Source organism: Streptomyces sp. NBC_00016, from assembly GCF_045040885.1.
Taxonomy (GTDB): Bacteria; Actinomycetota; Actinomycetes; order Streptomycetales; family Streptomycetaceae; genus Streptomyces; species Streptomyces coriariae.
The window spans coordinates 1,597,887-2,059,259 of record NZ_CP108304.1; the positions used below are offsets into that span (position 1 = coordinate 1,597,887).

Annotated in this window: 394 protein-coding genes, 5 tRNA genes, 6 pseudogenes and 2 riboswitches (2 of these 407 running past the window's edge); of the genes and pseudogenes, 174 read left to right on the plus strand and 231 right to left on the minus strand. The window is 71.7% G+C overall.

Translation table 11 applies throughout. From position 1 onward, the window contains the following. Positions 1-3,069 carry the 5' portion of a bifunctional lysylphosphatidylglycerol synthetase/lysine--tRNA ligase LysX gene (gene lysX / locus OG933_RS07205; RefSeq protein ID WP_405625994.1) on the minus strand. The gene continues 198 nt to the left of window position 1, outside the view, so the window shows 3,069 of its 3,267 coding nt (coding positions 1-3,069); the start codon lies at positions 3,067-3,069; its stop codon lies off the left edge, out of view. Between the two features lie 87 nt (positions 3,070-3,156). On the opposite strand from lysX, the gene OG933_RS07210 reads away from it, so the two are divergent. Next, entirely contained in the window at positions 3,157-3,630 is a 474-nt protein-coding gene (locus tag OG933_RS07210) for a universal stress protein (RefSeq protein ID WP_142267281.1), read from the plus strand. A 33-nt stretch (positions 3,631-3,663) separates the two neighbouring features. Here the strand turns inward: OG933_RS07210 and OG933_RS07215 are convergent, their stop codons facing one another. After that, positions 3,664-4,815 carry a CapA family protein gene (locus tag OG933_RS07215; protein WP_362519225.1) on the minus strand — a complete coding sequence of 384 codons (1,152 nt, stop codon included), beginning with the start codon at positions 4,813-4,815 and terminating at the stop codon, positions 3,664-3,666. A 222-nt stretch (positions 4,816-5,037) separates the two neighbouring features. Here OG933_RS07215 and OG933_RS07220 point away from each other — a divergent pair, with 222 nt between their 5' ends. The 3 genes from OG933_RS07220 (at position 5,038) to OG933_RS07230 (ending at position 7,065) form a co-directional block, all read left to right on the plus strand. Beyond that, positions 5,038-5,589 carry a sigma-70 family RNA polymerase sigma factor gene (locus tag OG933_RS07220; RefSeq protein ID WP_054241199.1) on the plus strand — a complete coding sequence of 184 codons (552 nt, stop codon included), beginning with the start codon at positions 5,038-5,040 and terminating at the stop codon, positions 5,587-5,589. Between the two features lie 156 nt (positions 5,590-5,745). After that, on the plus strand, positions 5,746-6,261 hold the full coding sequence (locus tag OG933_RS07225) for a hypothetical protein (protein ID WP_362519221.1): 516 nt from the start codon (positions 5,746-5,748) through the stop codon (positions 6,259-6,261). Between the two features lie 141 nt (positions 6,262-6,402). Then, positions 6,403-7,065: a zf-HC2 domain-containing protein gene (locus tag OG933_RS07230; protein WP_054241201.1), complete on the plus strand. Its 663-nt coding sequence runs from the start codon at positions 6,403-6,405 to the stop codon at positions 7,063-7,065. A gap of 135 nt (positions 7,066-7,200) precedes the next feature. Here the strand turns inward: OG933_RS07230 and OG933_RS07235 are convergent, their stop codons facing one another. From OG933_RS07235 to OG933_RS07245, 3 genes are all read right to left on the minus strand, one after another. Next, entirely contained in the window at positions 7,201-8,064 is an 864-nt protein-coding gene (locus OG933_RS07235) for a DNA-formamidopyrimidine glycosylase family protein (RefSeq protein WP_362519218.1), read from the minus strand. 31 nt (positions 8,065-8,095) lie between these two features. Beyond that, the gene (locus tag OG933_RS07240) at positions 8,096-10,186 is read right to left on the minus strand and encodes a SpoIIE family protein phosphatase (protein ID WP_405626001.1); all 2,091 of its coding nucleotides are present in this window, start codon (positions 10,184-10,186) and stop codon (positions 8,096-8,098) included. Between the two features lie 65 nt (positions 10,187-10,251). Then, positions 10,252-10,767 (minus strand): hypothetical protein, encoded by a 516-nt coding sequence (locus OG933_RS07245; RefSeq protein WP_405626003.1) that lies wholly within the window; start codon positions 10,765-10,767, stop codon positions 10,252-10,254. 126 nt (positions 10,768-10,893) lie between these two features. Between OG933_RS07245 and OG933_RS07250 the strand changes: the two genes are divergently transcribed. Continuing rightward, the gene (locus tag OG933_RS07250) at positions 10,894-12,315 is read left to right on the plus strand and encodes a lipase maturation factor family protein (RefSeq protein ID WP_405626006.1); all 1,422 of its coding nucleotides are present in this window, start codon (positions 10,894-10,896) and stop codon (positions 12,313-12,315) included. Here OG933_RS07250 and OG933_RS07255 read toward each other — a convergent pair. The 4 genes from OG933_RS07255 to OG933_RS07270 are packed head-to-tail and all read right to left on the minus strand — an operon-like array spanning position 12,303 to position 15,155. Further along, on the minus strand, positions 12,303-13,127 hold the full coding sequence (locus tag OG933_RS07255) for an amidohydrolase family protein (protein ID WP_405626009.1): 825 nt from the start codon (positions 13,125-13,127) through the stop codon (positions 12,303-12,305). The genes OG933_RS07250 and OG933_RS07255 overlap by 13 nt on opposite strands. Beyond that, positions 13,124-13,438 (minus strand): L-rhamnose mutarotase, encoded by a 315-nt coding sequence (locus OG933_RS07260; RefSeq protein ID WP_142267272.1) that lies wholly within the window; start codon positions 13,436-13,438, stop codon positions 13,124-13,126. Before OG933_RS07260 ends, OG933_RS07255 begins: the two co-directional genes overlap by 4 nt. Then, positions 13,435-14,403 carry an aldo/keto reductase gene (locus tag OG933_RS07265; protein ID WP_362519204.1) on the minus strand — a complete coding sequence of 323 codons (969 nt, stop codon included), beginning with the start codon at positions 14,401-14,403 and terminating at the stop codon, positions 13,435-13,437. The genes OG933_RS07260 and OG933_RS07265 overlap by 4 nt, the downstream gene beginning before the upstream one ends. Next, positions 14,400-15,155 carry an SDR family NAD(P)-dependent oxidoreductase gene (locus tag OG933_RS07270; protein WP_405626012.1) on the minus strand — a complete coding sequence of 252 codons (756 nt, stop codon included), beginning with the start codon at positions 15,153-15,155 and terminating at the stop codon, positions 14,400-14,402. The genes OG933_RS07265 and OG933_RS07270 overlap by 4 nt, the downstream gene beginning before the upstream one ends. A 185-nt stretch (positions 15,156-15,340) precedes the next feature. Here OG933_RS07270 and OG933_RS07275 point away from each other — a divergent pair, with 185 nt between their 5' ends. Together OG933_RS07275 and OG933_RS07280 are read left to right on the plus strand one after the other, a co-directional pair. After that, positions 15,341-16,057, plus strand: coding sequence for a FadR/GntR family transcriptional regulator (locus tag OG933_RS07275; RefSeq protein WP_405626015.1), 717 nt, complete (start codon positions 15,341-15,343; stop codon positions 16,055-16,057). A 90-nt stretch (positions 16,058-16,147) separates the two neighbouring features. Further along, positions 16,148-17,491 (plus strand): amidase, encoded by a 1,344-nt coding sequence (locus OG933_RS07280; RefSeq protein WP_405626018.1) that lies wholly within the window; start codon positions 16,148-16,150, stop codon positions 17,489-17,491. A gap of 64 nt (positions 17,492-17,555) precedes the next feature. Here the strand turns inward: OG933_RS07280 and OG933_RS07285 are convergent, their stop codons facing one another. Continuing rightward, entirely contained in the window at positions 17,556-17,729 is a 174-nt protein-coding gene (locus tag OG933_RS07285; RefSeq protein ID WP_020127513.1) for a hypothetical protein, read from the minus strand. A gap of 484 nt (positions 17,730-18,213) precedes the next feature. Here OG933_RS07285 and OG933_RS07290 point away from each other — a divergent pair, with 484 nt between their 5' ends. Both OG933_RS07290 and OG933_RS07295 read left to right on the plus strand, forming a co-directional pair. Continuing rightward, positions 18,214-18,663, plus strand: a complete 450-nt coding sequence (locus OG933_RS07290; protein WP_362519191.1) for a hypothetical protein — start codon at positions 18,214-18,216, stop codon at positions 18,661-18,663. A gap of 25 nt (positions 18,664-18,688) precedes the next feature. After that, entirely contained in the window at positions 18,689-19,447 is a 759-nt protein-coding gene (locus OG933_RS07295; RefSeq protein WP_405626021.1) for an SDR family oxidoreductase, read from the plus strand. Between the two features lie 115 nt (positions 19,448-19,562). Here OG933_RS07295 and OG933_RS07300 read toward each other — a convergent pair whose 3' ends face one another. From OG933_RS07300 to OG933_RS07320, 5 genes are all read right to left on the minus strand, one after another. Then, positions 19,563-21,071: an SDR family NAD(P)-dependent oxidoreductase gene (locus OG933_RS07300; protein ID WP_362519185.1), complete on the minus strand. Its 1,509-nt coding sequence runs from the start codon at positions 21,069-21,071 to the stop codon at positions 19,563-19,565. Positions 21,072-21,174: 103 nt separating this feature from the next. Further along, entirely contained in the window at positions 21,175-22,533 is a 1,359-nt protein-coding gene (locus OG933_RS07305) for a wax ester/triacylglycerol synthase family O-acyltransferase (protein WP_362519182.1), read from the minus strand. A gap of 104 nt (positions 22,534-22,637) precedes the next feature. Further along, on the minus strand, positions 22,638-23,858 hold the full coding sequence (gene glgC / locus OG933_RS07310; protein ID WP_362519179.1) for a glucose-1-phosphate adenylyltransferase: 1,221 nt from the start codon (positions 23,856-23,858) through the stop codon (positions 22,638-22,640). A 50-nt stretch (positions 23,859-23,908) separates the two neighbouring features. Next, positions 23,909-25,060 (minus strand): glycogen synthase, encoded by a 1,152-nt coding sequence (gene glgA, locus OG933_RS07315; protein WP_362519176.1) that lies wholly within the window; start codon positions 25,058-25,060, stop codon positions 23,909-23,911. 43 nt (positions 25,061-25,103) lie between these two features. After that, positions 25,104-25,919 (minus strand): (2Fe-2S)-binding protein, encoded by an 816-nt coding sequence (locus tag OG933_RS07320; RefSeq protein WP_405626027.1) that lies wholly within the window; start codon positions 25,917-25,919, stop codon positions 25,104-25,106. A 209-nt stretch (positions 25,920-26,128) separates the two neighbouring features. Between OG933_RS07320 and OG933_RS07325 the strand changes: the two genes are divergently transcribed. Then, positions 26,129-27,424, plus strand: coding sequence for a DMT family transporter (locus tag OG933_RS07325; RefSeq protein ID WP_405626029.1), 1,296 nt, complete (start codon positions 26,129-26,131; stop codon positions 27,422-27,424). Here OG933_RS07325 and OG933_RS07330 read toward each other — a convergent pair. Then, positions 27,414-28,664, minus strand: a complete 1,251-nt coding sequence (locus OG933_RS07330; protein WP_405626032.1) for a transglycosylase family protein — start codon at positions 28,662-28,664, stop codon at positions 27,414-27,416. The genes OG933_RS07325 and OG933_RS07330 overlap by 11 nt on opposite strands. A gap of 197 nt (positions 28,665-28,861) precedes the next feature. Here OG933_RS07330 and gndA point away from each other — a divergent pair, with 197 nt between their 5' ends. Beyond that, positions 28,862-30,301, plus strand: a complete 1,440-nt coding sequence (gndA, locus tag OG933_RS07335) for an NADP-dependent phosphogluconate dehydrogenase (protein ID WP_362519164.1) — start codon at positions 28,862-28,864, stop codon at positions 30,299-30,301. Between the two features lie 431 nt (positions 30,302-30,732). Here gndA and OG933_RS07340 read toward each other — a convergent pair whose 3' ends face one another. The 15 genes and pseudogenes from OG933_RS07340 to OG933_RS07410 all read right to left on the minus strand — a co-directional run bounded on the left by OG933_RS07340 (position 30,733) and on the right by OG933_RS07410 (position 43,496). After that, a complete protein-coding gene (locus OG933_RS07340; protein WP_020127502.1) occupies positions 30,733-31,080 on the minus strand; it encodes a GNAT family N-acetyltransferase in 348 nt (115 codons plus the stop codon). Positions 31,081-31,118: 38 nt separating this feature from the next. After that, entirely contained in the window at positions 31,119-31,538 is a 420-nt protein-coding gene (gene panD / locus OG933_RS07345) for an aspartate 1-decarboxylase (protein WP_020127501.1), read from the minus strand. 517 nt (positions 31,539-32,055) lie between these two features. Further along, positions 32,056-32,260, minus strand: a pseudogene (locus OG933_RS07350) (nucleotidyl transferase AbiEii/AbiGii toxin family protein); the annotation flags it as partial. 72 nt (positions 32,261-32,332) lie between these two features. Then, entirely contained in the window at positions 32,333-32,551 is a 219-nt protein-coding gene (locus OG933_RS07355) for a hypothetical protein (RefSeq protein ID WP_405626037.1), read from the minus strand. Positions 32,552-32,647: 96 nt separating this feature from the next. Continuing rightward, the gene (locus OG933_RS07360; protein ID WP_405626039.1) at positions 32,648-33,040 is read right to left on the minus strand and encodes a DUF2267 domain-containing protein; all 393 of its coding nucleotides are present in this window, start codon (positions 33,038-33,040) and stop codon (positions 32,648-32,650) included. 22 nt (positions 33,041-33,062) lie between these two features. Continuing rightward, the gene (locus tag OG933_RS07365) at positions 33,063-33,743 is read right to left on the minus strand and encodes a hypothetical protein (RefSeq protein ID WP_405633269.1); all 681 of its coding nucleotides are present in this window, start codon (positions 33,741-33,743) and stop codon (positions 33,063-33,065) included. Between the two features lie 182 nt (positions 33,744-33,925). Further along, positions 33,926-35,740, minus strand: coding sequence for an FAD-dependent oxidoreductase (locus OG933_RS07370; protein ID WP_405626041.1), 1,815 nt, complete (start codon positions 35,738-35,740; stop codon positions 33,926-33,928). Continuing rightward, positions 35,740-36,003, minus strand: coding sequence for a UBP-type zinc finger domain-containing protein (locus OG933_RS07375; protein ID WP_362519153.1), 264 nt, complete (start codon positions 36,001-36,003; stop codon positions 35,740-35,742). Before OG933_RS07375 ends, OG933_RS07370 begins: the two co-directional genes overlap by 1 nt. A gap of 5 nt (positions 36,004-36,008) precedes the next feature. Then, positions 36,009-36,455 (minus strand): thioredoxin, encoded by a 447-nt coding sequence (gene trxA, locus OG933_RS07380; RefSeq protein ID WP_362519150.1) that lies wholly within the window; start codon positions 36,453-36,455, stop codon positions 36,009-36,011. Further along, positions 36,452-39,091 (minus strand): ATP-dependent chaperone ClpB, encoded by a 2,640-nt coding sequence (clpB, locus tag OG933_RS07385; RefSeq protein ID WP_362519148.1) that lies wholly within the window; start codon positions 39,089-39,091, stop codon positions 36,452-36,454. The genes trxA and clpB overlap by 4 nt, the downstream gene beginning before the upstream one ends. Further along, positions 39,082-39,489, minus strand: a complete 408-nt coding sequence (locus OG933_RS07390; protein WP_405626045.1) for a chaperone modulator CbpM — start codon at positions 39,487-39,489, stop codon at positions 39,082-39,084. Before OG933_RS07390 ends, clpB begins: the two co-directional genes overlap by 10 nt. Further along, positions 39,489-40,439, minus strand: coding sequence for a DnaJ C-terminal domain-containing protein (locus OG933_RS07395; RefSeq protein ID WP_405626047.1), 951 nt, complete (start codon positions 40,437-40,439; stop codon positions 39,489-39,491). The genes OG933_RS07390 and OG933_RS07395 overlap by 1 nt, the downstream gene beginning before the upstream one ends. A gap of 6 nt (positions 40,440-40,445) precedes the next feature. Then, positions 40,446-41,054: a nucleotide exchange factor GrpE gene (locus OG933_RS07400; protein ID WP_362519139.1), complete on the minus strand. Its 609-nt coding sequence runs from the start codon at positions 41,052-41,054 to the stop codon at positions 40,446-40,448. 8 nt (positions 41,055-41,062) lie between these two features. Beyond that, entirely contained in the window at positions 41,063-42,961 is a 1,899-nt protein-coding gene (gene dnaK, locus OG933_RS07405) for a molecular chaperone DnaK (RefSeq protein WP_405626049.1), read from the minus strand. A gap of 52 nt (positions 42,962-43,013) precedes the next feature. Beyond that, positions 43,014-43,496 carry a general stress protein gene (locus OG933_RS07410; protein WP_405626051.1) on the minus strand — a complete coding sequence of 161 codons (483 nt, stop codon included), beginning with the start codon at positions 43,494-43,496 and terminating at the stop codon, positions 43,014-43,016. Between the two features lie 219 nt (positions 43,497-43,715). Here OG933_RS07410 and OG933_RS07415 point away from each other — a divergent pair, with 219 nt between their 5' ends. Further along, entirely contained in the window at positions 43,716-45,503 is a 1,788-nt protein-coding gene (locus OG933_RS07415) for a PucR family transcriptional regulator (RefSeq protein ID WP_405626054.1), read from the plus strand. 15 nt (positions 45,504-45,518) lie between these two features. On the opposite strand, the pseudogene OG933_RS07420 reads toward OG933_RS07415, so the two are convergent. Next, a pseudogene (locus OG933_RS07420) lies at positions 45,519-45,713 on the minus strand (hypothetical protein); the annotation flags it as partial. A gap of 67 nt (positions 45,714-45,780) precedes the next feature. Further along, positions 45,781-47,205: an NAD-dependent succinate-semialdehyde dehydrogenase gene (locus tag OG933_RS07425; protein ID WP_405626056.1), complete on the minus strand. Its 1,425-nt coding sequence runs from the start codon at positions 47,203-47,205 to the stop codon at positions 45,781-45,783. 665 nt (positions 47,206-47,870) lie between these two features. On the opposite strand from OG933_RS07425, the gene OG933_RS07430 reads away from it, so the two are divergent. Further along, complete coding sequence (locus OG933_RS07430; protein WP_362519121.1) at positions 47,871-48,320, plus strand: DUF1931 family protein; 450 nt, start codon at positions 47,871-47,873, stop codon at positions 48,318-48,320. A 416-nt stretch (positions 48,321-48,736) separates the two neighbouring features. On the opposite strand, the gene uvrA is transcribed toward OG933_RS07430, so the two are convergent. Next, complete coding sequence (gene uvrA / locus OG933_RS07435) at positions 48,737-51,205, minus strand: excinuclease ABC subunit UvrA (protein ID WP_405626059.1); 2,469 nt, start codon at positions 51,203-51,205, stop codon at positions 48,737-48,739. A 343-nt stretch (positions 51,206-51,548) separates the two neighbouring features. On the opposite strand from uvrA, the gene OG933_RS07440 reads away from it, so the two are divergent. Beyond that, entirely contained in the window at positions 51,549-52,664 is a 1,116-nt protein-coding gene (locus OG933_RS07440) for a hypothetical protein (protein ID WP_405626062.1), read from the plus strand. A gap of 199 nt (positions 52,665-52,863) precedes the next feature. Further along, the gene (locus tag OG933_RS07445) at positions 52,864-55,041 is read left to right on the plus strand and encodes an FUSC family protein (RefSeq protein ID WP_405626065.1); all 2,178 of its coding nucleotides are present in this window, start codon (positions 52,864-52,866) and stop codon (positions 55,039-55,041) included. Positions 55,042-55,699: 658 nt separating this feature from the next. Here OG933_RS07445 and OG933_RS07450 read toward each other — a convergent pair. Continuing rightward, positions 55,700-57,619, minus strand: coding sequence for an SMI1/KNR4 family protein (locus OG933_RS07450; RefSeq protein WP_405626067.1), 1,920 nt, complete (start codon positions 57,617-57,619; stop codon positions 55,700-55,702). Between the two features lie 287 nt (positions 57,620-57,906). On the opposite strand from OG933_RS07450, the gene OG933_RS07455 reads away from it, so the two are divergent. The 3 genes from OG933_RS07455 (at position 57,907) to OG933_RS07465 (ending at position 62,197) form a co-directional block, all read left to right on the plus strand. Continuing rightward, positions 57,907-59,328, plus strand: a complete 1,422-nt coding sequence (locus tag OG933_RS07455; RefSeq protein ID WP_362519107.1) for an RICIN domain-containing protein — start codon at positions 57,907-57,909, stop codon at positions 59,326-59,328. 206 nt (positions 59,329-59,534) lie between these two features. Next, complete coding sequence (locus OG933_RS07460) at positions 59,535-60,443, plus strand: YihY/virulence factor BrkB family protein (protein WP_267023277.1); 909 nt, start codon at positions 59,535-59,537, stop codon at positions 60,441-60,443. Between the two features lie 590 nt (positions 60,444-61,033). After that, the gene (locus OG933_RS07465; protein ID WP_405626071.1) at positions 61,034-62,197 is read left to right on the plus strand and encodes a sialidase family protein; all 1,164 of its coding nucleotides are present in this window, start codon (positions 61,034-61,036) and stop codon (positions 62,195-62,197) included. An 80-nt stretch (positions 62,198-62,277) separates the two neighbouring features. On the opposite strand, the gene OG933_RS07470 is transcribed toward OG933_RS07465, so the two are convergent. The 5 genes from OG933_RS07470 to OG933_RS07490 all read right to left on the minus strand — a co-directional run bounded on the left by OG933_RS07470 (position 62,278) and on the right by OG933_RS07490 (position 69,089). Beyond that, the gene (locus OG933_RS07470; protein WP_362519099.1) at positions 62,278-62,958 is read right to left on the minus strand and encodes a response regulator transcription factor; all 681 of its coding nucleotides are present in this window, start codon (positions 62,956-62,958) and stop codon (positions 62,278-62,280) included. Further along, complete coding sequence (locus OG933_RS07475) at positions 62,955-64,169, minus strand: sensor histidine kinase (RefSeq protein WP_405626074.1); 1,215 nt, start codon at positions 64,167-64,169, stop codon at positions 62,955-62,957. The genes OG933_RS07470 and OG933_RS07475 overlap by 4 nt, the downstream gene beginning before the upstream one ends. Positions 64,170-64,272: 103 nt before the next feature. Then, positions 64,273-66,570, minus strand: a complete 2,298-nt coding sequence (locus tag OG933_RS07480; RefSeq protein WP_405626077.1) for an MMPL family transporter — start codon at positions 66,568-66,570, stop codon at positions 64,273-64,275. A gap of 140 nt (positions 66,571-66,710) precedes the next feature. Then, the gene (locus tag OG933_RS07485) at positions 66,711-67,370 is read right to left on the minus strand and encodes a fasciclin domain-containing protein (protein WP_362519087.1); all 660 of its coding nucleotides are present in this window, start codon (positions 67,368-67,370) and stop codon (positions 66,711-66,713) included. A 102-nt stretch (positions 67,371-67,472) separates the two neighbouring features. Further along, the gene (locus tag OG933_RS07490; RefSeq protein WP_405626081.1) at positions 67,473-69,089 is read right to left on the minus strand and encodes a molybdopterin-dependent oxidoreductase; all 1,617 of its coding nucleotides are present in this window, start codon (positions 69,087-69,089) and stop codon (positions 67,473-67,475) included. Between the two features lie 202 nt (positions 69,090-69,291). Here OG933_RS07490 and OG933_RS07495 point away from each other — a divergent pair, with 202 nt between their 5' ends. After that, positions 69,292-70,161, plus strand: coding sequence for an SCO6745 family protein (locus OG933_RS07495; RefSeq protein ID WP_405626083.1), 870 nt, complete (start codon positions 69,292-69,294; stop codon positions 70,159-70,161). 59 nt (positions 70,162-70,220) lie between these two features. Here the strand turns inward: OG933_RS07495 and OG933_RS07500 are convergent, their stop codons facing one another. Next, complete coding sequence (locus tag OG933_RS07500) at positions 70,221-72,101, minus strand: ABC transporter ATP-binding protein (RefSeq protein ID WP_362520064.1); 1,881 nt, start codon at positions 72,099-72,101, stop codon at positions 70,221-70,223. Positions 72,102-72,383: 282 nt separating this feature from the next. On the opposite strand from OG933_RS07500, the gene OG933_RS07505 reads away from it, so the two are divergent. Beyond that, positions 72,384-73,307: a YbhN family protein gene (locus OG933_RS07505; RefSeq protein WP_405626086.1), complete on the plus strand. Its 924-nt coding sequence runs from the start codon at positions 72,384-72,386 to the stop codon at positions 73,305-73,307. Positions 73,308-73,332: 25 nt separating this feature from the next. Here the strand turns inward: OG933_RS07505 and OG933_RS07510 are convergent, their stop codons facing one another. Genes OG933_RS07510 through OG933_RS07520 form a run of 3 tightly spaced genes read right to left on the minus strand, consistent with a single transcriptional unit; the run spans position 73,333 to position 77,413 of the window. Further along, the gene (locus OG933_RS07510) at positions 73,333-74,601 is read right to left on the minus strand and encodes an NAD(P)/FAD-dependent oxidoreductase (RefSeq protein ID WP_405633272.1); all 1,269 of its coding nucleotides are present in this window, start codon (positions 74,599-74,601) and stop codon (positions 73,333-73,335) included. 11 nt (positions 74,602-74,612) lie between these two features. Next, a complete protein-coding gene (locus tag OG933_RS07515; protein ID WP_405626088.1) occupies positions 74,613-75,977 on the minus strand; it encodes an FAD-dependent oxidoreductase in 1,365 nt (454 codons plus the stop codon). Further along, positions 75,974-77,413, minus strand: coding sequence for an FGGY family carbohydrate kinase (locus tag OG933_RS07520; RefSeq protein WP_405626091.1), 1,440 nt, complete (start codon positions 77,411-77,413; stop codon positions 75,974-75,976). The genes OG933_RS07515 and OG933_RS07520 overlap by 4 nt, the downstream gene beginning before the upstream one ends. A gap of 308 nt (positions 77,414-77,721) precedes the next feature. On the opposite strand from OG933_RS07520, the gene OG933_RS07525 reads away from it, so the two are divergent. The 3 genes from OG933_RS07525 to OG933_RS07535 all read left to right on the plus strand — a co-directional run bounded on the left by OG933_RS07525 (position 77,722) and on the right by OG933_RS07535 (position 81,697). Then, the gene (locus OG933_RS07525) at positions 77,722-78,717 is read left to right on the plus strand and encodes a hypothetical protein (RefSeq protein WP_405626093.1); all 996 of its coding nucleotides are present in this window, start codon (positions 77,722-77,724) and stop codon (positions 78,715-78,717) included. Positions 78,718-78,835: 118 nt separating this feature from the next. Beyond that, complete coding sequence (locus tag OG933_RS07530; RefSeq protein WP_362519069.1) at positions 78,836-80,395, plus strand: amino acid permease; 1,560 nt, start codon at positions 78,836-78,838, stop codon at positions 80,393-80,395. A gap of 201 nt (positions 80,396-80,596) precedes the next feature. After that, complete coding sequence (locus OG933_RS07535) at positions 80,597-81,697, plus strand: mechanosensitive ion channel family protein (RefSeq protein ID WP_362519066.1); 1,101 nt, start codon at positions 80,597-80,599, stop codon at positions 81,695-81,697. Positions 81,698-81,724: 27 nt separating this feature from the next. Here OG933_RS07535 and OG933_RS07540 read toward each other — a convergent pair whose 3' ends face one another. After that, complete coding sequence (locus OG933_RS07540; protein WP_405626097.1) at positions 81,725-83,272, minus strand: M1 family metallopeptidase; 1,548 nt, start codon at positions 83,270-83,272, stop codon at positions 81,725-81,727. A gap of 228 nt (positions 83,273-83,500) precedes the next feature. On the opposite strand from OG933_RS07540, the gene OG933_RS07545 reads away from it, so the two are divergent. Both OG933_RS07545 and OG933_RS07550 read left to right on the plus strand, forming a co-directional pair. Further along, positions 83,501-85,720: an NADP-dependent isocitrate dehydrogenase gene (locus OG933_RS07545; protein ID WP_405626099.1), complete on the plus strand. Its 2,220-nt coding sequence runs from the start codon at positions 83,501-83,503 to the stop codon at positions 85,718-85,720. Between the two features lie 212 nt (positions 85,721-85,932). After that, positions 85,933-86,733, plus strand: a complete 801-nt coding sequence (locus tag OG933_RS07550; RefSeq protein WP_405626101.1) for an N-formylglutamate amidohydrolase — start codon at positions 85,933-85,935, stop codon at positions 86,731-86,733. Positions 86,734-86,959: 226 nt separating this feature from the next. On the opposite strand, the gene OG933_RS07555 is transcribed toward OG933_RS07550, so the two are convergent. The 3 genes from OG933_RS07555 to OG933_RS07565 form a co-directional block, all read right to left on the minus strand. Continuing rightward, positions 86,960-87,466 (minus strand): hypothetical protein, encoded by a 507-nt coding sequence (locus tag OG933_RS07555; RefSeq protein ID WP_362519055.1) that lies wholly within the window; start codon positions 87,464-87,466, stop codon positions 86,960-86,962. A gap of 5 nt (positions 87,467-87,471) precedes the next feature. Next, a complete protein-coding gene (locus tag OG933_RS07560; protein WP_020127476.1) occupies positions 87,472-88,047 on the minus strand; it encodes an RNA polymerase sigma factor in 576 nt (191 codons plus the stop codon). A 70-nt stretch (positions 88,048-88,117) separates the two neighbouring features. Beyond that, positions 88,118-89,563, minus strand: coding sequence for a S8/S53 family peptidase (locus tag OG933_RS07565; RefSeq protein ID WP_405626104.1), 1,446 nt, complete (start codon positions 89,561-89,563; stop codon positions 88,118-88,120). Between the two features lie 209 nt (positions 89,564-89,772). Here OG933_RS07565 and OG933_RS07570 point away from each other — a divergent pair, with 209 nt between their 5' ends. Then, a complete protein-coding gene (locus OG933_RS07570; protein ID WP_405626106.1) occupies positions 89,773-92,391 on the plus strand; it encodes a CHAT domain-containing protein in 2,619 nt (872 codons plus the stop codon). Positions 92,392-92,413: 22 nt separating this feature from the next. On the opposite strand, the gene OG933_RS07575 is transcribed toward OG933_RS07570, so the two are convergent. Continuing rightward, entirely contained in the window at positions 92,414-94,405 is a 1,992-nt protein-coding gene (locus OG933_RS07575; protein WP_405626108.1) for a LuxR C-terminal-related transcriptional regulator, read from the minus strand. 77 nt (positions 94,406-94,482) lie between these two features. Between OG933_RS07575 and OG933_RS07580 the strand changes: the two genes are divergently transcribed. Beyond that, complete coding sequence (locus tag OG933_RS07580; RefSeq protein WP_362519045.1) at positions 94,483-95,568, plus strand: M12 family metallopeptidase; 1,086 nt, start codon at positions 94,483-94,485, stop codon at positions 95,566-95,568. Positions 95,569-95,764: 196 nt separating this feature from the next. Continuing rightward, positions 95,765-97,222, plus strand: a complete 1,458-nt coding sequence (locus OG933_RS07585) for an MFS transporter (RefSeq protein ID WP_405626110.1) — start codon at positions 95,765-95,767, stop codon at positions 97,220-97,222. Between the two features lie 187 nt (positions 97,223-97,409). On the opposite strand, the gene OG933_RS07590 is transcribed toward OG933_RS07585, so the two are convergent. After that, on the minus strand, positions 97,410-98,324 hold the full coding sequence (locus tag OG933_RS07590; RefSeq protein ID WP_405626112.1) for a sulfurtransferase: 915 nt from the start codon (positions 98,322-98,324) through the stop codon (positions 97,410-97,412). A 429-nt stretch (positions 98,325-98,753) separates the two neighbouring features. On the opposite strand from OG933_RS07590, the gene OG933_RS07595 reads away from it, so the two are divergent. From OG933_RS07595 to OG933_RS07615, 5 genes are all read left to right on the plus strand, one after another. After that, the gene (locus OG933_RS07595) at positions 98,754-99,677 is read left to right on the plus strand and encodes an ABC transporter substrate-binding protein (RefSeq protein ID WP_362266232.1); all 924 of its coding nucleotides are present in this window, start codon (positions 98,754-98,756) and stop codon (positions 99,675-99,677) included. A gap of 135 nt (positions 99,678-99,812) precedes the next feature. Then, positions 99,813-100,865 (plus strand): ABC transporter substrate-binding protein, encoded by a 1,053-nt coding sequence (locus OG933_RS07600; protein WP_362519037.1) that lies wholly within the window; start codon positions 99,813-99,815, stop codon positions 100,863-100,865. Further along, positions 100,862-101,632, plus strand: a complete 771-nt coding sequence (locus tag OG933_RS07605; protein ID WP_362519034.1) for an ABC transporter permease — start codon at positions 100,862-100,864, stop codon at positions 101,630-101,632. Before OG933_RS07600 ends, OG933_RS07605 begins: the two co-directional genes overlap by 4 nt. Further along, on the plus strand, positions 101,629-102,390 hold the full coding sequence (locus tag OG933_RS07610) for an ABC transporter ATP-binding protein (RefSeq protein WP_405626114.1): 762 nt from the start codon (positions 101,629-101,631) through the stop codon (positions 102,388-102,390). The genes OG933_RS07605 and OG933_RS07610 overlap by 4 nt, the downstream gene beginning before the upstream one ends. Beyond that, positions 102,387-103,499, plus strand: a complete 1,113-nt coding sequence (locus tag OG933_RS07615; RefSeq protein ID WP_362519028.1) for a phosphotransferase — start codon at positions 102,387-102,389, stop codon at positions 103,497-103,499. Before OG933_RS07610 ends, OG933_RS07615 begins: the two co-directional genes overlap by 4 nt. Before the next feature lie 114 nt (positions 103,500-103,613). Here the strand turns inward: OG933_RS07615 and OG933_RS07620 are convergent, their stop codons facing one another. The 14 genes and pseudogenes from OG933_RS07620 to OG933_RS07685 all read right to left on the minus strand — a co-directional run bounded on the left by OG933_RS07620 (position 103,614) and on the right by OG933_RS07685 (position 117,150). Further along, positions 103,614-104,762 (minus strand): LLM class flavin-dependent oxidoreductase, encoded by a 1,149-nt coding sequence (locus OG933_RS07620; RefSeq protein ID WP_405626117.1) that lies wholly within the window; start codon positions 104,760-104,762, stop codon positions 103,614-103,616. Continuing rightward, entirely contained in the window at positions 104,755-105,846 is a 1,092-nt protein-coding gene (locus tag OG933_RS07625) for an LLM class flavin-dependent oxidoreductase (RefSeq protein ID WP_362519022.1), read from the minus strand. The genes OG933_RS07620 and OG933_RS07625 overlap by 8 nt, the downstream gene beginning before the upstream one ends. Continuing rightward, the gene (locus OG933_RS07630) at positions 105,843-107,255 is read right to left on the minus strand and encodes an NtaA/DmoA family FMN-dependent monooxygenase (RefSeq protein ID WP_405626121.1); all 1,413 of its coding nucleotides are present in this window, start codon (positions 107,253-107,255) and stop codon (positions 105,843-105,845) included. The genes OG933_RS07625 and OG933_RS07630 overlap by 4 nt, the downstream gene beginning before the upstream one ends. Before the next feature lie 19 nt (positions 107,256-107,274). Then, a complete protein-coding gene (locus tag OG933_RS07635) occupies positions 107,275-108,477 on the minus strand; it encodes an LLM class flavin-dependent oxidoreductase (protein ID WP_362519016.1) in 1,203 nt (400 codons plus the stop codon). Between the two features lie 121 nt (positions 108,478-108,598). After that, entirely contained in the window at positions 108,599-108,730 is a 132-nt protein-coding gene (locus OG933_RS07640; protein WP_362519013.1) for a putative leader peptide, read from the minus strand. 11 nt (positions 108,731-108,741) lie between these two features. After that, positions 108,742-109,531 (minus strand): annotated as a pseudogene (locus tag OG933_RS07645) (GNAT family N-acetyltransferase). Between the two features lie 130 nt (positions 109,532-109,661). Further along, positions 109,662-110,684, minus strand: coding sequence for a transporter substrate-binding domain-containing protein (locus tag OG933_RS07650; RefSeq protein WP_405626123.1), 1,023 nt, complete (start codon positions 110,682-110,684; stop codon positions 109,662-109,664). Positions 110,685-110,757: 73 nt separating this feature from the next. Further along, positions 110,758-111,561, minus strand: coding sequence for an amino acid ABC transporter ATP-binding protein (locus OG933_RS07655; RefSeq protein WP_362266212.1), 804 nt, complete (start codon positions 111,559-111,561; stop codon positions 110,758-110,760). Then, positions 111,558-112,538 carry an amino acid ABC transporter permease gene (locus OG933_RS07660; protein ID WP_405626126.1) on the minus strand — a complete coding sequence of 327 codons (981 nt, stop codon included), beginning with the start codon at positions 112,536-112,538 and terminating at the stop codon, positions 111,558-111,560. The genes OG933_RS07655 and OG933_RS07660 overlap by 4 nt, the downstream gene beginning before the upstream one ends. 396 nt (positions 112,539-112,934) lie before the next feature. Then, a riboswitch (SAM riboswitch) is annotated at positions 112,935-113,054 on the minus strand. A gap of 66 nt (positions 113,055-113,120) precedes the next feature. Beyond that, positions 113,121-114,017 (minus strand): glutathione S-transferase C-terminal domain-containing protein, encoded by an 897-nt coding sequence (locus OG933_RS07665; RefSeq protein ID WP_405626129.1) that lies wholly within the window; start codon positions 114,015-114,017, stop codon positions 113,121-113,123. Between the two features lie 659 nt (positions 114,018-114,676). After that, entirely contained in the window at positions 114,677-115,177 is a 501-nt protein-coding gene (locus OG933_RS07670; RefSeq protein WP_362518998.1) for a DoxX family protein, read from the minus strand. Continuing rightward, on the minus strand, positions 115,174-115,341 hold the full coding sequence (locus OG933_RS07675; protein ID WP_362518995.1) for a hypothetical protein: 168 nt from the start codon (positions 115,339-115,341) through the stop codon (positions 115,174-115,176). The genes OG933_RS07670 and OG933_RS07675 overlap by 4 nt, the downstream gene beginning before the upstream one ends. A 153-nt stretch (positions 115,342-115,494) precedes the next feature. Further along, on the minus strand, positions 115,495-116,424 hold the full coding sequence (locus tag OG933_RS07680) for a carbohydrate kinase family protein (protein ID WP_362518992.1): 930 nt from the start codon (positions 116,422-116,424) through the stop codon (positions 115,495-115,497). Positions 116,425-116,463: 39 nt separating this feature from the next. Beyond that, on the minus strand, positions 116,464-117,150 hold the full coding sequence (locus tag OG933_RS07685; RefSeq protein WP_405626130.1) for a class II aldolase/adducin family protein: 687 nt from the start codon (positions 117,148-117,150) through the stop codon (positions 116,464-116,466). A 57-nt stretch (positions 117,151-117,207) separates the two neighbouring features. On the opposite strand from OG933_RS07685, the gene OG933_RS07690 reads away from it, so the two are divergent. The 4 genes from OG933_RS07690 (at position 117,208) to OG933_RS07705 (ending at position 120,161) form a co-directional block, all read left to right on the plus strand. Further along, entirely contained in the window at positions 117,208-117,858 is a 651-nt protein-coding gene (locus tag OG933_RS07690; protein WP_405626132.1) for a TetR family transcriptional regulator, read from the plus strand. Between the two features lie 94 nt (positions 117,859-117,952). Further along, positions 117,953-118,312, plus strand: coding sequence for a hypothetical protein (locus OG933_RS07695; protein ID WP_405626134.1), 360 nt, complete (start codon positions 117,953-117,955; stop codon positions 118,310-118,312). Between the two features lie 110 nt (positions 118,313-118,422). Beyond that, positions 118,423-119,646: a hypothetical protein gene (locus OG933_RS07700; protein ID WP_362518982.1), complete on the plus strand. Its 1,224-nt coding sequence runs from the start codon at positions 118,423-118,425 to the stop codon at positions 119,644-119,646. Further along, positions 119,646-120,161 carry a hypothetical protein gene (locus tag OG933_RS07705; RefSeq protein WP_405626135.1) on the plus strand — a complete coding sequence of 172 codons (516 nt, stop codon included), beginning with the start codon at positions 119,646-119,648 and terminating at the stop codon, positions 120,159-120,161. The genes OG933_RS07700 and OG933_RS07705 overlap by 1 nt, the downstream gene beginning before the upstream one ends. Positions 120,162-120,173: 12 nt before the next feature. On the opposite strand, the gene OG933_RS07710 is transcribed toward OG933_RS07705, so the two are convergent. Further along, positions 120,174-122,297 carry a tetratricopeptide repeat protein gene (locus OG933_RS07710; RefSeq protein WP_362518977.1) on the minus strand — a complete coding sequence of 708 codons (2,124 nt, stop codon included), beginning with the start codon at positions 122,295-122,297 and terminating at the stop codon, positions 120,174-120,176. 178 nt (positions 122,298-122,475) lie between these two features. Here OG933_RS07710 and OG933_RS07715 point away from each other — a divergent pair, with 178 nt between their 5' ends. The 3 genes from OG933_RS07715 (at position 122,476) to OG933_RS07725 (ending at position 126,460) form a co-directional block, all read left to right on the plus strand. After that, positions 122,476-125,667 carry an AfsR/SARP family transcriptional regulator gene (locus OG933_RS07715; protein ID WP_405626136.1) on the plus strand — a complete coding sequence of 1,064 codons (3,192 nt, stop codon included), beginning with the start codon at positions 122,476-122,478 and terminating at the stop codon, positions 125,665-125,667. Between the two features lie 101 nt (positions 125,668-125,768). Beyond that, positions 125,769-125,906, plus strand: coding sequence for a hypothetical protein (locus OG933_RS07720; RefSeq protein ID WP_362518972.1), 138 nt, complete (start codon positions 125,769-125,771; stop codon positions 125,904-125,906). An 83-nt stretch (positions 125,907-125,989) separates the two neighbouring features. Further along, entirely contained in the window at positions 125,990-126,460 is a 471-nt protein-coding gene (locus OG933_RS07725) for a hypothetical protein (protein WP_405626138.1), read from the plus strand. A 27-nt stretch (positions 126,461-126,487) separates the two neighbouring features. Here the strand turns inward: OG933_RS07725 and OG933_RS07730 are convergent, their stop codons facing one another. Together OG933_RS07730 and OG933_RS07735 are read right to left on the minus strand one after the other, a co-directional pair. Then, complete coding sequence (locus tag OG933_RS07730) at positions 126,488-128,083, minus strand: GMC oxidoreductase (protein WP_405626140.1); 1,596 nt, start codon at positions 128,081-128,083, stop codon at positions 126,488-126,490. Positions 128,084-128,253: 170 nt separating this feature from the next. Continuing rightward, positions 128,254-129,183: a cyclase family protein gene (locus OG933_RS07735; RefSeq protein ID WP_362518964.1), complete on the minus strand. Its 930-nt coding sequence runs from the start codon at positions 129,181-129,183 to the stop codon at positions 128,254-128,256. Between the two features lie 245 nt (positions 129,184-129,428). Here OG933_RS07735 and OG933_RS07740 point away from each other — a divergent pair, with 245 nt between their 5' ends. Beyond that, on the plus strand, positions 129,429-129,863 hold the full coding sequence (locus OG933_RS07740) for a DUF6325 family protein (protein WP_054241261.1): 435 nt from the start codon (positions 129,429-129,431) through the stop codon (positions 129,861-129,863). Positions 129,864-129,876: 13 nt separating this feature from the next. After that, a complete protein-coding gene (locus OG933_RS07745) occupies positions 129,877-131,625 on the plus strand; it encodes a cation:proton antiporter (RefSeq protein WP_405626143.1) in 1,749 nt (582 codons plus the stop codon). Positions 131,626-131,629: 4 nt separating this feature from the next. Here OG933_RS07745 and OG933_RS07750 read toward each other — a convergent pair whose 3' ends face one another. From OG933_RS07750 to OG933_RS07770, 5 genes are all read right to left on the minus strand, one after another. Further along, the gene (locus OG933_RS07750; RefSeq protein ID WP_405626146.1) at positions 131,630-132,193 is read right to left on the minus strand and encodes a gluconokinase; all 564 of its coding nucleotides are present in this window, start codon (positions 132,191-132,193) and stop codon (positions 131,630-131,632) included. Beyond that, on the minus strand, positions 132,190-133,239 hold the full coding sequence (locus tag OG933_RS07755) for a cytochrome d ubiquinol oxidase subunit II (RefSeq protein WP_362518955.1): 1,050 nt from the start codon (positions 133,237-133,239) through the stop codon (positions 132,190-132,192). Before OG933_RS07755 ends, OG933_RS07750 begins: the two co-directional genes overlap by 4 nt. After that, positions 133,236-134,624: a cytochrome ubiquinol oxidase subunit I gene (locus OG933_RS07760; protein ID WP_362520054.1), complete on the minus strand. Its 1,389-nt coding sequence runs from the start codon at positions 134,622-134,624 to the stop codon at positions 133,236-133,238. The genes OG933_RS07755 and OG933_RS07760 overlap by 4 nt, the downstream gene beginning before the upstream one ends. Positions 134,625-134,735: 111 nt before the next feature. After that, complete coding sequence (locus tag OG933_RS07765) at positions 134,736-135,575, minus strand: SDR family oxidoreductase (RefSeq protein WP_405626148.1); 840 nt, start codon at positions 135,573-135,575, stop codon at positions 134,736-134,738. 278 nt (positions 135,576-135,853) lie between these two features. Next, positions 135,854-136,285, minus strand: coding sequence for a hypothetical protein (locus OG933_RS07770; RefSeq protein ID WP_267023330.1), 432 nt, complete (start codon positions 136,283-136,285; stop codon positions 135,854-135,856). 239 nt (positions 136,286-136,524) lie between these two features. Between OG933_RS07770 and OG933_RS07775 the strand changes: the two genes are divergently transcribed. Further along, positions 136,525-136,806 (plus strand): SHOCT domain-containing protein, encoded by a 282-nt coding sequence (locus tag OG933_RS07775; protein WP_362518948.1) that lies wholly within the window; start codon positions 136,525-136,527, stop codon positions 136,804-136,806. A gap of 258 nt (positions 136,807-137,064) precedes the next feature. Here the strand turns inward: OG933_RS07775 and OG933_RS07780 are convergent, their stop codons facing one another. Continuing rightward, positions 137,065-137,595, minus strand: coding sequence for a hypothetical protein (locus OG933_RS07780; protein ID WP_405626150.1), 531 nt, complete (start codon positions 137,593-137,595; stop codon positions 137,065-137,067). 217 nt (positions 137,596-137,812) lie between these two features. Between OG933_RS07780 and OG933_RS07785 the strand changes: the two genes are divergently transcribed. Continuing rightward, a complete protein-coding gene (locus tag OG933_RS07785) occupies positions 137,813-138,508 on the plus strand; it encodes a DUF4145 domain-containing protein (protein ID WP_405626151.1) in 696 nt (231 codons plus the stop codon). 6 nt (positions 138,509-138,514) lie between these two features. Here OG933_RS07785 and OG933_RS07790 read toward each other — a convergent pair whose 3' ends face one another. Beyond that, positions 138,515-139,216, minus strand: coding sequence for a hypothetical protein (locus OG933_RS07790; RefSeq protein WP_405626153.1), 702 nt, complete (start codon positions 139,214-139,216; stop codon positions 138,515-138,517). 6 nt (positions 139,217-139,222) lie between these two features. Then, positions 139,223-140,404 carry a hypothetical protein gene (locus OG933_RS07795; RefSeq protein WP_405626155.1) on the minus strand — a complete coding sequence of 394 codons (1,182 nt, stop codon included), beginning with the start codon at positions 140,402-140,404 and terminating at the stop codon, positions 139,223-139,225. 844 nt (positions 140,405-141,248) lie between these two features. Between OG933_RS07795 and OG933_RS07800 the strand changes: the two genes are divergently transcribed. The 3 genes from OG933_RS07800 to OG933_RS07810 all read left to right on the plus strand — a co-directional run bounded on the left by OG933_RS07800 (position 141,249) and on the right by OG933_RS07810 (position 143,954). After that, positions 141,249-142,175: a single-stranded DNA-binding protein gene (locus OG933_RS07800; protein ID WP_405626157.1), complete on the plus strand. Its 927-nt coding sequence runs from the start codon at positions 141,249-141,251 to the stop codon at positions 142,173-142,175. Between the two features lie 157 nt (positions 142,176-142,332). Then, entirely contained in the window at positions 142,333-142,641 is a 309-nt protein-coding gene (locus OG933_RS07805) for a hypothetical protein (protein ID WP_405626159.1), read from the plus strand. A 110-nt stretch (positions 142,642-142,751) separates the two neighbouring features. Beyond that, entirely contained in the window at positions 142,752-143,954 is a 1,203-nt protein-coding gene (locus tag OG933_RS07810; RefSeq protein WP_405626161.1) for a tyrosine-type recombinase/integrase, read from the plus strand. Positions 143,955-144,069: 115 nt separating this feature from the next. Here the strand turns inward: OG933_RS07810 and OG933_RS07815 are convergent. Further along, positions 144,070-144,143 (minus strand) — tRNA-Pro (locus OG933_RS07815). A 44-nt stretch (positions 144,144-144,187) separates the two neighbouring features. Continuing rightward, positions 144,188-145,618: an MFS transporter gene (locus OG933_RS07820; protein ID WP_362518945.1), complete on the minus strand. Its 1,431-nt coding sequence runs from the start codon at positions 145,616-145,618 to the stop codon at positions 144,188-144,190. Positions 145,619-145,741: 123 nt separating this feature from the next. Here OG933_RS07820 and OG933_RS07825 point away from each other — a divergent pair, with 123 nt between their 5' ends. After that, the gene (locus OG933_RS07825; protein ID WP_054241268.1) at positions 145,742-146,320 is read left to right on the plus strand and encodes a TetR/AcrR family transcriptional regulator; all 579 of its coding nucleotides are present in this window, start codon (positions 145,742-145,744) and stop codon (positions 146,318-146,320) included. A gap of 39 nt (positions 146,321-146,359) precedes the next feature. On the opposite strand, the gene OG933_RS07830 is transcribed toward OG933_RS07825, so the two are convergent. Then, complete coding sequence (locus OG933_RS07830; protein WP_362518942.1) at positions 146,360-147,562, minus strand: serine hydrolase domain-containing protein; 1,203 nt, start codon at positions 147,560-147,562, stop codon at positions 146,360-146,362. Positions 147,563-147,980: 418 nt separating this feature from the next. Here OG933_RS07830 and OG933_RS07835 point away from each other — a divergent pair, with 418 nt between their 5' ends. From OG933_RS07835 to OG933_RS07875, 9 genes are all read left to right on the plus strand, one after another. Then, complete coding sequence (locus OG933_RS07835; protein WP_405633275.1) at positions 147,981-148,388, plus strand: acyl-CoA dehydrogenase family protein; 408 nt, start codon at positions 147,981-147,983, stop codon at positions 148,386-148,388. Further along, a complete protein-coding gene (locus OG933_RS07840; RefSeq protein WP_405633278.1) occupies positions 148,280-148,957 on the plus strand; it encodes an SDR family NAD(P)-dependent oxidoreductase in 678 nt (225 codons plus the stop codon). The genes OG933_RS07835 and OG933_RS07840 overlap by 109 nt, the downstream gene beginning before the upstream one ends. 576 nt (positions 148,958-149,533) lie before the next feature. Then, the gene (locus OG933_RS07845) at positions 149,534-156,529 is read left to right on the plus strand and encodes an SDR family oxidoreductase (protein ID WP_405626164.1); all 6,996 of its coding nucleotides are present in this window, start codon (positions 149,534-149,536) and stop codon (positions 156,527-156,529) included. Between the two features lie 44 nt (positions 156,530-156,573). Continuing rightward, positions 156,574-161,034 (plus strand): beta-ketoacyl synthase N-terminal-like domain-containing protein, encoded by a 4,461-nt coding sequence (locus OG933_RS07850; RefSeq protein WP_405626165.1) that lies wholly within the window; start codon positions 156,574-156,576, stop codon positions 161,032-161,034. Next, complete coding sequence (locus OG933_RS07855) at positions 161,031-161,357, plus strand: acyl carrier protein (protein WP_362518928.1); 327 nt, start codon at positions 161,031-161,033, stop codon at positions 161,355-161,357. The genes OG933_RS07850 and OG933_RS07855 overlap by 4 nt, the downstream gene beginning before the upstream one ends. Before the next feature lie 3 nt (positions 161,358-161,360). Then, positions 161,361-162,176: an alpha/beta fold hydrolase gene (locus OG933_RS07860; protein ID WP_405626167.1), complete on the plus strand. Its 816-nt coding sequence runs from the start codon at positions 161,361-161,363 to the stop codon at positions 162,174-162,176. Next, a complete protein-coding gene (locus OG933_RS07865) occupies positions 162,173-163,348 on the plus strand; it encodes a glycosyltransferase (RefSeq protein ID WP_405626169.1) in 1,176 nt (391 codons plus the stop codon). Before OG933_RS07860 ends, OG933_RS07865 begins: the two co-directional genes overlap by 4 nt. After that, positions 163,345-164,412, plus strand: a complete 1,068-nt coding sequence (locus tag OG933_RS07870) for a class I SAM-dependent methyltransferase (RefSeq protein ID WP_362518919.1) — start codon at positions 163,345-163,347, stop codon at positions 164,410-164,412. Before OG933_RS07865 ends, OG933_RS07870 begins: the two co-directional genes overlap by 4 nt. Positions 164,413-164,512: 100 nt before the next feature. Beyond that, positions 164,513-165,466, plus strand: coding sequence for an alpha/beta hydrolase (locus OG933_RS07875; protein WP_362518916.1), 954 nt, complete (start codon positions 164,513-164,515; stop codon positions 165,464-165,466). Positions 165,467-165,599: 133 nt separating this feature from the next. On the opposite strand, the gene OG933_RS07880 is transcribed toward OG933_RS07875, so the two are convergent. The 5 genes from OG933_RS07880 to OG933_RS07900 form a co-directional block, all read right to left on the minus strand. Then, entirely contained in the window at positions 165,600-166,670 is a 1,071-nt protein-coding gene (locus OG933_RS07880) for an Ldh family oxidoreductase (RefSeq protein WP_362518913.1), read from the minus strand. Between the two features lie 19 nt (positions 166,671-166,689). Then, entirely contained in the window at positions 166,690-168,408 is a 1,719-nt protein-coding gene (locus OG933_RS07885) for a thiamine pyrophosphate-dependent enzyme (RefSeq protein WP_405626172.1), read from the minus strand. A gap of 13 nt (positions 168,409-168,421) precedes the next feature. After that, positions 168,422-169,282, minus strand: coding sequence for an amidohydrolase family protein (locus OG933_RS07890; RefSeq protein ID WP_383463551.1), 861 nt, complete (start codon positions 169,280-169,282; stop codon positions 168,422-168,424). 475 nt (positions 169,283-169,757) lie between these two features. Then, complete coding sequence (gene lhgO / locus OG933_RS07895; RefSeq protein ID WP_405626175.1) at positions 169,758-170,969, minus strand: L-2-hydroxyglutarate oxidase; 1,212 nt, start codon at positions 170,967-170,969, stop codon at positions 169,758-169,760. 37 nt (positions 170,970-171,006) lie between these two features. Further along, positions 171,007-172,455, minus strand: a complete 1,449-nt coding sequence (locus OG933_RS07900; RefSeq protein WP_405626178.1) for an aldehyde dehydrogenase family protein — start codon at positions 172,453-172,455, stop codon at positions 171,007-171,009. A gap of 190 nt (positions 172,456-172,645) precedes the next feature. Between OG933_RS07900 and OG933_RS07905 the strand changes: the two genes are divergently transcribed. Continuing rightward, on the plus strand, positions 172,646-172,933 hold the full coding sequence (locus OG933_RS07905; RefSeq protein WP_362518901.1) for a putative quinol monooxygenase: 288 nt from the start codon (positions 172,646-172,648) through the stop codon (positions 172,931-172,933). A gap of 65 nt (positions 172,934-172,998) precedes the next feature. On the opposite strand, the gene OG933_RS07910 is transcribed toward OG933_RS07905, so the two are convergent. The 12 genes from OG933_RS07910 to OG933_RS07965 form a co-directional block, all read right to left on the minus strand. Next, positions 172,999-174,027 (minus strand): methionine synthase II (cobalamin-independent)-like protein, encoded by a 1,029-nt coding sequence (locus OG933_RS07910; RefSeq protein WP_362518899.1) that lies wholly within the window; start codon positions 174,025-174,027, stop codon positions 172,999-173,001. Positions 174,028-174,030: 3 nt separating this feature from the next. Further along, complete coding sequence (locus OG933_RS07915; RefSeq protein WP_020127413.1) at positions 174,031-174,507, minus strand: heme-binding protein; 477 nt, start codon at positions 174,505-174,507, stop codon at positions 174,031-174,033. Then, positions 174,504-175,289 (minus strand): alpha/beta fold hydrolase, encoded by a 786-nt coding sequence (locus OG933_RS07920; RefSeq protein WP_405626182.1) that lies wholly within the window; start codon positions 175,287-175,289, stop codon positions 174,504-174,506. Before OG933_RS07920 ends, OG933_RS07915 begins: the two co-directional genes overlap by 4 nt. A gap of 26 nt (positions 175,290-175,315) precedes the next feature. Further along, positions 175,316-175,687 carry a VOC family protein gene (locus OG933_RS07925; protein ID WP_362266144.1) on the minus strand — a complete coding sequence of 124 codons (372 nt, stop codon included), beginning with the start codon at positions 175,685-175,687 and terminating at the stop codon, positions 175,316-175,318. Further along, positions 175,684-176,490 carry a fumarylacetoacetate hydrolase family protein gene (locus OG933_RS07930; protein WP_405626184.1) on the minus strand — a complete coding sequence of 269 codons (807 nt, stop codon included), beginning with the start codon at positions 176,488-176,490 and terminating at the stop codon, positions 175,684-175,686. Before OG933_RS07930 ends, OG933_RS07925 begins: the two co-directional genes overlap by 4 nt. Next, the gene (locus OG933_RS07935) at positions 176,487-177,935 is read right to left on the minus strand and encodes an NAD-dependent succinate-semialdehyde dehydrogenase (protein WP_405626187.1); all 1,449 of its coding nucleotides are present in this window, start codon (positions 177,933-177,935) and stop codon (positions 176,487-176,489) included. The genes OG933_RS07930 and OG933_RS07935 overlap by 4 nt, the downstream gene beginning before the upstream one ends. A 46-nt stretch (positions 177,936-177,981) precedes the next feature. After that, positions 177,982-178,902 carry a VOC family protein gene (locus tag OG933_RS07940; RefSeq protein WP_405626190.1) on the minus strand — a complete coding sequence of 307 codons (921 nt, stop codon included), beginning with the start codon at positions 178,900-178,902 and terminating at the stop codon, positions 177,982-177,984. 108 nt (positions 178,903-179,010) lie between these two features. After that, a complete protein-coding gene (locus tag OG933_RS07945; protein ID WP_267023357.1) occupies positions 179,011-179,919 on the minus strand; it encodes a LysR family transcriptional regulator in 909 nt (302 codons plus the stop codon). A 102-nt stretch (positions 179,920-180,021) separates the two neighbouring features. Continuing rightward, positions 180,022-180,975 carry a sugar ABC transporter substrate-binding protein gene (locus OG933_RS07950; protein ID WP_405626193.1) on the minus strand — a complete coding sequence of 318 codons (954 nt, stop codon included), beginning with the start codon at positions 180,973-180,975 and terminating at the stop codon, positions 180,022-180,024. A 41-nt stretch (positions 180,976-181,016) separates the two neighbouring features. Continuing rightward, positions 181,017-182,006, minus strand: a complete 990-nt coding sequence (locus OG933_RS07955) for an ABC transporter permease (protein ID WP_362518878.1) — start codon at positions 182,004-182,006, stop codon at positions 181,017-181,019. 29 nt (positions 182,007-182,035) lie between these two features. After that, the gene (locus OG933_RS07960) at positions 182,036-183,523 is read right to left on the minus strand and encodes a sugar ABC transporter ATP-binding protein (RefSeq protein ID WP_362518876.1); all 1,488 of its coding nucleotides are present in this window, start codon (positions 183,521-183,523) and stop codon (positions 182,036-182,038) included. Then, a complete protein-coding gene (locus OG933_RS07965) occupies positions 183,520-184,077 on the minus strand; it encodes a carboxymuconolactone decarboxylase family protein (RefSeq protein ID WP_362520049.1) in 558 nt (185 codons plus the stop codon). Before OG933_RS07965 ends, OG933_RS07960 begins: the two co-directional genes overlap by 4 nt. A gap of 203 nt (positions 184,078-184,280) precedes the next feature. Between OG933_RS07965 and OG933_RS07970 the strand changes: the two genes are divergently transcribed. Beyond that, positions 184,281-184,694 carry a cupin domain-containing protein gene (locus OG933_RS07970; protein WP_362518873.1) on the plus strand — a complete coding sequence of 138 codons (414 nt, stop codon included), beginning with the start codon at positions 184,281-184,283 and terminating at the stop codon, positions 184,692-184,694. Positions 184,695-184,709: 15 nt separating this feature from the next. On the opposite strand, the gene OG933_RS07975 is transcribed toward OG933_RS07970, so the two are convergent. The 8 genes from OG933_RS07975 to OG933_RS08010 form a co-directional block, all read right to left on the minus strand. Beyond that, entirely contained in the window at positions 184,710-185,498 is a 789-nt protein-coding gene (locus tag OG933_RS07975) for an alpha/beta fold hydrolase (protein ID WP_405626196.1), read from the minus strand. Positions 185,499-185,788: 290 nt separating this feature from the next. Next, the gene (locus OG933_RS07980; RefSeq protein ID WP_362518868.1) at positions 185,789-187,114 is read right to left on the minus strand and encodes an aromatic acid/H+ symport family MFS transporter; all 1,326 of its coding nucleotides are present in this window, start codon (positions 187,112-187,114) and stop codon (positions 185,789-185,791) included. Between the two features lie 193 nt (positions 187,115-187,307). Next, positions 187,308-188,258, minus strand: a complete 951-nt coding sequence (locus tag OG933_RS07985; protein ID WP_405626199.1) for a catechol 2,3-dioxygenase — start codon at positions 188,256-188,258, stop codon at positions 187,308-187,310. Next, a complete protein-coding gene (locus tag OG933_RS07990) occupies positions 188,255-189,367 on the minus strand; it encodes a 4-oxalomesaconate tautomerase (protein WP_362518863.1) in 1,113 nt (370 codons plus the stop codon). The genes OG933_RS07985 and OG933_RS07990 overlap by 4 nt, the downstream gene beginning before the upstream one ends. Continuing rightward, complete coding sequence (locus OG933_RS07995; RefSeq protein WP_362518861.1) at positions 189,364-190,068, minus strand: 4-carboxy-4-hydroxy-2-oxoadipate aldolase/oxaloacetate decarboxylase; 705 nt, start codon at positions 190,066-190,068, stop codon at positions 189,364-189,366. Before OG933_RS07995 ends, OG933_RS07990 begins: the two co-directional genes overlap by 4 nt. Continuing rightward, complete coding sequence (locus OG933_RS08000) at positions 190,065-190,817, minus strand: PIG-L deacetylase family protein (RefSeq protein ID WP_362266120.1); 753 nt, start codon at positions 190,815-190,817, stop codon at positions 190,065-190,067. Before OG933_RS08000 ends, OG933_RS07995 begins: the two co-directional genes overlap by 4 nt. 49 nt (positions 190,818-190,866) lie before the next feature. Next, a complete protein-coding gene (locus tag OG933_RS08005) occupies positions 190,867-191,517 on the minus strand; it encodes a GntR family transcriptional regulator (RefSeq protein ID WP_020127395.1) in 651 nt (216 codons plus the stop codon). Between the two features lie 138 nt (positions 191,518-191,655). Continuing rightward, positions 191,656-192,168 carry a hypothetical protein gene (locus OG933_RS08010; protein ID WP_362518857.1) on the minus strand — a complete coding sequence of 171 codons (513 nt, stop codon included), beginning with the start codon at positions 192,166-192,168 and terminating at the stop codon, positions 191,656-191,658. A gap of 123 nt (positions 192,169-192,291) precedes the next feature. Between OG933_RS08010 and OG933_RS08015 the strand changes: the two genes are divergently transcribed. Continuing rightward, positions 192,292-192,657, plus strand: coding sequence for a cupin domain-containing protein (locus tag OG933_RS08015; protein WP_362518855.1), 366 nt, complete (start codon positions 192,292-192,294; stop codon positions 192,655-192,657). Here OG933_RS08015 and OG933_RS08020 read toward each other — a convergent pair. Then, a complete protein-coding gene (locus OG933_RS08020; protein ID WP_405626203.1) occupies positions 192,647-193,693 on the minus strand; it encodes a LacI family DNA-binding transcriptional regulator in 1,047 nt (348 codons plus the stop codon). The genes OG933_RS08015 and OG933_RS08020 overlap by 11 nt on opposite strands. A 129-nt stretch (positions 193,694-193,822) precedes the next feature. On the opposite strand from OG933_RS08020, the gene OG933_RS08025 reads away from it, so the two are divergent. Both OG933_RS08025 and OG933_RS08030 read left to right on the plus strand, forming a co-directional pair. Beyond that, on the plus strand, positions 193,823-194,980 hold the full coding sequence (locus OG933_RS08025) for a Gfo/Idh/MocA family protein (RefSeq protein WP_405633280.1): 1,158 nt from the start codon (positions 193,823-193,825) through the stop codon (positions 194,978-194,980). Between the two features lie 148 nt (positions 194,981-195,128). After that, the gene (locus tag OG933_RS08030) at positions 195,129-195,797 is read left to right on the plus strand and encodes a hypothetical protein (protein ID WP_362518849.1); all 669 of its coding nucleotides are present in this window, start codon (positions 195,129-195,131) and stop codon (positions 195,795-195,797) included. A 46-nt stretch (positions 195,798-195,843) separates the two neighbouring features. Here the strand turns inward: OG933_RS08030 and OG933_RS08035 are convergent, their stop codons facing one another. Beyond that, the gene (locus OG933_RS08035) at positions 195,844-196,878 is read right to left on the minus strand and encodes a LacI family DNA-binding transcriptional regulator (protein WP_405626206.1); all 1,035 of its coding nucleotides are present in this window, start codon (positions 196,876-196,878) and stop codon (positions 195,844-195,846) included. 118 nt (positions 196,879-196,996) lie between these two features. On the opposite strand from OG933_RS08035, the gene OG933_RS08040 reads away from it, so the two are divergent. From OG933_RS08040 to OG933_RS08050, 3 genes are all read left to right on the plus strand, one after another. Continuing rightward, complete coding sequence (locus tag OG933_RS08040; protein WP_362518846.1) at positions 196,997-198,163, plus strand: phytanoyl-CoA dioxygenase family protein; 1,167 nt, start codon at positions 196,997-196,999, stop codon at positions 198,161-198,163. An 11-nt stretch (positions 198,164-198,174) separates the two neighbouring features. After that, positions 198,175-198,951 (plus strand): SDR family oxidoreductase, encoded by a 777-nt coding sequence (locus tag OG933_RS08045; RefSeq protein ID WP_362518843.1) that lies wholly within the window; start codon positions 198,175-198,177, stop codon positions 198,949-198,951. 143 nt (positions 198,952-199,094) lie between these two features. Further along, entirely contained in the window at positions 199,095-200,099 is a 1,005-nt protein-coding gene (locus OG933_RS08050) for a Gfo/Idh/MocA family oxidoreductase (protein ID WP_362518840.1), read from the plus strand. Positions 200,100-200,161: 62 nt separating this feature from the next. Here OG933_RS08050 and OG933_RS08055 read toward each other — a convergent pair whose 3' ends face one another. The 5 genes from OG933_RS08055 to OG933_RS08075 form a co-directional block, all read right to left on the minus strand. Further along, on the minus strand, positions 200,162-200,335 hold the full coding sequence (locus tag OG933_RS08055) for a hypothetical protein (RefSeq protein ID WP_314219758.1): 174 nt from the start codon (positions 200,333-200,335) through the stop codon (positions 200,162-200,164). Positions 200,336-200,386: 51 nt separating this feature from the next. Next, positions 200,387-201,637, minus strand: coding sequence for a serine hydrolase domain-containing protein (locus tag OG933_RS08060; RefSeq protein ID WP_362518834.1), 1,251 nt, complete (start codon positions 201,635-201,637; stop codon positions 200,387-200,389). 286 nt (positions 201,638-201,923) lie between these two features. Then, positions 201,924-202,838 (minus strand): ATP-binding cassette domain-containing protein, encoded by a 915-nt coding sequence (locus OG933_RS08065; RefSeq protein ID WP_405626210.1) that lies wholly within the window; start codon positions 202,836-202,838, stop codon positions 201,924-201,926. 5 nt (positions 202,839-202,843) lie between these two features. Next, positions 202,844-203,920: an ABC transporter permease gene (locus tag OG933_RS08070; RefSeq protein ID WP_362518828.1), complete on the minus strand. Its 1,077-nt coding sequence runs from the start codon at positions 203,918-203,920 to the stop codon at positions 202,844-202,846. After that, positions 203,920-204,939, minus strand: a complete 1,020-nt coding sequence (locus OG933_RS08075; protein WP_362518825.1) for a sugar ABC transporter substrate-binding protein — start codon at positions 204,937-204,939, stop codon at positions 203,920-203,922. The genes OG933_RS08070 and OG933_RS08075 overlap by 1 nt, the downstream gene beginning before the upstream one ends. Positions 204,940-205,602: 663 nt before the next feature. Here OG933_RS08075 and OG933_RS08080 point away from each other — a divergent pair. Then, on the plus strand, positions 205,603-206,388 hold the full coding sequence (locus tag OG933_RS08080; RefSeq protein WP_362518820.1) for a GntR family transcriptional regulator: 786 nt from the start codon (positions 205,603-205,605) through the stop codon (positions 206,386-206,388). Between the two features lie 24 nt (positions 206,389-206,412). On the opposite strand, the gene OG933_RS08085 is transcribed toward OG933_RS08080, so the two are convergent. The 5 genes from OG933_RS08085 to OG933_RS08105 form a co-directional block, all read right to left on the minus strand. Then, on the minus strand, positions 206,413-207,171 hold the full coding sequence (locus OG933_RS08085; protein ID WP_362520044.1) for an SDR family NAD(P)-dependent oxidoreductase: 759 nt from the start codon (positions 207,169-207,171) through the stop codon (positions 206,413-206,415). A gap of 2 nt (positions 207,172-207,173) precedes the next feature. Next, complete coding sequence (locus OG933_RS08090; RefSeq protein WP_405626214.1) at positions 207,174-208,352, minus strand: acyl-CoA dehydrogenase family protein; 1,179 nt, start codon at positions 208,350-208,352, stop codon at positions 207,174-207,176. A gap of 124 nt (positions 208,353-208,476) precedes the next feature. Further along, complete coding sequence (locus OG933_RS08095; RefSeq protein ID WP_054241316.1) at positions 208,477-209,049, minus strand: TetR/AcrR family transcriptional regulator; 573 nt, start codon at positions 209,047-209,049, stop codon at positions 208,477-208,479. Between the two features lie 70 nt (positions 209,050-209,119). Continuing rightward, positions 209,120-210,106 carry an aldo/keto reductase gene (locus tag OG933_RS08100; protein WP_405626215.1) on the minus strand — a complete coding sequence of 329 codons (987 nt, stop codon included), beginning with the start codon at positions 210,104-210,106 and terminating at the stop codon, positions 209,120-209,122. Between the two features lie 182 nt (positions 210,107-210,288). Next, positions 210,289-210,365: transfer RNA gene (locus OG933_RS08105), tRNA-Pro, on the minus strand. A 100-nt stretch (positions 210,366-210,465) separates the two neighbouring features. Here OG933_RS08105 and OG933_RS08110 point away from each other — a divergent pair. From OG933_RS08110 to OG933_RS08120, 3 genes are read left to right on the plus strand one after another with little or no spacing between them, the layout of a single operon-like run. Then, on the plus strand, positions 210,466-210,996 hold the full coding sequence (locus OG933_RS08110; RefSeq protein WP_405626217.1) for a DUF309 domain-containing protein: 531 nt from the start codon (positions 210,466-210,468) through the stop codon (positions 210,994-210,996). A gap of 42 nt (positions 210,997-211,038) precedes the next feature. After that, positions 211,039-211,812, plus strand: a complete 774-nt coding sequence (gene cobF / locus OG933_RS08115; protein WP_362277181.1) for a precorrin-6A synthase (deacetylating) — start codon at positions 211,039-211,041, stop codon at positions 211,810-211,812. 60 nt (positions 211,813-211,872) lie between these two features. After that, a complete protein-coding gene (locus tag OG933_RS08120) occupies positions 211,873-213,960 on the plus strand; it encodes an MDR family MFS transporter (RefSeq protein ID WP_405626219.1) in 2,088 nt (695 codons plus the stop codon). Positions 213,961-213,984: 24 nt separating this feature from the next. Here OG933_RS08120 and OG933_RS08125 read toward each other — a convergent pair whose 3' ends face one another. Next, positions 213,985-214,758, minus strand: a complete 774-nt coding sequence (locus OG933_RS08125; RefSeq protein WP_362518804.1) for a sulfite exporter TauE/SafE family protein — start codon at positions 214,756-214,758, stop codon at positions 213,985-213,987. 157 nt (positions 214,759-214,915) lie between these two features. After that, positions 214,916-216,103 carry a thiolase family protein gene (locus OG933_RS08130; RefSeq protein ID WP_362518801.1) on the minus strand — a complete coding sequence of 396 codons (1,188 nt, stop codon included), beginning with the start codon at positions 216,101-216,103 and terminating at the stop codon, positions 214,916-214,918. Between the two features lie 103 nt (positions 216,104-216,206). Here OG933_RS08130 and OG933_RS08135 point away from each other — a divergent pair, with 103 nt between their 5' ends. The 4 genes from OG933_RS08135 to OG933_RS08150 are packed head-to-tail and all read left to right on the plus strand — an operon-like array spanning position 216,207 to position 218,158. After that, entirely contained in the window at positions 216,207-217,007 is an 801-nt protein-coding gene (locus OG933_RS08135) for a lysophospholipase (protein ID WP_362518799.1), read from the plus strand. 55 nt (positions 217,008-217,062) lie between these two features. Next, on the plus strand, positions 217,063-217,320 hold the full coding sequence (locus tag OG933_RS08140) for a WhiB family transcriptional regulator (protein ID WP_057604293.1): 258 nt from the start codon (positions 217,063-217,065) through the stop codon (positions 217,318-217,320). Next, positions 217,317-217,799, plus strand: coding sequence for a DNA starvation/stationary phase protection protein (locus tag OG933_RS08145; RefSeq protein WP_362518795.1), 483 nt, complete (start codon positions 217,317-217,319; stop codon positions 217,797-217,799). The genes OG933_RS08140 and OG933_RS08145 overlap by 4 nt, the downstream gene beginning before the upstream one ends. Positions 217,800-217,825: 26 nt before the next feature. After that, the gene (locus OG933_RS08150) at positions 217,826-218,158 is read left to right on the plus strand and encodes a DUF3140 domain-containing protein (protein ID WP_405626223.1); all 333 of its coding nucleotides are present in this window, start codon (positions 217,826-217,828) and stop codon (positions 218,156-218,158) included. Positions 218,159-218,182: 24 nt separating this feature from the next. On the opposite strand, the gene OG933_RS08155 is transcribed toward OG933_RS08150, so the two are convergent. Beyond that, a complete protein-coding gene (locus OG933_RS08155) occupies positions 218,183-219,430 on the minus strand; it encodes an amidohydrolase (protein ID WP_362518790.1) in 1,248 nt (415 codons plus the stop codon). A 62-nt stretch (positions 219,431-219,492) separates the two neighbouring features. Then, a complete protein-coding gene (locus tag OG933_RS08160) occupies positions 219,493-220,347 on the minus strand; it encodes a Cof-type HAD-IIB family hydrolase (protein WP_405626226.1) in 855 nt (284 codons plus the stop codon). Between the two features lie 121 nt (positions 220,348-220,468). Between OG933_RS08160 and OG933_RS08165 the strand changes: the two genes are divergently transcribed. The 6 genes from OG933_RS08165 to murJ all read left to right on the plus strand — a co-directional run bounded on the left by OG933_RS08165 (position 220,469) and on the right by murJ (position 226,552). Next, positions 220,469-221,260 carry an SAM-dependent methyltransferase gene (locus tag OG933_RS08165; RefSeq protein ID WP_362518785.1) on the plus strand — a complete coding sequence of 264 codons (792 nt, stop codon included), beginning with the start codon at positions 220,469-220,471 and terminating at the stop codon, positions 221,258-221,260. Positions 221,261-221,303: 43 nt separating this feature from the next. Continuing rightward, positions 221,304-222,707 (plus strand): glutamine synthetase family protein, encoded by a 1,404-nt coding sequence (locus OG933_RS08170; RefSeq protein WP_362518782.1) that lies wholly within the window; start codon positions 221,304-221,306, stop codon positions 222,705-222,707. Position 222,708: 1 nt separating this feature from the next. Further along, entirely contained in the window at positions 222,709-223,854 is a 1,146-nt protein-coding gene (locus OG933_RS08175) for an amidohydrolase family protein (protein WP_362518780.1), read from the plus strand. A 15-nt stretch (positions 223,855-223,869) separates the two neighbouring features. Next, positions 223,870-224,409, plus strand: coding sequence for an NUDIX hydrolase family protein (locus OG933_RS08180; protein WP_107095599.1), 540 nt, complete (start codon positions 223,870-223,872; stop codon positions 224,407-224,409). Positions 224,410-224,411: 2 nt separating this feature from the next. Continuing rightward, entirely contained in the window at positions 224,412-224,837 is a 426-nt protein-coding gene (locus OG933_RS08185) for a (2Fe-2S) ferredoxin domain-containing protein (RefSeq protein ID WP_362518777.1), read from the plus strand. Between the two features lie 74 nt (positions 224,838-224,911). Then, entirely contained in the window at positions 224,912-226,552 is a 1,641-nt protein-coding gene (murJ, locus tag OG933_RS08190; protein WP_405626229.1) for a murein biosynthesis integral membrane protein MurJ, read from the plus strand. On the opposite strand, the gene OG933_RS08195 is transcribed toward murJ, so the two are convergent. From OG933_RS08195 to tdh, 8 genes are all read right to left on the minus strand, one after another. Next, positions 226,476-227,213 carry a sigma-70 family RNA polymerase sigma factor gene (locus tag OG933_RS08195; RefSeq protein WP_405626231.1) on the minus strand — a complete coding sequence of 246 codons (738 nt, stop codon included), beginning with the start codon at positions 227,211-227,213 and terminating at the stop codon, positions 226,476-226,478. The two genes, murJ and OG933_RS08195, sit on opposite strands and share 77 nt — an antisense overlap. A gap of 209 nt (positions 227,214-227,422) precedes the next feature. Further along, positions 227,423-227,499 (minus strand) — tRNA-Pro (locus OG933_RS08200). Between the two features lie 108 nt (positions 227,500-227,607). Beyond that, positions 227,608-227,967, minus strand: coding sequence for an MmcQ/YjbR family DNA-binding protein (locus OG933_RS08205; protein ID WP_362518769.1), 360 nt, complete (start codon positions 227,965-227,967; stop codon positions 227,608-227,610). 30 nt (positions 227,968-227,997) lie between these two features. Beyond that, positions 227,998-228,519, minus strand: a complete 522-nt coding sequence (locus OG933_RS08210) for a GNAT family N-acetyltransferase (RefSeq protein WP_405626234.1) — start codon at positions 228,517-228,519, stop codon at positions 227,998-228,000. Then, entirely contained in the window at positions 228,516-229,112 is a 597-nt protein-coding gene (locus OG933_RS08215) for an XRE family transcriptional regulator (RefSeq protein WP_362518764.1), read from the minus strand. Before OG933_RS08215 ends, OG933_RS08210 begins: the two co-directional genes overlap by 4 nt. A 64-nt stretch (positions 229,113-229,176) precedes the next feature. Further along, positions 229,177-230,079 (minus strand): LysR family transcriptional regulator, encoded by a 903-nt coding sequence (locus OG933_RS08220; protein ID WP_362518761.1) that lies wholly within the window; start codon positions 230,077-230,079, stop codon positions 229,177-229,179. A gap of 222 nt (positions 230,080-230,301) precedes the next feature. Next, a complete protein-coding gene (locus OG933_RS08225; RefSeq protein ID WP_054241334.1) occupies positions 230,302-231,513 on the minus strand; it encodes a glycine C-acetyltransferase in 1,212 nt (403 codons plus the stop codon). A 78-nt stretch (positions 231,514-231,591) separates the two neighbouring features. Next, positions 231,592-232,620, minus strand: coding sequence for an L-threonine 3-dehydrogenase (gene tdh, locus OG933_RS08230; RefSeq protein WP_020129494.1), 1,029 nt, complete (start codon positions 232,618-232,620; stop codon positions 231,592-231,594). Positions 232,621-232,873: 253 nt separating this feature from the next. On the opposite strand from tdh, the gene OG933_RS08235 reads away from it, so the two are divergent. After that, positions 232,874-233,479: a GPP34 family phosphoprotein gene (locus tag OG933_RS08235; RefSeq protein ID WP_362518755.1), complete on the plus strand. Its 606-nt coding sequence runs from the start codon at positions 232,874-232,876 to the stop codon at positions 233,477-233,479. Between the two features lie 10 nt (positions 233,480-233,489). Here the strand turns inward: OG933_RS08235 and OG933_RS08240 are convergent, their stop codons facing one another. From OG933_RS08240 to OG933_RS08265, 6 genes are all read right to left on the minus strand, one after another. After that, complete coding sequence (locus tag OG933_RS08240) at positions 233,490-234,062, minus strand: GAF domain-containing protein (RefSeq protein ID WP_362518753.1); 573 nt, start codon at positions 234,060-234,062, stop codon at positions 233,490-233,492. A 61-nt stretch (positions 234,063-234,123) separates the two neighbouring features. Beyond that, the gene (locus OG933_RS08245) at positions 234,124-234,783 is read right to left on the minus strand and encodes an ATP/GTP-binding protein (protein ID WP_142267124.1); all 660 of its coding nucleotides are present in this window, start codon (positions 234,781-234,783) and stop codon (positions 234,124-234,126) included. Next, a complete protein-coding gene (locus tag OG933_RS08250) occupies positions 234,761-235,132 on the minus strand; it encodes a DUF742 domain-containing protein (RefSeq protein ID WP_020129490.1) in 372 nt (123 codons plus the stop codon). Before OG933_RS08250 ends, OG933_RS08245 begins: the two co-directional genes overlap by 23 nt. A 2-nt stretch (positions 235,133-235,134) precedes the next feature. Continuing rightward, positions 235,135-235,569 carry a roadblock/LC7 domain-containing protein gene (locus OG933_RS08255; protein ID WP_020129489.1) on the minus strand — a complete coding sequence of 145 codons (435 nt, stop codon included), beginning with the start codon at positions 235,567-235,569 and terminating at the stop codon, positions 235,135-235,137. A gap of 62 nt (positions 235,570-235,631) precedes the next feature. Further along, positions 235,632-238,043, minus strand: a complete 2,412-nt coding sequence (locus tag OG933_RS08260; RefSeq protein WP_405626239.1) for an ATP-binding protein — start codon at positions 238,041-238,043, stop codon at positions 235,632-235,634. Between the two features lie 311 nt (positions 238,044-238,354). After that, positions 238,355-239,584 (minus strand): MBL fold metallo-hydrolase, encoded by a 1,230-nt coding sequence (locus OG933_RS08265; protein ID WP_405626242.1) that lies wholly within the window; start codon positions 239,582-239,584, stop codon positions 238,355-238,357. Positions 239,585-239,766: 182 nt separating this feature from the next. Between OG933_RS08265 and OG933_RS08270 the strand changes: the two genes are divergently transcribed. Both OG933_RS08270 and OG933_RS08275 read left to right on the plus strand, forming a co-directional pair. Further along, positions 239,767-240,954, plus strand: coding sequence for a Glu/Leu/Phe/Val dehydrogenase dimerization domain-containing protein (locus OG933_RS08270; protein WP_405626245.1), 1,188 nt, complete (start codon positions 239,767-239,769; stop codon positions 240,952-240,954). Between the two features lie 58 nt (positions 240,955-241,012). Further along, positions 241,013-241,633 carry a TetR/AcrR family transcriptional regulator gene (locus OG933_RS08275; RefSeq protein ID WP_405626247.1) on the plus strand — a complete coding sequence of 207 codons (621 nt, stop codon included), beginning with the start codon at positions 241,013-241,015 and terminating at the stop codon, positions 241,631-241,633. A gap of 226 nt (positions 241,634-241,859) precedes the next feature. Here the strand turns inward: OG933_RS08275 and OG933_RS08280 are convergent, their stop codons facing one another. The 6 genes from OG933_RS08280 to OG933_RS08305 all read right to left on the minus strand — a co-directional run bounded on the left by OG933_RS08280 (position 241,860) and on the right by OG933_RS08305 (position 250,088). Continuing rightward, on the minus strand, positions 241,860-242,621 hold the full coding sequence (locus tag OG933_RS08280) for an SIMPL domain-containing protein (RefSeq protein ID WP_405626249.1): 762 nt from the start codon (positions 242,619-242,621) through the stop codon (positions 241,860-241,862). Between the two features lie 164 nt (positions 242,622-242,785). Continuing rightward, the gene (locus tag OG933_RS08285; protein ID WP_171402348.1) at positions 242,786-243,571 is read right to left on the minus strand and encodes an SGNH/GDSL hydrolase family protein; all 786 of its coding nucleotides are present in this window, start codon (positions 243,569-243,571) and stop codon (positions 242,786-242,788) included. A gap of 126 nt (positions 243,572-243,697) precedes the next feature. Continuing rightward, a complete protein-coding gene (locus tag OG933_RS08290; RefSeq protein WP_405626251.1) occupies positions 243,698-244,423 on the minus strand; it encodes a DUF6250 domain-containing protein in 726 nt (241 codons plus the stop codon). Positions 244,424-244,437: 14 nt separating this feature from the next. After that, positions 244,438-246,333: a hypothetical protein gene (locus tag OG933_RS08295; RefSeq protein ID WP_405626253.1), complete on the minus strand. Its 1,896-nt coding sequence runs from the start codon at positions 246,331-246,333 to the stop codon at positions 244,438-244,440. A gap of 239 nt (positions 246,334-246,572) precedes the next feature. Continuing rightward, positions 246,573-247,544 (minus strand): peptidoglycan DD-metalloendopeptidase family protein, encoded by a 972-nt coding sequence (locus tag OG933_RS08300; RefSeq protein WP_405626254.1) that lies wholly within the window; start codon positions 247,542-247,544, stop codon positions 246,573-246,575. A 4-nt stretch (positions 247,545-247,548) separates the two neighbouring features. Then, positions 247,549-247,708: riboswitch (cyclic di-AMP (ydaO/yuaA leader) on the minus strand. A gap of 304 nt (positions 247,709-248,012) precedes the next feature. Further along, the gene (locus OG933_RS08305) at positions 248,013-250,088 is read right to left on the minus strand and encodes an alpha-galactosidase (RefSeq protein ID WP_405626255.1); all 2,076 of its coding nucleotides are present in this window, start codon (positions 250,086-250,088) and stop codon (positions 248,013-248,015) included. A gap of 223 nt (positions 250,089-250,311) precedes the next feature. On the opposite strand from OG933_RS08305, the gene OG933_RS08310 reads away from it, so the two are divergent. Next, positions 250,312-251,109 carry a tyrosine-protein phosphatase gene (locus OG933_RS08310; RefSeq protein WP_405626257.1) on the plus strand — a complete coding sequence of 266 codons (798 nt, stop codon included), beginning with the start codon at positions 250,312-250,314 and terminating at the stop codon, positions 251,107-251,109. A gap of 79 nt (positions 251,110-251,188) precedes the next feature. Here the strand turns inward: OG933_RS08310 and OG933_RS08315 are convergent, their stop codons facing one another. From OG933_RS08315 to OG933_RS08410, 20 genes are all read right to left on the minus strand, one after another. Further along, positions 251,189-251,311, minus strand: coding sequence for a DUF6126 family protein (locus OG933_RS08315; protein WP_020129477.1), 123 nt, complete (start codon positions 251,309-251,311; stop codon positions 251,189-251,191). Further along, complete coding sequence (locus OG933_RS08320; RefSeq protein ID WP_362518721.1) at positions 251,308-251,940, minus strand: XRE family transcriptional regulator; 633 nt, start codon at positions 251,938-251,940, stop codon at positions 251,308-251,310. Before OG933_RS08320 ends, OG933_RS08315 begins: the two co-directional genes overlap by 4 nt. Before the next feature lie 108 nt (positions 251,941-252,048). Continuing rightward, positions 252,049-253,434 (minus strand): aspartate aminotransferase family protein, encoded by a 1,386-nt coding sequence (locus OG933_RS08325; RefSeq protein ID WP_405626259.1) that lies wholly within the window; start codon positions 253,432-253,434, stop codon positions 252,049-252,051. After that, the gene (gene dxs / locus OG933_RS08330) at positions 253,431-255,353 is read right to left on the minus strand and encodes a 1-deoxy-D-xylulose-5-phosphate synthase (protein ID WP_405626260.1); all 1,923 of its coding nucleotides are present in this window, start codon (positions 255,351-255,353) and stop codon (positions 253,431-253,433) included. The genes OG933_RS08325 and dxs overlap by 4 nt, the downstream gene beginning before the upstream one ends. Before the next feature lie 26 nt (positions 255,354-255,379). After that, entirely contained in the window at positions 255,380-256,537 is a 1,158-nt protein-coding gene (gene ispG, locus OG933_RS08335; protein WP_362518714.1) for a flavodoxin-dependent (E)-4-hydroxy-3-methylbut-2-enyl-diphosphate synthase, read from the minus strand. A gap of 4 nt (positions 256,538-256,541) precedes the next feature. Next, a complete protein-coding gene (gene hpnH / locus OG933_RS08340; RefSeq protein ID WP_405626262.1) occupies positions 256,542-257,564 on the minus strand; it encodes an adenosyl-hopene transferase HpnH in 1,023 nt (340 codons plus the stop codon). 5 nt (positions 257,565-257,569) lie between these two features. Further along, positions 257,570-258,211 (minus strand): 1-hydroxy-2-methyl-2-butenyl 4-diphosphate reductase, encoded by a 642-nt coding sequence (locus OG933_RS08345; protein WP_405626264.1) that lies wholly within the window; start codon positions 258,209-258,211, stop codon positions 257,570-257,572. Beyond that, positions 258,211-260,232, minus strand: coding sequence for a squalene--hopene cyclase (shc, locus tag OG933_RS08350; RefSeq protein WP_405626266.1), 2,022 nt, complete (start codon positions 260,230-260,232; stop codon positions 258,211-258,213). The genes OG933_RS08345 and shc overlap by 1 nt, the downstream gene beginning before the upstream one ends. A 119-nt stretch (positions 260,233-260,351) precedes the next feature. After that, positions 260,352-261,380, minus strand: coding sequence for a polyprenyl synthetase family protein (locus OG933_RS08355; RefSeq protein ID WP_405633282.1), 1,029 nt, complete (start codon positions 261,378-261,380; stop codon positions 260,352-260,354). A 110-nt stretch (positions 261,381-261,490) separates the two neighbouring features. Next, complete coding sequence (gene hpnE, locus OG933_RS08360) at positions 261,491-262,912, minus strand: hydroxysqualene dehydroxylase HpnE (protein ID WP_362518705.1); 1,422 nt, start codon at positions 262,910-262,912, stop codon at positions 261,491-261,493. Beyond that, on the minus strand, positions 262,909-263,061 hold the full coding sequence (locus tag OG933_RS08365; RefSeq protein ID WP_362518702.1) for a DUF6380 family protein: 153 nt from the start codon (positions 263,059-263,061) through the stop codon (positions 262,909-262,911). The genes hpnE and OG933_RS08365 overlap by 4 nt, the downstream gene beginning before the upstream one ends. Further along, on the minus strand, positions 263,061-264,011 hold the full coding sequence (gene hpnD, locus OG933_RS08370) for a presqualene diphosphate synthase HpnD (RefSeq protein WP_362518700.1): 951 nt from the start codon (positions 264,009-264,011) through the stop codon (positions 263,061-263,063). Before hpnD ends, OG933_RS08365 begins: the two co-directional genes overlap by 1 nt. After that, positions 264,008-264,919: a squalene synthase HpnC gene (gene hpnC / locus OG933_RS08375; RefSeq protein WP_362518697.1), complete on the minus strand. Its 912-nt coding sequence runs from the start codon at positions 264,917-264,919 to the stop codon at positions 264,008-264,010. Before hpnC ends, hpnD begins: the two co-directional genes overlap by 4 nt. Positions 264,920-265,279: 360 nt before the next feature. Further along, positions 265,280-266,071 carry an ABC transporter ATP-binding protein gene (locus tag OG933_RS08380; RefSeq protein ID WP_362518694.1) on the minus strand — a complete coding sequence of 264 codons (792 nt, stop codon included), beginning with the start codon at positions 266,069-266,071 and terminating at the stop codon, positions 265,280-265,282. Then, positions 266,064-266,993 carry an ABC transporter permease gene (locus OG933_RS08385; protein ID WP_028806782.1) on the minus strand — a complete coding sequence of 310 codons (930 nt, stop codon included), beginning with the start codon at positions 266,991-266,993 and terminating at the stop codon, positions 266,064-266,066. Before OG933_RS08385 ends, OG933_RS08380 begins: the two co-directional genes overlap by 8 nt. 100 nt (positions 266,994-267,093) lie before the next feature. Further along, positions 267,094-267,966 carry a glycosyltransferase family 2 protein gene (locus tag OG933_RS08390; protein WP_405633285.1) on the minus strand — a complete coding sequence of 291 codons (873 nt, stop codon included), beginning with the start codon at positions 267,964-267,966 and terminating at the stop codon, positions 267,094-267,096. An 8-nt stretch (positions 267,967-267,974) separates the two neighbouring features. Then, positions 267,975-268,754, minus strand: coding sequence for a CDP-alcohol phosphatidyltransferase family protein (locus tag OG933_RS08395; protein ID WP_171400706.1), 780 nt, complete (start codon positions 268,752-268,754; stop codon positions 267,975-267,977). Then, the gene (locus OG933_RS08400; protein WP_405626270.1) at positions 268,732-269,793 is read right to left on the minus strand and encodes an iron-containing alcohol dehydrogenase family protein; all 1,062 of its coding nucleotides are present in this window, start codon (positions 269,791-269,793) and stop codon (positions 268,732-268,734) included. The genes OG933_RS08395 and OG933_RS08400 overlap by 23 nt, the downstream gene beginning before the upstream one ends. Next, the gene (locus OG933_RS08405) at positions 269,781-270,533 is read right to left on the minus strand and encodes a sugar phosphate nucleotidyltransferase (protein WP_054241363.1); all 753 of its coding nucleotides are present in this window, start codon (positions 270,531-270,533) and stop codon (positions 269,781-269,783) included. Before OG933_RS08405 ends, OG933_RS08400 begins: the two co-directional genes overlap by 13 nt. Further along, positions 270,530-272,377, minus strand: coding sequence for a DUF5941 domain-containing protein (locus OG933_RS08410; protein WP_362518682.1), 1,848 nt, complete (start codon positions 272,375-272,377; stop codon positions 270,530-270,532). Before OG933_RS08410 ends, OG933_RS08405 begins: the two co-directional genes overlap by 4 nt. Before the next feature lie 668 nt (positions 272,378-273,045). Here OG933_RS08410 and OG933_RS08415 point away from each other — a divergent pair. Next, a complete protein-coding gene (locus tag OG933_RS08415) occupies positions 273,046-273,987 on the plus strand; it encodes a cation diffusion facilitator family transporter (RefSeq protein ID WP_362518680.1) in 942 nt (313 codons plus the stop codon). A gap of 188 nt (positions 273,988-274,175) precedes the next feature. Further along, entirely contained in the window at positions 274,176-274,769 is a 594-nt protein-coding gene (gene idi / locus OG933_RS08420) for an isopentenyl-diphosphate Delta-isomerase (protein WP_054241366.1), read from the plus strand. 3 nt (positions 274,770-274,772) lie between these two features. Here the strand turns inward: idi and OG933_RS08425 are convergent, their stop codons facing one another. Next, a complete protein-coding gene (locus OG933_RS08425; RefSeq protein WP_142268172.1) occupies positions 274,773-275,291 on the minus strand; it encodes an ATP-binding protein in 519 nt (172 codons plus the stop codon). A gap of 329 nt (positions 275,292-275,620) precedes the next feature. On the opposite strand from OG933_RS08425, the gene OG933_RS08430 reads away from it, so the two are divergent. After that, a complete protein-coding gene (locus OG933_RS08430; RefSeq protein WP_020129455.1) occupies positions 275,621-276,370 on the plus strand; it encodes an enoyl-CoA hydratase/isomerase family protein in 750 nt (249 codons plus the stop codon). Here the strand turns inward: OG933_RS08430 and OG933_RS08435 are convergent. Beyond that, positions 276,357-276,992 carry a DJ-1/PfpI family protein gene (locus tag OG933_RS08435; protein WP_405626273.1) on the minus strand — a complete coding sequence of 212 codons (636 nt, stop codon included), beginning with the start codon at positions 276,990-276,992 and terminating at the stop codon, positions 276,357-276,359. The two genes, OG933_RS08430 and OG933_RS08435, sit on opposite strands and share 14 nt — an antisense overlap. Before the next feature lie 28 nt (positions 276,993-277,020). Beyond that, a complete protein-coding gene (locus OG933_RS08440) occupies positions 277,021-277,992 on the minus strand; it encodes a GlxA family transcriptional regulator (protein WP_405626275.1) in 972 nt (323 codons plus the stop codon). 166 nt (positions 277,993-278,158) lie between these two features. On the opposite strand from OG933_RS08440, the gene OG933_RS08445 reads away from it, so the two are divergent. After that, a complete protein-coding gene (locus OG933_RS08445) occupies positions 278,159-278,290 on the plus strand; it encodes an LPFR motif small protein (protein ID WP_020129452.1) in 132 nt (43 codons plus the stop codon). Between the two features lie 81 nt (positions 278,291-278,371). Further along, positions 278,372-280,792, plus strand: coding sequence for a Tex family protein (locus tag OG933_RS08450; protein ID WP_405626278.1), 2,421 nt, complete (start codon positions 278,372-278,374; stop codon positions 280,790-280,792). A gap of 84 nt (positions 280,793-280,876) precedes the next feature. On the opposite strand, the gene OG933_RS08455 is transcribed toward OG933_RS08450, so the two are convergent. Further along, on the minus strand, positions 280,877-282,517 hold the full coding sequence (locus OG933_RS08455) for an ABC-F family ATP-binding cassette domain-containing protein (protein WP_362518671.1): 1,641 nt from the start codon (positions 282,515-282,517) through the stop codon (positions 280,877-280,879). A gap of 94 nt (positions 282,518-282,611) precedes the next feature. Between OG933_RS08455 and OG933_RS08460 the strand changes: the two genes are divergently transcribed. After that, positions 282,612-283,574 carry an NAD(P)/FAD-dependent oxidoreductase gene (locus OG933_RS08460; RefSeq protein WP_405626281.1) on the plus strand — a complete coding sequence of 321 codons (963 nt, stop codon included), beginning with the start codon at positions 282,612-282,614 and terminating at the stop codon, positions 283,572-283,574. A gap of 14 nt (positions 283,575-283,588) precedes the next feature. Here the strand turns inward: OG933_RS08460 and OG933_RS08465 are convergent, their stop codons facing one another. Then, positions 283,589-285,535, minus strand: a complete 1,947-nt coding sequence (locus OG933_RS08465) for a Xaa-Pro dipeptidyl-peptidase (protein WP_405626283.1) — start codon at positions 285,533-285,535, stop codon at positions 283,589-283,591. Positions 285,536-285,736: 201 nt separating this feature from the next. Between OG933_RS08465 and OG933_RS08470 the strand changes: the two genes are divergently transcribed. Continuing rightward, positions 285,737-287,230, plus strand: a complete 1,494-nt coding sequence (locus OG933_RS08470) for a M1 family metallopeptidase (RefSeq protein WP_405626286.1) — start codon at positions 285,737-285,739, stop codon at positions 287,228-287,230. Between the two features lie 73 nt (positions 287,231-287,303). On the opposite strand, the gene OG933_RS08475 is transcribed toward OG933_RS08470, so the two are convergent. The 3 genes from OG933_RS08475 to OG933_RS08485 all read right to left on the minus strand — a co-directional run bounded on the left by OG933_RS08475 (position 287,304) and on the right by OG933_RS08485 (position 290,317). After that, positions 287,304-288,287, minus strand: coding sequence for an adenosine kinase (locus OG933_RS08475; protein ID WP_405626287.1), 984 nt, complete (start codon positions 288,285-288,287; stop codon positions 287,304-287,306). Continuing rightward, entirely contained in the window at positions 288,284-288,775 is a 492-nt protein-coding gene (locus tag OG933_RS08480; protein WP_362518658.1) for a macro domain-containing protein, read from the minus strand. Before OG933_RS08480 ends, OG933_RS08475 begins: the two co-directional genes overlap by 4 nt. Positions 288,776-288,841: 66 nt before the next feature. Continuing rightward, the gene (locus tag OG933_RS08485) at positions 288,842-290,317 is read right to left on the minus strand and encodes an amino acid permease (protein WP_405626289.1); all 1,476 of its coding nucleotides are present in this window, start codon (positions 290,315-290,317) and stop codon (positions 288,842-288,844) included. Positions 290,318-290,535: 218 nt separating this feature from the next. Here OG933_RS08485 and OG933_RS08490 point away from each other — a divergent pair, with 218 nt between their 5' ends. Further along, positions 290,536-291,261 (plus strand): MerR family transcriptional regulator, encoded by a 726-nt coding sequence (locus OG933_RS08490; RefSeq protein WP_362518653.1) that lies wholly within the window; start codon positions 290,536-290,538, stop codon positions 291,259-291,261. Positions 291,262-291,273: 12 nt separating this feature from the next. Here OG933_RS08490 and OG933_RS08495 read toward each other — a convergent pair whose 3' ends face one another. The 3 genes from OG933_RS08495 to OG933_RS08505 are packed head-to-tail and all read right to left on the minus strand — an operon-like array spanning position 291,274 to position 296,021. Further along, positions 291,274-293,469 (minus strand): 3-hydroxyacyl-CoA dehydrogenase NAD-binding domain-containing protein, encoded by a 2,196-nt coding sequence (locus tag OG933_RS08495; RefSeq protein WP_362518650.1) that lies wholly within the window; start codon positions 293,467-293,469, stop codon positions 291,274-291,276. 41 nt (positions 293,470-293,510) lie between these two features. After that, positions 293,511-294,725 carry an acetyl-CoA C-acetyltransferase gene (locus OG933_RS08500; RefSeq protein WP_054241377.1) on the minus strand — a complete coding sequence of 405 codons (1,215 nt, stop codon included), beginning with the start codon at positions 294,723-294,725 and terminating at the stop codon, positions 293,511-293,513. Positions 294,726-294,764: 39 nt separating this feature from the next. Continuing rightward, the gene (locus OG933_RS08505) at positions 294,765-296,021 is read right to left on the minus strand and encodes a CaiB/BaiF CoA-transferase family protein (RefSeq protein ID WP_362518646.1); all 1,257 of its coding nucleotides are present in this window, start codon (positions 296,019-296,021) and stop codon (positions 294,765-294,767) included. A 186-nt stretch (positions 296,022-296,207) separates the two neighbouring features. Here OG933_RS08505 and OG933_RS08510 point away from each other — a divergent pair, with 186 nt between their 5' ends. Continuing rightward, the gene (locus tag OG933_RS08510) at positions 296,208-297,380 is read left to right on the plus strand and encodes a saccharopine dehydrogenase NADP-binding domain-containing protein (protein ID WP_362518643.1); all 1,173 of its coding nucleotides are present in this window, start codon (positions 296,208-296,210) and stop codon (positions 297,378-297,380) included. A gap of 25 nt (positions 297,381-297,405) precedes the next feature. Here OG933_RS08510 and mmpA read toward each other — a convergent pair whose 3' ends face one another. Then, on the minus strand, positions 297,406-297,552 hold the full coding sequence (gene mmpA, locus OG933_RS08515) for a morphogenic membrane protein MmpA (protein ID WP_020129438.1): 147 nt from the start codon (positions 297,550-297,552) through the stop codon (positions 297,406-297,408). 275 nt (positions 297,553-297,827) lie between these two features. Here mmpA and OG933_RS08520 point away from each other — a divergent pair, with 275 nt between their 5' ends. Further along, the gene (locus OG933_RS08520) at positions 297,828-298,016 is read left to right on the plus strand and encodes a hypothetical protein (protein ID WP_020129437.1); all 189 of its coding nucleotides are present in this window, start codon (positions 297,828-297,830) and stop codon (positions 298,014-298,016) included. Here the strand turns inward: OG933_RS08520 and OG933_RS08525 are convergent. The 3 genes from OG933_RS08525 to OG933_RS08535 all read right to left on the minus strand — a co-directional run bounded on the left by OG933_RS08525 (position 297,992) and on the right by OG933_RS08535 (position 300,238). Then, entirely contained in the window at positions 297,992-298,687 is a 696-nt protein-coding gene (locus OG933_RS08525; protein ID WP_405626291.1) for an endonuclease V, read from the minus strand. The genes OG933_RS08520 and OG933_RS08525 overlap by 25 nt on opposite strands. A gap of 61 nt (positions 298,688-298,748) precedes the next feature. Beyond that, on the minus strand, positions 298,749-299,078 hold the full coding sequence (locus OG933_RS08530) for a plasmid stabilization protein (protein WP_405626292.1): 330 nt from the start codon (positions 299,076-299,078) through the stop codon (positions 298,749-298,751). 50 nt (positions 299,079-299,128) lie between these two features. Continuing rightward, positions 299,129-300,238, minus strand: a complete 1,110-nt coding sequence (locus OG933_RS08535) for an oxidoreductase (protein ID WP_362518633.1) — start codon at positions 300,236-300,238, stop codon at positions 299,129-299,131. Positions 300,239-300,462: 224 nt separating this feature from the next. On the opposite strand from OG933_RS08535, the gene OG933_RS08540 reads away from it, so the two are divergent. From OG933_RS08540 to OG933_RS08560, 5 genes are all read left to right on the plus strand, one after another. Further along, on the plus strand, positions 300,463-300,879 hold the full coding sequence (locus OG933_RS08540) for an SsgA family sporulation/cell division regulator (protein WP_054241384.1): 417 nt from the start codon (positions 300,463-300,465) through the stop codon (positions 300,877-300,879). Between the two features lie 267 nt (positions 300,880-301,146). Then, on the plus strand, positions 301,147-302,769 hold the full coding sequence (locus OG933_RS08545; protein ID WP_362518630.1) for an ABC-F family ATP-binding cassette domain-containing protein: 1,623 nt from the start codon (positions 301,147-301,149) through the stop codon (positions 302,767-302,769). 138 nt (positions 302,770-302,907) lie between these two features. After that, the gene (gene ddaH, locus OG933_RS08550; RefSeq protein WP_362518628.1) at positions 302,908-303,684 is read left to right on the plus strand and encodes a dimethylargininase; all 777 of its coding nucleotides are present in this window, start codon (positions 302,908-302,910) and stop codon (positions 303,682-303,684) included. 217 nt (positions 303,685-303,901) lie between these two features. Then, positions 303,902-304,876, plus strand: a complete 975-nt coding sequence (locus OG933_RS08555; protein WP_020129430.1) for an acyl-ACP desaturase — start codon at positions 303,902-303,904, stop codon at positions 304,874-304,876. A gap of 87 nt (positions 304,877-304,963) precedes the next feature. Continuing rightward, positions 304,964-305,806, plus strand: a complete 843-nt coding sequence (locus OG933_RS08560) for a hypothetical protein (RefSeq protein WP_405626296.1) — start codon at positions 304,964-304,966, stop codon at positions 305,804-305,806. Between the two features lie 37 nt (positions 305,807-305,843). On the opposite strand, the gene OG933_RS08565 is transcribed toward OG933_RS08560, so the two are convergent. Further along, a tRNA-Trp gene (locus OG933_RS08565) sits at positions 305,844-305,919 on the minus strand. A gap of 100 nt (positions 305,920-306,019) precedes the next feature. On the opposite strand from OG933_RS08565, the gene OG933_RS08570 reads away from it, so the two are divergent. Then, the gene (locus tag OG933_RS08570; RefSeq protein WP_362518623.1) at positions 306,020-307,465 is read left to right on the plus strand and encodes a DUF2201 family putative metallopeptidase; all 1,446 of its coding nucleotides are present in this window, start codon (positions 306,020-306,022) and stop codon (positions 307,463-307,465) included. Positions 307,466-307,471: 6 nt separating this feature from the next. Continuing rightward, positions 307,472-309,295: an AAA family ATPase gene (locus tag OG933_RS08575; RefSeq protein WP_405626299.1), complete on the plus strand. Its 1,824-nt coding sequence runs from the start codon at positions 307,472-307,474 to the stop codon at positions 309,293-309,295. A 53-nt stretch (positions 309,296-309,348) separates the two neighbouring features. Here OG933_RS08575 and OG933_RS08580 read toward each other — a convergent pair whose 3' ends face one another. The 4 genes from OG933_RS08580 to OG933_RS08595 form a co-directional block, all read right to left on the minus strand. Continuing rightward, positions 309,349-310,632: a ribonuclease inhibitor gene (locus tag OG933_RS08580; protein ID WP_405626302.1), complete on the minus strand. Its 1,284-nt coding sequence runs from the start codon at positions 310,630-310,632 to the stop codon at positions 309,349-309,351. Beyond that, complete coding sequence (locus tag OG933_RS08585; RefSeq protein ID WP_405626304.1) at positions 310,629-311,993, minus strand: SDR family NAD(P)-dependent oxidoreductase; 1,365 nt, start codon at positions 311,991-311,993, stop codon at positions 310,629-310,631. Before OG933_RS08585 ends, OG933_RS08580 begins: the two co-directional genes overlap by 4 nt. A gap of 45 nt (positions 311,994-312,038) precedes the next feature. Then, a tRNA-Glu gene (locus OG933_RS08590) sits at positions 312,039-312,110 on the minus strand. Positions 312,111-312,261: 151 nt separating this feature from the next. Then, positions 312,262-312,507: a WhiB family transcriptional regulator gene (locus OG933_RS08595; protein WP_362518614.1), complete on the minus strand. Its 246-nt coding sequence runs from the start codon at positions 312,505-312,507 to the stop codon at positions 312,262-312,264. A 308-nt stretch (positions 312,508-312,815) separates the two neighbouring features. Here OG933_RS08595 and OG933_RS08600 point away from each other — a divergent pair, with 308 nt between their 5' ends. After that, positions 312,816-313,607: a VOC family protein gene (locus OG933_RS08600; RefSeq protein WP_362518611.1), complete on the plus strand. Its 792-nt coding sequence runs from the start codon at positions 312,816-312,818 to the stop codon at positions 313,605-313,607. A gap of 104 nt (positions 313,608-313,711) precedes the next feature. Here the strand turns inward: OG933_RS08600 and OG933_RS08605 are convergent, their stop codons facing one another. Continuing rightward, complete coding sequence (locus OG933_RS08605; protein WP_362518609.1) at positions 313,712-314,737, minus strand: LacI family DNA-binding transcriptional regulator; 1,026 nt, start codon at positions 314,735-314,737, stop codon at positions 313,712-313,714. A gap of 84 nt (positions 314,738-314,821) precedes the next feature. Next, positions 314,822-315,832 carry a multicopper oxidase domain-containing protein gene (locus tag OG933_RS08610; protein WP_362518607.1) on the minus strand — a complete coding sequence of 337 codons (1,011 nt, stop codon included), beginning with the start codon at positions 315,830-315,832 and terminating at the stop codon, positions 314,822-314,824. A gap of 199 nt (positions 315,833-316,031) precedes the next feature. On the opposite strand from OG933_RS08610, the gene OG933_RS08615 reads away from it, so the two are divergent. Both OG933_RS08615 and OG933_RS08620 read left to right on the plus strand, forming a co-directional pair. Then, positions 316,032-318,509 (plus strand): ThuA domain-containing protein, encoded by a 2,478-nt coding sequence (locus tag OG933_RS08615; RefSeq protein WP_405626308.1) that lies wholly within the window; start codon positions 316,032-316,034, stop codon positions 318,507-318,509. Positions 318,510-318,571: 62 nt separating this feature from the next. Continuing rightward, a complete protein-coding gene (locus tag OG933_RS08620; protein WP_405633289.1) occupies positions 318,572-320,716 on the plus strand; it encodes an OmpL47-type beta-barrel domain-containing protein in 2,145 nt (714 codons plus the stop codon). Positions 320,717-320,749: 33 nt separating this feature from the next. On the opposite strand, the gene ligD is transcribed toward OG933_RS08620, so the two are convergent. Continuing rightward, positions 320,750-321,850 (minus strand): non-homologous end-joining DNA ligase, encoded by a 1,101-nt coding sequence (gene ligD / locus OG933_RS08625; protein WP_405626310.1) that lies wholly within the window; start codon positions 321,848-321,850, stop codon positions 320,750-320,752. A 110-nt stretch (positions 321,851-321,960) separates the two neighbouring features. Here ligD and OG933_RS08630 point away from each other — a divergent pair, with 110 nt between their 5' ends. Then, positions 321,961-323,037: an ATP-dependent DNA ligase gene (locus OG933_RS08630; RefSeq protein WP_405626311.1), complete on the plus strand. Its 1,077-nt coding sequence runs from the start codon at positions 321,961-321,963 to the stop codon at positions 323,035-323,037. Between the two features lie 305 nt (positions 323,038-323,342). Here the strand turns inward: OG933_RS08630 and OG933_RS08635 are convergent, their stop codons facing one another. Continuing rightward, positions 323,343-324,533, minus strand: a complete 1,191-nt coding sequence (locus OG933_RS08635) for a zinc-dependent alcohol dehydrogenase (protein ID WP_362518477.1) — start codon at positions 324,531-324,533, stop codon at positions 323,343-323,345. Between the two features lie 369 nt (positions 324,534-324,902). Here OG933_RS08635 and OG933_RS08640 point away from each other — a divergent pair, with 369 nt between their 5' ends. Beyond that, on the plus strand, positions 324,903-325,886 hold the full coding sequence (locus OG933_RS08640) for a DUF3048 domain-containing protein (protein ID WP_405626313.1): 984 nt from the start codon (positions 324,903-324,905) through the stop codon (positions 325,884-325,886). A 19-nt stretch (positions 325,887-325,905) separates the two neighbouring features. Here OG933_RS08640 and OG933_RS08645 read toward each other — a convergent pair whose 3' ends face one another. Beyond that, a complete protein-coding gene (locus OG933_RS08645) occupies positions 325,906-326,370 on the minus strand; it encodes a MarR family transcriptional regulator (RefSeq protein WP_362518468.1) in 465 nt (154 codons plus the stop codon). 213 nt (positions 326,371-326,583) lie between these two features. Here OG933_RS08645 and OG933_RS08650 point away from each other — a divergent pair, with 213 nt between their 5' ends. The 8 genes from OG933_RS08650 (at position 326,584) to OG933_RS08685 (ending at position 333,971) form a co-directional block, all read left to right on the plus strand. Further along, entirely contained in the window at positions 326,584-327,375 is a 792-nt protein-coding gene (locus tag OG933_RS08650; protein WP_405626315.1) for a CoA transferase subunit A, read from the plus strand. Next, positions 327,375-328,022 carry a CoA transferase subunit B gene (locus tag OG933_RS08655; RefSeq protein WP_362518462.1) on the plus strand — a complete coding sequence of 216 codons (648 nt, stop codon included), beginning with the start codon at positions 327,375-327,377 and terminating at the stop codon, positions 328,020-328,022. The genes OG933_RS08650 and OG933_RS08655 overlap by 1 nt, the downstream gene beginning before the upstream one ends. Beyond that, on the plus strand, positions 328,019-329,233 hold the full coding sequence (locus OG933_RS08660) for a thiolase family protein (RefSeq protein ID WP_362518459.1): 1,215 nt from the start codon (positions 328,019-328,021) through the stop codon (positions 329,231-329,233). The genes OG933_RS08655 and OG933_RS08660 overlap by 4 nt, the downstream gene beginning before the upstream one ends. A gap of 17 nt (positions 329,234-329,250) precedes the next feature. Then, positions 329,251-330,024, plus strand: a complete 774-nt coding sequence (gene pcaH / locus OG933_RS08665; protein ID WP_405626316.1) for a protocatechuate 3,4-dioxygenase subunit beta — start codon at positions 329,251-329,253, stop codon at positions 330,022-330,024. A 6-nt stretch (positions 330,025-330,030) separates the two neighbouring features. Further along, entirely contained in the window at positions 330,031-330,636 is a 606-nt protein-coding gene (gene pcaG / locus OG933_RS08670; protein ID WP_405626318.1) for a protocatechuate 3,4-dioxygenase subunit alpha, read from the plus strand. Beyond that, the gene (gene pcaB / locus OG933_RS08675; RefSeq protein ID WP_405626320.1) at positions 330,633-331,964 is read left to right on the plus strand and encodes a 3-carboxy-cis,cis-muconate cycloisomerase; all 1,332 of its coding nucleotides are present in this window, start codon (positions 330,633-330,635) and stop codon (positions 331,962-331,964) included. Before pcaG ends, pcaB begins: the two co-directional genes overlap by 4 nt. Next, the gene (pcaD, locus tag OG933_RS08680; protein WP_405626323.1) at positions 331,961-333,085 is read left to right on the plus strand and encodes a 3-oxoadipate enol-lactonase; all 1,125 of its coding nucleotides are present in this window, start codon (positions 331,961-331,963) and stop codon (positions 333,083-333,085) included. Before pcaB ends, pcaD begins: the two co-directional genes overlap by 4 nt. Before the next feature lie 94 nt (positions 333,086-333,179). Continuing rightward, positions 333,180-333,971, plus strand: a complete 792-nt coding sequence (locus tag OG933_RS08685) for an SDR family NAD(P)-dependent oxidoreductase (protein WP_405626324.1) — start codon at positions 333,180-333,182, stop codon at positions 333,969-333,971. A 76-nt stretch (positions 333,972-334,047) separates the two neighbouring features. Here the strand turns inward: OG933_RS08685 and OG933_RS08690 are convergent, their stop codons facing one another. Then, entirely contained in the window at positions 334,048-336,762 is a 2,715-nt protein-coding gene (locus OG933_RS08690) for an AAA family ATPase (RefSeq protein ID WP_362518443.1), read from the minus strand. Between the two features lie 286 nt (positions 336,763-337,048). Between OG933_RS08690 and OG933_RS08695 the strand changes: the two genes are divergently transcribed. Next, on the plus strand, positions 337,049-338,092 hold the full coding sequence (locus OG933_RS08695; RefSeq protein WP_405626326.1) for a DUF2510 domain-containing protein: 1,044 nt from the start codon (positions 337,049-337,051) through the stop codon (positions 338,090-338,092). Between the two features lie 218 nt (positions 338,093-338,310). On the opposite strand, the gene OG933_RS08700 is transcribed toward OG933_RS08695, so the two are convergent. Continuing rightward, positions 338,311-338,925 (minus strand): TetR/AcrR family transcriptional regulator C-terminal ligand-binding domain-containing protein, encoded by a 615-nt coding sequence (locus OG933_RS08700; protein WP_362271184.1) that lies wholly within the window; start codon positions 338,923-338,925, stop codon positions 338,311-338,313. Between the two features lie 222 nt (positions 338,926-339,147). Here OG933_RS08700 and OG933_RS08705 point away from each other — a divergent pair, with 222 nt between their 5' ends. Together OG933_RS08705 and OG933_RS08710 are read left to right on the plus strand one after the other, a co-directional pair. Further along, complete coding sequence (locus OG933_RS08705) at positions 339,148-339,945, plus strand: phosphatase PAP2 family protein (protein WP_362518437.1); 798 nt, start codon at positions 339,148-339,150, stop codon at positions 339,943-339,945. Beyond that, the gene (locus tag OG933_RS08710) at positions 339,942-340,889 is read left to right on the plus strand and encodes a hypothetical protein (RefSeq protein ID WP_405626330.1); all 948 of its coding nucleotides are present in this window, start codon (positions 339,942-339,944) and stop codon (positions 340,887-340,889) included. Before OG933_RS08705 ends, OG933_RS08710 begins: the two co-directional genes overlap by 4 nt. 54 nt (positions 340,890-340,943) lie before the next feature. Here the strand turns inward: OG933_RS08710 and OG933_RS08715 are convergent, their stop codons facing one another. Together OG933_RS08715 and OG933_RS08720 are read right to left on the minus strand one after the other, a co-directional pair. Beyond that, complete coding sequence (locus tag OG933_RS08715; protein ID WP_020129400.1) at positions 340,944-341,762, minus strand: phospholipid scramblase-related protein; 819 nt, start codon at positions 341,760-341,762, stop codon at positions 340,944-340,946. A 91-nt stretch (positions 341,763-341,853) separates the two neighbouring features. After that, the gene (locus OG933_RS08720) at positions 341,854-343,908 is read right to left on the minus strand and encodes a phosphocholine-specific phospholipase C (RefSeq protein ID WP_362518430.1); all 2,055 of its coding nucleotides are present in this window, start codon (positions 343,906-343,908) and stop codon (positions 341,854-341,856) included. 420 nt (positions 343,909-344,328) lie between these two features. Between OG933_RS08720 and OG933_RS08725 the strand changes: the two genes are divergently transcribed. The 5 genes from OG933_RS08725 (at position 344,329) to OG933_RS08745 (ending at position 350,837) form a co-directional block, all read left to right on the plus strand. Next, a complete protein-coding gene (locus tag OG933_RS08725) occupies positions 344,329-345,207 on the plus strand; it encodes a hypothetical protein (protein ID WP_405626332.1) in 879 nt (292 codons plus the stop codon). A 71-nt stretch (positions 345,208-345,278) separates the two neighbouring features. Further along, positions 345,279-345,872 (plus strand): hypothetical protein, encoded by a 594-nt coding sequence (locus tag OG933_RS08730; RefSeq protein ID WP_405626334.1) that lies wholly within the window; start codon positions 345,279-345,281, stop codon positions 345,870-345,872. Beyond that, complete coding sequence (locus OG933_RS08735) at positions 345,869-348,004, plus strand: hypothetical protein (RefSeq protein WP_405626335.1); 2,136 nt, start codon at positions 345,869-345,871, stop codon at positions 348,002-348,004. The genes OG933_RS08730 and OG933_RS08735 overlap by 4 nt, the downstream gene beginning before the upstream one ends. Positions 348,005-348,055: 51 nt before the next feature. Then, positions 348,056-349,075 (plus strand): hypothetical protein, encoded by a 1,020-nt coding sequence (locus OG933_RS08740; RefSeq protein WP_405626337.1) that lies wholly within the window; start codon positions 348,056-348,058, stop codon positions 349,073-349,075. Between the two features lie 304 nt (positions 349,076-349,379). After that, positions 349,380-350,837, plus strand: a complete 1,458-nt coding sequence (locus tag OG933_RS08745; protein WP_405626340.1) for an MFS transporter — start codon at positions 349,380-349,382, stop codon at positions 350,835-350,837. Between the two features lie 653 nt (positions 350,838-351,490). Here OG933_RS08745 and OG933_RS08750 read toward each other — a convergent pair. From OG933_RS08750 to OG933_RS08775, 6 genes are all read right to left on the minus strand, one after another. Beyond that, positions 351,491-352,453 carry an SDR family NAD(P)-dependent oxidoreductase gene (locus OG933_RS08750; protein WP_362518412.1) on the minus strand — a complete coding sequence of 321 codons (963 nt, stop codon included), beginning with the start codon at positions 352,451-352,453 and terminating at the stop codon, positions 351,491-351,493. Between the two features lie 151 nt (positions 352,454-352,604). Next, positions 352,605-353,843 (minus strand): cytochrome P450, encoded by a 1,239-nt coding sequence (locus tag OG933_RS08755; RefSeq protein ID WP_362518409.1) that lies wholly within the window; start codon positions 353,841-353,843, stop codon positions 352,605-352,607. Positions 353,844-353,890: 47 nt separating this feature from the next. Next, positions 353,891-354,085, minus strand: coding sequence for a ferredoxin (locus tag OG933_RS08760; RefSeq protein WP_020129392.1), 195 nt, complete (start codon positions 354,083-354,085; stop codon positions 353,891-353,893). Positions 354,086-354,104: 19 nt separating this feature from the next. Beyond that, positions 354,105-355,307: an NAD(P)/FAD-dependent oxidoreductase gene (locus OG933_RS08765; RefSeq protein ID WP_405626343.1), complete on the minus strand. Its 1,203-nt coding sequence runs from the start codon at positions 355,305-355,307 to the stop codon at positions 354,105-354,107. A 55-nt stretch (positions 355,308-355,362) separates the two neighbouring features. Next, positions 355,363-356,103 (minus strand): SDR family NAD(P)-dependent oxidoreductase, encoded by a 741-nt coding sequence (locus OG933_RS08770; RefSeq protein WP_362518402.1) that lies wholly within the window; start codon positions 356,101-356,103, stop codon positions 355,363-355,365. A 73-nt stretch (positions 356,104-356,176) separates the two neighbouring features. Further along, positions 356,177-356,569, minus strand: a complete 393-nt coding sequence (locus OG933_RS08775) for a carboxymuconolactone decarboxylase family protein (RefSeq protein WP_362518400.1) — start codon at positions 356,567-356,569, stop codon at positions 356,177-356,179. Positions 356,570-356,747: 178 nt separating this feature from the next. On the opposite strand from OG933_RS08775, the gene OG933_RS08780 reads away from it, so the two are divergent. Next, the gene (locus OG933_RS08780; protein WP_405626345.1) at positions 356,748-358,391 is read left to right on the plus strand and encodes a flavin-containing monooxygenase; all 1,644 of its coding nucleotides are present in this window, start codon (positions 356,748-356,750) and stop codon (positions 358,389-358,391) included. A gap of 64 nt (positions 358,392-358,455) precedes the next feature. Here OG933_RS08780 and OG933_RS08785 read toward each other — a convergent pair whose 3' ends face one another. Then, positions 358,456-358,863 carry a nuclear transport factor 2 family protein gene (locus OG933_RS08785; protein ID WP_405626346.1) on the minus strand — a complete coding sequence of 136 codons (408 nt, stop codon included), beginning with the start codon at positions 358,861-358,863 and terminating at the stop codon, positions 358,456-358,458. Positions 358,864-358,902: 39 nt separating this feature from the next. Further along, positions 358,903-359,301: a nuclear transport factor 2 family protein gene (locus OG933_RS08790; RefSeq protein ID WP_405626347.1), complete on the minus strand. Its 399-nt coding sequence runs from the start codon at positions 359,299-359,301 to the stop codon at positions 358,903-358,905. Between the two features lie 164 nt (positions 359,302-359,465). Between OG933_RS08790 and OG933_RS08795 the strand changes: the two genes are divergently transcribed. Next, positions 359,466-360,512, plus strand: a complete 1,047-nt coding sequence (locus OG933_RS08795; RefSeq protein ID WP_405626348.1) for a cyclase family protein — start codon at positions 359,466-359,468, stop codon at positions 360,510-360,512. A 134-nt stretch (positions 360,513-360,646) separates the two neighbouring features. On the opposite strand, the gene OG933_RS08800 is transcribed toward OG933_RS08795, so the two are convergent. After that, positions 360,647-362,653: a pyruvate dehydrogenase complex E1 component subunit beta gene (locus tag OG933_RS08800; protein ID WP_405626350.1), complete on the minus strand. Its 2,007-nt coding sequence runs from the start codon at positions 362,651-362,653 to the stop codon at positions 360,647-360,649. Between the two features lie 210 nt (positions 362,654-362,863). Here OG933_RS08800 and OG933_RS08805 point away from each other — a divergent pair, with 210 nt between their 5' ends. Further along, a complete protein-coding gene (locus OG933_RS08805; protein ID WP_405626351.1) occupies positions 362,864-363,571 on the plus strand; it encodes a TetR/AcrR family transcriptional regulator in 708 nt (235 codons plus the stop codon). 42 nt (positions 363,572-363,613) lie between these two features. Here the strand turns inward: OG933_RS08805 and OG933_RS08810 are convergent, their stop codons facing one another. From OG933_RS08810 to OG933_RS08820, 3 genes are read right to left on the minus strand one after another with little or no spacing between them, the layout of a single operon-like run. Continuing rightward, a complete protein-coding gene (locus OG933_RS08810; RefSeq protein ID WP_362526731.1) occupies positions 363,614-364,768 on the minus strand; it encodes an acyl-CoA dehydrogenase family protein in 1,155 nt (384 codons plus the stop codon). Between the two features lies 1 nt (position 364,769). After that, on the minus strand, positions 364,770-365,828 hold the full coding sequence (locus OG933_RS08815; RefSeq protein ID WP_362526734.1) for a 2,3-butanediol dehydrogenase: 1,059 nt from the start codon (positions 365,826-365,828) through the stop codon (positions 364,770-364,772). A 41-nt stretch (positions 365,829-365,869) separates the two neighbouring features. Next, positions 365,870-366,685 carry an enoyl-CoA hydratase/isomerase family protein gene (locus OG933_RS08820; RefSeq protein ID WP_405626352.1) on the minus strand — a complete coding sequence of 272 codons (816 nt, stop codon included), beginning with the start codon at positions 366,683-366,685 and terminating at the stop codon, positions 365,870-365,872. A gap of 142 nt (positions 366,686-366,827) precedes the next feature. On the opposite strand from OG933_RS08820, the gene OG933_RS08825 reads away from it, so the two are divergent. Both OG933_RS08825 and OG933_RS08830 read left to right on the plus strand, forming a co-directional pair. Further along, a complete protein-coding gene (locus tag OG933_RS08825) occupies positions 366,828-368,360 on the plus strand; it encodes an acyl-CoA synthetase (RefSeq protein ID WP_405626354.1) in 1,533 nt (510 codons plus the stop codon). A 3-nt stretch (positions 368,361-368,363) separates the two neighbouring features. Further along, positions 368,364-369,134 carry an SDR family NAD(P)-dependent oxidoreductase gene (locus tag OG933_RS08830; RefSeq protein ID WP_405626355.1) on the plus strand — a complete coding sequence of 257 codons (771 nt, stop codon included), beginning with the start codon at positions 368,364-368,366 and terminating at the stop codon, positions 369,132-369,134. 147 nt (positions 369,135-369,281) lie between these two features. Here OG933_RS08830 and OG933_RS08835 read toward each other — a convergent pair whose 3' ends face one another. Further along, complete coding sequence (locus tag OG933_RS08835; protein ID WP_362526744.1) at positions 369,282-370,538, minus strand: amidohydrolase family protein; 1,257 nt, start codon at positions 370,536-370,538, stop codon at positions 369,282-369,284. Between the two features lie 213 nt (positions 370,539-370,751). Then, on the minus strand, positions 370,752-371,576 hold the full coding sequence (locus OG933_RS08840; protein ID WP_405626357.1) for an SDR family oxidoreductase: 825 nt from the start codon (positions 371,574-371,576) through the stop codon (positions 370,752-370,754). Between the two features lie 259 nt (positions 371,577-371,835). On the opposite strand from OG933_RS08840, the gene OG933_RS08845 reads away from it, so the two are divergent. Next, entirely contained in the window at positions 371,836-372,567 is a 732-nt protein-coding gene (locus OG933_RS08845; RefSeq protein ID WP_405626358.1) for a TetR/AcrR family transcriptional regulator, read from the plus strand. Between the two features lie 533 nt (positions 372,568-373,100). Here the strand turns inward: OG933_RS08845 and OG933_RS08850 are convergent. Further along, entirely contained in the window at positions 373,101-375,893 is a 2,793-nt protein-coding gene (locus OG933_RS08850; protein WP_405633291.1) for a transcriptional regulator, read from the minus strand. Positions 375,894-376,032: 139 nt separating this feature from the next. Here OG933_RS08850 and OG933_RS08855 point away from each other — a divergent pair, with 139 nt between their 5' ends. Further along, the gene (locus OG933_RS08855; RefSeq protein WP_362526751.1) at positions 376,033-376,239 is read left to right on the plus strand and encodes a hypothetical protein; all 207 of its coding nucleotides are present in this window, start codon (positions 376,033-376,035) and stop codon (positions 376,237-376,239) included. Between the two features lie 1,177 nt (positions 376,240-377,416). Here OG933_RS08855 and OG933_RS08860 read toward each other — a convergent pair. After that, the gene (locus tag OG933_RS08860) at positions 377,417-377,629 is read right to left on the minus strand and encodes a hypothetical protein (RefSeq protein ID WP_362526754.1); all 213 of its coding nucleotides are present in this window, start codon (positions 377,627-377,629) and stop codon (positions 377,417-377,419) included. A gap of 64 nt (positions 377,630-377,693) precedes the next feature. Next, positions 377,694-381,095 carry an RHS repeat-associated core domain-containing protein gene (locus OG933_RS08865; protein ID WP_405626361.1) on the minus strand — a complete coding sequence of 1,134 codons (3,402 nt, stop codon included), beginning with the start codon at positions 381,093-381,095 and terminating at the stop codon, positions 377,694-377,696. A gap of 429 nt (positions 381,096-381,524) precedes the next feature. Between OG933_RS08865 and OG933_RS08870 the strand changes: the two are divergent. Beyond that, positions 381,525-381,656, plus strand: a pseudogene (locus OG933_RS08870) (phytanoyl-CoA dioxygenase); the annotation flags it as partial. Positions 381,657-381,882: 226 nt separating this feature from the next. Here OG933_RS08870 and OG933_RS08875 read toward each other — a convergent pair. The 7 genes and pseudogenes from OG933_RS08875 to OG933_RS08905 all read right to left on the minus strand — a co-directional run bounded on the left by OG933_RS08875 (position 381,883) and on the right by OG933_RS08905 (position 387,281). Then, positions 381,883-382,236 carry an aldo/keto reductase gene (locus OG933_RS08875; RefSeq protein WP_405633293.1) on the minus strand — a complete coding sequence of 118 codons (354 nt, stop codon included), beginning with the start codon at positions 382,234-382,236 and terminating at the stop codon, positions 381,883-381,885. A 185-nt stretch (positions 382,237-382,421) separates the two neighbouring features. Next, a pseudogene (locus OG933_RS08880) lies at positions 382,422-382,880 on the minus strand (transposase); the annotation flags it as partial. A gap of 152 nt (positions 382,881-383,032) precedes the next feature. After that, positions 383,033-383,971, minus strand: coding sequence for an ABC transporter substrate-binding protein (locus OG933_RS08885; RefSeq protein WP_362526757.1), 939 nt, complete (start codon positions 383,969-383,971; stop codon positions 383,033-383,035). A 10-nt stretch (positions 383,972-383,981) separates the two neighbouring features. Next, the gene (locus tag OG933_RS08890) at positions 383,982-384,725 is read right to left on the minus strand and encodes an ABC transporter permease (RefSeq protein ID WP_266396742.1); all 744 of its coding nucleotides are present in this window, start codon (positions 384,723-384,725) and stop codon (positions 383,982-383,984) included. After that, positions 384,722-385,375 (minus strand): ABC transporter permease, encoded by a 654-nt coding sequence (locus OG933_RS08895; protein WP_266396739.1) that lies wholly within the window; start codon positions 385,373-385,375, stop codon positions 384,722-384,724. Before OG933_RS08895 ends, OG933_RS08890 begins: the two co-directional genes overlap by 4 nt. Then, entirely contained in the window at positions 385,372-386,574 is a 1,203-nt protein-coding gene (locus tag OG933_RS08900) for an ABC transporter ATP-binding protein (protein ID WP_405626364.1), read from the minus strand. Before OG933_RS08900 ends, OG933_RS08895 begins: the two co-directional genes overlap by 4 nt. Beyond that, positions 386,571-387,281 (minus strand): IclR family transcriptional regulator, encoded by a 711-nt coding sequence (locus OG933_RS08905; protein ID WP_405626367.1) that lies wholly within the window; start codon positions 387,279-387,281, stop codon positions 386,571-386,573. The genes OG933_RS08900 and OG933_RS08905 overlap by 4 nt, the downstream gene beginning before the upstream one ends. 343 nt (positions 387,282-387,624) lie before the next feature. Between OG933_RS08905 and hutH the strand changes: the two genes are divergently transcribed. Genes hutH through hutU form a run of 5 tightly spaced genes read left to right on the plus strand, consistent with a single transcriptional unit; the run spans position 387,625 to position 393,721 of the window. Then, the gene (gene hutH, locus OG933_RS08910; protein WP_405626369.1) at positions 387,625-389,166 is read left to right on the plus strand and encodes a histidine ammonia-lyase; all 1,542 of its coding nucleotides are present in this window, start codon (positions 387,625-387,627) and stop codon (positions 389,164-389,166) included. Continuing rightward, a complete protein-coding gene (locus tag OG933_RS08915; RefSeq protein ID WP_405626370.1) occupies positions 389,163-390,386 on the plus strand; it encodes a CaiB/BaiF CoA transferase family protein in 1,224 nt (407 codons plus the stop codon). Before hutH ends, OG933_RS08915 begins: the two co-directional genes overlap by 4 nt. A 20-nt stretch (positions 390,387-390,406) precedes the next feature. Continuing rightward, complete coding sequence (locus tag OG933_RS08920) at positions 390,407-391,282, plus strand: 3-hydroxyacyl-CoA dehydrogenase family protein (protein WP_405626373.1); 876 nt, start codon at positions 390,407-390,409, stop codon at positions 391,280-391,282. Beyond that, positions 391,275-392,057 (plus strand): enoyl-CoA hydratase-related protein, encoded by a 783-nt coding sequence (locus OG933_RS08925; protein WP_362526774.1) that lies wholly within the window; start codon positions 391,275-391,277, stop codon positions 392,055-392,057. The genes OG933_RS08920 and OG933_RS08925 overlap by 8 nt, the downstream gene beginning before the upstream one ends. A 5-nt stretch (positions 392,058-392,062) precedes the next feature. After that, a complete protein-coding gene (hutU, locus tag OG933_RS08930; protein WP_405633296.1) occupies positions 392,063-393,721 on the plus strand; it encodes a urocanate hydratase in 1,659 nt (552 codons plus the stop codon). A 49-nt stretch (positions 393,722-393,770) separates the two neighbouring features. Here hutU and OG933_RS08935 read toward each other — a convergent pair. After that, positions 393,771-394,187, minus strand: a pseudogene (locus OG933_RS08935) (MurR/RpiR family transcriptional regulator); the annotation flags it as partial. A gap of 74 nt (positions 394,188-394,261) precedes the next feature. Between OG933_RS08935 and OG933_RS08940 the strand changes: the two are divergent. Further along, positions 394,262-394,993 carry a transposase gene (locus OG933_RS08940; RefSeq protein ID WP_405626375.1) on the plus strand — a complete coding sequence of 244 codons (732 nt, stop codon included), beginning with the start codon at positions 394,262-394,264 and terminating at the stop codon, positions 394,991-394,993. 306 nt (positions 394,994-395,299) lie between these two features. On the opposite strand, the gene OG933_RS08945 is transcribed toward OG933_RS08940, so the two are convergent. Further along, complete coding sequence (locus OG933_RS08945) at positions 395,300-395,878, minus strand: TetR/AcrR family transcriptional regulator (RefSeq protein WP_405626377.1); 579 nt, start codon at positions 395,876-395,878, stop codon at positions 395,300-395,302. Between the two features lie 235 nt (positions 395,879-396,113). On the opposite strand from OG933_RS08945, the gene OG933_RS08950 reads away from it, so the two are divergent. From OG933_RS08950 to OG933_RS08980, 7 genes are all read left to right on the plus strand, one after another. Beyond that, complete coding sequence (locus OG933_RS08950) at positions 396,114-397,124, plus strand: alpha/beta fold hydrolase (RefSeq protein ID WP_405626379.1); 1,011 nt, start codon at positions 396,114-396,116, stop codon at positions 397,122-397,124. Between the two features lie 573 nt (positions 397,125-397,697). Then, positions 397,698-398,519, plus strand: a complete 822-nt coding sequence (locus OG933_RS08955) for an oxidoreductase (RefSeq protein WP_405626380.1) — start codon at positions 397,698-397,700, stop codon at positions 398,517-398,519. Positions 398,520-398,569: 50 nt separating this feature from the next. Continuing rightward, positions 398,570-399,421, plus strand: coding sequence for an alpha/beta hydrolase (locus tag OG933_RS08960; RefSeq protein ID WP_362526783.1), 852 nt, complete (start codon positions 398,570-398,572; stop codon positions 399,419-399,421). 215 nt (positions 399,422-399,636) lie between these two features. Next, positions 399,637-399,768: a hypothetical protein gene (locus OG933_RS08965; RefSeq protein WP_405626382.1), complete on the plus strand. Its 132-nt coding sequence runs from the start codon at positions 399,637-399,639 to the stop codon at positions 399,766-399,768. A gap of 1,011 nt (positions 399,769-400,779) precedes the next feature. Beyond that, on the plus strand, positions 400,780-401,847 hold the full coding sequence (locus OG933_RS08970; RefSeq protein WP_405626385.1) for a Rieske 2Fe-2S domain-containing protein: 1,068 nt from the start codon (positions 400,780-400,782) through the stop codon (positions 401,845-401,847). After that, entirely contained in the window at positions 401,844-402,017 is a 174-nt protein-coding gene (locus tag OG933_RS08975) for a hypothetical protein (RefSeq protein ID WP_020129371.1), read from the plus strand. Before OG933_RS08970 ends, OG933_RS08975 begins: the two co-directional genes overlap by 4 nt. Continuing rightward, the gene (locus tag OG933_RS08980; RefSeq protein ID WP_405626387.1) at positions 402,014-402,949 is read left to right on the plus strand and encodes a PDR/VanB family oxidoreductase; all 936 of its coding nucleotides are present in this window, start codon (positions 402,014-402,016) and stop codon (positions 402,947-402,949) included. Before OG933_RS08975 ends, OG933_RS08980 begins: the two co-directional genes overlap by 4 nt. Here OG933_RS08980 and OG933_RS08985 read toward each other — a convergent pair. Further along, on the minus strand, positions 402,864-403,751 hold the full coding sequence (locus tag OG933_RS08985) for an IclR family transcriptional regulator C-terminal domain-containing protein (protein WP_405626389.1): 888 nt from the start codon (positions 403,749-403,751) through the stop codon (positions 402,864-402,866). The two genes, OG933_RS08980 and OG933_RS08985, sit on opposite strands and share 86 nt — an antisense overlap. 149 nt (positions 403,752-403,900) lie before the next feature. Here OG933_RS08985 and OG933_RS08990 point away from each other — a divergent pair, with 149 nt between their 5' ends. Genes OG933_RS08990 through OG933_RS09005 form a run of 4 tightly spaced genes read left to right on the plus strand, consistent with a single transcriptional unit; the run spans position 403,901 to position 407,299 of the window. Then, positions 403,901-404,872 carry an ABC transporter substrate-binding protein gene (locus OG933_RS08990; RefSeq protein ID WP_362526798.1) on the plus strand — a complete coding sequence of 324 codons (972 nt, stop codon included), beginning with the start codon at positions 403,901-403,903 and terminating at the stop codon, positions 404,870-404,872. After that, positions 404,869-405,642, plus strand: coding sequence for an ABC transporter permease (locus OG933_RS08995; RefSeq protein WP_362526801.1), 774 nt, complete (start codon positions 404,869-404,871; stop codon positions 405,640-405,642). The genes OG933_RS08990 and OG933_RS08995 overlap by 4 nt, the downstream gene beginning before the upstream one ends. Next, positions 405,639-406,457 (plus strand): ABC transporter permease, encoded by an 819-nt coding sequence (locus tag OG933_RS09000; RefSeq protein ID WP_362526803.1) that lies wholly within the window; start codon positions 405,639-405,641, stop codon positions 406,455-406,457. Before OG933_RS08995 ends, OG933_RS09000 begins: the two co-directional genes overlap by 4 nt. 20 nt (positions 406,458-406,477) lie before the next feature. Further along, positions 406,478-407,299 carry an ABC transporter ATP-binding protein gene (locus OG933_RS09005; protein WP_362526806.1) on the plus strand — a complete coding sequence of 274 codons (822 nt, stop codon included), beginning with the start codon at positions 406,478-406,480 and terminating at the stop codon, positions 407,297-407,299. Between the two features lie 58 nt (positions 407,300-407,357). Here OG933_RS09005 and OG933_RS09010 read toward each other — a convergent pair whose 3' ends face one another. Further along, positions 407,358-408,026, minus strand: a complete 669-nt coding sequence (locus OG933_RS09010; RefSeq protein WP_405626392.1) for a hypothetical protein — start codon at positions 408,024-408,026, stop codon at positions 407,358-407,360. Positions 408,027-408,317: 291 nt separating this feature from the next. Between OG933_RS09010 and OG933_RS09015 the strand changes: the two genes are divergently transcribed. Next, positions 408,318-408,923 carry a helix-turn-helix transcriptional regulator gene (locus OG933_RS09015; RefSeq protein WP_052183798.1) on the plus strand — a complete coding sequence of 202 codons (606 nt, stop codon included), beginning with the start codon at positions 408,318-408,320 and terminating at the stop codon, positions 408,921-408,923. 32 nt (positions 408,924-408,955) lie between these two features. Next, a complete protein-coding gene (locus OG933_RS09020) occupies positions 408,956-409,480 on the plus strand; it encodes a toxin-antitoxin system, toxin component (protein ID WP_405633300.1) in 525 nt (174 codons plus the stop codon). A gap of 66 nt (positions 409,481-409,546) precedes the next feature. Here the strand turns inward: OG933_RS09020 and OG933_RS09025 are convergent, their stop codons facing one another. After that, positions 409,547-410,578 (minus strand): alpha/beta hydrolase, encoded by a 1,032-nt coding sequence (locus OG933_RS09025; RefSeq protein ID WP_362526808.1) that lies wholly within the window; start codon positions 410,576-410,578, stop codon positions 409,547-409,549. 238 nt (positions 410,579-410,816) lie between these two features. On the opposite strand from OG933_RS09025, the gene OG933_RS09030 reads away from it, so the two are divergent. Beyond that, positions 410,817-411,077, plus strand: a complete 261-nt coding sequence (locus OG933_RS09030) for a hypothetical protein (RefSeq protein WP_020129360.1) — start codon at positions 410,817-410,819, stop codon at positions 411,075-411,077. A 21-nt stretch (positions 411,078-411,098) separates the two neighbouring features. Here the strand turns inward: OG933_RS09030 and OG933_RS09035 are convergent, their stop codons facing one another. After that, positions 411,099-411,812, minus strand: a complete 714-nt coding sequence (locus OG933_RS09035) for a 4'-phosphopantetheinyl transferase (RefSeq protein WP_405626394.1) — start codon at positions 411,810-411,812, stop codon at positions 411,099-411,101. Next, entirely contained in the window at positions 411,809-412,669 is an 861-nt protein-coding gene (locus OG933_RS09040) for a metallophosphoesterase family protein (protein WP_405626396.1), read from the minus strand. The genes OG933_RS09035 and OG933_RS09040 overlap by 4 nt, the downstream gene beginning before the upstream one ends. A 349-nt stretch (positions 412,670-413,018) precedes the next feature. Here OG933_RS09040 and OG933_RS09045 point away from each other — a divergent pair, with 349 nt between their 5' ends. Next, positions 413,019-414,170 carry an ATP-grasp domain-containing protein gene (locus tag OG933_RS09045; protein WP_405626399.1) on the plus strand — a complete coding sequence of 384 codons (1,152 nt, stop codon included), beginning with the start codon at positions 413,019-413,021 and terminating at the stop codon, positions 414,168-414,170. 147 nt (positions 414,171-414,317) lie between these two features. Beyond that, positions 414,318-416,006, plus strand: coding sequence for a fibronectin type III domain-containing protein (locus OG933_RS09050; RefSeq protein WP_405626400.1), 1,689 nt, complete (start codon positions 414,318-414,320; stop codon positions 416,004-416,006). A 347-nt stretch (positions 416,007-416,353) separates the two neighbouring features. Here OG933_RS09050 and OG933_RS09055 read toward each other — a convergent pair whose 3' ends face one another. The 4 genes from OG933_RS09055 to OG933_RS09070 all read right to left on the minus strand — a co-directional run bounded on the left by OG933_RS09055 (position 416,354) and on the right by OG933_RS09070 (position 422,956). After that, a complete protein-coding gene (locus tag OG933_RS09055; protein WP_405626401.1) occupies positions 416,354-417,604 on the minus strand; it encodes an alpha-L-fucosidase in 1,251 nt (416 codons plus the stop codon). A gap of 79 nt (positions 417,605-417,683) precedes the next feature. Next, a complete protein-coding gene (locus OG933_RS09060) occupies positions 417,684-420,755 on the minus strand; it encodes an alpha-mannosidase (protein ID WP_405626402.1) in 3,072 nt (1,023 codons plus the stop codon). Between the two features lie 102 nt (positions 420,756-420,857). Further along, complete coding sequence (locus OG933_RS09065; protein WP_267021630.1) at positions 420,858-422,195, minus strand: 6-phospho-beta-glucosidase; 1,338 nt, start codon at positions 422,193-422,195, stop codon at positions 420,858-420,860. After that, positions 422,192-422,956, minus strand: a complete 765-nt coding sequence (locus OG933_RS09070; RefSeq protein ID WP_020129352.1) for a DeoR/GlpR family DNA-binding transcription regulator — start codon at positions 422,954-422,956, stop codon at positions 422,192-422,194. Before OG933_RS09070 ends, OG933_RS09065 begins: the two co-directional genes overlap by 4 nt. Positions 422,957-423,114: 158 nt before the next feature. On the opposite strand from OG933_RS09070, the gene OG933_RS09075 reads away from it, so the two are divergent. From OG933_RS09075 to OG933_RS09105, 7 genes are all read left to right on the plus strand, one after another. After that, positions 423,115-424,134, plus strand: a complete 1,020-nt coding sequence (locus tag OG933_RS09075; protein WP_362526827.1) for a carbohydrate kinase family protein — start codon at positions 423,115-423,117, stop codon at positions 424,132-424,134. A 92-nt stretch (positions 424,135-424,226) separates the two neighbouring features. Then, positions 424,227-425,513 (plus strand): ABC transporter substrate-binding protein, encoded by a 1,287-nt coding sequence (locus tag OG933_RS09080; protein ID WP_405626404.1) that lies wholly within the window; start codon positions 424,227-424,229, stop codon positions 425,511-425,513. Then, positions 425,513-426,475 (plus strand): sugar ABC transporter permease, encoded by a 963-nt coding sequence (locus OG933_RS09085; RefSeq protein WP_362526833.1) that lies wholly within the window; start codon positions 425,513-425,515, stop codon positions 426,473-426,475. The genes OG933_RS09080 and OG933_RS09085 overlap by 1 nt, the downstream gene beginning before the upstream one ends. Before the next feature lie 15 nt (positions 426,476-426,490). Then, a complete protein-coding gene (locus OG933_RS09090) occupies positions 426,491-427,354 on the plus strand; it encodes a carbohydrate ABC transporter permease (protein ID WP_020129348.1) in 864 nt (287 codons plus the stop codon). After that, positions 427,351-430,278 (plus strand): glycoside hydrolase family 2 TIM barrel-domain containing protein, encoded by a 2,928-nt coding sequence (locus OG933_RS09095; RefSeq protein WP_405626405.1) that lies wholly within the window; start codon positions 427,351-427,353, stop codon positions 430,276-430,278. The genes OG933_RS09090 and OG933_RS09095 overlap by 4 nt, the downstream gene beginning before the upstream one ends. 39 nt (positions 430,279-430,317) lie before the next feature. Continuing rightward, on the plus strand, positions 430,318-432,156 hold the full coding sequence (locus OG933_RS09100; protein ID WP_405626406.1) for a LamG-like jellyroll fold domain-containing protein: 1,839 nt from the start codon (positions 430,318-430,320) through the stop codon (positions 432,154-432,156). 40 nt (positions 432,157-432,196) lie between these two features. Then, positions 432,197-433,864 (plus strand): histidinol-phosphatase, encoded by a 1,668-nt coding sequence (locus tag OG933_RS09105; protein WP_405626409.1) that lies wholly within the window; start codon positions 432,197-432,199, stop codon positions 433,862-433,864. Between the two features lie 135 nt (positions 433,865-433,999). On the opposite strand, the gene OG933_RS09110 is transcribed toward OG933_RS09105, so the two are convergent. Genes OG933_RS09110 through OG933_RS09125 form a run of 4 tightly spaced genes read right to left on the minus strand, consistent with a single transcriptional unit; the run spans position 434,000 to position 437,839 of the window. Then, positions 434,000-434,455 (minus strand): MaoC family dehydratase, encoded by a 456-nt coding sequence (locus tag OG933_RS09110; protein WP_362526846.1) that lies wholly within the window; start codon positions 434,453-434,455, stop codon positions 434,000-434,002. 37 nt (positions 434,456-434,492) lie between these two features. Then, positions 434,493-435,998 carry an acyl-CoA synthetase gene (locus OG933_RS09115; protein WP_405626411.1) on the minus strand — a complete coding sequence of 502 codons (1,506 nt, stop codon included), beginning with the start codon at positions 435,996-435,998 and terminating at the stop codon, positions 434,493-434,495. A 12-nt stretch (positions 435,999-436,010) separates the two neighbouring features. Next, positions 436,011-436,886 carry an amidohydrolase family protein gene (locus OG933_RS09120; RefSeq protein ID WP_327187805.1) on the minus strand — a complete coding sequence of 292 codons (876 nt, stop codon included), beginning with the start codon at positions 436,884-436,886 and terminating at the stop codon, positions 436,011-436,013. Positions 436,887-436,921: 35 nt separating this feature from the next. Continuing rightward, a complete protein-coding gene (locus OG933_RS09125) occupies positions 436,922-437,839 on the minus strand; it encodes an SDR family oxidoreductase (RefSeq protein ID WP_362271097.1) in 918 nt (305 codons plus the stop codon). Positions 437,840-438,070: 231 nt separating this feature from the next. On the opposite strand from OG933_RS09125, the gene OG933_RS09130 reads away from it, so the two are divergent. From OG933_RS09130 to OG933_RS09150, 5 genes are all read left to right on the plus strand, one after another. After that, on the plus strand, positions 438,071-438,496 hold the full coding sequence (locus tag OG933_RS09130) for a MarR family transcriptional regulator (protein WP_362271095.1): 426 nt from the start codon (positions 438,071-438,073) through the stop codon (positions 438,494-438,496). 18 nt (positions 438,497-438,514) lie between these two features. Next, positions 438,515-439,294, plus strand: a complete 780-nt coding sequence (locus OG933_RS09135; RefSeq protein ID WP_405626413.1) for an IclR family transcriptional regulator — start codon at positions 438,515-438,517, stop codon at positions 439,292-439,294. Between the two features lie 120 nt (positions 439,295-439,414). After that, positions 439,415-439,870 (plus strand): GNAT family N-acetyltransferase, encoded by a 456-nt coding sequence (locus OG933_RS09140; RefSeq protein WP_405626415.1) that lies wholly within the window; start codon positions 439,415-439,417, stop codon positions 439,868-439,870. Between the two features lie 342 nt (positions 439,871-440,212). After that, on the plus strand, positions 440,213-441,469 hold the full coding sequence (locus OG933_RS09145; protein WP_362526861.1) for an Ig-like domain-containing protein: 1,257 nt from the start codon (positions 440,213-440,215) through the stop codon (positions 441,467-441,469). 169 nt (positions 441,470-441,638) lie between these two features. Further along, positions 441,639-443,030 (plus strand): glycoside hydrolase family 16 protein, encoded by a 1,392-nt coding sequence (locus OG933_RS09150; RefSeq protein WP_405626417.1) that lies wholly within the window; start codon positions 441,639-441,641, stop codon positions 443,028-443,030. 93 nt (positions 443,031-443,123) lie between these two features. Here OG933_RS09150 and OG933_RS09155 read toward each other — a convergent pair whose 3' ends face one another. Beyond that, entirely contained in the window at positions 443,124-444,098 is a 975-nt protein-coding gene (locus OG933_RS09155) for a LysR substrate-binding domain-containing protein (RefSeq protein WP_405626419.1), read from the minus strand. A gap of 199 nt (positions 444,099-444,297) precedes the next feature. Here OG933_RS09155 and OG933_RS09160 point away from each other — a divergent pair, with 199 nt between their 5' ends. After that, positions 444,298-445,209, plus strand: a complete 912-nt coding sequence (locus tag OG933_RS09160; protein ID WP_405626422.1) for an SDR family oxidoreductase — start codon at positions 444,298-444,300, stop codon at positions 445,207-445,209. Between the two features lie 30 nt (positions 445,210-445,239). Here OG933_RS09160 and OG933_RS09165 read toward each other — a convergent pair whose 3' ends face one another. Further along, positions 445,240-446,142 carry an AraC family transcriptional regulator gene (locus OG933_RS09165; RefSeq protein ID WP_054241473.1) on the minus strand — a complete coding sequence of 301 codons (903 nt, stop codon included), beginning with the start codon at positions 446,140-446,142 and terminating at the stop codon, positions 445,240-445,242. Positions 446,143-446,310: 168 nt separating this feature from the next. On the opposite strand from OG933_RS09165, the gene tkt reads away from it, so the two are divergent. Genes tkt through OG933_RS09205 form a run of 8 tightly spaced genes read left to right on the plus strand, consistent with a single transcriptional unit; the run spans position 446,311 to position 456,662 of the window. Then, a complete protein-coding gene (gene tkt / locus OG933_RS09170; protein ID WP_362526875.1) occupies positions 446,311-448,404 on the plus strand; it encodes a transketolase in 2,094 nt (697 codons plus the stop codon). 19 nt (positions 448,405-448,423) lie between these two features. Beyond that, positions 448,424-449,569 carry a transaldolase gene (tal, locus tag OG933_RS09175; protein WP_405633303.1) on the plus strand — a complete coding sequence of 382 codons (1,146 nt, stop codon included), beginning with the start codon at positions 448,424-448,426 and terminating at the stop codon, positions 449,567-449,569. Beyond that, positions 449,566-451,110, plus strand: coding sequence for a glucose-6-phosphate dehydrogenase (gene zwf, locus OG933_RS09180; protein ID WP_362526881.1), 1,545 nt, complete (start codon positions 449,566-449,568; stop codon positions 451,108-451,110). The genes tal and zwf overlap by 4 nt, the downstream gene beginning before the upstream one ends. Further along, on the plus strand, positions 451,107-452,042 hold the full coding sequence (opcA, locus tag OG933_RS09185; protein WP_267021612.1) for a glucose-6-phosphate dehydrogenase assembly protein OpcA: 936 nt from the start codon (positions 451,107-451,109) through the stop codon (positions 452,040-452,042). Before zwf ends, opcA begins: the two co-directional genes overlap by 4 nt. Beyond that, positions 452,035-453,675, plus strand: coding sequence for a glucose-6-phosphate isomerase (gene pgi, locus OG933_RS09190; RefSeq protein WP_405626424.1), 1,641 nt, complete (start codon positions 452,035-452,037; stop codon positions 453,673-453,675). Before opcA ends, pgi begins: the two co-directional genes overlap by 8 nt. An 18-nt stretch (positions 453,676-453,693) precedes the next feature. Beyond that, a complete protein-coding gene (gene gnd, locus OG933_RS09195) occupies positions 453,694-454,575 on the plus strand; it encodes a phosphogluconate dehydrogenase (NAD(+)-dependent, decarboxylating) (RefSeq protein ID WP_405633306.1) in 882 nt (293 codons plus the stop codon). An 8-nt stretch (positions 454,576-454,583) separates the two neighbouring features. Next, complete coding sequence (locus tag OG933_RS09200) at positions 454,584-455,177, plus strand: histidine phosphatase family protein (RefSeq protein ID WP_362526886.1); 594 nt, start codon at positions 454,584-454,586, stop codon at positions 455,175-455,177. A gap of 42 nt (positions 455,178-455,219) precedes the next feature. Continuing rightward, positions 455,220-456,662: a membrane-associated oxidoreductase gene (locus OG933_RS09205; RefSeq protein WP_362526889.1), complete on the plus strand. Its 1,443-nt coding sequence runs from the start codon at positions 455,220-455,222 to the stop codon at positions 456,660-456,662. A gap of 1 nt (position 456,663) precedes the next feature. Here the strand turns inward: OG933_RS09205 and OG933_RS09210 are convergent, their stop codons facing one another. Together OG933_RS09210 and OG933_RS09215 are read right to left on the minus strand one after the other, a co-directional pair. After that, the gene (locus tag OG933_RS09210; RefSeq protein WP_405626426.1) at positions 456,664-458,490 is read right to left on the minus strand and encodes a bifunctional sugar phosphate isomerase/epimerase/4-hydroxyphenylpyruvate dioxygenase family protein; all 1,827 of its coding nucleotides are present in this window, start codon (positions 458,488-458,490) and stop codon (positions 456,664-456,666) included. A gap of 135 nt (positions 458,491-458,625) precedes the next feature. Further along, the gene (locus OG933_RS09215; protein ID WP_362271069.1) at positions 458,626-459,522 is read right to left on the minus strand and encodes a shikimate dehydrogenase; all 897 of its coding nucleotides are present in this window, start codon (positions 459,520-459,522) and stop codon (positions 458,626-458,628) included. A 150-nt stretch (positions 459,523-459,672) separates the two neighbouring features. On the opposite strand from OG933_RS09215, the gene OG933_RS09220 reads away from it, so the two are divergent. Both OG933_RS09220 and OG933_RS09225 read left to right on the plus strand, forming a co-directional pair. Next, positions 459,673-460,344, plus strand: a complete 672-nt coding sequence (locus OG933_RS09220; RefSeq protein WP_020125720.1) for a TetR/AcrR family transcriptional regulator — start codon at positions 459,673-459,675, stop codon at positions 460,342-460,344. A 394-nt stretch (positions 460,345-460,738) separates the two neighbouring features. Next, positions 460,739-461,373, plus strand: partial view of an MFS transporter gene (locus tag OG933_RS09225; RefSeq protein ID WP_362526896.1) — the start only. The gene runs 706 nt beyond the window's last position; only the first 635 of its 1,341 coding nucleotides appear in the window; the start codon lies at positions 460,739-460,741; the stop codon falls past the right edge of the window.

Here is a 461,373-nt window from a genome sequence, read left to right on the forward strand (position 1 = left end):
GCGGCGTTGTTCGACCGGGTCGGTCAACTCGGAGTAGGCGGTGCCGAGTTCGGTGCCGAAGGCGACGAGGTCCCAGCGTTCGGCGAGCCGTGGGTCGGTGCGGTGCTGCCGGGTGAGCGGGGAGACGTCGGTGGGGAAGTCCTTGTAGAAGGTCGGGAGTTGGGTCCTCTCCTCGACCAGGCGTTCGTACATCTCCAGCACGACGTCGCCCCGGCCGTCGTCGGGTGTGTACGGGACCGCGGCCCGGTCGCAGTGCCGGTGCAGGACGGCCAGCGGGGTGTCGGCGTCGATCGGCTCGCCGAGCGCCTCGGAGATCGCGCCGTGGACCGTCCGGACCGGCCACTGACCCGAGATGTCGTACTCCTGTCCGTCCTTGCGGGCGACCGGCGAGCCGAAGGCGGCCGTGGCCGCGCCCTGGATCAGCTCGCGGACCAGGTCGAGCATCACGTCGTAGTCGGCGTACGCCTGGTAGGCCTCCAGCATCGTGAACTCGGGGTTGTGCTTGTACGAGACGCCCTCGTTGCGGAAGGTGCGGCCCATCTCGAAGACCTTCTCCAGGCCGCCGACGCACAGCCGCTTGAGGTACAGCTCGGGGGCGATGCGCAGATAGAGGTCGAGGTCGTAGGCGTTGATGTGGGTGGTGAAGGGGCGGGCGTTGGCGCCGCCGTGGATCTGTTGGAGCATCGGGGTCTCGACCTCGAGGTAGCCGCGCTCCAACAGGCCCTGGCGCAGCGCCTGTACGGCGTGCGAGCGGGCGCGGACGACATCGCGGGCGGCCGGGCTCGCGACCAGGTCGAGGTAGCGCATGCGGACCTTGGCCTCGGGGTCGGTGAGGCCGCGGCGCTTGTCGGGCAGGGGCCGCAGGCACTTGGCGGTGAGCTGCCAGGAGGTGACGAAGACGGTGGGCTCGCCCTGGTCGCTCGTCCCGGCCGTGCCCGTGACGACGATGTGGTCGCCGAGGTCGGTGTCGGACCTGAAGGAACCGAGTGCCTCGTGGGTGAGGGCGAGCTGGTGGTCGGCCGACCAGTCGCGCAGCGTCACGAAGACGATGCCGCCGAAGTCGCGTACCCGCATGATCCGGCCGGCGACGGTGACCGTCTCCCCCGTACGGATCCCGGCGAGGGTGTGGGTGCGGAGCGGGACGCCGACCGGGTAGGGGTCGATGCCCTTGGCGCGCAGCCGGTCGAGCTTGCGGTGCCGGACGCGGACCTGCTCGGGCAGGCCCGCGTCCGCACCGGTGTCCCCGGCCTCGTCCCCTCCGTCGAGGCCGAGCGCCGCCAGTGGCGGCAGGCCCTCGGTGGTGGCGGGGCGCGGCCCGCCCTTGGCGTTGCGGTTGCCCCAGAGCTTGCGCAGCGAGGGCACGGAGACGAAGCCCTCGGCGATACCGGAGGCGAGGCCCACCCGGGCGAGGGAGCCGGCGTCGGCGTAGCAGAGGAAGCGGGGGTACCACTCGGGGTGGTACTTGGCGTTGGAGCGGTAGAGGGCCTCCAGCTGCCACCACTTGGAGAAGAACAGCAGCAGCCGGCGCCACAGCCGCAGCACCGGTCCGGCGCCGATGCGGGCGCCCTCCTCGAAGGCCGAGCGGAAGACGGCGAAGTTGAGGGAGATCCGGCGCACGCCGAGCTTCGGGGCGGCGGCGCACAGGTCGGCGATCATGAACTCCATGACGCCGTTGGGGGCGGAGCGGTCGCGGCGCATGAGGTCGAGGGAGATGCCGTCGCGGCCCCAGGGGACGAAGGAGAGCAGGGCGAGGAGGCGGCCGTCGTCGTCCAGGGCCTCCACGAGGAGGCAGTCGCCGTCGGCGGGGTCGCCGAGGCGGTCCAGGGCCATGGAGAAGCCGCGTTCGGTCTCGGTGTCGCGCCAGGCGTCGGCCCGGCCCACCACCTCCCCCATCTCCTGCTCGGTGAGGGTGCGGTGGCGGCGGACCCGGCAGGAGGCGCCGGTGCGGCGCACCCGGTTCACGGCCTGCCGGGTGACCCGCATCTCGCGGCCGCCGAGGTCGAAGGAGGCGACCGGCAGGATCGCCTCGTCGCCGAGCTGGAGGGCACCGAGCCCGGCGCGGGCGAAGGCCTTCGCGCCGTCCTCGGAGGCGCCCATGACCGCGGGCGCCCAGGCGTGCAGGCGGGCGGCGTCCAGCCAGGCGGCGATGGCGTGCGGCCAGGCCTCGCGGTCGCCGACGGGGTCGCCGCTGGCGAGGCAGACACCGGCCTCGACGCGGTAGGTGACGGCGGCCTTGCCGCTGGGTGAGAAGACGACGGCCTTGTCGCGCCGGGTGGCGAAGTAGCCCAGGGAGTCCTGGTCGCCGTAGGCCTTGAGCAAGGCCCGGATGCGGGCCTCCTCGTCGCCGTGCAGGGCCGCTTCCATCCGCTGGGAGCGGAAGAGGGTGGCGGCGGCGTTCAGGAGGGCGACGGCGCCGAAGAGGCCGAGGAGGAAGAAGAGGGGGCGGGGCGGGCGGCCGTCGAAGGAGCGGGTGGAGACCAGGCCGCCCAGGACCCGGTTGGCGGCCCATCCGAAGCGCTGGCTCGCCGGCAGGGTGCCGGGGAACAGTTCCACCAGGCCCCAGCCCGCGAGGATCGCCAGGACCAGCCCGACGAGCAGCACGGCGAGCGCCCGCCGGACCGCCGCGCGGCGGGAGGCGGCGTAGAACTCGCCGCGGGCGACAACGAGGAGGATCAACGCGAGCGCGCACACCACCAGGGACGGGACGGACTGCCCGTACAGGCCGACGGCCACGCCGAGGATGTCGGTGAGGACGAGCAGGCCGAGGTAGACGACGACCAGCCACCAGGCGACCTTCTTGCGGGCGGCGGTGGCGGCGGCCAGCAGGAAGAGGAAGACGGCGTAGGCGAGGTTGGCGCTGACCGGGACGATCAGCAGGTCCAGGAAGCGGACGACCGGGCGCAGCAGGCGGCGCAACGGCGGGATCAGGGCCAGCAGGACGCAGAGCAGCCCGAGGGCGCCGAAGAAGGTCGCGAAGCCTTCGGGCACCCGGCCGAGGACCCGCCCGGCGGGCCGCCGTGCCGGGCCCGGGGTGTCCGCGGCCGTGGCGGTCCGCACGGTGGCACTCATGTTCCGACTCTAGGAACACCCGGCCCGCAGTGCCCGTCGAGCGGCCCGCGCACCGGCCGGACCTGCGGCTTCCGATAGCCTCTGGCCGTGACGGAACAGCACTCGCAGCAGCCCGCGCACCAGTTCGAGCGGGGCACGGACGGACCCAAGGTCATCCTCGTCGGGGTGGACGGCTCCGACTCCTCCCTACGGGCCGCGGCCTACGCCGGCGGGCTGGCCCGTCGCCAGCACGCGCTGCTGGCCGTGGTGTACGTGCAGCCGGTGCTGGTGGCGGGCGCGGCGCTCGGGGTGCCGGTCGCGGAGACGACCGACGAGATCGCCGAGGACCTGGTCGCGCAGATCCGGGAGGCCACCGAGCGCACCCGGGGGATATTCGACGTGCGGTGGGAGTTCCACACCTTCCGCGGCGACCCCTACGGCGGCCTGGTGAAGGCGGCGGACCGGCTCAAGGCGGACGCGGTGGTGGTGGGTGCCTCCGAACAGGCCGGCCACCGGATCGTGGGGTCCGTCGCGGTGCGGCTGGTGAAGGCGGGGCGGTGGCCGGTGACGGTGGTGCCGTAGCCCCCGGCCACTCCGTGAGTGCCTACGGCCGGCTCACTTCCCCATCACCAGCCCGTCCTTCGCCGCGCCCCGGCCGAGGACGACCGCCCTGATCCGGTCGCGTACCCCTTCGACGCCCGCGCCCTGGGCGAGGGCCTTGTCGAGGTCGACCACCCGGCCGGCGTCGATGTCGAACAGCTGCGGTACGAACTCGGCCTTGCGCACCTCCCAGCGGCCACCGGGCCTGGGGGGCGGGGCGAAGGTGAAGCGGGCGACGGTGGACTGGTTGCCGCGCGCGTCCTGGACGCCCTGGTGGTTGAACATCTCGCCCGCGATCTGGTCGCCCATGCCGTAGACGACCCAGGTGCCGTTGACCTTCTCGTAGGCCTGCGGGACGTGCGCGTGCGTCCCGAGGATCAGGTCGATGTCGGGACGGCCGCCCGTGCGGGAGGCCGTGAGGGTGCGGGCGAGGGTGAGCTGGCGGTCGTCCGGTGCGTCCTGCCATTCGGTGCCCCAGTGCACGGAGACGACGACCACGTCGGCGCCCGCCTTCCGGGCGGCCTTGGCGTCGGCGAGGATCCGGTTCTCGTCGAGGAGGCTGACGGTCCAGGGCTGTCCCGGCGGGACGGGGTGACCGTTGGTGTCGTAGGTGTAGGCGAGGTGGGCGACCTTCGCCGGGCCCGCGCGCAGCAGCGTGACCGAGTTGCCCTCGGCCTCGGTGCGGGCGGTGCCCGCGTGCCGTACGCCGGCGGCGTCGAGCGCGTCGAGGGTGCGCTGTACGCCGGCGGCGCCGTCGTCGAGGCTGTGGTTGGAGGCGGTGGAGCAGCCGTCGTAGCCGGTGGCGGCCAGGGCCCCGGCGATCTCCGGCGGGGACTTGAAGTCCGGGTAGCCGGTGTAGACACCGTTCGCGCCGTACACGGTCTCCATGTGACACAGCGCCAGATCGGCGCCGGAGACGACGGGTTTGATGCCCGCGAGCATCGGGCGGAAGTCGTAGCCGGTGCCCCCGGCGTCGAAGCGGGCGCGGTCGATGACGGTGGTGTGCGGGAGGATGTCGCCGGAGGCGACGAGCGTGAAGCCGCGGGCGGCGGCCGGCGCCGGGCGGCCGGGCCGCTCGGCCGGCCCGTGGTCGTGGGCCTGGCAGGCGGCGGCCGAGGCGAGGACGGCCGTCAGGGCCAGGGCCACCTGGTGTCTGCGGGCGATCACCGGTTCACCCCACTTCCCATGAATTGTCATATTTACCCATGTGTCAGTACTAATCCATGAGGGGCGGCGGTCCGCCCCGGCACTCCCTTCGTCCAGGGCCGATGCCCGCGATCGGCGTAGCCCGGACCGTTCGTCGAACCGTTCGTCGACGCGATCGACCGTCCGCCGCAGATCCGTGTGCGTGCACTGTCCCGAACCGGCGCACTGCGGTGCCATACGCCCATGACCGCCGGAACCACCCTCACCGCCCGGACGACGACCGCCGAGCACGAGCTCGCCGCACTCCAGCGCGAGCACGGCAGGCCGCTCTTCGCGCTGCTGCTGAGGCTGTGCGACGGCGACCGCCAGCGCGCCGAGGACCTCGTCCAGGAGACCCTGGTACGCGCCTGGCAGCATCCCGAGGCCCTGCGCGCCGACGCCTTCGACTCCGTACGGCCCTGGCTGCTCACCGTCGGCCGGCGGCTCGCGATCGACGCGCGGCGGGCCCGGCAGGCGCGACCCGCGGAGGTCGGGGACGCGGTGCTGGAGAACGCGTCACCCGTCTGTGCCGACCACGCCGAGCGGGCGGCCGCCACCCTCGATGTGCGCGAGGCTGTGAAGACACTCACTCCGGAGCACCGTGAAGTCCTGGTGCTGGTGTATTTCCAGGGGGCCAGTGTGGCGGAGGCCGCCGAAGCCCTCGGAATTCCGCCCGGTACCGTGAAGTCCCGCGCGTACTACGCGCTGCGCGCCCTGCGCCGGGTGCTTCCGGGATACGCGGCCGACCTGCGCTGAAACCCACGACTGGGTCAAGCCTCCGTAAAGCGCCTTGCCGAGGACCCCCTTTGAGTAATCGGGTGTCCTTATCCGTGTTCCGGATGGAGCCCGGTGACCGGGTCCCCAGCGTCCCGGCAACGGGCGAGCGCAAGCACCGGAGGAAGGCAGGAAGGGATGCTGCACAGAGGTCACCAGAGCACGGACGGCACCGGCGGCGGTGAACTCACCGTCCCCATGGCCTGGTTGTATGCCGAGTACATCGCCGACGAACTGCTGCGGACCGGCGATCTCATGCCGCCGACGTCCTTCGAGTTCCGCGCCGGGCGCGACGCCCTGGCGCTCACCATCTTCCTGTCCGACACCGACGGCGAACTGCCCGGCATCCGGGTCGTCACTCAGCTGGAGACCTGGCTTTCGCTCACGGCGTACGACCAGCCGTGGCAGGACTGGGTCGACGAACGTATGTCTCAACTGAAGGCCGAGGCAGCGAAGTCGGACGGACCGGCTCCCGACCTCGACCTGGCGGCCGCCGCCTGGCGCTGGCTGGAGGAGACGGAGCTGCTCGCTCTCGATCTCAACGCGGTTCCCGGCGGTGCGCCGGTGGTCGGCGAGGACGAGGGACCCAAGGTCTGGACACCCGCCTGGCAGCTCGGACTGCCCCTCGGCCACCTGGCGATTCATCTTTTTTAGATTCGCACCAATCCGCGGGCCGGACCGCTCCGAACATCTGGGTCACGATTCGGTACGTGGCTTGAGTGATTCGGCGGCCGGGTGCGTACCGGTGGGAGCAAGGAGTAACCCCACTGGCACTCAAAGGCACGAGGTTTCGGCATGAGGTCCCTGGAAAGGCATCGCGACGTCGGCGCGTACGCGCTCGGCGTGCTGGACGAAGCGGAAGCCTTCCGCTTCGAGGACCACCTCATGGAGTGTCCTCAGTGTGCGGCGCAGGTCACCGAATTCGGCCCCACCGCACGGCAGATGATGCTCTACCGGCGCGCCACCCCGCGCGCCGTGCACCCCTTCGCCGGACCCGGCCCGCAGCTGCTGGACCGGCTGCTCGCCGAGGTGGCGACCCGCCACCGGGCCGTGCGCCGGCGGGTGCTGTACGCCGTGGCCGCCTCGGTGGTGGTCGCCCTGGCCGGCCCCGTGATCGCGATGATGGCGGGCAGCGCGAGCGGCGAGGGCGAGAGCGCCGTACGGGTCACCGCGACGGACGAGAAGTCCGGGGTGTGGGCGCAGGTCACCACCGAGAACGAGGCGTGGGGCAGCCATGTGGAGCTCGAGGTCAAGGACGGGGCGGGCCCCCGCTCCTGCCGGCTGATCGCCGTCGGCCTCGACGGCTCCGAGCAGACGGTCACCAGCTGGAACGTCCCCAAGCACGACGCCCGCCCCAACACCATGCAGGGTGCCGCGGCCTGGCACCCCGACGAGATCGCCCGCTACGAGCTGCGCACGTCGGCCGGGGAGCACCTGGTGACGCTCGAGGCCCACTGACGCCGACACGAAGTGAGTTCAGGTCACTTCGGTGTCGACGCGGGTCTCGGCGGAAGAGGACGGGACGGGTTCGGGCCGGTACCGTCCGGCCGACGGGCCGGCTCGACGGCTGGCCGACCGGCCGACCGGCCGGGGCTACTTCAGCAGCCGGGACATCCTCCGGTCCGCCAGCGGTTTGCCGCCCGTCTGGCAGGTGGGGCAGTACTGGAGCGAGGAATCGCTGAAGGACACCTCCCGGATGGTGTCGCCGCAGACCGGGCAGGGTTCGCCGGTGCGGCCGTGGACGCGCAGACCGCTCTTCTTCTCGGCCTTCAGACGGCCCGCCGCCAGGCCCCGTGAGCGCTCGACCGCCTCCGTGAGCGTGCCGCGCAGGGCCTCGTAGAGGGTGTGGGTCTCCTCCGGCGTCAGGCCGGCCGCCAGCTTGAACGGGGACATCCTCGCCACGTGCAGGATCTCGTCGCTGTAGGCGTTGCCGACGCCCGCGATCAGGCTCTGGTCGCGCAGGGCGCCCTTCAACTGGCGTCGCTCACCGGCGAGGAGCGCGGCGAAGCGGGCCTCGTCGAAGTCGGCGGCGAGCGGGTCGGGGCCGAGCCGGGCCACGCCGGGGACCTGCTGCGGATCGGGAACGACGTACACCGCGAGCCGCTTCTGGGTGCCGGCCTCCGTCAGGTCGAAGCCCGCCCCTGTCTCCAGGGCGACCCGCAGGGCCAGAGGGCCCTTGCCGGGGCGGGGCGGACCGTCCGGGAGCTTGTCCTTCCAGTGCAGCCAGCCCGCGCGGGCGAGGTGCGTGACGAAGTGCGGGCCGTCACCGGTCGCCAGGTCGAGGAACTTGCCGTGCCGGTGCACGGCGGTGACCTCACGGCCCTCTACGGCGGTGACGGGCGGGTCGTACGTCTTCAGCACGCTGATCGCGACGGGCAGCACGCGGACGATCTCGTGGCCGACGAGATGTTCGGCCAGGAAGTCCTTGAGCGCTTCGACCTCGGGGAGTTCCGGCATACGTCCAGAGTGCCATCCGGAACCGGAGCGCTCAGGTCCGTTCCGCCACCACGAACTCGCACCACACGCACTTGCCGCCGCCCCGCGCCTCCACGCCCCATGCGTCGGTCAGCAGGTCCACCAGCAGCAGGCCCCGCCCGGAGACCCCCGACTCGCCCGCCTCACGGCGGCGCGGGAGGGCGCTGGAGGAGTCCTCCACCTCGACGCGCAACCGGTGTTCGGTGCCGGTGAGCACCCGCAGGGTGACGATCGCGGCGCCCTCGGTGTGCATGAGCGCGTTGGTGATCAGTTCGTCGGCGACCAGTTCGATCTCGTCGGAGCGGTCCCGGGCGCCCCAGGTGCGGACGGCCGCGCGGATCATGTGCCGGGCCTCGCTCAGGGCCTCCGGGTCGCCGGAGGCCACATGCTGCTGGAGCCGGCTGCCGGCCTGGTGGCCGTCGGGGCCGCGCCGGCGCAGCAGGAGCAGGGCCACGTCGTCGTCCCCGCCGCGCTCCTCGGCGACCTCGATGAGCTGGTCGGCCAGTTTCCGGACGTCCGCGGGGCCCGCGGCGATCAGCGCGGCGAGGGCCCGCATGCCGTCGTCGAGGTCCGTGCCGGGCTGCTCGACCAGCCCGTCGGTGCACAGCAGCAGGGTGTGGCCGGGGTCGAGCTCCACGGTGCCGACCGGGTACTCGAGGCTGCCGAACTCGGCGGACAGACCGAGCGGCAGCCCGCCGGGCACCGGGACGCGTCGGCAGGTCCCGTCGAGGCCGCGCAGCAGGGGGTCGATGTGCCCGGCGCGGACCACCTGGACGACCCCGGTGGAGAGGTCTGCCTCCGCGTACAGACAGGTGGCGAAGCGGTCGGTGTCGAGCTCGTGCAGGAAGACCGAGGCACGGGCCATCACGGTGGCCGGGGTGTGGCCCTCGGCCGCGTAGGCCTTCAGGACGATGCGCAGCTGGCCCATGACGGCGGCGGCGTGCGTGTCGTGGCCCTGGACGTCGCCGATGACGGCGCCGACCCGGCCGCCGGGCAACGGGATCAGGTCGTACCAGTCGCCCCCGATGTCCCGGCCCAGGGAGCCGCCGATGGTGGCGGCGCGGTAGCGGACGGCGACGTCGGCGCCCGGCACGCTGGGGATGGTGCGCGGCAGCATGGCCTGCTGGAGGCCCTGCGCGATGTCCTTCTCCTGTTCGTAGAACATCGCGCGCTGAAGGCTCTGCGCGATGCTGCTGCCGAGGGCGACGAGTATGTTGCGGTCCTCCTGCGTGAAGCCCCGGCGGTCGCTGTAGAGCAGGCCCATCGCACCGATCGGGCGGGCCTGCACGATGAGCGGCAGATAGGCCGCCGAGGTGATCTGCAGGTCGGTGAGGTGCGGCCACAGCACGGGGTAGCCGCCCGCGAACTCCTCCGGCGACTCGATGAAGCGCGGGGTGAGGGTGCGCACCACCTCGCTCATCGGATAGGGCTCGTCGAGGCGGGTGACCAGCGTGCCGGGCACGAAGCTGCCCTCCGGCCCCTCGGCGATCAGCCGGATCCGGCCGGCCTCGACCAGCCCCATGACGAGGCTGGTCGCACCGAGGTGGGTGAGGCCGTGGGTGTCCTTGAGGACGTCGATCACGTCGCGCACGGTGCGGGCGTGCGCCAGGGCCGCCGTGGTGAGCTGGACGACGTTGGTCTGCTCGCGGCGCGCGTCGTCGAGGGCGGCGTCGTCGCGGCGGGCGGCGAGATCGCTGAGTTCGTCGGTCGCGTCCCGCACGATGCCCACGATGCGACGCGGCCGGCCGGTACCGTCGCGCCGGATGTAGCCCTGGGTGTGGGTCCAGCGCAGGGTGCCGTCACGCAACCGCATACGGAAGTAGGCGCCGTAGTTCTCGCTGCCGTCCTTGATGGCCTGGGCGACCAGTTCGTCCAGGCGGATGCCCTCGGCCGGCGGGACCCGGACGGCGAGGGTGCCGGGATCGCCGTCGTACTCGTCGGGGCGCAGGTCGAAGATCTCGTGGGCCCGGGCGTCCATGTGGAACTGCCCCGAGTCCAGGTCCCAGTCGAAACTGCCCATGCGGTTGAGCGCCAGGATCGGATCCGGGTGGGCGGGCCAGTCGTCCGGGAGGGACAGGGCGGCGCTCGCTCCCCGATCAACCATGGGGCCACCTTGCCAGGGTTTGTCCGATTCTTCGACCGGGGAACCGGGGCCCGCAGGGACCACGGTCAGCCCATGACCACGTCGAGGGGGCTGCCGAAGATGCTGCCGGACTGGTCCTGCGCGCCGGACTCGTCGGGCCCGTCGGGGATCAGCCCGCCGCCGTCGGGCAGATCGGGGACTTCCGGGACGGTCTCGGGGCCGATCTCGCCGGGGTCGACACCGCGGTCGAGGTCGGAGCCGAGGTCTTCTCCGGAGCCGGGGTACTCGTCGGGACCGGAGCCGGGTGCCGCGCCGGGATCGGCGTCGGGATCGGCGTCGGGATCGGTGTCGGCGCCCGCGTCGGCGAGGGAAGGACCGGAGTCCTGGCCGGCCGCCGAGGGGTCGGCGAAGAGGCCGGTGAAGGGGTCGCCGGAGACGACGCGTCCCTCGGCCGCCGGGACGACGCTGTCCGCGCCCGGCATCGTGATCTTCTCCCCCGCACCACCGCGTCCGGCGACGATGAGCGCCGCCGAGAGCGCGCAGGCGGTGAGGAGAGTGGCAGTGGGTAGTCGCACCACGTTCTCCCGCATCGTCTCGTGCATCGTCTCGATCCCTCACCCGGAGGTGATTCGCCCACTATTGTCTGCTTCACCCGCCAGGGTCACGCAACCGGAGGACGCGACCACACACAGTGACATGGTCCGACCGCAGAGAAGGAGCGCACGGCCGTGGACTGGTTCACCGCACCCGAGTACTGGCTGAGCCGCCTGGTCTTCCAGCGGGCCCTGGCCGCTGTCTACCTGGTCGCGTTCCTGACGGCCGCCCTCCAGTTCCGGGCGCTGCTCGGCGAACGGGGGATGCTGCCGGTGCCCCGCTTCGTCGAGCGGGTGCCCTTCCGGCGGGCGCCGAGCCTGTTCCACTGGCGCTACTCCGACCGGCTGTTCGCGGGCTGCGCCTGGACGGGCTGCGCGGTGTCGGCGGCCCTGCTCGCCGGTCTGGACGCATCGCTGCCCCTCTGGGCGGCGATGTCACTGTGGCTGGTGCCGTGGGCGCTGTATCTCTCGATCGTCAACGTGGGCCAGACCTGGTACGGGTTCGGCTGGGAGTCCCTGCTGCTGGAGACCGGCTTCCTCGCCGTGTTCCTCGGCAACGACGAGGTGGCCCCGCCGGTCGTCGTGCTCTTCCTGATGCGCTGGATCCTGTTCCGGGTCGAGTTCGGCGCGGGCCTGATCAAGATGCGGGGCGACGCCTGCTGGCGGAAGCTGACATGTCTCTACCACCACCACGAGACCCAGCCGATGCCCGGCCCGCTGAGCTGGTTCTTCCACCATCTGCCCAAACCGCTGCACCGCGTGGAGGCGGCGGCCAACCACTTCACCCAGCTCGTCGTGCCGTTCCTGCTCTTCGCCCCGCAGCCGATCGCGACGGCGGCCGGGTGCCTGATGATCCTGACCCAGCTGTGGCTGGTGCTGTCGGGCAACTTCGCCTGGCTGAACTGGATCACCGTCGTCCTGGCCGTGTCCGCGGTCGAACTGCCCGCCGGGCACCGGTCGGCCCCCGCCACCCCGCTCTGGTACGAGATCGTGGTCCTCGCCGTGGCCGCGCTGCTGCTGTTCCTCAGCTACCGCCCGGTGCTCAACATGCTCTCCCGCCGTCAGGTGATGAACCGCTCCTTCGATCCGCTGCACCTGGTCAACACCTACGGCGCGTTCGGCAGCGTGAGCCGGATCCGCTACGAGGTGGTGATCGAGGGCACGCTCGACGACGTGCCGCGCGAGGACTCCGACTGGCGGGAGTACGAGTTCAAGGGCAAGCCCGGCGATCCCCGGCACTGGCCGCGCCAGTTCGCGCCGTACCATCTGCGGCTGGACTGGATGATGTGGTTCGCGGCGCTCTCCCCCGCCTATGCCGGGGCGTGGTTCACCGCCTTCGTGGAACGGCTGCTGGAGAACGACCGCGACACGCTGAGGCTGCTGCGCCGCTCCCCGTTCCCGCCCGACGAGCCCCCGCGCCACATCCGCGCCCGCCTCTTCCGCTACCGCTGCACCACATGGCGCGAGCTGCGGGAGACGGGCGCGTACTGGCATCGCAGTCACGTGCGGGAGTATCTGCCGCCGACGCGGCTGGCGGGGTCGGCTCAGAGGTCGTAGACCCGGACGGCGGTGCTCTCGAAGATCTCGGTGTGCGCGCCCGGGTCGGTCAACTGCCGTGCGATGTCCAGGACTTCACCGTAGGAAGCGGTGGGCGTGCACACCGGCCAGTCCGAGCCGAACATCAGCCGGGCGGGCCCGAAGGCCTCGAGCACCGTGTCCGCGTACGGGCGCAGGTCCTCGACGGTCCAGGACCCGGGGTCGGCCTCGGTGACCATGCCGGAGAGCTTGCAGACCGTGTTGGGCAGCGCCGCGAGGGCCCGGACGTCGGACGTCCACGGCTCCAGCGCGGCGGAGGCGATCGGCGGCTTGCCCAGATGGTCGAGGACGAAGGTGAGTCCGGGCAGGGAGGCGGCCGCCTCGACACAGGCCGGGAGCTGGTGGGGCAGCACCACCAGGTCGTGGACGAGACCGGCGGCGGCGAGGGCGGTGAGCCCGCGCCGTACGTCCGCCCGCAGCAGCCACCTCGGGTCCGGCTCGCCCTGGACCTGGTGGCGGATGCCCTTGAGGAACCGGCCGCCGGGGAGTTCCCGCAGCCGGGCCAGTTCGTCGGCGACGTCCGCGCGGGTGAGGTCGGTCCAGCCGACGACACCCGCGATCAGGTCGTTCGCGGCCGCGAGGGCGAGGAACTCGGGGGTCTCCTCGGCCACGGTGACCGTCTGGACGAGGACCGTACGGTCGACACCGGCCGCGCGCGCCTCCGGCGCCAGGTCGTCGACGGTGAAGTCCCGCCGGAGCGGGCTGCCTTCGGCGATCCAGTCCTGGTCCCGCACCGACAGGTCCCAGACGTGGTGGTGCGCGTCGACGGTCACGGCAGCTCCCAGACGACGGGCAGGCCGGCGCCCGCGCCCTCGTCGGAGTAGTCGTGCACCACGTCGAGCAGCTCGGCCATCCGTGCCTGCCACACCACGTTGACGGGAAGCTTCTCCAGTTCGGCGAGGAGGCGCGGGTAGTCCTCGCACTCCAGGACATGGAACAGATCGGTACCGCTGCGCCAGATCGTCCAGGAGGTGGCGCCGGCGCCGCGGATGGCGTCCGTCAGTTCCTTCGGCACCTCCCGGTGCGCGGCCTCGTACGCGGCGACGCGGTCCGCACGGACCCTGGTGTGCAGGGCGACCCTCATGACGGCTCCTCGGGGGGAAGCAGACCCGTGTCCCGCAGCTCCTGCCAGAAGGCGGCGGGGACCTGGGTCGTGAACTGTTCGGCGCAGTCCCGCACTTCGGCCGCCGAGCGGGTGCCCACCAGGACGCTCGCCACGGCCGGGTGGGCGGCGCAGAACGCCAGGGCGGCGGCGCGCAGGGTGATGCCGTGCCGGTCGGCGGTCTCCTTCATCCGCAGGGCCCGGTCCAGCAGCCCGGCCGGCGCCTGGGCGTAGTCGAAGGTGGCGCCGGGCCGGGGGTCGGCCAGCAGACCGGAGTTGAAGGCGCCCCCGACGACCACCGACACGCCACGCTCGACGGCGGCGGGCAGCAGCTCGACGCCGGCCCGCTGGTCGAGCAGCGTGTACCGGCCCGCGCACAGCACCACGTCGACGTCCGTGTCCCGGACGAAGCGCGTGAGCATCTCCGCCTGGTTCATGCCGGCGCCGATCGCCCCGACGACGCCCTCCGCGCGCAGTTTCTCCAGCGCCGGGTAGCCCTCCCGGAAGGCCTGTTCGGCGTGGTCGTCGGGGTCGTGCAGGTAGACGACGTCCACGCGGTCGAGGCCGAGCCGTTCCAGGCTGGCCTCCAGGGTGCGTCGTACGCCGTCGGCGCTGAAGTCCCATACGCGACGGTGCGTGGCGGGGACCGCGAAGCCGTCGGCCAGGTCGTCGCCGCCCCGGTCCGTGGCCTCCAGTCGGCGGCCCACCTTGGTCGAGACCGTGTACCGCGAGCGGGGGTGCTCGCGCAGGGCCGCGCCGAGGCGGCGTTCGGACAGGCCGAGACCGTAGTGCGGCGCCGTGTCGAAGTAGCGGATGCCCTGCTGCCAGGCGGCGGCCACCGCCTCGTGCGCCTGCTCCTCGCCGACCTCGGTGAAGAGGTTGCCGATGACGGCGGCGCCGAAGGCGAGCGGACTGACCGGGACGCCGCTGCGCCCGAGCGTGTTCACCGGCCCACCGGCCGCAGCCGCAGGCCCTGCATCCCGCCGTCGACGGCGAGGGAGGTCCCGGTGGTCGCGCCGGACAGGGGGCTCGCCAGATAGGCGATGGCGCCCGCGACCTCGTCGGCGGCGACCAGCCGGCCGCTGGGCTGGCGGGCCTCCAGGGCGGCGCGCTCGGCGGCCGGGTCGTCGGCCGCGTCGAGCAGCCGCCCGACCCACGGGGTGTCCGCGGTGCCGGGGTTGACGCAGTTCACGCGGATGCCCTCGCGTACGTGGTCGGCGGCCATGGCGAGGGTCAGCGAGTACACCGCGCCCTTGGTCGCGCTGTAGAGGGCGCGCTGCGGCAGACCGGCGGTGGCGGCGATGGAGCAGGTGTTGACGATCGCCGCGTGCGAGGAACGCCTCAGGTGGGGCAGGACGGCGCGGGCCGCGCGGACCATGCCGAGGACGTTGACGTCGAGGACCCGGTGCCATTCGGCGTCGTCGTTGTCCTCGACGGTGCCCTGGGCGCCGACACCCGCGTTGTTGACCAGGATGTCCAGCCCCCCGAGGGCGGTGACGGCGGCCGCGACCGCCGCGCGCACGGAGGCGTCGTCGGTGACGTCGGCGGGATATCCGAGCAGGGGCTTCCGCACGCCCGACGGGTCCAGGTCGAGGACGGCGACCCGGGCGCCGCGCTCGGCCAGGAGCTCCGCGGTCGCCCGGCCGATGCCGGAGCCGCCCCCCGTCACCAGGGCCGTCAGCCCTTCGAAGTCGCTCACGCCGCCTTCTCCTTCCGGATCACGAGGTCGGCGGCCCGGAAGTCGCCGGCGGGTTGTGTGCCGCATATTTATCAGACCACTTCCGCCCACCGACACCCCCCGGGTAGCTTTTTGGCGAGTTGCATGCCCAAGTGGTCCGACCACATCGCTGGGGATGGCGGCGCATCGGCGACAGGAGAGGCCACGTGGAAGACACTCCGCGCACCGGGACCGGCGTCCCGAAGGGCACGGTGACGCAGCGCGCCATCGAGCGGATCAAGGCGATGATCACCGACGGGTCACTGGAGCCCGGCCAGCGGCTGCCGACCGAGCGTGATCTCGCGGTGGAGCTGGGCATCTCCCGCAGCTCGATGCGCGAGGCGATCCGGGCGCTCACGGTGCTGGGGGTGCTGGAGGCCCGGCACGGTTCCGGGATCTACGTCACCGCGCTGGAGGCGGGGGACCTGCTGGAGACGTTCGGGGTGGTGGCCGATCTGTCGCGGGGCCCGCGTCTGGTCGAACTGCTCCAGGTACGCCGGATCCTGGAGTCGACGGCCACCGCACTGGCCGCGGCCCGCATCACCCCGGAACAGCTGGCCGTGGTGGAGGGGCACCTGGCGGCGATGAACGCGACGGACGACCCCGAGGAGATCCTCGCGCACGACCTGGAGTTCCACCGGGCGATCGCGGCGGCCGCCGGCAACGAGACGATGGCGGCGATCCTGGAGGGCCTGTCCTCACGCACCTTCCGGGCCCGCGTCTGGCGCGGCTACCAGGAGGAGGGCGCCTTCGCCCGGACCCGCCGCGAACACGCCGCGATCCACCGCGCGCTCGCCGCCCGTGACCCGGAGGCCGCCCGGGCGGCGGCGGCCGCCCACGTGGGCGAGGTGGAGGAGTGGCTCAGGGGGCAGGTGGAGCCCTGAGCCACGGCCGCCTCTCGACGCGGGACTCCCGGCGGGGCAGAGTTCTCCTACGTACTCGCCAGTAGTGCACGCACACCGAGGGAGCTGCCTGTGACCAGCTGGGTCGGCCGGACCGCCGTCGAGATCGCCGCCGCCGTCCGCGCGAAGGAGGTCACGCCCCGTGAGGTGGTGGCCGAGCATCTCGCGCGGATCGAGCGGCTGGACGGCCGGATCGGAGCGTTCCGCACGGTGCGGGCCCGAGCCGCCCTGGCCGAGGCCGACGAGCTGGCCGCCCGGGGCGACCTGACCGGACTGCCACTGGCCGGGGTGCCGGTGGCGGTCAAGGACAACCTCGGTGTGCGGGGCGAGTCGACCCGGGTCGGCTCGGCCGCGACACCGGACACCCCGGCCGACGCCGACCATGTGACGGTGGCCCGGCTGCGGGCGGCCGGTGCGGTGGTCGTCGGCCTGACCAACGTGCCGGAGCTGTGTGTCTTCGGCACCACGGAGGGCGTGCACGGCACCGCCCGCAACCCCTGGGACACCTCCCGCACGGCGGGCGGCTCGTCGGGCGGCAGCGCGGCCGCGGTCGCCGCGGGCCTGGTACCGATCGCCCTCGGCAACGACGGTATGGGCTCGCTGCGCATCCCGGCGGCCAACTGCGGCCTGGTGACCATCAAGCCGGGCCACGGGGTGGTGCCGGCCGGGATCGGCGAGGGCGACTGGTTCGGGATGTCGGAGAACGGTCCGCTGGCGACGACGGTCGAGGACGCGCGGCTGATGCTGTCGGTCCTCGCGGACACCGACGCCGCGGCGGCCGGGGAACCCGGTGCGCTGAAGATCGCCGTCTCCGTGCGCAGCCCGCTGGCCGGGGTCACGGTGAGCAAGCCGTACACGGGCGCCGCGCGGGACGCGGCCGGGGTGCTGGTCCGGGCGGGACACCATGTGGAACGGGCCGAGCCGCCGTATCCGCTGTCGCTGGGCGTCACCTCGCTCGCGCACTGGACGGCGGGCACGGCGGTGGACGCCGCGAGCCTCGACCCGCGGCTGCTGACCCGGCGCACCCGGGTGCACGCGGCCGTCGGCCGGCGCTTCCTGTCCGGGGTGCGGGGCGGCTCGGCACGGGAGGCACTGCGCCGACGCCTCGAGCCGTTCTTCGCGGAGTACGACGTGCTGCTCACTCCGGCGCTGGCGCGACGCTCACCGAAGTCGGCGCCGTGGCACGAGCGGGGCTGGTTGCGCAATGTCCTGGTGAACACGAACTACTCGCCGCTGACGCCGCCGTGGAACCTGACCGGCTGGCCGGCCATGGCGGTCCCCTTCGGCACACTGCCGTCCGGTGCTCCCACGGCGGTGCAGCTGGTGAGCCTGCCCGGGCGGGAGGGCGAACTGCTGCGACTGGCCGAGCAGCTGGAGAGCCTGCGTCCGTGGCGACGGACGGCTCCGCTCGACTGAGCGGAGAGAGCGGGCCCGGCGTGGGCGTGCCTGTCGCACACCCAGGCCGGGCGACCGCGAGCGGTCAGTCCACGCTGGGCAGGATGTGGGGCTCGGCGAGGTCCTCCTCGTAGCCCGCCAGGCGGATGGGGGCGGAGCGGGCCCACACGTCGAGGCTGCCGATCTCGCCGGGCCGACGGCCGGCCCGCTCCGGACGTTCCTTGGGACGTTGCTCGCGATTCGTCTTCTCCGGTGTCACCGCGCACTCCTTATGTGTCGGGTCACCCTCGGGGCGTGCCGGCCAGTCTGCGGTCCGGCGCCTGACGCTCCCTCGGGCCTGGCTCAAGTCGGTCGAGGACGCGGTGGCGCCGGCAACTTCTTGGAGGGCGAGCCGTTGTGAAGCGGCCTGTCCCATGACGGACCGTGGGTGTGGGTGGCACTCCGTACTGCTGTCCGTCCGCTACACATTAACCAAATGAGCGGGTGGCCGCTCGATAGGGCTGAAAATTTGGGGTAACCATGGCAAGTCACCCGTATGTCACCGCAGGTGAATTGAACCTTTTTCCACCCTGATGCACCTTCTGGATTCACCCGTCCGGGCGATATCGCTGGGCGTGGCGGCCCAGGGAGGCCGCGCATTCGCCCGCGAGTTCGTCGCGCAGTTCAAGTGCCGTTCGTCCGGTCGCAAGCAGGCCATGGTCTGCTGGCGTCCGGCAACGGCGGTCTCGCGGAAGGACTGACGCATGGAGCTGCGCAGCGTCGAGGAGCTGATGGACCTGCTGTACGCCTGCCGGGGCGTGCGGGACACCCCGGACCGCGGGGTGCCCGGCGTCGACCTGCACGATCACGCGCTCCAGACGGCGGCACTGCTGCGCCGCGGTCGCCCCGCCGACAAGGAGCTCCAGCTCACCGGGCTCGTCCACCCCATCGGTCACCTGCTGTGCCCCACCGACGCCACCGGCCGGCCGGAACGGGCCGCCGAGGCCGTACGCCCCCTGCTCGGCCCCCGGGTCTCCCGTCTCGTCCACCTGCACCCCTGGCACGGGCCCACCGCCGACGACGATCTGCTCAGCCTGCGCCAGGCCGACGAGGACGGCCGGGCGCCCGGGTTCGACGCGGGCGTGCTGGAGGACTGGCGCACCGTGCTGGAACTGGTGGCGGCACGGAACTCACGCCTCGGGGCTGTCGACTGACGGACCGTCATGAGACGGTACGCCGATGACGTCGTCGTACGGGTTGCGGGGCAGGGCCGCCGTCGTCACGGGGGCCACGCGCGGGATCGGCTGGGCGGTGGCACGGGCGCTCGCCGACGCCGGGGCGCGGGTGTGCGTCAGCGCGCGGGATCCGGACGGGGTGCGCCGCGCGGCCGGGGAGCTGGACGGCATCGGACTGGCCGGTGACGTCGGGGACCCCGGGCACCCCCACCAGCTGACCGAGCTGTGCCTGGACACCTTCGGCCGGCTGGACGTGCTGGTCAACAACGCCGCGACCAACCAGCCCTACGGACCGCTCATGGACGCCGATCCCGGCGCCTGGCGGGAGGCCTTCACGGTGAACGTCGAGGCGCCGCTGCGGCTGGTGCAGTGCGCGTGGCGGGGTTGGATGCGTGAGCACGGCGGCGTGGTCGTCAACATCTGCACGGAGGGCGCGGGACACGTCGGGCCCGGCGTCGGCGCCTACGGCACCAGCAAGGCGGCCCTCCTCCACCTCACCCAGCAGCTCGCGGGCGAACTGGGCCCGGGAGTGCGGGTGAACTCCGTCTCCCCCGGCCTGGTACGCACCGAGATGGCACGGTTCGTATGGGAGCCGGGAGAGAAGGAGAGGGCGGCGGCCTTGCCGCTGGGCCGGATCGGGGAACCGGAGGACGTGGCACGAGCGGTGCTCTGGCTGTGCTCCGACGAGGCGAAGTGGATCACCGGGGCGGACCTGCTGGTGGACGGCGGCACGAAGGTGCGCCGGGCACACATCGCCACCTGAGGGCCACGGAGGCGCGGCCGGCCCTCACAAGCCCGCCCCCGGCCCCAGTCACCGGCCCCGGCCACCGGCCACCGGCCACCGGCCACCGGCCACCGGCCACCGGCGCAGAACGGCCCTACCACTTACCGGGGGCGTAGTCCTTCAGGAACACCCCGTACAGATCCTCACCCTGCTCGCCGCGCACGATCGGGTCGTAGACGCGGGCCGCGCCGTCGACCAGGTCGAGCGGGGCGTGGAAGCCCTCCTCGGCGAGACGCAGCTTGTCGTAGTGCGGGCGCTCGTCGGTGATCCAGCCGGTGTCGACCGAGGTCATGAGGATGCCGTCGGCCTGGAACATCTCCTGGCCGCTGGTCCGCGTCACCATGTTCATCGCGGCCTTGGCGGCGTTGGTGTTCGGGTGTCCCGCGCCCTTGTAGCCACGGCCGAAGACGCCCTCCATCGCCGAGACGTTGACGACGTACGCGCGGCCGCTCGTCGCCTTCCTGGCGGCGTCGGCCATGGCCGGGCGGAGCTTGCTGATCAGGATGAACGGCGCCGTGTAGTTGCACAGCTGGGTCTCGAGGAGCTCCACCGGGGAGATCTGCTCGATGGTCTGCACCCAGGTGTTGGTGTCGACGACGTCGGGGACCAGACCGCCCGCGTCGATGGCGGTGCCGTCGAGGTGCCGGGCGATGCTGGCGTTGCCCGCGACCAGGGCGAGGTCGGCGACCTGCTGAGCGTCGATGCCGGAGATTCCGGCGGGCAGTGCGGCCAGCCCGTCGACCGCGCCGGAGCCGAAGGCGCCGATGACATGGTGGGCGGGCAGCTCGCCGGCGGGCAGCGGCGCGCTCTCGCCGTCGACCAGGGCGGCGTACGCGGAGGGCAGTCGCCGGACGGTCTGCGTCGCGTTGTTGACAAGGATGTCGAGGGGGCCCGCCTCGGCGACCTGGTCGGCGAGGGCCACGGCCTGCGCCGGGTCGCGCAGGTCGATGCCGACGACCTCCAGACGGTGCATCCAGTCCCCCGAGTCGTCCATGGCCTTGAAGCGGCGGATGGCGTCCTTGGGGAAGCGGGTCGTGATCGTCGTGTGCGCGCCGTCCCGCAGCAGCCGCAGCGCGATGTACATGCCGATCTTGGCGCGGCCGCCGGTGAGCAGGGCGCGCTTGCCGGTGAGGTCGGCGCGCACGTCGCGCTTGTCGCGGTTCAGTCGGGCGCACTCGGGACAGAGCTGGTGGTAGAAGTAGTCGACCTCGACGTACCGGGTCTTGCAGGTGTAGCAGGAGCGCGGGCGCTGGAGTATCCCGGCGATCCGGCCCTCCTCGGTGACCGAGGACGGCAGGATGCCCTCGGTCTCGTCGTCGATGCGCTGGGCGGAGCCGGTCGCGGTGGCCTCGGTGACCGACTTGTCGTGGGCGGTCTTGGCGGCCCGGCGGTCCTGGCGGCGGCGCTGCTTCACGGTGCGGTAGACGCCGGCGGTGGCCCGGCGCACGGCGATCGCGTCGGGGTGGTCGACGTCCAGCTGGTCGAGTTCGTCCAGCACGGCGAGGCAGACGGCGAGCCGCTCCGGGTCGATGCCGGGCCCGTACACGACCTCGTCCACGACCTCCTCCGTGACCGCCGTGGAGCCGTCCTCTGTCACCGTCATCGCGCTGCCGCTTCCCTGATCACCCGTGCGGCGCTCCGACCGAGTCCGCCCTCGAAGGACGAATTTTACGGAGCGCCGGGCCGCTCCTCCAAACCCGTTCCCGTCAAGAGCCGCAGGCCGTGATGAGCGTCTCCACCTCGGCGGTCAGGGCGCGGGCGAACCGGTCGAGATCGGGGACCGCCGCGGCGTCGGCGACGAGCCCGTAGTGGATCTGGCCGCGGTAGGTGGAGACGGCGACCGCGAGGGCCTGGCCGCGGGCGAGCGGGGCGTACGGGAAGACCTCGGTCACCGGGTTCCCGCCGAGCTTCAGGCCGAAGCCGGGCAGGGGCACGCTGGTGACGAGGATGTCGAACCAGAGCCGGGCGGCGTGGCCGACCAGCGGGCCGCCGAGGCGGTGGCCGAGGGCCGGGACATGGTCGGCGAGCAGGGCGACGGCGCCGGCGCCCCGGCCGGGGCCCGCGTCCTTGTTGCGGTCCATGGCGGCGCGGACCGTGGCGAGGCGGCGCAGCGGGTCCGGGTCGTCGACCGGAAGCCGCATCAGGTACCCGGAGAGCCGGTTGCCCTGGGGGTGGGCGGTGCGCGGGCGGCGCTTGGAGACGGGGATGAGCGCGCGCGGCACGACGCCCTCGCTGCCGTCGCCGCGTTCGTCGAGCCAGCGGCGCAGCGCTCCGGCGACGACCGCGATCAGCACGTCGTTGACGGTGCCGCCGGCGACCTTGCGGATCCGGTGCACGTCGTCGAGGTCGATGACGACGCCGGCGGTGCGGCGGGTGCCGGTGGACGCGGCGGTGAGGGCGGGGGTGGGGCGCATGCCCAGGGTGTGCACGGCGACGGAGGCGCCGATGTCGAGGGCGCGGCCCACGTCGGAGACGGCTCCGCGCAGCAGGCCGGGCAGTCTGCGCACGTCGGGGAGGGCCCCGCGGGCCGGTCCGGCGGGGCGGGGGCGGGGGGCGGGCAGATCCATGGGGTCCAGGACGGCCGCGGCCAGGGTCAGGGCGCGCAGTCCGTCGGCGAGGGCGTGGTGGAACTTGAAGAGCACGGCGAAGCGGCCGCCGGCCTCGTCCGGCAGGACGTGGGCCTCCCAGGGCGGGCGGCCGCGCTCCAGGGGACGCTCCATGAGCCGCCCGGCCTCGGCCTGGAAGTCGGCGGTGGGCGCGTGCAGCGTGACGTGGTGCAGGGGGTCGAAGTCGGGGTCCGCCTCCCGGGTCGCGCCGCCGAAGGCGAGCGACCGGCGCAGGTCGAACGGTTCCGAGCGGTCGAACGGCCGCCACAGGTCCCGGATCCGCATGCGCAGTCCGGGAACGGCGGCGGCACGGGCCGCGAGCAGGTCGGCGGCGTGGGCGCCCGCGGTGGGCGACTGCGCCGTGAAGACGCCGAGCGCTCCGAGGTGCATGGGGTGCTCGGCCGACTCGAGGTTCCAGAACGCCAGGTCGAGGGGGGCCAGCAGATCATCAGCAGTCAAGGGCTTGCCTCGCGTCGGCTCAGAGTGGAGGCCATCAGTCAAGCGCGCCCGGGCGATTACGGTCAAGTACGATCAAGCTACACACAGTTAACAGCGCATTAAGTTCAGGACACCTGCTGGCCCTTACCCAGGGCAATCACGCCGCCCTTCGACACCGTGTACAGCTCCGCGTCCCGCTCCGGGTTCACGCCGATGGTCGCACCCGGAGGGACCTCCACGTTCTTGTCGAGCACCGCCCCGCGCACGACCGCACCCCGTCCGATGTGCACGTTGTCGTGCAGGATCGAGCCCTGCACGACCGCTCCCGGGTCGACCACCACACCCGGCGACAGCACCGAGCGGGTGACCTGTCCGCGGATCAGGCACCCCGAACTGATGATCGACTCACCGGCGATGCCGCCCGCGTTGAAACGCGCGGGGGACAGCTGGCCCGAGTGGGTGTAGATGGGCCAGCTGCGGTTGTACAGGTTGAAGGCGGGGCGCTCGGCGATCAGGTCCATATGGGCGTCGTAGTACGCGTCGAGCGTGCCGACGTCACGCCAGTAGCCCTGGTCCCGGGTGGTCTCGCCGGGCACGTGGTTGTCGTGGAAGTCGTACAGCTGGGCCTCGCCGCGCTGGGTGAGCGCGGGCAGGATCGAGCCGCCCATGTCGTGGACGGAGCTCTCGTCCTCGGCGTCCCGCTGGAGCGCCTCTATGAGCGCCTTGGTGGTGAAGATGTAGTTGCCCATCGACGCGAACACGCTCTCCGGGTCGTCGGCGAGCCCCGGCGGGTCGGCCGGCTTCTCCAGGAAGCGTTCGACCGTCAGCCCGTCCGAGCCCGGGGTGATCACCCCGAAGGAGGAGGACTCGCCGCGCGGGACCCGGATCCCGGCCACGGTCACGCCCGCGCCGCTGTCGATGTGCTGGCTGAGCATCTGGCGCGGGTCCATGCGGTACACGTGGTCGGCGCCGAACACGGCCACGTACTCGGGCCGCTCGTCGTAGATGAGGTTCAGCGACTGGAGGATGGCGTCGGCGCTGCCGAGGTACCAGCGCGGGCCGAGCCGCTGCTGGGCCGGGACCGGCGTGACGTAGTTGCCGAGCAGGCTGGACATCCGCCAGGTGGTGGTGATGTGCCGGTCCAGCGAGTGCGACTTGTACTGCGTCAGTACACAGATGCGCAGGACGTCCGCGTTCACCAGGTTGGACAGCACGAAGTCGACGAGCCGGTACGTGCCGCCGAAGGTGACCGCTGGTTTGGCGCGGTCAGCCGTGAGAGGCATCAGGCGTTTGCCCTCACCACCCGCCAGCACGATCCCGAGCACCGATGGCCCACCACGACGCATGGCCGCTCCCCTCACCCTGGTTGAACCATGGTTGCCCCCGGCCGGGGGAACTAAGCCTGTTTGACGATCTCCTCGTACAGCCCGACCGTCCGCCGGGCCACCGCGTCCCAGCCGAACTCCCCCACCGCGCGCACCCGCCCGGCCTCACCCATCCGGCGGCCGGCCTCCGGGTCACCGAGAACCGCGTCCAGCGCCCGTGCGAGGCCCGCCTCGAACCCGTCGTCCACCTCCACGAGTGTCCCGGTCACCCCGTCCTCGACGACCTCTGGAATGCCGCCGACCCGGGAGGCCACTACGGGAGTGCCGCAGGCCATCGCCTCCAGATTGACGATGCCGAGCGGTTCGTACACCGAGGGGCAGACGAACACGGCGGCGTGCGTGAGGAGTTGGATCACCTCGGGGCGCGGCAGCATCTTCGGGATCCAGTGCACGCCGTCACGGGCCCGGCTCAGCCCGGCGAAGAGATCGCGGAACTCCTGGTCGATCTCGGGGGTGTCGGGGGCTCCCGCGCACAGCACGACCTGCGCCGCGGGATCGATGTCCCGGACCGCGCGCAGCAGATGGGGCACGCCCTTCTGCCGGGTGATGCGGCCGACGAACAGCACGAAGGGGCGATCCGGGTCGAGGCCGATCCGGGTGAGGGCGTCGGTGCCGTGATCGGGACGGTACAGGGCGGTGTCGATGCCGTTGTGGACGACGTGGACCCGGTCCGGGGCGAGCGCCGGATAGCAGGCGAGGATGTCCTCACGCATCGCCTTGGAGACGGCGATCACCGCGTCGGCCGCCTCCACCGCGGTCCGCTCGGCCCAGCCCGACAGGGCGTAGCCGCCGCCGAGTTGCTCGGCCTTCCAGGGCCGCAGGGGCTCCAGCGAGTGCGCGGTCACCACGTGCGGGACGCCGTACAGCTCCTTGGCGAGGTGGCCGGCGAGGTTGGCGTACCAGGTGTGGGAGTGGACGAGCTCGCGGCCTTCGAGGGCGGCCGCCATGGCGAGGTCCACGGAGAAGGTGCGCAGCGCGTCGTTGGCGCCGTCCAGCGCGGACCAGGGGCGATGCCGCTGGACCCCCTCGGTGCGGCCCTCGCCCCAGCAGTGCACGTCGAGGTCGACCAGCCGCCGCAACTCACGGGCCAGGAACTCCACATGGACGCCCGCGCCGCCGTACACGTCCGGGGGATACTCCCGGGTCAGCAGTCCCACTCGCACCCGGAACCCCCACATCTCACTCAGCGACCGGCTCCCTTCATGGTCACCCAGACGGGGCGCGTGGGGAAGAGCGCGGGGGTCGTGTGAAGCAACAGTCGCCGCAGACGCCCCCGCCGGGCACCCGGTAGTACAGGCAGCAGCTGCGGCGGCGGAAGGCGGTGCCGGCCGATGTCCCGGTGTCGGTGAGGAGCGTTCCGGTGTCCGCGAGGAGGGGGTGGGTGAACAGCTCCGCGGTGAGGGCACGCACGCGTGCGGCGACGTCGGGACGGCCGTGCGTGCGGGCCCACAGTTCCAGCTGCCGGGCGGCCCCGGCCAGCGCGGATCCGGAGTTGCCCCGCAGCAGGCCCGGCGCGACCGGATGGCGGGCGCGCAGCGCGGCGGAGAGGGGTTCGAGGTGGCCGTCGAGGACCGTCGCGGCCACGGTCGCCGCGTCCCCCGGCCGGGCCCGCACCTCGGTCAGCCACAGGTCGTCCGGGGCGGTGGCGTCCGGGTCCCAGCACAGCAGCCCGGGCGCGAGGTCGGGAATGCTCCCGTACAGGACGGCGCAGCCCAGCGTCACCGACCAGAGGCGGGCCGCGAGGCCCTGCTGCGCCACCGAGGCCCCGATCCGGTCCTCGGGGGCGCGCAGGGCCCGGGTCACCTTGCGGACCCGGAAGGCCAGCGGATCCCCGTGGACGTCCGGTGCCGGGCTCCGGGAGGTCTCCCGACTGGACGGCTCCCCGTAGGCCCGGGCGAGGGTCGGCGGCGCCGCGGTCGGCTCTCCGGTGCCGCCCGGTCGTGTGCGCAGGGCGAAGAAGGGGCCGAGCGGGCGCAGCGCGGCGAGATCGGGGTCGAGGTCCACGAAGTGCAGTAGTACCAAGGCCGTCAGGGCCCGTGCTCAGGGGCATCCCTGGTCCGTCACCCGCCTGAGGGAGGACAGCGGGCCTTCAGTACTCCATCGGTAGTAGGACCTATTGCGTGCTCAGGTACGACGACGGGAACAGATCTACAGGGCATCGTGTTGGTTATGAGAGCCGACCGTTCGCCGCGCCGGGCCCCGCGCCCCCGCCTCACGCAGAGGATCAGCTGATGAGCGCCCTCGCGTTGTCCGTGGTCCTGTCGCTCGTCTCCGCTGTCGCGTACGCGGCCGGCGCGATCGTGCAGGAGCAGGTCGCGCTGTCCTCGCCCGACGAGGAGTACGCCCCGTTGCGCCGTCCGGGCTGGTGGGCGGCGGTGGCGTTGAACGGTCTCGGCGGAGTTCTCCACGTGGTGGCGCTCGCCTACGGTCCCCTCAGCCTGGTTCAGCCGCTGGGCGCGCTGACCATCGTGTTCGCGTTGCCCATGGCCGCCCTGTTCGTCGGCCGCAGGGCCGGGGCGACGGCCTGGCGTGGCGCGATCATGGCGACGGTCGGTCTCGCCGGTCTGCTGTCCCTGGTGGGGGCGGCCGACGCACAGTCGCTGAGCACCCCGCAGCGGGTCAGCGTGGCCGTGGTCACCGCGGCCGCGCTCGTGGCCCTGATGGTGGCGGGGCGGGCCGCGCACCGGCACCCGGCGGTCCGCAGCATGCTGCTGGCGACCGCGTCGGGCATAGCGTTCGGCATGTCGTCGGTCTTCACCAAGACCGTCGCGGTCGACTGGACCGGTGGTGTCTCGACGGCCGACGTCCCGTCCCTGGCCGTGATCGGCGTGCTCGCCACGGCCGGCATGCTGCTGTCCCAGGCCGCCTACCGGGGCGCGGGCCTCGCGGCCCCGCTGGCCACGCTGACCGTGGTCAACCCGGTGGTGGCGGCCGCGGTCGGCATCACGATGTTCGGCGAGACCTTCCGCTACGGCACCACGGGCACCGTGCTGGCCCTGGGCTGCGGTGTGGTGGCGGCGGGCGGACTCATCCTGCTCACGACGGAGCGCCTTCAGGGCGCTCGGCCCGAAACGGCGGCGGCTGCTGTACCGGCAGCGCGGATCCCGGCGGACAGCGGCACGGCGGAGGTGTCGGCCGACGCCCCGGCGGACGGGAAGACCGGCGGTGCGACGGGCGGGATCCCGTTCCCCGAGCAGCCGGGCGCGCCACTGCCGGAGGGCGTGCGGTCGGCGGAAGACGTGCTGGAGGACCTGCGGCTCGCCGGAGCGGCGCTGGACACGGCGCGGTCGGCGCAGGCGCGGGAGACAGACGTACGGGCGGCAGACGTCCGGGCGGCAGAGGTACGGGCGGCAGAGGTACTGAAGGAACGGCTCGTCCTGGCTCCGGCCACGGCCGACGGCGAGGACCGCTACGAGGAGGACCCGTCCGGCGGGGACGTGCCTCCGTCGTTCTACACCCCGCTGTACGGAGGTCTGTACGTCCCGATGCCGGTCGTGGACCGGCATCGGGAGCGCGTCAAATCCTGACGCCGCCGGCCCGGAGATACGCCACCGGGTCGACGTCCGTCCCGAAACCGGGCCCGGTCCGCACCTCGAAGTGCAGATGCGGGCCCGTGCTGTTGCCGGTGGAGCCGGACCGGCCGATGCGCTGTCCGCCGCTCACCGACTGCCCGTCCCGTACGGAGATCGCCGACAGGTGGGCGTACTGCGAGTAGCGGCCGTCGCTGTGCCGGATGACCACCTGGTACCCGAAGGAACCGGCCCAGCCCGCGCTCACCACCTCGCCCGCCCTGACCGCCTGCACGGAGGTGCCGGTGGGCACGGGGAAGTCGACGCCGGTGTGGTAGCCCTTCGACCAGGACGAACCCGTGGCGTGGTACGGCGTTCCGGTGGAGGCGCTGACGGGCGACACGAGGGAATGGCCGGTCGTCGCCTTGCGGTCGGTGTCCTTCGCCTTGGTGCTCTTGGCCGGCTTGCTCTCCTTGGCGCCCGAGGAGGTCTTGGGCTTCTCCGTCCGGGGTCCGGTGCTGCTCGGGGCCTTGGTCGCGGCGGCCGCCCGGCCCTCCAGGCTGAGTCGCTGACCGGGCAGGATCAGGTCGGGGTCGCCGCCGATGGTCGTCCGGTTGGCGGTGTAGAGCCCCCGCCAGCCGCCCTTGACCTCCTCGGTGTCCGCGATGCCGGAGAGGGTGTCGCCGCGGACCACGGTGTACATCTGCGCGGTGCCCGCACGGGACTGAGGTGTGCTCTGCGGCCGTACGTCGTCCAGGGACGTCTTCGACGTCTTGGGAGCCGCCTTGGCGGACGGCTGGGAGGACTTGGAGGACTGGGACGACGACGGCTCGGAGGACTTCGTCGTGGTGCCGTTCGGGTGGATGTCGGGGGTGTCGCCGCCCCGGCTCAGTCCGGCCCGCACCGAGCAGACGGGCCAGGCGCCGGGCCCCTGCCCGTCCAGCACCTTCTCGGCCACGGCGATCTGCTGGTCCTTGGTGGCCAGATCCGCACGGGGCGCGTACCGCGTACCGCCGTACGCCTCCCAGGTGGACTGGGTGAACTGGAGTCCGCCGTAGTAACCGTTGCCGGTGTTGATGTTCCAGTCGTTGGTCGACTCGCACGCGGCGACCTTGTTCCAGGTGTCCACGTCGGCCGCTTGAGCTGCACCGGTGCCGATCAGCGGCAGCGCCATACCGGCACCGCCCGCCGTGACGGTGAGCGATGCCCGGTTGATCCTGTTCGGCTGATACCGGCGGTGCCGGCCGCGTACGGCCATGGAGATCCCCCTCGACATGCGTCAGGAGGGGCAAAAGTAAGGGCGGCGAACAGGCCATGACAAGGCGACAACCGGCCGCTCCGACGCGCGGGCGAACACCGGACGCCCCGGGCGGGAATCCGGCGGCGGAACCCGTCAAGATGGTCCAGGACGACACTGACCGAATGCACGGGCACACCCCTGGAGGAGCCAACCGTATGAGCACTTCAGCTCAGATCGGCGTCACGGGACTCGCGGTCATGGGCCGCAATCTCGCCCGCAACTTCGCACGCAACGGCTACACGGTCGCGCTGCACAACCGCACGGCGGCACGGACGCACGCCCTGGTCGAGGAGTTCGGCCACGAGGGCGAGTTCGTCGCCACCGAGACCGCCAAGGAGTTCGTGGCGGCACTGGAGCGGCCCCGCCGCCTGGTGATCATGGTGAAGGCCGGTGAGCCGACCGACGCGGTGATCCGGGAGTTCGCCCCGCTGCTCGAACCCGGCGACATGATCATCGACGGCGGCAACGCGCACTTCGCCGACACCCGCCGCCGCGAGCGCGAACTGCGCGAGCAGGACATCCACTTCGTCGGCACGGGCATCTCCGGTGGCGAGGAGGGCGCGCTGCACGGCCCGAGCATCATGCCGGGCGGCTCGCCGGAGTCCTACGAGTCGCTGGGCCCGATGCTGGAGAAGATCTCGGCGAAGGCGGCGGACGGGGCGCCCTGCGTCACGCACATCGGCCCGGACGGCGCCGGCCACTTCGTGAAGATGGTCCACAACGGCATCGAGTACGCCGACATGCAACTGATCGGCGAGGCCTATCAGTTGCTGCGTGATGTCGCCGGGTACGAGCCCGCGCAGATCGCGGACATCTTCCGCACCTGGAACACCGGCCGCCTCGACTCCTACCTGATCGAGATCACCGCCGAGGTGCTGTCCCATGTGGACACGGCGACGGGCCGGCCCTTCGTGGACGTGGTGGTCGACCAGGCGGAACAGAAGGGCACCGGCCGCTGGACGGTCCAGATCGCGCTCGACCTGGGTGTTCCGGTGTCGGGCATCGCGGAGGCCGTCTTCGCCCGGTCGCTGTCGGGACACGCGAAGCTGCGCGAGGCCTCGCGCGGCCTGGCGGGACCGACCGCGTCCGCGCTGGGCAAGGCGGAGGCGCAGGCCTTCGCCGACCGGGTGGAGCAGGCGCTGTACGCCTCGAAGATCGTGTCGTACACGCAGGGCTTCCACGAGATCGCCGCGGGCAGCGAGGAGTACGGCTGGGACATCGATCTCGGCGCCGTCTCCTCGATCTGGCGCGGTGGCTGCATCATCCGCGCGGCCTTCCTCGACCGGATCCGCGCCGCGTACGACAACCGGGCGGACCTGCCGAGCCTGCTGTCCGACGAGACCTTCGCCTCGGAGATCGCGGCGGCGCAGGACCCGTGGCGCGAGGTGCTGGTGTCCGCGACGCTTCAGGGCGTGCCGACGCCCGGGTTCGCGGCGGCGCTCGCCTACTACGACGCGTTGCGCGCGGAGCGGCTGCCGGCGGCGCTCACGCAGGGACAGCGGGACTTTTTCGGGGCGCACACCTACCGGAGGGTGGACCGCGAAGGCGCGTTCCACACCCTCTGGGGAGGCGACCGGTCGGAGACGGAGGCGTAGTCCTTCGAGGACGTCAGGACATCACGGTGGGCGGCGGTCCTACGTCGCCCACCGTGGTCCCGTCAGGTGAGGGGCGGGCCGGGCTCCGGGCTGGGGACCGGTTCCGGACCCGGCGGGACCGGCGACGGCGAGGGACCCGGGGGCGGGCCGGGCCGCGGCGGCGGCGTCGGTTCCGGACCCGGCGGCGGCTCGGGAACGGGCACCGGGCTGGGGAACGGCTCCGGAGGGCCCGGGACCGGCCCCGGCGGCGGTCCGGGCTGGACGGGATCAGGGTGGACGGGGTCGGCGTACGGGTTCGTCATGGTGTCCTCCGGCCAGTTGCGAGCCTTGGCTCTGGACTCATCCCCCGCGTACCCGGGGCGGCCGCGGCCACTCACCCGGGTGGGCTCACCCGGCCGGCTCCCGTCGGCGAGGCGCCGCGGGCACGTCGCTCAGAAACGGCCGGGGTGCGCGCGCAGCCAGTCCTTGGCGGCGCGCAGCAGCTCGGGGTCGGCGGCCGGAGCCTCGTCGGGGTGACGCTCGGCCCACTTCACGACGTACGGGCAGAGCGGCGCCACGGGGATGCCCTCGCGCCCGGAGGCGGCGTACAGCTCCCGCGCGAGCGACCCGGCGATGCCCTTGCCCTCGTGGGCGGGCTCGACGACGGTGTGCACCGGCACCAGGGCGGGCGCGGGCGACTCCAGGACGAAGTACTCGATGCGGCCCACGACTTCACCGCCGTCGCCGAGGGCCTCCAGGCGGCCCGCCGCCCGGTCGTCGCGGATCTCGATGTCGCTCATGGGCACTCCCGGTGCGATGCGTGCGAGGGCTGCTGCGGTCAGACCGACACCGCCTGCGGGCTGCGCTCCTGGTCGGAGCCCGGTACCGGCTCCGACGGGTCCGCTCCGAGGGCCACGATCCGGTTGTCACGGTCCACGTGCACGACCCGCGGCTCCAGGGCCCGCGCCTCGGCGTCGGTCACCTGAGCGTAACTGATGATGATCACCAGATCGCCGGGGTGCACGAGATGGGCGGCGGCCCCGTTGATACCGACGACCCCCGAGCCGCGCTCGCCCTCGATGACGTACGTCTCGAGCCGCGCACCGTTGGTGATGTCGACGATGTGGACGAGCTCCCCCGGCAGCAGGTCGGCGGCGTCCAGCAGGTCGGCGTCGATGGTCACCGATCCCACGTAGTGCAGGTCCGCCTGGGTGACGGTGGCACGGTGGATCTTGGACTTGAACATGGTGCGCAACATCGGGGCACTCCCACAGGTAGGCTCCCTGCCTGCGTTCTTGCAGGTCAAGGGCTGTTTCCACATCCTACAACGAGTCGCATTTCCGGGCAGCTGTCCCCAGGTCTTTCAGGACTCATGCTGACCACTTGCCGACTTCCCTGACGCCCCGCCAGGTGGCCGGAGGAGGGCTTCGCCCACTCTCGCGGACCCCACCGCGGCGATGACCCAAGCCTACGCAGCACCCCCCGAAGGACGTCCGTGATCACCGTCACGCGGACGTCTGGACGGCAGTCAGGAGCGAAGGCGCTCGCCCGGAAGTCGGACCACGCGCCGCCATGGGTCAGCCGGCCAGGCCCCTCGTCTTTCGCCCCAAATTCGGCCGGAGCAGCCCATCGCCGGTCGTCGCACCCGAGCGGCAGCGGCGACCCAACCGGTCTGGTCGTCGATCAGACCATACGGGGGTGCTCTGACTGGTGGCCCCACACCCCGCCGGAAGGACCCCGCATGTTCATCCAGCCCTGGGACGCCGCCCTCGACGACGCCGAGTGGCAGACCTTGTGAGTGAGGCGACGAGCTCCTGCACCGGAGCGGGGATCTCGGTGGCGACGTCGAGGTCACGGCTGAAGCGTTCGACCAGGCCGTGAGCCTGCACGGCGTATCCGCCGGTGAGGACCAGAGGGGCAGGCGGAGCCGAGGTCGAGGATGTCTGCGAGGAGACGCTCGTGGAGCGGAGCGAGCTTCACGCGGCGGTCGTGTCGGCCGGAGCGCTGCGGAGCTCGGTGAGCAGCCGGTGCTGCAGGAGGGCCACCAGGTCCTCACTCGGTCCTTCGGCGAGGACGGTCCGGCAGAGCACCCATGCGGGACTTCGGACGGTCCAGGCTGTAGCTCGTCCGCCCGGACCAGGCGATGTGAAGCGGCAGGTCCACATCTCCCTCGACGGGGCCGGCCAGCTCCTGCAAGCGCTCGGGCAGTCGGCTGCGGAAGCGGTCCCGCAGCACCTCGGCGCGGGGGGGGGCGGTGATCGTCGTGTCCATGTGCGGCATTGCGCCGGGTTGAGCCCCCACAACGAAGATCCGTACCACCGGACTGTCAGACGATCATCACGCTCGGCAACCACCGCCCTCACGGGCTCAGTCGGCGAGGTCGGCCTTGCCGAACAGGACCGCGTAACTGGAGGGGAGCTGGCTGAGGATCTGATTCAGCTCTCCGCCGGTGACAGCGTCGGCAACGGTGGTCAGGACCGCGCTGGCGTCCCACTGCGCCGTACGCGGCCGGGCGTGGGTGCGCTCGGCGACCCGGCGGTAGAACTCTTCGATCCCGAAGCCCTGCGCCTGCTGCGGCGTGGCATGGTCAAGAACCTGTCCCAGCGGGCCGGGCAGCTGTGAGGCGAGGTCCTTGACCTCTCCCGGACTGATCCGTTGGGCCAGCACTTCCAGCACGGCGTTGGTGACGTCCGCGGCTTCGTCCTGGTCGTTGTATTCGCCTCGCTCGCGCACACGGGCGAGAAATCCGTCGTATTTCATAGCTGACTTCCTTCTGCCTTGGTCACCGCTGGCCATGGGGGTCGCCGGGTGCGCCGTCGGGCCGGCCGGGTCCGTCCGCCGGCGCGTGGCTGCCGTTCGCAAGGCCCTTGGCCCGAGACACACTCAGGGCACGGCGGAAGCGCCCGGGGCGCCGGGAACGGCCGCCCACGGCCTGATCGAGTCGGTCGCCGCTCGTCGAGCCGGCTTCTTGGAGCGCGTGGATCATCTGCTCGGTCTCGTCGTCGAGGCTTGTTCGGCCATGGCGGACGTACCCCTTGCCGTGCCCGCGGTGCCGGCCGTCCTCGGCGAGTACAAGGGTGCCGCCCGGTCCGGTGCCCGGGCGGTAGCGGCGGGCTCCGGCGCACTCCTGCTCCCGGCGGCGGGCGGTGCGGGCGGCGATTTTCAGACCTCGCGCACCATCGGACAGGAGAGTTCGCTCCCGCGTACGCCACGAAGAAGGCCGGCGAGACCGGCAGGAAGAACCACCGACAGTGGGGAGCCACGTAGCGCGTCTCCGCCGCCGTGAGGGGTGTCGAGCCGGCCTCGCCGGCCCGGCCGCAGTGCCGGAGGGGTGCCCGGAACCGCGGCGCTCGCGTCTCAGCCGCTGCTCTCGGTGGCTGCGCTCGTCTCGCTGATCTCGACCGTGCCGCGGCTTTGCGACGTCGGCCTTGGGGACGGTGATGCTGAACACTCCGTCCTGCATCTCAGCCTTGACCTTGTGGGTGTCCAACTCTCCGGGCGGGCGCAAACGGTACTCGGGGGATTGAGAGGGGTGGGTGCCCAGACGGGCCTTTCCTGCAGACCGCCACCGCGGTGGCGCCGGACGGGCATGGCCATCGCCATCGCCTCCTTCTTCCTTCTCGTGATCTCATCGCCCGCCATTCGTCATGCGAGCCATGCGGACTCCTTGTGACGTAGGCGTGCGGAGACGTCCGAGCCGTCCGCGGCAGCGGACGTGCCCGTGGTGCCGGGTGCGGCCGAGTGCCCCAGGTGCCGGTGCACGAAGTGGATGGCCATCGCGCCCTCACCGGCCGCCGAGGCCACCCGCTTCACCGAGCCGCTGCGGACGTCCCCTACCGCGAAGACCCCGGGCAGGCTGGTCTCCAGGGTCATGCACGAGCGCCCGCGACCGTGCCACACCTCGGGGTGGGCGCAGGCTTCCTGGGCCTCCGGACCGGTGAGGACGAAGCCGCGGGAGTCGAGGGCGAGGATGCCGGCGAGCCACTCGGTGTGGGGGGCGGCGCCGGTGAAGACGAACAGGCCCTGTACCGCGAGCCGGCGGTGCCCGCCCGTGCGGTTGTCGACCACGTCGAGCTCCTCCAGCACCTCCTGGCCGATGACCTCGGTGACCTCGGTGTGCAGCATGACCTCCACCCGCGGATGGCGCTCGACCTGGTCGACCAGGTAGCGGGACATGTTGGCCTCAAGGCTGGGTCCTCGGACCAGCAGGTGCACCTTCGGCGCGTACCCGGCGAGGAACAGCACCGCCTGGCCCGCCGAGTTGCCTCCGCCGACGACTGCCACCGGGTCGGTGCGGCACTGCTGGGCCTCGTAGACGGTCGCCGAGTAGTGGACGCTCGTTCCCTCCAGGCGTTCGATGCCGGGCACCTGGAGCCGGCGGTAGCGGGCACCCGTGGCCAGGACGACGGCGCGGGCGGCGATCTCGCTGCCGTCGGCGAACGCCACCACGTAGTGGTCCTCGTCCTGGGGATGGAGAGCGGTCGCCTCCACCGGAATGCTGATCCTGGCCCCGAACTTGTCGGCCTGGAGCACGGCGCGTTCGGTGAGTTCGGCGCCGGAGATGCCGGCGGGGAAACCGAGCAGATTCTCGATGCGGGACGACGTGCCGGCCTGGCCTCCGGTGGCCATCGCCTCCACCACGGTGGTGCTCAGTCCCTCGGAGGCGGCGTACACCGCGGCGGCGAGGCCGGCGGGTCCGGAGCCGACGATGAGGACGTCGCCGTAACGGCTTCCGGCGGGCAGTGACGGCAGGCCGATGAGCCGGGCCAGTTCCGCGTTGCCGGGGTTGCGCAACAGGGTGGTGTCCCGCCAGATGACGAGTGGTGTCTCCTCCGGGCCGACGCCGAAGCGGCGCAGCAGGTCCTCGGCCTCCTCGTCGGTCTCCAGGTCGATCCAGCGGTGCGGCAGCCGGTTGCGGATGGCGAACTCGCGCAGCCGCCTGGTGTCGGGCGAGTAGCGCGAGCCGATGACACGGAAGCCGGCGCCCTGCCCGACGAGCAGCGCGCGACGGCCCAGACAGGCGCGCAGCACGACGTCCCCGAGGGTGGAGTCCTGGGACACCAGGTGGCGCAACTGGTCCAAGGAGACGACGAGGACCTCGCCCGGCTCCCTGGCGACAGCGGTGTAGAAGGCCACCTGTCCGTGCAGCAGCCCGAGTTCGCCGATGAAGCGACCGGGGCCGTGCACGCGCAGCACGTGCTCCTCGGGAGTGCCGTGGTCCTCGACGACGGCGACGGTACCGCTGAGGACGACGAAGAACGTGTCGCAGCGCTCCCCCTCCTGGATCAGCACCTCGTTCGAAGCCATGCTCCGGCGTTCCCCGTGCTCCGCCAGACGTACTATCTGGTCCTCCGTAAGGCGCGGATACGCGCCGTAGACGTCCGGGGTCTCCCAGAAGGCGGCCTCGTCCGCTTCCTCCGGCACCGGTCCTTCGCCCGGCAGCGACTGGTCGCCGGACATCAGACGAACGCCTCGTGGACGTAGCACCAGCGCCAGTCCTCGCCGGGCTCGAACGACTGCACGATCGGATGGGCGTCGGCAGCCGCGTGCCTGCGCGCGTGCTTGTTCGGCGAGGAGTCACAGCAGCCGACGTGCCCGCAGGTCAGGCAGAGCCTCAGGTGGACCCACGGGGACCCGAGCAGCAAACACTCCTGACACCCTTGTGGGGTCAGCGGCCGGACCGGCCGGACAAGCGCGAGGTGGGGGTCTGCGTGCAGGGTCATCCGGATCACCCTTCCCGGGCCGTGATCGACTGTTCCACCCACTGGCGCAGAGCGGGGGCGGGCGCCGCCCCCGCCTGCCGGGCGACCGTCTCGCCCTGGTCGAGGACGAGCAGTGTCGGTACCGCCTGGACCTCGAAACGCTGCGAAAGCCGCGGGTTCTTGTCGATGTCGACCTTGACGAGTTTGATGCGGCCGGCGAGATCGGTGGCGACCTTCTCCAGCGCGGGGCTGACCATGCGGCAGGGGCCGCACCAGGTGGCCCACAGGTCGACCACGACGGGGACGTCGGCCCGCTCGGCGACCTCGGTGAAGTCGTCGTCGCCCGCGTCCACCATCCACGGCAGGGGCTGCTTGCAGTGGCCGCACTTGGGGCGGCCCTCCGCGGCCGCGGGCACCCGGTTGGTGCGCCCGCAGTTCGGACAACTGACGGTCGTCGCCTGCATCGTGCTCATGCCGCCCGCGCTCCCTTCACGTCCTCGGGCTGGTCGTAGGTGACCACCAGCTCTCCGTGCTCGGCATCGACGCGGACCGTCGCGCCGTCCTGGACGTCGCCGCGCAGCAGGGCGCGTCCGACCAGCGTCTCGACCTCGTGGGAGATGTAGCGGCGCAGCGGCCGGGCCCCGTACACCGGGTCGTAGCCCTGATGGGCGATCACTTCCCGGGCAGCAGGGGTGAGTTCGACGGCGATGCGGCGTTCGGCGAGCCGCTGCCGCAGTTCGTCGAACTGCAGCTCCACGATCCGCTCGATCTGCCGCTCGCCGAGCGGTTTGAACAGCACGATGTCGTCGACGCGGTTGAGGAACTCCGGGCGGAAGTGCCCGCGCAGCTCGCCCATCACCAGGGCGCGGGCGTCGGGCTTGATCTCGCCTTCGGCTGTGGCGCCGTCGAGGAGGTGTTCGGAGCCGATGTTGGACGTCATGATGATCACGGTGTTGCGGAAGTCGACGGTGCGGCCCTGGGCATCGGTGATGCGACCGTCGTCGAGGATCTGCAGCAGGGTGTTGAAGACATCGGTGTGCGCCTTCTCGACCTCGTCGAACAGCACGACCGAGTACGGCTTGCGGCGTACGGCCTCGGTGAGCTGGCCGCCTTCCTCGTAGCCGACGTATCCGGGTGGTGCGCCCATGAGCCGGCTGACGGTGTGCCGCTCCTGGTACTCGCTCATGTCGAGGCGGACCATGTTCTCCTCGGAGTCGAACAGAGTCCGGGCGACGGTCTTGGCCAGCTCGGTCTTCCCGACGCCGGTGGGGCCGAGGAAGATGAACGAGCCGATGGGGCGGCGAGGGTCGCGGATGCCGGAGCGGGCGCGGATGACGGCGTCGGCGACGAGCTGGACGGCCTCGTCCTGGCCGATGACGCGCTCGCGCAGGATCTCGTCGAGGCGCAGCAGTTTCTCGCGTTCGCCCTCCTGGAGGCGGGCGACGGGGATGCCGGTCCAGGCGGCGACGATCTCGGCGATCTCCTCCTCGGTGACGACCTCGCGCAGCAGCCGGTTCTGCCCTTGTTTGGCGGCCAGTTGCTCCTCCTCCGCGGCGAGTCGGCGCTCCAGGTCCTGGAGTCGGCCGTAGCGGAGTTCGGCGGCTCGGTTGAGGTCGTAGGCGCGTTCGGCCTCCTCCGCCTCGTGGCGGACCTGCTCCAGTTCCTGGCGCAGTTCCTGCACGCGGCGGATCGCCTGCCGTTCGGCCTCCCACTGGGCGCGTTTGGCGTCGGCCTCGCCGCGCAGGTCGGCCAGTTCCCTGCGCAGCTCCTCCAGGCGGGCCTTGCTGGCGGGATCGGTCTCCTTGGACAGGGCCGCGTCCTCGATCTCCAGGCGGGTCACCCGGCGGGTGATCTCGTCGAGTTCGGCGGGCATGGAGTCGATCTCCGTACGCAGCCGGGCACAGGCCTCGTCGACGAGGTCGATGGCCTTGTCGGGCAGGAAACGGTCGGTGATGTAGCGGTGGGAGAGCGTCGCCGCCGCGACCAGCGAGGTGTCCTGGATCTTCACGCCGTGGAAGACCTCCAGGCGTTCGCGCAGTCCGCGCAGGATGGAGATGGTGTCCTCCACGCTCGGCTCGTCGACCAGGACCTGCTGGAAGCGGCGTTCGAGGGCGGCGTCCTTCTCGATGTGCTTGCGGTACTCGTCGAGGGTGGTGGCGCCGATCATGTGGAGTTCGCCGCGGGCGAGCATCGGCTTGAGCATGTTGCCCGCGTCCATGGCCCCTTCGGCGGCGCCCGCGCCGACGACCGTGTGCAACTCGTCGACGAAGAGCAGGATCCGTCCCTCGGCGGCCTTGACCTCGCTGAGCACGGCCTTGAGGCGTTCCTCGAACTCGCCGCGGTACTTGGCGCCGGCGACCAGGGAGCCCATGTCGAGGGCGAACACCGTCTTGTCGCGCAGGCCCTCGGGGACGTCGCCGCGAACGATGCGCTGGGCCAGGCCCTCGACGATGGCGGTCTTGCCGACGCCGGGGTCGCCGATGAGGACGGGGTTGTTCTTGGTCTTGCGGCTGAGGATCTGGGTGACGCGGCGGATCTCCGCGTCACGGCCGATGACCGGGTCCAGCCGCCCGGACCGAGCCTCCAGGACCAGGTCGCGACCGTACTTCTCCAGAGCCTCGTAGGCGACTTCGGGGTTGGCGGAGGTGACGCGCTGGTTGCCGCGGACCTGGGTGAGCACGCTCAGGAACGAGTCGCTGGTGATGCCGGCCTGTTTGAGCAGGCGCCCGGCGGCCGTCGAAGAGCTCTCCTCAGCCAGGGCGAGCAGGAGGTGTTCCACGGACACGTACTCGTCCTTGAGGCGTTTGGCCTCCCGTTCGGCGGCGTCGAACAGGCGGGCGAGGCGCTGGGTGACGAAGACCTGGCCGGGTGCCGCGCCGGGGCCGGTGACCTTCGGGCGGCGGGAGAGTTCCTCGCGCACGGCAGCGCGCAGTTCCTTCGGCTCGGTGCCGGCCTGTTGCAGCAACCGCGGGATCAGACCGTCCTCCTGATCGAGAAGCGCGAGCAGCAGGTGTTCCCCGTCGACCTCGGTGTGCCCCATGCCGACGGCCGCGGTCTGGGCCTCCTGGAGGGCTTCCTGGGACTTCTGGGTGAGACGGTTCATGTCCATGGGGGTGTTTCACTCCTCGTGCCGCGGCCGCGCAGGGCGGATTCGAGCAGACTGATGCGGTCGAGCAGGTCGAGCACCAGGCCGATGGATGCGTAGTTGAGGCAGAGTCCGGTGCGCAGCCGCTGGATGCGGGCGAGGACCGCCGGGGCCGTGGGGTCGAACACCAGGCGCCCCGCCGAGTCGCGTTCGGCGTCGACCAGGCCGAGGGCGACGAACCGGCGGATCAGATCGGGGTGGAGGCCCGAGCGAAGGGCCACGGCGGCCAGGGAAAGCCTGGGGATGGGCACGAGCGCGTACCGGACAGCCGTCGAGGCGGTGAGGTCGGCGCCCGTCCGCACCGGACGGGCGCCCACGCCGGCCCGGCCGATGCCTGCCGCTCCCGCGGGTCGGTCGTTCATCACGTCCTCCTGGGGTCGAACGGGGAAGTGGCGGCGAGCTCCTCGAACAGTTCGCGCTCCCGGTCGCCGAGGGTGGGCGGCACCATGACGCGGAGTTCGGCGTACAGATCGCCGTTCGCGCCCCGCGGGTTCGGCATGCCCTCGCCGCGCAGCCGCAGCCGCCGGCCACTGGACGAGCCCGCGGGCACCGTGACCTTGGCCGTGCCACCGCCGGGCGTGGGCACCGGCACGGTCGCGCCCAGGGCCGCCTCCCAGGGGGTGACCGGGACCTGGACGTGCACGTCACGGCCGTCCAGCCGGAACCGGGGGTGGGGCTGGACACGCACCCGCAGGTACAGGTCGCCCGCGGCGGCGTCACCACTGCCCTGGCCGCCCTCACCCGCCAGCCGGATGCGCTGCCCGTCGGTGACGCCCGGCGGCACGTCGACCTCGTACCGCCGCGGCTGCCCGGTGGGACCGGCGAGCGTGACGGTGCGACGGCCGCCTCGGTACGCCTCCTCGACGGTGAGCGGCAGTTCCGCCTCCTGGTCCGCTCCGGGGACGCCGCCTCGGGCGGCGCCGGCTCCGAACATGGAGCCGAACAGGTCCTCGATGTCGATGCCCTCCGCGCCGAAGTCGTCGCCGAAGCCGGTGGCGTACCGGACACGAGGACCGCCACCGCCTGCGGTCCTCCGGCCGCGGAAGCCGCCGCCCGCTCCCGCCGCGACCCGTTCGTCGTAGTCCTCCGGGATCTTGCGGAAATCCTCGCCGAAGCGGTCGTAGCGGGCTCGGGTCTTGGGATCGGACAGGACGCTGTATGCCTCGTTGAGGTCCTTGAAGCGCTCTTCCGCCCCGGGATCCTTGTTGACGTCGGGGTGGTGCCTGCGGGCGAGTTTGCGATATGCCTGCTGGATCTCGTCCTGGCTCGCGGTCCGCGAGACGCCCAGCACCTCGTAGAAGTCCCGTGCCATGACCGGTCACTCCCGCTTCGCGACCGTCACGGCCGCGGGCCTCAGCTGTCGTTCGCCGTCCCCGTAGCCGGGGCGCAGCACCTCGACGACCGTGCCCGGTGGGGCGTCGGGGTCCTGGACGACAGCGACCACCTCGTGCCGGGCCGGGTCGAAGGCGACGCCGGTCTCCGCGTGCCGCGGGTAGCCGAGCAGTTCGAGGACGTTCACCGCCTGGTCGCGTACGGCCCGGATGCCCTCCACGATCGCGCCCGGATCGGCGCCCGCGTGGGTCAGGGCGAGTTCGAGGTTGTCGAGGACGGGCAGGAAGGCGGCCGCCGTGCGGGACCGCTCCACCGCCCGTTCGCGCTCCAGTTCCCTGGCGTGACGCTTGCGAAGGTTGTCGAGGTCGGCGAGTGCGCGCCGCCAGCGGTCCTCCAGTTCCTGGATCGCGGTCGTGTACTCGTCCTCGGCACGCGCGGGGCCGGCGGCGTCGGGTCCCGGTTCGCCGCTCGCCGCTTCGGACCGGGGCGGGCCCGGTTGGGGCAGATCCCCGCGCGGAGGGCGTCCGGCGCCTTCCGGCGCCGGTACGACCGGATCCGACGTGGCCCGGTCGGGTTCCTGGGGGTGAGTGGGCATGGCGCGCCTCAGCCCTTGTCGAACTCGGCGTCGATGACATCATCGTCACCGCCACCGCCGCTCGTGGGACCGCCGGCGGCGTCCTGGCCGGGACCGTCGCCCGTGGCGCCTGCGCCCTGATGGGCCGTCAGCCCCGCGAGCACCTGCTGGAGTTCGGAGGTCAGGGGCCGCGCGCGCTCCACGCCCGCCTCTTCCTTGACCGCCGCCCGGGCGTCGGTCACGAGCATCTCGGCGCGTGCCTTCTCGTGCGCGGGTGCTGCGTCGCCCAGTTCGGCGAGACGCTTCTCGACCTGGTACGCGACGGCGTCGAGTTCGTTGCGGGCGTCGACGGCCTCGCGGAGTGCCTGGTCCTGGCCCCGGTTGCTTTCGGCCTCCTGGACCATGCGTTCGACCTCACCGCGGTCCAGGTTGGAGCTCTCGCTGATGGTGATGCCCTGTTCCTTGCCGGTGTCCCGGTCGCGGGCCTTGACGTTGAGGATGCCGTTGGCGTCGATGTCGAAGATGACCTCGACCTGCGGTTCGCCCCGCGGCGCCGGCCGGATGTCGGTGAGCTGGAACCGGCCCAGCACCCGGTTGTCGGCGGCCCGCTCGCGCTCGCCCTGGAGGACCACCACATCGACGGCCGGCTGGTTGTCCTCGGCGGTGGAGAAGGTCTCGCTGCGGCGCACCGGGATGGTGGTGTTCCGCTCGATGATCTTCGTCATCACTCCGCCGCGCGTCTCCACGCCCAGCGACAAGGGGGTGACGTCGAGCAGCAGGACGTCCTTGACCTCGCCCTTGAGCACCCCGGCCTGGATCGCGGCGCCCAGGGCCACGACCTCGTCGGGGTTGACGCTCATGTTGGGGTCCTTGCCACCGGTCAGCCGACGGACCAGAGCCTGCACCGCCGGGATACGGGTGGAACCGCCTACGAGGATGACCTCGTCGATGTCGCTGTCGCCGACCTTGGCGTCGGTCATCGCCTGCTGCACCGGTCCCAGGCAGCGCTCCACCAGGTCGCCGGTGATCTGCTCGAACGTGGACCGCATGATCGAGTCGGTGAGGTGCTTGGGGCCCGAGGCGTCGGCGGTGATGAACGGCAGGTTGACCTGCGTCTGCGTCACCGAACTGAGCTCGGTCTTGGCCTTCTCCGCCGCCTCGAACAGTCGTTGCAGCGCCTGCGGGTCCTTGCGCAGGTCGATGCCGTTCTCCTTCTGGAAGTCGTCCGCGAGGTGATCCACCAGACGCCGGTCGAAGTCGTCGCCGCCCAGGTGGCTGTCACCGGCGGTGGAGCGCACCTCCACCACGCCGTCGCCGACGTCGAGGATGCTCACGTCGAAGGTGCCGCCGCCCAGGTCGAAGACGAGGACGGTCTCGTGCTCCTTCTTGTCCATGCCGTACGCGAGGGCGGCCGCGGTCGGCTCGTTGATGATCCGCAGCACCTCCAGTCCGGCGATCCGTCCGGCGTCCTTGGTGGCGGTGCGCTGAGCGTCGTTGAAGTAGGCGGGCACCGTGATGACCGCCTCCGTGACCCGCTCCCCCAGCTGCTTGGAGGCGTCGTCGGCGAGTTTGCGCAGCACCTGTGCACTGATCTCCTCAGGCGCGTACAGCTTGTCGCGCACCTTGAAGCGGGCGGCCCCGCCGTCGCCCTCGACGACGTCGTACGCCACCGCCCTGGCCTCTTCGGAGATCTCGTCGAAGTGCCGGCCGATGAACCGCTTGGCCGAGTAGATGGTGCCCTTGGGGTTGAGAATGGCCTGGCGGCGGGCCAGCTGGCCCACCAGACGTTCCCCGGTGTCGGTGAAGCCCACCACGGACGGTGTCGTGCGGTTGCCCTCGCTGTTGGGTACGACGGACGGCTCGCCGCCCTCCCACACGGCGATCACCGAGTTGGTGGTGCCCAGGTCGATGCCCACTGCCTTGGCCATGGGGAACTCCTCCCGGTACGGCGCCTGCGCCGACTCTGCGGATCACGTTCGTTCAGGTACGGGTGGGACCTCCGCCGGTGGTCTGCAGCCCGCCGATCAGCCGCACAGCCTCGTCGGCGACCTGCTCGTCCACGACGACCTCGTACCGGCTCGGCTGCATCGAGCGGATCGATACGAAATCCCGGCGACCCCCCTGCAGGGTGTGCAGCAGCATGCCGAACAGCGCGCCGACGATCGCTCCGAAGATCAGCCCGTACAGGGCGAGGAGCAGGGCGGAGACGACGGGGTCGAGCCAGTTCACAAGGCCGAACAGCCAGCCGATCAGGGCACCGGGAGGCGCACCGCTCGCCGCTCCGTGAAGGGCGGCCCTGCCGTAGTCCATCCGGCCGGTCACCTGCTCGACCAGGCGCAGGTCCTCGCCGATGATCGCCACCCTCTCCACGGGAAACTCGTGGTCAGAGAGGTGGTCAACGGCGCGTTCGGCTTCCCGGTACGTCTTGTACGAGGCAACCGGCCTGCGATAATGCTCTGTCATCGCCCCGCCCTTCCTGCCGGTGCGCACGGAGGTTCTCGAACACCCCCAGAGTGGCGAGCCGCGTGGCTCCGCGCCTGCGCCTGGCGAGGCAGAAATACACGGGTCCGGTCGCCCCACGAGTACGAAAGGACAATCCGAACATCTCGGATGAGCGGCCTGCCGGCGGGTACTCGGAGCACCGATCACCTCCCTACAGGCGCGGGAGAACGGAGTGACCCCATGGCCGGCAGCCGGGCGCACGACCTGTACCGCCTGTACCGCCGCCGCTCCGACCGGGAGGGCAGCCTCCCGCAGGGCAGCGGCGGGCGGCACCCCGTGGCCGCGCGGAGAGGGCCCCGCCCACCCGCTCCCACGCCCGCCCATGCCCTGCACGACCTGATGGTTCTCTCCAGCGCCCTGTTCGACACCCCGGACGAAAGCGAGATCCTGCGCCTGGCCATGAACCACATAGCCGCCGCGGGGCCGTACAGCGCCGAGGCCGGATACCTCAAGGTGGGCGGCGACCTGGTCCCCAGCCCGAGGAACAGGCAGACGCATGCCTCGGCCGTGGGCCGGAGGGTGCGGGAGCTGGCAGGGCAGGACGGCCCCGTGACCGTACCCGGCAGACCCTGGGGCCGAGCCCTGGGGCTACGCGGACTTGAGGAACTCCATGGCTATCTCGTGGTGACGTCCCGCTCCCGGCCCACCGCGGCCGAGCGATCCCTGCTCGCCACGATCGTCCAGCACACCGCCGCTGCACTGTCAGTCGCCTTCGCACACCGCCGCCAACACGAGGACACGCTGGAACTGCACCGGCTGAGGGACGAACGCACAGCCCTCCAGGGGCGGCTGATCTCCGTCGTGGCCGAGCGGGGCTACCAGCGGGCCGTTCACGCGCTCATGGCCGACGCCGCTGCTTCGAGCGGCGGCGAGGAAGCCATCACCCGCGCACTGCACGGGCTCACTGGACTCCCCGCGCTGGTCGAGGACCGCTTCGGTCGGCTGAGGTCCTGGACCGGCCCCGGCCGCCCCGACCCCTATCCGGAACCGGACCCCATGCGCCAGGACGAGATGCTGTACGTCGTCGCCCGGGAGGTCGGGCCGGTGCGGATAAAGAATCGGCTGATCACCCTGGTCCGCCCGCACGGCGAGATCCTGGGCGTGCTGGCCCTGGTCGATGTCCGGGACGAGGCCGACGAGCACACCCTGCTCGCGCTGGAACACGCCGCCACGTCGCTCTCCCTGGAGCTGGCGCACCTGCGTAATCTGGCCGAAGTGGAGCTGAGGCTGCACCGCGAGCTGGTCGACGACCTCCTGGCAGGGACGGACGAGGCGAGCGCCTACGCCCGGTCCGAGGCAGTCGGGTACGACCTGCACCGCAGCCACTACGTCGTCGTGGTGCAGTGGTCGAACCGGACTGCGGACGATTCCTTCGCGCAGACCGTGGGCCGGGCGGCCTCTGCCGTGGGCATGCGCTCGCTGCTGACCCGGCGTTCCGACCACGTGGTCCTGGTCGCCAACGACAGGCCACACACCCGCGCGCTGTACGAGGCCCTCGCCCGGGAGACCGGGACACGGTCCGGGACGATCGGGGTGAGCGCTCCTTCCGACTCCCTGGCCGACATTCCCCACCGCTACGAGGAGGCGCAGCGCGCCCTGGAAGTGCGCCGCCACTCTCGCGAGCGCTACGGCACGACGTTCTTCGACGACCTCGGCCTCTACCGCATTCTGGGACCTGGCCATGACTACCGGGAACTGGAGACGTTCGTCCGCGAGTGGCTCGGGCAGCTCATCGACTACGACTCCCGGCACCACGCGACCATGGTGGAGACCCTGGCCCGGTACTTCGACTGCGGCGGCAACTACGACGAGACCGCCGAATCCCTCGCGATCCACCGCAGCACGCTGCGCTATCGGCTTCAGCGCATCCGCGACATCAGCGGCAACGACCTCGCGAACGTCGAGGACCGGCTCAACCTCCAAGTGGCGACCCGAGTGTGGAAGATCATGCTGGGCGGACTCGGCTGATACCTCGCTGGAACGCTACAGCGCTGCAGTGGGTGGCCGGGCGGCGGAGGAGCATCTGCCCACCCTGTGGATGCCGGACGGCCGACGGCGATCCGGTCGAGCGTCGTTGTGCCGGATCACGGCCGTCATCGCGAGGATTCGTTGCATGACGCGGGCGACGACCCGGCCGGGCGTGCGCCCTCGGTGCTGTTGGAGATCGAGCTGTCCCTTCCTCGGTAAGGAGCGCTTCAGCCTCTGCCGGTCGGCATCCGTCGAACGCGGCCGACCGGATCGCAGGTCAGCCCAGCACCTCTTCGATCGGGGCGTCGGCGTCCACGTAGCGCACGAGCTTGCGGTTCGCGAATTCCACGAGGCCCGCGTCGCCGAGTTCGCGCCCGTAGCCGGAGCGCTTGATGCCACCGAAGGGCAGCTCCGGTCGGGACGCGGTCGGGTGGTTGATCCACACCATGCCCGCCTCCAGCCGGTCCGCGACCCCGCGAGCACGTTCCGGGTCGGCGGCGAAGACCGCGCCTCCCAGGCCGTAGGGGGAGGTGTTGGCCAATGCCACGGCCTCGTCCTCGTCCTCGACCCGGTAGACCACGGCGACGGGGCCGAAGAGCTCTTCCCGGTAGGCCCGCATGTCCGGTGTGACGTCGGTGAGGACGGTCGGCTCGACGAAGGCGCCCGGCAGGTCGGGCCGCCCGCCGCCCAGCACCGCCGTGGCTCCCTTGTCCACCGCGTCACGGACCTGCTCCATCAGGAGTTCGGCCGCGGCCTCGGAGGACAGCGGGCCGAGCGTCGTGGCGGGGTCCATCGGATCTCCCGGTTGCGCCTCGCTCATCCGGTCACGCAGCCCGGTGAGGAAGGCGTCGTAGACGTCGGCAAGGGCGATGAAGCGCTTGGCCGCCACGCAGCACTGCCCGGTGTTGCCCATCCGGCCGAGGAACGCGGCGTACACGGTGCGCTGGAGGTTGTGAGCGTCCAGCACGACGAAGGGATCACTGCCACCCAGCTCGAGGACGGACTTTTTGACATTGCGGCCGGCGATCTCGCCCAAGCTCACGCCCGCCCGCTCGCTTCCGGTCAGTGAAGCTCCCCGCACACGCGAGTCATCGATGATCTTCCCGACGTCCCTGCCCCGCACGAAGAGATTGGTATAGACCCCGGCCGGTGCACCCGCATCCGTGAACAGCTGCTCGAGTGCCAGTGCGGACTGGGGGCAACTGCTGGCGTGCTTGAGCAGGATCGTGTTGCCCAGGACGAGGTTCGGACCCGCGAATCGGACCACCTGGTACAGCGGGAAGTTCCAGGGCATCACACCGAGAAGGACGCCGAGCGGCTCGTTCACCAGCACGGCCGTGCCCTCGGGCACCGGCAGGGGTCGCTCTTCCAGCAGCTCCGGGCCGTGCTCGCCGTAGTGGGTGAGGATGTCGGACGCGAGGTCGACCTCTGCACGGCTCGAGTTGATCAACTTGCCGACCTCAAGGGTCAGCAGCCGCGCCAATTCCTCCTTGCGCTCCCTCATGAGCCGGCCGGCGCGTTGCACGAAGGCCCCACGCTCGCCCGTCGACCGGGCACGCCAAATCGGAAAGCTACGATGCGCCGCGTCGATCGCGCGCCCTACGTCCTCCGAGTTCAGCGCCGGGAACTCCCGAACCCTTTCACCGGTGTACGGATTGACCGTGGCGATGGGGCTTCCCTGGGCAGTGACATTGGCGTCCATGGCGCCTCCCTGGAGTCGGGGCTCCTCGGGTTTCCACGCCAGGGCCCGCTCACACCTGCCGGTATCTCTGCCGTGGCTCGGCCTGACCTGGGCCACGCTCGAGACGCTGGCCTTCTCCCAGTCCCTCCATCCGCCGGGTGACCTCGAAGTCTTCAGCACGCCGCCCGCGTCACATCGGCATCGCCCCGGACGCTGCGTGCCCGCCGGGGACGCACGGCACGGTGGGTGACGCCCGCGGATCAGGCCCCTCGTCGGCCGCCATGGCGTGAGGTGCACACGGCTGACGGGCCCGAGACGTCCTCCAGCAGATCCGTGCGCGTCGTGCTGGTGGCCGAGCCCGGTCCGCCCCGGAGCCAGGCGAACGCCGAGGGCCGGACACCACCGACGGGTGACGTCCGGGCCGCGGCCCGGTCGTCACCGGGCTGGCGCGCCCCCGCTCGTCGTGCAACGCCGTGCAGCCTCCTGCGGACGGACGGCCGCACGGCCGTCCGAGGGATGCCTGCGCACTTCATGCTGCTCTGCCAGGGGAAGAGGGGGTGCCCTTTTTCGGCCTGGGGTGCGGAGGCGCTCAGCAGGGGGCTCTGCGAATCTCGACCGGGTAACAGCCGATGGCGGCGCGGGCGGGAGCGAACGACGCCGTCCGTTCCGGTGAGGAGGCGAGAGGCATGACCGTGATGGGTGTGTCGAAGTTCGAGAGGTTCTTCCGCGCTGCCGCAAGCCTCGACGTGGACAAGAACGACCTGAAGCGGTACGGCGACTTCGTCGACGCCAAGCTCTACGACCTCCTGGTCGTCGGCCAGGCGTCGGCCAAGGCCAACGGCAGAGATACCGTCGAACCGTGGGATGTACCGATCACCAAGGGCCTCCAGGAGAGCATCCACCGGTTCCGGCGGCTCGACGAGGAGGTCGAGTTGAAGCCGATCCTGGAACAGCTCGCCACGCACCCTCCCCTGGACAGGACACCCACCCAGGAGGCTGAAGAGCGCTACCCCGAGATCATCGGCGGTCTCAGCGTCGCCCTCGCCGAGACGTTCAAAATCATGTATCCGGATGTCAAGAACCCGCAGACCAGTCACTGGGAGGGTGTGACCGCGGTGTTCGACCGGCTGCTGTAGCAGTCGCGCCCCGGTGCATGTCGCCGGACGGAACAGAGATGCCGGACGGGGAGCGGAAGGTGGAGACCGGGAACCTTCACCGAGCCCCGGACCGCGCCGCAGGCGCTCGTGCGCCTTCGGCCGGGCCTTGCAGTCCCCGGTCCGGTGACGAGCATTGCGCGGTACTGAAGCTGTCGTTGCCGAAGGGGTGCCAGGGATGGGCGGCCGTCTGTCCGGCCTCGGCGGCAGTTGACCGACGGCATACGATGCCGGGTCCGTACCGGTGTTCCGTGGCGGGACATGTCCGTCGAGTAGGGAACGGGCCCAGACGGGACACCTCGCGAGCGCTGTCCGTCACAGATCGGAACGCAGCATGGAAATGCGCGCGACCATGCGCCCGAACCCGGCTGACCGGTGCTCAGCCTTTCGCGCCGTCGTCAGGAGCGCGCGAGCCGGGCCGCGAGATAGGGCGCGGTGGCGCTGCGGCGGGCCCTCGCCACCTTGGCCGGCGGGCCCGCCGCGACCACCCGCCCGCCCGCGTCGCCGCCGCCCGGCCCGAGGTCGATGACCCAGTCGGCGGTGGCGATCGTGTCCAGGTCGTGCTCGACGAGGACGACCGTGTTGCCGGCGTCGACGAGCCGGTGCAGCTGCCGCAGCAGCAGCGCGATGTCCGAGGGGTGCAGCCCCGCCGTCGGCTCGTCCAGCAGGTAGAGCGCGTGCCCGCGGCGGGCTCGCTGCAGTTCGGTGGCCAGTTTGATGCGTTGAGCCTCACCACCGCTGAGTTCCGTCGCGGGCTGGCCCAGCCGCAGGTACCCAAGTCCCACCTCGCGCAACGTCTCCAGACTCCGGGAGGCGGCCGGGACGGCGGACAGGAACTCGGCGGCGGCGTCGACGGACAGCCCCAGCACTTCCGCAATGTTTCTGCCGCGGTAGGTGACTTCCAGCGTTTCGGCGTTGTACCGGGCGCCCTCGCAGGTCGGGCACGGCGCGTAGGTGCCGGGCAGGAACAGCAGTTCCACCGCGACGAATCCTTCGCCCTGGCAGGTCTCGCACCGCCCTTCGGGCACGTTGAAGGAGAACCGCCCGGCCGAGTAGCCGCGCGCCCTGGCCTCGTCCGTCGCCGCGTACAGCTTGCGCACCGCGTCGAACATCCCCGTGTACGTGGCCAGGTTGGACCGGGGAGTCCGGCCGATGGGCCGTTGGTCGACCCGGACCAGCCGGTCGAACGACTCGACCCCCGACGCGTCCTGGACGTCGACCTCCAGCTGCGCCTCGTCGGGCTCCTCGGGTGCGAGTCCGAGGTGGCCGCGGACGACCTCGGCGAGCACCTGCGTCACCAGCGTCGACTTTCCGGAACCGGACACACCCGTCACCGCCGTCAGTACGCAGAGCGGTACGTCGACGGACACGTCGTTCAGGTTGTGGCGGGAGACGCCGCTCAGGTGCAGCCAGCCGTGCGGTGCGCGCGGGCGGTGATCGAGCGGCTGGGCACGCCCGAACAGGTACTGGCTCGTGGCCGACTCCCCGACCCGCTCAAGACCGGCGACCGGGCCGCTGTACAGCACGCGTCCGCCGCCCTCGCCCGCGCCGGGGCCGATGTCGACCACCCAGTCCGCCCGCCGTACGACATCCATGTCGTGCTCCACGACGAACAGCGAGTTGCCCGCCGCCTTGAGGCGGTCCAGCACGTCCAGCAACGGTTCCGCGTCAGCCGGGTGCAGGCCCGCGGAGGGCTCGTCGAGGACGTAGACGACGCCGAACAGCCCCGAGCGCAGCTGGGTGGCGATCCGCAGGCGTTGCGCCTCGCCGGGCGACAGGGTCGTCGAGCGGCGCCCGAGGCTGAGATATCCGAGGCCCAGGTCGAGCAGTACGTCGACCCGCGCTACCAGATCGCCGCAGATCCGGACCGCGACCTCGGTCGTCTCCCCGGATCGGGCGGTCGACGTGGTGGCGCCGGCCTCGGACCGCCCCGCGACAGGCCGCAGCAGCGCCACGACCTCGGCGAGCGGCATCGCATTGATCTCGGCGATGGAACGTCCGGCGAAGGTCACGGCGAGCGCCTCGGGCCGCAGTCCGCTGCCGTGGCACTCGGGGCAGGGCACACTCCTGACGAACCGGAGCGCCCGTTCGCGCATCTTCTCGCTCTTGGAGTCGGCGAGGACGTGCATGACGTGCTTGCGGGCGCTCCAGAACTTGCCCTGGTAGCCGTAGTCGACGCGGTCCTCCTCCGGCTCGATGTACACGGAGGGCTGCTCGTCCGTGTACAGCAGCCAGTCCCGGTCCTTCTTCCTGAGCCTGCGCCACGGTCGGTCGATGTCGATCCCCAGGCCGTTCACGACACTGCGCAGGTTGGCGCCCTGCCAGGCGCCCGGCCAGGCGGCGATCGCCCCCTCGCGGATGCTCAGCGAGGGGTCCGGGACGAGCAGGTCCTCGGCGACGTCGTGCACGACGCCCAGTCCGTGGCACTCCGGGCAGGCGCCGGCCGCGGTGTTGGGTGAGAACGATTCGGCTTCCAGCCGTGCGGCCCCGGGCGGATAGGTGCCGGCGCGGGAGTACAGCATGCGCAGCAGATTGGACAGCGTGGTGATGGTGCCGACCGTCGAGCGCGAGCTGGGCGACCCGCGTCGCTGCTGCAGGGCCACGGCCGGTGGCAGTCCGGTGATCTCCTGTACGTGCGGTGCGCCGACCTGTTGCAACAGCCTTCGGGCGTACGGTGCCACGGACTCGAAGTAGCGCCGCTGGGCCTCCGCGTAGAGCGTGCCGAACGCGAGCGAGGACTTGCCCGAGCCGGAGACGCCGGTGAAGGCGACCATCGCGTCCCGCGGAACGTCGACATCGACGTTCCGCAGGTTGTTCTCACTGGCACCCCTGACATGCACGAAGGGGTCGGTCGCGTCCTTGGTCACCGTTCCTGATTACCTGATCGCGCCGGGAACCGCGCGACAGGCGCCGTCACCGGGCCCCGCTCACACGAGCGTCGGGAGTATCCCGGATCCATTTTCGATACACGGCCTCAGGCGGCGCCCACTCCGCCGTCGGCGGATGCCGACCAGGTGGCGCTGTTGCTGGACACCACCCGTCCCGGGGGTCTCGTCAAGCAGACCCTGCACGGGACGGACGAGGAAATCTGACCGTACCGCCCGCACCTGCCGGCAGGGGCGAGCGTGTCACGCGGCGTCGGCGATACCACGGGGGCATCCTGTGGGCACGGGCGATCGCGGGGGCAGCCGACGAGAAGGAGTCATGCGGATGTCGTCTCAGGGCGTTACGGTCGTGGCTCTCCTGGCGGATCCGGACGCGCCCACGGAGATCGCGCAGCGCATGGCCCGGATACTTCCTGCTCGGCTCGCCGACAAGTCTGGCCAGGGGCGACGGTTCGACGTCGAGGTGGTCAGTGAGCCCTTCACCGCAGGGACCGAGGACCTGCCCACCCTGATGCACCGGATCATGGACCGTGGAAGTGCGCAGAATTGGGACATCGTCGTGGCCCTCACCGACCTTCCGCTGCACTCACATGGGCGCAAGCTCGTGGTGGATCTGAGTCACGAACACGGCTTGGCACTCCTGTCTCTTCCTACGCTGGGGGGCTTGCGGCTGCAGACGAGGGCCCGGCGGGCCGTGGAAGAAGCCGTGCTCAGTTTGGCGGGTCCGCGGGCCACCGGGGTGGAGGGACCTCCCCGGAGTCAGCCGTTGCTGGCTCCCTTCGTCAGTCGTTTCGCGCCTATTCACCCGGGCCAGGTCGGTGCGGAGGAGACCGCTGATCTGCGGTACGTCGTCAGCGGGCCGCGCGGTTACCTGAGGGTGCTCGTCGGTATGGTCCGCGCCAACCGGCCGTGGCGCTTGGTGCCGGGCCTGTCGAAAGCCCTGGCGGCCGCACTGGCCACAGGAGCCGTCGCCACCGTGAACTCCACCATCTGGAACCTGGCCGAGTCCCTGAGCGCGCCGCGCCTCGTGATCGCCACGGTCGGGTCTGTCGTGCTCATGATCGGCTGGCTGATCGTGGACGCGAACCTGTGGCATCGAACGGCAGAGCACTCGCCTGAGGCGAGGCAAAGGGCGAGGCTCTACAACACCTCGACAGTCCTGACGGTGGGTATCGGGGTGGTCGTCTGCTACATGGGTCTGATCGTCATCAACTTGGTGTGGGCCCTGTTCATCCTCAACGGCCAGGTGTTCGCCTCCACGACAGGAACCCCGCTTCACGCCGCGGAATACTGGACGTTGTCCTGGTTCGTCGCTTCGGTCGCCACGGTGGGCGGGGCACTGGGATCAGGCTTGGAGAGCGACGAGGCGATCCGGGCAGCCGCCTACTCCAAGCGCGAACAGGAACGCCGCCACATGCTCCAGGCCGACGACGGCGACTAGCCGGTGACCCGCGCCGGAGATGCGTTGGTGGTTGGTGGTCGTCCGCGTGCGAAGATTCCGCCGGCCGATCGGTGCGTGCGTCCGCCGTCATGTTCTCGGGCCGTTCCCGGGCCGTGTGGGAGGCTTCCTTGCCCGACGGCTGCCGCACCTCAACCAGGCCGACGCGCCCCGGCAGGGCGTTCCGGCTAGGCTCACTTGGGTGAGGTGGCTGCGGGCCTTCGGAGAGGTGGTGCGCTCCGGGCTCACGATCGAGGAGACGCGGCTGGAGCCCCTGCTCGCGTTGCGTACGGCCGCTGGGGTGGCGATCGTCGTCGGGCCGGCGCTGTGGCTGGTCTCCCCTGCGTATGCCGCGTCCGCCGCCCTCGGCGCCTACTCCGCGGGTGGTGCCACCTTCCAACGCACCTGGCGTCCACGCAAGGTGATCGCGCTCGGCGCGGGCGCGGGTCTGGCGCTCAGCACCTTCGTGGGCTACCTGGCGGCGGGGCGACTCGTGACGTTTCTCCCGCTGCTGGCCGTATGGGCCTTTGCCGCGGGAATGGCGTGGGCCGTCGGATCGACCGCCGGGATCGTCGCAGCGACGACCGTGGGCAGCATGCTGGTGACCATCACCCTGCCCACGAGCGTCGGGCGAGCCCTGGAGCACGCCGGGGTCATCGCACTCGGGGGCGTGACGCAGGCCGTGCTGATCCTGCTGTTCCCGATCCGGCGTTGGGGAGCGCATCGCGACGCGCTCGCCGAGGCCCTTGCCGCCGTGGCGGACTACGCCCGCCGGTTGCGGCACGACCCGACCGCCCCGTTCGACCCGGAAGCGTTGATGACGGCCCGGGACGCGGCCGCCGTGACGCCGTCACAGGCCCGCACCCGTCCCTCCGTCCTGCACGGCCCCCGGGGACTCGCCGAGCGCATTCGGCCGGTCGTCGCCGCGCTCGCCGACCCGGACGTGGGCGCCCCTGCGGAGGGACCCGGGCGGGACCGCGCGCGGGAGTTGCTCGACGCGGCCGCCGACGTCCTGGATGCGGCCGCTCGTTCGATCCGCCGCGGCACTCCCGCCGAGGTGCCGCCCCGGAGCACGGACGTCCTGCGCGTCGACGAGGAGCACGAGGTGCTGGAGGGGCCCGCGCGGCAGGCAGCCGAGCGGCTCGTGGAACTGCTCGGCGAGGCGTTGGAGATCGCCGGCTGCGGCGGCGCGCGCGGGAGGACGCCCACGCCGCCCGGCCCCGCGGGCACCCAGCTCCTGGTGCGCCCGACAATGTTCCGGCTGGTCCCGGTCGTCGCCCGGGCGGTCCGCCGTGAGTTCCGGCGGGACTCGCCCGTGTTCCGGCACGCCGTCCGCCTGGCGGCGGTGGCCACGCTCGGCTACCTGATCGCCGCCCGGCTCCCCCTGGGCCACGGCTACTGGGCGCCCATCGCCTCGGTGATGGTGATGCGGCCGGACTTTCACCGGACGTACGCGCGCGCGGTGGCCCGTCTCGCCGGGACCCTTGCGGGGGTCGCGCTCGCCACCGGGGTGGTGCGGGCCCTGGGCCCGGACGCCCATGTGTTCGGCGCGCTGGCGGTGGTCTCGGCGGGCCTGTCGTACACGCTGATCCGTACCGGCTACGCCTACTCCCAGTGCTTCACTGCCGCGTACGTCGTCTTCCTGCTCGGCATGGGCGGTCAGGCATGGGAGCAGACGGTCCCGGAGCGCGTGGTGCTCACCCTGCTCGGCGGGGCCCTGGCAATGCTGGCCTACGTGGTGTTCCCCGCGTGGGAGACGCCCAAGCTGGCGGGTCGGCTTGCGGACTGGCTCGCCGCCAACGGCCGCTACGCGGCCGCGGTGCTCCGCAGCTACGCCGAACCGACCCGGGAGCATCACGCCGACATGCGCAGGGCACTCCTGGCAAGCAGGGAGGCACGGGCCGCCTGGCAGGAGGCATACGACCAGGCACGGCAGGAACCGGTCCGCCCCAGGGGGCTGACCGCGCGCGAGGCGCAGGAGGCGCAGGAGGCGCTCCAGGGGTTCGGCCGGGCGGCGATGCTCATGGAGAGCCACGTCCCGCGGACCGACAGCCGTTCCGTCCCCGAGGCGGAGCGGTTCGCCGAGGCTCTGGAGGCGGACACCGCGCAGGCGGCAGTCGACGTGCGCGAGCACAGGAATCCGGACTGGGGGCGCGTGGAGGAAGCGCTCCACGCGTGGGAGGACCCTGCCGCCGGCAACCGGAGCCCGGTCGTGCGGTGGGAGGCGGAACTGCAGAAGCGGGCCTTGGAAGACCTTGCGACGGCCGTGAGCCGCACACCCCTGGAACGGGACGTCGGCTCTGCTCGCGAGGACCAGCGGATGGGGGCTGCCGTGGCGGCGGAAGGTGACGGATCAGGCACCGCGCACCAGGGCGGGTGACGACTCCGGCGACGGGGAGCGCCGCGTCTCCTCGAGCGGCAAAGGACCCTCCCGGCCGCGTCGAATGCCGCCACACGTACGCCGCTGTCGCCATTACGAGGCTTCAGCCCAGCCAGGGTGCTGCGGTGGCGATGCCGTTTCAGCGATGGGGCGAGCGGTTGTCGGCGGTGGTTCCTCCCTCGGCGGGAAGGACGGCGAGCCGCGCGCGACCGAGTTGTTCTTCGGCGCGAGGGGCCGTGCTTGTGGTGATCGAGTTGCGGCAGCAGGCGGGGCGGTGTGCGCCGAGCAGCGGGACGGGGCGCGCGGGCCTTCGGTGGGCTCGCCTTGGCACTCGACCCGCGGGACGTCGACCATGCGGTTGCCGTAGCCGACCTCCTCACTCGGTGCTGCCGCCCGAGGCGTGGACGGGTCGGGCGGCAGCACCGCGGCAACGAGCCTCATGCGTCCCAGACCACCGCGCTCGACGAGTCGGCTGTGCGCACGGCATTGAGGGCGATCCTGCGCGTTGCGGCCGACCCGGCTGCCCGGTCATGGTGCCCGTGGCGGGGACGACCTGTCGCCGCCTCATCCCACGCCGTCGTCTGCCGGAACCGTCAGGATCCGGCGTCGACGCGTGCGACGAGGTCGGTGATGCGGGACCACATCTCCGGCGCAGAGTTCAGGGCCTGCGCCCCCCGAAGGTGACGTACCCGAACCCCTCCCCCTCGCGTGGCGCCCGGGTCCAGGACCGGGTGGTGAAGGTGTGGAGCCTGCCCTGGGTCAGCGCGAAGCGGGGGAGTGAAAGCCCGAGTTCGGTGTGCAGGGCCTCCAACACGCGCAGTTCGGCGTCCTGTTCACCGTCCGGTTCACCGTCCTCCGGGCGGAACAGTCGTACGGGGTCCAGGGCCTCGGGAATCACGCCGGAGCGCCTGATCTCCGTACCCCGGACGGTGAACGCGTAGAGCTCCTCGCCCTGTTCGGCCACCGACAGGTGGAACGCGGCCGGGTAGTCACCCGGGGACGAGTGCCTCGGGCCGCGCCACACCACCACCGCGCGGCCGGACGCGGAGGCGGCCCGAGCGGGGGAGGAGAACAGGTCACCGAGGTGGTGGGAGCTGCCGTCGAAGGCGAAGGCCCATCCTTCGGCGGTGCGGCCGACGGCGACCACGGCCCGGTCCTCCCAGAGTTCCACGCCCTCCCGCTCGTGGGGCATGGGTGCGCGCCAGGACACCTCGCGCGGATCTGCGGGCGCGCTCAGTTCGGCGCCTTCCTCTCCTATCAGTGCGGGCAGGCGGGCGGGGTCGATCCCCTCCACCCAGACACAGCGATAGCCCTCGGGCGACCGGTGGTTCGGCGCCGGCTCCGTCAGCCAGGCGAGGCCCGGCGGGTCGAGATCGGGCACCGGCTCGGGAGCGGGTCCCCCTTCCCCGTCCCGTGGCGTCGCAAGGATTTCGCGGCCACGCTCAGGGGTGATCAGCGGACCCAGGACCGGATCGGCGAGCAGGCCGATCGGGGCGATCAGCGAGGGCCCGGGCGCCTCCCACCGCGGGAGCGCGTCCCGCAGGATCCGCCACGCGGCGTCGGTCGCCCCCCAGCGGGCCGCCTCCCGGGCCTCGGAGACGGCCCGGCCCCACGGGCCGGGAGGCGCGTAGCGATGCGTGCCGTCCCGCATCGTGCCCAGTACGGCCTCGGCGGTCTCCCGGGGGACCCCGCGAGCGGTCATCATCCCGAGCCAGTGGTCGTCCCCGCCCAGCCTCCATTCGCCGCGTGCCGGCGTCATGGCCGCCACAGGCAGGATCTCGGGCAGGTAACGCGGGTCGGCCACCAGGAAGCCGTAGTCCCGGGAGCTGCGCGGCGCCGACAGATGCCGGAGCTGGTTCAGCAGGACGGCGCTGTGCGGCCGTCCGAAGGACCCTGCCTCCTCGACCAGGGGCAGGGCCTCCTCGTACCGTCCGCGCAGGGCCAGCAGGCGGGCCTCCTCCACCTGGGCGTCCTGGGCGCGCGTGGTCGCGTTGACGAAGTCGGGTCTCGCCGCCCGGTCGGCATGGAAGCCGCGGTACATGGCCTCCATGTACGCGCGAAACGACGGGTAGCGGTCCGGGAATTCACCGCTCCAGCCTTTGTAGACGTAGAGCGCCCACTCGCCGTCCTGGTCGCTGTCGCCCGGGTCGAGCAGGGCGTACGACATGTCGGAGTCCGTCTCCAGCCGTAGGGCCCGTTGCCACATCCCGGCCAGCAGGACGTCCTCCTCGCGCGGGTGGTCGCCCAGACTCTCCTCGTACAGCGGGGTCATGTCGTACGGATCCTGAAACCAGCCGATGTCCGCGACACCGCCGAGCTGGTAGACCCCGGCCGTCTGTTCCACGTGCCACCCGTCGCTCGCGGCCAGGAACTCCCGGTACGAGGTCGGCAGCCGCCGCCCCAGCCGCTCCTCGGCCGCGGCGATCGCCGACTCCTGCGCCCCGGGCCCGCCCAGGTGGAAGGCGCTCCGCCCGCCGTCGCCCTCGTCGTTCCGCTCCTCGTCCTCGTCCTCGCGCGGTACCCACTCCTCCTGCCAACGCCCCAGGAACTCGTGCCAGTTGAAAGACTCTCCGCTCATGGCCGGATAGTGCCATCCGGCACTGACAACGGCGCCGCGAAGCGCCCCGCGTTCCGTTCGCCGCGAACCCACAGTGCGCATGCGCCCGTGGTCCGCGCCGCGGTCGCCTCCGCGCCGCGGTCGCCTCCGCGCCCGAGGGAACAACGCAAGACAGGACGTGCCGGCGCATCGAGACCTCGTGCACCTCTCTCACCTGGGTACTTCCGGGACCGCCGGTGCCCGTCGGGGCAACTCGGCTTGCCCCGACGGCTCCTGACGGATGCCGTCCGCCCCCGTAGCGTCGAGCAGTGAGTATTTGGACTTCCCTCGAACCTTCCTCGGCCACGGTGGATCCCGGTGACAGCACGACCGTGCGGCTGCGACTGCGCAACACCGGTGACGTCGTCGACGAGTACCGCTTCGAGCCCGTCGGCGACCTCGCGCCCTGGACCACGGTGGAGCCTGCTTCCCTGCGGCTGTACCCGGGGACGACGGGGACGGTGGAGCTGACCTTCGCGCCGCCGCGCACGCCCGACGCGACGGCCGGCCCGAACCCGTACGCGATTCGGATCACCCCGACCGAGCATCCGGAGTCGACGACCGTTCCCGAGGGGAATCTGACGATCTCGCCCTTCACGGAGATACGGGCCGAACTCGTCCCTCCGACGGTGAAGGGCCGTTTCCGGGGACGGCCGAAGCTGGCTGTCGACAACCTGGGCAACACGAAGCTGACCGGGTCGCTGAGCGGCAACGACAACGGTGACCAGCTGTCGTACGAGATCCACCCGAGCAACTTCCAGATCGAGCCCGGCCGTGCCGCGTTCGTCAAGGCCACGCTGAAGCCTCGGCAGATCATCTGGTTCGGGTCCAAGGCGGAGCGGCCGTACACCCTCGCGGTGAAACGGTCGGGGGTGACGCCGCTCGCTGTCGAGGGCACCTATGTGCAGCGGAGTTTCCTGCCCGGCTGGCTCACCAGGCTGTTCGGGATCCTCCTGGCGCTCACGATCGCCTTCGTGATGCTGTGGATCGCCTACAAGCCCAAGGTCACCAGCACCGCCCGGGAGTTGCAGGAGGCCGCCGTCAGCACGCTGGCGCCCTCCCCTTCAGCTCCGCAGGCGCCGCCCTCGGCACCTGCGGTGTCGGCCCCGCCCGCCGCGGCGGACACACCTGCCGCGTCGGCCTCGGCCCAGAACGGCGGAGGCGGCGGCGCGGCGTCCCCGCCGGCCAAGAAGAAGACCCCGAGCGTGCTGCCGGCGTCCGACATCATGCTGCGCAACCCGACCACCAAGATGTGCGCCGACCTCCCCGCCGGCGACGACGCCGACTCGGCGGGCCGGGTGGTGCAGGCCACCTGCGACGAGAACACCGCCGGCAGCCAGCGGTGGAACCTGGAGGTGAAGTACCCGAAGCTGGGCCCCGGCGGCTCGGCTCTCTTCCAGATCCGCAACGTCGAGGACCAGCTGTGCGTGGATCTGGCCGACTACGGCGCCAAGCCCATCAGGTCGCCGATCCTGGAGTACGCCTGCGCCGGAACGACCGCCGACAACCAGCTGTGGTGGCTCGACAAACAGGACGACGGCAACTACTGGATCCGTAACTACGCCAGCAACAACGCCTGCCTGGACGTCGCCGGATACAGCACCGGCGGCAACGGAGAAAACCTCACGCTCTTCACCTGCTCCAACACCGACGACCAGGAGTGGCAGATCATCCGTCCCTCGGATTCCTGAGACCCCTCCCCGGACCTGTCACCGTCGACGACGCCGAGCGGACGAGCGGCTCGGCGCGGGTGTGCGGGAGTCGATCCGGGGGAGAGGTGGAAGGGACATGAGCACACCGTTCGCAGGGATGACCGCGGGCATGGCCGAGGACACGGCCGCGCCGTACACCACGCACACCCGCCCGCGCCGCAGTACCCGGACGCACCGGAGGTGCCATGTCCGCTGACCCGTACGCCGGCGGGGTACGCCGCACCTTCCGGCCGCGGTTGCCCGCCGCCTGGTGGCCGGCGCTGCGGCGTACACCGGTGTCCCTGTGGAACGACGACATCACGGACTACGCGGCGGCGCTGACGTACTACGCGATCCTGGCCGTGCTCCCCGCGATGATGGTCACCGTCCTCGCGTTCGGGCTGATCAGCCCGGACACGGCGGAGGAGTTCGTCACCCACGTCACGATGTACGCCCCGGCCGAGTCCGGCGCCGACCTGCACGCCGTGCTGTCCCGTGCGCTGGGCGCCGACCGGGGGGCGTGGCCGCTGCTGGTGGCCGGAGCGTCGAGCGCGCTGTGGTCGGCCTCCAGCTATCTCGCCGTCTTCCGCCGCGCCCTGCACCACATGCACCGGACCGAGGACCGGCGCTCGCCCTGGCGCAAGGCGCCCCGCATCCTGCTGACCGCCCTCGCTCTGCTGGGACTGCTCCTCGCCGGTTCCCTCGTCCTGTTGCTCACCGGTCCGCTGGCCGAGGCGGCGGGCCGGGTCGTCGGCGTGGACGCCACCGCGACCTGGGCCTGGAGCGTGCTGCGCTGGCCGCTGTTGCTGTGCCTGGTCGCCCTCCTGGTCGTGGTCGTCTTCCACACCGGTCCGGCCCCGGCCCGCCTGCGCGGGCACAGTCTGCCCGGCGGCGTTCTGGCGGCCGCGCTGTGGCTCGTGGTCTCCGCGGGCTTCGCCTGGTACGCCTCCGGCCTGAGCGCGTACAGCAGGCTCTACGGCTCGCTCGCGGGCGTCGTCGTCTTCCTCGTCTGGCTGTGGTTGTCCAACCTCGCCCTGCTGACCGGGGCGCAGTTCGCCGCGGAACTCTCCGCGCCGCGCGGTCAGGACCCGGGCGAGCCGTCACGCGTGCCGTAGCACTCCGCGGGCAGTGGGGCCGGGAAGGAGCCGGGGGCTGGGCGGTGGCCCCGGCACACGGCGCGAGGGTCAGGGGACGGACGCCCGGCCGGCGCCGCATGGTGCGTGCCGGGGGGCGGCAGTTGCGGCCGTACGCGTCGCGGGTGGCCATGAAATGCGGCCTTCGGATACGGCAATCGCAGTGGTTGTCCACCTGCGTTCGTACGAGGCGGGTTGTGCGGGGTGCCTGGCATCCTCGGGGACGAATTGCCCCACTGGCGCGGTGATCCGGTCTCTCTCCCGCTCGTCCGGCGTGAATTCCGACCGCAGGGAAAATGTCCGCCCGGCGCGTCGGCGTCGATAGCGGAGGCCACCGAGCGCCGGCCTTCACCCGCCGTACCCGTCGGAGATCAGAGAGGATCGCCACAATGGTGTTCCCTGTCTTACACCGCACGAAGTCGGCCGCGGCGCTGTCCGCGCTCGCCCTTCTGGCCGGTGCTCCCACCGCCCTCGCCGAGACGCCCGCTGCCGCGCAGCACTCCCCCGGGGTCGAGAGGATCCTTGAACAGGATGTGACGAATCTTCCCGGTACTCGGGAGGGTCAGCCGGTCGTGGCCATCAATCCCGGGAATCCCGACAACCTGGTCTATGTGGCGACCATTTTCCCCGACCGTCCAGGGCTGGAACCCGTCGGCGAGTGTTTCGTCGCCTTCTCGCAGAACCGCGGAAGGACCTGGCGGCGATCGACCTGGCCGCTGGGCGATCGCCCCCAGTGCGGCGAGCCGATCGTGACCACCGACGCCAAGGGCGTCTTCTACCTCTCCAACAACCAGATCGGTCCCGACGCCGCGACCACCTACACCAACCACAACGTCGTCTCCCGGTCGGTCGACGGCGGTCGCACCTGGATCGGTCCGGTCAGGACGCCCCTGATGCTGGGTGGTGCGCCGAAGCTCAGGGTGGATTCCGCCACCGGCAAGGTCTACGCGGTCGCCGGCGCCGAGTGGGAGTACCCCAGCGCGGTCTCCGTCAGCGAGGACAGCGGCGCGACCTGGTCGGATCCTGCCGTGATCCCTGGTCCCATGCCGTGCATCACGGTCTCCCCCGCCATGCCCCCGGCCTGCGGATATCCGGGCCGTGAAGTCGCCGTGCACGACGGGATCCTGGTGTCTCCCACCCAGGAAGCCTCGGTGACCCTCCATGTCAGTCGTGACGACGGGCGGACCTGGAAGGACCGTCCGGTCACCGACAGCAGCGGCACCCCGGTACCCGCCGGAACCGGTGCGCTCGTACCCGTACCCGCCCTGGGCGCGGCCGCGGACCCGGTGCCCTGGGTGTCGGCCGACCCGACCCGCAAGGGCCGATTCGCCGTCATGGTCCCCCGGGATGCCGGCCTCGAGGTGTACGTCACCGGTGACTCCGGCAGGTCCTGGACCGGTCCGGCTGTGATCGCGGCCCCGCAGGCACAACGGCCGTGGATGGACTTCGGCCCGGGCGGACAGCTGGGCGTCATGTGGCGCACCACCACGCTCGACGCCTTCTCCGTCGTCTCCTTCGACCACGGCCGCACGTTCGGCCGCACGCTCCAGGTCAACAGCACCACCCGGCCGGCCGGCGTCAACGGGCCTCCCGGAGACCGCTGGTCGACCATCACGCTCGACAGGCGCTACGCGTACGTGGCCTGGTCCGACGGCCGCAACGGCGAACTGGACGGCATCCTCGCCAGGGTCCCGTTGAGCGCCTACCGCGGCAACGGCGGGCAGCAGCGGGGCTGAGGAGACTCCCGTGGCCGGGCTGCCCGGCCGTGAGCCGGGCAGCCCTCCGGTATGTGTCGGCCGGGCCCGTCACCGCCGTGTCAGGGCCTGGGTGGGTGGGGCTGAACCAGGCCGGTCTGGTAGGCGATGACGACGAGTTGGGCGCGGTCGCGGGCGTGCAGCTTGGCCATGGCGTGGTGGATGTGCGTGCGCACCGTCAGGGGGCTGAGGTACAGCTGACCGGCAATGTCCGCGTTGGTGAGCCCTTCGGCGGCCATGGCCATGACTTCGCGTTCACGGTCGGTGAGGCCGGCCAGGCTCTTCCGGGCCGCGGGGTGGGTGCCGGGCTGCGGGGCGGTGAGGAAGCGGGCGATGAGGTTGCGCATGGCCTGCTGGGAGAGGAGGGCGTCGCCGGCGACCACGGTGCGGATGCCGGCCACGAGTCCCTCGGCGCCGACGTCCTTGCCCAGGAAACCGCCGGCCCCGGCGTACAGGGCCCTGGCGACGTGTTCCTCCGTCTCGAAGGTGGTGAGGATGAGGACGCGGGTGTTCGACAGAGCGGGGTCGGCGCAGATCCTGGCGGTGGCGACGAGGCCGTCGGTGCCGGGCATGCGGATGTCCATGACGACGATGTCGGGGTGGTGGGCGCGGGTGAGGGCGACCGCTTCGTCGCCGTCGGCGGCTTCCGCGACGACCTCCATGTCGGGGCGGGAGTCGACGAGGATCCGGAAGGTCTCGCGCAGCAGGGCCTGGTCGTCGGCGAGCAGGACACGGATGGTCATGGGGTGCTGTCCTCGGCGGGAGCGTAGGGGTGGAGGGGGAGTTCGGTGCTGACTTCGAAGCCGCCGGTGGGGCGGTGCCCGGCGCGGAGGTGTCCGCCGACGGACAGGGCACGCTCGCGCATGCCGATGAGACCGTAGCCGCTGCCGGGGGTGGAGTCGGTCGCGGTGGGGGGCACCGTTCCGTGGTCGGTGACGGTGATGGCCAGCCGGTCGTGGGTGTAGACGAGGTCGACTTCCGCGGCACCGGTGCGGGCGTGCTTGGCGACGTTGGCCAGGGCCTCCTGGACGATGCGGTAGGCGGTCAGATCCGCACCGGGTGAGAGCGGCCGCGGCCGGCCGTGGGCGGTGAGGGTGACGGTGAGTCCCGCGGCCGTGTGCGCGGCGACCAGGTCGGGGAGCCGGTCGAGGCCCGGGGCGGGCTGGGTCGAGTCCTCGGGGTCGCCGCTCCGGCGCAGGAGTCCGACGGCGGCCTTCAGCTCGCGCAGGGCCGCGGCGGTCGTGTCGCCGAGGGCGTTGACCATCCTCTCGGCCTGGGCGGGGTGGCTGCGGATGAGGAGGGCCGCGGTGGTGGCCTGGGCGTTGGCCAGGGCGAGGTGGTGGGCGGAGACGTCGTGGAGTTCGCGGGCGATGCGCATCCGTTCTTCGGCGACGCGGTACCGGGCCTCCTCCTCCCGGGTCCGCTCGGCGTGTTCGGCGCGGGCGTGCACCGACTCCAGGTAGGCCCTGCGGAACCGGGCCGTGGAGCCCAGGGCGGCCGGCAGCAGCAGCCAGGCGACGGGGCCGATCACGTTGAGGGCCAGCGCGTCCCCGGCGGGATCGGGATCGGCGATCAGGGCGGCGCCGGCGACGAGGATCACGGCGGCGAGGGTGAGGTTCCGGGTCGTGGCGCGTTCGGTGTGCGCGGCCAGCGAGTACAGCGCGACCATGAGGGGCGCCAGCAACAGGGCGGTCATCACATAGCCGGCCAGGGCCATGCCGGTGGCACACAGGATCGCGACGGCGGTGACGGGGCGGGGCCGGGTGCGGCGCCACACCAGCGTGGTGCAGGAGATGCCGGCCAGCAGCACGCAGGGCCACCAACGGTCAGGGGCAGCCGTGTCGGAGACGCTGTACATGCTGCCCGGGAAGGCGGCGACGAACAGCGCGACGGCCACCGCGGTGTCGACCGTGCGGGGGTGGTCGCGCAGGTGGCGCTGCCAGGTGGTGGTCATCGTGCTTCCTGTCGGCTGTGCTGATCATGGTGGACGGCGGCCCGGCGGGGGCGCTCGCGGGGCCGCCCGCCGCCTGCACGCGGGCGACCCCTCCAGGCTGCCACTAGCGGACGGGGAGATCCCGGACCGGGAGAGCCGCCCGCCCCGCTGCGTCGGTCGCCGCTGCGTCGGTCGGCACTGCGGTGGTCGGCACGGCGGTGGTCGGCACGGCGGTGGTCGCCGCGTCGCGGGTCAGGGCGTGCCCTTCGACGTCGACGTGGGGCACGATCCGCTCCAGTCGGCGGGGCATCGTCCAGGCTCGCTCACCCAGCAGCGCGAGGACGGCGGGCACGATCGTCAGCCGCACGAAGAAGGCGTCGAACAGTACGGCGACGGCCATTCCGAACCCGATCATCTTGATCAGTGTCTCGCCGACCCCGATGAACCCGGAGAACACCGAGATCATGATCACCGCGGCGGCGACCACCACTCGGGCGCTGTGGCGGAAGCCGGAGACGATCGCCCGGCCGGGGGGCTCGCCCTGGAGGTGGGCCTCCCGGATGCGGGTGACGAGGAAGACCTCGTAGTCCATGGCGAGTCCGAAGACGATGCCGACCATGACGATCGGCATGGTGTTCATGATCGGACCGGTCTGGTGCACGCCCAGCAGCCCGGCGAGCCACCCCCACTGGAAGACGGCGACGACCGCGCCGAGGGCCGCCAGGACCGACAGCAGGAATCCCAGGGCCGCCTTGAGCGGTACCAGTACGGAACGGAACACGATCAGCAGCAGCAGGAACGCCAGACCCACCACGAGCCCGAGGTAGGGCACCAGGGCGCCCTGGACCTTCTGGTCGCTGTCGATGTTGCCCGCCGTGCTGCCGCTGACCATGAACGTGGCGTCGGTGGCCCGCTCGATCGCCGGGCGGGCGCCGCGCAGGGTGTGGATCAGATCGACGGTCCGCTCGTCGGTGGGAGCGGTGGCCGGTGTGGCGGTGAAGACCGCCGTGTCTCCCGCCGTGTCGAAGCTCGCCGCCGAGACGGACACCACGCCCTCGGTGGCCCCGATCTCCCGCGCGGTCGCGGCCACGGCGGCCTCGGGGTCCTCGGCCGACCTGGCGTCCACGACGATGGTCAGCGGACCGTTGAAGCCGGGTCCGAAGCCCTTGGCCAGGTCGTCGTAGGCACGGCGCTCGGTGGTCGAGGTCGGCTTGGACTCGTCCCCCGCCGTGCCGAGGTGCAGCTTCGCCGCGGGCAGGGCGATCACCCCCAGGGCCGCCACCGCCACGAGCAGCACGGCCGACGGCCGGCGGACCACCAGGCGGGCCCATCGACCGCCCAGGTTCGGCTTGTCCGCGCCGGCGGCGGGGCGGGTACCGGCGCGTGCCTCGCGGCGCACCGGGCGCGCCAGGACCGCTCGGGGAAAGACGCCGAGCATGGCCGGGATCAGGGTCACCGCGACCAGCACCGACAGGGCCACGGTGCCGGCCGCGGCCAGTCCCATCTGGGTCAGCGTCGGAATCCCCACGACCGACAGCCCGGCCAGGCCGATGACGACGGTCAGCCCCGCGAACACCACCGACGATCCGGCCGTGCCCACGGCCACTCCCGCCGCGTCCTGCGGCGCGCGGCCCCGGGCGCACTCCTCCCGGTAGCGGGAGACGATGAACATCGCGTAGTCGATCCCGACGGCCAACCCCAGCATCAGCGCCAGGGTGCCGGTGGCGCTGGACAGGCCCAGCGCGCTGCTCAGGGCGAGGATCGTCGCGGTGCCGATCCCGACACCGATCAGCGCGGTCAGCAGCGGCAGCCCGGCCGCCGCCAGGGAACCGAAGGTGAGCAGCAGGACCACGGCGGCCACCACGACACCGACGAGCTCGGTCACGCCGCCCGAAGGCTGGGTCGCCAGCACCGAACCGTCGACCTCGACCGTCAGCCCCGCCTCCCGGCCCGCTTCGACGGCCTTCTCCAGGTCCTGCTTCGCGGCGTCGGTCACGTCCTTCGCCTTCACCTCGAAGGTGACCGACGCGTACGCCGTCGACCCGTCCTCGCTCACCGCGTCCGCCTGGAACGGATCGGCCGCCCGGACGACCTGGTCGACGTCGCCGACCCGGCCCACGACCTCGTCGACGACCGACCGGTTCTGCCGGTCGGTCACCTTCTGCCCGTCGGGCGCCACGAACACGACCTTGGCGCTCGCGCCCTCGGCGCCGCCGCCGGCGCCCGCACCCGGGAAACGCTGCTCGATCAGGTCGAACGCCCGCTGCGATTCCGTCCCCGGCATCGAGTAGGAGCCGTCCGGCACGGCCGGCGCCAGCGCCGAGGCCGTCCCGGCGGCGACGAGGGCCACCATCCACATCAACACGACGCGCCGGCGCCGCCGGAAGGCCAGCCGGCCCAGTCGATCAAGAAAGACAGCCACAGGAGGGTCTCCACATCCGAACTCGGGGAACCCCTCCAGGCTGTCCGCGCAGCCCCCGCCCGTCTTCGTGCGGCCGCCGGTACGCCCCTACTGCATGCGCAGTAGGGGCGTACCGGCGGTTAACGCGCGCATGAGCGCCGTCAGCCGGTGGGCATCAGGACGGTGTCGATGATGTACACGTGGGCGTTGGCGGTCTTGACGTTGCCGCAGACCACCTTGGCGGAGTCGTTGACGGTGTAGGACTCGCCCGAGCCCGAGGTGGTCACCTTCGACTTCTCCAGGGTGTCGAAGGAGCCGTTCTCCAGGTCCTTCGGGGTCAGCTTCTGACCCACCACGTGGTAGGTGAGGATCTTCGTCAGCTGGGCCTTGTCGTTCAGGACCTTGTCCAGGGTGGCCTTGGGGATCTTGGCGAAGGCGTCGTTGGTCGGGGCGAACACGGTGATGTTCTGGGCGTTGTTGAGGGTGTCGACCAGGCCCGCCTTCTTCACGGCGGTCACCAGCGTGGACAGGGCCGGGTTGTTGGACGCCGCGGTGGCCACGGGGTCCTGGGCCATCCCGTCGAAGGAACCGGCCCCGCTCGTGGGCACCGACGAGCAGGCCGGACCGAACGGCTGGTCCGCCGTGGAGGCGCTGCCGGAGCCGCCCATGCTGTCGTCGGAGGAGGTCGCCGAGGCCGACGCCTTGCCGGAGGAGTCGGCGCCGGCGGAGTCGCTGCCGTTGTCCGAGCAGGCGCTCAGCGCCAGCGGCAGAACGGCGGCAGCGGCCACGGTCAGGGCGACACGGCGGATACGGGTGTTCATGGGGTTTCTCCTGTTGGCCGGTGCAGCGAGCGCTGCGTTCCTGTAGGGCGTTTCGGATTGAGGTGAGGGAAAACTGGGGTGAGGGAAAGGGGGTCGGGGGGTTCAGTCGACGGTGACCACGACGGAATGCCGGCCGGCGGCGCCGTCGGGGACGGTGCGGGCGCGTTCCGCGGTCTGCACCGCGCCGGTGCGGTCGGTGGCGCGCACGGTGAGGGTGTGGCCGCCCTTGGTGGCCTGCCAGGGGTAGGACCACTGGCGCCAGGTGTCGCGGGAGTCCTCGGCCGCGAGGCGGGCCCGGTGCCAGGGGCCGTCGTCGACGCGGATCTCGACCTTGTCGATGCCGCGGTGCTGGGCCCAGGCGACTCCGGCGACCATGACGGTGCCGGCCTCGGGGCGGGCGAACGGCTTGGGCGTGTCGATGCGGGACTGGGTCTTGACCGGCGCTCTGCGGGCCCACTGGCGGGTGACCCAGTAGGGGTCGTAGGCGTCGAACGTGGTGAGCTCGATGTCCTTGATCCACTTGCAGGCGGAGACGTAGCCGTAGAGGCCGGGCACCACCATGCGGACCGGGAAGCCGTGCTCGAAGGGCAGCGGCTCGCCGTTCATCGCGACGGCGAGCAGCGCGTCGCGGCCGTCCATCACGTCCTCGACGGGACTGCCGAGCGTCATCCCGTCCACCGACCGGGCGACCAGCTGGTCGGCGGGTCCTCCCGCGGAGGGAGGCTCGACCCCGCACTCGGCCAGCAGGTCGGCCAGGCGTACGCCGATCCAGCGGGCGTTGCCCACGTACGGGCCGCCGACCTCGTTCGACACACAGGTCAGCGTGATGTCGCGCTCGATCAGCTCCCGCCGCAACAGATCGTCGAAGGACAACGTGACCGGGCGGGCGACCCCTCGGCCGTGGATGCGCAGCCGCCAGGCGGTCGCATCGACCTTGGGCACCACCAGCGCGGTGTCCACCCGGTAGAAGTCCTGGTTCGGCGTCGTGAAGGAGCTGATCCCGGGGATCCGCACCTGTGCGCCTCGGGGCACCTCGGGGGCGGGCGAGTCCGGGGCGGGCAGGGCGAGGTCCTTGCGGGAGGCGGCCGCGTCGCGGCCGCTCGACCCGACCAGGGCCCGGCCGAGCGCTCCGGCCCCGACGGACGCGGCCACGGCCGCGCTCGCCGCGAGCACGAACTCACGGCGCTCCCGTTGCGGCCTCCGCAACGTGTCGCCTTCCGCGGCCTCGGGCCCGCCCGGCGCCGGTGCCCGGATCCGGAGGCGGCCGACAAGGAGGAACAGAAGGCCGGCCCCGACGACCGCACCCGCGGCGGAGGGCAGCGCGTCGGTGAGTCCCGTGCGATCCGGGCGGCTGATCGCCGCTGCCGCGCCCACGGCACCGAAAAGAAGGACTCCGGCGGACCCGGTCCGCCGATATCGCAGCGCGAGAACTCCCAGGGCGAGGGCGAACAGCGCGAGTACGACAAGGATTCCGAGCTGGAGAACGAGTTTGTCGTTGCTCCCGAAATTCCGGATCGCCCACGCTTTCACGGACGCGGGCGTGCGGTCGATCGCCGCACCTCCGACCACGACGACCGGACCGGCCTGCGGACGTACCCAGCCCGATACCAGTTCCGCGACAGCGAGCGCGGCGAATCCCGCGACGGCGCCGCTGAACGCACCGAGGGCCGGCCGCGTCAGACCACCGGGATTTCGCTGTTTCTTCTCGCTGTTCGTCACGTGGGGAATCCGGGCCCGAACGCGGGGCGGATTGGTCGATCACCCGATCGGAGAATTTCTCTTCCTGGACCAATCCGCGTCCGGATCCGCAACGGACAGACCTTTATGGGGAAAAGCGCTGCGGGACGGCCGAGCGGAGCCCCGTGCGAGCTTCGTGTCACCGGCCTGGAAAAGTTACCGACCGGTCGGTATCGTGCCCGTCATGACCACCGTCGCTCCGGACCCGCGCGCGGGCCGCCACTGTCACAGCACACTCAACTCGCTGCACGCGACGCACTACTTCTCCCCCGACGTGGGCCGGGAGCTGGGCGCGATCGGCGTCACCCACCCGCGGGCCGTCAACTTCGCCGTGCGGGCGGCCGCGTTGGGGCCGGTGGGAGCCGGCGCGGTGACGGCGACGTTCTACAACTACAAGCACACACTCGTCGCCCGCTACGTGCCCGCGGTCTGGGAGTCGGCCACGCCCGAACAGGTCCTGGCCGCACGCACCCGCGCCGTCGACTCGACACTGCGCCGCCAGCTGGGCGCGGACGTGGTCGCGTCCGCGGAGATGGCGGAGGCGGCACGGCTCGCCCTGCGCGCCACCGAGGCCTGCTCGCGCAGCGCCCGGCCCCTGTACTCGGCCCACGCCGACCTGCCGGTCCCCGAGGAGCCGCACCTGGCGTACTGGCACGCGGCCACGCTGCTGCGCGAGCACCGGGGCGACGGGCACCTCGCCGTGCTGATGGCCGCGGGACTCGACGGCCTGGAAGCCATGGTGACCCACACGGCGACCGGCAAGGGCATGTCGCCGAAGTGGGTGCTCGACACCCGCGGCTGGAGCCGGGAGGACTGGGACGCGGCGGCCGGCCGGCTGCGGGAGCGCGGCCTGCTGGACGAGGACGGGGAGCTGACCGAGCAGGGCCGCGCGCTGCGCCAGGAGATCGAGCGGGAGACGGACCGGCTGGACCGCGCCCCGTACGCACACCTGGGCGCGGAGGGCGTGGCCCGGCTGACCGAGCTCGGCACGGGCTTCGTACGCACCGCGCTCGCCGCCGGCGCCTTCCCGGCGGATCTGCTCGCCAGGCGCTGACCTACCGGACGGCGCCGAGGGGGGCCGGGGCCCCGTCGGCGCGCCGCGCCGGTACCGCCTCAGCGCACGGCCGCCTCCGTCATCCCCGGCTGGTCGAACTGCGTCCGGTGCAGCTCCGCGTACCGGCCGCCGGCCGCGAGGAGTTCGTCGTGGGTGCCGCGTTCCACGACCCGGCCGGACTCGACGACGAGGATCAGGTCGGCGGCACGCACGGTCGACAGCCGGTGGGCGATGACGATCGCCGTACGGTCCGCGAGGGCCTCGGCGAGGGCCTCCTGGACGGCCGCCTCGGACGTGTTGTCGAGGTGCGCGGTGGCCTCGTCGAGGATGACGACGCGCTGGCGGGCCAGCAGCAGCCGGGCGATGGTCATGCGCTGGCGCTCACCGCCGGAGAGGCGGTAGCCGCGTTCTCCGACGACCGTGTCGAGGCCGTCGGGGAGGGAGCGGACGAGGTCGTCGAGGCGGGAGCGGCGCAGGGCGTCCCACAGTTCGTCCTCGGTGGCCTCGGGACGGGCCAGCAGCAGGTTCGCGCGGACGCTGTCGTGGAAGAGGTGGCCGTCCTGGGTGACCATGCCGAGGGTGGCCCGCAGGGAGCCCGCGCTCAGGTCACGGACGTCGACCCCGCCGATCCGGACGGCGCCCGCGTCGACGTCGTACAGGCGCGGCAGGAGCTGGGCGACGGTCGACTTGCCGGCGCCCGAGGAGCCGACGAGGGCGACGGTCTGCCCGGGAGCGGCGCGGAAGGAGACGCCGTGCAGGACCTCGGCGCCGCCGCGGGAGTCGAGGGCCGCGACCTCCTCCAGGGAGGCCAGGGAGACCTTGTCGGCGGACGGGTAGCCGAAGCGGACCTCGTCGAACTCGACGGAGACGGGGCCCGGCGGCACCTCGCGGGCGTCCGGCTTCTCCTCGATCAGCGGCTTCAGGTCGAGCACCTCGAAGACCCGCTCGAAGCTGACCAGCGCGCTCATCACCTCCACCCGGGCCCCGGCGAGCGAGGTCAGCGGGGCGTACAGACGGGTCAGGAGCAGGGCGAGGGCGACGACGGCGCCCGGTTCGAGGGTGCCGTTCAGCGCGAGATGGCCGCCGAGGCCGTAGACGAGGGCGAGGGCCAGGGCGGAGACGAGCGTCAAAGCGGTGATGAAGACCGACTGCGCGGTGGCCGTACGGACGCCGATGTCCCGGACGTGGGCGGCCCGGGCCGCGAACTCCGCCGACTCCTCCTCGGGCCGGCCGAACAGCTTGATCAGCGTGGCGCCGGGCGCGGAGAAGCGCTCGGTCATCCGGGTGCCCATCGCCGCGTTGAGCGTGGCCGCCTCGCGCTGCATGCCCGCCATCCGGCTGCCCATCCGCCGGGCCGGGAGCACGAAGACCGGCAGCAGCGCCAGCGCGAGCAGGGTGACCTGCCAGGACAGCGTGAGCATGACGGCGAGGGTGAGCACCAGGGTGACCAGGTTGGAGACCACGCCGGAGAGGGTGTTGCTGAAGGCGCGCTGGGCGCCGATCACGTCGTTGTTGAGTCGGGAGACGAGCGCTCCCGTACGGGTACGTGTGAAGAACGCGACCGGCATCCGCTGCACATGATCGAACACGGCCGTGCGCAGATCGAGGATGAGCCCCTCCCCCAGCGTCGCCGAGAGCCTCCTGCCCAGGATGCCGAGTGCCGCCTCCAGCACCGCGATGACCGCGATGACCAGCGACAGCCGGACGACCGCGCCCGCGTCGCCGTGCGACACGATCGCGTCGACGACCCGTCCGGCGAGGACGGGGGTGGCGACGGCCAGCAGCGCGGTCAGCACCCCCAGCAGGACGAAAGTGGCGATCCGGCGGCGGTGCGGGCGGGCGAATGCGCCGATGCGGCGCAATGTCACCCGGTCGAAGGGGCGGCGTTCCTGCTGGGCGTTCATGACGCTGTAAAGCTGCGTCCAGGCGGTGCTCTCCATGCTCATGGGAGTGACCGTAGAACCTCAAGCAACCTTGAGGTCAATCTTCTCCCCGCATCCTCGACGGCAAAGGATCGGACAAGGGATCGGAGACAGGATCAGCCGAGGGGCCGGACGGCGGATCAGGCACAGAATCAGGCACAGGATCAGACGAGGGACCCGATGACCGTACGTAATGTTCCGTCCCCGCTTCCGCAACCCGCCGTTGGCGCCGTGCCGAGAACCTCTCCGAGTGTGACAGCGGTTCCCGTTCCCCTTCCCCCAGGCAGGCCGGCCCGGCGCGTGCCGGTGCGCCAGATCCTGTGTCTGCTTCCGCTCCTGCTCGTCACCGTGGTCGCGGTGCGGCACCGGTCCGTTCTCGTCGAGGGCTTCGCACAGTTGCGGAGCGCGCAGTGGCCCTGGCTGCTGGCCGCGCTCGGAGCGACCTGTCTGACGTGGGTGGCGGCGGCCGTCACCCGGCAGGGCGCGGTGGTGGAGCGGCTGCCCGGACGGCGGCTGCTGGCCGCGCAGTTCGCGGCCGGCGCGGCCAACCACCTGCTGCCGACAGGGCTGGGCGCGAGCGCGGTCAACCTGCGGTTCATGACCGTCTGCGGAGTGCCCCTGGCCCGCTCCTCCGCGGCTCTCGCGCTGTATCTGATGGCGGAGGGCGTGGCCCGGGTGGGCCTGCTGACCGTGCTGCTGCTCGTCTTCCCCGACGCGCTGCGGCTCGGCTCCCTGCTGCCCGGCGGGGCGCTCGGCCCGCTGCTGGGCGTCCTCGGGGCGGCCGTGCTGGTGGTGGCGGGCGCGCTCACCCTCGTACGGCGGCTGCGGTCGGCGGTGTGCTCCTTCCTGCGCACCGCACTGGGCGAGGCGCGCTCGGTGCACTCCCGCCCGGCCCGGGCGCTGGCCCTGTGGGGCGGCTCGCTGGCGTTCCCGGTGCTCCAGGCGGCCGGTCTGGCGGCGGTGGGGCAGGCGTTGGGGCTGCCGGTGCCGGTGGCGCACATGGCGGTCGCGTACCTGGCGGCGACGGTGGCGGTCGCGCTGGTCCCGACGCCGGGCGGGATCGGTTCGGTGGAGGCGGCGCTGATCGTGGCGCTGGTGGCGGCGGGCGGTCCGGTGGCCCTGGCCACGGCCGTGGTGCTCGGCTACCGGATCATCACGGTGTGGCTGCCGCTGGTGCCGGGGGCGCTGACGCTCGGCGCGCTGGTGCGGATGAAGGTCATCTGAGGCACCCGCGAGGCCTCGGGCCGCCTCACGGCCAAACGCTCACGCGGACGGGACCGTCCCCCGGGTCGACCCGGTGCGTCCAGCCGGCCGGCAGGCGCAGGGTGCGGTTCGGCAGGGCGGCCGTCCACAGCCGTTCCCTGTGCAGCACGCGCCCGTTCTGGGTGACGCGCAGGACGGGGCGGGTCAGTCGGGTCGCGGTGCGCAGGACGTAGGGGAGGCGGTCGGCCGGAGTGACGCGGTTCGGGGCGATCCAGCGCAGGGGCGGGTCCACGAGGAGCGGCACGGCGTCGGCGCGGTCGGCGCGGTCGGCGCCCGAAGGCCGACCGGTGGCCGCGAGACGATCGGTGGCCGCGAGGTGGTCGAGGACGGCACCGGCGGCGTGGGCGCCCTCCCGGACCGCGGTCGCCGCGCTCTCCACGGCGTGCAGCACGCTGCCGACGGCGAAGACGCCGGGGCGTGAGGTGCGCAGGGCGCCGTCGACGGCCGGGCCACGGGTGCCGGGGTCCAGGATGAGGCCGCCGCGCCGGGCCAGTTCGTGGTCGGGGACGAAGTCGCCGGTGAACACGACGGTGTCGCAGGGCAGTACGGCCGTACGGCCGTCGCGGTGCCGTACCCGCACGCCCGACAGGCGGCCCTGGCCCAGCAGTTCGGCGACCGTGGTGCCGGTGAGCAGCGGAGTGCCGTGGCGCAGCCGGGAGTCGGCGGCCCGGGACCGGGTGGTCTGCGGGCCGGGCAGGTCGGTGAGCATCGCCACGACCGTGGCGCCGGCGGCCCGTACGGTGTCGGCGGCGGCGTACGAGACGTCCTCCGCGCCGACCACCACCGCGCGGGTACCGATCCGCTGCCCGTAGAGGTGTACGGCCTGCTGGAGTTCGCCGGTGGTGTAGACACCGGCCGGGCGGGTGCCGGGCACCAGCCGGGCCGCTCGGGGGCGTTCGCGGGCGCCGGTGGCCAGGACGACCGCCCGTGCGGTGATCGTCCCGGGCCCCTCGGCGCCGAGGGTGTGCAGGGTGAGAGGGCCGGCCCAGTCGAGGGCCGTCACACCGGTGCGGACGGTCGCCCCGGCCTGCCGGGAGCCGGTGACCAGCAGCCGGGCGTACGCGGGGCCGGTGAGGGGATGCAGGAGGGTGCCGTAGCCGCCGTGCGCGCAGTGCCGCGGCGCTCCCCCGGCCCGTGTCTCCCGGTCCACGATCTCGACGCGTCCCGCTCCGGCGGCGGCGAGCCGGGCGGCGGTCGCGAGGCCCGCGGGGCCCGCGCCGACGACCAGGACGTCGACCCGGCGTGCTCCGGTCATATCCGGGCCGGTCATGTCCGGGCCTCCTCCAGCAGGGCCCGCACGGCCGCCCCGCAGTGGAAGCCCTGGCAGCGGCCCGCGCGGGCCCGGGTGCGGCGGCGCAGTCCGTCGAGGGTGCGCGGCGGGATCGTGTCGGCGAGGGCGTCGCGGATCGCGCCCCGGGAGACGCGTTCGCAGTGGCAGACGAGGGTGCCGTACTCGGGGCCGGTCCGCTTCCGGTTCATCCGGACCGGTCGCAGTTCGCGCACCGGTCCCGGGTCGAGGCCGGCCCCGGTCTCGAGCAGGCCCACGACGTGGGCGGCGATGGCGAGGGACGCGGTCAGACCGGTGGAGCGGATCCCGCCGACGGTGACACCTGCCTGACCGGGATGGGCGGTGATGCGGTAGTCGTCGAACTCGGTGGCGGCGCGCAGTCCCGCGTAGACGGCGGTGACCTCCTCGTCGAGGAGGCCGGGCAGGATGCGGCCGCCCTGCGCGCGCAGCCCCGCGAGGCCGTCGGCCGTGGAGTGCGTGGCCCGTTTGTCGTCCAGGTCCTCGGCGGTGGGGCCGAGCAGGACGTTGCCGTACACCGTGGGGGCGACCAGGACGCCCTTGCCGAGTGCCGTGGGCACGGGCAGCAGGATGTGGCGGACGAGATCGCGGGCGAACGTGTCGAAGACGATGAGCTGGCCGCGGCGCGGGGTGACGGTGAAGTCGTCGTGGCCGAGCAGCCGGTCGAGCGCGTCGGCGTGCAGACCGGCCGCGTTGACGAGGAAGCGGGCGCGCAGGGTGCCCCGGCCGGTGTCGATCAGATGGGTGTCGCCCTGCCGGTCCACCTGTCGGACAGGGGAGTCGAGGTGCAGGTCCACGCCGTGCCGCACGGCCTGGGTGGCGTACGCCAGCGGGGTCGTCCAGGGGCAGATGACGCTCTCGCCGGGCACGTGCAGGGCGCCGAGCGCGCCGGGTCCCAAGTGTGGTTCGCGCGCGTACAGTTCGGCGGGCCCGATCAGGCGCGCGTCCTGGTACTCGTTGCGCTCGGCCTTCTCCGCCAGGCGGGGCAGGGCGGCGAGCTGCTCCTCGTCCCAGGCCACGAGCAGAGCGCCGACCGGCTCGACGGGGATGCCGGACTCGGCGGCGTACGCGGCGAGCAGGGCGGCGCCCTCACGGACCAGGCGGGCCTCCAGCGAGCCGGGGACCGCGTCGAAACCGGTGTGCAGGATCGCGGTGTTGGCCTTGGACGTGCCCTGGCCGATGTCGTCCTGGGCCTCGACGAGGGCGACCTTCAGGCGCGGTCGGCGGGCCAGTTCGCGCGCGATGGCGCAGCCGACGACCCCGGCGCCGACGATCGCCACGTCGTACGGCGCCGTGGGCAGCGGCCCGCCGGAGGTCACCGTCATGCCGGCTCCCTCTCCAGCAACACAGCTACGGCTCCGCGGAATTCGCCCAGCCGTCGCGCCGCCTCCGCCGCCGGGATGCGCGGCTCGTACACGGCCGAGGGCCTGCTGTCGGGCAGCGCGTCGGCGACGCTCAGACCGGGGGTGACGCCGAGGCGGGCCAGGGCGCCCGCGCCGAGGGCGGTCGCGTCGGGCAGCGGGGACACCTCGACGCGACACTGCGCCAGGTCGGCCTGGGTCTGCATGAGCAGGGCCGAGCGGGTCAGGCCGCCGTCGACCCGCAGGGTGGACACGGGCGTGCCGAGGTCGGCCGCCGCGGCCTCGGCCAGCTCCACGATCTGTGCGGCCAGGCCCTCGCACAGGGCGCGCACCAGATGCCCCGAGGTGGTGTCCAGGCCGAGCCCGGTGAGGGAGCCGCGCAGGTCGCCGCGCCACCAGGGGGCGGCCAGTCCGGCGAGGGCGGGCACGAAGGTGACGCCGCCGCTGTCGGGCACGGTGGCGCCGACGGTGTCGAGGTCGGCGGGGCCCTGGATGACACCGAGGCCGGTGAGCCAGCGCACGGCGGAGGCTGCGGTGTACACCTGGCCGTCGAGACAGTAGGCGGTGCGTCCGCCGAGCCGCCAAGCGACGCAGCCGACCAGTCCGCGGGCGCTGCGGCGGGCCGTGTCGCCGGTCGGGGCGAGCAGGAACGCCCCTGTGCCGTAGGTGCATTTGGCGACGCCGGGGGTGGTGACTCGTTGGGCGAACAGGGCGGCCTGCTGGTCGACGGCGAGGCCGGTGAGCGGGATCTCCGGGCCGAACGCGCGGGTCGTGCCGACCGGTCGGGCGTTGTCGACGATGTCCGGGAGCCGTTCGCCGGACAGGCCGTAGAGGTCGAGGGCGCGCGGCGACCACCGCGAGCGGTCAAGGTCGAGCAGTTGGGTGCGGCCCGCGGTGGCGGCGTCGGTGACATAGGCGCCGGTGAGGCGGTGGACGAGCCAGGCGTCGCTGGTGGTGACGACTCCCTCGGTGGTGAGGTGACGGCGTATCCACGCCATCTTGGGGGCGGCGAAGTACGGGTCCAGGGGCAGGCCGGTGAGTTGGCGCAACTCGTCCGCGTGCGGCTCCAGTTCGGCGCAGACGGAGGCGGCCCGGCGGTCCTGCCAGACGAGGGCGTCGGTGAGCGGGCGGCCCGTGGCCGGGTCCCAGGCAAGGACGGTCTCGCCCTGGTTGGCGAGGCCGAGCGCCACGACGGGCTCGCGGGCCTCGGCCAGCGCGTGACGGCCGGCGGCGACGACCGAGTCGTACAGCGCGCCGGGGTCGACCTCGGCCAGCCCGCCGGGTGGGTAGCGGGGGTGCACGGCGGCGAACCCGGTGCCGATCACGCCGCGTTCGGGGCAGATCACCAGGGCCTTGGTGCCGGAGGTGCCCTGGTCGACGGCGAGTACCGGACCCGTCATCGTGCCCTCCTCGGCGATCGGTCGGTGATCACGGGGCGACAGCCTGCCGTCGGGCCACGGGTCCCGTCAAGAGGCCCCCGACCAGCGGCGACCCGGCCCTCGTTCGCTGGCTGATGGCCAGTCAAATGAGGTGTGCAAAAGGAGAGTTGGATCGAGCGGGAAAGGAGTGTGAGGCGTTTGCGGCGCCTCTATAGTGGCGGCCGACCGACGCGATCTCCTCATCCGCCGCTCCATCCGCCGCCCCGAGGAGGGCTGTTGTTACTCCACCCTGCCGTCGTGCCGGTACCACGCCCGCGGGCGGGTGGCTGATGGCGAGAGACGGAGCACGGCCGGCCTACGACCCCGCCGGGCACGACGGCGATCTGCGGGCCGCTCTCCAGGAGGTCCGCACCGGGCGCTGGCTGTCGATGCGCGTCCTTCTGGAGCGCACCACGGCGTGGTGCCAGTGGACGCGGCGCACCCAGGTGCTGGCCGCCGCGGCGGCCGGGACGGACGTGGTGCGGGCCTGGCTCGCCGAGGAGCCGCACAGTGTGCCTGCCACGGTGATGCAGGCCCGGGTCGCCGTCGAGCGGGCGCTGCGGGCGCATCGCGAGCGCCATCTGCGTACGCACGAACTGTGGATCGAGGCCTGGGACCTGAGCCAGTCGGCGGCCCGGGCGGCGCCGCCGGACCCGGTGCCGTGGGTGTGCCTGCTCGCTCTGGCCCAGTTGGACCGCAAGCTGCTGTGGGCGGAGCACCGGGCGGCGCCGCCCGAGCCGAGCCTCCCGCCGGGCCCGTGGGGGCTGCTGGACGAGGCCGGCCGACGTGATCCGCACAACCGCGAGGCACACCACCGCATGCTCCAGTTCCTGTACACGCAGGCGGGTTCCGGGCGGCTGGCCGGGGCGGCGGGCTTCGCGCACCGGGTCGCGGGCGCGGCGCCGCCAGGTTCCGCGCTGCACGTCCTGCCGCTGTACGTGCGGGCCGAGCGCTACCGGCGCGGCGGCGGGCGCGGCGCCGCCCTCGACCTGCACTGGGTGGCCGAGGACGCGACCCGGGAGGCACTGCGGGCGCGGGAGGGGTGGTTCGACCGCGCCGGTCCCGCCGAACGCTCGCCGCTCGACCTCAACCACCTGGCGCACGCCCTGTGGGGAGCGCTCCGCTTCGCCGACGCGGCCGAGGTGTTCGACGCGATCGGCCCGTACTGCACGCCGCTCCCCTGGGCGTACCGCGCCCCGGCCCCGGGGGATCACGCGGAGGCCGTGCAGGTGTTCCTCCAGGCCCGTACGCGCAGCCGGCCCCCGGCGCGGGGGCCCGGTTCCTGACGCCGTCCGCGTCCCTTGCTCATCACCCTCCACCCCTCCCCCCCTCCCCCTCCACTCCCCCCTCCCTCCCCTTCTGCCCCGCGCTCCCCCGTGGCCCGTCCTTCTCCGGAGGTTTGTCATGTCCAGCATCCCCGATCCCGCGGCTCTGCCCGGCTTACCCGCCACCCCCGCCACTCCCGCCGTACCCGGTCCCGACGAGGAGCAGCGGCTGCGCGAACTGGGCTACCGGCCGGTGCTGGCCCGCCGGATGGGCGGCTTCGGCAACTTCGCGATCAGCTTCTCCGTGATCTCGATCCTGTCCGGCTGTATGACCCTGTACGGCTTCGGCATGGGCGCGGGCGGACCCGCGGTGATGCTCTGGGGCTGGGCGGGCGTCGGCCTGTTCGTGCTCTGCGTCGGGCTCGCCCTGGCCGAGGTCACCAGCGCCTATCCGACCTCCGGCGCCCTGTACTACATGGCCGACCGGCTCGGCGGCCGGCGCTGGGGCTGGTACACCGGCTGGCTGAACCTGCTCGGCCTGCTCGGCGCGATCGCCGGCATCGACTACGGCGCCGCGCTGTTCGTGGGCGCGTTCGCCAATCTCCGCTGGGGCTTCGAGCCGACGCCGGAGAAGACGATGCTGATCTTCGTGGCGATCCTGCTGCTGCACGCCGTGCTGAACCTGTTCGGGGTCCGCCTGGTCAGCGTCCTCAACTCCGTCTCCGTCTGGTGGCACCTGGCGGGGGTGGGGCTGATCGTCGGCGCGCTGTGGATCGTCCCGGACCACCACCGGTCGCCGTCGTTCGTGTTCACCGAGTTCGTGAACGACACCGGCTGGCACAACCCGGTGTACGTGGCCGCGATCGGGCTGCTGCTGGCCCAGTACACGTTCTCCGGCTACGACGCCTCGGCCCACCTCTCCGAGGAGACCTCCAACGCCTCGGTGGCGGCGGCCAAGGGCATCGTGCGCTCCATCTGGGTGTCGTGGATCGCGGGCTTCGCGCTGCTGGCGGGGCTGACCTTCGCCGTCCAGGACTACGCCGCCACCCGCGCCACCGCCACCGGCGTGCCGCCCGCGCAGATCCTGCTCGACGGGCTGGGCACCGACGGCGCGAGCGCGCTGCTGGTCGTGGTGATCACCGCCCAGTTGTTCTGCGGGAACGCCGAGGTCGCCGCCGCCAGCCGGATGGTCTTCGCGTTCAGCCGGGACCGGGCGCTGCCCGGCTCGGACCTGTGGCGCAAGGTCAGCAGCCGTACCCAGACGCCGGTAGCCGCCGTGTGGCTGTCGGTGGCGGTCGCGGGTGTGCTCGCCCTGCCGTCCCTGTACTCGGCGACGGCGTACGGCGCTGTCACCGCCATCAACGTCATCGGCATCACGCCCGCGTACGCCATCCCGGTGCTGCTGCGGCTGCGCGCCGGGGACCGTTTCCGGCCGGGGCCGTGGCATCTGGGCCGCTGGAGCCGTCCGGTCGGGTGGGTCGCCGTGGTGTGGGTGGCCTGTGTGACGGTGCTGTTCTGCCTGCCCCAGTCGTCGCCGGTGACGGTGGACACGATGAACTACGCGTCCGTGGCGCTGGCCGTCGTACTGCTCCTCGCCACGGTGTGGTGGTTCGTGGCCCGCCGTTCGTACGGGACGCCCACCACAGCGGCCTACGGATCGGACCGCGAGCAGGCCGAACTGGCCGAGGGAATCGTCTGAGCTGCGGGATCCCGCCACCGCGACCGGATCCTCGGGTACGAACTCCCGTGCCGGATACGGCAGGATGAGCGGTCGCGCCCGCTGCGCTGACGGCGGGCGCGACCGCACATCCCGGAACCGAACAGGTGACATCGTGACGAGACTTCACATCCGGCCGTCGGCGACCCCCCGTGCCGCGGATCGACTTCCCGGAGGTGACCGGTGAACCGCGCCCTGACCCTGGACGACTCGGTCATCGCCGGAATCGCCCTGGCCACCGGCCTGTTGGCCGCCTTCCTGTCCCGCACGCTGCTGCGCTGGCTGGCGAAGCACGCCAAGCGCACGAGGTGGAGCGGCGACGACGTCGTCGTGGACGCGCTGCGCACGGTGGTGCCGTGGTCGATGATCGCCGGTGGCGCGGCGGCCGCGGCCGCGGTGCTGCCGCTGACGAAGGCCGTCCAGCACACCGTCAACCAGTGCCTGACGGTGCTGCTGATCTTCGTGGTGACCGTGTCGGCGGCGCGGGTCGTCGCCGGGCTCGTGCAGTCGGTGACCTCCTCGCGCTCCGGAGTCGCCGGGTCGGCCACGATCTTCGTGAACATCACCCGGATCCTGGTCCTGGCGATCGGCTTCCTGGTGGTGCTCCAGACGCTGGGCATCTCCATAGCCCCGCTGCTCACCGCCCTGGGCGTCGGCGGTCTGGCCGTCGCGCTGGCCCTCCAGGACACCCTCGCGAACCTGTTCGCGGGCATCCACATCCTGGCCTCCAAGACCGTCCAGCGCGGTGACTACATCAAGCTGAGCAGCGGTGAGGAGGGCTATGTCGAGGACATCAACTGGCGTCAGACGACCGTGCGCGCCCTCTCCAACAACCTCGTCGTCATCCCCAACGGGCAGCTCGCCAAGACGAACATGACCAACTACATGCGTCCCGAGCAGCAGTTGACGATCCTGGTGCAGGTGGGCGTGGCCTACGACAGTGACCTGGAGCAGGTGGAACGGGTGACCTCGGAGGTCATCGCGGAGGTCATGACGGGCGTCGACGGCGCCCTCCCGGACCACGAACCCGCCATCCGCTTCCACACCTTCGGCGACTCGCGGATCGGCTTCACGGTGATCCTGGGCGTCGGCGAGTTCAGCGACCAGTACCGGATCAAGCACGAGTTCATCAAGCGGCTGCACCGCCGCTACCGCGAGGAGGGCATCCGGATCCCGGCGCCGGCCCGCACGGTGGCGTTGCAGTCGGGCACGGTCGTCATCCCGCAGCAGCGGACCGGCGACGACGACTTCGTGCAGGGCGGGATGACCGCCCTGCACGACTGACGGCGGCCGAGGGCGTCGGCCGCCGGGTCAGAGCGTGGCCGAGTTCTCGTGCCAACGCGCGCCCGACTGCCGGCGCGGGGCGGTGAGGGACGGCGTCACCGGGGTGACCGTCCAGTCCGGATGGCCGGGCATCCTCGGTGTCGTCGTGCCGTACAGCCAGTCCCGCAGGAAGCCCGACACGTCCTGCCCGCAGGTGTGCGAGGCGATGGCGATGTAGTCCTGCGTCGACGCCGAGGAGTTGCGGTGGCGGGCCAGGAAGGCCCGCTCGACCGCGTGGAAGGCGTCCTCGCCGATGAGCTGCCGCAGCGCGTACAGGACGAGGACGCCGCCCAGGTAGCGCTGGCTGTCGAAGAGGTTGACCGCGTTCGGCGCGGCGACCGGGCCGGAGCTCTTGCGCCACTGGTCGCCGCGCGCGTAGGTGTCCTTCATCCGGGCCTCGAAGGTGGTCAGGCCCAGGGAGTCCGCCCAGCCCCGCTCGTAGCGGTAGAGCAGCCCGTAGAAGTCGGCGTGGCCCTCGTTGAGCCACAGGTCGGCCCAGGTGGCGGGGCTGACACTGTTGCCGAAGTAGGAGTGGACCAGCTCGTGCATCATGTGCGAGCCGATCTTCGGCTCCGCCTGGAGCAGGTAGTTCGGCTTGTACAGGGTGAGGGTCTGGGTCTCCAGGCCCGTGAAGTCGAAGGCGCTCGGGTCGTCGGAGTTGCAGGGCAGCAGTCCGTACGTCTCGAACGGGTAGGCCCCCAGCCGTGCCTCGATCCACTCGACCAGGCCCGGGGTGAGCGCGAGGGCGGGCTCCAGGGCCTCGGCCCGCGCGGTCGGGACGACGTCGCGCAGCGGCAGTCCGTGCGGCCCCCGGCGCTCCTTCACGACATAGTCGCCGACGGTGATCTGCACCAGCTCGGTGGCGATCGGCGAGCGGGAGCGGTAGGTGTACGCGGTCCGGTCGCCGGCCAGATCCTCGGTGCACACCGGCGCGCCGCTCGCGACGGCCCGCAGGGCGGCCGGGACGGTGATGCGGAAGGTGAAGTCCGCCTTGTTCGACGGGTGGTCGTTGCAGGGGAAGACGGTGTGCGCCGAGTCCGGCTGGGGACAGATCGCGAACCCGTCCGCCGTCGGCACCCACGCGGTGTGCGCGAGCGCACGGCGCGGGTCCGCCGTGTACGTCACGCACACATTGGCCCGGGCCCGGGCGGGCAGCGGCCGGTCCGGGGTGATCCGCAGCTTCTCGTCCACCTGTTCGAAGGTGGCTGTGCGACCGTCGACACGGACCGTGCGTATGTCCAGACCCAGAGCGTCCAGCGAAAGGCGGGTGAGGGCCTGGGTGGTGCGCAGCTCCAGGGTCGCCGTGGCGTCGACCAGGGCGGTCGCGGCGTCGTAGGAGAAGTCGAGGTGGTAGGCGTCGACGCGGTAGCCGTCGTTGCCGAGGGCCGGGAAGACGGGGTCGCCGAGGGTCTCGGGAGCCGTCTCGGGGGCCGTCTCGGGGGCCGGGGCGTCATCGGTCTTCACGCCCGCGTACGCCGGGTTTCCCCCGGCCAGGACTGCCGCCGTGCCGATCAGTGCGGCCGCCGGGGCCGTCACTCTGCTGCGATATCTCATGGTCCGCTTTCGCTCGGGCGGCCGGGTGGTCGGTCCGGCCGTCGGATGAGGTCGACGCTGTACACCTGCATGACCACGAGAACGGACGCTTCGGTTGCCCCGCCGGACCACCCGGACATCCCGGGATGTGAGGAGACCCCTGTCGAGCCGACGCCGGTCACGAGATATCTTGATGTCGAGCAATGTTGCAGACGTGGAGCGGAGCACCCGGTGACTGACTCGACCATCATCTATACGCACACTGACGAGGCCCCGGCCCTGGCGACGTATTCCTTCCTGCCGGTGGTCCAGGCGTACGCCTCGCAGGCGGGTGTCGCCGTCCAGACGCGGGACATCTCGCTGGCCGGGCGGATCATCGCCGTGTTCCCGGAGTACCTGACCGAGGACCAGCGGATCCCGGACGCGCTGAGCGAGCTCGGTGAGCTGGCCAAGACGCCCGAGGCCAACATCATCAAGCTGCCGAACATCTCGGCGTCGATCCCGCAGCTCAAGGCCGCGGTCGCCGAGCTCCAGGCACAGGGCTACGCGCTGCCGGCCTACCCGGACGACCCGAAGACCGACGAGGAGCGGGAGATCCAGGCCCGCTACGACAAGGTCAAGGGCTCCGCCGTGAACCCGGTCCTGCGCGAGGGCAACTCCGACCGCCGCGCCCCCGCGTCGGTCAAGAACTACGCGAAGACCCACCCGCACCGCATGGGCGCCTGGTCGCCGGAGTCCAAGACCAACGTCGCCACCATGGGCGTGGACGACTTCCGCTCCACCGAGAAGTCGGTCGTGATCTCCGAGGCCGGCTCCCTGAGGATCGAGCTGGTCGGCGACGACGGCTCCACCAAGGTGCTGCGCGAGTCGGTACCGGTCCTCGAGGGCGAGGTCGTCGACGCCTCCGTCCTGCACGTCGCGCCGCTGCGCGAGTTCCTCACCGCGCAGATCGCCCGGGCCAAGGCCGAGGGCGTACTGTTCTCCGTGCACCTCAAGGCCACGATGATGAAGGTCTCCGACCCGATCATCTTCGGTCACGTGGTCCGCGCCTTCTTCCCGAAGACCTTCGCGCAGTACGGCCCGACGCTCGCCGCGGCCGGCCTGACCCCGAACGACGGTCTGGGCGGCATCTACAAGGGCCTGGAGTCGCTGCCGGAGGGTGCCGAGATCAAGGCCTCCTTCGACGCCGAGCTCGCCGAGGGCCCGGCGCTGGCCATGGTCGACTCCGACAAGGGCATCACCAACCTGCACGTGCCGTCCGACGTGATCGTCGACGCCTCGATGCCGGCCATGATCCGCACCTCCGGTCACATGTGGGGCCCGGACGGCCAGGAGGCCGACACCCTCGCGGTGCTGCCGGACTCCTCCTACTCCGGCGTCTACCAGGCCGTGCTCGACGACTGCCGCGCCCACGGCGCCTACGACCCGTCGACCATGGGCTCCGTCCCGAACGTCGGCCTCATGGCGCAGAAGGCCGAGGAGTACGGCAGCCACGACAAGACCTTCGAGATCCCGACCACCGGCACGGTCCGCCTCGTCGACCGGGCCGGCAACGCGCTGATCGAGCAGACGGTCTCCGCGGGCGACATCTTCCGCGCCTGCCAGACCAAGGACGCGCCGATCAAGGACTGGGTGAAGCTGGCCGTCACCCGCGCCCGCGCCACCGGCAACCCGGCCGTGTTCTGGCTGGACGAGACCCGCGCCCACGACGCGAACCTGATCGCCAAGGTCAACGCGTACCTGCCGGAGCACGACACCGAGGGCCTGGACATCCGGATCCTCAACCCGGTCGAGGCGACCAAGCTGTCGGTGGAGCGCATCCGCCGCGGCGAGGACACCATCTCCGTCACCGGCAACGTGCTGCGCGACTACCTCACCGACCTCTTCCCGATCCTGGAGCTGGGCACCAGCGCCAAGATGCTGTCGGTCGTCCCGCTGATGGCGGGCGGCGGCCTGTTCGAGACGGGCGCCGGCGGCTCCGCGCCGAAGCACGTCCAGCAGCTGGTCAGGGAGAACTACCTGCGCTGGGACTCCCTGGGCGAGTTCTTCGCGCTCGTGCCCTCCTTCGAGCAGTACGCCGAGTTCACGGGCAACACCCGCGCCAAGGTCCTGGCCGACACGCTGGACCGCGCCACGGCGACCTTCCTGAACGAGGACAAGTCCCCGACCCGTCGCGTCGGCGGCATCGACAACCGCGGCAGCCACTTCTACCTGTCCCTGTACTGGGCGCAGGAACTGGCCGCGCAGACCGACGACGCGGACCTGGCCAAGGCCTTCGCCCCGCTCGCCGAGACCCTCGCGGCGAGCGAGCAGACCATCGTCGACGAGCTGAACGCCGTCCAGGGCAAGCCCGCCGACATCGGCGGCTACTACCAGCCCGACCCGGCGAAGGCGGCGGCGTTCATGCGCCCGTCGGCCACCTGGAACGAGGCCCTGGCGTCCCTGAGCTGACGCACCGCAACACCCACCTCCGCCCCGGCCGGGTCTCTCCCGGCCGGGGCGGCCGTGTGTCCGGCACCGCTCGCACGCCCCTCGGCCCCCGGCCATCGGCCCTCGGGAAGCCGGCTTCCCGGACGGCGACGGCTGCACGGGTCACCCGGACGGGCCGATATGGCATCTTGATCATGCGCCACTCCCACCGTCCACGCCCCCGGAGCAGCCTCATGACCTCTGCCGCACCGTCCTTCTCCTTCCTCCCCGGCGCCGCCGACTCGCCGGTCATCCTTCATGTGCCGCACTCGGCGCGGGAGATACCGGCCGAGGTGCGGGCGGGCATCGTGCTGGACGACGGGGCGCTGGAGCGGGAGCTGGACCACATCACCGACTCGCACACCGCGGAGATCGCCGAGGCGGCGGCGCGGCTGGCGGGAGTGACGCCCTGGCGGTTCGTGAACCGGCTGTCGCGGCTGGTCGTCGATCCGGAGCGGTTCCCGGACGAGCGCGAGGAGATGCGGGCCGTCGGCATGGGGGCCGTGTACACACGGACCACGCACCGCGAGGTGCTGCGACCGCAGGAGACCGACCCCGAGCCGCTCGTCGCCCGCTACTTCCGGCCGTACGCGCAGGCGATGACCGACGCCGTCGCCGAGCGGCTGGCGGCCGTCGGACGGGCCGTGGTCGTCGATGTGCACTCCTACCCCACCGAGCCGCTGCCCTACGAACTGCACGGCGAGGGACCGCGGCCGCCGGTCTGCCTCGGCACCGACGCCTTCCACACCCCGCCCGAGCTGCTCGCCGCCGCGCGCAAGGCGTTCGGGGAGGCGGTCGGGGAAACCGGGCTCGACAGCCCGTTCGCCGGTGCCTATGTGCCCCTGGAGCACTACGGCAAGGAACCACGGGTGAGCGCGCTGATGGTGGAGATCCGGCGGGACACGTACATGACCGAGCCGGGCGGGCCGGCCGGGCCGGGCCTCACCCGGCTCGCCTCGGCACTCGCGGCCCTCGTGGACACCGTGTCCAGCTGACCCGCGGCCCCCGCACCCGCGCCGGACGGACCGCCGGGCCCCGATGACGGTGGGCGACACGACCGAGGAGCCCGCCGTGGCAGCCTGCCGGACCCCCACCGCCGATGGGCACTCCGGTCGACGCGCCGTCTGCCGGGACCGCGGCTCGCGGTCCCCGACGGCCGGGTCGCCTCGCGGTGGGGGACCGTCGTCCGGGGGCCGCGGAGGCCGTCCGTCGTCGTTGGTCTCAGGCGCGCAGCCACTCCGTCACGACGACCTCCGCGTCGGTCCGCAGCCGGAGGGCGAACGGGCCGCCGGGAGGCGCGTCGCAGGCGAAGCGGCCCATGTCGTCGGCGGTGAGCGAGGCGCCCGCGCGGGGGCCGTGCAGGACCTCGATCGAGGCCGACTGGGGCGGCAGCAGCTGACCCATCAGTCCCTCGTCGGTCACCTCCACGTCGACCGTCAGCCCACCCGTGTGGAAGGTCAGCATCCGCGGCACGTCCACCGCTCCCCGCACCGGGATGGCGTCGACCAACGAGTCGAACGTCAGCTCGGCGATCCGCGCGTCCAGGTCGTGCAGCGCGTAGGCCTCGATGGCGGCCCGCCGCAGCTCGGCGGGGACCGGGTCCAGGATGGCGGCGGCCTGGCGGAGTTCCTCCTCCAGCCGGTCGTGGTCGAACTCCTCGTCCACGAAGGGGACTTCGCCGAAGATGTCGTCGGGCTCGTCGTCGTTCACGCCGTTCGTACCGTTCATGCCGTTCACAGGGCTCCCCGTGCGTCGAGTCGGGCGCGCAGGCGGCGCAGACATCGCTGGCGCATCGGTCCGATGCTGCCGACGGCGATGCCCAGGGCGGCCGACACCTCCTGATAACTGGGCGGCGGCGAGGCGATCAGCACCCGCAGCAGCTGCCGGCAGCGCTCGCCGAGCGCCTCGAACTCCTGCCACAGGAACCGGACCCGCTCGCTCTGCGCGGCCGCCTCCTCCGAGTCGAGGACCGACTGCTCAGGGGTCAGATCCTCGCTGGCCCGGTCGAGCAGCAGCGGATCGTCGGTCGGCGTCAGCCGCCTTAAGCTCTTGATCACTTTCAGGCATTCGTTGCGCGCGGTGCTCGCGAGCCACGAACCGGCCTTGTGCGGCTCCCGGATCCGCCCGAGATGCTGGGCGAAGCGGAACCACACCGTCTGGTACACCTCGTGCCCGTCGGCGTCGGAGAGCCGATGCGCGCGCACGACCGACCACACCAATGGGCTCAGCCCGTCCACCAGCGCCTTCCAGGCCGCCGTGTCACCGTCGACGGCGGACTGGACGAGCGCGCCGACATCAGTACGGTCCACGGCCCCACCCCTCGTGTACGGCCTGTCATCGTACGCCGTGGCGGGGCACCTCTCGGACGTCATGCCGACCTCACGCCGGACCCACCTGGGCCGGCTGCCAGGTGGGCGGAAGCAGTGCCGGCACGTGCGCACCCCGCACCTCGGCGAACTCGGAACCGGTGGCCAGGAGTCGGCGGGCGGCGGCCCGTGGATCGGACAGCCCGTGCGCGGTCATGTGGGCCGCGACGAGCCCGGCCACCAGCGGCGTCGCGAAGGAGGTGCCGCTCCAGGACGCCAGCCCCTCGAACATCACCTGGTCCGGCTTGCCCGGGGTGACCTGCTGCGCCTCGCTCAACACCCCGGTGTGGCGCGGGGAGCGGCAGGTGCAGGAGTAGCTGAAGCCGTAGCGGCAGGCCTCGTAGGTGGAGTGCTGGTAGACGTACGGGACGGGGCTGTCGAAACCGGTGAGGGCGCTGGTGAGGCGCTCGCCGGGGGCGTAGACCTTCACCCAGGGGCCATGGTTGCTGAAGCAGGCGCCGAACTCGCCGTCGCCGCGCAGCGCGCCGACCGACAGCACCGCGTCTGCGTACTCGGGCAGCGAGGCGTAGGCGGCGGGCCAGAAGGGCGCGGCGCTGCCGTTGTTGCCGGCGGCCGAGACCAACAGGGTTCCCCGGTCCCGGAGTTCCTCCATGAACGCGGCCACGCCGAGCAGGCCGTCGACCCGGCCGTTGGAGGTGCCCGCGGAGAGGCTGATGATGTCCGGCCAGCCGTCCTCGACGGCGTCGAAGAGCCGCTCGCCGAACTCGGACTCCAGGATCGCGCCGGCGTCGTTGAGGGTGCCCCGCACGGTGACGTCGGTGTCCGGCGCGACGGCCGCGACGAGCCCTGCGATGAACGTGCCGTGACCGACGTACTGCTGGAGGATCCCGTCCTCGTCGGTCTCCCTGACCTGGGCGTCGCCCTCGGTGCGGGCCAGCAGCGGGTAGGAGCGGTAGTCGTGGGTCAGGCCGGTGTCGATCACGAGCACGCCGACGGCGCCGGAGCCCTCCGCACCCTGCGCGCCCTGCGCGGCACGGGCCGCCGGTGCCGCGGCGGGGTTGGGCCGGGCGCTGCGCGGGGCGGGCACCGGTTCGTCGCCGGGGCAGGCGTTGACGGCGATCGACACCAGGTGGTTGCGGCTGATCAGACGGCGGCCGGCCCGGCCCTCCGTCTCCCGCAGCGCGCGCAGGGCACCGGCGACGGTGTGGTCGGCGCCCCGGCCGCCCTCACCGGGGTCGCCGACCCGGATCCGGGTGATGCCGGAGCGGTTGGTCTCCGGGCCCGCCCGGCGCACATGGTCGGGGACCAGGCCCTCGGTCGCGGTGAAGTGCGAGCGGACGGCGTCCTCGACGGTCCGGGCCTCCTCGCCGTCGCGTGCGAGGACGACACCCTTTTCGTAGATGAACTCGGCGGAGTCGTCCGGTCCCATCGCCAACGGGACGTCGGGCAGCGCACGTTGGAGATGGTCGAACTGCTCGTGGAATCGCTGTGGTGCCATGGCGTGTCCTCCCCTACAGCCGGTGGTCGACAGCAAGACCCGCGGGACGGCCGTCTGATACAGGTGGTGCGACGGCAGATGAGGGTGGTGCGGTTGCGGCCGCGCGCCCCCTCACGATGCCGATTCCGTTGACACGACGTCCAATTGTTACTGGTGGATACAGTGCCGAACCGGTGTGGCGCGCAGGCCGGAGCACTACCATCCGTGGAGTGACAGCGGGAAACGACTCGGTTCTCGAACTGCTGCCGATGGTGTTCGCCGCCCCGGGCGACGCGTTGTCGCGGGCGGAAGGAGTGCTCGACACCGATCCGACGCCGTTGCACGCCTCGGTCGCCCACCAGGTGATCGGCATCTGGCAGCGGGACTGGGGCGACATGCGTCTGGCCCTGGACCATCTGCGGCGCGCCCGGGACCTCGCGGCGCGCGCTGACTCGGCCGAGCGGGAGGCGGACGTCCTCGGCACGCTCGGCGTGGCGCTGGTGCACGCGGGCCGCACCCGGCAGGGGCTCGCCGCCTTCGAGCGGGGGGTCGAGCGCGGGACCGGCCACACCCGCGCCCGCGTGATGTACCGGCGGGCCTACTCCCTGTGGGTCCTCGGCCACCATCGCGAGGCACTGGAGGACGTACGCCGGACGATCCCCGTGCTGCGTCAGGCCGACGACGTCATCTGGACGGCGCGCGCCCTCACCCTGCGCGCCACCGTGCACCTGGCCCTCGGGGCGGTGGAGCGGGCCGAGGCGGACTTCACGGCGGCCGAGGCGCTGTGGGACACCACCGGCCAGGAGCACGACAAGGCGGACGCGGTGGAGAGCCGGGGCCTCGCCGCCTTCCGTTCCGGGGACGTGCCGGCCGCGCTGCGGCTCCTCGACGAGGCGGAGGAGCGGTACGCGAAGCTCGGCACGCCGACGTTCATGCTCAACATCCGGCGCTGCGAGGTCCTGATGGCCGCCGGTCTCGCGCCGGAGGCGCTGGCCGAGGCGGACGCGGCGATCGGGGTGCTGGACGGCATCGGCGGGCAGTCCACCCGTAAGGCGGAACTGCTGCTGACGGCCGCGAGGGCGGCGCGGCTGGCGGGCGATCCAGGGACGGCGATCGCCCGCGCGGCGGTGGCCGAGCGGCTCTTCGCGGGACAGCGGCGCACCTGGTGGGAGACGCACGCCCGGCTGGTGCTGATCGAGGCGCGGGTGGCCACCGGACGCGGCTCGGGGCGGCTGGTCGCGGACGCCGCCAGGCTCGCCGAGCGGCTGGCCTCCTTCCAGGCGCCGGCGGCTCCGCAGGCCTGGCTGCTGGCGGGCCGGATCGCGCTGGACCTGAACTGGACCACGGACGCCGAGCGGTACCTCCAGATCGCGGCCCGCAGCCGGCGCAGCGGGCCGCCGCTGGCACGGATGACGGGCTGGGCGGCGCAGGCGCTGTGGGCGCGGGCCACCGGCTCGGGCCGGGGCGTGCTGGAGGCCTGCCGGCGCGGACTGGACGTCCTCGACGACCACCGGACGACGCTGGGCGCCTCGGAGCTGCGGGCCCGGGCCACCGCGCAGGGCGCCGAGCTGGCCGCGCTGGCCCAGGAGGTCAGTCTGGAGCGGGGCGGGCCGAGGCAGTTGCTGGTGTGGAGCGAGCGGTGGCGGGCCACGGCGCTGTCGACGCCGCCCACCCGGCCGCCGGCCGACCCGGCGCTGCTGAGCGGGCTGACCGCGTTCCGGGTGATCGCCGCCCGCGCGGAGGCCGCCCGGATGGACGGCCGGCCGGTGCCGACGCTGGAGCGTGAACAGCGGCGCCTGGAGCGGGAGGTCCGCTCCCGGACCCTGCACATCCGGGGGGTCACGCCCTGGGGCGGCGACCGGTTCGGCGGGGACCGGTTCGACGCGGGCCGGCTGCTGGAGGGGCTCGGCGACGGGCGGCTGGTCGAACTGGCCGTACTGGACGGGCGGGTTCAGGTGCTGCTGTGCGGGGGCGGGCGGGTGCGCCGCTTCCCGGGCGGGTTGCTGGCCGAGGCGGAGCGGGAGGCCGAACACGTACAGGCCGGGCTGCGGCGGCTGGCCCATCCCGGCGCGGAGGCCCGGCTGCCGGTGGTGGAGGCGGCGGGGCGCAGGCTGGAGGAGCTGCTGCTCGGCGAGGCGGCGAGGCACCTGGGCCCGGGTCCGCTGGTCGTGGTGCCGCCGGCCCGGCTGCACCGGGTGCCGTGGGCGCTGCTGCCGTCGCTGCGGGAGCGGGTGGTGAGTGTGTCGCCGTCGGCCAGCGGCTGGCTGCGCGCGCGGGAGACCGAACCGCCCCCGGGCGGCCGGCAGGTCCTCGTACGGGGGCCGGGGCTGGCGTCCTGCGGGGCGGAGGTGCCGGAGGTCGCCGGGCGGTACGGCAGGCCGATCGTGCTGGAGCAGGAGGACGCCCATGTGTCGCGGGTGCTCCAGGAGTTGGACGGGGCCGCGCTGGCGCACATCGCCGCGCACGGCACGTTCCGCGGCGACAGCCCGATGTTCTCGTCCCTGCGGATGGCGGACGGCCCGCTGATCGTCCACGACTTCGAGCGGCTCGCCCGCAGCCCGTACCGGATCATCCTCTCCAGCTGCGACACCGCCCGGCTCGCCTCGGTCGGCGCGGACGAACTCCTGGGCCTGGTCACGGCGTTGCTGCCGCTGGGCACGGCGGGTGTGCTGGCCAGCAGCGCACCCGTCAACGACGCGGCGGTCGTCCCGCTGATGCTGGCCCTGCACAAGGGCATCAGCGCGGGCCTCTCCCTGGCCGAGGCCCTGCGGGACGCCCGTGCCGCGCTGCCGGACGACGCGCTGCACCAGGCGACGGGATGGGCGTTCACCGCGTTCGGCGCGGCGTGAGGCGGCCCGGGTCCCGGCGCGTTCAGGCCGGCTGTTCCACCAGCCACGGCAGGGCGCCGCGGTCGCCCGCGCCGAGCCGGGTGTAGGCGCCGTAGAGGTGGTTGCCGACCGTGCGGACGGACAGGGTGAGGCGTTCGGCGATCTGCCGGTTGCTGAGACCGGTCGCGGCGAGGGTGACGATCTGCCGTTGGCGTGCGGTGAGTTCGCCCAGGACGAGACCGGACAGGGCCGGGGTGCGGGCGCCCTGGCAGCGCCGGGCCAGGGCGACGGCGCGCGTACGGGCGGTGCGGGCCGCACCGGCGTCCCGGTGGACACGTACCGCCTGCGCGTACGCCTCGGCCGCGAAGAGAAGGAATCCGCGCTCCTCCAGCTCGGCGGCCACCAGGTCCAGCGCCGGTCCGTCACCCCCGGCCAGCGCCCGGGCGTGCCGGGCGAGGCAGCCGTCGGAGGGGAGAAGCCGGACCGCACGCCGGGGGTCACCGAGGCGTACGGCGTCGTAGGCGATGTAGGGGTCGCGGGCGTTGTAGGGGTCGCTGGAGTTGTGGGGGTCGCTGGCGTTGTGGGGGTCGCTGGCGTTGTGGGGGTCGTGGGCCTCGCCGGGGTCAGTGGTGTCGGTGCCGGTGCCGGGGTCGTCGGTGCCGGGGGCGTCGGTGCCGGGGGCGTCGGTCCCGGTCCCGGCCTCTTCGAGTGTCTTCAGGGCCGTGTCGAGGTCTCCGCGGGCGGCCGGTGGCCAGGCGGCGGTGCCGGGGTGTTCGGCGAGGAGGTCGATCGGTGCGCCCGTCTGGCCCGACTGGGCGGCGGCCAGGGCCAGTTCGGTGCGGCAGGCGCGGTCCTGCGGGGCGGCGGCCAGGCCCTCCCGCGCCCAGGCCGCCGCCTCGCGCAGTTCTCCCCGCAGCCGTGAGAACCGCGCGCGGACGGCGGCGTACCGCGCCGGTACCGGTTCCCCCTCGGCTACGACCCACTCCCCCACGGGCGTGGGCGTCGTCCGGACGTCGGCCCGCTCGATGCGGCGGGTCAGTTCGGCCGCCTCGGCGTCGAGGGCGGACGCGGTGGACCGTCGTCGGCCGGTGAGCCGCCTCGCGCGCAGCCGGCCGGCCTCGGCGCGCAGGACCGGGCCGTGCAGGGGGTGGGCCAGACGGACGGTCGTGTCGTCGCCGACGTCGAGGAGGCCGTCCGCCTCAAGGCGTTCGAGGATCCTCAGGTCCAGGGTGTCCGCCGCCAGCGGCAGCGGTTCGGCGAAGGCGAGCCGGTCGAGGATCTCGCGTTCGTCGGGGCAGGTGCGGGCGAGCACGGCGGCGGCGCGTTCCCGAAGGGCAGGGGTCACCGGGACGCGGCCGCGCCAGGTCCGCTCGTCGGTGTCCGCGTCCCTGGTCAGCAGGCTCTGCTCGCGCAGCGCGTCCAGCAGATCGCGCAGGAGGCGCAGATCGCCCCGGCACAGACGGTGCAGGCGGTTGACGGCGAGGGGCTCCAGGGGGCCACCGGCGCCGGCGTCGAGGAGTGGGGCGGTGTCCTCGCGGGGCAGGGGCTCCAGGGCGAGGCGGGGCAGCAGTTCGCCGGTCCACAGGCGGGCGACCGCGCCGGGCGGGCGGGCCCCGTCCGTGACGAGGACCAGCAGCCGGGTGCGGCCCTGGACGGCCAACTGGTGGAGCAGGGCCGCGGAGGCGTCGTCCAGCAGCTGCGCGTCGTCGACCAGCAATTGCCGCACGCCGGACAGGAGTTGGACCGCCCTGTGCAGGGTGACGCCCTCGGGGAGCAGGTGGGCGAAGGCGGCGAACGGCAGGCCGCGGGTCCCGGGGGTGCCGGCCACCCGGACGCAGTCGGTGCCGCGGATCGCCTCCATGGCCAGCCGCGTGCGGCCGCAGCCCGCCGGTCCGGTGATCACCATGCCGGGCCGGCCCACCGCCAACGAGCGGCGCACGAGGGCCAGTTCCTCGTCCCGGCCCGTGAACGGCCACGGCAGTCGCAGGGTCGTGTCCTGGGGTTCGAAGGTCGTCACATCATGGGGAGTCGGCATACTCACGCCTGATACAGGGTGACTTGAGTAGCCCCTGACTCAGGCCGCCGCCGGTCCCGCACGGCAACCTGGAACCCATGACCGCCCGTTACTGCTCGCTCGCCCAGCAGTCGGCCCCCGCCTTCGCGCCGGGGCTGGCCGTCGAGCGGCTCGGCGCGCTGATGAGCGGGCGGCGGATGTGGGTCAACGGGACGGTGCTGCACTACTGCTTCCTCGACGGCGAGAGCGACGGGTCGGTCATCGCCCTGCCGGGTTCCGGGGGGACCCGCTGGGTGTCCTGGGTCGGCGGCGAGGACCAGCGGGAGGTCGTGCGGGACTGCTTTCGCGAGTGGCGGGAGCTGGGCATCGGGGTGTCCTTCGCCGAGGTCGCCGACCGCTCGGAGGCGGAGCTGCGCATCGGGTTCCAGCCGGGTGACGGCTCCTGGTCGGCGGTGGGCCGGGACGCGCTGTCGGCCGGTCTCAACGAGCGCACCATGAACTTCGGCTGGGACCTGACCGCGCCCGGGGAGCGCGCGACGGCCCTGCACGAGATCGGGCACGCGCTCGGCATGCAGCACGAGCACCAGAACCCGTTCGCCGGCCTCCACTGGGACGACGAGGCCGTGTACGCCGATCTCGCGGGCCCGCCCAACCACTGGAGCCGGGACCGGACCTGGTTCAACATCCTGCGCAAGCTGGACCCGGCCGAGGTGAACGGGTCGGTGTGGGACTCGCAGTCCGTCATGGAGTATCCCTTCTCGGCGGGGCTGATCCTGGAGCCGGAGCAGTTCCGCGGGGGTGTGCATCCGTCCGGCGGGCTGTCGCCGCTGGACAAGGAGTTCGTCCTCGGCTGGTATCCGCCGCCCGAGGGGGCGCGGCCGCCGGCGCTGGTGCCGTTCCGTTCGGTGCCGCTGTCGCTGGGGCCGGGCGAGCAGGTCGACTTCACCGTCGAGCCGCGCGAGACCCGCGAGTACACCTTCGCCACCTTCGGGGAGAGCGACTCCATGGTCGTGGTCTTCGAGGAGCGGGACGGGGAGCCGCGCTTCCTCGCGGGGCACGACGACGGAGGCACTCCGCACAACGCCACGATCAGGGTCCGGCTCGTCAGGGACCGCCGCTACTTCGTCCGCGTACGCCTGTACTCCGGCTGGGGTTCGGGCGAGACGGCGGTCATGTGCTGGTGAGCCGTGAGGCCACCCGCGAACCACAGTCCGGCGCCGGGGGAAGCGCCGGGGACGCGTCTCCCTCGGGGGAGGGGGACGCGTCCCCGGCCACACCGGGGCCGCCGTCCACGGGCGGACCCGCCCGGCGTGTTTCCATCGTGCGAACAGGCCGGCCGGGACGGGGACAGGAGCGTCCGGGCGGTGTGAGCATGACGGCATGCTTCCGGGAGATGATCGCGCGGCCCGGCGGGTACTGACGGTCTGTCTGGCGGCCGGGGCGACGACCCTGCTGGACCAGTCGGTCCTCAACATCGCCGTCCCCGCGCTGCGCCAGTCGTTGTCCGCCGGCGCGACGGACGTGCAGTGGATCGTCTCCGGCTACTCATTGGCCTTCGGGCTCGCCCTGGTGCCGGGCGGCAGTCTGGGTGACGTACGCGGCCGCAAACACCTGTTCCTCGTCGGCCTTTCGACGTTCGTGCTGTGCGGCCCGGTCGCCGCCACCGGCACCCACCCGGCCACGGTGGTCGTGGCCCGGCTGGTGCAGGGGGCGGGCGCCGGACTGGTCAACTCCCAGGTGATCGGCACGCTCCAGGACGTCTTCCACGGCCTGGACCGGGCCCGCGCCCTCGGCCTGTACGCGGTCACCGGCGGGGTCGCGGCGGCACTGGGCCCGGCGCTCGGCGGGGCGCTGGTCGCGCTGTGCGGTCCCGGGACGGGCTGGCGGCTGTGTCTGCTGCTGAGCGCGCCGTGCGGGGCGGTCACCCTGTGGCTGGCGGCACGCAGGCTGCCGCCGCCCCGGCGGGTCGCGGCGCCCGGCCGTCCCGACCTGTGGGGACTGCTGTGCGTGGCGGCCCTGACCCTGTCGCTGATGCTGCCGTTCATCCGGACGCCGGACGGTGGTGGCGCGGTCGCGCTGTGGGGAGCGGCGGCGCTGGTCGCGGCGGGCGCGCTGGTGCTGGGCCAGTGGTGGCGGGTCCGGCGGGGGCGGGTGCCGCTGGTGCACCCCTCGCTGATCCGCTCGGCGCCGTACACGCTGGGCACGCTGGTGGCGATGGCGAACTTCGGCGCGTCCCTGGCGGCCGGGCTGGTGCTGACGCTGTTCCTGCAGAGCGGGCTCGGCCTCTCGGCGCTGATCACGGCGGCCGTGACGCTCCCGTCGGCGGTCGCGATGGGGGTTTCGTCGGCGGTGGCCTGGCGGGTGGTGCGGCGGATCGGCGCCCGTACCGTCACCCTCGGTCTGTCGGTGGGCGTCCTCGCCCTGCTGGGCGGCGCCCTGGCGGCGGTGACGCTGCCGCTCGCCGCGTTGCCGCTCGTGCTGGCGGCGGTCCAGGTGGCCTCGGGCGCCGGGGCCGGGCTGACCGTCTCCCCGAACCAGGCGCGTGTCCTGCAGCACGCCCCGGCCGAGGCGGCCGGGGTGGCGGGCGGCATCCTGCAGATGACCCAGCGGATCGCGGCGGCGGTGTGCCTCAGCGCGGTCTCCGGGATCTACCTGCGGGGTGCGTCCTCGGCGGAGGGCGTGCCGAGGACGGCGTTCGCGGTCGCGTCGGTCGTCTGCGCGGGCCTGCTGGCGGCCGCCCTGCCGGTGAGCCTGGCGCTGGCGCGCGTTCCGTCCGGTGCGGGACGGGTACGCGGGCGTGCGGGGGCTGCGGACCGTACGTCGAGCGAGGCGCCGTAGGTCGAGTCCGCAAAGTGGCGCCGTCTGCCCGGATGGCAGGGCTCGCGGCGTCCGGTGCGTGCGATCGCGAGGCGGAGAGTCGCCCTCTTACCGGGTGTACGTGGGCGATCCCGACCCCACAACGAGCGGGTGCCGGGCGTCGCGAACCAGGCGGGACTCTACGGACACGACCCAGGTCGTCGGCGGGTCAGTCGCCCTGTTCCGGTCGGGGCCGGGCCGCGCCGCCCAGTTCCAGTGGTCGTGCCGGATCCTTCGACCACTCCTCCAGGGAACCGTCGTAGAGGGACACGTCCTCGCGCCCGAGCAGGGTGAGGGCGAGGGCGACCCCGGCGGCGGAGACACCGCCGCCGCAGTACAGGACGACCGGCGTGTCGGCGGCGTCGAGACCGGCACCGACGCGCGCGGCGAGCTCGGCCGCGGGCAGCACGCGCCCTTCGCCGTCCAGGAGTTCGCGACCGGGAAGACTCCGGCTCCCGGGGATGTGTCCGCGTCGGCTGTACCGGGTGGGGGCCGACCCGTCGAAGCCGGCCGCGGGCAGCGCGCAGACCAGTGTGCCGGGCCGCTCACCCCGGCTGATGGCCTCCACCGCGTGGACATCGGTCCACAGTTCGGGACGCGGGACGGGCGTCACGGGGGTCACCTCGGGCACCGGCGCCGGGTCGTCGCCGGACGCGAGCGGCCGTCCCGCCGACTCCCAGGCCGCGAGGCCCCCGTCGAGCACGGCCGCCGGCACGGAGATCGCCCGCAGCATCCACCACAGCCGGGCCGCCCAGATCCCGCCCCCGGTGTCGTACGCGACCACCGCGCCGCCCTCCCCCACGCCGACCCGGGCGAGCGCGCGAGCCAGCGCCTGCGGGCCCGGCACGGTGAAGTGGCAGGGCGCGTCGCGGTCGGAGAAGTCCCCGGTCAGGTCGGCGTGCCGGGACCCGGGGAGGTGTCGTCGGACCCATCCCTCACGGCCGCTCGCACAGCGGTGGTCACCGTCGTGCCGGGGCGAGGGAAGCAGCACCGTGGCATCGAGGACGACCAGCCGGGGATCGTCGAGCCGGGCGGCCAGCCAGGTGTCGTCGACGAGGGGGCCGGGCAGCGGGGAGGTGGTCATGGCGGCCGATGGTACGCCCGTGAGCTGGGCGTCTTACCCACTGATCATGGCCGTCTCATATTCCGGATCAAGGTTGCGCGAGGACCGTCGGCTGCCGTTATGGTTTCGGCCATCTACGCGGGAGCCCCTCCCCGGACGGGCTGAGAGGGCGTCTGGGATCCGTTCGTCGAACGCGGTCCCCATGGGGACGCCGACCGCACGAAACGCGCCCAGGCGCCCCGCGTAGGAGTTCACGTGTCCGCAGCAGTAGAGCCGAAGCCTCCGGTGGTCTCCACCCCGGCGGGCAGCTCCTGTTGTTGTCGCCCGGGCAACCTCCGCGCGTGCCGCTGTCGCCGGTCCGTCTGACCGCGCACCGCCCCGCACGCCGCACACTCCCTCCCCCCTCCGCCACTCTTCCGCGTTCCCGCGCGCCGCCTTCGGAGTTCCCTCATGCCGCACATCCGGGTCATGCTCGACTATTTCCATCCCTGGCCCAATTCCTCCGGTTTCTATGTGGCCCGTGCCCGCCGCTGGTTCGCGCAGGCCGGGCTGGACGTGGAACTCGTGGTCCAGGATCCGGGACGCGGTGACACCCTGGAGTACCTGGCCCGCGGCGAGGTGGACTTCGGTGTCTTCCCGCCCAACCGGCTGCTGGCCCGGCGGGCCGCGCACGGCCAGCCGCTCATCGCGGTGGCCGCCGTCAACCACCGGGGCCTGGAGGCGATCCAGACCACCGCGTCCACCGGGATCACCCGCCCCCGTGAGCTCGCGGGCCGTCGCCTCGCCCTGAACCCGACCCCGCGCGGCCTGGCCATGGTCCGCCATCTGGTGGCGGCCGACGGCGGCGACCCGGACGCGGTGGTCACGATCGACGCGGGCACCCGCGAACTGACGGTCGACGACATCGAGGCGGGCGAGGCCGACGCCACCTTCGGCACCTACTGGTCCTGGGACGCGCTGCGCGGCGACCTCCCCGAGGAGCGGCGCGTGACCTGGCCGGTCGACGAGATCGGCGCACCCCTCTACCACAGCTACCTACTGGGCACGAACGAGCGCCTGCTCGCCGAACAGCCGTCTCTCGTACGGGACTTCCTCGCCGTCACGGCCCGGGGCTACGCGGCCGCCGCGCAGGACACCGAGCGGACGCTGGAGCTGCTCGAAGGGGTCATCCCCTACTTCCCGCGCCCGCTGATAGCCCGTTCCCTCGCCCTGATCGCACCCACCTGGACCGACCCGCAAGGCCGTTGGGGAGTGATCGACCCGGCGCGCACGGGCCCGTACGCGCACTGGCTCGCGGAGCACGGCGCCCTCGCGCACGACCGGGACTGGGACCGCTCCTTCACCAACGCGCTGCTGCCGGCCGTGACCGCATGAGTGTCCTGTCCTGCCAGGCGCGAGGGCTCACCCGGCGGCTGGCCGTCGACTTCAAGCGGGTGGCCAGCGCGCTGTGTCGCCGGGCGTGACCGCGCCGACGCCGCCCCGACCCCCCTCGCCCCCGAAGGAACCCTCATGCACCGCCGTACCGTCCTGTCCGTCATAGCCGCGTCGGCCGTCCTCGCCGCGACCGGCTGCTCGGCGGACCCCTCGGCCGACGCCACCGCGAAGGACGGCACCACGACCGTCACCCTCGCCCTGGACTGGACCCCGAACACCAACCACACCGGCATCTACGTGGCGCGGCAGAAGGGCTGGTTCAAGGCCGCCGGCATCGATCTGAAGATCGTGCCCTACGGTTCGACCGCGCCCGAGACGCTGATCGCGAGCCACAAGGCCGACTTCGGCATCTCCTACCAGGAGGGCGTCACCACGGCGCGCGCCGCCGGACAGGACATCACCTCCGTCTACGCGGTCACCCAGAAGACGAACGTCACCATCGCCGTGCGCGCCGGCCGTACGGACATCGCGTCCCCCAAGGACCTGGACGGCGAGACGTACGCCGGTTTCGGCGCGCCCTACGAGAAGCCGCTCCTGCAGAAGGTGATCCGCAACGCGGGCGGCAAGGGTGACTTCAAGCAGGTCACCCTCAACACCTCGGCGTACGCGGCGCTCTACGCGGGCAAGGCGGACTTCGCGATGCCGATGCCCACCTGGGAGGGGCTGGAGGCGGAGCTGAGCGGCAAGCCGCTGAAGAACTTCCAGCTGTCCGACTACGGCTTCCCGGCGATCTACTCGACGCTCCTCGCATCCTCCGACCGGTTCCTGAAGCAGCACCCGGAGGTCGCGAGGAAGTTCCTGGCCGCCGTCGACAAGGGGTACAGGTACGCGGCCGACCACCCCGACCAGGCCGCGGACCTCCTCGTCGACGCCAACAAGAGCGTGCTCACCAACACCGAACTCGTTCGCAAGAGCGAGGAGTTGCTGGCCAAGGAGTACTACCGGGCAGCCGACGGCACGATCGGCACCCAGAGCGAGGAGCGCTGGCAGGCCTTCGCCGACTTCGAGTACCGGGCCGGGCTGCTGAGCGACGCGAACGGCAGCAGGCTGACCGAGGCCCCGGACGCCACGTCGTTCTTCACCAACGCCTATCTGCCCACCTCGAAGGACGCGGGGAGCACCAAGTGAGGCCGGTAGTGCGGTCGTTGTGGCCGCCGTTGCTGGTGCTGGCCGTCGTGGTCGGCGGCTGGCAGCTGTACGTGACCGGCGCGGGCGTCGATCCGACGATGCTGCCGTCCCCGGCACGGGTGCTGGAGCAGGGCTGGGCCAACCGCGCGGACCTGTGGGCGCAGACCGTGCCCACGCTCCAGGAGACCCTGCTCGGCTTCGCGCTGTCGTTCGCGGCGGCCTGGCTGGTCGCCGTGCTCCTGGACTTCTCGGCGGCGGCCCGCCGGGGGCTGTACCCGCTCCTGGTCGCCTCGCAGACCGTCCCGATCGTCGCCGTGGCTCCCCTGCTCATCATCTGGTTCGGTTTCGGGCTGCTGCCGAAGATGCTGGTGGTGACGCTGACGACGTTCTTCCCGCTCGCCGCCAACCTGGCCGCCGGGTTCGCCGCGACCGACCGTGAGGCGATGCGCCTGCTGCGCTCGCTGGGCGCGGGCCGGCTGCGGACGTTCCGGCTGGTGCGGGTACCGAGCGCGATGCCGTACTTCTTCGCCGGCCTGCGGGTGAGCATCACCTACGCCGTCGTCGGCGCCGTGTTCGCGGAGTACGCGGGTGCGGAGGCCGGGCTCGGGATCTATATGCAGGCGCAGAAGAGCGCGTTCCGGACGGACCTGGTGTTTGCGGCGGTCGGGGTGACGGCGGCGCTGAGCATCGCGCTGTTCGGGGCGACCTGCCTGCTGCAGCGGCTGGTGCTGCCGTGGGAGCGGGCGCAGCGGGAGGAGACGTCATGAGCAGTCTGCGGATCGAGGAGGTGGGTAAGTCCTTCGGCTCGCTGGAGGTGCTGCGCGGTCTCGAACTGTCGGTGGAGCCGGGTGAGTTCGCGGCCGTGATCGGGCCGAGCGGCAGTGGCAAGAGCACGCTGTTCAACCTCGTCTCGGGGCTCGACCGGCCGACGACCGGCCGGGTGCTGGTGGAGGGCGAACCGGCCGGGGTGCGCTCCGGCAAGGTCGCCTACATGCCGCAGAAGGACCTGTTGTTCCCGTGGCGGACCGTGCTGGACAACACCGCGCTCGGCCTGGAGGCGCAGGGCGTGCGCAGGAAGGAGGCCCGGGCGCGGGCCGACGCGCTGTTCGCCGACTTCGGGCTCGACGGCTTCCAGAAGGCGTACCCCTCGCAGCTCAGCGGCGGCATGCGGCAACGGGCCGCGCTGCTGCGCACGGTCGTCCTGGAGCGTCCGGTGCTGCTGCTGGACGAGCCGTTCGGGGCGCTGGACTCGCTGACCCGCACCGAGATGCAGCTGTGGCTGGCGCAGATGTGGCAACGCCATCGCTGGACGGTGCTGCTGGTCACCCACGACATCCGCGAGGCGGTGCTGCTCGCGGACACCGTGCACGTCCTGTCGCCGCGCCCGGCCGGCGTCGTCGCCCACGTGGAGGTACCGCTGGCCCGCCCGCGCGGGGCGGAGGACTTCACCGCGCCCGGGTTCGCGGCCACCGAGCGCCGGGTCCTGGAAGCCCTGCGCGGCACAACGGCGGTGAGGACTCCGTGAGTTCGCATCTGGCCCACGGTCTCGGCACCGACCCGGTCGAGCCCGACTGGGCGCCGCTGACCGACGACGAGGTGACGGACGTCGTCGGGGCGGGCGCCCGGGTGGTGTGGCGCAGCCCCCGCCCGCTGTCCGCGGCGGCCGTCGTCGAGCGGGACGGCCGGCGGCTGTTCGTGAAGCGGCACCACATCGCCGTGCGCACCCCGGCGGGGCTGGCGGAGGAGCACGCCTTCCTGCGCCACCTGCGCGAGCACGGCGCGCCGGTGGTGGACGTGCTGCACACGGCGGCACGCGGCACCTGGACGTACGAGGTGCACTCGACCGGCGCCGGGGAGGACCTGTACCGGGACGCGCTGTCCTGGTCGCCCTTCCGCTCCCGCGCGCACGCCGGGGCGGCGGGCGAGGCGCTGGCCCGACTGCACCTGGCGGCACGAGGGTTCGACGCGCCCCGGCGTCGGGTGCAGCCTCTCGTCGCCTCGTTCACGGTGTTCGCCGCGCCGGACCCCTGGGAGGCGCTGGAACGGTTCCTCGCCGGGCGGCCCCAACTGGCCTCGGGGATCGAGCGGTTCCCGTGGCGCGAGGACGTCCGGCGGGTGCTGCTGCCGCTGCACGAACGGCTCGCGCCCCATCTGTCCGGCCTGGAACCCCTGTGGACCCACAACGACTGGCACGCCTCCAACCTGCTGTGGGGCGGCGACGGGCAGGTCAGCACGGTCCTGGACTTCGGCATGAGCGACCGCACGACGGCCGTGCACGACCTGGCCACCGCGATCGAACGCAACGCCGTGCAGTGGCTGCGGCCCGGCTGTCCGGTGCGGGAGGCGGACGTGACCGCGCTCGTCGACGGCTACTTGTCCGTACGACCGCTCACCGCCGTCGAGTCGGCCGCGCTCCCCGAGCTGCTGCCGCTGGTGCACGCCGAGTTCGCGCTGTCCGAGCTGGGCTACTTCCACGGCGTCACGCGGTCCGCGGAGAACACCCGGCTGGCGTACGAGTACTGCGTGGGGCACGCCGAGTGGTTCGCCGGCGAGGACGGCGGACGCCTGCTGGACGTCGTGGCCCGTGCCGTCGGGGCCGAGCGCGGGCGATCCACGGCGGGCACCTCGCGGTAGGCGGTGGGTGACGGTCGGGTGTGCCGCCGTCGGCGCGGCGAGGAGGCCGGCCGCGCCGAGGCGGACACGTACGGGCGTCCGTGGGGACGCCGGTGCGGCGGGACCGCCGGTGGATCAGTCCGACGGGGCGGAGTGACCCCTGCGGCGCCACTCCTCGGCGAGGAGTTCGTAGGAGCGGACGCGGTCCGTGTGGTCGTGGGTGATGGTGGTGACGAGCAACTCGTCGGCGCCGGTGGCCTCCTGGAGCTGTTCCAGGAGGTCGGCGACCCGGGCCGGGGAGCCGACGAACTGGGTGTCGATCCGGTCCTGGACGAGCGCCCGGTCCTCGTCGGTCCAGGCGTGGGCGCGTGCTTCCCGCGGGGTCGGGAAGGGGATCGCGCCCTCGGCGGTGCGGATGCTGCGCACCCACGGGCCGTAGCCGGCGGCGAGTTCGCGGGCGCGGTCGTCGTCCTCGGCGACGACGACGTCGGCTGAGACGCCGACATAGGGCGCGTCGAGGGACGCGGAGGGTTTGAAGCGGGCCCGGTAGCCGTCCACCGCCTCCAGGACGGTGGCCGGGCTGACGTGGTAGTTCGCGGCGAAGCGCAGGCCCCGGGCGCCCGCGACCTCGGCGCTCTGGCCGCCGCTGCTGCCCAGGATCCACACGTCGACCTCGGCGCCCTCGCCCGGTACGACATGCGCTTCGAGGCCCTCCGGGGAGCGGTAGGTACCGGCCAGCAGGGCGAGGACGTCGTCGATCTGCTCGGCGTAGTCCTGCGAGGTGGCTTCCGGCAGGAGGAGCAGTCGGCGCTGGAGGGCGATCCGGGGCGAGCCGAGGAGGCGTTCGAAGGAGAAGCGGGGCGGGATCAGCAGGCCGTTCGGGGCCCGGCCGTCGACGACCGGGGTGGCCGTGGACGGCGGGCTCGGCCGTTCTCCCGCCGGGCGGCCGCCCGAGCGGCCCAGACCCAGGTCGAAGCGGCCGGGGTGCAGCGCGTCGATCAGGCCGAACTCCTCCACCGTGGACAGGGCGGTGCGGTGTCCGAGCTGCACGGCGCCGGAGCCGAGCCGGATGGTGGAGGTGGCGGCCGCGGTCAGGGCCAGGACGACGGCCGGGGAGGTGCCCGCGACACCGGGGTTGAGGTGGTGTTCGGCGAACCAGTAGCGGGCGTATCCGAGCCGTTCCGCGTGCCGGGCCAGGTCGATGGAGTTGCGCAGGGCGTCCGCGGCCGTCGAACCCGAGGGGATCGGGACCAGGTCGAGCACGCCGAGGGGGATGTCAGACACGGGCCGGCTCCTCGGTGTTCGACGGTGTGGGAAGCACCGGCCCCCAGGCGAACGGCGGGTCCGGCAGGTCCTTGCGCAGCACGGACGCCACCTCCGACTGGAACAGCTCCAGCGAGTCGCGGTGCCGGGCGTCGGTCAGGCCGCCCGCGTCGGCCTGCACATGCAGCACGCTGTGGCCGAACCGTTCGTGGTAGCGGTGCACCTTGTCGATGACCTGCTGCGGGCTGCCGATCAGGGCGGAGCTGCGCTCGACGAAGTCCTCAAGCGTCTCGAAGACGACGGGCAGCCCGGCCTGTCTCTGGAAGGCGAGCGTGCCCTCGAAGACCGGCCGGTAGGCCTCGACGGCCTCCTGGGAGGTACGGGCCACGTACAGTCCCGCCGAGCCGGCGCCCACCGCGAGGGCGCCCGGGTCGTGGCCGTAGTGCTCCCAGCGCTCCCGGTAGTAGCGGATCAGTTCGGCATAGGGCTCGATGGGGTGGGTGACGTTCGCCGAGAACAGCGGGTCGCCGTAGCGGGCGGCCAGGTCGACGGACTCCCTGCTGGTGGCGCTGCCGTGCCAGACCCGGACGGGCTGCTGGTACGGCCGGGGCCACACCTCCGCGTCGGTGAGTTCCGGGCGGAAACGGGTGGCCGCGGTGACCTTGTCCTGGCGCCAGATCCGCCGGAACACCTCGTAGCTCTCGGCGTTGCGCTCCCACTGGTCGTCGGGCGTGACCTGGAACAGCTCGCGCTGGGCGGCGCCGTTGCCCTTGCCGATGATCAGCTCCAGGCGGCCGCCGGAGAGATGGTCGAGGGTGGCGTAGTCCTCGTAGGCACGGACCGGGTCGAGGAGGCTGAGGGTCGTCACGGCGGTGAAGAGCCGGATACGGCGGGTGAGGGCGGCGAGGTGGCTCAGCACCACCGGCGGGGAGGAGGAGATGAACGGCCGCTCGTGCCGCTCCCCCACGCCGAAGCCGTCGAAGCCGAGTTCCTCGGCGAGCAGGGCGTTGTCGAGCACCTCGCGGAAGCGGTCCTGCGTGGACTTCAGGACACCGGTGACCGGGTCCGGGCGGTGCACGATCAGGGTGATGGCGAGGAACTTCACGAGGCCACCCGCGCGGTGCCGGCCGCCTCGTCGATGGGGGTCCCCCCGCTCGAGCGGAGCCGAGAGTGGGGGAGCGCGAGGCCGAGGTGGTCGCGGAGGGTGGTTCCCTCGTACTCGGTGCGGAAGACGCCCTGTTCCTGGAGGAGCGGGACGACCTGGTCGGCGAACGCGTCGAGGCCGCCGGGGGTGATGTGCGGGACGAGGATGAAGCCGTCGGCGGCGTCGGCCTGCACGTACTCGTTGATCGTCCTGGCGACGGTCGCCGGGGAGCCGACGAAGTTCTGCCGGTTGCCGGTCTCGATGACCAGGTCGCGGATCGACCAGTTGTTGGCCTCCGCGAGCTCACGCCACTCGCGGGCGGTGGCCACCGGGTCGCGGTACATCCGGACCTGGGCGCGGCCGCGTGCGATGTGGTTCTCGCCGAGGTCCGGGTCGATGTCCGGCAGGGGGCCCTCCGGGTCGTAGCCGGACAGATCCCTGTTCCAGACGAACTCCAGGTGCTTGAGGGCGGTGGCGCCGCTGACCTGCTGGCGGCGCACGTCCTTGGCGATCTCCTCGGCCTCGGCGTCGGTGTCGCCCAGGACGAAGCTCGCGGCGGGCAGGATCAGCAGTTGGTCGGCGCGCCGGCCGTACTTGGCGAGCCGTGACTTGACGTCGGTGTAGAAGGCCCGGCCGGCGTCGAGGGCCGCGTACCGGCTGAAGATCGCGTCGGCGGACGAGGCGGCGAACTCGCGGCCCTCGTCGGAGTCCCCGGCCTGGAAGATCACCGGGCGGCCCTGGGGGCTGCGCGGCACGTTGAACCGGCCCTGGATGTCGAACTGCCGGCCCTCGTGGACGAAGGCCCCGGCCTTGGCGTCCTGGAGGAAGGTGCCGGTGCTCGGGTCGGCGACGATCTCGTCGCCCTGCCAGGAGTCGAAGAGCTCGCCCGTGGTGGCGAGGAACTCCTTGGCCCGGGCGTACCGCTCGTCCTGCGGGAGGTAGCCGCCGCGGCGGAAGTTCTCGCCGGTGAAGGCGTCCCAGGAGGTGACGACGTTCCACGCGGAACGGCCGTCGGAGAGGTGGTCGAGGCTGGCGAACTGGCGGGCCACCTCGTAGGGCTCGTTGAAGGTGGAGTTGATGGTCCCGGTCAGGCCGAGGCGCTCGGTGACGGCGGCGAGCGCGGCGAGGATCGTGAAGGTGTCGGGGCGGCCGACCACGTCCAGGTCGTAGATCTTGCCGCCCTGTTCGCGCAGGCGCAGCCCCTCGGCGAGGAAGAGGAAGTCGAACTTGGCGCGTTCCGCGGTCCGCGCGAAGTGCGCGAAGGAGCTGAACTCGATGTGGCTGCCGGCCCGCGGGTCGCTCCACACGGTGGTGTTGTTGACGCCGGGGAAGTGCGCGGCGAGATGGATCTGCTTCTGGGGCTTGCTCATGGTGGGGTCTCCCTCCCGCTCAGACGGCGGCGTAGCGGTTGGCGGGGCGGGACAGACCGAGCAGCCCGCGCAGGGTGTCGGCCTCGTAGGCACGGCGGAAGGCGCCGCGGCGCTGGAGTTCGGGGACGAGTCCCCGGGTGACGGCCGGGAGGTCGTGGCCGGCGACGGCCGGGCGCAGCCGGAAGCCGGTCAGCCCGGACGCCTGGAAGTCCTGGAGCAGATCGGCGAGTTGGGCGGGCGAGCCGGCGAAGATGCGGGCGTCGCTCCGGTACTCCTCGCCGGCGAGGGCGTCGAGCCGGTCGCGCCGGGCGGCGGCCTCGGCCGGGTCGTCGTCGAGGAAGACCACCAGGTCCCCGAAGACGTGCAGCGGCTCGGCTGCCCGCCCTGCCCGTTCCTGTTCGGCGCGGATCTCGGCGACGATCGCGCGGGCCTGACCGGTGTCGTGCGGGGTGACATACCCGACGTCGGTGGCGCGGGCCACCAGACGGTAGGGGACCGTGTCGTGCGCGAGGGCGGTGACCAGCGGCTGGCCCTGCGGCGGGCGCGGGGTGATGGAGGGCCCCTTGACGCTGAAGTGGCGGCCCTCGAAGTCGATGTAGTGGAGTTTGTCGCGGTCGACGAACCGGCCCGTCGCCACGTCCCGGATCTCCGCGTCGTCCTCCCAGCTGTCCCAGAGGCGGCGCACGACCTCGACGTAGTCGGCGGCCTCGTCGAACAGGTCGGTCACCAGATCCTGGGTGGCCGGGGCGTCGTAGGCCTCGATCCGGGGGATCGTGCGCCGGCCGAAGTGGGCGGCCTCGTTGGGGCGGGCGGTGATCTGCACGCGCAGGCCGGCGCGGCCGGTGCTCACGTAGTCGAGGGTGGCGATCGCCTTGGACAGGTGGAAGGGCTCCGTGTGCGTGGCCACCACGGTCGGCACCAGGCCTATGTGGTGGGTGAGCGGGGCGACGCGGGAGGCGACGAGGACGGCGTCGAGCCGGCCGCGCACCTGGTCGGTGCGGTCGTCCGGGTCGAAGAAGTGCGAGGACTGCGGGCCGAGGCCGTCCTCGATCGTCACGAAGTCGAGCAGTCCGCGCTCGGCCTCGGCGACCAGGTCGGCCCAGTATCCGGCGGTGAACAGCTCACGGGGTCGGGCGACGGGCTCGCGCCAGGAGGCGGGGTGCCAGCCGGTGCCGTCCAGAGCGACGGCGAGATGCAGCGGGGAGGAGGGGGTCGAGGACACGAGGGTGCCTTCCTGGAGGTCCGTACGAGAGCGCCGGCCTGCGCGCGGAGACGGCGCGGGCACACGGCGAGGTGCGAGCGCGTCGAGCCGGGGGTCCCCCCGGCCGAAGGCTGGGGAAGGGTCAGGAGCAACAGAGCGCGCCGGCCACGCGCTGAAGGTCGATGTGGGGCCGGGAGTGGAGGTGTACGGCGTGGCGTATGTGGGTCACGTCCGCACCTCCCTCTTTCCTGGCGCCGCGCGGCGCCTCACACATCTCGTCATCAGTCAGAACGCCGTGACATCGCCGGATGTTCCCGGTGTGCGCACCGAGACGATGGTCGAGCGGCGGCGCAGGACGAAGCCGAGGGACTCGTAAAGGCGGATCGCGGGAGCGTTGCCGGCGGCGGCGTGCAGGAACGGGGTGTCGCCGCGCTCGCGGATGCCGTCGGCGACCGCGCGGATCAGCCGGGTGGCAAGGCCGTTGCCGCGGTGGTCGGGGTCGGTGCACACGGCGCTGATCTCGGTCCAGCCGGGCAGCCGGAGCCTCCCCCAGCCTCCGGCCGGGGGGACCCCCATCTCGCTTCGCTCGCCGGCCATGGCGATCAGGCGTCCCTCGTGCCGGATGCCGAGGTAGGTGCCGAGGGCGACGGTCCGCCGAAGGAAGGGGCCGGGGCGGGTCCTGGCGACGAGGTCGAGGATCTCCGGCACGTCGTCGGGGCCGAGGTGTACGGCCTCGGGCGCCGGTTCGGTGCGGAACGCCCCGGTGGCGACGAGCTGGACGCCCTCTCCCCCGTCGATGACCTCCCAGCCGTGCGGGAACGCGGTGAACGGGCTTGATGCGTACGGAAGTTCCGGGTCCGACGAGGGTGCGCAGGTCATCCCAGGCAGCGGGGTCCCCGGGGTCGGCGAGGGCGGCGAAGTCGTAGACGTCGGCCGGGTAGCGCGCGGCGCGGCCGACCCGGTCGGCGAGGTGGGCGTGCGGTCCGTCGAGTGCGGCCCACACGGCGTTGTCGAGGGGGTGCGGGTGGGTGACGGTAAAGGCTCCGCCTCCGCGGAGGTCGATCGGGGTGGTCACGGAGGCGGAGTCCCTTCCTGTCGTTGCCGTCGCTGCCGTCGTTGCTGTCGTTGCTGTCGTTGCTGTCGTTGCTGTCGTTGCTGTCGCGCCTCACTCAACCTGCATGTGTGAGCGCGTTGGTGACGAGCGGTCAGGAATTGTCCAGCGGCAGTCCGGGCGGGTTGATCTCGGACTTGGCGACGGCCTCGTTGGAGAGGTTGTAGGCCGCCAGCCACTTGGCGTACTGACCGTGCTCGATCAGGTAGTTGATGGCGTCCGCGACCGGCTTGGCGAGACCGCTGTCCTTCTTGGCGGTGGCCGCGATCAGGCCCTGGAGCGACTCACCGGCTCCGGAGAAGGTGCCCGCGTTGCGGGTGGCGTTGGCCTTGCCCGCGGTCTGCGAGACGTTGTAGGCGATGCCGGGGTTGGGGCCGAAGAACGCGTCGATCTTGCCGCTGGCGAGCGCCAGGTAGATGCCGTTGCGGTCCGGGTAGTACTTGACGGTGAGCTTCTTGCCCTCGGACTCCAGCTTCTTCTTCCACTCCAGGAGGATCTTCTCCTGGTTGGTGCCGGAGCCGACGGTCACGGTCAGACCGGCGAGGTTCTCGTAGTTGCCGTCGAAGTTCCACGTGCTGGACTTCTTGACCTCCCAACCGAGGTTGTCCTGGCGGTAGGAGGCGAACTCGTACTTCTTCTTGCGCTCCTCGGTGTCGGTGATGTTCGAGAAGCCGACGTCGACCTTGCCGCTGTCGATGCCGACGAAGAGGTTCTCCCAGGTGAAGTTCTTCGTCTCCGACTTCAGGCCGAGGACCGCGGCCACCAGCCGGCCGAGGTCGGGCTCGGCACCGGTGAGGGTCTTCTGGTCGTCGCCGACGTAGGCGAGCGGGGCGAAGCCGGAGGGCAGGGCGCCGATGCCGATGTTCAGCTTGCCGCTCTTCTTGATCGCGTCGGGCAGTTCGGCGCTGATGGACTTGACCTCGGAGACCTTCAGTGCGGTCTCCTCGGCGGCGCCGTTGGACACCCGGCCGACGGTCACGCTGCCGGCCGCGCTGCCGGTCGTGGTGGCGGCCTCGCTGTCACCACCGCAGGCGGCGAGCCCGGTGGCGAGGGTGGCGACCGCGGTCGCCGCGGTGATGCCGCGAATCAGGCTGCGTCGGGTGAAGTGGGCAGACATGGCCGTCCTTGGTAACTGGTGTGACTGGGCGAGAGGGTGGTGGTGTGGGGGGAGGTCGTGGGGTGCTGCGGTGTCAGAGCACCTTGCTGAGGAAGTCCCGGGTCCGCTCGTGCTGCGGTTTGTCGAGGACCTCGCCGGGCGGGCCCTGCTCGACGATCTTCCCGCCGTCGATGAAGACGACCCGGTCGGCGACCTCGCGGGCGAAGCCGACCTCGTGGGTGACGATGACGAGCGTGGTGCCGCTGGTCGCCAGGTCCTTGATGACGGCGAGGACCTCGCCCACGAGCTCGGGGTCGAGGGCGGAGGTGGGCTCGTCGAAGAGGATGACGCCGGGGCGCAGCGCGAGGGCGCGGGCGATGGCGACGCGCTGCTGCTGGCCGCCGGACAGCTGTCGGGGATAGGCGCCGGCCTTGTCGGCGAGGCCCACCCGGTCCAGGAGTTCACGGGCCAGTTCCAGGGCGGCGGACTTGGCGAGTCGCCCGGTGGCGGTGGGCGCGGCGGCGACGTTGTCCAGCACGGTCAGGTGCGGGAAGAGGTTGAAGTTCTGGAAGACGAAGCCGATCCGGCCGCGCTGGGTCAGGATGGCCCGTTCGCTCAGCTCGCGCAGCCGGTCGCCGTTGCGGCGGACACCGATCAGCTCGCCGTTGACGCTGACATAGCCGATCTCGGGCTTCTCCAGGTGGTTGATGACCCGCAGCAGGGTGGACTTGCCGGAGCCGGACGGGCCGAGGATCACGGTGACCTCGCCGGGCCGCACGGTCAGGCTCACCCCGTCCAGGACCCGGTGGGCGCCGTACCACTTGTGCACGTCGTGCACCTCGACGGCGGCGGGCACGATCCCCGCGGTGTCGGCGCTCTGCACGGTCTCGGTGGTCATACGGCGGCCTCCCGGCGGATGCGGGCCCGCAGGTCGGTGAGACCGGTCCGCAGTTTCTGAAGCGGCGTCGGCGGCAGGGAACGCGTGGCGCCCCGGGCGTAGTACCGCTCGACGTAGAACTGGACGACGGAGACGAGGCTGGTCAGGATCAGGTACCAGACGGTGACGACCAGCAGCAGCGGCACGATGTCGCCGGGGTAGGTGGCCCCCATGGTCTGCGCGGTGCCGAACAGGTCGAGCAGGGACACGTAGAAGACCAGCGAGGTGGACTTGACGAGGCCGATCAGCTGGTTGACGTAGTTCGGCGTGATCGACCGCAGCGCCTGCGGGAAGACGATCTTCCAGAACTGGTAGCGCTTGGGCAGGCCGAGGGCGGCGGCCGCCTCGTGCTGGCCCTGGTCGACGGAGAGGATGCCGCCGCGAACCACTTCGGCGGCGTAGGCCGCCTCGTTGAGGCTGAGGCCGACGACGGCGATCACCATGTCGGTGGCCAGCCGGGACTCGTCGAAGCGGAAGAACGCCGGGCCGAAGGGAACCCCCACGCTCAGGGTCTGGTACAGGGCGCTGAAGTTGTAGAGGAAGAGCAGCACCACGATCAGCGGGATGGAGCGCAGCGCCCACACGTAGGTCCAGCTGACCGCGCGCAGCACCGGGCTCCTGGAGAGCCGGGCGAGGGCGAGCAGGATGCCGCCGAGGAGGCCCAGCACCGCGCTGTAGGCGGCCACTTCCAGGGTGATCAGCAGTCCGTCGAGGATGACCGGCCGCAGGAACCAGTAGCCGAAGCGGTCCCACTGGTAGAAGGGGTTGGAGATCAGTCCGTGCGTGAACTGCGCCACCAGGACCAGGGCCACGGCGGTGGCGATCCAGCGGCCGGGCTTGCGCAGCGGCTGGACGCGCTGGGCGGTGAGCTTCTCCGACGGGACGTCGATGGCGGGTGCGGGCTCGGCGAGGGTCACGGCGCCTGGGGGTTCACTCATGAGGGGCTCCGGCGGGAGTCGGACACCCCGGGTCACGGCGCACGTGCGTGGCCGGACGCGCTTCGGCGGGGCGGCGGGGACCGCTCCGCGGGCGCGAACAGGGCATGGCGCACGGATGCGTACAGGAGACCGGGGTGGGGCGGACAACGGCACACCGCTCGGGCGGTGTTCGTCAGGAACGCGGAGGCGGGGCTGCGGTGCGAGGGGTTCGTTCAGCCCCGACAGCGGGCACGGCCCGGTGCGGTACACAGTGCGCTGTTCACGCGCAGGAGGTCGACGGCGCGGTTGGCGACGAGGATGTCGAGGTACGGCCGTACGCAGCCCCGGGGGCGACGGGGCGCCGTCCGATGAGCTGCGTACATGTCCGTCACCATCACTGTTCCGGCCCCTGAGGGGCCCTCGCGCTTACCGATACGTCATTACCGAAACGTCGGTCCGGTCGTCACCTGGGGCACCCCACCGCGGAGCGAGGGTTGCCGGTCAGCTAGCCAGGGCTTGTCGCTGACGCTCATGACCGTTCTGGGCCGTAAGTAAGACAGTTGCCCGAACGAATGTCAACGGCGGTCCGGTGGGTGGACCGGGTCAGGGCCGGTTGACCTGCGGTCGGACCGCCGAACCGTCTGCCGCGTGGGTCTCCCAGTCCAGGATCTGGACGGCGGCGCCGGCGGCCTCCAGGCCCTGGCAACGGGCGTGGTGGCGGCGGGCGATGGCGTCCAGGTCGAGGTGGGCGCCGAAGGCCGGACGGGCGGCCAGCCGGCGGGCGTAGGCCCACAGCGCGGGGTGGTCGGCGATGCGGTGCACGGCGGCCGCGTCCAGGTGGTAGCGGTGCACGGTGTCGAGTTGGACCAGGGCGACCCACAACTCGACGTCGGCCGCGGTGATCTGATCGCTGATCAGGTACTCGTGGGCGCCGAGCCCTCGCTCCAGCACCCCGAGCGTGGTGACCAGCGTGTCGAGGGCGGCGGTGCGCTCCGCCTCCTCGGCGTCGGCCGCTCCGGCGCGCTGGGCGGCCTCCTCGATGCCCTGGGCGCACATCCGCTCGACGGCCTCGATCTGCGACTCCGCGCCGCACGGGTACAGGGTGGGCCGGCCGCCGCCGAAGCGCCGGGCCAGGTCCCGGGCGATGTCGGGGCCGTGGCTGCTGACGATGCGCCCGGACCAGTCGTCGCTGAGCACGGGTGCGAGGGCGGGTCCGGTGTACCGGTGCGCGCTGGCGTCGTACAGCGGACGCAGCGCGGAGTGGCCTCCGTCGGGGCAGTCCGGGACGGCGGGCAGGAAGGTGACCGGGCAGGCCTTGTCCAGGCCGAGGAGGCTGTGGGTGACGGCGATGCGCAGACAGTCGGGGTCGGCCGCCGCCAGGTGGAGGCGGTAGCGGCGCGGCACCGCGTAGTGGCCGCTGCGCGCGTCCCGGCCGATCCGGCCCCGGAAGGCGGCGGCGGGGCGGGTGGACAGGTGGGCGGCCAGTGGTGTGACGGACATGACTCTCCCCGGGGGCGGGACGCACACAGGACGTGCGCGCGGCGGATGCGACGTCGAAGAGGGAGGTGCGGACCTCGTCCGCACGTGCCGGGTGCGGCCGCGTCCTCGGGACACCGCCGGTGCGGTTCGGCGCGGGGACGGGCCCGGCTCAGTCCTGGAACCTGATGGCGCTGCAGACGCGCTTCAGGTCGATGTGACGGCGGGAGGTGAGAAGGGGTGACGACCACGCCGTGCGGCCCGCTCGGCCGGTGGTCGGCTCCAGTCGCCCCATTGTTTCCCTACCCGTTCACTAGGATTCCCGAATCGAGTGTCGATCCGCCTCGAGCCTCCGTCAAGGGGGCGTCCACCAGGTGAGTACCGGCGCCACCCGGGGGAGGGTCGCCGAGGCGGTCCAGAGCGGTTCGAGGGTGGCCGCGGCGCTCACCCCTACCGTGTGCCGATGAGCGCGCCCGGGGCCTCCATCGGGGTGGCCCGGCCGGGGCCCGCGGAGCGGGCACCATGGGACGCCGCCGCACTCGACGGTGCCCGTGGCACTCTCGGGGCCCGGACGGGCCGCCCGGCTCACAGGGTGGTCGCGAAGCCCGCCTCGACGATCCGGCGGGCCATCGGCGCTCCCTGGCCGCCCAGTCCGATGAACCCGACGTGCATGGGGCGCCTCCTCAGCCCTCCTGCCGGGGCCGCCAGAACACGGCCAGCAGCCCGGCCGTCGCGACGACACCCACCCCGAGCACCACACCGGCGCCCGCCCATCCGGTCACCCCGATGTCCGCGGCCTCGTCCACCGCGTACTCCCCCGGCCCCCACGCCCCCAGCGCCACCGCGAGGACGCCCAGGACGAGGACGTACTCGTAGCCGTCCTTGAACACGAAGAAGCCGTTGCGGCGGTGTGCGAGCAGGCCCGCCACCAGCATCACGGACAGCACCGCCGCGCAGGCCAGTGAGGTCAGGAAGCCCGCCAACAGCAGGACGCCCGCGCCGAGTTCGGTGAGGACACTGAGCCATGCCTGGAGTCTCGGGCGGGTGAGCCCGAGCCCGCCGAACCAGCCGGCGGTACCGGATATGCCGCCTCCGCCGCGCCAGTGGTTCCAGCCGTGCGCCAGCATCACCCCACCGAGCACGACCCGTACGAGCAGCAGTGCGGTGTCCGAAGCCTCACTCATCGCCATGTCCCCTTCTCCGTCGGCAGCGCCCGCACACCCGGCGCGCACTCCTCGACGAGGGCGGGCACGTGCGGGCGCTGGGCGAGAGCGGTACGGCGGACGCCGGTGTCGTGGCCCGCGCCCGCCTGCTCGTGGCGTACCACCCGTGGGGCTCCGGTGAACATGGAAGCGAGCTCCGCCGGTCCCTCGGGACCGTTCACCCCCACTCGTTCGTACGCGCCGAGGGTGAAGTGCACGGGCGCCCGGACCGGGGCCGAGGACCGACCGCCGGCCCCTTCACCTCCCGGCAGCCGACCCCTCCCTCTCCCCGATCCCCCTCAGGTGCGGGACTTGGTCGTCGCGGCGAAGGCGTCGGCGGCGGTGAGGTCGAAGTCGCCGTGGTCGCTGCCGAGCCCCTGGGCGACGAGTGCGGCGGCGGCGCTGCCGAGGACGGCGGCGTCGCTCGGCGTACGGCCCAGGCTCACGCCCCGCAGGTAGCCGGCCGAGAACGCGTCGCCGCACCCGGTGGTGTCGACGACGTCGACCACGAAGGCGGGGACCGGTTCCGCGCCGTCCGCGCTCACCACGAGCGCGCCGTCGCCGCCGCGCGTGACGGCGACGACGCCCGCACCGGCGCCGAGGAGCTTGCGCGCGCCGGTCAGCAGGTCGCTCTCGCCGGTGAAGCCGAGGACCTGGTCCTCGTTGGGCAGCAGGTGGTCGATGTACGGCAGGGCAGCCTCGATCTGGTCGAAGCTGCCGAGGACACCGGGGGCGAGCAGGTCCACGGAGGTGACGACACCGTGTTCCCTGGCGTACGACAGGATGCGCGTGGCGACCTCGACGCCGATCAGCTCCGGTCCGCCCAGGTGCAGATGGTCGGCCTCGGCGAGGGCGTCCCAGGGGACGTCGTCGAGGCCGTAGGTGATGTTGGCGCCGAGCAGGTGCAGCGAGGGGCGGTCTCCGTTGGGCCGGATCGGCAGCACGCTCGCGGAGGTGGCGGTGTCCGTGCGGCGGACGAGGAACTCGGTGTCGATGCCCGCCCGGTCCAGCAACCCCACCAGCAGGTCGCCGGTCGGGTCGGAGCCGATGGCGCCTGCGCTGCGCACCTGCGCGCCCAGCTTGGCGAGGGTGAGCGCGGTGCCGCCCGCGGTCCCGGCGGCGGTCATCCGGATGTCGTCGACCAGCGTCGCGCCCTGGCCCTCGGGTATCTCCTGCACCGGCCGCACCAGCACGTCCAGGACATGCACGCCCATGGTGAAGATCTTCATCGGCTATCCCCCTTCATCGGCCTCGTCGCCGTATCGGCTTCATCGGCTCTGTTCCTGCGCGGGTGGTACGGGGTGGGTGGTGCCGTAGTCGCGGGCGATCGCGGCCTCGATCACGGCGAGTTGCTGCTGCTCGTCGAGGAAGCGGGGGCGGCCCATGGCGGCCGCGCGCTGGTAGACACCGCAGGCCCATTCGAGCAGCAGCGCGTTCTCGACGGCCTTTTCGAGAGTCGTCCCGTGGGTGACGGCGCCGTGGTTCGCCAGCAGGGCGGCGCTGCGGCCGTCGAGCGCGGTGAGCACTGACTCGGCGAGTTCGGGGGTGCCGAACGTGGCGTAGGGCGCGACCCGCACCGTGCCGCCGAGAGCTAGCAACTGGTAGTGGATGCAGGGCAGTTCGTCGAGCACGCAGGAGACGGCGGTGGCCATCGGGGCGTGGGTGTGGACGACCGCGCCGGTTCCGTAGCGGCGGTAGACCCCGAGGTGCAGCTCCAGTTCCGAGGTCGGCCGCAGACTTCCGGCCACCACCTCGCCGTCAAGGTCGACCACGGTCACCTGGTCCGGGGTGAGTTCGGCGAGGACCGCTCCGGTCGCGGTGACCGCGACCCGGTCCTCGACGCGTACGCTCACGTTGCCGGCCGTGCCGATGAGGAGGCCTTCGGCCCCCAGGCGCCGGCAGACGTCCGCGACGGCGGCCCGCTCCTGTCTCAGCGCCGAGCTTGAGGCGGTCATGGGCGCGAAGGTAGCGTAAACGTGAAACAAAGTCACGTTCATGTTTGGAGGCAGTCCTTGGTCCAGGCGACCGCGGGTCCGGGCGGTGGCGCTCCCCTGCGCCGCACGCCGCGGCAGGCGCGCAGCAAGGCCCGTCTGGCCCTGATGCTGGAGGCCGCCGAACGCATCCTGGTCGGCGACGGCGTCGAGGCGCTCACCACGACGCGGGTCGCGGCCGAGGCGAAGGTGTCGGTCGGCTCGCTGTACCAGTACCTCCCCGACCGTGACGCGATCATCGACGCCCTCGCCACGGGCTACTTCGCCCGCCTCGAAGACGTCATGGACGAGCTGGTCCGGACGGCGGCGCGGGAGCAGTGGGACGATCCCGTGGGCGTGCTCATCGACACCTTCGCCCGCGTCTACCGCACCGAACACGGTTTCCGTGCCCTGTGGTTCGGCAGCGGGCTGACCGAGCGGACCCGGGCCGCGGACCGTGAGCACAAGCGGCGGATGGCCGACGGCATCCGCCGGGTGCTGCTCGCGCTGGGCGTCGCCCCCGACGACGAGGCGCTCGCGCGGGCCTGCCACGCGGCGATCCTCGCCGCCGACGCCCTCGCCCAGGAGGCCTTCCGGCGCGCCCCGGAAGGCGACACCGACCTCCTCGACGAGGCGAAGGCGATGCTGCGCTGCTATCTCACCGAGGTCGTCGCGCGCTCCGAGCGGCGGTAGCCGAAAGTCCGTGGCCGACGCCGTCGACCGCCCGGTAGCGTCGGGGCCCGTAGCCGACCGCACCGGCGGTCGCCGCACCCGGAGAACGAATCCCATGACCAGGCAGCACCCCCCGGCCACCACGACCCTGTGGCGTCCCACCGGTCCCAAGGAGCTGGAGCTGGTCCGTGAGCTCGGCTGGCGGGCCTGGCCGCCCCGGCTGCCCGAGCAGCCGATCTTCTACCCGGTCCTCGACGAGGACTACGCCATCAGGATCGCCCGGGACTGGAACGTCAAGCACGACGGCGCCGGCTATGTCACCCGCTTCGAGGTCGACACCGCGTTCCTGCGCAGGTATCCGGTCCAGCAGGCGGGCGGCCGGACGATCCTCGAACTGTGGGTGCCGGCCGAGGAACTGGACGAGTTCAACGCCCATGTCGTGGGCGAGATCGAAGTGGTGCACGTGTTCTCGTGACGCCCGCTGCAAGGTTTCCGCAAGGTCCCGGCAGGCCTTCCGTCCATCGGGAGGGGCAAACGCCCGGCAGACGGGGCCGAGCCGGTCCCGCACGGACGACGGGGGTCTCGATGTCGGCGTTGCGCAAGAGTACGGAGTCGTCGGTCGAGGAGCGTGAGTGGCTGACGCTCGTCGAACGCAAGCTGGTGCTGGTCGTGGTGCACACCCTGACCTACGGCAAGCGGCTGGTCGAGGTCCTGTCGCTGCTGGAGGCCGACTTCAGGGTGCAGGTGGTGTTCACGGCTCCGCCGCACGTCTTCGGCGACGAGGTCCCGCGCTTCCTCGAAGGGCTGGGAGGCGCGGTGCTGCCGTGGGACGAGGCGGTGCGGATGCGGTTCGACCTGGCTCTCGCCGCCGGTCCGCGGGGCGTCGAGAAGATCTCCGGGCCGGTGATCGCGATGTCGCACGGGGCCGGCTATCTCAAGCGGCTGGTCTCGGTGCGGCAGCCGGGCGTGGCGGGGCTGCGCAGACAGGATCTCGTCCCCGGCGGCCGGCTGCCCGCCGCCGTGGCGGTGCCCCACCACGCCGAACTGGCCGACCTGGAACGGCACTGCCCGGAGGTGCTCCCGCTCACCCATGTGGTCGGCGATCCGGTGCACGACCGGATCGCGGCGAGCCTGCCGCTGCGCGCCCGCTACCGCCGGGCCCTCGGCCTCGCGGACGGCGAGAAGCTGGTGGTGGTCGTCTCGACCTGGGGCGCCCGCTCGTCCTTCGGCCGGTTCGAGGCGCTGCTGCCCCGGCTGGCCGCCGAACTGCCCGCGGGACGGTTCCGGTCCGTCATCCTGGTCCATCCCAACGTGTGGTCGGGGCACGGTTCCTGGCAGGTCAGGGCCTGGCTGGCGCGCTGCGCCGAGCCCGGTACCGCCCTCGTGCCGCCGGAGGCGGACTGGCGCAGTGTCCTGATCGCGGCGGACTGGATCATCGGCGACCACGGTTCGGTGACGCTGTACGGCACGCTCACCGGTGCGCCGATCCTGCTGGCCGGCTCACCGGACCGGGAGATCAACCCCGCCTCGCCCGCCGCCACGCTCGCCGTGACCGCGCCGGCGCTCTCGCCCGCCCACCCGCTCGTCGGCCAGCTCCAGTACACGGCGGCCGAGTACCGCCGGGAGGAGTACGCGGCGATCGCCTCGCGCATCACCTCGGAACCCGGCCGTTTCAACCGCAACATGCGGCGGCTCATGTACCGCCTGATGGGTCTGGGCCGGCCCGCCCACGAACCGGTGACGGTCCCGCTGCCCGAGCCGCCGCCGCTGGACACCTGGGCGCGCGGGCGGCGGGAGGTGCCGGCGTGATGCGCTTCGTCTCGGTACGGCTGCGGGCGTCGCAGCCGTACCCCCGGGGTCCGCGAGGCGCCCCGGGGGCGGAACTGTCGCTCCGCGTCCGCTCGACCGCGGGCGACCACGACGTGCTGGCCCGGGTCGGTCTCCTGGCGCCCGGGGACCCGCCCGGCACGGGCGGGCCGGTGGCCGGTGCGGACGAGCACGTCGCCGCGGAGGCCGGGCCGTGCCCCGGGATCCGGTGGCCGGTCTGCGCCGATGTGCTGCACGACCGGATTCCGCGCCCGTACGCCGACGCGGTGCGCCGACTGGGCGACCTCACGGCCGCCCATCCGGGGTGCCGGCTGGCCGCGGCGCCGCTGACCGGGGGCGGCTGGGCGGTCGTCGACGGAACGAGCCGCACGGTCCTGCCGCTGGCGCACCGGGTCGCCCCGGACCAGCCCCTGCTGGCGTCCTGTCTGCACGCCTGGCTGGTGGCGGGGCACGCCTTGCGCGACATCCACGACATCCGCGTGGTGCACGGCGGGTGAGCACGTCGGCGCCTACGTGCGCCGGAGCCGGCGGGCGTCCGCCGGGCTGGTGGTCTCGTACAGGGCGAGGGCGCGGGCGTGGAACTCCTCGCCGGCCGTGTCCTCGCCCCGTTCCCGTGCGGTGTCGCCGAGCATCTCCAGGGTGCGGGCCTGCCAGTGGACGGCTCCGGAGGCGGTGAACACCGCGAGCGCCTCCGTCATGTGGGCGATGCCCAGGGGGTGGTCGCCGGTGCGGGCGCGGGCCCGGCCGAGGAAGGCGAGGGCTCTGGCCGTGTCGTGCGGGTCGGCCGCCTCCACGAGTCCTTGCCGGGCCCGGGCGAAACAGGTGACGGCCCGCTCGGGGTCGTGTTCGGCGAGAGCGACCTCGCCGAGCGTGATCCGGGCGAGCGCCACCCCGCGCGGGTAGCCGCACTCCTCCCAGGTCGCGACGGCGCGGTTCAGCCGTGACACGGCCTCGGCGAACCGCCCCGCCTCGAAGTGGCAGTTGCCGAGGCCGAGCAGCGCCTGTCCCTCGTCGCGGGGGTCCTCCCCGTCGCGTGCCGCGTACAGGGCGGCCGTGTACCACTCCACGGCCTCGTCCGGCCGGCGGGCGGCGCTCAGCCCGATGGCCCCGGAGTTGAGCATCTGGCGTTCGGCCTCCCGGTGTCCGTCGCGGCGGGCGGCCTCCAGACCGATGCGGTGGGCCTCGATCCACAGGTCGTAGTGGCGCAGCCGCAGGAACAACGGCCACATGGCGTCGACGAGTTGCCAGGCCGTGGCGTGCCAGCCGCGCTCGACGGCCAGGCGGAGGATCGCCATGAGGTGGCCGCGTCGCTCGTGCAGCCAGCCGAGGGCGCCGCGGTCGTCGGTGAAGGGCGGGGGCAGCGGGAAGGGCTGCGCGTAGCTCCGGGGCAGGGTGAACTGGATCGGGGTGATGAGGCGTTGGGCCTCGGTCGCGGTCAGCAGGTGCCAGTCGGCGACGCGTCGCAGGGTGCGTTCCCGGTCCGCCTCGGTGTCGGCCAGGGCCGCGCGGTCGCGGGCGTGGAGGCGCACGAGGTCGTGGAAGCGGAGCGCGTCCGGGCCGACCTCCTCCAGCATGTTGGCCTCGACGAGTTCGTCCAGCCGGCGTTCCGCCCAGTCGAGGGGCTCCGCGCAGGCCGCGGCGGCCGTCCGGACGTCGAACTCGGGCAGGGGCAGCAGCCCGAGGGCCCGGTACATCCGGGCGGCCTCCGCTCCCAGCACCGCGTACGACGCGTCCAGGGCCTTGCGCACGGTCGCCTCCCCTTCGACTTCCAGCGCGGCCAGCCGGCCGACGTCGGGTGTGAGCGCGTCGGCCAGTGCGGCGACCGGCTGTCGGGGGCGGGCGGCGAGCCGGGCGGAGGCGAGACACACCGCGAGAGGCAGACCCGCGCAGAGGTCCACGACCCGGCGGACCGCGGGAAGTTCCCCGGCGACCCGGCGCTCGCCGACACCGCGCAGGAACAGCTCCACCCCGGCGGCGGGGCCCAGGGCCCGCAGCCGGTGGAACTCCGCTCCGTCCAGGCGCAGTCCGGTCAGCCGGTGCCTGCTGGTCACGACGACGAGGCTACCGGGCCCGCCCGGCAACAACGGCCGGATCTGTGCCGCGGAGAAGGCGTTGTCCAGCACCACCGCGATGCGCAGGTCCGCGGTGACGGACCGCCACAGGGACGCCTGTTCCGCGAGGTCGACGGGGACCGCCCAGGCGCCGAGCGCACGCAGGAACCGGCCGAGGATCTCGCCCGGGTCCGCCGGCCCGGCCGCCGCGTGTCCGCGCAGATCGGCGTGCAACTGCCCGTCGGGGGCGGCTGATTCGTGCCGGCGCAGCCAGCGGGAGACCAGGGTGGTCTTCCCGATGCCGGCCGGACCGTTGACCACGATCAGCGGCTGCCGGGACCCCGCGTCCGTACGCCGCGTGAGCAGCCGGTCCAGGGCTTCCAGTTCGTCCCGCCGGTCGGTGAAGTGCGCCGGTACCGGCAGCAGTTGGCGGGGCGTCGGTGGTGGCTGCGGCGGGGCGGTCCGGACCTGGATGCCGCCGTGGACGTCACGGGCCTGGACGGTCGGTCCGTAGAACCGGGCCGATCCGCCGATGGTGTTGCTGCTCGCTCTCCCCTGGTCGTCCTCCCGCGCCGCACTCATACCGCTCGTCCCCCTCCGACCGGTTGCCCGCTACATCGATCAAGGTGGTCCTACCCCCGGCGGGCCTTCGACGATGCAGGCCACGGACGCCGGGGCTCCGGCAAGGAAGCGATTCGGCCAGCACACCGGCCCCTCTTGGAACCCCCTGCCCTCCCTGTCATGCTCTTCGCTCCATGGCATGACCGTCCCCGGTGCCGTGGTCGTCGAACGGCCGGACCAGCGGGAGGCGCTGGTGGAATTCCAGGTACTGGGCCCGGTGGGTCTGCGCGCGAACGGCCGGCGGGTGGAGCTCGGTTCGGACAAGGAGCGGACCCTGCTGGGCCTGCTGGCCCTGGACGTGGGCCGGCCGGTCGCGCTGGGCGTCCTCATGGACCGGCTCTGGGACGGTGAACCGCCGCCGCACGCACGGGAGAACGCGCACAGCTATGTCTCGCGGCTGCGCAGGCGGCTCCGGCTGGCCGACCCGTCGTCCGCGAGCGCGCCACGCATCGTCAGCCGGGCCCACACCTACACGCTGGAGGCGGCCCGCGAGGCCGTCGACTGGCACCGGTTCCAGCAGCTCGTGGCGCGGGCCGGGGCGGTCGCGGCGGACGGCGACGACGAGCGGACGGCCGCCCTCCTCGACGCCGCGGAAGGCCTCTGGCGGGGCGAGGCGCTGGCCGGACTGCCCGGACTGTGGGCCGAGACCACCCGCCGGGCGCTGGCGGAGCGGCGGCTGGGCGCCGCCGTCTCCCGGATCGCCGCCTCCCTCCGGCTCGGCCGGTACACGGCGGTGACCGCCGAGCTGTCCGCCCTCGTCGACCGGTATCCGGGCGACGAGACGCTGGCGGGTCAGCTGATGCTGGCGTACTACGGCGGCGCCCGGTACACCGACGCGCTGCGGCTGCACCAGGAGACCCGCCGGATGCTGATGACCCAGTACGGCTCCCGCCCGGGCGCCGAGCTGGACCGCATCCATCGCGGGATCCTCGATCGGGTGCCGGCCGCCGATCTCGTCCGGGGCCGCCCGGCCGTGCCCCGCCCGGCCCGCCCGGTCGCGGCTCCGCCGCCGGCCCCGCGTCCGCCGAGGAACCTGCCGCATCAGCCGCCCCTGATCGGCCGTCGCGCCGAACTGCGGGCCCTGAGCGCCGCCGTCGACGCGGCGGCGGAGCAGGGCCGGGTGATCAGCCTGGAGTCCGTCAGCACCGTCAGCGGCATGGCCGGGGTGGGCAAGACCAGCGTGGCCGTGCACGGCGCGCACCGGCTGGCCGAGCGGTTCCCCGACGCCCAGCTGTATGTGGACCTGCGTGGCCACTCCCCCGTCGGTGAACCGCTGGGTCCCGGCGCGGCCCTGGCCACCCTGCTGCGTCTGCTCGGCGCGCCCGCGGAGACCATCCCGGTCGAGCTGGAGGGCCGTACCGCGCTGTGGCAGACCCTGCTGGCCGGGCGACGGGCGCTGATCGTCCTGGACGACGCGGTGAGCGCCGACCAGATCCGCCCGCTGCTGCCGAGCGGCTCGCCCACCCTGACGATCATCACGAGCCGGCGCCGGCTGACGGGTCTGCCGCAGGCCCGGCACATCCCGCTCGACGTGCTGCCGACCGACGACGCCATCGCCCTGTTCCGCGCCTGCGCGGGCGAGGAACGCACCCTGGACAGCCGGGAGATCACCACGATCGTTCGATTATGCGGCCATCTCCCGCTCGCGATCGAGCTGGTCGCGAGCCGCTTCCGCGCCCACCCGGCCTGGACGCTCGGCACGCTGGCCGACCGCCTGACCCGTACGGAGGGACGGCTGGGCGAGATCCGCGATGCCGAGCAGGAGTTGCTGCGGGCCTTCGACCTGACCTACCGGACCCTCACCCCGGAGCAGCGCGCCGCGTTCCGCAGGCTCAGTCTGCATTCCGGGCCGGACTTCACGGTGGACTCGGCGGCCGCCTCGCTGGACCTGCGCCCGGCCGCCGCGGAACGCGTGCTGGAGTCGCTGCTGGCCTGCCATCTGCTCCGCGAGCCGACCCCGGACCGCTACCGGTTCCACGATCTGCTGCGCGAGTACGGCCACTCCAGGTCCCTCGCCGACGACACCGACGAGGAGCGGGCCGATGTCCTCCGGCGCCTGACGGACTTCCACGTCGACGCCGCCGACCGCGCCGACCGTCTCGCGTACCCCCGCCGTACGAGGCCCGCGCCGCCGTGCGAGCGCGGCACCGGCGCGGCGCTGCCCGACTGGCCCGACGCCGGGGCCGCGCGGTCCTGGCTGGCCGCCGAGCGCGCGAACCTGCTGGCCACCGAGCGTCGGGCGCGTGGCCGGGGCCGTCCCGGGGCGGCCGCCCGACTCGCCTACGCCATGGCCGGTTTCCTCGACGAGGAGTGCCACTGGGTCGACGCCGAGGCCGTCCTGGTGACCGCCGTCGAGCACTGGACCGGGACCGGTGAGCAGGCCGCGCTGTGCCGTGCCCTGCTGCATCTCAGCGCCGTCCACGCGCACACCGCGCGCTACCCGGAGGCGGCGGAGAGCGGCGGCCGGGCCCTGCGGATCGCCCGTGCGACGGGGGACGAGGAGGCGGAGGCCGAGGTGCTGCGCACGCTCGGCACCCTGAACTGGCATGTGGGCGATCATCAGGCGGCACTCGTCCTCTTCCAGAAGTCCTTCGCGATCACCGCGATATCCGGAGATTCCCTGGACCGCGCGCGTCTGCACAACAACATGGCGGTCACCCTGCTCTTCCTCGGGGAGTACGACCGTGCGCTGGAACATTTCGAGAAGACGCTCAGCGGATTCACCGAGGCGGGCGATCACGCGGCGCTCGGAAAGACGCTCAACAACATCGGCGATCTGCATCTGCGTCGCGGAGACCTGGAATCCTCGCGCCGGTCGTTCGAGGAATCGCTGACATTCCTCGAACATTCCGGTAATCGTTACGACCGCGCCACGGTGCGCGGCAGCCTGGCCGATGTCCTCACGGAGTCGGGCGACACGGCTGCGGCTCTCCCTCTTTACCAGGAGACCCTCGCGGAATTCCGCGCGCTGGGCGACCGGAAGAGTCAGGCCGACACGCTGATCGGTCTGGGCGAGGCGTATCGGAAAGCGGGGGAACCCGAGAAGGCCGTGCGGCACTTCCTGGACGCCCTCGACATCGCCCGCCTGATCGGCGCCGCCCACCAGGAGATCCAGGCCCTGCGCCACCTCGGTCAGGCGCATTTCGCAGCCGGGCGGCTCGACTCCGCGGGAAAAGATCTGGAGGTCGCCCTTTCACTGGCCGAGCGCACGCACGACGTCGACGAGAAAGCCCGGACGGAAAGCGTTCTGACGAACGTACGGCGGGCGGTAGGTGGCGCCCCGACAGCGCATACCTTACCGAGACACACGTTCGAACCGGGCGGTAATTAAACACGCAACCAGTGAATATCGTTCAATTACCCATACAACCCGACGGTCAGATATGTTCCCCTCCGCAAGATCACAGTCAGACATGGAGGGATTCCGTTCACGTGAGCACAATTCGCCGACTGACCGTCGTCACCGGTCTCGCCGCTCTCGCTATTCTTGGCGTGACCGCGCCAAATGCCTCGGCGGCCGAGCCCGCCTCGACCGCGGCGGTCGGCACGTACCGGTGCATCATGATGTGACCCGCTGAGGGTCGATCGGCGCACCGGGGGGTGGCAGCACACGCCGCCACCCCACCCATCGGACACGAGAGGGCGGTGCGGGGTTGGAGCCGATATCGGTGGCGCTGTTGGCGGCGCTGGCAGGAGGAGCCGGCGGCGAGGCCGGCCGACAGGCCTGGGCGACGCTGAGCGAACTCGTCCGGCGCCCGTTCCGGCGCGACGGCAACGGTGACGGGGACGAGGACGGGGACGGCAACACCGGGGCGCCGACGGCGGGTTCGGCGGAACCTGAGCTGGTCCGGCTGGCCGCGCACCCGGACGACGCGGCACTGGCCCGCGCGCTGAGCACGGCGCTGGCGGTACGGGCGGCGGCGGACGCGGAGTTCCGGGCGGGTCTTGTGCGGTGGCACCAGCTGGCCGGCTCGCCGCACACCGGCGATGTGCACAACGAGATCAGCGGCGGCACGTTCAACAGCCCTGTTCTCCAGGGCCGCGACTACTCCGGCCTCTCCTTCACGACCCCGGCGCCACCGCGGGCGGACACCGGCACGGACACCCCGCCCACCCCGGACTGACGACGCCGCCGGCCGGACCGGCAGGTGTCATGCCAGTCGCTCCGCCAAGTGGTCGCCGACGCGCAGGGCGTTGGCTATGGCGGTCAGCGAGGGGTTGACCGCCCCGATGCTCGGGAAGAAGCTCGTGTCGACGACGTAGAGGTTGTCCAGGTCGTGGGCCTTGCAGTGGACGTCGAGGGCGGAACTGCCGGGGTCGTCACCGAAGCGGACCGTGCCCGCCTGGTGCGCGGTGGCGCCGATGGGCATGCCCTTGTGCAGATAGATGCTGTGCGACAGGAGATGGTGTTCGTTCATGCCCAGGTGACCGAGCATGCCCTGGAGTTTGTGCCGCAGGCGGTTCAGTCCGGCGACGTTGTTCTTCTCGTCCAGGGCCAGGTGGATCCCGCCGTCCCGGTCCAGGGTGACGCGGTTGCCTGCGGCGGGCAGGTCCTCTCCGCACAGCCAGAAGTCGACCGCGTGGTGGGCGAGTACCTCGAACGGCATGTCGGGGGCCACCGCCCCGGCCCAGCGGGGCGCTTCACCGTGGATCTGCTCGGAGTCGGACTTGCCGAGCATCTGGATGCCGCCGAGGGGGTAGTCCCAGTCGTCGGATCCCAGGTACCAGTCGTGCAGCGCCAGGGTCTTCTGGAACCGGGTGTCGTTCGGTTCCCTGGACACGGCCATCAGGGCCAGGTTGTTGTGCCGCATGTAGTGCCGGCCCACCACGTCCGAGCTGTTGGCCAGTCCCCGCGGATGCCGGTCGTTGGCCGAACGCAGCAGCAGGACAGCGGAGTTGACGGCGCCACAGGCGACCACCACGAGGTCGGAGCGGAACTCCACGGTGGCGGCGTCCCGGTCGCCCGGCTCCCCCACCGTGGCGACGACCGAGGTGACGGTCCGGCCGGTCGCGTCCGTCTCCAGCCGCCGCACGTCGGCGTGGGTGACCATCTCGACGTTGGGGTGTGCGAGAGCGGGGTCGACGCAGATGACCTGTGCGTCGGACTTGGCGCCGACCAGACAGGGGAATCCGTCGACGCGGTCGCAGCGGATGCAGGCGCTGGTCTGGGTGGCCCGGCCCCGGTCGTCCTGGGTGAGGTTCACCCCGATCGGGAGGTGGAAGGGATGCAGTCCCTGCTTCTCCAGGTCGTGGCTGAGTTGCTGGATACGCGGCTCGTGCTGGACCGGTGGATGGGCGTACTGGGCGCTGGTGGGGCCCTCGGTGGGGTCCTCGCCGTGCCGGCCGTGGACGAGATAGAGGTGTTCGGCCTGCGTGTAGTAGGGCTCGAACTCCTCGTAGCTCAGTGGCCAGGCGGGCGACAGGCCTTCGTGGTGGCGGAGTTCGCCGAAGTCCTCGGGACGCAGCCGGAAGAGCGCGGCGCCGTAGAACTTGGTGTTGCCTCCCACGTAGTAGTTGACCTCGGGCGGGAACTCCTTCCCGTCCTTGTCGTACCAGAACTCCGGGGCACGGTACTTCCCCTTGACGAAGACCGCGGTGGAGTCCCAGTTGTCCCGTTCACGGGGAAGGTAGCCGCCGCGTTCGAGAAGGAGGATCCGTTTTCCGGTGGGTGCCAGCCGATGGGCGAGAGTGCCACCGCCCGCACCCGTCCCGATGATGATGACGTCGTAGTACTGCGCGTCGGTCATGCCGGCCACCGTCCTCGGAGCATGCGCCGGTCCTGCCGGGTGAATGGGCCGTCCGACCCGACCACCAACGTATCTCCGGGCGATGTTTCCGGCGAGTTGGGCCGGTCGGGTGAACCGAGGTGCCGGGAGGCGACGCCGGCTCGTGCGCGTGCCTGCGCGGACGACCGGTGTCACAGGATCGCGAGGGGATTGACGGGAGAGCCGGTGGCGGCGGGCAGCCGGAGCGGGGCGATGACGCACAGGAACGACCAGCGGCCCTCGCGCGCGCAGATCGGCGTGAGGTCCTCGAACCGCAGATAGTCCAGCAGATGCAGGCCCATGGCGTGGATGCCCAGCACATGGACCGGGAACGCGACCTCCTGGACCGCGCTGGGCGCGCTGTCGTTGTTGCCGTCACCGCCGAGTACGGCCACCTCCCGCTCGGCCAGGAACTCCATGGCCGTCGGATGGAGTCCGGCACGAGCCCCGGCCACGTCCCAGGGGCCGAGCTCCTCGCGGCGGCGGCGGTGTCCGACCCGTACGAGCAGGATGTCGCCGCGGCCGACCCGGACGCCCTGCCGTGCCTCGGCGGCGGCGAGGTCCTCGGCCCGCACCTGCGCTCCGGGTTCGAGCCAGGGGACGCCGTGCAGCCGGGGGATGTCGAGGAGGACCCCGCGTCCGACGATGCCGTCGCGGGCGAGGTCGACGGACAGGGCGCTCGCGCCGTCCGGTGACAGTACGTCCGCCGCCGGTACGCCGCCGTGCAGGGTGCCGTCGTAGACGACGTGGCACAGCGCGTCGAGGTGGCTGTTCACGTCGCCGTGCACGTTCATGGCGAAGCGGTCCCGGGCGAACTCCAGTCCGCTCGGCCCGGGTTCGCCGTCGGCCGGGGCGGTGAGCCGGTGTTCGGCCGGGTCGGCGTCGTCAGGTCCGCTGCGGGTGTTCACGGGCGAGGCGAGCGACACCGTACGCCCCGACCGCACCTCGCGTACGGCGGCCAGCACGTGCTCCGCGGTCATCGTGTCCAGGGCGCCCCGGCGCCCGGCGCCGGGGGACGTGTCGCGCAGGTGCCGGTACAGACGCCGGAAGTCGGCCTCGCTCAGCTCGCCGCTGGTCCGCATGCCCCCACCCTCCGGCAGGTCCCGGGCTCCCGCACGCCGAGTTGCCGGGCCCGGGGACGGCCGCGTCAATGAGTGAGCGAACGTCGGCACGCGCGCGGCCGGGCGGGCGCGTAGGAGCGGTGTGGGTGAGCGGTGTACCGAGGTGCGGCTGCCTCCGTCCGATGCTGCAATGAAGTCCGAAAACAGGGGGCCGCTGAACGCCGTGACCACCCAGGGGTGAAGCCGTGAGCGATGAATTCGTCGAAATGGGACCGATCGACTATGTCGTCGTCGAGTTCCCCGGGAACCGCATGACCGGCGAGGGCTTTCCCCTGCTGGTCGACCTGGTGGACCGCGGCCTCATCCGGATCCTCGATCTGCTGTTCGTCCGGAAGGAGGAGGACGGATCCGTGGTCGGCCTGGAGATCGCCGATCTCACCGGCGACGGGGTTCTGGACCTGGCCGTGTTCGAGGGCGCCTCCTCCGGCCTGCTGGGCCAGGACGACATCGAGGAGGCGGGCGGCGCTCTGGGAGCCGGCAACTCCGCGGCGATCCTGGTCTACGAGAACCTGTGGGCCGCGCCCTTCGCCACCGCCCTGCGCCGCGGCGGCGCACAGCTGGTCGCCTCCGGGCGGATCCCGGTACCGGCCGTCCTGGCCGCGCTGGACGAGACGGACGACGTGCGGCCGCCGAGGACGTAGAGACTCCGGCGCGGTGACGGAAGACCAGGTATTCCTGGGCCTCGGCCTGATCATCGTGCTGGCCGTCGGCTCCCAGGTGCTGGCGAACCGTCTGCGCATCCCCGCGCTGATCGTTCTGCTGCCCGTCGGATTCACCGCGGGCGCCCTGACCGACGACGTCGACCCCGAGCGGCTCCTGGGCAGCACCTTCTCCCCGCTGGTCTCGCTGGCCGTCGCGGTGATCCTCTACGACGCCGGCCTCGGCCTGGACCTGAGGGGCTTGAGAGACCACACCCGCCGGGTCGTGGTGCGGCTGATCTGGTTCGGCGCGCTGGTCAGCGGCGCCTCGGCGGCGCTGGTGGCCATGCCGTTGCTCGGGATGTCACAGGGCGCGGCCGTGATGCTCGGAGCGATCCTGGTCGTGTCCGGGCCGACGGTCGTCGGGCCGCTGCTCGCCTTCGTCCGCCCCACGGAGCGCCTGCGGCGGATCCTCGTCTGGGAGGGGTCGCTGATCGATCCCGTGGGCGGCATCCTGGGCGCGCTGGTCTTCCACGCCGTCACGGCCGGCGGGCCCGGCGGCTTCGGCAGCCGGCTCGGCGCCTTCGCCGTCAGCACGGCGGTGGGGGTGGCGGGGGGAATCGTCGGAGCGGCCGTACTGACCGTGGCGCTGCGCAGGCTCCGGCTCGGGGAGGTGCTCGCCACCACGGTGCAGCTCGCCGCGGTGGTCGGCGTGGCGGCCGCCTGCGACATCGTCCGGGACGACACCGGACTCATCGCCGCCGTCCTGATGGGGCTGGCGGTGGCGAACCTGTCCGGCGGGGGCGTCACGGCGCGGCGGCCGTTCTTCGAGACCCTCGTGGCTCTGGTCATCGGACTGCTGTTCATCTCCATCTCGGCCACCGTCAGCCCCCGGTCCCTGCGGCATGTGGTGCTGCCGACGCTGGGGCTCGTGGCGGTCCTGGTGCTCGTGGCCCGCCCCCTGGTGGCGGCCGTGTCGGCCTGGGGAACCGATCTGACGGCCGGGGAACGGGGCTTCCTCGGGTGGATGGCGCCGCGCGGGATCGTGGCCGCCGCCACCGCCTCGACGTTCTCGGCCACGCTCGTGGACCAGGGCGTCGGGGGCGCGGCGAAGATCCTGCCGGCCACCTTCGTGGTGATCGTCGCCACCGTCACGTTGTACGGGCTGAGCGCGGCGGCGGTGGCCGGGCGGCTGGGCGTGGTGCGCTCGACGCGTTCCCGACCGCTGCTCGTGGGCGGCGATCCATGGGTGGTGGATCTGGGGCGGGCCCTGCGGTCGGCCGGGCTGGAGGTCGTGATGTGGGCGGGGCGCGAGACGGAGCGGGACAGCATCAGGGCCGCCGGGATCGAACTCGCCCCGGGAGAGCTGTTCGCCGCGGCCACGGGCGAGGGCGCCGAGCTCGAAGGCCTCACCGGGGTCCTGCTCCTCACCGGCGAGGACGACTTCAACGCGCTGGCGGCCACGCATCTCACGGGCAGCGTCGAGGGCACGGTCCACCGGCTGCGGCCGCCCCCGGAAAGCCAGGGCGTCATCACGCCCTACGCGGGCGGCGAGGTGCTCTTCGATCCGGACCTGACCGGGCCCGAACTGGCACGTCGTCACGCCCGGGGCGCCCGGGTCGTGACGCTTCGCTTCGACGGCACCCTGCCGGCCGGACACCGGATGCTGTTCCTGGTGCGGGGTGACGGCCGGCTCCTCCCCGTCACCCGGGCCGGCGGCCCGGCGCCGCGGCCGGGGGACCTCGCCGTACTCCTGAGCGCGTGACCCGTCAGCGGCCCGTGGACCGCCCGAAGGAGGCGACGGCGGCCCGCACCCGGGCGAGAGCGGCCGGCAGAGCGGCTGTGGCGTCCAGGGTCAGGCCCGGCTCGTCCGGTTCCAGTGGCTCCAGCGTCGCGAACTGCGAGTCGACCAGCCGGGCGGGCATGAAGTGGCCGGTGCGCCGGGACACCCGGTCCCGTGCGGTGTCCCGGTCCAGGGCGAGGTAGAGACACCAGAGCCGGGCGCCCGCGGCCGCCCGGAGTTCGTCGCGGTACGCCCGCTTGAGGGCCGAGCAGGCGACGACCAGCCCCTCCCCGGCCTCGGCGGAGCGCCGGACGCGGTCGGCGAGGGCCCGCAGCCAGGGCCCGCGGTCGGCGTCGTCCAGGGCGTGGCCGGCGGTCATCTTGGCGATGTTGGCCGCGCTGTGGAAGCCGTCGCCCTCGACGAACGTCACTCCGAGCCGCTCGGCGACCGCCTTGCCGACGGTGGTCTTGCCGGAACCGGACACCCCGAGGACCAGCACGATCGGCGGTGCCTGTCCGGCCCCGCGCACCGACTCCCCGCCGCCGGTCACGGGCTCTCGGGTTCCCGTCCGGCCGCCGTCCGCCGCAGGTCCGCCTCGGTGAGGGGTTGGAGGGCCCCGGCGGTGTCCAGCCGGTAGAGCAGGACGAGGGGCGGTCCGACGAGCACCACGGCGATGGCCGTGACCAGCAGCAGCCAGCGCAGTGTCGTCGTCGCGCCGGCCGCCTCGGACACGGTCAGCGAGGTGGGGATGAGATAGGGCCGCTGGGCCAGCCCCCACGCCACGACGACGAGGGCCACGCTGGCGACGGCGGTGATCCTCGCCCATCCCGTGGCGGTGCGGTACAGCAGCACGGCGGTGGCCAGCGCGCTGACGACGGCGACCAGGACGAGGGCGAGACCGATGCCGCTGGTCAGCCCGTCGTGGACGTAGCGCGCGTCGTCGCGGGTGACGACCAGGCCGACGCACGCCAGGACGGCGAGGACGCCGAGGCTGCACCAGGCCCGCAGGCGGAAGTAGCCGACCAGGTCGGCGGCGTCGAAGCGGCGGGCGTCGGCGGTCAGGAACACCGCCCCGAGGAAGGCGGTCGCGGCGACGGTCAGCAGGCCGGCGATCACGGACGTCCCGTTGGACCACGCGTCGGCCGACGCCTCGGTGCCGGGAGCCACCCGGCCCGTGGCCAGCCCGCCGACCGCCGCGCCGAGGAAGAAGGGCGTCAGCAGCGAGGAGACGGCGAAGACCGCGCCGTAGACCCTGCGCCCGGCGAGCCGCTGCGTGGGCTTGCGCAGGGCGAACCCGGCGCCGCGCAGGACGAGTCCGACGGCCGCCAGTGCCAGCGGCAGCCACATGGCCGTGAAGACCGTCTGGAACAGGACCGGGAAGCCGGTCCACATGATGACCAGGACGAAGATGAGCCAGACGTTGTTGGTCTCCCACACCGGCTCCATGGCGTGGTCGATGAGCCACCGGGGGCGCTTGCCCCGCCGGGTGCCCCCCGCGAGCAGGTCCCAGAATCCGGCGCCGTAGTCCGTGCCGCCGGCACACGCGTAGGCGGTCACCACGGCCAGCAGCACCCAGGCGACGGCGTCCTCGGTCATGTGCCGCCCCCGTCCTTGCCACCGGTCGTGGACAACGGCCGGGGCCCGTAGGGGGTGTCGCCCTCCACGTCCCCGGGGGCGGCTGCCGTGGCGGCGCCCTCGTCGGCCAGCCGCCATCGTCCGCTCATCCTCAGCAGGACGGTCAGGAAGGCGCCGAACACGAGGACGTAGAGCACCACGACGAGGCCGAGCATCGTCCACAGGGTCGGGGCCCGGGTGTCCGTCACCGCCTCCGCGACCCGCATGTTCTGGTAGACGATCCAGGGCTGCCGGCCCACCTCGGTGGTGATCCAGCCGCACTCCACGGTCAGCAGACAGGCGCCGCCGGCCAGTGCCGCGCACCGGAAGAACCACGGGGACCCGGGCAGGTCACGGCGGCGGAGCCAGCACCAGCCGTACCAGAGGGCGAGCAGGACGAGCAGGCTGCCGATGGTCACCATGATGTCGAACGCCCAGTGCGCGATCGTGGCCTGCGTCGCCGTCGGGCGGTCGCTCGCCGGGACCGAGGAAAGTCCCGTCACCTTGGTGTCCGGGCTGAAACCGGCGAGGATCGAGTCCAGTTGGGGGATCCTGATCCCGCCGGAGATCGTCCCGTCGGCATGCAGCCGCCCGAACATGTACTCCGGCACGTGGGTGTCGGTCTTCCAGACGATCTCGGTGGCCGCGAACTTCACCGGCTGCTCGTGGAAGACGGACCGGGCGATCGAGTCCCCGAGCACGAACTGCACGGGGGTCAGGATCGCGGCGACGGAGAACGGCACGGTGAAGCCGAGCCGGTGGTAGCGGTCCCGGCGGCCCCGCAGCCAGCCGACCGCGTACACCCCGGCGATGACATAGCCGGCCGTCAGCACCACTCCGACCACGAAGTGCCAGTACTCCGGGCCGAACATGGGGGTGAAGATCGCCCTCCGTACGTCGACGTCCACGGGCTTGCCGGACGCGTCGAGCGAGAAGCCGCGCGGGGTGTTCATCCAGGAGTTCGCGGCCACGATGCCGAACGCCCCCATCAGGGCGGCCAGCGGCAGGGGCAGGCCGAGCCAGAAGTGCGTCCACGGCTTGAGCCGGCGCCAGCCGTACAGGTAGATGGCGATGAGGATCGCCTCGAGGAAGAACGCCCAGGCCTCGACCCCGAAGCCGAGGCCGAAGACATCGCCCCACCGGCCCATCATCCCCGGCCACAGCAGGCCGAGTTCGAAGGAGAGCACCGTGCCGGTCACGATGCCGATGGCGAACTGGACGGCCATGACCGCCGACCAGCGCCGCGCGAGCAGCAGGGCGACGGCGTCGCCCTTGCGCAGTCCTCGGTAGTGCATCAGGAGGGTGATGGCGGGCAGGGCCACGCCGAAGGGCACGAGCAGGATGTGGGAGCCCAGGGTGAAGGCCATCAGCTCCCGGGCCGGCAGCAGTTGTGCGGGGCCGTCCGCCAGAAAGTGGTCGATCGCGCTGTTCACATGGTCCTCGGTGGCTCGTCCGGGATGGCGCAGGCGTGACGGGTCTCAGCCACCCGTGGCGAATCCGGGGAACAGCGTCATTCCGCCGTCGACGTAGATGGTGGTCCCCACCACGTAGTCGAGGAGGTCGGAGGCCAAAGTGGCCACCACGTTCGCGATGTCGTCCGGGTCGCCGACGCGGTGGTAGGGGATGAGCCGGAGCAGGTCGGCCTCGGCCTCGGGGGTCTCCCAGGCACTGCGGTTGATGGGCGTGCGGATGGCTCCCGGAGCGACGGCGTTCACCCGGATCCGGTGCGGCGCGAGCTCCTGCGCGAGGGTCGCCATGAGCATCTGCACCCCGCCCTTGGACGACGCGTAGTTCACATGGCCCGCCCAGGGGATGATCTGGTGGACCGAACTCATGCAGATGATTTTCCCGGCGGACCGGGACACCTCCGGAACGACACCGCGCCGCATGAATTCCTTGGCCGCTTCACGTGCGCACAGGAACTGTCCGGTCAGATTCACGTCCAGTACCTTGCGCCACTGGTCGATGGTCATGTCGGTGAGGGCCGCATCCCGCTGGAGGCCCGCATTGGCGACCATGACGTCGATGGTGCCGAACTCCTCGACCATTCGGGAGACCATGTCGACGACCTGGTCCTCCTGAGACACATCGGCCTCGTGCGCATAGGCGCGGACGCCGAGACCCTCGATCTCGCGCACCACTTCCTCCGCGGCTTCCCGCCCCGCCACGTAGTTCACGACCACATCGGCGCCCACCCGCCCCAGGCCGATCGCCGTGGCCTTTCCGATGCCGGAATTCGCGCCCGTCACCAGCGCTTTCTGCCCTTTGAGGAGCAGCGGGGCAAGGGGCTGGCGACCGTTGTTGCCGCTGGTTTCCACTCGTGTCTCCCTGTGCGTGCCGACGCGGACATTCGGCGGACGTTCAAAGGAATCCGCCCGACCACGAAAACACGTGTGGATCGGTACGGCACGGTGGGACGTCTCCCGTCAGCCGCCCGGGTGCCCGCGCGCGCTGAACGGCCCAATGCCCGCCGACCGGGCCGCGCGCAAACGGCGCGGACCGCTCGGACGGGCCGACCGGACGGGCTGGTCGATGGGCTGGTCAACGGGCTGGTCGGACGGGCTGCTTGGCTGGTCGGACGGGCCGCGAGGACCTGCTACTCGGTGCGGGCGTCCCGGCCCGTTCCGACGCACAGCGCCCAGATGACGAAGGCGTCCACGGCGATCAGCACGATGGCCCAGACGGGTTGGTACGGCAGCCACATGAAATTGGCGATCATCGACAGGCCGGCCAGGGCGACGCCGACGACGCGTGCCCACGCCGCGCCGCGGAACAGAGCGGCGCCCGCGAGCGCGACCAGAACGCCGAGGACGAGATGGATCCAGCCCCAACTCGTCAGATTGAAGTTGTAGGCGTAATCACGGGTGACGACAAAGACGTCGTCCTGGGCGATGGCGGCAATTCCCTGGAATATCGCCATCACCCCGCCGAAGATCATCATGACCCCGGCGAAGCCGGTCCAGCCGGACACCCACGCTCCGCCGCTGCTTGCCGTTCCGTGTCCGTGGTGCATTCCGGTCGCGGCCATTTCGGGCTCCTCCCACTTACATCTCGCCACTGACAGGTGGCCGTTCGGTCGCCCAGATATCAGCTTGCCACGAGAAGCACAAACCGGCAGAACACCGATATACCCGCAGTTCAGCGCGGGGGCCGAGGTGCGACGGAAATCCGGCGGTGGTCCAATGGGGGTATCCGGTGCGCCGACCGTCGCGCGCCGGCCGGAGAAGCCGTCTCTTCCGCAGGTCTCCGGCGAGAAAGGAAACCGCCGTGCCAGGTCTCCTCCGCGGGGTCGCCCGCACAGCCGTCGTGGCCGGTACCGCGACCGCCGTGTCCAACCGCGTGTCACGCCGCCAGCAAGGGCGCTGGGCCCAGCAGCAGGATCAGCAGGCCGCGCCGCAGCCGGCGCCGGCCGCCGCTCCCCCGCCCGCCCAGCCTGCCGACATGAGCAGCAAGATCGACCAGCTGAAGCAGCTCGGGGAGCTCAAGGCCCAGGGTGTCCTCACCGAGGCCGAGTTCGAGGAGCAGAAGCGCAGGATCCTCGAATCCTGATCCTGAGGCCGATCCAGAGGCGAAAGGCTGTACCGGAACTGCTCCGGTACAGCCTTTGACCTACGACCTACGACCTACGACCTATGAGTTCGTAGAGTCGGGACGACAGGATTTGAACCTGCGACCCCTTGACCCCCAGAAACTGACGCCCGGTCTTTCTCGTCCGTCCAGTCCACACAGTCCGCAAACGTCCAGGTCAGGGGAGCGTGCTCCGGGGTGCGGGGTGGGGTGTGTGACACATCGGTGACACGCCGGGGCTCACGTCGTCGGCACTGTGGTTGCAGACGGCTTCGGGATAGGCAACGTGAACCCGAACTCGGCCAGGAGCTCCGCGCTGGTCAGTACTTCGATGCCACGCTCCCGCGATCGCTTGGCCAACCGATGTTCGTTGGTGACCAGAGCACACTGCTCAAACCGCGCTGTTGACGCGATCAGCGCGTCCTGCGTGTGCTTTATGCTCTTGGAACGCATCAGCTCAAAGTCGTCGCTCTCGTCGCTGACGCGGCAGAAGTTAATCCGCGAGTAATCGACGGCAGTCGCGCCTGTAGGCACGAGGTTGCCCAGTGCTACAAGCAGTAGCAAGAGCCTCCTTCGTCGATCAAGATCCGGGATCTCGGCAAGCTCGTCGATGTTCACGTGGGTGTAGAGGATCTTCAGCTTGCCAGCGTTCACCGCTGACTCCAGCGCCTCGTAGGCACCGGATACGTCGGCCACTGGATCGACCGCGTTTGAATCAAAGACGACTTGCCGCATGAGGCTGGACGATACAGCTAGGAGGGTGTCAGCCACCACGAGATTCTCAGGCGGGTAACGGGCCACAGACAGGGCCGATATGGGATGGCCTCGCAGAGGTCACCTGAGCCGCTAAGAAGGCCGGCGCGGGCGCTAGTCGACTACTTGATCATGGAGCGCGAAGCGCTCGCTTAGTGGATCTACATGGCCCGTCGAGCACGCTTCAGAAAACCGCCTGCTCGACAAGCATTGGTAGCCCGTACGCTTGCTCGGCATGAACAACCCTCAGACCCGCTGCGGTTGGTGCCGACACGCTACCGTCATGATGCCCGTTGATCATCAGCCGATGATCCAGCGGGCATCCGTGACAGGGGACGACTTCGATGCTCCTGGTTCCCCTGGGTGGGCCGTGTTCACTTGCGCCGGGTGTGGTTCCGCCTCCCTTTCACAGGGCTTCTATCCCGAGCTCGGGGGGCCGGGCAAGGTCTACACCCACGACTTCATCCCGCTTGGGTGGTATCCGCAGGAGCCCTTGGTCAAGGAGTACCCGGACAGCGTGCCCCCGAAGATCGCCAAGGTGGCGACCGAAGCGCACGGCTCTATGAGCGTGGGCCATCACCAGGCCGCGGTGCTGATGGCACGGACAACGGTTGAGGCCGTGGCCAAGGCTCAGGGAATCACGCAGGGCAGTCTCGTAGCCAAGATCGACGAGCTCTACAACCGGCACCTGGTGTACGAACACGTCCGTGACGCTGCCCACGAAGTCCGTTTCGTCGGCAACGATGCCGCTCATGCCGACCTGGTCAACAACCCCATCAGTGAAGACGAGGCCAGGGCCATCCTGGAACTGATGGACATGGTTCTCGACGGCGTGTTCATCGCTCCTGCTAAGACGGCCGCCCAGAAGGCTGCTCGTCAGGCGAAGAAGGCGGCAGCAGCAACCTCGACAGATACGCCGGCCACAGGGTGATAGGCGCTAGGCCTTCTTCTTCTCCGGAGGAAGGATCACCGTGGCGCATCCGAGTTTGTCTGAATCCTGACTGGAGTCGCAAACAGCTCCATCCTCCGTTACTTTATCGGGTCGGGCTCGGATCGTTAGGCGTGTCGCCTCTCCCCTTTCCATGACGAACTCCACTTTTTGCTCGATGTCACCCTTATCGTCAGCGTGGAGGATGGTTCTATACAAAGGCTCTGTGCCAATTGGGGCCTTATCTTTGAAGGCGTCGACCACTACAATCAGCACCTTCTTCGCTTGCATTCCGTCAGCGTGCACCGTGAAGTTGATCTTCACGGGGGAGCCGGGAACGACAGATACATTTGTCACATTCGGGCGACCATTTCCCGTTGCGTAGCTTGCCACGCCACCGACAGTCATCAGTAGCGCAATCAGGTATGCAGTTGACCCCGCACCGAGGAAGCCTAGCTGCCACAGGTTTCCTGATCCATTGCTCTTGAAAAATAGCGATAGAAGACTTAGCCCTACCGCAATGAGCGCAAGGATGGCCACACCAACGAAGAGCCCCAAATTATTGTTTACCGCCGTCAGTAGAGCATCCTGCGAAAGTCCGAATGCAGTTCCAATACCGGCGATTGCCACGAACACACCGGCGAGGATCTTGGCCACCTGCGCAAGGTCCCTATCGAGAAGTTCGTTTTTTTCTTCCTGCGTCCGCGGCATTTGAAGTCACCTTCCCCAGTCGATACCATTGAATCCGTAGGCAATCAACGTGCTGATCCACAAGATCAGAAGAATCAACCCAGTCGTAACGGACCAATCTTCATTAATCTCGGTACTTAGTGTCGACGTTTCTCGCACTAGAAGCAAGGACGCCGCAATTGCAGAAGGCACAAGGATGACGGCGACATCACCTGCCGTCATGTTCCTTCCCCCTCCCGCTCCGAGCCAGTTAAACAGGAAGAAGCAAAAGGCAATGAGGGCACTTGCGGTGAGTGCAAAGATGACGAATCGACTCACTCGCGCCGGCAGGCTCGCTTTTAGTGGCATGCTCAACACTACATAGTGCGGCCGATTCGGGCGGGCACTGTTTAGCGAAAAAAGCTCCGGCGTGGAACGCTGAAAATCTGGTGAGCCACTAATGAGGTCGTTACGCTCATCAAGCACCCGTGCACCCCGCACCTCCATTTCGACGTTTGTATCTGCAACTCGAATATTGAGGTGGGTCGAGTATGCATCATTGAAGGCGACAATCTGATGTGACGACTTTTTCCAGTTTGCTCGTCTCTTGAGTCCAATTTCCCGCTTCTCGCATGTCTTGATCATGAAGGGTTCCTTCAGAGGAACAACTACCTCGGCAATCGCATCCCAATGACTTCCCCCAACGGCATACACGTCCAGCAACGATTTTGCTGCCGGAATATGAGATGAAGCAGCGGCGGCCGATGTGAGCAGATCGTCGAGACTGGTGAGATGCTGAGACACCTCCTGCTCGTGATTCAGAACGATTCCACTTGCGTGCGGTAGGGCGAGGATCGGATGCTCAGCCGCACTAACATAGTCTGTCGAAATTCTCTCTCGCACAATGCCCCGAGTCTGTTCGATCAATTCGTCCCACCTTTGAACCGTCACATAGTCAAAATCTTGCTGCACCCAACCAGGAATACCCACTTTATTCAGGTACTTGCAGAATAGAGCTCGCAGCACAGAATCAGATGGGAATGACTCCTGCTGAAGGAGCCTCTTCCAATGCTCAGTAGCGAAGCCAAAGATCGCCTGCAACATAGGAATTACTCGAGCTCTATCAAAAGGAATGCCAGCCCTTCGAGCCAACTCTTCGACATAGCGCGCCCGAATGAGGGCTTGATCGCTACGTGGCAACAAAAAAGCTGACCGGTCAGCTACAGTCACGCTAAAGTCAAGGAGGGCACCTCTCGGGAAATTTCCAATCGGCAAAAAGAGTCGCGCATGCGTATGATGATCTTCCAAGGCATTGCTGAGTTCTGTTGGCAACCAGCTTTGCAGCGGCTCTACATGGATCGATTTTTTTCGATCTGCCCAACTTGCACTCTATAGTTCGATTCGCTCAACCGCGCGCACTCGCCACGCCAGGTCACTGAGCAGTGCGATAGCCGCCGCTTCTGCTTCAACATCGTTGAACCTTTTGATGGGATCGGGCGAATCGCAACACTTGCAAAGGCGACACATTGATACGCTTCCCCCAAGTCACTCGATATTGGTTTGCCTTGAGTATTCCCCACCCCTCATCCTCCACCTCGGACAGGCGCGAAAGTTCACCCGAATAGACCTGATGGGACAGGAAATGAGCCCGTGTCAACTTTTCCTGCTTGACTTTTCCTGCGACATGCTATAATGAGTTGTGAATAGAGAGGGGTGGAAAGAAACTAGAGGCTCAGAGCCGTATAAGGGCGCAATCGATTCGCATCCTGTAGTCTTGGTGGTGATTTTCGTGAAACACTCCGACAGTAAGCCACCAGAGAGTCCCGACGCTTCCACTTCTGCGTCAGAGAAGTCAGAGGCACGCATTGATGTCGGTTTGACCGAGTATCAAAAGAAGATTCTTGATTCAGCCAGGAAAAATCCACCACCGCGTCGCCCTCTGCCTCCGACCAACTACGCACCTAGGCACGAGGCGCAGGGTGGTTTCATTTCCGGGGGCGGTCGCGCTAGTCGGTAGCTTTCGTAAGCTGCCTTACATCTTTCCTCGTCCTGACCTCGTATAATCCGTTCTGATATGGCAGAACGAGCAAGACCCAAATTTGATAACGCAGCCGTCGCGAAGGCGCTTGGCACCGAGGCGTTCCCGGTGACCGATCCCGCGTACGGCGAGGGGCAGCACTTCCAGGTGCGAAGCAACGGCACCTTTCTGAGTCTGGACACCTTCCCCGAGCGTGGTGTTTCCCGCATCACGACCAAGGGCGCTCGCATTGAGCTGTTTGGCGACATGCTGCCCCGCGTCGAGGACGAGGGAATCGTCTTTCTGCGCAAGGACTCAGACCATGAGCACTCCTCGATGGCCCTGCATCCCGATGGCGGGCTGACGTTTGGCTACCAGGTCGACGCCGGCCCCGTTCCGGTCGGTGGCCTCCCACAGGATCTGGAAGACACCGAACAGATCATCACGCGCCATGAGGCCGTCCAGGCCCCGGCCGAGCAGGACGAAACGCCTGTCACCGCGCAGGGAGCCAAGCCGCCGGAGAAGCCCCGACAGGAACCGTCCCGGGCACTGGGTGCCTTTCCCGATGTGCGCCCAATGATCCAGCAGGTGCAAGCCGAAGCCACGCCCGAGCCCGTCAAGCCCACGGAAGGCGCGCCACAGAAGGAGCAAGGCGCGAAGGAGGAGGCGGAGGCCAGCGAGGCCGAGCGTCAGCGCGTCAAGTTGGTTGGTCGACTGGGGCGTACCCCTACCGTCCGGGAGACCGCCAATGGCAAGCTCGTTGGGAAGTTCCCTCTGGCCGTGCATCTGGACGACGGAACGACCCGGTGGCACAACATCCTGGCGTTCGGCGAGCGCGCGGCAGCACTGAAGACGCGCGCCGAGGCCGGCGAGTTGGTCAAGGGGAACGAGATCGAGGTCGTGGGCTACCTCCACGAGCGGGAGTACCAAGGGAAAGACGGGGCACGACCAAAACGGCGCAGGAGATCTACTCAGTTGCGGTAACACGACACTGAGCAAGCCCTCGCGGGCGTGACAGTTCAATTTTCGGGACGGTACCCTACCGTCCCTTTTTTGCGTCTTGACACCAACATAGCAAATATGAGAAAAACAGCTATATATGTCAGAAGGGGGAGAAGGACAACGACCACACAGCGAAGAGGTGGAATCCAAACAGGTCGAGCGGCTTCCTGTTGAGTCCGTACTGTCTTCTTCCGAGGGTGCAAAGAACTTGCTGCCCTACGTGGCTGCTGAGCTCCAGCATATTGCGGAAGAAAAAGGCTCACTCGACGAGCGAGCTGCCAGCAGCGCGAACCAGACCCCGGCAGGAATCTTGCTTGAAGACATGCACGATCTTGGAGTTGGTACATATAATTCTTGGTTGAAACAGCGAGAGGCGGGAGTGGCAGAAACACGCGAGGTGAGGTGCCGTTTCGGGTTGTGGCGTTTGGCAGCCGCTACCGGGTACTGACCGCGTCTTTGATCCGGTACCTCGAAGCGCTCTGAACCTGTTGCTTTTCGTCCGGTGCGAGGATCACACTCAGAGCAACCTGGGGGGTCAAACGAGGAGCAGGTGACACGGTGGGTGACCCAATCAAGAAGATCACGCTTGCAGACGGTACGGTGCGGTATCGCTTCGTGACTGACGGCCCGCGTCAGGGAAATGGCAGAAGACGCCAGATCAGAAAGACCTTCGACACCAAGAAAGAGGCTCGCGCGGAGCTGGCCCGTATTCGGCATCAGTCCACGACCGGGACCTTCGTGGTGCCAACGAAGGTCACCGTTGACGAGCTTCTCGATCTGTGGCTCAAGAGCGCGATCCGAGGCGTCGAGGACGCAACCGCCTCCAACTACGACAATGCCATCCGCCCTGCTCGGCTGTTTCTTGGAGACAAGCGGCTTCAGCTGCTGACCGAGGAGGACGTTGAGGCGTTTGTCGACTGGATGCTCACGAGCGGTCGGCAGCGGGGTGGAAAGCCGGGTACGGGTCTTGGTCTTCGCTCCGTACGGCTTACCCTCGGTCGGCTGCGGTCCGCCTTGCACCTTGCGGTGCGTCGTGGGTGGGTGGCTCGTAATGTCGCCGAGCACGTTCGCGTAACACGCGACGCCGTACGAAAAGCCGCCCGGGATGACGCGCAGCGTCGCCCCTGGGACGCATCGGAGGTTAAGGCGTTTATCGAGGCGACCAAAGGTGACCGGCTCTTTGGCGTGATGCTTCTGACGCTTATCGCCGAGCGTCCCGCCGAGGTGTGCGGTACCCGTTGGAAGCAGGACGTTTCCCTCAGCGGAAATGGCACGATCGTCGTGGGGAATACGCGCACCATCGTGTATGACCGGAGTCTGCCGAAAGGGCAGCGGAACAAGGTGGTCGAGAAGGACCCCAAGACCCAAAACGGGAAGCGTGTCCTCCCGCTGCCCAAGCTCCTCCAAGCAGCGCTTGTGTCCTTCCGTGCCCAGCCGGCGGCGGAGAAACTCGCGGCGGGCGAAGCGTACGAGGACAGCGGTTATGTGGTCGTCGACGAGCTGGGTCGACCGTTTAAGACAGACAAGCTGCGCCGTGAGGCTCACCGGCTGATGGCCGAGGCCGGCGTTCGCAAGGTACGTCTCTACGACGCCCGCCATGCGTGCCTCTCGTGGATGGCCAACAACGGCGTCCCTGACACGGTGGTGTCGGCCTGGGCGGGGCACAGCGACTTGTCCTTCACCAAGCGGGTCTATGTGCACCCTGACCCGCAGAGTCTCAAGGCAGGTTCGGACAAGCTCGGGGAGTTGTTCGCCGCTTGAGAAGATCCACCAGGCTTGTGACCAAATGTGACACGACAGGCCGGAAAACGATCAAGAGCCCTGCCTCACCGAAGTGAAGCAGGGCTCTGATCTGCGGCTATGAGTGTTTCTCTAGTCGGGACGACAGGATTTGAACCTGCGACCCCTTGACCCCCAGTCAAGTGCGCTACCAAGCTGCGCCACGTCCCGAGGCGTTGCCGCGGCGGTGAGCTGCGGGAACGCGCAGGCAGAGCCTACCGTACGGGGGTGGGTGCGGCGGTCGGCGCCTGGTGGGCGACCTGCTCCGGCAGACGGCTCGCGCGGCGGACCGGGACCAGCAGGGCGGCGAGGGCGGCGCCCAGGCAGAGCACCGCGAGCAGGGTGAAGCCGTGGGTGTAGCCGGAGTCGTAGGGCAGGCCCGACGGCTGGAGGTGGCCGGTGACCAGGACGCTGGTGACGGCGGCCCCGATCGACCCCCCGATGGTGCGGATGTTGGCGTTCATGCCGGTGGCGGCGCCGGTCTGCCCGGCGGGCACACTGCCGACGATCAGGTTGGCCATCGAGGCGAAGGCCAGGCCGATACCGAGGCCGAACACGCCCGCCACGAAGGCGACCTGCCACTGCTCGTCGTGCCAGAGGGCGAGGAAGCCCAGGGCGAGCGCACCGAGTGCGGCGCCGGTCGTGAGCAGCGCCTTGGCGCCCACGCGGGGCTCGAGACGGCCGCTGAGCACACCGGAGACGAACATCGCGAGCAGCATCGGCAGCATGAGGAGCCCGGAGGCGGTGACGCTCGCGCCGAAGCCGTAGCCTGCCGTGCTCGGGGTCTGGACGAAGCCGGGCAGGAAGGACCAGATCGCGTACATGCCCGCGCCGAACAGCAGGGCGGCGAGGTTGGTGGTCCACACGGCCGGCAGTCGCATGATGCGCAGGTCGATCAGCGGGCTGCGGGAGCGGGCCTCGGTGAACAGCCACAGCGCGAACAGCGCCACGGCCACGGCGAACAGACCGATCACCCGGGCCGAACCCCAGCCCCAGCTGCCCGCCTGACTGAGCGGCAGCAGCAGGGCGACCAGCCAGCCGGACAGCAGCACGGCGCCGAGCCAGCTGACCTTGCCCTCCGCCCGGTCGGGCGACTCGGGCACATAGCGCAGGGCGATCAGCGTGGCGGCCGCGACGATGCCGACGGGGATCCAGAACAGCCAGCGGTAGTCGAGCGCGGAGACGATCGGTCCGGCCGCGACCATGCCGACGCCACCGCCGGCGGCGATCACGGCGGACAGGTTGCTGATGCTGCCGGGCACCCGGGAGGGGGCGAACTCGTCCCTGATGATGCCGAAGGAGAGCGGGAACAGGGCGCCGCCGACGCCCTGGACGACCCGGGCGAGGATCAGGACGCCGATGTTGGGCGCGAGCGCGGCGAGCAGACAGCCGGCCAGGACGGCGAGCAGGACCCCGACGAGGGTGCGCTTCTTGCCGATCAGGTCGCCGACCCGGCCGAGGATCGGCGTGAAGACGGACGCGGACAGCAGATACGCGGTCATCACCCAGGTCGCGGTGGACTGCGAGGTGTGCAGCGCGTGCTGCACGGTCGGCAGGGCCGGCGCTATCAGCGACTGGAGCATGGAGAACACGCCGGCACCGGTCGCGAGGACCGCGAAGGTGAGGCGGGTGGACTTGCGGGGCATGACAAGCCTCTCGGAAGGACCCGGAAAGAGGAGAAGAGGCCTCGGACTGTTAAAGTGGAGGCACCCCTCCACTGTAGCGGAGGCTACCCTCCGTTTCAACCGAGTCCCGCCCAGGAGGCAGCAGTGCCGGCTCAGCAGTTCCCCGTCAGCGAGATCGTCGCCGCCCAGCGCCCCGTCCGCAGGGACGCGGCCCGCAACTACGACGCGCTGCTGGCCGCCGCGCGCGAGGCGTTCGCCGAGCACGGCTCCGAGGCGTCCCTGGAGGACATCGCCCGGCGCGCCGGCGTCGGCATCGGCACGCTGTACCGGAACTTCCCGACCCGCCGGGCCCTGTTCGAGAGCGTGTACGCGGACGAGGTCAACGCGCTGTGCCGGTCGGCCGTCGAGTTCGCCGGCCTGGAGCCGTGGGAGGCGCTCACCGCCTGGCTCGAACGGTTCGCCGGCTACATGGTCACCAAGCGGGCGGTGCGCGAGGCACTGGAGGACGAGTCGGAGATCTTCCAGGCCTGCCGTGACTCGATGTACGCGGCGGGCGGCCCGCTGTTCGAGCGGGCCCAGCGGGCCGGGGCGGCCCGCGCGGACATGGACTTCGGCGACCTGCTGCGGATGGTCGCCGGGATCACCGCGACGGCCTTCGTGGACGACGCCCAGCGCGACCGCGTCCTGGCCATCGCCATGGACGGGGTGCGCGCCGGGCGCTGACCGGGCTGGACGGGGTGCGCGCCGGGCCCGACGGGAGGGTCAGCCGGAGAGCGGGTACTGCGGAGCGAGCAGGTCCGCGATCCGCTCGGTGATCGTCTGGGCGGTGTTGCCCTCGGGGGCGTCCGGGCCCACCGTCGTGGACACCGCGATGGACAGCCGCTGGTGCGGCTCGTACGCCATCACCGCCGCGTAGCCGAAGAAGGACGGGTTCTGCACCACCCAGCCGTTCTTGACGACGACGCCGATGCCGAAGTGGAAGTCCTCGGTCATGGGCAGGCAGACCGTGGCGGGGCAGTTCGCGGTGGCGTGCCCGAGGCCGACCGTGCCCGGGTCCAGCTGGGTGTCGAAGGAGCGCTTCGAGAGAAGTTCGCCCGAGCCGATGCCCTGCCCGGAGCGGGCCAGGTCACAGATGTCCTGGGTCAGGATGGCGCCCGGGGCGGTGGTCCAGGAGGGGTTGAAGTAGGTGGACTCCTCGTAGGTGCCGCGTTCGTCGTCGTAGGCGTGCAGCACGGGCGGCGGGATGAGCGCGTTGTCGTTGCTGCGGGTGTTGCGCAGCTTGAGGGGCTTCATGACGCGCTGCCGCAGGAGACGGTCGAGCGGGGTCTTGGAGATCTTCTCCAGGGCGCGGCCGAGGAGGACGAAGTTGGCGTGCGAGTAGCTCCAGTTGGTGCCCGGCCGGTACCACAGGGGGTGGCTGAGGGAGATCCCGACAACCTCCTCGGGGGTCCAGTGCTGCCAGGGGTCGGCGTAGAGCTTCTTCAGGAACACCGGGTCGGTGACGTAGTCGTGCAGGCCCGAGGTCGAGTCGCCGAGCATCCGCAGGGTGATCTTGTCGCCGTGCGGCAGGTCCGGCAGCCAGCGCGAGACCGGGTCGTCGAGGCGCGCCCTGTGCTCCTGGACGAGTTGGAGCAGCACCGTGCCCATGAAGGCGATGCCGACCGAGCCGGTCCGGAAGTGCATGGCGGGCGTGGCGGGCACATCCGTGAGGGACTCGCCGTCCGCGCCGGTGACGAGCTCACGCCCGTCGACCGTGACCTTGACCAGGGCGGCCTTGAGACCGAGTTCCTTGCGGGCGGCGCGGACGAGGGCGAGGACCTCGCGCGCCTTGCCCCGCGGTTTCGGGGTGGCGGCGCAGGCCCGGTCCTGGTGGTCGGGGACGGCGGTGGCGGCCGCGGCCGCCGTCTGGAGGGTGGAGGCGAGGAGAGCGGCGGCACACAGCAGCGCCGTACGGGTACGCGTCATACGGGCACTATGGGCTGATTGTCACATCGGTCACGGGGTCAACACTCCGTACGCCCTCACCCCGGACCCGTACGGCCCTCGGCACACCTCCCGCGCCCCTGTCCGGTTGACCCGACCGGTTGAGGCGCACAGGCCGGACCACCGACGCCGTCCTGACCGCCGACGCCGTCCTGACCGCCGACGTCATCCGGGCCACCGACGCCACCCGGGCCACCGACGCCATCCGGGCCTGCGACGCCGTCCGGGTCGGCGGCAGGGCGACGGCGCGAGGCCGCGTGGCCCGGCCCGTGCGCGGCTTCGCCCGGGCGGCGACCGAGGTGGACCGGGCAGGCTCTGCTCGATCGTGTCGTCGCCGAACTCGCCGCGGACCGGCTCTCCGGCGCCGACGCGGCGAAAGGTGAAGCCCTTCCGCACCGAGATGCGGGCCATCGGTGTCGACCGATGTCTTCAACTCTTCGGCGGACAGGGCTACATGCTGGAGCGTCCGATCGCCCGGCTGTACGCGGACACGCGCAGCACCCGCGTCCACGCCGGGACGAGCGAGGTCATGAAGGCGGGCATCGGCATCGCCGAGTCCCTGGAGCTGTGGGCCGGGGGCCGAGCGCCGGGGCACGGAGAGAGGGAGGGCGGTGGGGCATGGAGGACTTCTCCGGTCGGCCGGGGGTGGCGTTCGTCGCGGGTGGCACGGGCGGCATCGGCGCGGCGGTCGTACGGACGCTGGCGGCACGCGGCAGCGCGGTGGTGTTCACCTACCGGGCCCGGCGGGAGGCGGCGCAGGCCCTCGCCGACGAGACGAAGGGGCTCGCGCCGCTCCGCCTGGACCTGACCGACGAGACGGCGACGGCCCGGGCGGTGACCGCGACCGCCGAGGCGTACGGCGGCATCCACACGCTCGTGTACGCCGCCGGTCCGCATGTCCCGATGCGGCATCTGAGCCGGGTGACGCCGGGCGAGTACCGGGCCCAACTCGACGCTGACGCGGGGGCGTTCTTCAATCTCGTCCATCCGGCGCTGCCCGTACTGCGCCGGAGCCGGGGCAGCATCGTCGCGGTCACCACCGTCGCCACCCGGCGCTTCCCGGTACGCGACGGACTGTCCTCGGGAGCGAAGGGAGCGGTCGAGGCGGTCGCCCGCGCCCTGGCCGCCGAGGAGGGGCGCTACGGGGTCCGCGTCAACTGCGTCGCGCCCGGCATGCTCACCGACGGCATCGCCGGCCGGCTGATCGAGTCGGGCGAACTGGACGACGAGGCGCTCGCGGTCACCCGGCGGAACATCCCGCTGCGCCGGTTCGGGGAGGCGGCGGACATCGCGGAGGCGGTGTCCTTCCTCGCCTCGGACCGGGCCGGATTCATCACGGGCCAGGCCCTGGGGGTGGACGGGGGCTACAGCGTGTGAGGCGCCCGGCCTCGCGGAGAGGGCCGAGGGCGGGTGACCACGCAGTCAAGCCGGTCGACGACCTCCCGAAGACCGGCTCGACTCCGCAGTCGTTCCAGTCTTCGGGGCGGTCCGGTCCGCGTCAAGGCCCGTCTCACAGGTCGACTCGGGCACCGTCGTCCGCACAAGCCTTTCCCGGTCACTCCAGGACCGACACACAGAATTTTCCCCGCCACCCGGCCGACGCCGGGAATGTGCGTGTCGATTCGGACAAGCGGTCCAGAGGAACCCATTTCCTGCGTTCGTTCATGTTTCTACAGTGTGAGTGGAGGGTGAACGAGGCCGGGCCCGAAAGGAATTCATCCGATTTCCTACGCCCTGGCCCTCCGCCCATGACTGACCGAATCATTGCGGCTGGATACCGCTCGATCGTTCGAACGTTGACCAGTGAGTAATAAGCGCACTACCTTTCAACGCGTTTCGAGCACGCGCTTTAGAACGGCGTTCCGCGGTGGACCCTGCCCGCGGGAATCCGGTGAGCCGCCATTGCTGTCCCGAACCCCCCACCGTGCAGTCTCACCCTTGATTCGGAGAATCATGACGTCTGCTGTGCGTTCCGAGGACATGATCATCGGCATCACTCCTTTCGGCGAACCCGATGCCGGGCTCGCCCTGGCGATCGACCGAGCCGGCGGGCTCGGCGTACTCGACCTGGGATCCGGTGACCGAAGAACCCGCGAGGCCCTGTCCCGCCTGCGCCGCGCCTCCCCGGGCGCCTTCGGGGTCCGGGTCGGCGCACACTGCCGGCTCACCCCTGCCGACCTGGAACCCGACGGCCCGCACACGGTGATCCTGACCGCGGAGACCAACGGGGCGTCCTGGCCGATCGACGGCCTTTCGGCCCGCTACCGCGTGCTGGTCGAGGTCACCGACCTGACGGGTGCGCGGGAGGCGTTACGCGCCGGGGCGCACGGCCTGATCGCCCGCGGCGCCGAGAGCGGTGGCCGGATCGGCGAACTGAGCACCTTCGTCCTGCTCCAGCAGCTCCTCGCCGCGCCCGAGGTGGCCGCCCCGGTGTGGGCGTGCGGCGGCATCGGCCCGCGCACGGCCGCCGCCGCGGTGGCCGGCGGTGCGGCAGGCGTCGTCCTGGACAGCCAGCTCGCGCTGCTCGCCGAGTCCGCGCTGCCCGAACCCGCCGCCGCGGCGCTGCGCACCCTGGACGGCTCGGAGACCGTCGTCCTCGCCGGGCACCGGGTCCTGCTGCGGCGCGGCCCCGACGCCCCGCAGCTCCCGGCGGGCGCGGGGGCGCAGGCGGTGGCGGCGCTGCTCGGCGCGCAGGATCCGCGCGGACAGCTGCTCCCGGTGGGCCAGGACGGCTTCCTCGCCGCGCGGTTCGCCGAGCGCTGGGGTGACGTGCGGCGGACCCTGCGGGCGGTGCGGGACGCGGTCCTGGACGCCGTACGCGACGACACGGCCGGACGGGCCCTGCGGGCCGGGTCACCGATGAGCCGGGCGCTCGGCACCCGGCTCCCCCTCGCCCAGGGCCCGATGACAAGGGTGAGCGACGGGGCCCCGTTCGCCGCGGCGGTGGCGGCCGACGGGGCACTGCCCTTCCTCGCCCTGGCGTTGGCGGACGGCGCGCGGACGCGGGCCATGCTCGCCGAGACCCGGGACGCGGTGGCCGGCCGGCCCTGGGGCGTGGGCGTCCTCGGCTTCGCGCCGGAGGACGTGCGCGCCGCACAGCTGGAGGCCGTACGGGAGCTGCGGCCGACGCACGCGATCATCGCGGGCGGCCGGCCGTCCCAGGCGCAGGCGCTGGAGCGGGACGGCATCCGGACCTTCCTGCACGTGCCGTCGCCGGGGCTGCTGCGGCAGTTCCTGGAGGCCGGGGCCCGCCGGTTCGTGTTCGAGGGCTCGGAGTGCGGCGGACACGTCGGACCGCGGGCGAGTTTCGCGCTCTGGGAGGCCCAACTGGCGGTCCTGGAGGACTGGTCGGAGGGCCACCGGGCGGAGGACGTCGAGGTGTTCTTCGCGGGCGGAGTCCACGACGAACGGTCGGCGGCGATGGTCGCCGCGCTCGCCGCGCCGCTGACCGCGCGCGGAGCGGCCGTCGGCGTACTGATGGGCACCGCGTACCTGTTCACCGAAGAGGCCGTGTCCTGCGGCGCGATCCGGCCGCTCTTCCAGCAGCAGGTCATGGCCGCCGAGCGCACCACGCTCCTGGAGTCCGCGCCGGGACACGCCACCCGGTGCGTGCCCAGCCCGTTCGCCGCCGGCTACCGCGACGAGGAGACCCGGCTGCGGGCCGAGGGCACCGGGGACCGACAGATCTGGGAGGCCCTGGAGCGGCTCAACGTCGGCCGGCTGCGCCTCGCGAGCAAGGGCGTGACCCGGGACACCGACGGCTCCCTCACCCCCGTCGACGAGCAACGCCAGCTCGCCGAAGGGATGTTCATGGCCGGGGCGGTGGCCGTACTGCGCTCGGCGACCACCACGGTCGCCGCACTGCACGAGTCGGTGACCACCGGCGCGATCGAGCATCTCACCCGGCGGGCAGCCGAGTCGGGCCGCCAGGAGACGGTCCGGGAGCCGGCCGCCCCGGCCCCGCTCGACATCGCCGTCGTCGGCATGGCGTGCATGTTCCCGCAGGCACCCGACCTGCCCACCTTCTGGGCGAACGTGGTCGGGGGCGTGGACGCGGTCGGCGAGGTACCGGCCGACCGCTGGGACCCGGCCGTCCACCACGGCGAGTCGACCCCGTCCAAGTGGGGCGGCTTCCTGCCCCGCATCCCCTTCGACCCCCTGCGGTACGGCATCCCGCCCGCCTCGCTCGGCAGCGTCGAGCCGGTGCAGCTGCTGTCCCTGGAGGCGGCCCGGCGCGCCCTGGAGGACGCCGGATACGGCGAAGGGGAGCGGGAGTTCGACCGCTCCCGCACCTCGGTGGTGTTCGGCGCCGAGGCGGGCAGCGACCTGTCGAACGCGGCCACGCTGCGGGCGGTCCTGCCCTCGTACTACGGCAGCGTCCCGGCGGGCCTCGACGACCAGCTCCCGCAGCTCACCGAGGACTCCTTCCCCGGCATGCTCGCCAACGTCATCTCCGGGCGGATCGCCAACCGGCTCGACCTCGGCGGCGCCAACTACACCGTCGACGCCGCCTGCGCCTCCTCGCTGGCCGCGGTGGACGTCGCCTGCAAGGAACTCGTCGGCGGCACCTCCGACGTGGTGCTCTGCGGCGGCGCCGACCTGCACAACGGCATCAACGACTACGTCCTCTTCTCCTCCGTGCACGCCCTGTCCCCGACCGGCCGCTCCCGCGCCTTCGACGGTTCGGCGGACGGCATCGCCCTCGGCGAGGGCGTGGCCTGCGTCGTCCTGAAGCGGCTCGCGGACGCCGAGCGCGACGGCGACCGGATCTACGGCGTGATCAAGGGCCTCGGCTCCTCCAGCGACGGCCGCTCGCTCGGACTCACGGCGCCCCGGCCCGAGGGCCAGCGCTCGGCCCTGGAACGCGCCTACCGCAACGCGGGCGTCTCCCCGGCCGACGTCGGTCTCCTCGAGGCGCACGGCACCGGGACGGTGGTGGGCGACCGCACCGAACTGCGCATCCTCAGCGAGGTGTTCGGCGAGGCCGGGGCGGAACCGGGCGGCTGCGCGATCGGCTCGGTGAAGTCGCAGATCGGGCACACCAAGTGCGCCGCCGGACTCGCCGGGCTGATCAAGACACTCCTCGCCCTGCACACCGGCGTCCGGCCGCCCACACTGCACGTCGAGGCCCCCAACGCGGCCTGGGACCCGCAGAGCAGCCCCTTCGCCTTCCACGCGCAGGCCCGGCCCTGGGCTGCGCCCCCCGAGGAACGCCTCGCCGGGGTCAGCGCGTTCGGCTTCGGTGGCACCAACTTCCATGTGGTGCTGAGCGCCTACGCCGACGGCGTGCCACCGGTACGGGGCGCGGACGCCTGGCCGGCCGAACTGTTCGTCTTCCGCGGACGGGACGCCGCCGCGGCCGGCCGTGCGGTGGACGAACTCCTCAGGGCCGCGGAGGCGGAGGGCCGGCCGTGGCGGCTGCGGGACCTGGCGCTCGGCGCCGCCCGGCGGTCGGACGCGAGCGGTGAACCGGCGCGGGTCGCGGTCGTGGCGACGGACGTGGACGACCTGGTCGGCAAGTTGCGACGGGTGTCGGCCGATCCGGCCGAGCACGACCCGGCACGCGGCATCCACCGGGCCGAGCCGGACGACCCCCAAGGCGACTCCGGGGACCCCAAGGTCGCCTTCCTCTTCCCCGGCCAGGGCAGCCAGCGCACCGGCATGCTCGCGGACCTGTTCGTCACCTTCCCCGAGCTGCGGCCCTACCTGGAACTCGGACGCGCCCACGCCGACACCCTGTATCCGCCGGCCGCCTTCGACGAAGCGGAACGCGACCGTCAGCAGGCCGCGCTGACCGACACCCGGGTGGCACAACCGGCCCTCGGCGTCGCCGGACTCGCCGCGCACGCCGTGCTCACCGCGGCCGGGGTACGGCCGGACATGGCCGCCGGACACAGTTACGGCGAGCTGGTCGCCCTCTGCGCGGCCGGCGCGCTGAGCCCCGAGACACTGCTGGACCTGAGCGCGGAACGGGCGACGGCGATCCTCGAAGCCGCCGGGGCGGCCGGGGCCGCTGGATCTGCCGGGTCTGCCGGGTCCGCCGGGTCCGCCGGTGGTGATCCCGGCAGCATGGCCGCCGTCGCGGCCGGTGCCGACAAGGTGGCGCGGGCCCTGGAGGCGGTACGGGCGCCGGACTCCGTGGTCGTCGCCAACCGCAACTCGCCCGAGCAGACGGTGATCTCGGGCCCCTCGGACGCCGTCGCCGACACCGTACGGCTGCTGCGCGAGGCCGGTATCGGGGCCAAGCGGATCCCCGTCGCCTGCGCCTTCCACAGCCCGCTGGTCGCCGGTGCCGCCGGCCGTTTCGCCGAGGCACTCGCGGTCCGGCCGGTGCACGCGCCCGAGTTCCCGGTGTGGTCCAACCGCACGGCAGCGCCGTATCCCGCCGACGCCGACGGGGTACGGACCGAACTAGCCGCCCAGATCGGCGCCCCGGTCGCCTTCGCCGAGCAGATCGAGGCGATGTACGCGGCGGGCGCGCGGATCTTCGTCGAAGCCGGTCCCGGGTCGGTGCTGACCCGGCTGGTCGGGCAGATCCTCGGCGACCGTCCGCACCGCACGGTGGCCTGCGAGCCCCGCCCCGGCGGCGGTCTGCACGGCTGGCTCGACGCGCTGGCCCGGCTCGCCGTCGCGGGCCTGCCGGTACGCGCCGGGTGGCTGCTGCGCGGCCGGGACGCGATCGACGCGGTACGGACCCCCGTGCCGAAGCGGCCCGGCTGGACGGTCGACGGACAGCTGGTCCGTACCGCCGCCGGCGCCCTCCTTCCCGGTGCGCTCGCACCGGCCCGCCGAGTCGTGGAACCCTTCGAGAGGACCGTGGCGACTGTGACGACGAACCCCCCGCACGGCGTCCCGTCCGACCGGGACGCGCTCGTCTCCGAATTCCTGCGCACCAGCCGGGAGATGATCGCCGCCCAACGGGACGTGCTGCTCACCTACTTCGGGGCCGCCGCGGGCGCGCCGCCGGCGGCGCCCGTGGCCGCGGTGCCGCAGGTGATCCAGGCGGTTCCCCAACTCCCCACGGCACAACCGGCGGTGTCCGCCGCGACGGCGGAATCGACCGGGGATTCCGCGCCGCCCCGGGCCACCGGGCCCGTCGATGTCCAGCAGGTCGTCCTGGAGATCATCAGCGAGCGCACCGGCTACCCCGTCGACATGATCGAGCCCGACCTCGACCTCGAGGCCGACCTCAGCATCGACTCCATCAAGCGGGCGGAGATCGCGGGCGAGTTGGCCCGACGTCTGGGTGCCGGGGCGGACGCGGACCTCGCGTCGATGGACGACGACGAGCTGGAGGAGCTGGCGAAGGCGCGGACCGCCGCCGCGGTGACCGACTGGCTGACCGCCAGGCTGGGCGGACCGGCCGCCCCCGCGCCCGCCGCCGGGCCCGACACCGCGGTGGCGGCAGCGGCGGTACCGGGCACGGAGCCCGGAACGCCTGCGCAGGCCCCGGCGGAGGTGACCGGCGAGCCGCCCCGCAGGCATGTGCTGCGGCCGGTCCTGCTCGACGCCGGCACCGACGCCTCGGCCACCCCCTCCGCCGTCCCTTCCAGCACGCTCTCCGGGACCCGTTGGATCCTCCTCGGGGAAGCCCCGGAGGCGGCGGCCCGGCTGGTGTCCCACGGCGCCGACGTCGCCGTACGGGCCCGGGACCACGTCCTGACCGAGGCGGACGGTCCGGTGGACGGCGTGCTGTACCTCGGCGCCCTCGACGACGCCGACGACGGCCCCGTCCTGCCGGACGCGTTCCCCGTCCTGAAGTCGGCTTTGGCACGCGGCCCGCGCTGGCTGCTGGCCGTGCGGGCCGCCGACGGCGGGACGCCCGACCCCCGCACCGCCGGGCTGCGCGGTCTGTTCCGGACGGTGGCACGTGAGTACCCCGAGCTGGTCGCCCGGGTCGTCGACCTCTCCGACACCTCGCCGTCCGCCGTCGCGGACGCCGTGGTCGCGGAGGCCGTCGCGCCGGACCGCACGCCGGTCGTCCTGCGGACGGCGGCCGGACGGCACGGCTTCGAGCTGGTGGAGGCGCCGCTCGGCGCGCTCGGCAGCACGGGCGCCGGACCGGCCGGGGACGGAGCCGCCGAGGCGGCGGCGCTCGGACTGGACCGGGACTCGGTGGTCCTGCTCGCGGGCGGGGCGCGGGGCATCACCGCGCAGTTCGCCGCCGCGCTCGCCCGTGCCGCCCGCTGCCGTCTGGAGCTGCTCGGCCGGACCCCCGCGCCGGACGGCCCCGAGGCCGCGGACACCGCTGCCGCCCGCACCCCGGCCGAGCTGCGTGCCGCACTCGCCGCGCGCGGCGGCGGGAAACCGACGGAGATCAACCGTGCCGCCGAACTCCTGCTGGCCCAGCGGGAGATCACCGCCACCCTCGCCGAACTCACGGCGCTCGGCGGCCGGCCCCGCTACCGCTCCGTCGACTTCCGCGAGCCCGGGGCGGTGCTCCAGGCGGTGAAGGAGATCCACGCCGAGCACGGCCGGCTGGACGGCGTGGTGCACGCGGCCGGGGTGATCGAGGACCGGCTCGTCGCGGAGAAGAGCGCCGAGTCCTTCCAGCGCGTCTACGGCACCAAGGCGACCGGCGCTGACGCCCTGCTCACCGCCCTGGAGGAACTCCCCGCCGCACCCGCGTTCACCGTGCTGTTCGGCTCGATCTCGGCCGTCCTCGGCAACCGGGGCCAGGTGGACTACGCGGCCGCCAACGACGCGCTGGAGACCCTCGGCGCGGCCTTCGCCGCCCGTACCGGGCACCGCGCGGTGACCGTGCACTGGGGGCCGTGGGCGCCCGCGGCCGGGCACGCCGGCATGGTGGGGGTGGAGCTGGCCCGGGAGTACGCGCGGCGCGGCATCCGGCTGATCGATCCCGAGGAGGGCACCGCGGCGCTGCTGCGGGAGCTGGCCTGGGGCGAGGAGTCCGCCACGGCCGTCGTCCACACCGCCTCGGGCTGGTGACGGCGGCCGTGGCCGCGCCTCACCGGCCCGTTGCCATCGTCGGCATGGCGGTCCTGCTGCCGGGCGCCGCCGGCCTGGACGCGTACTGGCGCAACCTGCGGGACGGCGTGGACGCGATCGGCGAGGTGCCCGAGGGGCGCTGGGACGCCGAGTTCTACCGTCCCGGCACCGCCTCCGAACCGGCCGTCGCGGACCGGGTGTACGCGCGGCGGGGCGGGTTCGTGGACGGGCTGGCGGAGGTGGAGGTGACCCGGTTCGGGATCATGCCCCACTCGGTGGCCGGGACCGAGCCGGACCAGCTGATCGCCCTGCACGTGGCCTCGGCCGCCCTGGACGACGCGGGCGGCCCGGACCGGCTCCCCGACCGAGGGCGCGTCGGCGTCGTCCTCGGCCGGGGCGGCTATCTCGGTCCCGGCCTGGTCCGGCTCGACCAGCGGGTCCGGACGGCCGGTCAACTCGTACGCACGCTCGGTGAGTTGCTGCCCGACCTCACCTCCGACCAACTCGGCCGCGTACGGGCGGCGTTCACCGAGCGGCTCGGTCCGGACAGTCCCGAGTCGGCGATCGGTCTGGTGCCCAATCTCGCCGCCTCCCGGATCGCCAACCGGCTGGACCTGCGCGGTCCGGCGTACACCGTGGACGCGGCCTGCGCGTCCTCGCTGGTCGCCGTGGACCAGGCGGTGGCCGAACTCGGCTCAGGGCGCTGCGACCTGATGCTCGCGGGCGGCGTCCACCACTGCCACGACATCACGCTGTGGAGCGTCTTCTCCCAGCTCCGCGCCCTCTCCCCCAGCCAGCGCAGCCGCCCCTTCCACCGGGACGCCGACGGCATCCTGATCGGCGAGGGGACGGGCGTCGTCGTCCTCAAGCGGCTGGCCGACGCCGAGCGCGACGGCGACCGGATCTACGCGGTGATCCGGGGCACCGGGGTGGCCAGTGACGGCCGGGCCGCGGGACTGGTCAACCCCGATCCGGGCGGTCAGGCGCAGGCCGTCCGGCAGGCGTGGCGGGCCGCCGGGCTCGACCCGGCCGAGCCCGGTTCGATCGGTCTGCTGGAGGCGCACGGCACCGCGACCCCGGCGGGCGACGAGGCTGAACTGACAACCCTCGCCGAGGTGTTCGGCCCCGGCGAGGGTGAAGCGGTGCTGGGGTCGGTCAAGTCGATGATCGGGCACACCATGCCCGCCGCCGGGGTGGCCGGCCTCGTCAAGGCCGCGCTCGCCCTCCACCACGGCATGCTGCTCCCGACCCTGCACTGCGACGACCCGCACCCCGCCCTGGCCCGCACCCGGTTCCGCACCCTGGAGAAGGCGGCCGACTGGGAGACCACCGAGCGGCAGCCCGTGCGCCGGGCCGCCGTCAACGCGTTCGGGTTCGGCGGGATCAACGCGCACGTGGTGCTGGAGGAGGCGCCCGGGGCCCGCGGGCCCCGCGCGACCGCCCCGCCCCGTCCGGTCCTGGCGGTCACCGAACCCGAGCGGGTCCTGCTGCTCGCCGCCGACTCCCCCGCGCGTCTCGCCGCCCTCCTGGACGCCGACGACGACACCGTACGGGCCGCCGGACTCGCCCCCTCCCATCCGCACCCGGACGCGGGACCGGCCCGCCTGGGCATCGTCGACCCGACCGCGAAGCGGCTCGCCCTGGCCCGCCGCGCGGTCGGCAAGCGGCGTGCCTGGCACGGCCGCAGCGACGTCTGGTTCCGGCCCGGCCCCCTGCTGGGCACCGAAGCGGGCGGACCCGCGTTCCTGTTCCCCGGCCTGGAGGGCGACTTCACCCCGCAGGTCGACGACGTGGCCGCCCACTTCGGGCTGCCCGCCCCGTCCGTCGGCGGGGACCGGACCGGTGACGTGGGCCGTCACGGTTTCGGTGTGGTCGCCGTCGGCCGGCTGCTCGACGCCGCGCTGCGCCGCACCGGGATCGTGCCGGCCGCGGTCGCCGGGCACAGCGTGGGCGAGTGGACGGCGATGGCGACGGCCGGGCTGTACTCCGGGGACGAGGTCGACGCGTTCATGGCGGACTTCGACCCCGACTCGGTGGCGGTTGCGGGGCTGGCCTTCGGGGCGATCGGCGCGTCCGCCGAGCGGGTCCTGGCCGCCCTGCGGGACGGCGGCCGGACCACGGCGGGACTGGTGCTCTCCCACGACAACGCGCCCGGCCAGTCGATGGTGTGCGGGCCGGAGGCGGCGGTGGAGGAGTTCGTGCGGGCCTTCCGCGCCCAGGGTGTCCTCAGCCAGGTGCTGCCGTTCCGGTCGGGCTTCCACACGCCGATGCTGGAACCGCATCTCGGCCCGATCAAGGAGGCCGCCGACCGGTTCCGGCTGTGTCCGCCGCACACCCCCCTCTGGTCGGGGACGACCGCCGCGCCCTTCCCCGAGGACGAGGCGGGGATCCGGTCCCTGTTCGTCCGCCATCTGCTGGAACCCGTCCGCTTCCGGCAGCTGACCGAGGCGCTGTACGCGGCCGGGCACCGGGTGTACGTCCAGGTCGGCCCGGGTCAGCTCGGTTCCCTCGTCGGGGACACCCTGGGCGGCCGGGACCACCTGGTCGTCGCCGCCAACTCCCCCCACCGCACGGGCCTCGCCCAGCTCCGCCGGGTGGCCACCGCGCTGTGGACGGCCGGGGCGGCGGTGGCGCCCTCCCTCGGGCCCTCCCCGGCACCCGGCGCGGCCGCGCGGGCGGCACGGCCACCGGTGCGGCTGGACCTGGGCGGCGCCCTGGTGTCCCTCGCGCCGCAGCGGCTCACCGCACTGCGGGCCGAGCTGCGCGCGCCGGTCCGTGCGCCGGGCCCCGTCGGTCCTTCGCCGCTGGACGCCCTGGCCGGGGGTTCACCGATGGCCGCCGAACTGTCCGCCCTGCTGCACGAGACGGCGGACACGGCGGCCGCCCTCATGACCGCGAGGGCCGGCGCTCCCGCGGCCGCACGGCGGACCGGCCCGTGGCACACCGTCGTCCACGTCTCCCCCGGCACCATGCCCTACCTGCTGGACCACTGCTTCTTCCCGCAGCGGCCCGGCTGGCCCGAGGTCGCCGACCGGTGGCCGGTCGTCCCGGCGACGACGATCGTGCAGCACATCGTGGACGCGGCGGCGGACGCGGCGCGGGACTCGGCCCCCGGCACGGTGCCGGTCGCCGTGCACGGCGCGCGGTTCGAGGAGTGGCTCACCGCCACTCCCGCCGTCGACGTGCCGGTCACCGTGACCCCCGAAGGCCCCGACCGGCTGGCCGTGTCCTTCGGCCCCCGGGCCCGCGCCACCGTGGAACTGGCCGCCGCCCACCCACCGCCGCCCGCCCCGTGGCCCACCGACCCCGGCGCCGAGCGCGCCCCGGACCACACCGCCGCCCAGCTCTACGACGAGCGCTGGATGTTCCACGGCCCGGCGTTCCGGGGCGTCACCGAACTCGGCGCGATCGGCGACCGCCACGTACGCGGGGTGATCACCACCCCGTCCGCGCCCGGCGCGCTGCTGGACAACGTCGGCCAGCTCCTCGGCTACTGGATCATGGCGACCCGTACCGAGCGGACCGTCGTGTTCCCGGTCGGGATGCGGGAGATGCGCTTCCACGGACCGCATCCGGCGCCGGGGACCGAGGTGGGGTGCCTGGTGCGGATCACCTCGCTCACCGACGCCTTCCTGGAGGCCGACGTCCAGCTGACGGTCGGGGGCACGGTGTGGGCGGAGTTGTACGGCTGGCAGGACCGCCGGTTCGACAACGACCCGAAGACCCGGCCGGTCGAGCGTTTCCCGGAGCGCCACACGCTGTCCGAGACCCGTCCGGGCGGCTGGCAGCTGCTGCACGAGCGGTGGCCGGACCTGGCGTCCCGTGAGCTGATCATGCGCAACTCCCTGGGTGGAGCGGAGCGTTCGCAGTACGCGGAACACGCGCCGCGCGGGCGCCGGCAGTGGCTGCTGGGCCGGATCGCGGTGAAGGACGCGGTACGGCAGTGGCTGTGGGACCAGGGCGAGGGCCCGGTCTTCCCGGCCGAGCTGCGGGTGCGCAACGACGAGGCCGGACGGCCGTACGTCACCGGCTTGCACGGACGCGTCCTGCCCGCGCTGGACGTCTCGCTGGCCCACTGCGCGGAGGCGGGCGTCGCGATCGTCCGGCCGCACACGCCGGGCCCCGGCCCGGGGATCGACATCGAGGAGGTCACCGACCGCACCCCGCAGACCCTCGCCGCCGCCCTCGGCGAGGACGAACTACGGCTGCTGCGCGCCCTGTCGGCCGGCTCCGGCAGCTCCGAAGCCCTGTGGTTCACCCGCTTCTGGGCGGCGAAGGAGGCCGTCGCCAAGGCGGAGGGCACCGGATTCGGCGGCAGGCCGCGGGACTTCACGGTGCTCGACGCGACACCGGCCGGCGACCGGCTGACCGTCTCGGGCCGCCTCGAACGCGCCTACCCCGTGCACTGCGCACCGGCCGCCAACCCGCCCCGGCTGCCCGACCGTTCGTACGTGGTGGCCTGGACGACGGGACACCCGACCGCGAAGGAGTACGACGCCCGATGACACCCCCCACCCCCCGCACCCCCGTCACCGCCGACGAGAGGTCCGTCCTGGCCGATCTCACCGGCATGCTCACGCAACTGCTGCAGGACGAGTACGGGCTCGACGACATCGAGATCGACCTGCAGACCACCTTCAACCGCGACCTGGAGCTGGAGAGCATCGACCTCGTCGCCCTGGCCGGTCTGCTCCAGGAGCGGTACGGCGACCGGGTCAACTTCGCCGAGTTCCTGGCCGGCATGGAGTTCGACGAGATCATCGAACTGACCGTCGGACGGCTCGTCGAGTACGTCGTGACGAGCCTGAAGGCCGCGGAGGCGAGCTGAGCCATGGCGATGGTCGACACCGGCTCCGTCCGGTTGCACGTACAGCGGATCGGCCCCCGGCAGGGCCGGCCGGCCACCGCCACCGTGGTCCTGGTGCACGGCCTGCTGACCGACAGCCTGGCCAGCTACTACTTCACCGTCGCCCCCGCGTTCGCGGCCGCCGGACTCGACGTCGTCATGTACGACCTGCGGGGCCACGGCCGCAGCGAGCGCCCCGCCGCGGGCTACACGCTCGACGACAACATCGACGACCTGGAGGCGCTGCTCGGCCGGCTCGGGGTGACCGGGCCGGTGCACCTGGTCGGCAACTCCTACGGCGGCACGATCGCGTTCGGCTACGCGGCCCGTCACCCCGAGCGGGCGGCGAGTGTCAGCCTCGTCGAGTCCGAACCGGCCACCGCCGCCTGGGCGGTGAAGCTCGGCGGGATCCTGGACCGGGTCATGACCCAGCTCGCCCACCACGAGTCCGACGCGATCGCCTGGATCACCGCGAACCGCGGCCACAACACGGCCCGCCTGGCCAGGGGCGCGGCCCGGCTCGCGCGGGAGACCTCCCTCGGCCGGGACATCCCGGCCAGCCGGGTGTTGACGGACGACCGGATAGCCGCGGTGCGCTGCCCGGTGCTCGGGCTGTACGGCGCCGACTCCGATCTGGCCGAACTGGCGCCCTGGCTGCGGGCGGTGCTGCCGGACTGCCGCACCGTGGTGATCCCGGGGCATGAGCACTCGGTCCTGGTCGAGGCCTCGGGGACGGTCGGCGGGCACATCCTGTCCCTCGTCGAGAAGGCCGGGCGGGTGGCGGCGGAGGCGACGGGGTGAGCCGGTTCCTGTTCGTCGTGCCGCCGCTGGTGGGTCACCTCAACCCGGCCGTCGGCGTCGCCGCCGAACTCACCGCACGGGGCCACCGGGTGGCGTGGGCCTGCGCCGATCCGGAGCTGGTCGGCCGGCTGGCGGGACCCGGGGCCGGGGCGGTGTTCGCCTGCGGCGGGGCGCCGCCCGGAGAGCGGCCCGCCGACCTGCGCGGTCCGCAGGCGCTGAAGTTCCTGTGGGAGTGGTACCTGCTGCCGCTCGCCGAGGCGATGGCACCGGGTGTGCGGGCGGCCGTCGAGGCGTTCCGGCCGGACGTCGTCGTCGCCGACCAGCAGGCCTTCGCCGGCGCGCTGGTCGCGGAGCGGCTGGACCTGCCGTGGGCGACCTCGGCGACCACCTCGGCCGAGTTCACGGATCCGCTGGCCGGGCTGCCCAAGGTCAGGGAGTGGCTCGACGGGCGCCTCGCCGCACTGCGGTCCGCGATCGGCGATCCGGCGGGCACCGCCGACCCCCGCTTCTCGCCGCATCTCGTCCTGGCCTTCAGCACACCGGAGTTGGCGGGCGACGCGCACGGTGGCGTGCGCTGGGTGGGCCCGTCGATCACGGCCCGGCCGTCCGCCGCCGGCTTCCCCTGGGAGTGGCTCGACGGCGGCCGCGCCACCGTGCTGGTCACGCTCGGCACCGCCAACACCGACGTCGGCGGACGGTTCCTCGAAGTCTGCCGGGAGGTGCTGCGGGAGCGGGCCGACCGGGTGCAGGGCGTGATCGTCGACCCGGGCGGCACGCTGGAGCCGCGGGGCGACGACAAGGACGTGCTGATCCTGCCGTCGGTGCCGCAACTCGCCCTGCTGGAAAGGCTGGCGAGGGGATCCGGCGCGGTGGTCTGCCATGCCGGGCACAACAGCGTGTGCGAGGCCCTGTGGCACGGGGTCCCCCTGGTCGTGGCCCCGATCCGCGACGACCAGCCGGTCGTGGCCGGGCAGGTCACCGACGCGGGAGCCGGGGTGCGGGTGCGGTTCGGCCGGGTCGGCGCGCGGCAGCTGGGCGCGGCGGTCGACTCCGTGCTGGACGAACCCGGACACCGCGCCGCCGCCGGCCGGATCCGTACGGCGTTCCGCGCCGCGGGCGGTTCGTCCGCCGCCGCGGCCCATCTCGAAGACCTGGCCAGGGAGTTCAGATGAGCGAAGAGAGCAAGCCCGCCGAGCGGATCGCCGCAGCGCGTCCCGCCTACCGGGCGGACATCGCCGCCGGCCTGGACCGCTTCTTCGAGCCCCGCCGCACCAGCTGCCCGTGGTGCGGCTCGGCGGCGCTGACCACCCGGCTGCGCACCACCGACCTGCTCCAGCACAAGCCGGGCCGCTTCGTCCTGGACCGCTGCGAGGGCTGCGGGCACACCTTCCAGAACCCGCGGCTGAGCGCCGAGGGCCTGGAGTTCTACTACCGGGACTTCTACGACGGGCTGGGCGAGAAGAAGCTCGGGGACACCTTCGGGGGCCGGACGAAGATGTACCGGGGGCGGGCCGGGTCGATGCTGGCGCACGACCCCGCGCCGAAGACCTGGCTGGACGTCGGCACCGGGCACGGTCACTTCTGCGGGGCCGCCCGGGAGGTGCTGCCGGGGACCACGTTCGACGGGCTGGACTTCACCGACGGCGTCGAACTCGCCGAGCGGGAGGGCCGGGTGGAGCACGGCTACCGGGGCGCGTTCCCCGAGCTGGCGCCCGAACTCGCCGCCCGTTACGACGTGGTGAGCATGTTCCACTACCTGGAGCACAGCACCGACCCCGACCGCGAGCTGCGCGCCGCGCATCGGACGGTGCGCCCCGGCGGCCATCTCCTCATCGAGGTGCCGGACCCCGAGAGCCGCTACGCGCGGCTGCTGGGCCGCTGGTGGCTGCCCTGGCTCCAGCCGCAGCATCTGCACTTCGTGCCGGTGGCCAATCTGCGGGAACGGCTCACACGGCTGGGCTTCACGGTGGTGGCGGAGCAGCACGCCGAGCCGCACGACCCGGTCGACCTGCTGGCCGCCGTGTGGCTGGCGCTGGACCACGCGGCGCCGCGCGACGACGCGCCGTGGCTGCCCGGGCCGCCGGGCGCGCTGCGCCGCACGCTGCGCGGGGCGCTGCTGGTCGCCGGGATCCCGGCGCTGATCGTGGGCACCCTGCTCGACCGGTTCGCGGTGCGTCCGCTCGCGCACCGGCTCGGCGTGTCCAACGCGTACCGGATCGTGGCCCGGCGCGACTGACGGACCGGTGCGCGTGCGGGTCCCGCCGTGCTAGCTTCGCCCCGTTCTCTTCAACAGGAATCCTGATGATCGACGGCACGGCTCGACGAACGGAACGCGCATGTCCCTCCTGGCCAGACCGGCGGTGGCCGCCCTCGCCGCCAAGACGATGCAGGGCCTCACCGGGCTGGCGAGCCGCCGTTCCGGTGGCCCCGGCTCCACCGCCGACGGGCAGGCCCGTTTCCCGGAGCACCCCCGCGCGGTGCGGGAGCTGACGGTGCCGACCTCCGTCGCCCCGGCGCAGGTCACGGTGTACGCACCCCCGGCCGGGACGGCGGCGCCCGCGCCCGTCCACGTCAACTTCCACGGCGGCGGCTATGTCGTGTCGATGCCGGAGCTCGACGACGGGCTCTGCCGGTGGCTGGCCGCCGAGGCGGGCGTGGTCGTGGTCAACGTGAAGTACGTCGTCGCCCCTCAGCACCCGTTCCCGGCCCCGCCGACGCAGGCCTTCGAGGTGGTGCGCTGGGTCGCCGAGCACGGCGCGGAGCACGGCTGGGACGGCGGGCGGCTCACCGTGGGCGGACAGAGCGCGGGCGGCGGACTCACGGCGGCCGTGGCCCGCCAGGCCCTGGAACAGGGCGGGCCCGCGATCGCCCTCCAGGTGCTGCACTACCCGCCGCTGGACCTCGCCACCAGCGCGAAGGACAAGAAGGCCGCGGTCGCCAAGCCCATGCTGCGGCCCTGGATGGCCGAGATCTTCGACACCTCGTACGTGCCGGATCCGCGCGAGCGCGCCCACCGGTTCGTCTCGCCCGCCCACGCCTCCGACACCGCCGACCTGACGGGCATCGCTCCGGCGCTGGTCATCACGGCCGAGTACGACCTGCTCAGGAACGAGGCGGTGCGGTACGCGGAGCGACTGCGCGCGGCCGGTGCCCTCGTCGAGCACCATGACCTCGCCGGGGCCGACCACGGCTACGACACCAAGGACGACGAAAGGGCCCGGACCACCTACGCACTGATCGCCCGTCATCTTCGACGGGCGACCGACGCAGGCAGGTCACAGGCCTCTTGAGGCCGCGAGGGGGCGGGAGGGCGCGTCCGCCGCACCGGACGCCACCCGGGTGGTCCGAAGGCGTCATCCGCCGCACCGGCGTGCCCGGCCACCACCCCCTCCCCGGGTCGTCGCCCCGGGCAGCCACCGCCCCCTAGCCAGCGGCTTCCGGCAGGGCGACACCCAGCTTCTCGGCACGCTCGGTCAGGTCGCGCCACACCTTGGGCGCCACCGGGACGCCCTTCTCCCCGCGGCCGGCGGCCACGGCGGCACTGCGCTCGCCCGGGTAGAACACGCCCTGCGCGCCGTCCGCGGCCGGCAGGCCCTTGAGCGTGTCCAGCGTGGCGTCCACGGACTCGGTGAAGGCGTCCGCGCCCCCGAAGGCGGCCGGGTCGACGGCGATGAGCAGGGCGTTCTGGCGGTGCTTGCGGCCGGCCGGGTCGTCCGAGTGGAACGACGCGAAGATCGGCGCCCCCACCAGCACGCTGGTCAGCAGCTCGAAGGCGAGGGACATGCCGGAGCCCTTCGCCCCGCCGAGCGGGAGCGGCATGACCGCCTTCTCCGGATCGGTGGTCGGGGTGCCGTCCTCGGTGGCGGCAGCGCCTTCCGGCAGCGGGGTGCCGCTCGCCTTCGCCTGCCGGATCCTGCCGAGCGCGATGGTGGCGGTGGCCATGTCCAGGAGCAGCGGCGCATGCGCCGACGAGGAGTCGGTGGGGACGGCGATGGCGAGCGGACTGGTGGCGACCGCCGCTCCCCTGACGCCGGTGTAGCCCATGTTCGGCATCCCGGCGACGAAGCCGATGCCGACCAGGCCCTGCTCGGCGATCTTCGACACGTAGTAGCCGATCGCGCCGGTGTGCACCGTGCGGCGTACCCCCACCGCGGCGATGCCGGTCGTCCGCGCCCTGGTCACGGCCTCGTCGGCGGCCGCGCTGAGGGCCACCGGGCCGGGGGCGCGGTCGGCGTCCAGGACGGCCGCGGCCGGGGTGGTGGACTCGACCGTGATCCGGGCGTCGGCGTTGGCGACGCCCTTCTCCAGCAGGTCCAGGTAGGCGGGGACCCGGGCGATGCCGTGCGAGTCGACGCCGCGCAGCGCGGCCCAGACGAACACGTCGGCGGTGGTGCGGGCGTGTTCGGCGCTCAGACCGCCCTTCTCGAGGAGGGCCGCGGAGAAGGTGCGCAGGTCCGCTGCGGGCACCAGGATCTTCGTGGGTGGGGTGGACATGGTGGCGGTGCCTCCTGGTTCAGCGGGTGACGAGGACGTCGACGACGGCGGTGGTGCCCTCCGCCACGGCCTTGAGGGCGCGCTCGAGGGCGGGCCCCAGCGCCTGCGAGGTGTCGACGGTCTCGGTGTGCATGCCGAACGGCTCGGCGAACTGGGCCAGTCGGGGCAGGCGGTGCAGGTCGGTGCCGAGCCATTCACCGGTCTCGGCGGCCGCTCCGTCGGGATAGAACCTGCGGTGGTTGAGGTTCATCGACTTGTAGACGCGGTTGTTGAACACCACGATGAGCAGCGGGAGTTCGTACGCCTTGCTCGCGTCGTACGACGGGACGACCGGGTTGTAGGTGAACGCGCCGTCGCCGATGGTGAGGACCACCGGCCGTTCCCCGGCGGCGAGTTTGACGCCGAGCGCGACCGCGATGCCCTGGCCGAGGCCGCCCTGCACATAGAAGTACGAGTCGGGGGCGGCCGTGCGCAGGTGCCGCTTGACGACACGGCTGTGGGTGATGGTCTCGTCGACGACGATGCCGTCCGCGCCGTCGAGCAGCTCGCGCAGCGTGGCGGCGACCAGCACCGGGTCGACGCCCTCGGTCTGCCGCTGCGCCTCGGCCCTGGTCTCGGCGTCGGCGACGGCGGCCCGCTCGGCGGCGTGCCGCTCGTCCTGCGCGGTGCGCCGTACGGCGACGGCGGCCTCGTCGAGATCCTTCGCCCGCTTGGCGAGCTGGCGCAGCGTGTTGGCGACGTTGCCCTCCAGGTACGCGTCGGCGAACAGGACCTGGTAGACGACGTGCGGGCGCTGGGGCACCTCGTCGATGACGACGACCTGTGCCTTCGAGGGGCGGCGCGACGGCGGGTAGAACGGGGCACGGCAGTTGACGAGGAGGATGAGGTCCGCCTCGTCCATCCACGGGCCGATGTCGCTGCCGGCGTGCAGCGGGTGGGTGCGCGGGAAGTTGCCGCACACCGCGGAGTCCGGTTCGACGACCGGGATGTTCCAGGCCTCGGCGAAGGCGACGAGGGCCTCGAAGCCGCCCGCCTCCCGGCCGGCGGTCTCGGTGACGATGACCGGGTTCCTCGCCTCGCGGATCAGCCGGGCGACCGGGTCGACCTCCTCGGGCGAGCTGTGCGTGGAGCCCGGCGGCACGATGGGTTTGGCCTCGCGGCCGTCCCAGTCCTCCAGCAGGATCTCCAGCGGGACGTTCAGGTACGCCGGGCCGGCCGGGGCCCGCCAGGCCAGCTCGGCCGCCCGCGTGACCATGGTGGGCAGGGTGTGGACGCTGGCGGCCTCGGTGGACCACTTGGTGAACGGGGTCGCGACGCCGTGCGGGCCGCCCACGATGGACAGGTTCCGGTACCACTGGCCGCCCGGGTCCTGCCCGGGGCCGTCCCCGTAGGTGGTCGACTCCGAGGAGCTGACCACCATCGGGACGCCGGCGAGCAGCGCCCCGTGGACGGCCATCGAGCCCTGGAGCAGGCCGGGGGCCGCGTGCAGCAGCACGCCCTGCGGCCGGCGGCTGACCAGGCCGTAGCCGGTGGCCATGCCCACGGCGACGGTCTCGTGGGTCAGGTCCAGGTACCGCGGGCAGGGCAGTCCGTCCCGGTGGCGCCGGGCGAGGGACTCCCATACCGGGGCCCACTCGGACCCGGACGAGCAGAACAGGTAGTCGGCGCCGACGGCGTTGAAGGCGGTGACGAGAGCGTCTCCGCCGTCGGCGCCCGGTGCGGTGGTGGTGTCGGTCATCTCGCGTGCTTCCTCAGCCCTCGATCGGCCAGTTCAGGACCTCGGAGATACCGCGGCCCATGATCCACTCCAGCTCCTCGGGCGTGAAGTCCCAGTGCTTGGTGAACTGCTCGATGGTGTCGGTGTAGGTGATGCCGTGGCCCAGCAGGCGGGTGATGTCGGTGCCGTAGAAGCAGCGCTGCGGGCCCATCTTGTCGACCATCTCGCGCACGTACTTCTGGATGTTGTTGTTCGGGAACGGCTGCGTCGAGTAGCCGGGCAGCGCGGACACCTTGACGTAGATGTTCGGGTGGGCCGCGAGGTCCGCGGTCTCCGCGACCCAGTATCCGATCGCGTCGTCGACACAGCGCGCCATGATGCCCATGTGGTCGATGATGATCTTCAGCTCGGGGTGCCTGGCGGCGATCTCGCCGAGCTCACGCTTCCAGATCGGGGCGTGCACCATGGTGGGGATGCCCAGCTCCGCGGCGACGGGCCAGTACCAGTCGTTGGTGCCGTCGATCATCCAGTTGCGGTCCTGCGGCCGGTGGAAGGTGAGTCGCGTGCCCTTGATGTGCGGGTTCTGCGCGAAGTCCTTCAGCATGGCCTTGCCCTCTTCGGGCTTGTTCTGCGGGATGCGGGCCATGATGCCGAAGCGGTCCGGGTGCGCCTCACAGGCTTCCAGGGCGTAGTCGATGCGGTCGCCCTCCCAGGACGGCGGCAGGATCAGCGCGCGGTTCACGCCGGCCTCGTCCATCAGCTCGAGGGCCTCCTCGTAGGAGAAGGGGTCCTCGCGGTGGCCGTTGAGGCGGATCCGCTCCCGGGCGCCCGGGACCCAGGGGCGGTCCGGGGTCTCTTCCAGCCAGATGTGGATCTGCGTGTCGACGACGAACATGTCCCGTACTTCTTTCTCTCGGTAGGGCACGTGGTGAGGCGTTGCGGAGGGAACGCTAGGGGGCCGCAACGGCCTTGCGGAGCCTCTGGGAGCGCAAGCTGTTGTTGCGTGAAAGTGCGCTGTTCGCAGGGCACTTTCAGGTTGCGCAAGCGGTCGCCGAAAGCGGTTTCCGTGCCTGCTTCGCCACCGGTTGCGCAGCAGGCTTCACGGCCGGTTGCGCAGCAGGCTTCACGGCCGGTTGCGCAACAGGTTTCTCCGCCTGGTGCGGCGGCCTGTTGCGCAACCGGTTTCCCGGCCTGCTTCCCGGCCTGCGTCAGCGGCCTGTTGCGCAACCGGTTTCCCGGCCTGCTTCCCGGCCTGCGTCAGCGGCCTGTTGCGGAACCGGTTTCTCGGCCTGTTTCTCAGCCTGCGCCGGCGCCTGTTTCTCAGCCTGCGTCGGCGGCCTGCTCCTCGGCCTGCTTCGGCGGCCTGTTTCTCAGCTGCTGCCGGAAGCGCGGTCGAAAGCGGCTTCGACGATGTGCTCGGCGATCGCCATGGAGGCCGTCGCGGCCGGCGAGGGCGCGTTGCGGACGGCGGTGACCCGGCCCACCCGATGGATGCGGAAGTCGTCCACGAGGGTGCCGTCCCGGTCCAGGGCCTGGGCGCGCACACCCGCGCCGCCGCGTACGACGTCCTGGACGGCGACCGCGGGAACGTACAGCTTGGCGTCCTTCATGAAGGACGCCGCCGAGAACGACCCGCGGTACTCCTTGACGCCGGTGCGCCAGTGCTGGGCCGCCATCTTCCAGACGCCGGGGTAGGCGGCGAGGCCGAGCAGGTCCCTCGGGGAGATCCGGGTGCGGGAGTACCCCTCCCTGGCCAGGGCCAGGACCGCGTTGGGGCCGACCTCCACCGAGCCGTCGACGCGGGGCGTGAAGTGGACGCCGAGGAACGGGTAACGGGGGTCCGGCACCGGGTAGATCAGGCCCCGCACCAGGTCCGTCTTCTCCGGCCTGAGCAGCATGTACTCGCCCCGGAACGGGACGATCCGCGGCTCCCGCCGGTCCTTCGCGAGACCGGCCACGGTGTCGGAGTGCAGGCCCGCGCACAGGATCAGCCGGTCCACCCGCTCGCGCCGCGGTCCGGAGGCCACCTCGATGCCGCCGGGCACCTCGGTGAGGGAGGTGACCGGGAAGCCCGTCCGCACCTGTCCCCCGGAGCCGGCCACGTCCTCGGCGAAGGCACGGGCGATCGCCGGGTAGTCGGTGATCGCGGTGCGCGGGGAGTACAGGGCCGCGACACCGCCGGCGTTCGGCTCGATCTCCCGGATCTCCTCGCGGGAGACCTTCCGCAGCTCGGGCACATGGTTGTTCCTGGCCCGGTCGTACAGGGCGTTCATCCGGCCGAGCTCGTCCTCGCGGACCGCCACGACCAGTTTGCCGATCTCGCGGTACGGCAGCTCGCGGTCCTCGCAGTACGCGCGGAGCAGGGCCACTCCCCGTACCGTCAGCTCGGCCTTGAGACTGCCGGGCGTGTAGTAGATGCCGGCGTGCACGACGCCCGAGTTGTGGCCGGTCTGGTGGAGCGCGACCTCCCGCTCCTTCTCGAAGACCACGACCCGGGTGCCGGGCCTGCTCAGGGCGATCTCGCGGGCCGTGGCCAGACCCACGATCCCGGCGCCGACGATGCCGATCGTCTCGTCAGCCATCGGCACCTCCTCTCTCTGTAGTCGCTGCTCACGATCGTCAGCCGCCGAAGTGCACGGCGACCGTCTTGACCCGCGTGGAGAAGCGCAGGACTTCCTCTCCCTGCTCCTTGTAGGCCGTGCCCGAGTCGTGGAACCCGCCGAAGGGCAGGTGGACGTCCCAGCCGGTGGTGGTGGAATTGACCGCGACCTGTCCGCACTCGGCCTCGTCGGCGAAGCGGTGGGCGCAGGCCAGGTCGCGGGTGAAGACGGCGGCGGCGAGGCCGAAGCCGGAGTCGTTGACCGCCTCGACGGCCGCGTCGAAGCAGTCGACCGCGCGCAGGACGAGGACCGGCCCGAAGACCTCCTCGCGCCAGATCGCCGTCTCCGGGGTGACGTCCCCGAGCACGGTCGGCTGCACGTAGCAGCCGTGGGCCCGCTCGCCCTCGGTGTCCGCGTGGCCGCCGGTGAGGACGGTGGCGCCCTGCTCGACCGCACCGGCCAGGTCGGCGAGGACGCTGTCGCGCTGCCTGGGGCTGGACAGCGGGCACAGGGTGGTCGCCGGGTCGGTGCCCTGGCCGACCTTCAGCTCCTCGACCTCGGCGACCAGCAGCCGGGTGAACTCCTCGTACACCGGCCGCTCCACCACGACCCGGCTGGTGGCGGTGCAGCGCTGGCCCGCCTGCCCGAACGAAGCCGCCACGACGGCCTTCGCGGCGGCGGGCAGATCGGCGTCCTTCAGCACCACCGAGGCATTCTTGCCGCCCAGCTCGCCCTGGAAACGCACGTTGCGGTCGGCGAGACGGCGACGGATGCGGTTTCCGACGGCGTTGGAGCCGGTGAAGGTGATGCCGACGATCCGCGGGTCGTCGAGGAGAGCCTCCTCGATCTCGGCGGTCCGGCCGGTCACCACGTTCAGCACGCCCGCGGGCAGGCCTGCGTCGTGCAGGGCGCGGGCGAAGTGCAGGCCGGAGACCGGGGTCTCGGTGGCCGGCTTGAACACGGCCGCGTTGCCGGTCGCGAGCAGCGGGGCGAGCTTGCGGGCGGGCGTGATCAGCGGGTCGTTCCAGGGGCTGATCACCAGGATCACGCCGATCGGCTCGCGCTGGGTGTGCGTGCGGTGGTTCGGCCGCACGTCGTGCAGGAGGGTGCCGTAGCCCTGGCGGGCGAGACCGGCGTAGTACTCCAGGAAGTCGGCGGACTTGAGGGTCTCGCCGGTCGCCTCGGTCAGGGTCTTGCCGTTCTCCGCCGTCACGTCGGCGGCGATCTCCTCGACCCGTTCGCGGATCAGCCGGGCCGCGTCGGTGAAGATCCTGGCCCGCTCGAAGGGGCTGGTGCGCTTCCAGAGCGCGAACCCGCGCTCGGCGTGGTCGAAGGCACGGGTGACGTCCTTGGCCGTGAGGGCCGGAACGCGGGCGACGGGGGTACGGACGTCGGCGGGGTCGAGGACGTCGATCCATTCGGCGCTCGCCACCCACTCCCCGCCCACGAGGGTTTCCAGGGTACGCATCTCGGGTCACTTCCTTTGTCGGCCAGGGTGCGGACTGTGACAACACACCACGTCAGGGCGGTGCCGCCACCTCTGTGGCAGCAGGCATTGATTGCGCCGCGCGCGGGTGGTCGCGGGTCCGATCCATGCTGGAATCGGCAGGCCGGAGGCCTGACAGCGGTCTCCGCCGACCCACCGAGGAGAACCGGACATGCCCTACGCCGTCGTCGCCCACTACCGCTGCGCCCCCGCCGACGAGAGCGCCGTGCGCGCCGCGCTCCTCCAGGTGCGCGAGCACACCCGTGCCGAGCCGGCGAACGAGGGGTACGAGGTGCACGCGGTCGAGGGGCAGCCCGGCGGATTCCTGTTGTACGAGCGGTACGCCGACCGGGCCGGGTTCGAGGCGCACAAGGCGGCCGAGCACTTCCAGAAGCTGATCGTGGCCACCGTGTGGCCGCTGCTGACGGACCGGACGGTCACCTTCGCCGAGGCACTGTAGGGCGAGGCGCTGTACGACCCGGGCCGGGCAACTCCCTTGAGTTGCCCGGCCCTTGTCCGCCGCTGTCAGAACTCGTTGCCCCACACGTAGCGGGCGACCGTCTCCACCAGCACGAGCTTCCTGCGCTGCTCCTCCGTGGTCAGCAGCGGCCGGCTCGCCACGTCGGCGAAGCCCCGGGACGGCGACACCGCCGCGTCCTCGAGGTCCTTGAACTCACCGGCGGCGTCGATGCGGGCCATCACCGTGTCGATGTCCTCGAGTGCGGGCACGGTCGCGTCGACCACGCCCAGGCAGACGTCCCGGTCCTCCGGCAGCGCCCGGACGAGGTCCAGCTCGGCGTCGGTGCCCTGGTCGAAGGGCAGGATCCAGCGGTCGGCCGGTACGGCGCCGTACAGCCGCTCGGCGCGCGCCCGGTCCACGGACCCGGGGGCGGCGAAGCCGGGGGCGACCCCGATCCGTACGCCCTCGGGGCGCGTCTCCAGGCGTACGGCGAGGGCCTCGACGGCGAGGGTGTCCTCGAAGGACAGCGCGCCCGGGTCGGCCGGGTCCGTCGCCAACTGACCCAGCAGGAGCGGGTTGTTGAGCTGGATCAGGCGTACGCCCTTCGCCACCAGCAGTTCGATCTCGGCCTGGATGATCTCCGCGAGGGCCTCGCCCAGTTCGCGTGCGGAGGACACCCCGAGGCCGGGGCGGTAGGTGGTCGCGGCGAGGTAGGCCGGGGAGGGCAGCGACACCTTCGGCGCGATCACCGTCAGCGCGGTGAGCCGGTCGGCCGTGTCGGCGAGCAGCGGGCCGTTCGCCTTGGGCAGGGACTCGGCGACCCAGCCCGCCAGTCCGTCCGCACCGACCTCGTCGGTACGGCGGAAACCGGTCACGGCGTCGAGGACGGCGCCGCGGAAGTCCTCGCGGGGGAAGTCGCCGTCGGTGACGACGGTGGAGCGGAGCCGGCGCTGGAAGACGACCGCTTCCTCGACCGCCCTGCGTTCGGCGGCCGCCCGTGCCTGCGGGTCACCGGCCGCGCGGGCGGCGACCAGCTCGGCGGGACGGACCAGGCTGCCGTGGTGGTCGATGCGGTAGTTGAACGTGTCCGCCATGGGTCACGCGTCCTTTCCGGGCCCGGCCGGGCCGCCCGCGACGCCCCAGGCGGCGAACTCCAGCTCGTAGCCGAGGGAGGCGAGCACCTCGTCGGCGATGGTCTGGTCCTCGTCCGCGGTGCCGCCGGCGATACCGAGGCCGCCGATGATCTCGCCGTCCTTCTTGATGGTGACGCTGCCCTCGGCGGCCATGATCGGCATGGCCGCGCCCGGCAGTTGGGAGAGCTGGGCGAAGAAGACGGGCTGGCTCTCCTGCCACTTCTTCAGCATCGTGCCGGGCCGCTGCATGACGGCCGCGGTGTACGCCTTGGCGCGGGCGATGTCCGGGGTGAGGGGGCGGGCCCCGTCCGGGCGGCGGATGGCGATGGGGAAGCCGCCGGCGTCCACGACGGCGACGCTCACCGCCTTGCCCACGGCCCGGGCCCGCTGCGTGGCGGCCTCGATGATCTCCTCGGCGGCGGCCAGGGTCAGGCTGCTCATACGGCTTCCTTCGGTGCGGTGAGGGTGCGGCGCAGACGGGCCACGGCCTCGTTGTAGGCCTGGGGCGTCTCCCAGTACATGGAGTGCGGGGCGCCCGGGACGATCTCCAGGTGCGATCCGGCGAGCAGTTCGTGGGCGCGGGTCACGGTCTTGACGCTCAGCACGGCGTCCTTCTCGCCCGCGAGGAAGGCGACCTTGACGCCCGAGGCCTCGATCTCCTCCAGGGAGGGGCCGTTGGTGTCGAGGTTGCGCAGGTCCTGCATCCTGGCGACGTTGAAGGTGCCCATCTGCTGGAACAGGAAGGTGAGGTCGGCACGGTCCCGCTGGAAGGACTTGGTCAACAGCCGGTCGATGACCGGGAGTTTGACCGCCTCGGCGCGGTCGGCGGCGGCCAGCTCCTTGAGCTCCGGGTGGCTGATGCCGCCGAGCGAGTGGCCGAGGACGACGCAGGAGACGCGTTCGGGGCGCAGCAGGCCGGCGCGCAGGGCGGCGACGGAGCCGATGGACTGGCCGACCAGCATGACGTCGGTCAGGTCCTCCTGGTCGAGGACGGCGACGACGTCACCGGGGAAGTCCTGGCCGTCGAACTCGGGCATGGACGAGTCCGACTTGCCGAAGCCGCGCAGGTCGACGGTGACGACGGTGAACTCGTCGCGCAGCGCGGCGACCTGCTGCCACCAGGCGGCGTGGTGGCCGCCGCTGCCGTGCACGAACAGGATCGCCGGACCGCTGCCGTGGCGCTCGTAGTAGAGGGAGGTGCCGTCGGAGTCGGCGAGAGGCATGGGATGTAACTCCTCAGCGGGGGCGCTCAGTCGCGGCGCTTGGCGTGGTGGACGAGCTCGATCATGGTGTGGTCGGGGTCGTGGATGTAGCAGAACTTCGACTGGTTCTCGGGGCGCTCGATGGTCCGGGTGTGCCGGATGCCCAGCTCGTCGAGGTGGGCGAGGAAGTCGTCCCAGTCGTCGACCTCGACGGCGAAGTGATAGGGCGCCATGCGCTCCATCTCCTCGACGGGGGTGAAGTGGAGGTCGAAGTTGCCGCGGGTCATGAGGACGACCCGGGTGTTGGACTTGGGCATGATCCGCTTCATGCCGAAGACCTTCGTGTACCACTCGGCGGTGCGGTCGGAGTCGGTGGTGGGGAAGTTGACGTGGTGGATGTAGCGGGGTTCCGCGCTCATGACTGATGGTTCCCTTCGAGGTGAACGGGGTTGGACAGCACACCGATGCCGCTGATCTCGACCTCCACGGTGTCCCCGGGCTCGATCCCGCAGGTCGACTCGGCGCCCATCCACAGCACGTCCCCGGGCCGCATGGTGATGTGCCGGGTGATCTCGACGATGAAGTCGAAGGGGTCGAAGACCATGTCGCCGGTGGGGAACGAGGCCCGCTCCACACCGTCGACCCGCAGGGTGGTCGTCTGTGCCAGGGCGTCGACGTCGGTCTCGATCCACGGCCCCATCGGCTTGAAGGTGTCGCTGTTCTTGCTGCGCCAGAAGGTGCGGTCCTGGTGCTGCCAGGTGCGGGCGCTGACGTCGTTGCCGATGGTCCAGCCGAAGACGGCGGCACGGGCCTCGTCGTACGTCGCGTGCCGGATCGTGCGGCCGATGACGGCGACGAGTTCGGGCTCGGCCTCGAACCGCCCCTCGACCTCCGCGGGCTTCACGATCGGTGAACGGTGCCCGGTGAGCGCGTTGTTGGCGCGGTAGCCGGCCTCCGGGCGGTCCGGCAGGACGGCGGCCGGATTGCCGAGCCGGGCCGCGTGCTCGATGTGCCGGGGGTAGTTCAGTCCGACCGCGTAGAACACGGGCGGGACGACGGGCGGCAGCCAGTCGGCCGTGTCGCGCGGGACGGTCCCGACGACTTCGGGATCCGGCCGGCCGGCGTCGTCTTCCAGGGGGGAGCCGGACAGCAGCTCGACGTCCGTCTCCCCCACCCGGCCCCACTGCGCCCGTCCGTCGACCGAGAGTCGCGCGTACCTCATGGCGCCAGCTGGTGGGAGACGCGCTTGGTGACCAGGTAGGCGTCCAGTGCCTCGGGCCCGCCCTCCCGGCCGTATCCGCTGTCCTTGACGCCGCCGGAGGGCGCCTCGTGGACGGAGCCGCCGCAGTGGTTGAGGGAGAGGATCCCGGCCTCCAGCTCGGCGGACAGCTTCTCCGCGGTCGCGGCGGAGTCGGTGAAGCCGTAGGCGGCGAGGCCGTACGGCAGCGCGTTCGCGACGGCGAGGGCCTCGTCGAGGTCGCTGAACGGCACGATCGGCGCGATCGGCCCGAACGGCTCCTCGTGCAGCAGTTCCGCGTCCTCGGGTACGTCGGTCAGGACGGTCGGCGCGAAGAAGTATCCGGGCCGGTCGGGCCGCTCGCCGCCGGTGAGGACCTTGGCGCCGCGCGCGACGGCGTCGGCGGTGAGCCGCTCCAGGGACGTCAGTCGGCGTTCGTTGGCCAGCGGGCCCATGGTGGTGCCGGGCTCGAGACCGTCACCGACGACCACCGCCTCGGCGGCCTTCACGAACTCGGCGGTGAACTCCGCCACGACACTCTCGTGGACGAGGAAGCGGCTCGGCGAGGTGCAGACCTGGCCGGCGTTGACGAACTTCGCCCGGGCGGCCTTGCGGGCGGCCGCCACCGGGTCGGCGTCCGCGCAGACGATCACCGGGGCATGGCCGCCGAGTTCCATCAGCGACGGCTTCATGACCTGGCCGGCCTGCGCGGCCAGCAGCTTTCCGACCGGCACCGAGCCGGTGAAGGCGACCAGCCGGACCAGCGGGGAGGCGATCAGGTGGGCGGAGACCTCGGCGGGCTCACCGAAGACGAGGTTCAGCACGCCGGCCGGGAGCCCCGCGTCGGTGAAGCAGCGCACCAGTTCCATGGCGGTCGCCGGGGTCTCCTCGGAGGCCTTGATGACGATCGAGCAGCCGGCGGCGAGCGCGGCGGAGATCTTGCGCATCGGGCCGCCCGCCGGGAAGTTCCACGGCACGAAGGCGGCGACCGGGCCGATCGGCTCACGGCGGACGGTCAGTACCGTGCCGGGCTCGGCCGGGATGATCCGGCCGTAGGCGCGGCGGGCGTCGTCGGCGTGCCAGCGCAGGGTGCCGGCCACCCGGCGGGCCTCGCCGGTCGCCTCCGCGAGCGGCTTGCCCTGCTCCAGGGTCATGATCCGCCCGACCTCGGCGGCGCGCTCGGTGAGCAGGCCGGCTGCGGCGTGCAGGATGTCGGTGCGCTCGGCCACGGGCGTCGCGCGCCACACCTTGAAGCCGGCCGCGGCGGCTTCGAGCGCGCGGTCCAGGTCGGCGGGGTCGGCCAGGGGTACGTCCCCGATCACCTCCTCGGTGGCCGGGTTCACGATCGGGGCGGTACGTCCGGTGCCGCCCTGGCACCACTCGCCCGCGATGTGGAGGCGGACGGCGGGGTAGCCGTGGTCGGTGGTCATGGGTGGGTGCCCTCTCAGGCTGGAGAGTCGATGAGGCTGAAGCGGCTCAGGAGGCGGTGGTGGCGTCCTGGTCGCGGTTCGTGCGCAGCGCCCAGATGTGATGCGGCGGGGTGGTCTCGTGGACGCGGGTCTCGTAGGTGTCGTCGACGCGGTCCATGTCGGCGGCGTACTCGACGCGGCCCCCGCACGGGGCGTGCAGGAAGCGGAAGACGTTCGAGCCGACGGTGTGGCGGCCGAGCCGGCGGGCCTCCCGCCAGCCCTTCTCGATCATGTGGTTGCCGCCTTCGACGACGTCATCGAAGCCGGGCACCTCGTAGGCGATGTGGTTGACGCCGGTCCGGTCCGGGCGGTGGCACAGCAGCATGGTGTGCTGGTCGTCGTCGCCCGGGGCCTGCATGAAGACGCCCATCGGCTCCACGATGTCGGTCGGCCGGAAGCCGAGGACGTCGGTGTAGAAGGCGACGGCCTCGTCCTTGCCCGCCTTGGCGATGTTCAGCGCCACATGGCACATGCGCAGCGGGTACGCGCGCGTGAGCGGCTCCAGTGCGGTGTTCCAGCGGTGGACGCTGCCCGTCGCGTTGGCGGGACGGGCGGCGACGGTGACCGGCCTCGGCCGGGCGAGGGTGAGGCCCACGCCGAAGCCGCTGAGGTCGACGGTGTGGAAGACGCCGTCGGCGCTCTCGCGCACCGCGCGCCGGCGGCCGGCGGCCGCGGCCAGGCGGGTGAGCTCCTCCCGGGTGTCGACGCCCCAGACGACCTCGCGCAGGGTGGGTCCGTCCTCCACCGGCGGGGGCAGCAGGGGGCTCGGGGCGGTGTCGAGGTGGAGGGTCTGCCCGGTGCGGGTCTCGAGCACGGCGTGTTCCTCGGTCCGCTCCACGAGGAACAGGCCGAAGTCTTCGAAGAACCGGACGCATTCGTCGAGGTCGTCGATGCCGTAGGTGACCGATTCGATTCTCTGGATTCCCATGGATTCCTCGTTTCCGGGTCGCCTGGTGAGCGTAGGTTTGGGTGGCGGGGGCCTCAATGGCCCCGGCTCTACCAAATGCGCAACTCTTGGTTGCGCCTGCCGTCAGGGCTACCGGATCGCGGGAATCGGGTTCTGCGAGAACCATTCGGAGAGAAAGTCCAGGAACACGCTGATCTTGCGCGGGGTGTCCTGTCCGGGGCCGTAGATGGCGTACAGCGGGCGGTCGGGTACGGCGAGTTCCGGCAGCAGCACCTTCAGGGCGCCGGAGACGAGGTCGTCGTAGGCCGGGCGCTGCGGGAGCAGGGCGATGCCCCGGCCGTGCACGGCGGCCTTCTGGAGGGCCAGGTAGGAGTTGGACGAGAAGGCGATGTTGCGGATCTTGTGCAGGGTGCTGGCGTGGCCGTGGCCGATGCGCCAGACCGGGTCGTTGACGTGCACCAGGCAGTCGTGGCCCGCGATGTCGTTGGGATGCGCGAGACCGCCCTGGCGTTCGATGTAGTCCGCCGAGCCGCACAGCACGAACGGCAGGGAGGAGATCTTCTTCAGACGGACGCTGGAATCGCGGAGGTCGCGGGTATGGAATGCGACGTCGAATCCGCTGTCCAGGAAATCGTAGGTGCGGTCGGACATGCCGCCGAGTTCGAAACGGACCTGAATCTTCGGATGGGCCGCGGAAAAGGCGGCGATCGCGTCACCCAGGTCCAGGCTGCCTATCCATTTCGGACAGATGATGCTGAGGGTGCCTTCGGCCCGGTCGTGCGAGTCGGCGAGTGCCGCGTCCTGGGCGTCGATCTCCTCGAGGATGCGGGCGGCGAATTCCGCGTACCTCAGCCCCGGCTCGGTGAGGCTCACCGAGCGGGCGGTGCGATTGACCAGGCGGACCCCCACCTGACGTTCCAGCTCGGCCACGTGCCGTGACACCAGTGACCCGGAGGAGCCCAGTTTCTTGGCGGCTCCGTTGAAGCTTCCGGCCTGAGCGACAGTGACGAAACTGTGCATCAGCAGCAAGCGGTCCATGTTTCCTCCGATTGCGGCTCCCGCCCGCGGCGTCGAGAACGGGAGCATTCCTGCGGCTCGGGACAACCGGGCGCCGGCAGGCACCGCTTCCCGGTGGGGCCCTCACTTCGGGCAGTACTGGGGTGCCTCGCTCAGGTTGTCCTCGGTGACCAACAGAAGAGGAATGTTGGCAATCTTGTCAACCTTTTCCTTGCCAAGGAGCCCGACGGCGTTCTTCACGGCCGTCTCGCCGATCGTCTTCGCCGAGTTCGCGACGGTGGCCGAGAACTCGCCGTTCTTGACGGCGGTCAGGCCCTCGTCGGTCCCGTTCACGGTGACGATCTTGACGTCCTTCGCACCGGCGGCGTCGAACGCCTTGCGCACGGCGAAGGCCATCTCCTCGTTGGCGACGAACGCGTAGTCCAGGTCGGGGTTGGCCTGGATCATGTTCTCCGCCACGTCCTGGGCCTTCGCGGGATTGAACATGCCCGGCTGGTTGGCGACGACTTTCGCCGTGGCCGGAAGAGCGCCCTTGAAACCGCCCACCAGCAGGTCCGAGGCCGCGCCCGGGGCACCGGCCACGATGCCGACCTGGACCGGCTTCGTGCCGGCGTCCTGGGCGATCCAGCCCGCGTCGAGGCTGCCGACCTTCTTGAGGTCGACGACGGCCGCGCCGAGGATGTCGTCGGCGTCGCCGGTGGACACCGAGGTCAGATAGATCGGTATGCCCGAGGCCTTCGCCTTGGCGATGTCGCCCTTGAGCGCGTCGACGTTGACCGTCTGCACGATCAGCGCGCTCACGTTGCGGGAGATCATGTCCTCGATGTTGGACAGCTCGGTCCCGGCGTTCTGGTGGGAGTTGGCCGTGTAGACCTTCGCTCCCGCGGTCTTCGCCTGGCCCTCGACGGCTTTCTGCAGACAGCTGTGGAAGTTGGTGTCGCCACCGTTGACGAAGCCGAGGGAGACGCTGTCGGTACTGCCACTGCCGCTGTCGCCGTTGCCGCAGCCGGTCAGCACCAGGGTGGAGCCGGTGACGGTGGCGAACAGTGCCCTGCGCGAACGGGCGGAGAGTCTCATGGGAAACGCCTTTCAGGACGAGGCATGAACGAGCGGGAAGGTCAGTGACGCGCCGAGCCCGAGCGGGCCTTGTGCATCTCGTTGGCGATGGCCGCGACGAGCAGCACGGCGCCGACGGAGACCGGCTGGTAGTTGCTGGAGAAGTCCAGGAGGTTCAGTGCGTTGGCCACCACGCCGAGCAGCACCAGGCCGAGAGCGGTGCCGATGACGGTGCCGTGTCCGCCGGCCAGCGAGGTGCCGCCGATGACCACCGCGGCGACCACGGCCAGCTGGAGCGAGAGGCCGGCGGTGCCGCCGGGGCTGGAGGAGCCGAGGCGGGACAGCAGCATCAGGCCGGCGAGTCCGGAGAGGGTGCCGGTGAGGCCGTACAGGGTGAGCTTGCGGGCGGTGACGTTGATGCCGCTGAGGCGGGCCACGTGCTCGTTGCCGCCGATGGCGAAGGCGTCCCGGCCGAACACCGTGAACCGCATGACGAGCGCCGTCACGATCAGCACCAGGACGGCGACGATCAGCAGATACGGCACCCCGAGCACCTTGTCGTTGCCGAGGGCGAACATCCGGGTGCCGATGGAGATGGTGGAGCCGTCGTGGACCAGGAGCGCGACGCCGTCGAGCAGGGTGGCCGAGGCCAGCGTCACGACGAACGGCGCCACGTTGGTGAAGGTCACCACCAGCCCGTTGACGAGTCCGATGGCGGTACCGAGCAGCAGCGCGACGACGACGGCGTAGCCGGTGGGCTGGCCGTCGGCGAGCAGTTTCGCCGACACGGCGGCCGTGACGGCGACGTTGCTGCCCATGGAGAAGTCCATGCCGCCCGCGGTCATCAACAGGGTGAGCCCCGCGGCGAGTACGGCGTTGACGCTGACCTGGCTGAGGATGTTGACGATGTTGCGGTCGGTGGCGAAGGTCTCGCTCTGCGCGGCGGTGAACACCACGACGAGGACGAGTACGGCGATCAGACCGGCGTGCGGCAGATCGCGCACCCTGCCCAGGGAGAGACGGGACTTGGGCGCCTCGGGCGGGTCGGACACGCCAGGGGCATCGGTAAGTGTCTTGACGCTCACTGCGGTTGTCCTCCGAGGGCCGTGGCGACGAGTTCGTCGCGGGTGATGGCGGTGATGTCGTGTTCGGCGACCGTGCGGCCGGCGCTCACGACGACGACCCGGTCGGCGAGCCGCATGACCTCCTCGGCGGAGGAGGAGGCGAGCAGTACGGCCACTCCCCGGGAGGCGAGGTCGTCGAGGAGGGTGTGGATGTCGGCCATGGCCGCGATGTCCACGCCGTTGGTGGGGTCCTCCAGGAAGCACGCGGCCGGAGAGGTCTCCAGCCACTTGCCCAGCAGCACCTTCTGCTGGTTGCCGCCCGACAGCGCGCTGACCGGCGGGTTCCCGGCCAAGGCTCTGACTCCGTAGCTGTGGCGCAACGGGGCTGCCCGGCGGGCCAGTTGACCGCGCCGGTGCAGTCGGCGGCGCGCGAACCGGTCGTCGGCGAGCATCAGGTTCTCGTCCAGCGACATGCCCGGGACCAGGCCCAGCGAGCGGCGGTCGCCGGTGACACAGCGCAGACCGCTGGCGAGCGAGGCCGGGACCCGGCCGAGGGGCACGGCCCGGCCGTCGACGCGCAGATCGCCGCTCTCCGGGCGCTGCCGTCCGGACAGCAGGTCGAACAGCCGGGACTGGGCGTCCCCGGCGGGCCCGAGGACGGCGACGATCTCGCCCCTGCGCACCTCGACGGTGAAGTCCCGGATGGCCCGCCCTTGAGTCAACCCCCGTACGGACAGGCCGACTTCGTCCTTCGGCGTGGGGCGTTCGGGGCGGGTGGAGACGACGTCCCGGCCGACCATGGCGCGCACCAGTCCCGCGTCGTCCAGCTCGGCGGCGGGCGCGCTCGTCACGACGGCCCCGTCCCGCAGCACCGTGAGGCGGTCGGCGACGGCCATGACCTCGTCGATGTAGTGCGAGATGTAGACGACGGCGACACCCTCGTCGCGCAGGGTGCGCACCAGGGCGCGGATCCGGTGGGCGTCCTTGGCGCTCAGACACGCGGTCGGCTCGTCCAGGATCAGCACGCGGCCACCGCGCCGCACCTCGCGGGCCACCTCCACCATGGTCTGCTCGGCGACGGTGAGCGAACCGGCGGCCCGCTCCACGTCGATGGCGATGCCCAGGGCGGCGAGGGCCGTGCGGGCCTCCTCCCGGACCGCCTTCCACCGCACGGCGCGCCCCCGCGTGGGCAGGTCGCCGAGCAGGATGTTCTCGGCGACGCTCAGGCCCATCGCCAGCTCGCGGCGCTGCGGCACCGAGGAGATGCCCAGCCTGCGCGCCCTGCGCACACTCAGCCCGTGCTGCTCCTGCCCGTCGACCTCGATCGTGCCGGCGTCGGCCTGGTGGACGCCGGACAGCACCTGCACGAGGGTCGACTTGCCGGCGCCGTTCATGCCCATCAGGGCGTGCACCTCGCCGGGGTACAGGTCGAGGTCGACGCCTTTCAGCGCGGCCGCCCCGCCGAAGCTCTTGGTGACGCCCCGGGCGCGCAGTACGGCGGTCACGGCCGGTCGCCCTCGGGGGCCACACGTCCGTAGCCGCGGATGTCCGGGAAGGGGGGCTCCTTGTCGGCCTGCAGGTCCACCTGGAAGGTGTTCAGGCACATGCCGAGCATGGTGAAGTTGCCGAGCGCGCCGATGGTGTCCACCAGGCCCTTGGAGCCGAAGTGCTCCAGTGCCGCCGCGAAGGTGGCGTCGGTGACGAAGTGATCGTCGAGGATCTCCCGGCAGAACCGGTAGAAGGCCTGGTCGGCCTCGTTGTCGAAGACCGCCTCGCGCTTCTCGGCGATCGCCTTCACGGCGGCCTCCGGGATGCCGGCCTCGACGGCCTGGTGCACATGGGCGTTCCAGGAGTACTGGGCGTCCCAGTTGCGGGCGGCCATCAGCAGGGTCAACTCGCGCAGGTGCTTGGGCAGCGAGCAGTCGAAGCGGGCGAACGCGCCGAGCGACTCGGCCCGTTCGCACATCTCCGGGCTGTGCAGCCAGACCCGGAAGGGACCGCGCACCGCGCCACGGCGGCCGGCGATCCGCGCGGCCAGCTCCTGCTGCCGCGCATCCATTTCCTCTTCGTCGAGAACGGGGAGCCTCATCCGGCCGATACCTGCCTTTTCTTTCCGGCGCATTACGGGCACGGGTCGTGAATCCGTGCGGTGCCAGGTGAAGGTACAGCCGTGTCCGAGAAGCTCACCCACCTCGGAGCGCAACGTAAAACTGCACGCCGGAGGCCCCCCATTCGCCGGGCGGCGACCTAACGTCGTCCGACATGACCACCATCATCAAGGCCGCGTCCGTCCCGCTGCTCGACCGCGGCGGCGCGGTCGTGACGACACCGCTCGTCACCACCGTGTCGGCGAACGGAGAGAACCGGATCACCAGCGGGATGAGCGTCTACCCCGTCGGTTCCGGGGCCCCGCTGCACTCGCACAACTGCGACGAGCACGTGACGATCCTCGAGGGCGAGGCGGAGGTGTGGGTGGACGGCGAGGTGACGAAGCTGGAGCGGTTCGACACCACGTACGTGCCGTCGCCGATCCCCCACCTGTTCCGCAACATCGGCGACCGCCCGCTGCGGATCCTGTGGGTGTACTCCTCGGGCCATGTGACGCGCACGTTCACCGAGACCGGCCGGACGGTGGAACACCTGTCGGCAGAAGACCAGATGGGCTCCGACGACTGAGCACGGGCCGCCCCGTCAGCGCACCGACGCCGTGGCCGCCTCCGCGATGACCGTGGCCACCACGGCCGGCTGTTCGACGAGGAGAAGGTGCCCGGCGTCGCGCACGGTGACCATGCGCACGCGCGGACAGGCCTCGAGGCCCTGCCGCTCGTCGGCCGTCAGGCCGATCCCGTCGCGGTCGCCGCGCACCACCCAGGCGGGTACCCCGGACCCGCACAGCCTCGGGACCAGCGACGGATACCGGTCCAGGTACGCGTAGTAGCCCCGGACGATCCGGCGACAGGCCGCCGGATCGTTGCCGCCCATGACCGCCGCCAGCGCTTCGGCGCGGTGCGGCGGCATTTCGCGTTTCACGGACCGCGGCAGCAGCGTGATCATGGCCTTCCAGGCCGCGGCACCGACCCCGGGCACCCGGCCCAGGGCGTTCAGCACGGTCAGGAACCTCGCCTCGTCGCTCCGCGAGAAGGTGGGCGACAGCAGCACCAGCGGGCCGTCGAACAGTCCCTGCGCGGCCATCTCCAGTGCCACGTTCGCGCCGAGGCTGTGCCCGACGACCGCGTCGCAGCCGGCGTCGGCGGCGAAGTCGGCCATCAGCCGGGCATAGTGCTCCATGGACACGTCCTCGGGCGCCTCGGTGCGGCCGAAGCCCGGCTGGGTCGCCGCGACCATGCCCAGCCCGGCCACCGCCGGCTCGGCCATGACGTCCGCGTAGAACTCGGTCGTGCACAGCCCGCCCGGAATCATCAGCACCCGGTGCGGGGCGTTCGTGGCGCCCGCCCGGCGGACCTCCCAGCGCTCACCCATACCTCGAGCGTGCGGCCGGACGGGCCTCGCCGCACCCGGGGCGAACAGCACCGGCCGGCCCGAGCGACAGCAAGCCCCACCACCGACCCACCCGCACCCGGCAGCACAGGCGACCACACCCCCCAGGGGCGCGGGGAACCGCGCGACCAGCCCCCACCCGCCCGCGGCCGACGAACTCCCCGGCCCCGGCAGGGCGGGCGCCGGACACGGCGGACGCCGGCCCCCGCACCTCGTGCGGTGGCCGGCATCCGTCCTTGCCCCCGGTGACAGCCGTGCGCCGGTGCGCTCGCTCAGTGGGCGCCCACCAGCTCCTGGTCGGCCCCGCTCGGAGCCTGCTTCGAGCTGCGCAGCGCGGCGATGCCGATGAAGACCATGGACGACAGGCCGGCGATCGCGAACGCGGTGAAGCCCCAGTCGCCCTGGTTCGAGGCGAGCAGCTGGCCGCCCAGCCACGGGCCGAAGACGGCGCCGAAGCGGCCCATGCCGGAGGTCCAGCCGACGGCCGTGGCCCGGTTGTCCGCGTGGGAGCGGATGGAGACCGTCGCGTAGATCATCGTCTGGGCGCTGTTGAGGAAGACGCCGGTGAAGAAGACGACGATCATCGTCACGCTCATCGGCATGTGGACGCTGAGCAGGAACACGCCGGCGGCGGTCAGCGCGAACCAGACCGCGGAGATGCGCGGGGCACCGAACCGGTCGGCGGCGCGCCCGGCGACCAGCATGCCCACGATGCCGCCGAGGTTGAAGACGACCACGAAGGACAGGGCCGAGCCCAGCTCGTAGCCCTCGGCGCGCATCAGGGTGGGCAGCCAGGTGGCGACGCCGTAGACGAGGAGGAGACCGCCGAAGGAGGCCAGCCAGTACAGCAGGGTCTGGGTCCACTCGCCGCCGCGGAACAGGTCCTTCAGCGCGTTCCAGCGGTCGGTCGCGCCCTGCTTGCCGGACTTGTCGGCGGGCAGCTCGACGTCGTAGCGGGTGGCCAGCTCGCGGGCCTCGTCGGCGCGGCCCTTGGCGACGAGGAAGCTCAGCGACTCGGGCAGCAGCTTGGCGAGCACCGGGGCGAAGAGCAGGGGGAGCACGCACACCCAGAACGCGGCGCGCCAGCCGACCGGGTCGATGAGCCACTTGGCGACGTAGGCGGAGAGGATGCCGCCGGCGTGGTGGGCGGTCATCAGCAGGCCGATGATGATGGCGCCGCGGCCGCGCGGGGCGTAGTCGGAGACCATGCTGATCGCGGTGGGCAGCAGGCCGCCGAGGCCGACGCCCGCCAGGGTCCGGCCGAGGCCGAAGACCTCGACGCTGCCCGCCATCGCGCACACGCCGGAGGCGAGCGAGAAGAGGATCACGCAGCCGACCATCAGCTTCTTGCGCCCGATCCGGTCGGCGACGGTGCCCGCCGTCAGGGCGCCGATCAGCATGCCGAAGGTGGCGTAGCTGCCGAGGTCGCCGGCCGTGTCCGGGGTGAGGCCGAAGGTCTTCGTCTCCAGCAGGTGCGGCAGCACCGAGCCGTAGATGAACATGTCGAGGCCGTCGAAGAGCACGGCCAGCCAGCACAGACCGACGACCAGGAGGGCCAGTCTGCTGCCGCGGGCGGACAGCGCGGGGGAGGAGGACATCGTTGTTTTCCTCTCGTCCAGGAGACGTGCCCTGGAGGGGACGAGTGAAGAGGGCCGGCGCGGCTCGTGCGGCTGACCCGGTGTGCGCAAGACGCTAAGGATCAGCCCGAAGAGAGTCAACACTTTTGTCAACAATCTCATCGACAATCAGTCGATCCGCTGGTCCGACGCCCTGCGCACCCGAAGAACAGACTCAGCTCACGGGCGGTGTGCCGTGCGTGTGGAACGACTCGATCGTCCGCAGACCCCAGGCCTGCCCCTTCTTGCGCTCTTCCTCGGTCCAGGTGATCAGCGGCCAGTCGGGGGCCAGGACGAGGCGCGTGAGCGGGTTGCACAGCTCGATGCGGTTGCCGCCGGGCTCGTAGACGTACAGGAAGAACGTCTGCTGGATGGCGTGCTTGTGCGGGCCCGTCTCGATGAACACGCTCGAGTCGATCGCGAGATCGGCGGCGCGCAGGATGTCCTCACGGGTGTCCGTCGCGAACGCGATGTGGTGCAGCCGCCCGGAACTGCCGGTCCAGTCCGAGGTGTAGACGACGTCGTACGACTTGTTCGTGAACGTCAGCCAGCGCGCCGCGATCTTCCCCGTGTCGAGCCTGATCTGCTCGGTGGGGCGGGCGCCCAGCAGGTTCTGCTGGAACTCGGAGTTGGCGAGCACGTCGGCGGCGAGGAAGTTGATGTGGTCCAGGCGCCGTACGCCCACACCCCGGTTGGGCTTGGCCTGCGGCTGGTTCTTCAGGGCCGGCTTCAGCTCGTCGGGGGCCCGGTAGTGCTCGCTCTCCCAGTACAGGGCGTGCTCGTGGCCGTCGGGGTCGGTGGTGACGTACAGCTTGCCGAGGCCGGGCTCGTCCTCGACCCAGTGGCCGGTGCCGCCCGCCGCCTCGACGGCCGCGACCCGGCGCTGCAGGGCCTCCTCGCTGGAGGTGCGCAGGGCCAGCCGGCCGAGGCCGGGCTGTTCGCGGGCGGTGAGCACCAGGCTGTGGTGCTCGTAGTCGTCGAAGGTCCGCAAGTAGACCGTGTCGCCGTCCTGCCCGTTGACGGTGAGCCCCAGGTAGTCCGTGAAGAAACCGACGCTGGCGTCCAGGTCCGGGGTGAAGAGCTGGGCATGGCCGATGTGGGCGATGTCGCCGAGCGGCGGAGTCATCGTTGACCTCCAAGGGAGCGGGGAGAGAGGGGGGCCGTCTCGGCGGACCTGGGGAAGACGGTGCCGTCGAAGATCTTTCGGGCCGTGCGTACCACGGCGGTGCGGCGGGCGCGGGGCAGACCGTCGGGGGTTGACCCGAGGCTACTTTCGATATCCAGGAATCCCGTGGGATGTTCTATGCGAATTCGGTCACTTTCGACGTCGATCCTCGCCAGCTCCGCCCCCACGCTGCCTTCGATCCGCAGGCCGGCCGCGACGCTGGCCGCGCCGAGCACCCCGATCGAGGGGTGGCAGCGCACAGGAATGAAGGTACGGGTGGTGACCGCGCCGTCGCCGCGGGGCGCGGCGAGCAGCGTGAGCTTGGGCACGGTGGTGTCCGAGACGTCGCCGAGGCCCATCAGCCGGCCCGCCGCCAGACGGATCGTCCGCAGGCGGTCGGCGAGCGCGACGTCCTCCTCGAGATCCCTGGGCAGCTCGTAGCCGGTGACCTTGACGGAGGTGGCCTCGATGAGCACCGTCGGCATCCCGTTGTCCACGCAGGTCACCGCCACACCGTCGATCTCGTCGCGGACGTTGCCGGTGGGCAGCAGCGTGCCGTTGCCCGGCGGGAACTCGATCACCACGGGCGCGGCCGTCCCCGGCACCCCGGAGATCTCGGCGGCGCCGGTGTAGTCCACGCGACCGCCCGGCGTCGGGAAGGTCGCCGTCGCGTAGTCGTCGGAGTTCACCATGCGGATACGGACGGCGGTCTCCTCCTCCCCCGCGGCGACGAGCCCGCGCTCCACGGCGAACGGGCCGACACCGGCGAGGATGTTGCCGCAGTTCTGACGGTCGCTCACCTCCGGCCGGTCCACGGCGATCTGGAGGAAGAGGTAGTCGACGTCGGCGTGCGGGTCGGCCGACGGCGACACCACGGCCACCTTGCTGGTGAGCGGGTGCGCGCCGCCCAGGCCGTCGATCTGGCGGGCGTCCGGACTGCCCATGACACGCAGCAACAGCTCGTCGCGCAGGGCCGGTTCGGCGGGGAGATCGTCGGCGAGGAAGTACGCGCCCTTGGAGGTGCCGCCCCGCATCAGCAGGCAGGGCAGCTCCTCGGGCACGGAGGTCACGACGACTCCCCCGTGTACGCGTCGTACGTCTTGTACTCGACGCCGAGCCGCTTCAGGGTCTCCCTCAACCCGTAGCGGTCCAGGCCGAGTTCGCCGTCGAGGAAGGCGGCACGGGAGCGGGCCTCCTTGGCCTCGCGGGCCTCGGACGCCGCCACGGTGGCGCGGGCACGCTCGCGCGGGACGACCACCACACCGTCGTCGTCGGCGAGGATCACGTCGCCCGGACGGATCACCTGGCCGTCGATCGCGATCGGTACGTTGACCGAGCCGCCGGTGGCCTTCACGGTGCCCTGCGAGGAGACGGCCCGCGACCAGGCCGCGAAACCCATGTCCCGCAGCTCCTGGGTGTCGCGGATGCCCGCGTTGGTGATCACGCCGCGCACCCCGCGCCGCTGGAGCGCGGTCGCGAAGAGCTCGCCGAACATGCCGTCGGTGGACGGGGAGGTGGTGGTGACGACCAGGATGTCGCCCTCGCCGCACTGCTCGACGGCCGCGTGGATCATGAGGTTGTCGCCGGGCCAGCTGAGCACGGTCACGGCGGTGCCGGCGACCCGTACGCCCTGCTGGATGGGGCGGATCTCCGGACCCAGCAGGCCGGTACGGCCCAACGCCTCGCCGACCGTGGCCACGCCGAAGCCGGCCAGCGCGTCGACGTCCTTCAGCTCCGCCTTCGGCGGATCGGTGACGATCACGCCGCTCATGACAGCTCCTTGGCGATCTGCGGGTAGGGACGCATGTACGCCTCGGCCATGGTCTTGTGCGCCAGGCCCAGGTTCGGTCCCGCGTTGCGCTTGAGCTGGACGCCCCGGCGCACGGCGAGGTCGGTGTAGTAGTCCCACAGGTGCTGCTGGGCGCCGAGGCACTCCATGGCCTTGCGCTTGGTGTCCCACACCTCGGTGATGTCGAGCAGCACCTCGGGCCGGAAACCGCTCATCTCCGGCTGGTGCGGCTCGAAGTAGAAGACCGGCGGCGCGCCGATGATCTCGCCCTCGCCCGGGTAGCCGATGGCCTGGGCGAGGACCCTGGCCTCCAGCGCCATGCGGTTGGCGGCCGGGTGGTCGCCGTTGTACGGGTCCTCGGTGGGGTGGGTCAGCACGACGTCCGGCTGGGTGTCCCGGTAGACGGCGACGAGCCGGTCGGTCAGCTCGGCGGTGGCCACCAGCGGGTAGTCGCCGGCGTCGAAGAAGCGGACCTCGGCGCCCAGGGTGGCGGCGGCGCGCTCGGCCTCGTCCCGGCGTATCGCCTTGATCTCGTCGAGTTTCCTGCCCTCGCGCCACGCCTTGGCGGACTCACCGCGCTCGCCGAAGGTCAGGCACGCGATGGTGACCTTCTCCCCGCGGGAGGCGGCCAGGGCGATGGCACCGCCCGCCCGCCACACGAAGTCGCCGGCGTGCGCGGTGACGACGAGGGTCGATCGTGGTGGGCTGGCGGGCGCGTTGGCCTGGGTCATTCTCAGATCTCCTTGGTGACAGGTGGGCGCCCGCCCCGCGCAGCCGTGATCAGTCGCGCAGCGCCTCGATCACGCTGGTGAGGTGGGCGCGGACGGCCGTCTCGGCCGCCTGGGGGTCCCTGGCCCGGATCGCTTCGATCATGGTCAGGTGCTCGTTCAGGGATTGCTGCGGCCTCCCCGGCCTCAGCGCCAACTGGAAGCGGTGGCGCACCAGTTGGGCGTTGAGCCGCTCCAGCAGCTCCTGCGCGGTCTGCTGGCCGGAGAACTCCCGGATGCGGACGTGCAGTTCGTGGTTCAGGTCGGAGTAGGTGACCGGCTCGCCGTCGGCGACGGCCTTGGTCATGGCCGTGCCGAGGTCGGTCAGTTCGATCAACTGGTCGTCGCTGGCCGCGACGGCCGCCTTCGAAGCACAGAGCCCTTCGAGAACCATGCGGCACTCGGTGATGGCGACCGCTTCGTCCACGGTCACCACCCGCACCCGCGAGCCGCGGTTGCGGATCCGTTCGACGAGCCCCTGGGACTCCAGATCGATGAGCGCCGCGCGGATGCTGGCCCGCGTCACACCGAACTGCTCGGCGAGCTCGTTCTCCACCAGCCGCTGGGCCGGTGCCATCTCGCCGTGCAGGATCGCCTGCCGCAGCTGCGCGAGCGCATGCTGTTTGGCCTGCTCCCCGGTGCTCGGACGGGCTTCTTTCGGCATGGTTGCCCTCCCTGAGTGAGTGCCTGTCGAACCTAAATCTAGCGAAACAAGATTGTCAACAATTTTGTCCGCCGTATTGCGCGCGTGCTTCCGCCGCGCCATGTTCCCACTGGACGGGCCGGCGCAGGACGGTACGGGCTACTTGATCAACGCGTTCGCCACGACCACGATCACGCCGAGCAGCGCGTCGACCGCCCCGATCAGCACCGCGACGGGCCAACGGCGGCGCGCCCAGCGGGCGGTGACCAGGCCGAGGGCGAACAGCAGGGCGATGTTCAGGGTGAACGCGGCGTACTCCACCCCGCTCGCCGGCCACCAGCCCCAGCCGGCGCCCGCGAGGATCAGGACGGTCGGCAGCACGGCGGCGACAAGGGGCCACTCCTCGGCGAGGGTGCGCAGTGCGTCCCCTCGGCGATGCGCACCCCGCTCGGCGATGTAGTGGGCGTAGCCGTGCGCGAGCGCCGAGGCGAACGCGGTCACCAGCAGCCAGACGGCGTCGTAGCGGCGGCTGCCGCGGGAGGTGTGCCCGTACTGGCTGAGCGCGGCGACCATCGAACTCGCGAGCACCGCGCCGTAGACACCGCCGAAGAGGAGAGCCTCTCGCGTGTCGTGCCGGTGCGGCTCGCGCGCCGGCGCGGTGTCGTCCGCCATGGGCACCACGATCACCCCGCCGCGCACGGGCCGCCAGTCGTGACGAAGTGTCCTCCCACCTGGGCCGACAGCCCACACAGTGTCCACGCCCGGCGGACGTACGGCCTCGCTAGGGTCACCCTCATGAGCACCGACAGCGGCCCTGCGCCCCACAGCTTCGTCGTCCACATCCCCGACGCCGGCCTCGAGCCCGAGCCGCTCGATCCGCGGCAGATCGTCGCCGGGACCCCCGAGGTGACCGGCAAGGTGGTGTGGGAGTCGGCGGACGGCCGGCAGATCAGGGGGATCTGGCAGATCACCCCGGGCGTCGTCACCGACACCGAGGCGGACGAGCTGTTCGTGGTGATCAGCGGGTCGGCGACCATCGAGGTCGAGGGCGGCCCCACCCTGACGGTCGGTCCGGGCGACATGGCGGTGCTGCGCGAGGGCGACCGGACGACCTGGACGGTCCACGAGACGCTGCGGAAGGCCTACGCGATCACGCTGTGACCGCGGGCGGGCGCGCCGTCGTCCCCCGGACCTCCAGGACCGGTGGGGTCAGCTGCAACCGTCCCTCCCCGCCCGGCCGTTCGAGACGGTCGAGCAGACAACGGGCGGCACGGCGGCCGACCTCGTGGCCGGCGCCGTCGACGGTCGTCAGCCACACATGGCGCAGCCGGGAGATACCGGTGTTGTCGTAGCCGACCACGGACAGGTCGCGCGGCACGCGCAGGCCCAGTTCCTCGGCCGCCGACAGCACCCCCACCGCCGTCATGTCGTTGACGGCGAACACGGCCGTGGGCCGGTCGGCGCGGGCGAGCAGCCGCACCGTGGCCCGGTAGCCGCCCTCCTCGGTCATGTCCCCCGCCTCGACCAGCGCCGCACGGTCCGGCCCCGCCGCCCGCATGGTGGCCTCGAAGCCTCGCCTGCGCAGGTCGGCGACGGCACCGTAGCCCGCCAGGTGGGCGATGCGGCGGTGGCCGAGTCCGACGAGGTGCTCGGTGACCAGGCGGGCGCCGCGCTCGTCGTCGTTCGCCACCACGTCCACCCCGGCCGGCACCGGCTCCCGGGCCGCCGCGACCACGACCGGCATCCGGGCGGCGACGGTCTCCAGGGCCGCCGGGTCGGGCAGCGTGCCGACCACGACCAGCCCGTCCGCCCCGAGGTCCAGGAAGGGCCCGGCCGGATCCTGGCCGACACGCCGGTGCAGCCGCGCGTCGGCCAGCAGCATGTGCAGGCCGCTCGCGTGCAGCAGGGAGTTGAGGCCGTCCAGCAGGTCCACGTACCAGGGGTTGCGCAGATCGTGCAGCAGGACGCCGACCATGGGGTTCCCCCCGCCCGGGCGCGGCCGGGAGTCGGGCACGGTGCGCTGCTCACCGAGACTGCGGGCCGCCTCGTTGGGCCGGTAGCCCAGCTCGCGCACGGCCCGCAGGACGGCCTCCCGCTTCTCGGCACGCACCTGGTCGGAGCCGCGCAGCACCAGGGAGACCAGTGACTTGGACACCCCGGCCCGGTCGGCGACGTCACGGATGGTGGGTGGTCTCATGATTGGACCGTTCCATGTGGCGCACGGATTGTCAAAGGGCCTGGAGACCCTTGACACCCTGGCGAAACGGCCCGCAGGGTGGCCTGGTCAGTGGATGGAGCGGTCCAAGGAAGGGCTGTGGTGACTGTCATGGTGGATGCGCTGGGAGTGGCCGTCGTCGGGTTCGGCTGGATGGGCCGCGTGCACACCCAGGCGTACGCGCGCGTGCGGCACCACTACCCGCGGCTGGCGCTGCGGCCGGAGCTCGTGAGCGTCGCCGAGGAGGTGCCCGGCCGGGCCGACGAGGCAGCGGAGCAGTTCGGCTTCGCCTCCGCCACGCGGGACTGGCGCGAGGTGGCGGCCGACCCACGGGTGCGGGCCGTCAGCATCACCGCGCCGAACTTCCTGCACCGCGCGATCGGTGTCGCGATGGCTGAAGCCGGCAAACACATCTGGATCGAGAAGCCCGTGGGCCTGACTCCCCCGGACGCCCGGGCGGTGGCGGACGCGGTGGCCGGGGCGGGCGTGCAGGGCGCGGTCGGCTTCAACTACCGCAACGCGCCCGCCGTGGAAGCCGCCCGCGACCTGATCGCCTCCGGTGAGCTCGGCACGGTCACTCACGTCCGCATCCGCCTCTTCAGCGACTACGCGGCCCACCCCGACGGCGCCCTGACCTGGCGGTACGAGCGAGAGCGGGGCGGCAGCGGAGTGCTGGGCGACCTGGCCTCGCACGGCGTCGACCTGGCCCGTTTCCTGCTCGGCGACATCACGTCCCTGACGGCCGACACGGCGGTCTTCGTCCCCGAGCGGGCCCGCCCGACGGGCGCGACCGCGGGCCACAGCCTTGCCGTCGGCGGCGAACTCGGCCCGGTCGAGAACGAGGACTACGTCAACTGCCTGCTCCGCTTCGCCTCCGGCGCCCGGGGCGTGCTGGAGGCCTGCCGGGTCTCGGTCGGCGAGCAGAACAACTACGGCTTCGAGGTGCACGGCACCAAGGGCGCCGTGTTCTGGGACTTCCGGCGGATGAACGAGCTCGGCGTCAGCCGCGGCACCACGTACCAGGACCAGCCCGTCAGCACGGTGTACGTCGGCCCGGGCGACGGCGAGTTCGGCGCCTTCCAGCCGGGCGCGGCGAACGCCATGGGGTACGACGACCTCAAGGTGGTGGAGGCCTACCGCTTCCTGCGCTCGGTCGCCGAGGGCACCCCCTACGGGGCGACGCTCGCGGACGCGGTGCACAGCGCGACCGTGCTGGAGGCGATGACACGGTCCGCGGAGAGCGGTTCCTGGGTGGACGTGCACCCGTAGGGGTGGCGACAGGACCACCCCCGATCCGGTTCTCAGGCCCAGGGACGGCGCGCCCCGGGAACGGCAGGCTTCAGGAGTCGGCGAACGCGACCACGAACCCGCGGACGCCGGCACCGAATCCGCCACACCGAGAACTCGGGGGACCCTCATGTCCGAAGTCATCGCCCGCCGTCTGACCGGCCTCGCTGCCCTCGTCGCCGCGGTCGCGCTCATCGTCCAGGTGCCGCTCTACTTCGTCTACGACGGCCCGCCGCCGGACGGCAACGTCCTGTCCCGGCTGCTCATCGGGATCGTCGCGCTGGCCTCCCTGGTCGTGTTCGTGACGGCGTTGCGCGAACTGGTCGGCCGGGTGAGTCCCGCCCACGCATGGGCCGGCTCCCTCGCCTTCGCCACGGGCCTCGTCTACGCCACGATCACCCTGGTCTCGATGGGCCTCGAGGCCGGCGCGGTCATCGCCGTCGACCACCCGATCGACCCGACCATCGACGTCAGTGGCACCTACATCCTCTACGGGTCGATCTCCAAGCTGATGCTGGCGCTCTTCCTGACCGCGCTGGGCCAGGCCGTCACCCGCGCGCGCCTGCTGCCGCGCTGGACCGGCCGCTCGGCCTACGTCCTGGCGGGGATCAACCTGGCCTTCGTGCCCTCCCTGTTCTTCGGCAACGACCCCGCGTTCTTCTACGCGGCGAACGGCTGGGGCACGACCGCCCTGCTGGGCGCCGTCCTCAGTTACTGGCTGCTGGCCCTGGGTGTCTGCGTCTACCGCAGCGCGGCACGCGTCGCCCCGGTGGCCGGGACAACGGCGCCACGGCACTGAGCCGCCCGCAGGACCCGCGCCCCGGGTGCCCCGGGTGGCAGCCGCGTCAGCCGGCAGCCGCCTGGGGCGGCATGTTGTACGGGGTGACCACCTGGATCGCCGACGGCAGCGGGGGCCCGGCCGGCGGCAGCGCGCCGTGCGCCCGCATCACGGCGTGGCAGGCCTCGCGCACGTCGCGGCGCAGGTCGTGGTGGAGGACGGCGGACAGCCGGTGCCCGCGCAGCAGCCGGGTGTTGTCGTGGTCGAGGTCGTGCGCGACGAACACGTCGCACTCCCGGCCGAGGTCGGCGAAGGCGCGCAGGGTGGCGTCGTTTCCGCCGCCGATGGAGTAGACGGCACGGATGTCCCGGTCGCGTTCCAGCGCGGCCCGGACCAGCTCGTACTGCGTGGCGTCCAGCCCCTGCCCCTCGGCGATCTCGACCAGCGTGCGCTCGGGATCGCGGGCCCGCATCACGCTGCGGAAACCCATCTCGCGCTCCTCCTCGTTGCGGAAGAAGCCGCTGCTCAGGCTGGTGAGCACATTGCCGGGACGGTCACCGAGCCACTGGCCCATGAGGTAGGCGGCGGTGGCGCCGGCGGCCCGGTCGTCGATCCCGACGTAGGCGAGACGGGCGCTGGCCGGCAGATCCGTGACCAGGGTGACGACCGGGATCCCGGCGGCGACCAGCCGGCCGACGGCGGCGTTGGTCTCGGGCACGTCCGGCGCCTTGAGGACGACCCCTTGCGAGCCGCGCCGGGCTATCCGGTCGAGAATGGCGATCTGCTCCTGGACCGGTCCGGTCTCCCGGAAGTGGAAGCGGGAGCGCAGCACGGCCGGGTGCAGCGAGGGCAGTTCGGCCTCCAGAGCGGCCCGGACGGCGGTGGTGAACCGTTCCGGCGCCTGCATCACGATGTCGACCATGAAGGTGCGCCCGACGAGCCTGACCTGGGTGCGCTGCCGGTCCAGGTCGGCGATGGCCCGCTGGACCTCCTGCACGGTGGACTCCCGCACCCCTCCCCTGCCGTTCAGCACCCGGTCGACGGTGGCCTCGCTCAGACCCGCCTGACGTGCGATCTCCCGGATGGGGAAGGGGTGGCCCACGGAAAGCTCCTCCGGGATCTGCTTGAGGGGTTTTTGATGGCCGCCTGCTGGTTGTTCGACGGGTTTGTCATGACAAGAATGGCAGCACTGAGCCGCCATTGCCATCGAAGGGACGACGATGTCCTTCACCTCCGTGCGAGGTCAAGCCTGGCTGACCGAGCAGGACTGCGACCTCGACACCTTCCGCCCGCTCGTCGAACGCACCACCGACCTCGCCGACTTCCCGCACGCCTCGGCGGTGCAGGGGAACGTCCTCGTCTACGACAGTGAGCGGCTGCGCGCCCCCGGAACGGACCGCGCGGTCCGCGCCGAGCTGGTGCGGGCCCTGAGCGACGGCCCCGGAGTGGTCGTCTTCCGCGACGCCTTCCCCGATCCGGCGGTCGTCGACCGGGCCACCGCCGTCTTCGACGCGCTCATCGCCGAGCAGCGCGCCTCGGGCGCGACCGCCGGTGACCACTTCGCGAAGCCCGGCGCCAACGACCGTGTCTGGAACGCCCTGGAGAAGGCCGCCCTGCATGACCCGGAGGCGTTCGCCGACTACTACGCCAACGACATCCTGGCGCTGGTGGCCCGGGCCTGGCTCGGCCCGGGCTACCAGATGACGTCCCAGGTCAACGTGGTCAACCCGGGCGGCCAGGCGCAGAGCGTGCACCGCGACTACCACCTCGGCTTCCTCTCCGACGCGCGGGCCGCCGCCTACCCGGCGCACGTCCACCTGCTCTCCCCCGTGCTCACCCTCCAGGGCGCCGTCGCGCACTGCGACATGCCCGTGGAGTCCGGGCCCACGCTGTACCTGCCGTACTCACAGACGTACGAGCCCGGCTACCTGGCGTGGCGCCGGCCCGAGTTCCAGGAGTACTTCGGGAAGAACCGGGTCCAACTTCCGCTGGCGAAGGGCGACGCCGCGTTCTTCAACCCGGCCGTCTTCCACGCCGCCGGCACCAACCGCACCACCGACGTACGCCGGATGGCCAACCTGCTCCAGGTGTCCTCGGCCTTCGGGCGCGCGATGGAGACCGTGGACCGGGAGGCCGTGGCGAACGCGGTCTACCCCGTGCTGCTGGAGCGCCGGGCGCGGGGCGTGGACGAGGAGTGGCTGGAGCGTGTCGTCGCCGCGAGCGCCGAGGGCTATCCCTTCCCCACCAACCTCGACAGCGACCCGCCCGTCGACGGCCTCGCCCCGCCCGCGCAGGCGGACCTCGTACGACGGGCACTGCACGAGGAGTGGACCCCGCAGGCACTCCGGGACGAGCTGCGGGCCTGCGCCCTGCGGCGCACGAGCTGAAAGGACCTCCCATGGGACTTCTCGACGACAAGGTCGTCCTCGTCAACGGCGGCAGCCAGGGCGTCGGCGCGGCCGTCGCCCGGGCCGCCGTCCGTGAGGGCGCCCTGGTCGCCGTCACCGGACGGCGGCCGAAAGCGGGCGAGGCGCTGGTGGCGGAGCTGACCGCCGCCGGCGGCAAGGCGCTCTTCGTCCGGGCCGACCTCTCCGACGCCGGACAGGCGAAGGGGGCGGTGGCCGAGACGGTGGCCTCCTACGGCCGCGTCGACTGCCTGGTGAACTCGGCGGGGCTGACCACCCGGGGCACGCTGCTCGACACCACGCCCGAACTGTTCGACCAGCACATCGCGATCAACCTGAAGGCGCCGTTCTTCGCCATGCAGGCGGCCGTCGCGGACATGCTCGCCCGCGAGGCGCCCGGCACGGTCGTCAACATCATCACCTCTTCGGCCCACGGCGGTCAGCCGTTTCTCGCGCCGTACGTCGCCGCGAAGGCCGGCCTGATCGGACTGACCCGCAACGCGGCGCACGCGCACCGCTTCGACCGGGTCCGGATCAACGGCCTCAACATCGGCTGGACGGCCACCGAGGGCGAGGACGCGACACAGAAGGCCTTCCACGACGCCGGGGACGACTGGCGTGAGCAGGCCGCCGCACGACTGCCGATGGGCAAGCTGGGCCAGCCGGACGAGATCGCCGACTTCGTGGTGTTCCTGCTGTCCGAGCGATCGGGCGTGGTCACCGGTTCGGTGATCGACTGGGACCAGAACGTGCTCGGCGGCCTGGACTGAACATCTCAACCCCACCCAGGCATCCGGAGCCCGCGTCTTGAGCCCGTCCGGCGATTGAGGACGAGTCCGAAGGGCGACGGGACCCGGGGCAGGGCCCCGGCAACAGACAGCAACCAAAAACCACCAGGAAAGCAGCGGAGCGCATGCGCATCGGAATCCTCGGCCTCGGCCGCATCGGCGCCTTCCACGCCGAGACCCTCTCCGGACTCGACGCCGTCGGGTCGCTCGTCGTGGCCGACCCGTTCGCGGAGGCCGCCAAGAAGGCCGCCGAGCGGTTCGGCGCCGAGGTCGCGGACTCCCCCGAGGCCGTGCTGGCCGCCGGGGTGGACGGTGTCGTGGTCGCGGCGGCGACGGACGCCCACCCGGGCCTGATCCTGGCCGCCGTCGAGGCGGGCATCCCGGTCTTCTGCGAGAAGCCCGTCGCCAGGACCATGAGCGAGGGCGTCGAGGTCCTCGATGCCGTCCGGGGCAGTGCCGTCCCCATCCAGATCGGCTACAACCGCCGCTTCGACGCGGGCTTCGTCGCCGCGCGGGCGGCCGTGACCTCGGGCGAGCTGGGCAAACTGCACACGGTCCGCTCGACCACGCTCGACCCGGCCCCGCCGCCGGCCGCGTACGTCGCCGCCTCCGGGGGCATCTTCCGGGACTGTTCCGTGCACGACTTCGACATCATCCGCTGGGTCACCGGCCGTGAGGTGACGGAGGTGTACGCGGTCGGCGGCAACCGGGGCGCCGACTACATCAAGGCGGCGGGCGACGCCGACACCACCGGCGCGATCCTCACCCTCGACGACGGCACGATCGCGGTGGTCTCCAACTCCCGTCACAACGCCCGGGGTTACGACGTCCGCATGGAGATCCACGGCTTCACGGACTCGATCGCCGTGGGCCTGGAGGACAAGCTGCCGCTGCGTTCGGTGGAGCCCGGCGTGACCTTCCCGGCCGGTACCCCGCACGACTTCTTCATGGACCGCTTCACCGCCGCCTACCGCGCCGAACTCACCGCGTTCACCGAGGTCGTGGCCGGCACCCGTACCTCCCCGTGCACGATCGAGGACGCCCTGGAGGCGGGCTGGATCGCGGAGGCGTGCACGCTGTCCCTGCGCGAGCACCGGCCGGTGACGATCGCGGAGGTCCGCGCCTCCTGAGCGCGGCGCATCCGCGCGTGAGGGCGGCCGGGGAGAGGTGTTCCCCGGCCGCCCTCACCGGCTCACAGGCCGTAGCGGACCGCGAACTCGTCCGGGTCGTAGGCGTCCCGGGCCGGGTCACGCGGGGTGGCCGGCCGCTCCTCGACCATGTCCTGCGGGCGTACTCGCTCGGGCAGCGCGCCGAACCGGGCCCGGCGCCGGACCTCCGCGGTGCCGGCCTGCTCTTCCTCCTGCATCTCACCCTCCCCGTCCACGACTGCACACACCTGGTACCTGTCTGAACGTCCTCACCTCGCCGCTGGTTCCGCCGGCAGGTTGAAGACGTGGTCCGGGGAGATGATCGTGGTGATCGCGTCGCCGAACAGGGTGCTGGGCTCCTCGTTCTTGTAGTTGATGTCGGTGTTGAGCACGACGACGAGGGTCGTCCGGGCCGACGGCAGATAGATGGTCAGGGACTCGTAGCCGGGCAGCGAGCCGTTGTGGCCGATCCAGCCCTGCACGTTGAAGATGCCGAGACCGTAGCCGGCGCCCGGAATCGGGGTCGGCGGGGTGATCAGGCGCTGCTTCTGGGTGGCGGGGCTGACCATCCGCTCACCGTCGGGCAGCACGCCCGTGGCCACGGTACGTGCCCAGATCCGCAGGTCCTCCAGCCGGGAGATCATCGCGCCGGCCGCCCAGCCCCAGGACGGGTTCCAGTCGGCGGAGTCCTCGACCTTCCCGGTCGCGGTCTGGTCGGTGTAGCCCTGGGAGTGCGGGGTCGGGAACTCGTTGCCGGTCGGGAACAGGGTGTGGTCCAGTCCGGCCGGGTCCAGGATGTGGTCCTGGATGTAGTCGTTGAGATGCGAGCCGCTCATCTGCTCGACGACCAGGCCGAGCAGGATCAGGTTGGTGTTGCAGTAGTAGAACTTCTCCCCCGGCGGGAACAGCACGGGGTGCTTGAACGAGTAGTCGAGCAGCTGCTGCGGAGTGAACGGCCGCTGCGGGTCGGAGGTCAGCGCCTTGAAGAAGTCCTCGTCCGCCGAGTAGTTGAACAGTCCGCTGCGCATGCCGGCCAGCTGACGCAGGGTGATCTTGTCGCCGTTCGGTACGCCGTCGATGTACTCGCCGATGGTGTCGTCGAGGCCGATCTTCCCCTCGTCGACCAGTTGGAGGACGGCGGTCACGGTGAACGTCTTGGTCTCGCTGCCGATGCGCATGTAGAGCCCGGGGTCCATCGCCCGGCCGGTGCTCTTGTCGGCGACGCCGAAGGACTTCACGTACTCGCCCTTCCCGGGCGTCCAGATGCCGACGGACACGCCGGGGATGCTCGCCTGCTTCATGACCCGCTGTACGGCGTCGTCGACCTGCTGCTGTACGGCCGGGGTGAGTTCGACGACGCCGTCCCCGGACGAGGACGGCGAAGGTGGTTCGGTGCCGGTGGCTGCCGTGGGGGCCGAGGCCGGCACGGCCATCGCCCCGCCCGCGGTCGGCACCACCAGCGCCCCCACCGCGGCGGCGACGACGATCCCCCTGCGCAGTCGGATACACGAGTGTGTCATGGGCTCGCTCCCGTATGAGGAGGTTTCCGCCGCAGGCCACAGCCGCACCAGGGGGCACGGGCCGCATGCGGCCCATCACCACCACGATACGAGCGCGGGCGCGCCGCCGCCTGTCGGCGACGGCGCGACGCGCGTGGCGACCCGGTCCCGGGTCAGGCCCCGCAGGAGCGCGAAAACTTCCGGGTGCGCACCGCGACGGGCAGCGGCCGGGGGGCGTCCGGGAACCGCACGCCCCCCGGGGTCGGGGGCCGAGCCGACCCGGATGCGGTCGAGAGCGTCCGCCGTGTCAGGGCGTCCTCTCCCCGGGACTCGCCACGGGCGCGGTGAGGTCCTTCTCGTCCGGGAGCTCCTCGACGTCGACGCCGCGCACTTGGGCCAGTTCGTGTTTGAGTGCGGCGAGTTCGGTGCCGCCGGCCATGTGGTTGGTGAGTTCTTCGAGGCTGACCTGGTCGCGGGAGGCGGAGAGTTCCATGGTGCCCAGGCGCAGGACGCTGAAGTGGTCGCCGACCATGTAGGCGTGGTGGGGGTTGTGGGTGATGAAGATGACGCCGAGGCCGCGGTCGCGGGCGGCGGCGATGTACTTCAGGACCACGCCGGACTGTTTGACGCCGAGGGCGGCGGTGGGCTCGTCGAGGATGAGGACGCGGGCGCCGAAGTGGACGGCGCGGGCGATGGCGACGCACTGGCGCTGCCCGCCGGAGAGGGTGCCGATGGGCTGTTCGAGGTCGTCGAGGACGATGCCCATGTGGCGCAGTTCGTCGTCGGCGGTCTGCTTCATCTTCTCGATGTCGAGACGGCGCACGGGCCAGGGGCCCTTGGTGAGTTCGGAGCCCAGGAAGAAGTTGCGCCACACCGGCATCAGCGGCACGGTGGCCAGGTCCTGGTAGACGGTGGCGATGCCCTTGTCGAGGGCCTCGCGCGGGGTGGAGAAACGCACGGGGTGGCCGTCGACGAGGAACTCGCCCTCGGTGTGCTGGTGCAGCCCCGAGACGATCTTGATCAGCGTCGACTTGCCGGCGCCGTTGTCGCCGAGGACACAGGTCACCTGGCCGGGCCGGACGGCGAGATCGACCCCGTGCAGGGCACGGATGTTGCCGTAGGACTTGCCCGCGTTGCGCAGTTCTACGAGTGGACTGTCACCGCCCTCGGGGGCGGTGTCCGCGAGGATGGCGCCGTGCGTGCCGGTTCCGTCGGTGGTCATTCGGGTCACCTCCGGGTGGCCGTGCGCTGGACCCACAGATTGATCAGGACGGCGCCGAGGAGCATGACGCCGAGGAAGGCCTTGAACCAGTCGGGGTTCCAGCCCGCGTAGACGATGCCCTGCTGCACCATCCCGAACATGAACGCCCCGAAGACCGGGCCGATCGCCGAGCCGGCGCCGCCGGTCAGCAGACAGCCGCCGATGACGGCCGCGGAGATGTAGATCAGCTCCTGGCCGACGCCCTCGCCGGACTGCACGGTGTTGAAGGTGAACAGCTGGTGCATCCCGACGAACCAGGCACCGAAACCCACCAGCATGAACAGCGAGATCTTCGTGAACGTCACGGGCACGCCGACCGCCCGCGCGCTCTCCTTGTTACCGCCCACCGCGAAGACCCAGTTGCCGTACTTCGTCCGCAGCAGAATCCACGTGGCGATGGCCGCGAAGACCAGCCAGTACACGATGGTGATCTTGACCTGGACGCCGCCGACGTCGAAGGACGAGGCGAAGACCTTCTTCGCCTGACCGAAGCCGTCCATGTCGCTGATGTCGTCGGTGGCCACGTTGGTGGTGACCAGCTTGGTCACCGCGAGATTGACACCCTGGAGGATCAGGAACGTGCCCAGGGTGATCAGGAAGCTCGGCAGCCCGGTCTTCACGACCATCCAGCCGTTGAGGAAGCCGATCCCGAGGGACACCAGCAGGGCGACGACCACACCGACCCACACGTTCATGGTGAGTTGGTAGCTGAGCATGGACGCGGTGAGCGCCGAGGTGATGACGGCGACACCGGCCGACAGGTCGAACTCGCCGCCGATCATCAGCAGCGCCACCGGCAGCGCCATGATCCCGATCGTCGACGACTGGTACAGGATGTTGGCCATCGAACTGCCGTCACGCACCGGCGGCGCCGCGATCAGGAAGAACACGTACACCGCGACCGCGCCGAGGAACACCCCCACCTCGGGGCGGGCCAACAACCGCAGGGCCAGCGGGCGTTGCTTGGTCCGGCCGTCGCTCTCCTTGCGGCCGGGGGCCGGCGGTGTGGTCACCGCCGGCTCGGCATGGTGGGTCATGCTCATCACCGGGTGCCCTTCGCGGCGAACGAGGCGACCGCGTCGACGTTGGTCTTGTCCACGAAGGCCGGACCGGTCAGCACCGGCTGCTCGCCGCCGCCCATGTAGTTGCCGTTGTTCTTGTAGAGCCACAGCGAGTCGATCGCCAGGTAGCCCTGGAGGTAGGGCTGCTGGTCGACGGCGAACTCGATCGTGCCCTTGTCGATGGCGCTCGTCAGGTCCTTGTTGAGGTCGAAGGTGGCGATCTTGGCCTTGCTGCCCGCGTCGGCCTTCGACTGCACCGCCGTCAGAGCGAACGGGGCGCCGAGGGTGACGACGTAGTCGATGGCCTTGTCCTGGCTCAGCTTGGCGGTGATCGTCGACTTCACGGACGGCATATCGGTGCCGTTGACGTACAGGGTCTCCGTCGTGCCCGAGAACGTCTTCTTCACACCGGCACAGCGCTGGGTGAGGCCGATGTTGCCCTGTTCCTGGATGACACAGACGGCCTTCTTGGCGCCCTCGGAGTTGAGCCTGTTGCCGAGCGCCTCGCCGGCCACGGTCTCGTCCTGGCCGAAGAACTCCATCAGGCCGAGGTTCTTCCACTCGCTGACACCGGAGTTGAGACCGACCACGGGTATCTTCGCGGCCTTCGCCTTGGCTATGACGTCCTTCAGCGCGTCCGGCTTGGCGAGGGTGACCGCGATGCCGTCGACCTTCTGGTCGATCGCGTTCTGGATCAGGGTGGCCTGGTTCCCGGCGTTCGGGTCGGCGGAGTAGACCAGCTTGACGTTGTCCTTGGCGGCGGCCGCCTCGGCGCCCTTGCGGACGATGTCCCAGAAGGTGTCGCCGGGCGACTGGTGGGTCACCAGGGCGACCGTCATCTGCGGAGTGCTCGCCTTGCCCGCGGAAGCGCCGTCCGCGCTCTCGTCGGACTTCTTGCCCCCGGAACTGCTGGAGCAGCCTGCGAGGGTCAGGGCCACCGCCGCGGCCATGGCCACGACCGGGGCGATTCTGCTCGAGCGGGAGGGAGAAGAGCTGTCCATCTTTCCTGCACCTCACTGTGCGACGGAGAAAACGACGGGAAAAGGGGAGGCGATCGCGAAGATCCGGGGCCCGTTTCTACTCAGATTGGGGCCATGGGGCCGGGTCCGCGACTGTTCAGGTGTCTCGGACCCGGCGTGCGCTGCTGATGCCGGATCCAATCCCTTGCCGAGCTCACTGTCAATACTTTGTTAAGACATCATTTCACAAGCAGGTCCGAATGTAAGTACAAACTCTTGACAGTGCGGGCCCCCTGGACCTACACCTGGGAGACGCCAGGCCCACGATCACCGTGAGGAGCGTCGCACATGGCCGAGTCGGTCCAGCCACGGGACGTGATCACGATGGGTCGTACCGGGATCGATCTCTACCCCTTGCGGCCGTTCGTACCCCTTACGTGCACGGAGACGTTCGAAAAGGACCGTGTCGCCCTCGCCCGGCGGGAGTTGACCCTGACGGCCGGGACCGGGACCGGGACCCGAACGGGGACCGGGACCCGAACGGGGACCGGGGCCGGCAGGCGAACGGGAACCGGGACCGGCAGGCGAACCGAGGAACTCCTCGCAACCGGCCGACCCGGCCGCCCCGGTCCGCCCGCTCCCCAGCCGCTCTCCCACCCGACCCCACCGACCCCACCGACCCCACCGACCCGAGGAGGTGCCCCGATGGCGAAGACCGGCGACCGATCCCGTGCCGTGCCCGGCTCCGCGCTCGACCTGCTGCATTTCGCCCTGGACCGCACCAGCCCCGTGCCGCTCTACTACCAGCTCGCCCAGCAGTTGGAGGCGGCGATCGAACAGGGAGCGCTCGCCCCGGGCAATCTCCTCGGCAACGAGATCGACCTGTCGACCCGCCTCGGCCTGTCCCGCCCGACGGTCCGCCAGGCCATCCAGTCCCTGGTCGACAAGGGCCTCCTGGTGCGCCGCCGGGGAGTCGGCACCCAGGTCGTGCACAGCCAGGTGAAACGGCCGCTGGAACTGAGCAGCCTCTACGACGACCTGGAGGCGGCCGGACAGGGACCCACCACGCACGTCGTCCGCAACGAGCACGTGCCGGCGACCGCCGACGTGGCCGCCGCGCTCGGCGTCCCCGAGGGGAGCGAGGTCACCCTGCTGGAGCGGCTGCGCGCCACGCACGGACAGCCGGTGGCGTTCCTGTGCAACTACCTGCCCCCGGCCCTGCTGGACCTCGACACGGAACGCCTGGAGTCGACGGGCCTGTACCGGCTGCTGCGTTCGGCGGGCATCACCCTGCACAGCGCCCGCCAGACCATCGGCGCCCGCTCCGCCACCGCCGAGGAGGCCGAGCTGCTGGCCGAGAAGAAGGGGGCGGCCCTGCTGACCATGCAGCGCACGGCGTACGACGACACCGGCCGGCCGGTCGAGTACGGGACGCACATCTACCGCGCGTCCCGGTACGCGTTCGACTTCCAGCTGCTGGTCAGACCCTGAGGACCGCCGAGGACGCCCCGGGACCTACCTCGGGGCCATCCGCAGCGCGCCGTCCATGCGGACGGTCTCGCCGTTGAGGTAGTCGTGGTCGACGATCGCCAGGGCCAGCCGGGCGTACTCCTCGGGCCGGGCCAGGCGGCGCGGGAAGGGCACGCCCTCGGCGAGCGAGGCGCGGAACTCCTCCGACACCGTCGCCAGCATCGGCGTCTCCACGATGCCCGGGGCGATGGTGCACACCCGGATCCCGTACTGCGCGAGGTCGCGGGCGGCGGGCAGGGTCAGGCCGACGACCCCGCCCTTGGAGGACGCGTAGGCGGCCTGGCCGATCTGTCCGTCGTACGCGGCGATGGAGGCGGTGTTGACGATGACGCCCCGCTGGCCGTTCTCGTCGGCCTCGGTCGCGGCGATGGCCTCGGAGGCGAGCGCGAGCACGTTGAAGGTGCCGATCAGGTTGATCTGGATCACCTTGGCGTACAGGCCGAGGTCGTGGACGCCCTTCTTGCCGAGGATCCGCGCGGACGGGCCGATTCCGGCGCAGTTGACGACCGTGCGCAGCGGGACACCGGAGCCCGCCGCGGTGGCGACGGCGGCGCCGACCTGCTCGGGGTCGGTGACGTCGGCGGGCACATAGGTCACGCCGGGCACCGCGGGTGCCTTGTCGATGCCGTCCTTGAGGTCGAGGGCGAAGACCTGGGCGCCGCCCTCGGCGAGGGCCTTCGCGGTGGCCGCGCCGAGGCCGGACGCACCGCCGGTGACAAGGGCGGCGGTGTTCTCGAGCTGCATCATCACTCCTTGCCGAGGACGGTGAGCACACCGCCCTCGTCACGGTCCAGCGCACGGGAGATGATCATGCGCTGGATCTGGTTGGTTCCTTCGAAGATCTGCATGACCTTGGCCTCGCGCATATAGCGCTCCACCGGGAAGTCACGGGTGTATCCGTACCCCCCGAGGACCTGCACGGCGTCCGTGGTCACCTTCATGGCGTTGTCCGTGGCCACGAGTTTGGCGACCGACGCCTCCCGTGTGAAGGGCAGGCCGAGATCCTTCAACCGGGCGGCGGACAGCGCGGTGGCCCGCGCCGACTCGATCGCGGCGCTCATGTCGGCGAGCACGAACGCCAGCCCCTGGTGCTCGATGATCGGCTTGCCGAAGGTCTCCCGCTCCCGCGCGTAGCGCACCGCGTGGTCGAGGGCCCCCTGGGCGAGGCCGGTGGCGACGGCCGAGATGCCCAGCCGTCCGCAGTCGAGGGAGGCGAGCGCGATCTTCAGCCCCTGCCCCTCCTGCCCGATCAGCCGCTCGACGGGCACCCGGACGTTCTCCAGCCGCATGGTCGCGGTCGCCGAGCCCGTCAGGCCCATCTTCCGCTCCGGCGGGTCGGCGCTCAGTCCCGGGGTGCCGGCCGGGATCAGGAAGCAGGAGATGCCGCGCGCCCGGTCGTCGGAGGTGCGGGCCATGACCGTGTAGAAGTCGGCGTAACCGCCGTGCGTGGTCCAGGCCTTGGTGCCGTTGAGCACGTAGTGGTCGCCGTCGCGGACCGCGCGGGTGAGCATGGCCGCCGGGTCGGAGCCGGCGTGCGGCTCGGACAGGCAGTAGGCGCCGAGCAGCTCACCGCCCAGCATGTCCGGCAGCCACCTGCGCCGCTGCTCCTCGGTGCCGAAGCGGGCCAGCGGGAAGCAGGACAGGGCGTGCACGGAGATGCCCACGGCGACGCTCGACCAGACCGCGGCGACCTCCTCCAGCACCTGGAGGTAGACCTCGTAGGGCTGGTCCGCCCCGCCGTCCTCCTCGGCGAAGGGCAGCCCGAGCAGGCCGCTGCGCCCGAGGGTGCGGAAGACGTCCCGGGGGAACGCCTCGTCCGCCTCCGCGTCGGCGACCCGGGGTGCGAGTTCCTTGGCGGCGAGGGTGCGCGTGAGCTGGATGAGCTCGACGGCTTCCTCGGTCGGCAGGGCACGAGTGGCAGGCATGGTGACCTCCACGTAGGAGTACCGGTGAGTACTGGAAGTGATACTGGAGTGCGTACGAACGTATCATTCACAGTACGGCACGAGGGCGGTGCCCGGCATCCGACCACGGTCGGAAAATGTCCCTTCAGGAGGAGACGGCGTGCACGATGAGCGACGCGAGCTGTTCGTAGGCCTCCGCGTCGGTCAGCCCGGTGCGGGTCTTGAGTTCGCCCTGCTGGATCTGGCGCATGGTCGCGGCGGCGACCTCGCCGACGAACGCCGTGTGCACCTCGCGGAAGGCGCCGTCCGAGACGCCCTCGGCGATCAGCCGGCGCACCCGCTCCGCGGCCATCCGCGTGTTGGCCTCGTACACCTCGCGGGCCGGCGGGAAGTCCGCCACGTCGTCGAGGAACCGGCGGGAGAGCGGGCGCAGCTGTTCGGCCACGGCGGTCAGGTACACGCGGACGCGGTCCGAGGGGTCGACGGTCTGCGCCACCCGCTTCTCGACCGCCTCGGTGGCCCCGCGGAAGTAGTGCTTGACCGCCTCCACGACCAGCCCCTGCTTGCTGCGGGCGAGCTGGTACAGGGTCGTCTTGGAGCAGCGCAGCCGCTCGGCGAGGTCGTCCAGGGTGAGGTCCGAGAACCCCTCCGCCGTCAGTAGCGCGACGAGGCGTTCCAACAGGTCGGCCTGTCTGGCGGTACGGCGGTTGGACGGCATGATCTCAGCGTAGCCTCCCCCCTTGCTCCCGGGGTGACCTCCGCAGGGCGCCCCGGTCGGCGCCCGGTCGTCAGTGCGCGGCGTCCAGCCGGGAGCGCTGGTCCTCGGTCAGCTCCAGGTCGACGGCGGCCAGGTTCTCCTCCAGTTGCGCCACCGACGACGCCCCGGCCAGCGGGACGATCGGCGCCTCGCCGCCCAACTGCCAGGCCAGCACGACCTGGTTGACGCTCGCGCCGGTCTCTCGGGCGACCTCGCGCAGCACGGCGAGCCGGGCCGGGGTGCCCGGGTGGTCGTAGTCCGGCGGCAGGGGCTTGTCCGTCCGTACGTAGGCGCCGGCGAGCAGCGGCGAGTAGGCGACCAGGGTGAGGCCGGGCTCGGCCCGCAGATAGCCGAGGAGTTCGGCGCCGGCGTGCCCGAGGCTGCCGTCCGGGAAGAGCTCGTCGGGGACGTCGAAACGCGGGCGCAGATGGCTGTGCTGGTACTGGAGCACCTCGTAGCCGGGCAGTCCCGCCGCGGCGGCGAGGGCGCGGGCCCGCTCCACCCGCCACATGGCCTGGTTACTCACCCCGAGCAGGCCGACCGTGCCCTCCGCGACGAGTTCCGCGAAGCCCTCGACGGTCTCGCGCTGCGGGACGGCGTGGTCGTCGATGTGGGCGTAGAGCAGGTCCAGCTTCTGCACGCCGAGCCGCTCCCGGCTGCGTTCGGCGGACTCCCGGATCACCTTCGCGGAAAGGCCCTCCGCGTTGTCCGTGTAGCTGGTGCCCGGCGCCAGCGGCCGGGCGCCGAGCTTGGTCGCGACGACGATCTCGTGGCCGACGCCCCGGCTGCGCCGCCACCGCCCGATCAGTTCCTCGCTCTGGCCGCCCTGGCCGCCGTCGACCCAGAAGGCGTAGTTGTCGGACGTGTCGACGAAGTTCCCGCCGGCCTCGACGTACCGGTCGAGAATGGCGAAGGACGTCTCCTCGTCCGTCACCGACCCGAACAGCATCGCCCCGAGCGCGAGCACACTGACCTCGCGCCGGGTGGCCGGGTCGGTGCCTATGGTGCGGTACTTCATGCTGGATCCTCCCGTTCGGCCGGTGTCCTCCGGCTCGAACGGGAGTCTTGCCCTTGAAGTGCGCTTGAGGGCAAGGGCTTTTACCGCGGCGGCTAAGGCGGCCGACGGGACCGGCGATGCCCCGAACGCACCGAAGCCGCCTTCTCGATGACGAGAAAGCGGCTTCCGACCTGCCGTGAAGCTGGTCGGGACGACAGGATTTGAACCTGCGACCCCTTGACCCCCAGTCAAGTGCGCTACCAAGCTGCGCCACGTCCCGGTGCGCTTCGCACGGTGTTCGCCGTGTGATCGCGCGAACAGCACTTTACCCCACACCGGGCGGTGCGCCGTAGAGGGCCCGGGCGCGGGACAATCGCCGTATGGACCGTTTGGACAGCACAGGAGGTACGAGCGGCGGCCGGCCCGCCGGTCCCCGGGACCGGGACGGCGAGGGGCGGGCGCGCAACGCCCGGCCGCGGGACGGGCTCGGCCGGCCCCTGCCGTACGGCACACCCGGTGTGGAGCGGCAGCCCGAGGGCGTCGTCCGCACCCCGGAGGCGACCGTCACCGAGGCGCAGGCCCTGCTGGACGCCGGGAAGCCCTTCCACGCCCACGAGGTCTTCGAGGACGCCTGGAAGGCGGGCCCGGAGGCGGAGCGGACCCTGTGGCGCGGGCTCGCGCAGCTCGCGGTGGGTCTGACGCACGCCGCCCGGGGGAACCTCACGGGCGGGGCGCGGCTGCTGCGGCGCGGGGCCGGGGCGGTGCAGGAGTGGGCGGCAGGCGCGGGGCAGGGCCGGCCGTACGGGATGGATCTCGCCGGTCTGGCCCGCTGGGCTCGGGAGCTGGCGGACACCGTCGAGCGGACCGGCGCCGCCGTGGACGCGAGGGCGCGGGCGCCCCGGCTGCGCTGACCCGCCCCGGTCACTGTCAGTGGCGTACGGCAGACTCGTGACGTGCGAAAGATTCATGTCATCGGTATCGGCGCGGGCGACCCCGACCAGCTGACCCTCCAGGCGGTCCGGGCGCTGCGCAGCACGGACGTGTTCTTCGTCCTGGACAAGGGCGAGGTGAAGAGCGACCTGACGCGGTTGCGCCACGACATGCTCGACACGCACCTGCCGGACGGCGCGTACCGGGTGGTCGAGGCCCGGGACCCGGAGCGGGACCGCCGGGCCGGCGGCGCGGCCTACTCCCCGGCCGTCGGCGACTGGCGCAGCGCCCGCGCCGGGATCTACGAGCGGCTGATCACCGAGGAACTCGGCGAGGACCAGAGCGGCGCGTTCCTGGTCTGGGGCGACCCGGCACTCTACGACAGCACGCTGGCCATCCTCCAGGAGGTGCTGGCCCGGGGCGCGGTGACCTTCGAGTACGACGTCGTCCCCGGCATCAGCAGCGTCTCGGCGCTCGTCGCCCGGCACCGCACGGGCCTGAACCGGGTGGCGCGTCCGGTGCAGATCACGACGGGCCGGCGGCTCGCCGAGGGCTTCCCCGAGGGGGTGGACGACGTGGTGGTGATGCTGGACGCCCACCAGGCCTTCCGGCAGTACGCCGAGGAGGACGTCGACATCTACTGGGGCGCCTACATAGGGACCCCGGACGAGATCCTCGTCTCCGGTCCGATCGCCGAGGCCGGCCCCCGCATCGAGCGGCTGCGCGCCGAGGCACGCGAACGCAAGGGCTGGATCATGGACACCTATCTGCTGCGCCGCAATCCGGGGCAGGAGTAACCGCCCCCGGGCGGCCCGTCCCCGCGTGCGCGGCGGGGGCGCCGGTGTGATCGTGACCTCGTGACCGTCACCGAGGAAATCGCTCCGGCCGCAGCCCAGCCGCCCGTCCTGGACCCGCGCCGGCGGAACATCGTCTTCGGGACGATCGTGCTGGGGATGCTGCTGGCGGCCCTGGACCAGACGATCGTGGGTACGGCACTGCCGACGATCGTGTCGGACCTCGGCGGGGCCGCGCACATGTCGTGGGTGGTCACCTCGTACCTCCTCGCGGAGACCGTCGCGACGGTGCTGGTCGGCAAGTTCGGTGACCTGTTCGGCCGCAAGGTGGTCTTCCAGGTCTCGGCGATCGTGTTCATCACGGGCTCGTTCCTGTGCGGCCTGGCGACCAACATGTCGCTGCTGATCGCCTGGCGGGCCATGCAGGGCATCGGCGCGGGCGGCCTGATGGTGACGGCGATGGCGCTGATCGCCGACGTCATCCCGCTGCGGGAGCGGGGCAAGTACCAGGGCGCGATCGGGGCCGTGTTCGGCGTGGCCACCGTCATCGGACCGCTGCTGGGCGGGCTGTTCACCGACCATCTGTCCTGGCGATGGGCGTTCTACGTCAACGTGCCCATCGCGATCCTCGTCGTGTTCGCGGCCGCCCGCACCATCCCGGTGGTGAAGTCGGCGGTCCGGCCGGTCATCGACTACCTGGGCATCGCGCTGGTCGCGGTCGGCGCGAGCGCGCTGATCCTGGCGACGAGCTGGGGCGGCAACGAGTACGCGTGGGGTTCGGGCGTCATCATCGGCCTGTTCGTCGGCGGTGCCGTCGCGCTCGCCCTCTTCTGCCTGGTCGAGACACGGGCGCAGCAACCCATGCTTCCCATGCGGCTGTTCGGCAACCCGGTCTTCTCCGTCTGCTCGATCCTCAGCTTCATCGTCGGCTTCGCGATGCTCGGCGCGCTGACCTATCTGCCGACCTACCTCCAGTACGTCGACGGCGACTCGGCCACCGTCTCCGGTGTGCGCACGCTGCCCATGGTGCTCGGCCTGCTCATCGCGTCGGTCTTCAGCGGCAACGTGGTCAGCAAGACCGGGCAGTACCGTCTCTTCCCGATCGTCGGGTCGCTGGTGATGGGCGTCGGCCTGTATCTGATGTCCCGCATGGGTCCCGGCACGGGCGCGTGGCTGGAATCGCTGTACATGTTCGTGCTCGGCACCGGCATCGGCCTGTCCATGCAGGTGCTCACGATCGCCGTGCAGAACACCGTCGAGTACGCCGACCTGGGCACCGCCACCTCCGGTGTCACCTTCTTCCGCACCCTCGGCAGCTCCTTCGGCACGGCCGTCTTCGGCACCCTGTACACCAACTCCCTCACCCCGAACCTGAAGGAGGGCATCGGGGCGGCCACGTCGGCGGCGGCGGGCAGCGTCGACACGGCGACCATCGCCAGGGCGGCGACCAGCCCGGAGGGCCTGCACCGACTGCCCTCCGACATCGCCGACCCGATCGTCCACGCCTACGCGGACACCATCCAGACGGTGTTCCTGTGGACGGTGCCGGTCGCGGCCGTCGGTTTCGTCGTCGCCCTGTTCCTGAAGCAGGTCGAGCTGCGCGACAGCGCGCGGATGAGCTCCACCGACATGGGAGAGGGGTTCGGCCAGCCGTCCGGCGCGGACTCCCGGCGGGTGCTGGAGGCTTCCGTCGCGAAGATCATCGGCGGTACGGACGCGGACACCGCGCGCCGCATCGTCGAGAGCTCCGACACCCGCCTCGACGTGGCCGGGGCCTGGGCGGTGATGCAGGTCGAGCTGTTCACCCGGATGGTCGGGCACACGAGCCTCGGGCTCGTCGCCGCCCGTCGGCATCTGCCGCCCGAGGTGCTGCTGCCGGTGTTCGACCGCATGGTCGACGAGGGCTATCTGACCCGCCACGGTTCCCTGCTGTCCCATACGGAGGCGGGCACGCGCGAGGCCGGGGTGATCACCCACGCGTGGGGCGAGTGGCTGGAGGAGCGGGTGGCGCAGGACATCGGCCGTCCGGCGGGCGGCGACCTGCGGGCGGCGGTGGACACCATCGCCAAGCGGCTCCTGGTCGAGGATCTCAACGAGGGCCTGCCCCGACGCCGTCCGGAGCCGGAGCCGGCGGCCGTCGCGGCGCCCTGAGGACCGGCTGTCCGGGCCGTACGGCTAGCGCAGCAGGAGTTGGAGGCCGCCCACCACGGTCGCCGCGATCACCAGTCGCTCGAAGAGCCGCTGGTCGATACGGGGCACGGCCCACCTGCCGAGCAGCGCGCCGGGAACGACGAACGCCACGAGGGCCGCGTCCAGGAGGAGGGATTCCCCGTCGATGAGTCCGAGGCTCGCGCTGAACGGCACCTTCGAGACGTTGACGATCAGGAAGAAGAAGGCGGAGGTGCCGAGGAAGCCGAGTTTGCGGAAGCCGGCCGAGAGCAGGTACATCGACATCACCGGCCCGCCGGCGTTGGCGACCATGGTGGTGAAGCCGCCGAGGACACCGTAGGAGCGGGCCTTGACGCGACCGGACCGGGTGGCCACGGCGTCGGGTTCGGCGTCCGCGTCGGCCGTGCGGCGCCGCCACACCGTGACGCCCGCCATCAGCAGCAGGATCGCGCCGATCGAGGTGCGCACCGTCCCGTCGTCGGCCCAGACCAGGAACACGGTCCCGAAGACCACGCCGGCCGCGACCGCCGGGAACAGCCGCCACAGGGTGGGCCAGTGGGCGTGCCGACGGTAGGTGAGGACGGCGAGGACGTCGCCGGCGATCAGGATCGGCAGCAGGACGCCGGTGGAGGCGCGGGCGGGCAGGATCGCCGCGAAGATCGCGAGGCTGACCGTGTTGGCCCCGCTGACGGCCGTCTTGGAGAAGCCGACGAGCAGGGCCGCGAGGGCCAGCGCCGCGAACTCCCAGCCGGTGATGTGCCACAAGTTCATCGTGTTCATGCGGAGACCGATGCTACGCACACCTACCGGACGGCCCGAAGCCGTCTCGCCTGGTGGCCGTTCCCGCCCCGCCGGCCCCTCACCCGGTGGTCCCGGCCGACGCCGTCGGCGCCGCGCAGCGCCTCCCGGTGCCGCTCAGTGCCCTCAGTAGTACCCCTCAGTGCCTCTCCACCAGTACCGCGCTGCCCTGTCCGACGCCCACGCACATCGTGGCCAGCCCGCGCCGCGCTCCCGTGCGGCGCATGCGGTGCAGGAGGGTGGTGAGGATGCGGGCGCCCGAGCAGCCGAGCGGGTGGCCGAGGGCGATCGCACCGCCGCTGGGGTTGACCCGGCCGGGGTCGATGCCGAGCTGGTCGACGCAGGCGAGCACCTGGGCGGCGAACGCCTCGTTGAACTCGGCCTCCTGGACGTCGTCGACGCTCCAGTCGGCCCGGGCCAGCGCCTTGCGGGTGGCGGGGACCGGGCCGATGCCCATCACGTCGGGGTGGACGCCGGCGGAGGCGCCCGCGACATACCGGCCCAGGGACTCCAGCCCCAGTTCGTTCAGTGCCTCCTCGCTGACGAGGAGGAGCCCGGCGGCGCCGTCGTTCATGGGTGAGGCGTTGCCCGCGGTGACCGTGCCGCCCTCCCGGAACACGGGCTTCAGCTTCGCGAGCTTCTCCGGCGAGGTGTCCTCGCGGATGCCCTCGTCGGCGTCGACGACCACGCCGTCCGGGCGCCGTACGGGCAGGAGTTCGTCGTCGAAGTGACCGTCCCCCCGGGCCAGCGCCGCCAGGCGGTGGCTGCGCAGGGCGAACGCGTCCTGGCGCTCGCGCGTGATGCCGTACCGGGTGGCGACCTCCTCGGCGGTCTCTCCCATGGCGAGCAGGCCGTGCAGCTCCTTCATGGCGGGGTTGACCAGGCGCCAGCCGAGCCGGGTGTCGACGGTCTCGACGCGGTGCGGGAGGGCCTCGTCGGGGCGGGCCAGCACGAAGGGGGCGCGGCTCATCGACTCGGAGCCGCCGGCCAGCACGATGTCGGCCTCGCCCGCGGCGATCGTGCGGGCCGCGGTCGTGACGGCCTCGAGCCCGGAGGCGCACAGCCGGTTCACCGTGGCGCCGGGCACGGTCTCGGGGAGGCCGGCGAGCAGGGCGGCCATCCGGGCGACGTTGCGGTTGTCCTCGCCCGCCTGGTTGGCGGCGCCCCAGTAGACGTCGTCGATACGGGCCGGGTCGAGCGCGGGCACCTCGGCGACCAGGCCCCGGATGACGGTCGCGGCGAGGTCGTCGGGCCGTACGCAGGACAGGGCTCCGCGCAGTCTGCCGACGGGGGTGCGGCGGGCGGCCGCGAAGTGGACGGGACGCACGTCAGGACTCCTTGATTAGCACTGCTAGTTTTTCGACTGTAGACCCCGGCCCGACCCCCTGGGAAGATCCCCGGAAGCCTTCGCCGACGCAGCTGGAGGAGCGATGACCGAACACGTCCTCACCGGGACCCGCGGCACGATCGTCGTACACGAGTGGTCCCCTCCGCGGCCCCGCCGGCTCGTCCTCGTGGTGCACGGCTACGGCGAGCACGCCGGCCGCTACGGTGAACTCGCCGACGCCCTGACCGGGCACGGCGCGGCCGTCTTCGCCCCCGACCACATGGGGCACGGCAGGTCGGCGGGCGAGCGCGTGGTGATCGAGGACTTCGAGGACGTGGTCACCGATGTGCACGCCGCGGCGCGGCTCGCCCGGGCCGCGCACCCGGACCTCCCCCTGATCGTGATCGGGCACTCCATGGGCGGCCTGATCGCGGCCCGGTACGCCCAGCGGTACGGCCGCGCACTCGCCGCGCTCGTGCTGTCCGGCCCGGTGATCGGCGGCTGGGAGCTGCCCGGCCGGCTGCTGGCGCACGAGCGGATCCCCGACCTCCCCGTCTCGCCCGCCGCCCTCTCCCGCGACCCCGCGGTGGGCGCGGCCTACGCGGCGGACGAACTGGTCTGGCACGGGCCGATGAAGCGGCCGACGCTGGAGGCGTTCGTACGGACCCTGGAGACCGTGGCCGAGGGCGGCGACACCGGCCCGCTGCCCCTGCTGTGGCTGCACGGCGACGACGACCGGCTGGTCCCGCTGCCCGGCAGCCGGACCGGCGTCGAGCGGCTGAGCGGCGGCGCGCTCACCGAGCGGATCTACCCGGGGGCCCGGCACGAGGTCTTCAACGAGACGAACCGCGCCGAGGTGTTCGCGGACGTGACGCGCTTCCTGGACGGTGTGCCCGCTTCCTGAGAAGGAACGGAGATGCGGCTGTTTGCGGTGGTGTGACCGGGGCACCCGCGCCTGCATGGAGTGGTTGCGCAGTGCCGCCTGTGTGGGCGAGGACCCTGAGCTGTTCTTCCCCGTGGGCACGAGCGGACCCGCCCTGCGCGACACCGCGGCGGCCAAACGCGTCTGCGCCCGCTGCACGGTGCGTGCCGAATGCCTGTCGTACGCGTTCGCGATCGGACGGACGTCGGGTGTGTGGGGCGGGACCGGCGAGGAGGAACGCGCGGAACTGCTCCGTACCGCCAGACACGACGCGACGACGAGGAGCACCGCATGACTGTCGTGAAGAGCCCCCTGCCCGAACCGGCCCGCCAGGTCACCTTCGACGCGTTGCAGACCACCCTCGTGGATCTTCTCGGCCTCTCCCTGATCGGGAAGCAGGCGCACTGGAACATCGTGGGGCCCCGGTTCCGCTCGATCCACCTCCAGCTCGACGAGGTGGTCTCGACCGCCCGCACGTTCTCCGACACGGTGGCGGAGCGCGCGGCGGCGCTGGGCCTGCCGCCCGACGGCCGCCCGGAGACGATCGCCTCGGCGTTCACCCTGCCCTCCCCCAAGGACGGCTGGCTGCGCGACGAGGACGTCGTCCAGGTGATCGCGGAGACGCTGGGGGCGGCCATCGCACGGCTGCGGGAGCGGATCACGGCGACCGAGCAGGCGGATCCGGTCACCCAGGACCTGCTCATCGGCATCACCGCCGAGCTGGAGAAGCAGCGATGGATGTTCGAGGCGGAGAACTGGCCGCGCGAGCACTGATCCACCAAAGGAGCGGAACACCCGTCATGACCGACGCACTCGAACTCGACGCGCTGTGGGAGGAATTCCACCGCGTGGTGAACATGACCTCGCAGGAACTGGCCGCCTGGCTGCGGGTGCGGGACGCCGACGAGAACGCCGAGCCCCTGCCCGAGGAGGCGGGGACCCCCACCGGGCAGCATGTGCTGGCGATCCTCCAGAAGCGGCGCACCGACCTGACCGACGACGACGTCCGGGTGATGTACCGGGTCGTGGACACCGTCACCGCGCAGGCGGACCCGGAGAACGAGCCCAGGGCCGAGGACACCCGCGCACGCCATCGTCTGATGACGATCGGCCACGATCCGCTCAAGCCCTGAGGCCCCGCGCGGGCCGTCCGCTCCTCAGCCGGTGAGCCGGGAGAGCGCCGCCGACACCAGCGTGCGCGCTCCCGGCACCAGCACGGACAGGTCCGGCGCGAACAACGGGCTGTGGTTGCCCGGCACGCCCGCGAACTTCTCCCGCAGCTCCTCCCCCGGCGCCGCCTCCCACACGGGCGCCGGGGTGGAGCTCACGTACCAGTAGTCGTAGGGCACGCCCGCCGGGGCGAGCAGGGAGAAGTCCTCACTGCCGAGCGCCTGCCCGAAGTCGAACACCGTGTGCTCGCCGAAGAGTTCACGGTGCACGGCGGCGATCTCCCCGTCCAGGGCCGCGTCGTTGACGGTGTTCGGGCAGCCGGCGTGGACCGTGAACTCGGGCGGGACCGGGCACCCCGCGGCGGCGCACTCCCCCTCGACGACCCGCCGGATCGCGGCGAGGACCCGCTCGCGCGCCCGGGTGTCCTGGGTGCGCACGTTCAGCGCGAGCCGGGCCTCGGCGGGGATGATGTTGGCATTCGTACCGGCGTGGAAACTCCCCACCGTCAGCACCACCGACTCGCTCGCCGCCACCTCGCGCGCGACCACGGTCTGGAGCCTGGTGACGATGTACGCCGCCGTCACGACCGGGTCGACCGTCGACTCGGGCCGCGAACCGTGCCCGCCGACACCGTGCACGACGACGTCGACGTCGTCCGAGGCCGACAACGTCAGGCCGGGGGTGTGCGGGTAGAACCCGGCGAGTCCCGGCGCCACGTGCTGGCCGAACAGCACGTCCGGGCGCGGGAAGCGGGCGTGGATCCCGTCGGCGACCATCGCCCGGGCGCCGCCCCCGGCCTCCTCCGCCGGCTGCCCGACCACGACGAGCGTCCCGGACCAGGTCTCGCGGGCGGCGGCGAGCGCCTCGGCGGCGGCCACCAGCCAGGTGACGTGCAGGTCGTGGCCGCAGGCGTGCATCAGACCGTCGACGGTCGAGGCGTACGGCAGCCCGGTCGCCTCCCGCACGGGCAGCGCGTCCATGTCGCCGCGCAGCCACACCACCGGCCCGTCACCGTTCGCGAGCACCCCGACGACACCGGTGCGGGCCACCCCCTCCGTCACCTCGTACCCGGCCTCGCGCAGCCGCAGGGCCAGCTTCGCGGCGGTGCGGTGTTCCTGGAAGGACAGCTCGGGATGGCGGTGCAGATCCTGGTAGAAGCCCGCCAGCCGGCCGGGTTCGAGTCCCGAGGTGATCTCGCGGGTCAGACGGGCGACAACGACGGCCGGTTCTGTCATACCGCGCAGCCTAGAACCCGTCGGTCACCGTCCGCCCGCTCCGGCGCCTGCCGTCCGGAAAGTCAGAGGCCCAGCAGGCGGGTGACCATGCGCAGCACCCCGTTGTCGTTGTTGGAGGGCGCGAGGTGGCGGGCCCGGCGGACGACCTCCGGGTGGGCGTTGGCCATGGCGAACGACCAGTCGGCGGCGTCCAGCATCTCCAGGTCGTTGAGATAGTCGCCGAACACCATGGTCTGCGCGGGTGTGATGCCCAGCTCGCGCTGGAGTGCGCGCAGCGCGGCGCCCTTGTTGGCGGTGCGGTTCATGATGTCGACCCAGTGCTCGCCGGAGACGACGACCTGGTGGGTCCGCGCGAAGGGCGCGAGAGCCGGTGCGGTGGTCCTCTCGACGGACCCGAAGTCGAAGAGCGCGACCTTGATGATGTCGTCGTCCACGGCGGTGACGTCCTCGACGACCCGGTGCCGCACGTAGTACCGGCCCACCTCGGCGAGGAACGCCTCGTCGGCCCGCTCGACGTAGGCGGACCGCTTCCCGCAGACCACGGCGCCCACGTCGACGCCGTCGGACGTGAGCCCGCGCACGGCCTCCATGACCCGCGCGACCACTCCCGGGGCCAGCGGATCGGAGCTCAGCTCCTCCCCGTCGCGCACCACATAGGTGCCGTTCTCCGCTATGAACACCATGCCCTCGGCGACCTCGGCGAACTCCGCGGCCAGGGTGGCGTACTGGCGCCCGCTCGCCGGGGTGAACAGCACCCCGCGCTCCCGCAGCCGCGCCAGCGTCTCCCACAGGCCCTCGGGCACCTTCTTGTCGTCGTCGAGCAGCGTGCCGTCCATGTCGGTGACGATCAGCCGGATGTCGACGGGACCCGCCGGGGACGCGGACGCGGTCGGGCGGGGGGCGTGCGAGTAGGGCATGGCCTGCTTCCTGTACGGGATCACCGGATTTTCACCCTACCGGGGACAACGGTGATCATCCGGCGGCACAATGGCGGACGCAGGCCCGTGACACGGGCAGGACGTGAGAAGGGGCTCTCGGGTGAGCGGGTCGGCACGGCTGGACACCAGCGTCGCGCACAACGCGCGGGTGTGGAACTACTGGATCGGCGGCAAGGACAACTACGAGGTCGACCAGCGGGTCGGCGAGCATGTCGCCGGGATGTTCCCGCTCATCCGGGAGATCGCGCGCGCGGACCGCTGGTTCCTGGGGCAGGCGGTGCGGTTCCTCGCCGAGGAGCGCGGGGTGCGGCAGTTCCTCGACATCGGCACCGGGCTGCCGACGGCCGACAACACCCACGAGATCGCCCAGCGCGTCGCGCCCGAGTCGCGGATCGTGTACGTCGACAACGACCCGATCGTGCTGGCGCACGCCCGTACGCTGCTGACGGGCACCGCCGAGGGCGTCACCGACTACATCGACGCCGATGTGCACGACCCGGCCCAGATCCTCGAACGCGCGGCGGGCACCCTGGACTTCGGCCGCCCGGTCGCGGTGATGATGCTGGGCATCCTGAACTTCGTCCTGGACTTCGAGGCGGCCCGGGACATCGTCCGCAAGGTGATGGCCGACGTCCCGTCCGGCAGTTTCCTGGTGCTGACGCACCCCACCCACGACAGCGAGGTGGGCGGCGAGGGCCAGATCCCGGCGATGAAGTTCTGGAACGAGAACGCCACCCCGCCGATCACCGCGCGCGGCGGCAAGGAGATCGCCGCGTTCTTCGAGGGCCTGGACCTGCTGGAGCCGGGCCTGGTGTCCTGCTCGCGCTGGCGCGGCGAGGCCGACTCCCTCGCGGTGGTGCCGCAGTACGGCGCGGTGGCCGTGAAACCCTGACGGACGTACGGCACGCAACGGACGCAGCGACCGTGGAGGACGTATGACCACCCTTGCCGATCCCGTCCCCGGCGGGCGTCCCGGAGAGGTCGAGCGGGCCGGCGCGCTCGCCGGCGAACTCTCGGCGAGAGGCGTGCACGGGATCGTCCTGGCCTATGTCGACACGGCGGGGATCGGCCGGGTGAAGACGATCCCCACGGCCGGGCTGGCCTCGGCGGCGGCCTGGGGCGTCGGGATGTCGCCGGTGTTCGACACGTTCCTGGCGAACGACCACATCGTCGCGACCGACGTGCTCGGCTCCCCGGACGGCGATCTGCGTCTGTACCCGGACCTCGACCGGCTCGTGGCCCTGGCCGGGCAGCCCGGCTGGGCCTGGGCGCCGGTCGACCGCGTCACCCAGGACGGGGAACGGCACCCCGGCTGCTCCCGCACCTTTCTGCGCCGCGTCGTCGCGCAGGCGGCCCGCGAGCACGGTCTCGCCTTCAAGGCGGCCATCGAGATCGAGTGGGCGGTCGGCCTGGACTCGGCGCCCGCGGGCGAGTTCGTCCCGGCGGCCACGGGACCGGCGTACGGCGCGACCCGGCAGGTCGAGCTGAGCGAGTACACCGTCGAGCTGCTGGCCGCGTGCGCGGCGCAGGGCGTGGACGTCGACCAGATCCATCCGGAGTACGCGCCGGGCCAGTTCGAGATCTCGGTGGGCGCGCTCGACCCGGTGGCGGCGGCCGACCGCAGCGTCCTCGTCCGCCAGACGATCCGCGCGCTGGCCCGGCGCCACGGCCTGCGGGTGTCCTTCTCCCCCGCCGTCGTGGCGGAGGGCGTCGGCAACGGCGGGCACGTCCATCTCTCCGCCTGGCGGGACGGCACGAACCTGCACGCGGGCGGAGTGCGGCGGCACGGCATGACGGCCGACGCGGAGGCGTTCGCGGCCGGGGTGCTGGCCCGGCTCCCGGCCCTCACGGCGGTGACCGCGCCCAGCCCGGCGAGCCATCTGCGCCTCAAACCGTCCCAGTGGGCCGGGGTGTTCACCGCCTGGGGCCTGGAGACCCGCGAGTGCGCGCTGCGCCTGGTGCGCGGTACGGCGGGCCGCCGCGCCGAGCAGGCGAATCTGGAGGTCAAGCCGGTCGACCTGGCCGCCAACCCGTACCTCGCCCTCGGCTGCCTGATCGCCGCCGGGCTGGCCGGGCTCGCGTCGGGCGCCGTCCTGCCCGAGGAGAGCGACGGGGACCCGGCCCGGCTCGACGCCGGGGAGGCCGCCGCCCGGGGCGTGCGCCGGCTGCCGGCCTCGCTCGCCGAGGCGCTCGCCGAGTTCCGCCGGGACGAGGTGCTGCGGACCGCGCTCGGCCCGGTCCTCGCCGACGCGGTGAGCGCCGTACGACAGGGCGAGATCGACGCCGTCGACGGGCTCGACGACGAGCGGGTGGCCGCGGCCTACCGCTGGAAGTACTGACATGACCGGCGGACCGGTCCACGAGGCCCTCGCCGAGCTGGAGCTGGTGGACCACCACTGCCACGGCGTCGTCACCGACCCCCTGGACCGGCCGGGCTTCGAGGCGTTGCTCACCGAGGGCGACCGGTGGCCCGGCCACTCGGCCTTCGACACACCCGCCGGGGTGGCCGTACGCCGCCACTGCGCGCCGGTGCTCGACCTGGAGCGGCACGCCCCGGCCGACGTCTACCTGGCCCGGCGCGCCGAACTGGGTCCGCGGGAGGTGAACCGGCGGTTCCTCGCCGCCGCCCGGACCGGCGTGTTCTGTGTCGACACCGGGTTCGCCCCGCACCGCATCACCACGCCCGCCGAGCTGGCCGCGGCGGCCGCGGCCGGCGGTCCGGCGGTCGCCCACGAGGTCGTCCGGCTGGAGGCCGTGGCGGAGGCCGTGGCCACCCGGGGTGTCGAGGCCGACGGGTATGCCGACGCGTTCCGGGCGGCCGCCCTGGACGCGGTGCGGCGGCCCGGGGTGGTGGCGGTCAAGTCGGTGGCCGCCTACCGGACCGGCTTCGACCTCGACCCGGCCCGGCCCCCGGACGCCGAGGTCACCCGCGCCGCCCGGCGCTGGCTGGCGGGCGGCGGACGGCTGGCGGACCCGGTACTGGTCCGGCACCTGCTGTGGACGGCCGTCGACCTGGGGCTCCCCCTCCAACTGCACACCGGCTTCGGCGACAACGACATCCGGCTGCACCGGGTGGACCCGAGCCGTCTCACGGACTGGCTGCACCTGACGGCGGGCGCCATCCCGGTCCTGCTGCTGCACTGCTGGCCCTACCAGCGGCAGGCCGCCTATCTGGCCGCGGTGTTCGAGCAGGTCTACCTGGATGTGGGGCTCACCCTGCATCATGTGGGTCCCCCACGAGCGCGGGCGGTCCTGGAGGAGGCGCTGGAGATCACACCGTTCCGCAAACTGCTGTACAGCTCGGACGCCTATGGTGTGGCGGAGTTCTACGGGCTCGGCGCGCTGGCGTTCCGCAGGGGACTGGGGGATCTGCTCCAGGACCGGGTGGACGCCGACGAACTGGGCCTGCCCGACGCGCTGCGCCTGGCGCGCTGGGCCGGAGCCGACAATGCCCGCCGGGTCTACCGGCTTCCCGACGGACACTGAAAGTATGATCAAGCAATGTCTGACTTGACCGAAACCACGCCGGGTTGGCTGAGCTCCGACGAGCTCGAGATGGCACGCGCCCGTATGCCGATCCTCTACGTCGAGGCCGTGCCCGTGCGCGTCGACGACAGCGGCGAAGTCACCAGCGTCGGCCTGCTGCTGCGGATGGGACCGGAGGGCACGGTCAGCCGCACCCTGGTATCCGGCCGGGTCCTGCACCACGAGCGCGTCCGCGACGCCCTGTTGCGCCATCTGGAGAAGGACCTCGGTCCGGTGGCGCTGCCCCGCGTACCGACCTCGCTCCAGCCGTTCACGGTGGCCGAGTACTTCCCCACGCAGGGCGTCACGCCGTACCACGACCCCCGTCAGCACGCGGTGTCGCTGGCCTACATCGTGCCGGTGACCGGCGACTGCCGTCCCCGCCAGGACGCGCTGGACCTGGTGTGGTTCAGCCCGCAGGAGGCCGCCTCGCTCGCGGTGCAGAGCGAGATGCCGGGCGGGCACGGGTTCCTGCTGCGGCAGGCCCTGGCCCACGTCGGCCTCTCGGCCTCCTGAGCGTGATCCCTGCGCCGGCCGGCCGTCGCGCCCTGGTGGGCGCCGCCCGCAGTCGTCCCTGCACCCTCGTGGTGTGCAGGGGCTGCTGCTGCGGCGACGCCGGCAAACACCCCGGCTACGACCACGCCTGGCAGCTGGAGCGGCTGCGGGCGGCAGCCGCCGACTCCGCCGGCGCCTTCGAGGTCCGCACGACCGACTGCCTGGGCCCCTGCGACCAGGCCAACGTGATCGTCGTCCAGCCCTCGGCCGACGGACGCCGGGCCGGCGGCCGGGCCACCTGGGTCGGCTTCGCCATGGACGACGACTGCACGGACGAGATCCTGACCTGGGCGGCGGCGGGCGGCCCGGGGATCGCGGCGCCGCCCCTCACACTGGAGCTCCAGTTCATCAGCCCGCCGCGCGGGGAGCGGGTACGCAGCCGCAGGTAACCCCCTCACGCACCAACCACCCCTACGAGCAAGGAGTTCGGGGCTCCCGGAGCCTTCTGGCGTAGGTTGTCCCGATGGGGGCGACAGCACAGCGGCAGTCCGAGGAACACGAGGTCGGCAAGGGCGGGGCGGCGCGCTCGTCGGTGCTGATGGCCCTGGGCACGATCGTGTCCCGGGCGACCGGGCTGATCCGCCAGGTCCTGCAGGCCGCCGCCCTGGGCACCGGCCTGCTGGCCAGTACGTACAACACCGCGAACACCGTGCCGACCAGCCTCTACACCCTGCTGATCGGCGGCGCGCTGAACGCCGTGCTGGTGCCGCAGCTGGTGCGGGCGAGGGCGACCCACCCGGACGGCGGGCGGGCCTACGAGCAGCGGCTCGTCACCCTGGTCGTGTCGGTCCTCGCCGTGGGGACGGCGCTGGCGGTGTGGGCGGCCCCGCAGATCGTCTCGCTGTACATGCGCGACACCCCGGACCACCACGAGGCGTACCGGCTCACCGTGGTCTTCGCCCGGTTCCTGCTCCCGCAGATCTTCTTCTACGGCCTGTTCAACATATACGGACAGGTGCTCAACGCCCGCGAGCGGTTCGGCGCGATGATGTGGACGCCGGTCCTCAACAACGTCGTGCTGCTGGGCATGTTCGGCGCCTACCTCGGGCTGATGACCGTGCCGACGGAGGTCGCGGACATCACCGACGCCCAGGTCCGGCTGCTGGGCGTCGGGACGACCGTCGGCATCGCGGTGCAGGCCCTCGCGCTGGTCCCGTTCGCGCGGGCCGCCGGGTTCCGCTTCCGCCCGCGGTTCGACTGGCGCGGCTCCGGCCTGGGTTCCGGTGTGCACGCCGCCAAGTGGACCCTGCTGCTCGTCCTGACGAACCTCGTCTCGCTGACCGTGGTGACCAACTACGCCAACACCGTCGACCAGAGGCTGCCGGACGCCGGCGCGGGCTACACGGCGTACACCTACGCGCAGACGATCTGGATGCTGCCGCAGTCGGTGGTCACCGTCTCCCTGGTGACCGCGCTGCTGCCGCGCATGAGCCGCGCCGTGGCCCAGGGGCGGCTCGCGGACGTGCGCGCCGATCTGTCGCGCGGGCTGCGGGTGAGCGGGGTCGTCGTCGTCCCGGCCGCGTTCCTGTTCCTGGCCCTCGGTCCGCGGATCGCCACCCTGCTGTTCGCGCACGGCGCGGCCGACGCGGCCTCCGCGCAGCCGCTCGGCCACATGCTCCAGGCGTTCGGCCTCGGCCTGATCCCGTTCTCCGCGCAGTACCTCCTCCTGCGCGACTTCTACGCCTTCGAGGACACCCGCACGCCGTTCCTCATGGCGCTCTGGATCGCGGCGGTGAACATCGTCCTGGCCACCGCCTGCCACCTGCTGCTGCCCGACCGCTGGGCGGTGACCGGCATGGCCGGGGGGTACACCCTGTCCTGTCTGGCGGGGCTGGCCCTCACCGCGCGCCGGCTGCGCGGCCGGACCGGTGGGCGTCTGGACGACGGCGCGCTGCGGCGCACGTACACCAAGCTGCTGGTGGCGGCGGGCCTCGCCGCCGTCGCGGGGTGGGCGGCCGACGCCGCGTGCGCGGCCGCGCTGGGCGGCGGCACCGTGCCGACCGCGACCGCCCTCGCGGCCGGCTCCCTCACCCTCGTCCTGGTCTATCTCGGTGTGGCCCGGCTGACGAAGGTCGACGAGCTGCGGGGGCTGCGGCGACCGTAGGATCGCCCGTTTCGGTGAGCAGGCCGGCCAGCGTGGCGCGGGCGCGGGCCACCCGCGAGCGGACGGTACCGACCGGGCAGCCGCTCACCTCGGCCGCCTCCGCGTAGGGCAGCCCCAGCAGCTGGGTCAGCACGAACGCCTCCCGCCGGTCCTCCGGCAGCGCGGCCAGCAGATCCCGCAGGACGACGCCGTCGTCGAAGCCGGGCAGTCCGCGTGGCTGGGCCAGTTCGACGGCCGTCTGCCAGTCGGTCCGGTCCGACAGACGCGGCCGGGCCGCGGCGGACCGGAAGCTGTCCATCACCGCCCGGCGCGCGATCGACAGCAGCCACGCCCGCGCCGAGGAACGCCCCTCGAACCGGTGCAGGCCGCTCAGGGCCCGCAGGAACGTGTCCTGCGCCAGATCGTCCGCCGCCTGCGGGTCGGCGCTCAGATGGGCCACGTACCGCAGGACGTCGTGGTGCAGGGCGCGCACGAAGCCCTCGACGGCCGCCGCGTCACCGCCCCGCGCGGCCAGCGCCAGCGCGGTCGTCGACTCGTCGGCGGGTGCCGCCTTGCCGGCCCGCTTCGCGCGTCCCGCGCCGTGCGGCGTGCGGTGCCTCTCGGCCTTGGCGGAGTCGTGGAGCCTGCGGTGCTTGTCGGCCTTGCCGTGCCCTGCGGTCATGGCGCCTCATCCTGGCAGCGGGGCCGCAGGGCGTCACTCGGGGTTGGGCGAATCCACAGCCAGTCCGGGCGACTCACAGCACGGGACGGCGCGGACACGTCACCTCGTTGCGCCGCGTCTCAGCGCGTCTGTCCGCGCCGACCGCGTGGAAAACAACGAAGGCCGCTTCCACGCTTTCGTGGAAACGACCTTCCGACCTGCGATGAAGCTGGTCGGGACGACAGGATTTGAACCTGCGACCCCTTGACCCCCAGTCAAGTGCGCTACCAAGCTGCGCCACGTCCCGTTGCCCGCCTGACCTGGGGTTTCCCCTGGCCGAACACGCATGGAAACCATACCGCACTCGGGTCGATGGTCGCGCACCCGTTTCCCGCGCCCCGGCCGCCGGGCACCGTCAGTCCCCCGGGGCCGCCCCCAGCTCCGGGTACGCGTCGAGCAGTCGCGGCGGGGCCGCCTGGCGCCAGGAGTCGGCGAGGATGTCCCGCAGCTCGCCCTCGTCCTCCAGAGCGGCGAGGCGGGCCCGCACCCAGGCGAACTGGGCCTCGTGGTCGGCGATCCAGAACTTCCCCGGCTCGGCGAGCACCAGTTCGTCGCGCTCCTCCTTGGGGCAGCGCACGGCGAGGGAGGTCTCCTCCTCGGGCAGCGTGGCGAACATCTTCCCCGCGACCCGGAAGGTGGGCATGTTCCAGGAGATCTTCTCCGTGGTGTCCGGCAGGGACAGGGCGATACGGCGTACGTCTTCGGCGTCCGGCATGCTCCGCACCGTAGCCGCTGCCACTGACAGTCACCCGACGCCGACGTGCTTGTAGTACAGGGTGGTCGGGCGCAGGACCCCGGCCGGGCTCGCCGCGTAGTCCGGGATCACTCCGGCCCTGGTCCACCCGGCGGTGCGGTACAGGTGCTCGGCGGGGCTGTCGGTCTCGGTGTCCAGGTGCAGCAGGGTGACACCGGCCGCGACGGCGCTCTCCTCGGCGGCGGACAGCAGGGTGCGGCCGAGGCCCCTCCCGCGGGCGTCCCGGTGGACCATCAGCTTGACGAGTTCGGCGCGGTGGCGGCTGTTGGGCTTGTCGGGGAAGGCCAGGCCGACGGTGCCGACGACACGGTCGCCGTCCTGCGCCGCCCAGACCGCGAGCTGCCCGGCGGCGACGCCCTCCGCGCGGTCCTTCCACCAGTCCAGGGCCGCCGTCCGGTCGAGCGGGGCGAGGAAGCCGAGCGAGGCGCCGTCGTCCACCGCGTCGACCAGCAGGTCGGCCAACTCCGCCGCGCGGGCGCGCAGTTTGGGGGCGTCGAGCCGGGTCACGGTCATGGCAGCACCACCGCCAGCACGTACCGCACGTCCTCGTCGCCCGTGCACCGGAACCGGGTCGGGCCCCACACCCGCAGGCGCAGGCAGTCCCCGGCGCCGAGCTGGTGCCCGGTGTCCTCGGCCGTCACTTCCAGGGCGCCCTCCAGCACCCAGATGTGCTGTTCCAGGCCCGCCACCGGCGGCCGGTCGTAGGCGATGTCTGCGCCCACGGCGAGCCGGCCCTCGACCAGTTCGCCGCGCAGCGCGGGGTGCGGCGGCGACACGGAGCGCCGGACGAACCCGGAGGCCCGGTCCTCCCAGACGGACTGCTCGTCGGCGCGCACCAGCGGCGCGGGCTCCGCCTCCACCTCGCTGAGCAGCCGGGACATGGTCCGCCCGTAGACATGGCACAGCCGGTTCAGCAGCGCGGCGGTCGGACTGGTCTCCGCCCGCTCGGCCCGCGACAGGGTGGACCGGCTCACCCCGCTGCGTTCCGCCAACTCCCCCAGCGACCAGCCGCGTTCGGCCCGCAACTCGGCCAGCCGCCCGGCGATCCGCACATCGACGGGGTCCGGCACCCCGACCGTCTCCGCTCCGCCTGCCTCATGTCTCATATTCGGGACGCTATCCCTGATATGAGACGTCACTGTTACGGAAGGCTCACAGGGCTCACAGGGCTCACACGCGTGCGGCCTCGCCCAGCGCCTCCAGCACCGGCCGGATCAGCGGATGCCCCTCCGCTCCCCGGCGGACGGCCGCGAAGACCCGCCGGGTCGGCGCCACGCCGTCGACCGGCCGTACGACCACCCCTGTGAGGTCCATGCCGCGCAGCGCCGAACGCGGGACGAGCGCGACGCCCGCGTCGGCCGAGGCCAGGGCGACGACCGCGCGGAAGTCGTCCGAGGAGTGCTCCAGACGAGGCTGGAATCCGGCGTTCTCGCAGGCCAGGACGACCACGTCATGGCAGGGGTTGCCCGGGTAGGGGCCGATCCACGGGTCCTTGGCCAGTTCGGCGAGCGGAACCTCGGGGGCGTCGGCGAGACGATGACTGACCGGGACGACCGCGTCGAAGGGCTCGGCGTAGAGCGGGACGTGCGCGAGTCTCGGATCGTCGGCGGCCGGTGCCCCGCGGTACTCGACGGCGACCGCGACATCGACCTGCCGGTCGAGCACCATCGGCAGACTGGCGTCGCCCTCGGCGTCCTGGACGCGGATGCGGATCCCCGGGGCGGTGCCGGCCAGCCGGGCCACCGCGGGCGCCACGACCAGGGCGATCCCCGTCGCGAAGGCGGCGACCGTGACCGTGCCGGCGGCTCCGGAGCTGTAGGCGGCCAGCTCCGCCTCGGCCCGCTCCAGCTGGGCCAGGACGGCGTTGGTGTGGGTGAGCAGGATCTCGCCGGCCGGGGTGAGCCGTACGCCCTTGGCACTCCGCTCGACCAGCCGGTGGCCGGTCTCCTGCTCCAGGGCAGCCAGCTGCTGGGAGACGGCGGACGGGGTGAGATACAGCGCGGCGGCTGCCGCGGTCACCGTGCGGTGGTCGGCCACCGCACGAAGGATGTGGAGCCGCCGCGCTTCGATCATGGATCGATTATCGCAATATGTCCGAGCCCCTCAGACCGCCTCCCGGCCCGGCGGCCAGCGTCCGAGACCGTCACAGGGTTGGACAGCCACCGGCTCGGGCCACCACCGACCCGGACGGCTGGCGTCCGAGACCGTCACCGGCACAGACAGCCTCCAGCCCGGACGGCCACCGGCCGGGGCGGCCACCGGCCGGGACCGCCGTCGGCCCCGGCCCCGCTGTGTTCAGACCGCCTGCGGCTCGGACGCTTCCAGTTCCGACCGCGCCGCGACGAAGGCGTCGACGGCGCGGTTGACGTCGTCCGTGGAGTGCGCGGCGGACAGCTGGACCCGGATGCGGGCCCGGTCCTGCGGGACCACCGGGTAGGAGAAGCCGATCACGTACACCCCGCGCTCCAGCAGCAGTTCGGCCATCCGGCCCGCCTTCGCCGCGTCGCCGATCATCACGGGCGCGATGGCGTGGTCGCCGGGCAGGATGTCGAAGCCCTCGTCGGTCATCCGGCGGCGGAACAGCGCGGTGTTCTCGGCGAGCCGCACCCGCAGGTCGTCGGCCGACTCCAGCAGGTCGAGGACCTTCAGCGAGGCGGCGGCGATGACCGGGGCGAGGGTGTTGGAGAAGAGGTAGGGGCGGGAGCGCTGGCGCAGCAGCGCGACGATCTCCGCCCGGGCGGCCACATATCCGCCGGACGCGCCGCCCAGCGCCTTGCCGAGGGTGCCGGTGATGATGTCGACGCGGTCCATCACGCCGTGCAGCTCGGGCGTGCCACGACCGCCGGGGCCGACGAAGCCGACCGCGTGCGAGTCGTCGACCATGACCATGGCGTCGTAGCGCTCGGCGAGGTCGCAGATCTCGGCGAGGGGAGCCACATAGCCGTCCATGGAGAAGACGCCGTCGGTGACGACCAGCCGGCGCCGCGCGTCGGAGGCGTCCTTCAACTGCCGCTCCAGGTCGGCCAGATCACGGTTGGCGTAGCGGAACCGGCGGGCCTTGGACAGCCGGATGCCGTCGATGATCGAGGCGTGGTTGAGCGCGTCGGAGATCACCGCGTCCTCGGGGCCGAGGAGTGTCTCGAAGACCCCTCCGTTGGCGTCGAAGCAGGAGGAGTACAGGATCGTGTCCTCCTGGCCGAGGAAGGCCGAAAGACGGGCCTCCAGCTCCTTGTGCACCTCCTGCGTACCGCAGATGAAGCGCACCGACGCCATGCCGTAGCCCCAGCGGTCGAGGGCCGCGTGGGCGGCGGCGACGACCTCGGGGTGGTCGGCGAGGCCGAGGTAGTTGTTGGCGCAGAAGTTGAGGACCTCGCCGGGCCGGCCGCCCGCGGTGACGGCGACCGTCGCCGACTGCGGGCTGCCGATGACCCGCTCGGGCTTGTGCAGACCGGCGGCGCGGATCTCGTCGAGGGTGGCGCGCACGTCGTCGCGCACGGAGTCGAACATCGGGAAGCTCCTAAGAAACGCAGGAACGCAGGAACGCGGGAAACGCAGGAACGCAGGAACGCAAGAAGCGCGGGTGGCTCACGCGGTCCAGTCGAGGATGACCTTGCCGCCGCGGCCGCTCGCCGCGTCGGCGAAGGCCGCCTCGAAGTCGCGGTAGCCGTACCGGCCGGTGATCACGGGGGCGAGGTCGAGGCCGCCCTCCAGCAGCACCGACATCGCGTACCAGGTCTCGAACATCTCGCGGCCGTAGATGCCCTTGATCGTGATCATCGAGGTGACGATCCGGGCCCAGTCGACCGGGAACTCCTCGGCGGGCAGCCCCAGCATGGCGATCCGGCCGCCGTGCGTCATGTTGGCGATCATGTCGCGCAGCGCCGCGGGCCGGCCGGACATCTCCAGACCGATGTCGAAGCCCTCGCGCAGCCCCAGCTCACGCTGCCCGTCGGCGATGGACTCCTGCGACACGTTCAGCGCGAGGCTCGCACCGATCTTGCGGGCCAGCTCCAGCCGCTCCTCGCTGACGTCGGTGACGACGACGTTGCGGGCACCCGCGTGCCGGGCGACCGCGGCGGCCATCAGGCCGATCGGTCCGGCGCCGGTGATCAGCACGTCCTCGCCGACGAGCGGGAAGGACAGCGCGGTGTGCACGGCGTTGCCGAACGGGTCGAAGATCGCCGCCACGTCGAGGTCCACCGGGACCCGGTGCACCCACACGTTGGACGCGGGCAGGGCGACGTACTCCGCGAAGGCGCCGTCACGGCCGACGCCGAGCCCGACGGTCGCCCGGCACAGATGGCGGCGCCCGGCCAGACAGTTGCGGCACTTGCCGCAGACGAGGTGCCCCTCGCCGCTGACCCGGTCCCCCACCTGGATGTCGGCGACATCGCGGCCGGTGCCGACCACCTCGCCGACGAACTCGTGCCCGAGCACGAGCGGGGTGCTGATCGTCGCCTGCGCCCAGCCGTCCCAGGACCGGATGTGCAGATCCGTGCCGCAGATACCGGTGCGCAGCACCCTGATCAGCACGTCGCCGGGCCCGACGGCCGGCTCGGGGACGTCCGCGAGCCACAGTCCGGGCTCCGCCTTCTCCTTGACCAGCGCCTTCACGCTACGGCTCCTGTGGTGAGGGCCCGGGCGCGAGCAGCCCGAAGGGCCCCGCATCCGGGAAGACATGTGGATTCGCCCAGCAATCTGCCGCACTTCACCGGCCCGGTCCATCGAGCTTTTCTTAAGCGCCGCCACAGCTCCGCTTCACACGGGTGGCCCCGCTCGCCCGGACCGGCTTCCCGCACACCACGGTGGGGCGTGCCACCCTGGACCGCAACCCTCACCAGGCCGGCCGACTGACATGGAGCCCTCGATGACCACAGCACGGGACCTGTTGCTCGTCGCGATGGACGTGGCGCCCGTACGCCCCGCCGGGCAGGGCGAACTGTCCCTGGCCCTCGCGGGCGCCGAGGTGATCGATCTCGTCGGGACCGGAGCGGTGGCCCTCGACGGCGACCTCCTCGTGCCCGGCACGGCGCCGGCACCGGACGACCGCCTCCTGGCCGAGGCGGCGGCGTCACTCGTACGGGCGGCGCCGTACGAGTCGGTCGAGGACTGGCTGTGGCGGCGCGGCAGCGGCCTGGCCGCGGCCTATTCCGCCCGGTTCGAGGCGGACGGGCTGACCGGCCGGGCGCGCCACGGCCGGCTCCCGTTCCGGTCGGCGGGGACGGAGCCGCTCGACTCACCGGCGCGTCGCCACGCCACCGGGCGCTGGGCGGCGGACGAGCCGGTCCTCGCCGCGCTGGGCGCCGCCGTGGGTCTGCGCGAGGAGCCCGCCGAAGGCTTCCCGGACCTCCCCGGCGACACGGTCGTGACGGTCCTGGCAGCGGTCGGCGACGCGGTGGCGGAACTCGAGGCCGTACGACAGCGTCGGTCCATCGAGGACGCGGCCTTCGACAACATCTGGCGGGCCCCCTGACCGGCGTACCTCACGGCTCCGGGAACCCGCCGCTCTCCCGCCGCTGAAGGTGTCCGGCGAGTTCGGCGGCCGTCGACTTGATGGTCTCCAGGCCGGCCTTCCCCCAGGGCCGGGGCGTGAGATCGGCGACGCACACCGTGCCCAGCACCATGCCGCTCGTGTCGATGAGCGGGGCGCCCAGGTAGGAGCGGATGCCGTACTCGTCGACGACCGGATTGCCCGCGAAGCGCGGGTAGTCGCCCACGTCCTCGAGCACCAGCGCCTTGCGCCGCGCGACGACGTGCGGGCAGTAGCCGTAGTCGCGGGGCAGTCGGCGGCCCACCTCGGGTTTGCCGCCGCGCGCGGCCCGGCCGCCTTGCGGGGTGTGCAGCCCGGCGAAGAACTGCCGTTCCTCGTCGAGGAAGTTGACCATGGCGTACGGCGCACCGGCCACCTCGGCCAGGCGGTCCGCGAAGGCGTCCAGGGCGGGCTCCGGCTGTGCCCCGAGGCCGAGTCTGCGCAGCCTGCGGGCACGGGCGGGGGCTTCCCTGTCCTCCGGGGTGAGCAGCAGACGACCGGCCGGGCGCGGCGGGTCGTAGCTCATGGCCGGGTTCCGTCGCTGTTGTCGTACGTCATATGCGGCTCCGGGGCGTCGGGTGCGGGGATCACATGTGGGCGCCGCGGCTCGGCTGGGGTGCGGCCGGTGCGTGGGCGATGAGGTGTTTGACGAGGGTGAGCAGGGTCTGGACCCCGGACGCGGAGATACGGGCGTCGCAGCGCACGACGGGGACGTCCGGGGCGAGGTCGATGGCGGCGCGCACCTCCTCGGGGTTGTAGCGGTGGGAGCCGTCGAACTCGTTGACGGCGATGATGAAGGCGAGTCCGCGTTCCTCGAAGAAGTCGACGGCCGCGAAGCACTCCTCGAGGCGTCGGGTGTCGGCGAGGATGACCGCGCCGAGGGCGCCCTCGGACAGTTCGTCCCACATGAACCAGAACCTCTCCTGGCCGGGTGTGCCGAACAGGTAGAGGACGTGGCTCGGGTCGAGGGTGATGCGGCCGAAGTCCATGGCGACGGTCGTCTCGACCTTGTTCTCGATGCCGTCGAGGTTGTCCGTGGCGGCACTGACCGTGGTGAGCAGTTCCTCGGTGCTGAGCGGCGCGATCTCGCTGACGGCGCCGACGAAGGTCGTCTTGCCGACCCCGAAACCGCCCGCGACCAGGATCTTCAGCGCCGTGGGAAAGGGGTCGGAGCCGCCGCCGTCACGGGCGCCGTACTCGCGGTGCTCGTCGTACGCGTCGTACTCAGAGCTGTCGTCGTAGTCCATCGAGCACTGCCTCCAGAAGGGCCCGGTCGGTGGGGATGTGGTGGTACTCGGGGGGCTTGGTGGTCAGCGCCCCGCAATCGAGGAGATCGGAGAGCAGCACCTTGGTGACCGCTGCCGGCAGCTTCAGATGGGCCGCGATCTCGGCCACCGACACGGGCGCGCGGGTCAGGTGGAGCGCGGTCGCGTGTTCGGGACCGAGGTAGCCGAGGGGCGTCGCCCCGGTGGCCATCACCTGCGACATGAGGTCGAGGGCGACGCTGGGCTTGGTCCGGCCCCCGCTGACCGTGAACGGGCGCACCAGCCGCCCGGCCGCGTCGTCGAGCCAGGGCCCGTCGCCGGCCGCCGCCACGCTCAAGGCCCCATCACCGACGGTTCGACGGCGTGCTGCCGGGGCGCGGTCATGAGATACGGCCGGACGCTCTTGACGAGCATCGACATCTCGTAACCGAGCACCGCCGCGTCGGCCTCCCGGCCGGCGAGCACCGCGAGACACGCGCCCGAGCCCGCGGTGGTGACGAACAGCAGCGTCGAGTCGAGTTCGACGACGACCTGCCGCACGTCCCCGCCGTCGCCGAACCGGACGCCGGCGCTGCGGCCGAGCGAGTACAGGCCGGAGGCCAGGGCGGCCATGTGGTCGGCGCTGTCCGGGTCGAGGCCGTGGACCGACTTCACCAGTCCGTCGCAGGAGAGCAGCACCGCGCTCGTGGTGTGCGGTACGCGCTGCACGAGGCCACTCATCAGCCAGTCGAGATCGGATACCTGGCCGGTCGGCGCATCGCTCGCCATGGTGGATCGACTCCTTGGGGTACGAAGGTCTGCGGGAGCGCTGGGGGTGGGGGTGACCGTGCTCATCCGGCTGGTGCGCTCCCGTCGTGCCGTGCGGTGGATCGGTCGGGACCAGGCAGGTCCGGCCCGTCACCCGCGCCGTACGCCTCGGGGGGCGCGGCGGCGGGCACGGGGCGCGCCTGCGGTATGCGGGTCGGGTGCGGCGGTCGTACGTCGGCCTCGACGGGGAGGGGTACCGGCCGGGCCTGTTCCGCGCCCCCGACCGGGGCGGCGTCGCCCACGGCACCGTGGCTTCCGGGCCGCCGGCCGTGGTCCGACGCCGGGTGGGCGGCCGGGTCGAGCAGGACTTCGAGAGGGGCCGGCGGGCGCAGCGGTGCCGGGTCCGGGACGTCCGCCTCCAGGCTCTGCTGAGCCTCGGCCAGGCCGATGCCGCGCTGGAAGGCCGCCATCAGGCCGGGGTCGTGGCCGGCGGGCTCGAAGTCCTGGCGCGGGGCCGGGCCGCCGCGCAGCTGGGGCACGATGTGCTCCTGGGCGCGGCGGCGGGGCAGTTGGGGCTTGCCCATGGTGCCGCGCACCGCGCCGACGCGCGGGGTGGGCGCGATGCCGGCGTGCTCCTCGACGACGGGCCGGTCGCCGCGCCGGATGCCGGGCACGGCCTCGGCCGGGTTGGGCCGTGCCGCTCGGGCACCCCGGACGGGCAGCGGCGCGGGTGCGCCCGGCCGCTGCGGCATCGGCTCGGCGGGGGCGGGGTGCGGGGGCGGCGCGGCGGCACGGTCCGGGCCGGAGCCGCTCGGGTGACCCTGCGGGGGCGGGGCGACCACGGGCACCCCGGACCCGGGCGTGTCCCGTGTCGGGGACGGGGCTGGGGTCGGGGCGGGAGCCGGGGTCGGGTTCTGCGCCGTGCCCGGGGCGTTCCACGCCTCCGGCGAGCCGGCCGAGGTGCCGGGGCGCGTGCCTCCGCCCTGCGCCCGCGCCGGGCCGAACGACCGCCCGGCGCCGTCGGTGTCCCGTCCCGGGGACGGCACCGAGGACCCGCCCGGGCCCGGCGCGTCCTGCGGATGCGCGAAGCCCGTCGGACGGTCCACGTCCGCGGTGTGCCGCGGGCCGCGCGGCTGTCCGGGATCGGGGGTCCCGGCGGCGCGGGACTGCGGGGCGGGCGGCAGGGGCGGCCGTACCGGTTCGGCCACGGCGGGGGGTGCGGCGGGCACGAGGGGCAGGCCGCCGCCGTCGGTGTCCGGTCCGCGCGGTACCGCCCCGGGGACGCCCGGCGCGGAGCCCAGCAGCGCCTGCGGCACGACGAGGACGGCCTGGACGCCGCCGTAGATGTTGCTCTGGAGACGGACCCGGATGCCGTGCCGCCGGGCGAGCTGGGAGACGACGAACAGGCCGATGCGGCCGTCGGCGAGCAGACGGCCGACGTTGACCTGGTCGGGGTCGGCGAGCAGGGCGTTCATCCTGCTCTGCTCCTCGACGGGCATACCGAGCCCGCGGTCCTCGACCTCGACGGCGAGTCCGGAGGTGACGAGGTTCGCGCGCAGCAGCACCTGGGTGTGCGGGGCGGAGAACACCGTGGCGTTCTCGACGAGTTCGGCGAGCAGGTGGATGACGTCGGCGACGGCGTGGCCGCGCAGTTCGCCGTCGATGGGCGGGACGAGTTTGACCCGTGCGTACTGCTCGACCTCGGCGATGGCGGAGCGCAGCACCTCGGTCATGGAGACCGGGTTGCTCCACTGCCGCCGGGAGACGGCCCCGCCGAGGACGGCGAGGTTCTCGGCGTGCCGACGGATGCGGGTGGCGAGGTGGTCGACGTGGAAGAGGCCCTTGAGGAGATCGGGGTCCTCGATCGCGTTCTCCAGCTCGTCGAGGATCGAGATCTCGCGGTGCACCAGGGACTGAAGGCGCCGCGCCAGATTGACGAAGACCTCCAGCTTCTGTTCGCTGCCGGCCTGGCTGGACAGCTGCGCGGCCTGTACGACGGCGGTGACGGCCCCTTCGTGGGCCCGGGCCAGGTCGGCGGCGAGCAGCTCGAAGTCGTCGGCGTCGCCGGGCGGTCCGCCGCGCGACGTGCGCCGGGGCGGGACCTCCCCGCGGCGCAGCGCCTCGATGACGGCACGCAGCTCGGCCTCGCCGCGCGCGCTGCCGCGGCGCAGCGCCGCGACACGGTCGCTGACCGAGCGGGCGGCGCGGTCCGCGGCCACGGCGGCGATGACGATGCCGACGCCGGTCACCGCGACGGCACCGGCGAGGACCGCCCACAGGGTCACGCCGGGCCGGACGTGGGTGGAGCGCACGGTGAACAGGACGACCGCGCAGGCGCTGAGGGCGACCGCGGTGGGCGGGAGCACGGCGAGCCGCAGCAGCTGGGGCCGTATGTGTGTCTCGGCCGACGCCGGTGCGGGGCGGGCGACCGGCCGCCCGTGCCGTCCGCCCTCACGGCGGTCGGCGCGTGTGGCGGGTGCGCGGAGGTGAGACATCGGTGTCCTCGTACTGGTCCGTCGAGCCTGGCTGTCGGTCGGGAGAGCCGAAGAATTCGGCCCGGCGTCGCCCGACGGCCACTCACAGTAGTCGGCAACGTGTCAGGTGCGGTGGGCAGTTGACAAAGTCACCCAGCGAGCGTCCCGCTCTGGTATGAGGCTTCGCACGACAGACCGATAAGGGCGCGCCACCCGGCGGACAACACGGAAAGCGCACGATCAGACCTGGTCGGAGACGGTCCGGAAACGACCGTGCGGGCCGGGGAGCTTTTCGCTCCCCGGCCCGCACGGTCGAACGCCTCCGGCCCCCGTCAGCCCGCCGGGACCGCCTCCGGCGCATCGCCGCCTTCGACGGCACCCCGGCTTTCGTCACTCTCGGTATCGGCTTTGGCCTTGGTTACCGTCGCGATCAGGGGCTGCCATCCGGCCGCCGGCGCGAGTGCCACCTCCCGCCACCACGGCTCGCCCGGGACGGTCTCGGCGGCGGGCTCGAAGGGCTCGCCGGGCTTGGGCAGGGCGGCCCGCGCCCCGGCGGCCCGTGCGGCGGCCAGGGTGCCCTCCCCCGGGTCGGTCCACGCGTGGGTGGCGAGGTTGAACGTGCCCCAGTGGATCGGCAGCATCACTCCGCCGGGACCGCCCTGGAGGTCCAGGTGGGCACGCATGCCCTCCTCGGGGGTCATGTGGATGTCGGGCCAGAAGTCCGAGTAGGCGCCGATCTGGATCATGGTCGCGTCGAACGGGCCGTGCTCGGCGCCGATCTCCTGGAAGCCGTCGAAGTAGCCGGTGTCACCGCTGTGGTAGATCCGGTGCTCGTCGCCCGCGACGACCCAGGAGGCCCACAGGGTGTGCTGGGTGTTGCGCAGACCGCGGCCGCAGAAGTGCCGGGCCGGGGTGGCGGTCAGGGTGAGCCCGCCGACCTTCGTCGCCTCGTGCCAGTCCAGCTCGCGCAGCCGGTCGGCGGACACGCCCCAGTGCTCGAGGTGGGCGCCGACGCCGAGCGGCACGGCGAACAGGGTGTCCGTGTCCGCGAGTGCCTTGATCGTGGGCAGGTCCAGGTGGTCGTAGTGGTCGTGCGAGATGACGACGACGTCGACCGGGCCCAGCGCGGCCAGCGGCAGCGGGACCGGGTGCAGCCGCTTGGGCCCCGCGAAGGGGAAGGGGGAGCAGCGCTCGCCCCAGACGGGGTCGAACAGGACACGCTGCCCGTCGATCTCCGCGAGCACGCTGGAGTGCCCCATCCAGGTCAGCCGCAGGCCCGTGGCCGGCGGCTTGGCGAGGTCGGCGAGCGTGGTGGGGTGCACCGGTACGGTGCCCGCGGGGGCGCGGCGGGGGCGCTGTTCCTTGTCGAAGAAGACCTTGGCGAAGTCGAGCGTGGAGCCCGAGGGACGGGTCCGCGCCGTCCCGCCGGGGTTCTGGAAGACCCCGTCCTTGAAGTGGGGCGATCTGCGGATGCGCGCCAGGCGCTCGCCACTCGGATCCGCGCCGAAGGCCGCGGGCTGTAGAGCGCGGAGCCCGGAGCTCAGGGAACGGAAACCGGACACGGTACCTCCAGGTGGGGTCGCTGAGGCATTCCATTATGGGTGCCCGCTCCGACAACGCCGGGGGTCACCCCGGGCATTCCGCCGCGAGCCTGCTTTGACACGGCGTCCCCGCGTTCCAATACTGACCCACTGTTCAGTACCAGCCGTTTCGGCCGTACCGGCCCGCCGGTCGAGGAGTCCGTATGACCGCCCCCTTCCTGTCGCTCACCTGGACCGATCACGTCACCGGGCGCCAGGGCCACCTGGTCGTCGACCGGCTCGTGCGCGGCGTGTGCAGCGGCGGGCTGCGGATGCGGGCGGGCTGCACCCTGGAGGAGGTGACCGGGCTCGCCCGCGGCATGAGCCTCAAGGAGGCGCTGCACTACGACCCCGAGGCCCGCTACGTCCCGCTGGGCGGAGCCAAGGGCGGCATCGACTGTGATCCCCGGGACCCGGAGGCGTACGGACTGCTGGTGCGGTACCTGCGGGCGGTGCGGCCGTACGTGGAGAGCTGCTGGACCACCGGCGAGGACCTGGGGCTGACCCAGGACCTGGTGGACCGGGCGGCCGCCGAAGCGGGGCTGGTGTCGTCCGTGCAGGCGGTCTACCCGCTGCTGGACGACGAGTCCGCCGCGCGCGAGCGGCTCGCCGCCGCCTTCGCCGTCGAGGTGGACGGCATCGGCCTGGACGAGCTGGTCGGCGGCTGCGGGGTCGCCGAGTCCGTGCTCACCGCGCTGGACCGGGCCGGGGTGGCGTACGCCGGGACGCGGGTCGCCCTCCAGGGGTTCGGCACCATGGGCGGGGCCACGGCGCGGTTCCTCACGCGCGCGGGGCTGACGGTGGTCGCCGTCGCCGACGTCAAGGGCACGATCGCCTGCCCGGCCGGTCTCGACGTGGAGGCGCTGCTCGCCGCGCGGGACGCCCACGGCACGGTGGACCGCGCCGTGCTGCGCCCCGCGGACCTCGAGCTGCCGGGCGACGCCTGGCTGTCGGTGGAGGCGGAGGTGCTGGTGCCGGCCGCCGTGTCGTACGCCATCGGGGTCGAGGAGCAGGAGCGGATCGGCGCCCGGTGGATCGCCGAGGCCGCCAACATGCCGGTCCTGCCGGAGGCGGAGAAGCTGCTGCACGCGCGCGGGGTGAGCGTGCTGCCGGACGTCGTCGTCAACTCCGGGACGAACGCCTGGTGGTGGTGGACGCTGTTCGGCGACATCGGCGCGGACGCGGCGGAGGCCTTCGCCTACACGCGCCGCTCGATGCGCGCCCTGGTGGAACTGGTGCTGGCCCGCGCCGAGACGGACGGCACGACACCACGGGCCGCCGCGCACACCATCGCCGAGCAGCGGCTGCCGGTGATCGCGGAACGCTTCGGGCGGTACCGGCCCGCTCCGTGAGCGTCCGCCGCCACGGACCGGCCCGTCGTCGCGCACGCCGACGGATTAGGGTGACGGCGTGGTGAGGGTCCGGTTGAGTGTGGCCGAGCGGCGCGAGGAGCTGCTGCGGGCGGCCATCGAGCAGATCGAGGCGCGGGGCGTGGCGGCGGTCAGGATCGCCGACGTGGCCGCGGCCCTCGGTGTGAGCAACGCCCTGGTGCTCTACCACTTCTCGACGAAGGAGAAACTGGTCGCCGACGCGTTCGCCTACGCGGCCGAGGGCGACCTGGCGCGGCTGCGCAAGCTGGTCGGCCGCCGGACCACCGCACTGCGCAGGCTGCGGTCGGCGGTGCGCTGGTACGCGCCCACGGGTCAGGCCAAGGGCTGGCGGCTGTGGATCGAGGGCTGGGCGGTGTCGCTGCGCGAGCCCGCGCTGCGGGAGGTGGCGCGGGATCTCGACAGGGAGTGGAAGGCGGCGCTGGCCGAGGTGATCGCGGAGGGCGTGGCCGCGGGCGAGTTCCGGTGCCCGGACCCGGCCGGCACGGCCCTGCGCCTGACGGCCCTGCTCGACGGACTCGCCGTACAGCTGACGTCCTACGCGGGCACGGTGTCCCGGGCCCGCGCCCAGGAGTGGGTCGACGAGGCACTGGCCCGTGAACTCGGTCTGGGCCCCGAGACGTTGAGCGCCCACAAGCCCTGAGGGACCGGCTCCCGCCACGTTCCCGGAACCCACCAGGACTGCCGACCACCCGACCGCGGCACAGCAACGGCCCGAGCACGACTGGGACGCGAGGGTGGCAGCGACGACGCGAGCGCCGCCGGAACGGCGAGCGCCGCCGGAACGGCGAGCGCCGCCGGAACGGCGAGCGCCGCCGGAACGGCGGTCCGGCGCTCGGCCGGGCCCGTGACCGGCTCCGGCGGGCGGCTCAGTCCAGCTCGTACACCGCCGTCACCGTCGCCGTCGCGCGGATCTCACCGGGCGCGACGGGCACACCGCCGAGGCCCGCACCGGGGGTGTCCGCGGCCGACGGCGCCGGGCGCGGGGAGCTGGACGTGTCCTCGCTGAGCGAGACGAGCCGGCCCAGGCGGCGGCCGCTGAGGCGGGCGTACTGCTCGGCCTTGGCGTGGGCGTCGGCGTGCGCGACCTCGCGTGCGCCGGCCTGCAGCGGGGCGGGGTCGGAGACGTCGAAGGCCACGAAGCCGATCCGCCCGGCCTCCCCCGTGGCGTCGGTGACCGCCTGCACGACCGCGCCGACATTGGTCACCTCGCGCACCTTCACGGAGAAGGACTGCATGGCCCGGTAGCCCGTCGGGCGGGCGGTGCCGCCCGTGTGGTCGTAGACGGCGTCAAGGGAGACGCTCTCCGTACGGATGTCCCGGTCGGCGACGCCCTGGGCGCGGACGGCGGCCAGCAGCGCGGCGGCCGCCTTGTTCTGTGCGTCCAGCGCGGACTGCGAGGTCTTGGCGGAGGCTTCGACGCCGGCGCCGACGACCGCGAGGTCGGGCGGCGCGCTCGCGCTGCCCTCGCCGGTCACCGTGACGGTGGCGGGGCTGTCCGGTGCGAACGGACGGGCCGCCGCCGCGGGTTGGGCGGGCAGCGCGGCGGCCGTGGGCGCGGTGAGTGCGGGGACGCCCAGGGCGAGCAGGGAGACGAGGGCCGCGGCGACGGGCGTACGGGGAAGGGGCATACGGGACCGGTCCTTGGAGGTGTCGGGCGGTGCCAGGTGCGGGTGCGGTCATCCCAGCACCCGCGCCCGGCCCCGCCCGGGCACCACTCCCGTGCGATCACCTCACTGGTGGAGCGGCCGGCCGCGCGTCGTCCGCGACCGGCCGCGCCCACCCGGTCGGCGGTTCAGGCCACGGCCGCTATCCGCATCCTGATGTCGTCCGGCGACAGCGTGCCCTTGGCGGTCACATGGTCGCCGGAGGACTCCCCGCGCAGCCGTCGTCCGATCCACGGCACCAGGTACTCGCGCGCCCAGTGGACGTCGTCGCGCCGCACGTCCAGGGTGCCGCGCGGCGGGAGCAGCGGCCAGGGCTGCTCCGGGTCGGCCGGTACCTCGAGGCCGAGGGCCTGCCCACCGCGCAGTGCCACGCGCGTGTGCCCCTCCGGGGAGAGGTGGAGCCGGTCGCCGTCCCACGCCCTGCGGTCCTGGATGGACTTCAGGGACCACAGGTCGAGGACCGGACAGCCGTAGCGGTCCGCCACGGCGCGGACGTGCCCGTTGTAGGTGGCGATCTTGCCGCGCAGATGCTTGAGCACGGGGATGCCACGGGTGTCGAAGCCGGTGGTCACCATGACCGTGCCGGCTGCGGCGGTCAGGGCCGAGATCGCGCGTTCGAAACGCTCGGCGACCTCGTCCGGGTCGGTACCGGGACGGAGGATGTCGTTGCCGCCCGCGCAGAAGGAGACCAGGTCCGGGGCGAGTTCCACGGCCCTGGGGAGTTGGTCCTCCATGATCTGGTCGAGCAGCTTCCCGCGGACCGCGAGGTTGGTGTAGTTGAAGTCGCCCTCGGGCCGCCGGTCCGCGAGGAGGACCGCGAAGCGGTCCGCCCAGCCGACGAACGCCCCGTCGGGGCCTGGGTCGCCGACGCCCTCGGTGAAGCTGTCCCCCACCGCCACGTACGACCCGATCACTGATCTGTCGTCACTCTTCGAATCGTCTGCCACAGCAGTTCATCATTCACCTTCGAATGTGACCTACGCGATCGTAGGAAGGGGTTGACGGGCGGTGAGATAAGACACCCTTAAAGACTTCGCCAATCAGGGAATAAGGGACCAAGCCCGGAAGTCGTTGATCCGGAAATGGCTCCAGGTGGTGCGGAAGGCGAAGTGCCCGCCCGTGTAGGGCTCCGGGTCGGTGTGGTCGAAGACGAGTCGGCCGTTGTTCCACCAGCGGACGACCGAACCGTCGGAGACGATACGGACGTGGTTCGGCTCGTTCGCGACGAGCAGCGGCTCGGTGTAGTCGTAGATCAGCGGACGCACCCCCGCCTCGCCGACGTAGCGGCGCAGCCGGGTCGTGGTGTTGGTGTTGGCGCCGTAGCCGACGTAGTACGTCTTCAGGTAGTCGTACTCGGCGAGGGCGCCGCCGCGCGGAGTGGCGAAGAGGTCCTCCGGGGAGCGGACGTCGACGGCGTTCCAAAAGTTGTTGAGGTCGGAGACGCGGTCGTTGACCCCGCCCGCGGAGACGGGCGTGGCGACGTACTCGAGGACGTACGGCCCTTCGAGCGGCCGCTTGAACCAGATCGTCGCACCGGCGGGGACGTCGACCTCCAGGGTCCCGCGGGAGGCGGTGACCGTCCCGCCCTTCTCCAGTTCGACGGCCCACTGGCGCAGGCCGTGCCGGAAGTCGTCGTGCGCGATCAGGCGGCGGTGGCGGGGCCGGGCGCTCGCCGCACTCGCGGCGCTCGCGGCGGTCGCCGGGGCGAGGGCGGCCAGCGCGGCGCCGGCGGCGAGGGCTCCGAAAGCCCTGCGGGTGGTCGTCATGACGGTCGGCTCCTTCAGTGGGCGGGGGTGGTGAGGTGCGGCTCGGGGACACGGCGGGTCTCGGTGCCGAGGTAGTAGTCGGTGTACGTGGACTGGAGGTAGCCGCGGACGGTCCAGCCGAGGCGGTACGCGGGGTTCTGGGCGAGCGTGTAGACGCGGGTGTCGGTCGGCACGGTGCTGGTGTAGAGGCGCAGGGCGGTGTGGTCGGCGGTCTCGGCGAGGATCTCCTCGCGCCAGTCGCCGACGAGGTCGCCGTAGAACGGGGTGGCGTTGCGGGCGCCGGAGACGACGCCGGCCGGGTCGAAGACCGTCGCGCTGCTCTCGGTCGCCGGGTCCCACTTCTCGACGCGGGTGAAGTCGAGCAGTTCTGACGCCTTGTCACCGTCCCACCAGATACGGAAGTTGACGCTGGGGGTGGTGGTGGAGACCTTGCCGTCCTGGACGTTGAAGACGCCCGCGCCGGGCCGGGTCACGTCGGCGGTGGACGTCCAGTACTCGTAGCCGCGGTGGTCGGGGTCGATGTCCGCGGCGTTCCCGCGGCCGGTGTCGAGGTCCGCGTCGCTCACCGGGCTCGTCGGGTGCGAGCCGGTGACCAGCCGCTCGCCGGTGGCGGCGTCGTAGTAGTACCAGGGGAAGGCGGAGACGATGCCCAGCTCGGACTGCTGGATGGCGAAGCCCTCCAGGCCGGGCCGGTCGGGGTCGAGGTCGGCGATGTCGAAGCGGTCGCCGTGGATGGCGCCGTCGACGACGTAGCGCAGCGTGCCGTCGCTGTTGACGACGTAGTTGCCGTCGGCGATCTCGTCCCTGCCGTCCCCGTCGACGTCGACGGTGCGGATCTGGTGGAAGCTGGTCGCGCCGGTCGTCGGGTCCACCACGTACTTCCAACGGCGGCTGAGATCCGTGCCGTTGAAGTCCCAGGTCTGGAACAGGACCCGGAACGCGCCGCGCTTGGCTCCGACCCGGGTGACCGACTTGGTGACCAGGCTGGGGTGTTCGCCGTCGAGATAGGCGATGCCGAAGTGGCCGCCGGAGGGGCCGTCGGCCACGAAGTCGTCGGGGACGGGCTGCCGGGTCCGCTCGGCGCCGGTCGCTCCGTCGATCACCGACACGAACTGGTTCGCGGGCGAGGCGGCGGTGACCTGTGCGCCGTCGGCGAAGGTGGTCCCGGCGGCGGTGTGCGCGAGCACCTCGGCGCGGCCGTCGGAGTCGAGGTCGTAGACGGTGACGTTGTCGTCGTTGCGGTAGCCGCCGATCGCGGTGGAACCGCTGATCGCGGCGGGCGCCGGGTCGTTGGCGCCGTTCCCGCCGACCTGGGTGTAGGAGCCGGGGCCGAGGTCGACCCGCCACAGGCGCTCGCCGGTGAGCGTGTAGGCCTCCAGCAGGTCGGGCCTGTCGCGGGTCCCGGACAGCCGGCTGACGACGAGCTCGTAGCGTCCGTCGCCGTCGAGGTCCCCCGGCCAGGCGTGCTGCACGGTGTAGCCGTCGGCGCCTGCGAGCGGGATCTCGGCGTAGCCGTCGGTGAAGCGCAGAGCCGCCGGACTCGGCTTCTGCACCCGCCCGTCGACGACGGCACGGACGGTGTACGTACCCGTCCCCGGGCTGTCGTCCTGATAGGTCGTCGACTTGCGCAGCGGCTCCCGGTTGAGCCGGCGTCCGTTCTTGTAGACGTTGAAGGCGATGGCGTTCGCGTGCCGCGCGTATTCGGTGCCGAGCAGCCGCCAGCTGAGGAAGGTCCCTTCGCCGGACGGGGTGGCGACCAGGCCGCGGTCGAGGTTCTCGACGATCCGGCGCGGGATCTCGGTGGCGTGCCCGGCGGGCGCGGAGACGAGTCCGGCCAGCAGGGTGACGGCGGTGACGGCGGCCGCGGCCGCGGCGCCCTTGATGACGATGCGTCGGTCGACGCGGGACACAGGACCTCCGAAGAGCGATAGAAAGCGCTTGCTCACTGACGGAGATCACTGTGTCCCCACCCTGTCCCGCCTGTCGATGGGACACCAAGGGCTGCCACAAGAACGCAATAGAACGATCATGAACGCGCAAACTCCAACGCCACCCCTCCCTCCCCCGGACACACCGAAGGCCGGACCCGGGGATCGGGGTCCGGCCTTCGGCCGCGTGTCAGGCGGGAGGTCGTCGCAGTCGGAGGGGGTCAGCCGACGGAGACGCCGTGCGAGCGGAGGTAGGCGATCGGGTCCACGTCGGAGCCGTAGTCCGGCGTGGTGCGGATCTCGAAGTGCAGGTGCGGGCCGGTCACGTTGCCGGTGGCACCGGAGAGGCCGACCTGCTGGCCCGCGGTCACGGTCTGGCCGACCGAGACGGATAGCTGGGACAGGTGGGCGTACTGGGCGTAGTAGCCGTCGGCGAGCTTGATGACGACCTGGTTGCCGTACGCGCCGCCCCAGCCCGCGGAGACGACGGTGCCCGCGCCCACGGCCTTGAGGGAGGTGCCGTTCGGGACGACGAAGTCGGTGCCGGTGTGGTAGCCGCTGGACCACATGCTGCCGGCCGTGTGGTAGGCGGTGCCGACGGTGGCGCCCGCCACCGGCAGCGCGTAACCGCTGGAGGTACCGGTGCCGCTCTCGGCGGCCTGGGTGACCGCCTTCGATGAGGACGAACCGGACGACGAGGAGGAAGAGGACGAAGGGGACGACGACTTGGTTCCGGACGCCTTCGACTTCGACGGGGAGGACGAGGAGGAACCGGACGACGAGCCGGACGACGAACCGGCGCTTGCGGCCTTCTTGCCGATCGAGAGCTTCAGCCCGGGGTGGATCAGCGACGGGTCGCTGCCGACGGCCCGACGGTTGTCCTGGTACAGCTTCTGCCAGCCGCCGCTGACGTTCTGCTCGTCGGCGATCTTCGACAGATAGTCGCCGGACCGCACGGTGTAGGACTTGGCCGTCGTGGCGGTGGCCGCCTTCTGCGCCACCGGCACGGACTGCACGGCCTTTTCCGGAACGGCCTGGGAAGCCGACTGCGCGACGGACTGCGCGGGGGCCGCGTGAGCGCCGGCGGCACCTATGAGCGGAAGGGCGAGCGCGGCGCCGCCCGTTCCGGCGACGGCTATGGAACGAGTGAAGCGCTGGGTCTTCGGACGGCGGTGCTTACCCTTCGCGGGCATGGCGAATTCCTCTCCGGCGCCTGCGAGGTGAGCTGTCGGGTGCGGACTGGAGATGCCCGGCCGCGCCGAGGCGCGGCTTTACCCCAAAGCCTGTTCCGGAGACCGGAACAGGCGGTTGTGCCTGTGGGTCCCCCGCTCCTGCCAGATACGGGTGAGTGTGCGGACTCCGGGCGGTGGCAGGATTCGGCGTCCGTCCGGATTGGTGTGGAACGTAAGCGACCAGGACGCACAGGGACAAGCAGAGGTTGTACCGCTAACGCCTTTCTCTTGATCCGCTGTGAGAATCCCCGGTCACACTCCGTGAGACAGGGGACCCGTTTACCGCCAAGCACCCTGGAAAAGCATGCGAATTACGTGAACATGACGGGCGACGTACGGTCACGGATATGACGCTGCTCACGTGACAGCTCTCCAGGTTCCTTTATTCCAGAGCGAGTTGGAATTAAGGCTTCAATTCGGACAGAAACCTCAGATGCGACGCAGCCGGATAACCGTCGCATCAAGGTCGCCCCGCAGTCCGGTGCGCAGCCCGTGATGGAGCAGCACCGCCCCCCGATGGACTTCGCCCGTTTCGCGGCATTCGTACGATGCTGTCGGGTCGAGTCCGCGCAGCCGCAGCGCCGGGACGGGCTCGCCGAAGCGCTGCGCCTGGAGCCAGGCGAGGACGACACTCTCGTCACCGCGCACGTACTGGACGGCGCTCAGGCCGCCCGCCGGGGGCCGCAGCCGGTAGAGGTCGCCCTGCTGCACGAGCGGCCGGATCTCCTTGTAGAGGTCCACCCATCGGCGCGCCTCGACGAGCTCCTCCTCGCTCCACTGCGAGAGGTCCCCGCCGACACCGAGCACACCGGCCATGGCGCTGACGAAACGGAAGCGCAGCGAGCTGACCCGGCCGTTGAGCTGGGCGTTGGGACTGTCGGTGACCCATGCCGCCATGACCCGGGCGGGGTGGATCTGGCTGAAGCCGTGCTGGATGTCGAGCCGGTCGAGCGGATCGGTGTTGTCGGAGGTCCACACCTGGTCGGTGCGGCTCATGATCCCGAGGTCGATGCGCCCGCCGCCGCCGGAGCAGGACTCGAAGGCAACCCCGGGGTGGGCCGCCCGCAGCCGGTCCAGGAGCGCATACAGGGCCCGTACGTGGTCGACCCAGAGGCGCTGCGGGTAGGGGTCGTCCGGCCAGCCGGCGTCGGTGAAGCAGCGGTTGAAGTCCCACTTCACATAGTCGACGGGCGCGCTGGAGAGGAGCCCGTGGAGCTGCTCCCAGAGGTACTCCTGGACGTCCTCGCGCGCGAGGTTCAGCACGAGCTGATTGCGAAACTCCGTCCGCTTTCGTCCGTATTGGAACTGCACCCAGTCGGGGTGCGCCCGGTACAGCTCGCTGTCCGGGTTGACCATCTCCGGCTCGACCCAGATGCCGAACTGCATGCCGAGGTCGTGCACCTGGTCGGCGAGGGGCTTCAGCCCGTTCGGGAAGCGGTCTGGGTTGGGCCGCCAGTCGCCGAGCCCGGCGTGGTCGCCGGTGCGCGCCCCGAACCAGCCGTCGTCGACGACGAAGAGCTCCACGCCGATCGCGGCGGCCCGCCGGGCGAGCGTGCCCTGCTGTTCCTCGGAGATGTCGAAGTAGGTGGCCTCCCAGGAGTTGAACAGCACCGGCCGGTCCTGTTCGGCGTCGGGGACGACATACGCGCGCTGGTAGGCGTGCCAGGCGCGGCTCGCCCCGCCGAAGCCGGCGTCGCTCCACAGGCCGGCGAAGACGGGGGTGGTGAAGGACTCCCCCGCGGCCAGCCGCAGCAGCCCCGAGTCGTCGTACCCGACACCCCCGGTGATCTGCACGCGCGCGTCCGGAAGTTGGGCGACGGCGATCCGCCAGGTGCCCGACCAGCCGAGGGCGCAGCCGTAGACCTCGCCGCGCTCCTCGGTCGCGTCGGTGTCCAGGGCGACCCAGGGCAGGTGCTGGTGCCCGGTGTGACCGCGACGGCTGCCGATGACCTGCTCGCCGTAGGTGAGCGCGGACCGGGTGAGCCGGGACTCGGCGGCCCAGCGGCCGTGCAGCTGCGACAGCCGCCAGTCGTCGCGCTCGGGCAGGGTCCAGGTGGCGGAGTCGGCGCGCAGCAGCTCCAGCGGCCCCTCACCGTCGTTGCGCAGGGTCGTCCAGCGCTCGACGACGTCGCCGCGCATCCGGTAGTGCAGGGTGACGGCCAGCCCGGCGTCCCGGAACCGCAGCCGCAGCCCGTCGCCGTCGGCCTCGAAGTCCTCGTAGGACCACTCGGTGCCGCGCCGTTCGTCCGTGCGCACCGACAGGGCCGGCCGGACGAAGCGGGGGCCGCCCTCGACCGGGTACTCCTCCCGGCCGTCGAGCGGGGACTCGAAGGACGCCCCCCGCTCCGACGGCGGGAAGGCGGCGAGCGCCTCGGCGTCCGCGAGCGCGATGCCCGGGCCCCAGTGCAGGTGGACCAGCTCGTCGGCCTCGGTGAGGTGGAGGGCGTAGCTGCTCGTCGGCCCCGAAAGGAGCCAGGTACGGCCGTTGTCGGCGATCTCGGGCATCAAACCCCCACTAATTCGAACAGGTGCGATCAAGCACCAACATCATCGAATGCGGTCGGCCTGCCGGGCAACTTTCCGTGGACAACTCTTCACCTGGGCAGACGTCCGGAGTACCGCCCTGTGGACAACCCGTTGCCCGGGGAACCCATGTCGTATCGTCGGGGAAGCGTCCCGTCGGCCACCACGAGCCGCGCCGACGGCGACCGACAGGGAGGGAGCCCCCGTGACGCAGCAGATCCCGTCGACCGAGCCCGAGCTGGCCGGCGTGCGCAACTTCCGGGATGTGGGCGGTCTGCCGACCGTCGACGGCCGGCGGGTGCGGCACGGCGTGCTGTTCCGCAGCGGCCATCTCGCGCACGCGACCGACGAGGACGCAGCGTTCCTCTCCGGCCTGGGCCTGCACACGATCTTCGACTTCCGCAATGCCGCGGACCAGAAGCTGGAGGGCCCGGACGTCGAGCTCCCGGGCGTGCGCAACGTGAACCTGCCCCTGTCGGACCCGGCGGACGGCTCCGAGTTCTGGAAGATGGTCCGCGACGGCGAGATCGACCAGCTGCGCGGGATCCTCGGCGACGGCAAGGCCGCCGGCCGGATGATCGCCTCCTACCGCTCGATCGTCAAGGAGCGGACGGCCGAGCACGCGCGGGTGCTGCACGCGCTCGCCGAGGACAGCGTCCCGGCCCTGATGCACTGCGCGGCGGGCAAGGACCGCGCGGGCCTGTCCATCGCGGTGACACTGCTCGCCCTGGGCGTGGAGCGCGAGGCCATCCTCGCCGACTACCTGGAGTCCAACGCCAAGCACCGCCGCTACCGGGTCCGCCGCAGTGCCACCTCGGACGCGGCCTACTCCCCTGAGGTCATGGAGCTGCTCAGCCCCCTCTTCGACGCGCGCGCGGAGTACCTCGCGGCGGCCGAGGAGACCATCGAGGAGACCTGGGGCGGCGTCGACGCCTATCTGGAGGAGGGCCTCGGGCTCTCCCCCGAGACCCGTGAGCGGCTGCGGGACCGGCTGCTCGACTGACACTGACACCGCGTCCGGCACGGCGACCGGCACCGCGTCCGGCTCCGTGCCGCGGAGGCCGCACCGGTTTCCGGGGGCTCTACTGGTTGGCGCCCACCTCGAACAGCAGCCAGAGGAACGCCGCGAAGACGTGCCCCACCGCGATGTAGATGATCAGCCGGATCCAGAGGGTGCGGGGGAACTTCTCCTCGATGTCCTTCATGGCGTCTCTCCGATGTCCGAAGGGGTCGGGCCCAGGCACAGCGTGGCCGTGGGGCTCTGCAACAGGGTGTGGACGAAGAGCAGTTCGACCCCGTCGGCGTCCTGCGCCGCGATGCGGTGCGGGGTCAGCGAGTCGAAGTGCGCGCTGTCACCGGGCCCGAGCAGTTCGGTGGTGTCCCCGAGGCGCAGCCGCAGCCGCCCGCGCAGGACGTGCAGCCACTCCTCCCCGGGGTGCACGCGCACGACGTCTCCCTGGGAGCCGTAGGGCACGTGGACACGCAGGGCCTGCATCCCGCGCCCGGAGGCGCCCGCCTGCCAGTACGTCCAGCCGCCCGCGCGGGTCGGCTCCATGGCGGCGGCACGGACGACGGCGTCCCGGTCGGCGGACGTCTCACCGAGCAGTTCTGAGACCGTCGTACCGTAGATACGGGCGAGCGCGAGCAGCATCGGCAGCGAGGGCTGGCGCTGCCCGGTCTCCAGGCGGGAGAGATGGGCGGCCGACAGCCCGGCGGCGCGGGCCGCGGCCTCCAGGGTGAGGGCGGTCCGGCGGCGCAGGGCGCGCAGCTGGGGGGCGACGGCGGGAAGAGCCCCGGCGTGTTCCGCCGGGTCCTCGGACTCGGGCGAGCTCATGACTCCATTGCACGCCGGAATTGCCTCTGCGGCAAATTTGTTGCCTCAGAGGCAAAAGCGCTCGCAGACCCCAGGCAGTCCTCCCCGTCGCCCGTGCTCCCGGGCGGCTCAGCGGTTGGCCACCGCCTGCTTCACCAGCGTCCTGCCGAAGTCCCACATCAGCCCGCCGCCGCCGTGCGCGTCGTCCATCACGGCGGTGAAGGCGTCGACGAACCGGTCCACCTCGCGCTCGCCGACGATCAGCGGCGGGATCAGCTTGATCACCTCCAGATGGTCGCCGGAGACCTGGGTGAGGATCCGGTGCCGTTGCAGCAGCGGTACCACCACCATCTGCGCGAAGAGTCCCTTGCGGGCCGCCTGGAGCATGGCCCACCGGCTGCGCAGCTTCAGAGACCTGGGCTTTCCGAACTCGATGCCGATCATCAGACCCCGGCCGCGGACGTCGGCCAGCAGCTCGTACTTGTCGACGAGTGCCGCCAGCCGGGACCTGAGCAGGTCGCCGGTGGCCCGCGCGTTGGCCACGATCTGCTCGTTCTCCAGCACGGACAGCACCGCGAGCCCGGCCGCCATGGCCTGCGCGTTGGACCCGAAGCTCGCCGAGTGCACGAGCACCCGGTCCATCGACGAGTAGACCTTCTTGAAGATCCAGTCCTTGCCGAGCGTGGCGCCGACCGGCACATAGCCCCCGGACAGCGCCTTGGCCACGCACACCAGGTCCGGCTCGACGCCGTCCTCGTGCTGGTAGGCGTAGAAGTCGCCGGTCCGGCCGAGACCCGTCTGCACCTCGTCCGCGATCAGCAGCGCCTTGTGCCGGTGCAGCAGCTCCTGCGCGGCGCGCAGATAGCCGGGCGGCGCCTCGTGCACCCCCTTGCCCTGGATCGGCTCGACGATGAGGGCGGCGACGTCCCCCTTCCTCAGCTCACCGGCCAGTGCGTCGAGATCGCCGATCGGGACCGCCGTGTCGGCCAGCAGGGGCGCGAAGCCGTCCCGGAAACCGGACTCCCCGTTCACCGACAGCGAGCCCGTGGTGAGGCCGTGGAAGGCGTGGTCGCAGTACAGGACCCTCGGCCTGCCGGTGGCGTACCGGGCGAACTTCAGCGCCGTCTCCACCGCCTCGGTGCCGCTGTTGCCGAAGAACACCCGGTCCAGATGCGGGCTGTGGGCGAGCAGCTTCTCGGCCAGCAGCCCGGGCAGCGGCTGGCAGTCGAAGCGGGTCAGGTCGGCGAGCCGGGCGTCGAGGACGTCGTGCAGCGCCTTGCGGACGACGGGGTGGTGGCGGCCCAGCCCCATCACCCCGAACCCGGCGAGCATGTCCAGGTAGTCGTTGCCGTCCGCGTCCCAGAAGTACGCGCCCTCACCGCGCTCGTAGACCTTGTCGAAGCCGATGGTGTGCAGCATGCGCGGCAGTTGGTGGTTGAGGTATCTGCCGTGCAGCTCGTAGCGCTCGGCTCCGCGCTCGGCCAGGAGGGCGCCGAGGTCGAACTCCGTGGTCATTCCGCTTTCTCCTTGACTGGGCCGGTCACCGGAGCGTCGAGGGACCGGACGTCCCCGGCGGCCAGGCTCGCGCTGATCCGGCCGGCCACCTCGACGGGGGTGAGGCCGATGTCGGCGAGCACCTCGCCGCGCTTGGCGTGCGCGAGGAACTGCTCGGGGATGCCGAACCGCCGTACGGGCACGTCGACGTCGGCGTCGCCCAGGGCCAGTGCCACCGCCGATCCGACGCCGGCGGCACGGCTGTTGTCCTCGACGACGGCCACCAGCCGGTGCTCGGCGGCGAGGCCGGGCAGGGCCGGGTCGACGGGCTTCACCCAACGGGGGTCGACGACCGTGCAGCCGACGCCTCTGGCCTCCAGCAGCTCGGCGGCCTGGAGACACACCGGCGCCATCACGCCGACGGCCACCAGCAGCACCTCCGCCCGGTCGCCGAGGTGCAGTACGTCCATGCCGCCCACCCGGCCGACGGCCGGCACCTCCGGTCCGACCGACTCCTTCGGGAAGCGGACCAGGGTCGGCGCGTCGTCCACCGCGACCGCCTCCCGCAGCTGCGCGCGCAACTGCTCGGCGTCGCGGGGGGCCGCGATGCGCAGCCCCGGGACGACCTGGAGCACGGACATGTCCCACATGCCGTTGTGGGAGGCGCCGTCCACGCCGGTGACGCCGGCCCGGTCCAGCACGAACGTGACCCCGCAGCGGTGCAGGGCCACGTCCATCAGCAGCTGGTCGAAGGCCCGGTTGAGGAAGGTGGCGTAGACGGCGACGACGGGGTGCAGGCCGCCGGTCGCCAGCCCGGCCGCGCTCACGGTCGCGTGCTGTTCGGCTATGCCGACGTCCCAGACGCGGTCCGGGAAGCGCTCGGCGAACCCGCCGAGCCCCACCGGATGCAGCATCGCCGCGGTGATCGCCACCACGTCGTCGCGTTCCTCGCCGATCCGCACGATCTCCTCGCCGAAGACGGACGTCCAGGACGGACCGCCGGCGGGCGCGAGCGGCACGCAGGTGAGGGGGTCCATCGCGCCCACGGTGTGGAAGTGGTCCTCCTCGTGCGCGAGGGCGGGCTCGTACCCACGGCCCTTCTCGGTCAGGCAGTGCACCAGCACCGGCCCGTGGAAGCGCTTCGCCCGCCGCAGCGCGGACTCGACGGCCTTGATGTCGTGCCCGTCGATGGGGCCGACGTACTTCAGGCCGAGGTCCTCGAACATGCCCTGCGGCGCGAACGCGTCCTTGAAGCCCTTCTTCGCGCCGTGCAGCGACTCGTAGACCGTGTGGCCGACGACCGGGGTGCGCAGCAGTACGTCCTTCCCCCAGGCCAGCACCTTCTCGTAGCCGTCGGTCGTGCGCAGCGTCGCCAGGTGGTTGGCAAGTCCGCCGATGGTCGGCGCGTACGAGCGCTCGTTGTCGTTGACGACGATGATCAGCGGCCGGTCCTTGGCGGCCGCGATGTTGTTCAGCGCCTCCCAGGCCATGCCGCCGGTGAGCGCGCCGTCGCCGATGACCGCGACCACATGGCCCTTCTCGCCCTGCACCTGGCGGGCCTTGGCGAGGCCGTCGGCCCAGCCGAGGGCGGTGGAGGCGTGGCTGTTCTCGATGATGTCGTGCTCGGACTCCTCACGGGAGGGGTAGCCGGACAGGCCGCCCTTGCCGCGCAGTTTGGAGAAGTCCTGACGCCCGGTCAGAAGCTTGTGCACATAGCTCTGGTGTCCGGTGTCCCACAGGACGCGGTCGACCGGCGACTCGAAGACCCGGTGGAGCGCGACGGTCAGTTCGACCACACCCAGGTTGGGCCCCAGGTGTCCGCCGGTCCTGGCGACCGCGTGCACCAGGAACTCCCTGATCTCTTCGGACAGTTCACCGAGTTCCGCCTCGGACAGCGCCTTCAGGTCGCGTGGTTGCCGGATGTTCTCCAGGATCGTCACGTCGGGCCCCCTTCGGTCCGTGCTGTTCAACTCACGGTGACGGCCGGCTCCCCCGCCGCGACGCCGTCCTGTTCCATCTGCTCGGCGATCTTCATCGCCTCCTCGATGAGCGTCTCCACGATCTTCGACTCGGGGACGGTCTTGATGACCTCGCCCTTCACGAAGATCTGACCCTTGCCGTTGCCGGAGGCGACCCCCAGATCCGCCTCCCGCGCCTCGCCGGGGCCGTTCACGACGCACCCCATGACGGCGACCCGCAGCGGGACCTCCATGCCCGTGAGGCCCGCCGTGACCTCGTCGGCCAGCTTGTAGACATCGACCTGGGCCCGCCCGCAGGACGGACAGGAGACGATCTCCAGCCGCCGCTGCCGGAGGTTCAGGGACTCCAGGATCTGGATGCCGACCTTCACCTCCTCGGCCGGCGGGGCGCTCAGCGACACCCTGATCGTGTCGCCGATGCCCTGCGAGAGCAGCGCGCCGAAGGCGACCGCCGACTTGATCGTGCCCTGGAACGCCGGACCGGCCTCGGTCACCCCGAGATGCAGCGGGTAGTCGCTCTGCGCGGCGAGCTGCCGGTACGCCTCGATCATGACCACCGGGTCGTTGTGCTTGACCGAGATCTTGATGTCCCGGAAGCCGTGCTCCTCGAAGAGCGACGCCTCCCAGAGGGCGGACTCGACGAGGGCCTCGGGAGTCGCCTTGCCGTACTTCAGCAGCAGCCGCCGGTCCAGCGAGCCGGCGTTCACCCCGATCCGGATCGGGGTGGCGTGGTCCGCCGCGGCGCGCGCGATCTCCCTGACCTTGTCGTCGAACTGCTTGATGTTGCCGGGGTTCACCCGGACCGCGGCGCAGCCCGCCTCGATCGCGGCGAAGACGTACTTCGGCTGGAAGTGGATGTCCGCGATCACCGGGATCTGCGACTTGCGGGCGATGGTCGCGAGGGCGTCCGCGTCGTCCTGCGTGGGGCAGGCCACGCGGACGATCTGGCAGCCCGACGCGGTGAGTTCCGCGATCTGCTGCAAGGTGGCACCGATGTCCGACGTACGCGTCGTCGTCATCGACTGCACCGACACCGGGGCCCCGCCCCCGACCGCCACCGGTCCGACCTGGATCCGCCGCGACTCGCGTCGCGACGCCACCGGCCGGACCGGCATCCCGGGGACGCCCAGGGAAACGGCGGTCATGTCGTCACTCCCGGTTTCCGTTGACGGTCTCGCGCAGGGCGCGCAGGGACTCCTTCAGCGAGCCCATGGTGGCCAGGACGGCGGTCGGCTCGTAGCCGCAGTGCGCCATGCAGTTGGCGCAGCGCGGGTCCTTGCCGCGGCCGTACTTGTCCCAGTCCGTCTCCTCGATCAGCTCGCGGTACGTCGGCACATACCCGTCGCTCATCAGGTAGCAGGGCCGCTGCCAGCCGAACAGCGAGTAGTTGGGGATCGCCCACGCCGTGCACGGGAAGTCGGCCTTGCCCTCGAGGAAGTCGAGGAACAGGGGTGAGTGGTTGAGCCGCCAGCGGCGCCGGTTGCCCCCCGAGAAGGCCTTCTTGAACAGCTCGCGGGTCTGCTCCACGCCGAGGAAGTGCTCCTGGTCGGGAGCCTTCTCGTAGGCGTAGGCGGGCGAGATCATCATCTCGTCGACCTTGAGGTCGTCGTTGAGGTAGTTGAGCACCTCGATGATGGTCTGCGGGGTGTCGGTGTTGAAGAAGGTCGAGTTGGTGGTCACCCGGAAGCCCTGCCGCTTGGCCTCCTTGATGGCCTCCACGGCCTCGTCGAACACACCTTCCTTGGCCACCGACTCGTCGTGCCGCTCCCGCAGCCCGTCGATGTGCACGGCGAAGGCGAAGTAGGGAGAGGGCGTGAACTTGTCCAGCTTCTTGCGCAGCAGCATGGCGTTGGTGCAGAGGAAGACGTACTTCCTCTTGGCCACCAACTGCCGCACGATCTCGTCGATCTGAGGGTGCATCAGAGGCTCACCGCCCGCGATGGACACCATCGGCGCACCGGACTCCAGCACCGCGCCCACGGCCTGGGCGACCGGCATGCGCTGCTTGAGCACTCCCGCCGGGTGCTGGATCTTGCCGCAGCCCTCGCACTTGAGGTTGCAGGCGAAGAGCGGTTCCAGCTCGACGATGAGCGGAAACTTCTCCCGCTTGCGGAGCTTCTGTTCGACCAGGTATGTAGCGACCTTGATGGACTGGCGCAGCGGCATGGCCATGTGGCTCACCTCCGGGGGAGCAGAACATTACGGTGCCATTCGAAAAAAGCAGGCAGGACCGAGCGAAGGACGCGGAAGGCTGATATTCCACCGCGTACCGTGCCGATCCGGACGAGTTCATGTTCAGGAGCGTCCACGACCACCCGGACGGCCGCAACCGGGCGCGGCTCCGCGCGCACGGCGCTCAGCAGCGTGGCCGCCGACTCCATGTCCAGGGCGATTGCGCCGGTCGCGAGCAGGTCGGCCCGCTCGTGACCGCGAACGACGTGGTCGGAGCCGGTGAGGGGGCCGGTGTGGACGGTGCACCCGGGCAGGGTGCGGGCGAGTTCCTTGACCAGCAGCTCGGTGCCGACGCAGGAAACACTGCCGCGCGGATCGCGGGTCTCCTCGGCGACGACCAGGTCGCCGGGGTGCATACCGGGGGCGAGGCCGGCGCAGAACCCCGTGGCCAGCACGGCCGCCCCGGCGAACACCGGGTCGGACAGGACGCGGGTGACGGAGCGCTCCGCCGCCTTGGGTCCCATGCCCGTCCGCAGGACGGTGACCGGCCCGTCGGCTCCGCCACGGTCGCCCATGCGCAGGGCGAGGTGCTCGATGCCGAGGGCGCAGGCGATCAGCAGCGGCGACGGGACGGACTGTGTGCTCATCAGCTCCCCTTGGCCTCGGTGGAAGCCGCGTGGGTGGCGGGCTGCTTGCTGAACGGCTCTCCGTGGACGTACCGGCCGAGCGCGGTCAGCGGGAAGACCTGCCGGTAGAGGTGGTAGTTGATCGAGAAGTCCCAGGGGAAGCCGGTGCCGGTGAAGTAGGGCTCGTCCCAGGAGCCGTCCTCCCGCTGGGTCTGCGCCAGCCAGGCGACGCCCCGCTCGACGGCCTTGGAGTCCCTCTCCCCGGCCGCCAGCAGCGCCATCAGCGCCCAGGCCGTCTGGGAGGCCGTCGAGGCGCCGCGGGCGCTCCAGCGGGTGGCGTCCTGGTAGGAGCGCAGGTCCTCGCCCCAGCCGCCGTCGTCGTTCTGCACCCGCTCCAGCCAGGAGACGGCCCGTCGGATCGCGGGGTGCTGCGCGGGCAGGCCCGCCGCGGCGAGGGCAGGCACCACCGACCCCGTGCCGTAGACGTAGTTGACGCCCCAGCGCCCGAACCACGAGCCGTCCGGCTCCTGTTCGGCCAGCAGCCACTCGATGCCGCGCCGGGTGCGCGGGTCGTGCGAGAGTCCCTCGACCGCCAGCATCTCGACCACGTGCGCGGTGACGTCGGCGGACGGCGGGTCGATGACCTCGCCGAAGTCGCAGAAGGGCATCCGGTTGGGGAACGGGCTGGTGTTGTCGACGTCGAAGGCACCCCAGCCCCCGTTCTTCGACTGCATCCCGAGGTTCCAGCGCACCCCGCGCGCGATGGCCCGGTCCATCCGCTCCGGGTCGTGGTGCTTGACCCGGCGCAGCGCGAGGACGACCTCGGCGGTGTCGTCGATGTCGGGGTAGTTGTCGTTGTGGAACTCGAACGCCCAGCCGCCCGGCGGCAGTTGGGGCCTGCTCACCGACCAGTCGCCCGGCCGGACGACCTGTTCGCCGAGCATCCAGTCGGCGGCCTTGACCAGTTGGGGATGGTCGGCGGGAAGTCCCGCGTCGGCGAGCGCGATGGTCGCCAGACAGGTGTCCCACACCGGCGACTGACAGGCCTCGATCATCCGCGCGCCGTCCTCGCGCCACACGGCGTACCGGTCCAGCGACTCGAGTCCCGCCCGCATCACCGGGTGCTGGAGGTCGTAGCCGAGCAGGTGCAGGGCGATCACCGAGTACACGGCGGGCGGCTGGATGCCGCCCCAGGCGCCGTCGTTCTCCTGCCGTTCGATGATCCAGCGGGCGGCGGCGTTCAGGGCCGCGCCGCGCAGCCTGCGCACCGCGACCGACCGGTAGCCGCGCACCACCTTGTCGAGCCGCTGGAAGAGCCCGTCCCAACTGGCCACCGGGGCGAGGGGCCTGGCCGGGTTGGGATGCGCGGGATCGGCGTGCAGCTCGTCGAGCGGGAAGGGCGCCGGACGCACCGGGCGCTTCGCCGACACCACGGTGAGCGGCACGATCGTCTGCCGCGCCCAGCAGCCGAAGTTGTAGATGCTCAGCGGGAACCATGCGGGGAAGAACAAGAGCTCCGGCGGGAGTTCGGGCAGGTCCTCCCACTTCCACCAGCCGAACAGGGCCAGCCAGATCCGGGTGAAGACCCTGGCGGAGGCGATGCCCCCCTGCTCGCGGATCCACCCGGAGGCCCGGCGCATGTGGGGCGCCTCGGGGGCGTCGCCCGCCAGCCGCAGGGCGACATACGCCTCGACGGTGGCGGAGAGGTCGGGCGGACCGCCGTAGAAGGTGGCCCACGTACCGTCCTCGCGCTGCTCCCCCCGGACGAAGAGCGCGGCGGCCCGGGTCGTGGCCTCGTCGCGGATGCCCAGGAACTGACGGAGCAGCAGGTCCTCGGCGTCCATCGTGACGTTCGTCTCGAGGTCGCCCTTCCACCAGCCCTCGGCGTCCTGCCCGGCGAGCAGGAAGTCGGTGGCGCGTTGCATCGCGCGGGTGGCGGCTTCTTGTACCCCGGCCGCCACGGGGATGGTGATGTCGGTTTCGCTGGCCGCGGCAGCGCGGGGCGGCAGAGCCCCGGTGCTTCCGTCGGTCGTCGCTGTCATGGCTTCCCCTTCGTGCAGTGTGCATGGCTTTGCGTCTGCTGTGGGTCCGCCGTCGGCCGGTGCTCTCTCTCCTCGCACACCGGCCGGCGACTACGCGAGGGCTATTCGACCGATAGGGATCATCTCTTTCGTACGACGACGAAGTCGGCGAGCGCCGTGAACCGGTCCCGCACCTGCTCGGACATGTCCACGGCGTTCAGGGCGTCCAGGGCGACGGCGTGCTGGCGGCGCGCCTCCCCGGCGGTCCAGTCACGGCCGCCCGCCTCCTCGATCAGGGCGGCGCGGGCCGCGAACTCCCCCTCGGAGAAGGTCTCGAAGTCGCTGCTCTTGGCGTCGGCGGCGAGGATCTCCCCGAGCCGCTCGGAGGCGGAACCGCCCGCCGCGAGCGCGGCGACCACCGGCAGGGACTTCTTGCGCTGGCGCAGGTCGCTCCAGGTCTGCTTGCCGGTGGCCTCCGGGTCGCCCCAGATGCCGAGCAGGTCGTCCACGGCCTGGAAGGCCAGGCCGAGGTGGTAGCCGTACTTCTCCAGGGCCTCGGCGGTGTGCTGGTCCGCCCCGCCGAGCACGGCGCCGATGGAACTGGCACAGGCCAGCAGGGCACCGGTCTTGTTGCCCTCCATCTCCAGGCACTCCTCGACGCTGACCCGGTCGCGGTGCTCGTAGGAGATGTCCTGGGCCTGGCCGTCGATGAGGGCACGGGTGGCGACGGTCAGGCGGTGGGTCGCCCTGGCCGCCTCGGCCGTGCCGAATTCGAGGAGGATCTCGCCCGCGAGGGCGAACAGGGCGTCGCCGACCAGGATGGCCTGGGCGGGGCCGTGCACCTTCCAGACGGTGTCCCGGTGCCTGCGCTGCTCGTCGCCGTCCATCAGGTCGTCGTGCAGGAGCGAGAAGTTGTGGACCAGCTCGACGGCGACCGCCCCGGGGACGCCGACCTCGGGAGCGGCCCCGGTGACCTCGGCGGAGAGCACGGCGAGGGCGGGACGCACGGCCTTGCCGCCGTCGCCGTCGGTCGGGTTGCCGTGGGCGTCGATCCAGCCGAAGTGGTAGGCGGCGACCGTGTCCATGGGCGGTGCCAGACGGTCGACGGCCGCCCGCAGCACCGGTGTGGCCAGGGTGCGGCCGCGCTCCAGAAGCGCGGTCACGTCCACCGCGGTCCTCCGAGCGGCCGGCGTGGCCGGGGGCACAGTGGGCACGTTTTCTCCTCTTGTTGCGGTGCTGGAGAGGGTGCGGGGGTGTGCCGAGCCGTGCTGATCGAGCATCAGGCCGCCTCCTCGAATTCGAAGAGGCGGCGGGGGCGGGGCCGGCCCAGGGCGCTCAGCGCGGCGTCCGCCGCGCTCACACCGCTGCGGACCGCACTCTCCATGGTCGCGGGCCACCCTGTGGCGGTCCACGCTCCGGCCAGGTACAGGCCGGGGGCTCTGGTGCGGGCGCCGGGCCGAAGGCGCCCGACGCCGGGGGTGGGGGCGAACGTCGCCGTGCGCTCCCGGGTCACGAAGAAGTCCCGCACCACGGCGCCGCGCGTGCCCGGCAGCAGCCGTTCCAGCTCGGGCAGATAGCGCTCGCGCAGCGCGGCCACGGGGTCGTCGATCTCGTCCTGCGCCGCGGACTGGGACAGGGCGAGGTACTGGCCCTCGCGCAGCCCGGAGGCGGCGGTGCGGTCGAAGACCCACTGCACGGGCGTGCCGAGCGCCGCGAAGAAGGGCTTGTCGAGCACCTTGCGGTCGTAGACGACGTGCACGTTGAGGATGGGCGCGGTGCCGATCTCCAGCAGCCGCTCGGCCTCGTCGAGCGCCCCGTCGGGGAGCAGGTCGTACGCCTCGCGCTGCGGTACGGCGAGGACGACCGTGTCCGCGCGGAGCGTCTCGCCGGGAACCTGAACGCTCCACGTCCCGTTCTCGTCAAGAGAGAGGGAGGTGACGCGTGTACGGACCTCGGTACGCACGCCCGCGGAGTCGAGCGCCTTGCGGGCGAGCCGGTCGTGCAGTTCACCCAGCGGGACATGGGCCCAGCCGATGTCGGCGGCGCCCGGGTCGGACAGCAGGCCGGTCTTGAACACCATCGCGGCGAGCCCCAGCGAGGAGTCGCCCGCGACCGCGTTGAGGGTGGCGACCCCGACCAGGTCCCAGAGGGCCTCGACGGCGCGTGCCGACTGACCGTGCGCGGTCAGCCAGCTGCCGAAGTCCTGTGCGTCCAGCCGCGGATCGGCGAGGTCGAGCCCCTTGAGCGCGAGCGCGGCACGGCCCACCCTGGCGCGTTCGGTGAGCGAGAGATGCGGATACGTGGCGAGGCTGCGCCCCAGATGCAGGGGCACGGGCAGCGCGTCGCGCCGCAGCCTGCCGAGCCGCCGTCCCTCGGGCCTGGCCACATCGACGACGGGCACGTCGAGACGATCCTGCAAGGGCGCCAGCGCGCTGCCCTCGATGCGCTCGAGGAACCAGCGGTAGGCGGTGCAGCAACGCAGGTACACGTGCTGGCCGTTGTCCACGGTGAGTTCGCCGCGCCGGAAGGAGAAGGCCAGGCCGCCGAGCCGGGGCCGGCCTTCGAGCAGGGTGACGCGTACGCCCGCGTCGGCGAGCGCGAGCGCGGCGGTCACCCCGGCGAGCCCTCCCCCGACGACGACGGCGGTGCGCCCCGAGGGGCCGGACGCTTCCGAGGCGTCCGCGAGTTGCTCGTCGTTCATCCTGCACCCTCCCGCGCGGACCGGCCATGGTGTTTGAACTCTGCACCGCTGGCCATCGCAGTCAGGGACGCCGCGCCGCACCGGAGGGTTGCGTGCCGCTTTTCGCCGGTGGAATCACCTTGGCCCACTTCGTCACCGGTCGCGTCCATCAGGGGTGCCTCCTGACGGTCCGCCGCGACACATGCCGGGCGTCCAGGCCCGACAGCCCGCGTACGGCCACGAAGGCCTTCTCCCGGCCGGGCAGCGAGACCCGGCCGCGCAGCACGGCCTCGGGGTCGCGCTCGATGCGGTCGAGGAGGCGGCGGTAGATGCCCGCCATGGCGGCGACACAGGCGCCGCTGCGCCGGTCGAGCAGGGGAAGCAGCCGGTAGCCCTCGGCGAAGAGGGCGCGGGCCCGCCGCACCTCGAAGTGCACGAGACCCGCGAAGTCGGATCCCTCCGGCGGCTTCGACCCGTCGAACCCGGCCGAGCAGCCGAACTTCGCGAGGTCGTCGGCGGGCAGATAGGTGCGGCCGCCCTCGGCGTCCTCGCGAACGTCTCGGAGGATGTTCGTGAGCTGGAGCGCGAGCCCGAGCGTGTCGGCGTACTCCGGCGCGCGCTCGGCGCCACGCGCCCCCGGTTCGGTGCCGAACACGCCGAGCGAGAGCCGCCCGATGGCGCCCGCCACACAGCGGCAGTACGCCTTCAGGTCGTCCCAGGTCTCGTAGGTCTCGCCGCGCACGTCCATCAGGACGCCGTCGATCAGTTCGTCCAGGCCGCGCAGCGGGACGGGGAAGGCCCGGGCCGTGTGCGCGAGGGCGACCGCGACGGGGTCGGTGTCGTCCTCCTCGACCTCGCCCGCGCGGACCCGGGCGAGCAGCGCCCGGGTCTCCTCGAGCCTGGCGGTCTTGACCTCGCGGTCCAGTGCGCCGTCGCCGATGTCGTCGACACGGCGCGAGAAGGCGTACAGCGCCGACATCGCGCGGCGCTTGGGCGTGGGCAGCAGCCGGATGCCGTACGCGAAGTTACGGGCCTGCTGTCCGGTGACGGTCTCGCAGTAGCCGTAGGCGGCGAGTACCGGCGCGGACACGTGTGGTGACGGCTCCACGGCCCGGATCACCCCTCTCCTCGCAGGGTCACGCCCACCTCGCGCAGCAGCCGGAGCCTGCCGGGCTTGGGCGGGCCGGGAAGTACGTCGTACCCGGCGGCGGCGATCGCCTTGATCGCCGCGCTTCCCCCCGCCACGAAACCCGCGAGCAACAGCCTCAGCCTGCCGTGAACGCTACCCACCAGGGGGGCGCCTTCATTCAGCAGTTCGCGGGCGCGTTCCGCTTCGTACGCGACCAGCGCGCGCACCGACGCGCCCGCGGTGTTCGTGGCCAGATCCGATTCCTTGACGTGAAAGCGCTTCATGTCCGCGGCGGGCAGATAGACACGGTCGCGGCCGAGGTCCTCGGACACGTCCTGGAGATGCTCGACGATCTGCAGCGCGGTGCAGATCGCGTCGGAGCGGCGGATCCGCTCGGGGGTGGCGGCGCCGGTGACGGCGAGGACCAGCCGGCCCACGGGATTGGCCGACAGCTCGCAGTAGGCGAGGAGGTCGTCGAAGGTCTCGTAGCGCGTGACGAGCTGGTCCTGCCGGTTGGCGGCGATCAGACCGAGAAAGGGCTCGCGGCCGAGCGAACGACGGCGGACGGTCGGCTGGAGGCGACGCAGCAGGGGGTGCCGGGGCGGGCCGTCGGATCCGTCGAAGACACGATGCAGATCGGCCTCGAAGGCGTCCAGCAGGGCGAGGCGGTCCTCGGCCGCGGTGGCCGACACGCCGAGCAGCCGGGCGTCCGCGCCGCCGGGGGCGAGGTCACCGTCGCCGATGTCGTCGACGAGCCGGGCGAAGCCGTACACGGCCATCAGGTCGTCGCGCCAGGCCCTGGGCAGGAAGAAGGGGGCCACCGGGAAGTTCTCGTCCGCGGCCTTGTCGAGCGTGCCGCGCTCCGGGTCACCGATGCGTGACGCGACGGGCGCCGTCATCGTCGACCGCCCGGGGCGGGGACGGCACGGCTCGCGTCGATCTGGGGAGTTTCCGTAGCCATCGCCGTCACATCTCCCGTTCTACACTGCCGACCTAATACACACTATTTCGGACACGCCGCCGAGCCGCCCGCGCAGCGTCCCCGACGGCGGGCACTGCGCGATTTCGCCCCACTTGGCGCGATTCGGGGGCCGGTCCAGCTTACGTTGTACAACGCGGCACGGTTCGCGGGGGTGTCCGGGACATCACAACAACACACCGATTGGCGTCAAGATTCCTAGGCTGACCCGGAGTTGACGTTTCCTTTGCAGACGCAGGGCCCCGCCGGACAGTTCCGGCGGGGCCCTGGCCGAATCGCACTACTTGCCCGAGAACTTCTCGTATTCCCTCATGACCTCTTCGGTCGGGCCGTCCAGCCGTAGTTCGCCGCGTTCCAGCCACAGCACGCGGTCACAGGTGTCCCTGATCGACTTGTTGCTGTGGCTCACCAGGAACACCGTGCCGGCGTGCTCGCGCAGCTCCCGGATGCGTTCCTCGGAGCGCCCCCGGAACTTCGCGTCGCCGGTGGCCAGGGCCTCGTCGATCATCAGGACGTCGTGGTCCTTGGCGGCGGCGATGGAGAAGCGCAGCCGGGCCTGCATGCCGGAGGAGTAGGTGCGCATCGGCAGGGTGATGAAGTCGCCCTTCTCGTTGATGCCGGAGAAGTCGACGATCTCCTGGTAGCGCTCCTTGATCTGCTCGCGGGACATGCCCATGGCGAGCCCGCCGAGGGTGACGTTGCGCTCGCCGGTGAGGTCGTTCATCAGGGCCGCGTTGACGCCGAGCAGCGAGGGCTGGCCGTCGGTGTAGACCTTGCCGCTCTCCGGCGGCAGCAGACCGGCGATGGCGCGCAGCAGCGTGGACTTGCCGGAGCCGTTGGAGCCGATCAGGCCGACGGCCTCGCCGCGGTGGGCGACGAAGGAGACGCCGCGCACGGCGTGCACCTTGCGCACCCCGCGTTCCTCGCCCTCGCGGCGGCCGCGCTTGACGATGCGGCTGAGCGCCGCGGTGGCGCTGCCCTTGCCGGACTTGGCGCCGTTGACGCGGTAGACGATGTGGACCTTGTCGGCGATGACGGTCGGGATCCGTTGTCCCGCGAGCGGCTCAACCACGGCCGTACCTCTCCTCCGCCTGCCAGAAGTACACGAAGCCGCCGACGGCGACGAGGACGGCCCAGCCGCCCGCGACCGCCCAGACGTGCGCGGGAAGGTTCTCGGCGCCGTACTCCTCGATGAGCGCGAAGCGCATCAGGTCCATGTAGATGGCGGCCGGGTTCCACTGCAGGATGTTGGCCACCCACTGCGGCTTGTCCGCGAGGAAGACGGGGATGGAGAACATCACGCCGGACGCGTACATCCACGTCCGCATCACGAACGGCATCAGCTGCGCCAGGTCCGGGGTCTTCGCGCCGGCCCGGGCGAAGATCAGCGCCAGACCGGAGTTGAAGCAGAACTGGAGGGCGAGCACCGGGACGATCAGCGTCCAGGAGGCGTCCGGGTAGCTGCCGAAGCCGATCACGACCAGGAACAGCACCAGCATCGAGTACAGCAGCTGCTGAAGCTGCTGCAGGGCGAACGAGATCGGCAGTGAGGCGCGCGGGAAGTGCAGGGCGCGGACCAGGCCGAGGTTGCCCGAGATCGCCCGGACGCCGGTCATCACCGAGCTCTGCGTGAAGGTGAACACGAAGACGCCCGTGACGAGGAAGGGGATGTACACCTCCTTCGACATCCCCCGGCCGGCGTTGAGGAGCAGGCCGAAGATCATGAAGTACACGGCCGCGTTCAGCAGCGGCGTGGCCACCTGCCACAGCTGGCCGAGTTTGGCCTGGCTGTACTGGGAGGCCAGTTTCGCCCGGGAGAACGCCATGATGAAGTGCCGGCGCCCCCAGAGCTGCCGGACGTACTCCCGCAGCGCAGGCCGGGCGCCGCTCACGGCCAGCCCGTACTTGGCGGCCAGCTGTGCCGCCGTGAGGCCCTCGTCGGGCGACGGAGGCGCAGTCACCACGACTCCGACGTCATGCGTTGTCTCACTCACAGGTAGGAAACTTTCGTCTTCGGGATGCGCAGCCTTGACGAGGCCGGCATGAGCCGGGGGGCCCGCGGTACGGCCCGGGGTGCCCTCAGGGACGAGCTTGTCAGATCACCGGGGGCCGGCCCAGTCGGGTCAGCCGCCACACCGTACGCCACTTCATGGGCCTACGAGGTCCGCACGGAGTGCTCCAGCCTTCCCGGAAACCGCCGAACCACGCCTTCAGCGCGGACCCCGAGGGGCGGCGCGCCAGGGTGAGCAGCAGCCAGACCCCGAGATAGACGGGGACCAGCGGAGCGGGAAGGTTGCGCCGGGCCAGCCAGACCCGGTTGCGGGCGACCATGCGGTGGTACACCGCGTGCCGCGAGGGCGCGGTCGTCGGGTGGTAAAGCACCATGTCCGACCGGTAGTCGATCATCCACCCCGCGTCGAGGGCCCGCCATGCCAGGTCGGTCTCCTCGTGGGCGTAGAAGAACTCGTCCGGGAGTCCGCCCACCTCCGCGAAGACCTTCGTGCGCACGGCGTTGGCGCCCCCGAGGAACGTGGTGACCCGGGAGGAGCGCATCGGGTCCGAGGCGCGCAGCCGGGGTACGTGGCGGCGCTGGGTGACGCCCGTCTCCGGGTCGGCGATCCGGAAGCTGACGATGCCCAGCTTCGGATCGGCGTCGAAGGCCCGGCGGCACAGCTCGGCCGTGTCGTGGTGGGCCAGGAGACCGTCGTCGTCCAGGAACAGCAGGACGTCGACGTCCCGGCCGCTGGGTCCGAAGGCCTCGATGCCGACGTTGCGGCCGCCGGGGATACCGAGGTTCTCGGGCAGCTCGATCGTCCTGACGCCCTCGGGGACGTCCGGGACGGGCGAGCCGTTGCCGACCACGACCACCTCGACCCGGTCGCCGTCCTGCTTGGCGATCGAGTCCAGCAGTGCTCTCAGCTCGTCGGGGCGGTTGCCCATGGTGATGACGACCGCGCCGACCTTCATCGGCGCGCTCACTTCAGCCTGCTCGACGCGAGGATGGACACCAGGTGCAGCAGGGTCTGGAGCAGCGCGATGCCGGCCAGTACGGCCACGCCGAGCCGGGTGAAGAACAGGTCGTCGCGCACCTGGTCGACGACCGCCAGCACCAGAATCAGCAGGGACGCCTCGATGCCGAGGATCAGCCGGTGGAACTGGAGCGCCGAGGCGGCCCGGCGGGCCAGCGCCATCCCGGAGGAGCGCGGTTCGGACGCCGACTCCTTGACCGGCGGCAGACCGCCCTGGTGCCGGGCGACGCCGACGAGGTCGGTCTCCGCCTTGATCAGGATCGCGCCGAGCGCGGCCAGCGTGCCGAGGAAGGCCCAGAGCCAGTCGATGCGTCCGGTGCCCCACGGGTCGGCGGCGCGCAGGCCGAAGCCGACCAGCACGGCGGCGTCGGTGAGATACGCCCCGACCCGGTCCAGATAGACCCCGCCCAGCGAGTACTGCTTCTTCCAGCGGGCGATCTCGCCGTCGACGCAGTCCAGCAGCAGGTACATCTGGACGCACACCACGCCGAGCACGGCGCCCGTGATCCCCGGCACCAGCAGGGCCGGGGCGGCGAGCACGCCGAAGACGGTCATCAGGTACGTGAGCTGGTTGGGCGTGACCCTGGTGTTGACCAGGTAGCGGTCGACCCGCAGGGACACCTCACGCATGTAGAGGCGTCCCATCCAGTGCTCACCGCTGCGCCGGTCCTTCACCCCCGGAGGGTGGACGACCGGTCTGAGTTCAGCTACCGATGGCCTTGACATAGTCGGCGTAGATGTCCTTGATCTGTTCGGTCTTGAGGTCGAGGTGTTCGAGGATCGTGTAGCGGCCCGGCCGGGTCTCGGGAGCGAACTCCACGGCGCGGACGAACTCGTCCACCGTGAAGCCGATCTCCTGCGGCAGGACCGGAAGGCCGTGGCGGCGCAGCACCTGGGCCATGTAGGCCGACTCCTCGTGCGCTCCGCGCAGGTACATCGCGAAGGCCGCGCCGAGTCCGCACTGCTCGCCGTGGGCGGCCGCCCGCTTGGGGAAGAGCAGGTCGAAGGCGTGGTTGATCTCGTGGCACGCGCCGGAGGACGGGCGGGAGTCGCCCGACACCGACATCGCGACGCCGCTGAGCACCAGCGCCTCGGCCAGCACCTGGAGGAAGTCGGTGTCCCCGATGCCGCCCGGGTGGCGCAGCACCGCCTCGCCGGCCTGCCGGGCGATCGCGGCGGCGAGGCCGTCGATCTTCTCGCCCTTGATCCGGTTGGCGAGCTCCCAGTCCGCGATGGCGGAGATGTTGGAGACGGCGTCACCGATACCGGCCCGCACATAGCGGACCGGGGCCTCGCGGATGACGTCCAGGTCGATCACGACGGCGATCGGGTTCGGCACACCGTAGGAGCCGCGCCCCGCGTCGTTGTCGAGGGTGGCGACCGGCGAGCACAGACCGTCGTGCGCGAGGTTCGTCGGCACGGCGACGAGCGGGAGGCCCACGCGTGCCGCGGCGAACTTGGCGCAGTCGATGATCTTGCCGCCGCCCAGGCCGACGACCGCGTCGAAGTGGCCGGCCTTTATGTCGGTGGCCAGCTGGACGGCGTCGTCGAGCGTTCCGCCGCCGACCTCGTACCAGGTGGCGCCGGGCAGGGCCGGGGTGAGGCGCTCGCGCAGCCGGGCGCCCGAGCCGCCGCTGACGGCGATCGCGAGCTTGCCCGAGTGCGAGATGCGCTCGTCGGCGAGGACCCCGACCAGGTCGTCGAGGGCACCCGGGCGGATGTCCACGACGACCGGTGAGGGGATCAGCCGGGTCAGTACTGGCACGCGATCTCCCGTCCACGGGCGAGATCGTCGTGGTTGTCGATCTCGACCCACGCGACGTCGCCGATCGGTGCCACGTCGATGCGGAAGCCGCCGTCGACGAGCTCCTGGTAGCCGTGCTCGTAGAACTGCTGCGGGTCGCTCTCCCACACGGTCTTGAGCGCCTCGGCCAGTGCGGGGGCCGCGTCGCCCTCGATGAGGGTGACGCCGATGTACTCGCCGGTGGCATCGGCCGGGTCCATCAGCTTGGTGATCCGCTGGACGCCCAGGTCGGGGTCGACGACGACCTTCATCTCCTCGTCGGCGAGGGACTTCACGGTGTCGAGCGCGAGGATGATCTGCCTGCCCTCGCCGCGGGCGGCGAGCAGCGTGTGCTCGACGGACACCGGGTGGACGGTGTCGCCGTTGGCGAGGATGACCCCGTCCTTGAGGGCGTCACGGCCGCACCACAGGGAGTAGGCGTTGTTCCACTCCTCGGCCTTGTCGTTGTCGATGAGGGTGAGCTTGAGGCCGTACTTCGCCTCCAGCGCCGCCTTGCGCTCGTAGACGGCCTCCTTGCGGTAGCCGACGATGACCGCGACCTCGGTCAGACCGATCTCGGCGAAGTTGCCGAGCGTCAGGTCCAGAACCGTGGGTTCGCCCTCTATGCCCGCGGGCCCCACCGGCACCAGCGCCTTGGGCAGGCTGTCGGTGTAGGGGCGCAGACGCCGTCCGGCGCCGGCCGCCAGCACGAGGCCGATCATGCGGGTTCTCCTTCATCGTGTACGGACGGGGCGCCTGCCCGGTGGGCGGCGACCCAGAAGCGGATGCTCTCGAGGAGCACCACGAGGGCGACGACCACGGCGAGGACCGTGAGCGCGACCGTGAACTGCGAGGCGGTGAGCAGCACGGCCAGCACGACGACGAGCAGCGTGCGCCCGTCCTGCCCCCCGATGGCGCGCACCAGCCAGGCCGGCGGCGCTCCGGCGTTGCCGCGGATGCGGTACACCGTGTCGTAGTGATGGTAGGCGACGGCGGCCACCAGCCCGAAAGCCGCGGGAAGCGCTCCGTTCACATCGGCCTTGGCCGCGAGGATGAGGACGGTGCAGTACTCCCCGGCCCGGAAGAGCGGCGGGACCAGCCAGTCGAGGGCGCCCTTGAGGGGGCGCAGGAGGGCGTCGGCCGAGAGCAGGACGTACAGGACGGCGGCCAGGAGGAGCGAGAAGCCCGGCCCGTCGAGCGAGGCCGCGAGGACCAGCAGGAGGACGCCGACGGCCGCGCTGAGCGGGGCCGGGATGCGGATGCCGACGGGGAGCGTGCGGACCAGGAGCTCGGTGAGCGGGCCGTTGTCCGCGAGGTCCGCCAGTGCCTGCGCCGCCCGGTCCGTCCGCCTGGCCTTGCGGGTCAGCGAGCGCAGGACACGGCCCGCCGTCGTGTAGGTCGCCGCGAACGCGCAGCCGACGAGCAGCGCGTAGAAGGTGATGCGGGGGGTGGTGGCAGCGGTGAGAACGGCGATCATGGCCCATCGTTCACCGATGGGCAGGACTATCATCCGCCGCACCCAGACCGTCCAGCCGACGCTGTCGAGCTTGTCGGAGAGGGCCGCGGTGGGACTGGTGTTGGCGGTGGCGTCGTGGTTGGCCTCGTTGAAGGAGAAGTCCACGACGTGCCGGCAGGTCTGGAGGACCATCGCGCCCAGCGCCAGGGCCCACACGTCGTCGCCGCCCCGAGCCGCGCCGAGCGCGAGACCCGCGTAGTAGGCGTACTCCTTGGCGCGGTCGAAGGTGGCGTCGAGCCAGGCGCCGAGCGTGGAGTACTGCAAGGAGTAGCGGGCGAGCTGGCCGTCGGTGCAGTCCAGCACGAAGGACGCGATCAGCAGCACGCCGGCCGCGACGAACCCGCCCCGGGTGCCGGTGGCCGCGCAGGCCGCCGCGATCAGCGCGGTGATCAGCGAGGCGGTGGTGACCTGGTTGGGGGTGAGGCCTCGGCGGGCGCACCAGCGGGCGATGTAGCGCGAGTACGGGCTGATGCAGTACGTGGTGAAGAAGCCGTCGCGCGCCTTCACGGCCGACTTCAGGCGGACCGCCTCGTCGTCGACGGCGGCGACGGCCTGCCGTGCCTCGTTGCGGGCCTGCGGGTCGGCCGGGACCTCCGCGACCAGACTGCCCAGCTCGGGGCGGTGCACCTCGGCGCCGTCGGCGTCCAGGGCGGCGACTACCCGGTCGGCGAGGCTGTCGATGCTGTCGATGTGTCCCACGCTCGACCTCGCCGGCGCGGGGGCACCCCCGTGGGCGGTGCCGGCGCTCGCCGAGTTCTCCCTGGCCATCGCGCGGGTCAGGGCCTGCCTGCCGGCCGGCTGCGCGGTCACCGCGCCCGGGATGGCGCCGAGCGGGAAGCGGGGGTCGGTCAGGCCGAGGCGCAGCGCGTGCTCGTGACCCACGAAGCGGGCGTCCACGACGGCGACGCGCTGGTCGCCGGGGACGGCGGCGAGGAGGGCCTCGGCGTCACCGGCGTCGGAGGCGGTCCGGACGTCGAAGCCGAGGGACCGCAGATCGCCCTCGATCGACGATCCGGGGACCGGCGAGCCGGTGAGGATGGCGGTCGACAACCGAACTCACTCCCTGGGTCCGGCGCGTTCACGCCGGTCATGTACACGATGGAGGCGCCCCTGGGACGCACCGGCGACTTCACCAGTGGCCGCACCAGGCGGGCGGCATGTCGGCAGAGGCTATCGGATGCCGGGAACGCCGTGTTCACCGCCCGTTCAGGCAGATCGACGCAGTCCGGCAGCACGGCTTGAACTCGGCTCTTGAACCGGCCTTTGCCGAGATCATCATCGGTGATCGGCGGCCCGGGCGACAAACTGCGAACCCAAGTGCCGACATCCAGGACATTGTCCACCGGGCCGGGGCGTCCGTACCGGTCGGGACGGGAACTTCCGGCATGACATGACTCATCCCCGCCGGAACGGATGGATCGCAGACTTCGGGGCATCCGGGGCACAGCGCGCATCCGGCACGGGTGCCACGACCGGGGGCACGACCGGGCCGGGGAGCGCGTCGGCGGCCCGGGCGTCTTCCCGCCGCGCGCCGGGCCGACAGCCGCACCCCGCCGAGCAGCAGATGAGGGTGCCCTGACCTGCGATTCGTTTCCGCAGGTCAGGGCACATGACAACGGTGTTCAGTGCCGCGTTGCCGGATACCCCCCACCCGTAGTTCACTGTGATCGCGGGGCAGAACGCGACGGCCCACGACGGACCACAGAAGGGCTGCTTCCATGGGGGCTGGGCACGACCACGGCCATACGCACACCCACGTGCCGGCCACCGCCACGGCCGCGGCGGCGTACCGGGGCAGGCTGCGCGTCGCCCTGTCGATCACGCTCGGCGTCATGGTCGTCGAGATCGTCGGCGGGGTGCTCGCGGACTCCCTCGCACTGGTCGCGGACGCCGCGCACATGGCGACGGACGCGCTGGGCCTGGGCATGGCGCTGCTCGCCATCCATTTCGCCAACCGGCCGCCGAGCGCGAACCGCACCTTCGGACTGGCCCGCGCCGAGATCCTCGCCGCCCTCGCCAACTGTCTGCTGCTGCTCGGCGTGGGCGGCTACGTCCTGTACGAGGCGGTCCAGCGGTTCTTCACTCCCGCCACCACCGAGGGCGGGCTGATGATCTGGTTCGGCGGGATCGGCCTGGTCGCGAACATGATCTCGATGTCGCTGCTGATCCGCGGCCAGGCGGAGAGCCTGAACGTGCGCGGGGCGTTCCTGGAGGTGGCGGCGGACGCGCTGGGTTCGGTGGCGGTGCTGATCTCGGCGGTGGTGATCCTCACCACCGGCTGGCAGGCCGCCGACCCGATCGCCTCGCTCGTCATCGGCCTGATGATCGTGCCGCGCACCGTGAAGCTGCTGCGCGAGACACTCGACGTACTGCTGGAGTCGGCTCCCAAGGACGTCGACATGGCGGAGGTGCGCTCCCACATACTCGCTCTCGACGGGGTGGAGGACGTCCACGATCTGCACGCGTGGACCATCACCTCCGGGATGCCGGTGCTGTCGGCGCACGTGGTGGTGCGCTCGGACGTACTGAACGCGATCGGCCACGAGAAGATGCTGCACGAGCTCCAGGGCTGCCTGGGCCACCACTTCGACGTGGAGCACTGCACCTTCCAGCTGGAGCCGAGCGGGCACGCGGAGCACGAGGCGCGGCTCTGTCACTGAGCGTGCGCCTGCCGTCCGCGCCGCGTGATCCGCACAGACGTTCCGGACGGTTCCCCGCTCCCGGTGCCGGGCAAGATCACCTACCGGGTCCCTTGCCGCGCGGGACATGCGCGCTTTCGCGTGAAGTGCCGGGAGTGCCGGACGCGTACGGCAGACTGGGGACGCGAGGACCGATGCTAAGGATGGGTATGCCGATCACACCTGCCACCGCGACACAGACGTCGTCGAACGGCACCGCGGACGCGATCTTGCTGGAGCTGGTCGACGAGAACGGCGTCACGATCGGCACCGCGGAGAAGCTGGCCGCCCATCAGCCGCCGGGGCAGCTGCACCGCGCCTTCTCCGTGTTCCTCTTCGACGAGCGGGGCCGGCTGCTGCTCCAGCAGCGGGCGCTCGGCAAGTACCACTCCCCCGGGGTGTGGTCCAACACCTGCTGCGGTCACCCCTACCCGGGTGAGGCGCCGTTCGCGGCGGCCGCGCGGCGCACCTTCGAGGAACTCGGCGTCTCCCCGTCGCTGCTCGCCGAGGCGGGCACGGTCCGCTACAACCACCCGGACCCGGAGTCGGGTCTGGTCGAGCAGGAGTACAACCACCTGTTCGTGGGGCTGGTGCAGTCCCCGCTGCGGCCGGACGCGGAGGAGGTCGGCGACACGGCCTTCGTGACGCCCGCCGAACTGGCGGAGCGGCACGCCGGGGACCCGTTCTCGTCCTGGTTCATGACCGTGCTGGACGCGGCACGTCCGGCGGTCAGAGAGCTGACGGGGCCGTCGGCCGGCTGGTGAGCCTCAGGGCACCCGCACGGGCTTGAGCGGCAGGGCGGCCCAGATCACCTTGCCGCCGCCCGCGGTGTGCTCGACGTCGCAGACCCCGCCCGCCTCGAGGGTGATCTCCCGCACCAGCAGCAGTCCCCGGCCGCCCGTGCGGCCGTGGTCGGCCTCCAGGGCGGTCGGACGGTAGGGATGGTTGTCCTCCACCGACACCCGCACCCACTCGGCCCCGACCGCCACCTCCACGGCGAGCACCGGCGACAGCACCGCCGCGTGCCGGACGGCGTTGGTCACCAGTTCGGAGACGATCAGCAGGAGGCCCTGGGCCAGGTCGTCGGAGACCGGCACCCCCTGGCGGTACAGCAGGTCCCGCACGGCGTGTCGCGCCTGCGGGACCGAGGCGTCCACGGCGGGCGCGGTGAAGCGCCAGACGCCTTCGTAGGGCAGCGGCCGGAGCACGGCTTCCGCAGAGGATTCGGAAGGGTCCCCCGGGGCGCCCTCTGGGCGTGGGTCGGGCCCGCGCCCTTGATCGTCCATCGTCCGGTCGCCACCCTCGCGCTCGATTGTCACCACACGTGAAGTGTTGGTACCGAGGCCCTCCCCTCCGGATGACTGAACAGAAGTCAGCAGTTATCGAACGTTTCCGACCGCCCCCGGATGACGGAGTCGACCGCGGGACCGTTTTCTGTCCTCTCCGCGCCGACTTCGCGCACTCTTCGGGTTGTACGGGTTCGGCGGCGCCGCTCCTCCCCTTTGGCCGCCATTGGTTCCCTTTGGTGGGCTCTGGTTCCCTTTGCCGCCGGTGTCGTGCCTCTCACATCGGCCGTTCCGATCATGCGGACGAGCTGGTGGTTAGCATCCGGAGCATGGAGCCCGATCTGCTGCACGGCGTCACCGACGCGGTCGCCACCGTCGTCCTGCACCACCCGGCGAAGCGCAACGCCATGACAGCCGCGATGTGGGCGGCGCTGCCCCCGTTGCTCGACACCCTGGCCGCCGACCCGGCGGTGCGGGCGCTGGTGCTGACCGGCGCGGGCGGCACCTTCTGCGCCGGGGCCGACATCTCCACGCTCCGGGAGTCGCCGGAGGAGGCGCAGGAGCTGGCGGTGCGTGCCGAGGAGGCCCTGGCGGCCTTCCCGAAACCGACCCTGGCGGCGGTCCGGGGGCACTGCGTCGGCGGTGGCGCCCAGCTCGCCGCGGCCTGCGACCTGCGGTTCGCCGAGGAGGGCGCGCAGTTCGGGGTGACACCGGCGAAGCTCGGAATCGTCTACCCCTCCACCGCCACCCGGCGCCTGGTGTCCCTGGTCGGCCCGGCCACCGCCAAGTACCTGCTGTTCTCCGGCGAGTTGATCGACACCGAGCGGGCGCTGCGCACGGGTCTGGTCGACGAGGTGCTGCCCGTCGACGGACTCGAGGAGCGGGTCGCGGAGTTCACCCGCGTACTGGTGTCCCGCTCGCAGCTGACGCAGGCCGCCGCCAAGGAGTTCGCGAACGGCCGCGGGGACCGGGACGCCCACTGGAGCGCGCAGGCGCGCGGCAGCGGCGACACCGCGGAGGGCGTCGCCGCGTTCCTGGAGCGCAGGGAGCCGCGCTTCACCTGGACTACGTCAGGATGAAGCGGCTGCGGGCCCGCAGCTTCTCCACGAGGTGGGCGGGTGCCTTGTGCGGGGCGCCGGCGTCGTAGGGCGGCTGCGGGTCGTACTCCGTGCCCAGCTGGACGGACCGGGCATGGTCGTCGCCCGCGATCCGGCCGAGCAGGGCGAGTCCCATGTCGATGCCGGACGAGACGCCGGCCGCGGTGACGTACTTGCCGTCGAAGACGACGCGTTCGCCGGTCGGCTCGACACCGAACGCCTCGAGCTGCCCCAGGGCCAGCCAGTGGGAGGTGGCGCGGCGGCCTTCGAGGAGACCGGCGGCCGCGAGCAGCAGGGAGCCGGAGCACACGGACGTCGTCCAGGTGCTGGTGACGTCGGCGGTCCGGAGCCAGTCGAGCAGGGGCTCGTGCTCCATCAGCGCGCTCTGGCCGGGCCCCCCGGAGACGATCACGATGTCGGGGGCGGGGACCTCGGACAGCGCCCGGTCGGCGGTGACGGCCAGGAAGCCGGTCTCCGTGCGGACGGGCCCTCTCTCCTCGGCCACGAAGACGATCTCGGCGCCCGGGGCGCGGGAGAGCATCTCGTACGGGCCCACGACGTCGAGGGCGGTGAAGCGGTCGTAGACGACGACGGCGATCTGCATGGGTTCCTCTCATCGGGCTGACGGGGCTTCAGTGGACGGGTGCGGGACGGAACCGGCGGCGGTACTCCGCCGGGGGCGTCCCGAGCGCCTTGACGAAGGCGCGCCGCATGGCCTCGGGGGTGCCGTAGCCGCTGGCGCGGGAGATCTCCTCGACGCCGTCGGCCGTGTCCTCCAGCAGACGGCGGGCATGCTCCAGGCGGACCCGGTCGACATAGCGGCCGGGCGTCATGCCGGTCTCGTCACGGAAGGCGCGGGCGAAGTGGCGCGGGGAGAGCAGGGCGCGGGCGGCGAGCGACTCGACGCTCAGGTCGGCGGCGGGATGCTCGGTGATCCAGTGCTGGACCTCCCGCAGGGGCGCGCGCTCGGCCGTCTGGGCGGCCAGCTGCGCGCTGAACTGGGCCTGGTTCCCGGGCCGGCGCAGAAAGACGACCAGGTGCCGGGCGATGGTCAGGGCCGCGTCACGGCCGAGGTCCTCCTCGACCAGGGCGAGGGCCAGGTCGATGCCGGAGGTGACGCCGGCCGAGGTGTGGACGTGCCCGTCCCGGACGTAGATCGGGTCGGGGTCGACCCGCACGGCCGGGTGGTCGCGGGCGAGCCGGTCGCAGTACGCCCAGTGGGTCGTCGCCCGGCGGCCGTCCAGCAGACCCGCGGCGGCGAGCAGGGTCGCGCCGGTGCAGACCGAGACGAGGCGCTCCGCGCGCGGGGCGTGCACGCGCAGCCAGTCCGTCAGCGGCGCGGCGTCCGGGCGGCGGGTGCCCCGGCCGCCCGGGACGAGCAGCGTGTGCGGGTCGCCCGCGCGTGTGAGGGCCTCGTCCGGTACGAGGGTCAGCCCGCTGGAGGTGCGCACCGGAGCGCCGTCCAGGGAAGCCGTACGGATCCGGTAGGTGCCCGGAGTGTGCCGCTCGGCGCCCGCGAAGACCTCCAGGGGGCCGGTCACGTCGAGACTCTGGACTCCGTCGAAGAGCACGATGAGAACGGTGGGAACGGTTCGCTGCGGCATGGGAACGATTCTTCGCGGGCGGGGCGCGGGGCGGCAATGACGGGTTCCCCACCTTTTCTGCCACGACCCGTCGGCATGACCCGACGATCTCGAGGTACCCGGTCCTTCTCGGCCGGAGCGGCCGGGCGACGAAGAAGGCAAGACGAAGAACGAAAAGGGGAAGCTCGTGTTCCGTGCGATCGCAGACGTCCTGCGCCAGATCGGTGGCGCCGTCGCCACTGTGGTGACGCTGCCTTTCCGGGCGCTGGCCCGGCTCTTCGGCGGGGCCTCGGGCTCCACGAGGAGCCGCAGGGCCTGATGGCCGCGCCCTGATCCCCGAGTGTCGGTGTCACCTGCCACAATTGCCGCGCAACCTCAGTGGAGAAGGCGGTACGGGATCGTGACGACACCCGGGTCCATCGAAGTAGGGTCCATCGAAGGCAGGATCGCCGAGGAACTCGGCGTACGGCAGCGGCAGGTGAAGGCCGCCGTGGAGCTGCTCGACGGCGGCTCGACGGTGCCCTTCATCGCCCGCTACCGCAAGGAAGCGACCGAGATGCTCGACGACGCGCAGCTGCGCACGATCGAGGAGCGGCTGCGCTACCTGCGGGAGCTGGAGGAGCGGCGGACTGCGATCCTGGAGTCGGTGGGCGAGCAGGGCAAGCTCACCGACGCGCTCCGGGCGCAGATCCTCGGCGCCGAGACGAAGGCGCGGCTGGAGGACATCTACCTGCCGTACAAGCCCAAGCGGCGCACCAAGGCGCAGATCGCGCGCGAGGCGGGCCTCGAACCGCTCGCCGAGGGACTGCTCGGCGACCCGACGGTCGATCCGCTCGCGGCGGCCGCCGCGTTCGTCGACGCCGACAAGGGCGTCGCCGACCCGCAGGCCGCGCTGGACGGCGCGCGGGCGATCCTCACCGAGCGGTTCTCGGAGGACGCCGACCTGATCGGCGAGCTGCGCGAGCGCATGTGGGGGCGCGGCCGGCTCGCCGCCAAGGTGCGCGACGGCAAGGAGGAGGCGGGCGCGAAGTTCGCCGACTACTTCGACTTCGCCGAGCCGTTCACCGCGCTGCCCTCGCACCGCGTCCTGGCGATGCTGCGCGGCGAGAAGGAGGAGGTCCTCGACCTCGTCCTGGAGCCGGAGGAGCCCGCCGAGCAGCCCGGTCCCTCGTCGTACGAGGGGATCGTGGCACGCCGGTTCGACATCTCCGACCGCGGCCGGCCGGGCGACAAGTGGCTGACGGACACCGTCCGCTGGGCCTGGCGCACCCGCATCCTCGTCCACCTCGGCATCGACCTGCGGCTGCGGCTGCGGACGGCCGCCGAGGACGAGGCCGTCGACGTCTTCGCCGCCAACCTCCGCGACCTGCTGCTCGCCGCCCCGGCCGGCACGCGCGCGACGCTGGGCCTGGACCCCGGCTTCCGGACGGGCGTGAAGGTCGCCGTCGTGGACGCGACCGGCAAGGTCGTCGCCACCGACGTGATCTATCCGCACGTCCCGGCGAACAAGTGGGACGAGGCGATCGCCAAGCTCGCGCGGCTGGCGAAGGAGCACACCGTCGACCTGGTCGCCATCGGCAACGGCACGGCGTCCCGCGAGACCGACAAGCTCGCCGGTGAACTCATCACCAGGCACCCGGAGCTGAATCTCACCAAGGTGATGGTGTCCGAGGCGGGGGCCTCCGTGTACTCGGCCTCCGCCTTCGCCTCCCAGGAACTGCCCGACATGGACGTGTCGCTGCGCGGCGCCGTGTCGATCGCGCGCCGGCTCCAGGATCCGCTCGCCGAGCTGGTGAAGATCGACCCCAAGTCGATCGGTGTCGGCCAGTACCAGCACGACCTGTCCGAGGTGAAGCTGTCGCGTTCGCTGGACGCGGTGGTGGAGGACTGTGTGAACGGCGTGGGCGTGGACGTCAACACGGCCTCGGCGCGGCTCCTGTCCCGGGTGTCCGGCATCTCCACCGGACTCGCCGAGAACATCGTGGCGCACCGGGACGCCAACGGGCCCTTCACCTCGCGTTCCGAGCTGAAGAAGGTGGCCCGGCTCGGCCCGAAGGCGTACGAGCAGTGCGCGGGCTTCCTGCGCATCCGCGGCGGCAGCGACCCGCTGGACTCCTCCAGCGTGCACCCGGAGGCGTACCCGGTGGTGCGGCGCATGGTGAAGACCTCCGGCCAGGACGTGGCGGCCCTCATCGGCAACACGGGCGTGCTGCGCTCACTGCGGCCGACGGACTTCGTGGACGAGACGTTCGGTCTGCCGACCGTCACGGACATCCTCAAGGAGCTGGAGAAGCCCGGGCGCGACCCTCGGCCCGCCTTCAAGACGGCCACCTTCAAGGACGGCGTGGAGAAGATCTCCGACCTGTCCCGCGGGATGGTCCTGGAGGGCGTCGTGACCAATGTGGCGGCCTTCGGGGCGTTCATCGACGTCGGTGTCCACCAGGACGGCCTGGCGCACGTGTCCGCGCTGTCGAAGACGTTCGTCAAGGACCCCAGGGACGTCGTCAAGCCCGGTGACATCGTCAAGGTGAAGGTCCTCGACGTCGACATCCCGCGCAAGCGGATCTCGCTGACGCTGCGGCTGGACGACGAGGCCGCCCCGCAGGGCGGTCAGGGCCAGTCCTCCGGCGGGGGCCGACCGCAGCGGAGCGGCGGGCGCCCGCCGCAGCAGCGGCAGCAGGGCGGCCAGCGCGGCGGAGGTGCCGGCGGTGGCGGTGGCGGTGGCGGCGGTTCGCGCCAGGCGCCGCCTCCGGGCAACAGCGCGATGGCCGACGCTCTGCGCCGGGCGGGCCTCGTCGACCCCAAGAAGGGCAGGCGCTGACAGCGCCGCACGACACCGGGGCCCGGCCCGCCGGGCCCCGGCAGTCCTCGGCAGTCCTCGTCACGAGGACCCGCCTCGGGTGTCCTAGCGCTCGGTCACCTTGCCGTCCGCGACCTCCAGGCGGCGCGTGACATGGACCGCGTCCAGCATGCGCCGGTCGTGGGTGACCAGGAGCAGCGTGCCCTCGTAGGCGTCGAGGGCCGACTCCAGCTGCTCGATCGCCGGGAGGTCCAGGTGGTTGGTCGGCTCGTCGAGGACCAGGAGGTTGACGCCCCGGCCCTGGAGCAGCGCGAGGGCCGCGCGGGTGCGTTCGCCGGGTGACAGGGTGGCCGCCGCACGCGTGACATGGTCCGACTTCAGGCCGAACTTGGCCAGCAGGGTGCGCACCTCGGCCGGTTCGGTGTCGGGTACGGCCGCGCGGAACGCGTCCAGCAGGGACTCTGGTCCGTGGAACAGCTGCCGCGCCTGGTCGACCTCGCCCACCAGGACGCCCGAGCCCAGGGTGGCCTGTCCGGCGTCCAGCGGGACCCGGCCGAGGAGCGCGCCGAGGAGGGTCGACTTGCCCGCGCCGTTCGCGCCGGTGACCGCGACCCGGTCCGCCCAGTCGATCTGCAGGGACACCGGCCCGAAGGTGAAGTCGCCGCGTCGCACCTCGGCCTCGCGCAGGGTGGCGACCACCGCGCCGGAGCGTGGCGCGGACGCGATCTCCATGCGCAGTTCCCACTCCTTGCGCGGCTCCTCGACGGTCTCCAGGCGCTCGATCATGCGCTGGGTCTGCCGGGCCTTCGCGGCCTGCTTCTCGCTGGCCTCGCTGCGGAACTTGCGGCCGATCTTGTCGTTGTCGTTGCTCGCCTTGCGGCGCGCGTTCTTCACGCCCTTGTCCATCCAGGAGCGCTGGGTCTGCGCGCGGTCCTGGAGGGCCGCCTTCTTGTCGGCGTACTCCTCGAAGTCCTCGCGGGCGTGCCGGCGGGCCACGTCCCGCTCCTCCAGGTAGGCGTCGTAGCCGCCGCCGTAGAGGTTGATCTGCTGCTGGGCGAGGTCCAGTTCGAGGACCTTGGTGACCGTGCGGGTGAGGAACTCGCGGTCGTGGCTGACGACGACGGTCCCGGCGCGCAGACCCTTCACGAAGCGCTCCAGGCGCTCCAGGCCGTCGAGGTCGAGGTCGTTGGTCGGCTCGTCGAGCAGGAAGACGTCGTAGCGGGACAGGAGGAGGGAGGCGAGGCCGGCGCGGGCGGCCTGACCGCCGGACAGGGAGGTCATCGGCTGGTCGAGGCCGACTCCGAGGCCGAGCGAGTCGGTGACCTCCTCGGCGCGCTCGTCGAGGTCGGCGCCGCCGAGGTCGAGCCAGCGCTCGAGGCTCGTCGCATAGGCGTCGTCGGCGCCGGGCGCTCCGTCGACCAGGGCCTGGGTGGCCTCGTCCATGGTGCGCTGGGCCTCGGCGACGCCGGTGCGGCGGGCGAGGAAGTCCCGCACGCTCTCGCCGGGGCGGCGCTCCGGTTCCTGGGGCAGATGGCCGACGCTCGCGGTCGGCGGGGAGAGCCTGAGCTCGCCCTGCTCGGGCGCGGTGAGCCCGGCGAGCAGCTTCAGCAGGGTGGACTTGCCCGCGCCGTTGGCACCGACCAGCCCGATCACGTCCCCGGGGGCGACGACGAGGTCGAGCCCGGAGAAGAGGGAGCGGTCGCCGTGGCCGGCGGCGAGGTTCTTGGCGACGAGGGTGGCAGTCATCAGGTCGTAGATCCTAGTGGCCGTCCGGGGGTGCGGTCGCGCCGGATTCCCCGCGATCTCGCTGTGCGGCGGTGCGGTCGGTTAACGTCCGGGCGTGGACACTCGGTTGAGCGGCGATGTGATCGTGGTCGGCGGCGGGGTCATCGGGCTGGCGACGGCCGTCGTGCTCGCCGAGCGCGGCCTGCGGGTCCGGATCTGGACGCGCGACCCGGTCGAGCGGACGACCTCGGCCGTGGCCGGCGCGCTGTGGTGGCCGTACCACATCGAGCCGATGGCGCGGGCGCGCGCGTGGGCGCTGCGCTCGCTGGAGATCTACGAGCAGCTCGCCGAGCGGCCCGGGGAGACCGGGGTGCGCCTGGTCGACGGGATCCTCGGCGAGACCGACCTGGAGGAGGTCGAGGGCTGGGCGGCAGGCCGGCTGGCCGGGCTGCGCCGGACGACGGCACGTGAGTACGGCGTGGGGCCCGGCGTCCGGGCCCGGCTGCCGCTGATCGACATGTCGGCCTATCTGCCCTGGCTCCGGCGGCGGCTGCTGCGGGCGGGCGGCACGATCGAGGAGCGCACGGTGACCGACCTGGCTCAGGCCGAGGCGCCGGTGGTGGTGAACTGCACGGGGCTGGACGCCGGGCGGCTGGCGGCGGACCCGTCGGTGCGGCCCGTACGGGGGCAGCTCGTCGTCGTGGAGAACCCCGGCATCGACACCTGGCTCGTCTCCACCGGCCCGGACGGCGAGACGGCCTATCTGTTCCCGCACGCCGGGCGGCTGGTGCTGGGCGGTACGGCGCAGGACGACGTGTGGTCGCTGGAACCGGATCCGAAGGTGGCCGAGGCGATCGTGCGGCGCTGCGCGGCCCTGCGGCCGGAGGTCGCCGGGGCGCGGGTCCTGGAGCACCGGGTCGGGCTGCGGCCGGTCCGGGGCACGGTTCGGCTGGAGCGGGCGGAGCTGCCGGACGGGCGGACGGTGGTGCACCACTACGGGCACGGCGGGGCGGGCGTGACGGTGGCGTGGGGCTGTGCGGAGGAGGCGGCCGGGCTGGTGCTCCCGGCCGCCTCCTGACCCCGCCTGCGGGATTACGGGATCCGGTACGTGTGATGCGGTGTCCGTACGCCGTCCGGGGACCGGGCGTCGGGGGTGGCGGCCGCCGCCGATCCGGACGTGGCGCGGGCGAAGGCGTCGGCGCCTCCGACGAACGGGACCCGGGCCGAGGTGCGGGACAGGTCCAGGGTGAGGGTGGGGGTGTCGGCGGGCGGGTCGATGAGGTCCCGGTCGGTGCCCGCGACGATCAGGGCGAGCCGGTGACCGGCCGGGACGACATGGTCGGTGGCCGCCAGGTCGAGGGTGAGGGTGTACGCCCTGCCCGGGGTGAGCGGGACGCCCTTGCCGGGGTCGGCGTAGGTGCCGAGGTCGGCCCAGCCGCGGCTGACGACCGTCCGACCGACGTCGACGGTCTTGGCGGCGGTCTCCCGGAAGCAGGCGCTGTCGCCCGTGGTGCTCGCGCCCCAGCAGGTGCGGTCGGTGAGGGTGCTGATGCCCTCGCCGCTCGCCGCGTAGTCGCGGATGGTGTCGGGGCCGAGGTCGACGAGGACGGCGCTCAGGTGGGCCGTCGCGGTGGTGGGCGTGGCGGTGACGGTGACCTGGGAGGAGCCGGACAGACGCAGGTCACGGGTGAGGGGCCCGGTGACGAATCCGGCCTTGTCGGGGGTCGGGGTGTCGATCTGCGCGGCCCACTCGGTCTCGCTCAGCCGCGGGTCGTCGGTGAAGGCGGCGGTGCCCGTGCCCTTGCGCAGGCCGAGGGTGCCGACGCCGGGCCGGTCGCCGGTGGAGGGGCGCAGGGTGGCGGTCCGGGTGCCGTGCGGCGGCCAGACGGTGGAGGTGACCCAACTGTCGGGGTGGCGTTCGATGTCGGCCATGGGTTCGCGGTCGATGCCGTTGTCGTAGCCGAGGAGTTCGTGGTCGAACCAGCGGTGCAGGGTGTCCACCCAGGCGGCGCGGCGGAAGTCGAAGGGGTCGACGTGGCCGGTCTGGGAGAGCCAGATCTTGCGCTCGACCCCGTTCTTCGCGAGGGCGTCCCACCACTGGCCGAGGTGCTTGGTGCGGACGTTGAGGTCCTGCAGGCCGTGGATGAGGAAGACGCTCGCCTTCACCTTGCGCGCGTCCTCGACGTAGTCGCGCTCGGTCCACAGCGATGTCAGGTCGCCGGTGCGCGGGGCCTCGTCCACGAGTTCCCGCTGGACGGCGGCGCACCTGGCGCGGGCTTCGGGGCTGTCGACGTAGTCGGAGAGCCAGTCGGGTCCGGAGTCGTAGAGGGGGGCGCCCTGGGCGAAGTAGTAGTCGTACCAGGAGGAGATGGCGGCGATCGGGACGATGGTCTTCAGGCCCTTCACGCCGGTGGCGGCCACGCCGTTGGCTATGGTGCCGTCCCAGCTCTTGCCGATCATGCCGGTTCTGCCGTTGGTCCAGCCCGCCTTGGCGGTCGTGGTGCCGGTGCGGGTGGTGTACGCCCTGGCACGGCCGTTCAGCCAGTCGACGACGGCCTTGGCGGACTGGATGTCGGAGCGTCCCCCGACGTCGACGCAGCCGTCGGAGCGGTTGGTGCCGGCCAGGTCGACGCCGACGAAGGCGTAGCCGCGCGGCACGAAGTAGTTGTCGTAGAAGAGCGGCATCTGCACGACGTTCCCGGCGGCGTCGTACGTCTTGCGCTGGCTGTCGTTGCCGCGTCCGCAGCAGGAGTAGTAGGGGCTGGCGTCCATGACGACGGGCACCTTGCGGCCCTGTGCGGCGAGTTCGCGGGGGCGGACGATGTCGACGGCGACGCGGTCCCTCTTTCCGTCGCTGTCGCCGTCGAGTCCGGTGTCCACCCAGACGGCCTCGCGGATGGCGTTCTCGTACGCATACACGGGCCGGCTCTCGCGCGGGGCGCTGTGGGCCGCGGCCGGGGTGAGGAAGGAGGCCACCAGGAGGGTGATGGCGGCGGTCGCGAGCGGTCTCCAGATCATGAAGCGCATGCGTGTCGACATGCGCGGGACGGTACTCGGGTCAACTCCCGTGCAGAAGAGGGCAGCTGTGGCTCAGCTGTGGCCGGAAAACGCCCCTGCGGAGGGGCTGCCCGTGACGGCCGAATGGCGATCGTGTGACAGGGGTGGCGGTGGGCAGGCCCTGGGACACAGGGAGTCAATAGGCTCCGAACAGACCGCGTGACTCAACGACTTGGAGCTTTCGTGCACCGCAGAATCATCGCGCCGGGCGCACTCGCTGCCGCGTCCGTGTTGCTGGCGATCCCGGCATCGGCCGCGAGCGCCTCCCCCGGCGCCCCGGGCATCGGCGACCCCTACTACCCGGCGTACGGCAACGGCGGATACGACGTCTCCCACTACGACCTGCGGCTGAAGTACCAGCCGGCCACGGACGAGTTGGACGGGACGGCGACGATCCTGGCGAAGACCACGCAGGAGCTGTCCCGGTTCGATCTGGACTTCCTGCTCGACGTGAGCGAGGTACGGGTCAACGGCGCCGTGGCGGCGTTCACGACCTCGGGCGAGCACGAGCTGGAGATCACGCCGAAGACGCCGCTGGCGAAGGGCGCGACGGTCACGGTCGTGGTGCGGTACAGCGGAATCCCGTCCTCGAAGCAGGCGTACGGTTTCACCAGTTGGCACCGCACCGCGGACGGCGGGGTCGGCGCCAACGAGCCCGAGGCGGCCTGGTGGTGGTTCCCCAGCAACGACCACCCGCTCGACAAGGCCACCTACGACGTGTCGGTGCTGGTGCCCGACGGCTCGCAGGCCATCTCCAACGGAACCCTCCAGTCGACGAGTTCACGACTGGGCTGGACCCGCTACAACTGGCGGTCCAACAAGCCGCAGGCCACCTATCTGGCCACCCTCGCCGTCGGGAAGTTCGACATCACCACCGGGACGACCGAGAGCGGGATCCCGGTCGTGAACGCCTACAGCAAGGACCTGGGCGACAACGCCGGCGCGGCGCGGGCGAGCATCGAGCGGACCGGGGAGATCGCCGACTGGCTCAGCGGGTACTTCGGGCCGTATCCCTTCGACGCGCTCGGCGGGTACGTGCCGAACACCAACACCGGATACGCGCTGGAGACGCAGACCCGGCCCTTCTACAGCCCCCGGCAGTTCGCGAACGGCTCCAACGTCTCCGTGGTCGTGCACGAGTTGGCGCACCAGTGGTACGGCGACCACGTGTCCGTGGCGGGGTGGAAGGACATCTGGCTGAACGAGGGCTTCGCCCGGTACGCGCAGTGGCTGTGGTCCGAGCACGAGGGCGAGGGCACGGCGCAGGAACTCGCGGACTACGTGTACGCCTCGCACCCGGCCGACGACGCGTTCTGGACGGTGAAGCCCGGCGACCCGGGCGCGGCGAACCAGTTCGACATCGCCGTCTACGACCGGGGCGCACTGGCGGTCCAGGCGCTGCGCAACGAGATCGGCGACGACGCCTTCTTCGCCGTCCTGAAGGGCTGGCCGAAGAAGCACGCGTACGGCAACGCGAGCGTCGCCGACCTCCAGAAGTACGCCGAGCAGATCTCCGGGAAGGAACTGGGCCCCCTGTTCGACACCTGGCTGTTCCAGCCGGCGAAGCCTGCCGCGCCCGCGGCGCGGACGGCGTCGATCGCGAAGGTGTCGGCCGCTCCCGCGCAGCCGAAGTCCTGGAAGAAGATCGCGGCGACGAACGACGTGCACGAGCACTGAGCCTCGTCGCCGCCCGCTGCCGCCCCGAACTCCGAACTCCCGCCTGACGCAGGGGCACCTGGCCCGGTCGGTGCTACCGCCCGGTGGCAGCCGCCCGGGCCAGGAGTGCCTCGCGCGACAGGGCGGCGCTCTCCGTGGCCGGCACCGTGCAGGCGTACGCGCCGGCCAGCGCGCCGTACTCGGCGCACCGGTGCGGCGGCTCGCCGCCCAGCCGGCCGAAGAGGAAGGCGGACGCGAAGGCGTCCCCCGCGCCGTTGGAGTCGACCACCGGGCCGGGCGGGACGGCGGCCGGGACGTGGGTCAGCTCGCCGTCGGTGAGCAGATAGGCGCCCTTGGCGCCGGCCGTGGCGACGACCACCTCGGCGCGGCCCCGCTCGGCGATACGGCGCATGGTCGTCTCCGGGTCGGTCAGGGCGGTCACGGAGACGAAGACGACGTCCGCCTCGTAGGCGAAGGCCTCGTGGTAGGGGTTCTCCCCGTCCCAGTTGTGCAGGTCCGTGGAGATACCGACGCCCGCCTCGCGCAGTACGGGCAGGGCCTCGGCGCCGGGGTGGGTGATGGACACGTGCGCGTGGCGGCTCGCGGCGGCGAGGCGCCGCAGGGTGTCCTCGGGGAAGCGGTCGTCCGGGCGCCCGCGGCTGTTGTCGTACAGCGACAGCCGCCGCCCGTCCGGGCCGACCAGGTTGACCGCCCGCTTGGTCCCGGCGGGCTGCGGGACGGCGGTGAGGGCGATCTTCTTGTCCCGGTGCAGGGCGCGGACCAGGTCTCCCTCGGGGTCGTCGCCCAGGAAGTCGAGGTGGTGGGTGCGCAGACCGAGGGCGGTGAGACCCAGGGCGACGAAGTCGCCGGTCTGTCCCGCGCGGGCGCGGATACCGCTGTCGATCATGTAGCTGTCGGCGTACGGGAGCGGCAGCTCCGGTACGTACACGATCGTGTCCACGCCCGCCCCGCCCAGGACCAGGACGTCGATGTCCTCGGCGTGCTCGATGTTCCCGGTGCTCGTGCTCCCGGTGTTCCCGGCGCTCGTGCTCCCCGTGTTCTCGTCGTCGGCGCTCATGGGCGCTGCCCCTCCCCGTGGTCGTACACCGTCACCGCGACGCCCCGCTCGACCAGCCGCTCGGTGACGAGCGGTTCGACGCGGGACCACTTGCCGCCGGCCAGACCGCAGCCTATCCGGGGCATGTGCACCGACGCGCCGAGTTCGATCGCCCGGTCGGCGAGGCGGGCCAGGGCGGTGTCGATGGCCGGGTAGCGCACGGGGACGCCCTTGCTGCCCGTCCGGGTGCCGCGCTGGCCGATCATGTTGGCGACCCAGAGATCGGGCTTCACCTGGACGAGCTGGAGCGCGCCCAGGCCGAAGTCGTTCGACGCGCGCTCGCGGTGCCAGGCACGGTAGGCGGCCTCCGGCTCCGGCCAGCGGCGGGACAGCGCCAGGACGAAGCCCTTCCCCCATCCCCCGAGGTCGTTGCAGACATGGGCGATCACCTTGACGCCCTTCACCGACGGAACGGTGGCGTCACCCCGGACGTAAGTGATCTCCGACATGACGCCACCGTAGGCGATGCCACCGACAGTGGCTCCGAGCTGCCCCTTCGCCTGCTGCCTCGCCCGTTACTCCGTGGGCCGGGACAGCTCCGTCAGTTCGGCGTCCGTCGCCTTGGAAACCCTGCTGCGGACCGCGTACCAGCCGCCGACCAGGGCGGCCGCGATCACCGGGATCAGCAGGAGCGTCTTGCGGCCGACCTCGGGGTCGTTCCCCATCAGGCCGAGGACGGCGACCAGGAAGGCGATCGTGACGATCTCGGTGACCGGGCTGCCGGGGAGCCGGAAGTCGGGACGGGTGACGAGGCCTGCCCTGGCGCGCCGGACGAAGACCAGGTGGCAGACCATGATGATCACCCAGGTGCTGATGATGCCGAGGGAGGCGATGTTCAGCACGATCTCGAAGGCCTGGCTGGGCATGAGGAAGTTCAGCCCGACACCCAGCACACAGACACCGCAGGTCAGCAGGATGCCGCCGTAGGGGACCTGGCTGCGGTTCATCCGGGCGGTGAACTTCGGGGCCGAACCCGCCATGGCCATGGAGCGCAGGATGCGGCCGGTGGAGTACAGGCCGGAGTTCAGGGAGGACATGGCGGCCGTGAGGACCACCAGGTTCATCACGTCACCGGCGCCCGAGACACCGATCTTCGACAGCACGGTCACGAAGGGGCTCTCGTCGGCCGAGTAGGCCGAGCCGGGCAGCAGCAGCGCGAGCAGGACGACGGAGCCGACGTAGAAGAGGCCGACGCGCCACATGATCGAGTTCACCGCGCGCGGGACGACCTTCTCCGGCTCGGCGGTCTCGCCCGCGGCGACGCCGACCAGCTCCAGCGCGGCGTAGGCGAAGATCACGCCCTGCATGACGAGGACGACGGGCATCATGCCGTGCGGGAGGAGACCGCCGTGGTCCGTGATCACGCTCGGGCCGGGCGTCTGTCCGTCCACCTGGTGCTGGGTGGCGAGCAGGAAGATGCCGACGCACATGAAGGCGACCAGGGTGGCGACCTTGACGATCGCGAACCAGAACTCCATCTCGCCGAAGATCTTCACCGAGATCAGGTTCACGGCCAGCACGACCGCGAGGGCGACGAGCGCGAGCACCCACTGGGGGATGCTCGTGAACATGCTCCAGTAGTGCGTGTACAGCGCGATCGCGGTGATGTCGGCGATGCCGGTCGTCGACCAGTTCAGGAAGTACATCCACCCGGCGACATAGGCGCCCTTCTCTCCGAGGAACTCGCGCGCGTAGGACACGAAGGAGCCGGAGGAGGGCCGGTAGAGGACCAGCTCCCCGAGGGCGCGGACCACGAAGAAGGCGAAGACGCCGCAGACGAGGTAGGCGAGCGCGAGGGCCGGGCCGGCGTTGTGCAGGCGTCCTCCGGCGCCCAGGAAGAGGCCGGTGCCGATGGCGCCGCCGATGGCGATCATGTTGACGTGGCGGTGCTTGAGGTCCTTGCTGTAGCCGGCGTCGCCCGCGTCCGCGGGTGTCGCGGTCGCCTGGGGGTGGGCGGCGACGTCGGCCGTGCGCAGGCTGTCCTTGCTCACGGGTGGTACCACTCTCTGGTGCGCCCGGGCGGGGTGTGCCCGGGTGTCCGTACGGTCGTGGCCCGCGGCTCCCGGGTAGGGGCACAGACCAAGGCAGCAGCTTCCCAGAGGCACCGGGGGCATGCGGTGGTCCATGTCACAGCGCGTCACTTCTCACACGGTGTCCACCAGGAGTCGACCGGTTTCACAGCACCGGTGTGACAGCGATACTGCTGCACATGACGATCGAGACCGAGGATCCGGCCCTCACGGTCGACGAGCTGGCCGCCCGGGCGGGCGTCACGGTACGGACGGTGCGGTTCTACGGCACCAAGGGGCTGCTGCCGCCGCCGGTCATCGGTCCGCGCCGGGTGGGGCACTACGGTGCCGGGCATCTGGCGCGCCTGGCGCTGATCGAGGAGCTGCGCCGGCAGGGCCTGACACTGGCGGCGATCGAACGCTATCTGGACCGGCTGCCGCCCGGTCTCGACGCCCACGACCTCGCCGTGCACCGGGCCGTGGTGGCCTCGTGGGCGCCGGTCGCGGTGGAGACGGTGCCGCGCGCGGAGCTGCAGCGACGGGCCGGGCGGGCGCTCGGCGAGGAGGACGTGGACCGGCTCGTCGCGATGGGCGTGCTGGACACCGCTGACCCGGCAGGCGAGGACGCGTACCGCGTCGACGCGGGGCTGCTGCGGCTGGGCGTGCGGCTCCTCGACGTGCCGCTGTCGCCGGAGGCGATCCTCGCGGCCCGGACCGTCCTCCTCGACCACGCGCGCGCCGCGGCCCACGAGCTGTCGCGGCTGCTGCGCGAGGAGGTGCCGGAGCGCGACGCGCAGGCGGTGAGGTCGCTGTCGGCGCACATGCAGCCCCTGGTCGTCCAGGCGCTGCTGACCGCCTTCCAGCGGTCGCTGACGGAGGAGCTGCGGGAGTGGCTCGGGGAGCCGCCGGCGGACGGCTCCCCGTGACGGCCCGGTGGCTCAGCGCCCGTCCGTGAAGGTCTCCCCCCGCTCCGCCTTCTCCACCAGCAGCGCGGGCGGGGTGAAGCGGTCGCCGTAGCGCTCGGCGAGCTGACGCGCGCGGGCCACGAATCCGGGGAGCCCCGTGCCCACCTCGCCTTCGCCCTCGTAGCCGTTGATGTACTGCAGGACCCCGCCGGTCCAGCCGGGGAAGCCGATACCGAAGAGGGAGCCGATGTTGGCGTCCGCGACGGACGTCAGGACTCCCTCTTCGAGGAGCTTGACGGTGTCGAGTGCCTCGGCGAAGAGCATGCGTTCCTGCATGTCCCGGAAGGGGATCTCGGCGCCCGCGCGCGTGAAGTGCTCGCGCAGGCCCGGCCACAGCCCGGCCCGCCCGCCGTCCTCGCCGTACTCGTAGAAGCCGGCTCCGCCACTGCGGCCGGTGCGGCCGAACTCGTCGACCATGCGGTCGATGACGGCCTCGGCGGGGTGGCCGGGCCAGACACCGCCCGCCTCCTCCACGGCCCTCCTGGACTCGTTGCGGATCTTGCGCGGGAGGGTGAGCGTGAGCTCGTCCATCAGGGACAGGACCTTGGCCGGGTAGCCCGCCTGGGCCGCCGCCTGCTCCACGGACGCGGGCTCGATGCCCTCGCCGACCATGGCGACGCCCTCGTTGATGAAGTGGCCGATCACCCGTGAGGTGAAGAAGCCGCGCGAGTCGTTGACGACGATCGGCGTCTTCTTGATCTGCCGGACCAGGTCGAAGGCGCGCGCGAGCGCTTCGTCGCCGGTGCGCTCGCCCTTGATGATCTCGACGAGCGGCATCTTGTCCACGGGCGAGAAGAAGTGCAGCCCGATGAAGTCGTCCTGACGCTCGACGCCTTCGGCGAGGGCGGTGATCGGCAGGGTGGAGGTGTTGGAGCACAGCAGGGCGTCGGGGGCGACCACCTGCTCGATCTCCTGGAACACCTTGTGCTTGAGGGAGGTGTCCTCGAAGACGGCCTCGATCACCGCGTCGCAGCCGGCGAGGGCCTGGGGGTCGGCGGTGGGCGTGATGCGGGCGAGCAGCGCGTCCGCCTTCTCCTGGGTCGTACGGCCCCGGGAGACGGCCTTCGCGCACAGCTTCTCGGAGTAGGCCCTGCCCTTGAGGGCGGCCTCCAGGGAGACGTCCTTGAGGACGACGTCGATGCCCGCGCGGGCGCACGAGTAGGCGATGCCCGCGCCCATCATCCCGGCGCCCAGGACGGCCACCTTGCGGACCTGGCGCGGTGCGACGCCCTGGGGGCGGCTGACGCCGGAGTTGACGGCCTGGAGGTCGAAGAAGAACGCCTGGATCATGTTCTTCGACGTCTGTCCGGCGGCCAGTTCGACGAAGTAGCGGGCCTCGATGACCTGCGCGGTCTCGAAGTCGACCTGGGCGCCCTCGACGGCCGCGGCGAGGATGTTCCGCGGGGCCGGGTAGGGGGCGCCGTTGGTCTCCTTGCGCAGGCTGGCCGGGAACGCGGGCAGGTTGGCGGCGAACCGGGGGTTGGACGGGGTGCCGCCCGGGATGCGGTATCCCGGCCTGTCCCAGGGCTGCTGCGACTCGGGGTTCGCGTCGATGAAGGCACGGGCCTTGGCGAGCAGTTCGTCGGGCGAGTCGGCGACCTCGTCGACCAGGCCGTTCTCCAGGGCTCGCCGAGGGCTGTACTGGGTGCCCTTGAGGAGGACCTTGAGGAGGGCGTCGGTGATGCCCAGCAGCCGGACCGTGCGCACCACACCGCCGCCGCCGGGCAGCAGGCCGAGGGTGACCTCGGGGCAGCCGATCTTCGAGCCGGGCGCGTCCAGGGCGACGCGGTGGTGGCAGGCGAGGGCGAGCTCGTAGCCGCCGCCGAGCGCCGCGCCGTTCAGGGCGGCGACGACCGGCTTGCCGAGGGTCTCGATGCGGCGGAGGTTGCGCTTGATCTCCAGTCCGCCGTCCAGCAGCTCCTGGGCCGTCCCGGGGGTGACGCGGATGAGGTCGCGCAGGTCGCCGCCGGCGAAGAACGTCTTCTTCGCGGAGGTGAGGATGATGCCCCGGATGGAGTCCTTCTCGGCCTCCAGACGGTCGGTGACCGCGGCGAGGGAGGCGCGGAAGGCCGCGTTCATGGTGTTCGCGGACTGGTCGGGGTCGTCGAGGACGAGGGTGACGAGGCCGGTGCGGTCCTGTTCCCAGCGGATGGTGGTGCTCTGTGTCATGACAGGGTCTCCGTAGAAGTCTCTGAGTTCCGCCGGGGTGGTCAGACGCGCTCGACGATGGTGGCGATGCCCATGCCGCCGCCGACGCAGAGGGTGGCGAGGCCGTAGCGCTTGTCCTGGCGCTCCAGTTCGTCGACGAGCGAGCCGAGGATCATCGCGCCGGTGGCACCGAGCGGGTGGCCGAGGGCGATGGCGCCGCCGTTGACGTTGACCTTGTCCAGGGACAGGCCCATGTCCTTGACGAAGCGCAGGACGACCGCCGCGAACGCCTCGTTGATCTCGACGAGGTCGATGTCGTCGATGGTCAGGCCGGCCTTGGCGAGGGCCTTGCGGGTGGCGGGCGCGGGGCCGGTGAGCATGATCGTCGGCTCGGAGCCGGAGACCGCCGCGGAGACGATCCGCGCGCGGGGGGTGAGCCCGTGGCGCTCGCCGACCTCCTTGGAGCCGATCGCGACCAGGGAGGCGCCGTCGACGATGCCGGAGGAGTTGCCCGCGTGGTGGACGTGGTCGATCTTCTCCACCCAGTGGTACTTCTGGAGCGCCACCGCGTCGAAGCCGCCCAGCTCGCCGATGTCGGCGAAGGACGGCTTCAGCTTGCCGAGCGAGTCGGCGGTGGTGCCGGGGCGGGGGTGTTCGTCGTGGTCGAGGACGACGAGGCCGCTGCGGTCCTTCACCGGCACCACGGAGCGGTCGAAGCGGCCCTCCTTCCAGGCCGTCGCCGCCCGCTCCTGCGACAGGGCCGCGTACTCGTCGACATCGCGGCGGGAGAAGCCCTCGATGGTGGCGATGAGGTCGGCGCCGATGCCCTGCGGCACGAAGTTGACGGCCAGGTTGGTCATCGGGTCGTTGAACCAGGCGCCGCCGTCCGAGGCCATCGGCACCCGGGACATCGATTCCACCCCGCCGGCCAGAACGAGGTCCTCCCAGCCCGAACGGACCTTCATGGCGGCCAGGTTGACGGCCTCCAGGCCCGAGGCACAGAAGCGGTTCTCCTGCACGCCCGCCACGGTGTCCGGCAGTCCTGCCGCGATCGCGGCGATGCGCGCGATGTCGGAGCCCTGGTCGCCCACGGGGCCGACGACGCCCAGCACGATGTCGTCGATGGCGGCCGGGTCGAGGCCGGGGAAGCGGCTTCGGAGCTCGTGGATGAGGCCGACGACGAGATCGATGGGCTTCGTGCCGTGCAGGGCGCCGTTCGCCTTGCCGCGCCCGCGCGGGGTGCGGATCGCGTCGTACACGTACGCTTCGGTGCTCACTGGTAAGCCTTTCGGGAGGGTGGGCCGTGCGGGGCGGGGTCAGTCGCCCTGGTGCGGGAAGTCCTTCACAGGGGTCGTCGCAGTGGTCGTCTCGGTGGTGGTCGCGGTGGTCGTCGCGTTCGCCTCCGCGGGGGTCCCCGCCGCGGTCTCGGCGGGCGTCCTCACACGGTCCGTCACGAGCTCCGGTATGTCCCAGTCACGGGCCACCTCGCGCGTGTCGGCGCCCGGCCGCGCGGGCCCGGTGCGCACGGCCGTGGGCGTGGCGGAGAACCGGGGCGCGGGGGCCGGCTGGGTGATGCCGCCGTGGTCGGTGAAGGTGCCGCGGGCCGCGAGATGCGGGTGGCGCGGGGCCTCGCGCAGCGACAGCACGGGCGCCACACACGCGTCGGAGCCCTCGAAACGGGCCGTCCACTCGTCCCGGGTGCGGGACCGGAAGCGGGCGGCGACGGCCTCGCGCAGTTCGCCCCAGCGCGTCCAGTCCGTGCGGGCCTCGCGGAGGTCCTCGAGGCCGAGAAGGTCCACGAACGCGTCGTAGAACTGCGGCTCCAGGGCGCCGACGGCCATGTACCCGCCGTCGGCGGTCTCGTAGGTGCCGTAGTACGGACAGCCGCCGTCGAGCAGGTTGGCGGCGCGCCGGTCCTGCCAGCCGCCAGCCGAGAGCATGCCGTGGATCATCGCGGAGAGGTGCGCGGTGCCGTCGACGATGGCCGCGTCGACGACCTGGCCGGTGCCGCTCACGCGCGCGTGGTGCAGAGCGGCGAGGACACCGACGACGAGGTAGAGCGAGCCTCCCGCGTAGTCCCCCAGCAGGTTGGCGGGGACGGGCGGCGGCCGGTCCGGGGTGCCGATCAGGCCGAGCGCGCCGGTGACGGCGATGTAGGAGACGTCGTGACCGGCGCGGTCGGCGAGCGGGCCGTCCTGGCCCCAGCCGGTCATCCGCCCGTAGACCAGACGGGGGTTGCGGGCGTGGCAGTCGCCGGGGCCGACGCCGAGGCGTTCGGCGACACCCGGCCGGTTGCCCTCGATGAGCACGTCGGCGCGGGCGGCGAGGTCGAGCACGCGCGCGGGGCCGTCCGGTGCCTTGAGGTCGACGATCACCGAGCGCTTGTTGCGGTTGGTGATGTCGTGGGCGGGATCGATGGCCAGAGCGGAACCGCCGGGGCGGTCCACGCGGACGACGTCGGCGCCGAGGTCGGCCAGCAGCATGCCCGCGAAGGGGCCGGGGCCGATCCCGGCGAGTTCCACCACACGCACGCCCGCCAGCGGGCCCTGCCCGGCCGTCCGTCCCGTCGTCATCCAGCCCCCTTGCTGTGACACAACCGATGTAACACCAGTGATGTTAAGAACGTGTTCCAGTGGGCACAAGAGGTGAGCGAGCAAGCGCTTAGACACTTTAGGGGCACCTACTGTCGGCCTCCGCACTGCTCACGCTAGCCTCAGCCACCGACAGCGGCGCGGGCTGCGCGACGACGAAGGGGTGTCATGAGCAGGCTGAAAAGGTCGGACCGTCCGTACGACATCGTGCTCTTCGGGGCCACCGGCTTCGTGGGAACGCTCACCGCGGAGTACCTCGCCGCCCACGCGCCCGCCGATCTGCGCTGGGCGATCGCCGGCCGGGGCGAGGAGAAGCTGGAGCGGCTGCGCGAGCGGCTCGGCGGGGACGTCGGGGTGCTGCGGGCCGACGTCTCGGACCCGGCGTCCCTGCGCGCGCTCGCGGAGCAGGCGCGTGTGGTGGCCACGACGGTGGGTCCGTACGTGTCGTACGGCGAGGAACTGGTGGCGGCCTGCGCGGACACCGGCGCCGACTACCTCGACCTCACCGGCGAGCCGGAGTTCGTGGACCTGATGTACGTCCGGCACGACGCACGCGCGCGGGAGACGGGTGCGCGGCTGCTCCACGCGTGCGGCTTCGACTCCGTCCCGCACGACCTGGGCGTGTACTTCACCGTCCGGCAGCTCCCCGAGGGCGTGCCCCTGACCGTGGACGGCTTCGTGTCCGTGGACGCCACCTTCTCGGGCGGCACCTTCGCCTCCGCGCTGGGCCAGTTCGCGCGCGGCCGGCAGATGCTGGCCGCCGCGCGGGAGCGCGGCCGGCACGAACCGCGGCTGATGGGCCGTCGGGCCGCCGCGCCGGTGGGCCCGCCCCGGTTCGCCCCGGAGGTCGGCGCCTGGGCGCTGCCGCTGCCGACCATCGACCCGCAGATCGTGCTGCGGTCGGCGAGGGCGCTGCCGCGTTACGGGCCCGACTTCCGCTACCGGCACTACGCGGCCGTACGGCGGCTGCCCGTCGCCGTGGGCGGGGTCGCGGCGGTCGGCACGCTCGCCGCGGCGGCCCAGCTGCCGCCCGCCCGGCGCTGGTTGTCGGACCGGCTCAAGCCCGGGGAGGGGCCCAGCGCGCAGAAGCGGGCGCGGAGTTGGTTCTCGGTGCGGTTCGTCGGCGAGGGCGGCGGGCGCCGGGTGTGCACCGAGGTGGCGGGCGGCGATCCCGGCTACGACGAGACAGCGAAGATGTTCGCCGAGGCGGCGCTGGCCCTGGCCTGCGACGACCTCCCGCCGACGGCGGGGCAGGTGACGACGGCCGTGGCGATGGGCGACGCGCTGACCGGGCGGTTGACCCGGGCGGGTGTGCGCTTCCGCGTCGCGTCCCGCCGCTGACCGTCCCCGTGCCGAGCCCCCGGCCTCAGACCGGCCACTGCACCAGCGTGTAGATCATGCCCGCGATCCAGCCGACACCCGCCAGCACGGCGAGGATCAGCGCGGCGTTCACGGCACGCTCGACGGGCCGGTTCGGGTCGGCGAGGGGCTTGGGGGCACGGTGCGTGGTCATGGGCCCAGCCTGCCGAGCGGAGCACGGGCCGCACATCCGTACGGGTACTCAGACGACGTACTCAGACACGTGCGCGGACGACGTACTCGGCTCGCGCACTCGGGCGGCCCGCCCGCACGTCCGCGGGTGCCCGGCCGCTCACCCCTCGCCCGTAACCCGATTGGGGACTTTCCGCGCCCCTCCCCCGGTGCCGCACGGGCGCATCGGCCGCCAAGTGCCAACAAGCACTTCAATGAAACGATGGAAGTGACTGATCGGCACGGAAGGGGAGCAGTATGAAGTTCGTTCTCGAAGTCACCGTGGACGAGGGCGCGTCGGCCCAGGACCCGGTGGGTGAGCTGAGCCGCATCCTGCGCTACTGGGGTGGCAACCTGAAGCACTACGCCCTGGAGGCCGGGGACGGGTCGGCGGTCTACGACTCCGCCCACCAGGAGGTCGGTCAGTGGCGGGTGGTCGCCTCCTGAAGGGCCCGCCGGCACAGTGAGTCGGCCCTCCGGGTCGTTTCCGGGAGGCGGAACTGCGGGGTGAGGGCGAGGGTGTGGGCGCAGGCGTCGTCCAGGGTGACGCGGTGGCCGACGGACACGAAGACCGGCTTCACACCCGCCCTGGTGCGCAGCGCACGGCCCACCTCGTCGTCGCCCGCCAGCAGCGGGGACGCCGATCCGCGCGGGGCGTCGGGATCGTCGTACGTGAAGGTGAAGGGGTTCTTGGCGACGCCGACGGTGGGCAGGCCGGTGAGGACGCCCAGGTGGCTGGCTAGGCCGAAGCGGCGCGGGTGGGCCAGGCCGTAGCCGTCGCAGACGACCAGGCCGGGCGGCCGGGGCAGGGCCTCGAGGGCGGCGAGCACGGTGGGGATCTCGCGGAAGGCGAGCAGCCCGGGCACGTACGGGAAGGAGATCCGCCCGACGGCGGTGGCCTCGGCGACGACGTCGAGGCTCGCCGCGTCCAGCACGACGGCCGCCGCCGCGACGACGTCCCGCTCGTCGTCGTAGGCGACGTCGACGCCCGTCACGTACCCCGTGCCGGGCGGCGGCCCCGGTTCGTCGAGCACCACCCGGGCCCGCAGTTCGTCCTGGACGGCGCGGGCCGCTTCCTCGGTCGCGGGCCAGCCCGCCGGAATGTCTACCGTCGTCATCGTGGGGACGAGCGTACGGCTCCCGGGGGCGGACCCGCGATCGTGTTCCGCCGCTGACGCGTCAGTTCTTGTCGCCGAGCGCGCGTTGCAGCTGGCTCTTGTTCATGTCCGAACGGCCCTTGACGCCCCGTCGCCTGGCCTCCTCGTAGAGCTGGTCGTACGTGGGGCCCTGGGAGCCCTTGCCGGAGCGCTGACCGCCCCGCTTGCCGGACGACATGTCCTGGGTGGAGGCGCGACTCGCGGTCCTGGACTCTCCGGACCGGGCGCGTTCCTTGTTGACCGTCCGGGCGGCGATCTCCTTCGCGCGTCCGGCGCTCTCGCCCCGGTCCTGCGCGCTCTCCTTGATGTGCTCGTACTGGCGCTCCCGCTTGGGGCTGGAACCACGCGGCATGGGCGCTCACTCCTTTCGCGTTCGCGCCCACCGGGTACCCCGCAAGCGGCTCAGTTCTCCAGGCGTGCCACGCGCCCCTTTTCGCCGGCGGCCCAGCAGCCGAGGTCGGCGGTGCAGTCCACGGTGTCGTACGAGCCCGTGTCGAGCGTGCGCCAGGTCCGGCCGGCGTCGGTGGTCAGGTCGGTGCCGGTGGGTCCTACGGCGAGGGCGGCTGAGCGGCTGTGCGGGAGCCAGGCGACGCCTGAGCGGTAGGCGGGCGGGGGTGTGCCGGCCGGCCGCCAGGTGCGGCCCGCGTCGCCTGTCGCGGCGGCCGCCCGCGGGGAGGGCTGGTCGGCGCGGTAGTCGCCGCCGACGGCGAGGCCGTGGGTGCGGTCGCGGAAGGCGACGGCGAAGACCCCGCGCGCGGGGTCCCCCGCGGGGATCGGGGTGTCGGCGGCCGTCCACGTCAGTCCGCGGTCGGAGGAGTGCAGCACGCGCGCGCGTGCGGCCCCGCCGGTGGCCAGCCAGACGTCCTTCGTCCCGGAGGCGACCAGGCACTGGCCGCCGGCCGCGAAGCCCGCCTCGCCGTCCAGGGCGGCCGGCATGCCGTCGTTCGGCAGCACCTTCCAGGAGCGGCCGCCGTCGCCGGTCGACAGGATGCGGAACTTTCCGTCCACCGGGTCGCTCATGGCGAGGCCGTGACGGCGGTCGAAGAAGGTCAGGCAGTCGTAGAAGGCGTGGGCGTCGGTGTTGCGGAAGGACTCCGTCCAGGTCGTCCCGCCGTCCTCGGTGCGGTACACCCGCGACGCCTCGCCCTCGCCGATGGCGAGCACCACCGCGCGGCGCTCGTCGAAGGCCTCGATGTCCCGGAACTGGAGGTCGGCGGCGCCGGGTGGCGAGACGTTTCGCCAGCTCTCGCCGCCGTCGGTGGTGCGCAGGACGGTGCCCTCGGTGCCGGACACCCATGCGGTGTGCCGGTCGACCGCCGCGAGGCCCCGGAACCGTACGGAGGCCGTGCCGGTGTCCTTGAGGTCCCAGTGCGGCGCCGCGGGCCCCGATGTGTGCGCCTGGGCGGGCAGGGCGGTCAGGAGGGCCAGTGCCGCCCCGCAGGCCGCCGCAGCCACCCGGCCGTTGCCCCGTGCCGTACGAACCGTGCGTCGCGTCTTCCCCAAGCGCCTCATGGCGGGCGAAGCTAGCCCACGGCTTTCGGCGGCGTCCAGATGCCCGCGATCGCCTCAACCGCCGCACGAGGCACGGGAGGAGAGGTGAGTCACTCGTGTGCATGAAAGACGGTGACCGAGGTCACTCGGAAAGGGTGTGCACGGATCGGCCGGTTCCGGCGTCTCTTCCAGTGTCCGGACGCACCGCCCGGAAGATCGTCCCGCCGTCACGAGGGAGCAAGGCGTTGTCCACCGTCATCGAGCAGTCCGTAGAGGCACGTCTGGTCGCCGCCGCGCCCCGGATGCAGACCATCCCCGCCACCCTGTCCTACGACCGGCAGGACCCCTTCGCCGTCCGCATGACCTTCCCGGCTCCGGCCACCCTGGAGGGTGTCGAGGTCTGCTGGACCTTCGCCCGTGACCTGCTCGCCGCGGGTATGCACGACGCCGAGGGCCACGGCGACGTCCGGGTGCGGCCCTACGGGTACGGCCGCACCGTGCTGGAGTTCCACGCGCCCGAGGGCACCGCCGTCGTGCACGTCCACACGGCGGAGATCCGTGACTTCCTGCAGGCCACCAGCGAGCTGGTGCCCGCCGGCACGGAGTACCGGCAGCTCGACCTCGACCACGACCTGGCGGAGCTGATGCGCGACGCCTGTTAATCCGTTGACAGCCCTTCCGGGCCCTCCTACCGTTCAGAACGGTTCTGTTGCCGTCGATAGGAGAAGGACGTTGCTCGTCTGAGGTCATGAGACACCGCGCCACACCTGAGGAGTGTGTGCGCCGCGTGCGACCTCGGCCTTCGAGCCGTCCTTGCGGAGCAGGGCTTCCTTCATGTCTCCGCGCTCCCCCGCTGACGCGGGTGGTCGCCGCTTTCCGGTGTCTCGACACGTGTCGCCCTGACCGCACACGCAACCACGAGGCCCGCTTTGACTCACTCCGTCACCTGTACCTCCCTCACCTTCTCCTGGCCGGACGGCACCCCCGTCTTCGACGGGCTCGACGTCGCCTTCGGCCCCGGCCGGACCGGACTCGTCGGCGTCAACGGCTCCGGCAAGTCGACCCTGCTGAAGCTGATCGCCGGGGAACTCGCCCCCTCCGACGGCACGGTGCGCCGCGCCGGCGAGGTCGGACACCTCCCCCAGAACGTCACCCTCGACACCACGCTCAAGGTCGACGCGGCGCTCGGCATCGCCCCGCAGCGGGCCGCGCTGCACGCCATCGAGGCCGGTGACGCCTCCGAGCGCCACTTCGAGACCCTCGGCGACGACTGGGACGTCGAGGAGCGCGCGCTGGCCACCCTCGGCGAACTCGGGCTCGGCCACATCGACCTCGACCGCACCATCGGCGAGGTGTCGGGCGGCGAGTCGGTCCTGCTGCGGCTGGCCGCGCTGCTGCTGCGCCGGCCCGACGTCCTGCTGCTGGACGAGCCGACCAACAACCTCGACCTGTACGCCCGGCGGCGGCTGTACGCGGCGGTCACCTCGTGGCCGGGCGTTCTGATCGTGGTCAGCCACGACCGCGAGCTGCTCGACCTCGTCGACCAGATCGCCGACCTGCGCGCCGGCGGGGTCACCTGGTACGGCGGCAACTTCTCCGCGTACGAGGAGGCCCTGGCCACCGAGCAGGAGGCCGCCGAGCGCATGGTGCGCGTCGCGGAGGCCGACCTGAAGAAACAGAAGCGCGAACTGGTCGACGCCCAGGTCACGCTGGCCCGCCGCAAGCGGTACGGGCAGAAGATGTCCGACCAGAAGCGCGAACCGAAGATCGTGATGGGGGCGCGCAAGCGCGCGGCGCAGGAGTCGGCGGGCAAGTACCGGATCATGCACGAGGAGAAGCTCGCCAAGGCCAAGGAGCGGCTCGACGACGCGGTGGAGGCCGTACGCGACGACGACGAGATCCGCGTCGAACTGCCGTACACGGCCGTGCCGCCGGGGCGCGAGGTCCTGCTGCTCCAGGACCTCCGGCTCGCGTACGGCGCGCGCGTGGACGGTGGTTTCGACCTGCGCGGTCCGGAGCGGGTCGCGCTGGTCGGGCGCAACGGCGCGGGCAAGACGACGCTGCTGCGCACCATCGCCGGGGAGCTGGCGCCGGAGGCGGGCGAGGCACACGCGCACGTGCCGCTGCGTTTCCTGCCCCAGCGCCTCGACATCCTCGACGGCGGGCTCACGGTCGCCGAGAACGTGGCCCGGTTCGCGCCGGGCGCCACCAACAACCGGGTCCGGGCCCGGCTGGCCCGCTTCCTGTTCCGGGGCGCCCGCGCCGATCAGAAGGCGGCCACGCTGTCCGGCGGGGAACGCTTCCGGGCGAGCCTGGCGGCGCTGATGCTGGCCGAGCCGGCGCCCCAGCTGCTCATGCTGGACGAGCCGACCAACAACCTCGACATGGCGAGCGTGCGCCAGCTCACCACGGCCCTGGAGTCCTACGAGGGCGCGCTGATCGTGGCCAGCCACGACCTGCCGTTCCTGGAGTCCATCGGCATCACCCGCTGGCTGCTGCTGGACGGGGAGCTGCGGGAGACGACGGCGGCGGAGGTGGCGGATCCGGCCTAGGCCGGATGTCCTCGCATGGTCTCAGGAGGAGCACATTGTTACTGCGGGGTTTTGTCCTGGTGGCCCCGCCCTGCATGATGGCTGACCGGCGCCGCGTCCGAGGCGCCGGTCTGTGCCACCCGATTCGGAGACCTGGACGTGCCCAGCAAGAAGGCCCTCATCCGCCGCCCCAGCCCGCGCCTCGCCGAAGGCCTGGTGACGCACGTCGAGCGGGAGAAGGTCGACGTGGAGCTCGCCCTGGAGCAGTGGGAGGCGTACGCCGAGGCGCTGCGGGCGCACGGCTGGGAGACCGTCGAGGTCGACCCGGCCGACGACTGCCCGGACTCCGTGTTCGTCGAGGACACGGTGGTGATGTACAAGAACGTCGCCCTGATCGCGCGCTCCGGCGCCGAGTCCCGGCGCGACGAGACCCTCGGGGTCGAGGAGGCCGTGGCCCGTCTGGGCTGCTCGGTGAACTGGATCTGGGAGCCGGGCACGCTGGACGGCGGTGACGTGCTCAAGATCGGCGACACGATCTACGTCGGCCGGGGCGGCCGTACCAACGCGGCCGGCGTCCAGCAGGTGCGCGCCGCCTTCGAGCCGCTGGGCGCGCGGGTCGTGGCCGTACCGGTGAGCAAGGTGCTGCACCTGAAGTCGGCGGTCACGGCGCTGCCCGACGGCACGGTGATCGGCCACATCCCCAAGGTGGACCGGCCGTCGCTGTTCCCGCGTTTCCTGTCGGTGCCCGAGGAGGCCGGCTCGCACGTGGTGCTGCTCGGCGGCCCGCACGTGCTCATCTCGGCCGCCGCGCCGAAGACGGCGGACCTGCTCGCCGATCTCGGTCACGAGCCCGTCGTCGTCGACATCGGCGAGTTCGAGAAACTCGAGGGATGTGTGACATGCCTCTCGGTGCGGCTGCGTGAGCTGTACGCCTGAGCGGGTGATCCCGTCACCCATTCAGCCCTGGGACCTGCGGTTCCCGGGGCTGTTTGACATGCCCCGATTTACTTGACGCAACGCGGCTGATCAGCGATCTTTACGGCGTTCTTAACCTACGGTTTCGTAACCTACGGATACGTAGCCTACGATTCCGTAAGTTCCGGCCTCGCTCGCCGGAGTGTTCCACTCCGCTTCACGTCCCCCTGGAGTTCTCGTGACGATCACCTCCCCTCACCTCGGTAGCCCCGCCGTCTGGACCGACGCCAAGCTGCTGCACGCGCTGGAGGAAGTGGTCGAGACGGAACTGAACCGGCACCTGAAGGTCACCAAGGACTGGATGCCCCACGAGTACGTGCCGTGGAGCGACGGCCGCAACTTCCCCGGCTTCTTCGAGGACGGCGAGGCCTGGGAGAAGGGGCAGTCCAAGGTCACCGAGATCGGCCGGATCGCGCTCGTCGTGAACCTGCTCACCGAGGACAACCTGCCCAGCTACCACCACGAGATCGCCTCGCTCTTCGGCCGCGACGGCGCCTGGGGCACCTGGGTGCACCGCTGGACGGCCGAGGAGGGCCGGCACGGCATCGTGATGCGCGACTACCTGCTCGCCTCGCGCGCGGTGGACCCGGACAAGCTGGAGCAGTTCCGCATGTCCCACATGAGCGAGGGCTTCGAGTCCGACAACCGGCACTCGATGCTGCACTCGGTCGCCTACGTCGCCTTCCAGGAGCTGGCGACCCGCGTCTCCCACCGCAACACCGGCCACCAGTCCGGGGACCCGGTCTGCGACCGCATGCTGGCGCGCATCGCGACCGACGAGAACCTGCACATGGTCTTCTACCGCAACCTGCTGAAGGCCGCCTTCGAGCTGGCCCCCGACCTGACCATGCAGGCCGTGCGCGACGTCCTCGTCAACTTCCGCATGCCCGGTCACGGCATGCCCGGCTTCGAGCGGTTCGCCGCGCAGATGGCGATCGGCGAGGTGTACAACCTGCGCATCCACCACGACGACGTGATCCAGCCCGTGCTGCGCTTCCTGAAGGTCATGGAGGTCGACGGTCTCGGCCCCGAGGGCCAGAAGGCGCAGGAGGAGATCGGCCTGTACATGGGCGGCCTCGACTCGGAGGCGTCCAAGTTCGACGAGAAGCTGGCGGCGCGCAAGGCGCGGATGGCGGCGCGCGCGGCCGGCTGATCCGCCCCCCATCGATCGCTTCGACGGCTCGCACAGGGAATCGATTTCCCGGTGCGGGCCGTTCGCGACCTGCGGCATCATGCCGCCATGGGTGACAGTGACACGGTCCAGCAGGCGGTCGGCTTCCTGCTCGGACTGACCGACGAGGACACCGCCGACCGGATCCGCGCGCGGATCGGTCTGCCCCCGGCCCCCACGGAGAACGCGGCCACGATCCAGCGCAGGCTGAACCGCGCGTGGACCTGGCCCACCGCGCCCGCCTCGGTGGTGCTCTGGGTCCTGGAGCAGGACGACCCCGCGCTGAACGCCGTCGTGTGGCGCTTCGTCGGCAACGACCTCGGTCTGCGCCGGGCTCTCGCCCGCGGGGTGCCGTTCGGCCCCGGGCGCACGAAGCCCCTGCCGGTGCGCTCGATCCACGAGCGGCAGGAACCCGACATCCCCGAGAGCTACGTCCGGCACGGCCTCGTCGGCGCCCTGCGCAGGGCGAACTCGATGCCCTCAGCCCGCGCGGCCGCGTCCATGGTGCTGACCCGCGGCGACTGGGAGACGGTCGGCGCGGCCCACGACGAGCTGGCGCTGCCCGGTTACCCCCGCTGGGCGCTGTCGGTGCGCCCGGACTGCCCGCCCGCGCTGCGCGCCCGGTTCGGGTCGCACCCCAAGTTCACGCACCGGCTGCGGCAGGCGGGCGTACTCGACGGCCCGGCCCAGTACGCGACCGCCCACGGTCCGGCCTCCCGGGTGCTGGAGGTGCTGTCCCTGGGCCATGTCATGTTCCCGGCCCGGGTCCGCGACGCCGAGGACGCCCTGCGCCCGCTCGTGCGGGACCACCTGGGCGGGCGCGAGGAGGCCTGGGCGGTGCTGGCGCAGCTCATCGACACGTTTCACGGGACGGCGCCGGAGCTCGTCGTGACGGCGGGCGCCATCGCCTGAGGCGCCGGGCGTCGAAGGGGGGCGGGCGTCGAAGGGGGGCGGGGCGGCTGGATTCGAACCAGCGTGATCCAGTTTTGGAGACCGGTGCGGCTGCCTCTGCGCTACGACCCCGCCCTTGCCCCAGAGCGTAATGCCTTGGCCCGTTGTCGGTGGGCCCTGGTACCAATGAGGCACTGGGGGAAGCACGGCACACAGGGCACGGGGGGGCTCGACATGGGGTACGGGGAGCGAGGGCGGCGGCGTCCGCCCGTGGTCGACCTGGCCGACCGCAGGGCACTGGAGGCGTACCGCCCGGCGGACCCCGAGGTGGTCGCCCGGGCCCGGCGGCTGAAGGAGGCCGCGCTGCTGGACTTCGGGCTGACCGAGTCGGCGGTGGCGTCCTGGCTGTACACCAAGTGCCATCACCAGATCCCGACGACTGCGGTGGACACGGCGGCCGTGGTCGCCTCCGGCGACGGCACCTGCCTGCTGCTGTACAACCCGGACTTCTTCGTCGGACTGGGCCTGGACGGCGTCAAGTTCGTCCTGTTCCACGAGGCCCGGCACCTCGTGCACCGGCATCTGCTCGCCGAGCCGGAGCTGCGCGAGGATCCGGTGTTCGAGCTGGCCGCCGAGGTGTCCATCAACCATGTGGCACTGGTGCGGCTGGGCCGCGAGGAACTGCCCCTGCTGAACGGCCGCCCGACCGGCGTCGACCCGCGCCGGGTCCACGACCTGTACGTCGAGGACCTGACGGCGCACGGGCTGGAGCCGGTCTCGTACGAGACGTTCACGCGGACGGACACGCGCGTGTACGGCGAGCTGAAGCGCATGCGTCACCCGCCCGTGCCCGAGGAGCGGCTGTGCGTGCACCTGGTGGCCGGCGCGGTCCCCGCCGACCAGGAGACCGTCGACGCGGTGACGTCCTCCGCCCTGCTCAACTCGCTGCTGGCGGCCCGGCGCGGGCACGCGGGCGCCGAGCGGGAGCTGCTCGACCTCATGGGCCGCACGGAGGGCGACTCGGCGCGGGCCGCCCGGTTGTGGGGCAGGCTGGGCGCCGGCACGCTGCGCGGCCGGACCACGCGCACGCGCACGGTCGACTGGTGGCAGCGCTGGCTGGTCGACGTGCTCGGCTCGAAGCTGCGTGACGGCGAGCGGCTGGTCTACCCCAAGAAGCGCGGCGCCCTGCTCGCCGCCCTCGGCCAGGACCCCGTGCTGGCGCGGCGCGGCCCGGTCCGCGACAAGGTCCTGGTGATCGCCTACGACACCTCCGGGTCGATGCCGCAGCACGTCGTCCAGTGGCTCACCGAGCTGGTCGGGCGGATCGACGGCGTCGAGGCGCACTGGCTCTCGTTCGACGCCGTGGTCATGCCCTTCCGGCCGGGCGAGCGAAGCGAGATGGGGGTCCCCCCGGACGGAGTCTGGGGGAGCGTGTACGGGGGCGGCGGCACGAGCTTCCAGGCGGTCGCCGACCACGTGGAGGGACGCACGGAGGTGAACGGGCGCCGTTTCGACGAGCGGCCGGACGCGGTCGTCGTCCTCACCGACGGCTACGCGCCGCCGATCACACCGGCCGAACCGGACCGCTGGATCTGGCTGATCACCGAGGGGGGCCACGAATGGCCCGAGACGCACACACCCGCGATGGACTGCCATCGCGTCACCACAGGATCGCGGTGAGAGCGGATGAGCACGCGGACGGAACACACGCACGACTCCGGCGACCGGCCGGCCCCCGGCGAGGTCTCCCGCCTCGAAGGCTTCATCGACGCGATGATCGACCTCGGGCAGACCGGCCAGGTCTTCGGCGAGCACGGCATCGGCAAGACGGCGACGTTCTTCTCGCACGTCGCCCGCGCCCACCCGGGCACCGAGCTGGTGTACGTGCCGGCGGCGAACCTCACGCCGGACGACCTGCTCGTCAACGCGCCCGTACGTGATCCGCGCTCCGGCGAACTGGTGCTGCGCCAGCTGGTGATGAGCCAGCTGAAGCCGGGCCGGCCGTTCGTGCTGCTCATCGACGACTCGTTGCAGGCGGGCGACACCATCCAGTCGCAGCTGATGCAGATCGCCTGCGACTGGACGCTCGGCGAGCACGACCTGCGTGCCCTCGGCTGCGTCGGCGTCTTCCTCACCGACAACGAGTCGCAGACGGAGACGTCGGCCCGGCGCGGCGACCTGGCGCTGCTGGACCGGATGGTCACGATGCGGATCTCGGCGAACGACACGTCGTGGCGTCGGCACCTCGCGGTCAAGTACCGCCCGTGGGAACTGCGTCCGGTGTTCGCCGTGTGGGCCTCGCTCTCCCCCGCCCTGCGCGAGCTGCTGTCCCCACGCACGCTCGACCATGTCCTGGCCAACGCCCGAGAGGGGTTCCCGCTGCGCTGGGGCCTGCCGCTGATCGACGGCGAGCGGCTCCGGCTGGCCGAGCCGGGTCCCGACGGCCGGCCCGGCCAGAACCGTACGGCCGAGATCCTCGACCGGCTCGCGCAGGCGCTCGGCGTGGCCAACCCGGCCACGGTTGCCGACCCCGTACGACAGGTGGTGCGCGCGGCCCTGCGCAACCGCTGGACGGTGCTGCTCCAGGGGCCGCCCGGGTGCGGCAAGACGGAACTGGTGCGCGAGACGGTCCGCGCGGGGCTGGGGCGGGACGCCCTGTACTTCTCGCTGCCGGTGACCAACGTCGAGGACCTCTGCGCGCCCGTGCCGTCGCCGGACGGCACGCTGGACAACCTCCTCGCGGCGAAGTTCACCGGCCCCGAGCCCAAGGCGATCGTGTGGGACGAGTACAACCGGCCCAAGGACAAGGCCGCGTTCGCCAAGCTGATGGAGATCACCCAGGAGTGGTCGCTGGCGGGGAAGCGGATCGAGAACCTGCGGGCCCAGATAGCCGTACAGAATCCGCCGTACCACCTGGGCCGCAAGCTGCTGGTGTCCCGCAACAACATCGCGCAGGCGACCCGGTTCACGGCTTCCCTGGAGGTGTCGCCGCAGGACATCCCGGCCAACGAGTGGCTGCTGGCACGCTACGGGGCGGACGCCGAGACGGTGCTGGAGTGGTGGAAGCACGACATCGACGAAGAGGGCCGCGCCTGGATCACCAAGCGCACCCTGGAGCGGCTGATCAAGCTGCACCGGCGCGGGTTGCCGCTGGAGATGGCCACGGTCTACCTCGGCGACGGCGAGTACGCGCCGGTACCGCTGACCGCGTTGATCGACCGTCTGAAGGGACGCCCCGTGACGGGCCTGCGCGAGTTGGCCCGGGACGCGGACGCGTGGGAGGCCCGGCTGCGCCGCGCCACCGCCCGCTCCGACGAGGGCGGCGACGACAGCGACGTCGTCCACCAGATCCTCGCCAACGCGGAGTTGTCCCAACTGCGCAGGCATCACACCGTGGTGGCCCGCCTGGTCACGCATCTGCCGGCCAAGCTGCGGGCGACGCACCTGGTGGGCGCGTCCGAGCAGCAACAGAAGTTCTGGATGGGGGTGTTCACGGGGATGCGGCGCTGATCGGGCGGGACGGACCGGGTGGACGGGGTGGACCGGGGCCCGGCGGACGGGCCTCAGTCCGCCGCGGGTGTCTCCGGCGCCGCCGTGCGGTGCACGCTGCGTACCGCCGCCACGTCGGGCGGGACGGCCGGGGGCGGGACATGGGCGCTGAGGGCCGCCAGGCGGCGTTTGACGGTGGCGGCGACGCCCTGGCCCAGGACGAAGCGGGTGGCGGTGGCCGCGCGGGGCGCGTGGTCGAGGATGCGGTGGGCCTCGCGGCTGCGCAGGCCCGTGTGCCGCAGGACGAGATGGGCGAGGCGGTGCTCGCCGGCCGCCAGCGTCCGCCCCACGCTCTCGGCGGCCGCCAGGTCCAGCCGGTTGTCCGCCGCGCCGAGCACGGCCGCCGCCCGGACCCGGCCGAGGTCCAGCAGGGTGACACCGGCGACGGTGGCCGCGTCGACCAGCCGGGCGGCGGCGGAGGGTCCGATGCCGTTGCTGGCCACCGAGAGCCGGGTGAGCCGTCCGTACGGCGCCCGCTCCAGGGCGTCGGCGAGCCGGAGCGCGCCCGCGTCGGCCAACCGGGCGGCGGACACGTACAGTTCGTCGATCGCCCCGGCGGCGACCACCGCCGCGAGCGCCTGCGCGCCCGCCTCCCCCAGCGGGTTGCCGCCGACGAACAGCCGCTCGACCCGCCGTCCGTTGCCCGCGGCGGCCAGCAGCGCGTCGGCGAGTACGGTGACGCCCGCCGCGTCGAGTCCGGTCTGCACGAGGTCGAGCGTGCGCAACGTCCGGGCGGACTCCACGAGTTCGGCCGCCGCCCGGCCACCGCCCCGGCCCAGCGGGTTGCGTTTGAGCCACACCCCCGTGACCACCTGGGGCGAGGCGCGCAGTTGGTCGGCGATACGGCAGGCGCCGCCCGCGGTGATGCCGTTGCATCCGAGGTAGAGCGTCTCGACCGGCGCGCTCGTGGCGGCCACGGTGGCGGCGCCGTCGTCCCCGAGGGCGTCGGTGCCGAGGAGCAGATGCCGTACGGGCGAGGGCCCGTCGGCCAGGGCCTCGGCGACCAGGGCAGCGCCCTCGGCCCCCAGTCCCTGCTTGCACAGGTCGAGCCGCCCGTCGGGCAGCGCGGTGCCCGCGGCGAAGTCCAGCCGCTCGCCCGCCGGACGTCCGGCCCGCAGCCAGTCGAGCAGCGGGGCGAGATCGGCGAGGGGGCGGGGCACCACGTGGGGCACTCCGGCGAAGCGGACCGACCCCGGCTCCGACTCCGGCTCCGTCCCCTGGCCCTGCCCCTGGCCCTGGCCCTGCCCCTGCCTCAACCCCGGCTCGGCACGCGGCCCCGTCGCGTTCTCCTCGCTCACCACTGCGCCTCCCGGTAGTCCTTGAGGAACACGCCCGACACCGGGTGGCCGGCCTCGCCACGCACGATCGGGTCGTACACGCGGGCCGCGCCGTCCACGATGTCCAGCGGGGTACGGAAGCCCGCGCCCGCCATCCGGGCCTTCTTCGGCGCCGGGTTCTCGTCGGTGATCCAGCCGGTGTCGACGGCGCACATGTGCACACCCTGCTCGGCGAGCGCGGCCGCGCTGGTGCGGGTGAGCATGTTGAGGGCGGCCTTGGCCATGTTGGTGTGCGGATGCCCCGGCATCTTGTTGCGCACCGCGAACCGGCCCTCGACGGCCGTCACGTTGACCACGTACCGGCGCGGATGCGGCGAGGCCAGCAGCAGCGGCAGCAGCCGGTCGCAGAGCAGCGCGGGCGCGAGGGCGTTGACGAGCTGGGTCTCCAGTACCTCGGCCGGGTCGAGCGCGCCGAGCCGGGCCGACCAGGAGTTCTCCGGGGAGGGATCGGGCAGCAGTCCGGCCTCGTCGGCCTCCCGCAGGGCCGCGGGCAGCGCGGAGGCCGAGCCGCCGAGTCCCTCCAGCATCCGCATCGGGGTGAATCCGGGCGCCCGGCGCGTCCCCTCGGGCAGCGCGTCACGCTCTCCGGCGGCCAGCAGGGCGTAGGACTCCGGCGGACGACGCACTGTCTGCGCCGCGTTGTTGACGAGGATGTCGAGCGGTTCGCCCTCCCGGCGCAGTTCCTCGCACAGGCCCAGCACCTGGCGCGGGTCGCGCAGATCGACGGCGACGACGGTGAGCCGGTGCAGCCACTGCGCGCTGCCGGGCTCGGCGCTGAACCGGCGGACGGTGTCGTGCGGGAAACGGGAGGTGACGACGGTCCGCGCGCCGTCCCGCAGCATCATCAGCGCCAGCTGGAAGCCGATCTTCACCCGGCCGCCGGTGAGCAGGACACGGCGCCCGCTCAGGTCGGTGCTCAGCGAACGGCGGGCGGCGTTGTCCGCGGCGCAGGCGGGGCAGAGCCGGTGGTAGAAGGTGTCGACCTCCCGATAGGCCGACTTGCAGACGTAGCAGGTGCGCGGCCGGTGGAAACGCCCTCCGCGGCCGGCGGCCGGCAGGGGCGCGTCCTCGCGCCGGTCCAGGGCCCCGGTCGCGGTCGCCGCCATGGCCGCCGCGTCGGCGGCCGCCACCTCGGCGCTTCGCTCCTTGCGCCGCCGCAGCCGTCCGTCCCGCGCGAAGGACGCGGCGACCTGCTCGGCCCGCAGCCGTACGGGGTCGTCGACGGGCAGCGCGCGCAGCCTGCCCACGACATCGTGGAAGGCGGCCAGCTCCGCCTCGGTGACCGCCGGGCCGAACACCGCCCCTCCGCTGTCCTCGCCCATCCGTCGCCGTCCCGCCCCGTCCCCCGCCCCGTGCTCTTCGTACCGTGGTCCCGACCGGATTCGAACCGGCGTATCCACCCTGAGAAGGTGGCGAGTCTGCCTCTGCTCTACGGGACCGCGCACGCATCCGGACGACCGGATGCGAACCGGCGTGATGCGCCTGCGCGTTGTGCCTGCGCCGTGGCGCCACGTCCGGACACGCCCCCGGATCCTAACCGCACCCCCGCGACGCGGTCACTCGGATTCGGGGTCGCCGCGACTGCGCGGTTCAGAGTGCCGTGCGCCTCAGGTTCAGGCGCTCCTTCTCGGACATGCCGCCCCAGACCCCGAAGCGCTCATCGTTGTCCAGGGCGTACTCGAGGCAGGCGGAACGCATCTCGCACATGCCGCAGATGCGCTTGGCCTCCCGCACCGAACTGCCGGGTTCGGGGAAGAAGAACTCCGCCCCGGTCTGTGCGCACAGCGCCTCGCGCTGCCAGCCGAGGTCGGGTGTCGGAATCGTGTCGGTATACATGGCCAGGATCGTGCCCGGCGGCGAAAAACGTTCGATCAACGCCGGATATACGCGGCTCCCGAGGCCCCCGGCCGCCCGATGATGCTCCTGCCGCCCACCCGTACGCACGGCGGCGCGCGGTGCACCCGGCACACTCTCGGCACGCCGGACGAAGGCACGACGCACGTCCGTGACACCTCGCGCCCGTTCATCACTTTCCGTGACCGGGCGCCGAGGCCGCGCCGGTGGTCGTACTCCGGCAGCGATTGTCAGTGGGCGGTGCGAGACTCGGCAGTGCAGAGAACGGGACCCCTTCGAGGAGGGCAACGATGCTCACCACCCGTTTCGTCAACGGCGCTCCGAACTGGATCGATGTCGGCACGTCCGACATCGACGGCGCCACCTCCTTCTACGGCGCTCTCTTCGACTGGCGGTTCCGGTCGGCGGGACCCGACGCCGGTGGTTACGGCTTCTTCCAGCTGGACGGGAAGACCGTGGCGGGCGGCATGCAGACCGCGCCAGGTCAGGGCCCGCCCTCGTGGACGGTCTACTTCCGGACACAGGACGCGCAGGCCACGGCGCAGGCCGCCGAGCAGAAGCACGGCACGGTGCTCTTCGCGCCGATGGACGTGATGGGCCAGGGCACGATGGCGGTCCTCGCCGACCAGGCGGGCGTGCCGTTCGGCCTCTGGCAGCCGGGACAGACCGTGGGCGTGGACGTGGCGAACGAACCCGGCGCGCTGTGCTGGGTCGAGCTGTACACGCCGGACGTCGCCGCGGCGGCCGCCTTCTACAACGCGACGCTGGGCCTGGAGACCTCGGCCGCCCCCTTCCCCGGCGGCACCTACACCTGCGTCAACCCGTCCGGGGCCGGGGAGGAGGCGATGTTCGGCGGGATCGTGCCGCTGGCCGACGACCCCACGGAGGCCGAGACCGGCGCGTACTGGCTGCCGTACTTCGAGGTCGCCGACGCGGACGCGGTCGCGGCCAAGGCGGAGGAGCTGGGCGGCAGGGTGCGGATGCCCGCCACGGACGTCGAGGGCGTCGGCCGCATCGCCAAGCTCGCCGACCCCTACGGGGCGCGCTTCGCCGTGATCAAGAGCGTGCCTCAGGAGATGTGAGGCGGCACCGAAGAGCACGGGGACGGAACGGGCCGGGCCGGGCCGGTCTGGTCTGGGCCGGCAAGGACCGAGCGGGCCGAACGCGAGCGGGGCGGCGGCCCCGGTCAGGCCGAGGCTCGGCGCACCAGAGTGGTCGGCAGGACCACACCGCCGGGTGCCTCCTCGGCGACGCGCCGGTCGAGGCGGCGCAGCAGCAGACGGGCCATGATCCGGCCCATCTCCTCGATGTCCTGACGGACCGTCGTCAGTGGCGGGTCGCTCTGTTCGGCGACGGGCAGCATGTCGTCGAAGCCGACCACGGCGACGTCCTCGGGCACCCGCCGCCCGCGTTCGCGCAGGACACGCAGGGCGCCCGAGGCGGCGAGGTCGTTGGCGGCGAACACGGCGTCCAGGTCGGGGCACCGGTCGAGGAGTTCCCGCATGGCCCGCTCGGCGCCACCGGGGGTGAAGTCGCTCTCGACGACGAGCCGCGGGTCGTCCTCGCCCATGACCTCCCGGTATCCGTCGAGCCGGTCCGCCGCGGAGGTCTGGTCGAGGGGGCCGGTGATGTGCGCGATGCGGGTGCGGCCGAGCCCGGCCAGCAGGCGTACGGCCTCGCGGGCACCGCCGCGGTTGTCACTGTCGACGTAGACCACGTCGCGTGTGCCGTCGCTCCAGCCGGGACGGCCGCCGAACACCGTCGGGACGCCGGCGCCCTGGATCAGCCCGGGGAGCGGGTCGTCGAGGTGCAGCGAGAAGACCAGGGCCCCGTCCACGTGACCGCCGGCGAGGTAGCGGGCGACCCGGGCGTGGTCGTCGCGGCCCTCGGTGAGCAGCAGCACCAACTGGTTGTCGTGGGCCGTCAGTTCCTTGCTGATGCCGCGGAGCTGGAGCGCGAAGAAGGGGTCGGCGAAGACCCGGGTCTCCGGTTCGGCGATGACGACGGCGATCGCGTCGTGGCGCTTCGTCACCAGGCTGCGGGCCGCCTGGTTGGGGACGTATCCGAGCTCCTCCACGGCCCGCCGGACCCGCTCGACGAGCGGCTCGCGGACCCCGTCCCCGCCGTTGACGACGCGCGACACGGTCGCCCGGGAGACCCCGGCCCGTGCGGCCACGGCCTCCAGCGTGGGACGCGACGCTGTCTCGGTCACTTCGGGGCTCTCCTCCTGGCCGGCTGCGGCTCAGGATAACTCCGGGGGACGGCCGAGGTGAGAGCGCTCTCCGACCCGCGCCCCTCAGTGCTCGTGCGCGTCGCCGGTCCCGTCCGGCGCGGGAGACTCAGCGGGAGACCCGGGTGACCCGTGCGGCCCATGCGGTTCGTATCCCGGGATCGTGCCGTCGGGCTTCTTCACCAGGAAGAGTCCGACCATCCCCATGTCGGAGTGGCTCTGCACATGGCAGTGGTACATCCACGCGCCGGCGCCGACCCCCTCCCCCGCGACGACCTGGAAGCCGAAGGAGTCGGCCGGGCCCACGATCTTGTTGTCGACGACCTGGCTGGGGTCGTCGGGGCCGGTGAGCAGGCCGGTGCGGTTGTCGGCCCAACGATGACCGTGCATATGGAAGGTGTGGTAGTACTCGCCGTGCGTGATCATCACGAACTCGACCCGATCGCCCACCGTCGCCTCGAAGTCGGGGCCCGAGTGAGCCGGTCTGTTGTTGATCGTCATGTCGTTGAAGACGATCGTGTGGGTGGCGTCGGGCAGGATGTCTCCCTTGCGCCGGACGATCACCGGTCCGTACAGGCCCTTGCGGATGCCGCCCGAGCCGTGTTCCGTTCCCACGACGTGGTCGTGGTAGTGCCAGTAGCCCGCGCTGCCCGCCCGCCAGGTGCCGTCGGCGCGGCGACCGGGGGCATGGGTGCGCCAGGTGTAGGTGCGCGTGCCGCCCGGCTCGATGTCACTCCGGTTCAACTTCGTTCCGTCGCTGGAGATTTCGTAGTCCAGGCCGTGGACGTGCAGGCTCGCCGCCACGTCCAGGGTGTTCTCCACCTCGATGTGCAGGGTGTCGCCCTCGTTGAGTTCGATCAGCGGCCCGGGGATGGTCGCCTTCCCCTTCTCGAAGCCGTAGCCGAGTTGTCCGTCGGCGAGCTTCTCCATGTACAGCGTGAGGTGTCTGACCGCTCCCCCCGCCGGGGCGGCCTTCGCCGGCCCGTCGGCGCTCACCGCCCTCGGCCCCAAGGACAACGATGTCGCGGCGGCGGCACCGCCCAGCAGCACCCGGCGGTTGAACCCGCGTCTGTCCATGCCGAACTCCCCACCCTGGTACGGAATTTGCGACGATGAAGAAGACGAGCCTGTGATGAACCTGTGAGACGGTACCGGTCGTTCCGCCGTTTCTCCACACCCAGGACAAAGTTCATGCCATTGCGGTCATAGCTATTGGCGAGTCATGCAAATGGGGTCTACCTTCCGTGGCGCTGTCGCTGTGACCGAGGAGGTGCCCATGCACTTACGAGGGTTGAGTACGAGAAGACGAATCCGGGTGACCGCCGTGGCGTGCGCAACGCTCGTCGCCGGCCTGCTCTCCGCGCCGGCCGCGGACGCGCGCCCGGCCCCCGAGCCACCCCTGACAACGATGTCCATCAAGTCGCCACCGGGCGGCCCGAACGTACGGGTGCTGATCTTCCACGGGTCGGCCGCGGCCGGGGACGAGTCACCGGTCGTCAACGCCGGTATCGAGGCCATCGAACGGATCGGCCTGTCCGGGCCGGCGGACCAGCGTTTCGAGGTCGAGGCCACGGACGACGCCTCGGTCTTCACCAGCGAGACACGGCTGGGCGGTTACAACGCGGTCGTGTTCCTGACCGGGGGCGGCGACGTCCTCGACCCGGAGCAGGAAGCGGGCCTGGAGGCCTACATGGAGGCCGGCGGCGGATTCGTCGGCGTCCACGACGCGGCCCGCGCGGAACCGTACTCGGACTGGTACACCGGCCTGATCGGCGCCCGTCCCGCCGCGTCGAGCCCGACGGCCGTACAGCGGGCCACCGTCGAGGTCGGCGACCGGCGGCATCCGGCCACCGGAGGGCTGCCCCTGGAGTGGAAGCGCCCTGACCTGTGGCCGAACTGGGTGAAGAACCCGTCCGGCGAGGTGCACACCGTCGCCCGGGTACGCGAGTCGACCTACCGGCCGGGCACGAGTGCCAACGGCGCCGACCATCCGGTGAGTTGGTGCCGCGACTACGACGGCGGCCGCTCCTTCTACACCGGCATGGGCGGCACGGTCTCGTCGTACGACGAGACGGACTTCCGTACGCATCTGCGCGGCGCCCTGCTCTGGACGTCCCGGCTGGTGCAGGCCGACTGCAAGGCCACCATCACCGGGAACTACAAGGCCGAGCGGCTGACCCCGGCCAACCAGCCCGGCCAGAACGACCAGATCGGTGAGCCGCACGGCCTGGTCACCGCGCCCGACGGCCGGGTTCTCTACATCGGGCGGGGCGGCGCCGACTCCTCCCGGCCGGTGATCACCGACTGGAACAACCCGGACGTGGGCAAGGGCAAGGGACAGATCCACGTCTACGACCCGGCGACCAAGAAGGTCACGCTGGCCGGGGAACTGACGGTCTTCGGCAACAAGGGCGGCGGCGACGAGCTCGTCAAGGTCGAGGAAGGCCTCCTCGGCATCGAGCTCGACCCGCGCTTCGAGCAGAACGGCTGGGTGTACCTGCACTACACCCCTCACTCGGGCATCAACCGTGACACCCGGATGGCCGAGCGGCGGGTCTCCCGCTTCACACTCGACCTCGCCACGAACCGGCTCGACCCGGGCAGCGAGAAGGTGCTGCTCAAGTGGCCGGTGCAGGTGCACAGTTGCTGTCACGCCGGTGGCGGGCTGGCCTGGGACTCGAAGGGCAACCTGTACATCGCCACCGGTGACAACAACTCCAGTGGTTTCAGCGGTGGTTACTCCGGAAACAACCCGCAGCCGAACTTCAAGGGTGTTTCCTTCGCCGACGCCCGCCGTACGGCCGGAAACACCCACAACCTCAACGGCAAGATCCTGCGCATCCATCCGGAACCCGACGGAACGTACACGCTTCCGGCGGGAAACCTGTTCACGGGACGCGAGACCGACGAGGGCGGGGGCAAGACGCGCGGCGAGATCTATGTGATGGGCGTCCGCAACCCCGCGCGCATCTTCGTCGACCGCACCACCGACATCCTCTACGCGGGCTGGGTCGGCCCGGACGCGGGCGAGCCGTCGCCCGTCTGGGGACCGGCGAAGTACGACACGTTCGCCGTCATCACCCAGGCGAGCAACCGGGGTTGGCCGTACTGCATGGGCAACAAGCAGCCCTACCGGGACCGCAACCTGCCGGATCCGTCGCAGCCGCTGGGCTGGTACGACTGCGACCACCCGAAGAACGAGTCGCCGAACAACGACGGCCTGGTCAACCTGCCGCCGGTCACCGGCAACAACATCTGGTACTCGCCCCAGGGCGGCGCACCGGACTACCCGCGCGACGCAAGCGGCATCCCCTCCTACCGGCAGGACCAGGCGACGTACCGGCTGCCGTGGCTCAAGGGCGGCGGGCAGGCGGCGATGAACGGTCCGGTCTACCGGTACGACGCCACCGGCGCGAGCGCGGCCAGGTGGCCCGCGTACTGGGACGGCAAGTGGTTCGTCGGCGACTTCTACGACGCCGATCAGCCGCGCAACGCGGTGGTCATGGACCCGAGGACGCAAGGGTCGGGCGGCCTGCCGGTCCACTCGGAGTCACTGAAAAGGATCGTGCCGGTCGGCAACGACGGCATCAAGAACCTCATGGACTGGAAGTTCGGCCCGGACGGCGCCCTGTACGTCCTCGACTACGGCCGAGGCTTCTTCACCTCGGACGCCAAGTCGGCGCTGTGGAAGGTCACTTATCAAGGCGGCGGCCCGACGCCGGCCGCCGACCGGCTGGCGAGGGGGGCACAGTGACACGGCGGACACGACAGACACGACAACGAAGAGTCTGGACGGCCCTGTTGGCCGCCGTACTGATGACGCTCGGGCTTCAGGCGGCACCCACCGCGGCACAGTCCGAGCCGGCGGCAGCCGCCCAGGTGCTCACCTGGACCGCCGGCGACGACATCACCAAGTACGTTTCGGCGCCGACGACGGCGGTGGCGGGTCAGGCGACGATCGTCTTCGAGAACAGCGTGGCGACCGGCAACACCATGGGCATGCCGCACACGTTGACGTTCGCGACCAGCGACCCGGAGTTCAACAACGACGTCACGCTGAACATCCTCGCCAACCCGAACGACGACACGGGCGGCCGCCACACCGCCGAGGTCACCCTGACCCCGGGGCGCTACTTCTACCACTGCACGATCCCGGGCCACGGCCAGATGCAGGGCATCCTCGTGGTGACCGAGGGCGGCGGCGAGGACACGACAGCGCCGGAGACGGCGGCGCAGGTCACCGGCACGCAGAACGCGCAGGGCGAGTACGTCGGCTCGGCGAGTGTCGCGATCGGGGCGACCGACGACGGCGGGTCGGGGGTCGACGGTATCCAGTATGCGGTCGGCGCTGCGGGTGACTGGATCCCGTACACCGCACCGGTCGTCGTCGACCAGGTAGGCAGCCACCGGATCCGCTACCGGGCGTTCGACAAGGCCGGCAACGTCTCCGCGGAGAAGACCGTCGCGTTCACGGTCGTCGCCCCGCCCTCCGACGACACGACACCCCCGGACACCTCCGGGACGGTGAGCGGCGAGCAGAACCCCGACGGCACGTACATCGACATGGCGACCGTCACCGTGTCGGCCTCCGACACCGGATCGGGCGTCAACACGATCGAGTACGCCGTCGGCTCCGGGGCCTGGCAGCCGTACACCGCGCCCGTGATGGTGCACCAGGTCGGCACCCACACCGTGCGGTACCGGGCCACCGACAAGGCGGGCAACGCGGCCGCCGAGAAGAGCGTCCGGTTCACCGTGGTCGCGGCGACCCCGCAGGACACCACACCACCGGTGACCGGCGTGGGCGTCGAAGGCACGAAGAACTCCGGTGGTGCCTACGTCGGCAACGCCAGGGTGACCGTGAGTGCGACGGACGAGCACGGGTCGGGTGTCGACCGGATCGAGTATTCACTCGACGGTGGACCGTACATCGCATACACCATCCCGGTGGTGGTCGACCGTGCCGGACCGCACACCCTCGCCTACCGCGCCACCGACAAGGCGGGCAACACCTCCACCGCGCGCACGGTGACCTTCACCGTGGTGGCGAGCCAGGTCCCGGCCCCCAACTGCCCCGAGTACGACGAGCGGTTGACGGTGATCGTCGGCACGGTCGACTCGGGGGTGCCGAACCGGCTGACCGACAAACGGTGCCGGATCAACGAGTTGATCGAGGACGAGAAGGAGTGGACGTCCCACGCGCTGTTCCTCAAGCACGTGAAGACGGTCCTCGACGCGCTGTTCGGCGAGGGGGTCGTGGACCAGCGCGAGTACGACGCCGTACAGGAGGCCGCCGGCCGTTCCGGGATCGGCAAGCCCGGCCAGACCGAGGGCTACCGCACGATCCTCGACGGCAGCGCGGGCTCGTTCGCGAAGTGGCAGCAGGTGGGCGGCGGATCGTTCGCGCAGAACGGCGACGGATCGATCACCAGCGGGACCTCCCGTGAGGGCCTGGGCATGCTGTGGTTCCCCGAGCGCAAGTACGGCGACTTCTCGCTGAAGCTCCAGTGGCGCGACGACGCTCCGGGCACGGGCAACGCCAACTCCGGTGTGTTCGTGCGCTTCCCGTGGGTCCATGACCACGCCGAGGAGTCGCGACCGGAGTGGGTCGCCATCAAGTACGGGCACGAGGTGCAGGTGCTGGACCGGCCGGACGGGGACATGTACAAGACCGGTTCGGTGTACGGCTTCGACCGGGTGAGGCTCGCGGGGGCGGGCGTCACCCAGAAGGGAACCTGGAACGACTACGAGATCAGGGTGGTCGACCAGCACTACTCGGTCTACCGCAACGGTGTGCTGATCAACGAGTTCGACAACACCGGCGGCCAGGAGTTCTCGCCACCGCGCGCGGACGACCCGGGCACGGACGGACGGCGCTTCGCCTCCGGTTACCTCGGGCTCCAGGTGCACGGCACGACGGACGTCGTCTCGTACCGGGACATCCGCATCAAGGAGTTGTGACAGCAGCCGTCCGGCCGGCGCCGGACGGTCGCGCTAGGACGCCCCGGGCCCGCCCGGGGCGTCCTCGTGCCGGGCCGGGGCGTCCTCGTGCCGGGCCGGGGCGTCCTCGTGCCGGGCCGGGGCGTCCTCGTGCCGGGCCCGGCTCGGCTGCACCCGCTTCGGCTCTCCGGGCATCTTCGGGTACTCCGGCGGATACGGCAGATCGCCCAGGCCGTGGTCGTGTTCGTCGCGGCGGGCGAGTTCGAGCAGGGCCTCCAGGGAGAACGCGTGGTCGTCCATGTCGGCGTGCACATCGCCGAGTTCGGCGTACCGGGCCGGCATGGTCGCGAGGTCGAAGTCGGCGGGGTGGGCGTCGCCGACCTCCTCCCAGCGCAGCGGCGCGGAGACGGGCGCGTGCGGACGGGGACGTACGGAGTAGGCGGAGGCGATGGTGCGGTCGCGAGCGGTCTGGTTGTAGTCGAGGAAGATGCGCTCGCCCCGCTCCTCCTTCCACCACTTGATCGTCACCCGCTCCGGCAGCCGCCGTTCCATCTCCCGGCCGACGGCGATGGCGGCGCGCCGGACCTGGGTGAAGGTCCAGCGGGGCTCGATCGGCACGAAGACGTGCAGACCACGGCCGCCGGAGGTCTTGGGCCACCCGCGCAGACCGCCGAACTCCGCCAGGACGGCGCGTAGTTCGTGCGCGGCGTGGACCGCGTCGTCGTAGTCGGTGCCGGGCTGCGGGTCGAGGTCGATGCGCAGTTCGTCGGGCCGGTCGACGTCGTCGCGGCGCACGGGCCAGGGGTGGAAGGTGAGGGTGCCGTACTGGGCGGCCCACAGGACGGCCGCCTCCTCGGTCGGGCACATCTCGTCGGCGCTGCGTCCGCTGGGGAAGGTGATGTGGGCGGTCGGGATCCAGTCGGGCATGTTCTTCGGCGCCCGCTTCTGGAAGAAGGACTCGCCTCCCACGCCGTCCGGGTACCGCTCCAGGGTCGTGGGGCGGTTGCGCAGCGCGCGCAGGATGCCGGGCGCGACCGCCTGGTAGTAGCGGGCGAGGTCCAGCTTGGTGAAGCCGCGCTCCGGAAAGAAGACCTTGTCGGGGCTGGACAGCCGTACCGTCCGGCCGGCCACTTCCAGTTCCACCGCATCGCCCATGCGAGCCACGGTAGACACACCTTCGACAGCTCGCATCAGCTCGCGGCGGCCCGTACACCAGACGGTCCGCACACCGGGCGGTCCCCGTGATCCTCGCGCAGAATCGGAGCATGGATCTGCCGGTGATGCCGCCCGTGAAGCCGATGCTCGCCAAGTCGGTGGCGGCGATTCCGCCGGGTATGCAGTACGAGGCGAAGTGGGACGGCTTCCGGGCGATCGTCTTCCGCGACGGTGCCGAGATCGAACTGGGCAGCCGCACCGGAAAGCCGCTGACCAGGTATTTTCCGGAACTGGTGGAAGCGTTGCGGGAACGGTTGCCGCAGCGGTGTGTGCTGGACGGGGAGATCGTGATCGCCCGGGAGGGGCGACTCGACTTCGACGCCCTCACGGAGCGCATCCACCCGGCGGATTCCCGGGTGCGCACCCTCGCCGAACGGACCCCGGCGTCGTTCGTCACCTTCGACCTGCTCGCGCTCGCCGACCGGTCGCTCCTGGACGTGCCGCTGAGCGACCGGCGTGAGCTGCTGACCGAGGCGCTCGCCGGGGTGACGGCACCCGTGCACCTGGCGCCGGCGACGACCGACGCCGAGGTGGCACGGCGGTGGTTCGAGGAGTACGAGGGCGCGGGCCTGGACGGGGTGATCGCCAAACCGCTCAGCCTGCTCTACCGCCAGGACGAGCGCGCCATGTTCAAGGTCAAGCACGAACGCACCGCGGACGTCGTCGTCGCCGGATACCGCTTCCACAAGAGCGGACCAGTGGTCGGCTCACTGCTGCTGGGCCTGTACGACGACCGGGGCGTCCTCCAGCACGTCGGCGTGTCGGCCGCCTTCTCCATGAAACGCCGGGCGGAGCTGATCGAGGAGTTGGAGCCGCTGCGCATGGAGGACGCGGCGGGCCATCCGTGGGCGGCCTGGTCGGAGGAGTCCGCCCACGAGACGGCACGGCTGCCCGGGGCGCCGAGCCGCTGGTCGGGCAAGAAGGACCTGTCCTGGGTGCCGTTGCGGCCCGAACGGGTGGTCGAGGTGGCGTACGACCACATGGAGAACGGGGCGCGGTTCCGGCATACCGCCCGCTTCCGCCGCTGGCGCCCCGACCGCACCCCGGACGGCTGCACATACGCGCAACTCGAGGAACCGGTGCGCTACGACCTGGCGGAGATCCTCGGGGCGCCGCCCGCGACGTGACCCACAAGCGGTTGCGCCTCCGAGTAAGACCGATTGGGCGCCACAAGCGGTTTCGGGAGCAGCGCCTGATGCGCAACCGCTATCGGGCGACACCTGATCCACAACCGGTTACCGGCGACACCTGATCCACAACCGGTTTCGGGTGCGACCTGATCCACAACCGGTTACCGGCGCGACCTGATCCACAACCGGTTACCGGCGCAGAGCTTGATCCATCATCGGTTTCACGCGGCGACATCGTCCGTAACCGGTTGCGCCCTCACCCATTTGCCCCCGCCCCGCCGCTCCGCAACCGCTTTCACGGTTCACGGCGTCATGAGGACCTTCACCGCGCCGTCCTGCTTGTGCTGGAACATCTCGTACGCGTGCGGAGCGTCCGACAGCGGCACGCGATGGGTGGCGAAGTCGTCGACGCCCAGCGGGTCCTCGTCGGTGAGGTACGGCAGGATCTCGTCGCTCCACCGGCGCACGTTGGCCTGCCCCATGCGGATCTGGAGCTGCTTGTCGAACATGGTGAGCATCGGCAGTGGGTCGGCCATGCCTCCGTACACGCCGACGAGGGAGAGGGTGCCGCCGCGGCGCACCAGCTCGATGGCGGTGTGCAGGGCGGCGAGCCGGTCGACGCTGAAGCGTTCCGCGAGCGGGCCGCTCAGTTTCCGCGGCAGCATGGCGGCGGCGTTCTGGACCATACGGGCGGCCGCGCTGCCGTGCGCCTCGGTGCCGACGGCGTCGATCACCGCGTCCGGGCCGCGGCCGTCGGTCTCGTCGCGGATCGCGGCGATGAGTTCCTTCTCGGTGTCGAAGCTGCGGAGGTCGTACGTCTCCACGCCCCGCGCACGGGCCCGGCGCAGCCGGTCGCCGACCAGGTCCACGCCGAACACCCGGCCCGCGCCGCGCACCTGGGCGATGCGGCAGGCCATGTCGCCGATGGGGCCGAGGCCGAGTACCGCGACGCTGCCGCCCTCGGGGATGTCCGCGTAGGCGACCGCCTGCCACGCGGTGGGCAGGACGTCGGAGAGGTACACGAAGCGGTCGTCGGGCGGTCCCTCGGGCACCTTGATGGGGCCAAACTGGGCCTGCGGCACCCGCAGATACTCCGCCTGGGCGCCGGGCACGGCCCCGTACAGGCGGGTGTAGCCGAACAGGGCGGCGCCCATGCCCTCGCCGGTGACCTGGGTGGTCTCGCACTGGGTGGGCAACGCGTTCAGGCACATCCAGCAGTTGCCGCAGGCGATCTGGAAGGGCACCACGACCCGGTCGCCGGCCTTGAGGTCGGGCACTCCGGCGCCCACCTCCTCGACGATGCCCATGGGCTCGTGGCCGAGGATGTCGCCCGGGGTCATGAACGGGGTGAGCACCTCGTACAGGTGCAGGTCGGAGCCGCACAAGCCGGTGGACGTGATGCGGATGACGGCATCCGTCGGTTCCTGGATCGTCGGGTCGGGCACGGTGTCCACCCGTACGTCGCGCTTGCCCTGCCAGGTCACTGCCTTCATCGCGCCGCGCTCCCTCCGCCGACCGGTCCGTCCCGGCTGGTCCGGGGGTACCGGGTCCTGGCTGCGGCCCGGGTACCCGACCGCCCGGCCCCGAACCACGACGCCCGCAGCCCCCGAGCCCCTTCTGCGCCGCACCCCCGGCCCCTTCTGCCCGCCGCCCGCCGCCCGCCGCCCGCCGCCCGCCGCCCGCCGCCACGCATAGCCACTCTCGAACGGATGAGCGCACAATCAAGACACGAAACGGGGGTGGCCATGACAGGCACAGGCACAGGTCGTTCGAGACATCCGAGGCGTCACAGACATCCGGCTCACCCGAACCATCCGGGTCACCCGAACCATCCGAGCCATCCGGGTCGCCGGCCACGCGCGATGCGTGGCGGACCCTCCACGGTCGCCGCTGCGCTGCTGGCCGCCGTGCTGGCGCTCGTCCTCGCGGCCGGCTGCACGACGTCCCGCGAGCCGTCGAGGGACGACGGCCGGAGCGCGTCGCAGAAGCCGAGTCCGAGCGGGAGCACCAGCCCCACCGCTGTCGCCGGCTCCGTGCTCGCCGTGAAGATCGACAACGCCCCCGGCGCGCGGCCGCAGACAGGCCTCGACTCGGCGGACATCGTCTACGTCGAGCAGGTCGAGGGCGGGCTGAGCCGGCTGATGGCCGTGTACGCGACGAAGGTGCCGAAGGCCGTCGGTCCCGTGCGCAGTGCCCGCGAGTCCGATCTGGAGCTGCTGGGCCAGTTCGCGCGGCCGGTGCTGGCGTTCTCCGGGGCGCAGGGCAAGCTGCTGCCGTTGATCGACCGGGCGCCGCTGGACGCCGTCACGCCCGAGGACGCGGCCGGCGCCGGGGCCTACTACCGGGGCACGGAGCGGGCCGCGCCGCACAACCTCTACGTGCGCCCGGGTCGCCTGTTGCCCTCCGCACCGGGCTCCGCCGCGCTGACCACCGGGTTCCGCTACGGCACCGCGCCCTCCGGCGGTACGGCGCAGTCCTCGCTCACCGTGCGCTACCCGGCGGCCCGCTTCACCTTCACCTGGTCCGCGAGCCGTGCGCGCTGGCTGGTCTCGACGGACGGCGCACCGACGGTGACGACCGACGGGACGCGGGTGGCCCCGGCCACGGTGGTCGTGCAGTACGTGAAGGTGCGCGCGTCGGGTTTCCACGACTTCCTCGGCAACAACACGCCGTACACCGAGACGGTGGGCTCGGGAAAGGCGCGGGTGCTGCGCGACGGACGGGTCCACGACGTGAACTGGAAGCGGGCGACGGCCACGGACGGCACGGACTTCACGACCGCCGACGGCGCCCCGGTCGCGTTCGCCGAGGGCCAGGTGTGGGTGGTGTTCGCGCAGGCACCCTGATGCCGCCCGGGCGTCTCGATCAGGACGGCGCGACCAGGGGCTCCCCCGGGTTGCGCAGCCCCTCCGCCGCGTCCGAGACGCGCTGGATGAGCTCGAGGAACAGGTTCTGCTCCGCGGCCGAGAGCGGGGACAGGAAGACCTGGTTCATCCGGGCCGTGCGGACGGTCAGCCGACGGTGGGTGCGCAGTCCCTCGTCGGTGAGCCCCAGCAGGTAGCGGCGCCCGTCCTGCGGGTCGCGGACCTTGTCGAGCAGCCCTCGGCGGATGAGCCTGCTGATCACCTCGGCGATGGTGGAGCGGTCGAGTCCCACCCGCTCCCCCACCGTGCGCTGGTCGAGGCCCGGCTCGGCGACGAGCGCGTTGAGGACCGCGAACTGCGGCGAGGTGATCTCCTCGGAGACCATCGTGTTCCACAGCAGGTAGTGCGCCTGCTGGAGCCGCCGGGCCAGGTGCCCGGGGTGGCTGGTGAGATCCACCGCGGCCATGTGCGCTCCTCAGCGTGAGATTTCGTCGGTGCACTGAACGATACCGCGTGCGACCGGCCTGGTCTTGTGTCCGTGTGACCCTGGTCGGACCTCCGGCCTGGGGTCTTGACTGCTCCACCCTGCGGTGGCAGCGTGTGGGAAACCTCGGAGAAATAATCAGTGCCCTGATTAATTGACGGGCCGGGGGCGCGCGGAAGAGATGGGGCTTCACGGATGGACAAGGTGGTCGCCACGGCCCTGGAGGCGGTGGCCGACGTGCCGGACGGCGCGTCTGTGGCAGTGGGTGGATTCGGACTGAGCGGCGTGCCGAACGTCCTCATCCAGGCTCTGTACGAGCGGGGCGTCGCCGGACTGTCGGTCGTCTCCAACAACTGCGGCGCGATGGAGTCGGGCCTCGCGGTGCTGCTCGCGGCCGGTCGGATCGCCCGGGTAACCGGTTCCTACATCGGCGCGAACAAGGAGTTCGCCCGCCAGTACCTGTCCGGCGAGCTCGAGGTCGAGATGATCCCGCAGGGCACGCTGGCCGAGCGGCTGCGGGCCGGCGGCGCCGGGATCCCCGCCTTCTACACGCCCGCGGGCGTGGGCACCCAGGTCGCCGAGGGCGGGCTGCCGTGGCGTTACGACGGCGAGGGCGGTGTCGCCCTGGCCTCGCCACCGAAGGAGGTCCGGGAGTTCGACGGCGCGGAGTATGTGCTGGAGCACGCTATCCGCACCGACTTCGCGCTGGTCAGGGCCGCGAAGGGCGACCGGCACGGCAACCTGGTGTTCAACAAGTCCGCCCGCAACTTCAACCCGCTGTCCGCGATGGCCGGACGGATCACGATCGCCGAGGTCGAGGAGCTCGTCGAACCCGGTGAGATCGACCCGGACGCGGTCCATCTGCCGGGCATCTTCGTGCAGCGCGTGATCGCGCTGACCCCGGAGCAGACGGCGGACAAGAGGATCGAGCAGCGGACGGTCTCCGCGCCCGCGGCACCCGCGGCAGAGGGAACGGTGAGCGAGTGATGGCCTGGACACGTGAGGAGATGGCCGCCCGCGCCGCGCGCGAGCTGCGGGACGGTCAGTACGTCAACCTCGGCATCGGACTGCCGACCCTGATCCCCAACTACCTCCCGACGGACGTCGAGGTGGTGCTGGAGAGCGAGAACGGCATCCTGGGCACCGGCCCCTACCCCACCGACGACGCCGTCGACCCGGACCTGATCAACGCCGGCAAGGAGACCGTGACGGTCCTGCCGGGCGCGTCCTTCTTCGACTCGGCGCTGTCCTTCGGCATGATCCGCGGCGGGCACATCGACGTCGCCGTGCTGGGTGCGATGCAGGTCTCCGAGCGTGGCGACCTGGCGAACTGGGCGATCCCCGGCAAGCTGATCACCGGGATCGGCGGGGCGATGGACCTGGTGCACGGGGCCCGTACGGTCATCGTCGTCATGACCCACACCGCCAAGGACGGCAGCCCCAAGATCCTCACGGACTGCGCGCTGCCCCTGACCGGGAAGCGTTGCGTGAACCGGATCATCACCGACCTGGGCGTCCTCGACGTCACCGAGGAGGGTCTGGTGCTGGTGGAGACCGCGCCGGGCGTCACCGCCGAGGAGATCGTCACGAAGACGGCCGCCAAGGTCCGTCTCGCCGAGGAGGTCCAGTCATGAGCAACGGTTTCAGGACCGTTTACATCGTCGACGCGGTCCGCACCCCGATCGGCCGCTACAACGGCGCCCTGGCCTCGGTGCGCCCGGACGACCTCGCGGCGCACGCCATCCGTGAACTCGTCGCCCGCACACCCGCGTTGGACCCCTCCAGCATCCAGGACGTGTACTTCGGCAACGCCAACGGGGCCGGCGAGGAGAACCGCAACGTCGGCCGCATGGGCGCACTGCTCGCGGGTCTGCCCACCTCCGTACCGGGTGTCACCGTCAACCGGCTGTGCGCCTCCGGTCTGGAGGCGGTCATCCAGGCGGCTCGCGCGATCGCGGCCGGCGACGCCTCCGTCGCCGTCGCCGGCGGTGTGGAGTCGATGACCCGCGCGCCGTACGTGCTGCCGAAGTCGGACCGGGCGTTCCCCGCCGGGCACGCCGAGCTGTACTCGACGACGCTGGGCTGGCGGATGGTCAATCCGCGGATGGACCCGCAGTGGACGATCCCGCTGGGCGAGTCGGCCGAGCTGATCGCCGACAAGCACAAGATCGGCCGCGAGCAGCAGGACGAGTTCGCCCTCGCCAGCCACCGCAAGGCCGCCGCGGCCCAGCAGGCGGGTCTGTTCGACGCCGAGCTCGCGCCCGTGTCGATCCCGCGCCGCAAGGGCGACCCGGTCGTGTTCGACGCCGACGAATGTGTACGGGCGGACGCCTCGCTGGAGGCGATGGCCAAGCTCAGGCCGTCGTTCCGGACCGAGGAGGGGACCGTGACGGCGGGCAACGCGTCGCCGCTGAACGACGGCGCCGCGGCCCTGCTGCTCGTGGACGAGGAGGGGCTGAGGGCGACCGGACGTGAGCCGCTCGCCCGGATCAGCGCCACCGGGGTGTCCGCGATCGACCCGCAGTACTTCGGGCTCGCCCCCGTCGAGGCCGTCAACCGCGCGCTCGCCAAGGCGGGCAGGGGGTTCGCCGATCTGTCGGTGCTCGAACTGAACGAGGCCTTCGCGGCCCAGGTGCTCGGTTGTGTGGCCGAGTGGCCCGAGTTCGACCCGGCGGTCCTCAACCCGCAGGGTGGCGCGATCGCCCTCGGTCATCCGCTCGGCGCCTCCGGTGCCCGTCTCGCCGGTACGGTCGCCCACCAGCTGGCCCGTCGGGGCGGCGGCGTCGGGGTCGCCACCCTCTGCATCGGTGTGGGCCAGGGCCTCGCCCTCGTCCTCGAACGATAAGAAACCCAGGAACTCCCATGACTCTCACGCAAGCCGCCATCGACCAGGAGATCGCGGCCGAGCACGCCGCGTACGAGAAGCGGATCGCCGACGGCGCGCCGGTCGAGCACCAGCCGCGCCGCGACTACGCGCCGTACCGCTCCTCCGTCCTGCGCCACCCGAAACAGCCGCCGGTCGCCATCGACGTCAGCAAGGACCCGGAGCTGGTGGAGCTGGTCTCCCCCGCTTTCGGCGAACGGGACATCACCGAGATCGACAACGACCTCACCCGGCAGCACAACGGCGAGCCGATCGGTGAACGGATCACGGTTTCCGGCCGGTTGCTGGACCGCGACGGGCGTCCGGTCCGCGGTCAGCTGGTCGAGATCTGGCAGGCCAACTCGGCGGGCCGCTACGCCCACCAGCGCGAGCAGCACGACGCCCCGCTGGACCCGAACTTCACGGGCGTCGGCCGCACGCTGACGGACGACAGCGGTTTCTACCGCTTCACCACCGTGCAGCCGGGCCCCTATCCGTGGCGTCAGCACGTCAACGCCTGGCGGCCGGCCCACATCCACTTCTCGCTGTTCGGCTCGGCGTTCACCCAGCGGCTGGTGACGCAGATGTACTTCCCGAGCGACCCGCTCTTCCCGTACGACCCGATCATCCAGTCGGTGACGGACGACGCGGCCCGGCAGCGGCTGGTAGCCACGTACGACCACAGCCTGTCGGTGCCGGAGTTCTCGATGGGCTACCACTGGGACATCGTGCTCGACGGGCCGCACGCCACCTGGATCGAAGAAGGACGCTGACCTGCCATGACGAAGATCGACACGAGCCGTCCGGAGACCGTGCTCCCCACTCCGTCGCACACGGTCGGCCCTTTCTACGGCCATGCTCTGCCGTTTCCCGGCGGTGGTGACATCGCCCCGCTCGGCCACCCGGACACGATCGCGCTCCAGGGCTATGTGTACGACGGTGAGGGCAACCCGTTGCCGGACGCGTTTCTGGAGCTGTGGGGCGCGGACCCCGAGGGCAATCTGCCGCAGGTGGACGGCTCGATGCGGCGGGACGCGTCGAGCGGTGGTTTCCTCGGCCGCAACGGCGTGGAGTTCACCGGCTGGGGCCGCATCCAGACGGATGCCAACGGTCACTGGTCGGCGCGGACGCTGCGACCGGGCGCGCGCGGGCACAGCGCCCCGTACCTGAGTGTCTGTGTGTTCGCCCGCGGGCTGCTGGTGCACCTGTTCACCCGGATCTACCTGCCGGACGACAAGGCCGCGCTGGCCTCCGACCCGCTGCTGACGCGGGTGGACCCGGCGCGGCGCGACACGCTCATCGCCACGCGCGGCGAGCTGGGGACCTACCGTTTCGACATCCGCCTTCAGGGCGAAGGCGAGACGGTCTTCCTGGAGTTCCAGTGACAACTGCGCACGACGACGCCGGTCTGCTCGCCCCCGGGTGGACCGGCTCCCCCGCCGCCGCCGCGACCGGCGACGGCGCCTATCTGCGGGCGCTGCTCGACGCGGAGGCCGCGCTGACCCGCGCCCAGGAGGCGCTGGGGCTGGCCCCGCAGGGCGCCGGAGCGGTGGTCACCTCGGCGGCCGACGACGGCGAGTTCGACGTGCGCTCCCTCGCCGGGCGGGCGCGCGGCGGCGGCAACCCGGTGATCCCGCTGGTCGCCGATCTGACGACGGCGGTCGGCGAGGAGTACGGCCCGTACGTCCACCGGGGCGCGACCAGCCAGGACATCATGGACACGGCGACGATGCTGGTCGCGGTGCGCACCCTCGATCTTCTGCTGGCCGACCTCGACCGCGTCCAGCGGGCGCTGGCCCGACTGGCCGCCGCGCACCGCGACACGCCGATGCCGGGCCGGACGCTCACCCAGCACGCCGTGCCGACGACCTTCGGACTGAAGGCGGCCGGCTGGCGGTCGCTGGTGCTGGACGCGCGGGACCGGGTGACGGCGGTACGCGACGCGCTGCCCGCCCAACTCGGCGGCGCGGCCGGGACACTGGCGGCCTTCACGGCGTACGGCGCCACCGACGCGACCGCGCTGCCCGCCGCCTTCGCCCGTGAACTCGGCCTGCGGGCACCGCTGTTGCCGTGGCACACGCTGCGCACGCCGATCGCCGACCTGGCCGGCTGCCTGGCCCTCGCGGCGGGCGCGCTGGGGAAGGTCGCGACGGACGTCCTGACCCTCGCCCGCACCGAGATCGCCGAGGTGGCGGAGAGCAGCGGAGGCGGATCCTCGGCCATGCCGCACAAGGCCAACCCGGTACGGTCCACGCTGATCGCGGCCGCCGCCCGGCGCGCCCCGCAGCTCGCGGCCACGCTGTACGGGTCCCTGGCCGCCGAGGACGAGCGGCCGGCCGGGGCGTGGCACGCCGAGTGGGAGCCGCTCAGGGAGCTGCTCCGGCTGACCGGCGGGGCGGCCCGGGACGCGGCCGAGCTGACCGAGGGGCTCCGGGTGGACGCGGACGCGATGCGGGCGCACCTCGGTCTCACCCACGGGCTGATCGTCTCCGAGCGGCTGTCCGCGGCGCTGTCGGCGGTGCTCGGCCGTGCCCGCGCCAAGGAGCTGCTCACCGAGCTCGCCCGGCGCACCTACGCCGAGGACCGTCCGCTGGCCGAACTGCTGGCGACGGAGCCCGACCTGAAGGACGTCGACCTCGGCGACCTCACCGATCCCGCCCGCTACACCGGCTCCGCCGGAAGCCTCACCGACCGTGCGCTGGAGCGACGTTGACCGAGAAGCTGCTCAACCACCTTGCCGAGGGCCCGACTTCCGCTCCGGCGCTGCTGCTCGGCCCCTCGCTGGGTACCTCGTACGCCCTGTGGGACAAGGTCGCGCCCGAGCTGTCCGCCACGCACCGGGTGGTCCGCTGGGACCTGCCGGGGCACGGGGGTTCGGCGGCCGACCTGATCGGTCCCGGGGCCACCGTGGGGGACCTCGCCGACCTGGTGCTGGCGCTTGCCGACTCGCTCGGCCTGGAGCGGTTCGCGTACGCGGGCGTGTCCCTGGGCGGCGCGGTGGGTCTGCAGCTGGCGCTGCATCACCCGGAGCGGGTGTCGGCACTGGCGGTCATCTGTTCGTCGGCCCACTTCAACGGATCCACGCCGTGGGAGGAGCGGGCCGCGCTGGTGCGCCGCGAGGGACTGGCGGGGCTCGCCGAAGGTGCGAACGCCCGTTGGTTCACTCCCGGGTTCACCGTGCCGGGGCTGGTCGCCGACCATCGCGACGCCGATCCGGAGGCCTACGCGGCGTGCTGTGACGCGCTGGGCGCGTTCGATCTGCGCGAGCGGCTGCCGGAGATCGCGGTACGGACCCTGGTGGTCGCGGGGCGTCAGGATCCGGCGACGCCGCCCGCGCATCTGCGGGAGATCGCGGACGCGGTGCCGGGCGCCGCGCTGGTCGAGCTCCCGGGTGCCTCGCATCTCGCGCCCGCCGAGTGCCCCGAGGCCGTGCTGACCGTGCTGCGCACCCATCTCGACGGCGGGGCCAAGCGGGGCATGGAGGTGCGCCGGGAGGTGCTCGGGGACGCTCACGTGGACCGGGCGCAGGCCCGGCAGAACGCGTTCACCGCGCGCTACCAGGACTTCATCTCCCGCTACGCCTGGGGCGAGATCTGGACCGACCTGACGCTGAGCCGCCGTGAGCGCAGCATGATCACACTGACCGCGCTGGTGGCGCACGGCCACTACGACGAGCTGGCCATGCATGTGCGGGCGGCCCGGCGCAACGGGCTCACGCCCGAGGAGATCGGCGCCGTACTGCTCCAGACGGCCGTCTACTGCGGGGTTCCGGCGGCGAACTCGGCGTTCGCGACGGCCCAGCGCGTGCTGGCCGAGGAGGACGGGACCGGCTGAGGCGCGTACGGCCGAGGAAGCCGAGGGTGATCCTGCTGATGGTAGCTCCGGCGGCAGCACCCGGAAACCGTTGTCGCGTGCCTACGGTGGGGGCATGTCCACCATCCTGATCACCGGCGCCACCTCCGGCCTCGGCCGGTACGTCGCGTTCGAGCTCGTCCGCTCCGGCCATCTCGTCCTCGCCCACGGCCGCGACCCCGGCCGTACGGCACGGCTCGTCGCCGAGTTGCGTGCCGAGGGCGAGGCGGCGGGGTTCGTCGCCGATCTGGCCTCGCTGGCGCGGGTGCGCGAGCTGGGCGCGCGGGTCGCCGAGGCCCACCCCGCGCTCGATGTGCTCGTCAACAACGCGGGGGTGGGCGCCGGTTCGCCCGGTTCGGGCCGTGAGGTGAGCGCCGACGGTCACGAACTGCGGCTGGCGGTGAACTACTTGGCACCGGTGGCCCTGACCCGCGCCCTGTTGCCCGCCCTGCGGGCGGGAGCGCCCGCGCGGATCGTCAACGTCGGCTCGGTCGGCCAGGAACCCGTCGACCTCGACGACCCCGGGTTCACCCGTGGTTACGACGGGTTCGCCGCCTACTGCCGGGCCAAGTTCGCGCTGGCGGCCCATACGTTCGCTCTGGCGGCGGAGTTGACGGGCAGTGGGGTGTCGGTGAACGTGCTGCATCCGGCGACGTTCATGGACACCGCGATGGTCCGCGAGGGCGGGGTCGCGCCCTGGAGCAGGGTCGCCGACGGCGCGCCGGGTGTCCTGGCGCTGGCCACCCAGGAGTCGGGCACGGGCGGTTTCTTCGACGGAACGCGTCCGGCGCGGGCGCACGAGGCGACGTACGACCCGCAGGTCCGGGTGCGCCTCGCGCGGCTCACCGAGGAACTGCTGGGCGCCTGACCGCGGATGCCCCGCACTCCGTGCGCGAACCGCCGCGGGAGGCCGCCGGTGTCACCTCGCCGGCGGCCTCCCGCGGCTACCTCCGGGTCTGTCCGGGTACCAGGCCCACCTGCGGCGCGCCCATCCCCCGCAGGGCCTGCTGGGCCTTGTCCACCAGGCCGTCCGCTCCGCAGGAACGCGCCAGTGACAGGCCCCGGCCGAGTTCGGAGACCGAGCGGGAGAGGATGCCGTACTCGACGCGGGCGGCCGCGTGTTCGTACTGGCAGGGCGAGGACTCCAGGAAGGTGACCGCCTGCTGGGCCAGCCGGACCGCGCGCTGGCCGGTCTCCAGGGCGGCGGCGCAGCGCAGGGCCTCCCCGATCGCGGTGTCGGTGCCGAAGCGCTCGGCCTGACGACGGGCCTCGGAGACGAGCCGGTTGGCCCGGTCCGGATCCTCGGTGGCCAGCGCCCGGGCGAGTTCGACGGCCCAGGGGACCATCACCGGGTTGAGGTGGCCGCGCGCGGCGGCCGCCTTCTCGGCCGCCTCCAGTTCGTTGATGCCGTCCTTGACCCGGCCGACGGCCAGCAGCAGCCGGCCGCGCACCGAGCGCGGGTCGGGCAGCACGATCGTCGACGGGTACGGCGGGGCGAAACCGTACTGTTCGGCGGTCTCCCAGGCCTCGGCGACATGGCCGCGGGCCAGCAGCGTGTCGACGAGGTTGCAGGTGGCCGACCAGTACAGGGGCAGGCCGCGGCCGACGCGTTCGGCGACCCGCAGGGATTCCCTGAGGGACTCCTCCGCCTCCTTCAGACGGCCCCGGCGGCGCAGGCCCAGTCCGAGGTAGGCGTGGGCCAGCGCGAGGTGGCCGCCGCTCCAGCCTGCGGACGTGTAGGCGCGCAGGGCCTCGTTGAAGAGGGCGTCGGCGCGGTCGAGCCGGTCGGTGTAGGCGTAGGAGCTGGCCAGCATCATCAGCAGTTCGATGCCCCACTCCTGGTCGGTCCAGCCGAGCCCGGGAGCGAGGCCGCCGTTGACGAGGGCGCGGTCGCAGAACTCGGCGACCTCCTCGGCGTTCTCGCCGTGGGTCATGGCGTCAAAGCCGCGCAGGATGAGCAGGGCGCGCTCGGCGTTGTCCCGGCCGGTGCAGGTCGCGGCCAGCTGGGCGAGCCGCTCGGAGCGGCGCGGTGTGGTCGCCTCCCCGGCGTGCACGCCCTCCCACATGAACTGCACGGCCTGCAGCCGCAGCCGCGCGGGTCCGGGGGCGTGCCGGGCGGCCTCCGCCTCGACCGTGCGGACGGCCTCCTCCAGCTGGTCGTTGTGCAGGAGGGCCTGGGAGAGACGGTAGACGGCGTCGACGCGCTCGGTGCCGTCGAGGCCCGGCATGGCGAGTGCGGTACGCAGGTGGTCGATGGTCCTGGCGGGGGCGGTGAGGAGGGTGGCGCAGCCCAGTTCGTAGAGCACGTGCGCGTGCACCTCGTGGGCGGGCGGTTCGCTCAGGGCCCGCTCCAGACAGCGGCGGGCCGCGTCGGGGGCACCGACGGCGAGGTGTTCGCGGGCGGCCTCGCGCAGCTGCTCGACGAGTTCCTCGTCGCCCTCCGCGTGCACCTGGAGCAGGTGCCGGGAGGCGGCCGCGAGGCCCTTGCCGGCGTCGGTGACGACCTGGGCGGCGATGCCGTGCATCGCGGTGCGCAGGCCTCCGGGGATGGAGTCGTAGACGGCGGAGGCGATCAGCGGGTGGACGAACTCCAGATCACCGTCGCCGGCCGGGACGGCCCCGGGCACGGGCTCGGTGAGGATGCGGGCGTTGCGCAGCAGCTCGGCGCAGCGCGCCGCGTCGTCGCGGCCGAGTCCGGCGAGCAGGGCCGCCTGGTCGACGGAGATGTCGGCGCCGAGGATCGCGGCGGCCATGGCGAACTTGGTGGCGTCGACGCCCAGTTTCTCCAGGCGGTCGACGAGGCCGCCGCCGCGGGCCGCGCGGTTCAGGGCGCGCAGTTCGCCGGCCGAGGACTCGCTCGCCTCCAGCTCGCTGTCGCGGACCTTGGCGAGGAGTTCGACGGTCTCGTAGGGGTTGCCGTCGGTGACGGCCCACACCTCGCGGCAGAACGCGGCGTCGGCGTGCGGGCCGAGGGTGGCCCGGGTGAGGCCGGCGACCGCGGGCGGGGTCAGGGCGCTGAGGCTGGTGACGGCGCGGCCCGCGGCCGCGCCGATGGCGTCGAGGTGGCGGGCGGCGTCGCCCTTGACCTCGCCGGGCCGGCGGGCCACCACGACCAGGACGGAGAGTTCGTCGAGGCGTTCGACGAACGCGACGAGCCAGCGCAGGGTCTCCTGGTCGGCCCAGTGCGCGTCGTCGATCAGCAGGACGAGCGGGTAGTCGCGCCTGGCCAGCCGGGTCACGGCGGCGACGAGGCCGTCGCAGACGCCCTGCGGGTCGGCGTGGCCCTCGCCGGGTTCCAGAATTCCGAGGGCGGGGCCGGCGATGTCGTACCAGTCGCCGAGGTACTCGCGGGCCTCCTCCGGGTGCAGGGACAGCAGGGTGGGCTGAAGCAACTGCCGTACCACGTTGAAGGGCACGGATTTCAGTGTCTCGCCGCCGCGGGCCGACCAGACCGCGCAGCCGCGGCTCTCGGCGATACGGCGGGTCTCGGCCAACAACGCGGTCTTGCCGAATCCCGCCTCGCCCCGGAGCACCAGCAGGTGACCCGACGAGGACCGGTCGGCGCAGAGTGTCTCCACCGCCTCCGCGATGGCGGTGACTTCCCGCTCGCGCTCCCACAGGGAAGCCGAGGCGGCCGTCGTCGGCCTGACCTCCGTCATCCCGCTACCTCCCCAAGTCGCCCGAACGACGTACCGACGTCGAGCGTAGCCTTCCGGGGGCTCGCGCGGAGGGCGGTCCGGGCAGGTCCCGCCTCCAGGGTGACACGCGACGGTCCGGGACGCCCCGGCGGGCCTGCGGAACTGGCCCCCCGGCGTCAACGGCGAGTGACGGGCACCGAATTGACGTCCAATTCACGCCAGCCGCGCGGCGGGGCGCCCGTAACGGATTTCAACAGAGTGCCCTCCCTCTCATCCGGCTTTCACCGACGCCTCATACGGTGGGGTCATGACGCAGGTGACTCCTCCCGGGTGGTATCCCGATCCGGGGCAGACAAGTGACGGTCCCGCCACCGAACGCTGGTGGGACGGCAAGGCATGGACGGACCAGACCCGCGCCGCGGGCTCGGCCGCCGTATGGGGTCCGCCGGCGCAGACCCCGGCGGACGGCGCGTACCCGGCGTATCCCGGTTATCCGGGGTATCCCGCGGCGCCGGCGGACCCGGGCCGGCGGCGCGGACTGCGGACGGGCATAGCCGTCGCCGCGGCCGTGGCGGTCCTCGCCAGCATCGGGGTCGGCGTGTACGCGCTGGCCAAGGACGACGGCTCGGGCGGCGGCAGTGGCACGGCCCAGGGACCGGGCGGGCAGGGCGGGCCCGGCGGCACGGGCGGCCAGGACGGCAGCGGCGGCCAGGGCGGGCCCTTCGGCGACTCGGGCGGCTCCGGCGGTTCGGGGGGATCCGGAGACTCGGGGGGCTCGGGCGGAGCCTCTCCCTCGCCCGGGGAGTCCGAGGCACCGAAGATCAAGAGCGGTGCGGTGACCGACGCGCTCAACGGGATCAGCATCGCCATCCCGGACGGCTGGACCGGCCAGGAGCTGAGCGTGGGCGCGCAGATCACCTCCGACTCCTCCTACAAGTGCCCGGGCGACACCTCGAAGACCTGCACCAAGGGGGGCGTGTACTCGGCGCCCGTCGAGGTGCTGGAGACCAAGGGCGAGACCGCCGAGGCGGTCGCGAAGGCGGACATCTCCGCCAACGCCGAGGAGTCCTACGGCGGCACGACGTACGGCGCGATCACCTCGCACCAGGTGCTCGCCTCCAAGGCGGTGACGGTGGCCGGGCAGAAGGGCTACCTGGTGCGCTGGAAGGCGGTCACGAGCAAGGGTGCGGACGGCTATGTCGAGTCGCTGGCGTTCCCCGCGCCCGCGGACACCAAGCGGCTGGTCGTGCTCCGCTTCGGGGTCGACGCCGATCAGAGCGTGTCGATCATCGACACCATCACCAAGGGCATCAAGGTGTCGACGGGCGGCGGCAGCGGACAGGACGTCTGACACGGTCGGCCGGGTGGGGCACCCCTCCGCTCAAGGGGGCCCCACCCGGCCGGGTGGTGCGCGCCGCCCCCGTCCCCACGGTGCGGCGCGAGACAGGTCACCGTCCAGTCATCCCGTGGACGGCGGCCTGAGCCATGTGTTGATCTCTGTACTGATCTCCGTGCCGGTCTCGGAGCCGGTCTCGGAGCCGGTCTCGGTGCCGGTCCCTGGGCCGGCCCCTAGGTGAGGCCGAGCGCCGGCAGGACGGCGGCCTCCACGAAGCGGACCAGGTACTCCTGGTCCGCGTACTCCCCGTCGACGACGGGACGGGCGCGGATCACGCCGAACATCTGCGCCGGGATGTACTCCAGCGCCGGGTGGTCGCGGGCGATCTCGCCGCGTTCGACCCCGCGCCGCAGGATCTCCCGCAGCGCCTCGATCTCGGGGGTGATGATCGCCTCCCGCAGCGCCAGCGCGAGGTCCTGGTCACCGGTGACGGCGTGGCCGAGCGCCTGCAGCAGCTTGGTGTCGTTCGTCGACCAGCGGCCGGTGGCCCGCGCGGCCTCGCGCAGGTCCTCGGCGAGCGAGCCGGTGTCGATGCCGGTGAGCCGCGCCTCACGACGCGAGCGCAGGGCGGCCACGACGAACTGGGGCTTGGTCTTCCACTGCCGGTAGAGCGTGGACTTGCTGCACCGGGTGCTGGCGGCGATGCCCTCCATGGTGACGGCTTCGTAACCGCATTCACGGACCTGGTCGAGGACGGCGTCGAAGAACTCCTGCTCACGCTCGGGCGTGAGCTTGGAGCGGCTCGTGGCGGCGACCGACTCGGGCCCGTCCGCTGCCTGCGACATCATCTGCCGTTCCCCTCGCTTCTCTTCCGTTCCTTCGGCTTGCCTCGAGGCCGCCGCGGGATTCTCAGTCCAGTGTGGCGCACACCATCGATACGCCAGTGTACCGGTACGCCGGCGTATCGGTACACTGGCGTATCGGTACGACACAGTATCGATGGTGTATGCACGAGTCACGAGCACGGCAGCACCACCCACACGCACCACCGTCAGTGAAGGGGCCGGGGGATGAATGCCCGCACCGAGCCTGGGGAAGCGGAGCCGGTCACACCGGCGCGGCCGCCCATAGTCCGAGAGCTCCTGCTGGTCGCAGGGCTCTTCCTCGTCTACAAGCTCGGCCGGCAGCTGGCCGCGGGCCACACCGGCGAGGCCTTCCGCAACGCACACGACGTGTGGCACGTCGAACGCCTGCTCCGGCTGCCCCGGGAAGACTCCGTCCAGGCACTGCTGCTGCACGGCGACACCCTGGTCAAGGTCGCGAACACCTACTACGCGACCGTGCACTTCCCCGCCACCCTGGCCTTCCTGGTCTGGCTCTACCTGCGGCGCCCTGCCCACTACGTGTGGGCCCGCCGGGTGCTGGCCGCGGTCACCGCCGCCGCGCTGGTGCTGCACCTCGCCCTTCCGCTCGCCCCGCCGCGGATGCTGACGGCGACGGGACTGATCGACACCGCGCGCGTGTACGGGCCTTCCGTGTACGGCCCGCCGCGGACGGACCATCTGTCGAACCAGTTCGCGGCGATGCCCTCGCTGCACTTCGGCTGGGCCCTGATGGTCGCGATCGGCCTCGTCGTCGCCACCCGGTCACGGTGGCGGTGGCTGTGGCTGCTGCATCCGCTGCTGACCCTGCTGGTGATCGTGGGCACGGCGAACCACTACTGGCTCGACGCGATCGTGGCGGGCGCGCTGCTCGGCCTCGCGCTCGCGCTGATCCACGCCCCCCGGCGCACGGCCACGACGACGGGACGCGGTACCCGCACCCTCGTCCCGGCCGAGGAGCCGGTCCTCGTGGGAGCGGGCCGATGAACGCCACCCTGGTCGCCGTCGTCCTGTCCCTCTTCTCGGCCGTCGCCTACGCGGCCGCGGCCGTCGCCCAGGAACGGCTGGCCTCCCGGCACCCCGGCACGGGCCTGCTGCGTCTGCTCGGCAACGGCGCCTGGTGGTCGTCGGTGGGGCTGAACGCCGCCGCCGCGCTGCTGCACGTGGTCGCCCTCAAGTACGGACCGCTCACCGTGGTGCAGCCGCTGGGCGCGCTCACCCTGGTCGCGGCGGTGCCGATGGGGGCGCGGGTCGCCGGGCGCAAGGTCGGCGCCGCCGAGTGGCGGGGCACCGCCTTCACCCTGGCCGGTCTGGCGGCGATCCTGGTCACCGCGTCGGGTCCGGCACCCGAGGACGTCCTGAGCGTGCCGGAGGCGGTGGCGGTGGCGGGCGCGACGGCGGCGCTCATCGGGCTGCTGGCGCGGCGCGGCGCCAAGCCGGGACTGCGGCACGCGACCGCGTCCGGCTTCGCCTCGGGGGTCGCCTCGGCGCTCACCCAGACCGTGACGGTGGCCGTGACGGACCGGTCGGGCCCGCTGCTCAGCGTGCAGGTGATCGGCGTGGCGCTGCTGGTCGCGGCCTTCGCGGCGGCCGGGCTGCTGCTGTCGCAGACCGCCTACCGGGGTGGCCTCGGCGCACCGCTGGCGATGGTGACCCTGGCGAACCCGGTGGCCGCCGCGGCGATCGGCCTCGCGCTGCTGGGCGAACGCCTCCAGGGCGGGGCGGCGGGGGTGCTCCTGGCGCTGGCCGGAGCGGGCATCGCGGGCTGGGGTGTGGTGCTCCTGTCCCGGGCCGCGCCGCAACCCGATGCCGTCCAGGACGAGGATCACCCCGTGGCGGCGGTGCTGGCCCTGAGGCCGGAGACGGCGTCGGCCGAACCGGCCCTGCTGCCCCGGCCGACGACCGGGCCGGAGCACCTCACCCCGCTGTAGCCCCGGCGCGCGGAGGTGACACCCCGGCGGGGTGTCACCTCCGCGCGAGGGGCGTCAGCCCAGGCCGCGCGCGTCCTGCTTGAGCGCGGTGTCCACGGTCAGGGCCGTGGCGACGACCAGGCTCAGCAGCGGCTCGGGCAGCTGGTAGTGGATCTGCAGGACGTAGTTGTCCGCCGTGGTGAACATCGTCTTGGCGAGGCCTTCCCAGGTCTTGGTGATCCGGGCGACCTCGTTGTCGGCGTGGTCGACGATCGCGAAGTTCCAGGCCCGCCAGTTCTCCGCCTTGATCGCGCCGATCTGACGGCCGTCCGCGTTGATGGCGAAGTTGATCTTTCCGAAGACGTTCTGCTGGACGATCTCGCCGACCGGCTGCCCGTCGGGGCGCGTCACGACCACCCGCGACTTGAGGAACTTCGCCGGACGGGTCAGCAGCAGCACCGGCTGCCCGTGGACGTCGCGGATCTCCAGCTTGTGCGTCAGGTACTGGTCGATGCTGACGACGAAGCGCAGGATCTTGCGCAGCGCGCTCTGGCCGACCTGGACGACCGAGCCGAGCTGACCGCCCTGCTGGTCCATGACCTTGTACTCGTTGGTCAGCTCGATCAGCTTGGCCTTCTGGTTCACCACCAGCACCGGCTCGCTGAACAGCGTGCCGCCGCCGGGGCCGCCCGCCGCGACCCCGGCCTGCTGCTGCACCTGGCGCTGGACGCGCTCGTCCGGCCCCGCCTGGTGGGGCACCTGCGGCGCGGCCTGGCCCTTGCCGTCCTCGTGCGTGTGCTCGGTCCACTGGGCGCCGTCCCAGTAACGCAAGGTCTGGGCCGCCCCGTGCGGGTCCGGGTACCAGCCTGAAGGTGTGTTCGAATGCGTGGTCACCGGGGCACATTACCCCGAGCCCACCGCGACCTGACCAGCCCCCACGATGCGGTGTTCACCGCGCATTTACCGTGGCAGCGGCCCAAGCGGGTCACTCCGTGACGATCGCCGGGTCGCTCACCCCGGGGCGGCCGTTCTCGACGTGTCCGGCGAACCGCCGCAGGAAGGCCGGGTCGGCGGACGACGTGACGGTGAGGTCGTACCACCGGCGGCTCGCCCGCAGGTCCAGGGTGCGCCTGAGCGATCCGCCGGGCCTCAGCCTGACGGTCGTGGGCCGCCCGCCGTAGCCGTCGGCCACCTTCAGCTCCACCGTGCCGTAGCCCCTGTGGGTGAAGGTCAGTTCCAGACCGCCGTCGACGTGCCGGGCGGTCACCTCGGCCCCGGCCGCCTTGCCCGCCCCCTTGAAGACGCGCAGGAATCCGTTCGGACCGTGCACGGTCAGGTCGTGCGAGCCGCCCGAGTACGCCGAGTTCCACGTGTCCGAGACGCTCGCGCCCGCCCCGGTGGTGTAGCTCCACGGTCCGTCGGCTCGGTTGCCGGAGGTGACCAGGAAGGCGGCGCCCGCCTTGGCACCGGAGGCGAAGGTGAGGGTGAGGGTCCCCGCGGTCGGGTCCGCCGAACCGTGCACGGCGGGCGCGTACGTGAGCGGGCGGGTGGGCCGCGTGCCGCGCTCCTGCTTCGGCAGGACGGGGACGGCCGGCGGGGTGGGCACGTAGTCGGGGTGGCGGCCGCGGTCCGGGGGCTCGTAGCCGTCGGTGTCCGGCAGGGCGACCGGCCGGGTGTCCGGGCGGGTGAAGTCGAACGCGGAGGTCAGATCGCCGCACACCGCGCGCCGCCACGGCGAGATGTTCGGCTCGTGGACGCCGAAGCGGCGCTCCATGAACCGGATGACCGAGGTGTGGTCGAGCGTCTCGGAGCAGACGTAACCACCCTTGCTCCAGGGGGAGATGACGAGCATGGGCACCCGCTGGCCGAGTCCGTAGGGACCGGCGGTGTGGCCGCTGTCGCCCGGGAAGACGTCGAGGGCCACGTCGACCGTCGAGCGGCCCTGCGCGGCCGAGGCCGGCGGGAACGGCGGGAGCAGGTGGTCGAAGAAGCCGTCGTTCTCGTCATAGGTGACGAACAGGGCCGTCTTCGCCCACACCTTCGGGTCGGAGGTGAGCGCGTCGAGGACCTGGGCTATGTACCAGGCGCCGTAGTTCGCGGGCCAGTTGGGGTGTTCGGTGAAGGCCTCGGGGGCGGCGATCCAGGAGATCTGCGGCAGTCGGCCGCCCTTGACGTCCGCCTTCAGCTGCTCGAAGTACCCCTCGCCCGTGCGGGCGTCGGTACCGGTGCGGGCCTTGTCGTACAGCGGGTCGCCGGGCTCGGCGTTCTGGTACTGCTTGAAGTAGAGCAGCGAGTTGTCGCCGTAGTTGCCGCGGTAGGCGTCCTGGATCCAGCCCCAGCTGCCCTTCGCGTCCAGGCCGTCACCGACGTCCTGGTAGATCTTCCAGGAGACCCCGGCCCGCTCCAGACGTTCGGGGTACGTCGTCCAGCTGTAGCCGGCCTCGTCGTTGCCGAGGACCGGGCCGCCGCCCTTGCCGTCGTTGCCGGTGTGCCCGGTCCACAGGTAGTAGCGGTTGGGGTCGGTGGAGCCGATGAAGGAGCAGTGGTAGGCGTCGCAGACGGTGAAGGTGTCGGCGAGCGCGTAGTGGAAGGGGATGTCCTCGCGGGTCAGGTACGCCATCGTCGTGGCGCTCTTGGCGGGCACCCACTTGTCGTACTTGCCGCCGTCGAAGGCGACATGGCCGTCGTTCCAGCCGTGCGGGAGGTCCTGGAGGAAGGCGAGACCCAGGTCGTCGGCGTCGGGGTGGAACGGGAGGACGTCCTTGCCCGCGCCGTCCGCCTGATGCCAGACCGACTTGCCGTTCGGGAGGGTGACCGGACGCGGGTCGCCGAAGCCTCTGACCCCCCGCAGCTTGCCGAAGTAGTGGTCGAAGGAGCGGTTCTCCTGCATCAGGACGACGATGTGCTCGACATCCTCGATCGACCCGGTGCGGTGGTTCGCGGGCAGCGCGGCGGCACGTTCGATGCTGCCGGAGAGAGCGGTGAACGCCGTCGTGGCGCCCGCGAGTTGAAGGAATCGGCGCCGGTTGACTTCGGGCATGGGTGAGGCACCTCTCGTACGGAAGGGGCTGCGCCTGCCGGTTCGTGACGCAATGCGCGCGCAAGGAGTGTTCCAAGGGCACCGAACGTCAGGGAAGGCCCGGATGACGCCGGTGTGAAAGTCGACGGTACGAGGAGTGTGCGGCGGCCCAAGAGATCCCCAAGGCGCTCCGGTCCACCGACTCGGAGCCGGAAATCGGCGGTTGGCCGGGAACCCGCGCCCCGCGCGTCCGCCGGGCGGCGCCGACGACTGGCGGGGCCACCGGTCGTTCCCTTTCATCCCGGGAGACGAAAGGGGCAACATCTGTTCATTCCTGACCGAATGTAATGAGCCTACCGCTATAGGTATGTAATCCTTTAAACTCTCCGACATCACGCCAGGAAGCGCGCTGGGGGCGCGCGTCGGGGGGAGCTGGTCGTCGTGCGCCGTAGAGCGTTTTTCGCCACCCTGCTGGGCTGGGCCGTGTTCCTGTTTCTCGCGGGACTCACGGCAGCGCCGGCACAGGCCGCCGATCCGGTCGCTCCGTACGTCGAACTGACTCCGGAAACCGGACAGTTGGTGCCCGACGGCGCCCCGCTGACCGTCGACGCCTTGTTCCACAACACGCTGAATACGGACATCACCGACAGCTTCATCGTCTCGGTGGGCATCCGGCTCGCCCCGCCCGCCTCACCGCTGACACCCCAACAGGTTCGTGTGGAGTGGTTCGACGCGGCGGCCTCCGTGTGGCGTGCGGTGGAGCTGACGCCGGGCGACACCGCGCTCTCCGGCTTCCTCAGCACGGACGCCGGTCTGCCGTCCGTGGGCTCGCTCCCGGCGGGCGGCACCGCTCGGATCGGTCTGCGCATCGCGCTCGCCGCCCAGGTACCGACCGCGAACACCGTCCAGTTCGTCGCGCAGGGACTCGTCCAGCCCAGCCCGCTGATCGACCCGGTGGCGCTGATGGACGGCAAGGCGTCCTACGCCGTCGTCGCGCAACCGACGGCCACCGGGTCGGCGTCCCCGTCCGTCAGCCCCAGTGCCGACGCCGGCGCCTCGGCTTCCCCTACTGCTTCTGTTTCTGTTTCCGGTTCCCCTTCCGTTTCCGCGGCGCCGTCCGCGGCCGTGCCGTCCGGCGACCCGTCGCTGTCGGCCGTACCGGCGCCGGCGACTCCGCGGGCGCTGTCCGGCGGTACGGGCGGGGAGCAGCTCGCGAACAGCGGGAGCCCCGCGTCGGCCGCCGCCGGCGTCGCCGCGCTCGTGGTCGCCGCCGGTGCCGCCCTCGCCGCGACCCGGCGCCGCCGCCACGGGCGGTACTGACCCGGCGGCGGACGACACGCCGCCACGGGACGCGTATGTGCACCACCGGTTTGTCCCCACGGGAGGAATGCATGCACCAGCACACGGGGCAGGACGTCCTGCGTGAAGTGGTCCGCGGCATCGCGCCGGCCGAACTGGAGAAACTCGACGAGACCTGCCGGGCCTACACCGCCCGGCCGTACCCCCCGCAGCCCCTGCACCGCCCGGCCGGGGACCCGCTGGGCGACGGCATCCAGACGGCCGTCCTGTCGCCGGTCCTCGTGGCGGTCGTCGCGCAGATCCTCGCCGACCTCGCCTCCGGACGCATCCGGGCCGGCGGCGGCAGACTGGCGCGGTGGTGGCGGCAACGGCGGCTGCGCGGCGCCGCGGCCGACGAGCGGCGTGCGGCGCTGACCGCCGTCGTCCCGGAGCTCTCCGGGGTGACGCGGCAGGAACTCACCGACTGGGCCCTGGCCCAGAGCCGGGCCGCCCGGCTGTCCCCCGCGCAGGCCGAGGCGTGCGCCGACATCGTCGTCGTCGCCGTGGTGCGGCCACCGGCGGAGCCCGTGAACGGCCGGGCACCGGACGCCCACGAGGAGCCGGGCTCACCCGACCTGGACGAGGGAGCGGGCTCCCACGAGGAACCGGGCGAGGTGCAGGCGCCCGCGAACACACCGCCGTCGTGAGCGGCGCGCCGGGCGCCGCCACGCCCGCCGCCGAACGGTGCGAGACCGCCCGCGCGCTCGTGTCCAGCCCGTTGCCCCTGCCGACCACCACCCGGCTGGTGCTGCTGGTCCTCGTCGCGGGCGCGGGTGCCTCGTTCGCCGCCTGGTGGTGGCTGGTCCTGGGGCAGGGCAACTGGCCGGGCGCCCAACTCGCCTGTCTGCCCGTCGCCGAGGGCGCACCGGACGCGGTGCTCGCCCGCTTCACCGGCTGCGTCAACGACGTCCGGCTGACCCAGTCGGCGGTGGTGCTGTGCGGGCCGCTCGGCCTGCTGGCCCTCGCCCTGCTCGGCCGGGCCGCCGGACGCCGGCTGAGCCTGTGGCGATGGTCGGCGCAGCCCGACCGCTCCTCACTCTCCGCCCGTCTGACCGCCGTACTGCCCGACGAGGACGGCGACAGGGCGGGGCCCCGGCCTGCGCTGTGGGTGCGCGGGGGGCGGCGCATCGGGGTCCGGGCCCGCGCGTCCGGGACCGTGCGAAAGCCGTGGATCGTGGCCGACTCCCACGTCTTCGCCCTGCCCGACCGGCAGGTGGAGGCGATGTTCCGGCACGAACTGGCCCATCTGCGCCTGCGGGACGTGGGCCGGGTACGGCTCGCCGTGGCGGCCTGGTGGATCCTGCTCGCGGGGGTCACCCTGCCGGTGGGCGCCGCCCTGCTGCTGGACCCCGGCCTGCTCGCCGCCGGCCTGCTGGCGCGGATGCCGGTCGTCCTGGTCGTCCTGCTGCTCACCCTGTGCGCGGTTCTGCGCGTGCGGGAACACGACGCCGATCTCGCGGCGGAGGCGGATCCGCGCGCACCGCTGGGCGCCACCGCCGAACATGTCGCCTCCGACGTGCCGCCGAACCGTCGCCAGCGGCTTCGGCGGGCTGTGGGCCTCGCCAGCCATCCCACCTCCGCAACCCGCCTCGACGTGCTCGCGGACCCGGCGCGGGCGTGGGGGGTTTCGGCCGCCGAGTGTCTGGCCACGGGACTGGCGGCGGGACTGCTCTTCACCGAACTGGCCCTGCTGGTCGCCTCCCTGATGCCGCAACAAGCCCAACTCGCCTACAGCATCACGGGTTTGCTGACCGGCTGGGCGGTCGCCGGGGTGGTGGTCGTGGCCTGGTGGCGGGCCGTCGCGGTGGGGCACCGGGACGCGTCCGGCCTGCGGCCGGCACGGGCCGGGGCCGCGCTCGGTCTCGGTGTGCTCGTCGGCAGCCAGCTGTCCGGCCGGGCCGCCGGCGACTGGGTACGGGACACCGGTACCGCGGACGGACTGGCCACGGCGCTCTCCCTCACCGACGCTCCCCGGGCCCAGGTGCTCGCCCTGACGGTGGCCCTGATGATCGGCGGGGCGTTGTTCGCCACCTGGAGCACCTCTCTCGCCCGGGCCGCACGCGCGGAAGTGACCGGGCCCCACTCGGCACCCGCGTGCGCGGCGGCCGTCGTCCTTTCCGGACTGCTGGCGGCCGTACCGCTGGGCAGCTGGTTCCTGTTCGCCCGCCTGGTCGCGGCCCGCGCCGCCCCGGACATCCGGTGGAGTGTGATCGCCACGCCCTGGTGGGTGACGGGCGTCCTGGTCAGCATCGGCGGGGCACTGGCTCCGCTCGCCCGAGCGGCCCGGCGCACCGGGGAAGGGCTCGCCGCTCGCCGGTTCCGGCCCGTGGCGGTGCTCGCGTGCGCCGGGGTCGTCGTCACGGCGGGGGCCGGGTGGGCCACGGTCGGCGGCGGGTTCGCCGGGACATCGGCGACCTCGGTCACCCGATCCTCCGGACCCCCGGCCACGGTCACCGCCCGACCCGGCTCACCGGCCACCACCGGCGACGAGACCGTGCCCATCGAGGACCTCCCCGTTCTCCCGCCCGAGGACGAGCGCACGGCGCAACTGCGCGCGAACACCGCCCTCGTGTGCCGTGCGCTGACCCTCGGCGGAACCGTCATCTGGACCGACCCGCAGCGCCGGCGCGACACGGCCGAGCTGCTGGGCGGCCTCGACGACACCGTCCTGCGCGCCGCCTCCGCCGTACTGCTGCGCGAACCGACCGGCCCGGTGGACCGCGAGGCGCTGGTCGCCTCGCTCCTGCGCTGCGACCTGTACTTCCGCTACCACCGCTGAGCCTCCGCGCTCCCGGACCCGACGACCCGCCCGCCTTCCGAGGAGGCATGCGTGAGCGAGACGACCACCGCGACGACCACCGCCCGCCTACGCCGGTTCACCGCCGCACCGATCGTGCTGGCGATCCTGGCCACGGCCCTCACCGCGTGCGGCGACGCCACCGACCAGGCGGACACCGTCGTACCGGTCGAACCGTCCCTGTCCTCGTCGGCTCCGACCCCGCCACCGGCCCCCTCCGGCTCCCCGTCCGCTTCTGTTTCCGCTTCTGATTCCCCGTCCGTTTCCGCATCCGCGAAGGCCTCACCGGGCTCACCTTCGAAAGGCGGGAGCGGTCCGGGTACGACGGGCCGTACGGGCGGCTCCGGCGCGTCAGGGAGCGGCGGCGCGGGTGGGGGAAGCGGGGTGAGCGCGGGATCCGCCGGGAGCGGCGGATCCGGTGGAAACAGGAGCGGCGGCGGCTCCGGCTCGGGATCAGGTGGCCGCTCGACGTCCGGAGCCGGCACCCCGGCCGCCCCCGGGCTCCCCACCTCGGCCCAGCTGTCCTCCGCGCTGCTGACGACGGGCCAGCTGCCCGCAGGCTATGTGCGGACCGGCTTGCGCAACGATCCCCCCACCCGCTCGAACCGCCCCGAGTGCCTCGACACGCTCAACGCGCTGGAGTCCTACCGCAGTACCCGCCCCGGCGCGGTCGAGGCCAGGGCCACCTTCGCCCAGAGTCAGAGCGGACCGTTCCTCCAGGAGGTCGTGCGCGGGCTGCCGGGTTCCGGCGCGCGACAGGACCTCCGGCAGGCGGCCGCCGTGCTGTCCGGTTGCGGCGAGTTCGCCATCGGCTGGAGCGACGGCATGACCGGCACGGAACGGGTGGTGGCGCACGGTTCGGCAGGCATCGCAGACGCGTCGTGGCACGCCACGGTCACCGCGACCAGCGAGACCTTCACCGTCCAGGAGACCCTGGTCCTGGTGGTCGTGGGGAAGACCCTGGTCGTCCTCAGCGAGGCGGGCAGCCCCACGGCACCCGCCCGCTCCCGAACCCTGTCCCTGGCCCGCACAGCAGCGACCCGCGTCCCCTGACGGGACTGCCGCCCGGGCGTCCCACTGAGCGGGACGGAAACCGTTCGCGTATCGCGACGCATCCCGATCCCGCTGCCCTGAAGTCGAAAAGCGCCGGTCAGGCGGCCGTACGGGCTGCCGCGCAGGAGCCGTCGACTTCCGGGAGGATCCGGTTTCTGCGCGTTTCATTGATTGTACCGACCGTTGGGTCTATCTTTCCGGCAGCCGCACCGAAGCTTCATGCACCGCGCGCTCGTCCCCCACTTCCCGGCCCGCAGTCACTCGGGCCGTTCCCTGGTTCTCCGCTCACCCATGGAAGGCCCCGATGTCGCAGACACCAACCGTCGCTCCGCCGGCCCCGGAGAGATCCGCCACCACCTCGCGCAACGTCCTCATGGTCGTCGCGCTCGTGTGGACCGTCCAACTGGTCGCGCTCATGGCCGCGTTGTCCGGCATCGCGCAGGCCGAAGTCGCGATCCACTTCCGGACCACCGAGATCGCCTGGTTCACCCTGATGACCCTGCTGACCGGGACCTTCTTCCTGCCGTTCGCGGTCAAGGCCGCGGCTCTCTTCGGCAAGAAGCGCGTCCTGCTCGTCGCCACCGGACTCGGCTTCACGGGCGACCTGATCGCCGCCGTCGCGACCGACTACCGCACGCTGCTCATCGGCCGCGGCATCGCGGGCGTCTACGCGGCCACCGCCCCGCTCGCCTACGCGATCACCCGCGACGTGTTCCCCCGCCGCTGGGTCGGACTCGCCAGCGGGATACTCGCCGGCGGAGTCGGCCTCGTCGCCTTCGGCGGACCGTTCCTGTCCGGCTGGCTCCTGGACGACTACGGCTTCCGCGGCGTGCTGTGGTTCATGGCCATCAGCACCGCGGTGAGTTTCGTCCTGGTGGCCGCCTTCGTGCCCGAGAGCCCGATCCGCGCGGCGGGCGGCCGGATGGACTGGATCGGCGGAATCCTGCTCGGCGGCGGCATCACCGCGATCGTCTACGCCGTCGGCCAGGGGTCGCACTGGGGTTGGGACAGCGGCAAGTTCGCCACGTACATCGCCGGGGCACTGATCGCGCTGGTCGCCTTCGTGTTCGTCGAACGCCGGGTCGCCGAACCGCTCTTCCCGCCGGCCATGACACGACGCCGTCCGGTGTGGACCGTCCTGCTGGCCACGTCCATCGCGGCCGGCTCGCTCAGCGCCGTCGGCGTGGTGATCCAGATGCTGATCCTGATGCCGAGCATCCCCACGGTCTCCGAGGGACTGGGCTGGTCCGGCACCCACAACGCCATCGTCACCAGCCCGATCAGCGCGATGATCATCGTGGCGGCCGTCGGCACCGGCTGGCTCGCCCGCCGGGTGGACGCGCGCATCCTGCTGGGCACCGGATCCGCGCTCACGGTCCTCGGCTACGGCATCGGCACCCAACTGCACCACAACGCCGCCCAGATCGTGGAGATGGGTCTGATCGCCGGGTTCGGCACGGGCATGGTGATGGCCATCGTGCCCATCATGATCATCGAGGTGGTCACTCCCGAGGAGCAGGCGCTGGCCAACGGCGCCCAGACCCTCGGCCAGGGCGTCGCGCAGATCATCGTCTCGCAGCTGGCCTTCGTCGTGATGGCCCAGCACGGCGCGATCCTCAAGGGCACCCAGTTCTACCTCGACGCCGGGTTCACGAACGGCCTCTGGCTGGTCGTCGGTTGCTGCGCCCTGGGCGCGCTGCTCGTCCTCCTCATCCCCCGGAGCAAGCGCCTCGACGAGGCCGAGGTCGGCCAGGCGGCCTGACCGCGCCGCCTCGGGACGCCCCACCCGGGACCGGCTCCGCTCGCTTCCCCCCCCCGGCCGTTCGGCCGGGCAGGACGGCGCGACGGAGCCGGTCCCACCCGGCTTGCGGTGCGCCGCCCCGGCCCCTCACCGGCCCAGGCCGACCCGTACCTGTCCCGCTTGCCGCGCCACCCCGCGTGGCGGCTGCCCACGGGCCGGGGCTGGGCCATCACGTACGAGGCGCCACCGGCCTTCACTGCCGTACGCGACCGTCCGCACACTGCAGACATTGAACGGCATACCGCATGCGCCAGACCCCATATCGCATACGCCATACCGCAGACCGCAGACCGCAGACCGCAGACCGCAGACCGCAGACCGCAGACCGCAGACCGCAGACCGCAGACCGCAGACCGCAGACCGCAGACCGCAGACCGCAGACCGCAGACCGCAGACCGCAGACCGCAGACCGCAGACGATCCCTCGGCTGCTGCCGACGCGCATGGCGAAACGCCGCGAGGGCCGGGCATTTCGCCCGGCCCTCGGCCACCCTCGTCGCGCGCCTTCGGCAACCCCCGTCCGGCCCACGGCTGTCGCGGCGTCACGCCCGTCAGCCGTGCAACCGTGCAGCCGTGCAGCCGTGCGGCCGGGTGGTGCGTGCGGCCGCCGTACGCCTACGCGTTCGCGTTCGCGTTCGCGGAACCGGCGATCGATGTCGAGGTGAACTGGTGCTTCAGGAACGCGCCCGACCAGGCCATCAGGTCCGACGGCACGTAGTAGCCCTTCTCGTCGTTGATGGCGTCCCAGTTCCCCGCCACGTCCTCGACGGTGACCGAACCGCCGCCCTCGTGGACGTAGCCCTCGGTCGAGGCGATGAACAGGCGCGCGAAGCGGCCGGCGCCGGCGGTGTAGATCTCGCCGTTGACCGGGCAGCTCTCGTGCGCGAGATACGCCACCATCGGCGCCACCGCGTCCGACGGCATGTACGGCATACCGGGGGCCTTCTCGGCGGGCTCCTCCTCGGGGCCGCCGCCCATCCGGGTCATCGCCGCGGGGGCGATCAGATTGACCTTGATCCCGTGGGGCTCGCCCGACAGTTTCGCGCTGCGGGCCAGCCCGACCGTGCCCGCCTTCGCCGCCGCGTACGACAGGTTGTTGTCGAGCCCGAACAGGCCGCTGGAGGTGGTCAGTACGACGCGGCCGTACCGCTGCTCGACGAAGTGCGGCCAGGCGGCGCGCAGCGTGTTGAACGAGCCGACGAGGTGGACGGCGAGGTGGCGCTCCAGGTTCTCCGCGTCGACCTCCGGCAGGCCGGCCCACCGGATGATGCCCGCGTTGTTGACGAGGACGTCGATGCGGCCGAAGTGCTCGATCGCGGAGTCGATGACGGCCTGTCCGCCCGCCGGTGTGGAGATGTCCTCGGTATCGGCGACGGCCTCGCCGCCGGACGCGACGATCTCCTCGACGACCCTCTGCGCCGGTCCGGTGTCCGAGCCGTCGCCCTCCATGGATCCGCCCAGGTCGTTGACGACGACCTTCGCCCCGCGCTCCGCCAGCAGGCGGGCGTGGGCCCGGCCGATCCCCCGGCCGGCGCCGGTGACGACCGCGACGCGTCCTTCGAAGCTGAACTCACTCATGCCTGACTCCTGTTGTACTGCCGTGTGCGGATGCGGATGCGGATGCGCCGGCGGATGCGGATACCGGTGGTGGATGCGGTGGCCGGTCCCGCCCGGGTGGGTGGGACCGGCCGGTCGGCGCCGAGGCGCCCGGGGTGGCGCGGCGATGGGGCTACCAGGTCACCGGCAACTCGCTGATGCCGAAGGCGAGCGCGTCGGCCGGACGGAACGCGAGCTCGTCGCGGTCGACCGCGAGACGGAGGGTCGGGACGCGCCGGTAGAGCGTGCCGTAGACGACCTGGAGTTCGATCCGGGCGAGCTGCTGGCCCAGGCACTGGTGGATGCCCCAGCCGAAGGCGTGGTGGTGGTTCGCCTTGCGGGTGAGGTCGAGCTTCTCGGGCTCGGGGAACGCCTCGGGATCCCAGTTGCCGGCGGGCAGCGGGACGACGATGCCGTCCCCGGCCTTGATCTGCGCGCCCTCGAACTCGAAGTCCTCGGCGGCGATGCGCCGCTGCCCGAACATCGCGACGGTCAGGTAGCGCAGGATCTCCTCGACCGCGCCTGCGGCGTCCCGGGTGTCCTCGACCTCGCGCAGCCGCGCGATCTCGTCGGGGTTCTCCAGCAGCAGGGCGGTGCCCAGCGTGATCATGGTCGCGCTGGTCTCGTGACCCGCGATCAGCAGGATCATGGAGAGCAGGGTGGCCTCGGGAAGGGTGAGGTCGCCCTCCTTGATCCGCGCGGCGAAGTCGGAGAGCACGTCGTCCGCGGGCTCCTCCATCTTCTTCCGGAGCAGCCCGGCGAGGTAGCCGCCCAGCGCCTCGCTCGCCCGGCGGTCGTCGTCGGCCGTCTTGTCGCTCCTGGTGGCGAAGGAGGCGTGCTCCTGGAAGAAGTCGTGGTCCTCGTACGGCACACCGAGCAGCGCGCAGATCATCAGCGAGGGCAGCGGCAGCGACAGCGCCGTCACCAGGTTCACCGGCTTCGGGCCCGCCAGCATCTTGTCGATGAGCTCGTCCGTGAACCGCTGGATGTCCGGCCGCAGCGCCTCCATCCGGGGGCGGGTGAACGGGCGGGTCATCATGCGGCGGATCCGTGTGTGGTCGGCGCCGTCGGCGTTGAAGATCGTGAGCGGGTGGTGGGGGGCGGTCTCCGCCATGGCCCGGTTGGGATACGGGAATCCCGGCCGCTTGTCGTCCGAGCTGACCCGGGGGTCGGACAGGATGGCGCGCTGGGCGGCGTGGCCCGTGACGAGCCAGGGGGTGCTGCCGTCCCAGATCCGGCCGCGGGTCACGGGACCCTTGTCGTTCAGGGCGCGCAGCCCGGGCGGCGGGGCGAAGGGGCACTTGGCGTCCCGCTCGTCCTGGTAGAAGTAGAGGGACTCGTCGGACGCGTCCCGGGTGTCTGCCTCGGCCATGGATGTTCCTCCGGTGAGGGATGGGGGGAAGGGGCGAAGTTCGGGGTCTACTCCTCGAGGCGGATCGCGAGCGCCGGGCACACCGCGGCGGCGTTGCGGACGTCCTCGGCCAGTTCGGCCGGCGGGTTCTCGTCCAGCAGGACGACGATGCCGTCGTCCTCGCGCTGGTCGAACACGTCCATGGCGGCGGCCACGCACTGTCCGGCGGCGACGCACTTCTCCTCGTCGACGACAACCTTCATGGGAATCTCTCCTGATCGTTCAGTGGGTCGGGGCGGGAGCGTCGAGGCCGTTGACGATCTCCTGACGGCGCGTGCGGGCCTGCTTGGGCATGTTCCAGCCGAGCACCCCGGTGACCCGGCCCTCGCTGCGGTACCGGGCGACGAAGCGACGGGCCGTCAGATCCCCTTCCACGACGTCCACTTCGGCGTCGGGGGGCAGGAAGCCGTGCACCTGGAGCTTGGCGTCGTACTGGTCGGTCCAGAAGTACGGCACCGGTGTGTACGGCCGGTCCGCGCCGAGGATCTCCCCGGCGACCGCCATGGCCTGTTCCGTGGCGTTGGTCCGGTTCTCCAGGCGGACGAGCCGGCCGAGGCCCTCGTGGTACCAGCGGGCCACGTCACCGACGGCGTAGATCCCCTCCTCCGCCCGGCAGTGGGAGTCGCACACCACGCCGTTGTCGAGCTCCAGCCCGCTGTCGGCGAGCCACTGCGTCGCCGGGGTCGCGCCGATCGCCACGACCACCGCGTCGGCCGGGAGCACCTCGCCGGTGGCGAGCCGGACGCCGGTGACCCGGCCGCCGTCGGCCGTGAGCCCGACGACGCCGTTGCCGAGCCGGAGTTCGACGCCCCGCTCGGTGTGCAGGCCGGCCAGCACGCCCGACACCAGCGGGCCCACCTGGAGTGCCATGGGCGCCGACAGCGGGCCGGTGAGCGTGACGTCGAGGCCCAGGGTCCGTGCGGTGGCCGCGATCTCGGAGCCGAGCACGCCCTCGCCGACGACCACCAGCCGGGTGCCGGCCGGCAGTCCGGCGCGCAGGGCCAGCGCGTCGTCGAGGGTGCGCAGTACGTGGACGCCGGCGAGGTCTTCCGAGCCGGGCAGGCGCCGGGCCCGGACCCCCGTGGCGATGACGATCGCGTCGGCCCGCAACTGCCGCCCGGACGCCGTACGGACACCGCGCGACGCCCGGTCCAGTGCGACCGCCGGGTCGCCCAGGACGAACTCGGCGTCGAGCGCCGACAGCACGTCCTGGGTGCGCAGTGCGGCCCGCTCCGGCTCCCATGCGCCCAAGAGCACCTGCTTGGACAGCGGCGGCCGGTCGTACGGGGCGTGCGGCTCGTCGCCGAGCACCGTGATCCGGCCCTCGTAGCCCTTGCGGCGCAGGGTCTCCACGGTGGTCAGTCCGGACGCGGAGGCGCCCACCACCAGGACGCGGGCCGGGGCCCTGACGTCGTCGATGCTCATTCTCGGCTCCAGTACGGCGTTGGTGCGGTGTTCCGGGTGCGGACGGACGGCTCGGTCAGGTGAGGTAGCGCCCGCCGTTGACGCTGAAGGTCTGGCCGGTCACATAGCCCGCCTCCGGCGAGGCCAGGTAGGCCACCGCGTGTGCGACGTCCTCGGGCGTACCGGCCCGCTTCATCGGCATGGTGGCCGCGACCGCGTCCACGTCGACGGGGCCCTGGCGCACCAGCGGGGTGTCGATGAACCCCGGCGGGACGTGGTTGACGGTGATCCCCTTGTCGATGTACTCGACCGCCAGCGCCCTGGTGAGGCCGATGACGCCGCCCTTGGAGGCCGCGTAGTGCGCCATGGCGGGCGCGCCGGTCTGGGCGGAGGACGAGGAGATGTTGACGATCCGGCCCCAGCCGGCCTCGAGCATGTCGGGCACCAGCTCCCGGGTGACCAGGAACGGTCCCTTGAGGTTGATCCCGATCATGCGGTCCCAGGACGCCTCGCCGATGTGGGTGAAGGGCTCGTAGCCGGTCGTCCCCGCGTTGTTGACGAGGATCGTGACCGGTCCCAGTTCCTCGCGGGTGCGTGCCGCGGAGCGGGCCACGGCCGCCGCGTCGGCGGCGTCACCGCCCACCGCGAGGGCCGTTCCGCCGGCCGCCCGGATCTCCGCGGCGGTCTTCTCGGCGCCCTCGGTGTTCAGGTCCCAGACCGCCACGGCGGCGCCCTTGGCCGCGAGCACGGTCGCGATCCCGCGTCCGATTCCCCGCGCGCCGCCGGTGACGACCGCGACCTTTCCCTGAAGTGACATGTGTGCTCCTCATGTGCTCGGTGTGGCCCCCGCTCGCTGACTCCCGGGCGCGGGGTGCACCCGGGCGGGGCCGTCAGCCCTCCAGCGCCTCGCGGGCGGCGGTGCGGGCGGCGACCGCCCGCGGGAACCCGGTGTAGCCGCTGGAGTGGTAGACGACCTCGGCGATCTCGTCCCGGGTCAGGCCGTTCGTCAGCGCGATCCGGACGTGGGTCTTCAGCTCGGTCTCGGCGCCGAGGGCGATGAGGATCCCGAGCGTGACCAGGCTGCGGTCGCGCGGGGCGAGCCCCTCGCGTCCCCACAGCGCTCCCCAGACGCTGGTGAGACCGATGTCGACCAGCTCCTCGCCGAAGCGGCCGTCCCGCAGATCGACGTCGTCCTCGGGGAAGACGCCCGGCAGGGCGGCCCGCATGGCCTTCCAGCCCGCGGCCCGCAGATCGGTGGTTTCCTCGACGCTGTTGTCACTCATGACTGCTCCCGTCGCGCGGCTTCGCGTCCCTGCAGCGAAAGTTAGACCAGACGGTCGGTACAATCAATGTCCCGGCCGAGATTCGCATCCATTGAACGAATCCGACACCTCCTCTACTCTCACCTCAATATTCGATCGACCGGTCGACATAATAATCAAGGCTCACGCGGGAGAGCACATGAGCGACACCACGAAGACGGGCCCGGCGGACCAGGGCCTCGTGGACGTACTCGTCATCGGCGCCGGCGTCACCGGCATCGGCCAGCTGTACCGGGCCCGGGAGTCCGGGTTCTCGACCAAGCTGCTCGAGGCGGGCAGCGGCGTGGGCGGCACCTGGTACTGGAACCGCTACCCCGAGGCGCGCTTCGACTCCGAGAGCTACACCTACGGCTACCTGTTCTCCAAGGAGCTGTGGGAGGAGTGGGAGTGGTCGGAGCACTTCGCCGGCCAGCCGGAGATCGAGCGCTACTTCAACCACGTGGTCGACCGGTTCGACCTGCGGCGCCACATGGTGTTCGGCGCGAAGGTGACCGAGGCGGTCTGGGACGAGGCGACCGGCACCTGGGCCGTGCGCACCGAGGACGGCACCCGACACCGGGCGCGTCACGTCGTGGCCGCGACCGGCATCCTCTCCGTGCCCTTCGTCCCCGCCGTCCCGGGCCGCGAGGACTTCCGCGGCGAGCAGCACCACACCGGCCGCTGGCCCGCCACCCCGGTGGACTTCGCCGGCAAGCGGGTGGCCCAGATCGGCACCGGATCCAGCGGCGTCCAGATCGTGCCCGCGATCGCCGACGAGGTCGCGCAGCTGACGGTGTACCAGAAGGTGGCCGACTGGCTGACCCCGCTCAACAACCGGCCGATCACGTCCGAGGAACAGGCCGAGCTCAAGGGCGGCTACGAGTCCATCAGGGACACCCTCAACACCTCGCCGAGCGGCTTCCTGCACCGGATCACCATGCGGTCGGGCCTGGAGGACTCCCCGGAGCAGCGCCAGGAGTTCTACGAGACGCGGTGGAACGGCCCGGGCTTCACGAAGCTCTCCGAGCACTACTACGACATGACCACCAACGCCACGGTCAACGAGGAGTGGTGCGAGTTCATCGCCGCCAAGATCCGCTCCATCGTCGAGGATCCGGCGACGGCCGAGAAGCTGATCCCCAAGGGGCACGGCTACGGCGGCCGGCGGCCCCCGTTCGGCACCGGCTACTACGAGGCGTACAACAAGCCGGCCGTCCGGCTCGTCGACATCAACGAGACGCCGATCGTCCGCATCACCGAGACCGGGATCGAGACCTCCGAGGGCCACCAGGAGTTCGACATCATCATCTGGGCGACCGGCTACGACTTCGGCACCGGCGCCCTCAACCGCCTCGGCGTGCGCGGCCGCCGGGGCCTCCCCCTGGAGGAGTACTGGGCGGACGGGCCGTCGACCTACCTCGGGGTGACGACCGCCGGCTTCCCCAACTTCTGGTTCCCCGGCGGACCGCACGGCGCGCTGGGCAACAACCCGCGCTACTCCGGCGACCAGGTGGACTACGTCATGGACCTGCTCGTCCACGCGCGCGAGCACGGCCACGACGTCGTCGAGGTCACGACCGCCGCCGAGCAGGAGTGGACGGACCTCGTCAACGACAGCGCGGGACAGTCGTCCTTCCTCAAGAGCAGCTACTTCTACGGTGCCAACATCCCCGGCAAGCCGGTCAAGCAGCTGCTGAACCCGACCGGGCGCTGGAAGCTCCAGGAGCTGATCCGCGAGTCGGTGGCGAACGACTTCCCGGCCTTCGCCTTCACCAAGGCCCAGGCCCCGGATCCGGCGGTCTGAGCAGGCGGACGCCCGTGCCGCCTGCTCCACAGGCGGCACGGGCGTCCGGGGGCCGGGCGGTCCGCTAGGACCGGAAGGTGGTGACCCTCCGGCGGAACTTCCACACGCCGTCGTGCAGGCCCAATGTGTCGTCGTAGCGGCCGACCAGCTGCACCGTCCAGCCCGACTCGCCGCGCTGGAAGAACGCCAGGTCGCTGACGGCCGTGGCCTCCTCGTCGGTGTACGAGGTGAGCACCGTGTTGGCCACCAGGTGCAGCTGCGGCGCGGCCGGCGCGAAGCCCGCGAAGCCCTCCCTGATCGCGTCCCGGCCCTCGAAGGCGGCCATGCCGGTTATCTCGGCGACGCCGTCCGGCACGAAGAGGTCGGCGAGGTCGTCGGTGCGGCCGGCGTCCAGCGCCTGCGCGTAGGCGGCGATGGCGCGGTGCACACCGGCGGCGGCCGCGGCCTCGGTGTCGGCAGAAGTCGTACTCATCTCTCTCCAGGGTCGAAGGGGTGGGGCGGGGGACGGCGGTCAGACCTGATACGTCGTCCTCCTGCGCCGCAGCAGCCAGGTGCCGTCGACGCGGCGCAGCGTGTCGTCGTAGTGCCCGACGACCTGCACCGACCAGCCCGACTCGCCGCGCTGGAGGAAGGCCACGTCGCTCGCCGCCGTCGCCTCGTCGGGTCCCAGGGCGGTGACGACCGTGTTGGTCACCAGGTGCAGTTGCGGCTGGGTGGGCGCCCATCCCTTGAAGGCCTCACGCAGCGCGTCGTGCCCCTGGAGGGGATCCGTCCCCGGCAGCTCCAGGACCGCGTCGGGTGTGTACAGCGCGACGACGTCGTCGGTACGGCCGGCGTCCTGGGCCTGTGTGTGCGCCCCGATCACGGCACGCACGCCCGCCGCGACCCACGCCTGTGTGGATTCGCTCATTGCCCCTCCAAGGGATAGACGTTTCGACCAGTCAGTCTATTACCGAGACGCGGATAATCTGAAGCCAGAATTTCGAGCAATCAGACTTGTTGACCGAACGGTACAATCTTCATAGCATGCGGATGGCAGTCAACGGGGACCTGTCGCCTGAGGAGGCGTTTATCGTGACGAAGCGTTGGAAGCAGCGGCCGCCCGGTTCGACATGGGGCGAGTTCGGTGAGGACGACGAACTGGGGCGCATCAACCTGATGACGCCGGAGAAGGTCCTCCAGGCGGTCCGAGAGGTCGAGCACGGGATCACCTTCAGCCTGAGCCTGCCGCTCGACTATCCGGGCGGCACCGCTTTGAACCAGCGCCGTTACCCGCCGATCCTGCGGCCCACCGAGGACCTCCAGCACCAGCAGGACGTCTTCTACAACATCAAGGCGAGCGAGCACTTCTCGCCGGACCTGGTCGACGTGTGGTCCGACGACGTGGTGACCCTGTGGCTCCAGTACTCGACCCAGTGGGACTCCCTCGCCCACCAGGGCGCCGAGTTCGACGCCGACGGCGACGGCGTCGCCGAGCCGGTCTACTACAACGGCTACCGGCCCGGCACCGACCTCGTCGGACCGCAGGAGGACGCCAAGGGTGACGGCAGCGGGAGCCTCAGTTTCGCCCGCCACCTCGGTCTCGAGCACATGGCCGAGCACGGGGTGCAGGGCCGGGGCGTCCTGATCGACCTCGCGCACCACCTGGGCACCGGCTACCAGCCGGTCGATCTGGCGAAACTCCAGGAGATCATGGCGGCGGACGACGTCGTGGTGGAGCCCGGCGACATCCTCCTGCTGCACACCGGCTTCGCCACCCAGCTGCTGGCCTGGGAGAAGAACCCCGACCCGGTGGCCATCCACCGGACCGCCGCCTATCTCGACGCGGACGACCCGGCGCTGCTCGACTGGATCGCCGAGTCGCAGATCGCGGGCCTGGTGGCCGACAACTACGCGGTCGAGGGCGTGGGCGTCACCCAGGCCCAGGGCCCGCACACGCTGCTGCCCATCCACCATCTGTGCCTGTTCAAGCTCGGCGTCCCGCTCGGTGAACTGTGGTACCTGCACGACCTCGCGGCCTGGCTGCGCGAGCACGGCCGCAGCCGCTTCCTGCTCACCGCTCCCCCGCTCAACCTGCCAGGCACCCAGGGCAGTCCGCTCACCCCGGTCGCGACCGTCTGACACACGGGCGGGACCGGATCCGCCGTCGGCCCACGCCCTGGCCCTGCCGGCACAGCCGGGCCGACGGCGGTCCGCACAAGGGGGAGGCCCCGGGACGAACGTCCCGGGGCCTCCCCCTTGCCGTCGCATCCTCCTCACACCGCCGCGATGCGCCGCAGCGTGTCGGCGATGGTGTCGGACGAGGGCAGCCACAGCCGTTCCAGCGAGGGCGCGTAGGGCGCGGGCATCGGCGGCGGCGCCACCCGGGTGACGGGCGCGTCCAGGTGCCAGAACCCCTCGTCGACGGCGAGCGCCGCGAGTTCGGCGCCGACGCCGAAGTCCCGTACCGCCTCGTGCGCGATGACCAGCCGGTTGGTCCTGGCGAGGGAGGCGAGCACCGTCTCCCGGTCCAGCGGGGCGATCGTGCGCAGGTCGATCACCTCCACGCTCACGCCCTCGGCGGCCAGCGACTCCGCGGCGGCCAGGGCGTCCTGGACCATCCGCGACCAGGAGACGAGCGTGATGTCGGTGCCCTCGCGGACCACCTTCGCCCGGCCCAGCGGGACCATGTGGTCGACCGGTGGCTTCGGGCCCTTGAAGCCGTACTGGAGCCGGTTCTCGACGAAGACGACCGGATTGGGGTCCTGGATGGCGGCGCGCAGCAGGCCGTAGGTGTCGGCCGGGTTGGACGGCATCACCACCGTCAGCCCCGGGATGTGGGCCAGCAGCGCTTCCAGGCTCTGCGAGTGCTGGCTGCCGGAGGAGCGCCCGGCACCGAACTGGGTGCGCACCACCAGGGGCATGGCGGCCCGGCCGCCGGTCATGAAGCGCAGCTTGGCAGCCTGGTTGAGCAGCATGTCGAGGCAGACGCCGATGAAGTCCATGTACATGATCTCGACGACCGGCTTCATTCCGGCCATGGCCGCCCCCACCGCCGTGCCGAGGATGGCGCTCTCGCTGATCGGCGTGTCGCGGACCCGGCCCGGGAACGCCTCGGCCAGGCCCCGGGTCAGCCCGAAGACGTTCCCGCCCGCGCCGACGTCGATACCGGCGACGAACACGGCCGGATCGGCCGCGAGTTCGTGTTCCAGGGCGAGCCGTACGGCGTCCATCGAGCGGAAGATCTCACCGGTGGCCGGGGCGGGCTCGGGCCGGGCGGGACGCGGGGCCGACACGAAGTCGTACAGGGTCTCGGGGGCCGGCTCGGGCAGGCCCCTGGCCCACTCGACCGCCGCCTCGATCTCCTTGTCGATCTCCTCGTCGACCGCGTCGGCCGCCGCGGCCGGCACGCCCGCCGTCGCCAGGTGCCGGCGGGCCACCAGCAGCGGGTCGCGTTCCTTGGCGGCGGCGACCTCCTGCGCGCTGCGGTAGCGCTCGGGGTCGCCCTCGTAGTGGCCGTGCCAGCGGTAGGTCTCGGCCTCCACCAGGACCGGACCGCCGCCGCCCCGCAGCCGCTCCACCACGTCGGCCATCATCCCGGCCACCGCCAGGACGTCGTTGCCGTCGACGTGCGCGTACCCGATGCCGTACCCCGCGGCCCGGGCGGAGAGCGGGGCCCGGTGCTGTTCGGCGGCGGGCGAGAACTCGGAGTAGTGGTTGTTCTCGCAGAGGAAGACGACCGGCAGGTCCCACACGGCGGCCAGGTTGACCGCCTCGTGGAACATGCCCTGCGCGACCGCGCCGTCCCCGAAGAACGCCACCACCACGTCACCCGCGGCGCGCAGTTTGGCCGCGGTCGCCACGCCCGTGGCGATCGGGAGTCCGGCGCCGACGATCCCGTTGGCGCCGTAGATGCCGAGGCCGGGGTCCGCGATGTGCATCGAGCCGCCGCGGCCGTGGCACGTACCCGCCTCCTTGCCCATCAGCTCGGCCATCATGGACGCCGAGTCCAGCCCCTTGGCCAGGACATGGCCGTGCCCGCGGTGGGTGGAGGTGATCCCGTCGCGGGGGCCGAGCGGCCAGCAGGCCCCGACCGCACTGGCCTCCTGACCGATCGACAGGTGCAGGAAGCCGGGGATCTCCGTCGCCTTGTACAGGTCGGACGCCCGTTCCTCGAAACGCCTTATACGGCGCATCCGGCGATACATCTCCAGGAGCTGGTCCGCGTGTGCGGTTCCCGCTCCGGTCTGCTGGGGTGCCTGGGGTGCCTCGGTCGTCGTCATGCGCGTCCTCGCAATGCTCGCCGGGGCGGCGCAAGGCCGCACCGTCTGAGTCCTACTTTTAATGTACCGTCTGGTCTAGCAAACTTCTTCGAGCACAACAGAAACGATGTCCCCGGGCCCGCTTCCCCCCGGACGTGCCCACGGCAGTCCGGACGCGGGCCCGGGGCAGGTCGTACCGACACGTCGGCACATCAGGCGGGGAGTGGAGCAATGCCCAGACCACCGGGCCACGGGCCGGGTTTCGAGGTCAGACGCCAGAAGATCATCGACACGGCCGCGGAGCTGTTCGCCCGCCAGGGCTACGCGGCGACCTCCGTCAACGACCTGGGCCGGGCGGTCGGGCTCGCCAAGGGGGCGCTGTACTACTACATCGACTCCAAGGAGAACCTGCTGATCGAGATCCAGTCCCGGGTGATGGCCCCGCTGCTCTCCCGGGCCAGGGAGATCGCGGCCCTCGACGCGGATCCGCTGGTGCGGCTGCGGCTGCTGTCGGAGTCGCTGCTCACCATCATCTTCCGCAGGCTCGACCACATCTGGGTCTACGAGCACGACTACCGCAGCCTCACCGGCGACCACCTGACGACCCTGCTCGGCCAGCGCGCCGAGTTCGAGCGGCTGGTCAGGGGTCTGCTCACCAAGGCCATGGAGCGGGGCAGCTTCCGCGCGGTCGACCCGCACGTGGCCACCCTCCAGTTCCTCAACCTGCACAACCACACCTACCAGTGGGTGAAGCCGGACGGCCGCTGGGACGCCGCGTACCTGTCCCGCGCGTACTGCGACACCCTGCTGCGCGGGTTCGGCGCGCCCGCCGCCGCCCTGCCGGACGTGGAGGAGGCGGCGGCGGCGTTCAAACGCGACCGCCCCGACCGGCCCCTCGACCCGGAGGCCGCGTGGCGGTCCGCCTCGGTGGCGAGCTGATCGAAGGGGTCCGTCGGCACCCGCCGCGGGCCCCTTCGGCGCTCACACCTGCTTCACCAGCGCCCTGGCGATGACATCGCGCTGGATCTCGTTCGTGCCCTCGCCGATCTCGAGGATCTTGGCGTCGGCGTAGAACCGCGAGATCTCCGACTCCCGCACATAGCCGTATCCGCCGTGGATCTGCACCGCCTGGGAGGCGGCCCGGTTGGCGACCTCGGAGGCGTACAGCTTCGCCATGGCGGCCTCCGTGCCGTACGGGCGCCCCTGGTCGGCGAGCCAGGCGGCCCGGTAGACCATCCACCGGGCGGCCTCGAACTCGGTGCCGATGTCGGCGATCTTGTGGGCGACCGCCTGGAACGCCGACAGCGGACGGCCGAACTGGTGCCGTTCCGTGGCGTGTTTGACGGCGAGCGCGAGGGCCGCCTTGGCCAGCGACAGCCCCAGGGCGGCGACGCTGATACGGCCCTTGTCCAGCACGGAGAGGAACTGGCGCAGCCCGCCCCCCTCCTCGCCGACGAGATGGCCGTCGGGGACGAAGCAGTCGGCGAAGACCAGTTCACGGGTGTCCATGGCGTGCCAACCGAGCTTCCTCAGCTTCGCCCCGCAGGTGTAACCGGGCGTGCCGGTCGGCACGTAGAAGGTGGCGAAGCGTTTCCGCCCGTCCTCGTCACGGCCGGTGGTGGCCAGCAGGGTGACGCCCTGGCTGATGTCGGTGCCGGCGTTGGTGATGAACATCTTGGTGCCGTCGATCACCCAACCGCCGTCCGTCCGGCGGGCGGTGGTGGTGATGCCGGCCGCGTCGGACCCGGCGCCCGGCTCGGTCAGGCCGAACGCGCCGAGGGCCTCGCCCCGGGCCAGCGGGGCCAGCCAGCGCTGCTTCTGCTCCTCGGTGCCGTAGGCCAGCAGCGGGAGGGTGGCGATGGTGGAGTGCGCGTTCCAGGAGGAGGCCACCGACTGGTCGGCGGCGCCGAGTTCCTCCATGACGGCGACGTAGGAGACCATGTCGGAACCCGCGCCCGCGTACTCCTCGGGGACGAGCATGCCCATCAGGCCGAGTTCGCCGAGCTTGGTGAAGACAGGGGTGGGGAACTCCTCGTTCTCCGACCACTGGGCCGCGTTCGGGGAGATCTCCTTGGCCGCGAACTCGCGGACCATGTCCTGTAGGTCCCGGGTCTCCTCCGGCAGGTCGAAATCCATGTCACAGTCCCTTCGGGGTCAGCAGAACCTTGAGGTGGCGGGCCCGGTCAGCGGCCAGGTCCGCGAAGACCCCGGCTCCTTCCGAGAGCGGGAAACGTCCGGTGATCAGGGCGGACGCGTCCAGGCGTCCGGTGCTCATCAGGTCGATCACCCGGGGGATGTCGAAGTGGTAGCCGAGCGTGCCGACCACCGACCGCTCGTAGAAGACGAGTTGGCCCATGTCGAACTCGACGCTGCCGTGGCCGACGCCGGCGAGCACCACCCGGCCGCCGCGCCGGACGGTGGTGACGGCCTGCGCCGCGAGCGCGGGGACACCGGTCGCGTCGATGACGACGTCCGGGCCGATCCGGCCGGTCTTGACGAACACCTCGCGGCGTACGTCGCTCGCGCGCGGGTCGAAGGCCTCGGTGACGCCGAGTCCGAGGAGCGCCTCGCGGCGCGCGGCGAGGGGTTCGCTCACATAGAGTCCGGCCGCGCCGGCGATCCGGGCGGCCAGGACGACCGCGACGCCGATCGGTCCGCCGCCGACCACGAGGACGTTGTCCCCCGGCCGGACGCCGGCCCGGGTGACGGCGTGCAGACCGACCGCGAGGGGTTCGGCGGCGGCCGCCATCTCGTCGCTCACGTTGTCGGGAAGCGGTGTGAGCCCCGCGATCGGCACGGTGACGCGGTCGGCGAAGGCGCCGGGCGAGGCCAGGCCCACCGAGCCGCTGCGGGGACAGATGTGGTACTCGCCGCGCGCGCACCAGAAGCAGACGCCGCACCGCCAGACGGGGTCGGCGGCGACCCGGTCGCCGACCGCGACCCCGGGCACGTCGGCGCCCAACGCCACGACGGTGCCGCTCAGTTCGTGCCCGAGGGCGAGCGGTGGACTGGCTCCGGTCAGCGGGTGCGGACCGGAACGGATCATGTGCGGCCCTTCCAGGAACTCGTGCAGGTCGGTGCCGCACACCCCGCACCAGGCGACCTCGACCACGGCCTCGTGCGGCCTCGGCTCGGGCGGGTCGGGTACCTCCTCCAGCCGCAGGTCGCGCGCGCCGTGCCAGCGCAGTGCCTTCATCGTCTGCACCCCTTCTCGTGTCGTACGGTCCCCTCGCGCGGTCAGTTGTCGTCCGCGGGGCCCCCGAAGCGCGCCCTGCCGGGACCGTGTTCGAGGAACGACCGGATCCCGGTGGTGGCGTCGGCGGTGCCGAAGACCCCCGTGAACAGGGACCGTTCGAGCGCGAGCCCGGCGGACAGGCCGGAGTCGGCGCCGTGGTCCACGGCCTCCTTGATCGCCTCCAGGGCGGCGGCGGGCCCCTCGGCGAGGCGCCGGGCGTAGCGCAGAGCCGTGTCGTGCACCTCGCCGGCGGGCACGACCTCGTCCACCAGCCCGAGCCGCAGCGCCTCGTCGGCGCCCACCCGGCGGCCGGTCATCAGCAGGTTCTTGGCCCGCGACGGCCCGACCAGCCGGGTCAGCCGCTGGGTGCCGCCCGAGCCCGGCATGATCCCCAGCTGCACCTCGGGCTGACCGAGGACCGCGTCGTCGGCCGCCACCCGGTAGTCGGCGGCGAGGGCCAGTTCGAGGCCGCCGCCGAGCGCGTACCCGGTGATCGCCGCGACGACAGGCACCGGCAGCCGGGCGACCTCGTCGAAGGTCCGTTGCAACGCCCGGTTCCAGCCCCGTACTTCCTCCGGGTCCATGGCCGCCAGGGCCCCGACGTCCGCCCCGGCGGCGAACAGCCGCTCGCCTCCGTACAGCACCACGGCCCGCACCGCGCGGCTGTCGGCCAGCTCGCGCACCCGGGCGGCCAGCTCGCCGCGCTGGGCGGTGTCGAAGGCGTTCATCGGCGGATGGTCGAGCCGGACCGTGACGACGGGTCCGTCGGTGTCGAGGCGGATACGGGGCACGGGGCCTCCTCCGTGGGGAAGCGACATCACGCCCGCCTGGATGGTTGTCGACCGGTGCGCTCCGTCGTAAAGTGCGGCAAGAGTTTTATAGACCAAGAGGTACACTAAATCTTGGGAGCGGGCAACCGACCGGTCGGGACAATCCCGGCCGCCGAGCCGGAGAGTCGCCGTGCACAATTTCTCGAGCATCCTCGATCACCACCTGGCCCAGCGGCCCGACGCCGTGGCCGTGACGCAGGAGGACCGCCGTCTGACGGTGCGCACCCTCCATGACCGGGTCAACCGGCTGGCCGCCGGTCTGACGGAACTGGGCGTCGGACGCGGCGACGTCGTGGGCCTGCTGCTCTACAACCGGCCGGAATTCCTGGAACTGGTGTACGCCGTCAATCGCGTCGGAGCCGTCTTCCTGCCGCTGAACTACCGTCTGTCCGAGGAAGAATGGGCGTACATCCTCGACCACTCCCGGGCGAAGGCGGTCGTCACCGAGCCGGAGTTCCTGCGGGCCGCGGACCGGATCGCCGAGAGGCTGACCGGCCTGGAGCGGCGGATCCTGGTGGACGGCACGGCCCCCTCGGACCGGTGGACCGGTTACGAGGCGCTGCTGGAGAGGCACCGGGGCGCGCGGGTGGAGCCGGCCGACGTCGAGCCGGACGACCTCCAGCGGCTGATGTACACCTCCGGCACCACCTCACGGCCCAAGGGCGTGCGGATCACCTACGGGAACCTGCACGCCAAGAACGTGGCGCAGATCGTGCAGTTCGGCCTGACCGCGGCGGACACCACGCTGGTGGCGGGCCCGCTCTACCACGTCGGCGGCCTCGACATGCCCGCCCTTGCGGTGCTGTACGCGGGCGGCGGCGTGGTCCTCCAGCGCAAGTTCGACGCCGCGGGCGTCCTGCGGGCCATCCAGGAACACCGGGTCACCAACGCCTGGCTGGCGCCCGTCATGGTCAACGCGGTCCTGGAGGTCCCGGACCGGGAGTCGTACGACACCACCTCGATGCGCTTCATCGTGGGCGGCGGCGAGAAGACCCCCGAGCCGGTGCTGCGGCGGATCATGAACGCCTTCCCCAACGCCTGGTTCGCCGACGCCTACGGACTGACCGAGACGGTCTCCGGCGACACCTTCCTCGACCGGGAGCACGCGCTGTCCAAGCTGGGCTCGGTCGGCCGTCCCGTGCCGCACACCCGGGTCAGGATCGTCGACGACACGGACACGGAGGTCCCGGCCGGCGAACTGGGCGAGATCACCCTGCGCGGCCCGAAGGTCTTCGCGGGCTACTGGCGCGACGAGAAGGCCACGGCCGCGGCGCTCAGGGACGGCTGGTTCCACACCGGGGACATCGGACACGTCGACGAGGACGGCTTCCTCTACATCGACGACCGCAAGAAGGACATGATCGTCTCCGGCGGGGAGAACATCGCCACGCCCGAGGTCGAACGGGTCCTCTACGAGCACCCGGCCGTTCTGGAGGCCGCGGTGGTCGGCCTGACCCACCCCCGCTGGGGCGAGGTCCCCCGGGCCTTCGTGGTGTTCCGGCCCGGGACCAGCGCCGGGGCGGACGAGCTGCGGGAGTTCTGCCGGGAGCGCCTGGCCGGGTTCAAGGTGCCGGCCCGTTTCGACCTCGTCGGCGAACTGCCCCGCACCCCTTCGGGCAAGGTCCTCAAGCGGACCCTGCGCGACGTCCCCGTGGAGGGCTGAACGATGGCCGACGTCAACACCGATCTGCGCCTGGACGGCAGGACCGCCTGGGTGACCGGCGCGGGCAAGGGTCTCGGCCGGGCGATCGCCGTCGCCCTGTCCCAGGCGGGGGCGGACGTGGCGGTGACCGCGCGCACGGCCGCCGATCTGGAGAGCCTGGAGGCCGAACTCGGCGGGCACGGCGGCAAGGTGCTGGTGCTGCCGGGCTCCGTGGCCGACCCGGACACGGTCCGCGCGACGGCCGGGCGGATCACCGACGCGACGGGGCGCCTGGACGTCCTCGTCAACTGCGCGGGGGTCAGTCCGCACTTCACCCGCAGCGAGTTCGTCACCGACGAGGACTGGCGGCGGGTGCTCGACATCAACCTCCAGGGCACCTTCTCCTGCTGCCGCGAGGCCGGCAAGGTCATGCTGGAGCAGGGGTCCGGTTCGATCGTCAACGTGTCGTCGGTGCACGCGCGCACGGGCTTCGAGCGGATCGCCGCGTACGCCGCGAGCAAGGGCGGTGTCGAGGCCCTCACCAGGGCGCTCGCCGTCGAGTGGGCGGACCGCGGGGTGCGCGTCAACACCCTGGCGCCCGGCTACTTCCGTACGGACCTCAGCTCGGGGCTGCTGGACAGCCGCTGGGGCGAGCGGATCGTCCGGGGCACTCCGCTCGGCCGGGTGGGCGACGCCGGGGAACTGGGCGGCGCGGCGGTGTTCCTCGCCTCGGACGCCTCCCGGTTCGTCACGGGTACGACCGTCACCGTGGACGGCGGCTGGACGGCGTGGTGACCGCCGTCCGGACGGCCGGCTGACAGGACGGGGACCGGCAAGAGCGGCCCGGCCGAGCCCGGCCGGTGCCGTACCGGGATCCGGCCCGCGCGGCGCACGGTCCCGGAGCTGTGCCCGCTCCGGGACCGTGCGCGGTCAGGTCGCGGGTCAGGCGTCCTCGGTGACCGGGGCGAGCTTCTCGCTGGTGTCGAAGTGCACGACGCCGGCGAGGGTGCCGCCCAGGATGGCCGCGCGGTCCTCGTCGGAGACGGTGTCGTCGAAGTTGTCCGCGATGCACTCGGCGCTGCTGCGGAAGGTGCCCTCGGCATGGGGGTAGTCGTTGCCCCACATGACCGTCGACACTCCGGTGATGTGGCGGGCCTTGACGGCCGTCGGGTCGTCCGCGAACTGGACGTGGATCTGGCGCCGGATGTACTCGCTGGGCTTGAGGGGGTAGGGCCACTTGCCGTTGATGGTGAACAGCCGCCCCATGGCCGGCTGTTCCTGCGGCGGGCGATTGTCGTCCCAGAAGCCGAGCCACCAGTCGGGGTCCTGGCCGATGCCCGTCCGGAAGGACTTGTCCATGAAGCCCATGTAGGAGACCAGCCAGCCGGCGCTGAACTCGATCAGGTTGAAGTGCAGTGCGGGGAACCGCTCACAGACGCCGCCGCCGACGAGGTCGGCGATGATGCGCTGCGGGCTGGAGAACCCGGCGGCGGAATTCTGGAGCCGGCCCGACACCATGTCGTCGGTCAACTGGCCCTTGCCCATGTTGACGGCCGTCATCATGCTCCGGACGGTCAGGGCCGTCTCCGAGGTGCTCTCCTTCGTCTTCACCCCGCCGGTCGCGACGTGGATGAACACCGGCATCCCGTGCGCCTGGGCGGCCGCCCACAACGGGTCGTACGTCCGCGACGCGTACGGCACGGGCGGGGTCTCCGGGATCAGGATCGCGCCCAGCCCGAGGCGCGCGCACCGCTCGATCTCGGCGACGGCCTCGGGGATGTCCGTGACGGGGATCGCCGCTGTCGGACGCAGCCGGTTCCGGTACGGGAGGAACCGCTCGGCTATGTAGTCGTTCCACACGCGCGCGTGGGCCATCGACAGCTCGTGGTCGTCGGTGAACAGGACGAACAGGGAGAGGTTGGGGAACATCACCGAGGCATCGACGCCGTCGAGGTCCATGTCCCGGATGATGTGCTGCGGCTCGCCGTCCGGGGTCTGCCCGCCGAACTGCCGGTACTTGGAGATGGTCCAGCCGTCGTAGCCGATGGTGTGCAGCTTCTTGAACTCGGTGTGGCCGCCCTCGACGATCGGCTCGTCGAGCGTGAATTCCTCTTCCCAGAGCGCCCGTTCCCTGAGGTGCACGGGCAGCCGGGTCTTGAACAGATCGACCGGCTCGATGATGTGCGAATCACCGGACACGACAAATTCCCTGAACACAGGCGGTACCTCTTTCGAACATCGTCGTTCGTTGCAGAACCCACCCCGGGGATACCGCCGAAGTTAGCTGTACCGAACGGTCTAGTCAATGATTCCGCCTACGGAGTCACCGGTCGGCCACGGCACCGAATCCCGACAGAACGCCCGTGCGCCACGAGCGCGGGTACCGGGCGACGATCGCCTGCTCGACGGGCGTCACTCGTCCTGCACCGCCGCGCACAGGCCGCCGTCGACGACGATGTCGACGCCGTTGACGAAACTCGCCTCGTCCGACAGCAGGAACGCGGCGACCGCGGCGACCTCGTCGTACCGGCCGGTGCGGCCCAGCGGCGTGCGCTCGATGAGCCGGCGCACGGACTCGTGCCGGGCCGCCTCCTGCCGGGTCCCCGGCGTGTCGATGGCACCGGGCGAAAGGGAGCACACACGCGCGCCCACCGGCCCGAGCCGCACCGCCTCGGCGCGGGCGAAGCGGTGCACACCGTAGGTGGCCCACGGGTACGCCCAGGCGGGATCCTCGACGGCCGGGCCGATCGCCTCGCGGATCCCGTCGAGGAACCCCTCCTCCAGCGGATCGTCCAGTACGGCCGCGACCACCGGGTCGGGGTCGATGTGAGCGATCAGCGGGGACACCGAGGCGCAGTACACGAACGCCGTACCGGCGGTGGCCAACGGACGGAGCGCCTCGGCGACCAGCGCCGTCCCGACGAAGTCGACCTCGAGGATCCGGCGCCAGCCGGCCTCCCCCGCCTCGACGCCGTCGGCGTGCGCGACCGCCCGGAGGGTGCCGAGCTCCCCGGCCCGTCCGGCCAGCCGGGCAAGGGCCTGTCCGTCGGTGACGTCCGCTTCGAACGGCTCGACGACGGCCCGCACGCCCCGCCCGGCCAGGTCCTTCGCGACTGCGGCCGCCGCCGCCTCGTTCCGGTCGGCGAGCAGCAGCACGTCCACCATGTCGGCAAGACGCCGCGCGCACGCCTCTCCCGTCCCGCGGCCCGCGCCGGTGGCGATACCTACCCTGGTCATGCGTCACTCCTCACTGGGGACACTCGTCACAGGACGAGTGTCTCGCGGCCGACGGCGTCCGGGACCGCCCGGACGCCGGTCGCGCCTGCGGAGAGCCGTGACCGCGCCACCCGGGCCGGTCCCTTTGACGTACCGTCTGGTCTAGCAAACCGAGCGATGCCCCGGAGCCCGCTTCCCCCGGATCTGCCGAAAAAGCCGTCCGACGTGGTCCCGGGGGTCGCCTTGATCGACGTCGTCACGTCAAGCGGGGAGAGAAGCGATGCCACGACCGCCGGGCCATGGACCGGGTTTCGAGGTCAGACGCCAGAAGATCATCGACATCGCGGCGTCGCTGTTCGCCCAGCAGGGGTACGCGGCGACGTCCATCAACGACCTGGGCCGGGCGGTAGGCCTCGCCAAGGGAGCCCTGTACTACTACATCGGCTCCAAGGAGAACCTGCTCGTCGAGATCCAGGCGCGGGTGATGGGACCGCTGCTCTCCCGCGCCCGCCAGATCGCGGACCTCGACACGGATCCCCTGTTGCGGCTGCGGCTGCTGTCCGAATCGCTGCTCACCATCATCTTCCGCAGGCTCGACCACATCTGGGTCTACGAGCACGACTACCGCAGTCTGAGCGGCGCGGAACTGAAGACCCTGCTGGGCCAGCGTTCCGACTTCGAACAGGTGATCTCGGGGCTGCTCGCGGAGGCCGTCGACCAGGGCACCTTCCGCGCGATGCCACCGCGGCTGGCCACCCTGCAGTTCCTCAATCTGCACAATCACACGTATCAATGGGTGCGCACGGACGGGCAGTGGGACGCGGCGTTCCTGTCCCGCGAATACTGCGCGACCCTGTTCCGCGGCTTCGGCGCACCCGACCACGCCCTGCCGAAGCTCGAGAACCAGGCCGAGGCGTTCAAGCACGACCGCCCGGAACTGCCCCTCGATCCCGAGGCCGGCTGGAATTCCCCGCCCGCCACCGAAGCCGAATCCCAGCCCGGATCCGCATGACGAAGGGGCCCGAGCCGCGCCGGCGCGCGCCGGGCCCTCCGTCGTCCCTCCTCCCTGGTCAGCCCGCAAGCCCCTGAGGCCCACCGCGCGCACGCTAGTCCCTCGGGCTCCCGCCCCCCAGCGCACGCTGCCCCCGCCCGCCCGTTACCTCGAACACGATGCAGCGACCCGCCGGACCCTCGTCGGCCACCGGCTCTCCGCCACCGACATCGTCCTGCCCCCGGCTCTGGCCGCCGGCCAACACCCGATACCCACGCCTGATGTCGGCGGTGCCGGCAGTCGCGCCGCGAGCAGGACCACCTCGCCCGTCACGCGCCCCCACTCACCTGACTGATCCCGTGGCCCGGCGGCGGGCGCCTCACGACCATCCCTCGCGTGCGCCTCGGTCACCTGGTCTCGCTCATGGCCTGGTTCTCCGCCCATTTTCCGGGCGGGCGGGACATTCTGATCAGAGCCGCCCGGCGCCCGCCGGCGCGTCCGCCGTTTCGGCCGGTCTCGACGGCCTGCTGACGAACGCCGACGAGGGCTCGCCGTCAGGTCTGGTCCTCGGCCGGGCATGCCCTCAGTTCCGCGAGGCGGGCGAAGGCACTGGGGTTGCCGGCGTCGCCGGCGGCCCGGGCAAGTTGGTCGGCCTGCCGTCTGTCCCCTGCCATTTCCCGCATGATCGCGAGCCGTACCATCGCCTGCGTGTCACCCGAGTCAGCCGCGATCCGGGCCAGTGCCTCAGCCGCTTCCCGGTCTCCCGCGGCTTCCCGCATATCGGCCAGGCGCACGACGGCAGTGGTGCTTCCCCGCTGAGCGGCCTGCCGGGCGAGGCGCGCTGCTCCTTCCCGGTCGCCGGTGAGTTCGCGCATCTCTGCGAGCCGGGTGAGCGCACTGGTGTCTCCGGCGTCGGCCGACAAGTGCGCCAGCATTTCGGCTCCCTCACGGTCCCCCGCCGCTTCCCTCCAGTCGGCCAGGCGGGCCGCGGCGCTGGGATTACCGGCCTCGGCGGCCTGCCGGGCAAGACGTATCGCTGCTTCCGCGTCTCCGGCGGACACCTTCATCTCGGCCAGCCGGGCAACGGCGGTGGGGTTGCCCGCTGCGGCGGCCTCCTGGAACAGACGTTCCGCACCCTGCAGATCCCCGGCCGCCTCTCGGATGGCGGCGATGCGGATCAAGGCGAAGCGGTGACCGGCCTCGATGGCCTGTTGCGCGAGCTTTTCGGCTTCCTCGTGCGCACCGGCTGCCTCACGCATCTCGGCCAGCCGGACCAGGGCGAAGGACTGGCCGGCGTGTGCGGCTCGCCGGGCGAGCCGCTCGGCTTCCCCTCGGCGCCCGGCGGACTCCCGCTCGGTGGCGAGCCGGGCAAGCGCGCTGGCGTTTCCCACCCGGCCCGCACGTTGATAGAGGCGCTGGGCTTCGTGACGGGCCGTCGGCCCGCCGGTTTCCCGGATGGTGGCCAACCGGACGAGGGCCGTGGTGTCACCGGCTTTGGCGGCCAACTGCCCCAGCCGTTCCGCTCCTTGGGTCACCCCTGCCAGCTCTCTCACCTCGGCCAGGCGGACGAGCGGACCGGTGTCGCCCGCCGTGGCCGCCCGCACGGCGAGTTCCTCGGCCCTCTTCCGGTCCCCGTCGGCCTCGAGGATCTCCGCGAGCTGGCCCAGTCCTCTGGTGTCGCCCGCGTCGGCGGCACGCTGCGCGAGAGCCTCGGCCTCCTCCCTGTGGCCGGCCACGTGACGTATGACGGCCAGACGGACGAGAGCGCCGGTGCTCCCCGCGTCGGCGGCTTGCTGGAGAAGCTGGTCGGCTTCCCCCCGGGCGCCGTTCGCCAGTCGGATCTCGGCGAGCCGGGCGATGGCATCGGTGTCCCCCGAGTCCGCCGCCCGTTGGGCGAGTTGCTCGGCCCATCGGAACCGGTGGCGGAGCCGAGCGGCATCAGCGAGATTGACGAGGCTTTCGGGGGTGAGATGGTCGTGTGCGGCCTGCCAGAACGACGCAGGAGGGCACAGGCGTGCGCGGCCGCGCCGCCCGTGCTGCTCGAGGTAGTCGGCAAGCCGGTAGGAGTGCGCAGGCGCGGTCTCCGTCACCGGGGATCTTCGAGTGGGCCGGGGCCGGACGCGCCGCAGGGGAGCAAGGCGTCCGTGCACCGGTGAGGTCACGTCGGCGAACGCCTGATCAAGCCAGTTGTCCGCGAGATCGTCGTATTCGTCGTCGCTGAGGTAGTCCTCCGCGGCCTGCTCGAGGAAGCCGACCGGCAGGTGCAGCCCGGCTCCGAGACGCCGTGCGTCCATGGCGACTTCGAGCAGGGCGCGAACGGGCGGCCCGGCTGTCTCGTAGCGGCGCAGAAGCTCGGGTGCTCCCGCGAGGAACTGGGTCAGCCGACCGCTGTCGGTGTGCTGCAGAGCATGAGCGAGCTGGCGGTCGCCGGCAGCGGCGAGGGCCCTTGCCTTGGTGATGGCGATGTGGTCGAAGCGGTCCGGCAGCGTGATGAGCCGCCCCGCCAGCAGCGCGCGAGCCTGCGGATGCGGATCGGGGCTCCCGGAACGAGGCAGGGCCAGGTAGTCGTTCTGGTACTCGGTCCACAGAGTTCCCAGGAGCAGCACGGGGCTGCGCGACACATCGGTGAGCAGCCCGTGGACCGCGGCGGCGATCCGTTCGCCGCTCTCCCCACCGAGGTACTGCTGGGCGTCGTTCAACCACACCACGGTCTGCGGCTCGACTCGGTTGAGATCGGCGAGCGCCGCTTCGGCCCGGGTGGGGTCGAAGGGGTGCCACAGCCTCCATCCGAGAGCGGCCAACGGCTGCACGGCCTCCCAGCAGGCACGTGTCTTGCCCGTCGAGGACGACCCCACGAGAACGGCCATCCCGCTGTGCCCCTCGTCGGCGGCCTCGACGAGGGTCGCGAGGTGCTCGTCGTGCGGGCGGCGTACGTAAGCAGGCAGTGCCGCCGCCCGGCCCGGCCGTCTCCGGTCTCCGGGACCGCCGGGACCGGAGCGCGCGGACGGTGCCTCGATGGCGAAGTGGACTTCAAGATCATGAGGGTCCCACATGCGGATCGGCCGGCCAGGCGCTCCGGTGGCGGCGAGGGCGGCCGGGCCGCGTCCGTACGCGGTGTCGAGGAGACCCAGCAGCATGTTCACGTCCAAGCGCAGGGCTCGGCCCAGCGCTCCCACCGTGTCCGCGGAGGGCCCGGGCGCATCGGGACTCAGTGCCCGGCTGACCGTGGTGCGCCCCAGCCCGGCCGCGCGCGCGAGCGCGGTCTGGTTGATCCCCCGGGCCACCCGCCCTGTTTCGAGGCGCGACCGCAATTCCGCCAAGGCCGCGGTGTCGCGCACATCGTCCATCCCCACGCGGAGCCCCCACCCCTGCCCGTCCCCGGTTGTTCGCCCATGTTCATCTTCGACCAGCGCACCACGATGAACATGGCATCCCCGAAAGTCGGTGACACCACAGCAGCCACGCCGACCGTAAGGAACTGCAACGATGTCCGACCACAGCGCCGTGATCCTCCTCGCCTGCTCCCTGGTGATCTTGACCGGGGTCCTCATCGCGGTCGCGGCCGGCTATCTCGCCCGCCGCGACCAGGCCTCGTATCCGGCGTCAATCACCCGGGCAGCAGCGGCCTTCACCTGCACCCTCACCCTGGCCGGCGCTCTGGTGACAGCCATCACCAACATGGCACAACGGTGACCGGTCGCGTCGACGGGTGCTTGTTCCTCACTGGTGGCGGCAGATGTCACGACACCCGAGAACCGAGAGTGTCACGCGCACCCCGAAGGACAAGGCCGGGACGGGGCGCGAAGTCGTCCAGGCGCCCTCCTCCTGTTCGCGTCGGCACGCGTGCATCGCGGGCGGGGCGGCCCGGGGCCGACGCTCTTCCCCAGGTCCGGCCACACCGGCGGCGTCGATCACGATCGCCACGAAGACCTCGCCCTCCTGGCGGAGGCTGCCCCGCCTTCCGTGAGACGGCGAGCGGAGGCAGTCAGAGGCAGCGACCTCTCTCCATGAAGGCGGCAGGCACGCCCGCAACATCGCACTGCGCTCCGGCGAGTCGCGTGCGCTCCACTACATCCGCCGGGCGTGGTCCAGCGCCTCAGAAGCGGTCAGCACCACCAGGGCACTGGGCTCCCGGCCCGAGGCGTACGAGGTTCTCGCCGCGCTGCGCGACCGTATCGAGACGACGGCCTGGCGCGGGGAGCGGGGACGGACCGCGCTGCGGGTGCTGCTGGCGCATCTGAACTTCGCCGAGATCGCGGGCGGCCCGCTACACCACGCCAGCGAGCGGCAGACCGCCGAAGAGGCAGGCATCTCCCGGACGACATTGCGGGCCGTCTACGAGAGCGTCCTCAAGCCGCAGGGCTGGCTGCGCCGGTTGCGGGTCGGTCATGGCCGGGAGGGATCGAGCTGGTACTTCAACGCGTCGCCGTCTCGTTTCCGGACCACTCAGTACCCCCCGACCCGGCACTTGAGGAGTCGCCCACCACGGCCTCGGCAGCCCCGCCCTCATGATCCTCAGCGCTCTGCACCAGCGCCCCCACCAGACAGCTGCCCAGCTCGTCGGGACCTCCTCGGTCTCCCGCGTGAGAGCCGAGACGAGCAAGCTCCCGAAGACCAGGGGAATCCAGCCCGTTGGCCCTCCATCGGTCTGCATCGCGATCCCGAACGCCCTGGTGTCGGACCCGTCCGGGGTTGATCAGCGACAGGCGGCGCTGTGGTGGTGGGGTCGCGGGCCCCAGGAGCCTCGTCCATGAGACGGCCGGGTCAGGGGGTGCACATGCCGCGGCGCGCCGACCCCAAATCAGGGGCCGGCACGCCGCCGGGTCGTGCCGGGTGTCAGTTGCCCATCAGCCAGCCGCACTCGAGCGGTTCAACGAGGCTGCTTTTTCTTGATGTTTCCGATGTAGAGACAGCAGGCCCCGAAGATGCAGACGGTGAGGAGCAGGAGCACCCAGCCGCCCGAGTTGCCCGCCGCGATCAACGCCACGGACAGGATGACTCCGGCCACGGCGAACAGTGACGTGAACAGCATCCACCGCTTCACCGCCGCACGCTGCTCCACGGACCATCCGACGTTCGGCATGTGCACTCCTTTGGTAGGGGTCCGGGGCCTGACCGAGCCTGGCGTCGGCCCCGGACATCGGGTTCTAACCTCCGCTGACCGCGTTGGAGGCGATCTGTCCCACACTCCACGAGATGGCGTAGCAGCCGGCCGCGGCTCCCAGCGAACCTCCCAGCGTCGCGGGCGCGGACGCGGTCACGGCGGCGCCGCAGGCTGCTCCGGCCAGGCCACCGGCCACCACGCCGGCGACATCTCCCCACAGGGCCCTGGAGTCCCCCTGGTACAGGTGCGCGGCACCCGTCACGAAGTCCCCGGCCGGGCCCAGAGCACCCGCTACGGAGCTGAGGCTGAGGGTGCCCTGGGGGTCGATGCGGTTGACGGGGTCGCCTTCGGCGTACAGGTAGGGGTTCTGTTCCTGGCCGGAGGGGTCGGGCTGGGTGAAGCGGCCGATGTTGGCGTCGTAGTAGCGGGCCTGCAGGTGGTACAGGCCGGTGGGGTCCTGGTAGTTGCCGGCGAAGCGGTAGGGCTGGGCGACCGGTTCGGTGGACTGGGCCAGGATGCGCACACCGCGGGGGCTGTAGGCGTAGCTGTCGACCTTGTTGCCGTCCTCGTCCGCCAGACCGATGACGCTGCCGATCGCGTCGGTCAGGTAGAAGTAGGTCTTGCCTCCGGTCGTCATGGAGTTCAAGGTGCCCCCGGGTTCACGGTTGAAGCCCATGTCCGTCCCTGCCGCGGACTTGGCGGAGAGGCCGAGCGGGCCGTTGTGGAAGTAGGTGTCGCCGAGGCTGACGCGTTCGCTCTGGTCGGTCGAACCGTACTGTCCCGCGTACGTCTTGCCGTTCACCGTGATCGACGTCATCTGCGAGTGATCCGACCACTTCTCGCCCGTACGGATGTAGTCGTCGGTGGAGGCCGCGGCGGTCTCGTTGCCGATCGCGTCGTAGGACCAGGTGCCCGTGGTGCTGGACTTGCCGGTGAGTTCCTGGGCGTCGTTGTACGTGTAGGTGGTGCCGCGCGGGCAGCCCTGCTCGGTGCCCTGGGAGGTGAGGTTGCCGGCCAGGTCGTAGCAGTACTGCCAGGAGTCGGCGATCGTGCCGCCCTTCTCCTCCTTGGCGTAGGAGAAGCGGCCGGCCCCGTCATAGCTGTAGGTCCGCTTGAGCCCGGTGACGCCGTCGGCGCTGGTGCGGATCTTGTCGCCGTCGATGGTCCCGTCGGTGCCGTAGCCGTAGGTGTAGGCCAGGTCGACCAGGGTGCCCTGACCGGAGGTGACCTTGATGGCCTTGGGGCGGCTGGACGCGTCAGGGGTGATCTTCTGCACCGTGCCGCCGGGGTAGGCGGTGGTGGTGCGGACGTCGTTGCTGTCGTACTTGTACGTCGTCGACCGGCCCTGCGGGTCCTTCAGTTCGGTGAGCTTGTTGACCTCGTTCCAGGTGTAGTCGACCTTGCCGGCGGGGTCCTGGTAGTAGTCGACGTTTCCGGCCGGGGTGTAGGCGAGCAAGGTCTGGGAGCCGTCCTGCAGATGGCGGACCGTCTCCCGCTGCAGCGGGTCGAAGTCGTACTTGATGGTGCCGGTGGCGTCCGAGCGCTGGGTGAGGTTGCCGTCACCGTCGTACCAGTAGCGGACGGTGTCGTCGGTGGAGGACACCGTCTTGATGCGGTCGAGGCTGTCGTAGACGTAGACGGTCTTGATGCCGCGGGCATCGGTGACGGTCTCGGTACGGCCCAGGGCGTCGTAGGTGTATGTCGCCTTGTCCAGCGGCGCCGGGGGCTTGGCCCAGTCCAGGTTGCCCTTGGCGTCGTAATGGAAGTCGGTGGTGACCGTCTTCGTCGACGTCATCTTCGTCTTCTGCGCACAGCGCTGGCCTTCGAAGCCGCCGCAGGTGGGGGTGGCGGGGTTGTAGTCGTAGGAGACGCTGCCGCCGCCGGTTCCCGTCTGTGCCACGGACTTGGTGTTGCCTGCCGTGTCGTAGGTGAAGGAGGTCTTCTCCCCGTCGGCGTTGGTGGAGTCCTTGGGCACGTCGCCGCCGGCGACGGTCTGCCAGGTATTGACCGTCTTGCCGCCCGTCGGTGCGACAGCGGTCTCGAGGTTGTTGCGGGCGTCGAAGCCGTAGTCGGTGACGTTGCCCGGGGTGGTGCCCGAGCCCATCGCGTCGACGGCGGTGTCGATGTTGTGGTTCGCGTCGAACTTCGTGGAACGCTTGTGCTGGAGAGCGTCCAGGACCTCGGTGACCTGGCCGTCGCCATCGTGGGTGTACTTGGTGGCGTGGAGCTCAGGGTCGGTCGCAGTGGTGATGCCCGCCGCGGTCGGAGAGCCGGCGCTGTAGGCGTAGGTCCACGTGGGGCCGGTGTGGCCGTCGCTGTCGAAGCCGGTGCCGCGCAGCATGGACGTGACGCGGTTGGTGTCGTCGTAGGTGAAGACGGTGACCCGGCCCTCAGCGGTGGTGATCTTGTCTATGCGGCCGGAGGTGTCGTACCGGAAGGCGACGGTCTTGCCCTCCGTGTCGGTGGTGCCGGCCAGATTGCCCGCGCTGTCGAGGTTGAACACGGCGGTGCGGCCGGTGTTGTCCTTGGCCTGCCACTGTGAGGCGTCCGTCTTGAGGAGGTCGATCCAGCGGCCCGAGCGGGTGTCGGTCAACTCGAAGCCCTTGTGCTCGCTGCCCTCGTCGTGCTGGGCAACGGTGATCGTTCCCTTGTTGCGGTCGGTGACCTTGGTCAGCGTCCCGTTCGCGTCGTAGGTGTCCTTGGCGCCCGACTTCCACTTGGTGAGCGTGTAGGTACCGTCGGAATTCTTCTTCAGGTCCTGCGAGTAGCCCTTGGGTGTGGTGAAGGTGCCGTCGCTGTTCTTGGTGAAGCGGACGGTTGCTCCCGAGGCGTCGTAGAAAACCGCCTCGGTGGAGGAGATCGACAGGTAGCGCTCGTACTGCTGCCACCAGCGCTGGGTGACCTTCCCCCAGGGAGCGTCCAGCGAGTTGTACGTCCGCGCCAGCATAAGGCGCTGTCCCACGCCGGCGACGTCGAAGTCGGTCGCCGTCAGCATCAGGTTGCCGGTGGAGTAGTCGATCCGCGCGGTCAGTGCGTCGGTGATTGCGAAGCTGGTGTAGCGATGCCAGGGGACGTCACCCTGTCCCTCCGGCACCACGCTCAGGATCGCGGCATCACCGGCGGCCGCGGACGCATTCGCCTTTCCGGAGCCGCCCTTGGCACGCTCGCGCTGGCCACGCGACCAGGGCACAAGAGCATCGCTCGTCGGATTGGTCGCCGCCTTGGATGCCACCGGCCTGTTCGAGCCGACCTTCACCGTCGGCATGCTGAAGTCGGGGCTGCCCGAGCCCCACACCGTGGCAGGTTTGGTCTCGTCAGCCACCGCGCTCGCGCCCGCAAGCACCGAAGCGGACAGCGCGGTGATCGCGACGAGAGCCAGCGCCGGCAGGCGGGTGGATCTCTTACGGGCACGCTGTGACGGCATGCCGAAGACACGCGTGTGCATGGCTTCCCCCCATAGAAAGCAGATCCCAGCAACCCCGGCGGCCACCAGGCGCCCACAACTTGTCACGGCAATCGCACAAGAGCTCGGGCTGTTCCCGTGATCCCGTCCGTCATACGGGCGGAAACCAGCCCCTCCCCTCCAGTCGTACAAAGCCCTCAGAAGGTAAGAAAGATGACGGGTCTCCCCGGTTGGCGCGTCATCGGTGAGGGCTTCGCCGTCGACGGTTGACCGAAAGCTTTCCATCCGACAACTATTGAGAAGGTGTGCGATCCCAACCCGCAAAGAACAACTGGCCTGCTGCTTTACTGCTGGGCCGGGGTGGTGGCTCGGATTCCCGCCACCGCCTGTAGCGGTGAGTGTGCGGCATCACCCCGCCTGAGATTGCCGCGAAGGCCGGCCTGGACACGCCCGCGCCGTCCCGGCCCCACCCTGGACAAGGTGGCTGTACGCGCGCCGGAGGTGTTCGCCGACTACTACGCCAACGACGTCCTGGAGCTGATCGCCGAGGCCTGGCTCGGCCCCGCCTACCAGGTGACCTCCCAGGTCAACGTGGCCAACCCGCCGCCAAGGCCCCCTCTCGTGGCATTTCGGGCTTCCGCCCGGACGGGTGGACCAACCAGCCGTGTGACAGGCCGTGTTGTGCCAGGGGGTGGCCAACGGGGGGGGAAAAACGAGAGGGCCCCGCTCCCACCTGTCCCACGCGACGCGGCCCTGTCGGACTGGGCGGTGACAGTGGCTGGTGAGACGCCCTCCTGCACCAACTGCACGGACCACCACGACAGCCCATTCACCCGGGTCCGTCGTGCATGGGGTTGAACAGCTTGGTCGCCAGGACGACGTCGTCGCGTTTCGTGTACTTCTTGATCGCGCGGCCCACGATCTCCTCGGAGGTGCCGTAGGCGTAGATGTTGGCGGTGTCCCAGAAGGTGATCCCGGACTCGACGGCCTGGCGGAAGATCGGTTCGGCGCCGTCGTCGTCCAGGGCCCACGGCATCTGCGAGGTGTCGCCGAAGCTCATGCATCCGAGTGCGATGCGGCTGATCTTCAGTCCGGAGGTACCCAGACGGGTTCGGCCTCGTCGATCACGGCGGCACCCGCCGTGTGCCCGGTCTGCGACGCAGCGAGGTGGCCGACCTGGCAGGGGTGTCTACTCGCTCAGGATCGAGGACGGAGGTGACCACGAGGAGCCGCCAGCGTTCATTGCCTGCGTGCGGGTCTGTCAAACGAGCGGTGTAACTCGGGTTGTTGGAGTTACTGACGGGCTGCGGAGAGGCGTCCGTCGAAGGTGATGTCGAAGGCGTTCAGTGCGGTCTTCCAGCGCATGGTCCAGCGGGCCTGTCCCTCGCCGGTGGTCACGCCCTTCGCGGCGAGTGGGATGACCATCTCGTCGACGCCGGTCAGGCGCTTCTGCCGCTTCTTGACGATCTTCGGTTCGAAGGAGCCGTCGCGGTCGCGGGGCACGATTATCTCCACCGGGCCCACGTCGGTCAGCACGGTATTGGAGCGTTTGCCGTTGCGGGAGTTGCCGCCGTTCTTGCCGGCCGCATCGTGCTTGTCATAGCCGAGGTGGTCGGTGGTCTCGCCCTCCAGGGCGGACTCCAGCAGCCGCTTGGTCAGTTGCTGCAGCAGCCCGCCCTCGCCTGTCAGCTGCAGGCCCTCGGCCTGGGCCCGGTGCACCAGCTCGTCGATCAACTGGTCGTCCACGGCCTTCGCCGACACCGCCTCTGCCGACTCGACAGGCTTGGGATCGGTCACGTTCTCACTGGTCATCGATGCATCTTCCATGATCGGGAGTTACACCGAACGTCTTACAGTCCCACAGTCCACCCACCACCATGCAGTGACTGTCAGTCAGCGCACACGAAGGGCACACCGCTCAAGTTCGAAGACCCAGATTAGCGAGAGAACGTGAGACGAGGCTGAGAAGGCGATGGAGATCAGCTCAGACCGGCGGACGTGAGCCAGGCCTTGGCGACGTCGCTCATGTCGTCGAGCTTGGCGACCTTGCCGTTCAGCTCCATGAGTCCCTCGGTGGTCAGCGCCGCGGACACGGCGTTGAGAGTGCTGGTGACGGTGGGGGTGACCTTGTCCTTGTTGATGACGGGCAGGATGTTCTCGGCCAGGAAGAGGTTCTTGTCGTCCTTGAGGGTGACGAGCTTGTTCTTGGCGATGGCGGGGTCCGTGCTGGTCAGGTCACCGACCTGCACCTGGTTGTTGGTGATGGCGGCGAGGGTCAGCGGGCCTCCGGCGTCCAGCGAGACGAACTTCTTGAAGGACAACCCGTAGACGCTCTTCAGCCCGACCACGCCGTTGACCCGGGTCTTCCACTCCGGCGGTGCGCCCAGTGCCATCGTGCCGGCCACCGGGGCGAGGTCGGAGATGGTGGTGAGGTCGTGGGCGGTCGCCGTCTTCTGGGTGACGGCCAGCACGTCCTTGTCCTCCGCCGTGGACTGCTTGAGCGCGGAGATGCCGGAGGGCAGCGCCTTGGTCAGCGCGGCGGAGACCTCGGCCGGGCTGCTGGCCTTCGTCTTCGGGTCGAAGTACTGGAGCAGCGCGCCCGTGTACTCCGGGAGGAGATCGATCGAGCCGTCCTTGAGCGCGGGGATGTACGTCTCCCGGCTGCCGATGTTCAGCCGGGTCTTGACCTTGACGCCCTTGGCCTTCAGCGCCTCCGCGTAGATGGTGGCGAGGAGTTGGCTCTCCGTGAAGTTCGCCGACCCGACGGTGATGGTGTCGGCGGCGGACGAGGCGCCGGCCGTGGCGCTGGTGCTCATCGGGTCACCGCCGCTGCCGCACGCGGTGAGGACGAGGGCGCCGGTGGCGGTCAAGGCCGCGAGGCCGAGGAGCTTCTTGCTTCTTGTGGACGCGCTGTTCATGGGACTCTCTTCACTGTGCGGTGGCGGTGGCGGTGGCGGATGCCGGTACTGCGGGAGGGGAAGTGCGGCGGGAGACCCTGCGGGTGAGGCCGGGCGAGACGAGGAGCCTGGCCAGCCCGAGCAGGAGGAGTTCGACGGCCAGGGCGAGCGCGGCGACGAGGATCGCTCCGCCCGCCATCTGCGCGTAGTCGCTCTGGGCGAGGCCGTCGATGAGGAACCGGCCGAGACCGCCGAGCGAGACGTAAGCAGCCACGGTCGCGGTCGCGATGATCTGCAGCGCCGCGGCCCGGATCCCGGACAGGATCAGCGGCAGCGCGCACGGCAGTTGAACGCGCAGCAGGATGTCCCGGCCACGCCAGCCCATGCCGCGCGCGGCGTCGACGGCGGCGGCGTCCACCGCGAAGACACCCGCGTAGGTGTTGGTCAGGATCGGCGGCACCGCGAGCAGGACGAGCACGATCAGGCTCGGAATGGTGAACGCCAGGTCGGAGGCGATGTGCGGGGTGATCAGCAGCACCGCGATCATCAGCACACCCAGCGTCGGCAGGGCACGCAGCGCGTTGGCGAGGCCGCCGACCAGGAAGGCGCCGCGCCCGGTGTGACCGATCAGGAGGCCGACGGGCACGCCGATGACGAGGGCGATGGCCAGCGCCATGCCGGACAGCTCGAGGTGGGCCAGGGTCTGGGCGGGGATGCCGTCGGGACCGCTCCAGTTGACGGGATTGGTGAGCCAGCCGGTGATGCTCGTGCTCATCGGGCGGACCTCCTGGGCTGCCAAGGGGTGAGCGAGTGGCCGGCGAGCAGGATCAGCCCGTCCAGCACCAGCGCGATGACCAGGCTCAGTACGACGCCGGTGACGATCGGGGTGAAGAAGTGCAGCTGGAAGCCCTGCGTGAACAGCGAGCCGAGCTGCGGCACACCGAGCAGCGCAGCCATCGACACGATGCTGACGTTGGAGACCGCCGCGACCCGCAGCCCGGCGGCGATGACCGGTACGGCGATGGGCAGTTCGATCCGTATCAGCCGCTGGTGCGACCGGTAGCCCATGGCGTGGGCGGACTGGATGACGTCGGCGGGTACGGCCGCCAGCCCGTCGGCCACGACCCGCACCAGGAGCGCCGTTGTGTAGACGCTCAGCGCGATGACCACGTTGACCGGGTCGAGGATCCGGGTGCCGAGCAACTTCGGCAGCAGGATGAACAGAGCGAGGGAGGGCACCGTGTAGACCAGCCCGGCCAGCGCCACCAGCATCGGGTAGAGCCGGCGGCTGCGGTGGGCCAGCCGGCCCAGCGGCAGCGCGACCAGCAGGCCGATGAGCAGCGGCAGTATGGACAGCCAGAGGTGCCATGCGGTGAGGTCGGCGATCTCTCCGGCGTTGTGGCGGAGCCATTCCGCGGCGGTCACAGGTGGCTCCCGGCGGGGGCCTCGACGGCGGGCTCGACGGACCCAGCGGTGGCCCCCGCGGCGGACTCGACGGCGGACCCAGCGATGGCCCCCGCAGGGGCGGTCACCGACGCGGCCTCTTCGATCGCGCGGGCCACGGCTGTCGGCGACACGGTCCCGGCCAGGTGTCCTTCGGCGTCGACCAGGACACCGCGACCGCTGGGAGAGGACAGTGCCGCGTCCAGCAGTTCGCGGAGGGTGCCGTCCGTACGGGCCGTGGTGGCGCTGAGGTTGAGGTCCTGCTCGGTGACCCGGTCGCCGTCGAGCCGGTCGAGCGCGGCCCAGCCGACCGGCTCACCGCCGGGGGCGGTGACCAGGATCCAGCCGTCCAGCGCCGCCGCCTCGGCCTCGGCGCGCGTCGCGCCGAGCACGACAGCAGGCTCGGCGGCGGGAATCACGCCGTCTCCCGTACCGGCGAAGCCCAGCGCCCGGTAGCCCCGGTCACGGCCGACGAAGCCCGCGACGAAGGCGTCGGCGGGCCGGGCCAGCAGCTCGGCCGGGGCCGCGGCCTGTGCGAGCCGCCCGCCCTCGCGGAGCACCGCGACCTGGTCGCCGAGCTTGAGCGCCTCGTCGATGTCATGGGTGACCAGCACGATCGTCTTGCCGATCTCGCGCTGGAGGCGGAGGAACTCCTCCTGCAACTGGGCGCGTACGACCGGGTCGACGGCGCTGAACGGCTCGTCCATCAGCAGGTAGGGCGGGTCGGCGGCCAGCGCGCGGGCGACACCGACGCGCTGCTGCTGGCCGCCGGACAACTGCCAGGGGTAGCGGTCGGCGAACTGCGGGCCGAGGCCGACCCGTTCCAGCAGTTCCAGGGCCCGGGTCCGGGCCTCGCGGCGGCCGAGCCCGAGGAGCCGGGGCAGCGCCATGACGTTGTCGGCGACGTTCTTGTGCGGGAAGAGGCCGGCGTGCTGGATGACGTAACCGATCTTCCGCCGCAGCTCGGTGGCGTCGGTCCCGGAGACCGGCTGTCCGCCCAGCGTGATGGTGCCGGAGGTGGGCTCGATCAGGCGGTTGACCATGCGCATGGAGGTGGTCTTGCCGCAGCCGGACGGCCCCACCAGAACGGTGATCTTCCCGGTCGGTGCCTCCAGACTGAGCCGGTCGACGGCGACCGTACCGTCCGGATATGCCTTGGTGACGTTGTCGAATCGGATCATGACATTCTCTCCGTTACGGTGCCGTATGTCGGCTGTGCCAGCTGTGCCGGCGGCGGTAGCTGCCCGCCGAGCGAACGCGACAGGTCGTGGGCCTCACCGGCGAGCCGGGCCCCGATCCGTACGACCTTGTCGCCGCGCAGCCGGTAGTCGGGGACCACCACGCTCAGGGCGGCGATCACCCTGGACCCGGTGAGCAGTGGTGCCGCGATCGCGGTGACGTCGTTCTCGACGCCGTCCTCCACGACGACGTAACCCCGGGCCGGCGTCTCCCCCGCGAACACCGCCCCGACCGCGCTGGCGCGCCGGGGGATCGTCCGGCCCACCCAACTGGTGTGCCGGACCGAGTGAGTGCCCTCGGTGATCGCGATGTACAGGGCGGTGTCCTCGTGCGAGGGGATGCTCAGGTACACCGACTCCCGGGTCACCGCGACGATCCGTTCCATCGCCTCGCGGCAGTACGGCACCAGGGACTCGTGACTCAGGGCCCGTGCCCCGAACTGCACGATCCGGGTGCCGGGGCGGAACGATCCGTCGGCCTCGCGTCGTACGAAACCGCCGTTCTCCAGCGCGCGCAAGAGGCGCAGCGCGGTGCTGGCCGCCAGCCCGGTCTCCCGGGCGCTCTCCGCCAGGGTGATGGCCCCGTGCTCGCAGACCACGCCGAGCAGAGCCATCGCCCGCTCCGCAGTCCGTGTCGACGTTTCGCCCATGCCCCACCTCCTGAATAGGTGGCAACACTAGGGACGGTTCTTTTCAGATGTATTCAGTACGGTTTCTGTTGAGTGAATCCCGATTGCCACCGGACGGAATACGCGAAACGCATGGTGGCGATTTGCGCACGAAGAGTCACTACCCGGCAGGGGAAATGCTCCCCGAAGGGCCGGATTGCACTGCCACAGATATGCGCGGAGCCCGAAAGGGCATCCTGAGCAGGCCGCTCTGCCACCTGGTGGCAATCGGGTTTCATCGGGCAGAAACCTCGGCGAGTGAGACGCGAAACCGGGCGTCCATAGCGTCCGACTCCATACACACGCACCGCTGGGAAGGAATACCGTGAGTGATTCTCGGGAGCCGGTGGCCATCGGATCCACGCCGCTGTCCATTGACGACATCGTGGCGGTGGCGCGCCACGGCGCCCCGGTGCTGCTCACCGAGGAAGCCGCCCTGGCGGTCAAGGGCATGCGCGTCCGGATGCTCGCGGGCCTCGACGCGGACGGACCGCCCGTCTACGGGCTCACCACGGGCGTCGGCGACCTCTACGACGTGTCGGTCGCCCCGGAGCAGGTGTCGTCGGCCCAGCTGAAGATGCTCAAGAGCCATGCCTGCGGGGTGGGCGAGCCCTACCCGCCCGAAGTCATGCGCGCCATGATCCTCCTGATCGTGCGGGCGATGGCCCAGGGCCGCAGCGGAGTGGGCCTCGGTCTGGTCGAGACCCTCGTCGCGATGCTCAACCGAGGCGTCACCCCCTGGTCCCCCGGCCGCGGCTCGGTCGGCTATCTGATCGGCACCGCACACATCGGCCTGGTCACGGCCGGTCTCGGCCGGGCGTACTTCGAGGGCGAGCTGCTGCCCGGCGCCGAGGCGATGCGCCGCGCCGGTCTGCCCGTTCTCGAACTGGGCCCCCGCGAGGGTCACGCCCTGGTCAGCGGCACGTACGAGGTGACCGCGATGGCGGCGCTCGCCGTCCACGACGCCCGGCTGCTGACCGCCGCCGCCGACATAGCGGCGGCGATGAGCCTGGAGGCCCTGCGCGGCAACGACCGCGCCTTCGACCCCCGCGTCCAGCAGGTCCGCCCGCACCCCGGCCAGGCGGCCACCGCCGCGAACCTGCGCGCCCTGCTCGACGGCAGCGCGATCGTGGCGGCGCACCGTCACCACCGCCTCCAGGACCCGCTGAGCCTGCGCTGCGCGCCCCAGGTCCACGGCAGCGTGCGCGACGCGCTGGACTACGCCGAGCGCACGGTCACCATCGAGGCCAACTCGGTCACCGACAACCCGCTGTTCTCCGTCGCCGGCGACGAGCTCACCGCCCACACCGGCGGCAACGGCCACGGCGCCCCGGTCGCCATGGCGCTGGACGTCCTCGCCATCGCCGTCACCCACCTGCTCAACATCTCCGAGCGCCGCACCGACCGCCTCACCAACGCCCACTTCAGCGAACTGCCGGCCTTCCTGGCGGCCCCCGGCGGCGAGGACTCCGGCTTCATGATCCCGCAGTACGTCGCCGCCTCGCTGGCCGCCGAGGCCCGCGCACTCGCCCAGCCCGCCTCCGTGCACAACATCCCGACCTCGGCGATGCAGGAGGACCACGTCAGCATGGGCGTCCCCGCCGGCTGGCAGGCCCGGCAGGCGGTCGAGTACGCACAGCAGGGCCTCGGCATCGAGATCCTGGCGGCGGCGCAGGGGCTGGAGCACCACGGCACCCTGCGCCCGGGAGCCGGGACGGGGGCCGCGTACCGAGCGGTCCGGGAGCGGGTGGCCGCCCTGGAGGAGGACCGCGAGATGTACCCCGACCTCGCGGCGGCCCGGGAGCTGGTCGCGGACGGCAGCCTCGTGGCGGCCGTGGAAGCAGTAGTGGGAGGACTGGCCCGATGAAGAGCACGGTGACGAGCGAGAACAACGCAGATCAGAAAGGCCCGCTGTCCGGCGTCAAGGTCCTCGACCTCTCCCGGGTCCTGGCCGGTCCGCTCTGCGGGGCGCTGCTCGGTGACCTCGGAGCCGAGGTCACCAAGGTCGAGATGCCCGGCGCCGGCGACGACTCCCGGCACTTCGCCCCGCACATCAACGGCGAGAGCTCGTACTTCATGATGCTCAACCGGGGCAAACGCGGCATCACCCTCAACCTGAAGTCCGACGAGGGCCGCGACCTGCTGCACCGCCTGGTGCGCGACACGGACATCCTGATCGAGAACTACAGGCCCGGCGTCACCGCCCGCCTCGGCATCGACTACGACACCCTGGCCGCCGTCAACCCGCGCCTGGTGTACGTCAGCATCTCCGGCTTCGGCCAGACCGGACCACTCGCCCACCGCCCCGCCTACGACCACATCATCCAGGCCATGGGCGGCATCATGAGCCTCACCGGCTGGCCCGGCACCGGCCCGACCCGCGTCGGCGAGTCCATCGGCGACGTCGTCGCCGGGATGTACGGCTCGTACGGTGCCCTGGCCGCGCTCCGGCAACGCGACGTCACCGGGCACGGGCAGCACGTGGATGTCGCCATGCTCGACTCCGTGCTGTCCCTGCTCGTCGTGTCGCTGTCCCAGTTCACCGCCGACGGCACCGAACCCGAGCGGATCGGCAACCGTCATCCGGTCTCCGCCCCCATGGACAGCTTCCCCGCCCGCGACGGACAGGTCGTCCTCGCGGTCGCCAACGACGCCCTCTTCGCCCGTCTGTGCAAGGAGACCGGCATGCCCGAACTCCTCGACGACCCCCGCTTCGCCACGGACGCTCAGCGCGCCCGCCACCACGCCGAACTCCGGGTACTGATCGAGAACTGGACGCGTGGCCTGACGGTCGACGAGGCCGTGAACCGGCTGGAGGCGGCGGGCGTACCGGCCGGTCCCATCTGGAGCCTCAAGGAGGCCCTGGACAGCGACCACGCGCGGCAGCGACAGCTGCTGGGCACCGCACGGCACCCGGTGGCCGGCGAGGTCGCCGTGATGCGTCAGCCCGTCCGCTTCTCCGGAGCGCAGCCCGCCGCCCCCGCACCCGCGCCGGTCCTCGGGCAGCACACGGACGAGGTGCTGGCCGCCGCGCTCGGGCTGAGCCCCGCCGAGATCGCGGGCCTGCGCGCCCGTGGCGCGATCTGAGCCCTCGAATGGAGAGAGACATGCCGGAGAAGAAACTACCCACCGTGGCGGTGATCGGCGCCGGGACCATGGGCGCGGGCATCGCCCAGGTCTTCGCCCGAGCGGGCTGCCGGGTCGCCCTGTGGTCCCGCAGCGAAGCCACCCTGGACGCCGCGCGCGCCCTCGTCCCGGACGAGGTCCTCCGCACGCGTTCGCTGGCGGAGGCGCTGGACGGCGCGGACGTGGTGAGCGAGAACGTCGCCGAAGTGGTCGCCCTCAAGCAGGACGTCCTCGCCTCGATCGAGGCCGCGGTGACACCGGACTGCCTGCTCACCACCAACACCTCCAGCGTGCCGATCACCCTGCTGGGCACGGCACTTGACGATCCCGGCCGGTTCCTCGGCATGCACTGGTTCAATCCCGCGCCGGTCATGCCGCTCGTCGAACTCGTCGCCGGCGAGGCCACCACCGCGACGGCGATGGAGCGCGCCGAGTCGCTGACCCGGCGGCTCGGCAAGCTGCCCGTCGTCGTACGGGCGGATGTCCCCGGCTTCGTCGTCAACCGTATCCAGTACGCGGTGCTGCGGGAGGTGCTGCACCTGGTGGAGTCGGGCGTGACCTCCGCGGCGGACGCCGACCTGGCGGTCCGTACGACGCTCGCCCCACGCTGGGCTGCCTGCGGCCCACTGGAGCTGATGGACCTGGCCGGGCTGGACGTGGTCGAGCAGGTGTCGACGATCCTGATGCCCGAGCTGAGCCGCTCGGCCGAGGTGCCGGAGTCCGTGAGGAAACTGGTGGCCGAAGGCGCTCTGGGCGCCAAGTCGGGACGCGGCTTCTACGAGTGGCCCGGCGAACGGGCCGACCGGGTCAAGGCCCACCGGGACGCCATTGTCAGGCAGTTGACCCACGATGGCTGACGGCACCGGCACCATTCTGACCCGTACCGAGGACGCGGTCGGCCACGTCCGCCTCCACCGCCCCGAAGCGGCCAACGCGCTGAGCCGCGCCATGATGACGGCTCTGCTGGACGCCGTACGCACCTGGGACGCCGACCCCGACGTCCGCTGCGTCGTCATCAGCGGCACGGAACGCCTCTTCGCGGCCGGCGCCGACATCGCCGACCTGGCGGAACTCTCGGAGTCCGGCCCGGTCGGCACGTACCTCGACGACTTCAGCGACCTGTGGGAGGCCCTGTACGCCACCCGCATCCCTCTCGTCGCGGCGGTCAACGGTCATGTCCTGGGTGGCGGCTGCGAACTCGCCATGATCTGCGACCTCGTCATCGCCTCGGACACCGCCCGCTTCGGCCAGCCCGAGCTGCGTCTCGGTGCGATCCCCGGTGCGGGTGGCACCCAACGCCTCGTCCGCGCGGTCGGCAAGGCCCTCGCGATGGACATGATCCTCACCGGCCGCACCATCACCGCCCCCGAAGCCCTCGCCGCCGGCCTCGTCAGCCGCGTCGTACCCCCCGACCAGCTCGACCGCACCGCCCACGACACGGCCCGCACCATCGCCGCCCACCCCGCGACCGCGGTCCGACTGGCGAAGGAGGCGGTGCTGACGGCCTTCGAGACGCCCCTCTCCGCCGGCATCCGCACCGAACGCCGCCTGGCCGCCCTCAACGCCTCCACCGACGACCACACCCAGGGCCTGCGGGCCTTCCTCGACAAGCGCCGGAGCAACGAACGATGACTGGAATTTCTGGACCGAGGACCGTGCGCGCTCCCCGCGGGAGCGCGCTCAGCGCGCAGGGCTGGCAGCAGGAGGCGGCGCTGCGGATGCTGCAGAACAACCTGGATCCGGAAGTCGCCGAGCACCCCGACAAGCTCGTCGTCTACGGCGGCACGGGAAAGGCGGCGCGGGACTGGCGGTCGTTCGACGCGATGGTCCGCACCCTGCGGACCCTGAAGCAGGACGAGACGATGCTGGTGCAGTCCGGCCGTCCGGTGGGGGTGATGCAGACCCACGAGTGGGCCCCGCGTGTCCTGATCGCCAACTCCAACCTGGTCGGCGACTGGGCCAACTGGGAGGAGTTCCGCCGCCTGGAGGCCCTGGGCCTGACCATGTACGGGCAGATGACCGCCGGTTCCTGGATCTATATCGGTACGCAGGGCATCCTCCAGGGCACCTACGAGACCTTCTCCGCCGTCGCCGCGAAGAAGTTCGGCGGCACCCTCGCGGGCACGATCACCCTGACGGCCGGCCTCGGCGGCATGGGCGGCGCGCAGCCCCTCGCCGTGACCATGAACGACGGCGTCGCGATCTGTATCGACGTCGACCCGCGCGCCATCGAGCGCCGTATCGAGCACCGCTACCTCGACGTGCGCGCGGACTCGCTGCAGCACGCCCTGCAGCTGGCGGTGGAGGCCCGGGACGCCCGCCGGCCTCTGTCGATCGGCCTGCTCGGCAACGCGGCCGAACTGCTCCCGCAGATGCTCGCCGAGGGCGCCCCCATCGACATCGTGACCGACCAGACCTCGGCCCACGACCCCCTCGCCTACCTCCCCATCGGCGTCGACTTCGACGACATGGCCGACGCCGCGGCCAAGGACCCGGCGGGCTTCACCACCCGCGCCCGTGAGTCCATGGCCAAGCACGTCGAGGCGATGGTCGGCTTCATGGACGCCGGCGCCGAGGTCTTCGACTACGGCAACTCGATCCGCGGCGAGGCCCAACTCGCCGGATACGAGCGGGCGTTCGCCTTCCCCGGCTTCGTGCCTGCCTATATCCGGCCGCTGTTCAGCGAGGGCAAGGGGCCCTTCCGCTGGGCCGCCCTGTCCGGTGAGGCCTCCGACATCCACAAGACCGACAAGGCGATCCTGGAGCTCTTCCCGGAGAACGAATCCCTGCACCGCTGGATCAAGATGGCCGGCGAGCGCGTCCACTTCCAGGGCCTGCCTGCCCGTATCTGCTGGCTCGGCTACGGCGAGCGGGACAAGGCCGGCGAGCGGTTCAACGACATGGTCGCCAGTGGCGAGCTGGCCGCCCCGCTCGCCATCGGCCGCGACCACCTCGACTCGGGCTCCGTCGCCTCCCCGTACCGCGAGACCGAAGCCATGCTCGACGGCTCCGACGCGATCGCCGACTGGCCGCTGCTCAACGCCATGGTCAACGTGGCCTCCGGCGCGTCCTGGGTCTCCATCCACCACGGCGGCGGCGTCGGCATGGGCCGCTCCATCCACGCCGGCCAGGTCTCCGTCGCCGACGGCACCGCACTCGCCGGCGAGAAGCTGCGCCGCGTGCTGACCAACGACCCCGGCATGGGCGTCATCCGCCACGTCGACGCCGGCTATGACATCGCGGAGACGGTCGCCGACGAGCGGGGCGTCCGGGTGCCTATGCGCGAAGGCGTCTGATCCCCGGAACGCGCATCGCTCTCCCAGAACGCGCCGAGGTCACCGCCGCTCACTCCACGAACAGCCCGCGCGCCACCTCCCCCGCGTCGAACTGCTCCAGCCGGCCCTGCGCGTGCGGCAGGTCGTCGCAGATCGCCTCCAGCAGCACCCGGCCCAGCAGCATCGGCGCGCAGGCGGTGTCGAAGGCGAGCCCGGTGCCGGCGGCGGCCGGGAGCAGCAGGTCGGACACCTTGGCGACCGCCGCGAACGCGGAGTCGGCGACCCTGACGACGGTCAGTCCGGCCTCCTTCGCGTACGTCAGCGTGTCCACGACCTCGCGGGGATGCCGGGGCAGTGCGAAGCACAGCAGCGTGGAGGCGCCCGCGCGGACGGCCGCGTCGATCCGGTCGTGGATCATCGTGCCGTCCTCGTTGAGCAGCCGTACGTCCGGATGGACCTTGGCGGCGAATTAGGCGAAGCCGTACGCCTAGAAGATCACTGAAAATGTTGCGGGTTCTGGCCCCGGCCCGGCCCGGCAGGGTCGGGGCCAGTCTTGTGGGCATGCAGGGTGAGTGGGCCGAGGAGTTGGTCGGGCCGGATGTGTGGGAGACCTGCCGGGAGTTGATCCCGGTGGGGAGTGTGTTCGCGTTCCTGGCCGAACACCGTGAGGTGCTGTTCCCGCCGGGGATGTTCGCGGACATGTATCCGTCGGCGAACGGGCGGCCGAGTCTGCCGCCGCAGGTGCTGGCCGCGACGGTGGTGCTGCAGAGCCTGCAGAGCCTGCAGGGTCTGTCGGACTTCGAGACGGTCCAGGAACTGCGGTGTGACCTGCGGTGGAAGGCCGCTTGCGGGCTCGGGCTGTACGACACTGCGTTCGACCCGTCGCTGCTGACGTACTTCCGGCGCCGACTTCGCCACTCGGCCGATCCGACGCGGATCTTCACCAAGGTGAAGGAAGTCGTGGCCGCGACCGGTGTGCTCAAGGGCAGGCAGCGGCGCGCTTTGGACTCCACAGTGCTCGATGACGCGGTGGCCACCCAGGACACCGTCACCCAGATCGTCTCCGCGATCCGCCGGGTGATCCGCGAGGTCCCCGGCGCCCAGTTCAAGCGCGTCTGCACCGGCTGCCCCCTACGGGAACGCTGCACCACCTCCCGGACCGGACGCACCCTCAACGTCCACCCCCAGTACGAACTGCTGGCCGCCGCCCGGGCCCAGGCCGCCACCGACACCCTCTGGCCGGACGAGTACCGCCGATGGCGGCCACCCGTCTCCGTCGCACGGCAAAAATGACACGGGGCCAACATGCGATCGCGCCAGCTCGGAGGGGGATTTCGACCCTGCCCGCAGCGGATTCCCCTTCCATCGCACAGCAGCTCCCACCCAACCTCGGGACGGACCTCCAGCGGCCGTGGCTGCAGGTGGCCCTGCCGTACGCAGGGGCCCAAACCTTGCGATGCGGGGAGCAGGGCCGAGGTGCTCCCACATTGCGTCCGCGTGGCCGTCAAGGCCGAGCATTGCCACCAGGCGTGAGTGGCGCTGACATGTTTGGCGACGGCAGCCGATCGGTGGCTCCGGCGCCTGCCGAGCAGTTGCGGCTCAGCCGCGTGGTCCTGCGCCGTGCAGGAGGGTGTCGATGACGAGCGTGGCCAGTGCGTCCGGGTCCTGCGCGGCAGGGTCCTGCTCCGCGCCGGGCCTGTTGATGGCTTCGCTGAGGAGGGCGTAGTACACCTGCCGCGTCCACTCCAGGTCTGCGTCCGGGGCGAGTAGCCCCTCGCGCTGCGCCCGGTTCATGAGATCGACGGTGTGGGTGTTGATCTCGTCCCAGAGGGCGGCTGCGGCGGGGGTGTGAGCGTTGGCGTGGCTGAGGGTGAAGCGCCAGGTGTTCTTGACCCGTAGGACGTTCGCCGTCACTCGGTGCAGCGCCACGAGTGCGGGAGCGGCGTCCGGCCGGGCTTCCTTGATGGCGTCGATGAGCTGCTGCTTGGCGGAGACGGCGAGCGCCTCCAGGAGGGCCTGCCGGTTCGCGAAGCGGCGGTGAACGGTGATCCTGGTCAGTCCCGCCGCCTCGGCGACCTGTTCCATGGAGGCGCCGGCGTCCTGGGCGAAGACCTGCTCGGCCGCCTCCAGAATCGCGCGCACACTGCGCTCGGCATCTGCCCGCAGTGCTCGGCCCATGTCTGTCTCCTGTCTGGTTCGCTACCCGGTCCCCTGTAGAGGATACGTGAACGCTACGGGTACCTCGTTAAATGATTCTACGATGTTGCAACTCTGGCGATAGTTGATACTTTGGTGACACCGTTAAGGGATCGCGCCGCACCGACGGAGCGGGCATCTGCACGACCGTCGCCCACGACCGGCATCCCGTCTCCCCTGCCGGAGGAGACATCCGAGCCCGACTCAAGGAATTGACATGCCTACAACGAAGCTACGCACCCGTGTCTCCCGACGCACCGCAGTGGCGCTGGCCACCATGTCGGTCGTCGCCGCCGTCGCCGGCGCCGCGCCGAGTGTGGCGAGCGCAGTGAGCGACAGCTCCAGCGTCACCCGTCACGCGGTCGTACAGGCGCAGAGCCCCCAGAGCGCCGCCACCGCCCCCAACCTGCGCGTCAAGGCCGCCAACAGCGTCACCTACCAGTACCGGCGCTTCGGCAACCCCAGCGCCGGCAGCGTGCCCCTGATCTTCCTCCAGCACTACCGCGGCACCCTCGACAACTGGGACCCCAAGCTCATCGACACGATCGCCGCCAAGCGCGAGGTCATCCTCGTGGACAACGTCGGCGTCGGCGGCTCAACCGGCACCACACCCAGCACCATCCAGCAGATGAGCCTGGACGCCATCGACTTCATCGACGCCCTCAAGCTGCCCCGCTACGACGTGTTCGGCTTCTCCCTCGGCGGCCAGGTGGCTCAGGAGGTCGCCCTGCGGCGCCCCTGGCAGGTCCGTCGCGTCGTCCTGGCCGGCACCGGCCCGCAGGGCGGGGTCGATCAGAGGGCGTCCGACCCCAAGGTGCTGGGGAGCGTGTTGGCGGACAACCCCGGCCCTGCCGACTTCCTCTTCCTGTTCTTCAAGAACACCGCATCCAGCCAGGCCGCCGGAACTGAGTTCATGCAGCGCCTCGGCCAGCGCACCACTGACCACGACGCGCCCGCGAGCCTCCAGACCCGCGACGCGCAGCTCACCGCGATGTCGGAGTGGGGCATCCCGGACAAGTCCAAGCTGGTGCGGCTCAACGCCCTCTTCCAGCCCACGCTGGTCGCAGACGGGGACAGCGACATCCTGATGCCCCCCAAGAACTCCCACCTGTTGGCCAAGCACCTCCCCAACGCCCAGCTCAGCATCTACCCGAACGCCGGCCACGGGTTCCTCTTCCAGTACGCCGCCAAGTTCGGCGCCGAGGTGAACACCTTCCTCGACCACTGACAACCCATCAATCCATCACCGCGAGACGGTCACCGACACCGCACACGGTGACGGCCGATCAACACACCTGCCCCGCCGGAGCCCCGTCCGGCGGGGCAGAGCCACGCAGAGAGTCCCCCCGGCGCCCTCGCAGCCCTCCGCGTCACGACTGCGCACCCCAGACCATTCGCTCACATCTGCGCCGCCATCGAAGCCATGGGCCCAATGGGCGACTGAGGTGCCCCCGCGGCCGGCGGCGCGTGCTGGCCGCGAAAGGGTCGGTGCGTCGTCCTGGCCGTCACGGCGACGGCCTGCGTGTCCGCCCGGCCCAACACGTCGTTGCAGCTCAGCCCGCCGTCCACGGGTCTGCTTCATGGAGCCGGCGGCACCTTGGAACGACCCCTGCCCGGCAGCGTCAGCCCATCCGTTGACCCTCCGTAGAGGATACGTTGACGCTACGGATAGCCGATTAATTGATGCTCTACCGTTGCCGCTACAGGTAAATCTGATACATTGGTGAAACCGATTGAGGGATGCCGGAAGCGGTCCCTTCCACGGCAAGACACACGCGATCCCATGAGTCAGGAGTCCGAAATGGCAACGACGACAACACGACCGGTAGCCCTCATCACGGGTGCGTCCTCCGGCATCGGAAAGGCAGCCGCGCTCGCGCTGGCCGCGGCGGGCTACGACGTGGTCGGCACCAGCCGCAACACCGTGCACGTCACCCCTGTGAAGGGCGTGACCTTCCTCGACCTGGACGTGACCAGCGACGATTCGGTGACCGCTGCGGTCGGCGAGGTGATCGACCGGTTCGGGCGGATCGACGTCCTGGTCAACAACGCGGGTATCGGCTCGGCGGGCGCCGCCGAGGAAAGCTCCGCCGCGCAGGCGCAGGGCCTCTTCGACATCAACGTCTTCGGCGTCATCCGCATGACGAACGCCGTCCTGCCGCACATGCGCGCCCAGCGCAGCGGACGGATCATCAACATCTCGTCCATCGTCGGGTTCATCCCGCAGCCCTACATGGCGGCCTACGCCGCCTCCAAGCACGCCGTCGAAGGCTACTCGGAGTCCGTCGACCACGAGGTACGCGAGTACGGCGTACGGTCCTTGCTCGTCGAACCCGCCTGGACCAACACCGCGATCGAGGCGGCCACCGTGCGGCCCGACCAGCCCCTGGACGTCTACGCCAAGCGGCGGCTCGCCTTCGAGGAGTACATGGCCGGCGCGGTCAAGGGCGGCGACGACCCCGCCGTCGTCGCCAAGGAGATCGTCGCGGCGGCCACCGACGCCAAGCCCAAGCTGCGCTACACCGTCGGCGCCATGACCGGACGCGTCCGCACCATGCGCCGCATGGTCCCCTCCCGCATGTTCGACCAGCAGCTGCGCAAGCTCAACCACCTGCCCGCCTGACGACTCCCAGAAGACCTCCACGACACATCGACAGGAAAGCGAACCCCGCCATGAGCACATACATTGCAGACGCGGCCGAGGACCTCACCGTTGAAGGACCCTCCGCGACGTTCACCTACCGGCGCATCGGCCCGCGAGGCGGTATCCCGCTGGTCCTGCTGAACCGGGTCCGGGGGACCCTCGATTGGTGGGACCCGGAGTTCCTGGACCACCTCGCCGCCAGCCATGACGTGATCGTGTTCGACAACGTCGGCACCGGCTACACCACCGGTACCCCGCGCGACTCGGTCGAGGGGATGGCCGACGGCACCGTCGAGTTCATCGAGGCTCTCCGTCTGCCCCAGGTGGACCTGCTCGGCTGGACGCTGGGCGGCACCACCGCCCAGCACATCGCCCGCCTTCGGCCCGACCTGGTGCGCAAGCTGGTCGTGGCGGCCGCCAACCCGGGCGGGCAGGTGCCCGGCGCGCCCGACCCGGACCCGAAGGTGCGGGCCACCATGACCAAGCCCGAGAACACCGGGGACGACCTGGTGTTCCTGTTCTTCCCCGAGACGGACACCGGCCGCGCCGCCGGGTACGAACACCTCGCCAGGGTGGCCACCCGGCTGGCCACCGGACGCCCCGACGTGTCCGAGGCCGCGGCCATGGGCCAGATCGCCGCGATCCAGAAGGACGCGTCGATCCCCTTCGAGCAGGTTCGAGCGGACCTGGCAACCATCCGGCAGCCCGTTCTGTACGCCACCGGCATCAAGGACGCGATGATCCCCGCCCTGGCGTCCTACACCGCCGTCCAGTACGTCCCCGACGCCACCCTCGTCGCCTACAGCGACGCCGGGCACGCCTTCCTCTTCCAACACGCTGAGGACTTCGCCGGCCAGGTGAGCGCCTTCCTCGCCGACTGACCGTTCACACGGACACCGGCCCCACAGGAGGCACGACAAAGTCGGGACGCCTCCCGCACCGAGGAGAGTCATCGTGCAGGTGACCAGCGACCCGGCGCGCCGGGAGGTCACGCCGCTGGAGTTGTTCTTCGACCTGGCAGGTCAACCAGGAGCACTTCATCCGCGTCCTGGTCTGGTTCACGGCGGCCGCGACCGCGTGGTGTCGTCATCCGTGCGTGGGTGGAGCAGAAGCTGAGGAAAGGGAACTGCGCATCAGTCAGAACACCGTGAAGGCCCGCATGACCGACATCCTCGACAAGCTGAGTGTCGGCGCACTTGGAGAGGCAGCCGACCTTGCTCACGCGTGAGGCCGTCGACGCCGGCTGAGGTTTGGCGCAGAACGCCCGCGTGGAGCGCGGCTTCTGCGGAGAGAAGGCGTCGGAGGCCACCTGGCCGGCATCACCCCCGTCGACGCCAGAGCACTTGCCTCCCGCGTCAGCGCCGCGCACATCGGCTTCGACGCACCCCTGAACACCCTCACCGGGCCAGTTAGCGGTGGACGGCTCTCGACCGCCCCTCCCACGAAGAGGCGCCGAGCCTGGCACCTGCGATCACGATGGACCTCAGGATCCGTCCGCCGGCATCTACCTTCCGACCGTGCAGACCCCCGGTCCATCAGCGGGGAGACCGAACAGGCCTTGAGGTCTGAAACCCGTGTCCGGCGTACCAACCGGACCGTCTTCTGTTCGGGCCGTTACGTGGCCGGGCCGACGCACCCCAGGACCGGTCGGCCACGACGGGATCCAAAAGGTTTCTCCCCGCGTACCGCACAGTGGGGCGGGTGGGACTCGAACCCACGGCCGACGGATTATGAGTCCGCTGCTCTACTCAACGACGAATTCACTCCTTGCGGGCCGCTAACCCCGACACAGGACTTGGGGACGCAACCAGACCAGGAACCGTCCTGGCCGCGCCACCCGAAACCCAACCGGGCCACTCGTGAGCCGAGTCACGACCCGACAACAGCCCCGTTTCCGCAAGCCGGAGCCGGCGCCCCTTGGGTGTCACCGGGAGACGAACGACCGGTCGACGACCGTCTCTCCCTGCGTCCTTCAATCCAGCAGCCTCCTCGCGATTCCTGCCCCCGAGCCTTCGCGCTGCCTGTCCGACCTGCGACAACACGCTGGAGCGCCGAAAGGAGGACAGATTCGACCCGGACTTCAACCCCGAAGCCCTCTCCAGATTTCACTCCCACAAGCGAGCACTCGCCCTGAACAGGCAGTTTCCCCATCCCCTTCCGCGAGGCGGAAGAGGTATTGCGGCGCCGCAACGCCCTTCCGGACGATGTCGCCACGACCCAACGACGGGAGCCGAACGCCATGCCGCACACGACCGCATTCGCCAGGAACCAGTGGTACGTCGCCGCCTACAGCACCGAGGTCGGGCGTGAGGAGTTGCTCGGCCGGACGATTCTGGGTGAGCCGCTCGTCTTCTACCGGACCGAGGAGGACGGGACGCCCGTCGCGCTGCACGACCGCTGTGTGCACCGCCGGTTCCCGCTGTCGCAGAGCCGGCTCGACGGCGACCGCATCGTGTGCGGTTACCACGGCTTCACGTACGACACGACCGGCGCCTGTGTGTACGTGCCGGGGCAGAAACGCATCCCGCGCACCGCCCGGGTCACCGCCTACCCGGTCGTCGAGCAGGACTCGCTGGTCTGGGTGTGGATCGGCGACCCGTCGCTCGCCGACCCGCAGACGATCCCGCGCGCCCGGCACCTCGACGCCCCCGGCTGGACCACCGTCCAGGGCATGGAGCCCATCGACGCGGACTACGGGCTGCTCGTCGACAACCTCCTCGACCTCTCCCACGAGACGTATCTGCACGGCGGCTACATCGGCACCCCCGAGGTCGCCGAGACGCCGATCACCACCGAGGTCGACGAGGGCGCGGGGATCGTGCGGGTGAGCCGGCACATGGACGACGCCGAGTGCCCGCCGTTCTACGCCCGTTCGACCGGCATTGAGGGCCGGATCACCCGCTGGCAGGACATCGAGTACCACGCGCCCTGTCTGTACCTGCTGCACAGCCGTATCGCGCCGGTGGGCGTCCTGCCCGAGGCGGACGGCAGCGACCCGAACGGCTTCCACACCGAGATCACCTACGCGATCACGCCGTCCGCCGACGGCAAGGTGTACGACTTCTGGATGGTCTCGCGGGACTGGGCGACGGACGACGACGAGGTGACCGAGTTCCTGCGGGGCAACAACCACACGGTGGTCATGCAGGACGTCGACGCGCTCAACCTCCTGCAGCGGACGCTCGGTTCGGAACGCACCGGCTACCAGGAGCTGAGCATCAACATCGACACCGGAGGCCTGGCCGCGCGCCGTATCCTCGCCCGGCTGGTGGAGGAGGGCGACAAGCCCGTGGAGAAGGTCCTGTGAGCACCGGTCCCACCGGCGAGATCTACCGCATCGACTGGCTGCCGGGCACCGACGTGCTGCACGGCACCTGTCACTGCGGCGCCGAGCACACCTCGCAGGACCCGATCGAGATGTGGGAGTGGATGCTCGGCCACCCCGAAGGACACCGGCCGCGAGGAAACGACTCATGAGCGTGTACGAAGCCGAACTGGTCGTCGCGAGCCGCGAGTTCGCCGCCGAAGGAGTGCTCGCCCTCACCCTGCGCCACCCGCTGGGCGAGCCGCTCCCGGCCTGGGAGCCGGGCGCCCATGTGGACCTCGTCCTCGGCCCGGAGCTGGAGCGCCAATACTCGCTGTGCGGCGACCCGGCCGACCGTTGCGCGTGGCGGGTCGCGGTGCTGCGCGAGCCGACCGGACGGGGCGGATCCGCCCATGTGCACGAGCAGTTGATGCCGGGCGACAAGGTACGGGTGCGCGGCCCTCGCAACCACTTCGCGCTGCGCCCGGCGGCCCGCTATCGCTTCGTCGCGGGCGGCATCGGGATCACTCCCATCCTGCCGATGCTCGCCGCGGTCGAGGCGGCGGGCGCCGAGTGGAGCCTTCTCTACGGCGGCCGCACCCGCGGATCCATGGCGTTCGCCGGGGAGTTGGCGCGCTACGGCGACCGGGTCACCGTCGCCCCGCAGGACGAGACGGGTCTGCTCGACCTCGGATCCGTGCTCGACGCTCTGCCCGAGGGCACCCTCGTCTACTGCTGCGGTCCGGGTCCCCTGCTGGACGCCGTGGAGGAGCGCTGTCCGGCCGACGCGCTCCGGGTCGAGCGGTTCCAGGCACGGGAGCAACCGGCGGGCGAGGACGGCGAGTTCGAGGTCGAACTCGCGCAGAGCGGACGGACGCTGACCGTCGTGGCGGGTGTGTCCGTGCTGGACACCGTGCGGGCGGCGGGGGTCGAGGTCCTCTACTCCTGCACGGAGGGCACCTGCGGCACCTGTGAGACCGACGTGCTCGAGGGCACGCCGGAGCACCGGGACTCCGTCCTCAGTCCGCAGGAGCGGGAGGCCGGGGAGACGATGATGATCTGCGTGTCCCGGTGCCGGGGGAGGAAACTCGTCCTGGATCTGTGACCCGGGGGGCGGCGGCGCCTCCGGTCGGGCCGGTGACCCGCAGGTCGGCCTCGATCCGTGCCACGGCCGCCAGCAGCGGTGGCAGCAGATCCCGGCGGACCGCCGCCACCGAGGTGCGGCCGGCGTGGACGGCTATGTTCACGCCGGCCACCACCGTGCCGTCCCGGCCGCGCACCGGGGCGCCCACCGACCGCAGCCCCTCCTCCAGTTCCTGGTCGACGAGCGCGTACCCCTGGCGCCGCACCCGTGTCAGTTCCGCCCGCAAATCCTCCGGCGCGACCAGCGTCCGCGCGGTGAGCGGGCGCAGCTGCGCCCGGCTCAGGCGGAGTTCGAGCTCGTCGTCCGCCAGGGCGGCGAGCATCACCCGGCCCACCGAGGTGACGTGCGCCGGGAAGCGGGTGCCGACGGTGATGACGGCCGACATGATGCGGGTGGTCGGCACCCGGGCGACATAGACGATGTCGTCGCCGTCCAGGACGCACAGCGACGAGGATTCCTTCACCTGTGCGACGAGGTGTTCCAGATGCGGCTCGGCGACCTGCGGGAGCGTGAGGCCGGCCAGATAGGCGTAGCCGAGTTCCAGCACCCGCGGGGTGAGCCGGAAGAGCCGGCCGTCGCTGTGCACGTATCCCAGATCCGCGAGGGTGAGCAGCAGGCGCCGGGCGGCCGCCCGGGTCAGTCCGCAGGCACGGGCGACTTCGCTGAGGGTGCGCGCGGGGTGTTCGGCGTCGAAGGAGCGGATCACCGCGAGGCCGCGCTCGAAGGACCTCACGAAATGCGGTGCTCGGGCCACGGTGGACATGCCGCCCTCCCAGACTGTCAACAATTTCGTCAGCCAAACCCATTGACCCCGTCGGACAGCGGGCTCTACGTTCCCTGCACGCCAATTGAGCACTACTGTGCGGTGTGCGCACAGCCTGTCGGAACACCGTTGTCTGCACAGGAGGAGCCTTGCGTCGTCTGTTCGCCGGTCTCGCGGCCGGCACCTTCCTGCTCGCCACGGCGGCCTGTGGCTCGTCCGACGACTCCGGTACGTCCACCGGGAGTTCGTCGTCCGGAGGTACCACGACCGTCAAACTCGGACTCATCCCCATCGTCGACGTGGCGCCCGTCTATCTGGGCGTGAAACAGGGTTTCTACGAGAAGCACGGCCTGAAGCTGTCGATCACCACCGCACAGGGCGGCGCGGCGATCGTGCCCGGAGTCGTCAGCGGCCAGTTCCAGTTCGGCTTCAGCAACATGACCTCCCTCATGGTCGCCCGGTCCAACAACGTTCCCGTGCAGGCCGTTTCGAACGGCATCGCCTCAACCGGCGTACAGGGAAAGGACTTCGGGGCGATCACGGTGAAGAAGGACAGCCCGCTCAAGTCCGCGAAGGACCTGGAGGGCAAGAAGGTCGCCATCAACACCCTGAAGAACATCAACGAGACCGCGGTGCGCGAGTCGGTGCGCAAGGCGGGCGGCGACCCGGACCGGGTGAAGTTCGTCGAGCTGGCCTTCGACCAGATGCCCGCCGCCCTGGACAGCGGGCAGATCGACGCGGCGATGGTCGTCGAACCGGCCCTGGCGACCGTCAAGAGCCAGGGCGGCGTGGAGATCGCCTCGCCGCTGGTGGACGTGGCGCCGAACCTCACCGTCGCCATGTACTTCACCTCCACGCAGTACGCGCAGAAGAACCCGGACGTGGTGAAGAAGTTCCAGGAGGCCACCGCGGAGTCCCTCGCCTACGCCGACGCGCACCCGGACGAGGTCCGCCAGATCGTCACCACCTACACCAAGATCCCGACGTCGGTGCTGGCACAGGTGACGCTGCCCAAGTGGCCCGCCGAGGCCAACCGTTCGTCGATCGAGGCCCTGGAGAAGCTCGGCGAGCAGGACAAGCTCTTCAAGTCGACCCCGGATCTGGAGAAGCTGCTGCCGTGAGAGGCGCGAACCTCGCACTCGGTACGGCCGGGCTCGCGGCCTTCCTCACCCTCGGCGAGGCGGTGCCGCGGCTCGGGCTGGTCAAGGAGGCCTACTTCCCGCCGACCAGCCGCATCGCCGGCGCGCTGGGCGACGAACTCGCCGACTCCGCCTTCTGGACGGCGCTCGGCGACACCCTCACGGGCTGGGCCCTCGGCCTGGCGATCGCGGTGGGCGCCGGGATCGTGGCCGGCGTGATCGTCTCGGTCGTCCCGCACCTGCGCGAGGCGACGGCATCGACCATCGAGTTCCTGCGCCCGATCCCCTCGGTCGCCCTGATCCCTCTCGCCGTGCTGCTGTACGGCACCGAACTGCGCTCGGTCCTGCTGCTGGTCGTCTACGCCTCCTTCTGGCAGATCCTGATCCAGGTCCTGTACGGCGTCCAGGACGTCGACCCCGTCGCCGAGGAGACCGCCCGCTCCTACGGGCTCGGCACCTGGGCGCGGGTGCGGCACGTGCTGTGGCCGACCGCGCTGCCGTACGTCATGACCGGCGTACGGCTCGCGGCGGCCGTCGCGCTGATCCTCGTCATCACCGCCGAACTGGTCATCGGAGCACCGGGGTTGGGCGCGCGCATCGCCGTCGCCCAGACCTCGCAGGCAGTACCCGAGATGTACGCCCTGATCGTGGTCACCGGAGTGCTGGGGCTGCTGATCAACGTGGGCGCCCGGACGGTGGAGCGGCGGGCACTGGCCTGGCACCAGTCGGTGCGCGGGGAGGTGGCGGTGTGACCGGGACATCCCCCGGCCGGGCGGGGGCGAAAGCCTGGCGGCGCGTCCTGCTGCGGCTGCTCTTCACACTCGCCCTGCCGGCCGTGCTGGTCACCGCGTGGTGGGTGGCCTCCGACGGCAGTACGAACGTGTACTGGCCGCCGCTGCGCACGATCCTGAAGGCCTTCCCCGACGTGTGGACGGGAGAGCGGCTGCGCACCGATGTGCGGCCGAGCGTGCTGCGGCTGCTCGGCGGTTACGCGACGGCGGCCGTCGTCGGGGTCGCCCTGGGCACGGTCATCGGCTCCTACCGCCGGGTGCGGGCGGTGTGCGAGCCGGTCCTGGAGTTCCTGCGGGCGGTGCCGCCGCCCGTGCTGGTGCCGGTCATCATGCTGTTCGCGGGCATCGGCGACACCATGAAGGTCGTCGTCATCGCGAGCGGTTGCGTGTGGCCGGTCCTGCTCAACACGGTCGAGGGCGTGCGGGCGGTGGACCCGGTGATGGCGGAGACGGCGCGGTCGTACGGCATCTCGGGTCTCGCCCGGTTGCGCGGCGTGGTGCTGCCGTCGGCGAGCCCGCAGATCTTCGCGGGGCTGCGCCAGGCGCTGTCGATCGGCATCATCCTCATGGTCATCAGCGAGATGTTCGCCGCGAGCAACGGGCTCGGCTTCACCATCGTGCAGTTCCAACGGGGTTTCGCCATCCCCGACATGTGGACCGGAATCCTGGTGCTCGGCCTTCTGGGCTTCGTCCTGTCGGTGCTCTTCCAGGTCGTCGAGCGTCGGGTGCTCGGCTGGTACCACGGTCTGCGCGCATCCACCCGGCGGTCCCCGTGAACCTCGCGAAAGGGCGTTCCATGCACCCGCGTCTTGCAGTGTCCGGCCTGCGCAAGGTCTACGAGGGGTCCGGGCGCCGGGTCGAGGCGGTGCGCGACCTCACCTTCACCGTCGAGGCGGGTGAACTCGTGTGTCTCGTCGGCCCGTCGGGCTGCGGCAAGACGACCCTGCTGAAGTGCATGGCCGGACTGCTCACACCGACCTCCGGCGAAGTGCTCCTGGAGGGACGGCGGGTGACCGGGCCGCCGCCGGACATGGCGTTCGTCTTCCAGGAGTACGGGCGGAGCCTCTTCCCGTGGATGCGGGTCGGCGAGAACGTCGAACTGCCCCTGAAACAGAAGGGGTTGGCCAAGGCGCGTCGACGGGAGCTGGTCGCGGACGCCCTTCGCTCGGTCGGCCTGGAGGACGCGCTCTCCGCGTACCCGTGGCAGCTGTCGGGCGGGATGCAGCAGCGGGTGGCGATCGCCCGGGCGCTCGCCTACGAGCCCCGGGTCCTGCTGATGGACGAGCCGTTCGCCGCCGTGGACGCGCAGACCCGCGCCGATCTGGAGGACCTGGTCCGGGGACTCTGGCGGGAGCGCGGGATCACCATCCTGTTCGTCACGCACGACATAGACGAGGCCGTCTACCTCGGTGAGCGGGTCCTCGTCCTGTCCGCCTCCCCGACGGTCGTCCAGGAGCAGTTGAAGGTGGATCTCCCGGCGGAGCGCGACCAGTTGCACACGCGGGTGGCCCCGCGCTTCGCGGAACTGCGGACCCATGTGTACGAGCAGATCCAGGCGGCGAAGCGAGGAACCCCGGTGGACCGCCTCACGAAGTCGGACGCTCCCGAGCCGCACTGAACGCGCACGCGGTGCCGACCAGGGCGCCGTCGGCGACCTGAACGCCGACGGTGCCCGGTCAGGCCTCGGGGGCCGGTACCACGCTGAGGTGGCTCGCGCCGCGGCGTGCGCCGCGTGTCCTGCGGGGTACGGGGGCCGGGCGGGTGGAGCGCAGCACCATCGTCAGCCGGGTGTACCCCATGTCGTGCAGGGTCCTGGGGGTGTCGCTGACGATGCGGCACTCCGTGGCGCCCCAGCGCGGGTCGGGGTGCAGCAGGGGCCGGACCGCGCCGTCGTGCTCGACGGCCTCCTCGCCGACCGCGCGGATCCAGTGCGGCAGCCCGTGGCGGTAGGCGGCCTCCATGATCGGATCCTGGGCGATGTCGCGGCGGATCGCCTGCAGCCCGTGGTCGTGACCGTGTCGCTCCACGGCCGCGGCGAAGCGGGCGAGCATCGGCAGGCACCAGCCGGCCTCGTGGTCGCCGAGGACCGAGGGGGCGTCGGGATGGAAGAGGACGAAACGCAGGAAGTTGTCGCCGGGCAGGGCCGTCGGATGCGGGCCCACCTCCCGGAAAAGTGACGCGAAAGCGTCGTTGGAGAGAACGACGTCCCAGCGGTGGTCGAGGACGACGGACGGAAAGGGGACGGCCTCCAGGTACGTGGCGTAGTCGTGCAGGTACGCCTGGGCCTCGAGACTCTCGGGGACGGGCCGCGGTGCGGACCGCTGCCCTCCTGCCTGATATGCCATCGGGAGGTCACCCCTCTTGCCTATGCGGCCTTCACGCGGCGCCCCGATCCTGCTGCCCCGACGCGATCGGTGTCAACTATCGTGGCATTCCGTGCTGGTTGACGGCTGAAATTGGCCACAGTTGTGGCGAGACCTGGATGTGAGTTCGAAAGACCCGCTACTCTCCACGCAGTTCACGGCGACCGTCTGTATTGGTGATCGTGTGCCGGTGAGAGGGACGTGAGAGACCTAGGAGACCTGTCGGTGTCGGAGGATGGCTTCGAGGTTCCGGGCGCCGCGGCGACGGTGCTGATGTCGGCCGTCGTCGCCCGTGTCGCCGCGCTCGCCGACCGGCTCGGCGTGCCGCACGCGGAGGTCTTCGGCACCGGGCGGCTGTCCGTCGCCTCCGGTGTGCCGGAGTCGGTGGTCAAGGCCCTGCTGAGCGGCCGGCCCGCCGGTGAGCCCGATGTGCAGGCCCGCTTCCTGCAGCGTCTGGACCTGCTGCGCCGCACCCGGCTCAAGCCGAACGGCCGTAAGTACACCCAGCAGGAGATCGCCGACGGCGCCGGCATGTCGCGCCAGCAGGCGGGCGCCCTCATCAACGGCGACCGGCGGCCCACGATGGAGCACTGCGACGCCCTCCAGCGCTTCTTCCGGGTGCACGCCGGCTTCCTCACCGCCGAGGACCCGGAGGCGCTCGCGGGCGCCCTCCAGCACATCGAGCAGGAGCTGCTCCAGAAGCTCGCCGCGCGGGAGGCGGCCGCGGCCGCCGAGGACCCGCTGGAACGGCTGCTGCAGGACCACGGCGTGCGCGGGATCGCGTGGCGGGCCGCCCAGCTGCCCACCGACCAGCACCGCGACAAGGTCGCCGAGTGGCTGGACATGCTCCTGGAGAGCGTGAAGCGGCCCGAGTCGTGATCCGGGGGAGAACTGTGAGCATCGCCAGGGAAATGCGCCGTCTCAGCGGCGAGTTGGTCGCGGAACTGACCCTGTCGGCGCCCGCCGTGCCGGCCGACCTATACACCGCCCTGTGCGACGGGATGAGCAGACGGCGCGGCCGCCCCGTGCACTTCCGCATGGCCCCCTTCCCGGCCGACACGGCCAGCGGGCTGTGGCTCGACATGGCCGACCAGGACCTCGTCGTCATCGAGGAACGCACCGCGCCGGAGCACCAGTTGGTGATCCTGGGCCACGAGCTGTGGCACATGAAGGCGGGCCACTGCGGCCACCACGTCGAGGGCACCGCGGTCGCGGCCCGTTTACTCAGCGACGGGGCGGATCTGCGGGCGACGGTGCGCAGCGTCGCCGCGCGCACCCGTTTCGACCTGACCGACGAGCGGGAGGCCGAGAGCTTCGGCCTGCTGCTGGCCAGCAAGTGCCGTACCTGGCTGTCGGGTTCGTCGCCGCGGGAGCGGGGCCAGCGGGACCACCTGGCCGGCCGGATCGAGGCCTCGCTGGGCTATCTGGGGCCGTAGGAGCGCACCCCCGGCCGGATACCGTCCGGGCTCCCCCGGACTCCCTCTTGCTCCCTCGTACGGCCGTCAGGTCGCGCTGCGCTCGCTCGCCCCGCGCAGGTCCCGTTCCGTGCCGTCCGGCGCACCCGCCGTCCCCGTTGCGGGGCCGCCCTCGCGCAGCAGCCGGCGCCAGTGGTCGCGGCTCCAGTCGGCCGGGGCCGTGGTGCGGGTGAACTCCTCGACGAGCGCGCGGAACCGGGCGGGGTCGCTGTGGAACGGGAAGTGGCCGGCCCCCTCGAAGATCTCCAGCCGGCTGCCCGGCATCGCCTCGTGGGCGCCGTACGCGTGCCGCACGGGCACCACGCTGTCCCGGTCGCCCCACAGCAGCATCGTCGGCATGCCGGCCGTCAGATAGCAGCGGTCGAGCATGGTGACGACCTGGCCGCGCCAGTCGACGACCGCGCGCAGGGTGCGGATGAAGGCGTTGCGCGCGGTCTCGTCCGGCAGGGCGTCGACGAGGTGGAGCAGATCGGGGGCGTCCTGGCCGAGATCGGTGTCCAGCAGCTTCATCAGACCTACGGCGAGGCCGACCTGGAAACGCGCGCCCGGCAACCGGAGGGCGGACAGCGCCAGATGGGCGCCCGGCAGCGAGACCAGCCGCAGGGCCGGGTTGACCTCGCGGCCGACTCCGCCCGCGCTGACGAGGATCAGCCGTTCGGTGCGTTCGGGGAACTGGTAGGCGAACTGCATCGCCACTCCCCCGCCCAGCGAGTGTCCGACCAGGGTCGCCGACTCGATGCCGAGCGTGCTGAGCAGATCGCGCAGACCGTTGGCGTACGCGGCCACCGAGTAGTCGGCGCGCGGCTTGTCGGAGGCGCCGTGGCCGAGGAGGTCCGGGGCGATCACGGTGTGGGTGCGGGCGAGGTCGGGGATCAGTTCGGCCCAGGTCTGCGAGGAGTCGCCGATGCCGTGGATGAGGACCAGCGCCGGGCCCTCGCCGGCCATGCGGAAGGCACGCCGGTATCCGTGCACGACCCGGTACCGCAGCTCCAGTTCCGTGTCGCCCACCGGGCGCAGCCGGGTGGCGCGCGCAGGGCGCCACTGTGGGACGTCGACCACCCGATCGCCTCCTGTTCCGCGGCCGTCGACGGTCCGCCGAAAGCCCTTCTCAACAGCGTAGAACCCCTTTCGGCCAGGGGATTTCAAGCAGGTTTCACCTCCGCTAAGCGGGCGAACCGAAGCCGGGTCGGGCCGGATTGTCAGTGGTGCCCGGCAAGCTGGGGGGTGCGCCACCGCACAGGGGCGTACGCGCCGTCGGGCGCGGGGGACACGACGCCGACACGGGGAGAGCCGACCGATGCCCACTGCCGTACTGACCGACCGCGAGCGCACCGCCGTACAGGCCTACCTGCGGCTGCTGCACACCGTACGTGCCGCCTTCGGCGACGAGGGGGACGGCAAGGGCGTCGGCGCCGACGGTCCGCCGCAGGACCGGCTGCCCCCGGTCGTCCCGCCCGCCGTCCTGGCCGAGGCGGAACAGGCCCTGGCCGCCGCGGGCCTGGCGGGCAACGAGGAGGAGTTCTTCCGGCTGCTGCACCACTGGTGCCCGGGCCGGTGACCCCCGGGGGCGGTCGCCGCCTCAGACGTGGTGCACGGTGACGGCCGTGGCCAGCAGCCCCCGGCGGACGCTCCAGCGGCCGTCGAAGTGCCCGAGCCGGTGGCCGCCGACCACCGGCCCGGGGACGAGCAGCCGGGCACGGAAGACGCCCTCCGTGCCCTCGACGGGACCGGCTGCGGAGGCAGAGGCGGAGGCGGGGGCGAGGTCGATGTCCGCCTCGCTGAAGTCGAGCCACTTACGAGTGAGGGGGAACCACGCCTTGTAGACGGACTCCTTGGCACTGAACAGCAGCCGGTCCCAGTGCACCTCGGGACGCCCCGCGGCCAGCCGGCCGATCCGCTCCGCCTCGGCGGGCAGCGCGACGGCGGACAGGACGCCCTCGGGAAGGGGCGCATGGGGTTCGGCGTCGATGCCGAGGGAGGCCAGGTCGGCGGCCCGGACCAGGGCGGCCGCGCAGTAGCCCTCGCAGTGGGTCATGCTGCCCGTCAGGCCGTCCGGCCACTGCGGGGCGCCCCGCTCGCCGGGCAGCACGGGCTGGGCGGGCACGCCGAGCTTCTCCATGGCCCGCCGGGCACAGGAGCGTACGACGGTGAACTCGCGACGGCGCTTGGCGACCGCCCGCGCCACCAGCGCCTCCTCCTGCGGGTACAGCGGCGCGTTCCCGAACTCGCGGACGCCCTCCTCGCCGAAGGCCTCCACCGCCACCACCGACTCCGGCAACAGTTCCCCGATCATTCGGTCCCGGCCTCCCTGGGCAGGATCCGGCGCAGCCGGCCCGGCGGCTGCGCCCTCTTGCGCCATTCGCGGGGGTAGCCCACCGACACCTCCTCGAAGCGCACGCCCTCGTGCCAGGTGGTCCGCGGGATGTGGAGGTGGCCGTAGACCATGGTCTCGATCCGGAACCGGCGGTGCCAGTCCGCCGTGAGCCCGGTGCCGCACCACATGGCGAACTCGGGGTGCCACAGCACGTCCATCGGGTGCCGGTGCAGGGGGTAGTGGTTGACGGGGATGATGGGCAGGCCGTCGGGGATCTCGGCGAGCCGCCGCTCGGTCTCGGCGACGCGGGCCCGGCACCAGGCCTCGCGGGTCGGATACGGGTCGGGGTGCAGCAGGTACTCGTCGTTGCAGACGATGCCGGTGCCCTGCGCGTAGGCCAGGCCCTCCTCCTTGGTGGCGCAGCCGGCCGGGAGGAACGAGTAGTCGTACAGCAGGAACAGCGGGGCGACGGCCACCGGGCCGCCGGGGCCCTCCCAGACCGGGTAGGGGTCCTCGGGCGTGGTGACACCCAGGTCGCGGCAGACCTCGACGAGGTGCTCGTAGCGGGCGACTCCGCGCAGGGTGACCGGGTCCGAGGGATGGGTCCACAGCTCGTGGTTGCCGGGGACCCAGACGACCCTGCGGAAACGGCCGGCGAGGGTCTTCAGCACCCAGCGGATGTCGGCCACGTTCTCCGAGACGTCGCCGGCGACCAGCAGCCAGTCCTCGTCCGTCTCCGGGACCATGGCCTCGACCAGCGCGCGGTTCTCCGGATAGCCGATGTGCAGATCGCTGATGGCCAGTAGTTGTCCGGCGCCACCGGCCGTCGACGTCACCTTCCGCCCCCGCTCACGAGCACACTCTCCGCATTCCCACGAATACACCAGTGCCACCACGAGAACACATTCACGCGTGCGGTACAAGGCCGGACCTGGCCGCCCGCCGGGCCCGGACACGGCCCCACCTGCGCGGCAGCGCGCCCCTACCCGAACATGCGCCCCACGTGAACAAGATCGGAAAATCCGTAACACGCGCGTTGCACGCCGCACCCCCGGGAAGCCGTATGATCGCCCCAACACCACCGCCATGGACGACCCTTCCGCAGGGCGGTTTGGTGACCCACCAATTCCCCTGCCCGGGCCGGGCCCGCTTTGCCCTGCCCGCGAACCGTGAAAGGCGGCCTGCATGGTCTCTCGCGTACGCGTCTGGCTCAACCGCACGTACGCGGAGAACGTGTTCTTCACGGATCAGCTGCGACGAAATCCCAGCGACCGCGCGGTCGAGATCCACGCCACGCACGGTGACGCCGACTCCCCCGTACTGGCCGCCGCCGACACCGCCGAGCTGGAGCCGGAGGGCCTGTCCCCGGCCGCGTACGTCGAGTACGCCCTCGCGCAGTGCAAGCGCCGCAGCATCGACGTGTTCGTGCCCCGGCTGCACCAGGCGGCCGTCGTGGCGCACCGCGCCGACTTCGACGCGGTCGGCACGGCCCTGCTGGCGCCGCCGCCGGAGGCCGTCGCCGTCTTCCACGACAAGGTGATCGCGTACGAGGCCGTGCAGGCGATCGGCGTGCCCGTGCCGCCGTGGTTCCGGGTCCGGACCGCCGACGAACTCGTCGCCGCCGTCGAGGAGTTGGAGGAGGCCGGGCACCGCGCGTGCTTCAAGCCGGCGTCCGGTGCGGGCGGGGTGGGCTTCCGGGTGATCACCCGCACCCCCTTCTCGCTGATGCACCTCAGCGGCTTCCCGACCCCGTACGTCCAGCTCGACATGGTGGTCGAGGCGCTGACGAGGGCGGCGGAGCAGGGCGAGGAGCAGATCGACTGGCTGGTCATGCCGCGCCTGGAGCAGCCGGAGGTGTCCGTGGACTGCCTCACCGGCCCGGACAACATCCTACGGATGGCCATCGGCCGGACGAAGAACGGCCGCCGTCGGGGGTTCACCCTGCACGAGCAGTGGCTGGAGCCGGCGCGTCTGATCGCCGAGGGCTTCGGGCTGCACTACCTGTCCAACATCCAGTTCCGGATGTTCGGCGATCGGCCGGTCCTGATGGACGTCAACACCCGCCCGGCCGGCGGACTCCACCAGCTGTCGCTGTGCGGCGTCAACGCCCCTTGGGCAGCGGTGCAGTTGGCGCTCGGCGAGGACCCGGGCGAGATCGTGCCGCCGTTCCTGGGGCAGGACTACACGGTGGTGTCGGGGCCGCGTCCGCTGCGCACGGTCACGCTGCCGCACCAGCGGGTGGAGGAGACCGCCGAGCCGCTGCTGTCGGCCGTGCCTGCGCCCGCCGACTCCGTCGAGGTGACCACGGCGGGCGCCGCGCAGGCGCTGCCGCTCTAGGAAAGACCAAGTAGGACATTCAACCCACCGGTATGGACCAATTCCGTCTCTCGCCTTGACAGGCGGATTGGTCCATACCAACTTTGTTGCGCACCCTCTTGCACTCCCCTGCACTCCCGAACACCCCCATTCCTTCAGGGAGATCGCGTGCGCACCAGACCCCTCGGACGCCCATGGCGTCGGTTCCTCGCCCTGCTCGGCACCGCCGGTCTCGCCCTCGCCGGGGCCGTGGCCCTGCCGGGCACCGCCCAGGCGGCCAACATCCTCACCAATCCCGGTCTCGAGTCGGGCGCCCTCTCGCCCTGGTCCTGCACCGGCAACCTCGGCTCCGTCGTCTCCTCGCCCACCCACAGCGGCTCCAAGGCCCTTGCGGGAGCGGTGAGTTCGAGCGACATCGCCAAATGCGGCCAGAGCGTCCCGGTCCAGCCGAACACCACGTACGCACTCACCGGCTGGGTGCGCGGCTCCTACGTCTACCTCGGCGTCGACGGCGGCGCCTCCACCTGGACGTCGTCACCGTCGGCGTACAGCCTGCTGTCGGTGTCCTTCACCACCGGGGCCTCGCAGACCAGCGCCACGATCTACGTCCACGGCTGGTACGCCCAGGGCACCTACTATGCCGACGACATCAGCCTGGACGGGCCGGGCGGCGGGGGCGGCTCGGACACCCAGGCGCCGACCGCGCCGGGCGGGCTGACCTCGACCGGCAAGACGTCCTCCAGCGTCTCGCTGTCCTGGAACGCCGCCACCGACAACGTCGGCGTCACGGGTTACGACGTGTACAGCGGGTCCGCCAAGGTGCTGACCGTCTCCGGTACGTCCGCCACGGTCAGCGGACTGTCCGCGAGCACCGGGTACACCTTCACCGTGAAGGCGCGCGACGCGGCGGGGAACACCTCCGCGGCCTCCAACTCCGTGAGTGTCACGACGAACGCGGGCGGCGGTGGCGGGACCGGTTTCAAGCAGGCCGCGCCCTACCTGTTCGAGGGCTGGGGCGACCCGCCGAGCGTGTCCACGGTGATGAGCTCGACCGGCATCAAGTGGTTCACGATGGCGTTCATGCTGGACGGGGGCGGGTGCAACCCCATGTGGGACAGCAACCGGCCGCTGGCCGGCGGGGTCGACCAGAGCGTGATCAACCAGGTCCGCTCGGCGGGCGGTGACATCGTGCCCTCGTTCGGCGGCTGGCAGGGCAGCAAGCTCGGCGCCAACTGCTCCTCGGCGAGCGCGCTGGCGGGCGCCCTGCAGAAGGTGATCGACGCCTACTCCCTCAAGGCGATCGACATGGACATCGAGAACACGGACGAGTTCGAGAACGAGGCCGTGCAGGCGCGGATCCTCACCGCCCTCAAGACGGTGAAGGCCAACAACCCCGGCCTGAAGACCATCGTCACCTTCGGGACGTCCACGACCGGGCCGACCTACTACGGCAACCGTCTCATCGAGCAGGCCAAGTCGCTCGGCGCCGACATCGACGTCTTCACCATCATGCCGTTCGACTTCGGCGGCGGGTCGGACATGTACGGCAACACCGTGAACGCCACCGAGGGGTTGAAGAACAAGCTGAAGTCCACCTTCGGCTGGGACGACGCGACCGCCTACGCGCACATCGGCATCTCCGGCATGAACGGACTGTCGGACCAGCAGGAGAACACCACCCCGGCGATCTGGACCCAGATCCGTGACTGGGCCAACAGCCACCACATCGCCCGGCTCGCCTACTGGGCCGTCAACCGCGACCGGCCCTGCCCGGGCGGTGGCGTGGTGAGCAACTGCTCCGGCATCAGCCAGAGCACCTGGCAGTTCACCTCGATCACGGCCGGCTTCACCGGCTGAGCATCCAGAACGCGAGCGAAAGTCCTCTGAAAGTCCCCCGGACCACGGTCCGGGGGACTTTTTCGACGAAGGGTGTATCAGGAGCCGGGCGGCTCGCTCTTAAGAGTGAAGGGCCCCACGGGGGAGCAACCGGGGAAGCACGGGGCTCCAGGGGGAAGCACAGGGATCAACGGGGGAAGACCGGGAATCGACGGGGGATTCCCGGCGGTACGGGGGATCGGGTCGGTCGGCCGCTGTCACGGGGAGCGACCGACCGGCCCGCATCATTTCCCCGCCCGCCGTACGGCCGGATCGGACGGCCGGATCGGACGCCCGGCCCACTCGCCTCCGGCCGGGCCGACAGGGCCTCAGAAGCGTCCCGACCCCCGGTACAGCTCCAGTTCACCGTCCAGTTCCAGGGCGAGGACCGTGGCATGCGGGTCGAGGTCGGAGCCGGCCGGCGGGTCGATCCACAGCACACCGACCGCCTCGTGCAGTCCGCCGACGACACGGTGGGCGAGTTCCGTTCCGGTGCCGAGCACGGTGACCCTGCGGACCGGCGTGACCAGACCCCGGACGCCGATCTCGGAACGCGGGATGTCGAACAGGGTGAGATAGAGGGTGCGGCCGTCGGCGGAGAGGGTGCTGGGCCCGTAGTGATGCCCGGCCGGCAGCCCCCGCACCGTCCCGTACACGGCCTCCGCGTGCTTGCGGATCCACTCCCCCAGGCCTTCGAGGCGCTCGACCTGCGGCTGCGGGATGGTGCCGTCCTCCATCGGGCCGACGTCGAGCAGCAGGTTCCCGCCGCCGCCGATGGTCTCGGCGAAGTAGCGGACCAGCTGGGTGAGCGACTTGTGGTGGTGGTCGTGGTGCTGGTAGCCCCACGAGTCGTTGATGGTGAGGCACAACTCCCACGGCCCGGCGGGCGGTTCGATGGGGGCGCCCTGTTCGGGGGTGGCGTAGTCGCCCTCGCTGAGCATGCGGGCGTTGAAGACGACGTCCGGGGAGTACGAGCGGATCAGCGCGGCGAGTTCCTTGATGCGCCACTGCTCCTCGCTGCGGTCCCACTCGCCGTCGAACCACATCAGGTCGGGCCGGTAGCGGGAGGCCAACTCGCGGATCTGGCCGTCCCGGTAGGCGAGGAACCGCTCCCAGGCCTCGAGGTCCTCGTCCTCGGCGGAGCACTCGGAGTAGCGGTTGTCCTCCATCTCCGGCGGGCGGCCCGGCTTGCGGGTGGTGGCGTAGTCCGGATGGTTCCAGTCGGAGTGCGAGTAGTACAGACCGACCTTGAGGCCCTTCTCGCGCAGGGCCTCGGCGTAGCCGGTAAGGTAGTCGCGGCCCAGGTTCAGATCCCCGTACGCCGTGTCCCACAGGGCGACGCCGTCGTGGTGGCGGCTGGTGAGGACGGCGTAACCGGCGCCGGCCCGGGCGAACAGGTCGGCCCAGGCCCGGGGATCGTAGTGGGCGCCGGTGAAGCGGTCGAGCTGGGACATGTACCGGTCGTGGGGCACGATGTCGTCGTAGAACGACCAGGACTCCTGGACGCCGTCGACGGCGTAGATGCCCCAGTGGACGAAGATCCCCAACTTGGCGTCGGTGAACCAGGGTTGCATGGGCACGACTGAACTCCTCCGCAGAGCAGGGAACTTCGGGGCGGGGCGGGCGCGCATCGGGTCGCGCCCGCCCCGGGGGCCGTGACTAGCGGCCGGTGGCGGCACGCTCCAGACGGAGCGTCAGGATCTGGAACGGCCGCAGTACGACGGCGACCGTGCCGTCCTCGCCGACTGCCGCGGGCTCCAGCGGCCGCTCCAGCAGGTCGGCCACCTGGGCGCCCGCGAGCGGGAAGCCGGTGCGCAGGGTGCCGGTGGAGCGGCCGCCGCTGGACTCGTAGAGCCGGACGACGACATCCCCGGACTCGTCGTCGGCGAGCTTGACCGCCTCGACGGTGACCCCGGCGCCGTCCACCGAGACGACGGGCTCGGGGGTGGTGTCCGCCGCGTCGGCCACGCGCAGCGGGAGGTTGAGGGAGTAGCCCTCGGCGACCGCGTCCTCGATGCTCGCGCCGGGGAGCAGCGCGTAGCTGAAGCGGTGCCGGCCCTGGTCCGCCTCGGGGTCCGGGATCCGCGGGGCGCGGACCAGGCTGAGGCGGACGGTGGTGGTCGTACCGCCGTCCTCGCGGACCGTGCGGGAGACGTCGTGGCCGTAGGTGGAGTCGTTGATGACCGCGACGCCGTAGCCGGGTTCGCCGATGTGCACCCAGCGGTGGCCGGAGACCTCGAACCGGGCCGCCTCCCAGCTGGTGTTGGTGTGGGTGGGGCGCTGGATGTGGCCGAACTGGATCTCGGCGGAGGAGTGCGGCGCCCGGACGTCCACCGGGAAGGCCGCCTTGAGGATCTTCTCCGCCTCGTGCCAGTCGATGTCGGTCTCGAAGTCGACGCGGGGGCTGCCGGCGCGCAGGGTGATGGTCTGGGTGATCGTCGACCCCTTGCCGAAGGAGCGCGTGACGCGGATCGCGCCGACGAGCGGGTCCTCCTCGACGACGGTCACGGCGTCCGGCTCCAGCAGGTCGGTGTACCGGTTCTGGTAGTGCTTGTCGATGTCCCAGGCGTCCCAGTAGTTCGGGAGGTCGGTGTGCAGGCGCAGCAGGTTGCCCTGGTCGGCGAGGACTTCACGGTTCGCCCGCAGATCGAATACGGACGACAGTGTGCCGTCCTCCGCGACCTGTACCCGGACCAGCCCGTTGTCCAGGACACGCCCGGAGACCGTCACCGGCCGCGGGGGTTCCGCGCCGGTCAGCGGCGCGCTGCCGCTCGCGGGCACCTCGACGTAAGCCGGTGCGCCCTGGGGTGTACGGACCACCTCGGCACGGCGGAACGGGCTGGTGTTGAACACCCGGAGCGCGCCGCCCTGCCGCCCGCCGCCCAGCGCGGCGACCGCCTCGGCCGTCAGTACCTCCAGCTCCTCGGCGACCCGCGCGTACTCGGCCTCCGCCTCGCGGTGCACCCAGGCGATCGAGGAGCCCGGCAGGATGTCGTGGAACTGGTGCAGCAGCACCGTCTTCCAGAGCCGGTCGAGCTTCGCGTAGGGGTAGGCGTAACCCGGCGCGTGCAGTGCGGCCGTCGTCGCCCACAGCTCCGCCTCGCGCAGCTTGTGTTCACTGCGGCGGTTGCCCTGCTTGGTGCGGGCCTGGGTGGTGTACGTGGCCCGGTGCAGTTCCAGGTAGAGCTCGCCGACCCAGACGGGGGCGTCCTGGTACTCCGCGCGGGCCTTGGCGAAGAACGTGTCGGGGTGCTCGACGACGACCTTCGGCGAGCCCTCCAGGTCGGCCAGCCGGCGCGCCCGTTCCATGATCTCGCGGGTGGGGCCGCCACCGCCGTCGCCCCAGCCGAAGGGGGCGAGCGAACGCGTACCGCCGCCCTTCTCGGAGTAGTTGCGCACGGCGCGGTCCATCTCCTCGCCGCTGAACCGCGCGTTGTAGGTGTCGACGGGCGGGAAGTGCGTGAAGATGCGGGTGCCGTCGATGCCCTCCCACCAGAAGGTGTGGTGGGGGAACTTGTTCGTCTGGTTCCAGGAGATCTTCTGGGTGAGGAACCAGTCGTTCCCGGCGAGCTTGGCGAGCTGCGGGTAGGCGGCGTTGTAGCCGAAGGAGTCGGGCAGCCAGACGCCCTTGGTCTCGATGCCGAAGTGCTCGATGAAGAAGCGCTTGCCGTGCACCAGTTGGCGGGCGATCGCCTCGCCGCCGGGCAGGTTGCCGTCGGACTCGACCCACATGCCGCCGACCGGCGCCCACTGGCCCTTCTTGACCGACTCCTGGATGCGCGCCCACACCTGCGGGTAGTTGTCGCGCACCCACTCGTACTGCTGGGCCTGCGAGCAGGCGAAGATGAAGTCGTCGTACTCCTCGGCGAGCGAGGTGACGTTGGAGAAGGTGCGGGAGGTCTTGCGCTTCGTCTCGCGGATCGGCCACAGCCAGGCGGAGTCGATGTGCGCGTGGCCGACGCCGGAGATGGTGTGGGCGCTGGCGTGGGCGGGGCTGGCCAGCACCGGCGCGAGGACCTCGCGGACGGCCGAGGCGCTGCCGGAGACGTCGTCCAGGTCGAGGGCGTCCATGGCCCGGTCCAGGGCGTGCATGATCTCGTGCCGGCGCGGTTCGTGCTCGCCGAGGTGGACCATCAGTTCGCGCAGCACCTGGAGGTCGAGGTCGAGGTGCCAGACCTCCTCGTCGAGGACGGCGATGTCGGCGCGGCGGAATGTATACAGTGGACGGTCGCCCGCCGTCAGTACATCGCCCAGCAGGGTCGGGCCCGCGAAGTCGTTCGCCAGGATGTCGGGGTTCGAGGCCGCCTCGACCAGGTAGTCGATGCTCTCCCCGCCGGTCGCCGGGTTGCCGATCGGCACGTACTGGTTGAGCGGGTTGACCGCCTTCAGCGGCGTCCCGTCGGTGCGGTGCACGAGGGCCTCGGCCTGGTTGCCGGGCCAGTCACCCACGAAGCCGAGGTCGATGACGGCCTCGACGCGCTTGCCGGCCCACTCGGCGGGCACCTGCCCGCGCATCCGGAACCAGGTGGTGCCCCAGGGCGGGCCCCACGGGGTGTCCATCGCGAAGGGCTCGTAGGCGGCGGCCGCGGCCTCCGCGAAGGGGACGGGCTCCCCCGGTGCCTGCCAGGCCTCGACCTCGAAGGGCACGCTTGCCGCGTAGATCGCGGGCTTGATGCGCTGGTTGTGGACGCGCTCGACGCGCTCCTCGATGCGGCGGCGTTCGTCATGCATGGGGAATCTCCAGAGAGGGACCACGAGGGGCGGGGAGGCCGTGGGGCCGGGGGACGCGCCGGTCGGAGGGAAGCGCGAGGGAAAGCGCTTTCCCTCCTGGGCTCACCTAAGGTACGCCAGCCCGGGATGGACGTCGGTATAGCCCTCGACCAGCTTGCGGGCCACGTTCACCGAGTCGACCAGCGGATGCAGCGCGAACGCCTTCACGGCCGTCGTACGGGAGCCGGACTCGGCGGCGGCCAGCACCTCGCGCTCGACGCCCTTCACCGCGCAGACCAGACCGGTGGCGTGGTCGGGCAGCGGGGCCACGGCCACCGGATGCGCGCCGTTGGCGTCGACCAGACAGGGCACCTCGATGACGGCGTCCGCGTCGAGCACGGAGAGGGTGCCCTGGTTGCGGACGTTGAGGATCAGGGTGGTGCGCTCGTCCCGGGCGATGGCCCGCATCAGGGCGAGGGCCACCTTCTCGTAGCCGCCGGAGAGGTCGTCGGCGTCCCGCTCGCCGGCGCCGGCCGTCTCCCGGTTCTCGGCCATGTAGGTGGCCTCCCGTTCGGCGCGGGTGCGGTCCCAGGCGGTCAGGGCCGCGGCGTCGGGGCGCTTCATCTCCTCGTAGAAGCGGGCCTGCTGGTCGGCGAGGAAGGCGCCGCGGGTCTTCTCGACCTGCTGGTAGGCCCGTACGGCTTCCCGGTTGAAGTAGTAGTAGTGCAGATACTCGTTGGGGATCGCGCCGAGGGACTGGAGCCAGTCGACGCCGAACAGCTTGCCCTCCTCGAAGGAACCGAGCAGGTCGGCGTCGGCGAGCAGCCGCGGGAGTTCGTCGCGACCGGCGACCCGCAGCCCGCGGACCCAGCCGAGGTGGTTGAGACCGACGTAGTCGATCCACGCCTCTTTCGGGTCCGCGCCGAGCACGCGGGCGATACGGCGGCCGAGCCCGACCGGCGAGTCGCAGATGCCGATCACCCGGTCGCCGAGGTGACGGGACATGGCCTCGGTGACCAGGCCCGCCGGGTTGGTGAAGTTGATGACCCAGGCATCGGGAGCCAGACGGGCCACCCGGCGGGCGATGTCGACGGCGACGGGGACCGTCCGCAGACCGTAGGCGATGCCTCCCGCGCCGACCGTCTCCTGGCCGAGGACACCCTCGGCCAGAGCCACTCGCTCGTCGTGCGCGCGGCCTTCGAGGCCGCCGACGCGGATCGCGGAGAAGATGAAGTCGGCGCCGCGCAGGGCCTCGTCGAGGTCGGTGGTGGCGGTCACCCGGGGCGCGTCGGGGACGACGGCCGCCTGCTCATTCAGTACACGGGCGACTGCATACAGTCGACTGTCGTCCAGATCGTGCAGAACGACTTCCGTGACCCGACCTTCGGCGCGGTCCGTCAGGAGCGCCCCGTACACGAGCGGCACCCGGAACCCGCCGCCGCCCAGAATCGTCAGTTTCACGCTTGCACCTTTCCTGCCACGACCACCTCGACGCCCGCCTCCTCGAAGGAGGACCGGGTCGCCGGATCGACCGGCGTGTTCGTCACCACCACGTCCAGATCCTCGGGACCGCAGACCTTCGCCATGCCCGTACCCGGGAACTTCGCCGAGTCGGCGAGCAGGACGACCTTGTCACCGGCCTTGATCATGGCCCGCTTCACCGGCACCTCGACGACCGTCGTGTCCATCACCTGCCCGCCCGGACGCACTCCACTGGTCCCGAGGAACAGCCAGTCGGCATGCAGCTGGCGCAGGTTGTCCTCGGTGAGGAAACCGACCAGGGAGCGGTACTCGCGGCGGACCATGCCGCCGAGCAGGACCAGCTCGATGCCCTCGTCGTCGGCGAGCTCCTCGTAGACCACGAGGTTGCTGGTGATGACCGTCAGCCGGCGTCCGTGCAGCTGCCGGGCCAGGCGGTAGGCGGTGGTGCCGATGTCGAGGAGGACCGACTGACCGTCGGCGACCATGGCCGCCGCATGGGCGGCTATGGCGTCCTTCTCGCCCACCCGCACTTCGGCGACCTCGGCGAAGGGCTGGTCGCCCTCCTCCGCGACGGCGCCGCCGTGCACCCGGGTGAGCAGGCCGTCCTCCTCGAGTTTCACCAGGTCACGCCTGATCGTGGCGGGGCTCACACCCAGCTGCTCGGAGAGATCGGTCACGGCCGCGGGGCCACCGGAGCGCAGGGCCCGCAGGATGAGTTGATGTCGTCGTTCTGCCAGCACGGCATGAACACTACTCGTCATCTTCAATCAAATCTATGCTCACTTCTGCTGAGGTATTGACCAATGTCGCCGAGGGGCGCACGATTCCGGTCACCGAATTGAAGAGTTTTGACGAGCTCCCCTGACGGGACGAGCTCCCCCGGCGAGGAGGATGTGCGGTGGACGACGACCGGCCCGAGGTGCTGCTCACCGGGCTGCTCTTCTACGACCTCGTCCTCACGGGGCTCGGCGGACCGCCGACGCCGGGCGAGGAGATCTGGACGGCCGGCATGGGCTGCGGCCCCGGCGGCATCGCCAACCTCGCGGTGGCCGCGTCCCGCTTCGGCCTCAGGACCTCACTGGCCACGGTCTTCGGCGACGACTTCTACGGTGCCCACTGCCACGAGGTGCTCGCCGGTCAGGAGGGCGTCGACCTCGCTCTCTCCCGCGTGGCCGCCGGCTGGCACACGCCGGTCACCGTCGCCCTCGCGCACGGTCACGACCGCGCCCTGGTCACCCACGGCCAGGAGCCGCCGTACTCGCAGGACGTGCTGATGGGCGACCCGCCCGAGGCGCGCACGGCCCTCGTGCACCTGGAGGCCGAACCGCGCGCCTGGCTCGCCAAGGCGGCCGCGAACGGCACCCAGATCTACGCCGACGTCGGCTGGGACCCCACCGAGCAGTGGTCCAGCGACCTGCTCGACCAGCTCGCCCTGTGCCACGCCTTCCTGCCCAACGAGACCGAGGCGATGGCGTACACCCGCACCGACAGCGCGATCGCCGCGCTCGGCACGCTCGCGGAGCTGGTGCCGGTGGCGGTGGTCACCCGCGGCGCCGACGGCGCGATCGCGGTCGATCAGGCGACCGGCGAGTACGCCGAGGTCTCCGCCCTTGACATCGATGTCCTGGATGCGACGGGCGCCGGTGACGTGTTCGGCGCGAGCTTCGTGGCGGCCTCGCTCGGCGGCTGGCCGCTGGTCGAGCGGCTGCGGTTCGCCGTCCTCGCCGCCGGGCTTTCGGTGCAGCACCACGGCGGGGCACTGGCGGCCCCCGGCTGGTACGGCATCGACCGCTGGTGGCGCGCACTGCGGGACCCCGAACTCAAACGGGCGTACGGCTTCCTCGCCGACCGCATCCCGGCGGACGTCGGCCCGCCCGTGCGGTACGCGCCGGTCACCCCGCCCGCCCCGCGGCCCTGACCGCGCCCGTGCCCGGAGGACGACCCCACGCATGCCCCTCGATTGCACCCCGTCTGCGAAGACGCGAACAGATCCGAAAGGCGGTGGGAGCTGTGCGGCTCTCACGTAGAGGCCTGCTCCGTGCGGGCCTGGCCGGTTCGGCCGCCACGGCGCTCGGCGGCCTGGCGTCCGGCTGTGCCGTTCCGACCGGTTCGACCGGCCGGAACATGGTCCTGTGGTACTGGGACGGAGGCCTGGGCGACACGGTCGTCAAGAACGCCAGGGCCCGCTACGACAGCTCGGTCGACCTCCAGGCCATCAAGATCGGCGGCTACTACCGGTCGAAGCTGATCACCACGATGGCCGGCCGCGCCCACGTCCCCGACATCGCGGGCCTGAAGGGCGAGGACATGGCGTCCTACCTGCCCAACGCCGACCAGTTCGTGGACCTGCGCACGCTCGGCGCGGACAAGTACAAGTCCCGGTACCTGCCCTGGAAGTGGGAACAGGGCATCGCGGACGACGGCAGGATGGTCGGTTTCCCGATCGACTGCGGGCCGGTGGCCCACCTCTACCAGCACGCCGTCTTCCGCAAGGCCGGGCTGCCCTACGAGCCCGCCGACGTGTCGAGAGAGCTCGACACCTGGGAGAAGTTCTTCGCGGCGGGCGAGCGGCTCAGGCAGCGGATACCGGGGACCTCGCTGCTCACCGACGTCAACAGCGTCTTCGAGAACGTGGTCCAGCAGGGCAGCGAGCGGTACGTCGACAAGGACCGCCACTTCATCGGCGACCAGGAGCATGTGCGCAACGCCTGGGCGCTCGCCGTGGAGGCCAAACAGCGCAAGATCGTCTCCAACCTGGTCAACGGCACCCCGGACCAGCTGTCGGCCGTCGAGGACGGCAAGCTGCCGAGCCAGCTGGGCGCCTCCTGGGCCACCAGCGACCTCAAGAACGGCGTGCCGAAGACCAAGGGCCGTTGGCGGGTGGCCGACATGCCCGTGCGGCCCTCCAACAACGGCGGCTCCTTCCTGTCGGTCACCAAGGCGTGCCGGGAGCCCGAGCGGGCGTTCGAGATCATCAGCTGGATGCTCGACGCGGGCAACCAGGCGCAGGGGTTCGTGGACGCCGGGCTCTTCCCCTCGACCCCCGCCTCGTACGACCTGAAGCAGGTGCGCGAGCCGGACGAGTTCTTCGGCGGTCAGGTCACGATGGACATCTTCGGTCCGGCCGCGCAGAAGATCGTGGTCGCCTACAACAGCCCGTTCGACATCGCACTCGGGCAGCCCATCAAGGACGAGATCAAGAACGTCGGCGTCCTCGGCAAGGACCCGGATCAGGCCTGGAGTGACGCCATGAGCAAGTGCCGGCGGATCGCGAAGCACCTGGGGGTGAGCTACTGATGGCCACCCTCCCCGCGCTGGAGAGGCCCCCGGCGGTCGTGGCGGACGTCCCCGTCACCCGGCCCCGGCAGGGCTTCCGCAAGTACTGGCACCTCTACGCCGCGATCTCCCCCTTCTACCTGCTCTTCCTCTGCTTCGGCCTGATCCCCGTCGGCTTCTCGCTCTACCTCTCCTTCCACCGCTGGGACGGCCTCGGCTCGATGGAGTGGGCGGGACTGTCGCAGTACCGGTACCTGCTGAGCGACTCCGAGTTCTGGAGCTCGATCGGGACCACGATCGTCATCTGGGCGCTGGCCACCTTCCCCATGATCTTCCTGGCGATGGTGACGGCCGTGATGCTCAACTCGGCGGTCCGTTTCAAGAACCTTTACCGCGTCGCCTACTTCCTGCCGAACGTCACCTCCGTCGTGGCGATCGCGATCATCTTCGGCTCGGTCTTCTCCACCAACTTCGGCCTGGTGAACGCCTTCCTCCAGGCAATCGGTTTCGACCAGATCGCCTGGCTGAACACCCCGTGGGGCATCAAGATCGCCATCGCGACGCTGATGACCTGGCAGTGGACCGGTTACAACGCGATCATCTTCCTCGCCGGTCTCCAGACCGTCCCGAGCGAGCTGTACGAGGCGGCGCGCATGGACGGCGCGGGGCCGGTGCAGACCTTCTTCCGGATCACGCTGCCGATGATGCGGCCGGTGCTGCTGTTCGTGCTCGTCGTGTCGACGGTCACCGGTCTGCAGAGTTTCTCCGAACCCCAGGTGCTGCTCCAGAACACCTCGAACGACTCGACATTCTCGGGCGGTCCCGGCCACGCCGGCCGGACGATGGTCCTCTACTTCTTCCAGCAGACCTTCGACAACAACGACTTCGGCTACGGCGCCGCCGTGGCGTGGGGCATCTTCCTCGTCGTCGTCCTCTTCTCGATCATCAACTGGCGGCTGGTGCAGCGCCGGGGCGAAGAATAGGGAGGCCCGCACACCATGGCATCCACCCAAGAAACACGGCGCGCCAAGGGGATCGACGGGTCCCGCCGCAGAGGGATCGGGCTGCACGCCGCTCTCGTGCTCGGTGTCCTGCTCTCGGCCTTCCCGTTCTACTGGGCCGTGATCATGTCGACGCACACGTCGTCGGAGATCTTCTCCTACCCGCCCAAGCTGCTGCCGGGCACGCACTTCCTGGAAAACGTCCGCAGCCTTTTCGACAACATCGACTTCTTCGGCTCGATGTTCAACTCGCTGCTGGTGGCGGGATCGGTGACCTTCCTGGTCCTGTTCTTCGACTCGCTGGCCGCCTTCGTCTTCGCCAAGTTCGAATTTCCGGGCAAACGGTTGCTGTTCGTGTTGCTCATGTTCATCTTCATGGTCCCGGCGCAGCTCCAGGCCATCCCCCAGTTCGTCATCATGGCGAAGCTCGGCTGGATCGGCTCGATGACGGCGCTGATCGTGCCGGCCGCCGCCAACGCGTTCGGCATCTTCTGGATGCGCCAGTACATGAAGGGCGCGATCCACGACGAACTCCTCGACGCCTCCCGCATCGACGGCGCGAACTTCCTGCGCCAGTACTGGCACGTGGCCCTCCCGGTGGTCCGGCCGGGACTGGCCTTCCTCGGCATCTTCACCTTCATGGGCCAGTGGAACGACTACGCCTGGCCCCTGATCGCGCTCACCAACCCGGACAACGTGACCCTCCAGGTCGCGCTGTCCCAGCTCAACGGCACGCATGGCACCACGGACTACGGAATGGTCATGACCGGCGCGCTGCTCGCCCTGGTCCCGCTGCTCATCGTGTTCGCGATCGGCGCCCGTCAGATGATCGGCGACCTCGCGAAGGGAGCGATCAAGTGACCGATCCGCTGCTGGCGCTCCGCCCCTGGGAGGCACCCGAGGTGACCTCGTGGGGACGGCTGCCCATGAACGCCGTCGACCGGCGCTCCGGAGCAAACTCCCTGGACGGCGACTGGCGGTTTCGGTTGCTGTCCGCTCCGGACGCGCCGGTCGGCGGTCCCTGGTCGACGGCATCCGTGCCCGGCGTATGGACCATGCAGACCATCGAGGGCAGTGCCGACCTTCCGCTGTATCTGAACGTCCGTATGCCGTATACGGAATTCCCCCCACTGTCGCCCGCGGACAATCCGACCGGTGTGTACGAGCGGGAGATCGACATCCCGGCCGAGTGGGCCGGGCGCCGCATCGTGCTCCAGGTCGGGGCCGCCGAGAGCGTGCTGCTGGTGCACGTGGACGGGCGGCCCGTCGGCATCTCCAAGGACTCGCATCTGGCGGCCGAGTTCGATCTGTCGGGCGTCGTACGCCCCGGCGGCCGGTCCGTGCTGCGGCTGACGGTCGTCAAGTGGTCGGACGCCTCGCACATCGAGGACCAGGACCAGTGGTGGCATGCCGGGATCACCCGCCCGGTGCTGCTGTACGCCACCGACCCGCTGCGGCTGGCCGACGTGAGCGTGCGGGCGGCGCGGGACGGCGTGCTGCGGGTCGACTGCCAGGTACGGGACGCGGGCGGAGCGCTGCCCGCGGGCTGGTACGTGAGCGGGGAGCTGGACGGCCTGCCGCTTGCGCAGGACGCGGAGTTCGACCTGGCCAACGCCGAGGAGGAGCGCGTCTCCGCCTTCCTCGGCGAGGCACGGCTGGGCGCGCGGGTGCCCGAGGTGCGCACCTGGACGGCCGAGACGCCCGAGCTGTACGACCTCACGGTCCGGCTGCACCGCGCCGACGGCAGCGTCGCCGACACCTCCCGCCACCGGGTCGGCTTCCGCGATGTGTCGATCGTCGGCCGGGATCTGCTGGTCAACGGCGAGCGGGTCTTCATCCGGGGGGTGAACCGGCACGACTTCCACCCCCTGACGGGACGGACGGTGTCGTACGACGACATGCGCGCCGACCTGGTGCTGCTGAAGCGCTTCGGCTTCAACGCGATCCGCACCGCGCACTACCCGAACGACCCCACGCTCTACGACCTCGCCGACGAAATCGGTTTCTACGTCGTCGACGAGGCGGACATCGAGTCCCACGACCACGCCCACGAAATCGCCGACGACCCGCGCTACCTGAACGCCTTCGTCGACCGGGTCTCGCGGATGGTGCTGCGGGACAAGAACCACCCGTCGGTCATCATCTGGTCGCTGGGCAACGAGTCCGACTACGGCGCCAACCACGACGCCGCCGCGGGCTGGGTGCGCCGGCACGACCCGACCCGGCCGCTGCAGTACGAGGGGGCCGCCAAGCTCGGCTGGGCCGATCCGGAGGTCGCCTCCGACATCGCCTGCCCGATGTACGCGCCCCTGGAGGACTGCGTGGCGCACGCGCTGTCCGGGCGGCAGACCAAGCCGCTCATCCAGTGCGAGTACTCCCACGCGATGGGCAACAGCAACGGCACGCTGGCCGACCACTGGGCCGCCATCGAGGCCACCCCGGGTCTTCAGGGCGGGTTCATCTGGGAGTTCTGGGACCACGGCATTCTCCAGCGTGTGAACGACGGAAGACCGGTCGGGCGTGGGGGCGCCGGACTCTATGACAACGCTGTCGCCGCGCCCGGACACCGCTGGGCGTACGGCGGCGACTTCGGCGAGAAGGACCACGACGGCGCGTTCATCGCGGACGGCGTCGTCTTCCCGGACCGCACCCCGAAACCGGTGATGTACGAGCACCGGGAACTCTCCGCTCCGGTGCGGCTGCACGGCGTCGGGCCGCAGGGGGTGACGGTCTCCAACCACCAGCACTTCCGGGGCCTGGAGTGGCTCGCGGGCGAGTGGGAGCTGTCGCTCGCCCACGGCGGGACGCTCACCGCGCAGGCCGAGCTGCCCGATCTTCGACCGGGCGGCACGGTCGAGGTGCCGCTGCCGTTCGCGTTGCCGGACGACGGCGGCGAGGCGTGGCTGACACTGCGGGTGACGACGGCCCAGGATCTGCCGTGGGCTCCGCGGGGTACTGCGGTGTGCGCGCCGCAGGTGCGGTTGCGGGCGCCGGTCCCGGTCGAGGACCCGGTGGGCTCCGGCCGCGTCGAGATCGACGCCGACGGACTCCTGGTGCACCCTCTGCTGACTTCCGCGCCCGCGTTGTCCCTGTGGCGGGCGCCCACCGACAACGACGAACTGGGCGGGGCGGCGCCGCGCTGGCGGACATGGGGCCTGGACGCCCTCGTGCGCCGGCTGGTGTCCGTGCACCAGGAGGGCGACGGGGTCACCGTGCTCGCCGAGTACACCGGCACCACCGGCGTCGTCCGGCACCGGCAGGTCTTCACGCCGGTCGAGGGCGGCATCCGGATCGACGAACAGGCCGAGCTGCCCGCGGAGTTCGACGACGTGGCCCGCGTGGGCTCGGTCTTCGAGACGGTGGCGGGACCGGACCGGCTGGACTGGTTCGGACAGGGCCCCTGGGAGTCGTACCCCGACCGGAGCGCGGGCGCGCCGGTCGGCCATCACCACGCCCGGGTCGACGCGTTGTTCACCCCGTACCTGCGTCCGCAGGAGAGCGGCGGCCTGCACGGTGTGCGGCGCTTCACGCTCTCCGCGCCGGACGCCACCGGCTTCTCCGTCACTCTGGACGAGCCGCGCCAGGTCTCCGTCACGCGCTACCGCGCCGAGGACCTGACGGCCGTCACCCATCACGACGAGCTCGTCCCACGCGCAGGCTGCGTGGTGCACCTCGACGCGGCGCACCGCGGCCTCGGCACGGCGTCGTGCGGCCCCGACACCTTCCCCTCCTATCTCGTCGCACCGGGCGTCCACCGCTGGAGCTGGACCCTGCGCGTCCTCTGAACTCCCTTTGCCAACAACGGACTTACCTACGGAGCACCCGTGTGTACTTCGCATGCCCAGGAACAGGGCGAGGCCGCGCAGGCCGGTGCCGGAAGACGCGGTTTCCTGCGGGCCACCGCGCTGCTCGGCGCGGCCGCCACGGCCGGACTCGCGCTGCCGGCCTCCGCCGAGGCGGCCTCCGCCCGGTGGCGCCCGGACCCGGAGAGCCGCCGGTTCACGCTCGCCGTCATGCCCGACACGCAGTACCTCTTCGACGGCCCGAGCATCGACAAGGCGCCGGTCGAGGCGTCCTTGCGCTACCTCCTCGACCAGGGCAAGCACGAGAACCTCGTATTCCTGTCCCACCTCGGCGACCTCACCCAGAACGGGGCGAAGGACGAAGTCGCCGCGATCAGCGAGGCGTTCGGGCTGCTCGACCGGCGCGGGATCGGCTACAGCGTGCTGGCCGGCAACCACGACGTGAAGTCGTCGACGACCGACCAGCGCGGCGCGACCCCTTACCTGGACGCCTTCGGCCCGCAGCGCTTCCAGGGGAAGCCCACGTTCGGCGGGGCCTCCCCCGACGGCTACAACACCTTCCACCTGTTCCGGGCGGGCGGCCGGGAGTGGATGGTGCTGGCGCTGGACTGGCGGCTGTCGGACAAGGGGTACGCCTGGGCCGCCGGTGTCCTCGACCGGCACCCGAGGACACCGGTCGTCCTGACCACGCACGAGCTGGTCGCCGAGGACGACTCCCTTTCGGCGTACGGCCAACAGCTGTGGGACCGGCTGATCGCGGACCACGACCAGATCTTCCTCACCCTCAACGGGCACTACTGGCCCGCCGGTCGGGCGACGCGCAAGAACGCGGCCGGACATGACGTCCAGCTGCACCTGACGAACTATCAGAACCGCTACTTCGGCGGCGCCGCCATGATCCGTCTCTACCGCTTCGACCTCGACCGGAACGTCATCGACGTGGAGACGGTCTCCCCGTGGATCCTCGGCCGGGCCGCGAAGGGGCTCAACGAGCTGGAGCGGCAGGAGATCGAACTGAGCGGCGACGCCGACCGGTTCACGGTCGACATCGACTTCGCCGAGCGCTTCGCGGGCTTCGATCCGGTGCCCGCGCGACCCGCCCGTCCCGTGTCGAAGGTGCTGGTGCGCGACACGGTCGCCTACTGGCGGTTCGACGGTCACGACGACGGTACGGCGGTCGGCGGCACCGTCCGTGACCTGTCCGGGCACGGCAACCACCTCGCCCTCGTCACGGTGAGCGGCGGCGCCCTGACCTGGTCGTCCGACCACCACCCCGACCAACCCGGCCACGGCAGCCTGGAATTCCGGGGATTCAAGTCCCCGCTGAAGGGCGCCTACCTGCGCACGGTCGACGGCGCCCCGCTCAACTCGGCCACTTTCGCGGACGGTTACACCATCGAGGCGTTCTACCGTCTCCCTGCCGACTGGGACCCGTCGCACCACGCCTGGTCGGGGCTGGTGAGCCGGACCGGAACAGGCGGCGCCGCGGGCAGGACGGGCGACGACCCCGACGAGCCGCTCGCCACCCTCTCCCTGTCCAACGACCGGGAACCGCAGTGGGCGATGCGTCCGCTGAACCAGGAGGGCATCGCCACCAACTGGGCTCAGGAGACCCCGCTGGAGACCTGGTGGCACCTCGCGGTCGTCAACGACGGCAAGCACACCACGCTGTACGTCGAGGGCTGCCCGGCGGTGCGCAACCCGAAGGCGGCGGCCGTCGGCGTCACCTCCGTCGGGCTGCCCTGGCTGCTCGGCGGCTACGAGTACGGCGGGCAGATCGACCAGATCCTGCACGGCCGCCTCGGTGACGTCCGGATCGTCTCGCGGGCGCTGCCCGTCACCTCCTTCATGAACCACTGACCTCCTTCATGAACCACTGACCTTCTGCACGAGGATCACCGTGACCGAGCAGCAGCTGCCCGCCTGGGCCGATCCGTCCGTCCCGCCCGCCGTTCTCGACGCCCAGGGCGTGTCGAGGCGCGGACTCCTGCGCCGCGCCGGCCTCTTCGGCGCCGCGTTCGCACTCGGCGGTGCGGCCGGCCCGGCCGTCGCCGCCACCGGCCGGGGCCACGGCGGTGAGGACCCGCGGCTCGCCTACCTGGTGGGCGACCACCACGTCCACTCCGTCTACAGCCACGACGCGAAGTACACCTTCTCCCAGCAGGCCCGGGCCGCCGCCCGGTACGGCCTCGACTGGATGGTCTTCAACGAGCACTCCAACTTCGGGCACGCCTCCTACGGCGCCGCGCTGGAGCACAAGGAGATCCTCCGGGCCCGCGCCGCGAACCCGCGCCAGCTGATCTTCCAGGGTCTGGAGTGGTACATCCCGGCCGCCGAGCACTGCACGGTGTTCGCCGCCCCCGGCCCGCACGAGGTCGACCTGCTCACGCGGTTCGAGCTCGCCTACGACGGCAAGCTGCTGGGCTACACCGAGGGAGCCGCCGGCGCGGCCGACACCGCCCGCAACGAGGCGCACGCCGTCAAGGCGGTCAAGTGGCTGGCCGAGCAGCGCCGCAGCGGCTATGTCGACGACGTCCTCGTCCTCGCCAACCACCCGCTGCGCCTCGGCATCGACTCCCCGCACGAGCTGCGGGCCTGGCGCGACGCGGCGCCCGAGATCATGATCGGCATGGAGGGCGCGCCGGGCGCCCAGGGCGCGGCGATCCCCGGCTGGCGCGGTGCCACGTCCATCCGCGGCGAGTACGAGAACAAGCCGTCCGCCCAGTCCTGGGCGGGCTACCCGGCGGACGCCTACGTCACCTACGGCGGCTTCGACTGGGCCACCGCGACCGTCGGTGGCCTGTGGGACTCGATGCTGGCCGAGGGCCGGCTGTTCTCGGTCACCACCAACTCCGACAACCACCGGACCGTCTTCGACACCTGGAAGAACGGTGACTGGCCCGCCGGACAGAACTTCGACAACACCGGCAGGCTGCCCGATCCGGTGAACACCGACACCCCGCAGGCCGGCAGCGACTTCTGGCCGGGGCAGTTCAGCCGCACCCACGTCGGCGTGACCCGCTACGGCTACCGCGCGGTGATGACGGGCCTGCGCGAGGGCCGGGTCTGGCTGGACCACGGGCATCTGCTCGACGGCCTGGAGGTCCGGCTGCGGCGGGAGCACAGCAACGGGCGGGGCGTCACGCTCGGCGGCCGGCTCCGGGTGCGCAAGGGCGAGAAGCTCACTCTGGAGATCACCGTCACCACTGCCTCCCGCCCCAACCCCCAGGGAGTCCTGCCGCAGTTGGCCCATGTGGACGTGATCCGGGGCGCGGTGCGCGGCGCGGTGTCCGACCGCGACACCTGGCGGGCTCCCGACACGAAGGTGGTCCGCACGACGGACGTGAGCGGCCGCAAGGGGACCTACACCCTGCGCGTCCCGGTCACGGTGGGCGACGAGTCCTGCTATCTCCGGCTGCGCGGCAGCGACGGCAACCGGAACGGAACGGGTTACCTGGGCGCTTCCGTGGACCCGCACGGCCCGATCCCGCACGAGCCGGGCAACGGCGACCCGTGGGCCGACACCTGGTTCTACGCCAACCCGATCTTCGTGGACGTCGTCGGCTGAGCGCCCCGAAAAGAGGTACGGAATTCACTCCCGCGTCCACGCGGGCGCGGGGAACCGCGCGACCGGCCACACCGGTCCCGCGGTTCTCCACAGCGCCGCCCCGGACGGCGGCGAGTCGCGGCGCCCCGCGGAGCCCTACGCGTAGAAGCGCGACAGACTCTGCAGCACCGCGGCCGGCTTCGCGCCCCCCTCGATCTCGATCGCCCCGTCGACGGTGATCTGCGCCCCGCCCGGCACGTCCTCGACCTCGGTCAGCTTGGCCACCAGGCGGATCCGCGAGCCGACCTTGACCGGCGAGGGGAAACGGACCTTGTTCAGCCCGTAGTTGACCTTGGTGGTGACGCCCTGGACGTCCAGCAGCTCGGTGAAGAGCGGGATGAACAGGGAGAGCGTCAGGTACCCATGGGCGATCGGCGCTCCGAAGGGCCCGGCGGCCGCCCGTTCGGGATCCACATGGATCCACTGGTGGTCCCCGGTCGCGTCCGCGAACGTGTCGATGCGCTCCTGGGTGACCTCGATCCATTCGCTGGTGCCCAGGTCGCTGCCGGCCAGCTTCTTCAGCTCGTCGAGACCGTTGACGGTGATGCTCATATGCCGTTCCTCACAGGAGAGTTCACAGGAGAGTTGTTCAGGAGTCGGTGCCGAACCGGGAGCGCACCCGGGACTTCAGGAGCTTTCCGGAGGCGGTGCGCGGGAGTTCGTCCGCCACCACCACCGACTTGGGGATCTTGTACTTGGCGAGCCGCCCGGACAGCGAGGCCAGCACCTCGTCGGGGTCGAGCGAGGTGCCCTCGCGGGGCACGACGACCGCGCGCGGCACCTCGCCCCACTTGTCGTCGGGCACACCGATGACCGCGCACTCCACGATGTCGGGGTGGGCGAGGAGCAGGTCCTCGATCTCGGCGGGGTAGATGTTCTCCCCGCCGGAGATGATCATGTCCTTGATGCGGTCGACGATATGCACGTAACCGTCTTCGTCGACCCGCGCCGCGTCCCCGCTGCGGAACCAGCCGTCGGCGAAGGAAGCGGCCGTCTCCTCGGGCAGCCCCCAGTAGCCGGGCATGACGTGCGGCCCGCGGACGACGACCTCGCCGGTCTCGCCGACCTCGACGGGTGTGAGGTCGGGGCGCAGGACGCGTACGTCGCTGAAGAAGTGCGGGACGCCGGCCGAGCCCGCCTTGCTGACCGCGTGCTCGGCGTCCAGGAACAGCGTGCCGGGGGACGCCTCGGTCATGCCGTAGCCCTGGAGGAAGGTGAGTCCGCGTTCCTGGTAGGCGGCGATGAGCGGTGTCGACACCGGGGAGCCGCCGCAGGTCAGGATCCGCAGACTGGACAGATCCGCGTCCGCCCAGCGCGGGTGCCGGGCGATCTGCTCGAACATCGTCGGCACCCCGAACATGAAGGTGATCCGGTGCCGCTCGATCAGGCCGAAGGTGGCCTCCGGGTCGAAGGCCTCGACCAGGACGCAGCAGCCACCCTTGAGGAGCACCGGCAGGGTCAGCATGTTCAGACCGGCCGTGTGGAACAACGGCGCGGAGACCAGGGCGCGTTCGTCTGCGGTCAGATCGGTGTCGACGAGGACGTTGACCGCGTTCCAGGTGAGGTTGCCGTGCGTGAGCATGGCGCCCTTGGGACGGCCGGTCGTGCCCGAGGTGTACATGATGATGCAGGTGTCGTCGGGGGCGACCGGCGTGTCGATCGGCTCGTCGGAGGCGGCGGCGAGCTCTCTCTCGTACTCGGCGCCGACCTCGAGGTACGTCCGGACGTCCGTGTTCCCCGGCAGGCCGGCGACCAGGCCGGCGTGCGAGGGGCCGTAGACGAGCGCCTTGGCGCCGGAGTCGGCGAGCTGGTAGGAGATCTCGGGTCCGGCGAGGCGGGTGTTGAGGGGCACGAACACCGCGCCGAGGGTGCCGGCGGCGAACAGGGTCTCCAGGTAGGAGGGGTGGTTGGGGCCGAGGTAGGCGATGCGGTCGCCGCGCCGCACACCCCGTGCGCGCAGGGCGTGGGCCAGGCGCGTGGTGCGTGTATACAGTGTGCGATAGTCCGTCGACTGCTCACCGTGGACCAGCGCGGTGCGGTGCGGGGTCTTGCGGGCCCGGCGTGCGGGCCACGACCCCAGTCCCTCGTTGCGCATCTTCCACGCCCCTTACGGTGTGGTCAGCCCGAGCAGACGGGCGGCGTTCTCCTTGAGGATCTTCGGCTTCACCTCGTCCTTGATCGTCAGCTTGTCGAAGTCGGCGAGCCAGCGGTCGGGGGTGAGGACGGGGAAGTCGGAGCCGAAGAGGACCTTGTCCTTCAGCAGCGTGTTGGCGTACTGCACGAGCTGCGGCGGGAAGTACTTCGGCGACCAGCCGGACAGGTCGATGTGCACGCCCGGCTTGTGGGTGGCGACGGCGAGGGCCTCGTCCTGCCAGGGAAAGGACGGATGCGCCAGGATGATCTTGAGGTGCGGGAAGTCGGCCGCCACGTCGTCCACGTGCAGCGGGTTGGAGTACTTGAGCCTGATCCCGCCGCCGCCCGGGACTCCCGCGCCGATGCCCGTCTGACCGGTGTGGAACAGGGCGATGGTCCCCGTCTCCTCGATCACCTCGTACAGGTCGTACGCCACCGAGCGGTCGTTGGGGAAGAAGCCCTGGATGCTGGGGTGGAACTTGAAGCCCTTGACCCCGTACTCCTCGACCAGGCGCCGGGCCTGCTTCACGCCCGCCCTCCCCCGGAAGGGGTCGATGGAGGCGAACGGGATGAGGACGTCGGCGTTGGCGGCCGCCGCCTCGGCGACCTCCTCGTTCGGGACCGGCGCCGTGCCGGTCGCGGACTCGGCGTCCACCGTGAAGATCACGGCGGCCATCTTCCGCTCACGGTAGTAGCGGGCTGTCTCCTCCAGGGTGGGCTTCCGCTTGCCCTCGACCTTGAAGTAGGCGGAGGAGGCGTCGTGCAGGTCGTCGTCCAGTGAGGAGTGGCCCTTGGACGACACCTCGGCGTGGGTGTGGACGTCGATCGCGACCAGTTCGTCGACGTTCATGGCGGGCGTCGCGGCGGGGCTCGTGGAGGGGCTCATCACGCCTCCGGGAACGTGGGGGCCGGGATGCCGACCGTCTGGAGCTCGGCACCGACCGAGGTGGGGAAGACGTCGGCCAGGCTCTCCGGCGTCCAGCCGCCGTCGGCGTAGGCCGCGCGGATCTCCTGCGGATGCGACCAGAGTGCCACCTTGTCGCCGCCGATGCCGATGGCCTGCCCTGTGATGCCCCGGGCGGCCTCGGAGGCCAGGAAGGGCACCAGCGCCGCGCAGTCCTCGGGGGTGCCGAAGCCCTCGCCCTTGCGCAGGAAGTCCGGGAACGGCTCGCCGTTCTTCAGGGCCTCGATGTACGGGGCGAAGGCGGGGATCGTCTCGGTCATCGCGGTCGCGGCGACCGGGACGATCGCGTTGACGGTGATGCCCGCGCGGCCCAGCTCCATGGACCAGGTGCGGGCGAAGGCGGCGATGCCGGCCTTGGCGGCCGCGTAGTTCGTCTGGCCGAAGTTGCCCCGCTGGCCGGCCGGGGAGCCGACGAGGATCAGCGTGCCGCCCTCGCCCTGCTCGCGCATCCGTACGGCGGCGGCGCGGGCGCAGGTGAAGGTGCCCTTGAGGTGGGTGGCGATCACGGCGTCGAAGTCGTCGTCGGTCATCTTCCACAGCACCTTGTCGCGCAGGATGCCCGCGTTGGTGACCAGGATGTCGAGCCGGCCGAACTCCTCCACGGCGCGGTTCACCAGCCGGTCGGCGGCCTCGGTCGTACCGACCGGGACCACCTCGGCGACGGCCCTGCCGCCGGCCGCGACGAGGGACTTCACGGCCTGCTCGGCCACGGCCTCGTCGACGTCGTTGACGACCACGGAGGCGCCGCGGGCGGCCAGGGCATGGGCGTAGGCGAGGCCGAGGCCCCGGCCGCTGCCGGTGACGACGGCGACCTTGCCGGTGAGATCGATGCTGGGCACGACGGTGTCCCTTCACATGGGGTGCGCACAGTGCGGCGCCGGGCGCTGACTACGAGATCGAAGCTAAGAGCAATAATTGTTGACGTCAATAGTTGTTGTAGTCCTACGGGTGCGTCATGCTGGAATCCGTACCGAGAACCACCCCGGAAGGGGACCGAGCCCAGGGAGCCCGCCATCGCCCGCCAGGACAACGCAAGCAACGCCGCCCCGATCGACGCGGACGAGCCGTGGATGCGCGGGCTGCACGCGGACACGGGATACCTGCTGTACCGCCTGGGACTGCGCTCGGGTCAGTTGTTCAACACGTTCCTCCAGGAGTCGGGGGTGCGGCTGCGCCACTACGCGGTGCTGCGCTTCCTCGCCACCTCCGAGGGCGCCCTCCAGCGGGAGCTGAGCGCCCGGCTCGGCTACGACCCCAGCGCGATCGTCGGCCTGGTCGACGATCTGGAGAAGCTGGGCTTCGCCGAGCGCCGCCCGGCACCGGACGACCGCCGCAGCCGGATCGTCGCCCTCACGCAGGACGGCCGCGCGTTCCTGCGCGGCACCGACGAGGCGGGCCTGCGGGTGACGAACGAGTTGCTGGACCCGCTCGACCCGGCCGACCGCGAGACGCTGCACACCCTGCTGCGGCGGATCGCCCAGGACGGACTCGCCTGATGCCGTGAGGAGGACCCGATGGACCAGGGCGTTGTCGCCGTGACCGCCCGCTCCGCGCCCGGCCGGCTGCTGGCCGTGCTCGCCGCGTTCGACCACACGCACCCCGCGCTGTCCCTGACCGACATCAGCCGCCGCGCCGGCCTGACCCTCACCACCGCGCACCGGCTGGTGAGCGCCCTGACCGAGTGGGGCGCCCTGGAGCGGGACCCGTCCGGTGTGTACCACGTGGGCTTGCGGCTGTGGGAGGTCGCGGCGCTGGCCCCGCGCGGCCTGGCGCTGCGGCAGGTCGCGCTGCCGTTTCTGGAGGACCTGTACGAAGCCACGCACGAGAACGTGCAGTTGGCGGTGCGGGACGGGTCCGAGGTCGTCTACACCGAGTGGCTGTCGGGGCGTTCGGCGGTCGGGGTGCACATCCGGGTGGGCGCCCGCTGGCCGCTGCACGTGACCGGCGTGGGGCTCGCGCTGCTGGCGCACAGCGACTTCGCGCTCCAAGAGGAGTACTGCGCCGGGGCGTTGGCCTCCTATACCGCCCACACCATCACCGATCAGGCGCGGTTGCGCCGGGTACTGGCCGAAGTCCGGCGGGCAGGGGTCGCGGTGAGCAGCCGTCAGGTCACCGACGACGCCCTTTCGGTGGCCGCCCCGGTGCGCGGGCCGGGCGGTGCGGTGGCGGCCGCCGTGTCGGTCGTCGTCCCGCACGCCGACGCGCAGGTACCGGTGCTGGCACCGGCCGTACGTCTCGCGGCACGCGGGATCTCCCGGGCCCTGGGCTGGCAGCCCGACGGCCGGCCCGGCTGAGCCGCCGCACCCAGCGGCGGCCGGCTCGCGAGGCCAGCGGACGGTATACCGGCGGCGGTCCGCGCCGCGCACACGAAACCCGGTTGGTGACCCGGGGGTGCCCGGCGAGAATGCCCCACCATGACGGAAACGACGCAGACGACGGAGATCGGCCCACTGGGCCCGCAGGACCGCGCCGCCTGGGAAGTGCTGGCGCGCGGTTACAAGACGTTCTACCGCACCGAGGTGCCCGACGACGGCTACGAGGAGATGTGGCGGCGTCTTCGGGACGGCAGCGAGGTGCACGCCGTGGGCGCCCGGGTGGAGGGAAGGCTGGTAGGCATCGCCCACTACCTGTTCCACGCCTCGGCCTGGATGGCGGACAGCTGCTATCTCCAGGATCTCTATGTCGACGAGGCCGTGCGTGGCAGAGGGGTGGCACGGGCGCTGATCGAGCGCGTGGCCGAGGCCGCGCGGGAGCGGGGCGCCGCCCGGCTGTACTGGTCCACTCAGGAGGACAACTCCACGGCCCGCGCCCTGTACGACAAGGTGGCGGGCTTCAACGGGTTCATCCGCTACGACTACCCGCTCGCGTAGGGCCCCACGGGTCGGGAACGGCGCGGAAGGGGGACGGGGGACACGGCGCCGGGCATGGACGCGGTCGAGTCGTCGCCCCCCTCCCCCACGACGGCGAGCCGCGCCGGTCCCTCCCCCGCACGAACGAGCCCTCGCGCCTTCCCTCTCCCCCGGGCGATCCGGTGAGTCGCCGCAGGGTCGGCCCTGCCGGGCGACTCCGTGGGGTGTCACCCCGGCGGGCGCCGGCGTCCCTCAGGCCGTCCTCACAGGAATCTCAGGTTGCGACCCGGTGATTCAAAGGATCGCCCCATCTGGGAGGCGCAGGATGCACGCGCAAAGGTGGACAACTCAGGAAGGCGTGCCGTGGGCGTCTCGCACATATCGAACCGGTCCGAACAGCAGCCGGAGGGCTGGTCCCGGCGCGGGATCCTGGGCGTGCTCGGGGCCGTCCCGGCCGTCGCGCTGACCGGATGCAGCTCCGGATCGGCGGACGCCTCGGAGAACACGACCGGGACCGGGACCTCGGGTTCCGTGTCCACGAAGGCCTCACCGGCCGTCAAGCAGCCGGTGATCTCGGTCACGCCGGCCGACGGCACCAAGAAGGCGGCCTTCACCAGCCCCGTCGAGGTCACCGTGACCGACGGCACGCTCGCCTCCGTGACGGTGACGGGCAACGACGGCTCGACGCTCGCGGGCTCCCTGGACGAGGCCGGGACCACGTGGACGTCCACGGCCCACCCGTACTCCGGGACGAAGTACACGGTCACCGCGCAGGCGGAGGGCGCCGCCGCGCAGACCGCCACCTTCACCACCAGGTCCCCGGGCGAGACCTTCGTCGGTTACTTCACCCCCGAGGCGAACTCCACCTCCGGCGTGGGCATGCCGGTCTCGATCAACTTCTCGCACGCCGTGACCGACAAGGCCGCCGTGGAGAAGGCGATCACGGTGACCGCCGAGCCGGCCGTGGAGATCGTCGGGCACTGGTTCAGCGCCACCCGACTGGACTTCCGGCCGAAGACGTACTGGGCGGCCGGGACGACGATCACCCTCGGTCTGCGGTTGAAGGACGTCGAGGGATCGAATGGTGTATACGGTATGCAGTCGAAGGACGTCACGTTCCACATCGGCCGCGCACAGGTCAGCACCGTGGACCTCTCCAGCAAGAGGATGACGGTCGAGCGGGACGGCGCGACCCTGGCCACCTACCCCGTCTCCGGCGGCGACTCCGACCACACGACCTGGTCCGGGATCATGGTGATCAGCGAGCGCTTCAAACAGACCCGGATGGAGTCCTCCACCGTCGGCCTCGGCGACGAGTACGACATCTCCGACGTCCCGCACGCCCAGCGGCTGACCACCTCCGGCACCTTCATCCACGGCAACTACTGGGCCTCGACCTCGATATTCGGCAGCCAGAACACCAGCCACGGCTGCGTCGGCCTGCACGACGCCAAGGGTGCGGACGACAGCTCCGTCGCGGGCTACGAGTTCTACGCGAGTTCGATGCTCGGCGATGTGGTGATCGTCAAGAACTCGGGCGAGAGGACCGTCGAGGCGGCCAACGGGCTCAACGGCTGGAACCTCTCCTGGGCGGACTGGACCGCGGGCAGCGCGCTTTAGCACGTTTGCGCGGTTCAACCCGTGAACTTCCTTGCCACGAAAGGACTTTCCTTGCTTTAAGTCTTGACGGCCTCCGGGACGGAGAGCACATTGGGCCCACTTTGAGAGCGCTCTCAAACACTCTCGAAGTCACCCGCGCCCATCACTCCGTACCCGAGAGGCACCCCCCATGAGTGCAACCTCCGGCATACCCAGACGGCGACGCGCGCTCGTCGCCGTACTCAGCACCCTCGGCCTGGCGGCCGCCGCCGCGGCGGCCGTCACCCTGCCCGCGAACGCCTCCGCGCCCACGCCACCGTCCGGCTGGACGCAGGTCTTCCTCGACGACTTCACCGGCGCCGCGGGCACCGGGGTGAACACCTCCAACTGGCAGTACAGCACCGGGACCTCGTATCCGGGCGGGCCCGCCAACTGGGGCACCGGCGAGGTCGAGACGATGACCAACAGCACCGGCAACGTCTCGCTGGACGGCAACGGCAACCTGCGCATCACCCCGCTGCGCGACTCCGCGGGCCGCTGGACCTCGGGCCGCATCGAGACCAACCGCACCGACTTCCAGCCCCCGTCCGGCGGCAAGCTGCGGGTGGAGGCCCGCATCCAGATGCCGAACGTGACCGGCACCGCCGCCGAGGGCTACTGGCCCGCCTTCTGGGCACTCGGCGCGCCCTACCGCGGCAACTACCAGAACTGGCCGGGCGTCGGCGAACTGGACATCATGGAGAACGTCCAGGGCCTGAACAAGGTCTGGTCGACGATGCACTGCGGCACCAACCCGGGCGGCCCGTGCAACGAGACCACCGGCATCGGCAACTCCGTCGCGTGTCCGAACACCACCTGCCAGTCCGGCTTCCACACCTACAGCATGGAGTGGGACCGCTCGGTGAGCCCCGAGGCGATCCGCTTCTACGTCGACGGCGTCAACTACCACACGGTCACGGCGAACCAGGTCGACGCGACGACGTGGACCAACGCCACGAACCACGGCTACTTCGTGATCCTGAACGTCGCGATGGGCGGCGGCTTCCCGGACGCCTTCGGCGGCGGTCTGGACGGCGACACCCAGCCGGGTCACCCGATGGTCGTGGACTATGTGCAGGTGCTCCAGGCCGCGGGCGGTGGGAGCGGTACCACACCCCCGCCGTCCGGCAGCCGTGACGCCTACGGCACGATCCAGGCCGAGTCGTACGACAGCCACTCCGGCACGATCACCGAGACGACCACCGACACGGGCGGCGGCCAGAACATCGGCGCCCTCGCGAACGGCGACTACGCGCTCTACAAGGGCGTCACCTTCGGTTCCGCGGCGGCGACCCAGTTCAGCGCCCGGGTCGCGAGCGGTGCGGCCGGCGGGGTCAGCGGACTGGTCGAGGTGCGCCTCGACAGCCGTACCGCCACCCCCGTCGGCAGCTTCGCGGTGGCCAACACCGGTGGCTGGCAGTCGTGGCGGACGGTCCCGGCGAACATCAGCTCCGTCACCGGCACCCACGACGTCTATCTGACCTTCACCAGCGGCCAGCCGGCGGACTTCGTGAACGTCAACTGGTTGACCTTCGGCCACTGACCGACGGCCCCGCGGCGCCGGGCGGCCGACCCGTGCCTACGGGTCGGCTCCCGGCGCCGCGCGTGCGCCGAGCGCGAGGTGCTTGCGAGACGTTCACCGGCCGGCCTGCTCGCGTGGCGCGAAGCCGCCCGTGAGGTGTGTCCGGGCGGCCTTGCGGAAAGCGGTCACCAGGCGGCCGCGGTCGTCGGCGCGGGTCGCCAGGACGACGTGACTCGGCTCGACGCCGACGAGGGGCACACCGGTGAGGTCGGGACGCAGGGCGAATCCGGGAGCGGCCGCCGTGACCAGCACCGTCTGCCCGGCCGCGACGAGTTCGAACTTGTCCTCGACCTCGTCCACATACGGCCCGTCCGGCACCGGGAGTCCGTCGGGGCGCGGTTCGAGACGCCAGAACCGGCTCCAGGCGGGGTCGGAATCCCGCACCCGGGGCATGGGTTCGCCGGCCAGGTCGTCGACGGTGACGGATTCCTTGCCGGCCAGCCGGTGATCGAGGGGGACGACCAGCACCCGGGGTTCGTCGTAGAGGACGGTGACGTGCAGCCCGTCCGTCGGGAACGGCAGCCGGGCGACCAGGGCGTCCACCCGGCGTTCGAGCAGGGCCTGGCGCGACTCGTTCCAGTTCAGGTGCAGGGTGCGGACGTCGGCGTCCGGGTGCCTGCGGCGCAGTTCGCGTACGGCCGGGGTGACGATGATCGCCGTGAGGTAGCCGACGACGATCCGGCTGGGCTCGGCGGCGGCACGGGCCCGGGCGGCGGCCTCGGCGGCCGAGCCCAGCAGCGCCCTGGCGCGCGGCAGGAACACCTCCCCCGCCTCCGTCAGCCGCGTGCCCCGTGGCGTACGGTCCAGCAGGCGCACGCCCAACTGCTGCTCCAGGCGCTGCACTTGACGGCTCAGGGACGGCTGGGTGAGGTGCAGGGCCTGGGCGGCGCGACCGAAGTGCCCGTGTTCGGCGACGACGGTGAAGTAGCGCACCAGCCGCAGGTCGAGGTCGGTCACCGGGGCGGGGACGGGGTGGGGGACGGGGCCGGGGCCGGGGTGGGGGTTCGGGTCGGAGGCGCGGTCGGGCATGCGGCAAGAATATCCGCCCGGTCATCGGTCGGCAGCGCAGTCGTGCACCCTGACCTGTGGTGATGCCTGAAACGTATTGCGCGATGCGAAACAGGCCTTGGACCCGGACGACTCCCCCCGCGGACGATGGAGCCGTCGCCCGGCCCCGGCCCGGCGGCCTTGCTGAAACCCCTTGCCGACATCCATCGAGGAGTGCGCTGTGCGCGTTTTCATCACCGGCGCGACCGGTTTCATCGGTTCCGCCGTCGTACGGGAGCTCATCGGCGCCGGACACCGGGTCGTCGGTGTCGCCCGCTCGGACGCGGGCGCCGCGTTCCTCAGCTCCGCCGGGGCCGAGGTGTACCGCGGTGACCTCACCGATCCCGACGGCCTGCGGAGCGGAGCGGCCACCGCCGACGGAGTGATCCACCTGGCCTTCCAGCACGACTTCGCGAACTTCGAGGCCTCCGCCCGCACGGAACGGCGGGCCATCGAGGCGCTGGGCGAGGAGCTCGCGGACTCCGGCCGGCCCTTCGTCGTGACCTCCGGCACCGCGGGCCTGCCGCCGGGCCGGGTGGGCACCGAGGACGACGGGTTCGTCGACGACTCACCCGCGGCGGCGCGGATGCCCAACGAGGCGGCGGCCCTGGCGTTCGCCGAGCGGGGTGTACGGGTCGGCGCGGTCCGTCTCGCGCCCTCGGTGCACGGCGTCGGCGACCACGGCTTCGTGCCGCGGCTGATCGACCTCGCCCGCGAACGGGGTGTCTCGGCGTACGTCGGCGACGGCGCCAACCGCTGGCCCGCCGTGCACCGGCTCGACGCGGCCCGGCTCTACCGGCTGGCCCTGGAATCCGGCCCGGCGGGCGGTCGTCTGCACGGCGTCGACGACGAGGGCGTGCCGTTCCGCGAGATCGCCGCCGCCATCGGCCGCCACCTGGACCTGCCCGTCACCGCGGTCCCGGCCGCCGAGGCGGGTGCCCACTTCGGCTGGCTCGGCGGGCTCGTCGGCCGGGACATCCCCGCCTCCAGCGCCGTGACCCGCAAGCTGCTGGACTGGCAGCCCGAACAGCCCGGTCTCCTCGCGGACCTGGACGAGGGCCACTACTTCGGGAAGGGCGCCGCCCGGATCTGACACCCCCGGCAGACACACACCCCGGTCGCCTCAGCGCAGTTCGGCGCGAAAGGCCACCGGGGTGTTTCCCGTGTGCAGTTGGAAGAACTTGGAGAAGTTCGCCGGGTCGGGGAAGCCCACCGCCGCACCGACCCGGCCGATCGGCAGGTCCGTGTGGGCCAGGAGCCGCTTCGCCTCCAGGACGACCCGCTTGTCGATGAAACCCTTGGGTGTCTCGCCGGTGGCGGCGCGGACCGCGCGCACGAGGGTACGGCGGGAGTAACCGAGCGCGTCGGCGTAGGCGCTGACGCTGTGGTTGGTGGCGAAGTCCCGCTCCACGGCGTCCCGGAAGAGCGTGAACGTGGTGTCGGCCCGGCTGCGCGCCGCCTCCGCGCTGCTCGCCGCGAGGTGGGCCAGCCGCAGCAGGAACGCGGTGAGGGAGTGCCGCAGCACCGCCGTGTGCAGACTCAGCGGCAGCGTGCCGTCGGCACCGCCGTCGTCGTACTCCCCGCGCAGATACGTCAGCGCCGCGCGCAGGCCCGCGAGCTGCGGCGCGTCCGGGTGGAGCAGCGGCGGCAGGTCGTAGCGGTACAGCCCCGCGGCCTCGACGGTGGCGCGCGGCAGAAAGCCGGGCTGCATGGTCAGCACCGTTCCGCGGTACTCGCTCGACTTCGAGAAGCGGTGGACCTGTCCCGGGCGGATCCAGAGCACGTCACCGGCCGTCGCCTCGTGCTCGGCGAAGTCGATCATGTGGCGGACCGGACCGTCGTCGAAGAGCATCACCACGTGGAAGTCGATGCGGTGCACACGGTCCAGCGGCGCGTCGGTGTGCCAGGTGCGACCGGTGCCCATGGGTCCCACCTGCATGCCGACGCCGCCGACGCTGAGTTCGACGGGAAAGGGAAAGGTTCTGATGCCCTCACCGGCGCCGTCTTGGGTACTTGTGTCCACCATGTCCTTCTCGTGCCGCCCAGTTGCCGACCCGTGGCGCTCATGTGTCGCCGGCGGGTGTCCCACTTTCACCACAGGCTGACACAGGGAGACCTTCCTTCGTAAAAGTCAGACTTTTAGGTTTGAACACAACAGAGCAGATGACCCGCTCCTATCGAGGATTTCTTGAAGATGAGCACGCAGACACCGAACAACTTCGAGTGGACCGAACTTGACCGGCGTGCCGTCGACACCGCACGCCTTCTGGCGGCGGATGCCGTGCAGCAGGTGGGCAACGGACACCCCGGAACCGCCATGAGCCTGGCGCCCGTCGCGTACACGATCTTTCAGAAGGTGATGCGACACGACCCGGCGGACCCCGAGTGGACGGGCCGTGACCGCTTCGTCCTGTCCCCCGGCCACACCTCGCTGACCCTCTACACCCAGCTCTTCCTCTCCGGCTACGAGCTGGAGCTGGCGGACCTCAAGAGCTTCCGTACGCACGGCTCGAAGACGCCCGGCCATCCCGAGTACGGGCACACCGCCGGTGTCGAGACCACCACCGGACCGCTCGGCCAGGGCGTCGCCAACGCCGTCGGCATGGCGATGGCCGCCCGCTACGAGCGTGGCCTGTTCGACCCCGACGCCCCGCAGGGCGAGTCGCCGTTCGACCACACCGTCTGGGGCATCGTCTCCGACGGCGACCTGGAGGAGGGCGTCTCCGCCGAGGCCTCCTCGCTCGCCGGCCACCAGAAGCTCGGCAACCTCGTCTTCGTCTACGACGACAACCACATCTCCATCGAGGGCGACACCGCCACGGCCTTCTCCGAGGACGTGCTGAAGCGGTACGAGGCCTACGGCTGGCACACGCAGCGCGTGGAGCCGACCGAGGGCGGCGACGTCGACGTCCCCGCCCTGTACGCGGCCCTGAGGACGGCGCAGGCCGAGACCGGGCGCCCCTCGATCATCTCGCTGCGCACGATCATCGCCTGGCCCGCGCCGAACGCCCGGAACACCGAGGCCTCCCACGGCTCGGCCCTCGGCGCGGAGGAGATCGCCGCCACCAAGCGTCTCCTCGGCTTCGACCCGGAGCAGAGCTTCGAGGTCTCCGACGAGGTCCTCGCGCACACCCGGGCCGCCCTCGACCGGGGCGCCGAGGCCCACGCGGCCTGGGACAAGCAGCTGGAGAAGTGGCGCGGCGCCGACCCCGGGCGCGCCCAGCTGTTCGACCGGGTCCTCGCCGGTCAGCTGCCCGAGGGCTGGGAGGACGCGCTGCCGGTGTTCGAGCCCGGCAAGCCGGTCGCCACCCGCGCCGCCTCCGGCAAGGTGCTCCAGTCGCTCGGGGCGGTCCTGCCCGAGCTGTGGGGCGGCTCCGCCGACCTGGCCGGTTCCAACAACACCACCATCGACAAGACCTCCTCCTTCCTCCCCGAGGGCAACCCGCTGCCCGAGGCGAGCCCGTACGGCCGCACGGTCCACTTCGGTATCCGTGAGTTCTCGATGGCCGCGGAGATGAACGGCATCGCGCTGCACGGCAACACCCGCATCTACGGCGGCACCTTCCTGGTGTTCTCCGACTACATGCGCAACGCCGTCCGGATGTCGGCGCTCATGCAGCTGCCGGTGACCTACGTGTGGACGCACGACTCCATCGGCCTCGGCGAGGACGGCCCCACCCACCAGCCGGTCGAGCACCTGGCCGCGCTGCGCGCCATCCCGGGCCTGAACGTCGTCCGCCCGGCCGACGCCAACGAGACGGCGATCGCCTGGGCCGAGATCCTGAAGCGGCACGCCACCCGGCCGGCCCCGCACGGTCTGGTCCTCACCCGTCAGGGCGTGCCGACGTACGCGCCGGACCCGGACGCGGCGAAGGGCGGTTACGTCCTGGTGGAGTCCTCGACCGCGACCCCCGAGGTCGTTCTCGTCGCCACCGGCTCCGAGGTGCAGCTGGCCGTCGCCGCGCGCGAGGCGCTGGAGGCCGAGGGCATCGGCGTCCGGGTGGTGTCGATGCCGTCCGTGGAGTGGTTCGAGGAGCAGCCGCGTGAGTACCGCGACCGCGTCCTGCCGCCGTCGGTGAAGGCCCGCGTCGCGGTCGAGGCGGGCATCGGCCTCACCTGGTACCGGTTCGTGGGGGACGCCGGACGCATCGTCTCCCTCGAACACTTCGGCGCCTCCGCCGACGCACAGACCCTGTTCGCCGCATACGGCTTCACCGCCGAGAACGTCGCCGCCGCGGCCAGGGCCGTACTCGATTCACTGAACGGCCTTGCCTCAGCGCGTGGTTGATCCGACCGCCAGAAAGAAGATGATCGAAGTGACCGAAGCAACCGCGACCGCGGGAGCGCTGGACCGCCTGTCGAACGAGGGCGTCTCCATCTGGCTGGACGACCTGTCACGCAAGCGGATCGCCTCCGGCAACCTCGCCGAACTCGTCGAGACGAAGAACGTCGTCGGCGTCACCACCAACCCGTCCATCTTCCAGGCCGCGATCGGCTCCGGCGAAGGGTACGAGGAGCAGCTCGCCGACCTGGCGGTGCGGGGCGTCACGGTCGACGAGGCCGTACGGATGATGACGACGGCCGACGTGCGGTCCGCAGCCGATATCCTGCATTCTGTATACACGGCGGCGGGTGGCCGTGACGGCCGGGTCTCCATCGAGGTCGACCCCCGTCTGGCCCATCACACCGCCGCCACCATCGCCGAGGCCAAGCAGCTCGCCTGGCTCGTCGACCGCCCCAACGTCATGATCAAGATCCCGGCGACCCGGGCCGGTCTCCCGGCGATCACCGAGGTCATCGGCCTCGGCATCAGCGTCAACGTCACGCTGATCTTCTCGCTGGAGCGCTACCGCGAGGTCATCGACGCCTATCTGGCGGGCCTGGAGAAGGCCGCCGCCAGGGGCCTGGACCTGTCCACGATCCACTCGGTGGCCTCCTTCTTCGTCTCCCGTGTCGACGCCGAGATCGACAAGCGGCTGACCGTGCTCGGCACCGACGCGGCCCTCGCGCTGAAGGGAAGGGCGGCCCTCGCCAACGCGCGGCTGGCCTACGCGGCGTACGAGGAGGTCTTCGCGGGCGACCGCTGGACCGCGCTCAGCGGCGCCGGGGCGAACAAGCAGCGTCCGCTGTGGGCATCCACCGGTGTGAAGGATCCTGCATACAAGGACACGCTGTATGTGGACGATCTGGTCGCACCGGGCACGGTCAACACCATGCCCGAGGCCACGCTGAACGCCACCGCCGACCACGGCGACATCACCGGTGACACGGTCACCGGCGGCTACGTCCAGGCGCGTGCCGACCTCGCCGCCGTCGAGGCGCTCGGCATCTCCTACGACGAGGTCGTCACCCGGTTGGAGGACGAGGGTGTCGCCAAGTTCGCGGTGGCGTGGCAGGACCTTCTGGACGCGGTCACGAAGTCGCTGATGAGCAAGGGAGTTGACGCGGAATGAGCACCAGCAGTCTCGACGCGGCCTGGGAGAACCCCCTGCGGGACGCCCGCGACCGGCGCCTGCCGCGTATCGCGGGCCCCTCCGGCCTCGTCATCTTCGGCGTGACCGGCGACCTGTCGCGCAAGAAGCTGATGCCGGCGGTCTACGACCTCGCCAACCGCGGTCTGCTCCCGCCGGGCTTCTCGCTCGTCGGCTTCGCCCGCCGCGACTGGGAGGACCAGGACTTCGCGCAGGTCGTCCACGACGCGGTGCGCGAGCACTCCCGGACGCCGTTCCGCGAGGAGGTCTGGCAACAGCTCGCCGAGGGCATGCGGTTCGTCCCCGGCGACTTCGACGACGACACGGCGTTCAAGCAGCTGCGGGACGCCGTCGAGGAGCTGGACTCCTCCCGCGGCACGGGCGGCAACTTCGCCTTCTACCTCTCCGTACCGCCGAAGTTCTTCCCCAAGGTGGTCGAGCAGCTCAAGAAGCACAGGCTGGCGAAGGGGCCGGAGGGCTCCTGGCGGCGGGCCGTCATCGAGAAGCCCTTCGGGCACGACCTCGCCAGCGCGCAGGAACTGAACGCGGTCGTGCACGACGTGTTCGAGCCGGACCAGGTCTTCCGCATCGACCACTACCTCGGCAAGGAGACCGTCCAGAACATCCTGGCGCTGCGCTTCGCCAACACGATGTTCGAGCCGATCTGGAACCGGTCGTACGTCGACCATGTGCAGATCACGATGGCCGAGGACATCGGCATCGGCGGCCGGGCCGGCTACTACGACGGCATCGGCGCCGCCCGTGACGTCATCCAGAACCACCTGCTCCAGCTGATGGCCCTCACGGCCATGGAGGAGCCCGCCGCCTTCGACGCGAACGCGCTGCTCACCGAGAAGCTCAAGGTGCTCAGGGCGGTGAAGCTGCCCGAGGAGCTCGGCAGCCACACCGTGCGGGGCCAGTACGCGGGCGCCTGGCAGGGCGGCGCGAAGGTGCTCGGCTACCTGGAGGAGGACGGCATCGACCCGTCCTCCACGACGGACACGTACGCTGCCGTGAAGCTGAACGTCGACAACCGCCGCTGGGCGGGCGTGCCGTTCTACCTGCGGACCGGCAAGCGCCTCGGCCGCCGGGTCACCGAGATCGCGGTGGTCTTCCAGCGCGCTCCCCACTCCCCCTTCGACTCCACGGCGACCGAGGAGCTCGGCCAGAACGCCATCGTGATCCGCGTCCAGCCGGACGAGGGCATCACGGTCCGCTTCGGCTCCAAGGTGCCGGGCACCTCGATGGAGATCCGGGACGTCACGATGGACTTCGCCTACGGCGAGTCCTTCACCGAGTCCAGCCCGGAGGCGTACGAGCGGCTCATCCTGGACGTACTGCTCGGCGATGCCAACCTGTTCCCGCGCCACCAGGAAGTGGAAGAGTCCTGGAAGATCCTCGACCCGATCGAGGAGTACTGGGCACGGCACGGCAAGCCCGCGCAGTACGCCTCGGGAAGCTGGGGACCCGAGGAAGCCGACGAGATGCTCGCACGAGACGGACGGAGCTGGCGCAGGCCATGAAGATCGACCTGACCGACACCACGGCAAGCAAGATCAACAAGGCGTTGGTGCGGGGTCGCCGCGCCATCGGCACACCGGCCGTGGGCATGGTCCTGACGATGGTCATCGTCACGGACGAGGAGAACGCCTACGACTCGATCAAGGCGGCCGAGGAGGCCTCGCACGAGCACCCCTCGCGCACCCTGGTCGTCATCAAGCGGCACGCCCGCAGCCCGCGCGACCGCACCAACGCCCGTCTCGACGCCGAGGTACGGGTGGGCGCCGACGCGGGCACCGGCGAGACGGTCATCCTGCGGACGTACGGCGAGGTGTCCGACCACGCCGACTCCGTCGTCCTGCCGCTGCTGCTGCCGGACGCGCCGGTGGTCGTGTGGTGGCCGGTGGACGCGCCGATGAACCCCGCCAAGGACCCGCTGGGCGCGCTCGCACAGCGCAGGATCACCGACATGTACGCCGTCGAGCGGCCGCTGACGGCCCTGGAGGCGCGCGTGAAGTCGTACGCGCCCGGCGACACCGACCTCGCCTGGACCCGGCTCACCCCGTGGCGCTCGATGCTCGCGGCGGCGCTGGACCAGGCCCAGGTGCCGATCACCTCGGCGGCCGTCGAGAGCGAGGCCGACAACCCCAGCGCCGAGCTGCTCGCGCGCTGGCTGGAGGCCCGGCTGAACGTCGTGGTCGACCGGGTCGTCACCGCGGGCCCGGTCGTCACGGCCGTCCGGCTCGGCACCGAAAGGGGCGAGATCGTCATCGACCGCCCCGAGGGCCCGCTCGCCACGCTCACGCTGCCCGGCCAGCCCTCGCGCACCCTGGCGCTGAAGGTCCGCGCCACCTCCGAACTCATCGCCGAGGAGCTCAGGCGCCTCGACGCGGACGAGATGTACGCCGTCGCCCTGCGCGGCGAGGGCACCAAGGAGACCCCCTCCCATGTCTGACACCCCCCGGCTCGACCAGCGGCCCGAGTGGACCGCGCTGAAGGACCACCGTGCCCGGTGGCAGACGGACCTGCGGGAGCTGTTCGCCGCGGACCCGGAGCGCGCGGAGCGGTACGTGGTGCGCGTCGGCGACCTGCGCATCGACTTCTCCAAGAACCTGGTCACCGACGAGACGCTCGCCCTGCTGCGCGAACTCGCCGCCGCAACCGACGTGTTCGGGCTGCGCGACGCCATGTTCCGCGGCGACAGGATCAACATCACCGAGGACCGCGCGGTCCTGCACACCGCGCTGCGGGCCCCCACGGGCACCGTCGTCGAGGTCGACGGCGAGGACGTCGTCCCCCAGGTCCACGCCGTGCTCGCCAAGATGAGCGGCTTCGCCGAGCGCGTGCGCTCGGGCGAGTGGACCGGTCACACGGGCCGCCGGATCCGCAATGTCGTCAACATCGGCATCGGCGGCTCCGACCTGGGTCCCGCGATGGCGTACGAGGCACTGCGGGCCTACACGGACCGCTCGCTGACCTTCCGGTTCGTCTCCAACGTCGACGGCGCCGATCTCCATGAGGCGGTCCACGACCTGGATCCCGCCGAGACGCTGTTCATCGTCGCCTCCAAGACCTTCACCACGATCGAGACGATCACCAACGCGACCTCGGCCCGCACCTGGCTGCTGAAGGGGCTGGGCGGTGAGGAGAAGGCGGTCGCGAAGCACTTCGTCGCGCTGTCCACGAACGCCGAGAAGGTCGCCGACTTCGGCATCGACACGGCCAACATGTTCGAGTTCTGGGACTGGGTCGGCGGTCGCTACTCCTTCGACTCGGCGATCGGCCTGTCGCTGATGATCGCCATCGGCCCGGCGCGGTTCCGGGAGCTGCTCGACGGGTTCAGGATCGTCGACGACCACTTCCGCACCGCGCCCGCCGAGTCCAACGCCCCCCTGATCCTCGGCCTGTTGGGCGTCTGGTACGGCAACTTCTTCGACGCGCAGTCGCACGCCGTGCTCCCCTACAGCCACTACCTGTCGAAGTTCACCGCCTACCTCCAGCAGCTCGACATGGAGTCCAACGGCAAGTCGGTGGACCGCGAGGGCCGGCCCGTGCAGTGGCAGACCGGGCCGGTGGTGTGGGGCACTCCGGGCACCAACGGGCAGCACGCCTACTACCAGTTGATCCACCAGGGCACCAAGCTGATCCCGGCCGACCTGATCGGCTTCGCCCGTCCCCTCGACGAGCTGAGCGGCGAACTCAAGGCGCAGCACGACCTGTTGATGGCCAACCTGTTCGCGCAGGGACAGGCCCTCGCCTTCGGCAAGACCGCCGAGGAGGTCCGGTCGGAGGGCGTGCCGGAGGAGCAGGTGGCGCACCGCACCTTCCAGGGCAACCACCCCACCACCACGATCCTCAGCCCCGAGCTGACCCCGTCGGTGCTCGGTCAGCTCATCGCGCTCTACGAGCACAAGGTGTTCGTGCAGGGCGCCGTGTGGGACATCGACTCCTTCGACCAGTGGGGCGTGGAGCTCGGCAAGGTGCTCGCCAAGCGTGTCGAACCCGCCCTCACCGAGGGTGCCGAGGTGCCCGGCCTCGATCCCTCCACCGCCGCTCTCGTCGCCGCCTACCGCGAACTCAGGAAGTAGTGAACTGACATGACATCGATGCAGCTGGGCCTGATCGGTCTCGGCAAGATGGGCGGCAACATGCGCGAGCGCATCCGCCGCGCCGGCCACACCGTCATCGGCTACGACCGCAATCCCGAGGTCTCCGACGTCGGCGGTCTCGCCGAACTCGTCGAAAAGCTCGAAGCGCCGCGCACCGTCTGGGTGATGGTCCCGGCCGGCGAGGCCACCCAGTCCGTCATCGACGAGCTCGGCGGCCTGCTCCAGAGCGGCGACACGGTCGTCGACGGCGGCAACTCCCGCTGGACGGACGACGAGAAGCACGCCAAGGAGCTCGGCGCCAAGGGCATCGGCTTCGTCGACGCCGGTGTGTCCGGCGGCGTCTGGGGCCTCCAGAACGGCTACGCCCTGATGGTCGGCGGCGACGTCGCGCACGTCGCCAAGGTGCAGCCGATCTTCGACGCGCTCAAGCCGGAGGGCCCGTACGGCTATGTCCACGCGGGCAAGGTGGGCGCCGGGCACTTCTCGAAGATGGTCCACAACGGCATCGAGTACGCCATGATGCAGGCGTACGCCGAGGGCTGGGAGCTCCTCGAGAAGGTGGACTCCGTGGAGAACGTGCGCGAGGTCTTCCGGTCCTGGCAGGAGGGCACGGTCATCCGGTCCTGGCTGCTCGACCTGGCCGTCAACGCCCTCGACGAGGACGTGCACCTCGACAGGCTGCGCGGCTACGCGGAGGACTCCGGCGAGGGCCGCTGGACGGTCGAGGCCGCGATCGACAACGCCGTGCCGCTGCCCGCCATCACGGCGTCCCTCTTCGCGCGGTTCGCCTCCCGTCAGGAGGACTCGCCGCAGATGAAGATGATCGCGGCGCTGCGCAACCAGTTCGGCGGCCACGCCGTCGAGTCGGCGGAGAAGTAGGCCCGGCCGTGGGGGATCTGCTGCTGGTCCGCCACGGGGAGACCGAGTGGAGCAGGTCGGGACAGCACACCAGCTTCACCGACCTGCCCCTCACCGAACACGGTGAGGAACAGGCCAAGTCGCTGGCCCCGCTCCTCTCCGGCCGGACCCTCTCGCTCGCCCTGACCAGCCCGCTGCACCGCGCGATACGCACCGCCGAACTCGCCGGCATCACCGGCGCCCTGCCCGAACCCGACCTGCACGAATGGGACTACGGCGGCTACGAGGGCGTCACCACCGACGAGATACACCGCACCCGTCCCGCCTGGGACCTGTGGACCGACGGCGTGCCGCCCGGCCCGGCCGGTCACCCCGGCGAGTCGCCCGAGGAGATCGGTCGGCGCGCCGACCGGGTGCTGGCCCGGGTGGACACCGCGCTGGCCCGCGACGACGGTGACGTCGTCCTCGTCGCCCATGCCCATGTCCTGCGGGTGTTGACGGCCCGCCGGCTCGGACTGCCGCCTGCCGAGGGGCGGTTGTTCCAGCTGGCCACGGGCACCATGAGCCGTCTGTCGACGGAGCACGGGCGGCCCGTGATCGCCGAATGGAACGTACGGGCATAGCCGGTTGACACCGCTCGGCAAGGCCCGCCAGAGTCGCGGCTGATGGAGATCAACGATCTGACACCGGCCGAACAGCGACTCTGGCGGGCCTTCGCCACGGGCGCGACCGTCGATTTTCGGGCGCAGGGCGAGGAGAACGGTCCCGAACGCAGCGTACGGGCGGCCGTGTTGCGGGCGCTGCTCCTCAACGGCCCCCGCGAACCGGGGGAGATAGCCGCCCTCAAGGTCACCGGGGCACGCGTCACCGGTCTCCTCGACCTGCGCCACGCGGTCGTCGACAGCATGATCCGCCTGATCCACTGCCGCTTCGACGAGGCCCCGAGGCTGGTGGGCGCCCAGCTCAACTACGTCAGCCTGCGCGACTCCGAGCTGCCCGGCCTGGACGCGTCACACACCCGGATCGACGGGGGCCTGCGGCTGACCCGCTGCCGTGTCGGCGGCCAAGTACACCTCAGCAGGGCGCAGATCTCGGGTGCCTTGTACCTCGACGGGGCGGAGGTCACCGCGACGGACCTCTCGGAGCCCGTCCTCCAGCTCAACCAGGTCTTCATCGACGACGACCTCTGCGCCCGCGGGCTGCGCACCCAGGGCCTGATCCGGCTCGACGGCGCCTCCGTCACCGGCTCGATCGACCTGGAGGACGCCGAACTCAACAACCCCGGCGCGCATGTGCTCAACGCGGAGTCCCTCGACGTGGGGGCCAATCTGCTGGGCAGGCGGCTGCGCGCGCACGGCCGGATCGATCTGCGCGGCTCCCGCATCCCCGGCCGGGTGGACCTGCTGCGCACCTCGCTGTCCAACCCGGGCGGCACCGCGCTGCGGGCCAGCAGCTGCGTCATAGGGGAGCTCTGGCTGCGCGAGGGCCCTCCGGTCGAGGGCCGGCTCAATCTGCGGCGCGCCGAGGTGGGCCAGCTCCAGCTGGAGCCGGAGATGCTGCCCGACCAGGTCCGGCTGCTGGATCTCACCTACACCTTCCTCACCCCGCACGAGCCCGCCGAGCGGCGGCTGCCGATGCTGGAGCGCGACGACGGCGCGTTCGACCCGCACGCCTACGAGCAGTTGACGGGCGCCTACCGCCGCATCGGCGACGACCGTGCGGCCCGGGTGGTGCAGTTGGCCAAGCAGCGCCGGCATCGCGGCACCCTGCCCTGGTACGGCCGGGTGTGGGGCCACCTCCAGGACGCGGCCGTCGGCTACGGGTTCCGCCCGCTGCGCGCGGCCGTCTGGCTGCTGTCCCTGCTGGCGGTCGGCTCGATCACGTACGCCGGGCACCACCCGCCCCCGCTCAAGACGGGTGAGGCACCCGAATTCAACCCGGTCTTCTACACCCTCGACCTGCTGCTGCCCGTGATCTCCTTCGGGCAGGAGAGCGCGTTCGCGCCGAGGGGCTGGTACCAGACGCTGTCGTACGTCCTCATCGTGACCGGTTGGATCCTGGCCACGACCGTCGTCGCCGGTGTGACCAGGACGGTCAGCCGGCAGTAGGTCAGCGCGCGGCGTGCTGGGCGGCCAGCCGCACCGGCGCGTTGGCGGCGCCGTACCCCTGGTAGCCGCCCTCGCGCTGGACGAGTTCGAAGAAGACCCGGCCGACGGTGTGCGTGTAGCAGTGCCGAAAGACGCCGTGCGCGTCGCGGTCGTAGAGGATGCCCAGGTCGCGGTAGGTGTCCAGCTCGCCGTCGGCGAACTCGAAGCGGGCCTCGAGGTCGTCGTAGTAGTTCGCCGGGATGGGCAGCAGGCGTCCGCCGGCCTCGGTGAACCGGCGGGCCGCGGCGACCACGTCGTCGGTGGCCAGCGCGATGTGCCGGGCGTGCGCGGTGTCGTCACCTGGGGCCGCGCCGACGGTGAGCGGGAGGCGGACGCTGCCGTCGGTGTTGGTGACGGCGCGGCTGCGCAGCAGTCCGTAGGGGTCGGCGACGTCGACGCTCTCCTGGGCGTCGAGGCCGAGGACACCGCGGTGGAAGAGCACCGCCTCGTCGAAGTGGTGCCAGGGCTGGGTGAGTGCCACGTGGTCGATGCGGACGGCGTCCGAGGCGGCCGGGGTGTGCGGTACGTCCGCGAAGTCGGCGCGCCAGTTGGGCAGTTCGGGCCGGTTCGTCGCGCACAGGAAGAGTTCCGTGCCGTCGGGGGCGGCGACGGCGTCGAGCGGGGCGTCCTCGGCGGCCCGACGGCGGGGCAGGACGGGGGCGAGCAGTGCCTCGGCGCGGCGGGCGGCCGCCGCGGGGTCCGGTGACTCCAGGCCGAGCGCGGTGAGGGTGGTGCCGTCGATGGGGGTCCCCCCGCGCGAGCGAAGCCGAAAGCGGGGGAGGACGGCCGGACCGGTGTTGACCAGGACGCGGGCCTCGCCCTGCTCCCACAGCTCGACGGGTTTGCCGCGGTGGCGGGCGGTGCGGGCGAAGCCGAGGCCGGTGAGGAGGGCGGCGAGAGGTTCGGCGTCGTGGGTGACCAGTTCGGCGAAGGCGATCCCGGTGGGGGCGGCGGGCGCGGGCAGGGCCCGGACGCCGGCCTCCTCCTGGAGGATCAGCAGGGAGCGGCGGGCGTCCACGGCGGTCGGGCCGGCCTCGGCCTGCCGGAAGACGTCGTTGAAGACCTCGAGCGAGAGCGGTCCGTCGTAACCGGTGCGCAGGACGTGTTTCACCAGTCCCGCGACGTCGAAGCCGCCCTGACCGGGGAAGCAGCGGTGGTGGCGGCTCCACTGGAGGACGTCCATGCCGAGCAGCGGGGCGTCGGCCAGCTGGAGGAAGAAGATCTTCTCGCCGGGGATGTCCTCGATGCCTTCGAGGTCCTTCGGATCGGAGCTGCGGGACAGGACGTGGAAGCTGTCCAGGCAGGTGCCGAGCGCGGGGTGGCCGGCCGCCTCGACGATGCGCCAGGCGTGGTCGTAGGTGCTGACGTGCCGTCCCCAGGCGAGCGCCTCGTAGGCGACGCGGATGCCGAAGTCCTGCGCCAGGTCGGCCAGTTCGCTCAGCTGCCCGGCGGCGAGCGCGTCGTCGTCGGCCGCGAGCGGGGAGACGCTGGAGCAGACCAGGACGGTGTCCGCGCCGAGCCGGTTCATCAGCTCGAACTTGTGCCGGGCGCGGCGCAGGTTGCGGGCGAACTCCTCGGCCGGCACCGCCTCGATGTCCCGCATCGGCTGGTAGAGATCGATGCCCAGGCCGAGGTCGGCGCAGCGGGCGCGGATCTCCTCCGGGGTGAGGGGACTCGCGAGCAGGTCGTTCTCGAAGATCTCGACGCCGTCGAAACCGGCCCGGGCGGCGGCCGTGAGCTTCTCGGTGAGGGATCCGCTGAGGGAGACGGTGGCTATCGACGTACGCACGGTCATGCTCCTTCGAGGGCTGTGCCGCGACCCGTCGGGGGCGCGGGGCGGGACATCCTGCGGCTGTCATGGGGCGTGGCCCGCGGCCGTCGTACGCCATGGCCCGCGGCCGTCATACGGCATGGCCCGCGGCCGTCATACGGCATGGCCCGCCGAGTGCTCGGCGCCACGGGCCATCTCCGCGAAGTCGGCCAGCATGCCGACGCTGTCCGGCTCGCGGCCGGTGAACAGCCGGAAGGCGTCCACGGCCTGGAAGACTGCCATGCCGCCCCCGTCCAGAGTGGCGCAGCCGACCGCGCGCGCGGTGCGCAGCAGCTCGGTCTCCAACGGACGGTAGACGACCTCGGCGACCCACAGGTCGGGGCGCAGCAGCCCGGCCGGGAAGGGCAGGCCGGGGTGGGCGGCCATGCCGGTGGGAGTGGCGTGCACGACGCCGTCGGCCTGGGCGAGCAGATCGGCCAGCCGGTCGGGAGCCGCGGCCGCGGCCCGGCCGGGTCCGAAGTGCCGGTTGAGGGAACCGGCGAGATCCGCGGCCCGGTCGGCCAGCGCGTCCACGACGGTGACCTGGCCGGCGCCCAGCGTGAGGGTGGCGTGCGCGACGGCGGCGCCCGCCCCGCCGGCGCCCAGCTGCACCACCCGCTCCAGCGGCACGTCGGGCAGACCGCGCGCGAAAGAGGCGGCGAATCCGGTGACGTCGGTGTTGTGGCCGATGGCCCGGCCGTCCTCGAAGACCACGGTGTTGACCGCGCCGAGCGCCTCGGCCTGCGGGGCGAGCGCGTCGAGGTGCGGGATGACCAGCTGCTTGCACGGGTGCGTGATGTTGAGCCCGTCGAAGCCGAGGTCGCGGGCGGCGCGCACCAGGTCGCCCACCGCCTCGGGCCCCAGGCCCAGCACGTCGATGTCGATGAGCCGGTACAGGTACCGCAGGCCCTGCCGGTCGGCCTCCCGCTCGTGCAGCGCCGGGCTGAGGGACGGACCGATGCCGGAGCCGATCAGTCCGACGAGATACGAGTCCTTGAAGACGACGGCCACGGCGGACCTCCTGATCGGCTGGCTAATGTACGAACTGGTGAGTTAGTCATAACACCAAGGCGGACTCCGAGGGAAGCCCTCTCACGTCACGGGACGGGGGTGGGCTTCTAGAATCTCGACACTGCACCCACGCCGCCCGAAGGAACCTGGATGACCAGCGTCGACGAACCGGCACGACCCCACGGCAACGGGCGCCTGCGCGACGCCGCCCGGACCCGGGCCGAGATCCTCGACGTGGCGACGCTGGAGTTCGCCCGGGTCGGCTACGCCGGGGCCCGGGTCGACGACATCGCCGCCCGCACCAGCACCACCAAGCGGATGATCTACTACTACTTCGGCGGCAAGGAGCAGCTCTTCACCGCCGTCCTGGAGCGGGCGTACGGGGTGATCCGCGAGGCCGAGCAGCAGCTCGACGTCGAGCATCTCGACCCGGTCGCGGCCATCCGCCGGCTGGCGGAGCTGACCTTCGACCACCACGAGCAGCACCCCGACTTCATCCGTCTGGTGAGCATCGAGAACATCCACGAGGCCGAGCACATCGCCGCCTCCGAGAAGCTCGGGCGGATCGGTTCCCCCGCACTCGACGTGATCGGCCGCATCCTGGCCTCCGGACGGGAGTCCGGCCTGTTCACGGCCGAGGTGGACGCCGTGGACCTGCACGCGATGATCAGCTCCTTCTGCTTCTTCCGGGTGGCCAACCGGCACACGTTCGGGGCCCTGTTCGGCCGCGACCTGGTGGACCCGGCCCAGCGGGAGCACTACCGGGCCATGCTCGGCGACATGGTGATCGCCTATCTGACGGCGGAGCGCGCGACGGACTGACCGGGGGACCGATCCGGCGGGCCGACCCGGCCGGCCGTGCGGCAGGGCCGGTGCCGCAGGCCCGGTGCGCCAGGCCGACCGGTGCGGCCGAGGACCCTCCGGCGCGCCGCCGCGACGGGCTCACCCGGAGCGCCGACCCGGCGTGCCGAGCGGCGCCGACCGGGCGGACCGGTCCCGGCGGAACGACGCGAGGCCTCCGTCAAAGATCCTTCGGCGCCGCCTATTGACAGCGGAGAAACATCAGCGCAACATCCGTAGCCATCCGCTACTAACTACCCAGTGGGTTAATTAGCCGGGCACGCACCCGGCGCAGCCGCCCCGCACCCCAGGGGACCGGCCCTACTCCCCCTTGCCTCACTCCACGTACGTTGGAGTTCCCTCGAAGGAGCACGCCGTGTCCGTCCCCGCCGCACCTCCCGGCCAGCCGAAGAAAGCCGCCATGGCGGCCTGGATCGGCAGCGCTCTGGAGTACTACGACTTCTTCATCTACGGCAGCGCGGCAGCACTGATCTTCCCGAAGGTCTTCTTCGACGAGTCCGACCCGGCCACCGCGACCCTGCTGTCGCTGGCCACCTTCGGTGTCGCCTACGCGGCCCGGCCCGTCGGCGCGCTCTTCCTCGGCCACTTCGGCGACCGCGTGGGCCGCAAGAAGATCATGGTCTTCACGCTCATCCTGATGGGCGTCTCGACGTTCCTCATCGGCTGCCTGCCCACCCGCGCACAGGTCGGCACGCTCGCGCCCGTCCTGCTGGTGCTGTGCCGCGTCCTCCAGGGCATCTCCGCGGCCGGGGAGCAGGCCAGCGCCAACTCCATGACGCTGGAACACGCGCCGTCGGAACGGCGGGGCTTCTTCACCAGTTTCACCCTCAGCGGCACCCAGGGCGGCCAGCTCCTCGCCACGCTCGTCTTCATCCCGATCGCGGCCCTCCCCGAGAAGCAGCTGCTGTCCTGGGGCTGGCGGGTCCCGTTCTGGCTGAGCATCGCGGTCGCCGTGGCCGGCTACGTCATCCGCCGCAAGCTGGAGGAGAC

Bases quoted from the DNA above. Each gene is read 5' to 3' on its own strand.
- OG933_RS09020 (WP_405633300.1), top strand. From the start codon at position 408,956: ATGCGCCGTCTCAGCGGCGAGTTGGTCGCGGAACTGACCCTGTCGGCG.
- OG933_RS09035 (WP_405626394.1), bottom strand. From the start codon at position 411,812: ATGATCGGGGAACTGTTGCCGGAGTCGGTGGTGGCGGTGGAGGCCTTC.
- OG933_RS07705 (WP_405626135.1), top strand. From the start codon at position 119,646: ATGCGCTTCGTCTCGGTACGGCTGCGGGCGTCGCAGCCGTACCCCCGG.
- OG933_RS09015 (WP_052183798.1), top strand. From the start codon at position 408,318: ATGTCGGCCGTCGTCGCCCGTGTCGCCGCGCTCGCCGACCGGCTCGGC.
- OG933_RS08345 (WP_405626264.1), bottom strand. From the start codon at position 258,211: ATGAGCACACAGTCCGTCCCGTCGCCGCTGCTGATCGCCTGCGCCCTC.
- OG933_RS07890 (WP_383463551.1), bottom strand. From the start codon at position 169,282: ATGTTCGTCGTCGACACGCAGATCCACATCTGGCTGGAAGAGACCCCG.
- OG933_RS07675 (WP_362518995.1), bottom strand. From the start codon at position 115,341: ATGTTCACCGGAGCCCCACGGGTGGTACGCCACGAGCAGGCGGGCGCG.
- OG933_RS07400 (WP_362519139.1), bottom strand. From the start codon at position 41,054: ATGCCCACTCACCCCCAGGAACCCGACCGGGCCACGTCGGATCCGGTC.
- OG933_RS08055 (WP_314219758.1), bottom strand. From the start codon at position 200,335: ATGCAGGAGGAAGAGCAGGCCGGCACCGCGGAGGTCCGGCGCCGGGCC.
- OG933_RS08915 (WP_405626370.1), top strand. From the start codon at position 389,163: ATGAAGAGCACGGTGACGAGCGAGAACAACGCAGATCAGAAAGGCCCG.
- mmpA (WP_020129438.1), bottom strand. From the start codon at position 297,552: ATGACCACGCACCGTGCCCCCAAGCCCCTCGCCGACCCGAACCGGCCC.
- OG933_RS07770 (WP_267023330.1), bottom strand. From the start codon at position 136,285: ATGGCCGCGACCGGAATGCACCACGGACACGGAACGGCAAGCAGCGGC.
- OG933_RS07665 (WP_405626129.1), bottom strand. From the start codon at position 114,017: ATGTCCGTCACACCACTGGCCGCCCACCTGTCCACCCGCCCCGCCGCC.
- OG933_RS07850 (WP_405626165.1), top strand. From the start codon at position 156,574: ATGGCGGTCCTGCTGCCGGGCGCCGCCGGCCTGGACGCGTACTGGCGC.
- OG933_RS08660 (WP_362518459.1), top strand. From the start codon at position 328,019: ATGAGCAACGGTTTCAGGACCGTTTACATCGTCGACGCGGTCCGCACC.
- OG933_RS08865 (WP_405626361.1), bottom strand. From the start codon at position 381,095: ATGCACACGCGTGTCTTCGGCATGCCGTCACAGCGTGCCCGTAAGAGA.
- OG933_RS07985 (WP_405626199.1), bottom strand. From the start codon at position 188,258: ATGACTCCGCCGCTCGGCGACATCGCCCACATCGGCCATGCCCAGCTC.
- OG933_RS07415 (WP_405626054.1), top strand. From the start codon at position 43,716: ATGGCCGGCAGCCGGGCGCACGACCTGTACCGCCTGTACCGCCGCCGC.
- OG933_RS07495 (WP_405626083.1), top strand. From the start codon at position 69,292: ATGACCACCGTCGCTCCGGACCCGCGCGCGGGCCGCCACTGTCACAGC.
- OG933_RS08785 (WP_405626346.1), bottom strand. From the start codon at position 358,863: ATGAGTACGACTTCTGCCGACACCGAGGCCGCGGCCGCCGCCGGTGTG.
- OG933_RS08960 (WP_362526783.1), top strand. From the start codon at position 398,570: ATGAGCACATACATTGCAGACGCGGCCGAGGACCTCACCGTTGAAGGA.
- OG933_RS08110 (WP_405626217.1), top strand. From the start codon at position 210,466: ATGGACCGTTTGGACAGCACAGGAGGTACGAGCGGCGGCCGGCCCGCC.
- OG933_RS07885 (WP_405626172.1), bottom strand. From the start codon at position 168,408: ATGACCGACACCACCACCGCACCGGGCGCCGACGGCGGAGACGCTCTC.
- OG933_RS08415 (WP_362518680.1), top strand. From the start codon at position 273,046: ATGGGGGCTGGGCACGACCACGGCCATACGCACACCCACGTGCCGGCC.
- OG933_RS07245 (WP_405626003.1), bottom strand. From the start codon at position 10,767: ATGCACGAGACGATGCGGGAGAACGTGGTGCGACTACCCACTGCCACT.
- OG933_RS07835 (WP_405633275.1), top strand. From the start codon at position 147,981: ATGCGGGCCATCGGTGTCGACCGATGTCTTCAACTCTTCGGCGGACAG.
- OG933_RS08205 (WP_362518769.1), bottom strand. From the start codon at position 227,967: ATGCCGGACGCCGAAGACGTACGCCGTATCGCCCTGTCCCTGCCGGAC.
- OG933_RS08890 (WP_266396742.1), bottom strand. From the start codon at position 384,725: ATGAGCACGAGCATCACCGGCTGGCTCACCAATCCCGTCAACTGGAGC.
- OG933_RS08305 (WP_405626255.1), bottom strand. From the start codon at position 250,088: ATGCCCGAGATCGCCGACAACGGCCGTACCTGGCTCCTTTCGGGGCCG.
- OG933_RS08280 (WP_405626249.1), bottom strand. From the start codon at position 242,621: ATGCCCCTTCCCCGTACGCCCGTCGCCGCGGCCCTCGTCTCCCTGCTC.
- OG933_RS07640 (WP_362519013.1), bottom strand. From the start codon at position 108,730: ATGTGTGAGGCGCCGCGCGGCGCCAGGAAAGAGGGAGGTGCGGACGTG.
- OG933_RS07700 (WP_362518982.1), top strand. From the start codon at position 118,423: ATGTCGGCGTTGCGCAAGAGTACGGAGTCGTCGGTCGAGGAGCGTGAG.
- OG933_RS07230 (WP_054241201.1), top strand. From the start codon at position 6,403: ATGAGGTCCCTGGAAAGGCATCGCGACGTCGGCGCGTACGCGCTCGGC.
- OG933_RS07950 (WP_405626193.1), bottom strand. From the start codon at position 180,975: ATGAGACTCTCCGCCCGTTCGCGCAGGGCACTGTTCGCCACCGTCACC.
- OG933_RS07910 (WP_362518899.1), bottom strand. From the start codon at position 174,027: ATGGCGGACACGTTCAACTACCGCATCGACCACCACGGCAGCCTGGTC.
- OG933_RS08690 (WP_362518443.1), bottom strand. From the start codon at position 336,762: ATGACGGAGGTCAGGCCGACGACGGCCGCCTCGGCTTCCCTGTGGGAG.
- OG933_RS09060 (WP_405626402.1), bottom strand. From the start codon at position 420,755: ATGCATGACGAACGCCGCCGCATCGAGGAGCGCGTCGAGCGCGTCCAC.
- OG933_RS08800 (WP_405626350.1), bottom strand. From the start codon at position 362,653: ATGACGACGACCGAGGCACCCCAGGCACCCCAGCAGACCGGAGCGGGA.
- OG933_RS07590 (WP_405626112.1), bottom strand. From the start codon at position 98,324: ATGACCACCTCCCCGCTGCCCGGCCCCCTCGTCGACGACACCTGGCTG.
- OG933_RS08075 (WP_362518825.1), bottom strand. From the start codon at position 204,939: ATGGACAGCTCTTCTCCCTCCCGCTCGAGCAGAATCGCCCCGGTCGTG.
- OG933_RS07575 (WP_405626108.1), bottom strand. From the start codon at position 94,405: ATGCCGACTCCCCATGATGTGACGACCTTCGAACCCCAGGACACGACC.
- OG933_RS08365 (WP_362518702.1), bottom strand. From the start codon at position 263,061: ATGGACGCGACCGGTGACGAAGTGGGCCAAGGTGATTCCACCGGCGAA.
- panD (WP_020127501.1), bottom strand. From the start codon at position 31,538: ATGTTGCGCACCATGTTCAAGTCCAAGATCCACCGTGCCACCGTCACC.
- pcaG (WP_405626318.1), top strand. From the start codon at position 330,031: ATGACGAAGATCGACACGAGCCGTCCGGAGACCGTGCTCCCCACTCCG.
- OG933_RS07920 (WP_405626182.1), bottom strand. From the start codon at position 175,289: ATGCCTCTCGCCGACTCCGACGGCACCTCCCTCTACTACGAGCGCCAC.
- OG933_RS07395 (WP_405626047.1), bottom strand. From the start codon at position 40,439: ATGGCACGGGACTTCTACGAGGTGCTGGGCGTCTCGCGGACCGCGAGC.
- OG933_RS09205 (WP_362526889.1), top strand. From the start codon at position 455,220: ATGGAGATCAACGATCTGACACCGGCCGAACAGCGACTCTGGCGGGCC.
- OG933_RS07915 (WP_020127413.1), bottom strand. From the start codon at position 174,507: ATGAGCAGCCTGACCCTGGCCGCCGCCGAGGAGATCATCGAGGCCGCC.
- OG933_RS08495 (WP_362518650.1), bottom strand. From the start codon at position 293,469: ATGACACAGAGCACCACCATCCGCTGGGAACAGGACCGCACCGGCCTC.
- OG933_RS07485 (WP_362519087.1), bottom strand. From the start codon at position 67,370: ATGAACACCCGTATCCGCCGTGTCGCCCTGACCGTGGCCGCTGCCGCC.
- OG933_RS07600 (WP_362519037.1), top strand. From the start codon at position 99,813: ATGCACCGCCGTACCGTCCTGTCCGTCATAGCCGCGTCGGCCGTCCTC.
- OG933_RS08480 (WP_362518658.1), bottom strand. From the start codon at position 288,775: ATGTCGGAGATCACTTACGTCCGGGGTGACGCCACCGTTCCGTCGGTG.
- OG933_RS08510 (WP_362518643.1), top strand. From the start codon at position 296,208: ATGAGCAGGCTGAAAAGGTCGGACCGTCCGTACGACATCGTGCTCTTC.
- tal (WP_405633303.1), top strand. From the start codon at position 448,424: ATGATCGAAGTGACCGAAGCAACCGCGACCGCGGGAGCGCTGGACCGC.
- OG933_RS08520 (WP_020129437.1), top strand. From the start codon at position 297,828: ATGAAGTTCGTTCTCGAAGTCACCGTGGACGAGGGCGCGTCGGCCCAG.
- OG933_RS08695 (WP_405626326.1), top strand. From the start codon at position 337,049: ATGACGCAGGTGACTCCTCCCGGGTGGTATCCCGATCCGGGGCAGACA.
- OG933_RS07790 (WP_405626153.1), bottom strand. From the start codon at position 139,216: ATGCCGCGGACGCAGGAAGAAAAAAACGAACTTCTCGATAGGGACCTT.
- OG933_RS07995 (WP_362518861.1), bottom strand. From the start codon at position 190,068: ATGAGCGGCGTGATCGTCACCGATCCGCCGAAGGCGGAGCTGAAGGAC.
- OG933_RS08710 (WP_405626330.1), top strand. From the start codon at position 339,942: ATGAACGCCACCCTGGTCGCCGTCGTCCTGTCCCTCTTCTCGGCCGTC.
- ispG (WP_362518714.1), bottom strand. From the start codon at position 256,537: ATGACCGCCGTTTCCCTGGGCGTCCCCGGGATGCCGGTCCGGCCGGTG.
- OG933_RS09115 (WP_405626411.1), bottom strand. From the start codon at position 435,998: ATGCGCAACGAGGGACTGGGGTCGTGGCCCGCACGCCGGGCCCGCAAG.
- OG933_RS07880 (WP_362518913.1), bottom strand. From the start codon at position 166,670: ATGTCCACCCCACCCACGAAGATCCTGGTGCCCGCAGCGGACCTGCGC.
- OG933_RS08705 (WP_362518437.1), top strand. From the start codon at position 339,148: ATGAATGCCCGCACCGAGCCTGGGGAAGCGGAGCCGGTCACACCGGCG.
- OG933_RS08945 (WP_405626377.1), bottom strand. From the start codon at position 395,878: ATGGGCCGAGCACTGCGGGCAGATGCCGAGCGCAGTGTGCGCGCGATT.
- OG933_RS08465 (WP_405626283.1), bottom strand. From the start codon at position 285,535: ATGTCGACACGCATGCGCTTCATGATCTGGAGACCGCTCGCGACCGCC.
- OG933_RS08290 (WP_405626251.1), bottom strand. From the start codon at position 244,423: ATGACGACCACCCGCAGGGCTTTCGGAGCCCTCGCCGCCGGCGCCGCG.
- OG933_RS07295 (WP_405626021.1), top strand. From the start codon at position 18,689: ATGACGTCGTCGTACGGGTTGCGGGGCAGGGCCGCCGTCGTCACGGGG.
- OG933_RS07685 (WP_405626130.1), bottom strand. From the start codon at position 117,150: ATGACCGCCTCAAGCTCGGCGCTGAGACAGGAGCGGGCCGCCGTCGCG.
- OG933_RS08765 (WP_405626343.1), bottom strand. From the start codon at position 355,307: ATGAGCATCGACGACGTCAGGGCCCCGGCCCGCGTCCTGGTGGTGGGC.
- OG933_RS09165 (WP_054241473.1), bottom strand. From the start codon at position 446,142: ATGGTGGACACAAGTACCCAAGACGGCGCCGGTGAGGGCATCAGAACC.
- OG933_RS07595 (WP_362266232.1), top strand. From the start codon at position 98,754: ATGCCGCACATCCGGGTCATGCTCGACTATTTCCATCCCTGGCCCAAT.
- OG933_RS07975 (WP_405626196.1), bottom strand. From the start codon at position 185,498: ATGGGTGAGCGCTGGGAGGTCCGCCGGGCGGGCGCCACGAACGCCCCG.
- OG933_RS07515 (WP_405626088.1), bottom strand. From the start codon at position 75,977: ATGACGGTGACCTCCGGCGGGCCGCTGCCCACGGCGCCGTACGACGTG.
- OG933_RS07470 (WP_362519099.1), bottom strand. From the start codon at position 62,958: ATGACCATCCGTGTCCTGCTCGCCGACGACCAGGCCCTGCTGCGCGAG.
- OG933_RS08535 (WP_362518633.1), bottom strand. From the start codon at position 300,238: ATGAGGCGCTTGGGGAAGACGCGACGCACGGTTCGTACGGCACGGGGC.
- OG933_RS08650 (WP_405626315.1), top strand. From the start codon at position 326,584: ATGGACAAGGTGGTCGCCACGGCCCTGGAGGCGGTGGCCGACGTGCCG.
- OG933_RS08860 (WP_362526754.1), bottom strand. From the start codon at position 377,629: ATGCCGAACGTCGGATGGTCCGTGGAGCAGCGTGCGGCGGTGAAGCGG.
- OG933_RS08145 (WP_362518795.1), top strand. From the start codon at position 217,317: ATGACTGTCGTGAAGAGCCCCCTGCCCGAACCGGCCCGCCAGGTCACC.
- OG933_RS08255 (WP_020129489.1), bottom strand. From the start codon at position 235,569: ATGGCGAGCGATGCGCCGACCGGCCAGGTATCCGATCTCGACTGGCTG.
- OG933_RS09010 (WP_405626392.1), bottom strand. From the start codon at position 408,026: ATGGCATATCAGGCAGGAGGGCAGCGGTCCGCACCGCGGCCCGTCCCC.
- shc (WP_405626266.1), bottom strand. From the start codon at position 260,232: ATGACAGCGACGACCGACGGAAGCACCGGGGCTCTGCCGCCCCGCGCT.
- OG933_RS08790 (WP_405626347.1), bottom strand. From the start codon at position 359,301: ATGAGCGAATCCACACAGGCGTGGGTCGCGGCGGGCGTGCGTGCCGTG.
- OG933_RS08815 (WP_362526734.1), bottom strand. From the start codon at position 365,828: ATGAAGGCACTGCGCTGGCACGGCGCGCGCGACCTGCGGCTGGAGGAG.
- OG933_RS07715 (WP_405626136.1), top strand. From the start codon at position 122,476: ATGACCGTCCCCGGTGCCGTGGTCGTCGAACGGCCGGACCAGCGGGAG.
- OG933_RS08160 (WP_405626226.1), bottom strand. From the start codon at position 220,347: ATGCCCTACTCGCACGCCCCCCGCCCGACCGCGTCCGCGTCCCCGGCG.
- OG933_RS08015 (WP_362518855.1), top strand. From the start codon at position 192,292: ATGAGCACCGACAGCGGCCCTGCGCCCCACAGCTTCGTCGTCCACATC.
- OG933_RS08430 (WP_020129455.1), top strand. From the start codon at position 275,621: ATGGAGCCCGATCTGCTGCACGGCGTCACCGACGCGGTCGCCACCGTC.
- OG933_RS08085 (WP_362520044.1), bottom strand. From the start codon at position 207,171: ATGCAGCTCGAGAACACCGCCGCCCTTGTCACCGGCGGTGCGTCCGGC.
- OG933_RS08615 (WP_405626308.1), top strand. From the start codon at position 316,032: ATGCACTTACGAGGGTTGAGTACGAGAAGACGAATCCGGGTGACCGCC.
- OG933_RS08390 (WP_405633285.1), bottom strand. From the start codon at position 267,966: ATGAAGGTCGGCGCGGTCGTCATCACCATGGGCAACCGCCCCGACGAG.
- OG933_RS08760 (WP_020129392.1), bottom strand. From the start codon at position 354,085: ATGAAGGTTGTCGTCGACGAGGAGAAGTGCGTCGCCGCCGGACAGTGC.
- OG933_RS08135 (WP_362518799.1), top strand. From the start codon at position 216,207: ATGACCGAACACGTCCTCACCGGGACCCGCGGCACGATCGTCGTACAC.
- OG933_RS07855 (WP_362518928.1), top strand. From the start codon at position 161,031: ATGACACCCCCCACCCCCCGCACCCCCGTCACCGCCGACGAGAGGTCC.
- OG933_RS07980 (WP_362518868.1), bottom strand. From the start codon at position 187,114: ATGTCCTCCTCCCCCGCGCTGTCCGCCCGCGGCAGCAGACTGGCCCTC.
- OG933_RS08755 (WP_362518409.1), bottom strand. From the start codon at position 353,843: ATGGCCGAGGCAGACACCCGGGACGCGTCCGACGAGTCCCTCTACTTC.
- OG933_RS08905 (WP_405626367.1), bottom strand. From the start codon at position 387,281: ATGGGCGAAACGTCGACACGGACTGCGGAGCGGGCGATGGCTCTGCTC.
- OG933_RS09030 (WP_020129360.1), top strand. From the start codon at position 410,817: ATGCCCACTGCCGTACTGACCGACCGCGAGCGCACCGCCGTACAGGCC.
- OG933_RS08475 (WP_405626287.1), bottom strand. From the start codon at position 288,287: ATGAGCGCCGACGACGAGAACACGGGGAGCACGAGCGCCGGGAACACC.
- OG933_RS08300 (WP_405626254.1), bottom strand. From the start codon at position 247,544: ATGCCCGCGAAGGGTAAGCACCGCCGTCCGAAGACCCAGCGCTTCACT.
- OG933_RS08030 (WP_362518849.1), top strand. From the start codon at position 195,129: ATGTCCGAAGTCATCGCCCGCCGTCTGACCGGCCTCGCTGCCCTCGTC.
- OG933_RS08320 (WP_362518721.1), bottom strand. From the start codon at position 251,940: ATGAGCTCGCCCGAGTCCGAGGACCCGGCGGAACACGCCGGGGCTCTT.
- OG933_RS09220 (WP_020125720.1), top strand. From the start codon at position 459,673: ATGACCAGCGTCGACGAACCGGCACGACCCCACGGCAACGGGCGCCTG.
- OG933_RS07710 (WP_362518977.1), bottom strand. From the start codon at position 122,297: ATGAGTGCGGCGCGGGAGGACGACCAGGGGAGAGCGAGCAGCAACACC.
- OG933_RS07845 (WP_405626164.1), top strand. From the start codon at position 149,534: ATGACGTCTGCTGTGCGTTCCGAGGACATGATCATCGGCATCACTCCT.
- OG933_RS08125 (WP_362518804.1), bottom strand. From the start codon at position 214,758: ATGAACACGATGAACTTGTGGCACATCACCGGCTGGGAGTTCGCGGCG.
- OG933_RS07440 (WP_405626062.1), top strand. From the start codon at position 51,549: ATGTCGTCTCAGGGCGTTACGGTCGTGGCTCTCCTGGCGGATCCGGAC.
- OG933_RS07550 (WP_405626101.1), top strand. From the start codon at position 85,933: ATGACCTCTGCCGCACCGTCCTTCTCCTTCCTCCCCGGCGCCGCCGAC.
- OG933_RS08210 (WP_405626234.1), bottom strand. From the start codon at position 228,519: ATGACCGTGACCCGGCTCGACGCCCCCAAACTGCGCGCCCGCGCGGCG.
- OG933_RS08020 (WP_405626203.1), bottom strand. From the start codon at position 193,693: ATGAGACCACCCACCATCCGTGACGTCGCCGACCGGGCCGGGGTGTCC.
- OG933_RS07730 (WP_405626140.1), bottom strand. From the start codon at position 128,083: ATGACCGACGCGCAGTACTACGACGTCATCATCATCGGGACGGGTGCG.
- OG933_RS08405 (WP_054241363.1), bottom strand. From the start codon at position 270,533: ATGATCGGCCTCGTGCTGGCGGCCGGCGCCGGACGGCGTCTGCGCCCC.
- OG933_RS07875 (WP_362518916.1), top strand. From the start codon at position 164,513: ATGTCCCTCCTGGCCAGACCGGCGGTGGCCGCCCTCGCCGCCAAGACG.
- OG933_RS08235 (WP_362518755.1), top strand. From the start codon at position 232,874: ATGACCACAGCACGGGACCTGTTGCTCGTCGCGATGGACGTGGCGCCC.
- OG933_RS07585 (WP_405626110.1), top strand. From the start codon at position 95,765: ATGCTTCCGGGAGATGATCGCGCGGCCCGGCGGGTACTGACGGTCTGT.
- OG933_RS07965 (WP_362520049.1), bottom strand. From the start codon at position 184,077: ATGGATGCGCGGCAGCAGGAGCTGGCCGCGCGGATCGCCGGCCGCCGT.
- OG933_RS07565 (WP_405626104.1), bottom strand. From the start codon at position 89,563: ATGGCACCACAGCGATTCCACGAGCAGTTCGACCATCTCCAACGTGCG.
- OG933_RS08640 (WP_405626313.1), top strand. From the start codon at position 324,903: ATGCGTGGCGGACCCTCCACGGTCGCCGCTGCGCTGCTGGCCGCCGTG.
- OG933_RS08745 (WP_405626340.1), top strand. From the start codon at position 349,380: ATGTCGCAGACACCAACCGTCGCTCCGCCGGCCCCGGAGAGATCCGCC.
- OG933_RS08810 (WP_362526731.1), bottom strand. From the start codon at position 364,768: ATGGATTTCGACCTGCCGGAGGAGACCCGGGACCTACAGGACATGGTC.
- OG933_RS08425 (WP_142268172.1), bottom strand. From the start codon at position 275,291: ATGGACGATCAAGGGCGCGGGCCCGACCCACGCCCAGAGGGCGCCCCG.
- OG933_RS07520 (WP_405626091.1), bottom strand. From the start codon at position 77,413: ATGACGGGTCCGGTACTCGCCGTCGACCAGGGCACCTCCGGCACCAAG.
- OG933_RS08530 (WP_405626292.1), bottom strand. From the start codon at position 299,078: ATGCCGCGTGGTTCCAGCCCCAAGCGGGAGCGCCAGTACGAGCACATC.
- OG933_RS09130 (WP_362271095.1), top strand. From the start codon at position 438,071: ATGCGCGGGCTGCACGCGGACACGGGATACCTGCTGTACCGCCTGGGA.
- OG933_RS08000 (WP_362266120.1), bottom strand. From the start codon at position 190,817: ATGACCCAGGCCAACGCGCCCGCCAGCCCACCACGATCGACCCTCGTC.
- OG933_RS07735 (WP_362518964.1), bottom strand. From the start codon at position 129,183: ATGCGGACCAGCGGCGAGCTGAGCGAGGCCGACTTCCGGCGTCTGTAC.
- OG933_RS07360 (WP_405626039.1), bottom strand. From the start codon at position 33,040: ATGAAATACGACGGATTTCTCGCCCGTGTGCGCGAGCGAGGCGAATAC.
- OG933_RS08095 (WP_054241316.1), bottom strand. From the start codon at position 209,049: ATGCCGTCCAACCGCCGTACCGCCAGACAGGCCGACCTGTTGGAACGC.
- OG933_RS08985 (WP_405626389.1), bottom strand. From the start codon at position 403,751: ATGTCCACCGTGGCCCGAGCACCGCATTTCGTGAGGTCCTTCGAGCGC.
- OG933_RS07680 (WP_362518992.1), bottom strand. From the start codon at position 116,424: ATGAAGATCTTCACCATGGGCGTGCATGTCCTGGACGTGCTGGTGCGG.
- trxA (WP_362519150.1), bottom strand. From the start codon at position 36,455: ATGAGCACGATGCAGGCGACGACCGTCAGTTGTCCGAACTGCGGGCGC.
- OG933_RS08970 (WP_405626385.1), top strand. From the start codon at position 400,780: ATGCCGCACACGACCGCATTCGCCAGGAACCAGTGGTACGTCGCCGCC.
- OG933_RS07900 (WP_405626178.1), bottom strand. From the start codon at position 172,455: ATGCGTACCCTGGAAACCCTCGTGGGCGGGGAGTGGGTGGCGAGCGCC.
- OG933_RS08180 (WP_107095599.1), top strand. From the start codon at position 223,870: ATGTCTGACTTGACCGAAACCACGCCGGGTTGGCTGAGCTCCGACGAG.
- hpnC (WP_362518697.1), bottom strand. From the start codon at position 264,919: ATGACGGCGCCCGTCGCGTCACGCATCGGTGACCCGGAGCGCGGCACG.
- OG933_RS08685 (WP_405626324.1), top strand. From the start codon at position 333,180: ATGTCCACCATCCTGATCACCGGCGCCACCTCCGGCCTCGGCCGGTAC.
- OG933_RS07300 (WP_362519185.1), bottom strand. From the start codon at position 21,071: ATGACGGTGACAGAGGACGGCTCCACGGCGGTCACGGAGGAGGTCGTG.
- OG933_RS07820 (WP_362518945.1), bottom strand. From the start codon at position 145,618: ATGCCCCGCAAGTCCACCCGCCTCACCTTCGCGGTCCTCGCGACCGGT.
- OG933_RS07935 (WP_405626187.1), bottom strand. From the start codon at position 177,935: ATGACCACCGACCACGGCTACCCCGCCGTCCGCCTCCACATCGCGGGC.
- OG933_RS07240 (WP_405626001.1), bottom strand. From the start codon at position 10,186: ATGGTTGATCGGGGAGCGAGCGCCGCCCTGTCCCTCCCGGACGACTGG.
- OG933_RS08575 (WP_405626299.1), top strand. From the start codon at position 307,472: ATGAGCACGCGGACGGAACACACGCACGACTCCGGCGACCGGCCGGCC.
- OG933_RS07580 (WP_362519045.1), top strand. From the start codon at position 94,483: ATGACCGCCCGTTACTGCTCGCTCGCCCAGCAGTCGGCCCCCGCCTTC.
- OG933_RS07860 (WP_405626167.1), top strand. From the start codon at position 161,361: ATGGCGATGGTCGACACCGGCTCCGTCCGGTTGCACGTACAGCGGATC.
- OG933_RS08010 (WP_362518857.1), bottom strand. From the start codon at position 192,168: ATGGCGGACGACACCGCGCCGGCGCGCGAGCCGCACCGGCACGACACG.
- OG933_RS08440 (WP_405626275.1), bottom strand. From the start codon at position 277,992: ATGCCGCAGCGAACCGTTCCCACCGTTCTCATCGTGCTCTTCGACGGA.
- OG933_RS07760 (WP_362520054.1), bottom strand. From the start codon at position 134,624: ATGGCCTTCACCCTGGGCTCCCACATCCTGCTCGTGCCCTTCGGCGTG.
- hpnE (WP_362518705.1), bottom strand. From the start codon at position 262,912: ATGAACGACGAGCAACTCGCGGACGCCTCGGAAGCGTCCGGCCCCTCG.
- pgi (WP_405626424.1), top strand. From the start codon at position 452,035: ATGTCTGACACCCCCCGGCTCGACCAGCGGCCCGAGTGGACCGCGCTG.
- lhgO (WP_405626175.1), bottom strand. From the start codon at position 170,969: ATGGCTGACGAGACGATCGGCATCGTCGGCGCCGGGATCGTGGGTCTG.
- OG933_RS08820 (WP_405626352.1), bottom strand. From the start codon at position 366,685: ATGTCGCTTCCCCACGGAGGAGGCCCCGTGCCCCGTATCCGCCTCGAC.
- gndA (WP_362519164.1), top strand. From the start codon at position 28,862: ATGAGCACTTCAGCTCAGATCGGCGTCACGGGACTCGCGGTCATGGGC.
- murJ (WP_405626229.1), top strand. From the start codon at position 224,912: ATGGGGGCGACAGCACAGCGGCAGTCCGAGGAACACGAGGTCGGCAAG.
- OG933_RS07755 (WP_362518955.1), bottom strand. From the start codon at position 133,239: ATGACCGAGGACGCCGTCGCCTGGGTGCTGCTGGCCGTGGTGACCGCC.
- OG933_RS08925 (WP_362526774.1), top strand. From the start codon at position 391,275: ATGGCTGACGGCACCGGCACCATTCTGACCCGTACCGAGGACGCGGTC.
- OG933_RS07555 (WP_362519055.1), bottom strand. From the start codon at position 87,466: ATGAACGGTACGAACGGCGTGAACGACGACGAGCCCGACGACATCTTC.
- OG933_RS07475 (WP_405626074.1), bottom strand. From the start codon at position 64,169: ATGACCACCACCTGGCAGCGCCACCTGCGCGACCACCCCCGCACGGTC.
- OG933_RS07610 (WP_405626114.1), top strand. From the start codon at position 101,629: ATGAGCAGTCTGCGGATCGAGGAGGTGGGTAAGTCCTTCGGCTCGCTG.
- OG933_RS08325 (WP_405626259.1), bottom strand. From the start codon at position 253,434: ATGACCACGGAGTTCGACCTCGGCGCCCTCCTGGCCGAGCGCGGAGCC.
- OG933_RS09045 (WP_405626399.1), top strand. From the start codon at position 413,019: ATGGTCTCTCGCGTACGCGTCTGGCTCAACCGCACGTACGCGGAGAAC.
- OG933_RS08140 (WP_057604293.1), top strand. From the start codon at position 217,063: ATGGAGTGGTTGCGCAGTGCCGCCTGTGTGGGCGAGGACCCTGAGCTG.
- OG933_RS08170 (WP_362518782.1), top strand. From the start codon at position 221,304: ATGACCACCCTTGCCGATCCCGTCCCCGGCGGGCGTCCCGGAGAGGTC.
- pcaH (WP_405626316.1), top strand. From the start codon at position 329,251: ATGACTCTCACGCAAGCCGCCATCGACCAGGAGATCGCGGCCGAGCAC.
- OG933_RS07660 (WP_405626126.1), bottom strand. From the start codon at position 112,538: ATGAGTGAACCCCCAGGCGCCGTGACCCTCGCCGAGCCCGCACCCGCC.
- OG933_RS07650 (WP_405626123.1), bottom strand. From the start codon at position 110,684: ATGTCTGCCCACTTCACCCGACGCAGCCTGATTCGCGGCATCACCGCG.
- OG933_RS08610 (WP_362518607.1), bottom strand. From the start codon at position 315,832: ATGGACAGACGCGGGTTCAACCGCCGGGTGCTGCTGGGCGGTGCCGCC.
- OG933_RS08435 (WP_405626273.1), bottom strand. From the start codon at position 276,992: ATGCAGATCGCCGTCGTCGTCTACGACCGCTTCACCGCCCTCGACGTC.
- OG933_RS08570 (WP_362518623.1), top strand. From the start codon at position 306,020: ATGGGGTACGGGGAGCGAGGGCGGCGGCGTCCGCCCGTGGTCGACCTG.
- OG933_RS08220 (WP_362518761.1), bottom strand. From the start codon at position 230,079: ATGATCGAAGCGCGGCGGCTCCACATCCTTCGTGCGGTGGCCGACCAC.
- OG933_RS09005 (WP_362526806.1), top strand. From the start codon at position 406,478: ATGCACCCGCGTCTTGCAGTGTCCGGCCTGCGCAAGGTCTACGAGGGG.
- OG933_RS07365 (WP_405633269.1), bottom strand. From the start codon at position 33,743: ATGCAGGACGGAGTGTTCAGCATCACCGTCCCCAAGGCCGACGTCGCA.
- OG933_RS08155 (WP_362518790.1), bottom strand. From the start codon at position 219,430: ATGACAGAACCGGCCGTCGTTGTCGCCCGTCTGACCCGCGAGATCACC.
- OG933_RS08980 (WP_405626387.1), top strand. From the start codon at position 402,014: ATGAGCGTGTACGAAGCCGAACTGGTCGTCGCGAGCCGCGAGTTCGCC.
- OG933_RS07425 (WP_405626056.1), bottom strand. From the start codon at position 47,205: ATGGACGCCAATGTCACTGCCCAGGGAAGCCCCATCGCCACGGTCAAT.
- OG933_RS08920 (WP_405626373.1), top strand. From the start codon at position 390,407: ATGCCGGAGAAGAAACTACCCACCGTGGCGGTGATCGGCGCCGGGACC.
- OG933_RS08585 (WP_405626304.1), bottom strand. From the start codon at position 311,993: ATGGGCGAGGACAGCGGAGGGGCGGTGTTCGGCCCGGCGGTCACCGAG.
- OG933_RS08645 (WP_362518468.1), bottom strand. From the start codon at position 326,370: ATGGCCGCGGTGGATCTCACCAGCCACCCCGGGCACCTGGCCCGGCGG.
- OG933_RS07235 (WP_362519218.1), bottom strand. From the start codon at position 8,064: ATGCCGGAACTCCCCGAGGTCGAAGCGCTCAAGGACTTCCTGGCCGAA.
- OG933_RS08805 (WP_405626351.1), top strand. From the start codon at position 362,864: ATGCCCAGACCACCGGGCCACGGGCCGGGTTTCGAGGTCAGACGCCAG.
- clpB (WP_362519148.1), bottom strand. From the start codon at position 39,091: ATGGACATGAACCGTCTCACCCAGAAGTCCCAGGAAGCCCTCCAGGAG.
- OG933_RS08060 (WP_362518834.1), bottom strand. From the start codon at position 201,637: ATGACACACTCGTGTATCCGACTGCGCAGGGGGATCGTCGTCGCCGCC.
- OG933_RS07375 (WP_362519153.1), bottom strand. From the start codon at position 36,003: ATGACCCTGCACGCAGACCCCCACCTCGCGCTTGTCCGGCCGGTCCGG.
- OG933_RS08560 (WP_405626296.1), top strand. From the start codon at position 304,964: ATGGGTGACAGTGACACGGTCCAGCAGGCGGTCGGCTTCCTGCTCGGA.
- tkt (WP_362526875.1), top strand. From the start codon at position 446,311: ATGAGCACGCAGACACCGAACAACTTCGAGTGGACCGAACTTGACCGG.
- OG933_RS07450 (WP_405626067.1), bottom strand. From the start codon at position 57,619: ATGAGCGGAGAGTCTTTCAACTGGCACGAGTTCCTGGGGCGTTGGCAG.
- OG933_RS08900 (WP_405626364.1), bottom strand. From the start codon at position 386,574: ATGATCCGATTCGACAACGTCACCAAGGCATATCCGGACGGTACGGTC.
- OG933_RS07940 (WP_405626190.1), bottom strand. From the start codon at position 178,902: ATGGGAATCCAGAGAATCGAATCGGTCACCTACGGCATCGACGACCTC.
- OG933_RS08855 (WP_362526751.1), top strand. From the start codon at position 376,033: ATGTCCGACCACAGCGCCGTGATCCTCCTCGCCTGCTCCCTGGTGATC.
- OG933_RS08395 (WP_171400706.1), bottom strand. From the start codon at position 268,754: ATGTCAAGGCCATCGGTAGCTGAACTCAGACCGGTCGTCCACCCTCCG.
- OG933_RS08730 (WP_405626334.1), top strand. From the start codon at position 345,279: ATGCACCAGCACACGGGGCAGGACGTCCTGCGTGAAGTGGTCCGCGGC.
- OG933_RS07670 (WP_362518998.1), bottom strand. From the start codon at position 115,177: ATGAGTGAGGCTTCGGACACCGCACTGCTGCTCGTACGGGTCGTGCTC.
- OG933_RS09090 (WP_020129348.1), top strand. From the start codon at position 426,491: ATGGCATCCACCCAAGAAACACGGCGCGCCAAGGGGATCGACGGGTCC.
- OG933_RS07460 (WP_267023277.1), top strand. From the start codon at position 59,535: ATGTCCGCTGACCCGTACGCCGGCGGGGTACGCCGCACCTTCCGGCCG.
- OG933_RS08620 (WP_405633289.1), top strand. From the start codon at position 318,572: ATGACGCTCGGGCTTCAGGCGGCACCCACCGCGGCACAGTCCGAGCCG.
- OG933_RS07290 (WP_362519191.1), top strand. From the start codon at position 18,214: ATGGAGCTGCGCAGCGTCGAGGAGCTGATGGACCTGCTGTACGCCTGC.
- OG933_RS09135 (WP_405626413.1), top strand. From the start codon at position 438,515: ATGGACCAGGGCGTTGTCGCCGTGACCGCCCGCTCCGCGCCCGGCCGG.
- dnaK (WP_405626049.1), bottom strand. From the start codon at position 42,961: ATGGCCAAGGCAGTGGGCATCGACCTGGGCACCACCAACTCGGTGATC.
- OG933_RS08655 (WP_362518462.1), top strand. From the start codon at position 327,375: ATGGCCTGGACACGTGAGGAGATGGCCGCCCGCGCCGCGCGCGAGCTG.
- zwf (WP_362526881.1), top strand. From the start codon at position 449,566: ATGAGCACCAGCAGTCTCGACGCGGCCTGGGAGAACCCCCTGCGGGAC.
- OG933_RS07830 (WP_362518942.1), bottom strand. From the start codon at position 147,562: ATGACGCGTACCCGTACGGCGCTGCTGTGTGCCGCCGCTCTCCTCGCC.
- OG933_RS07740 (WP_054241261.1), top strand. From the start codon at position 129,429: ATGGGACCGATCGACTATGTCGTCGTCGAGTTCCCCGGGAACCGCATG.
- OG933_RS08525 (WP_405626291.1), bottom strand. From the start codon at position 298,687: ATGACGACGGTAGACATTCCGGCGGGCTGGCCCGCGACCGAGGAAGCG.
- OG933_RS07510 (WP_405633272.1), bottom strand. From the start codon at position 74,601: ATGACCGGAGCACGCCGGGTCGACGTCCTGGTCGTCGGCGCGGGCCCC.
- OG933_RS08005 (WP_020127395.1), bottom strand. From the start codon at position 191,517: ATGCCGAAAGAAGCCCGTCCGAGCACCGGGGAGCAGGCCAAACAGCAT.
- OG933_RS08040 (WP_362518846.1), top strand. From the start codon at position 196,997: ATGTCCTTCACCTCCGTGCGAGGTCAAGCCTGGCTGACCGAGCAGGAC.
- OG933_RS07340 (WP_020127502.1), bottom strand. From the start codon at position 31,080: ATGAGCGACATCGAGATCCGCGACGACCGGGCGGCGGGCCGCCTGGAG.
- OG933_RS08830 (WP_405626355.1), top strand. From the start codon at position 368,364: ATGGCCGACGTCAACACCGATCTGCGCCTGGACGGCAGGACCGCCTGG.
- gnd (WP_405633306.1), top strand. From the start codon at position 453,694: ATGCAGCTGGGCCTGATCGGTCTCGGCAAGATGGGCGGCAACATGCGC.
- OG933_RS08950 (WP_405626379.1), top strand. From the start codon at position 396,114: ATGCCTACAACGAAGCTACGCACCCGTGTCTCCCGACGCACCGCAGTG.
- OG933_RS09110 (WP_362526846.1), bottom strand. From the start codon at position 434,455: ATGAGCATCACCGTCAACGGTCTCGACGAGCTGAAGAAGCTGGCCGGC.
- hpnH (WP_405626262.1), bottom strand. From the start codon at position 257,564: ATGGCCATGCCGCTGCGCCAGTCCATCAAGGTCGCTACATACCTGGTC.
- OG933_RS08850 (WP_405633291.1), bottom strand. From the start codon at position 375,893: ATGGACGATGTGCGCGACACCGCGGCCTTGGCGGAATTGCGGTCGCGC.
- OG933_RS08070 (WP_362518828.1), bottom strand. From the start codon at position 203,920: ATGAGCATGACCCACCATGCCGAGCCGGCGGTGACCACACCGCCGGCC.
- OG933_RS07390 (WP_405626045.1), bottom strand. From the start codon at position 39,489: ATGAACGACCGACCCGCGGGAGCGGCAGGCATCGGCCGGGCCGGCGTG.
- OG933_RS09085 (WP_362526833.1), top strand. From the start codon at position 425,513: ATGGCCACCCTCCCCGCGCTGGAGAGGCCCCCGGCGGTCGTGGCGGAC.
- ligD (WP_405626310.1), bottom strand. From the start codon at position 321,850: ATGGGCGATGCGGTGGAACTGGAAGTGGCCGGCCGGACGGTACGGCTG.
- OG933_RS08065 (WP_405626210.1), bottom strand. From the start codon at position 202,838: ATGACCACCGACGGAACCGGCACGCACGGCGCCATCCTCGCGGACACC.
- OG933_RS07970 (WP_362518873.1), top strand. From the start codon at position 184,281: ATGACCACCATCATCAAGGCCGCGTCCGTCCCGCTGCTCGACCGCGGC.
- OG933_RS08505 (WP_362518646.1), bottom strand. From the start codon at position 296,021: ATGACGACGGGACGGACGGCCGGGCAGGGCCCGCTGGCGGGCGTGCGT.
- OG933_RS07355 (WP_405626037.1), bottom strand. From the start codon at position 32,551: ATGGACACGACGATCACCGCCCCCCCCCGCGCCGAGGTGCTGCGGGAC.
- OG933_RS08455 (WP_362518671.1), bottom strand. From the start codon at position 282,517: ATGACTGCCACCCTCGTCGCCAAGAACCTCGCCGCCGGCCACGGCGAC.
- OG933_RS09150 (WP_405626417.1), top strand. From the start codon at position 441,639: ATGAGTGCAACCTCCGGCATACCCAGACGGCGACGCGCGCTCGTCGCC.
- OG933_RS08635 (WP_362518477.1), bottom strand. From the start codon at position 324,533: ATGAAGGCAGTGACCTGGCAGGGCAAGCGCGACGTACGGGTGGACACC.
- OG933_RS08600 (WP_362518611.1), top strand. From the start codon at position 312,816: ATGCTCACCACCCGTTTCGTCAACGGCGCTCCGAACTGGATCGATGTC.
- OG933_RS08630 (WP_405626311.1), top strand. From the start codon at position 321,961: ATGGATCTGCCGGTGATGCCGCCCGTGAAGCCGATGCTCGCCAAGTCG.
- OG933_RS08240 (WP_362518753.1), bottom strand. From the start codon at position 234,062: ATGAGCTACGACCCGCCGCGCCCGGCCGGTCGTCTGCTGCTCACCCCG.
- OG933_RS07410 (WP_405626051.1), bottom strand. From the start codon at position 43,496: ATGACAGAGCATTATCGCAGGCCGGTTGCCTCGTACAAGACGTACCGG.
- OG933_RS07500 (WP_362520064.1), bottom strand. From the start codon at position 72,101: ATGGAGAGCACCGCCTGGACGCAGCTTTACAGCGTCATGAACGCCCAG.
- OG933_RS07630 (WP_405626121.1), bottom strand. From the start codon at position 107,255: ATGAGCAAGCCCCAGAAGCAGATCCATCTCGCCGCGCACTTCCCCGGC.
- OG933_RS08090 (WP_405626214.1), bottom strand. From the start codon at position 208,352: ATGCCTGCCACTCGTGCCCTGCCGACCGAGGAAGCCGTCGAGCTCATC.
- OG933_RS08700 (WP_362271184.1), bottom strand. From the start codon at position 338,925: ATGATGTCGCAGGCAGCGGACGGGCCCGAGTCGGTCGCCGCCACGAGC.
- OG933_RS08025 (WP_405633280.1), top strand. From the start codon at position 193,823: ATGGTGGATGCGCTGGGAGTGGCCGTCGTCGGGTTCGGCTGGATGGGC.
- idi (WP_054241366.1), top strand. From the start codon at position 274,176: ATGCCGATCACACCTGCCACCGCGACACAGACGTCGTCGAACGGCACC.
- OG933_RS09120 (WP_327187805.1), bottom strand. From the start codon at position 436,886: ATGAACGTCGACGAACTGGTCGCGATCGACGTCCACACCCACGCCGAG.
- OG933_RS08045 (WP_362518843.1), top strand. From the start codon at position 198,175: ATGGGACTTCTCGACGACAAGGTCGTCCTCGTCAACGGCGGCAGCCAG.
- OG933_RS08750 (WP_362518412.1), bottom strand. From the start codon at position 352,453: ATGAGTGAGTTCAGCTTCGAAGGACGCGTCGCGGTCGTCACCGGCGCC.
- OG933_RS08885 (WP_362526757.1), bottom strand. From the start codon at position 383,971: ATGAACAGCGCGTCCACAAGAAGCAAGAAGCTCCTCGGCCTCGCGGCC.
- OG933_RS08595 (WP_362518614.1), bottom strand. From the start codon at position 312,507: ATGTATACCGACACGATTCCGACACCCGACCTCGGCTGGCAGCGCGAG.
- OG933_RS08150 (WP_405626223.1), top strand. From the start codon at position 217,826: ATGACCGACGCACTCGAACTCGACGCGCTGTGGGAGGAATTCCACCGC.
- OG933_RS08225 (WP_054241334.1), bottom strand. From the start codon at position 231,513: ATGTTCGACTCCGTGCGCGACGACGTGCGCGCCACCCTCGACGAGATC.
- OG933_RS08260 (WP_405626239.1), bottom strand. From the start codon at position 238,043: ATGTCTCACCTCCGCGCACCCGCCACACGCGCCGACCGCCGTGAGGGC.
- OG933_RS07525 (WP_405626093.1), top strand. From the start codon at position 77,722: ATGGCGAGAGACGGAGCACGGCCGGCCTACGACCCCGCCGGGCACGAC.
- OG933_RS07785 (WP_405626151.1), top strand. From the start codon at position 137,813: ATGAACAACCCTCAGACCCGCTGCGGTTGGTGCCGACACGCTACCGTC.
- OG933_RS08270 (WP_405626245.1), top strand. From the start codon at position 239,767: ATGACCGCCCCCTTCCTGTCGCTCACCTGGACCGATCACGTCACCGGG.
- OG933_RS08720 (WP_362518430.1), bottom strand. From the start codon at position 343,908: ATGCCCGAAGTCAACCGGCGCCGATTCCTTCAACTCGCGGGCGCCACG.
- OG933_RS07530 (WP_362519069.1), top strand. From the start codon at position 78,836: ATGTCCAGCATCCCCGATCCCGCGGCTCTGCCCGGCTTACCCGCCACC.
- OG933_RS07930 (WP_405626184.1), bottom strand. From the start codon at position 176,490: ATGAGGTACGCGCGACTCTCGGTCGACGGACGGGCGCAGTGGGGCCGG.
- glgC (WP_362519179.1), bottom strand. From the start codon at position 23,858: ATGCGTCGTGGTGGGCCATCGGTGCTCGGGATCGTGCTGGCGGGTGGT.
- OG933_RS08080 (WP_362518820.1), top strand. From the start codon at position 205,603: ATGGCGAAGACCGGCGACCGATCCCGTGCCGTGCCCGGCTCCGCGCTC.
- OG933_RS07925 (WP_362266144.1), bottom strand. From the start codon at position 175,687: ATGAGCGCGGAACCCCGCTACATCCACCACGTCAACTTCCCCACCACC.
- OG933_RS08215 (WP_362518764.1), bottom strand. From the start codon at position 229,112: ATGAGACATGAGGCAGGCGGAGCGGAGACGGTCGGGGTGCCGGACCCC.
- OG933_RS07260 (WP_142267272.1), bottom strand. From the start codon at position 13,438: ATGAGGGTCGCCCTGCACACCAGGGTCCGTGCGGACCGCGTCGCCGCG.
- OG933_RS09155 (WP_405626419.1), bottom strand. From the start codon at position 444,098: ATGCCCGACCGCGCCTCCGACCCGAACCCCCACCCCGGCCCCGGCCCC.
- OG933_RS08775 (WP_362518400.1), bottom strand. From the start codon at position 356,569: ATGAGTGACAACAGCGTCGAGGAAACCACCGATCTGCGGGCCGCGGGC.
- OG933_RS09140 (WP_405626415.1), top strand. From the start codon at position 439,415: ATGACGGAAACGACGCAGACGACGGAGATCGGCCCACTGGGCCCGCAG.
- OG933_RS08840 (WP_405626357.1), bottom strand. From the start codon at position 371,576: ATGACCAGGGTAGGTATCGCCACCGGCGCGGGCCGCGGGACGGGAGAG.
- OG933_RS08955 (WP_405626380.1), top strand. From the start codon at position 397,698: ATGGCAACGACGACAACACGACCGGTAGCCCTCATCACGGGTGCGTCC.
- OG933_RS07325 (WP_405626029.1), top strand. From the start codon at position 26,129: ATGAGCGCCCTCGCGTTGTCCGTGGTCCTGTCGCTCGTCTCCGCTGTC.
- OG933_RS07370 (WP_405626041.1), bottom strand. From the start codon at position 35,740: ATGTCCGGCGACCAGTCGCTGCCGGGCGAAGGACCGGTGCCGGAGGAA.
- OG933_RS07905 (WP_362518901.1), top strand. From the start codon at position 172,646: ATGCCCTACGCCGTCGTCGCCCACTACCGCTGCGCCCCCGCCGACGAG.
- OG933_RS07870 (WP_362518919.1), top strand. From the start codon at position 163,345: ATGAGCGAAGAGAGCAAGCCCGCCGAGCGGATCGCCGCAGCGCGTCCC.
- OG933_RS07655 (WP_362266212.1), bottom strand. From the start codon at position 111,561: ATGACCACCGAGACCGTGCAGAGCGCCGACACCGCGGGGATCGTGCCC.
- OG933_RS08780 (WP_405626345.1), top strand. From the start codon at position 356,748: ATGAGCGACACCACGAAGACGGGCCCGGCGGACCAGGGCCTCGTGGAC.
- OG933_RS07430 (WP_362519121.1), top strand. From the start codon at position 47,871: ATGACCGTGATGGGTGTGTCGAAGTTCGAGAGGTTCTTCCGCGCTGCC.
- OG933_RS08245 (WP_142267124.1), bottom strand. From the start codon at position 234,783: ATGGACTACGACGACAGCTCTGAGTACGACGCGTACGACGAGCACCGC.
- OG933_RS08940 (WP_405626375.1), top strand. From the start codon at position 394,262: ATGCAGGGTGAGTGGGCCGAGGAGTTGGTCGGGCCGGATGTGTGGGAG.
- OG933_RS08845 (WP_405626358.1), top strand. From the start codon at position 371,836: ATGCCACGACCGCCGGGCCATGGACCGGGTTTCGAGGTCAGACGCCAG.
- OG933_RS08315 (WP_020129477.1), bottom strand. From the start codon at position 251,311: ATGAAGGACATCGAGGAGAAGTTCCCCCGCACCCTCTGGATCCGGCTG.
- OG933_RS08175 (WP_362518780.1), top strand. From the start codon at position 222,709: ATGACCGGCGGACCGGTCCACGAGGCCCTCGCCGAGCTGGAGCTGGTG.
- OG933_RS07695 (WP_405626134.1), top strand. From the start codon at position 117,953: ATGACCAGGCAGCACCCCCCGGCCACCACGACCCTGTGGCGTCCCACC.
- OG933_RS07330 (WP_405626032.1), bottom strand. From the start codon at position 28,664: ATGGCCGTACGCGGCCGGCACCGCCGGTATCAGCCGAACAGGATCAAC.
- OG933_RS08050 (WP_362518840.1), top strand. From the start codon at position 199,095: ATGCGCATCGGAATCCTCGGCCTCGGCCGCATCGGCGCCTTCCACGCC.
- OG933_RS08100 (WP_405626215.1), bottom strand. From the start codon at position 210,106: ATGAAGTACCGCACCATAGGCACCGACCCGGCCACCCGGCGCGAGGTC.
- OG933_RS07800 (WP_405626157.1), top strand. From the start codon at position 141,249: ATGGCAGAACGAGCAAGACCCAAATTTGATAACGCAGCCGTCGCGAAG.
- OG933_RS07220 (WP_054241199.1), top strand. From the start codon at position 5,038: ATGACCGCCGGAACCACCCTCACCGCCCGGACGACGACCGCCGAGCAC.
- OG933_RS07225 (WP_362519221.1), top strand. From the start codon at position 5,746: ATGCTGCACAGAGGTCACCAGAGCACGGACGGCACCGGCGGCGGTGAA.
- OG933_RS08770 (WP_362518402.1), bottom strand. From the start codon at position 356,103: ATGTCACTTCAGGGAAAGGTCGCGGTCGTCACCGGCGGCGCGCGGGGA.
- OG933_RS07945 (WP_267023357.1), bottom strand. From the start codon at position 179,919: ATGGACCGCTTGCTGCTGATGCACAGTTTCGTCACTGTCGCTCAGGCC.
- OG933_RS08195 (WP_405626231.1), bottom strand. From the start codon at position 227,213: ATGACCGCAGGGCACGGCAAGGCCGACAAGCACCGCAGGCTCCACGAC.
- OG933_RS08490 (WP_362518653.1), top strand. From the start codon at position 290,536: ATGACGATCGAGACCGAGGATCCGGCCCTCACGGTCGACGAGCTGGCC.
- opcA (WP_267021612.1), top strand. From the start codon at position 451,107: ATGAAGATCGACCTGACCGACACCACGGCAAGCAAGATCAACAAGGCG.